Here is a 458,030-nt window from a genome sequence, read left to right on the forward strand (position 1 = left end):
GGTGACGATCGCCTTGACCTTGGACGTTTTGCCGGATTTGGCCACCAGCACCTCGTCACCGGGACGAACGGTGCCGGAAGAAATGGTGCCGGAGAAGCCGCGGAAATTGAGGTCGGGGCGATTGACCCACTGGACCTGCAAACGGAAGGGCTTTTGGCTTTGGTCTTGATCGATCTGCACCGTTTCCAGGTGCTCGACGAGCGTCGGGCCCTGATACCACGGCATCTTGTCGCTGCGGCCCAGAACGTTGTCGCCATAGCGGGCCGACATCGGAATGGCCTGCAAGGTCTCAAAGCCGAAATCGGCAGCGAACGCCTGGTAATCGGCAACAATCTCGTTGAAGACGTCCTGGCAGTAATCCATCAGGTCGATCTTATTGACCGCCAGCACCACATGTTTGATGCCGAGCAGCGACACGATGAACGAGTGACGGCGCGTCTGGGTCAGGATGCCTTTGCGGGCGTCGATCAGGATGACGGCGAGGTCCGAATTGGAGGCGCCGGTGGCCATGTTGCGGGTATATTGTTCGTGGCCGGGGGTGTCGGCGACGATGAACTTGCGTTTGTCGGTGGTGAAGAAGCGGTAGGCGACATCGATGGTGATGCCTTGCTCGCGCTCGGCCTGTAGGCCATCGACCAGCAGGGCCAGGTCAATATCGTCACCGACCGTGCCGTGCTTCTTCGAGTCCTTTTCGATGCTGGCCAGTTGATCCTCGAAGATCAGCTTGGTGTCATAGAGCAGGCGGCCGATCAGGGTCGACTTGCCATCATCCACCGACCCGCAGGTCAGGAAGCGCAGCAGGTCCTTCTTCTCGTGTGTGGCCAGATATTCGACGAGTGCTTTGGTGTCGAGGGTGTCTTCCATAACAGTCGCATTCATTAGAAATAACCCTCGCGCTTCTTCTTTTCCATCGAGCCGGCTTCATCGTGGTCGATCAGGCGGCCGGAGCGCTCGGAGGTGCGGGCCACCAGCATTTCGGCCACAATCTCTTCCAGGGTGGCGGCTTCGGATTCGACAGCGGCGGTGAGGGGGTAGTCTCCCAGGGTGCGGAAACGCACGGACTTCATTTCCGGCACCTCGCCGGGATTGAGCGGCAGGCGGTCGTCATCGACCATGATCCACTGGCCGCCACGCTGCACGACCGGACGCTTTTGGGCGAAATAGAGCGGCACGATGGGAATGTTTTCCATCAGGATATATTGCCAGATGTCGAGCTCGGTCCAGTTGGAGATCGGGAAGACGCGGATCGATTCACCCGGCTTTACTCGGGCATTATAAAGGTTCCACAGTTCCGGCCGCTGGTTCTTCGGGTCCCAGCCGTGATTAGCCGTGCGGAAGGAGAAGATGCGCTCCTTGGCGCGGCTCTTTTCCTCGTCGCGGCGGGCGCCGCCGAAAGCGGCATCGAAGCCATGTTCGGTCAGGGCCTGCTTCAGGGCATCGGTCTTCATGATGTTGGTAAAGACGTTCGAGCCGTGATCGAATGGATTGACGTTATCGGCTACCCCTTGCTGATTGGTGTGACTGATCAGGTTCAGTCCCAGTCGCGCCGCGGTATCATCACGAAACTTGATCATTTCGCGGAATTTCCACGTCGTATTGACGTGCATGAAAGGGAAGGGGGCTTCGACGGATAAAAGGCCTTCATGGCCAGGTGCAGCATGACCGACGAATCCTTGCCGATCGAATAAAGCATGACCGGATTTTTGAACTCGGCGGCGACCTCGCGCATGATGAAGATCGCCTCGGCTTCCAGGCGCTTCAGATGGGTCATTCTTTCGGGCGTAACAGGCATACAAAAACCTTTTCATGCGCCTCTTCGGCGCATTCGTCATTCAGAGCGGCCTATCTAACTTTACTCTTTGCGCCGAACAAACCACAAAGTCTAAACTCTGGCTTAAGATGCGATGGCTAGGTTAGGATGATGTGATGCGTCTGATGAGGCGTGTCATGCGAGTAAGGATAAGGTCTGTAATGCAGTTCAAGGCGCTTGCCATCCCCGGTCCGGTTCTGGTCCAGCCGAAAATGATCGGCGATGCACGCGGCTTTTTCATGGAAGCCTTCAAGGACGGCTGGTTTCGGGAAAATGTTGCCGATGTCACGTTCGTTCAGGACAACCAGTCCCTGTCGCGCGAAACCGGCACCATCCGTGGCCTGCACTACCAGGCCGAACCGTTTGCCCAGGGCAAGCTGGTGCGTTGCCTGAAAGGAGCGATCTTCGATGTGGCGGTGGATATCCGCCCTGACTCGCCCCGCTTTGGCCAATGGGTCGGCGAAACCCTGACCGCTGCGGGCGCAGAACAATTGTGGGTGCCGGCGGGCTTCGCGCATGGTTTCTGCACGCTGGAACCGGATACGGAGGTCTTCTACAAGGTCACCTGTCCTTACAGCGCGCCCAATGATGCCGGGATTGCCTTTGACGATCCTGACATAGGTATCAACTGGCCCACCGATATTGCCACGGCGATTTTGTCGGCTAAGGATAAAATCCAGCCGCCTCTGGCGTCGCTTAAGTCATAAAGGCACAATCCAATCATGCGTATTCTCGTCACCGGTGGTGCCGGCTTTATCGGTTCGGCCCTGGTCAGGTATCTGGTCGGTGAGGTCGGCGCCGATGTGCTCAATCTCGACAAGCTGACCTATGCCGGCAATCTGGCGTCGCTCGACCCGATCGCCGGCGCCAACAACTACCAGTTCGTTCAGGCGGATATCTGCGACGGACCGAAGCTCAGCCAGGTCATCACCAGTTTCCGCCCAGACCATATCATGCACCTGGCGGCGGAAAGTCATGTCGACCGGTCGATTACCGGCGCGAAGGATTTCATCGAGACCAATGTGATGGGCACCTTCAACCTTCTGGAGGGGGCGCGCCATTACTGGAACAGCCTTGAAGGCGAGGCAAAGTCGAACTTCCGCTTCCTGCATGTCTCGACCGATGAGGTCTATGGCTCGCTCGGTGAAACCGGCCTCTTCGAGGAAACCACGCCCTATGATCCGTCCTCGCCCTATTCTGCCTCCAAGGCAGCCTCCGATCATCTCGCCAAGGCGTGGCACCGGACCTACGGTTTGCCAGTCGTGGTCTCGAACTGCTCGAACAATTACGGCCCCTGTCACTTTCCCGAAAAGCTGATCCCGCTCAACATCATCAATGCCCTGGAAGGCCAGCCCCTGCCGGTCTACGGCGATGGCTCGAATATCCGTGACTGGCTATATGTCGAGGACCACGCCCGCGCCCTGCATCTGATCTGTTCAAGGGGGCGCCTTGGCGAAACCTATAATGTCGGCGGCCGCAATGAGCGCAGCAACATAGAGGTGGTGCGGCGCATCTGCGCACTCATGGATCAGTTGCGCCCGAAGAACGCCCCGCATGACCGGCTGATTGCCTTCGTCACCGATCGTCCTGGCCATGACCGGCGTTACGCCATAGATGCCACCAAACTGGAAACCGAACTGGGCTGGAAAGCCAAGGAAACCTTCGACAGCGGCCTTGAAAAGACCGTGCGCTGGTATCTCGATAATGAAACCTGGTGGCGCCCCTTGCGCGGCGAGGTCTATGCTGGCGAACGGCTGGGAATTGTGAAAGCCTAGATGATGCGTATTCTTGTGACCGGAAAAAATGGCCAGGTCGATACCGCCCTGCAAATCGAAGGCGACCGGCTGGGGCTTGATATCGTGCGGATCGGCCGGCCCGATGTCGATCTGTCGAAACCGGAGACGATCGAGACGGCGGTGCGGGAAATCCGTCCCGAGGTTATTATCTCCTCGGCGGCCTATACGGCGGTGGACAAGGCCGAGAGCGAACCCGAGCTGGCGCAGAAGGTCAATGGAGATGCGCCCGGTGTTCTGGCCCGACTAGCGGCGGAACTGAATATACCCATTCTGCATTTGTCAACCGATTGTGTCTTTGCCGGCGACAAGGCTGAGCCCTATACTGAGGCGGATGCGCCTGCGCCTATCAGCGTCTACGGTCGGACCAAGCTGTCGGGCGAGGAACAGGTCCGCGCCGCCACTGATAACCACGTCATCCTGCGTATTTCCTGGGTTTACTCATCACTGGGCAATAACTTCGTGAAAATGATGCTGCGCCTCTCCGAAACGTGCGACGAGGTGACCGTCGTGGCCGACCAGCATGGCTGCCCGACCTATGCGCCGGAGGCCGCGCGCGCCGTGCTGGCCATTGCCCAGCAGGTCGTCATCGATCCTGACCCGACGATCCGCGGCACCTTCCATCTCGCCGGGGAGGGGGAAACGACGCGTGCCGACTTTGCCAAAGCCATTTTCAAAGGCGCTGAAGCGCGCGGCCACAAGCCTGTCCATGTCAATCCCATCGCCACGGCCGACTATCCTACGGCGGCGAAGCGTCCGTTAAATGCCCGCCTGAACAGCGAAAAGCTGGATGAGGTCTTTGGTCTGCGTCTGGAGCCCTGGCAGGATTCGCTCGACGTCTGCCTGGATCAATTGCTCGGAGGAAATACATAATGAAGGGCATAATATTGGCGGGCGGCAGCGGTTCGCGCCTGTATCCGATGACACTCGGCGTCTCCAAGCAGATGATGCCGATCTACGACAAGCCGATGATCTATTATCCGCTGTCGACCCTGATGATGTCCGGCATCCGCGATATCCTGATCATTTCGACGCCCCATGACCTGCCGCAATTCCAGAAACTCCTCGGTACAGGCGAGCAGTGGGGCATTCAGTTATCCTATGCCGAACAGCCGGCGCCGGAGGGCCTGGCCCAGGCCTATATTATTGGCGCCGATTTCGTGAACGGTCAGCCCTCCTGCCTGATCCTCGGCGATAACATCTATTACGGTCCGTCGCTGTCCGGCTTTCTGGAGGAAGCGGCCGCCATCACCTCCGGCGCCAGCGTCTTCGCCTATCAGGTGTCCGATCCCGAACGCTACGGCGTGATCGAATTCGACGCCAATTTCCAGGCCGTGTCCATTGAGGAAAAGCCGGCGAAACCCCGGTCGAACTGGGCGGTGACCGGCCTCTATTTCTACGATCATCAGGTCATAGATATCGCCGCCAATCTCAAGCCCTCTGTGCGCGGCGAGCTGGAAATCACCGATATCAACCGTACCTATCTGGAACGCGGCGAATTGCGGGTAAAGCCGATCGGTCGCGGCTATGCCTGGCTCGATACCGGCACGCCCGACAGCCTGCTGGATGCCGCCGATTTCGTGCGCGTGCTTGAAAAGCGGCAGGGCATGAAAATCGCTTGTCCCGAAGAGGTGGCGTGGCGTCGCGGCTATATCGACAATGCCCAGCTATCCGCGCTGATTGCCCGCCTGGATAAGAGTGATTACGGCCGCTATCTGCAAAAGCTGATAGATTAGAGCGCGTCCCAAAAAGTGTGATGCACTTTTTGGGTTAAGATGCGCGTTAAAACAAAAACCTAGAGTGCCGATCTGGTTCAACCAGATCGACACTCTAGGCCAGCCGCGTTTCCACCGCACCGAAGGCGACAAAGTGCGGATTGGCGTAATCTCCGTCATTATCCTGGAACCGTTTGCCGTATCTAAGCGGCTGGCCGTCGAGCGTCTCCACCCGGCCACCAGCGGCGCGTAAGATCGCATCGCCCGCCGCCGTATCCCACTCCATGGTGCGGCCCATGCGCGGGTAGATATCGGCGCGGCCCTCGGCGATCAGGCAGAATTTCAGCGACGACCCGGCGGCAACGAAATCAGCGACCGTATAGGCTTCGAGATATCTTTGCGTTTCCGCCCCGCCATGCGAGCGCGAACCCACCGCGATCAGGCCCCCTTGCGGCTGACGCACCTGTATCGCGCGCGCCTCGCCTATTAAACCCTCTTTCACCTCGGCCATAAAGGCGCCCCCTGACTTACCATTCAAGCCCGCCGAGCCCCACCAGATCTTGCCCAGCGCCGGCGCATAGACTGCGCCCAGAACCGGCTTGCCATACTCGATAAGGGCGATATTGACGGTGAACTCGCCGTTCTTCGAGATAAATTCCTTAGTGCCATCGAGCGGATCAACCAGGAAGAAGGTGCCGGCGGTGGTGGGGAAGCGTCCTGCCGCCGCCTCTTCCTCGGCGATCACCGGAATGCCGGGCGCGATATGCTTCAGCCCGGCCAGTATAATGGCTTCCGCTTTCTGGTCCGCTTCGGTCACTGGCGAGGCGTCGCCCTTCGTGGCCACCGCGAAATCGGTGGCATAGATGCGCATGATCTCGGCGCCGGCCGCCAGCATGATCGGGTTCAGGTCCAAGGGAAACTCCGGGAATCGGGACGAATTATCGTCCCCGGCGTATCACGAGACCGGCCGAAGTGGTGACAAAATTTTCAAGCAGCAGCTTGAGGTGCGGCTCACCATAGGGTGGCGCGTCGATATATCGGTCCACGGGCATGGTATCCGGCGCCACCGTGAAGGGTTCGACATAATGCCCGCGTGCCCGTAGTTTTTCCGCAAGCTGATCCAGGTCACGACGCCGAAAAAGAACCGTCCAGTTATTGTCGAGGGTTTGGCTGTTGGAACTCAGGTTGAACTCGGTCGTATGGACCGCCACGCCACCGACCTTCAGGGTTTTCTCAACGCTGTTGACGATGAAATCCAGGCCCTTTTCTATGGAGCCGAGGTGTTCGAGCGCGCAGGCGGACCAGCAGAAATCAAAACCGGTGAGGGCAGGGGAAATGGCGTTCATGTCGCAATGCTCGAACTGCACCCGTTCCTCGAAGTCGGTGCGATCCATACGCCCTTCGGGAATCGCGCTGAGGGCCTCAGCCAGTTGCCGGTGATCCGCCCAGCCATTTTTCAGACCGATTTCGGGTGGCGCATCGGTGGCCATGACATGAGTCCCAGCACTGGCAAAGGCCGCCGGAAGTGGCTCGGTGCCGACGCCGAAACCCAGGGCGCGTTTGTCCGGTCCCACTGCGCCAAGCCGGAAAGCATGATGGAGAATGAAAATAAATTCCCACAGCTTGCGATGATAAAACACCTGATGATTGATCAGGTCGGTCAGTCGCTGAAATTCCGGATGGAGGAAGTCCGTCGCTGTGCAGGTCGAATAGGCCATGAACGGCGCATCGGGCGATGAGCGGAAGACGTCCACCGGCGGCAAGGCAGGCTTTGCGCCGCCGTCGAGGCGAGCATCGACAAGGCCGGAAACGCGTTCCGTCAGTACAGGCAAAAGCGCATCCGCAACCAGGGGGCGATGATCCGGGCCATCTTGTCAATGAGAACCTGTTTAAGCCCTTTGCGGTTCATCGTCATAAATCAGTATCCCCTGTCTGGCCTTGTCAGGTCTGGATAGCATGAAAATACCGCAGGTCATCAAAACAATTCCGAATTTGCTCATCTGGCAGTTATTCGGTTTCACTTGTCACCTTCGCAAATCTGTAGCTAACTTCCGCTTTCTCAGGGGAGGCCGCCTATGTCCATTCGTCATCTGATCGCCGGTGTGTCCGTGGTGCTGGTGCTCAGCGCCTGCCAGATGCCCGGCCGCGCGCCGTCCGCCTACGAGCAGGCGAAAGCGGACCTGACCGCCCCGGTCGCCGATATCCAGGCCCACATCAGGGCCGGAAAATACACCTCCGTCGATCTCATCCAGGCGGCGCTCGACCAGATCAAGACGAAGAACCCAGACCTGCACGCCGTCATCACCGTCAATCCCGATGCCCTGAAACGCGCCAAAGAGTCCGATGCCGCCCGCAAGGCCGGCAAGGACCTGGGCCCTCTGATGGGTATTCCGGTCCTGATCAAGGACAATATCGAGACAGCCGATATCATGCCGACGACCGCCGGCTCAATGGCCCTGGCGGCCAATATCACCCACCGCGACGCGCCGGTGGTGGCCCGGCTGCGTGCCGGCGGCGCCATCATCCTCGGCAAGGCTAACCTGTCAGAATGGGCCAATATCCGCTCCACCCGTTCGGTCAGCGGCTGGAGCGGCGTCGGCGGATTGACGGCCAATGCGGTCGATCACGCCCGCACGGCCTGTGGCTCGTCATCCGGTTCCGGCGCAGGCGTAGCTGCCGGACTGGCCCCTCTGGCGGTCGGCACCGAAACCGACGGCAGCGTCACCTGTCCGTCGTCGATGAACGGCCTGACCGGGCTGAAGCCGACTGTCGGTCTGGTCTCGCGCACCTATGTGGTGCCGATTTCGCATTCCAGGATACGCCGGGGCCGATGGGGCATTCCGTGGCCGATATCGCCGCCATGCTGACCGTCATGGCCGGCAGCGATCCCGCCGATAAAGCGACCGCCGACGCCGACACGCACAAGACCGACTATACGGCAGGTCTAACGGATTACAGCCTGAAAGGTGTGCGCATCGGCGTGTTGCGCGATCAGGTCGGCAATGACGCCAAGACCGCCGCTGTCTTTGAAGCTGCGCTCAAGCAACTGACAGATCAGGGCGCGGTACTGGTCGATATCAAGGACAGCTCGGTCAAAGGGCTGGGCGATGCCGAAATGACCGTCATGATGACCGAACTGAAAGCCGACCTGAACGCCTACCTGGCCTCGACCCCCACGGCGGTGAAAACGCGCACCCTGGCCGATGTCATCGCCTTCAACAAAGCCAATGCCGCGCAGGAAATGCCTTACTTCGGGCAGGAACTGTTCGAGCAGTCCGAACAAACCAGGGGGCTCGATGATCCGGCCTATATTTCCGCCGCCTATCTCGCCAAAAACGCGTCCGCCGCGCGGATCGATGGCCTGCTGGCGGCGAATAAGGTGACGGTGCTGCTGGCCCCGACCTATGGCCCGGCCTGGCTGTCCGATCTGGTCTATGGCGACCAGTACACCGGCCCCTCGGCCACACAATTGCCGGCCACCTCCGGTTATCCGCATCTGACCGTGCCTATGGGCGTGGTGCAGGGCCTGCCGGTGGGCCTGAGCTTTATCGGCCCGAAATGGAGCGAAGAAATATTGCTGAAAACGGGCTATGCCTACGAACAGGGCCGGAAAAGCGCGAAATAGTTACCCTACAAAATTTGCTTTCGTAGGGTAATTGAGTTATACCCTACGAAAATAATTATTGTAGGGTAAAATGCGTTCCATTCCTCTGGCTCTTCAAACCGCCTACCAGGATCTGCTCGAAACCCTGCGCCAGCAGGCACTTTCTGAAATTGGCGGCACGCCATTCGTGAAAGATACCGGCGGCAAGGGCGCATATTGGTACGCCCGCCAGCGCATTGGCGATCGCGTGGTTGACCGCTATCTCGGCCGGGATACGCCCGATCTGCGGATACGTCTTGAAAAGGCCGTTGATGATCTGGAGACGCAAAAGGCGCTCAACAAGCGATGCGCCAGCCTTGTGGCGCAACTCAGGGCGGCAGGGCTGCCGGCTCTGGATCGGGAAAGTGGCAAGGTGCTGAATGCCATGGCGCGCGTGGGTGTCTTCCGGCTGGGCGGCACCCTGGTGGGCACTCACGCCTACAGGCTGATGAGCGCCGAACTGGGGGTCTGGCTCGATGATGCGCTGGCGGTGACCGAAGACCTGGATATTGCCGCCTTCGAAAACCTGAAACTGGTCATTGAAGACAAGGTCGATCCGGACTTGCCGGATACATTTCGCGCGCTGAACCTGACGGCTGTTCCCGGACTGGACGCCCGGCGTCCCACGCGCTGGCACATGCCGGGGGGCGGTGCCCGGATCGATTTTCTGGTGCCCCTGATGAAGGAAGGCAATGAGGCAGTCTTTCTCGAACCCCTGGGCGTTTATGCTCAGGCCCTGAGCTTTCTCAATTTCCTAATCGCCGATCCGATCCCCGCCGTCGGTCTGTATCGCAGCGGCGTTCTTTTGCAGATACCCCGGCCCGAGCGCTACGCCATCCACAAGCTGATCGTGGCGCAGCGGCGAACGGGCGGGCAGGAAAGCAAGGCGGGAAAAGACCTGGCTCAGGCGGAAAGCCTGATCCGTGTTCTGGCCGAAGACCGCCCGTATGATCTGCAATCCGCCTGGCAAACGGCGCTCAATTCTGGTGAGAAATGGCGGGAAGCGCTCGACCGGTCGCTGCGGCAGAAGCCGGAAATCACCGCGATCCTAGGAGGATTGTAATTTGGTAATCCACCGCGTTATGTAATTGATATCCTGTCACAATAACGCTGCAGGCCGAGTAAATTGCCGAAATAAGATTTCGGTTATACATATACCGCTAAGCGAATGTGGGGATTGATATGAACTGGCTAAAAATGGTGCGTAGCGTGTGGGCGAGGCTCGCTCTTGGCTGTGGAACGATGTTAGCGCTTGTCCGAGGTGTAAATCCATCATTTGGCAAATTTGACTGGCTCTCTTTTTTTACAATCATTCTCCCTTTGGTCGGATGGTTGATAGCTGAAATCGCCGTTGAACTCAGTGAGACACAGCAAACAAGCAGTCACGATAGAATCTTTATCGCAAGTTTGCCAAATTGTTCGACACTAATGCACTGAACTTCTTGAAAAAACACGATTTTGGAAATCTTTTTCACTGTCGTAAGATCGATCCCATTTCGGAACTCGCCGAAGTATGGAGTGACAGCCGCTATGAATTTAACGACAAGGAGCTGAGCGCATGTTTTGAACGATGCAAAGAAATAGCTGTCGAATTAAATCAGGCTTTAGCATTGGAAACGGGTCAACATCCCTACCAGGTGGAATATAACACCGCCTATATTGAGGACGTAAATACAGGCGACGCAACACCAGAATCTGTAAAATCAATCGAAAAATTGAATTTCCTCGCAACAAATCTTTACCAAGAATTGGACAAATTAAATAAAAATGCTCAAAAAATTGGTCTTAGCTCATTCGATTAGTGGCTATTGATTTAAACCGATGTATTTTTTAAGTTTCTGGCCATTTCGCATTTCGGCTTCGAATTGTCATAAGATCATTATTGATCGCGTATGCCCAAATCTCTGACCTCACCCTAAATCTATCCCCGCCCGTAATTCCCGGTGCATTCTGTACCGATGTCTCTTGATGACCCGACAGCACAGACTCAACTGACCCCGGAAGAGCGGCGTGCGCTTCTGCGCGCCTTTGCCGACCGGATGCTGCTCAAGGTCACCGCCATGGACGATCCCGAAGACCTGCCGGGCGTCGAGAAGGTGGTGCGGACCGCCGCCATGATCGAGCGCATCTATAGCCGCTGCGACCGCGCTGAGCGCCAGAGGCCAGAGCCGCGTAAAGTCGAGGCCGAACGCGCCGCCTATGAGGAAGCGGCGATCAAGGCGCGGGTCTCCCTGGCTGGTACACTGAGATGGGGCGAAGAGCGCCGCCAAAGTCTGGGGCAGTGGTGGGACGAGGCCCAAACCCTCGCCCAAACCCCGGCTCAGGCAGCCGTTCCGGCGCAAAGCCGCCCGCAAAAACCCGCCGCGCAGGAATTCCCGGCGACGGCGGCCGACCCGAATGTCGTACCGTCCTGGCAGAAAGTCACCTATGTCGATTACACCGAGGCTTTCGAAGCGGCCCGTGCCGAACTGGCTCTGAAGAGACGTGAAGCGAAATCGACGCCGCTGCCGCCGCTAAACTCAGGTTAACAAACAGCCTCAGCACTCCACCACATTGACCGCCAAACCGCCGAGACTCGTTTCCTTGTACTTGGCGCGCATGTCCTCGCCGGTCTGGCGCATCGTCTCGATCACCGCATCGAGCGACACGATGTGGTGGCCGTCGCCATTCAGCGCCAGATAGGTGGCGTTGATCGCCTTGATGGCGCCCATGGTATTGCGCTCGATGCACGGCACCTGGACCAGGCCTCCAATAGGGTCACAAGTCAGGCCGAGATTGTGCTCCATGCCGATCTCGGCGGCGTTTTCGATCTGGCCGGGCGTACCACCCAAAGCCGCGCACAGCCCCGCCGCCGCCATCGAGCAGGCGACACCGACCTCGCCCTGGCAGCCCATTTCCGCCGCCGAGATGGACGCATTTGTCTTGTAGAGAAAGCCGATTGCCGCCGCCGTCATCAGCAGGGTGCGTGTGCCTTCCTTGGTAGCCCCCGGCACGAAGGTCTCGTAATATTTGATCACCGCCGGCAGCACCCCGGCCGCGCCATTGGTCGGCGCCGTTACCACGCGGCCGCCGGCGGCGTTTTCCTCATTGACCGCCAAAGCATAGAGGCTGACCCACTCAAAGATATGCGACGGATCGATCCGCGGCCCGCGCTCCTCCAGACGTTCCTTCATCGCCTTGGCGCGGCGCCTGACATTCAGCCCGCCCGGCAGGACGCCTTCGAGCGACACGCCGCGTTTGATGCTGGCCATCATGGCGTCGCGCACCTTATCGATAAAGGCGGTGGTCTCGGCCTCGGTCCGGAAGGCCAGTTCGTTGCGCGCCACCACCTCGGCGATGGAGAGGTTCTCCGAGGCGCAGATGGCCAGCAGTTCGGCGCCGGAAGCGTAAGGATAGGGCAGGGCGATATTGCTGGAATTGGCGACCACGGTATCGCCGGTAATCGCCCCGCCGCCGATGGAAAAATAGGTGGCCGTGAAAGGCTTGCCGTGCGGATAGGTGGCCTCGAAGACCATGCCGTTGGAATGCTCGGCCAAGAACTCGCCCATCATGAATTGCAAATCGGTTTCGGGATCGAACACGATATTATAAAGCCCGGCCAGTTTCAGGCTTTGCGTGGCGCGAATCTCGGTGACAAGCGGCGCAATGGCCTCCGGATCGATACGATCGGGCAGCCAGCCGCTGAGGCCGACCAGAATGGCGGTATCGGTGGCGTGGCCCTTGCCGGTCAGGGCCAGCGAGCCATAAAGCTTGCAGATGACGCGCGCTGGCTGGCCATAACTGGCCGCCTGTTCGGCGAAATGCACGGCCGCCCGCATCGGCCCCACCGTATGCGAACTGGACGGCCCGATGCCGATGGTGAAGAGATCGGTGACGCTCAGGGCCCAGGCGGGTCTGGTCATGTCGGGCATCTTTCTTGTGGCGATGTCTCTTACGACATCCGGCGGGATATATCCGTCCATTTCGGGCCGATTATCCGCGCCATGTGGCATTTTTATTGATCCCACGTTCCCACAAGCCGCATTCGCGGTCAATCTGGTTTCAATTGTACTTAAGTGCTTCCCAGACCAATCGTACTGATAGAATGAAGACCCGCTATTTTAAAGCCTTTGTTGGCCACAAATAACCATCGAATTTCCATTTCCGCATATTGGAAGGGAGAACCTGCAAACGATCTTCTTCGATCGCAAACCCTTTCCACCAGTGCCTCGCCATGCCCGCAAGCACAAGGGTGCCGTCATATCCCTGGCATAGCTTGGTTTCCTTATAGGCATTGTAATGCATCGCATCGACGGAATTATCCGCAATATTGAATTGGGGATATAACTCTTTGAGCACAAAGAAAGCGTTCGGCGCGGTAACGGCAACGAGTTCGTAACCCATTTCCTGAGCCGCTTCCACGGTTGCCAGCAGGGATGAACCCAGGTTCAGGTTGAGGTTTTTCTCCTGCAACAGGTATACGTCATTGGGGATGGCGTGGTTGAATTCTATGCAAACCACTCTGGGCTTGTACTTTTGCAAGTCGCGCCAGACGTGGATATCATTGCCATCAATATCTATGGATAGAAAATCAAAATCGACGGGAACGGTAAAGGGGGCACGGTCCAGATGCGCGTCGAGCTTGTTTTCATCCGAAAAGCCGACAATGTCCTCTACGGTAAATACGTCCGGCCGCTCACGGTAGAGTTCATGAAGGGCGGCATAAGCCTTGCTGGGCTCGATGAGAACCGCGCTCCATTTTTTGTTATTTGCGAGATCGTAGGAATTACTGATGCGTTTTCCGTCGCCCGCGCCAAAATCAACCACCACCTTGTTTTTTACACCGATAATTTCGAAAATCCGTGCGGCTACACCATCTTCCCCCCGCGGAGGTGACATTAGTGCGGTAAGGTTCAAACCAGAGGGACTCTTTTACTCTGCGGTCCACTGGGCGATGAATAACGGTATTGGGCACGGTAATTCCTGAATATTGAACGTGGGATGGCAAAAATGCAGACGCTTTTAAGCACGGGAATAGTAGGCGCTAAAACGCGCGGCTGAAAAGGCACGAGCGTGCCCTTTTCATTGGCACGCTCGTTATTATTGCATTAATTCCAAATGCGCCAGTTAGTGAACCGCGCTCCAGCGGCTTTCGGGCAGGGTGATGTCGACGCTCTGCGGCAGATTATCTGACGCCTGGCCCAGAAGGACGTGATAGACTCCGGCCCTGATCACCCAGCTATCGGTGGCCTCGTCATAGGTGGCCAGCAGTTTCGGGTCGACCTTGGCGGTGAAGTTCTGGCCCGGCCGGGGGCGAGATCGACCTTCTGGAAAGCGACAAGGCGTTTTGGCGCTTCCCAGCCGGCGGCCTGCCAGTTGTCCGGCGAAACATAAACCTGCATCACCGCCGCACCGGCCGTCTTGCCGGTATTGGTGACCGAACCGCCGACGGAGACGTCGTTAGGTCCGTCCGCCGTGGCGACCGGGGCCGAGGTCTCGAAGCGGGTATAGCTGAGGCCGTGGCCAAAGGCGAAGAGGGGCTTGAAGCCTTTCACGTCGTACCACTTGTAGCCGATGGCCGCCCCTTCGTCGTAGGTGATCCCGACCCTGATGCCGTCCGGCTTGTGGAAACCGGGAATCTCGGCATGGGCCAGTTGCGCATTCGACGCCGGGAAGCTGATCGGCAGGTGACCGGAGGGATTGACCTTCCCGGTCAGGATGTTGGCGATGGCACGGCCGCCGCGGGCGCCGGGATAAAAGGCTTCGAGAATGGTCGGTGTTTTGTCGGCCCACGGCATCAGGATGGCGCCGCCCGATTCGACGACGACGATGGTTTTCGGATTGGCCTTGACCACGGCGGCGACCAGAGCATCCTGGTTGCCCGGCAGTTCCAGCGGATTGTCGATGCCTTCGCCCATCCACTGCGTCACGAAGACGATGGCGACCTCGCTTTTCTTGGCCAGAGCCGCAGCCTTTTTGATATTATCACCGCTGATATAGGTGATGGTAGCCTCAGGCTTGGCGGCTTTCAGCGCCTCGACCGGCGAGGACGGCATGAAGACAACTGGTCCCGGCCAGGTCTTGGGCTCCAGCCCCGGCACGGCATTGCCGCCCACCGGCGTGACGCCGGAAGAGCCGCCGCCGGCCATCACGCCCTTGTCGGCATGGCCGCCGATCATGGCGATGGATTTGACGCCCGCGAGTGGCAATAAATTGCCTTCGTTCTTCAGCAGGACCAGCGAGGCTTCGGCAGCCTTTTGGGACACATTGGCGTCGGCTTCGAAATCGATCGGGCCGACTTTTACGGGGTTATCGACCACGCCCTTGGCGAACAGCGGCCACAGGATGCGTTCGGCCATGTCGTCGATGCGCGACATCGGAATGGCGCCATTGTCGATATCGGCTTTCAGCGTTTTGGTCGAGAAGAAGGCGCCGTGATGACCGCAGCAAGGATAGCCGGTGAACTGGTCCAGGCCGGCATTGGCCGCCTTGGCCGAGGAGTGAACCGCGCCCCAGTCGGACATGACATAGCCCTTGAAGCCCCAGTCCTGCTTGAGCACACGGTTGTTGAGATAGTCGTTCTCGCAGGCCCAGTCGCCGTTCACCAGGTTGTACGAACACATGACCGAACCGGGATTGGACAGGTCATAGATCATCTCGAAGGCCAGCAGGTCCGATTGGCGCATGGCGGGTTTGGAAATGGTGACATCGACCGTGGTACGCTGGCTTTCCTGGTCATTGACCGCCCAGTGCTTCATGGTCGAAACCATGTGCTGCGACTGGATGCCGTTGATCAGGCCGCCGGTCATGCGGCCGGTCAGCAGCGGGTCTTCGCCGGTATATTCGAAATTACGGCCGTTGCGCGGTTCGCGGGCCGGGTTGCCGCCGCCGGCGAGAAACACATTGAATCCGGAAGCCCGCGCCTCGGTGGCGATCATCACGCCGCCGGCTTCCGTGACCTTTGGGTCGAACGAGGCGGCGGTAGCCAGCGAAGACGGCAGGGCGGTGCGTTCCATGCCGGCGACACGCACCCCGATCGAGGCGTCGGTCTGCCATTGCGCCGGAATGCCAAGACGCGGAATACCGGAGATATAACCGGCCGAACCCTTGATATGGTTGGTCTTTACATCGGCCTTGATGGCGGGCGAGACGACGTCGTCCGGCTCCTTCATCAGTTGTTCCGGGTCGGTATAGCCCATGACAAGGCCGAGCTTTTCATCCAGCGTCATGGCAGCCACGGCGGCGGCGGCACGTTGGTCGGCCGGTTTGGAAGTATCCATCCACGGCTGGACCTGGGCCAGGGCGGTAGTGGACACACAGGCGAGCAGGACTGCTGTCAGAAGGGGGTGACGGGCTTTCATGGGCTTCCTCCGGGAGCGGTTTTTAATTGCCGCTGACGCTACATTGGAAGCGCTTCAGATGGAAGCGCTTTTGGCAGGGTGTGCCTTTGGAGGAAGCCCGGACGATCGTTTTAAAGCTTTACCGACGCCAACTCATCAATGGCGCAGATGATGTGATAGAGCGAACTGGCCGGAGCCGGCTCGATCTCGAACGTGCCGTCCGGCTTCATGCGGTCACGATATAATCCCTCAATCTCGGTACTGAGGTAAAGTTGCAGGCCGGAAGTCGCCAGGATCAGGCTGGCAATGGCGGATTCCTTTTCGGCGGGCATTTTCGCGGCCTGAGACAGGGCGGTAAACGCCTTCATGCGCTCGGTCTGCGACCACAGGCGCGCCTTGGCGTCCTTGACGGTGAAGTCGTCCCACAGTTCGAACATGGTGACATTGCGTTTGGGGTCAGTGCCGGCCACTTCGGCAATATCGATCAGGCGCTGTGCCGTTTTGACATAACTATCCTTGCCGGTCATTTCCGCCCAGCGCAGGAACAGCCAGGCCCATTCGAACTGGTGTCCGGGCTCGACAATACGGCCGGCTTCGCCCGGCATGACGTTCCAGTCGCCATCGAAGAATTCCCGCAGGGCGCCGGTTTCCGGATGCAGGAATTTCTCGACGCACAGGTCGGCGATCTCGCCGGCGATGTCGCGCCATTTGTCGTCGCCGCCGGCCTCGATCCACGCCAGGCAGGCTTCGAACATGTGCATGTGCGGATTGGCCTTGAGCGGCAGGGTGCGCGGATTGGCTTCTTCGAAGCCACGCACCGGATGGGAATAGTCGGCGATGATCTTGTCACGGATGGCGACGCCCGCCGCTTCCAGCGATTTGTCATCCGGGCGGACACGGTAAGCCGAGGCATAGGCCAGCATGGCGAAGGCGTGGTCGTAGAAATCGAATTCGCCACGCACTACTGTGCCGTCCGGCTTCAGCGTAGCGTAAAGCATCCCGGTTTCCGAATTGTGCGCCGGACCCGCCAGCCACTTCAGGCCCTGGTCTATCGGGCCGTCTGTTTCGCCCTGATAGCCCATGCGCCGGGCCAGGGCATAAGAAAAGACCTGGCGGGCGGCCACGCGGGTGCGGCGGTCGACATCGTCCGGCCTGCCGTCGAGATTGATCTTCTCATAGAAGCCGCCCTTTTCGCGGTCGCCGCCGATATCCCACCACAGGGGCAGGGCGTGATCGAACAGCCATTGGCGCAGGGATTGCTGTTTTTCGACAAGGGCATGGGCGAGTGTCGGCATGGGAGCGGGTCTCACAAGGATGATGGATCGTGGATCAGGGGTTAGAACAAAAACGCGTAAAAATACAGTTGGGTTTGAAAAAGCCGGCAAATTAAATATTTCAAAAATACTTATCTGTTTGACGGACGGGAATATTTACCTACCGTCTCTTTATATGTACGCAGAGGCCACGACATCGAAAAAATACTCTCCGGCAAGTCATGGAAGACCATGAACCTTCCGCACGGGGAGGCAAGGGCGAAATCAATATGTCAAACAAGATCATACCTGTCATCATGTCAGGCGGTTCCGGAACGCGCCTCTGGCCGCTATCCACGCCTGCGGCGCCCAAGCAGTTTCACGCCCTGGCCACACCGAATACGATGATCCAGGAAACCGCCCTGCGCCTGGTCGGGGACGACTATCTGGCGCCGGTCGCCATCTGCGGCCTCGGGCACAAGGAGCTCGTCGTCTCGCAACTCGCGGCGATCGGCAAGGCGCCGCAAGGTGTGATTCTCGAACCGTTCGGCCGCAATACCGCTGCCGTCGCCGCCATGGCGGCGTTGAGTGGACAGGAGGGCGATCCGGAGGCCCTGGTGCTGCTGGTGCCGGCCGATCACATCATCACCAGGCCGGACGCCTTTCATGCTGCCGTGGTTGCCGCGTCCGAAACCGCGAAGTCGCGCATCGTCACCTTCGGCATTACGCCGGCCCATCCGGAAACCGGTTTCGGCTATATCGAACGTGGTGAGCCGCTTTCGGAAGGCATTTTTGAAATCAAGAAATTCTGGGAGAAGCCAAACCTGGAGACGGCGACGCAGTATGTTGAAGGCGGGCGCCATGACTGGAATGCCGGTATCTTCCTGTTCTCGCCCCAGGTCATGCTTGAGGAACTGAGCCTGTATGCCCCCGAAGTGCTGGCCGCCTGTGTGGACGCTTATAAAAAAGCGCATCGTGATGGTGTGATCATCAGTCTCGATGAAGACGCTTTTGGTCAGGTGCCGTCGATCAGCGTCGATTATGCCGTCATGGAAAACACCTCGCGGTCGGCGGTCATTCCGTGCGATATCGGCTGGGCGGATGTCGGTGGTTTCGCCGAATTGTGGCGGCTGGGCGAAAAGGATGACAGCGCCAATCACGTCAAGGGCGAGGCCATCCTGATTGAGTCCGAAAACTGCCTGATCCGCAATGATGGCGGCCCGGTTGTGGCGGTCATTGGCATGAGCGACGTCATGGTGATCTCGACCGAGGCCGGCATCCTGATCGCGCCCCTGTCGCGCGCCCAGGATGTCAAGAAGGCGGCCGAAGCCGCCAAAGCCAGACTTACGCCGGGCTGACATGGAAGTTTTGCGTGATATCGCCGCCCTGGATGCGAAAATCCGTGAATGCGATGCGGCCAGCGCCGTGTCGGATGACGCCTTGCGTCAGGTGTTTACCACTTTTCGCATGGATTTTGCGGCGGACCTGCCCTCAGACCCCCTGAGCGAAGCCTATCATGATCGCCAGATGGCGCTTTATAATGGTGTCTCCGGCAAGGCATATCGGCTGGAAAATGAAGCGACACCCTTCAATGCCAGGGCAGCGGCGAAACGGCCGTTTCCATGGTCGACCCAAAGCGTGGGCACGGCGGGCCGCTATCTGGGCGCGATCGCCCACCTGCTGCGCACCCTGAAGGTATCGCCCGGTGACCGGGTACTGGAATTCGGGCCAGGCTGGGGCGAAACCACGCTCACCATGGCCAGGCTGGGTCTCGATGTCACAGCCGTCGATCTGGAGGCCAATTTCTGCGAGCTGATCCGGTTGCGCGCCGCCGAGGCCGACGTGCCGGTAACCGTGGTCAATTCGGATTTCATGTGGGCCGAAACGATAACGGACCCGTTTGATGCGATTGTTTTCTTTGAATGTTTCCATCATTGTGACGATCATATCCGCCTGTTGCGGGCGCTGAAAGGTGCGCTTAAGCCCGGAGGACGTATCTATTTTGCCGCTGAGCCCATCGTGGATGACTACCCTGTGCCGTGGGGGCTGCGCATGGATGGCGAATCCCTGTGGGCGATCCGCAAACACGGCTGGCTGGAACTGGGCTTTCGCAGCGACTATTTCCGCAAGGCTCTGCGCCATTGCGGCTTTAAAAGCCTGCGTCACGCCTCTGCCGATCTCGGCCACATCAGCGTATGGGAAGCCTGGGTGGACGACGGGAGTCCAAGCCTCTATTCGGGCGATGATTCGGCCCTGCAGACCCGTGACGGTCAAAAGCGCGATGGCCGGCTGATTTTCGACCGGGCCGGGCGTGGCCACCAGCTCTGGGGCCCTTATGCCGATCTGCCGGCCGGGCGTTACCGGGCCACCCTTTTCCTGGAAGGCAAACCGGCCGGCAAGGTCACGCTGGATGCCTGTGTGGAAACGGGACAGGTTGTCCTGGCATCCAGAACCATACGCATGGGCCTGTTCGGCGCGTCACCCGAAAAGCTGGCGCTCGATTTTGAGTTGCCGGAAGACGCGGTTGGACTGGAAGTACGGCTGCGCGTCCACGATCGGTTTACCGGCATGATCAGCCGGCTGGAGATTCGGGCCGTCGACTGAGGTCAGGCGATCAGGTCACGCATCGGCGCCACATCGGCCGATTCGGGGAAGATGTCCTGTCCCATGGCTGAAACCGGCGTATCGAACAGCCCCTGCATGACCCCCTTGGCGATCGCGCGGATATCGGTGGTTGGCGCCAGGTCGCGGGCCTGGTAAAGCTGATTGGTCTTTAGCCCTGGCCAGTCGGCGATGACCCGCCCCCCTTGACCGCGCCGCCGGTCAGGAAGGCCACGGTTCCTGTCCCGTGATCGGTGCCGTTGGTGCCGTTGATGGCGGCGGTGCGGCCGAATTCGGTAATCACCAGTATGGCGGTGTCGTTCCATACGGGCCCCGGGGTCTGCTCAAAAGTCGCCAGTGCCCGGTCAAGGCCGCTGAGTTGCTTTTCGAGGATGGAGATTTCACTGCTGTGCGTGTCCCAGCCTTCGATCGCCATTGCGCCAATTCTGGGTCCGTCGTCGCGCGCCATCATCCGCGCCGCGCCCTGCGCCATGGCCACCATAAGATCCGCCTTGCCTTTGGCGTTGTCACCGGCCGCGCCGGCAATGGCCTGGCTGCGCAAGGCCGTGGCGCAAATATCGGCCAGTTTCGGATCGCTGGCCTTGTAAAGTGCCATCACACGGCCGGGCAGTGCGTCGTCACGCAAAGGCTGGGTGCTTGGCGTCCAGCCCAGGCAGTCGGCCTGTCCGCGCAGGATCAGCGGTGTGATGGCGCCAATTGCCAGTCCGCGATCGGGCACGATTTTTTGCCCGGAGCCTTGCGTCAGGAGCAGGCGGTTGAGCCAGCCGCTATCCTTGTGGCCGGGGCCTGGCTGGCCGGATTCAAGCACATCCTGGCCGTCGAAGTGCGAGCGGTCGCGGTAAGGCGAGGCGCTGGCGTGAACAATCAGCGCCTGTCCGGCCCTGTACTGACGCGCAAGATTGGGCATGGCGGGATGCAGGCCGAACATATCGCTGAGTGGCACAGGTGTGCCCACCTTGTGCGCCAGATCGCCGCGCAGGTGATTATAGGCCGGATCGCCAACCGGCGGCACGGCGGTCAGTCCATCGAGGGCGCCGCGCAGGACTATGGTCATGAAGCGCGGGTCACGCGTGCCGGCGGCGCTGGACAGGCGCGGGATAAAGCCGGCGAAGGCGGTGCCGGTGCCCAGTTGCAGAAGTCGCCGGCGGGAAAGAAGTGTGTGAGTCATGTCAGCGCCTCATGAATTCAGGTGACATAAAGGCCAGGCTAAGGCCCTGGCGGGCATTTTCCGCCTGGCTGATGGCGGCGAGGGTTGTTTCAGACAGGCGCGGTCCCAGAAGCGACTGCGCGAACAGTCGGGGATCGACATTTTCCTTCACGGCGCGGCCGATACGATTGGCGGCTTCCATGCGCGCGAACAGGCCTGGCGGCGTGGCCCAGGTATCGAAACGGTCGGAATAACCGTTGGGGCCGCCCGGACGCCACATGCGCTCCCCCAGGGTGCCGAGCACGGCGTCTATGGAAATGGGCACAAGGGTGACGCCGGTGGCGCGCATCATGGCTATGAGATATTCCTGCGGCAGCCGCATCTTGTCACAGGCCGGGCTCCAGGCTTCCGGCGACTCGATCAGGGCGTGGCTGACCAGTCCAAGATCGCCGTCAGTCCGCTGGAACACGTCCGCCAGCCGGTCAACCAGGCTTTGCGGCGGGCTGTCGGAAACGAAATGCTGGGCCAGTTTCAGAGCGATGAAGCGGGCGCAGGCCGGACGCTCCGCAAGGTCAAGCATGATATCGGTTGCCTGGAAGAAACCATCATTTCTATAGGTGCGGCCAAGAACTTCGCGCGATCCCGGCTGATGGTTTCCTGGTGCGAATTTGAAGCCGTCCCTGAGAGGCATCGGATCATTGGGGCGTTCGTCCGGTGTGATCGTGTAGGTCCAGCCGGTAAGCGCCGCCGCGAATGAGGTTACATCAGCCTGAGTATAGCCACTGCCGACGCCCAGAATATGCAATTCCATGATTTCGCGGGCAAGATTTTCGTTCAGTCCCTTGCGGCTTTTCCTGCCGCCGGCCGAATCCGGGCCGATGGAATCCTGATTGTCGAGATACATCAACATGCAGGGATGCGTTTCGACCGAGAGCAGCAGGTCTTTGAAGCGGCCGAAAATATTGGGGCAGATCGCTTCGCGCTCAAAGGCGCCGGCGGTCACACCGATATTGCCATTCTTGTCGGTCGAAACGGCGAAATGGTTGGCCCAGAACATGACCATGCGTTCATTAAAGCCGATATCAGGCGCCAGATATGCGCCGTTGAACCGCACATCCAGTTCCTGCATGTATATTTCATTGGCCGGTACTATAAGCGGCGGCTGTGCTGTGTCGGCCGCATCGATCGACGATGGCGCTTTTTCGCGGTCCCTGACGGCGACATAATAAGCCTTCTGACGCGCCAGCAGTTCAGGTGCATCCGGTAAGGGAGCTTCGGTTACAAGGCGCGGTCCTCCTGCGCGAATCTCATCGGCCAGTATCTGGCGGGCGCGACCGCTTATGGCGTCGCCCCCCTCGGGACCGCTGCCAAGGCCGAAACGGGACAGGGCGAGGGAATCGTCAAAGCTTGCGGAAGCGGCCATGGTATGACTCGTAGGGCGTTGCGGACCGGAAATCGGTGCACTGAAAATCCGTGTGCTTGAAAAATACCCGCCCGTTTTGACCGAATTGGGGCTTATATAGTGTCGCACTTGCTATAATGGGCTGGTATTCAGGGAAAAAAGCCCTAATCTGAACATGAAAGAAAGAGTAAACTTCGATCATGCCGGATCATCGTTCCATATCAGAGACAAGCAACCCGCTATTGCCGCGCCTCGATCCTGAAGAGGCAGGTTATCTGGGCGAAGAACTGCACAGCCTGCGCGAGCTTGTCAGCCGTGGGGACGCGCTGGCGACAGCGGGCGGGTCAGTCATGGCCTGGTGGGGCATTGTGCTGGCTGTCACCCATATTCTGAAAGCCCTGATGGCGGCCGACTGGCTGCCGGCGGGATTGCCGGTTGGGTGGGGCGCGGCGATCATTGGCGTGCCTGGCGCGCTGCTGATTTCGCATTTCGGCCGTGACGGCTATTCCTTCCGATCCTGGCGCAACCAGGCGATTTCCACGACCTGGGTTTTCGCCGGCATAGGCATTTTTGTTTTCCTGCTCGGCAGCCAGTGGACCAGGGTTTCAGAACCGCATATCACCATGGCATTCCTGGCCATCGTGTTCAGCCTTGTGCTGGCGGTGATGGCAACGTCGAGCAGTCAGTCATGGCTGCTGGGCATGGCGGGTGGCTGGATGTTGACCGCTGGGGCCATGTTCGTGCTTGATAGCCCGATCGACCGTTATATCGTTATGGCCGCGGCCACCGTCTGCTTCATGACGGCGCCCGGCCTTGTTCTGTTGCGTGCCGAGCGGCGCGCCCAACCCAAGATGAGGACCATATGAGCCTGTTTGCCCACGAAAGCCTGGAGGAGGTCATTCATGGCCGCGCCCGTCTGGCAATCCTGGCCTTCCTGTCAACGGTCGGCAAGGCCGACTTCGTGACCCTGCGCGGGGAAATCCGCATCAGTGATGGCAATCTGTCGCAACATCTGAAGAAGCTCGATGACGCCGGTTATATCCAGCTTGATAAAACCATTTCGGCCGGCAAGCCGCGCACGATTGCCCGTCTGACGGCCGCCGGCCGGGACGCTTTTTATGACTATCTCGATCATCTGCAAAGCCTGCTGAACGCCGTGCCTGGCCGGGGTGCGGAGGGGTAAATCAAGCCCAAAAAAAGACACAAACCGTGATCACTTGGTGTTGATAAGCGCACTTTTTAAGTGTAACCATACCGCTGCCGGACTGTGGCGCGACCTTACGCGCATCCTTCCGGTGCAGAGCCTGCGAACAGCGGGCTTCCGTGCAGCTATTATGTCTGAGCCGTCAGGATTCCGGGGGGAATAGGGGGCGGCGCGGACAGAGAGCTATCGTCTCAGGGCGCTTTGGGGGCTCTGAGACGACCGCACGGTGCGGTCTCTCTGCATCACTGACGGGTATTCTCGCGCATCGCGCGATACTGGGCTATGCGACGGGCGCCGTCCATGGAACGGTCCTGGGTCAGCGCCACCAGTCCCAGGGCCATGCGTCCGTCCTTGTCGGCCAGGGTAGGGGCCAGTTCCTTTATGTACATGACGCCTGCGTAGCGCGTGGCGTAGGCTTCGGCTTCGGCCATGGCGGAACTTTTAAGATCGGCTGGCATAAGACTCCAGTTGGAAAAGACATAGGCCAGGCGCCAGTCATGGGCGTCCGGTGACAGCGGGCCTGCTACGTACGAACGGCGAAGGGCGTCCAGCACGCGTCCGGAAAGTGCCGCGTCCTTTTGCTGGTAGGCAGAAGCCAGAAGCAGCCAGTTTTCGGCGCGTCCTGGCGCTGCGTTCACTGTCTTGCGTGCCATGTCAATGCGCCGGTCATTATCGGTAACGGCCAGGGTGCGTGCGTAGAGCGATTCGGAAAAAGGCAGCAGCGCCGGCATGGTGTCCGGCATGGCGAATTGCAGGGCCGCCACGATGCCGAGCAGAGCTATGGCCAGTGCCAGGCTGGCGGAGCCGTATCTGAGGGATCGTGTCCATAACAGGGTCTGAGTCATGGAGCGGGAATAACAGGTTTAGCGGTTGTAAGCTATACGTGTGGCGGGCATTGGCGTGAAGTCAGGGGCGGGGGCCAGCGACACCCAGGCCAGGTCGTCGCCCGGTGCCTGACGCGACACCCAGTAATAGCTGGTCTTCTGCCAGGGCCTGACCCTGTAGGCGAGGTTGTCGAGGACGAAATCGCCCTGCTTCGTGGCGACCACGAGCACGGCGTGATCTTCATTAAAGCGCGTCCGGACGATCGCCAGGCTGAGGGCGGCGGCCGGTATGCCCTGTTCGATCAGCAGCCGGCGCTTGATCAGGGCGAAATCTTCGCAATCGCCGCGCGCGCCGGGAGTCAGGGCCGGAGCGTCCCAGTAATCATTGACATTGTAGACGCGGGCGTCGGTGTCGGCGATCAGGGTACGGTTGACGCGATTATTAATGGCCTTCAATGTGGCCATGGTGTCGCTGTCCAGGTCGATCCGGTCATAATCCACGGCAGGAGCGGGCACTGGCACGGCGTTGTCCTGGCGGTTACCAGCAGGGCGTGGCCATTGCGCGGGCGTGACGGCGCCGGGCGCCGGGTCATGCGCACTCTCCCCGATCTGGTGTGCGAAGGCCAGCTCATATTTCTCGACCATGGCCTGCCGGGCCAGGGAAACAATGCGTGCGGCCTCGGGCTGTGCCGACTGTTGACAGTCTTCCGGCGAACGCGAGCACATTTCCAGGAAGGCCGTGGGGGCCGCGATCTGCCGTCCGGCCGGCAGAAAGGTTGCCTGCAGGGAAGAACGGTCGGCGGCTACACCTGTACCGGCATACAGGCCGCCCAGAGCGGCTGTGATGGAAGCGAATGCAAGTAAACGGCTTTTTGCATACTTGTTAATACGAGTCATAACCATCACGTCCTCTTTGTGGTTATGTTATCCTCTCAAACAAGATTCAATTTCAGGCTAAAAAGTATCGTCAACAACTGATGTACAGCTATGGTTTACAATAATTAAGCCTGTTTTTTAATGGCGGCAAGGCGCCATGTCCCCACGCTTTTGTGATCTGTATGGACTTTTTCCCACACCGGTTGTGCAAAAGGTTAAAAACCACCGCAGGCCCTTGAGTGTGGCAGTGCGAAAGAATAAGGTGTTTCACGGTTTCGGGATTCATCACTCATACTCATGCTGACCGCGCTAAAGTCTCTTTTCGGCACGTCGAAGCCTAAACCTGAGCCGCCGGCATCACGGATCGGGCGGCTTGTCTATGCCATCGGTGATGTTCACGGTCGTCTTGACCTGTTCGAACGGATGATTGAACAGGTGCGCAACGATGAGATGGCGAGGGGGGAGCGCCCGCTGATCGTTCTGCTGGGGGACTATGTCGATCGGGGGCCGGATTCCGCGGGCGTGCTCTCGCGCATACTCAGGCTTCAGGAAGAGGCGTGGTGCGATGTCGAGGTGCTGCTCGGCAATCACGAGGAAGCCCTGCTGAAATTCCTGCACACGGCACAGAACGGGCCGTCCTGGGTGGATTATGGCGGCGGCAGCACCTTGGGGTCGTATGGCGTGGCCCTGCCGGCGTCGCGTACCGATCCGGCACAGTGGGAGGAAACGCGCAAGGCGTTTGCCGACGCCCTGCCCGAGGCGCACCTGGCGCTGCTCAAGAACATGAAGTACCTGTTGAAGGTGGATGACTACGTTTTTGTTCATGCCGGCGTCCGTCCGGACTTGCCACTGGAGGCGCAGGGCGCCGAAACCTTCCTGTGGGTGAGGGGAGCTTTCATGGCGTCGGAAAAGGCGTGTGACTATGTTGTGGTGCATGGCCACACACCGGAGGAAGAGCCGGCGGACAAGCGCTGGCGCATCGGAATCGACAGCGGCGCCTACGCCACCGGCGTCCTGACAGCGGTGCGGCTGAAAGACGTCTCCCGCCGAATCATGCAGGTTCGCTTCTAGGGCGTTTGCTCTGGCATATCTTTTGCAGAGGTTTAGGGGAAGCCCCGGCAATAAGGGCGGGTGCTGTGTATTTTAAGCTTAAACTGGCGTAAAAGCGTAAATTGAGACAACCTCTTTAAATTCCTGAGGCAGACGTGGACAGATTGCAGGTATTATTCAATCGTTTCCGAACGGTACTGACGGGGCTGATGCTCCTGGCGGTGACCCTTTTTGGCACGGGTGTTGCGGCAAATGCCCAGGTGGTGGCTGCGCCCGCAGATGTGCCGGCCACGGCAACGGCGAGTGCCGGCTATGAATACAGGCTTGGGTCGGGTGACAAGATCCGGCTGATTGTTTTCGGCGAGCCTGACCTGAGCGGCGAATTCACGATTTCGGGCGACGGCATTGTTTCGCTGCCGCTGATCCGGGACGTGCGTGCGGCCGGCCTGACGGCGCCACAATTGCAGGCCAATGTGGAGACTGCCTTTAAGGAAGGCTATCTCAAGGATCCGCGGGTCAGTATCGAGGTGCTCACTTTCCGGCCGTTCTACATCCTTGGTGAGGTCGTCAAGCCGGGTGAATATCCTTACAGCAATGGCATTACGGTCGTGAACGCGGTGGCCCTGGCCTCCGGCTATACCTACCGCGCCAATCAGAAAAAGGTCTTTATCCGCCACGCCGGTGCAACGACCGAAGAGGAGGTGCCTCTGACCTCCGCGACCATGGTGGCGCCGGGTGATACGATTCGCATCGCCGAACGTTACTTTTAGGTATCACTTTAGGTGTAATCACTTTGCACCTAAAGCGGTTTGGGCTATTGGGCTTGAATCGATAACCGTATTATGATTTCGTTTTAGCAAGTGCGAAAAAGAGATTCTTTTCGCCGCCGAGGGGCTTGAAGCCAATGAAAAAGATCATCCTGGGACTTGGCGCTGTCGTTGGACTGTCGGTCGCTGCCGTCGCTATTGCCGCGCCAGCCGGTGTCGTGCCTGCAAATGTTGAAAAAGAATCGTCTTCCCTGGCGATGAAGCTGGTCTCTACCGCCAACCAGGCGGAAGAAGCCGCCTTCGTGGCTCTGGGCAGCGATGCCGCCGCGATTGCGGGCGCCACGGGTAACGGCCCTGCGGTGGCCGGCGAAGGCACCGCTCAGCCAGGACAGAGCGCCCACGCTACGGCGCGCGATGCGGCTGTATCCGAAGACGTCGTCGCGCTGATAGTTGTCGCTATCGAAAACGACATCAAAGCCCAGGTAGCGGCCGGTGTGCCGACCTTGAGCATTTCCACGGCCCTGACCCGCGCTTCCAACGCGCCGAACCTCTCGAAGAACGTCGCAGCGGCTTTCGGGCGCGTCCAGGGCGACCTGGAAAAGCTGTTTGACCAGACATCGCCCGGCGCGGTCAATGGCCGCAATCATGTCGGCAACCTGCCCATCGCGCCCAAGGGTGCGCCGGCCGGAGCTGGTTATCGCGCAGGTTAATCCGGCGCATATTTGTTTTTTAGTTCAGGCCCGCGTCCGCAGGGCTCTTTCCAACGACTTTGTCAGTATGACGGGGATTAATATGAAATACGGCACATCGCTGGTAGTGCTTTCCGTTGCCTTGCTTGCAGCTAATGCGGCGCACGCTCAGGATTCCAACTTTGCCCGTGATCGCAATATCGCGGTCACCGAACGCATTCCGCCTGAATATGAGCCGCGTGGCCTGCGCTGGGGCGTTTTCGATGTGGCGCCGTCTCTGGATGTCGATGTCAACAGCAATGACAATATCTATTACGCGCCCGCCAATGAGGTCTCCGACACCTATTCGGCCATCACGCCGCGCGTGCGGATTACCTCCGACTGGGGGCGCCATCAATTGACCGCCTCGCTGCGGTCGACCTTCATGAACTATGCGGATAACGACAACCTGAATACCACGAGCTGGGAAGCCGCGCTGGCGGGCCGGCTCGATATTCACGGCCGCAGCAATTTGTTTGCCGGCATCAATTACAGCGACGCCTTCGAAGCCCTTTATGATCCGTCGGCGCAGACGGTCGCCACCAACCTGGCCAAGCCGATCGAGTACAAGGCCACGGTGGCGAATGCCGGTTTTGTGGCGGAAGGCAATCGCCTGCGCTTTGTCGGCCAGGTCGTGCTGACAGATCTGAAGTACGAAGATGCCATGACCCTTGGTGGCGTTGTCATCCCGCAGGGTGACCGCGACCTGACTCAGGTCAACTATTCCGGTCGGGCAGATTACGCATTGAGCCCCGATACCTCGATCTACGCCATCTGGGTTGGCAATAAGCGTGATTATAAGGATGCGGCCATCAACCGTGACTCGGATGGTTACGATGCCGCCGTCGGCGCCAGTTTCGACCTGACCAACCTGATCCGGGGCGAGGCCCAGATCGGCTATCAGGAACAGACCTATGACAATCCGGCGTTCCCGAAGGTGGACGGCGTATCGTTTGCAGCGAATGTCCAGTATTTCCCCACCCAGTTGCTGACCGTCTGGGCGAACACGGCCCGCACGATCCAGGAAACCCCGCAGTTTGGCGCTTCGAGCTATACATCGACCGCTTCGCAAATCGGCGCGGACTACGAATTGCTTCGGACCCTGGTGCTCAGCGCCTCTTATGGCTACACGACCGACGAATATAACGGCGTCGACCGCACCGATGACCGGACCAATCTGTGGCTGGGCGCCAAATATCTGGTCAATCGTCATATCGTCATCCGGGGCGGTTACACTCACAGCGAGAACAAATCCAAAGGAAACGGCGCCATTCCGGGTTACAAGGATAACGCATTGAGGGTTTCTTTAGGGCTTCAGTATTAAGCTCCCGGGACCGGAGGCATTAATCCGGGGTTCTGTTCAATCTTACGCTGGCACAATTTATGATCTCGGATAAACATACTACTGAAACCGATGGGTCGGACAGCCTGCTGCCTTCCCTCGACCTGACCGCCATTATAGCGGATTTCAGACGTTTCAGCCGGTTCTTTGCGGTCATTTTCGGGTGCGTCTTTCTGCTGATCATCGTGCCGGTGCTGATGCAGGTGCCGACATACACGGCCACGGCCAGCGTCATGATGGATCCGCGGACCCTGAATGCCACGCCAAATCAGGATGTTCTGTCCGACCTGCCGCCCGATGCGGTGACGGTTGATACCGAGGTCGAGATACTCAAGTCCAATGCCCTGGGCGACCGGGTTCTGCGTTCGCTGCAACTGGATCAGGACCCTGAATTCAATCCGGCGCTCAACAGCAGCCACTTTTTCGGCCTGATCAAGAACAAGCCGGATAATCGTCGCCTGACCCCCCTGGAGGCCCAGGGGCGCCACGAGGCCGTTCTGAATAATGTATTGGGGCACCTGACGGTCGCGCGTTCGGGAGCAACCCGGATTATCACTATTTCCTTTACGTCGACTTCTCCGGAGAAGGCGGCACGGATCGCCAATGAGTGGGCGCGTCTCTACCTGTCTCAGCAACTGGAGACAAAGTTCCAGGCCACAAAGGAAGCCAATGACTGGCTGAACAGCCGTCTGGGCGACCTGCGTACCCAGGTGGAAGCCGCCGAGACGGCTGTGCAGCAATACAAGATCGCTCACAATCTGCTGGCGGTCTCGCCTGACAACACCCTTGGCCAGCAGCAGATTACGACACTTGACCAGCAATTGGCGGGTGTGAAGGTTGATCGGGCCGAAAGCGAAGCGCGCCTGGCCGTCGCCCGGCGTCAGTTGACTGCGGGGTCCGGCGGCGAAGATGTCGGCGAAGCGCTCAATTCGGACGTGGTCAAAAACCTGCGCGCCCAGCGAACGACGGTGAGCCAGCGTCTGGCCGATCTGCAGTCGCGTTACGGCAGCAAGCACCCGGACATTATCAAGGCGCAGGACCAGCTTAACGATATCGACGCCCAGATCCGCGCCGAAATCCAGCGCATTATGTCAAATCTGGAAGCCCAGGCCGAAATTCAACGGCAGCGCACGGCGTCACTTGCCGGCAGCGTCGCGCAGGCGAGGGGGCAACTGGTTGGCAATAACCAGGCCATGGTCAAGCTGAATGAGTTGCAGCGCAATGCCGACGCGGTTTCGACCCTGTATCAATCCTATCTGGATCGTTTCAAGCAAACCTCATCGCAGGAAGGCATTGATCGCTCCGATGCCCGGATCGTATCGAACGCCGCCCTGCCGACGGGACCGAGCGCCCCGAAAATACCTCTCTCCATGGCCTTGGCCTTCATCGGTGCTCTGGGAGCGGCTACGGGGTCTGTGCTGATCCGCCGCGCTCTGGACAGCGGGCTGACGACGGCCACGGATGTCGAAACCATCCTGCGCCAGCCGCACCTGGGTAATGTCGCCGATCTGGCCTCCACCCTGACGCGCGGTCAGAAGGCAACGCCGGCGCAATATGTCGTCGATAAACCCCTGTCGGTCTTTTCCGAAGGCTTCCGCATCATGCGCGCCGCCCTGATCTATTCTCGCATAGGGCACGACGTAAAGGTCATCGCGGTGACCTCTTCGTTGCCCGGCGAAGGCAAGACGACGACCTCTGTCTGTCTGGCACGTGTCATGGCGCTGTCGGGGCAGTCCGTGGTGGTGGTCGATTGCGATCTGCGCCGTCGTTCGATCAATCAGTACATCACTGGTCCTGTGGAAGGGGGCTTCTTGAAGTTCTGGCCGGCAAGGCAGAACTGAAAGATGTCCTGATCAAGGACGACCTGACCAATGTGCTCTATCTGCCGCTGGTTGAAAGCGCCTACACGCCCAAGGATGTGTTTGGTTCCGAAGCCATGGATCAGTTGCTCGACAAGCTGCGCGCCAGCTTCGATGTGGTGATCCTGGATACGGCGCCGGTGCTGGCCGTGGTTGATACCCGCATCCTGGCTCGCAAGGCCGACGTTGTGGCCATGCTGGTCCGCTGGCGGAAGACGCAGCGCAAAGCCGCGCAGGCATCGCTCGAACTGCTTACCGAGACCGGGGCTCATGTTTGCGGTGTCGTGCTTACCCAGGTCAATGTCAAGGAACAGGCCAAGTACGGCTATGGCGACAGCGGCTATTACTACGATCAGTACAAGAAGTACTATCAGGAATAGCCACCTGGTCCCTTGCGCGGAGCCGCGTGGGATCATGGGTGTTGCAAGGCAAAACCGGATGAAAGTCGCTATCGTTCACTATTGGCTGGTCGGCATGAGGGGCGGCGAGAAGGTACTCGAATGCCTATGCGAACTGTACCCCGAGGCGGATATCTTCACGCTGGTAGTGGATCGTGACAAGCTGTCCCCCTTCTTCTGCGACATAAAATCACCACCTCGTTCCTGCAAAAAATCGGCGGGCGCCGCTTCTATCAGAAGATGCTGCCCCTTGTGCCGCAGGCGCTGGAATCCTTTGACCTGACGGGCTACGACCTGATCCTGTCCAGCGAGGCGGGCCCCGCGAAAGGGATTATCCCGCCGCCGGAAGCCGTGCATATCTGCTATTGCCACTCCCCCATGCGCTATATCTGGGATCTTTATCCGCAATATTACCGCAAGTCCGGATGGCTGGCGCGGCTGGCCATGCGTCTGACATCAAGCTGGCTGCGGGCGTGGGACGTCACCACGTCGGCACGGGTGGATCACTTCATCGCCAACTCGGCTTTTGTGGCCAAGCGCATAGAGAAGTTCTACCGGCGTGAGGCCACGGTGATCCATCCCCCGGTCGATGTGTCCCGTTTCACACCCTCCGATACAACAGAAGACTATTATCTCTGCGCCGGCCAGATTACGCCGTATAAACGCATAGACGTGGCGATTGAAGCCTGCACCCGCCTGAACCGGCGCCTGGTCGTGATTGGCTCCGGCGCGACAAAGGAAATGAAACGCCTGGCGGGACCGACAATCACCTTTCTCGACAAGATCGATGATGAAGCCATGGCGCGCCATTTTCGCAATTGCCGGGCGCTGGTTTTCCCGGGCCTGGAAGATTTCGGCATCGTGCCTCTGGAAGTCATGGCCAGTGGCCGGCCCGTTCTGGCCTATCGCAGAGGCGGAGCGGTTGAAACGGTCGTTGAGGGGAAGACGGGCGTATTCTTCAACGAGCAGACGGCAGACAGCCTGATTGACGCCATAAACCGGTTCGAAGCGCGGCTGGATGATTTCGATCCGGCGGTTATTGCCAGACATGCCCAGGACTGGAATCGTGACGTTTTCAAGAGCAGGCTGCAAGCCTTCATTGCGTCGTGCCTGCCGCAGGCGGATGCGGCATGACCTTGTCACCTGCACCAAAACATGACAGAAGAGCGACTTGGTTCCCGCGTCCGGCCGCCATCGTTTTTCGCCTGAATCATAAAGGATTTTAGGGCAGATGGATTTTATCCCGATAGCGATATTCTGGGGGCTGGCCCTGATGGGCCTGTTCGGCAATCGGTCGATCCTGATCTATCTCTTTTTTGCGACCATGCCCTTTGGGTCTTTTGCCGTTTTCCCGCCAAGCATGACCATGGGCCTGACGCTCACACCCACGCCGATCGTTGCCTGCATCCTGTTCCTGCGTACCTTCATGACCGGCAAGGCGGTCAAATTTGGGACTTCCGCGATCCTGTCGCCGCGCGGTCTGCTGTTGCTGACGCTGTTCTGGGCCGTCGCCGTCCTGGTGACGATCTTCAGCCCCCGCTTTTTCGCGGGCGCCATCACGATCGTTCCGATGAAGGTGACACGGTTTTTCCAGTCCGAGCTCCTGGAGCCGACGACGCAGAATATTTCACAGATCATGTATCTGACCATTTCGGCCATTACGGTCGTCACCTTCGCGCGTCTGATGCTTGACCCCAAACAGCAGCAGAATGCGCTCAAGGGCCTGTGCATCGGTGGTGTGGTGGCAGTCGTTACCGGGATATTGGATTATGCCAGCCATTTTGTCACTCTGGGCTGGCTGCTTGCGCCATTCCGCACGGCCACCTACGTGTTGATGACGGACGTGACCCTGGAAGGCGGCACCCGACGGGTTGTTGGCCTTATGCCGGAATCGTCCGTCTATGGCGCCCTGTGTACGCAGTTGCTGACCTTGCTGTATTTTCTGCGTCATGCCATCACAGATACATTCTACAGGAAAAAGGTGGTTCCGGTCGTGGCGACGCTGTTACTGCTGTTTGTCTGGCTGTCCACGTCATCATCGGCATATGTAGCTCTGGTCGTGTTTTTCGTCTTTGCCCTGTTGGAGTTTTTGTGGCGCGCCAAGAGTGCGCGACACGGTACCCGTGCCGGGCGTGAACTGGAACTGGAGTTCTGGGCCGCTTTTGGTGTAGCGGCGCTGATATTTGCGGTTTTCGTCATCCATCCGGAAGTCTTCGACCCCATTTTCCGGCTGTTTGACCAGATGGTGCTTAAAAAGACGCGTACGGTTTCCTTCGAGGAGCGCAGTTTCTGGACGGCGACCTCGTGGAAGGCGTTGTTTGACACCTATGGACTGGGCGTCGGGATGGGCGGTACGCGCACCTCCAATGAGGTGGTCGCGGTATTGAGTAACACCGGCTTTTTGGGGGGGCTGCTCTATTACGGCTTTGTGCTGCAATCCATGCTTCGGCGCGCCTATCCGGGGGATACGGTCAATGCGGCGCTGGTTTCCGGTCTGCGCTGGTCATTCCTGCCGGGGCTCACTGCGGGCATACTTGCGGGCACAACGGCGGATTTCGGCCTGAAAAACGCCTTCCTGTTCGGCACTATATTTGCCGCGGCCCTGGTATCCTGGCAAGGCCGGCACAAGAGCGGCGCTGCCGTTCCGGCTGATACCGGGACACAAAAAATATCAGTTTAGCAAATTTCAGGCGCTGGCAGCCGAAAGCGGCCGGTCCCTTTGTGGGTGGGCCTTTTGATGCCAGGCCCATGCCGTGCCGATTATGTCCTCCAGAGAGGAATAGCGCGGCACAAAGCCAAGAACGTCGCGGGCGAGCGCGGGCTGCGCCACCAGTATGGCCGGATCGCCAGGGCGGCGGCCGCCGGTGACCGCCGGCATCTTGCGGCCGGTGATCCGCTCGATTGCCGACAGGATTTGCAGCACGGAATAACCGGTGCCCTGGCCCAGGTTGTAGGCGCCGCCAGGGTGGCCATTCGCCAGGAGGCGTGCCGCCGAAATATGGGCCTCCGCCAGGTCCTTCACATGGACATAGTCGCGGATCGCCGTGCCGTCGGGCGTTGGGAAATCGCTGCCATGGATGACGAATTCGTCGAGATGCCCCAGCAGATACATCAGGGCGCGTGGAATAATGTGGGTTTCATTGTCGCGGAATTCACCGATCTCACCATCGAAATCAGCCCCTACCGCGTTGAAATAACGCAGGGCGATCGAGCGAATGCCATAGGCTGTGCTGTAATCACCCATCATCTGTTCGCAGATCAACTTGCTGCGGCCATAGGAATTGATCGGGTTCTTGGCGCAGGTTTCAGCGATCGGTACGGTTTCCGGCTGTCCGTAAATAGCACAGGTCGAGGAGAAGACAAGCGAACGGCAGTCTGTCGCACGCATGGCTTCCAGAACGGACAGGGTGCCGGTGACATTGTTACGGTAGTAGCTGGCCGGGTCCGTCACGGAATCCGCGACGCTGGCCAGGGCGGCGAAGTGCATGACGCAACTGGCATTATGCCGACGAATGGTGTCGCTGAGCAGGGTCGTATCGAGCAGGTCGCCCTTGACCAGCGGCCCGTATTTGACAAATTCTTCGTGACCAAGGGACAGATTGTCATAGGTTACCGGCTGAATGCCGGCCTCATGCAATGTTTTGCAAGCCTGGCTGCCAATATAGCCGGCGCCGCCCAGAACAATGATGGTTTCCATAGGGTATGTCCGCTTTGTGAGTGGCCTTAAATATATAACTTGCTGATTATATGATTGAAATTAACATTCAAATAATCTCCGCTTTCGAGGCGTGAATTGTATTGTGCGGCAGTGGTTAAGGCAACAGGGCCTCAGGCACTGGCATGTTTTCGACTTCGGCGATCATCCGCAAAAAGCCGGCGCGCCGCCCGCTGCCATGTATATTTCCCGGCCTGGACCTTTCCCCGGACGCGCATGTCGTTTCTTAAATCCTCATCAGTCATCAGCCGAGAAATCTGTGCGGCCCAGGCCGCCGGGTCATGCGGATCGGCAACAAGCGCCGCATCTTCACAGACCTCCAGCAGGGAATCGCAAGACACGATGGCCGGGCAGCCCTGCAGCATGGCCTCAAGGGGGGAGGCCAAAGCCCTCGGTCAGGGACGGACAGGCATAAGCCGTCGCCCCTTTCATCAGGCCGACCAGTTCGGGATCTGATATACGGCCGAGAAATACGACATTCTCGGGCACCGTGTGACCGGCGGCTTCAAAATCTGCCGCCGATGCGCCGCCGAAAAGCGCCAGGGTGGCCTGTTTCAAAGCGGGATCGGCGAAGGCTTTCAGGAGGATGCCAATGTTCTTGTGGAACTGGGTATTCGCCAGGGAGAGGACGTAAGAGCGGCTATCAAGTCCGAGACGCGCAACCGCGGTTTCATCCGGGGTAATGCGCAGAATGTGATCGCAGCCGTGAGGAATGATGCTGATTTTTCCCGGCTGGCGCTACACCATAGCGCACAAGGTCTGATTTGGCGGCGGCGGCACCGGTGAGGATATGTTTGTGGTGGTGGCCGATCACGGGCAGGGCGATTTTATACCAAAGGCGAAAGGCGAGGGAATAGGAGGCCGGCATGGAATAGACCTGCGTATCATGAAGCATGGTCATGGCATTGCGCCTGATGAGCGGACCCGCATTGCAGAAACCGACGCACAAGCCATCGGCCGTGAGACGCGGCAAATCGAGTTGTTCCCACAGGACACCTTTCAGCCGCCCCCCAATCTTGCTTCGAACCTTGGCTAGCGCCGGTCGGTGCCGCACCTTAGGGGGCGTGACCAGGGTCAGGTCAAACGCAGAGGAGAGCGCTGGTTCCTCGGCAAGCAGCTTGTCGACCGCCACAATCATTTCCTGGGCCACGCGATGCACGCCCGACGGAACGGCCGTCAGGAAGCGACCGTTGAAATAGATTTTGCGGGGAGGGCGCTTATGATTAATCGCTGCCTCTGGCTTGACGTCCGCCGATGAAAGTTCAGTGCGTCCGTGCATGATTATGTCTTCAGGGGAAATATTGTCAGCGTTCATCAGTTTTGCGGATGTCGAAATGGAGGAAACGGGTAATTTTATAATGTCTATATTTGGCATAGACCCCTTTAAATATCGTTAGTCTATTATTTGCGACCATCGGTAAAAAGGGCCTCGCCCTGCCTTGCGACCTCCTTTATGTTGCGGGCTGGCAGATTAGAAGCATACGGGGTGAGGGAAAAGCGCATGGGGTGGCAAAGATATTCGGCCTGGTTGTGGCCGGCGATCGTTTCGGCTGTCGTCCTGGTGGCCTTTGCCATACGCGGCTCTGATCTTCCCGCTGCAGCCACGATGCTGACAGCAGTCTTCGCTGCTTTGGCCGCGATAGCATTTACCCTGCCTGTCGCGGAAAACCCGGCGCTGGCGCAGCGTAAGGCCGTCAGGAACTTGTTGATTTATCTGAGTTTTTTTGTCGTGGCGGTGAGTGTTTCCGCAACCTTCGCCGTTTATGATCACTCGGCGGTCTGGCTTGAAGGGATAAAACTGGGCGGGGTCATTTGCGCCTTCATGCTGGGCCTGCGCTGCTCACTGACGGATGACGGGGCAAGGAGACTATTCGATGCTCTGCTCTATGCGGGGGAAGCTGGGCTTTGGCTTCCCTGATTATGTTTATCCTCGATCCGGCGGGCATATACGGCGTTATTAAATTCGGCGCCGGACGGCTAACGGGGGCGTTCAGTTCTCCCAACAGTGCCGGCACCCTGTTCGGCGCCCTGGGCGTCATGGCGCTGGGGCGTGTTATCAGTCGTGTCCTGACCCGACGGGAGGCGCAGATACTGGAGCGCATCGATCCCGTAATGGCGGGCGTTTGCGCGGTCAGCCTGGCCGCTCAGATGCTGACGGTTTCGCGCGGCGCCATTATATCCACAATGGTTTGCCTGGCGCTGCTGTCAGTCCTGCTGTTGCGCAATCATCTTTCCCTCCCGAAGCTGGCGGCCGTCGGCGCAGCAATCGTTATGGTCTTGATTGTTATCTTCGCTACGCCATTGGCGAACCTTATCGGGCGTCTCGACGGCATAGACGGGGATGCACAGGTGCGGGCAACCATACTGAAAAGCCATTTCAGTTTTGCCATGCAGCAGCCCTGGCTTGGATCGGGTCTTGGATCGTTCAATACGGTGAACAGTCATATCGTAACAGCGAAGGATTATTCCGAACTGGCGGTTATCCGCGCCACCCACAATGTCTACCTTCAGTGGTTCGAGGAAACGGGCGTTATCGGCCTGGCGGGGCTGGTGGCGCTAAATCTCGCTGTTCTGCTGCCGATGATTTCAGCGGCGCGGCACCGCAGTCAGATGGGCGGGCGTATCTGGGCCATACTGGCAGGATACCTGGTTTTCCTGCTGCATGGCTTTACCGACTACGCGTTTCAGGAACCGGCGCTGGCGCTTTTCGTGGCCTTGCTGCTGGGGAGTGGTTTTGCCATGGCCACCAACACGGCAGCGTCGCGCGCGTTCGGCGCGGGCTGAGATCAGAAGACGAGTTGCAGGAGCACGTACCAGAAGCCGGCGCAAATAATCGACATGCCAGCGAGCGTCCAGCCGAAAGGAATTTTGGTGACGGAAGGCGAGGCGGATTCGTGCCGCGCATCCCAGGACTGTTCCAGGCCGGCCTGCAGGGCCAGGGCGGGGGACTGATGCGCCGGCATGTCGGCATGGGCTTCCGTCAGCCGCACGGGGGCGGTATCAGATGGCCGTATTTCCGGCTGGAACTGTGCCATTTCAGGCTTTGCCTTCAAACGCGGCATGGGCTTCTTCCCTCACTGGCATTACAATATCCTGAAAGATAGCATTTAATGCTTAAAACTTGCTTTCAGTACTTGGTTAATAAGGTTAAACGAAGGCGTCCTCTCGTGGGCAATAGGTGTCAAATACTCGTTTTCTATATGGTGTAGTTGCCGTCATGATTATTCATATATGTTGTGGGCTGTGAGTTTTTTCTGAAAATATTCTGATAAGGTCAGAATGCTGGGTGTCTACAAATGGGATGGGGTAATATAAGCTGCCGTCGTAAGGTTGGCATGTTTCGTGCATATCGTCTTGCAAACGGATAAAAGGTGGCGTTAAGGCATTTGGGTCAGGTGGAAATTTTTGGTATAAAAATACCTTTATTTTTGCTGTGACAAAAAAGGCCAAACAGTGGCAAAAAATGCGCAAACCCTATATGCTGCATCACTTGCACCTTGACTCCGATGACGTTACACAAGCTTAATTTCAGACGGATAAAGTCGATTGGAAAACCTGATGTACTATGTAAGGGGGCAGAGCGTTCAGATTGACGGCAATGCCGATCTGACCTTGCAGTATGCGATCATCGAAAGGTCGCGGCCGTCCTTTCGTATATTCCAGACCGTGCGCCGCCATTCGTCTGACGGACTGATCCGCCTGCTCGATATCGTGATCAGCCTGTTCGCGCTGATTTTCTTTGCGCCCGTGCTTGTTATGGTCGGCCTGATGGTAAAGGCGCAGGATGGCGGTTCGGTATTTTATGGCCAGACGCGCATCGGCCTGGGCGGCCGGGATTTTACCTGCTTCAAGTTTCGCAGCATGTTGACGGACTCGGAGGTCCGGCTCAAAAATCTGCTGGCCACCGACGCTGCTGCGCGCGCGGAGTGGATACGTGACCATAAGCTGAAGAATGATCCGCGCATCACCGGTTTTGGCCGCTTTATCCGCAAGACCAGCCTGGATGAATTCCCGCAGCTTTGGAACGTGCTGAAGGGGGATATGAGCCTGGTGGGCCCGCGTCCGATCGTCCAGGACGAAATCTGCAAGTACGGTCGCACCTTCGTGCGCTATGCTTCGGTCAAGCCTGGCATTACCGGTCTGTGGCAGGTGTCCGGCCGTAACAATGTCAGCTATCATCGCCGCGTGGCTATGGACCGCCTGTTCTGCCGCCGTCGCAATGTGGCGCTCTATCTGTATATTCTGATAGCTACGGTGCCCAGCATCCTGGCTCAGCGCGGGTCTTACTGACCGTCCGCTTGGTCATTGAAAACCTCTGATATTTGATCAGCATCACCGGTATTTTGGTAACTGTATCTGGCCCTGTCGGACAAGGCGCGAACTGGCGGCTGACGAGGCTCAAGAAAAGTGCAAAATCATGGGAAAATATTTACATAGTATCGCGTAATTGAAAATTATTCTCGCATTTTTGACGCTTTAAGGCTTAAATGTGGCAACTCCCAGGGGCTGTTTGTGAAGCGCATAACCCTTTTTGCAAAAGGCAATGTCGACGTCCATGACTCGCTGCATTCGTGTCGCGTGGGTGGTAATTTGTTGTGGAATGGCATCAATGACGTCCTGCGGCAAACCAATCCGGGACTGACGGTGCGTTTGCGTCACGAAACGCTCACCCGGTTCGATGCGCTTCTGGGGGCGGAAGGCGTGGTGCCGCCTGAGCTTTCGGCGCGTAATCTGCCGCTGGGCACCTATCCGCTGGCCAGCCAGTTCAGCCAGAATGTCTTCACGACGCCATCGGATGTCGTGATCCTGTCCATCCTGCCGGATGTGGCATCGCGGCTGGTGCGTCACAAGCGCGACGGTTTCCTGTTTTACCCGGCGGAAGCCTTAACCTGGTCTGCCGGAGACCGGGAGTGGCTGCGCAGTGAGTTTGAATCGACAGGCTCTGCCAGCGTCGAGGAGACGATGCAAAACCTCGCGGCCATCGTGAAGCGCATCCGGCAAACCAGGGATGTGCCGATCCTGGTCTACAATCTCTCGCCGGTCATTCCTGGCGATTTTGTGCATTGTTATCTGGGGCTCGATGAAACCTATGCGACCCGCATCAGGCGTTTCAATCTGGCCCTCATAGAGCTGTCTCAGGCCATCGGCATATCTATTGTCGACCTGGAGGCTATCGTGGCGCGTCATGGCGCCGACACACTGAAACTGGATGCCATGCATCTGACGGCGGAAGGATACAGGCGGGTTGCCGAAGAGGTTGTGCGTATTCTCAACGATCTCGGCGTATTTGATGATGAGGAGACGGGTGTATGAAGGCGAGTGTAGTCATCAGATCGAAGGATGAAGCCGATCGTTTGCGGCTGACCCTGACCTCGCTGGCCTGTCAAAGCGAACCCGCTGAGGTGGTCGTGGTCAATGACGGCTCTTCAGATCATACATCGAAGGTGCTGGCAGATGCGCCTGATAGACTGGATCTCAAGGTGGTGCGTCACGCGAAGCCGGCGGGCCGGTCGGCAGCGGCGAATGCCGGCGCGGAAAAGGCGACGGGCGACATCCTGATATTTCTCGATGGCGACACCCTGGCGGCGCCGGATTTCGTGGCACGGCATATGGAGCGTCACAGGGAAAAGCCAAATCTCATTGTGCGCGGTGAAACCTATCACCTGCGCTGCACGCGGCCCTTCCTTGATCCGGAAACCGGTACGGCCAAGCCGGGGGAAGAAGAGCGCGTCGCCCGCATGTCGGCTTCGGAACGATCGCGGTCACTGGTCACGCGCGCGCAGATCGAGACGGATTTTGCCAGTATTGACCGTCGTGGCCAGCCGGGCATCTATCCTGGATTTGGTCCGCGCCGTCTGTATGATCTCGAAATGGAGGCCCTGCGGGCGCCGGTCGATTGCGGTGTCCTGTGGACGGCGGCCTCGGGCGCCAACCAGTCTCTCTCCCGAGCCGCCTTCATTGCCTCCGGCGGGTTCCACCCCAGCATCAGCATCAACGAGCACCGGGAACTGGCTTTGCGGCTGTGTTTGTCAGGCATGTCGATGACCGCCTGCGAAGGACGCAGCTATCACATGACCCATCGCAGCGGCTGGCGTGATCCGCTGGAAGATCTCGAATGGGAAGACATTTTCTATGCGGCGCACCCCCGGCCCGACGTGGCGCTCATGCCCCTGTTCTGGCAAAGCCTGAGCGAACTGGACTCGGTGCCAGAGGCAGCGCGCATCCTGTCCCTGCCGCAACTGGCCGAGGCGGCTGCAAGCTGTGCCGGTCTGGAAGGACGTGAGACGGTTCGTGCCGCCTATATCGCCGCCCAAGTCAATAACGACAGGGCCATGGCGTCAAGCCTGGCGGGCGAGGCATGACACGGATTCAACTGGCCGCATGGGTTACGGAAACTGAGCGCCTGGCGCTTTCCTCCGCCGAAGGTTCGCTCAATGCGGCCCTCGAAGCGGAAGCTTTTGGCCTGACCTGCACGGCTGTGGGGGCGGCGGCTGACCTGACACAGGTGTCGGCGGGAACGAGCCGGCTGATATCGCTGGCGACGCAACTGGCCTCTCTCGATACGCCCTGGGCTGAGGTTCAGGCGGAACTGTCCGCGTGGATTTCAGACCTCGTCGGAACCGGTGATCCGGTGCTGGTGGCCACCGTTTTCCGTTGTGTTCCCGCTCAGCACGACCCGGAAGGCAAACTGTTGACGCGCATCCGGCGGCTGAATCTTCTGGCCGCCGAGTTGTCGCGTGAATTTGGCGTATTTGTTGTCGACCTCGATCGCGTGCTGACCGATATCGGCGGCATGGCGCTGGAAACCGATTACCGTTTGCAGGGCAAGCTGGCTGCGGATGTGGCCGGACAGGCCCTGGCGATGTGCGTGGCGACGAATGCCCTCGATCTTTACATCCCCTTCGAAGCGCAGGAACGGACGCTTGCCTGTCTCAGGGCGCATGACCAGGCCGTGCATCCCGAAGCCGTTCTGACGCCGGCCAACCTGATGAGCATGGGCAGCGGCCGGCGCCGGCAGCGCGTTTCGACGAATACCGATGCCGTTCAGGAAGACCAGGTGCGCTGGCTGATCGATCAGGTCCTGAAGCGAAAAATCGGCCTGGGTGAAGCGTCGCAAAAACTCATCATGGCCGTACGCCGTCGGGGGGCGAAGGAGAGCTTTACCCTTATCGCGGCTGGAATGGCGCGTCTTATCGGCCGAAGGAGAGCCGCATAGTAATGGATCAGATTGAGGCCCTGCGGGGCATGTTGCTTATTCGGGCCTTCGAGGATGGTCTGGCGGCGCGCAAGGATCACGGCTTCCAGCTCCTGTCGTCAGGCGAAGAGGCCGTGGCGGTGGGGCTGGCCGCCGCGCTCCAGCCTGGCGATCAGCTTCTGACCGGCGGTCGTTCCATTGGTCCGGCCCTGGCGCGCGGTGTGAAGCCCGCGCACCTGATGGCGGAACTGCTGGCCAAGGTCGGCGGCATCAATCGCGGCCGGGCGGGCCGCGGGCACCTGTCCGATCCGGACGCCGGCTTCTTTGGCTCCCACGCGGTGGTGGCCGGCAATATCAGCATCGCGGCCGGTGTGGCGCTGGCCCGACAGATGGCAAATGATCCCGGTATTGTCGTGATCCTGTTCGGAGATGGCGCATCGGGCGCGGGGGGCTTTATGAAAGCCTCAACATGGCGGCTTTGTGGAACCTGCCGCTTCTGTTTGTCTGCAACAACAACCAGTTGTCCGTTTCCACCCCGCGCGAGGCGGCGGTGGCGGCGCAGAATATTTCGGACATCGGCGCTACCTTCGGGCTGTGGACGCGTGCGGTCGACGGCCTCGATGTCGAAGCCGTTGCGGAGGCTGCAAGGGAAGCGGTGGATCATATCCGCCAGGGCAAGGGACCGGCTTTCCTTGAATGCGCCTCCATCCGCCTGCGTTCCCATTCGACCACGGCGCGCGAAACCCGCAGCCGCGACGAACTGGCGGCGCTCAAACTGCGTTGCCCGATCGAACGCTACGTGGCCTATCTGCAAACGACTGGGCATCTTGACGACATAAGGACAACGCAACTGCGCGAGGAGGCCCTGCAGCGCGCCGCCGAAGCCATGGCGTTCGCGGAAGCCTCGCCCTATCCTGACGCTGCAGAGGTCTTGCAGCATGTTGGATGATAAGATGATGACCACACGCATGTTCTTCCGTGAGGCTGTGGCGCGCGCGGTGCGCGAGGAAATGAAGCGGGACGACAAAGTGTTTGTCCTGGGCCAGGATGTCGGTTCCTTTGGCGGCTCCTACCGCGAATTCGACGGCCTTTTCAAGGAGTTTGGTCCGAAGCGCGTCAGGGATACGCCGGTAGCCGAGGCGGCTTCGGTCGGGATCGCAGCCGGGGCGGCGGCGGCCGGTTTCCGGCCCCTGGTCGTTATCACCTATATGGACTTCCTGATGATCGGCTTCGACGCGCTGATCAACTATGCCGCCAAGCTGCGCTACAAGACTGCCGGGGGGCTGACCGCGCCGATGGTCGTCAAAACCACGGCCGGGGCGCAAGGGCAGGGCGTGGCCCACTCCCAGTGCATCGAAGCCTGGCTGATGAGCGTGCCCGGCCTGACGGTGGTGGCGCCTTCGACGCCGGCAGATGCTTACGGGCTGATGAAGACGGCCCTGCGCAGCGACGGGCCGGTGGTATTTGTCGATCACAAAAAGCTGTTCCCCGCGCCGGGCGATGTGCCGGTGGCCGAAACCGCCACGCCGTTTGGTGAAGCCTGCATCCGCCGCGAAGGCGCCGACGTCACCATCACCTGCCACAGCTATATGGTCCGTATAGCTCTGGACGCGGCGGCGAGATCTTGAAAAGGAAGGCATTTCCTGCGAAGTCGTCGATCTGCGCAGCCTGGCGCCGCTCGATTTGAACACCATTGCCGCTTCGGTCGAGCGTACAGGTCGTCTGCTGACTCTCGAAGAAGGCCAGACCACCTGCGGCGTCGGCGTTGAAGTGGCCAGCCAGGTATTTGAAAAGATCGGCTACCGGCCCTGGACGAGAGTGGGCGCCCTGCGCGCGCCGGTTTCTTCCAATCCGGTGCTGGAAGCGGCTTGTGTACCCAATGCGGCGCGTGTTGAAGAGGCCGTTCGTCACCTTCTCGGCAAGTGATTGCCGGTAAATACCCATTTGGAGAATAAAATGATCTATCAGTTGTCAGTCCCCGCAGCCGTTCCGGGCGTTGAGGAAATCCGCATCCTGGAATGGCATGGCGAGGCCGGCGCAAGTTTCGAACCGGGTGACCTGATCGTGGAACTGGAAACGCACAAGGCTATTGTCGAGGTGCGCGCCGGACAGAAGGGGACGCTGCGCAGCGTCCTGGCTGATCCGGGTGACTGGAAAGCCATCGGTCTGCGCCTGGCCCTGTTCAGCGATGAGGCCGATGAGGCCCTGCCGGCAGCCGATGCCGAAGCCGGCGATCTGCTGGTCGAGTTTGATGTTACCTGAATAAGAAAAAGCCGGTCTGATCAGACCGGCTTTTTACTTCATAAGTTTAATTGACGGCGGCAGCAGGCGTCTTGGCCTGCTCCAGGTCCGACAGGCCCTGCAGGATGCTTTCCCGCAGGGCGACCTGCATCAGGCCGCTCTGGTGGATGCCGTCCGGCAGATGCTGCGCGCCGCCAAGTTGGGCAGCCATGGCGTCGACATCTATGATGGTAAAATCGCGTGTTTCGGCAATATCGGTCAGCATCAGGTTCCATTCCTTGGCGGCGATATTCGACAAGGTGTCGCTGAGCGGTGCATCGAAGCCCATATAGCTCGAAATATCCTCATAGCCTGAAGTCGACATGCGATTCAGCACCATCAGATGGCCGCCCGTCGTGCGGTGAAGCCCGTCGATCAGGCGTTCGTAGTCCCGCTTTATGGTCTCGACGGGACGCTTTACTGTTTCAAACGCGGTGGCCAGCCAGGTGCGCACGGCCGGACCGGCGGCGGCCTGATAGTGGCGCATGACGTGCAGGTAATAGCCCAGTTTGCGATGGCGCAGGATCGACTGGGGCTCAACGGCCAGCGACACCAGAACCGCATCCGCGGCGCCCGTGCGCTGGATGCCGTTTGAGGTGAAGATGGAATACTCATCCTTGATGGGCGTGTGCCGCATCACGGACAGCATGGTGCCGATAAACATCCAGTCATCGGCCGATGGCGGCATGCTCAGGGCACGGAAATAACCATAGACATCGTCAGCAATGGCCTGAAACTGCGCCGGTGTGCGTTCAATCTGATCGAGCAGGATCGGCAGGCACGGGGCAATCGGATGATCGGGCACGACCACGAATTGCGAGGCGGCGCGCCTGGCCTCGAACATTTCCAGGAAGGCGCATTGTTCGCCCTGGATGACACCCGATACATCACAGACGCCAAGGCACAGCAGGGTGGTGGGGTTTTCACCACCATCGGACCACCAGCCCCGGCTGCGGCCATGCCAGCCGGGCAGGAGGCCGGCCCGCGTGTCGGCCAGACCCGTCATGCGCCGTCCCGCCAGCATCAGATGCCGCAGGGTATCGGCGCTGCCATCCCCGGTTTTTTCATTGGTTTCCAGATGCGCAATGACCGTATCGGCATCCCATGGGTCGCTGCTGCGAATGCTGAGATAGCCGCCGCGCGCAATCTTTGGGTCGAGGCTCAGTATGCCGCTGACTCGCGGCGCCAGAGCGACCTGCAACTCCTGTTCTTCGGCGAAAGGCGAGGGCGCGGTGACACGGGCGCCGGTCGGCTCCAGGGTGATGTTGCAGTAGGCGATGGGCTGGTTGGCAAGGCACATCTGGCCGCTTTCGCGCAGCCAGCGGACGCTCGACCGGACGATCGTGTAACCATCGGCCTTCAACTGGCCCAGCGTCAGCGCCACCCTGGTCATCTGTTGTTTCCGGTCCACATACCTTCGTGATGGATGATGCCGGCGGTTGTTACCCGCACGGCGCGGGCCGGGGCCTGATCGAGCGGTTCGTCCGCCGTTGTGCTGAAGAGGGCAATCGGGGCATCCAGCTCAAAATATTCGCCCGGCTGAGCCTTGAACTGACGCAGAAAAGCCGGCTCGCGCAGGATCAGGCGATAATATGAAACTGGCGGGCATTCCTGGGCGAAGGCGCTGCCGAGATCGATGCTCAGGTCCATGAACTTGCTGCCCAGCTTAAGGGCCTCGCCTTCGGCGGTATAAAGACATTCAACGGTGGCGCCCGTCATCTGTGGAATAATCAGGGGCAGGCGTAGTTCGTATATCATTTCAAATCTCGGTCGGGGTTTGAAGTCTGTATAATATTGCAGCCTAGCGTTAAGCGGGTACAAGGGAAAGCTGCAATATGTCGACGCCCGGTCAGGCAACGCGGCTGGGCTGTCAAATTCTGTTACACTGTTATGGCTTTTTCATTCTAACGTGCAATTTCCGTGCCTTGTATCTGCTGTACACCCGGCATGACGGCGATTTTGCCGGCGAGCCGAGCTGAGTCCTGAAACTGGACGATATTGTTGCCGCCGCCCGCGACGATGACGACAAGGGCCAGTGCCACGCCGGCATATCTGGCGGGAGAAAACCAGGACATGGCCGCCAGGACCGTGAGCATGGGGATGACGTGCATGGCGTAAAGAAATGTCACTTCGCCGTAAACACTGTGAAGCAGCCCATTGGCCAGGAGCATCAGCCCGAGGCCGATTGAAAACGTATGGGCCTGTCTATTTTGGATGGCGCCCCAGATCCCCAGCGCCAGCAGGCCCAGCCAGGCAATCATGGCGACCAATCCGGCGGGGGTGTGGCCGGTAAACCTGCCGAACTGGTTTGTCTCCACCAGTTCGCCCCCCTGATTTTCAGCTCTGGCAGGGGGCGCGACGACGCTGGCTGTATAAAGGACCGCCACATTACCGATGGGATTCCAGCCAGTATGCAATTGACCTCTCTTTTCCATCACCGGTTCAGAAAAGCTGACCGCGTCCCATTTCAATCCCTGTGGGTCGATAAAGATACGCGCATCCTTGAAAAGGAAGAACTGCGTGATCGACAAGGCCAGGACAATGCCAAGGACGCAGGCCGAGATCAGCAGGAAAGGCTTCAACCTCCAGCGCACGAAAGTGGCGATAAGGCCAGCCGCCCAGTTTGTCACCGTGATGGACAGGGTGAAGGCACTGACAATGATCCACCAGCGACGTCTGCTCTTGTGGCCAGGCGCCATCAGAAAAAGCGCCATCAGGAGCGAGGTGCAGGCGATGGGGTAAAGCTCAACGACGGCGCTCCAGAAGATGACAGCGGCGCTGCCGAGGAAAAGGCTGGCAAAAACGGCGGCGGGGATGCGGGGAAGGCTGATGCGCCGCAGGACAAGGAAAATCATCCCGCCATTCAATGCACAAAAAAGCAACACGACCATGCGGGCGGCCGTGGTGGGCGACAAGCCCAGGGTGGTGAGCAGACCGCCGATGGGGTAAAGCAGGATCGAGGTGATAGGATGCACGGACGTACGCCAGTGACTGCCGCCACGGTTCGTCATGTTATCGATGACGCGGGCAATATCAGCCTGGAACCAGATATTCTTGTATTCAAGCAGGCCCGGTTCGTGGCTGGTCAGCGAAAATCCGCTGACCGCAATGCAGATGGCAATAAGGCAGAAACACGCAGCGATCAGCAGATCGATGCGGTCCATGACAACAGGTTTGGCGGTTTCATCACGACCAATTTTATGCCACACCCTGTCGATGACATTGTTGTTTACAGCGTCATCATAAATGCCGGTCATACGACCGGTGATTGCCTTAAAATTCATTGATACCGGTACTCAAGGGGAGGAGCTATATGTGCATACCGCACATTTTCCACTTTTGGGTGAATGCTTATCAATAACGAATCGATAATCGGGAATTTAATATGTCCTAATATGGACCGGTCAATTGCGCATTTCTCGACAACCTGGCGACGAAAACGCCAGACAGCATTCTGGTGGTTCAGCGTATGGCCACCGTATCCCGGTAGCTGAAGGTGCCGTTCAGGTCGAGGAGCTGGATATCGACCCCTTCGTCACGCTTCGTGCGTAAAATGTGCCAGGCTGGGGGCACCGCGATACCGATCGCCCCGACGAAGGATTGCGGCAGGCATTCGGTCACAAGGCGAGCATCGGTCCGGCCGTAGAAATGGTCTCGCCAATCCGAATCCTCGCCGCCGTTTGACAGATCCCAGCTCAGGAAGTCAAAGGGTGTCCAGCCGCTGTTGTCGAGCCAGGCCTCGGCCCAGTAATGGTTGGTTGGCGAGTTGAGATACATAAAATTGCCGCCGACCAGACGCGCGGGGATACCTCTGGCCCGGCACAGGCCGACAAACAGGGCCGAGGCCAGTTGGCAGTCATAGATGCCGCTTTCCGTCACCCAGTCGAGCGGGGCCTCAACGGATACCTGGTCATAATGGATCGGGCAGAACTGGAACTCGTTCATGACATAATTCCAGAAGGCGCGAACGGCACTTTCCGGTTTGCTGTCTCCGGCCAGGCGCTCCGCCAGGGCCGCGATCTGATCGGAAATCACGATTAGCCCTTCCTTCGGGCGAAGATAGAGGTCACGGTCAGTGGGCGGCGGCAGCGCATCCTGGGCCTGCGGTTCCAGCGTCAGGGTCACGCCGCAACTTATCTCAGGCGCCGAGGCTGTCAGAACCTTCACCTCCAGCCGGCCGTCGCTTTTGCGTTCCTGGCTGGCTTCCGTGGGCAGATGAGTCTCAATGTCGAGAGTTTTATACCGCTCCGCCAGCGGCAGCGGCATTCGCAGGCGAAGGGATTTATCGGGTGGAAGGCCGGATATGTTGAAGGTCCGGCTGTAGGTCATGACAACCCTTGGCACCGGATTAAGGTTTTCAACAAACTGCCGCAGGGTCGGCATCATGCGGAGGAGCCAGAAGTCGTCTCGACCTTGCCGGCCGGCCGTCTTCAGGTGTGAAATGACTTCGACCGGATCGTACAGCCGCTGTCCGGTATCATCCATGCGTGTGGGCAGGCCGTCTCTTGTGGCGCGGTCCAGCGCTTCTCCGGCCTGTTTTCGGGCGGCCGTGAGGTCGGCCTCGCCGGCATAGCCTTCGAGAACCAGCATACCGGTCATCAATTCTTCCGGGACCGAACGGTATATGTCACCGAAAGCCTGACCTTTTTTTGTCATTTCAAACCTATTTCTCGACAGCGTAAGCGATGATGTGGGTCGGCACGCGGCGCGCCTGGCCGAGATCCGCCCAGCCGCCGGATACGATCAGCACGATCTGCCGCCCGGATTTCGGGGCGCGATAGGTTATCGGTGTGGCCTGGTTACCTTGCGGCAGACGCGTAGACCACAGTTCACGACCGGTCAGGCTGTTCAGCGCGCGCAGCCGCCGGTCGCCGACGGCGCCGATAAAGGTCACGTCCCCGGCTGTCGTCATCGGGCCGCCGACAATCGGCGGCGCGCCCAGCGTGAAGGGCAGATGGCTGGCAATGCCGAACGGCCCCACGCCTTCGGCGGTGCCGAGCGGGCGTTGCCAGACGATGCGTTTTGAAACCAGATCGATCGCGGTTAGCTGGGCATAGGGTGGGCGCTGGCAGGGTATGCCGAGCCGGGTTATGAAGTAGTTCAGTTCGGCGCTGTAGGCAGTGCCCAGTTGCGGGTTATCGCTGTTTGCGTTGTTCGTCTGTTTGATCAGCTTCAGGCGGTCGGCGATGTGCAGGGTGGGCACGATCAGCAGATGACGGCCGGGATCGACGGAAACGCCGCCCCAGTCGACGCCGCCGGCCATGCCGGGATAGATCAGGGAGCCCTGAAGGGAAGGCGGCGTGAAGTCGCCGTCATACCGCAGTTTCTGGAAGGCGAGCCGGCAGAACAGCCGGTCGAAAGGGGTGACGCCCCACATATCGACGTCTTTGAGGCGCGATCCGCCGAGGAAAGGCATGGCCACGGAAAAGGGCTGCGTCTTCGATGTCCACTCGCCGGCAACGTCCGTTGCGGGAACAGTCCGCTCTTCGACAGACGTGATCGGCTGTCCGGTGCGGCGGTCAAGGACGAACAGATCGCCCCTTTTCGTGGCGATGATGACGGCGGGCAGGGTCTGCCCCGCATTCGGTATATCGGCCAGGACGGGTTGCGCCGAAAGATCATAGTCCCACAGGTCGTGATGGACGGTCTGGAACACCCAGCGCGGTTTGCCGGTCGCCAGATCAAGCGCGACGAGCGCCGAGGAATAGCGCTCCCATTCCGCCTTGCGATGCTGGCCGACAAAATCAGGCGTGGCATTGCCCATGGGAATATAGACCAGGCCCAGTTTCGGGTCGGCGCTGAAAATCGACCAGGCATTGGGCGTGCCGCGGGTGTAGGTCTCGCCCGCCGCAAGTGGTTTTGCGGGGGCCTCCGTCCGTCCCATATCCCAGGCCCAGCGAAGCTGACCGGTCCGGACATCATAGGCCCTTACCACGCCGGAAGGTTCGCCCACCTCGTGATTATCCCGCACCAGGGCGCCGACCACGGCAACGCCGTTGGCAATCGTAGGCGGCGAGGTTACATAGTAAAAGCCCTTTTTAACGTCGCCGAGGCCGGCGGTCAGGTCGACCTGACCACCCTTGCCGAAGCCCGTGCAGGTCTGGCCGGTCTCCGCATTGAGGGCGATCAGGCGGGCATCCATCGTGCCCATCAGCAGGCGGTGCGGGCATGTCGCGTCGCGCGTATCTTCGAGATAGGCCGGGCCGCGGCAGATGCTGGCGCCCGTCGCTGTCAGGTCGTTATGCGGATCGTAACGCCAGACCTCGCGCCCCGTTTCGGCATCGAGGGCCAGCACCAGGTTATCCGGCTGGCAGATGAAGACCTTGTCGCCGACCTGAAGCGGGGTCACCTCATCCTTGCGCGGGGCCTTGCTGTCGGAAACCGGCGCCGGCTCGACAAACTCCCAGAGCTTTTTCAGTTTTTTCGCATTCTGAGGGGTAATGTCCGACACGGGAGAAAACTTGTCGGCGAGAGGGCCGCCGCCGAATGCCGGCCAGTCGCCGGAAAGGGAAGCCGGGGTGCGGGCGGCAATGGCTTGCGCCCTTGGCGTATGAGCATTGGCGGCAATCACGGCTATGGCCAGTACCGCCAGGGCGGCAGGGCCGGCCATCCATCTGTAAGTGGGCAGGGTCTCCCACCACTGGCTTAGCCGATTTGGGCGCAGGTGGTCGCGCATCATCGGCAAATAGAAGAAAGGCAGGATGCCGCACGCCAGGTCAACGCGCGGCAGCAGGGACCATCCGTCGAGGCCCACCTCAGCTATCGCAGCAATCCAGGTGAGTATAAAATATGCAATGAAAAGATGAAACGCGGAGCGTCGGCGGCGAAAAAATCTGCACGCCTGAGGCGATCAGAAGCGTTGGCAGGAAAAGATCTGCCGAGAATACCCCCTTTCGCAGCAGCAGGGCGCCCCCCAGGCAAAACAACAGCCCGCAAAGGATCAGAAAGACGGCCAGGCCCGCAGGATAAAGGCGCTTTGACAAAGGCTTGAGCCAGGCTTTCAGCATATCCAAAATGACCACCCCAGGAATTGCGGAACCCCTTATAACGGATGCCTGAGCGCTGACAATCCCCGGCCGGGGCAATGATTTTCACCTGTATCATTTAAAAATGACACGGCTGACGCAAATGACGCGCATGACTTGCGTAAAGGCGTCGCGAAACCTTGCACTGCAATAGCTGATAGGATAGCGTTTAGATATGTTTAAATATAGAGCACAATCTTAGGAAGCTGCCGGTCTGTGCATAATATTGTTTTCTTTGTCCATTTTCTCATTACAGTCGCGGGTGTGCTGGGTATTTTCCTGGCATCTCGTTACCCGCGCCTGGCGGGACCATTTTCATTCGACCGCCATATGTCCGTATGGACGGTCGCGGCCGTAATCGCCGCGATGGCTGTATTTACCTGCCTTGGCTTCCGGCTCAGCAGTCCGCCCGAATGGTTCTGGGACTTTACCCGCGCCTATTATGCCGCCGGCCGCGATGTGGTGCGCGGGGATCTGGCGGCGCTTCAGGTTCTGATCCGCGAAGGGGCAACTGGTGGTTTTGTCAATATTCCGATTGTCGCCTATCTGTTTGCACCGTTTGGCGTATTCCCGGCCCAACTCGCCGGCATATTGTTTACCCTGGCGGGACTGGCGCTGACGGCATTTGCATGGCTGCTTCTCGTGCGCCTCGCCCGGCTGGATGTCAGGGAGCGCTGGGTGCTGGCCCTGTTGTTTATCGCCAATGGTCCGCTTTTGACCGGCATAAAATTTGGCAATCTGAGCTATGTCATCCTGGCGGCGCTGGCCGGCGGACTTCTCCTTATACGCGCCGGACGCTCAGGCGCCGCCGGTGCGCTGATCGGCCTGGCGGTTGTGATAAAGCCTGTCCTCATATTGATGGGCCTGTTCTTTCTGTTGCGCCGCGACTGGCGTGGCAGTCTGTCTTTTGCCGCTGTGGGCATTGTAACGGCGCTCCTGTCTCTTGTTGTGTTTGGCTGGCAGGAGAATCTTGACTGGTTCAATAACTGCATCGTCCTGTATAGCCAGAACTGGCTGCCGACATTCAGCGTTCAATCTTTTTCAAGCTTTTTGCTCAGGTTGAATGCCGAAGCGAAAATCAGCGAATGGATTCTGGTGCCGCCGACCCATATTCAGAAGTTGGTTGTCCAGATTATAACGGCCCTGCTTTTCCTTGCGGCCGTGCTGGCCTGCCTGAAGCCTGCCGCCGCGAGGGACGCGCAGGACGACCTGTTGTCCGATGAACGCCGTGACCTGCAATACATGCTGCTTATAAGCTTGTGCCTTGTGACAAGCCCGCTGGCCTGGTCGCATTATTACGCCTGGCTGCTGCTGCCGACAGCCTTCTTCCTGAAGCGCAATGCCCTGGGGGACATGCCGCCTGTCGCGCGATGGGCGGGCTGGACAGCCATCATCTTCGTCACGCCGCTGAATGGCTGGCCCACCCTGATATCAAATCCCCTGTTGATGGGCATCTACAGGTCGCTTTTCATGTCGCATATGCTGTGGGGTGGTTTGATCTGGTTCGGACTGATTGCCTGGTGGCTGGCGAGCAAGGGCGGATATCTAGCGAATAAATGGGGCCAGGAAAGGTCAGCGCCGGCTACGACCTGATCAGGCATCTGAAGGGAGGCTGGCCGATATGAAATGCGTAATGTCGGTCATCACTTGGGAGGTTGCGCCCTTGGGCGGTGCCAGGGCAAATACCGTCTCATTATGATTCAGGGCAGGATAGTGGAGCCGCTTCACCGGAGCGCCCTTTTCACGCAGTCTGGCGGCCAGACGCTCGCTTTCAACGGTGCCGACGGCCCTGTCCTTTCCGCCCGTGATCAGAAGTATCGGCGGTGACTGGCCGTCTACATGGGTAATGGGGTATATATCACTCCATTGGCTCTTCGGTCCAAACATTGTCCTGAGTTCGGGCGTATCCGGTACAAATTCATACGGACCGGCCAAGCCTATCATCGCTTTCAAATCGCGTTTCGGGTCCATGCCCTTGGCGGAGAGCCATCTGTGATCTATTGCCAGACTGGCAGCATTTAAGGCGCCGGCGGAATGCCCAAGCAGCACCAGTTGTGCAGGGTCGCCCCCGAATTCCGCCGCGTGATCGAATGCCCAGCGAACGGCGGCGGCGTTATCTTCTATGAAGCCGGGCCAGGCGCCGTTCGGATAAATGCGATAGTCGGCGACCACGGCCACATATCCCTGACGCGCCAGGGCGATGCCGACCCACGCGTAATCCGCCTTGGCGCCTGAAAGCCATGTGCCGCCGTAAATGAAAACCACGACAGGCCGCGCCTTGCCGGCCGCGCGCGGTGCGTAGATATCCAGGGCATGGCGTTCACCAGAAGCGTAGGCGATGTCCCGCGTGATCAGGAGATCGTCCACGGGCATGGCCGCGGCGTTCCTGACGGCGTTTTCATCGACCCTTTTTCCGACGCGTGAGCATCCGTTCAACAAAAAAGTGCCGGTCAGCCCGGCGCTGATTAGATGACGGCGCGTTATTTGCTTGGCGGGCATGGCTATTCCTGAAATTGAACAACAGGGCTCTATATCATTCCGTATGCTACCTGACCACGTTTCACAGGAAGTGGACGCAAGGGCTATAGAAGCCTTGTGCAGCCAGTCACGATTCGATAGCGTTCCTTATCAATAAGTCTCCGAAAGGTCTGTTCGCCCGTGCATTATCTTGCCTATCTCTTTGATATGCTCGCCACCTTGATGGGGGGACTTGCTATTTTCTGGTTGGCAAAAAAGGGCATGTTGCCGAAAGGTCTGCGGCCCGGTCGTGATATGCCTGTCTGGGCCTTTCTGCTCGGCGGCGGCGCTTTGGCGGCTTTCCTGTTTCTGAATCTGAAGCTGAGCTGTCCGCCGGAAGCCTGGGATTTCACCCACGCATATTATCTGGCCGGCCAGGCCGTGCTGCACAATGACCGGGCCACGCTTCATGACCTTATCGGTAAGGGGACATCGGGCTTCGTCAATATCCCTGTGTTCGCCTATCTGCTGGCGCCATTCGCGCTTTTGTCGCCATCCATCGCCACCGCGCTGCTGACGGTCGCAGGCATTGGCCTGACCGTTCTGGCCTGGTTCCTGCTGGTTCGCCTGACCCGACTGGAACTCAGGGAGCGCTGGCTGCTGGCCTGGCTCTTCCTGGTCAATGGGCCGCTCATTCATGCCGTCAAGCTGGGCAATCTGAGCTACTTCATTCTGGCGGCGCTGGCGGGCGGACTTGTATGGCTGCGCAGTGGAAAGCCAATATCGGCGGGTGTCCTGCTTGGTATGGCGGCGGTTGTAAAGCCGCCCCTGGCTTTGTTTGGCTTCTTCTTCCTCTTCAGGCGCGACTGGCGCGGTCTGCTCGGCTTCGCATCGGTTGGCATTGTAACGGTCTTGCTTTCACTAGCCGTCTTCGGTCTGCCCTATAACCTGTACTGGTTCCAGACCGCGATTTTGCAGTACAGCCATAGCTGGCTGGCCGCTTTCAATGTGCAGTCGGTGCCGGCATTCATTCTGCGTCTCCACCACGATGCCCGTCTGAGCGACTGGCTGAACTCGCAGGTGCCGACGTCCGGGCAAAAGCTCGTGGCGCAGATATTTACGGTCCTGACCATTTTGCTGGCGGCAGCGGCCTGTCTGCGGCGGCCGGGCGTTGTTCCCGACCCTGTCACTGCTGGCGAACGCCGGGACATGCAGTATCTGCTCGTCATCTGCCTGTGCCTGGTGTCCAGTCCGCTGACATGGTCCCATTATTATCTCTGGCTGCTTATGCCGACGGCCTTCTTCCTGGCCGGACGTCCGTCTGCCTTATCGGAAACACCGGCCCGCTGGGCCGGCTGGACGGCGATTGTGCTGGTCACACCCATTATCGACCTGCCCTGGTCGTTCTCGAATCCCTTCCTGTCGACGGTGTATCAATCGGTCTTCCTGTCGCACCTGCTGTTTGGCGGGCTGGTATGGTTCGGACTGATCGCCTGGGGACTTTCCCGCACCGGCGGTCTTCTGCCGCTGTCGGACGGACGCAGGCCCTTTGCTGGCCTTTCAGGAAAAGCCCTTACGGATTGACGTAGTCGAAATTGGCCATGTTGGCGGCGTCGTTTACCAGGAAGGGCTTGTAACGCGCATCACCATGCAGATAGACTTCCAGGAACGAGAGCGTCAGGCGGGCCACTTCCGGATCGGTCGAGTGGGTGCCCAGCGGTGTCAGGGCGATGGCGTGCATACTTTCCCATTCCGCCGTATTCTGCTTGAAGTTCGCCAGCAGCTTGGTGGTGGTGGATGGAATGGTGCCATACTGCTGCGGGAAGTTGGACAGGTACGGATCGGCCACCGCGGATATCACTATTGTAGGCACCTTGGTGGCGCCATAAGGGTTATCGCTTGACGATACCGGGCTTAAGCCCACGGCGGCCGCGATGTGGGAATTGCCCAGAGCCGTTGCCAGTATGGCGCCGGCGCCACCATAGGAATGGCCCATGACCGCGATATTATCGACCTGGAGGCGGCCGAACAGCGGGCTGGCGCTGCGTGTATTTTCGGCTACCAGGGCGTCGACAGCCCGGTCCAGCGCGAAGGCGCGCATGTCCGGAGGCGTATTGAGATCCTTCGGATCGATGAACATGACCACGAAGCCGTGCGAGGCCAGAAAATCGGCCCATTGGGTGAGGTCGGTTTCAACAAAGGACCGGCCGTTGATGCGCGCCCGAGTTGGCATCTCCCGATAGGTGGTGCCGTAACCGGCAATGAACACCACCGAAGCATAAGGCGCTGTCCCGTTAGCAGGATACCAGATTTTCGGAATCCTGTACTGGCTGCTGCTGGCAATACCGCTGGTATAGGTGGCCACCGCATAGGGCCCCAGAGTGGCAGCGGTGGCTTCAGTAGGCGTGGGGACTGACGGAGGGCCGGGACTGGCTGGACTGGGGGATGTGCCCCCATTTCCGCCGCTACAGGCTGTAAGGGTCAGCAAAGTGAATAATAGAAAAGGGGGAATGTTCACCTAATGCCTCTTACACGAAACGCCAGTATTCTATTATCATTGTCCCTCTCGCTTCCAGATGACAGGGGTAATCAATAAATACGAATAGCAGAAAAGGAGCCGAATTCTCTTTCGTTTCGTCTTTAGGCAGAAGATGAACTTGGAAAATATCCTGATTGCGAGAGTTTGCGGAGCCTTAGGGTGACCTTTGCAGGTTGCCAAATGGGAAAGAATATCTTGCCGCTTTGCAACCATACGAGCGATCTGGTACGACGCGCCATGACGATCACGCTCTACATCGATGCCGACGCCTGCCCCGTAAAGGATGAGACCTACAAGGTGGCTGCCCGTTACGGCCTGAAGACCTTAGTGGTGTCGAACAGTTTCATCCAGGTACCCCGGTCGCCGCTGATCGGGCGGATGATTGTCGACGCCGGGCCGGATGTGGCTGATGACTGGATTGTGGCTCAGGTCGTGGCCGGTGATGTGGTCATCACCAACGATATTCCGCTGGCGTCGCGCGTTCTGGCGAAAGGTGGTCATGCGGTCGCACCCAATGGCCGGGCGTTCACACCGGATTCAATAGGCGGCGCCCTGGCCAGCCGCGCCCTGATGGAGCACATCCGATCGACCGGCGACATTATCGGCGGGCCGCCGCCGTTTTCCGCCGCCGATCGCTCGCAGTTTCTCCAGACCCTCGATCAAGTGGTTGGCCGTGAGATCAGGCGGCCGCGATAATCACACAATCTCTGCGATTGTTGCGGATCGCAAATCCAATGTGATTGAATCTGTAACAATCGGCCTTGAAATTTTTCGCATCGCACCATATTATACAATTGTTCGGTGCCTTCCTGGCGCTGATGCCCTTCCTGGGCGTTTCCTCCCTGTAAACTGGCCGCGCCGTAGAGCGCGGCTTTTTTTTGCTCAATGTATGGCGATGCGGGCGGCTTTGGATTGCGTGCGGACCCGGAACCAGTCTTCAATGCGCGCCATATCCTGCCGCGACAGGCGCTTGCCGGAATGGGCAACCAGAATCGGTACAGGGGCGGTCTCTGGGGCCGCCTCCGGCTCAATTGAGGCAGTGATCGCAGAGCCAGCGCTGTCTCCATCAGCCTCTTCCGCAGGCGCTGCGCCCACGCCTTCCCCGATCAGAATATCCGTCAAATCGGGATATTGCGCCTTCAGTTCGGCGGTCAGTTGCGCCGATTGTGCGCTCCATGCCACCTGGCGGCGCAAATCGGCAATCTGCTGGTCGCGTGACGCTAACGCCAGTTCGTTACCGGAAAGCTCCTTCACTATGCCGTCACGCAGGGTGTTTATGTCGATATTGTCGTCTCCGGCCTGATGAACGGTCAAGATTGCGCCTTTCAGGCCGGTGGCCGGCAGGTGCGTGCGGATGGTGTCGATCGTCCTGGCCGACAGACGGTCACCGATCAGGGTGACCTCGACGTGTTTGTTTTTGGGCGTGATGCCGATCTCGACGACGTGCGATTTCGGGAAATTGAACTCCTGGCGCACGAACTGGCTGGCCTTGTTATGGAAGACCTCATTGCCGACCAGCCGGTAGGCCAGGTACAGGCTGGGCAGGCCGGTCAGGAGAACCACGAGGAACAGGACACGCTTGACGCGCGTTTCCATAACCGGATCGACGAACTGCTTGTGGGGCGGATTGAGCAGGCCGATTACCAGAACGGCGGCCGCGGCGATATAGACGCAGTTGATTGAAAACAGATAGAAGGCGCCCAGGAAATAGGCCCAGTTGCCATTGGCCAGGCCATAGCCGGCGGTACACAGGGGCGGCATCAGCGCCGTGGCGATGGCGACGCCGGGAATGACATTGGTTTTTTCTTTCCGGGTCACGCCGATAATGCCGGCAAAGCCGCCGAAAAGCGCGATCAGCACGTCCCAGATGGTGGGGGAGGTGCGGGCCAGAAGTTCGGAATGCGCCTCGGTCAGCGGGCTCAGGGCGAAATAGATGGTGGAGGTCAGGAGGCTGATCAGGGTGGCGATGAGCAGGTTGCCAACGGATTTTCGGATCAGCGCAAAATCATAGATGCCGATGCCGTAGCCAATGCCCATGATCGGCCCCATCAGCGGCGAGATCAGCATGGCACCGATGATCACGGCGGTCGAATTGACGTTCAGACCGATCGACGCGACGAAAATGGCGAACATCAGGATCCACGGGGTGGCCCCGCGTAGTTCCACGCCGGCGCGCAGGCTTTCGTCGATCATCGCGTCGTCGGCCTTATCATCCAGCAGGCTGAAACGATTGAGAAAGCCATGCCAGGAACGGGCGGCCGGATTTGATGATGAGGACGGCGTTTTGGGCATTATGTGACCTTTGCGATGATCAATTCATAACGGGGCCGGCTGGATGCGCAAACTGACATATCCGTGTCCGGTCAGTCTGTTAATTTTCACCGAGAACTGACCCAGTATTTTCACCTAGAACTGACCCGCCTAAAAGGTATAATCCTATGGGTCATGTTGGGGTCAAGTCACAGTTTTCTCCCTTCTCGATTTCACTGTTGCGGTGCTTGCCTTGAAGCGGAAGCTGTCGTTTCCGGTTTCAAGGATTATGGCAGTGATGCGTGAGCCGGTCGAGCAGCGCGGTGGTCATCTTGGCATCGCCGAACACACCCGCCCATTCGCTGAAGCTGAGATTGGTGGTTATGACGACGCTGGTCTGTTCGTAGAGCCGGCTTAGCATGTGGAACAACAAGGCGCCGCCGGACGCGCTGAACGGCAGGTAGCCCAGCTCATCGAGGATGACCATATCGAGCTTGAGTAACCGGTCCGCCATTTGGCCGACCTTGCCCTGGGCCTTTTCCTGTTCAAGCAGGTTGACCAGTTCGATGGTCGAGAAGAAACGCACCTTCTTTCGATGATGCTCGACAGCCTGCACGCCCAGCGCTGTGGCGACATGGGTTTTGCCAGTGCCAGGTCCCCCGATCAGGACAACGTTGTGCGCACCGTCGATAAACTCACATCGATGTAACTGCCGCACAAGCGCTTCATTGACCTCACCGGAAGCAAAGTCATAGCCCGACAGGTCTTTGTAGGCCGGGAAGCGGGCCGATTTGATCTGATAGGCAATAGACCTGACCTCCCGCTCAGCCGTTTCGGCCTTCAGAAGCTGGGACAGGATTGGCATCGCGCTTTCAAACGCAGGCGAGCCCTGCTCGGTCAGTTCGCCTGCGGCCTGGGCCATGCCGTACATTTTCAGAGCTCGTAGCATGATGATAATGGCCGCACTGGCGGGATCATGACGCATGACGGCCCTCCGTGCGCAAGGCATCATAGCGCTCAACATTAGCCAGGGGTTCCTGCCTCAGCCGCAGCGCCTGTGGCGCATCGATTGTATCGGGCGGCGTTGTCCCGTCGATCAGGCGATGCAGCAGGTTCAGGATGTGTGTCTTGGTTGGCACGCCACCAGCCAGTGCCAGCTCAACGGCTTGCAAGACGACCTGTTCGTCATGTTGAAGAACAAGGGCCAGGATTTCGACCATTTCCCGATCGCCACCAGGGCGTTTGAGGAGGTGCCCCTGAAGCCGCCGGAAGGATTCCGGCAGATCAGTGAATGGCGCGCCGTTACGCAGGGCGCCTGGCTTGCGCTGGATCACCGCCAGATAGTGACGCCAATCGTAGACGGTGCGACCAGGCGTATGATGGCTGCGATCTATAATCCGTTGATGCTCGCACAGGATCTGACCTTCCGCCGCCACGACGATGCGATCTGGATAGACGCGCACGCTGACCGGGCGGTTGGCGAACGAGGCCGGCACGCTGTAGCGATTGCGCTCCAAATGGATCAGGCACGTCGGGGTCACCCGTTTGGTATGTTCGACGAAGCCGTCGAACGGCCGCGTGGGCGCCATTAAGTAGTCCTGCTCTTCCGCCCAGACATCCGCAATCGTCCCCGGCAGTTCACCATGCGGGATTTCCCGCCAGTAAGCGATACACCGCTCTTCCAGCCAGACATTCAGAGCCGCCAGGTTCGGGAAGCTGGGTATCGGTATCCATAGCCGGTGACGGGCATCCTGGACGTTCTTCTCGACCTGTCCCTTCTCCCAGCCTGACGCCGGATTGCAGAACTCGGCATCGAACAGATAATGACTGGCCATCGCCTGGAAGCGCAGGTTCACCTGCCGCGCCTTGCCGACTCCGATCTTATCGACCGCCGTTCTCATATTGTCATAAATACCCCGCCGCGGCACCCCGCCCAGCACGCGGAAGGCTTCGACATGAGCATCGAACAGCATCTCATGCGTCTGAAGCGGATAGGCCCTGAGGAAGAAGGCCCGGCTGTATGCCAGCTTGAAGTGGGCTACCTGAAGCTTGGTGCGCTCGCCACCCAGAACGGCCCAGTCCTCGCTCCAGTCGAACTGGAAGGCTTCGCCGGCCTCGAAGGCCGAGGGTACGAAGGTCCCGCGGCCAGTTGTTTGCTGGTCACGCAAACGACTGGCTTTCCAATCCCGCGCAAAAGCCGCCACACGACCATAGGATCCCTCGTAACCCAAGGCAATCAGATCGCCGTGGAGCTGTTTGATGGTGCGCTTTTGCTTGCGAGACTTGCCAGTTTCAATCTTCAGCCAATGCGCCAGTTTCTCAGCGTACGGGTCCAGCTTACTGGGCCGGTCCGGCACCCGATACTTCGGCTCAACAGCGTCAGATCGTAGGTATCTGCGGATAGTGTTGCGGGACAATCCTGTCCGCCGCGATATCTCCCGGATCGATATCCGATCACGGAAAGCCCAGCGTCTGATGACGCTCAATAGTGCCATGTCTATCACTCCAAGGCCCTCGCTGTCTGACAACGAGGGGAGTTTCACATGGGTCAATTCTCAGTGAAAATTACGAGGCCAAGTGGGTCAGTTCTAAGTGGAAATCAACAGTCAGTCGTCACACAGGCAGGGCCTGGGTGTTCTTGACCTCTTCCAGCACGGCATAGGTGCGGGTTTCGCGCACGCCCGGCATATCCACCAAAGTGGTGCCGAGAAAATGCCGGTAGGCGGCCATGTCCTTGACGCGCACCTTGATCAAATAGTCGAAGCCGCCGCCCACCATATGGCATTCCATGATTTCCGGCCGGCGTTTTACCGCGCGGGCAAATTCCTCGAACAGGCCGCCGGTGGTGCGATCAAGCAGGATCTCGACGAAGATCATCAGGGCGCAATCGAGCTTTTCCGGATCGAGCACCGCCATGGTGCCGAGGATATAGCCGTCCTTGCGCAGCCGTTTGACGCGCTCGAAACAGGCCGCCGGCGATATATGGCACAGGTCGGCCATGGCCTGGTTAGTGATGCGGCCATCGGCCTGAAGGGCGCGCAGGAGGCGCCGGTCCATTTCATCGAGCATTGTAAATTCCTTCGGCCATATGCCGCTTTAAGGAAATAATATTCGGATATGCTTGTCAAAATTCCAAGCACATTCGGCAAATTTGGCCATATACCATAGATATAATCAGCCATAAAGGGTGCCGCCCACATGCTTGACGCGCTTGACCTGACCCGCTCGCAAATGGTGGCCCTGCTACGGGCACCGGAATCCGACGTGCTCAAGAGTCTGTTGCCAGCGGCCACGCTCGATGCCGCCACCCGCGGCCGTGTTGTCGATCAGGCTCGCCTGATCCTGAATGACCTGCGCGCCGCGCAATCGACCGGCTGGATCAACCGCTTCCTGCAGGAATATCGCCTCAATACGCAGGAGGGCGTGGCTTTGCTGTCTCTGGCCGAAGCCTATCTGCGCGTACCTGACACCACTACGGCCGACCTGCTGATCAAGGACAAGCTGGGCGATGCCGACTGGAAGGCGCATTCGGGCCAATCCGGCTCAAAACTGGTCAATTCGGCCACCTTTGGCCTGGTCCTGACCCGTGCCCTGGTGGCGGACGAGGGCGGCGTGCTGAAGGGCCTGCTGGCGCGCGCCGGTGAGCCGTTCATCCGTGCTGGTGTCGCCGCCGCCATGCGCCTGATGGGCTCGGTCTTCGTCATGGGGCGCGACATCGAAGAGGCGCTGGATCGGGCCGCGAAACCGGAGAATAAAGGCTTTACTGCTAGTTTCGACATGCTGGGCAGATCCGCCCGTACCTGGGACGACGCCCACAAGTATTTCGAGTCCTATGAGAACGCTATCGCGGCCGTGGGCGCCTCGAAGAAGGTGTTGGGCCACAATATCTCGGTCAAGCTGTCGGCCCTGCACCCGCGTTATGAAGTCGCCAATGCAAAAGCCTGCGTGCCCGAACTGACCGAAATGATGATTGGTCTGTCGCGCAAGGCGGCGGGTCTGGGGATCGGCCTGACGGTCGATGCCGAGGAAACTGAGCGCCTTATGATGTCGCTCGATATCATCGAGGGCGTGGCGCGTGATCCGCAGTTGTCCGACTGGGACGGTTTCGGCATGGCCATCCAGGCCTATGGCAAGCGCTGCCGCCCACTGGTCGGCTGGGCCGAGGCGCTGGGCGCCGCCACGGGCCGGAAGCTGTTTGTCCGTCTGGTCAAGGGCGCCTACTGGGATTCCGAGATCAAGAAGGCCCAAGTCGATGGCCTGACCGATTATCCGCTCTTCACCCGCAAGGCGGCGACCGACGTCTCCTATCTCGCCTGCGCCCGTGATATGCTCGATGCCGGCCATATCTATCCGGCCTTTGCCGGCCATAACGCCCTGACCGTCGCCACCCTGATCGAATGGGCGGGTAAGCGCCGTGATTTCGAGTTTCAGCGCCTGCATGGCATGGGCGAGGGGTTGCATGAGCGCCTGGTGCGCGAGGAAGGCTTTGCCTGCCGCACCTATGCGCCGGTCGGCGGCCACCGCGAACTGCTCGCCTATCTCGTGCGCCGCCTGCTGGAAAACGGCGCCAACAGTTCTTTCGTTCATCAACTCGCCGACGCGACCATTACCGAGGACATGCTCTTGGCCGACCCCGCAAATCGTATCGCCACCGTAAATGGCCGTCCGCATCCCGGCATCCGCAAGCCGACCGAACTCTTCCCCGGTCGTGTAAACTCTTCCGGCATCGATCTGAATGACGAAGCCACGCTGCAAACCGTCCTGGAAGCGGTTGGCAAGTCGCAGGTGGTCGCCGCCACGGCGCTCGTCTCCGGCCAGCCGGTCACCGGCGAAGCGAAGCCAGTGATCAATCCGGCCACCGGCGCGCCCGTCGGCAGCGTCATCGAGGCCGTGGCTTATGATGTGCGCCGCGCCATCGCCGCCGCCACGGCCGCCGCGCCGACCGGGACGCGCGCCCGGTCGAAGACCGCGCCGCCTGCCTGGAGCGCCTGGCTGACCTGCTGGAAGCACACCGCCCGGAACTCCTGCGCCTGGCCGTTCAGGAAGCAGGCAAAACCGTGGGCGATGCGGTGGCCGAAGTGCGCGAGGCGGTCGATTTCTGCCGCTACTATGCCAACCAGGCGCGCACCTCGCTGGCGCCGGAAATCCTGCCGGGGCCGACGGGCGAGCGCAACGAACTGCGCCTCGTGGGGCGCGGCGTCTTCGCCTGTATTTCACCGTGGAACTTCCCGCTGGCCATCTTCCCTGGGTCAGATCACCGCCGCGCTCGTCACCGGCAATGCCGTGGTCGCCAAGCCCGCGCCGCAGACGCCGCTGATCGCGCATCTGGCCATTCAACTGGCGCACAAGGCCGGCATCCCGGCCGATGTCCTGCACTTCCTGCCGGGCGGTATCGAGGTCGGCGACGCGATCATCTCCCACACCGGTATCAATGGCGTGGCCTTCACCGGCTCGATGCCGACGGCGCGGACCATCGCCCGCAACCTGCTTAAGGATGACAACCGCCCGATCGTGCCGCTGATCGCCGAAACTGGCGGTCTGAACGCCATGATCGTCGATTCCTCGGCCCTGCCGGAGCAGGTGGTGGCTGATGTGGTCACCTCGGCTTTCCGCAGCGCCGGCCAGCGCTGTTCGGCCCTGCGTCTTCTGGTGGTTCAGGAGGATATCGCCGACGGCCTGATCCGTCTCCTGACCGGCGCGATGGATACGCTGGTGCTCGGCGATCCGGCCAATATCCGCACTGATGTGGGGCCGGTGATCGACGCTAGCGCCCGCGACAGGCTGGAAGCCTACCGCCAGTCGATGAAGGCCAACTGGATTCACGCCCTGGAAAATCCCGCCCTTTCCGGCACATTCCTGCCGCCGACCCTCATCCGTCTGGAAAAAATCGAAGACCTGACCAGCGAATGGTTCGGGCCGGTGCTGCATATCGTCACCTGGAAGGCCGGCGAACTGGAGAATGTGGTCGCTCGCATCAATGCCCAGGGCTACGGCCTGACCATGGGCCTGCATTCCCGCATCAAGGCCACGGCCGATGCGGTCAGCGACCTGGCGCGGGTTGGCAATCTCTATGTCAACCGCTCGATGATCGGCGCGGTGGTCGGCTCCCAGCCGTTTGGCGGCGAGGGCCTTTCCGGCACCGGCCCCAAGGCGGGCGGCCCGCACTTCCTGATGCGCTTTGTCAGTGAGCGGACGATCTCTACCGATACGACTTCGGCCGGCGGCAATGCGACTCTGCTGTCACTGGCCGAGACGGACATCTGAGCCTAAAGCCCTCTAATGGCTGAAACGCTTCTGAATCAGCTTTCTGGCAATCGGTTTGGGCGCCATAAGGGTCAGCAGGCTCCAGACGAGCAGAACCAGCCGGCGTTTGGGCGCCATGGCATCAAAGCTGATGGTCGACCGGATCGTGTCCTTCAGAAGCTGGTATTTGCTGTCCCAGGGCAGGGGATGCAATTGCGGGCTGAGCGTCACCGAAGGGATCCGATGCTGCAGGACATGCAGGCTTTGGCGGAAGTTGGCGTCGGGTATCTCGATGCCGGTTGTCTTGGCAATGCGTTGCGCGTAGAGGAATTTCGCGTGCCCGCGGGCCACTTCGCGCGCAAACAGGCCCTCTTTGGCGAACAGGTTGCTGTCATTGCCGCCGTGGACGCGGTATTTCACCAGGGGCTTGTCAACCGTCACGACATCGCCGAAAAAGGGCGCTGCCGTCACCAGGGCTGAATCGGAAAAATTACCGCAGGCATCATCGAGCGGGAAAATCCGGTCAAGATAAGCGCGGGCATACACATTTCCCGAACCGGGCGGCGTCGGATAGGTCGACAGACGGACGGCCCAGTCGCTTATTTTTTCCGGTGTCGGCACGGGTTCGTAAATGGGGAAGCGCGAACCGGTCGGCTGTCCGTCACCGTCAATGCGCTCCATCTGGAACTGCACCTTGCTGGTGCGTGGCGTGCAGACGCTTGCCACCTCCTCGGCAATCGAAGGATCGATCAGGTCGTCGGCATCGAGGAAGATAATCCAGTCACCGGTGGCTTTGGCGAAGCCGACATTGCAGGCGGTGAGCTGGCCGGCATTTTCCTGAAAGACGGGGAGAACGCGATTGCCATAGGCAGCGATAACCTGCCTGGACTGGTCCTTGGAGCCGTCATCGACCACGATGACTTCGACATCGGGCCAGCGCACGGCAAGCGCGCTGTCTATGGCTTTGCCGACATAGCGTTCGTAATTGTAATTCGCAATTATGATGCTGAACTTCACTTACCGATCCTTGCTCTATCGTATCCGCAGCGTTTTCTTGACAATTCTGATGGCGAGGCTTTCGCAGCCTTCCGGGCACCCGGCCAACTTCCAGAGCAGCAGGTTCGTGGTGACGAAAATGATTTCCGCGGACGCACAGACCCAGGCGAGGCTGAGAGCCGTGTACAAAAGCGGGTCGCCGGGGACGAATACCTCTTTTGCCATGACATAGAGGAAAAGACCGGCGGGCGCCATGGCGACAGCCGGCCGCAAGAGGCTGATCAGTTGCGTCCTGACCGGCAGGCCGATCAGAATTTTGACGATGACCAGACACGAAAAGAACACCAGCACCGACGAGATGGCGTGACCCACCAGGACGCCCTGAAGATGGAACATCCAGGCCCCAATCAGAATCAGGGGAACCTTGACCGAAAATTCAGCCAGATTACGTATAAAAGCCATCCGGGTTTTGTTTATGGCCATGGCCAGAGATGGCAGGACCACGGTGGGCAGCAGGGCGATGGCGGCGAAAGCCAGCCAGGTCAGTATGATGGCGGTCTCTTCCCACCGGGGGCCGAGAATCAGGTGGATGATCGGATGCGACAGGAACGCGATCATCATTAGAATCGGACCGACCAATGAAAATATGCCGATCGACGCCTTGAGATATATGCGCTCTATGCCACCTGTGTCCCGTACCGACATAAAGGCGGCAAACAGGGGGCGGGAGATGGGTACAATAATCGCCTGCACCGGAACGGCGATCAGATTGTCGGCGGAGGTAAATCGTCCGAAGGTCATGGTGTCAACAAAGCGCGGCAATACGACCTTGTCGGTTTGCCAGTTGATGGCGGAAACCACTTGGCCGGCGGCGTTCCAGCCGACCATGTCGGCGAACATGCGCCAGTGGACCAGCGTGAACCGCAGACGTTGCGGCGCGAACAGGTAGGAAACGGCCATCATGACGGCGGTTGTTGAAATCGTGCCGATGGCGATGGCCCAGTAACTGCCCGTGGTGACGGCGAGTGTTGTGGCTATGATGAGGGCGCCGATCTTGCCGAAGACTTCCAGGGCGACGTCGCGTCGGAAATCAAGCATCCGCGTGAATTCAACCAGGCGCTGGCTGACCAGGCCACGCATGGCTGGTGCGAAGGCCAGGGCGCATTGCAGCGCGATCAAACGGGGCTCATGGTAAAAGATCGAGAGCGGCACAGACAGGGCGGCCAGTACGCTGATGGTCACGACGGAACGGATGACGGCCATGGTGAATGCCGTATCATACATGCTTTCACTCGGTTTCTCGATGCTCATGAGGACGGCGCCAAGCGGCATTTCACACAGGGCCTCCACAATTTGCACCGCGGTCATCGCCATGGCCACCACGCCGAATTCACCGGGGCCGAGGAAACGGGCCAGGACAAGCAGGGAAATGAAGTCAAGCGATTTGGCGAACAGCTTACCGCCAACGGTCCATATGCCGGCGTGAGCGGTGCGTTCCGATAAGGGACGATGATGGGCCTTGGTCATTAATCTACGCGTTTCACCTGAAAATCCAACCCAAATGCCGCCCGATAATGCAAGACCAGTGCCACGGAAGGTCATGGACGCAAATGTCCTCGTTTCTCATCTAACCGTTAAATTTGAAATAAGAGAAAAAATTACCTCAATTATCTGAATTAAAACGCCGATGGCCTGATCCGGGCGCATCAGGAAACAGACATCTTACCGGCATCATGGTATGAGTCCGGAAAATGACATAGAGGAGGTACACATGTGGAACCGGCGTCGGATATTGGGCAGCGGCATGGCGGCGGCAGGGGCATTCGGTCTGGTGCCGGCGGTAAAGGCGGAGACGGTTTCCCGCTCCACGGTAACCATCGGGCCGGAGGTCGTGGTCGAGATTGCTGATGGCCGTCTGCGCGGCGGGCACAGCCGGGGCGCCCTGGCCTTCAAGGGGGTTCCCTATGCGGGATCGGTGACAGGTGCGGCGCGATTCCGTGAAGCGCCGCCGGTCGTGCCGTGGTCGGGCGTGCGTGACGCGACGCATCTGGGCGCACCGTCATTGCAGAAAGCGAAATCGACCTATGGCGAGCAGGAGCCGGCCTATGCCGAGGATTGCCTGGTGCTCAATGTCTGGACCCCGGCGCTGAATGACGGCAAAAAACGCCCTGTCATGTTCTATTGCCACGGCGGCGGGTTCGCCACAGGCTCGGCGGGTTCGACGGCACAGGATGGCGCGCGCCTGGCAGCCACCTATGATGTGGTGGTGGTCGCCACCAATCACCGGCTGGGGCTTCTGGCCTATCTCTATCTCGGCGAGATCGGCGGGTCGGACTGGGCCACCTCCGGCAATCAGGGGATGCTCGATATCGTGGCCGGCCTGCGCTGGGTGAAGGCCAATATCGCGGCCTTCGGTGGCGATCCGGACAATGTGCTGATCTTCGGTGAATCCGGCGGTGGTTTCAAGGTCGGCACCCTGCTGGCCATGCCGGCGGCGAAGGGACTGTTCCACAAGGCCAGCATCCAGAGCGGCGCGGCCCTGACCCGAATGCCGAAGGCGATGGCGACCGAAACCGCGCTCAGGGTGCTCAAGGGGCTGAATATCGCGCCTGCCGACCTGCATAAACTGGCCGATATCCCGGCGGAACAGATTTTGGCCGTTCAACTGGCGGCGGAAGAAGGGCGGGGACCAATGACCCTGCCGTCCGATGGTTCGGCGCCTGCGCCGCGTGATGGCCGGCTGCACAAGGCGGGCTATTGGGTGCCGGGCGGCTACGGTCCCGTGGTCGACGGCACGGTCCTGCCGGCCGATCCGTTCGATCCGGTGGCCTCGCCCCTGATGGCTGATGTGCCGCTGATCGTCGGGCATAACCGCGACGAGGCGACCTTCTTCAATATGGGCCGACCCGATACTTTCACGCTCGATGAGGCCGGGCTGAAGGCGCGCCTGGCCACGGAATTCGGCGATGATGCCGACAAGCTGCTGACCGTCTATCGCGCCACCTATCCGCAGGCGACGCCGACCGATCTCTATATCGCCATCGCCTCGGCGCGCTGGTTCGGCGCGGATTCCGCCACGACAGCGGATCGCAAGTCCGCGCAGGCCGCGCCGGTCTATCAGTACCGCTATGACTACGCGTCGAATTTTCCGATCGCGGGCACGACCGTTACGCTTAAGGCCGGCCACGCCACCGAGATTGCCTCCCTTTTCCTCAATACCGACCAGCCGGGCGCGGAGGGCAATGCGCCCGGTCTGGCGGAAGCTTCCAGAAACATGAGCGCCTTTTGGGCCAGCTTCGCCCGCACTGGCAAGCCACAGGCGCCGGGCCAACCGGACTGGCCGCGCTATACCACAACAGACCGGCCGGTCATGCTGATCAATACCGCCTGCCGCGTTGAAAACGATCCCGAAGGCGCGGCGCGTCAGGTCTGGCAGGAAGAGGTCGCGGATTGAGCCGGTATGTCCTGGCCCTCGATCAGGGCACGACCTCCAGCCGGGCCATCATCGTCGATGGCGGCGGCCATATCCTGAAAATCGCCCAAAAGGAATTTCGTCAGATATTCCCGCAAGGCGGCTGGGTCGAGCACGATGCGCGCGAGATATGGAGCACCCAGATGGGGGTGGCGCAGGAGGCGCTGACGGCTGCCGGCCTGCGTGCTTCCGATATCGCCGCCATCGGCATTACCAACCAGCGCGAAACGACCGTTATCTGGGACCGTGCCACCGGCCAGCCCATCCACAATGCTATCGTCTGGCAGGACCGGCGCACGGCGGCCATCTGCGATGACCTGATCAGGGAGGGGCATGAGCCCCTGTTTGAGGCCGAGGACCGGCCTGCGCCTCGATGCCTATTTCAGCGGCACCAAGATCAAATGGCTGCTCGATCATGTACCGGAGGCGCAGGGAAGGGCAGAACGCGGCGAACTGGCCTTCGGCACCATTGATAGTTGGCTGGTGTGGAACCTGACTGGCGGCGCCCTGCATATCACCGACGCCAGCAATGCCAGCCGCACCCTTTTGTTCAATATCCATACCGGTGACTGGGACGACGATCTGCTGGCCGTGCTCGATATCCCACGTGCCTTGCTGCCGCAGGTGCGGGGCAATAGCGAGGTCTATGGCGAGACGGCGCCGGGGCTTTTCGGCGCGCGCATCCCCATTGCCGGCATGGCGGGCGATCAGCAGGCGGCGACCTTCGGGCAGGTCTGCCTGGAGCGCGGCATGGCCAAAAATACCTATGGCACCGGCTGCTTCATGCTGATGAATACCGGTGCCGAGGCCATGCAAAGCCGCTATAAACTGCTGACCACGCTTGCCTGGAAATTGGATGACAAACGCACCTACGCCCTGGAAGGCTCGGTCTTCGTGGCCGGCGCCCTGGTGCAGTGGTTGCGTGACGGTCTGGGCATTATCCGTTCCAGCGGCGAGATCGAGAGCCTGGCCGCTTCGGTGCCGGACAGCGGTGGAGTCGCTTTAGTGCCGGCGTTTGTCGGCCTTGGTGCGCCGCACTGGGATCCTTACGCGCGCGGCACGATCATCGGCCTGACTCGCGGTTCCACCAAGGCGCATATCGCCCGCGCGGCCCTGGAGGCCATCGCCTTCCAGTCTGCGGAAGTGCTGGAGGCCATGATATCGGATTCCGGCGTGGGCCTGACCGAACTGCGTGTCGATGGTGGGGCCAGCCATAACAATCTGCTGATGCAGTTCCAGGCCGATATACTGGGCGTGCCGGTCGTGCGACCGAAGATCACCGAAACCACCGCCCTGGGCGCTGCTTACCTGGCCGGTCTGGCGGTGGGTTACTGGCGTTCGACCGATGCGCTGCGCGCGCAATGGCTGGTCGATCGGGTGTTTGAGCCGGTTATGGGCACTGATGAGCGCCAGGCAAGGATGGTGCGGTGGCGCAAGGCGGTCGGCCGGAGCCTGGATTGGGAGGACAGGGCTTGAGTGATCCGCGTCCCGCCCTGCTGGTGAAGGCGATGGCCGATACCCTGTGGGACGTCATCGTCATCGGCGGCGGGGCCTCCGGCCTGGGCACGGCGGTGGAAGCGGCCTCGCGCGGTTACAAAACCCTGCTGCTGGAAGCGCATGACTACGCAAAGGGTACAAGCAGCCGTTCGACCAAGCTGGTACATGGCGGGGTGCGTTACCTGGCGCAGGGCCATATCCATCTGGTGAGGGAATCGCTGCATGAACGCGGCCTGCTCCGGCGCAATGCGCCGCATCTCGTGCATGACCTCGGCTTTCTGGTGGCGACCTATCAGCTTTGGCGGCTGCCCTTTTACGCCATCGGCCTCAAGCTTTATGACCTGCTGGCGGGGAAGCTGAATCTGCGCCCAAGCCGCTCTTTGGACCGCAAGGCAGCGCGGGCGCACATTCCGACCCTGAAATCCTCCGGTCTCAAGGGCGGCATTCTCTATTTCGACGGCCAGTTCGATGACGCCCGGCTGGCCATCACCTTGATGCGGACGCTTGAAGACCAGGGCGGCGTGGCGCTCAATGCCACGCCGGTCACGGGGCTGGCAAAATCAGGCGGCCGGGTGACAGGTGTACGCTTTGCCGACAGCGAAACAGGCGCCTCATATACGGCAAGGGCGCGCACCGTGATCAATGCCACCGGTGTGTTTGTTGATGCGGTCCGGCGGCTGGATGCGCCTGACGCAACACCTCTGCTGACGCCGAGCCAGGGCGTGCATATCGTGGTCGATCGCCGCTTTCTGCCGGGCAATACGGCGCTGATGGTGCCGCGCACTGCCGATGGCCGCGTGCTGTTCGCCGTGCCCTGGCACGACCGGACGCTGATCGGCACCACGGATACGCCGGTGGCGGAGATTAGCGAGGAGCCACGCGCGCTGGAGACTGAAATTGACTTCATCCTCAAAACAGCGGGCAACTATCTCGATCCGGCGCCCCGGCGAAGCGACATCCTCAGCGTATTTGCCGGTCTGCGCCCGCTGGTGAAAGCGGCTGCTGGCGACACGAAATCCCTGTCGCGCGAACATGATCTGGTCGTCTCGGATAGCGGACTGATCACCCTGACCGGCGGCAAATGGACCACCTATCGGCAGATGGGGGAGGATGCGGTGGATCTGGCGGCCGAAACTGGCGACCTGCCGCCCCGGCCAAGCGTCACCTCTGCCTTGCGCCTGCATGGCTGGGCCGAGAATAGCGGCCGCAATCACTGGCATGTCTATGGTCACGATGCGGCGGAAATCCACGCCCTTCCCGGCGCCGATATTCGCTTGAATCCGCATCTGCCCTATACGGAGGCCGAAGTGCGCTGGGCCGCGCGCTTCGAACAGGCGCGCAGCGTGGAAGACGTGCTGGCCCGTCGGCTGCGGGCGCTTTTCCTCGATGCGGCGGAGAGCCTAGCCATGGCGCCGCGCGTAGCGGAAATCCTGGCGGAGGAACTTGGGCGTGATCAGAAATGGCAGGCGGCTCAGGTCGAGACCTACGCCGCCCTGGCTCTGGGATATATGGCTTAAGCTGCCAGCATATTGCCGATACCGATGATCACGGTCGAGATGATCAGGGTGCCGATGCCGAGCCACACCAGGAACTGCGTCCGGCTGGCCGTGCCCTTCCATTCCTTCAGGGCAAAGCCCCACAGGGTGGAGAACAGGATGATCGAGGCCATGTGCAGGGTCCACGATGAGAAGCCGAACTTGCCCATCTGGCTTTCGCCCATGGTGTAGAAGAAAAACTGGAAGTACCAGAGGGTGCCGCCTAAGCCCGCCAGCGCGTAATTGGCCAGCAGAGGCGCCCGGCCCCGGCCGGCGTGCGCCGGAGCCAGCTTACCGGCCCACTCACCGGCGGATTTGTTTTTCAGGATCAGGTAGAGGCACCACACGAAATTGGTGGTGAAGCCGCCGGCCAGGACCACGCAAAGCACTGGCAGGCCGACCCACAACGGGCCCGTGCCGGCTGCCGCGGTGGCTTCGCGGATGGGATCACCCGCCGCCAGACCGAAGGAGAAGAAGGACGACATGACACCGGAGAAGACGGCGATCAGTATGCCCTTCTTCAGGTCGAATTCACCGCGATCCGGAACACTGGCATCACCGGACACGTTGGCAAGTTGCTTTTCCTTGGCGCCCCCGGCCAGGGCGACGATGATGATGCCGACGACAACCACGGCGATGCCGATAAAGGTATATTCACTGCCGTGCTTGGCAATCACTTCGCCGAACGTGCCTTGGAATATAGGCGGGCCAAGCGTGCCAATCACCGTGGTCAGGCCCAGCGCTACGGCCATGCCGAGCGACAGGCCGAGATAACGCATGGTCAGCCCGAAGGTCAGGCCGCCAAAGCCCCAGCCGGCGCCGCACAGATAGCAGACCAGCAGGGTATGCACGGGCGTATTCGCCAGGACGTTGATCAGGTCCTTGCTGCCGATAAAGGCGCCGATCCAGGGCGCCAGCACCCACGAAAAGATGCCGCCGGTCAGCCAGAAGATTTCCCAGGACCATAGCTTGATACGTTTATAGGGGACATAGAAGCTGGCGGAGGACAGGCCGCCCAGCCAGTGAAAGAAGACACCTAATAGCGGATTGGGGTTCATGCGCGTTTCCTGTTTTGTTTTTTATAGTCTGTAAATACGCTCGGCTGTGCCGGCGAACAGGGCGTCCCGTTCATCGGTGCTGAAGTCTTTGGTTATGTCATCATAGGCGTCCAGCGCCTTGCCGTAGCTGTTGAATAATTTATCGGTCGGGAAGTCACTGGCGAAGGCTACGCGATCAGTGCCAAAGCGTTCGATCGTTTCCAGAACAAGCACACGCATGGTCTCAACCGTCCAGTTGCGATCGATGAAGCCGAAGCCTGAAACTTTCACAGCAACGTGTGGGAGGCTGGCCAGAAGTTTCATACCGTCTTTCCACTGGGCAATGCCAGCCGGGTCGGTATCCACCGGCATCCCCATATGGTTGAGGATGACCTGGGTTTCCGGATTGACGCGCGCAATCAGATAGGCCTGGGTCATTTGGTTCGGATAGATCTGCAGATCGAACGACAGGCCGTATTTGGCCAACTTAGCATACCCCTCAACAAACTGATCATCGATCAGCAAGTTGGCCGGCGTATAGGTTTTTGACGGATTTGGGTGCCAGTTTATGATATGGCGGATGCCGCGCACATTGCGGTGTTCGGCGTGGGCCGCCAGAAGGGACTCGACATCGGGATCGTTAAGTGGGGCGAAGGCGACGATGGCGTCGGGATGGGTGGTCTCATTCGCCAGGGATTGCAGCCATTTCGTTTCGGCCAGCGCGTCATCCGGATGGGCGCCAGCATCGATATGGACCAGCTTTTCTACCGGATAGCCGCTGGCATCGCGGAAATAATCGGCCAGTGTATAGTCGGCGGCAATAGGCTCGACGCTGCCATTGGGGCCATCATCGGCAAAGGGCGGTGTAAGCCATGGATACCGCAGCCGGTCGAGTTGCCAGAGGTGGACATGGGCGTCCACAAATCGCTTTATGGCCATGTCCTCTCTCCTTTAATAGGTCGTCCGTCCGCCCGACGTATCGAAGACAGAAGCGGTGGTGAACGAGCATTCTTCCGAGGCCATGAAGCAGACCGTAGCGGCTGATTCGTCGACGATTCCTAAGCGCCCCATCGGGATTTTCGAGCGCATATAGTCGACCTGGCTTCGCGGTAATTGTTCGAGGATCGGCGATTCAAACGTAGCTGGCGTCAGAGCGTTGACGATGACGCCTTTCGTGGCCAGTTCCTTGCCTAAGGATTTGGTCAGGCCAATCACGCCGGCCTTGGAGGCGGAGTAGGCCGAGGCATTCGGGTTGCCCTCCTTGCCGGCGACGCTCGCCACATTGACGATGCGGCCATAGCCGCCTTCCAGCATGAAGGGGATAACCTCGCGGCAGCAGTAGAACAGGCCGTTGAGGTTGATATCCATGACCTTCAGCCAGCTTTCGACAGGGAACTCCCAGACCGGCACGGTGGCGCCGGTGATGCCAGCCGAATTGATCAGAATATCGATCTTGCCCAGAAGCTCCCTTGAGGCTTTTGCGGCGGCTGAAACGGCGGTGAGGTCGGAGACATCGAGCGCCACAACACCGGCCGCGCCGGTTTCGGCCTTTGCCGCATCCAGCGCCTCGGCATTGAGATCCCACAGGACGACCTGGCCGCCTTCAGCGACGATACGCGCGGCGGCGGCCTTACCGAGGCCCGAAGCGGCCCCGGTGACGATGGCCGTGCGGCCCTTAAAGCGGTTAGTATAGATCACTCGATAATCTCCAGACCTTCGAGGCTGAAGGGAATAACGGTCTGGCGTTGTTCGCCCAGTTTGGAGACACCGAGGTGCATCGTGTCGCCGGCATTGAGGTAGATCGGATCGGGCTTCTTGCCTTCACCGACGCCGGGCGGCGTGCCGGTAATGACCATATCGCCCGGCTGGAGGGTCACGAAGCGGCTGATATAGGCGAGCGCCTCGGCGACCGGGAAAATCATGGTGCGGGTATTGCCGGTCTGCATCCGCTGGCTGTTGACGTCGAGGAACATGTCCAGTTCCTGCGGATTGCCGACCTCGTCAGCCGTGACCAGCCACGGGCCGGTCGGGCAGAAGGTATCGCAGCCCTTGCCCTTGACCCATTGCGAACCGCGCTCTTTCTGGAAGGCACGCTCGGAGACGTCATTGACCAGCACATAGCCGGCGACATGGCTGAGGGCATCCTTCTCATCGACATAGCGGCAGGTCTTGCCAATGATGACGCCCAGTTCGACTTCCCAGTCCATCTTGGTGGCATCGCGCGGCTTCATCACATCGTCATTCGGGCCGCTGAGCGAGGAGGTAGCCTTGGTGAAATAGATCGGCTCCGGCGGCACGGGCAGGTTGGATTCCGCGGCGTGGTCCGCATAGTTGAGGCCGACGGCGATGATCTTGCCGATATTGGCCACAGGTACGCCGTAACGCGGCTGGCCGTCCACGACCGGCAGGCCGGCGACATCGGCGGCTTTCAGTACGTTGAGTTGCGACAGGCGGACCTCATTGGCGGTGATATCACCGACAACGGATGACAGATCGCGGATGCGGCCATCGGCATCGACGACGCCGGGTTTTTCCTGGCCTTTCGGGCCATAGCGGCAGAGTTTCATGGGGTAGTCCTCAACTTGAACAGGGTAGGAAAGGGGATCACGGAAAGGCACGGAAAAGGACGGAAAGATCACGGAATTCGTTGTGTAATAAGCACCGACGCGAAGAGTCAGTTTTCCTGCGCGCTCAACATCTATGCTGTTGCCCTGCGGGCGCAGACCTTAGTCGCAACCCATATTTCCGTGTTCTTTCGGTCCTTTTCCGTGCCTTTCCGTGATCTTCTAATATTAGTGCGTATAGGGACGATGCAGCTTGATCTCCGGATTCAGTTCGACACCGAAGCCCGGCTTATCCAGTGCGGAAACATTGAGGCGGCCATTGACCGGCACCGGCTCGCCCAGCAATTGCGGGTGGAACATTGGGGCGACATGATCGGCCTTGGGCGCCATCATCAGGAATTCGGCAAACGGCGAATTGTGACGCGTGATGACGAAGTGATAGGAATAAACCGAGGAACCGTGCGGCACGACCATGATGCCGCGTGAGTCGGCCATGGCTGAAATCTTCAGCAGTTCAGTCACGCCGCCACACCAGCCAACATCGGGCTGGATCAGGTCGCAGCAGTCCATTTCCATCAACATGCGGAAGCCCCAGCGCGTGGCTTCGTGCTCACCGGTGGTGACCAGCATACCGGCAGGAACATTCTTTTTGAGTTGCTGATAGCCCCAGTAATCGTCCGGGCTGATCGCTTCCTCGATCCACTTCAGGCCATGCGGCGCACAGGCATGGGCGAGCTTCGTGGCATAGTTGACGTCGAGCGCCATCCAGCAGTCCCACATCAGCCAGAAGTCATCGCCGCATAGCTTTCGCATATCGGCCAGCATCTCGACATTCTTCTTCAGGCCAGCATCGCCTTCGATCGGCCCGTGCAGCAGCGGCATCTTGCCGCCGATAAAGCCCATTTCCTTCGCCAGATCCGGGCGGGCGCCGGTGGCATAGAACTGCAACTCGTCACGCACCGCGCCGCCCAGCATATGATAAACCGGCTCGCCGCGCAGGCGCCCCATCAGATCCCACAGGGCCAGGTCGACGCCGGAAATGGCGTTCACCACCAGGCCCTTGCGGCCATAATATTGCGAGGCGAAATACATCTGGTCCCAGATGCGTTCGTAATCGAATGGCGAACGGCCTTCCAGAAAACGCGCGAAGTGCTTTTCCACCATATAGGCCGCCGGTTCGCCGCCGGTGGTGACCGCGAAACCGACCATACCGTCATCGGCCTCGATCTCGACCACCAGCGTGCCCAGCACATTGATGCCGAATGACTTGCGGCTCTGGCGATATTCCGGATAGCGGCCCATCGAGGTGGCGATATGGTTGTCTATCCAGTGGCCTTCGCCCTGGTCGTGATAATCGGCGCCGCCGCCGCCGTCACCGCCCTTGATGACGCTGGCGCGCACTTGCTTGATCTTGGGAAAATTTCGCATTAATCTCACCATTTGGGACGATCGATCACATCCCACAATCCCTGCATCGATTTTGGGCTGAACGGCTTGCGTTCGTCCCACACTTTAGATATGAGCATTAAATAATGAAACAAACGGCGTCAATGGATAATTTGAGCAGCAGGGACGGAGAGGGCGAAAGCGGCGGCAAATCACTGGCCGGCGCCCAGACCCTGGTGCGCGGCCTCGATGTCATGATGGCGGTGGCCGCCAATGCGCGCAGCCTGCCACAACTCTCCGAAGCCCTGGGCCTGACGCGCTCGACCACGCACCGCCTGGCCACCACCCTGGTGGAGCAAAGGTTCCTCAATTTTACGCCGCGCGTTGGTTATTCGCTGGGGCCGAAGCTGCTGGAACTCGGTCACCTCGCCTCGCGCCAGATGAACCTGCCGCGTATCGCCCATGACCATCTGCTGGCCCTGTCGCTTGATACCGGCGATACCGTCCATCTCGGCATACTGGATGGTGAGCGTGCCCTCTATCTCGACAAGGTCCAGGGCAGCCGCCGCATCGAAATCAGTTCGCGCATTGGCGAACGCCAACCCCTGCGCTCCACCGGTATCGGCAAGGCACTGCTGCTCGATGCCACCGATGATGAGCTGGCGACGGTCTATATGCGCGAAGGCCGCGAGTGGCCGGGTTACCGCGTCGATTTCGAGACCTGGATGGATCGGATGCGCGATTACGCCGCGAAGGGCTATGCCTACGATCTCGAAGAAAACGAAGACCGTATCCGCTGTGTGGCCGCGCCGATCCGCGACGCCGGCAACCGGATCATCGGCTCGATCAGCGTCTCCTCGGCCGCGCAATATATGGATGACGCCCGCATGAGCGCGCTCACCGAACAGGTGCTCGCCACCGTCCACGCCATTTCGCACGAATTCGGCTGGACGGAGATTAGTAAAAAATCAGATTTTCCGTCATGAAAACAATACTTCTCATACCGATAAGCATATTAGGTGCGTTGTGGATTTTTTATAAATATATTTGGTTTTAAAGACGGGAAAATATGCAGACAATTATGGTCAAGGTGATAAAAAAAACAAGCCCGATAAATTACTGGTTTGCAATAATAACTTATTTAATCTTGGCATTATCTATATTGTGTGGTTTTTCTATTCTTCTAATACCTAAAGCCATAAAAATATGGTCAGCCTCTTGAAAGGGAACGTAATGCTTTTACAAGGACAACGGATTCTGATCACGGGAGCCTCGCGCGGCATCGGCCGGGGCGCGGCCATAGAGTGCGCGAAACATGGGGCCGATATCGCCATCAATGCGTCAGCCCCTTCGGACTCCGTTGACAGTCTGGTAAAGGAAATCGAGGCCCTGGGCCGCAAGGCGGTCGTATCGATCGGCGATGTAGCCAATCCGGAGAGCGCAACCGCCTTTATCGAAGCGGCCGTAAAGGGGTTGGGCGGCGTCGACCACATGGTCGCCAATGCCGGCATCTGTCCGTTCCACAGCTTCCTGGACATGCCGGTCAAGGTGGTCAAACGCACGGTCGATGTCAACCTGATGGGCACCTATTATATGTGCCAGGCGGCCGCCAACCAGATGGTAAAGCAGGGGACCGGCGGGTCGCTGATCGCTATTTCCTCTATCTCGGCGCTGGTGGGCGGCGAGATGCAGTCACACTACACCCCCACCAAGGCCGGCCAGCATTCGCTGATGCAGTCGGTGGCCATCGCACTTGGCAAACATGGTATCCGCGCCAATTCGATCCTGCCGGGCACAATTGCCACGGACATCAACAAGGACGACCTCGCCGACCCCGCCAAGCGCGAATATATGGAAGGCCGCATCCCGCTCGGCCGCCTCGGCAAGCCTGAAGATATCGGCAAGGTCGTCGTCTTCTTGGCCTCCGACCTGGCGGGCTACATGACCGGCGCCCATGTGCTGGTCGATGGCGGGGCCTTTGTCCATTTACAATAGAGGTATTTCTGGAAAATAAATTTCTCAACAAATACAAATGGTTTGTATTTATTTTTAAAAACGGAAATAATTTTCAGAAAAATTGACCTTTGAGCCACATGGCGCATACTCATGAAGTCATTCAGGAGGGCGCCACATGGCCCATATCATTTTTGGTCGCTATGCCATTGATGCCGGGCTGCATCACTTTATCACCGATGAGGCCCTGCCGGGGTCGGGCATCACCGCCGATGCCTTCTGGCAAGGATTGGCCGGTCTGCTGACAACATTCAGCGATCGCAATGCCGCGCTGCTGGCGCTCAGGGACGAGCTTCAGGCGCAGATCGATGACTGGCACCGCGACCATGCGTTTGGCGCCAGCGCTTATAAGGCTTTCCTGCGAGACATCGGTTATCTGCGGCCGGAGCCGGCGGCTTTTCGGGTTTCCACGCAAAATGTCGATGACGAGATCGCCCGTCTGGCCGGCCCGCAACTGGTCGTGCCGGTTTCAAATGCGCGCTATGCCCTGAATGCCGCCAATGCGCGCTGGGGCAGCCTCTATGATGCGCTCTATGGCACCGATGCCATCGCGCCGCCCGTTGCCACGTGGGGTTACGACCCGAACGTGGCGCTCTGGTGCAAAAGCAGGCGCGCGCCTGGCTCGATCAGTTTGTGCCGCTGTCGGGCGCCAGCCACAGCGATGTGACGTCCTATAGGGTCGCTGGCGGTACGTTGGTCGCACAGACGCCGACGGGCGCGGCTGGTTTGCAAACACCTTCGCAATTCAGGGGCTATACGGGCACGGAGTCAGCACCCACATCAATCCTGTTGCGCCACAATGGCCTGCACATGGATATCCGGATCGATCGGAACAGTCCGGTAGGCCGCAATGACCCGGGCGGTGTTGCCGATATCGTCATGGAGGCGGCGCTTTCGGCCATCATGGACATGGAGGACAGCGTCGCCGCCGTCGATGCGGTGGACAAGGTCGGGCTGTACCGCAACTGGCTGGGCCTGATGACGGGCGGCTTGAGCGAAACCTTTGAAAAGGGCGGACAGACCCTGAGGCGGGCGCTCAATCCTGACCGTGTCTATACTGCGTCGGATGGCGATGTGCTGACTCTGCATGGCCGCAGCCTGATGCTGTCACGCAATGTCGGCCTGCATATGTACAGCGACATGGTGCGGGATGCGGAGGGCAGGGCCGTGCCTGAGGGTCTGATCGATCTGATGGTCACCGCCCTGATCGCGCGCCACGACCGAGGTAATAACAGCCGCACCGGTTCGGCCTACATCGTCAAGCCCAAGATGCACGGGCCGGAGGAGGTCGCCTTTGTCGTCGAGACCTTCGCCTTTGCCGAAGCGGCCCTGGGCCTGCCGGCGAACACGCTGAAAATCGGCATCATGGACGAGGAACGTCGCACCACCGTCAACCTGATGGCCTGTATCGAAGCCGCCCGGGAACGGATTTTCTTCATCAATACCGGTTTCTTGGATCGCACAGGGGACGAAATTCATACATCGATGCAGGCCGGGTCGATCATGCGCAAGGGCGACATCAAAAACGCGGTGTGGATCAGGGCCTATGAGGATTCCAATGTCGATATTGGCCTTGCTTGCGGCTTACCCGGACATGCTCAGATTGGGAAGGGAATGTGGGCGGCGCCGGACATGATGAAGGACATGCTGGCGCAGAAGATCGCTCATCCGAAGGCCGGCGCCACCACTGCCTGGGTGCCATCGCCGACCGCTGCCACCCTGCACGCCCTGCATTACCATATGGTCGATGTCGCCGCCGTTCAGGCGGAAATCGTCCGGTGTGCGCGTGCCTCGATCGATGATATCCTGACCCCGCCGCTGGCCGATCGGAATTACGCGCCCGAAGAGATCGCCGAGGAACTGGATAATAACCTGCAAGGTCTGCTGGGTTATGTCGTGCGCTGGATCGACCAGGGCATTGGCTGCTCCAAGGTGCCGGATATCCACGATGTCGGGCTGATGGAGGACCGGGCCACCCTGCGCATTTCCAGCCAGCATGTCGCCAACTGGCTGCGTCACGGCCTGGTTGACGAGGCGATGGTGATGGCACGGCTGAAGCACATGGCCCAGGTGGTCGACCGGCAAAACGCCGGCGATCCGGCCTATGTGCCGATGGCGCCGGATTTCGACGGCATCGCCTTCAAGGCGGCGTGCGATCTGGTCTTCCAGGGCGCGGCGCAGCCCAACGGCTATACCGAATTCATCCTGCACAAGCGACGGATTGAGGCCAAGCAGGCGGCCTTGTTGTCAGCTTAGGTCAGCAGGTGGCCGCCGATCAGAGCGGTAATCCGGTCGGCGGCGGCGCGCACCTTTTGCCCCAAGGCCGGAAGGCGATCCGGCGTCAGCCGCGTCGAGGGGCCGGAAAGCGATATCCCGGCGCGGGCCTCGCCGAAGGCGTTGAAAATCGGCGCTGCAACACAGCGCATTCCGGCATTGGCTTCCTCGTCATCGATCGACCAGCCGCGCCAGCGGATCGTTTCCAGTTCGGCGCGCAGGGCTTCAGGATCGGTAATCGTCATCGGTGTGAAGCGGGTCAGGGGTTTGCCGCGCAGGAAGGGCTCAATCCGCTCGGCTGGCATTTCCGCCAGCAGGGCCTTGCCGATCCCCGACGCATGACTGGCGCGGCGCTGGCCGATACCGAAAAAGGCGCGGATCGGTTCATGACATTCGACCTGCGACACGAAGACGACCTCGAAGCCGTCGAGCATGGCCATATTGACCGTTTCGCCCGTGGCTTCCATCAGGTCGGCCATGGCCGGGCGGCCGGCCAGCAGGATCTTGTTGCGGCGCTGGAAGGCCATGCCGATGCGCAGGGCCTCTATGCCGATCGACCATTTCTGGCTGGGCTCATCGACCGTCACGAGGTCATGGCCGGCCAGGGTGCTGAGCAGGCGGTGCGTGGTGGAAGGCGGCAGGGCGGATTTTTCAGACAGCTCCGTCAGCGTCAGGCCGTCATGATCGGACAGCGATTTCAGCAGGCCGAGCGCCTTTTCCAGAGATTGATTGGGCTTTGTGTCGGCCTTGTCCTCACGCGGCCGGCCGCGCGGCCGCCGGACTGGAACGGATGTCATTGCCAGCGCCTCTTCAGGCAGTTTGCAGAAATGGAAGTATTTTCCATAAATGATTGAAATTGACTTGTACAGGCGAAAGGGATGCGTTTCTGCGTGTCACCTGAAGGCAGCGCCCTGATTTATTTTCGCAACGCAAAAAGAAATCCATTTCCTGGCATGGCTTTTGCTGGTTTTGTAGTCACGGACAAGCGTGCGTAATGCAAATTTGTAATATACAGGCCGTATTTCTGTACCCCATAAATCACTTTGCCCTATGCCAGAGCCCAAAGGTATGAACTTGCAGTCACAAAATGAAACAGAGCCGCACGCGCATGGCGATATTCCACCGCTCGTCGTTGACCTCGACGGCACGCTGATCAAGACCGACCTGCTGCTTGAATCGGCGCTGGCCTTTGTCGCCCGGCACCCGTTTCAGTCATACAAGCTGATCTTCTGGGCACTGGCCGGCAAGTCGGTGCTCAAGCACAAGATCGCGCAGCACATCGAAATCGACGCGGCGACGCTGCCTTACAATGCGGATGTCCTGAACCACATCGAAGCTTCGGCCGGGACGCGCAAAATCTATTTGTCCTCGGCTTCCAACGAGAAATATGTCGGCCAGGTGCATGACCACCTGGGGGTGTTCGATGGTTTCATGGGGTCTGACGAAAAGACGAACAATTCAAAAACGGCCAAGATTACCCGCCTGAAGGCGGACTACGCCTGTGAGACATTCGACTATATCGGCAATGCCCATGATGATCTGCACATCTGGGGTCGCGCCAATGCCGCCATCGCCGTCAATGCCGGCGGTTCCGTGCGCCGGGCACTGCTGAAGGCCAAGCCGGACGCCGTCTTTCTCGATTCAACCGACAAACCGGCAAAGCCCTGGAAGCCCTATGTGAAGATGCTGCGGCCGCACCAGTGGGCCAAGAATACCCTGGTGTTCGTGCCCTTGCTGATGTCGCACGCCATCACCCTGCCTGCCGTTTTTCTGGCCTTTCTTGCCTTCATATCGTTCTCGCTGTGCGCCTCCAGTGTCTATATTCTGAACGATCTTCTTGACATCACCGCTGACCGCCAGCACCCCACCAAGCGGACGCGGCCCTTCGCGGCGGGAACGATCTCCGTGACCACCGGTGCATTCATCGGGATAGGTCTGCTGCTGGCCGCTTTCGTGATTGGCCTGTTCATTTCGCCGATGTTCCTGGCGGTTCTGGCGCTCTACTATGCCATGACGAACGCCTATTCCTTCCTGCTGAAGCGCAAGCTGATGATCGATGTCGTCACCCTGGCGGGACTTTACGCCACACGGCTTCTGGCTGGCGCCTATGCGCTGTCCATTCCCATTTCCGAGTGGCTGCTGGCATTTGCGGTTTTCATGTTCCTGTCGCTGGCACTGATCAAGCGCCACTCTGAAATGGCGATGCGCCTGGATGCCGGGCTCTCCGACCCGACAAACCGGGGTTACCGCATCACCGACTTGCCGGCACTGATCGCCCTGGCCGCGGCGGCCGGCTATTCTGCCATTATCGTCTTTGCGCTCTATATCGGACACCCGGATATCACCGTCCTGTATCATCATCCGCGTCGCCTCTATCTCGCCTGTCCGTTGTTGCTGTATTGGATTTCGCGGGCCGTCATGATGAGTCATCGCCGGGACATGCACGATGATCCGGTGGTCTTTGCATTGAAGGACCGGGTGAGCCTGATCACCCTGGGCCTGATCGGCGTGGTGGGACTGTCCGCCCTATGAACCAGTTGATGATCTACGGCGTTGTCCTGATCAGCGTCACCTTTAATGCCGTTGCGCAACTCCTGCTGCGCGTCGCCATGATGACCTTTAATACAAGCCTGGTGGCGCAGCCTATGCCGTCGCGCCTGCTGGCCTTGGCCTTCTCGCCACCCCTGCTGCTGGGCCTGGTGCTGTTCGGCCTGAGTGTCCTGTCCTGGCTGGTCGTGCTGTCGCGGCTGCCGGTCGGGATCGCCTATCCCATGGCGTCGCTGGGCTATATCGTGGCCACCCTGCTGGGCGTGGTGATCCTGAAAGAGCCTGTCCATATACTCCAGATAGTCGGCATCGTCCTGATCTGCAGCGGTGTCGCCTTCATTGCGCGTTCGGCCATGGCGTAGGTTTATCGGCATCTCAATTGTATGAGTATTGACTCTCCGGGCCATATCGTGATCGATAGGGCCACGGACACGCGCGGAAAGCGCGGTCGCAGGGAGTTGGATCATGTTGAGAGTTTCACGCCGCGCCGCATTGGCGTCTGCCGCCGGACTGGCGACCACGGGCCTTGCCGGCAAGGCATTGGCGCAAGGAGAGGCGCAGGTGACGGCCGTCACGCCGTTTCCGCTGTCGGCCGTGCGCCTGAAACCCTCTCTCTTCCTGACCTCGATCGAAGCCAACCAGCGCTATCTGCTGTCGCTCGATCCCGATCGCTTCCTGCATAATTTCCGTCTCTATGCCGGACTTGAGCCGAAGGGCGCGCTTTATGGCGGCTGGGAGGCGCGCGGCATCGCCGGCCACAGCCTGGGCCATTACCAGTCGGCGCTCAGCCTGATGTACGCCCAGACCGGCAAGCCGGAATTTCGTGAGCGCGCGCGCTACATCACCCGCGAACTGGCCCTGGTGCAGGGCCGCAATGGTGATGGCTATGCCGGCGGCACCAATGTCGACCGAGACGGTAAAACCGTGGATGGCAAGGTGATTTTCGAGGAAATCCGCCGCGGCGATATCCGCACACAAGGCTTCGATCTCAATGGCGGCTGGGTGCCGATCTATACCTACCACAAGGTGCTGGCCGGCACACTCGACGCCCACCATTATTGCGACGATCCGGCGTCGCTTGAGGTGGCGTTGGGCCTGGCGGATTATTTTGGCCGGATTATCGAGGGCCTCAGCGATGCGCAGGTGCAGGAAATCCTGCGCGCCGAACACGGCGGTATCAATGAGTGCTATGCCGAGCTTTATGCCCGCACCGGCAACACACGCTGGTTGACCCTGGCGGAACGCATCCGCCACCTGGCCGTGCTCGATCCGCTGGCTGAGGGCCGTGACGAACTGGCCGGTAAGCACGCCAATACGCAGATCCCGAAGGTCATCGGCCTCTCCCGCATTTACGAGGTGGCGCCCACCGACCAGCACAGGCAGGACTGCGCCAGGGCCGCACTGTTCTTCTGGGAAACGGTGACGAAGGACCATTCCTATGTCATTGGTGGCAATTCGGAATACGAGCATTTCGGTGAACCGCGCAAGCTTTCGAGACGCCTGGGCCAGCAGACCTGCGAAGCCTGCAACAGCTACAACATGCTGAAACTGACGCGCCATCTTTATGGCTGGTCGGGCGATGCGCGCTATTTCGACTTCTATGAGCGCGCGCATCTCAATCATATTATGTCGCAGCAGGATCCGCAGACCGGGATGTTCACCTATTTCACGCCGCTGGCCTCGGGGTATGGACGCGTCCATTCCTCGCCGGAAAACGATTTCTGGTGCTGCGTCGGATCTGGGATGGAAAGCCATTCCAAGCACGGCGAAAGCATCTGGTGGCGCAAGGGCAACCGGGTGCTGGTCAATCTCTACTATGCCTCGACGCTCGACTGGACGGATAAGGGCGTCAAGCTCGACATGGACACGGAATTTCCGTTGAAAGAAACGGTATCCTTGCGTGTCAGCCAGGCCAAGGCGCCGTTTGAACTGGCGCTGCGCGTGCCATCATGGTGCGCCGCCCCGAAACTGACGGTGAATGGCAGGGCCGTGGCGACCCAGCCGCAGGACGGTTATCTCGTGCTGACATTCCTCAAGGCGGGCGATGTGGTCGGCCTGATCCTGCCGATGGCGGTCCATGCCGAGACCATGCCCGATGATGACCGGCTGGTGGCTTTCCTGAACGGGCCGCTGGTCTTGGCCGCCGATCTGGGGCCGAGCGACAAACCATGGGAAGGTTTCGATCCGGCCGTGGTGGCGGACAGCAATGAGGGCGTGTTGGTGCGGGCAGGGGAGACCTTCAGCCTGGGTACGCACGGCCAGCCGGAAAAGCTGGTGCTCAGGCCCTTTTACGGCCAGCATCATAACCGCACCGCCGTCTACTTCCGCCGCTTTACGCCTGCTGAGTGGCCGAAGGCGGAGGCCGGTTACCGCGCCGCCGCGGCTGAAAAGGCAGATATCCTGAGGCGTACCGTCGATTCCATCCGCCTCGGCGAACAGCAACCGGAAACCGATCACGCCTTTGAAGGCACGCCCAACACGGCCGCGATCAGCCATATCGCCGAGCGTGGCCGGCTTATCAATAAGGGTTATTTCCAGTTTGAACTTGCGGTCAGGCCGGGGCCGCTCGATTTGCAGGTCAGCTATAACGGCAGCGATCACAACAAGGATTTCAATATCCTGGTCGATGGTCAGTTACTGGCGCATGAAACCCTGCCGGGCGAGGCCACTGTGGCGCGGACGGTGAAGACCTATCCGCTGCCGGACCTGGCTGGCAAAAACAGGATTACCGTCCGTTTCGAGGCCGCCGCCGACCAGTGGGCGACGGCCTATGAATGCCGGGTGATCGCGCGGAAGACGGAGTCAGTCTAGGGTTTGTGATAGTCGGCGACGCGCTTGACTTCCTCGCGGGAGCCGAGCACGACGCCGACCCGCTGGTGCAGGGCCTCCGGCTGGATATCAAGGATCGGGTGGAGGGCGTCGGTCGCCGCGCCCCCGGCCTGTTCGATCAGGAAGGCGATGGGGTTGGCCTCGTACATCAGGCGCAGCTTGCCGATGCCTTTGCGGCTGTCGACCGGGTACATGAAAATGCCGCCGCGCGTCAGGACGCGATGGACATCGCCGACCATCGAGGCCAGCCAGCGCATATTGAAATCAGCCCCCCGCGCGCCGGTCTTGCCGGCCAGGCATTCGTCGATATAGCGGCGGACTGGCGGCATCCAGTGGCGGTGGTTCGACATGTTGATGGCAAATTCGCGCGTGCTGGCGGGAATGGTCATCTGCGGTACGGTCATCAGCCAGTCGCCGGTTTTCTGATCAAGCGAGAAGGCGGAAACACCGGCGCCAAGCGTCAGGACCAGGGTGGTCTGCGGGCCGTAGATGGCGTAGCCGGCCGCCAGCTGCCGGCGGCCGGGCTGCAGGACATCGGCTTCGGTCACCGGGCCGGACGGCGCTTTCAGGACGGAAAAGATGGTGCCGACCACGCCGTTGACATCGACATTGCTGGAGCCATCGATGGGATCGAAGACCAGCAGGTATTCGCCACTAGTCAGCGGGTAAATCTCTTCCATCTCTTCCGAGACCAGGGCCGACACATGTCCGCCCCAGCGCTGCGCCTCCAGCATCATATCATTGGCGATGACATCGAGCTTTTTCTGCACTTCGCCCTGGACGTTTTCCTGTTCGAGCGCGCCGGTCAGGCCATCGATGGCGCTGGTATTGACGGCGTGGCCGATGTCGCGGCAGGCATCGGCGACCGCCAGGATCAGTTGGCGCAGGGAGTCGGGGGCGGATTGTGCGGCAAGGAACCGGGGGAGAGGTGTCAGCATGGTATCCAGTGTGGCTTGTTATTGTTGCCGCGCACCATAGCGAAATCCGCAAAACACGCCACCCCGTTTACACCGGGTGAGTGTTGTTAGGGTTAATCATTTCTCGTTTTGGGCGTATTCCACAAAAATAATTAACCTGTTGTTAACAATGGCTGGTGGGCCGGCCGTAAACCTGATTACATCGGGCGGTAATCAGGAGCTGTCCCATGCTGGCCAGGATCAAGCGTCTCGCCCCCTATTTTCTCCTCGGCCCCGTCAGTGGTCCGCTGGTGGCCGGCATCGTTCATAATTTCCGCGGCGGCCGCCCGGTTCTCGGCACCATGTACGCTGTTCTTCTGCTGGAATTCATCTATCTGCTGCCGGTGCTTTCGGCGAAATATATCCCGACCCTGATGCACTGACGTCATCCCGGCTTGCCGGAAACAGCCGGACAGGCCACAGTTCTGTCTCTGATTCTTTTCGGGAGAGACTGATGGCCCTGCGTGACCTGACCGGCGCGGTCGATTTCGGCCACCTCGAAGCCTATACGCTGAATGACGCCGTGGTGATGGAGGAAGTCCTGCGCATCTTCCAGCAGCAATGCGAATTGTGGGCGCCGCTCCTGACGACTCAACACGCCGGCTGGCGCGATGCCGCCCATACCATCAAGGGCGCGGCGGCAGGTGTGGGCGCGGGCCTTCTGGCGGCAGCGGCCGAAGCGGCCGAGCGCGGCGATGCGGAAGGGGCCGATTTCCGCCTGGACAAGGTCCGGTCGGCCATGAATGCCGCCCAGCATGACGTGGCGGCCTATCTCCACGAACTGCAACTCAGGTCCCTGCGCGGTTAAGCTGAACTGACGCGAAAAGCCGGTTTTTATGGCTTGGCAATCGGGAAGCGGCTCTTTAAACGCACTCGCGAAACCTTATCTTTCAGTGAAACCAGAGAGCCGGCATGAGCGACGAAGAGCTGCATATCATCTGTACCGACCGCGAAGGCGTGGTCCATACCCTGCCGGCGCTCGAAGGCTGGCGCATTATGGAAATCATCCGTGACAACGGCCTGCCGATCAAGGCCGAGTGCGGCGGTTGCCTGGAATGCGCCACCTGTCATGTTTATGTCGCCGATACGTGGCAGGACAAACTGGTGCCGAAATCCGACGAGGAGGACGAGAAGCTCGACGAAGCCTTCAATGTGAAGCGCAGTTCTCGTCTCTCCTGCCAGATTTTGATGCGCGATGATCTAAACGGACTTGAGGTCACCCTGGCGCCCGAAGCGGATTAAGCCGCAGCGAGCCGGGGTATCAAAAAGGGATAATCCATGCGTTTAAAAACCCTGCTGGCGTCTTTGCTGATCGGTTCGGCCCTGGCCGGTGCCGCCTGGGGCTGGGGCTCTTCGGGGCATCGCATGATCGGCGAGATGGCGCTAAAATCGCTGCCGGATTATATGCCCGCCTTCCTGCGCAGCCCGCAGGCGATTGCTGATGTCGGCGAATATGCCCGCGAGCCCGACCGCTGGCGCGGCGCCGGTAAGGTTCACGACAATGACCGCGATGTCGCCCATTTCATCGACCTGGATGATGACGGCAATACCCTGGCCGGCGTCTCGCTGGATAACCTGCCGTCCAACCGCTCTGACTATGAAGCGGCCCTGCGCGCCAAGGGTGTCGAGCCCTACAAGGCCGGCTATCTGCCTTACGCCACGGTCGACGCCTGGCAGCAGGTCGTCAAGGACATGGCCTTCTGGCGTGTCCTGACCTATGTCGAGGCGCGCGAAACCGACCGGACGAAGAAAGCCTGGTACAAGGCCGATCTTGCCCGCCGCGAAGACCTGACCCTGCGCGATATCGGCATCCTGGCGCATTATGTCGGCGATTCGACCAACCCGATGCACCTGAGCATCCATTATAATGGTTGGGGCGATTTCCCCAATCCGAATGGGTTCACCACGGAAAAGGTCCATTCGCCCCTCGAAGGCGTCTATGTCCACGACACCGTCAGGGAAGACGACATCAGGGACGCCATGGGCGACTATGTCCCCTGCACGGCGCCGATCATGACGTGCGTCACCGGCCGTTTCAAACCGAGCTTCGCCAAGGTGGTGCCGATGTACCAGATGGAAAAGGACGGCGGTTTCACGCCCGGCGACCCGCGCGGCAAGGCCTTCATGGTGGAGCTACTGGGGCGCGGCGCCGGCGACCTGCGGGACGCGCTGCTCGATGCCTGGCGTGAGTCGAAGACCATGCAGGTCGGTTACAAGGCCGGCAGCTATGATGATTTTGTCGGCGGCCGGATCGCCGATCCGTGGGAAGTGCTTTATGGCGACGACTAATCAATACGGCGCGCGGCGCGAAGGTCTGGATTACCTGCCGCGGACCGGCGGTTACGGTATCCTGACGATCAATGGCAAGATCGCCTGCGCGCGCATCGGCTATGGCCCCTACAGCTATGATTTTCCCGGCGGCGCCACCGACCCCGGTGAAACGCCGGAACAGGCGGTGGTGCGCGAGTTCGGTGAGGAGGTCGGGCTGGTGGTCGAGGTTGTCCGGACGATCACCGATCTGAGGCACTACATCATTCATGAGAATGGCACGCCCTATAACAATCACAGCCACTTCTTTGAGATGCGGCTGGTTGGCGAGGACGCTGCCTTGAAAATCGAAGCGGATCATGAACTGGTCTGGCTCGATCCGATGGTTGTGATGACGCACCTGAAGCATGAGGGCTATGCCTGGCCGCTGGCTTTGTGGTTGCGCGATCAATCAATTTAATTGAATGATTTTATAAATTTAATTCATTGGATCGAATGAAGGCGTGGGTCTAAAAACAGGCTGTCAGAGAACTGAAAGTCCGCCCAATGACCGACCTTGCCGCCAAATTACCCGCCCGCCTGCCGGAAGTCTTTCCAGGCGTTATTATTTCCGCCCTGCTTGGGGCCGTTGCGTTCGGACTCCACCAGTTGCCGCACATGAGCGCCGTGTCTCCGGCCATTCTGGCGGCGGTGATCGGCCTGTTTCTGGTCCATGCCGTGAAATTGCCGGGCCGTGCGGAGGCGGGTATCGCCTTTTCCTCGCGCAGCCTGCTGCGCTGGGCAGTGGCATTGCTTGGCCTTCAGGTCAGTTTCGGCCAGATCGTGGCGATCGGCTTGACGGGATTCCTTATTGTCGCCGCCGGCCTGGCGGTCAGTTTCGTGACGATCCGCGCGGTGGGCCGGGCGCTCGGTGTAGCGCCGAAACTGGCCGAACTGATCGCCGCCGGCACCAGTATCTGCGGCGCTTCGGCGGTGGCGGGCGTCAATGCGGTGACCGGGGCCGAGGACGAGGATGTCGCCTATGCCGTGGCCATGGTGACCCTGTTCGGCACGGCCGCCATGCTGCTTTATCCGCTGGCTGACCATCTGATGATGCTGGATGCCCGCCGTTACGGCCTGTGGGCGGGCGCGTCGATCCATGAGGTGGCGCAGGTGGTCGGCGCCACGGCGCAGGTCGGGCCGGCGGCCACGCAGTCGGGCGCCATTGCCAAGCTGACGCGGGTGCTGATGCTGGCGCCGCTGGTCATGAGCCTGCGTTTGGGGCGCAAGGCCGAAGCCGGAAATACGGGCACCGGCGTGCCGCTGTTCGTCATCGGCTTCCTGGCCCTGGTGGTGGTCAACAGCCTGGTCGTTCTGCCGCACGAACTGACGACCCTGGCCGGGCAGGTATCGGGCTTCCTGCTGGCCATGGCGCTGGGGGCGATGGGCCTGAAGACCCATATCAATGGCCTGAAAGCCAAGGGCTGGGCACCGTTGGCCCTGGGTGCATTCGGCGCGCTATTCATCTCGCTTTTTACGCTGGGACTCACTTTAGCTTTCGCCTAAATAAAAGCATGACTTTAGAACAGTTACGCATCTTTATCGCCGTTGCCGAACGCGAGCACCTGACCCGCGCGTCTGAGGCGCTCAACCTGACGCAATCGGCGGTCAGTTCAGCGATTGCGGCGCTGGAGGGGCGGTACGGCACGAAGCTGTTCGACCGCATCGGCCGTGGCATTGCGCTGACCGAAGCCGGACGGCTGTTCCTGCCGGAGGCGCGGGCGGTCCTGGCGCGGGCACGGGCGGCCGAGCAGACCCTGCATGACGCAACGGGTGGCCTCCGCGGAACGCTTAACCTGGCCGCCAGCCAGACGGTCGCCAATTTCTGGCTGCCGGAGCGCCTGGCGCGCTTTCATGCCGCCTATCCCGGCCTGACCCTGGGGCTTTCGATCGGCAATACCGACCGAGCAGCGGTGAAGGTGCTGAGCGGCGAAGCTGATATCGCGGTGGTGGAAGGGCGAGTGGATGACCCGCGGCTGGCGGTCACACCGCTTGACGGGGACAGGCTGGTGCTGATTGCGCCCATGGGGCTCAACCTGCCGCACCCCCTGACGCCGGCGGATTGGGCCGGGTTCCGCTTTATCGTCCGCGAACCGGGATCGGGGACACGGCATATTCTGGAAGACCATCTCGCCACGATGGGGTTAAGGCTCGATGCCGGTAATGACGCTGGCAATATCGTCATGGAACTGCCGTCGAACGAGGCGGTGCGCGGCGTGGTCGAGGCGGGACTGGGCGTTTCCCTGCAATCAGAACTGGTGGCGCAACGGGCGATCCGCGCCGGCCTGCTGCAGGGCATGGACATCGGGTTGGCGCCGCGATCCTTTTACCTGCTTCGCCTGAAGGAACGCAGCGGCACCCGCGCCGAACAGGCTTTTATGGATATCTGCAAGGATTAGAAACGTCTCAGGATGAATTCGTCATCGAGCGTCTGGCCGACCGGGAACTGATATTCACCCACCCGTTCGAAACCGTAAGAGCGGTACAGCGCCTGCGCCTTGTGGTTTTCGCTCCAGACGCCAATCCACTGCGGTGCATCGCCATAGGTCTCGCCCAGCCAGTTCAGGGCAATGGCCATCAGCATCCGGCCCAGGCCCTTACCCTGCTGGCTGGAATGGACATAGAGCCGCTTCAATTCGCCGGCACCGGCCGGATCGGCGTCGGCGTGCGGCAGGCCGACCGGTCCGCATTGCAGGTAAGCGACGGCATCATCGCCGTCATAGACAATGCGCCAGAACTGCGTCGGATCGGCGGTCTCCAGCGTCAGCTTTTCGGGCGCATAGGATTTGGCCAGAAAAGCGCTCAGGTCTTCGGGCGGATAGAGATGGGCGAAGGTCTCGGTAAAGGTGTCCTTCGCCAGTTGCGACAGGGCGGGGATGTGGTGGGGTTCGACGGGCAGGATGCGCATGAGCGTGTGATAGCCGTCCATGCGCTTGTCCGCAAGGATCAGAATGCCGCCTTGCTGGCCTCGAGGAAGGCGCGCAGGGGCTCCGGCTTGCGGCCGGTCAGAGCTTCGACAGCATCGGTCAGGATATCGAAGCCGCCTTCGCGGGTGGTGGTGTCGAAGGAGACCAGCATGGGAATGATGGCTTCTGGAACGCCCGCTGCCTTCATGCCGCCAGCCAGTTGTGCGTCGGTCAGGTCAACGACAGCCAGTGGCTTGCCGATGACTTCCGAAGCCAGGGCGGCGATCTGTTTCGTGGTCAGAAGCTCGGGGCCGGTCAGGGTCAGAATTTCGTTGGTCGAAGGCTTGCTGAGTGCCGCCGCCGCCGAGCGGGCGACATCGGCGTGGGAGACGTGTGATATCTTGCCTTCACCGGCGGAGGTGTAAAGCGTGCCTGAGGCAAAGGCGCCCGGCAGGGTCATCAGCAGGTTTTCCTGATACCAGGCGTTGCGCAGGATCGTGTAGGGGCGGTCGCTGGCAATGATCGCCTGTTCGGTGCCGGCATGATCGGGAGCGAAGGTGACGGCGGAGCCTTCCGGTTTGGGCATGGAGGTATAGACGATTTCGGCGCCGGCCTCGGCGGCGGCTTTCACGGCATTCAGGTGTTGCCTGAGGCGCTGGCCGGTGCCGAGGGAATCGGTCGAAATGATCAGGACGCGGTCGACGCCTTTGCAGGCGGCGGCAAGCGAAGCGGTATCGTCGAAATCGGCGGTGCGGGTTTCGGCGCCTTTGGCGGCCAGGTCGGCAATCTTTGAGGTGTCGCGCGAAGCGGCGATGATGTGGTCCTTGCCGGCTTCCAGCAGAAGCTGAGTGACATGACGGCCGAGCTTGCCATTGGCGCCGGTAACGAGGAGATTGGACATAATAGTTCCTTTGTGATATATGGTTACTAAATGAGACTATATGTAAAATAGTATCTTATTGCCGCCTGTAAAGACGGCAGGTTTTCGGGAGATAGTTACCTTGAAGGAACCAGTGATCACGCCCGCCCTGCGGCAGGCCATGCAGGATGTCATGGTCCAGGTCGAGGGGCAGGTAGACAGCAGCAAGTGTCCGGTGCGCGATGTGATGGATCATATCGGTGACAAGTGGTCGAGCCTGTTGATGGTGGCGCTCGGCACCCGGCCGCACCGCTTCGGCGAACTGAAACGCGCCGTGCCGGATATCTCCCAGCGCATGTTGACCCAGACTCTGCGCGATTTGCAGCGCGACGGCCTGGTCAGCCGGCATGTCTTCCCGACCCAGCCGCCTTCGGTCGAATATCGCCTGACCGGGCTGGGCGAATCGATGATGCCGCCCTTGATGGGCCTGATGAAGTGGGCGGCCGATCACCATGCGCAGATACGCGCGGCCCGGTCGGACTTTGCCGGGGCGCAGGCGGAGCTGGCCTGACCCTGTCCGCCTGGCGCAAAAACATACGCTTTACGCGGGCTTGGAATCCGGTGGCCTCCAACCTAATTGAAAAATTATTCGCGCTGTAATTGACTGATTTCAAGGCAATTTCAGCGAGAGGCCACGTGAAAGAGGCGGAGACGGCAAACCCGGTGATCAAAACCGGCATAGCGGCATTTGACGATATTCTCGGCGGTGGCCTGACGGCCAACCGGGTTTATCTGCTGCATGGGACGCCCGGATCGGGCAAGACGACCCTGTCCTTGCAGTTCCTGCTGGAAGGCGTCCGGCAGGGCGAAAAGGTGCTTTATGTCACCCTGTCGGAAACCCGCATGGAACTGATGGCGGTGGCGAAATCGCACGGCATGGTGCTCGATGAGGTCGAGATTTTCGAACTGATCGCCGAGGAACAGGATCTCGATCCGGACAACCAGTACACCATGTTCCAGCCGTCCGAGGTGGAACTGAGCGTCACCACTCGGCGTATCCAGGATGAGGTTGAACGCATCAAGCCGAAGCGGGTGGTGATTGACTCCCTGTCGGAGGTCAAATTGCTGGCCCAGAGCGCGCTGCGGTTTCGCCGCCAGGTTCTGGCGCTCAAGCAGTTTTTCGTCGGCCGCGACTGCACGGTGCTGTTCCTCGATGACAAGACGGCGCGCGGCGAAGACGACCTGCAACTGGAAAGCATCGCCCACGGCGTCATCAGCCTTGAGCAGCTATCGTCTGATTACGGTGCAGAACGGCGGCGCCTGAGCATCACCAAGCTGCGCGGCCAGCGGTATCGCGGCGGGTATCACGACTTCAGCATTCAGCGCGGCGGCCTGGTCGTCTACCCGCGCATTATCGCCAGCGAGCATCTGAAGCGCAATGATGTGACCGTCATGCGCAGCGGCATACCCGAAATGGATGCCCTTCTGGGTGGGGGACTGACATCGGGCACCAGTGTGCTCTTGCTGGGGCCGGCGGGGATCGGCAAGTCCAGCCTCGGGGTACAATATGCCGCCGAAGCGGCGCGCCGCGGCCTGGCCAGCATCCTGTTTTCCTTCGACGAACGCCTGGAGACCCTGTTTCAGCGCGCCGAGGGCATCGGCATTCCGCTGCGCACCTATGTCGACAAGGGGCTGATCGAGGTGCGCGCCATCGACCCGGCGGAAATGTCACCCGGCGAATTCGCGGACAGGGTGCGCAAGGCGGCCGAGGGGCAAAACGGCAAACCGGTCAAGATCGTGGTGATCGACAGCCTCAATGGCTATCTCAACGCCATGCCGGAAGAGCGCTACCTGACCGCGCAGCTTCATGAGTTGCTGACCTATCTGGGTCACTACGGCATCATCACCTTCCTGGTGGTGGCCCAGCATGGCCTGCTCGGCAATGCGATGCGGACCGTGATCGATACCAGCTACCTGGCCGATACGGTCATCCTGTTCCGTTATTTCGAGACCAGGGGGAGGTGAGACAACTGATCTCCGTCGTCAAGAAGCGCAACGGCCGGCACGAGCGCTCCATCCGTGAGTTTACCCTGAGTGAGGCGGGTATCCGTATTGGTGAACCCCTGCGCCGGTTTCATGGCCTGTTGACGGGCACTCCGTTCTCGATGAAGCCGGCCGAACCGCTGACGGTGCAAGATGGCCTGGCGGGAGAATAGGCTTTCATGACCAATGGGGCCGAAAGCCGCGTTCTGATTTTGCCCCCGACGGCACGGGATGGCGCCATTACAGCGGACCTGCTCGGCAGGGAAGGCGTGGGCGCCCTGATCTGCCGTGACATTTTTCAAGTGTGCGATGAGATGGAGGCCGGTGCGGCTGTCCTGATTTTGGCGCAGGAGCATGTCCTTGCCGACCGGGAAAAATGTCTCCAGGCGGCCTTGTCGCTGCAGGAGGACTGGTCAGATATCCCCATTATCCTGCTGACCCCGCCGGGGCAGGATTCGCCGGCCATCCTGAAGAAGCTGGAGGCCATAGGGCACATGACCCTGATCAAGCGGCCGGTGCAACTCAGCAATTTCATGTCGACCATCCGCTCGGCCCTGCGTGACCGGCAAAGGCAGTACGGTATCCGCGATTTCCTGCACGAGCGGACCCGGCAGGCGGAGAGCATGAAGGTGGCAACGGAAAAGGCCAACGCCGCCAATGTGGCCAAGTCGGAATTCCTCGCCAATATGAGCCACGAAATTCGCACGCCGATGAACGCCATACTGGGGCTTTCCACCATACTGGCCCGCAGCTCGCCCCTCACCGCCAACCAGCGCAAATATATCGAAACCCTCTCAACCTCAGGCGAAAGCCTGCTGATGCTGATCAATGACCTGCTCGATATCTCCAAGATCGAGGCCAGCGGCATAGAAATCGAGACCGTACCTTTCCGGCTCGATCGCCTGCTGGAGGATATGGTCAGTGTGAGTTCCGTCAAGGCGTCGGAAAAGCACCTTAGCCTGACCGTGAATATCGATAATGTGCGCGGCAAATGGTTCGCCGGCGACCCGACACGCATCCATCAGGTTCTGAGCAATCTGTGCTCCAACGCCATCAAGTTTACCGACAAGGGCGCGATCACCATCGAAACCGTGCTGCCGGATGACGGCAGTGACCGGCTGTCAATCACGGTTTCCGATTCCGGCATCGGCATAGCACCGGAAAAGCTGGAAAAGATTTTCGACAAGTTCACTCAAGCCGACAGCACCATCAGCCGCAAGTTCGGCGGCACCGGGCTTGGCCTCGCCATCAGCAAGACCCTGGCGGAACTGATGGCGGGCAGCCTGACGGTTTACAGCACGCCTGGCGCGGGCTCATGCTTCACCTTCACACTGGAACTGCCTGAAGTCGCCCCCGCTGAACCCGCGGCGGTGACCGAGGCCGCCGTGTCCGGCCTATCCGGGAAAGGGCGTGTCCTGCTGGTCGAGGACTATCCGCCCAACGTGCTGGTGGCGAAGACCTTTCTCGAAATGTTTGGCTATGAGGTTGATCTGGCTGAAAACGGCGCCAGTGCCGTCAATATGGCCGATACCCTGCGCTATGCTATCATCCTGATGGATATCCAGATGCCGGAAATGGACGGCTTCGAGGCCACACGCCTTATCCGCCTGTCTGGCAGGCCCAATGCCGAAACCCCGATCATCGGCATGACGGCTCACGCGCTCGATGGTATCCGCGAAAAATGCCTGGCCGCCGGCATGAATGAATATCTCTCCAAGCCCTTTGCACCCGCCGATCTCGAAAACCGGCTCGGCCAGTTTGCGGCCCAGTCGCTTTGAAACGCAAAGCGGTAACACTTTGAATTTTTATTTTTCAAAGCCTAAGCTGATATAGTTGATTTTGAAACGAGTTTCGGCCGCCCTGCTGGACTGCCGGAACCGGCAGCGGAGGATGCGATGACAGATGTGTGGATGAAGGTGGAAGCGGGCTGGCCCGCCAAGGTGCTGGGTGTGGTGCTGGCGCTGATCGGCGTGATCCTGGTCATCGGCGGCATCCAGTTGGCGATGCTGGGCGGTAGCTGGTATTATCTGCTGGCGGGGCTGGCCCTGGCTGCTTCCGGCGGGCTGATCTTCACCGGCCGGGTGCTCGGCGCCTGGATATATATCGCCACCTTTATCCTGACGGTTTTGTGGGCCTTTACAGAATCCGGGCTGAACGGCTGGGCCCTGGTGCCGCGCATCGTCGCGCCGCTGGTCATGCTTCTGTTTGTGGTCGGTCTCCTGCCATCGCTTCTGCCGGGCGAAGGCAAGAAGCGCCGGTTACAGGGATTTGCCGGGATTGCCGCTTTTGTCGTTTTGCTGGGCCTGGCGGTCGGGATCACCAACCGCTCCGGCGTGCAGTCGCCGGTGCCTGAGGCAGGCGTTTCCCTGGCCTTCGATACCGCTGCGGCCGCCGGCGCCGACTGGCCGACTTATGGCGGGGGCTCAAGCGCCCAACGCTATGCCGATCTCAACCAGATCAATCCGGATACCGTCAAAGACCTCAAGGTCGCCTGGACTTACCGCACCGGCAGCCAGCCCGACAAATGGGGCGCGGAGACCACGCCGATCAAGATCGGCGACAGCCTCTATGCCTGTACCGGCATGAACAAGATGTACGCGCTCGATGCCGCCACCGGCAAGGTGCGCTGGACCTTCGATCCGAAGGTGCCGACCGAATACATCCCCTATACCGCCGCCTGCCGGGGCGTGGCTTATTACAAGGTGCCGACGGCGGCTGTGGGTACGCCCTGCGCCGAACGCATTTTCGAGGGCACGCTCGACGGCCGTATCATCGCGGTCGATGCACGCACTGGCCAGCCGTGCCAAGGCTTCGGCACCGGCGGTCAGGTGAAGATCACCGACGGCATGGGCCAGGTGATCCCGTCGATGGTGGCCATCACAGCGGCGCCGGCGATCGTGCATGGCATCGTCGTCACCGGCCACCAGGTCCAGGACGGCCAGTACAAGTGGGCGCCATCGGGTGTTATTCACGGCTATGACGCCGTGACGGGCCAGATACGTTTTGCCTGGGATATGATGCGCCCGGATCGCACCGGCGCGCCACCGCCGGGAGAGACCTATACGCGCGGCACGCCGAACATGTGGACCACTGCCACGGCGGATGAGCAGCTTGGCCAGGTCTATCTGCCGATGGGTAATTCGGCGGCGGATTATCTCAGCGGCCAGCGCCGGCCGCCGGAAAAGATGTATTCGTCGGGCCTGGTGGCGCTCAATGTCGATACCGGCAAGCCGGCCTGGGTGTTTCATACGGCGATCAATGACGTCCGGGACTATGACCAGGGCAGTCAGGTCTCTCTGGTCAATTTCCCGGTTAATGGCCAGATGGTGCCGGCGATCCTGCTGCCGACCAAACAGGGCGATTTCTACATCCTCGATCGCCGCACCGGCAAGCCTCTGACCGGCGTTGGCCAGATGAAGGCCGAGGTCGGCGGCGTCGAGCCGCAGGAACGCAGCCCGGTTCAGCCCTGGTCGACCTATCAGAATGTGCGTGACGGCGATATCACCGAGCGCCAGATGTGGGGCATGTCGCCGATCGACCAGATGATCTGCCGCATCCAGTTCCGCAAGGCGCACTATGCCGGCATGTATACGGCGCCGCAACTGGACAAGCCCTATATCCAGTATCCCGGCTATAATGGAGGCTCGGACTGGGGCAGCGCGGCGGTCGATCCGCGCCGCGGCGTGGTCATCGCCAACTATAACCTGACCGCCAATTATGATCAGTTGCTGACCCGCAAACAGGCGGATGACCGCGGTATTTACGCGGTGGGCGATCCGAAGAATACCGGCAAAGGCGGCGCCGAAGGGGCCGGCCCGCAGGAAGGGGCGCCGTTCGCCATCGACGTCAATGCTGGCTGGGTCATGCCGGTTACGGGGATGTTGTGCAAGCAGCCGCCTTACGGAGGGATCTCGCGCCTTCGACCTGAAGACTGGCAAAACTTTGTGGGATCATGCCTTTGGCGATGCCCGCCGCAACGGACCGTTTGGTCTGCCTTCGTTGCTGCCCATACGGATCGGCACGCCAAATAATGGCGGACCGGCCGTGACGGCGGGCGGTCTGATCTTCATTGCGGCGACCACGGACAACCAGTTCCGCGCCATCGATATCCGCACCGGCAAGACCCTGTGGCAGGACACTCTGCCCGCGGGCGGCCAGGCCAATCCGATGGTCTACGAGCAGAATGGCCGGCAATATGTGGTGATCATGGCCGGCGGCCACCACTTCATGAAGACACCGGAAGGCGATTATCTGATCGCCTATGCCCTGCCGGAAAAGAAGTAATGGTAAGGCCCGCCCGGAGGGTTTCCGGGCGGGCCTTATGGTCTGGTTAACGATTTTTACCGGGTCGTTTACTACTTATGATCTCAATTGTTTAAACATATGATGGCAAGACTGCTGACGGGCGTATTCTTTTTACGGGGCCAGTCATGTCTGCAAAATCCGGGCTGTGGAACAGGTTCCAGAGCCATAAGGGCGGAAACGTCGCCATTATCTTTGGTTTGAGCGCCTTGTTCCTGGTGGCGGTCACCGGCGGCGCGGTGGATTTTTCACGCATCAACGACGCGCGCAACAAGATGCAGGATGCGGCCGATATCGCGGTCCTGCGCGGCGCGCTCACGGCCAGCCAGGGCGACACGGTTTCCGAACTGGCAGCGCAGCAGGCGTTTGACGACAATTTTAACGCCAGCGACGTAACGCTGGGGGCGCACGCTCTTAAAAAGACGGTCGTCGATAATATCTCCAAGCTGAACTATACGGCGACAGCGACCATCAAACCCTATTTCCTGGGCCTGGTTGGCCTGGGCACCCAGACCCTGAATGTCAGTTCGACGGCGCAGTCGGAAGTCAACCCGTTCGAACTGGCCCTGGTGCTCGACGTCACCGGATCGATGAATCAGAGCAGCAAGCTGACCAATCTGAAATCGAGCGTCACCTCGGTGCTGAATTCCCTGCTCGATGCCAATGGTCAGAACAGCTCGGACGTTAAGGTCGGTGTCGTGCCGTTTAATACGCAAGTGCGTATGCCGACGAGCGCGACCGATGCCTATGTTGACTACACCAAGTGTTCGACAACAGAAGCCAGCAATGCGGACGGTTCTTTTTACGCGTGCCATGCCGCTTACAAGGTTTATGATGCGATCTGCGCCAGTGCAAAGAGCAGCAATAAGGCGACCTGCCTGTCATCGGCCGCATCCAAGATGTTCTATAAGGTGGATAAAAGCGCGGGTGTGTATTCGGCCTTTGCCGTGGCCTATGAAAAAATATCTTATAATAACTATACGCTGTATACCTATACGGTCACTCTCACCGTTGACCCGACCACCCATAAGGCGACCTATGCTTCCAGCCCAGGCACCCCGGCCACCAATCAGATATTGAAGACGTATCAGTATTATACGCCTCCGAATGGCTATACGTCTTTCAAAAACACGCCCATCTTTGCGACCTATGCCAGTAGCTGGGCAGGGTGCGTCATCGATCGGGGGCAGCCCTATGACGTGTCAGCCGATACCTTTGCAACCGATGCTTTGGACAGCGCATACCAGGCGGCAAACTGCACCAGTTCGCCACCGGCTGTCATCCAGGACATGACCACCAGCATCAGCAGCACCAAGACCTACGTCAATGCGCTGACAGCCGGTGGCAATACCAACATCACCATCGGTGTGCAGATGGGTATGGAACTGCTGTCTCCCGACGCCCCCTATACGCAAGGCGTGGCTTTCGGTGACCCGGATATGGACAAGTACATGATCGTCGTCACCGACGGCGACAATACGCAAAACCGGTGGAGTAGCTGGTCCTCAGATATAGATGCGCGCACGGCCCTGGCCTGCCAGGCGGCGAAGGACAAGGGGATCACCATCTTTGTGGTCCGCGTGATGGACGGCAACAGTGATATGCTGAAAAAATGCGCCACCAAGACGATCTACTATTACGATCTTAGTTCGGCGTCTCAGTTGAATGCCACCATGGCCGATATCTTCATGCGGATCGGCAAGCTCAGGCTGGTGCAGTAAGGTTCAAAAAGAAAAACCGCCGGAAGCTGATGCCTCCGGCGGTTTTTTTATACTTTCTGGATGGCCTCCCAGCCTTCGACAAAGGCGCGGGCCTTTTTGTACACGATCTCCGGCGTATCGCCTGGCTTGAAGACGGCAGAGCCGATGCCGAAACCGGCCGCGCCGGCCTCAAGGAAATCCTTCATATTGTCCGGATTGACGCCGCCGACCGGGAAGACCGGTACGGTTTTCGGCAGCACGGCCTTCATCGCTTTCAGGCCGGTGGTGCCGGCCAGTTCAGCCGGGAACAGCTTGATCGCGTCAGCGCCGGCATCGATGGCGGCAAACGCCTCGGTCGGGGTAAAGAAGGCCGGGAAGGAGATCAGGCCCAGCGCCTTGGCGCGGCGGATGACGTCCGGGTTGGCGTTGGGCGAGATGCAGATCTGGCCGCCGACGGCATGAAGCGTCTCGACATCGGTGACATTCAGCACCGTGCCGGCGCCGACAATGGCGCGCTTACCCAGAGCCTGGGCCAGCAATTTGATCGAGTCGAACGGATCGGGCGAATTGAGCGGCACCTCGACGATACGGAAACCGGCTTCGACCAGCACTTCACCGATTGAGAGCGCCTCGGAGGGGCGCAGGCCGCGCAGGATCGCCACCAGGGGCAGGGTTTTCAGGGCATCCTGCCACTGTTCCATCACGGTCATAATACGAGCTTTCCTTGCTGGGCGATAGCCCACAGACCCGCCGCCGCGGCCGCATCGCCATCATGGATGGTGACATCGGTAAAGCCGGTGTGGGTGAGGGCGCGTTTGTAGAGATTGCTGAGCGTACCATCGCCGACAATACCGACCGGGCGGATGCCGTGGCGGATGCTTTCGGCGCGGATTTCCGAACCGATCAACAGGCCGGACAGATAGGAAGACAGGCTTTCCGGAGCGATATGGCCGAACAAGCCCTCGGTGCGGACGGAAAAAACCAGGGACAGGAAGGACTTGTCGGCCATGGCGCGATCGACGCCCAAGGTAAAGGCGGCTTCATCGTCCTTGTCGTTATCCATCAGGTCGCCCAGGATAGAGTGACGCTTCAGCACCTGGAACATTTCACCGGTCATATAGGAACTGAAGCCCTCGATGACATTATTTTCCACCAGGGCCCACTTGGAATGGGTGCCGGGCAGGACGAACACGCCGTTCCCAAGTCCGAACAACTGGGTTTCCTCACCGCGCATGACATTGAGCAGGCCCTCGTGGTCCGCCGGCGCGCGCAGGCCAGGTACGATCTTCACCTTCAGGCGCTCGGACGGCGCATCGACCAGATGGCTGGCTATATCTGTCAGGCTCGACGGGCAGGACTGATAAGGCGCCTCCACCCAGCCGGTGCGCGAACCGACCATGCCGGAAAGCAGGATGGGCAGGTCCGGGCGGTCGAAATCACCCTTCATGACCGAAAGCAGCGCCTGTTCGAAGGTCAGGACGCCAAGATTTTTCAGGCCGATATTGGCGGTATGCTTGGCGATGATCCGGCCGTCGGTGCCGAACAGGAACAGGCGGAAATTGGTGGTGCCCCAATCAGCGGCAAGCAGGGCGGGTGCAGCATAGGTCATGTGATCAATCTTCATGGAATCCGATATTTACGCGGCGGGTTTAGCACCGCGGGGACGCCTTATCCACCAGAGTTTTGCCACAGGTGCGCGCCCCTGTTCAGAAGGTGTTGCAATCCATTTCCCGCTGTCACGCTTATCCGCCGAATTTCTGAGGCTCCAGCCCGGTATGTCCGCGCAGCAGCGGCGCCGGGATTTCAAACAGGGTGCCGCCTTCACGATCTTCCGGCAGGTTTTCCGCCGCCGAGGTGACGAAGACGCGGTCGAGATTGTCGCCGGCGAAGCACAGGCTGGTGATCTGCTTGGCGGGCAGGTCGATCGAGAAATCGACCGTGGCGTCCGGGTTGAAGCGCGTAACCTTGCCCGGCCCCCAGTGGGCGATCCAGATGCCGCCCTGCGCGTCGGTGGTCATGCCGTCGGGGCCGCCCCAGTCTTCGGGGAAGGTCAGCCAAAGAGTTTTGTTGGCCAGTTCGCCATCGATGACGTCAAAGACATAGACTTCATTCCGGCCGGTATCGGTGTGATAGACGCGGGCGTGGTCGGCCGAGAAGGTGGGGCCGTTGGCGATCTTGTAGGGACCATCGACTTCCTGCCGGGAGAGGTCGGTATTCAGGCGATAGAAGGCGCCGGAGACCTTGGTAATGGGCTTGTGCATGGAGCCGGCCCAGATGCGGCCCAGGTTATCGGCCTTGGCGTCGTTCAGGCGGTTTTCTGGCTCATGCGGATAGGGGGTGGCGATGTGCCTGATCGTCAGCGGATCGAGCGTGACCTCGGCGAAGCCCGACATCAGGCCGGCGATGAAGCCGCCTTTTTCTCTTTCGATCACCCAGCCGATCGGCTCCGGGAAGTGCCAGGTCTTGCTTTCGCCGTTCAGGTAGTAAGCGTGAAGGTTGTGCGACAGGATATCGACCCAGTAGACACATTGATCGCGTTTCGACCACAGCGGGCCTTCGCCAAGGATAGCGCCGGGGGCGGAACGACGGAGAATGGCGGTCATGATTCCTGATCCTGTTTTGTCTGAGTTAAGGCGTTTTTACGGCGTGGCGCGTTGGAGGGCAAGAGAAGAAAAAGGTTAGCCACAGATGACACAGATGGGCACAGATAAGAAATGCGCTTGCGCTATTCTCGCTTTCTTTACCGCAAGAGGATTGTGGCAATTCGAGCAGGTGCGCTAACGCGCATTATCTGTGCCCATCTGTGTCATCTGTGGCTAAACCTTAAACTACCACTCGCGCACATAGCCATCCGGCCCGCGCCACGCCGGATTGCGCCAGGGCGGGCAGTCCTTCGCCATTTCGCGCACCTTGTCCTCGTCGATCTCGACACCGAGGCCGGGGCCGGTCAGGGCTTCGACATAGCCGTCGGTCACATCGAACACTTCCGGGTTCTTCATATAGAACAGCAGGTCGTGGCCGTTCGTATTGTAATGGATGCCCAGCGACATTTCCTGGATGACGTGGTTCGGCGTCGAAATACCGATCTGGAAGCAGGCGGCCATGGCTAGCGGACCCAGCGGACAGTGCGGGGCGATGGCGACATCATAGGCTTCGGCCATGGCGGCGATGCGGCGGACTTCGGAAATGCCGCCGGCGTGGCTGAGGTCGGGCTGGATGATATCGACGCAGGCGCGCTCGAAGAACGGCTTGAAATCCCAGCGGCTGTAGAGGCGCTCGCCCAGGGCCACCGGCGTGGAGGTCATATTGGCGAACTGGGCGATGGCTTCCGGATGTTCGGAAAGCAGCGGCTCCTCTATGAACAGCGGACGCAGCGGCTCCAGCGCATGGGCGATCTGCCTGGCCATCGGCTTATGGACGCGGCCGTGGAAATCAAGCCCGACATCGAGGCCGAGGGCCTGCACCGAGGTCAGACGGTCACAAACCCCATCGATCACCTTGGGCGAACCGAGCCAGGCCATGTCTTCCGAGGCATTCATCTTGACGGCCTTGAAACCCTGGGCCAGACGGGCCTTGCCGGCATCGACCACATCCGACGGGCGGTCGCCGCCGATCCAGGCATAGACCCGGACGCGGTCACGTACCCGGCCGCCGAGCAATTGCCATACCGGCACGCCGAGGCGGCGGGCCTTCAGATCCCACAGCGCCTGGTCGAAGCCGGAAAGGGCCGACATCAGCACCGGCCCACCGCGGTAGAAACCGAGGCGGTAGAAGACCTGCCACATATCCTCGATACGGTCTGCGTCATGACCGAGGAAGCGTTCGCGGATTTCAGCAAAGGCGGCTTGCGTGGCCTCGGTATGGCCTTCCAGCGAGGCTTCGCCCCAGCCAACGGCACCGTCCTCGGTTTCGATGCGAACGAACAGCCAGCGCGGCGGCACGGCGAAGGTTTCTATCTTGCGCAAGCGGGTTTGGGCTGCAACAGTCGAAAGCGGAGCGGCGGTATCCATGAGGTGAGTCCTGTAATTATCTTTTGAATGACCTAATCGTTTGGATCGCATCGGTCAATATATTGTATGATAATTAGATGCGCGGGTGTACGTTTTCCGCGGGACAACCGTGATTATTTTTATCACTTATCTTGACGTTCGCGTAAAGTAAGCGCATCTATGCCTCACCAAGAAATGGCTCAAAGCCAAATGCCTGAACAGAGGAGCCCATCTATGCCCAGTCCTGAAAATTCTGCCTATATCTATGATCACGTGCGATCGCCGCGCGGTAAGGGCAAGAAGGACGGTTCGCTCCATCAGATCACGGCGCTAGACCTGTCGAAGCAGGTTCTGAAGGCCGTGAAAGACCGTAACAGTCTCGATACATCCCTGGTCGATGACGTGATGTGGGGCTGCGTGACGCCGGTGGGCGAACAGGGCGGGGATATCGCCCGCGCCGCCGTTCTGGCGGCCAAATACGCCGAAACTACGGGCGGCGTGCAACTCAACCGCTTCTGCGCTTCCGGTCTCGAAGCCGTAAACGTCGCCGCCGCCAAGGTCGTCTCCGGTGAGGCGACCATGGCCATTGGCGGCGGGGTCGAGTGCATGAGCCGCGTGCCGATGGGTTCCGATGGCGGCGCCTGGGCGATCGACGTGGCCGCGGCCTTTCCGACCCATTTCGTGCCGCAGGGCGTTTCGGCTGACATGATCGCCTCCAAGTGGGGCTTTTCGCGCACCGATGTCGATGCCTATTCGGTTGAAAGCCACAAGCGGGCGGCGCAGTCCTGGGCCGAGGGGCGCTTCAAAAACGCCATTGTGCCGATCAAGGACCAGATGGGTGTCATCGCCCTGTCGCATGATGAGACCATCCGTCCCGGCACCGACATGCAGACCCTCGGTGGCCTGAACCCGTCCTTCGCTGCCTTTGGTGAAATGGCCTTCGATTCCGTCATCCAACAGCGCTATCCGGAAGTCGAACGCGTCAACCACGTCCATACGCCGGGCAATTCGTCGTCGATCGTCGATGGTGCGGCGGCGGTACTGGTTGGCTCGCAAGAGGCCGGCAGGATCACCGGTATGAAGCCGAAGGCCCGCATCCTCGGCACGGCGTCGATCGGTTCCGAACCGTCGATCATGCTGACGGGGCCATCCTACGTCACTGAAAAGCTGCTCAAGCGACTCGGCATGAAGACGACAGACATCGATCTTTACGAACTCAACGAAGCGTTTGCCGCGGTCGTCCTGCGCTACATGCAGGTGCTCGATATCCCGCACGACAAGATGAATGTCTGCGGCGGCGCCATCGCCATGGGCCACCCGCTGGGCGCCACCGGCGCCATGATCCTGGGGACGCTGGCCGATGAACTGGAACGTTCCGGCAAGTCCACCGGCACTTGGCGGTCCTGTGTGTTGGCGGTGGCATGGCCACCGCTACTGTGATCGAGCGCGTTTAAGAAAAGGAACAGGGATTATGGAAACCTTCAAGACCGAACTCGACGCCGACGGCATCCTGCTCTGCGCCTTCGATGTGCCCGGCAAGTCGATGAACACCTTTACCAAGCAGGCCCTGACCGATCTGGCCGCCATCGCCGAGCAGGCGAAGACCGATTCTGCCGTCAAGGGCGTGGTCCTGACCTCGGGGAAGACGACCGGCTTCTGCGCCGGCGCCGACCTGGAAGAAATGCTTTCGGGCGCCTGGGAGGCCAAGGGCGGCGCTACGGATGAACAGTCCGTGCTGAAAGCCAATTTCGATGCGGCATTCGAGATGAACCGGGTCTACCGCCTGCTGGAAACCTGCGGCAAACCGGTGGCCGTTGCCATCAACGGGCTGGCACTGGGCGGCGGTCTGGAAGTCTCGCTGGCCTGTCATTACCGCGTGCTGTCGAACGGGCCGAAGGTTCAGGTCGGCCTGCCGGAAGTCAAGATCGGCCTGTTCCCCGGTGGCGGCGGTTCGCAGCGTTTGCCGCGCCTGATCGGTGTTCAGGCGGCGCTCATGGCCATGTCGGAAGGCAAGTCGTTCAAGCCCGCCGAAGCCCTGGCCGCCGGTATCGTTGACGAAGTGGTCGATGACGACAAGGTGGTGGAAGCCGCCAAGACCTGGATCAAGACGAAAGGTGACCCGGTCGCGCGCTGGGACAAGAAGGACTTCAAGATCCCCGGCGGCGGTCCCTACCATCCGGCGGGCGCGCAAGTTTTCATCATGGGCAACGCTCTGATCCGCAAGCAGTCCTATGGCAACTATCCCGCCGTGCTCAACCTGATGCACTCGGTCTATGAGGGCCTGCAGGTGCCCTTCGATACGGCGATAAAGATCGAAAGCCGCTTCTTCTGCAAGACCCCGGCGACGCCGCAGGCCAAGGCGATGATCCGCACCTTCTTCATGTCGATGCAGGCCATCGGCAAGGGCTCGGGCCGGCCGGCCGGCGTGCCGAAGACGGATGTGACTCAGGTGGCTGTGATCGGCGCCGGCATGATGGGGGCGGGCATCGCCTATGTCAGCGCCCTGGCCGGCATCAAAACGATCCTGCTCGATCGAGACCAGGCCGCTGCCGACAAGGGCAAGGCGCACTGCGAGGACCTGCTGAAGAAGTCGGTGTCGCGCGGTAAGATGACTCAGGAGAAAGCACAGGGCATCCTTGACCTGATCACCGCCACGCCGGACTATGCCGCCATCACCGGCTCCGACCTGGTGGTTGAAGCCGTGTTTGAAAATACCGACCTCAAGGAGCAGGTGACGAAGCAGGCCGAGGCGCCGCTCTATGCTAACGGCAAAGAGGCACCAATTTTCGGCACCAATACCTCGACCATCCCGATCTCTCTGCTGGCCGGCGCTTCATCGCATGCCGAAAACTATATCGGCATCCACTTCTTCTCGCCGGTCGACAAGATGATGCTGGTCGAGATCATCCGCGGCGAAAAGACGTCTGACGCCACCGTGGCCAAGGCGATCGACTACGCGCTCAAGATCAAAAAGACGCCGGTGGTGGTCAACGACTCGCGCTTCTTCTTCGCCAACCGCTGCTTCATTCCGTTCACCGCCGAAGGCATGATCATGTGGTCGGAAGGCGTCGCGCCGGCGCTGATCGACAATGCCGGTCGCATGACCGGTATGCCGCGCGGGCCGCTGGAAATGATGGACGATGTGGCGCTCGACCTGCTGACCAAGATCACTTCCGAAACCGCCAAGGCCATGGGCGATGCCTACCAGCCGATCCCCGGCGAAAAGGAAGTGGCACAGATGGTCGCCGATGGCCGTCTTGGCCGCAAGAACGGCAAGGGCTTCTATGATTATCCGGAAGCCAAGGGCGCGCCCAAGACCCTGTGGTCGGGCACGCTCGATATGTTCCCGGTCACCCAGGGCGAAGCCAGTCCGGCCGAGGTCGAGGAACTGAAGAAGCGCCTGCTCTATGTGCAGGCCGTGACGGCGGCGCGCTGCTTCGAGGAAGGCGTTATTACCAATCCGCGTGAGGCCGATGTCGGCTCGATCCTCGGCTGGGGCTTCGCGCCGTGGTCGGGCGGGATCATCTCGCTGATGGACTCGATCGGTCTGCCGAAGTTCGTCGAGGAGCTGGACCGCATGACCAGGCTCTACGGAGACCGCTTCGCTCCGCCGCAATTGCTGCGCGACATGGCCGCCAAGGGCGAAACCTTCTACGGCCGGTTCGACACCAGGGCAGCGAAAGCGGCATAAACAAAAACGGGCGTCCCTAAAAGGGCGCCTGTTTAGTTTTGCTGGTGGCGGTGGAAGCGCCAGGCCGCTACGGCAGAATGATCACGAAGGTCTTCAAAACCGGCTCGATCACCTGCCACTGGCCCTGGTAGCCGTTGCGGAAGACGATATGGTCCCCGGCTTTCAGCGTCACTGGTGGCTGGCCGTCTTCCGTTACGATCGCATGGCCTTCGAGGATAGTGCAGTATTCCCATTCGTCATAAGAAACCCGCCAGGTCCCCGGTGTGGCGGCCCAGTAACCGGCATAGGTCTTCTCATCCGGCGTGGTTTCGAGCAGCCAGGTGGTGAACTGCGGATCGCCATTGATCACACGCTCCGGCCTTGGACGGTCGTGTTCCGGCGTGACGGTCGAGCGGTCGAATTTAATGAACTGGGACATGAGGCCATGAAGAATAAGAAAGGAAGGGAAGCCACAGATTACACAGATTAACACAGATTTTTCAGGGCTATAATGGCGAACAATATGCCGTATGCTAGTCTGATTGAGCGCGGTAGCGCTCTCTTAATCTGTGCTAAATCTGTGCAATCTGTGGATTCCCCTAAGGGACGTTGGCCAAGACTTTCTCGGTCGTATCAACAAAAAAGCCCCGCTTGCGCAGGGCTTCTTGTGATTGATCCGGCGGCCTATTTCGGCGCCAAAATCATGATCATCTGCTTGCCTTCCATCTTCGGTTCGTATTCGACCTTGGTGGTGGGCTCGAAATCGGCTTTCACTTTTTGCAGCAGTTTCATGCCGAGTTCGGGGTGAGCCATTTCACGGCCGCGGAAACGGAGCGTCACCTTGACCTTGTCGCCTTCTTCGAAGAAGCGCGTCATCGCCTTGGCCTTCACCTCGTAATCGTGGATATCGATATTGGGGCGAAGCTTGATTTCCTTGATTTCAACGACCTTCTGCTTCTTGCGCGCCTCGGCCTTTTTCTTCTGTTCCTGGAAACGGTACTTGCCGTAATCGAGAATCTTGCAGACGGGCGGGTCAGCGGTAGGAGAGACTTCGACGAGATCGAGACCGGCTTCTTCGGCGGCTTCCAGGGCGGCGGATGTCGGCATAATGCCTTGCTTTTCGCCGGCAGCGTCGATCAACAGTACGCGGGGAACCTTGATCTCATTGTTGATGCGGGGGCCGTCTTTAGGAGGCGGGGCTTGAATTGGACGACGAATAGGTCGTTCTCCTTGAGTCTGTTCAAACGAATTGCGCGGATTATGGCGAAACAGGGGGGTTGTTTCAATCCCCTATGCACCGGAAAGGTTAAATAGCCGCTTATATTTTCGGGAATTCGGTCTTCTGTGGCCGTTTAGGCGCGGCACCTATGTAAGCAGCGAGCGGTAAATATCAAGAGTGCGCTGGCACATCAGCGGCAGGCTGTACTGTTCCCTGACATGTTCGCGGCCCTGATGCCCCATCTCGAAACGGTCTTCCTCCGGCAAGGCGATGGCGACTTTCATGGCATCGGCCCAGGCATGGGTATCTCCCGGTTTCACCAGCCAGCCGGTTTCACCCGGTAATACGGTTTCAACGGTTGCCCCATGATTGGCGGCCAGCGGCGGCCGTTGCATGGCCTGGGGTTCCACCGCCGTACGGCCGAAAGCCTCCGGCTCCAGCGAAGGTGCCAGGGCAAAATGACAGGCCGAATAGGCCGAGGGCATGTCGTCGCAGTGGCCCACCAGCTTGATGCGTTCCTCCAGGCCGTATTTATGGATGCTGTCCTTGAGCGCCTTGGTATAGTCGCTGCGGCCCTGGTCGTCGCCCACCATGATGATCAGGAAGTTGTCGATATCCTCATGACGCAGCATGTTGGCGGCCTCGACGATCAGCGCCTGGCCCTTCCATTTGGTCAGGCGGCCGGCCAGCAGGAAGCGGATGCGGCCATCGCCAGCCAGAACGTCCCAGGCTTCTTCCATCTTCATGATCTTGCGGACATCGAAGGCTTCGGGATCGAAGCGTTTCATGTCTATGCCGCGTGGAATGCTGATCACCTTGTCGGGCGACATTCCAGCATAGGTTTTCAGGATGTGCGCCCGGGTGAAATCCGAATTGGCGATGATCATGTCGGCGCGGGTCATCTGGCTGTTGTACCAGCGCTTCACGCCCGATTTAGCATTATAGATGCCGGCATAGGTGGCGACGCTGCGGATACCCTCTGCCTTCGCGGCACCGATAGCAGCCATGGCCGGGGCCCGCGAACGGACATGGACGATATCGACCTTTTCAGCCCGGATCAGCCGGCGGAGCGCGCTTTTGTTCTGCCACTGGACGAACGGATTCTTGCTGTGAACCGGCATATGAACGACGGTGGCGCCCTTTTTCAGCAGGCGTTCCTCCAGCCGACCGCCCTTTGTCGCCACGATCGAGCGCCCGCCGGCGGCGATAATGGCCTCGCTGATATCGACCACGGTCTGCTCGACGCCGCCGGTATCAAGCTCGGGTACGACCTGCAAAACAGTGGCGGTGAAGGTGGGTTTGGGCATCAAGACTCTTGCGGGAGGAAAGCGGCGCGGCTAAGCCATTTTATCATAACGTAAATTTCAGCGAAAAAGTGGCAGTCTCTTTTTAAATCACCAAAGCGGCCGTCACGGGAATGATGCGCATGGATATACCTTTCGTTCAAGAGTCTGCCGAATGGCTGGATACGCCACGGGGCGACCGCATCGCTTATCGTCGGGTGCGCGGGGAGGGGGCAACCCTTTTGTGGCTGGGCGGCTTTCTGTCCGACATGACCGGCAGCAAGGTGACGCGGCTGACGGCCGAGGCCAGGGCGCGGGGCTGGGATTTTCTCTGCTTCGACTATTTCGCCCATGGCGAGACGGGTGGGGACTTCGCCGCGGCACGAGTCGGGCGCTGGCGGGAAAACGCCCTGGCGGTGCTTGATCAACTGACCGAAGGGCCGGTGGTGGCCATAGGCTCCTCCATGGGCGGTCATATGCTCTCTTTGCTGATGCAGGCGCGGCCGGAGCGTATAAAAGCGGCGGGATTCCTGGCGCCGGCGGCTGATTTCGCCACGGTCCTGATGCTGGCGTCCCTGTCGCCGGAAGACCGCCGCCAGCTTGAGGTTTCCGGCGTCTGGATGATGCCGGGCTATGACCGGCCGGTGCCACTGTCCCACGCATTTTTCGACGAGGCGAAGGCGCATGAGGTGCTGAATGGCCCGATCGCTTTCGACGGCCCGGTGCGTATCCTGCATGGCATGAAGGATGATGTCGTGCCGTGGCAACATGGCCTGCGTCTGCTGGAGACAATCACCACGCCGGATGCACATATCCACCTGATCAAGGACGGTGACCATCGCCTGTCACGCCCGCAGGATATGGATGTATTGGTCGATATAGTGGCGGAATTGCGCGCGTAATTCTCCTCCCCCGCTTTGCAGGGGAGGAGAATTTTGTTTATTCCAGCCGTGCCTTTAGATGCTCGCCAACCCTGAGTGCATTGGCCACGGTCGTCAATGTCGGATTGACCGACGAACTGGACACGAAGAACGAGGTATCGACGACATAGAGATTGTCGAGATCGTGGGCCTTGCAGTTGACATCGAGCACGCTGGTCGAGGGATCGCGGCCGAAACGAAGCGTGCCGCACTGGTGCGCCGTGCCGTATAGCGGCAAAAGCGAATCGATCTGGAAGTGCGGCTCGAACAGGGTATGCTGGCGCAGGGAAAAGCTCTTCAGCGCCTGTTCCAGTTTCTGTGTCAGCTTCAGGTGTGCCGGCAGGTTGTTCGGTGTATAGGTTAGCCTGATCTGGCCGGTTTCGGTGACGGTCACGCGGTTTTCCTCGCGCGGCAGATCCTCGGTCATGGTCAGGAAGGCGACCATATGGCGGGCGATGTCGTCGCTGAGAAAATCCGGGATCAGGGCCGGCGGCAGGATGTCGGATATCTGGCCTTCCAGGGTCTGGCCGGACATGTATTCCAGCAATTGAATCTGTCCCATCGGGTAAGGGTAGTCCTTGTCGCCGAAATAGAAGTCATTGACGGCGAAGGTCTTGGGGAAGGTTGAGTCGAAGCGGTCGGCCATGATAGAGATGACCGCCGAGGTGGTGTGGAACATATAGTTGCGCCCGACCAGGCCGGAACTGTTGGCCAGGCCGTTCGGATGCGCGGCCGTGACCGATTGCAGCAGAATGGCGGCGCTGTTGGCCGCACCGGCGGCCAGAGCATAGAGATCGCCGGTGAAGGTTTGCAACGCGCCGTCATCCGTTTCGGTGACCACGCCGGTGACGGCCTTGTCGTGCGCCTCGATGTGCTTCACCCTGTGGCCGGTCAGGAGGGTCACATTCGGCAGGTTTCGGATCGGATCGATGACGATGCTGCGGGCGTCGCTCTTGGCCTTGAGCAGGCAGGGGTATCCGCCGCAGGTAGTGCAGCGGACGCAGTGCGAGGTCAGGGGGTGGGCGTCGTCGCGGTTGATGCCGAGCGGCAGGGGCGAGGGATGCCAGCCGAGATCCTCGAAATGTTGCTTCAGCTTCGCCACGCCGGGATCATCGATCAGCGGCGGGTAGGGAAACGGCGGATCGTCGGGCTGGTCATTGGGATCGATGCCGCGTTCGCCATGCACGCGCCACAGGGCTTCGGCCTTTTCATACCACGGCGCGAAATCGGCATAGGAAAGCGGCCATGCGGGCGACAGGCCGTCACTATGCTCGACCGCTTCGAAATCGCGCTTTTTCATGCGCATCAGGGCGGCGCCGTAAAAGGTGGTGTTGCCGCCGACCCAGTAGTTGGTGTTGGGGGTAAAGGGCTTGTTGGCCTTGTCCAGCCACTGTTCCTTGGTGCGATAGCGGTGATCGACGAAAACCGCCTTCGAGTCCCAGTTCTGCGGCTCGACCGGCAATTCCTGGCCGCGTTCCAGGATCAGGATTTGCTTGCCGGTATTGGCCAGCGCATAGGCCAGGGTGCCGCCGCCTGCGCCGGACCCGATAATGATGATGTCGTAATGCTGGGATTCGGTCGCTGGGGCATCGGGCATGGATTGCTCTTGAGGGCTTGCATTTAAGGTTTCCCCTCTCCCCATGAAAATGGGGAGAGGACGAGAACCGAGCGTAGCGATGGTGATCGGGTGAGGGGCGAGCCTGCAGATGGATACAGCCCTTCACCCGACAATCTGCGGCTTCGCCTTGTCTGTCGTCCTCTCCCCATTTTCATGGGGAGAGGGGAGGTTTAAGCATTTGTTTTATCGTCCAGTTGATATTTTTTAGCGCCCCAGCGGATCATAGGCGTGATCAGGCCATCGGGCATGTAGGTCATCAGGAAAACGGCCAGTTTATTGGTCCAGCCGGTGACAATGACCTCGCGCCCCGCTTCATTGGCGCGGATGGCAGCCTCGACCACGGCTTCGGCGGTCTGGACAAACCGCGCCGGATGGCTTTTCAGCACCGCGTCCATGCCGTTGGAATGCTGGAATTCGGATTCGGTCGAACCGGGGCAGAGAGCGGTGACCTTGATGCCCCTGCCGGCCACCTCGGCGGCCAGGGAACGCGAAAATTTCAGCATATAGGCTTTGGCCGCCGGATAGAGGGTATGGCCGGAAGCGCCCGGTGAAAAGGCGACCATGGACGAGACATTGATGATTCGGCCATAGCCCTGCGCCAGCATATGATCGAGCAGTTCCCGGGCCAGCAGAGTCGGGGCCGCCACGCAGACCTCAATGAAATTAAGCTGCTGCTTCGCCGTGGTGGCGGCGAAGGTATGGGCCAGGGAATAGCCGGCATTGTTGATCAGGCCGTCGGGGTGGAAGTTCATCTTCCTGATACGCGACACGAGGCCATTTACCTGCGCGCGGTCGCTGAGATCGGCGGCCAGACAGGCGATTTCGACGCCATGCGCCACACGAAGTTCGGCGGCCAGGGCTTCCAGCCGGTCAAGACGGCGGGCCACCAGGATCAGGTTGGTGCCGCGTCTGGCATAGGACCGGGCGAACTGCGCGCCAATACCGGAAGAGGCGCCGGTGATGAGGTATGTTTTTGCCGGCATTGAGGTGCTCCGTGAGCCAGTCGTGACGCTATTCCTTTTTGCCGGTTTGTATAGAGGCCAGGATCGCGTTCAGGCCCTCCCGATAGGTCGGGTATTGCGGTCGCCAGCCCAGTTCGGCTTTGGCACGGGCATTGGAGACGCGCTTGTTGTCGTTATAGAAACGCAGCATTTTTCCACTCAATGACGGATCATCCCAGGCAATGACCGGCGGCAGGGGCAGGCCGGTCAGGGCCGCCGCATATTCCAGCACTGTATCGGCCGGAGCGGGTTCGTCATCGCACAGATTATAGATGCCGCCGGGCCTTGGGCGCGTCAGGCTGGCCATCAGGGCGGTGGCGCAATCGTCATGGTGCAGGCGGGAAAAGACATGGTCGGGCTTGTGGATGCGCCGCGCCGTTCCGTCCCTCAAGCGTTCGATGACATTGCGGCCAGGACCATAAAGCCCCGGCAGGCGGAAGACCTGCGCCCCGACGCCAAGCCACTGACTTTCAGCCATCACACGGCGGCGGCCCTCGGTTGAGGTCGGCAAAAGCGCCGAATCCTCGAATACCCAGCCGCCATCCCGATCGCCATAGACACCGGTGGTAGAGAGATAGCCAATCCACTTGCCGGACAGACTGAAACCGGGGAGCGCGGCAAAGGCCGGGCAGCCGTCGTCATCCGGCGACGGGGTGATCAGTATGGCGGTCGCCTGTCTGACGGCTTGCGCCAAGCCCTTCGGATCGGCGGGATCGATGGCCGTAATACCCTGCGCAATCAGTTCGCTGCGTTTTTCCTGCGAGCGGGCCGTGGCGGCGATTTCATAATCTGCGCGGGCCAAATCAGCGAAGGCGGCGCCGATAAAGCCATATCCGAAGACCAGAGCCCTCGGTCTCAAGGGGCGTCGGACGCGAAAGCGGGCGCCGAGGCCTGGGCCGCCTGGTGGACGGCATTCAGTTTTTCGCGCTGGGCGCGGTCAGCCGCCTGTTTCTGGCGCCGGGCGTCGCGCTCCTTCACCATGCGGTAATAGTCGGGGATCTCGATGGCATGACCGAAGGGCGCCGGCGATCTTTGCCCCAGGCCCTGCGGCCAGACGAAACTCAGCGCGATCATGAGGAGCGCGATCAGGGCGGCGGCGGGGTAGAAAATTCTGGGGTTCATGCCTGGCTTTATAGGCAATTTGCCGCAGTGACACCAGCCTCTTTTATCGGCCATAATTCTGATGAGTCGGCCCCTTGTGTGGTGCGAATGCCACACCATATCCAAGCCATCAGGCTGTTGCCTTTTGAGGGACAGCCGGAAATTCATCCGCCGCAACGGGGAACTTAAAAACATGAATATCGAAAAATATTCCGAGAAAACACAAAAGCTTATCCAGAGTGCGCAAGGCATCGCCCAGGCACGCAACCATCAGTATTTCACGCCGGTCCATGTGCTGAAGGCGCTGACCGAGGATCGGGAATCGCTGGCCAGCCAGTTGATCCAGCTCGCCGGCGGCCGCGCCGATGCCTTTACCGCCTCGGTTGATCTCGCGCTGGGCAAATTGCCCGCCGTTACCGGCGCAGGCCAACTCTATATGGCCAATGAGACCGCCAAGCTGTTCAATGATGCCGAGGCTGAGGCCAACAAGGCTGGCGACAGCTTCGTGACCGCCGATCGCCTGCTGATCGCCGCCGCCGACAACAAGGAAGGCGCGGAGGCGTTGAAAGCCGCTGGCATTTCGCTCGGCAAGCTGAAGGATGCACAAGCCACTTTCCGCAAAGGCAAGCCGGCTGACAGTGCGTCGGCTGAGGCTGGCTTCGACGCCCTCAAGAAATATGCCCGCGACCTGACCCAGGCCGCGCTCGATGGCAAGATCGATCCGGTCATTGGCCGCGACGAAGAGATCAGGCGCACCATCCAGGTTCTGGCCCGCCGCACCAAGAATAACCCCGTGCTGATCGGCGAACCTGGCGTCGGCAAGACCGCCATTGTCGAAGGGCTGGCCCAGCGCATCGTCAATGGCGATGTGCCGGAATCCCTGAAGGATAAGAAGCTTTTGTCGCTCGACATGGGCGCCCTGATCGCCGGCGCCAAATACCGCGGCGAGTTCGAGGAACGCCTGAAGGCCGTGCTCAATGAGGTGACGCAGGCCGAAGGGCAGATTGTGCTGTTCATCGATGAAATGCACACCCTGGTCGGTGCCGGCAAATCCGATGGCGCCATGGATGCCTCCAACCTGCTCAAGCCCGCCCTGGCGCGCGGCGAACTGCACTGCGTCGGCGCCACCACGCTCGATGAGTACCGTAAACACGTCGAAAAGGACCCGGCGCTCGCCCGTCGCTTCCAGCCGGTCTTTGTCACCGAACCGACCGTGGAGGACACCATCTCGATCCTGCGCGGCCTGAAGGAAAAGTACGAAGTCCACCATGGGGTGCGTATCTCGGACAGCGCCATCGTTTCGGCAGCCACGCTTTCGAACCGCTATATCGCCGACCGTTTCCTGCCGGACAAGGCCATCGACCTGATCGATGAGGCGGCGTCGCGCGTGCGCATGGCGGTCGATTCCAAGCCGGAAGAACTGGACGAACTGGACCGCCGGATCGTGCAGCTAAAGATCGAGCGCGAGGCCCTGCAAAAGGAAACCGACGCCGGATCAAAAACGCGCCTCGAAAAGCTTTCCGAGGAACTGGAAGAGCTTGAGGAAAAATCGCTGGCCCTGACCACTCGCTGGAAGGCGGAAAAGGACAAGGTCGGTTCGGCTGCGCGGTCACGCGAAGCGCTGGATCGTGCCCGCATCGACCTGGCCAATGCCCAGCGTGCCGGTGACCTGCAAAAGGCGTCGGAGATCATGTACGGCATCATTCCGGCGCTGGAAAAAGCGCTGGAGCGCGCCGAAAACGCGCCCCAAGGCGAGGAATCACCACTGACGCCGGAAGTGGTCGATTCCACGCAGATCGCCCAGGTCGTCTCGCGCTGGACCGGCATTCCGGTTGACAAGATGCTGGAAGGCGAGCGCGACAAGCTGCTGCGCATGGAAGATGTGTTGCGCGGCCGCGTGGTTGGCGAGGATGAAGCCCTGACCGCCGTGGCCGATGCCGTGCGCCGGGCGCGTGCGGGCCTGAAAGACCCGAACCGGCCGATCGGCTCGTTCCTGTTCCTGGGGCCTACGGGCGTCGGCAAGACCGAACTGAACAAGGCGCTGGCGGAATTCCTGTTCGATGACGAGACGGCGATCACCCGGCTCGACATGTCGGAATATATGGAAAAGCACTCCGTCTCGCGCATGATCGGCGCGCCTCCGGGCTATGTCGGTTATGACGAAGGCGGGGCGCTGACCGAAGCCGTGCGGCGCCGGCCCTATCAGGTTGTGCTGTTCGATGAGGTCGAAAAAGCGCATCCGGACGTGTTCAACATCCTGTTGCAGGTGCTGGATGATGGCCGCCTGACCGACGGGCAGGGGCGTGTGGTCGATTTCCGCAATACCCTGATCGTCATGACCTCGAACCTCGGTTCGGACGTGCTGGTCAATATGGAGCCGGATGGCGATATCGAGGTCGTGCGTCCGCTGGTGCTGAATGCGGTGCGCAAGCATTTCCGGCCGGAATTCCTCAACCGGATCGACGAGATGATCCTGTTCCATCGCCTCGACCGGGCGCATATGCACGACATTGTGCGCATCCAGCTCAAGGGCCTGGAAAAGCTGCTCGCCGACCGGGAAATGACGCTCAGCATCGACGATGCGGCGCTGACCTATCTGGCGGACAAGGGGTATGACCCGGCCTATGGCGCCCGCCCACTGAAGCGGGTGATCCAGAAGCTGCTGGTCGATGAGATCGCCCGCAAGATCCTCAGTGGCGAGGGGACGGACGGTGAGGTCATCCATGTCGGCTTCGATGGGGAGTACCTGACTATTGGTAAGCCCACCGTAAACTAGGGGCAAGCCCCTAGAACCATAACTCGACAGCGTAAGAAGCGCCCCTTCAGTAATGGAGGGGCGCTTGTGTTCCATCGATAAGAATTACCGTCTTATAATTCCGTTGCTGCCATCTTTTGCAATTCTTGTCGGCGGCGGCGGCGGAGGAGGAGGAGGAGGAGGAGGAGGAGGGGAGCCTTCACTCATAGTATCTTTCCTTGTATCATTAGCGCGAATGGAAGGAGTTTTGTGCAAATGTAGGGGGCAGAAGTAAATGAAACAAATATCAAAGATAAAAGTAAAGAATTTTTAGCTCGATATAAATCCATAGATTTTTTGTCATTGTTTTCCGCGTTATGCGAAGCGCAAATAGCATACTCACTATAAATGTATTCTAGGGTTTTTGAGTCTGCTTCTTTATTAGCATCCTCTATGGATTTCCCATAATTGATTGAATCATTAAAAATAGAGGTTCTGTACGAAGAAACGTTAATCAAAAAAGTTAGGTGCTTGTTGTCGTAACTAAAATTTGCCCTGTAAATTAAAAGACCAGAAACAATCAAGGCTATAAAGGAAATGCAGGAAAATGAAATAAAGAATATAGATGTAAAAATATTGTCTGACGTTGTTTTGGAAATTATGGTTACAAGTGCACCTGTCAAAGCGATTAGTATTCCAATTGGTATGGAAATGCTTGTTTCTATACTGTTTTTCCGTTCAAATTCTTTGAAGTAATGCTCTTGGTATATCTTACCTATTTCAGACATGGTAATGCCATTCCCTTTTTGTTCCAATTTAGCATATTCTTGGAAAAAGAAAATGGTCTTCGTTTATGAGCTTACTTGAATAGTCTGCTGGCAGTCCCTAGGGGAGTCGAACCCCTCTTTTCAGGTTGAAAACCTGACGTCCTAACCGATAGACGAAGGGACCGCATCGGCAGAGGCGGTTCTTTTGACCGATCCGGAGGAACCGGTCAAGTCCCGGAGAATTTTTTACACAGATTAGTCGCGCAACAGGTCGTTGATGCCGGTCTTGGAACGGGTCTGGGCATCCACGCGCTTGACGATGACGGCGCAATAGAGACTTGGCGATGCGGCGTTTGACCCGGCGCTGGCCGAAGGCATCGAGCCGGCCACAACCACCGAATAAGGCGGCACTTCGCCATAGGTGACTTCACCGGTGGCGCGGTCGACGATGCGGGTCGACTTGCCGATATAGACGCCCATGCCGAGCACGGAGCCTTCGCGGATGATGCAGCCCTCGACCACTTCCGAGCGCGCGCCGATAAAGCAGTTGTCTTCAATAATGGTGGGGGAGGCTTGCAGCGGCTCCAGCACGCCGCCGATGCCGACGCCGCCGGAGAGGTGGACGTTCTTACCGATCTGGGCGCAGGAACCGACCGTGGCCCAGGCATCGACCATGGTGCCTTCATCGACATAGGCGCCGATATTGACGAAGGATGGCATCAGCACGACGTTCTTGCCGATAAAGGCGCCGGCGCGGACAATGGCGCCCGGCACGGCGCGGAAGCCGGCCTCTGTGAAATCCTTCACGTTCCACTTGGCGAACTTGTTCGGCACCTTGTCCCAGAAGGGGCCGATCGGCGCCTGCTCGAACAAACCGCGGCCGGTGTGCATCAGTTCATTGCCATTGAGGCGGAAGGACAGCAAAACGGCCTTTTTTAGCCAGTCATGGGTGATCCACTGGCCATCCTTCTTTTCGGCGACACGAAAGCGGCCGCTGTCGATCAGGTCGATGGCGCCCATGACGGCCTGGCGATAAGCGCCCTGATAGGTGGGCGACAGGGTGTCGCGGACCTCCCAGGCGGCTTCGATATCATCCTTGAAGGCGGCGAGGTCGGACATGGCTGTGCTCATCTGATGGGGCTGGAATATGGGCTAGGCCATAGGCTGCAAGTGACAGAGGATCAAGCCCTAATTCGCTTAAAAATCACTCAGAAAGGCTTTCAGCGACGGGCTGCGGAAATCGACGTGCGGATCGGTGTTGGCGGGCGCCTTGGGCCCGACAAGGACGGTTTTCATGCCCAGTTGATGCGCAGGCTTGAGGTTCTTCGGGCTATCCTCGAAGAAGGCGGATGTCCCCGGATGCACCGCATGGACGGCCATCATCTTTTCAAAAGTTTGCAGGGCCGGCTTGGGAATCCAGTCGGCACGTTCGAGGTGGAAGACGCCGTGGAAGAGGTCGGCCATCTGCATGTGGTCGAGCAGGCGGATGGCGTGGCGTTCGTCGCCATTGGTGAAGACCAGTTTGCGGCCGGGCAAAGCATGGATCAGGCCGTTCAAATCGGGATCGGGCGCCAGGGTGTCGAGCGAGACATCGTGGACTTCGTTCAGGAATACATAGGGATCGATATTATGATAGGCGACCAACCCGGCCAGCGTGGTGCCGTGCTCGTGGAGATACTGATCCCGCAGGATCGCAGCTTCCGCCGGGGCCAGGCCGGTCTGACGGACCATGAAAGCGGCCATCTTTTCCTCCACCTGCGACATGATATTGGCTTCATGCGGATAGAGGGTCTGGTCGAGATCGAATATCCAGGTATCGACGTGGGCGAGGGCGGCGTGCATGTCACAGATCTCCAAATCGCCTTGCGATTTGGCAAGCGCGACTGCGCGCCCGAGCCGTTGCGAGGAAAGCCTGCGTGGCGACTGAACGCAAAGAAAAAGCTGATTACGCCGACTTCAGTCGGCCGTAATCAGCGTACCCGCGCCATGTTCGGTGAACAACTCGACCAGCATGGCGTGCGGACGGCGGCCATCGAGAATAACCACAGCCTCGACGCCCGATTCCACCGCCATGATGGCGGTTTCCAGCTTCGGGATCATGCCGCCGACGGCGACGCCCGATTCGATCAGGCCCTTGGCTTCCGAAATGGTCATCTGACGGATCAGGTTCTTGTTTTCGTCGAGCACGCCGGCGATATCGGTCAGCAGCAACATGCGCTTGGCATTGAGCTTGCCGGCCACGGCGCCGGCCACGGTATCGGCGTTGATATTGAAGGTATGGCCGTCTTCCGACACGCCGATCGGAGCGATGACCGGCACATAGTCATGGTTCGGATCGTCGATCAGGGTGCGGATCAGTTTGTCGTCAACCGTCTTGGGCTCGCCGACAAAGCCGAGATCGACGACCTGCTCGATCATCGAATCCGGGTCCTTCTTGATGCGGGTGGCCTTCTCGACCGTGATCAGGCCGGCGTCTTTACCCGAAAGGCCGACGCCGCGGACATCGGCTTCGCGGCCGGCCCGGGTGATCCAGTTGGCGATCTCCTTGTTGACCGCACCCGAAAGCACCATTTCGGCAATTTCCATGGTGGCGTCGTCCGTCACGCGCAGGCCGTCTATGAAGGTCGACTTGACGCCGGCACGGCCAAGCATGGAGGAAATCTGCGGGCCGCCGCCATGGACGACCACCGGATGGATACCGAGTAGCTTTAGAAGCACGATATCCGAGGCGAAAATCTTCGCCGTTTCGGCCTCGCCCATGGCATGGCCGCCGTACTTGATCGTCACGATCTCACGGTCGTAGATCTGAATATAGGGAAGGGCTTCGGCCAGTTGCTTGGCGGTGGCCCAGCCACGTTCTTCAGCGGAGTCGATTTCGGTCTGGATGATCATGCGCGCGCATTAGCGGATATGTATGTCGCTGTCATGAATTTTTTCGGATTACACCGGTTTACGCAACGAAAAGCGCGTGGCGGTGAGCGTATCGGAGACGGCGCAGGTTTTGGAATCGATGAAATTCAGCGCCCGCATATGGCTGCGCACCGCCGATTCCGGCAGACTGGATTTGGCGCCCTTGGGATAGACGATCCAGACGGGCGCGTGGGGCAGGCGCTGGGTTAGTTCCGCCAGGCCGGCATTGAGTTCGGTCGGTGTCAACGCCACGGCGATGGACAGGGCAGCACAGGCCGGATCGGTGGTGACGGCATTGATCAGGGCGTCATTGAGCGGACCATCACCCACATGCCCCCAGACCAGCGCCCGGTGACCGGCATCGACGCCCAGCTTCTGCGCCAGGGAAGGCGGCTCGGTTGTCAGCTTTTTCAGCCACTTTGCCGCCTGGCCTTCCGGCAGGGCCAGGGCATAGGCCAAGCCGTTATGCTCAAACAGCAGTTCGTGATTGACCACGCGCGGGTCTTTCAGTTCGGCGATGGGCAGGGTCTTTTTGAATGCACCGCGTAAGGTTAGTTCGCGGCTCTCCAACAGGGCGTGGGCGTGATGGCTGTCGTGCCCGATCCTGACTTCGCTTTCAGCTTCCAGACCCATGACGGCACCTCTTTCGGGGGCAGACTATCACGTTTGGCGAGGTGCGCAATTATATCCGGCTTACAGCGTGACGCCGCAGGTCTGCATGATTTCGAGGCGCAGTTCCGGGATGCCGAAACCGCTTTCCGACGAGGTGGCCAGCACGACCGGGTGGGCCGCCGGGCGCTTTCTGATGGCGTTCTGCGTGGCCTCGATTACCTTCGCCAGTTCCGCCGGCTTGATCTTGTCGGCCTTGGTCAGCACGATCTGGTAGCTGACGGCGGCTTTATCGAGTGCATCCATCGGCTCGTTATCGACCTCTTTCAGGCCGTGACGTGCATCGATCAGCAGATAGGCACGCTTGAGGTTCGGGCGGCCGCGCAGATAGTCACGGCCCAGGTTCTGGAATTTCTTGACCGTGGTCTTGGAGGCGCGCGCCCAGCCGTAGCCGGGCAGGTCGACCATGTGCATGGCGTCATTGAGCAGGAAGAAGTTCAGCTCACGGGTGCGGCCCGGTTCGTTGGAGGCGCGGGCGAGGTATTTCTGGCCGACCAGGGCATTGATCAGCGACGACTTGCCGACATTGGAACGGCCGGCGAAGGCGATTTCCGGCAGTTCGTCGGGCGGCAGTTGCGCCACGGATACGGCGCCCATGACGAAAGAGACCGGGCGGGCGAAAAGCACCCGCGCGGCCTCTAACTGTTCAGCGTGTTGCTGTTCCGATTCGGTCACGCCGCTTTCTTGCCCTTGTTCATCATCTCGCCCAGTTTCTGGAAGCCGGTATCGATGGGGTTCGAGACCTTGAGGCGGTGCATGATGGAATATTGCTGGAGGATGGTCAGGATGTTCGACCAAATCCAGTAGATGATCAGGCCGACGGCGACGTGGGCCATGAAGAAGGTCAGCATGAGCGGCATGAAGGCCATCATCTTCTTCTGCATCGGATCGACGCCGGTCATTGGGGTCATCTGCTGGCTCAGCCACATCGAGCAGCCATAAAGAATGGCGACGACGCCGATATGCAGCGGGCCGGCGAGGACCGTGCCGATCAGCGGCACGGTGGCGGGATCAAACGGCAGCAGGCCGAAGAGATTGACGATAGTGGTGGAATCGGGCGCCGACAGATCGTTGATCCAGCCGAAGAAGGGGGCGTGGCGCATTTCGATGGCCAGTTGCAACACCTTGTACAGCGACCAGAAGACCGGAATTTGCAGCAGCATGGGCAGGCAGCCGCCGAGGCCGGCCATCGGATTGACCTTTTCCTCCTGATAGAGGGCCATGGTCGCTTCCTGCTGCTTCTGCATGTCGTCAGGGAAGCGCTTCTTGATGGCGTCGAGCTTTGGCTTCAGGCGATCCTGCACCTGGCGCATCTTGGTCATCGACTCGTAGGAGCGGTGGGCCAGCGGATAGAAGACGACCTTGACGATAACGGTCAGGGCCAGGATGGCGAAACCGAAATTGCCGAGGAAGGCATAGAGCTTATCGAGCAGCCAATACATCGGATAGGTGATGATGGAGAGCATTCCCCAGTCCACGGCCCAGTGGAAGCGCGGGATGTGCAGGCTGTCTTCATAGGTCTGAAGCTGGGTGTTCTGCTTGGCGCCAGCAAAGACATGCGATTGCGCCTTCCAGGTCTGGCCGGGGGCGACGGTCACGGGCGCATCGACATAGCCGCTGCGGAAGACGGGGACGCCGTCGGTGACGATCGCCTTGGCGGTATAGGACACCGCCTGGGTTTGGTTAGGGATGACGGCCGCCATCCAGTACTTGTCGGTGATGCCGTACCAGCCGCCAACCGAATCCTGGCTTTCGAGCGCCTTGCCGTCCTTCGGCTTGGCCATGTCTTTGTACTTCAGCGAGGCCGTGCGGTAATCGCCGAGCTTCGGTTTGTCCATGGTCTTGGAATAGGTGGCGATGGCGCCTTCATGGACCACGGCGTTCTTGCCGGCATCGGCGGGCATACCGCTGCGCATGACGACCGAGAAGGGCTGGAAGCTGACGGGTGCTGTGCCGGTATTGGTCACCGCGTCATCCTCGGTGATCATGTAGTTGGCGTCGATGCTGAGCGTACGGGTAAAGGTCAGGCCGCTGCCATTGACATAGCTGAGCACGACCGGCTGGCCGGGGCTGAGCACGCTGCCGCCTGTCTGGGTCCAGACGGTGTTGTTGTCCGGCATTCCGGGGACGTTCTGGGCGAAATAGGCCGACTGCACATAGTAGGCGTTCTTCGCGCCGGCGGGGGTCAGCAGTTCGACCGGGTCATTCTTCTTTTCGACCGTCTGGTCGTATTTGATCATGTAGAGATCGTCGATCAGCGCGCCTTTCAGGGCAATCGAGCCCTTCAGCGAAGGGGTGCTGATGTTAATGCGCGGTGAGGTGGCCAGGGCCTGCTCGCGGGTCAGCGTTGTCGAGACGCCGCCGAGCGGTAGTCCGGCCGCGGCACTGGAAGACGCTGCCGCGGCGACCTGCATGGCGGCTTCACGCTTCTTCTGTTGCGGCCCAAAAACGAAGAACTGATAGATTGCCAGCACGGCCATGCTGATAACCAGGAAATAGATCATATTCTTGTTGTCGGTAGTGTTATTCATCGAACGGTCTTTTTCCTAGTTGTAGCTCAAGCGCCGCATGGCTACCTCGCATCGGCTCGGGCGGGCATATCTTTCATCAAGGTTGGCGCCCTTGCCACAAAGCCGTAAGAGGTCACGGCGTTGTGGAGTTTTGTTTCTGGCGGGCCAGCCTTATCAGGGCGGCTTTGACATCGTCAAGTAAAGCCTTCCAGTCACGCGAAACCGTGTCGGCGCGGGCGATCAGCACATAGTCGTGTCCGGGCAGGCCAAATTGCGGGATTATCTGTTCGGCGGCTTCACGCAGGCGGCGCTTGGCGCGGTTGCGCACAACGGCGTTGCCGACTTTCTTCGTGCAGGTGAAGCCGACCTTGATCTCGTCATCTTCGCGCGGCTTTGCCTGCACGACCACGCCGGGACGCGCCTGCCAGGCGGCCTTTGAGGCGGCCAGAAATTCTGCGCGGACTTTGAGGCGGGGAATCATAAGTGCTTAAGATGATAAGCCATGCCGGAAATACAAGAAGAGTCCTTAAGCGACTTAAGGACTCTTCTCAAAATCACAGCAGTGCGAAGACGCTATTAAGCGGTCAGGCGCTTGCGGCCCTTGGCGCGGCGGCGGGCGACGATCTTCTGGCCGTTCTTGGTGGCCATGCGGGTGCGGTAGCCGTGGCGGCGCTTGCGCACGAGGCGGCTCGGCTGATAGGTACGTTTCGTTCCCATAGGGGGCTCCGATTGGTTCAGGCGGGCCCAGTGCAGGGCCGGAATTGCGTAAAGAGGCGCGTGGATAGTCCAGCCACACAGCCTTGTCAATAATATTTGGCTCGATTCTGCGAAAATGCGTCTGCCATGCGGAAATTCTGCTATATATACAACGAAGCAGTATCAGGATCAAAGGTTTACGTGTTCGATCAGGGCAAATCAGGCGGCAATTACCTGAGGCCGGACAGGCCCCGCAAGCCGGTCAGGCGTGCCGGGTTCTATGCCGAGCGCCTGAGCCATGCCGCGCGCCTGATCGCGGCTTTTTCCGTGAAGTACGGTGTGCTGGGCTTTCAACTGGCTCGTAAGTTCGTCTTCAGCCTGTCGGGACAATTGCTGATTCTGACCGCCCTCTTCATCGCTATTGTCGAGGCGGTGATCGTCATTCCGTCGCTCGCCTCCGATCATGAGCGTTGGTTGCTCGATCGCGTGCGCCAGGCCGAACTGGTGTCGCAATCCATCGATGTGGCGCAGAATAATGCTGTTTCCAAGGAGGTTTCCAACCAGCTTCGTCGCAGCGCTGGTGTGCTCTACCTGGCGGTCGAGATCAATGGCGAGAGCTACCGGCTTTACGATTCGCGCGTCGGCGTGCCGGAAGAGGTGCTCGACCTGCGCCAGTCGCATAAGAACCTGTGGCATGACATTCTCTACCTGTGGGCGCCGTGGAATACCTTCATGGGCCGCTCCGACCGCCTGATCCATGTGGTGGCGCAGCCCAAGGTGCGCGGCGGCCAGGAAATCGAGATCGTCGTCAGGGCCGAACCGCTCAAGACCTATCTGAAATCCAGCCTCGGCAGCATGTTGCGGGTGTCCTTAAGCATCTCGTTCCTGGCCGGTTTCCTGGTCTTTATCGGCCTGTCAGTCTTTGTTGTGCGGCCCATCCGGCAACTGACCAAGAGCATTGTCCGCTTCAAGTCCAATCCGGAAGATGCCACGGCGACGCCCCGGCCGTCCGGCCGGCCGGACGAGATCGGCCAGATCGAACGCGAAATGGCCTCGATGCAGGAAGAGGTGCGCCAGGCCCTGCGCTCGCGGGCGCGTCTGGCGGCGCTGGGGCAGGCGGTTTCCAAGATCAACCACGACCTGCGCAACATGCTGACCGCGGCGCAGATGGCCTCCGACCGTCTGGCCAATTCCGCCGACCCGACTGTGGCCAAGGCCCTGCCGCGCCTCGAACGCGCGCTCGACCGGGCGGTTTCTCTGGCGCAGAACGTCCTGACCTATGGCAAGTCGGACGAGCAGACGCCGCAGATTCAGATTGTCCGCCTCAAAGAACTGGCCGAAGCTGCCGCCGAGGATGCAGGCTTGGCGCCGGAAGGGGTGCGCTTTGTCTCACGCGTGGCCAAGGGCTTCAATCTGGAGGTCGACCCGGAGCAACTGCACCGGATGCTGGTCAATCTGATGCGCAATGCCCGTCAGGCTATCGAGCTGCAACCGAACCGCAAGGTGCGCGGGCGCGTGACGCTGACGGCGATCAAGACCAGCGAGGAAGTTCTGCTGATCGTTTCGGACAATGGCCCCGGCATTCCGGAAAAGCTGCGTGAAAAACTGTTCCAGCCCTTTACCTCAAGTTCGACGCCGGGCGGTTCCGGCCTTGGCCTTGCCATTGGCCGCGAACTGGCGCAACTGCATGGCGGCGATGTCCGTCTGGTCAGCACGGGCACTGACGGTACGACCTTTGAAGTGCGCCTGCCGCTGAAGCCATAATTGACGGAGTAGAGCTTGGAATTCGAGGAACTGCTGGAATTGGCGCGGGACAGCTATGTCGGTCAGTTTGTCGACTTTGTCGATAAACAGTCGGCGCTGTTCGAGCAGGGCGCGGCCGAGGTCAAGCTCCAGATCACTGGCGACAGCGAATATTACCGCAACTATTTCTGCGCAGATTTCGCCTCGAATGACGATGACGGCCATGTGGTCGAACTGGCGCCGGACGAGGAGGTGACCTTCGATCCGGTCGAGGTGTCGCTGGGCGAGATGGACATGACGGTCACCCGGCTGGTGTGGAATGACGTTACGGTCGCTTCCAATGACCGGACCCTGCTGGCCAGCGATTTCGCCGAATGGTTCGAAACCTGGTTCGATCCGGAAGAGACGACCTTCGATCCGGATACGCGGTTTTCCGCCTGCATCCATTCGCTGAAGGTCGATTCCGCTCAGGTAACGGTCGATTTTGGCACGGCGCCGGTCACCGCGCTTGCGGACCTGTTGATGCGGTTTGAAAGCCTGGGCTGCAAGTCGCTGACCGTCAGCTAAGCTGGTTCAAGATGTCCGCATCTCGGTGATGGTAACCCTGGGCCTTTCCCGCAAGGGCTGGCGTGACGCGGCAGCCATCCGCCGGATATTCAAGGCGGCCTTTACGGCGGCCGGATTTCCGCGCAAGGCGGGATAAGGCGGGGGTATCGAAGAGATCGCCACTTAGACCGCGCACGGACCGGCGCCAGCCGGTGACACGCGAGGCCACAATTCCATAAATGAGCGGTTTGCGGCGTTTGGGGCTTGCCCCGGCGGCGTGACTGCGTTCCAATGGAGCGCACCGGCAAGGATCAGCGCGCCAGCGGCCATATTCACGCCGATGACATCAAGGACTGGCTCACCACCGCCGGGCTGGATGACGCCGAAATCGCCATCAAGACCGCCGAACAGAACGATCTGAGCCAGCCGGAAAACCTCGATCTGTTGTCTCCCACCAACCGCGTGCGGGTGATCATCACCAAGGCGGCGCGACAGGAAGGCGGGAAGCGTTCAAGAGCACCGAAGTCTACCTGCCCAAGGTGCTTTGGGTGGAAGGCCCCGAGGTGGAGAGTGCGGTGCGTGAACTGGATTATGAAACCGATGTGCTGGCGGCCATCGACTGGCGCGGCTTTGATCCGGCGCTGGTGGCGGACAGCATCCCGGAAAACGCCCATACGGCGGAAAGCCAGTTGCAGCGGATCAGCCTGACCGATACGCCGGAGCACTTCGCCACCACCGATCTGGCTGCCGGACTGGAGACCCTGCGGTTTGATCCGTCCCATGCGGTGCGGATGATTTCCGACCTGGTGCCGAACCCCTTTGTCGGGCGGGAGATTGTCGGGGCAGTGGTGACGCGCCTGGTGGCGCGCGGCTTTGATGCGGTGAAGATCAGGGCGCTATCCAGCCTGATCGTGAAAGAACTGCGCAAGGGGATGGAAACCGAACGGACGTGAAAAGCGGGCGAGCCCGAGAATGTACCGCATGAAAATCAAATTGGGGGTACATTTGGGGTATGTGTGATTTTGGGTGATTTAAAAATAGTTATAATTCAATCAATAATTTAAATTGCGACAGTCCGACCGGGCCAGAAGGCTTTCTCCTCAGTTCAGCATCTCACGCGTGCCAAACAGGAAGCGGCGGCACACTGCAAATTAGGAACAGATTTATTCAACTCTTACAGAGATATAGGGGATCTGTCTGCCAAACTTACGATCTTGAAGGCATGATCAACAGGAAGAGGCCGTGCGCCTCACGCGTTGAAAGGTAGATTTCCATGTGGTCCCGCCGCCATTTCTCCGATGCCAGACCGGCCGGTGTTGCTTTTCTGCAAAACCTGTTCGCCCATCAAAAATCGCCCACATCTGTGATAGATAATCTCGCTGCGGTCGCTCTGCCACTGCGCCGGCTGGCACGCGCCAAGGCGCCAAATCCGGCACATTGACCATGAGCGATGTACAGAAGAAGGGCTGGTTTGCCTGCTTTGCCCAGGCGACGGCGACCCTGGCAGGGAGTGCGCCCGCCTTCGCCACGGCGATCGGCGTCGTTGTGGTCTGGGCGATCAGCGGGCCGTTGTTTCATTTCTCCGAGGTCTGGCAACTCGTCATCAATACCGGCACCACCATCGTGACCTTTCTCATGGTCTTCCTGGTGCAGAATGCCCAGAATCGCGACGGCAAGGTGATCCAGCTCAAGCTGGACGAGCTGATCCGCGCGGTGGAAACCGCCAATACCGCCTATATCGGCATGGACGATATGAGCGAAACCGAACTGGAAGCCCTGCGGGCGAAATACAGCCGGCTGGCAGAACGCGCGCGCAATCAGCGCTTTGAAATGCCGAGGGGTGAAAAGCTGGCTCATGCTCGTGCCGAGGCGGCGGAAGAGATTGTCGCCCTGGCGGATGAACGCGTGGTCGGCCGGTAGTTCTGCGAAACCCAGAATCAGCGCTATGGTGACCGCGCGTTTGCGGATCTGACCATGACCTTTTCCAGCCTTGATGCCTGTCTCGATGCCCGTCTTGATGCCGGTCTGGCGCACCTGCCGGTTCTGGATCACGCCCGCGGGGGAATGGTCTGTGGCCGATATCCGGGCGGCAGGGACTGCTGACGCACTTCAGGCGGCTATTGGATATGGTGCTGTGGCAGTGCGGCTGGCCGATCCGCTGAAACTGGCCCTGGCCGTTATCGCCCTTGACGGACAAGTGGAGCGCTTGCTGTTGTTGTCGAGCGATATGAGTGATGCTGAGGCGCGTGATTTGCTGGCGCAATTTGGCGGCGATGCCTTGCTGACGGATACGCTTTCCGAAAGTGGCCGAGACGGGCCGGAGATCATTTGGCGGAAGACGCCGAAACCCGGCAAAGGCGCGGATACGCCGCCGACGTCACGCGTCACGACCGAGTGGATATTTGCCACCTCCGGCACGACGGGCACGCCCAAGCTGGTGGCGCACAGCCTGGCCTCACTGACGCGGACAACGAAGCTGTTTACCGGCGCGCCCCGGCGCTGGGGGCAGATGTACAATATCGCCCGGTTCGCCGGCATTCAGGTGTTTCTTCAGGGGCTTACGGGCGGAAGCCTTCTGCTGCCGACGGCTGATACGGGACTGCCTGAGCAATTGGTTTTTCTGGCGGCGAAGGGTTGCACGGCGCTTTCGGCGACGCCCACCCTGTGGCGGAAGATACTGATGACGCCCGGTCACGAAGTCCTGCCGCTGGAACAGGTGACGCTTGGCGGTGAAATCGCCGATGGCGCCATCCTGTCCGCGCTGACCCGTACTTATCCGGCAGCGCGCGTGGTGCATATCTACGCCTCCACCGAAGCGGGAGCGGCTTTTTCCGTGCGTGACGGCCGGCCCGGATTTCCGGTCAGCTACCTGCACGATGCGCCGGGCGGCGTCCGGCTGAAGGTGGTTGACGGGCGCCTGTTCGTCCGGACGCGGAGCACGCGCGCCACCTATCTCAACCGGCAGGAAGCATTCGCCGACGCGGAGGGTTTTGTCGATACCGGCGACCGGGTGGAGATTGACGGTGATCGCTGCCTTTTTCTCGGCCGTGAAAACGGTGCGATCAATGTCGGCGGCAACAAGGTCTATCCGGAGGAGGTGGAACATGTCCTGCTGGCCCATCCGGCGGTCGACCTGCGCGCGGGTTTCGGCGCGCAAAAGCCCGATCACCGGCCAGCTTGTCGTCGCCGAGGTCGCGGCGGCGCCGGGCGCCGATCCGGCCGCCTTGCCGGCGGCGCTCAAAACCTGGTGCGCGGACCGTCTGCCGCACTGGAAACGGCCAGCCATGATCCGTGTGGTGGCGCAACTGGCGGCTTCAGCCGGCGGCAAGATCGATCGGGCGCAGACCTGATCTATTCGGCGATCTCGGAGTGCGGCGACAGATATTTGCTGACCATATGGTCGAGCTGCAAAGGCGTGAAGGGCTTGGAAATATAGTCATCCATGCCGGCATCCAGGCATTTTTGCCGGTCGCCCGCCAGGGCATTGGCGGTCACGCCAATAATGGCGATGTCCTGGATCAGTCCTGCCTTCTGGCCGTCCCGAATGCGGCGCGTGGCTTCATAACCGTCCATTTCCGGCATCTGAACGTCCATGAGTATCAGATCGAAGCTGTCGCGCGCCAGGGCATCGAGCGCTTCCTGGCCATTGTGGGCCACGGTGACCTTATAGCCCTGGTCTTCGAGCATGGCGACGGCGACAATGATATTGCCTTCGTAATCCTCGGCCAGCAGTATGTGACCACGGGCATCGCCTTGCGGCGCCGCTTCGGTCGTTTCGTCATTGGCGGCTTCGATCCGTGGCGCCGGCAGGGCTTCCAGCGGCAGGACGACGGTGAAGCGGCTGCCGAGGCCCTCGCGGCTTGAAACGGAAAGGGTGCCGCCCATCAGTTCGGTCAGTTGCTTGGTAATGGCCAGGCCCAGGCCGGTCCCGCCAAAGCGCCGCGAAATGCTCGGATCGGCCTGCATGAACTTGTCGAAGATGCGCTCGGACTGCTTGGGCGTCATGCCCATGCCGGAATCGACGACGTCAATTATGATATTGCGTTTATCTTCACCGGCGATCTCACTGCGCACCAGGATATTGACGAAGCCTTCATCGGTAAACTTGACCGCGTTGCTGACGAGATTGGTCAATATCTGCTGGAGGCGCATGGTGTCGCCCATGACGTGCAGTTCTGCGCGCGGAGCGCATTTTATATTGAGCATCAGGTCCTTTTCGGATGCCCTGACGCTCATGATTGAGCCCACTTCGGAGACGATATCGGCGATATTAATCGGCGCCGATTCCAGCACCAGTTCATGACTTTCGATCTTGGCGACGTCGAGCAGGTCATTGATCAGGTTGAGCAGTGAATCCGACGACAGGCGCAGGACGCTCAGCAGTTTCTTCTGTTTTTCATCGAGCGGCGCGCCGCGATCAAGCAGGGAGACAATGCCGATGATGGCGTTCATCGGCGTGCGCAGTTCATGGCTCATATTGGCCAGGAATTCACTCTTGGCGACATTGGCGTGTTCGGCCGAGAGGCGTTCGCCTTCGAGCACGACCTGCACGATATTCTGCGCCGTTTCGATATCGTCACGGGTCCACGGTTTGCAGCGATGTTGGACAGTTTCCTTCCAGAGCTCGAAAGAGGCGCGCGGCATCAGCCGATATCCGGCCCTTGTCTTTTCGGGCACCTTTTCCGGCGCGCCGGCCCAGTTGACCTGCTGCTGTTCGGAGCCGCGGAACCAGATGATGTAATCCTTCTTGGCGACGCTGATGGGCGCCGCCAGGAAACCGCCCCTGAGATGGCAGAGATCGGGGTGATCGACGCACGCCTTGTCGGCTTCCTGGGTGTGATAGATGCCGCTGGTCTGGTTCTGGACCCAGTCTGCCAGCTTATGGATTATCTCCTCGCGTGGCGTTTCGCCAAAACGCGGCAGCCGTTTGCGGGTCATGACGGCCATGCCGGTGGCGTTCAGGGCGCTGAGTGCCAGGGTCTGGCGGCCCTTCAGAAGCTCTTCGAGATTGAAATCGGTCTTGAGCCCGGCGGTCAGGCGTTCGACGATCAGGTTGCGTTTTTCCTGTTCCTGACGATCGCGCAGGCCCTCCATCGAAGACAGTTGCGCCGAGAATATATGCCCCATGATCTCGGAAACCATGCGGACGCGATAGGGGACATGGTAGCCGACATTGTGATGGCAGGCGACCAGACCCCAAAGCCTGCCATCCTGGATAATCGAGATCGACATAGAGGCGGCCACACCCATATTGGCCAGGTATTGCACATGGATGGGCGAGACGCTGCGCAGCACGCTTAAGCTCATGTCCAGCGGCCGCTCGGTATCGGGATGGACGGGCGGGATAATCGGCACCGGCGCGTAGGTTACATCCGCGATCTGGCGGATATAGTTGGTCATGTAGAGCCGGCGCGCCTGTTCGGGGATATCGGAGGCCGGAAAATGCAGGCCGCGATAGCTCGGCATGTATTCGGCCTTGTTTTCGCCGACCACCTCACCATTCCAGTTTTCATCGAACCGGTACAGCTTGACGCGGTCGAAGCCGGTGAGCTCGCGGATTTTCAGCGTCACGAAATCGTAGAGATCGGGCAGGGTGGTGGCATTGCGCAGGCCGACGGCGAAATCGCGCAGTTCGTCATAGAAGAAGTCACGGACGACCGACTTCTTGTCGTCGACAATCTCAAGTTCGACGACGATATTGTTTTCCACCCGGTGCGCCACGGCATCGAACCACATCTCGTCTATCTTGATTATGGTAGATTGGATCGGCATCAGGCTGCGTTCGACGACGATATGGCGAATCTGTTCGGCCTGTTCCCGGCCGATGATGTCGCCCAGGGTCTTGTGCAGGACCGTATCGACCGTCAGTTGCGGCAGCCAGCGCTGGACATTGTCCGACGCCTGGATGATGCGGTGTTCGTCGCCTTCCAGGACGAACAACATGCCATAGGGCTGGATAGAGCCGGGGATATGGATCGGCTCGCGCGCGCATTCCTTCAGCGCCTCTTCCAACTCGGCATCACTCAGTTCTATGCGGGGATCGAGGGTCATGACAGGTTTTCGGTCTTCAGGAGGTGAGAGGGTGTTTTCATGTCGTGGAAGGCGTCGCAGAACCAGGTCAGGGTCTCGAAGGCTCGCCGCGCGCTGGAGAGCACTTCGTCGGGATCGAGCGCATCGCCCAGGGCGTCGATATGGGCGGTGAATAGCTTCCAGTTGGGGCCGTTATCATGGCCGTAACCGGCGAAGAACCACTGATCGAGGCGGGGGATCAGGCCAAGATGCCGTTCCAGATGCCGGCTGATGACATGGCCGCCCAATGTAGAGCCCTGCTTGGTGTAGAGATAGCCGGCCAGTTTCGAGCGCGTATCGATCGGCGGGTGAACAAAGGGGATAAGTTGCGCCTGGCTGGCCAGGCCGTGCTGGGCCAGATCGCTGCCGAGCCAGGTCAGGACCGGGGCATTGGGTACGTCTTCGGGCCAGCCGGCCAGGCAGGCGGCCTCGGCGTGGCTGTAATAGGCTTCGAAAGCGAGCAGGATCCGGTGAAAGTCAGCCAGACTCAGCGAAGCATTGGACAGGCCGTTCAGCAGGGGATGCGTGTGAAGGGCTTCGTGTTGCGGACGGGTATGGCTTCGCAGGGCTTCGATAAGACGCATAAACTGAAGGGCTGAAACGGAGAAAATAGAATTCTTATCTCCAAATTTTTATAAAGAGGAAATGTGGAGATTACGACAGGGCCGGTGCGGCGCCCACCACCTCGATATCCGGCAGGCCGTCGAATTCAAGCCGGACCTGACCGCGTTCGGGCCGGCAGAGGCGCAAAGGGCCGGCCTTTTCATCCAGCCGGCGGCGCAGCAGGATCAGGCGGGTTTCGAGATTGTCCTTGAAATCGGGCAGGCGAAGCGAAGTGTCACGGCGGATTTCCCGGTTGGAGAAGTCGCGCTGGCCGCTTTCGCTGAATTTTCTGACGAAATAGTACAGCAGCCGGCCGGGCACGCCGCGGATCAGATAGTCGTTGTCGATAAATACGCTGTCATCGTGCATGAAATAACGAAAGCGGAACCGGCGGCTGTCGGTATGTGTCGCGGACGCTAAGTTTGCCGAAGGTTGGATCGTCTGGGCCTGAAGCTCCGCCAGCAGGAGGCAGGACGCCAGATGGTTGGCGATCAGGCTCAGGGCGGCTTCATCCTCGTGAGTAAAGGCGAAGGACAATTCCGACTCGACAAAGATGACGCCGCGCAGCCGTCCCTTGGCCAGCATGGGCACGGCCATCTGGCACTGGGGCGCCTCCAGGCCGGGCAGGGGGATTTGTGCGCTGTCGCCGGTGACAGCGCGGGCATAGCGGCGGGCGCGTGTCAGGTCGGCGATCAAGACGGGGCGCTTCGAGGCGGCGGTCATGCCGATAACGCCCGTGCCTACCGACACCTCGGCGCCCGTGCCGTACCGGTCATAGCCCCGGCTGGCCACCATGGTCAGGATTGTTTCATCCTCGTTCGGCAGCAGGACCATGAGATAACGGAAGGCCATCTCGTCGCGCAGGCCATCGAGCGCGGTATCCAGAATGGTGTCGCTGTCGGCTTCATGGCTGATGGCGGAAATGATGCGCGCGGCATGGCCGATGCGGTCACAGCGTGGACGCGGTTCGGGCGCTGGCGTCAGCGGGGCCGCAGCCAGCACTTCGCGGATCTGCGTCACCCGGTAGATATCGGCGCTCTTCAGCTTCATCAGCCCTTCGTGGCCGCGCAGGTGGCTCATCACATCGAGATGGGTCGATATGCGCTCGAACACCTCGCCGCTGTCGCAGGACTGCTCGAACTGGAGATCGAGCAGGTGCTGTGCGCCGGACAGGGCATCGACCACCATCACGGTGGCCACGCCCAGCCGCCGGACATTGGCAGCCGTCTTGGAAAAGAACTGGTTGGACAGGGCGACGTGGGTTTCGTCTATATAATAGACGTGCGACAGGTAGGATATGTTCGGCATCCCGTCATCGTCGATCGTGCCGATGATCGAGGGGATCACGCCTTCAAAACTGTTGCGCAGGTCGCCGAGGCGGATAGCGGGCCGGGTCATGCGGTCAGGCCCGCCAGGCGTTCGCCGGCATGGGGGCCGGGGCTTTGCAGGAAGACATCGCTGGGGTGGAAACCGATGCGCATGAGATCCCCGGCGCACAGGGAATGCGACAATTGCGCCCGCCGCACCTCCAGGGCCTCCATCAGGGCCAGCATCCGCTCGACATAAAGCTGGCCGCGGGCCGCCTCAGCCTCGGTGGCGGGGGTGATATCCTCGATCACGCCCTTGATCTGGTAACACAGATAGTCCGTGGGACGCACGAAGGTGGCGGCGATCTTGCCGCCGGGCACGGCATTTTCAACAACATCCGGCCATTGGGCGCGACAGACGAATATGTCGATCAGGCCGGTGGCTTCATCATAAAGGGCGCCGGTGCCGCGGCCTATAGTGGCTCTGAAGCGCTGGTCGCGCGTCGAGACAACCATCATCACCGGCCCGGAAATGAAGTCCGCCAGTTCGCTGCTGATGAGTGTCGACATGTCCAAGACCGGATCCCCGAAAGGTTGCAGTCTAGCTGGTTAGGATAATTTTAGGAATAGGCGTCGCGGGCTAGGAACGATTTAGGAAGCACAAAAAGAACGGGACGGTTATTGGCTCGGTCAATCCGGATAACGCAATTATCAAACAGGAAGTCCCCCATGAACCATACTCATTTTGTCCAGTCGATCCCCGATACGCTTGGGCGCTACGATATGTACGCCAATATTCACAAGGCGCTGCGCAAAGCCCAGTGCGAGATGCTGATCCGTCTGGGGCAGGCCGATTTCGCCCATGATGACCTGGCGCCGCTGCTGGAAGACCTGCGCGACCTGTTTTCCTTCGGCAGTTCGCATATCTCGCATGAGGAAGTGCATATCCATCCGGCCATCGAACTGCGCGCGCCGGCCGCGACAACCGACCTGCAGCACCAGCATGACAGCCACCGACACAATTCCCGCCTGCTGGAAGAACTCATCAATGTCCTGCAGGACAGCGCGCCGGAAAAGCGCGAAGCGCTGGGACGCCGGCTGTACCTGGCCTACAGTGCCTTTATCGCCCACGATTTCGAGCACATGTTCGAGGAGGAAACCCTGAACAATGCCCGCCTGTGGGAGCTGTTCGATGATGGCGAACTCCATGCCATGGAGCGTGCCATTGTCGGCAGCCTGCCACCGCAGAAGGCCATGGCGGCCATGCGTCTGATGATTCCGGCGATCAGCCGCGACGAGCGGGTACGGTTGCTGGCCGGGATGAAGGAAAACGCCCCGAAGGAAGTCTTCGAGGCGGTGATGGAGCACGCGGCTCGTCCGACCCTGTGCCGTGAGGACTTCAGCAATCTCAGCCGTCGGCTGATGCTGACCCAGTGCGTGCCGGTCTATTAAGGCGCGGATTTAAGGGAGGCACGTTAAGGGCCTTGACCCCGAGGCGTGCTTCCTCTATAGCCCGCGGATCATTTTTGAGGTGCGCCCTTAAAAGCGCGTCCTGATCCGAAAAATATGCAGGGGCTGTGTCCCCGCCGTAACCTCCAAAGCGCAGGTTGCGGCTTTTGTGTTTGTTTCGGTTACGGCCTCCGGAATAAAAGCCGCTTGCCTTATGGGAAGCTCCTGAAACCTATGATCGCCCGGCCAAACGGCACAGGTCATAAAGAAGAAAGCCATCGAATCCGATGCCCACAATTAACCAGTTGATCCGCAAGCCGCGCCATCCCAAGCCGGTTCGCAACAAGGTTCCGGCCCTGAAGGGCTGCCCGCAGCGCCGCGGCGTCTGCACTCGCGTCTATACGACGACCCCGAAGAAGCCGAACTCCGCTCTGCGTAAGGTCGCCAAGGTCCGTCTGACCTCCGGCATCGAAGCCGTGTGCTACATCCCCGGTGAAGGCCACAACCTGCAGGAACACTCCGTTGTTCTGATCCGCGGCGGCCGCGTTAAGGACCTTCCGGGCGTCCGTTACCACATCCTGCGCGGCGTGCTCGACACACAAGGCGTCAAGAACCGTAAGCAACGCCGTTCGCACTACGGCGCGAAGCGTCCTAAGTAAGGAACAGAATATATGTCACGTCGTCACCGCGCAGAGAAGCGCGACGTCCTGCCGGACCCCAAGTTCGGTGATCTGGTCGTCACCAAGTTCATGAACTACGTCATGTACGAAGGCAAAAAGGCTGTTGCTGAAAACATCATCTACGGCGCCTTCGACATCCTGGAAGCCAAGAAGAAGGACGCGACTGCTGTCGAGACCTTCCACACGGCCCTCGATAATGTTGCCCCTTCGATCGAAGTGCGTTCGCGCCGCGTCGGGGGTGCGACCTACCAGGTTCCGGTTGAAGTCCGTCCGGACCGCCGCCGCGCCCTGGCCATCCGCTGGCTGGTGAACGCCGCCCGCAAGCGTGGCGAAAACACCATGACGGAAAAGCTGGCTGCCGAACTGCTCGACGCCGCCAACAACCGCGGCACCGCTGTCAAGAAGCGTGAAGATACGCATAAGATGGCCGAAGCTAACCGCGCCTTCTCGCACTACCGTTGGTAAGAGCGATTTGACAGTGAGGGTTTGCGCCCTCGCTGTCGCAAAAATATTGCTTTTCGGCGCGGGCGGTTTGGTTTAAACCGCCCGCGCTGTTTGCAATTATCCGAATTTTTTGAATCCGACCCGAAAGTTTTGAGGCTCCCCAATGCCCCGCAGTCATAAGATTGAAGACTATCGTAACTTCGGCATCATGGCCCACATCGATGCCGGCAAGACGACGACCACAGAGCGCATTCTGTATTACACCGGCAAGAGCCACAAGATCGGCGAAGTTCACGATGGCGCTGCCACCATGGACTGGATGGAGCAGGAGCAGGAGCGTGGCATCACCATCACCTCCGCCGCGACCACCGCGTTCTGGGAGGGCAAGCGTCTGAACATCATCGACACGCCGGGACACGTTGACTTCACCATCGAAGTCGAGCGTTCGCTCCGCGTCCTCGATGGCGCTGTCACGGTGCTTGACGGTAACGCCGGCGTTGAGCCGCAGACCGAAACCGTCTGGCGCCAGGCCGACAAGTACAAGGTGCCACGCATCGTGTTCGTCAACAAGATGGACAAGATCGGCGCCGATTTCGACAAGTCGGTCCAGTCGATCCGCGACCGCCTTGGCGCCAAGGCGGTGCCGATCCAGTTCCCGATCGGCTCGGAAACGAACCTGAAGGGCCTCGTCGATATCGTCCGCATGACCGCAGTTGTCTGGGACAATGACGGCCCGGGCGCGACCTATCGTGACGAGCCGATCCCGGCTGACCTGGTCGAAAAGGCCAATGAAGCCCGTCAGTACCTGATCGACAACGCCGTCGAACTCGACGACGAAGCCATGGAAGCGTACCTGGAAGGCAATGAGCCTTCGATCGACGTCATCAAGAAGTGCATCCGCAAGGCCGTCCTCACCGGCGCCTTCTATCCGATCCTCTGCGGCTCGGCCTTCAAGAACAAGGGCGTTCAGACCCTGCTCGACGCCGTCGTCGATTATCTGCCGTCGCCGGTCGATATCCCGGCCACGCAAGGCATCGACTACAAGACCGAAGAGCCCGTCACTCGCAAGGCTTCGGACGAAGAGCCCCTGTCGGTTCTGGCGTTCAAGATCATGGATGACCCGTTCGTGGGTTCGCTGACCTTCTGCCGCCTGTATTCGGGCAAGATGGAAACCGGCCAGGGCTTGCTGAACTCGACCCGCGACAAGCGCGAGCGCGTCGGCCGTATGCTGCTCATGCACTCCAACAACCGTGAAGACATCAAGGAAGCCTATGCCGGCGACATCGTCGCCCTGGCTGGCCTGAAGGACACCCGCACGGGTGACACCCTCTGTGATCCGCTGAAGTCCCCGGTCATCCTGGAGCGTATGGAATTCCCGGCCCCGGTTATCGAAATCGCTGTTGAACCCAAGTCGAAGGCCGACCAGGAAAAGCTGGGCGTCGCCCTGGCCAAGCTGGCCGCCGAAGATCCGTCCTTCACCGTTTCGACCGACTTCGAGTCGGGCCAGACGATCCTGAAGGGCATGGGCGAACTGCACCTCGACATCAAGATCGACATCCTAAAGCGCACCTACAAGGTGGAAGCCAATATCGGCGCGCCGCAGGTCGCTTACCGCGAGTCCATCACCCGCAAGGCCGAGATCGACTACACCCACAAGAAGCAGACCGGTGGTACGGGCCAGTTCGCCCGCGTCATGCTGACCTTCGAACCGGGCGAGCCGGGTTCGGGCTTCGTGTTTGAATCTGCCATCGTTGGTGGTGCGGTGCCGAAGGAATACATCCCCGGTGTCGAAAAGGGCCTGGAATCGGCCAAGGAAAACGGTCTGCTGGCCGGCTTCCCGCTGATCGACTTCAAGGCGACGCTTACGGACGGCAAGTTCCACGACGTCGACTCCTCGGTCCTCGCCTTCGAAATCGCTTCGCGCGCTGCCTTCAAGGAACTGCGTGAAAAGGGCGGCCCCAAGCTGCTCGAACCGATCATGAAGGTCGAAGTGGTCACGCCGGAAGAATACCTCGGTTCGGTCATCGGCGACCTTAACGGCCGTCGCGGCATGATCCAGGGGCAGGACATGCGTGGCAACGCCATCGTTGTCGACGCCTTCGTGCCGCTGGCCAACATGTTCGGCTACGTGAATACCCTCCGCGGTATGTCGCAGGGCCGCGCCCAGTTCTCGATGGTTTACGATCACTACGAGCCCGTGCCGCAGCACGTCGCCGACGAAGTGATCAAGAAGTACGCCTAAACCAGAGCGCATTCCGAAAAGTGTCCTGCAATGCTGTTGTGCACTTTTCGGATTAAATGCGCGTCTGACAAATGCCTATTGGCCCGTGGCATTTTGTGTGCTACGGGCCGCTCCAACATTAACAACCCCTGACGAATGAAGGTCCGCTACGGCGGAGATGAAATATGGCCAAGGAAAAATTCAACCGCTCGAAGCCTCACTGCAATATCGGCACCATTGGTCACGTTGACCATGGCAAGACGACCCTGACGGCAGCGATCACGATCACTCTGGCGAAGTCGGGCGGCGCGACCGCGAAGAACTATGCCGACATCGACGCCGCTCCGGAAGAAAAGGCGCGCGGCATCACGATCAACACGGCGCACGTCGAATACGAAACCGAGAACCGCCACTACGCCCACGTCGACTGCCCGGGCCACGCCGACTATGTGAAGAACATGATCACCGGCGCCGCCCAGATGGACGGCGCGATCCTGGTCGTTTCGGCCGCTGACGGCCCGATGCCGCAGACCCGCGAGCACATCCTGCTGGCCCGTCAGGTCGGCGTGCCGGCCCTGGTCGTCTACATGAACAAGGTCGACCTGGTTGACGACGAAGAACTGCTGGAACTGGTCGAAATGGAAGTCCGTGAGCTTCTGTCGTCCTACCAGTTCCCCGGCGACGATATCCCCATCACCAAGGGTTCGGCCAAGGCCGCGACCGATGGCGTCAACCCGGAAATCGGCGAGCAGTCGATCCTGGCCCTGATGAAGACGGTTGACGAGTACATCCCGCAGCCGGAACGCCCGATCGACCAGCCCTTCCTGATGCCGGTCGAAGACGTGTTCTCGATCTCGGGCCGTGGTACGGTTGTGACCGGCCGCGTCGAGCGCGGTATCGTGAAGGTCGGTGAAGAAGTCGAAATCGTCGGCATCCGTCCGGTTCAGAAGACGACCTGCACGGGCGTTGAAATGTTCCGCAAGCTGCTGGACCAAGGTCAGGCCGGTGACAACGTCGGCGTTCTGCTGCGCGGCACCAAGCGTGAAGACGTCGAACGCGGCCAGGTTCTCTGCAAGCCGGGTTCGATCACCCCGCACACCAAGTTCGTGGCTGAAGCCTACATCCTGACGAAGGAAGAAGGCGGCCGTCACACTCCGTTCTTCACCAACTACCGTCCGCAGTTCTACTTCCGCACGACCGACGTGACCGGCATCGTGAAGCTGAAGGAAGGCGTGGAAATGATCATGCCGGGCGACAACGCCGAACTGGACGTTGAGCTGATCACCCCGATCGCCATGGAAGAGAAGCTGCGCTTCGCTATCCGTGAAGGCGGCCGTACCGTCGGCGCCGGCGTCGTCTCCAAGATCGTGGAATAGTTGAAGGCGAGGGGCCCAAGTTACGTTTCTTGGCCCCTTGACCCCGATACATGCAAGCGAGACTTGATATAATAAAAAATCCTCCGGCTTTGGGCCGGGGGATTTTTTTATTATTCAGACTTTCCCTGAATATGTTATGGGATCAAAGGGCCTGCGGCCCTTTGCCTTCAAATGTCTCAACGATATGCCGCAGGAGGCCGCGCGATGATCCTGATTGGCCAGTATGATTCCCCCTATGTCCGGCGCGTCGGTATTGCCCTGACGCTCTATGGCCATACGTTCGAGCATCGTCCGTGGTCGACCTTTGGCGATGGCGACAAGATCGAACCGTTCAATCCGTTGCGCCGCGTGCCGACCCTGGTGCTCGGGAATGGAGAGATCATTCTTGAAAGCGCCTATGCGCTTGACTGGCTGGACGAGCAGGCGCGGGCTGCCGACGACATCGTCCCGCTGATTGCCGCATCAGGACCGGAACGGCAGAAGGCACTTTACTATATCGCTCTAACGACGGGCTTTTCCGACAAGGCGATTGCGCTGTTTTATGAACATGTACTGCACAAAGAAAAGTCGCCGGTCTGGCTGGAGCGCTGCAACAGGCAAATCAGCGCGGTTCTGGATGTGCTGGAAAAGATTCGTGCCGGTGCCAAAAGCCAGTGGCTGCTGGGTGGAGATATGACGCACGCCGATATCGCCCTGGCGTGCAGCCTGCGCCATGCCCGCGAGGCGCACCCGGCGATCGATTTCAGCCGATGGCCGGCCCTGGCATTCCATAGCGCGCAGTGCGAACGGATGGAGGTCTTCAGGCATATTTCTCAGCCTTTCATCGGGCCGAAAACAGAGGATTAACCCTGCGCTAACCCTGCCGTTTAGGGCGGTATAAACCCTGCCGTGGTAGCTTTCAGGCTCAAAGTCATGTCTGCGAGCCCTCATGTCCCTGAAACATCCGACCCAAGTCAGTTCCCTGAACCGGATCGAGATCATTCATGTCAGGGATCTGACAGAACGCGATGTCAGCCAGTGGACGGCCTGGCGCGATCTGCGCCCGGAGCTGGTCGGGCCCTATTTTGATGTCCGTTATGTCCAGGCGATCGGTGCCGTCGTGCCGGGGGCGCGGGTGGCCAGACTCTATACCGAGGGGCGGATCGGCGGCTATTTCGCTTACCAGGTTCGTGCCGGCGTTTTGCAGCCGCTCGGTGCACCGCTCAGCGACTATCACACCTTGATTGCCGCGCCCGGTTTCACACCGGACCTTAACCTGTTGCTCAAAGCCACCGGCGCGAAGCGTCTTGATTTCCAGGGTTGGGTAGGGCCGATGGAGCCGGCCGCCCATACAGCCGTGCTGAACCGCCGCGCGGCCCTGACGCCGGAAGGCTTCGATGCCTGGTATGAACAGCAGGACCATGAGCATCACAAGTTCTTCAAGAATGTCGGCCGCTGTGAGCGCAATATCGCCAAGGACTTCGGCGGTTTTGATTTCACCTGGGAACGCGTGACGCCGGAGGTGATGGACTGGATCATCAGCCTCAAGCGCGAGCAATATAAAAAGACGGGCCTGCACGATATCTTCGATTGCGGCTGGACGCGCGACCTGCTGGCCAGTCTCGCCAACCTGCCGGATGAGGATTACGGCCTGCGCGCCGGTCTCTTCCGTCATGAGGGCAAGCTGGTAGCCGCCGAGATAAGCCTGGTGGATCGCACCAGTGTTCATCTGTGGTTCCCGGCCTATGACCCGGTCTATTACCGCTATACGGTCGGCATCGTGCTCACCATGGCGATTATTCGGCATCTGTCACCGCTTGGCTATACCAGTTTCGATTTTGGTACGGGCGGCGAGGACTACAAGTCACCAATGACGGTTTCGGGGGGGAATGCCTGGAAGGCAGTCTGCAATATGCGCCGGCACTGGGCAGCCGGATGGTGGACGTGGCCGTGGCGCTGCTGCCGGCCCGCTCTAAGCTGGAGCAGGCGCGCTTATCCTTACGTCGTCGTGTCAATGTCATCCGCTCCACCGAGGTCAGTCTCGGCGGCTGGAGCCGTGCCCTGATGGCGATGGGCCAGCGTGCCGTCATGCGCCTGAAGCCGGCAAAGACCTGACCTGTTAGCGCTATCGGTTTCTGTTTACGCAACGAGCTGTTCGCCTTATGACGAAGAGAAGCAGAACAGGGATCAGGCACATGACGGACACTTCACGGCGTGGTGTTTTCAAGACATTGGTGGGTGGTGCGGCCGCGGCGCCATTAGCCGCCGCGCAGGCGTCAGCGGTCTCCTGTGAGATACAGGCGCCAAAATGGGGCAGGGGGATCGAAGGTCAGCGCAAGGCCGACCTCGGCAACGGCACTTATCTCAATCCGATCATTCCCGGCGACCATCCCGATCCGACCATTTTGAAGGACGGTTCGGACTATTACATGACGTTTTCGTCGTTCTTTTCCTATCCGGGCATCGTCATCTGGCATTCGACGGACCTGGTGAACTGGGCACCGGTCGGGCCGGCCCTGCAAAAGCCGCTTGGGACGATCTGGGCGGTGGACCTGTGCAAGCACGGTGATCGTTACTATGTCTATATTCCCGCCAATCCGGGCGACAAGGGCTGGTCGATCTTCGTGATCTGGGCCGATGACATCAAGGGGCCGTGGAGTGATCCGATCGACCTGAAGATCAGCGGCTGCATTGATCCGGGGCATGTGGTCGGAGAGGATGGCAAGCGCTACCTGTTCGTCAACGGCATCCGAAAAGTTCGCCTGAGCGACGACGGTCTGGCGACCGATGGTGAGGTCGAGCCGGCCTACAGTCCCCGGCATTTTCCCGATGACTGGATCACCGAGAACTTCGCGCCAGAGGGGCCGAAGCAGCTGCGTCATAATGGCTGGTTCTACCTGATCACCGCCGTCGGCGGCACGGCCGGACCAGTGACCGGCCATATGGTCATCGCCGCGCGGTCGAAATCAATTCATGGCCCGTGGCAAGATTGCCCGCACAATCCGTTGGTACGCACCTTGAGCACCGCCGAACCGTGGTGGTCGCGCGGCCATGCCTCGATTGTTGAAGGCCCCGCCGGCGACTGGTGGATGGTCTATCATGGCTACGAGAACGGCTTTCGCACCCTGGGGCGTCAGCCCTTGCTGGAGCCGATCGAGTGGACGAAAGACGGCTGGTTCCGCGCCTTGGGGGGTGATCTGTCGAAACCGATAGCCAAGCCCAGGGGCGGCCCAAAAGATACTAAGCCGGGTCCGGCGGGTTTTGCGCTGTCGGATGATTTTTCACAGAATCGCTTTGGCACGCAGTGGAGTTTCCACGATCCCGCCGCTGACGAAATGTCGCGCATACAATATGAAGATAAGGCTCTGCGCCTGACGGCACGCGGCATAACGCCCGCGGACAGTGCGCCTTTGACCTGTCCGGTTGGGGATCGGTCCTACGAGGCGGAGATCACGCTGGACCTCGACGGCAAGACCGAAGGCGGTCTGCTGCTGTTCTATAATCACAAGGCTTTCGTCGGCATCGGCTTCACGCCGGAAATGATGAAGACGTGGCAATATGCCGAGGAGCAGACCTGGCAGCGGACGTCCATGGCGACCGACAGCGTGCGCATTCGGGTGACCAATGATGAGAACGTCATCACCTGGCATTATTCACACGACGCCGGAAAAACATGGACCCGCCACCCCACGCGCATGGAGATCTCGGGCCTGAACCATAATGTCTTTGGCGGCTTTATCAGCCTGAAGGTCGGCATCTACAGCGTGGGCGAGGGGAGCGTCACCTTGCGCGACTTCTCTTACAGGGGCGATTCAGGCGGATAAATCCGCTTTCGGCGCAAAATAATCCTCGCCGCTTATTTTTCTTCGCTTTGCGCCAATTGCCGCTTGACGAAAGCGAGTCGTTTCGGCATAAGCGCCACTCTGTTAGATCGGCTGTGGCGTCTGAAGGATGCCAAACGCGGTCTGCAAGCATAAACCAACCCGGTCGGCGGCCCTTTCTAAAGGGAATTGACCGGTTTGATCAACGGCCCGCGCGGGTAAAACCGCGAGGGCTTTGTTTTTGCGGATATCGCGTTCGTGCTCACGTTTGTGGGGGCGAGTTGGTCTTTGAAATGGTTCACTGGACGCGTTAAACGCAAACCTTTTGGGAATACGAGCGATATGGATCGTCAAAATATCCGCATCCGCCTGAAGGCCTTCGATCACCGCGTCCTGGATCATTCCACACGCGAGATCGTCAATACGGCCAAGCGCACGGGTGCTACCGTCCGGGGTCCGATCCCCTTGCCCACGCTGATCGAGCGTTTCACCGTCAACCGTTCGCCGCACGTCGACAAGAAGTCGCGCGAGCAGTTCGAAATCCGCACGCACAAGCGCGTGCTTGATATCGTCGATCCGACTCCGCAAACCGTGGACGCGCTCATGAAGCTCGACCTGTCGGCTGGTGTCGACGTCGAGATCAAGATCTAAGGGGCGCCCAGAGATGACCAACCGTACAGGTTTGATCGCTAAAAAACTCGGCATGACCCGCTTCTTCGATGAAGCCGGTGTCCATGTGCCGGTCACCGTTCTGTCGCTCGACGGCTGCCAGGTCGTGGCTCAGCGTACCAAGGACAAGGACGGCTATGTCGCCCTTCAGCTTGGCGCCGGTTCGCGCAAGGCCAAGAACGTTTCCAATCCCGAGCGTGTTCGTTTCGCCAAGGCTCAGGTTGAGCCCAAGGCCATCCTGACCGAGTTCCGCGTGTCGGAAGATGCTCTGATCGAAGTCGGTGCCGAGTTCACCGCCGATCACTTCGCTGTCGGCCAGAAGGTCGATATCCAGGGTACGACCATCGGTAAGGGTTTTGCTGGCGCCATGAAGCGCTGGAACTTCGGCGGTATGCGCGCCACCCACGGTGTGTCGGTATCGCACCGTGCCCACGGTTCGACGGGTAACCGTCAGGATCCGGGTCGTACCTTCCCCGGCAAGAAGATGGCCGGTCACTATGGTGTCGAAACCGTGACCACGCTGAACCTGGAAGTGGCTCGCATCGATGCCGAGCGCGGCCTGGTCTTCATCAAGGGCGCCGTTCCGGGCGCCGAAGGCTCCTACGTCAAGATCCGCGACGCTGTGAAGAAGGCTGCTCCGCAAGGTCTGCCGTTCCCCGGCGCGATTAAGACGGCCAACGCGGCTCCGGCCGCTGCTGAGGAAGCGCCTGCGCAAGAAGGGGCTGAATAATCATGAAACTCGACGTTATCAAGCTTGACGCCTCCAAGGCTGGCTCGGTGGATGTCTCCGATCTCGTGTTCGGGATCGAGGAAATCCGTTCGGACATCCTGTCGCGCGTCGTTAACTGGCAGTTGGCCAAGCGCCGCGCCGGTACGCACAAGGTGCAGACCCGCAACGAGAATTCTCGCACGGGTAAGAAGATGTACAAGCAAAAGGGCTCCGGCGGCGCTCGTCACGGTTCGCGCCGTGCCCCGCAATTCGTCGGCGGTTCGCGCGCCTTCGGTCCGGTTGTTCGCTCCCATGCGTTCGACCTGCCCAAGAAGGTCCGTGCCCTTGGCCTGCGTCACGCCTTGTCGTCCAAGATCAAGTCCGGCTCGCTGATCGTTCTCGATCAGGCTGTGGTCGAATCCCCGAAGACGCAATCGCTCAAGGCTTCCTTCGAGAAGCTGGGCCTGAAGAACGCCCTGTTCATCACCGGTCCGGAAGTCGATGCCAACTTCGCCCTCGCTTCGCGCAACATCCCGAACATCGACGTGCTGCCGTCGGCCGGCCTGAATGTCTACGACATCCTGCGCCGCCATACGCTGGTCCTGACGAAGTCCGCGGTTGAAGCCATCGAAGCCCGCTTCGCTGTGGAGGCCTAAGAGTTATGGCTGCTACCATTCGTAATTTCGACGTTCTTCTGTCGCCGCACATCACCGAAAAGGCCACCCTGCTTTCCGAGCAGAACAAGGTCGTTTTCAAGATCGCGCTCGACGCCTCGAAGGACGAAGTCGCTTCCGCCGTTGAAGCCATCTACAACGTCAAGGTTACCAAGGTGAACACCATTGTCACCAAGGGCAAGACCAAGCGTTTCAAGGGCATCAAGGGCCGTCGCAACGACATCAAAAAAGCCATCGTGACCCTGGCCGAAGGCCAGACGATCGACATCACAACCGGTCTGTAAGGGAAGGGCACAGCAAATGGCTTTGAAGCAATTTAATCCAACTTCGCCCGGCCGTCGCAGCCTGGTTCTGGTCGACAAGTCCGAGCTCTACAAGGGCAAGCCGCAAAAGGCTCTGACCGAAGGTCTGACCAAGTCGGGCGGCCGCGGTGCGCAAGGTCGCGTCGCTGTCCGTTTCCGTGGCGGCGGCGCCAAGCGCCTCTATCGCATCGTCGATTTCAAGCGTCGCAAGTTCGACGTGCCGGCGACGGTCGATCATCTGGAATACGATCCGAACCGCACCGCGTTTATCGCGCTGATCACCTATGCTGACGGCGAAAAGGCCTATATCCTGGCCCCGCAACGCCTGAAGGCTGGTGATACGGTCATCGCGTCCGAAAAGGTCGACGTGAAGCCGGGCAATGCTGCCCCGCTGCGCTCGCTGCCAATCGGCACGATCATCCACAACGTGGAACTGAAGCCCTTGAAGGGCGGCCAACTGGCCCGCTCCGCCGGCGCCTATGCCCAGCTCGTCGGCCGTGATGCCGGCTACGCCCAGATCCGTCTGGGTTCGGGCGAACTGCGCATGGTGCTCGATGGTTGCATGGCCACGGTTGGTGCGGTGTCGAACCGAGGACCACATGAACCAAAGCCTCGGCAAGGCCGGCCGCACCCGCCACATGGGCTTCCGTCCGCACGTTCGCGGCGTGGCCATGAACCCGGTCGACCACCCGCACGGTGGTGGTGAAGGCAAGACCTCCGGTGGCCGTAACCCTGTGACCCCGTGGGGCGTTCCCACCAAGGGCCGCAAGACTCGTACCAACAAGGCGACGGACAAGTACATCATCCGTTCGCGTCACGTTAAGAAGGCTCGCTAATTATGGCACGCTCCGTATGGAAAGGCCCCTTCGTCGACGGCCACCTTCTCAAGAAGGCGGAAGCTGCGGTGAGCAGCGGTCGTAAAGAGGTCATCAAGACCTGGTCGCGTCGTTCGACCATCATGCCGCAATTCGTGGGTATCACGTTCGGCGTTTATAACGGTCAGAAGCACGTTCCCGTGCTCGTGTCGGAAGACATGGTCGGTATGAAGTTCGGCGAGTTCTCGCCCACGCGCAACTTCCCCGGCCACGCCGCCGACAAGAAGGCGAAGAAGAGGTAAGTTATGTCCCAGACAAAGAATCCTCGTCGCGTCAACGCCAATGAAGCCCGCGTAAAGCTGGTGTCGGTCCGTATCAGCCCGCAAAAGCTGAACCTGGTCGCCGCCTCGATCCGCGGCCTCAAGGTGCAGCGCGCGCTCAACGAGCTGGAATTTTCGCGCAAGCGCATCGCCAAGGACGTCCGTAAGGCGCTCTATTCGGCGATCTCGAACGCGGAAAACAACCACAACCTCGACATCGACAACCTGATTGTTGCCGAATCCTACGTCGGCAAGGGCATTGTCATGAAGCGCTTCGCTTCGCGTGCCCGTGGCCGCTCGTCGCGCATCATGAAGCCGTTCTCGGAACTCACCATCGTGGTCCGTGAACTCGGCGCCGAATCTCAAGAGGCTGCATAATGGGTCAGAAAGCTAATCCGATCGGCTTGCGCCTCGGCGTCAACCGCACCTGGGACTCGCGCTGGTTCGCCGCGCGCCAGGAATACGCCAAGCTCCTTCATCAGGACCTGAAGATCCGTAAGGTTCTCAAGGAAAAGCTGAATGCCGCCGGCGTGTCGCGCATCATCATCGAGCGCCCGCACAAGAAGTGCCGCATCACCATCTATGCCGCCCGTCCGGGCGTCGTGATCGGTAAGAAGGGCCAGGATATCGACAAGCTGCGCAAGGACGTTTCCGTCCTGACCGAAGGCGAAGTCTTCCTGAACCTGGTCGAAGTCCGCAAGCCGGAAGTCGATGCGCAACTGGTCGCTGAATCCATCGCCCAGCAGCTCGAACGCCGCGTGGCCTTCCGCCGTGCCATGAAGCGCTCGATCCAGTCGGCCATGCGTCTCGGCGCCAAGGGCATCCGCATGAATCTGTCGGGTCGTCTCGGCGGTGCGGAAATCGCCCGTATGGAATGGTATCGTGAAGGCCGCGTGCCTTTGCATACCCTGCGTGCCGACATCGACATGGGTTTCGCCGAAGCTCTGACCACCTACGGTATCATTGGTATCAAGGTGTGGATCTTCAAGGGTGAAGTGCTTGAGCACGATCCGATGGCGCAAGACAAGCGCTGGGCAGCCGAAGCGGCCGGCCCGTCGTCGAACGAGCGTCCGGAACGTGGTGACCGTAACAACCGTGGCCCGCGCCGCGATCGCAACAATAAGGAGGCGTAACTCCAATGATGCTTCCCAAGCGTACAAAATACCGGAAGGCCTTCAAGGGCCGTATCCACGGTAACGCCAAGGGTGGTTACACACTGAACTTCGGTTCGTATGGTCTGAAGACCGTCGAACCGGAGCGTCTGACCGCTCGCCAGATCGAAGCCGCCCGCCGGGCCATCACGCGTCAAATGAAGCGTCAGGGCCGCGTGTGGATCCGTATCTTCCCCGACCTGCCCGTCACCGGCAAGCCTGCCGAAGTCCGTATGGGTAAGGGCAAGGGCGCTGTCGACCATTGGGCCGCCCGCGTGGCTCCTGGCCGCATCCTGTTTGAAATCGACGGCGTGCCGGACGACATCGCGCGTGAAGCGCTCCGTCTCGGCGCCGCCAAGCTGCCCGTATCCACCCGCGTCGTTACCCGTATCGACGCCGGCGTGGCCATGGCCGCGGAGTAGGACCTATGACCAAGATTGCCGATCTGCGGACCAAGACCGCCGACCAACTGCAGGAGCAGCTCCTGGACCTGAAGAAAGAGCAGTTCAACCTGCGCTTCCAGAAGGCCACGGGCCAGTTCGAAAAGACTCACCGCGTCAGCGAAATCCGCAAGGACATCGCCCGCATCAAGACCCTGCTGACGGCCCAGAAGGCCGGCGGCAAAGTCGCCTAAAGGAAAGAAGACCATGCCCAAGCGCATTCTTGAAGGTCTGGTTGTCTCCGATAAGGGCGACAAGACCGTGGTTGTGAAAGTGGAACGTACGGTTCTGCACCCCGTCCTGAAAAAGACGGTGCGCGTGTCCAAGCGTTATCATGCTCACGACGAAGCTAATGATTTCAAGGCCGGCGAAAAGATTCGTATTATCGAATGTGCGCCCAAGTCGAAGCTGAAAACGTGGGAAGTTCTCCCGCGCGAAGCCAACTAACTAGGAAAGTTTGAACCATGATTCAGATGCAAACTAACCTGGAAGTGGCCGATAATTCCGGCGCACGTCGGGTCATGTGCATCAAGGTGCTGGGCGGCTCGAAGCGCCGCTACGCCTCGGTGGGTGACCTGATCGTCGTCTCGGTGAAGGAAGCCATTCCTCGCGGCCGCGTTAAGAAGGGCGACGTTCTGCGCGCCATCGTCGTTCGCACCTCGAAGGACATCCAGCGCAAGGACGGTTCGGTGATCCGTTTCGACACCAACGCCGCCGTCATCGTCAACAAGTCGAGCGAGCCGATCGGCACGCGTATCTTCGGGCCTGTGCCGCGTGAACTGCGCGCCAAGAACCACATGAAGATCATCTCGCTGGCTCCGGAGGTTATTTAACTATGGCTGCCAAGATCAAGAAGGGCGACAGCGTCGTCGTCCTGACCGGCAAGGACAAGGGCCGCAAGGGCACCGTCGCCAAGGTCGTGACCAAGGATGGCCAGGCCGAGCGCGTTGTCGTCTCGGGCCTGAACATGGTCCAGCGCCACACCCGTCCGTCGCAGGGCAACCCGCAAGGCGGCATCATCAACAAGGAAGCGTCGATCCACGTTTCCAACGTGTCCCACGTCGATTCGAACGGCAAGCCGACCCGCGTCGGTTTCAAGATCGAGGGCGACAAGAAGGTCCGCGTTGCCAAGACGACGGGAGAAGTCATCAATGGCTAATGCTGAAAAGTACGTGCCGCGCGCCAAGAAGGTCTACCTCGAAACCATCCGGGATGCCCTGAAGGCCGAGTTCGGCTACACCAACGAAATGCAGGTCCCCAAGCTCGACAAGATCGTCGTGAACATGGGTATCGGTGAAGCGACCGCCGACTCCAAGAAGGTGAAGAGCGCCATCAAGGATCTGGAAGCGATCACCGGCCAGAAGGCCGCCGAAACGCGCGCCCGCAAGTCCATCGCCGGCTTCAAGCTGCGTGAAGGCATGGTGGTCGGCGCCAAGGTGACCCTGCGCAAGGATCGTATGTACGAATTCCTCGACCGCCTGATCACCATCGCCCTGCCGCGCGTGAAGGACTTCCGTGGTCTGAACGGCAACAGCTTCGACGGTCGTGGCAACTACGCCATGGGCCTGAAGGAACACATCGTGTTCCCGGAGATCAACTATGACCAGATCGATCAGATGTGGGGCATGGATATCGTTGTCTGCACCACGGCGCCGACTGACAAGGAAGCCAAGGCGCTTCTGAAGCACTTCCAATTCCCGTTCACGTCCTGAGGCGGGTAGAGAGATAACATGGCAAAGAAAAGCGCTGTAAATCGTAACGAGATGGTCAAGAAGCTGGTGGCTCAATATGCCGCCAAGCGCGAAGCCCTCAAGGCGACCGCTAATGACGAAAGCCTGCCCCTGGAAGAGCGCTTCGCTGCGCGTCTTGCCCTGGCCAAGCTGCCCCGTAACTCGAACGCGACCCGCATTCGCAACCGCTGCGAAGTCACCGGCCGTCCGCGTGCCTACTATCGCAAGCTCCACATGAGCCGGATCGCGCTCCGCAAGCTGGCCAATGAAGGCCAGATTCCGGGCATGACCAAGGCTAGCTGGTAAGGGAGGACCAAGAATATGTTCGTTAATGATCCTCTGAGCGATATGATCGCCCGCATCAAGAACGCCGCCATGCGCAAGCGTTCCAAGGTGCTCACCCCGGCCTCCAAGCTGCGTGCCCACGTACTCGACGTCCTGAAGGACGAAGGCTACATCCGCGGCTACGAAGTCCTGGAAGTTCCGGGTGAATTCCCGCAGTTCGAAATCGAACTGAAGTATTTCGACGGCGCGCCGGTCATCGCGGAAATCTCCCGCGTGTCCAAGCCGGGCCGTCGTGTCTATTCGTCGATCAAGGACCTGAAGCCGGTAAAGAACGGCCTGGGTATCTCGATCCTGTCGACGCCGAAGGGCGTCATGTCTGACAACAACGCCCGCGAAAATAACGTGGGTGGTGAAGTTCTCTGCCGCGTTTACTAAGGTAAAAGCGGCTGAGGACACTTAAGGCATTAGAAGGTTTTAAAATGTCCCGGATTGGTAAAAAAGCCATCACAGTCCCGGCCGGCGTGACCATCACGCTGAACGGGCAAGACATTTCGGTGAAGGGCCCCAAGGGCGTCCAGAACTGGACTGTTGTTGAAGAAATCGAAGTCAAGCAGGAAGGCGCCAGCCTCTCCGTCGCGCCGCGCGGTGAAACTGCCCGTCACAAGGCGATGTGGGGCCTGTCCCGCACGCTGATCGCCAATATGGTGAAGGGCGTGACCGAAGGCTTCGAGCAAACGCTTGAAATGGTCGGCGTCGGTTACCGCGCTGCCATGCAAGGCCAGAAGCTGGAGCTGTCGCTCGGTTTCTCGCACCCGGTCGTCATCGATCCGCCCGCCGGCATCACCTTTTCGGTGCCGAAGCAGACGGAAGTGAAGATCGCCGGCATCGACAAGCAACTGGTCGGTGAACTGGCTGCCAAGATCCGCAAGATTCGTCCCCCTGAGCCTTATAAGGGCAAGGGCGTCAAATATGCCGGCGAAAAGGTTCGCCGCAAGGAAGGCAAGAAGAAGTAAGTCATGGCTCTGTCTCCTCGTGAACAATTGGCTCGTCGCGCGCAACGTAATCGCACGCGCCTGAAGTCGCTCTCCAACGGCCGCCCGCGTCTGTCGGTCTTCCGTTCGGACAAGAACATCTACGCCCAGGTCATTGATGACCAGAGCGGCGTGACCATCGTGGCTGCGTCGTCGCTGGAAGGCGGCAAGAAGCAGGGCTCGAATGCTGCCGCCGCTTCGGAAGTCGGCAAGCTGGTCGCACAACGCGCAATCGAAAAGGGCGTCAAGGACGTCGTCTTTGATCGCGGTGGCTACATCTATCACGGTCGGGTGAAGGCGCTGGCGGAAGCCGCGCGTGAAGCCGGTCTTAACTTCTAAGGGAATCGTTCATGGCCCGTCCTAGCGAAAACCGCTCCCGCGACCGCAACGAAGAACCTTCGGAATTCGTTGAAAAGCTGGTTGCTATCAACCGCGTCGCCGCCACCGTCAAGGGTGGCCGCCGCTTCTCGTTTGCTGCCCTGATGGTCGTTGGCGACCAAAAGGGTCGCGTCGGCTACGGCCATGGCAAGGCACGCGAAGTGCCGGAAGCCATCCGCAAGGCGACCGAAGAAGCCAAGAAGTCCCTGATCCGCGTTCCCCTGCGCGAATCCCGCACCCTGCACCACGACGGTTACGGCCGTTGGGGCGCCGGCAAGATCCAGATGCGCGCGGCCCCTCCGGGCACCGGCGTCATCGCGGGCGGTCCGATGCGTGCGGTTCTCGAAACCCTGGGCATCTCGGACGTCGTTGCCAAGAGCCTGGGTTCCTCGAACCCCTACAACATGGTGCGCGCCACGTTTGAAGCGCTGAAGGTGCAGTCTTCGCCCCGTCAGATCGCCTCGAAGCGCGGCAAGAAGGTCGGCGATCTTCTGAAGTCGCGTGCCGATGGCGCTTCGTCGCCTGAATCTTTGGAGGGTTAATCCATGGCCAAGGCACCGACCAAGACCGAAGCTAAGACCGTCACGGTCAAGCAAACCGGCTCTCCGATCCGCCGCACCAAGGACCAGCGCGCTACGCTTGCCGGTCTGGGCCTGAACAAGATGGGCCGTGTCTCCGTTCTGGAAGATACCCCCTCGGTTCGCGGCATGATCGCCAAGGTCCACCACATGGTGACCATCGTCGAATAAGACAACAGGCCCGCGAATTCAGGTTCGCGGGCTTGCTTATTTTTGAAGCGTGCTGTAACAGGCGCGCTTCGTGTTTTTTGCCGCCAGGCAGAAGACGCAGAATTTTTAGCCGAGTTGGCCGCCAATTTACGTTTTTGGGACCAGCGCACCTGTCATTGAAAGGCATTACAAATGACCAAGTTGAACGAACTCCACGACAATCCCGGCTCGACCAAGGGCCGTATGCGCGTTGGCCGCGGCCCCGGTTCGGGCAAGGGCAAGACCTCCGGTCGCGGTGTCAAGGGCCAGAAGTCCCGTACCGGCGTCTCGCTGCTGGGCTTCGAAGGCGGCCAGATGCCGCTGTACATGCGTATGCCGAAGCGTGGTTTCAACAATCCCTTCGCCCTCAAGCTGGCCGAAGTCAATCTGTGGCGCCTGCAGGACGCCGTCGACGCCGGCAAGCTGGATGCCAAGGCCGATATCGATGCCGCAGCCCTGATCGCGGCCGGCGTCATCCGTCGTGAACTCGACGGCGTGCGCCTCCTCGGTGAAGGTGAACTGAAGGCCAAGCTCAACCTGAAGGTCTGGTCGGCTTCGGCCGGCGCCATCAAGGCTGTCGAAGCCGCCGGCGGTTCTGTTGCCCAGGCGCGCATCGAAAACGAAGCCAAGCTGGCCGCCCGCCTTGAAAAGATCGCCGCTGCCAAGGCCGCCCGCAGGGGCTAAGCCGCAAGCCGGTATCATGCGCATTTGACGTTTCAATATGCGTACCCCATATGGGTTGGATTGGGTGAGGGCGTGGTCTGCGAATCGCGTATAAACCCAGTCTGCCCTTTGGGGATGATCACAGGGGCGCTGGCGCCCGCGCGAATTTGAGGACCTTATGGCTTCTGCTGCTGAACAACTTGCCGCCAATATGAATTTCGGTGCCTTTTCCAAGGCGACCGATCTTCACAAGCGTCTGCTTTTTACGCTTGGCGCCCTGATCGTTTACCGTCTCGGCACCTATGTGCCGTTGCCGGGCATCAACATGGCCGAATTCACCAGGGCCTTCTCCGGCCAGTCGAATGGCATTTTCGGCATGATGAACATGTTCGCCGGCGGCGCCGTGCAGCGCATGGCCGTGTTCGCGCTGAACTTGATGCCCTACATTTCCGCCTCGATCATCATCCAGTTGATGGGCTCCGTCTATGCGCCGTGGGAAAAGCTGCGCAAGGAAGGCGGGGAGGCTGGCCGTAAGCAACTCAACCAGTACACCCGTTATCTGACGGTGGTCCTGGCCCTGATCCAGTCCTTCGGCATTTCGGCGGCCATGCAGTCCTCCGGCCTGGTTCTGCAGCCGGGTATCTTCTTTATCATTTCCTCTATGGCCACCCTGACCGGCGGTACCCTGTTCCTGATGTGGCTGGGTGAGCAGATCACCTCGCGCGGTATCGGCAACGGCTCGTCGATGATCATCTTCGCGGGTATCGTGGCGGTGCTGCCGTCAACCGTCGGGCGCCTTCTCTCCATGGGCTCGACTGGCGATATCAATCCCGCCATGCTTATCCTCATCATGGCCGTTCTGGTGGCGACCATCGTTTTCATCGTCTTCATGGAACGCTCGCAGCGCCGACTGCTGGTGCAGTATCCCAAGCGCCAGGTAGGCAACCGCATTATGGGTGGTGAGTCGTCCTTTATGCCGCTGAAGGTCAATACGGCCGGTGTCATTCCGCCGATCTTTGCTTCGTCGCTCCTGCTGATGCCGACCTCGATCCTGACATTCGTGGGCCAGAACCCGGACAAGATCCCGAGCTGGCTGCAATGGCTGCCCTCGATCAGCACGCAACTGACACACGGCCACCCGGTCTTCATGATCCTTTACGCGATCATGATCATCTTCTTCACCTTCCTCTATACCTCCCTGGTCTTCAATCCGGACGAGACGGCGGAAAACCTGCGCAAGTATGGCGGTTTCCTGCCTGGCATCCGTCCGGGCAAGCGCACCGCGGAATATCTCGATTTCGTCCTGACCCGTATCACGGTGCTTGGCGCGGCCTACATCACCATCGTCTGTCTGTTGCCGGAACTGCTGATCGCCCAGATGGGCAACAGCTTCTACTTTGGCGGCACCTCGATCCTGATCGTCGTGACCGTGACTATGGATACGGTGGCGCAGATTCAGTCGCACCTGCTGGCCCACCAGTATGACGGCCTGATCAAGAAATCGAAGATGAAGACCGGCAGCAAGGGCGCTGCGACCAGCACCCGTGGAAGGATCGGCCGATGAATATCATCCTGTTTGGACCCCCAGCGGCGGGCAAGGGTACACAGGCAAAGCGTCTGGTCACGACACGGGGCATGGTGCAGCTCTCGACGGGCGACATGCTGCGGGCGGCCATCAAGGCCGAAAGCGAACTGGGCCTTAAGGTCAAGGACATTCTGGCCACTGGCGGCCTGGTCTCGGATGAGATCGTCATCGATCTGATCAAGGAAAATCTCCCGGCGGCGGAAGCGGCCGGTGGCGCCATCTTCGACGGTTTCCCGCGCACCGTAGCGCAAGCGGAAGCGCTCGACGCCATGTTGGGCGAGCGCGGCGCGAAGATCGACAAGGTGGTCCGTCTGAAGGTGGACGAGGCGGCCTTAGTAACGCGTATCGAAAAGCGCTTTGCCGAAGAAGGGCGCTCGGACGACAACCCCGAAGCCTACAAGGTGCGCCTGGCGGCCTATAACGCCCAGACCGCGCCGTTGCTGCCTTACTATGCGGCGCAGGGCAAGCTTTTTGAGGTTGATGGCATGGGCGCGGTGGAGGACGTCGCCGCCCATATCGACAGCGCGCTGGCATAAAGAATCTGTCGGCAGTCCGAAAGGTCGCCGGCGAGGGCGGAAGCCCGAAAATATCGGATGCGAAGCGCCCTTGGGCGCCGATCATCTCAAGAGAGTAAAAAAAGTATGACCAAAGCAGTTTGGACTTGCTTTTTTTAAAACTAAACCATTGACGGAAGCCAAAACCCTTCTATAAGGGCAACTTCCGCGAAATCACGCGTATGGACCACGGCTGAAGGTCAAATCTTAGCCGTGTGGCATACGTGTCATCTTTCGTTTTAAGAAATGCGTCCCGATAGCATGGGGGCGCGTTGCAGGAGATACCTCAAGTGGCCCGTATCGCAGGCGTCAATATACCGACCAACAAGCGCGTCGTCATCGCGCTCCAATATATCCATGGCATCGGCGCGCATAACGCCGAGGAAATCGTCAAGAAGGTCGGCATCGAAGATAGCCGCCGCGTCAACCAGCTTTCGGATGCCGAAGTGCTGCAAATCCGCGAAACCATCGACCGCGATTACACGGTCGAAGGCGACCTGCGCCGTGAAGTCTCGATGAACATCAAGCGCCTGATGGACCTGGCCTGCTATCGCGGCCTGCGTCATCGTAAGGGCCTTCCTGTGCGCGGTCAGCGTACGCACACCAATGCGCGCACGCGCAAAGGCCCGGCGAAGCCTATCGCCGGCAAGAAGAAGTAAGGATAGCTGACCCATGGCTAAAGAACCTTCACGCGTTAAAAAGCGCGAACGCAAGAACATCACCTCGGGTGTGGCTCACGTCAACGCCTCGTTCAACAACACCATGATCACGATCACCGACGCGCAGGGCAATGCTGTGTCGTGGTCGTCGGCCGGTGCCATGGGCTTCAAGGGTTCGCGCAAGTCGACCCCTTACGCCGCCCAGGTCGCTGCCGAAGACGCTGGCAAGAAGGCCATCGAGCACGGTGTCAAGACGCTGGAAGTCAGCGTCGCTGGTCCGGGCTCCGGTCGTGAATCGGCTCTGCGCGCCCTGCAGGCCGTCGGTTTCACCATCACCACCATCCGTGATGTGACCCCGATCCCGCATAACGGCTGTCGTCCGCCGAAGCGTCGTCGCGTTTAATTTTATTTTCCCTATTTTTTCAGTCGCTCTGCCTGATCCGGCAGGGCGACCTTTCCTGTCTTGAGGGACGTAAATGATCGAAAGAAACTGGCAACAGCTTATTCGTCCCGAGAAGCCACAAGTCGAAGCGGGTTCCGACCCTTCGCGCAAGATGCGTCTTGTCGCGGAGCCTTTGGAGCGCGGTTTCGGCGTGACCCTCGGTAACGCGCTGCGTCGCGTACTCCTCTCCTCGCTGCAAGGCGCGGCTGTCACCTCCGTCCAGATCGACGGCGTGGTGCACGAATTTTCCTCCATCGAAGGCGTCCGTGAAGACGTCGTAGACATTATCCTGAACATCAAGCAACTGGCGCTGCGCATGCACGCCGAAGGTCCGAAGCGCATGGTTCTGCGTGCCTCGGGTGCCGGTCCGGTGACGGCCGGCCAGATCGATGTTCCGGCTGATATCGAAGTCCTCAACCCCGACCACGTGATCTGCACGCTGGACGAGGGCGCTTCGGTGCGCATGGAATTCACCATCCAGAACGGCAAGGGTTATGTCCCGGCCGACCGTCTGCGTCCGGAAGACGCGCCGATCGGCCTGATCGCCGTCGACGCCCTCTATTCGCCGGTCAAGAAGGTGGCTTACAAGGTCGAGCCGACCCGTCAGGGCCAGTCGCTCGATTACGACAAGCTGATCCTCGAAGTCGAAACCAATGCCGCTGTCACGCCGGTTGACGCTGTCGCTTTCGCGGCGCGCATTCTGCAGGATCAGCTTCAGATCTTCATCACCTTCGAAGAGCCGAAGGCCCCGGTCGTTGAAGAAGGCAAGCCTGAGCTGCCGTTCAATCCGGCCCTGCTCAAGAAGGTCGACGAACTGGAACTGAGCGTCCGTTCGGCGAACTGCCTGAAGAACGACAACATCGTCTACATCGGCGACCTGATCCTTAAGACGGAATCCGAGATGCTGCGCACGCCGAACTTCGGCCGCAAGTCGCTTAACGAAATCAAGGAAGTCCGGCTTCCATGAACCTTTCGCTGGGCATGGATATCCCGAACTGGCCGCCGGAAAACGTCGAAGACCTGGCCAAGAAGTTCGAAGACCAGATCTAGAATTTCTGATATGCTTTTAGTGAGCCCGGATGAGCGATCATCCGGGCTTCCTATTTATAGGAACTGTTTTTTCGGTTCCGACTTGCCGCGAAAGACCAAAACCTTGTCGTGGCAATTTCCATTCTTCGGGATGGACGTCTGAAACGGGCAGGGGCCGTCGGCCTCTTGACCTTTGTTTTCGGGCTCGTTTTTGGAAGATCGGTCACGCCGCGCGCTGTCCGGTCTTTTGGAGAATTTATCATGCGTCACGGCTCCGGCTATCGCAAACTCGGTCGCACCACCTCGCACCGTATCGCCATGTTCGCCAACATGGCTGCCTCGCTCATCAAGCACGAGCAGATCGTCACCACCCTGCCGAAGGCCAAGGAACTGCGTCCCTTCGTGGAAAAGCTGGTCACACTCGCCAAGTCGGGCACCCTGCACGACCGTCGTATCGCCATTTCGCGCGTGCGTGACGTTGCCCAGGTTGGCAAGCTGTTCGACGTGATCGGCAAGCGCTATGCTGACCGTAACGGCGGCTATATCCGCATCATGAAGGCCGGTTTCCGCCACGGCGACAACGCGCCTATGGCCATCATCGAATTCGTTGATCGTGACGAAGCCGCCAAGGGCCTGGATTCCGGCCCGGTGTTTGAAGTCGCCAGCGACGAAGAATAGGATAAGGTTTAATAGCCAATCCAAAAGCCGCCAGGTCCATCCTGGCGGCTTCTTTAATGTTTTAGTGACATTGGTTAACGAAAGTGTGATCAGATGGTGAGAACCGTTATTTCGCAATTGCGTAATTCTTCGCTAACGTAACAATGCAGACAAGGCCCTGTGTGCCCTGTCTGCATTCCATCGCATTGCCAGGAGGGTTACCATGATTGACGATTTTGCCATCGCCGACCCCGCCGAAGAGACGCTCGACCTGTCCACCGACATGAACCTCAGTCCGTCGGAAGACAGTGAAGACACCCCTGCGGCTGTTTTCTGTGCCCCCATGTTGGACCGTATCCGCACCAGCGACTGATATAACAGGTTTATATTTAAAGAAGCCCCCGGTTCCGGCCGGGGGCTTCTTTTTTGTGTCATGCGCGCTGGCTAGGATGCTGGGTCTGATAAGGAGTGCGTCATGTGGAAATCGGGTTTGCGTATATTGGCCGCTGCGGCCTTTCTAGGGTTGGCGTCATGCAGTCACCTGGAAACACCGCCGCCCGCTACCGCCGTCAGTCAGGCGGAGCCGCAGCTTATCCTGATTTCGATCGATGGCTTCCGTGCCGACTATCTGAAGGAGGGGATCACGCCCAATCTTCAGGCCCTGGCCGATGGTGGCGCTTCGGCGGCCATGCGGCCCTCTTTCCCCAGCCTGACTTTCCCCAATCACTACACACTGGTCACCGGGCTGCGCCCCGATCACCACGGTATTGTCAACAACACCATGCGCGATCCGCAAAAGCCCGGCGTCACCTTCAAGCTCTCGAACAAGGAGGCGGTGGCCGATGAATTCTGGTGGGACGACGCCAAGCCGCTGTGGGTGACCGCGCAGGCGCAAGGGATCAAGGTGGCCACCCTGTTCTGGCCGGGGTCGGAGGCTGTCAATCATGGTGTGCGCCCTGCCTACTGGCTGCCCTATAATGAAGCGATGCCGGACGCTGATCGCGTGAAGCAGGTGCTGGACTGGATCGACCTGCCGGCCGCCGAGCGACCGGGCGCCATCACGCTCTACTATTCACAGGTCGATCACCAGGGGCATGAGTTCGGCCCCGGCAGTCCGGAGGTCGATGCAACCCTGCGTGAGATCGATTCCTCGATAGGGCAACTGGTTGATGGTCTGAAAGCGCGGGGTCTTTTCGGTAAGGTCAACATTATTATTGTAGCCGATCACGGGATGGCGAAGCACAAACCGGAGCGATTTATCCGTCTGGCTGATCTGTTGCCCCCGGACAGCTATGATCTGGTGACCGGTGGCCAGGTGGCGGGATTGTACGCGAAACCGGGCCATGAGGCCGAGGTCGATCAGGCGCTGATCGAAACAAAGCACGACCATATGCAATGCTGGCACAAGGCGAAGATCCCGGCGCGCTTCCATTATGGTCATCATCGGCGGGTGCCGGAAATCACCTGCCTGGCGGCGGTCGGCGGCTTTATTGTCGGCCCCTCAAAGGATAACTGGATGCCGAAGCCGGGAGGGGGGAGTCACGGTTATGATCCGTCAGCGCCGGAAATGCAGGCTTTGTTTATTGCCAATGGCCCGGCCATCCGTCCGGGGGTGAAACTTGCGCCTTTCGATAATGTCGATGTCTATTCGCTGGAAACGAAGCTGCTGGGTATCAGGGGCGAGCGGAACGACGGCAATCTGCGCGCACTGAAGCCGGCCTTATACTGACAGAAACCGGCGACAGGTCTTGTAACTGGCGGAACGCGGTCATTTCGCGTAATGACAAGCCCTAACCAGAAAGACCGAACATGCCGGAAACGCCCCCCGCCAAAAAAGCCGCCGCTGCCTTTATCCTGGTGACGGTCTTCCTCGACATGCTGTCGATCGGCGTGATCATTCCGGTCCTGCCCAACCTGATCAAGAGCTTCCTCGGCGGCTCGGTATCGGAAGCGGGTCTGTGGACCGGCATTTTCGGCGCGGCCTGGGGCCTGGCGCAGTTCTTGTTCACCCCCATACAGGGCGGCCTGTCCGACGCCATCGGTCGGCGACCGGTCGTGCTGGCGTCGAATTTCGGCACGGGTGTCGATTTCCTGTTCATGGCTTTGGCGCCGGGCTTGTGGTGGCTGCTGATCGGCCGCATTATCTCCGGCATGACCTCGGCCAGCATCTCTACGGCCTATGCCTATATGAGCGATGTCACGGCGCCGGAAAAGCGCGCCGGCGTCTATGGCCTGATGGGCGCGGCCTTCGGCGTCGGGTTCGTGGTCGGGCCAAGCCTGGGCGGTGTGCTGGGCGGCGGTTTGCACTGGGGAATAATCCAGTTCAATGGCGATCACCATTATCCTTTCTATTTTGCCGCCTTCCTTAGCCTGTGCAATTTCCTCTATGGCCTGTTCGTGCTGCCGGAATCCCTGCCGCCGGAGAAGCGCAAGCCCTTCAGCTTCCATACGGCCAATCCGCTCGGCGCGATCAGGTTCCTGGCGCGTTCGGCGCAGGTCATGCGCCTGTCGCTGATGTACTTCCTGCTGATGTTCGGCCAGAGCGTCTTCCCGACGACCATGGTGCTCTATGCCGGTTATCGCTTCGGCTGGGGACCGACCGAGGTCGGGCTGATGCTGGCCGTGGTCGGCATCCTGTCGGCTATCGTGCAGGGCGGCTTGACCGGCGTGATCACCAAGCGGATTGGCGAACGCAAGGCCATGTACATTGGCATCGTGGCGTCGTTAATTGCCTATACCGCCTATGGGCTGGCGCCGAACTGGCAGATCTTTGTTGGCTTTATCATCATCGGCTGTTTCGGCGGACTGGCCATGCCCAATATCCAGTCGCTGATGAGCAGCAAGGTCGATCCGAAGGAGCAGGGCACATTGCAGGGCTCGAACATGAGCCTGACCACCATGGGCAATATCGTGGCGCCGCTGATCTTCGGCTATGTTCTGTCCACGGTAACCCGGCCCGGTGTCGCGGTTATCTATAGCGGCGCGGCCTTCCTGGTGGCGGCGGTCTGTACCCTGCTGTGCCTGTGGCTGGCCACCGGCGTCAGGCAGTCCCTGGCCGTGGAAAAAGCTTATGGCGGCGAACCTCAGATTGACGGCTAATTGGCGCTGTCAGCCTTGATACTGCCGCAATGATTTTTACATTCAAGGCTATCCGGATCATTGAAGGAGCCTGAAATGAAACTGCACGAACCGTTTGCCCTCGCCACCGTCATCATGCTGGCGGCTTGCTCGCCGGGCCATAGCCAGGACGGGCAAAAGTATTCCGGCAGTTTTAATGAGGCCCTGACCCAGCCGTCTAAGGTGCCGGACAGCGCCATTGGCATGAAGGCGTCGTTTGCACCCGTGGTCCGCACCGTGGCGCCGGCTGTGGTCAATGTCTATGCCCGCGGCGTAGTGCGCCAGCAGGTCGATCCGTTCTGGCAGATGTTCGGTGCCGTGCCGCGCCAGCAGGTGCAGCAGTCGCTTGGCTCCGGCGTCATCGTGCGCAAGGACGGTATCGTCGTCACCAATAACCACGTCGTCGCCGGCGGCCAGCAGTTCATGGTGGTGCTGAATGATCGCCGCGAATATCCTGCCAAGCTGTTGCTGGCCGACGAACGCACCGATCTGGCCGTGTTGCAGATTGATTCCAAGGAAAGCTTCCCGACGCTCGAAATGGACGATGACCGCAATCTGGAGGTCGGCGACCTGGTTCTGGCCATCGGCAATCCGTTCGGTATCGGCCAGACCGTGACCAATGGCATTATTTCGGCGCTGAACCGTACCGAGGTCGGTCCCGGCGGCGGCTCATACATCCAGACCGACGCCGCCATCAATCCGGGCAATTCCGGCGGCGCCCTGGTGGATATGAATGGCCGCCTGATCGGCATCAATTCGATGATTGTGTCCGGTTCCGGTTCCTCGGCCGGTGTCGGTTTTGCCATTCCGTCAGCCCTGGTGCGCCGCGTGGTCGAAAGCGCGGCCGGTGGCGCCACGCATCTCCAGCGCCCGTGGCTCGGTGCCAAGGGCGATACCGTTACCAGTGATATCGCCAAATCGCTCGGCATGGACCGTCCCGAAGGCGTCCTGGTGTCTGATATCTATGCCGGCGGACCGGCCGATCAGGCGGGCCTGAAAACCGGTGATGTCATCCTCAGCATCGACGGACAGCCGGTCAATGACGCTTCTTCCATGCGCTACCGTATTGATCTTTTGACCGTTGGCCAGATGACCGAGGTGCAGGGGCTGCGCAATGGCAAGCCCTTTACGATCAAGGTGAAAGCGCAGCCGCCTTCGGCGACGCCGGCACGCGATGAACGCGTCATTGCCGGCAATAATCCCTTCGCCGGCGCCAAGGTCGTCAATCTCTCTCCCGCCGTGGCCGAGGAGGTGGGCGCTGATCCCTTCGATGCGCCCAAGGGGGTGATGGTCTATTCCATCGATTCCTCGCGCAGCTATGCGGCGGGAATCGGCCTGCGTCCGGGCGATATCATCAAATCGGTCAATGGCAAAGTGATCAATACCACCGCTGATCTTGATGCCGCCACCAAGGCCGGCGCGCGCCGCTGGCAGATCAGCATCATGCGCAACGGCCAGATGATTACGGCGACGTTTAGTTAAATCAGCCTGCGCGTGATAGCTGAGCAGGTCGCGCCACCTGATCCATGGCAAAGCGGCATATGCGATCCGCAAGAGAGTCCCAGCCCTCGGATTGCAAGCGGAGCACATGGGTTGCTGCAATGAATTCCAGTTGAGTGCTGGCTGACAACGGATAAATCAAAGCTGTCGATCTGTTTCCGTATTCGTCCTGATCGCCTTGAAGGATCAAGGTGGGTACTTTCAGGCGTGCCAGGTGATCGACCCTGTCAGGCTCATGCGCCTTTTTCGGGATGGTGAAAAGGATAGCCCAGGCAGACTATGCCGGCCATCGGCGCATTACCCGCCGACTCGGCGGCGAGACGTGTCATGACCCGTCCGCCGGAAGAGCGTCCTATGACGATCAGATTCTGCGTGGGAATGGAGTTCAGAATGCAACGGAGAAAAGCGATGCGCGGCGCCAAGCCCAGCGGCGGAACGCCATCGGCGAATTGTTCAATCAGATTGCTGTAGGTCAGGTGACGGCCGGGCAAGCGCTGACATAAGGCTGTCTCAATATACTGATCGTCAGGGTAACGATCTCCTGACATGAAAAGAAAAGTTACATGGGATAGCTGCGATCTGACTGACATGACTCATTACCATCTGGCCTTATCCGGTGGTCGGCCTGTTCATAACTGTGAAGTGGTAATATGACCAAGGTCTTAATACAGCCGTATCTTTCGCAACTGCTTTACAGCCTGCGATTCCCTGCCAATAATGCCGCCTTAATTTTTGGGAGGCGTATAATGTTGAAGGTATCTGGTTTGGCCCTGGCCACTGCCTTGATGGCGGGCGGCGCGATGGCGCAGGAGCAAGCCTTGCCAATGCCGGCGCCGGATACGCCTGCCTTGCCTGCGCCGCAGGATGTCGATTATCCCGGCACGATCAAGCTGCATGTCGATGCCACCGATCTCGATCGCCATATCATCACTGTCCATGAGGTTATCCCGGTTTCCGGTGCCGGACCGCTGGTCTTGCTGCAACCGAAATGGCTGCCGGGCACCCATTCCGCCGGCGACAGCGACATCACCAAGCTGGCCGGTCTGCATATCACGGCGGGCGGAAAAGAGCTGAAGTGGCACCGCGATGATGTGGCGACCAATGGCTTCCGTGTCGAGGTGCCAGCGGGCGTCACCGAAGTGGTGGCGGATTTCCAGTTCCTCTCACCCGTGCAAGAGCGCGACGGCCTGATCGTCCACACACGCAATATGATGGACATGCAGTGGGAGAACGAGAGCCTTTATCCCGCAGGCTTCTTCACCCGCCGCATTCCAGTCGAGGTGGCGCTTACCCTGCCTCAGGGCTGGAACTACGGCTCGGCCCTGGAAGAGGCCAGGCGTGAGGGCGATGTCGTCACCTTCAAACCGATCTCCTATGACAATCTGATCGACTCGCCGTTGCTGGCCGGGCGTTATTTCAAGCGCTATGACCTCGATCCGGGTTCTAAAGTACCGGTCTTCCTCGATATCGCTGCCGATGATCCGGCTGATCTGGAGGTGCCGGAACAGGCCCTGACCATCCAGAAGAATGTGGTGCAGGAAGCCTACAAGCTCTTCGGCGGCCAGCACTATGATCACTACGATATCCTGCTGGCCATTACCTCAGAGATGGGTGGAATCGGCCTGGAGCATCATCGCTCGTCGGAAAACGCCGTCGAGCCGGGCTATCTGCGTAATGTGGTCGGCAAGGGCTTTGGCCGCTTCATTCCGCCGCACGAATATACCCATAGCTGGGACGGCAAGTTCCGCCGTCCGGCCGGGCAGTTCACGCCGACCTTTCAGGAGCCGATGCGCGATGAACTGCTCTGGGTCTATGAAGGCGGCACGACCTACTGGGGCGAACTGCTGGAAAGCCGCGCCGGCCTCTACAATTTCGACCAGCGTTTGCAGATGATGGCGGTGACCATGGCGAGCTACGATCTGCTGCCGGCGCGGGAATGGCGCGATTTGCAGGACACCACCTATGATCCGATCATCTCCAACCGCGAGCCGAAGTCCTGGCCTTCCTGGCAGCGCTCCGAGGACTATTATGCCGAGGGCGGGCTGATCTGGCTCGATGCCGATACCCTGATCCGCGAGAAGACCGGGGGCAGGAAGTCGCTCGACGATTTTGCCAAAGCCTTCTTCAATGTCCATAACGGTTCGTACCTGCCGGCGCCCTATACATTCGATGATGTAGTGGCGGGCCTGAATTCTGTTTATCCTTACGATTGGGCGACCTTCCTGAAAACGCGTCTGGAGCGCACAGGTAAAGGGGCGCCGCTCGATGGTCTGACCCGTGGCGGTTACAAGCTGGTCTACGACGATACGCCGTCCGATTACATCAAGAGCAATGAGAGCAAGCGTGGCGCCAATTTCGGCTACAGCCTGGGCCTGACCATCGGCAAGGATGGCAGTATCCGCGATGTGTTGTGGGACGGCCTGGGTTTCAAAAGCGGTCTGACGGCGGGCATGAAAGTCATCGCCGTCAATGATCGTGCTTATGACAGTGATCGCCTGAAGGATCTGGTGATCGCCGCGCACAAGCCAGGCAATACCGACAAGATCAATCTGCTGGTGCAGGATGGGCAGTATTTCAAAACCATCACCTTCGATTACCACGAGGGCCTGCGCTATCCGCATCAGGAGCGCATAGCGGGTACGACCGACTGGCTGAAACCCATCTACGGGGCTGAGGATAAGCCGGCGAAAAAGGGGAAATAACTGGCATGAAAGGTTAATGCGCGTTAACCTCTTGGGGCGGAGAATCGTGTCTCCGCGCCGGAGGCGAGCGTGTATTTCACAGGTGCAGGACAGGTTGAAACGCAGGCCAGCGCCTATTGGCGCCAGCGCGTGCAGGCGATTGAGCCTGTGGCCAGCCAGGCCAGGCGTAATGCCCCTTCCCGATCGCGGACGGAGCGGGAAGGGGGGCATGGACCCGCGCTCTACGTCACGCTTTCACCTTTGGGGGAGGCGCAGCTTGATAATCTGAGGCGGGAACTGGCCGCGCAACGGGCGAATCGTTAATTTTACCTTCCCACGCCGGGAAGGATGTTCTATATTTGTTTCATGTCGAAAGCGCCTATTGCCGATCTGTTCGGCGCCCCCGAACCGTTGCTGAAAAGCGCCCTTCCGCAGGTCGATGAGGCCGCAAAGCCGTTGGCCGATCGTCTGCGCCCCAAAACCCTTGCCGAGGTGGTGGGACAGGATCATGTGCTGGGTAGCGGCGGGGCTATCGCACGCGTGATCGAGCGCGGTTTCCTGCCGAGCCTGATCCTGTGGGGACCGCCGGGCGTCGGCAAGACGACCATTGCGCGCCTGCTGGCCGAGGCCGCAGGCTATGAATTTCAGCAGATATCCGCTGTCTTTTCAGGCGTGGCCGATCTGAAGAAGGCGTTCGAGCAGGCGCAGTTCCGCCATAGCCAAGGCGCGCGCACGGTTCTGTTTGTCGATGAAATCCATCGTTTCAACCGTGCCCAGCAGGACAGCTTCCTGCCATATGTCGAGGCCGGTGTCGTCACCCTGATCGGCGCCACCACCGAAAACCCGTCGTTTGAACTGAATGGCGCGCTTCTGTCGCGCTGCCAGGTGTTTGTATTGAAACGGCTGGATGACGCGGCGCTCGATCAGCTTATGGTTCGCGCCGAAGAACACCTGGGGCACTGCCTGCCGCTGACACCGGAAGCCCGTGATACGCTGAAACTGCTGAGCGATGGCGACGGGCGTTATATCCTGAGCCTGATCGAGTCGCTCGACCATATGGGCTTCGATGCACCGATCGATAGCGAAGGCTTGCTGGCGCATCTGCAAAAGCGCCGGCCGAACCATGACAAGGACCGGGAAGGGCACTACAACCTCATTTCCGCCCTGCATAAGTCGGTACGCGGGTCCGACCCTGACGCTGCGCTCTACTGGCTGGCGCGGATGCTCAATGGTGGCGACGATCCTCTGTTTATCGCCCGCCGCATGATCCGCATGGCGTCGGAAGATATCGGCAATGCCGACCCGATGTCCTTGCTGATGTGCCATGCGGCCCGCGATACCTATGAAGTGCTGGGCTCGCCGGAAGGCGAACTGGCCCTGGCGCAGGCCGTGGTCCATATGGCGTCGGCGCCCAAATCCAACAGCGTTTATACCGCCTTCAAATCGGCGGTGAAGCTGGCCAAGGAAACCGGCCATCTTGATCCGCCGGCGGTCATTCTCAATGCGCCGACCAAGCTGATGAAGGATATCGGCTATGGCGCCGGTTATATCTACGATCCGGACGATCCCGATGGCTTCTCCGGCCAGAACTATTTCCCGGATGGCATGAAGCGCCCGAAATTCTACGATCCCAAGGGCGATGGCCACGAAGGCAAGACAAAACAACGGCTTGAGTATCTCAGCGAATTGAGGCACCAAAAGCAGAAGCGGTAATTTCATACGAGGGGGAATTAATATGGGTTCGTTTTCAATCTGGCACATTCTGATTCTTTTTATTGTTCTGGCCTTTATTCCAGGCATTGTGCTGGCTGTACTGTTATTTGTGATAAGACCGAGCGGTGCCAATCGTTTCGGCGCGCCGGCGCCGGCCAGAAATTTCGGGGAAGCCATTACGGTTTGCCTGAGCAAATTCGTCGATTTCAATGGACGGGGCAGCCGCTCTGAATTCTGGTGGTTCTATCTCGCTAGTTTTTTGTGCAGTCTGCTTGTTTCGATATTCGCGCGCCCAATTATCGGTGGCATGGCTCATATTGTTCCGCTTTTACTCCTGTTGCCGGGTCTGGCCGCTGGCGCGCGCCGCCTGCACGATACGAACCGCAGCGCATTGTGGCTCCTGCTTAATCTGACGGGTATTGGCGGATTGGCCTTGTTGATCGTGTTCGCTCTGCCTCCAGAGGGTGACGAGCGGGTTAAGGCATTCGAATAGGCTTTGACCTGCCTCGTCCATCCCGCTAGGCATTGCCCTTAATGTCCAAGCATTCCCCTCATCATCAAAAAGCGCTTGAAAGTGGTCGCATCCGTCCGCCACAGAAGAGCAAGAGCGATAATCCACGCAAGGCGCCACGCCTGATTCCGGAAGCCGATCAGGCGTGGGTGAAGTCGATAATCGTCTATGAGGACGCCGACATCATGGGCTTCAACAAGCCTTCCGGTCTGTCCTCGCAGGGCGGACGTGGCGGCGGTAATAATCTCGACGACATGATGTGGACCTTCGTCAAGCCAAGCGGCCGGCGACCCATGCTGATCCATCGCCTGGACCGCGACACCTCCGGTATATTGCTGGTGGCCAAGACCCAGCCGGCGACCTCATACCTCGGCAAGGCGATGATCCGCCGCGCCTTCGCCAAGACCTATCTGGCAGTGGTCGGCAATCCGCATAATCTGCCGGACGCGGGTGTCATGAACTTCCCGTTGCGGCGCGAGGAAATCGGCCGCGAAGCCTATAGCCGTGTCTGCGCCGCGGATCATCCGGACGCGCAGAGCGCCGAGACGGCCTTTACCGTGCTGGCGCGCACCGACGAAGCCGCCCTGGTGCGCTGCGAGCCGCATACCGGCCGGATGCACCAGATCCGCGTTCATCTGGCGGAAATGGGATCGCCGATCGCCGGAGATATCCGCTATGGCGGCGCGCTCTCGCTGGGTGGTGTGGCCGTGCCGCGCCTGATGCTGCACGCTTTGCGCCTGACCTTTCCGCATCCCGACGGGCGTGGCGCGTTCACGCTGGAAGCGCCCCTGCCGGATGATATAGTCGCTTTGTGCCGCGAAATAGACCTGGCGTTACCGGAAGGCGCCTGAGCCCTTTTTACTTTTCGGCTGTCCTGTCATGGTATAAGGGCAAACAAAGCGTTGGAGTGGCTGATGAATCCGAAAATCGACTGGAGCGAACTGTTTTTCTCTTCCACTGGCCGGGCCGGGCAGATGCCTTCGATCATCGCGGCGGCTGTGCTGCTGTTGTTTCTCGCCGTCTATGAGTCGGTGGTGACGGGCGCCCTGTCGTTCCTCAACTGGATCGTCTATCCGATTCTGTTCTATTGCGGCGCCTGCGTGGTCTCGAAGCGTCTGCATGATCGTGGCCGTTCCGGCTGGTGGTCGGCGGTCATCCTGCTGGCGGTGGTGATGGTCTGGCCGCGGCCGCAGGGCTTTTTCGATTTCATCGCCGTGGTGGTTCTGGTCTGGGCGGTAATCGACCTGTGCATCATGCCCGGTGAGCGCGGAGATAACCGTTATGGCCGGACCTTATTCAGGCTTTCATCGGGCGAAAGCTGACCGGCATGTATGCCCTGAAACCGGGGACCAAGGAAAATCCTGAAAAACGCTGGGCCTTACCCGATCGCATCTTTTTCGGTTTTGGCGCCTGTCACATCCTCGCAGGCGTTTTTCTCGAAATGCCGCCAGTGTCAGGTTTCTACGCGGAACGGATTGTCCCGCATGACGGCTTCTGGGGCAACCATATCTACGTGACAAATGGCATTATTGCCTGTGACTATCATGGCTATAGCCGTCGTGATCGAATGCTTCATCATTACATGAAGGGCTGGCGCGACCGGTATCCTGGATGGGGCTGCACACTGGAAAAGGTTGATTTCCACCTGCTCGACACTGTGGCGCTTAATCAGCGGAAGATGCTGGGGCCTGACCAGTACCTGCATAACGCCATACCGCGTGCGCGCCGTTTTATTGAGCGGATAAACCATGAAAAAGGGGTCGATAAAGCCTATGCTTCCACCGGCCCAAAGATCGCCTCGAAGCTCGATTTCAGCGCGTAATCCACCTCGTCCATCGTCACTGGCAGGCCGAGATCAAGCAGGCTGGTGACGCCATGCTCTGTGATGCCGCATGGCACGATGCCGTCGAAATGCGAGAGGTCGGGTTCGACATTCAGGCTGATGCCATGGAAGCTAACCCAGCGGCGCAGCTTAATGCCGATGGCGGCGATTTTATCCTCGGTCAGTGGCTCATAGCCCTTATCCTTGCGCTCTACCCAGACACCGACGCGGCCGTCGCGGATATGGCCCTCGACATTGAAACGCCACAGGGTAGCGATTATCCACTGCTCCAGTGCTTCGACAAAGGCGCGCACATCCTTGCGGCGCTGGTTCAAATCCAGCATGACGTAAACGACGCGCTGGCCGGGGCCATGATAGGTGTATTGTCCGCCGCGCCCGGCATCAAAGACCTCGAACCGGTCCGGCGCAATCAGGTCCTCCTTTTTTGCGGAAACCCCGGCGGTATAAAGCGGAGGGTGTTCGACAAGCCAGACCATTTCGCGCGCCTCACCAGCGGCAATGGACGCCACGCGCGCTTCCATGAAAGCCAGCGCCTCCGGATAGGGCACGGGAGAGGGCGCCACGATCCATTCAGGCGGCAGGCCCGTTTTTTTGGCAAACGGCGGATCGATTTCTTCGGGATTTAACGTCTCGGAAAGCATGTCGCTTCAATGTGTCATAAGTTGTTAAGAGGCAAGGCCCTAATATAGGGGCTCCCTCTGGTGCTAAAGTTTGATTTCATCAAAATTTTCGCCCCAGATTATTTTTGTCGCGCAATTTATCCGAAAAGTGGCGTCCACTTTGTCGGATTGCGCTTGGGATGTGTGGGTTTAAGGGGCTATTTTTTCGTGTCAAACCAGGTGGGCGCCGTTCCCGTCGAAATTTCGGTTCTTCTGGGGCGTTCGGTTCTGCCGATGGCGCAACTGCTGCGCATGGGCCGTGGCGCGGTGATTCCGCTTGATGCCCATGAGCATGACGAGGTGTGGATCCTGGCCAATAACCATCCGGTGGCACGCGGCGAAATTCAGATTTTCGAGGAAAAGATCTCGATCGTGGTCACCCGCCAGGCCAATGTCTATGATTATATGGCGATCGGTTCGTAAGCGCCGTAGCTAATAATTTGGGATAGTTGCGATTAAGGGCTTCCCAAAGCGTGAAAGTGTTGCTATCTGCGCCCCTCTCCGGATGGCGTGCGGTCATGGCGGAATTGGTAGACGCGCAGCGTTGAGGTCGCTGTGGGGCAACCCGTGGAAGTTCGAGTCTTCTTGACCGCACCAATCCGGAGATCATTTTTGAGGCATACGCGATAGCGTCTGAATGGGGAGCCTGAGCGATGAGCCAGAAGTCCGAAACCCCTCAAAAAGCCGATATTCCCAATACTGACACGCTGCCGGCCGATCCTGCGAAGGAGACGGTCCGTGACCTTGACGCCGAGTTGATCACGCCGGAGCAGATCGAGGATTTCGCCCTCAAGGACGACTACGCCCTTAATCCGCAATATATTTCGCTGGTCATCGATGCCGCCGATCGCGGTGACGGCCTGCGCCTGCGCGAACTGCTCGACGCCCTGCATTATGCCGATATCGCCGACCTGCTAGGTTTCCTGTCGGAAGATTACCGCGAGGAGGTCATCCCGTGGATTCCATCCGACGCCCTGGCCGACATCCTGCCGGAACTGGACGATGATATCCGTGAGGAAGTCATCGAAAGTATGCATACGGCGGATATCGCCGAAGTGCTGCAGGAACTCGATTCCGACGACGCCGCTGCCGTTTTCGAGGACCTAGAGGAGGACCAGCAGAAGGCCGTCCTGGCCGCCATGCCGGAATCCGAACGCGAGGCCATTGTCACGTCGCTCGCCTATGAGGAAGAAACCGCCGGCCGCCTGATGCAGCGTGAGGTCATGGCCGCGCCCAGTTTCTGGACCGTGGGCCACGCCATAGACCATATGCGCGAGGCCGGGCACGACCTGCCGGAGTTATTCTTCGACATCTATGTCATCGACCCCAGCCATAAGCCGGTAGGGGCCGTGCCGGTGTCGGTGCTGATGCGGACCAAGCGCGATATGGTGCTGTCGGCGCTCATGGACCCGACGACCGAAATTACCGTTGATATGGACCAGGAAGAAGTCGCCTATATTTTCGAGAAATATCACCTGATTTCGGCGCCGGTGGTTGATGCTTCCGGCCGTCTAGTCGGGCAGATCACGGTCGATGACATCGTCAATATCATTCAGGCGGAAAACCGCGAGGATATCCTCGCCCTCGGCGGTGTGTCGGATATCGAAGGCCGCGACACCGGCATCTTCGGCATGGTCAAGTCGCGTCTGCCGTGGCTGCTGGTCAACCTGCTGACGGCCTTCGCCTCGGTTTACGTCATCAACGCCTATCAGGCGGAAATCGTGAAAATGGTCGCGCTGGCGGCGCTGATGCCGGTGGTGGCTTCGATTGGCGGCAATTTCGGCACCCAGGCCCTGACCGTTTCGGTGCGCGCCCTGTCTGCCCGCGAACTGACGGCGGCCAACGCGACGCGGACCCTGTGGCGGGAAATCATATCCGGCTGGCTGGTCGGCGCCTGCGTGGCGTTTGGGCTGGCGGCGGTGGTGCTGATTTTCTGGCATGATATCCGGCTGGCCGGTGTGATCGCCGGCGCCATCCTGATCAATTTCACCATGGCGGCGCTGGCCGGCACCCTGATCCCGATGACGGCGGCGAAATTCGGCGTCGATCCGGCGGGGGCTTCGCCGATCTTTGTGACCCTCGTTACCGATTTCTGCGGCTTTTTCAGTTTCCTTGGTCTGGCTGCCATAATCCTCTTGTAAATCTTAAATGGTCTGTGGTTTGCTAGATTGGAACACAAGGCTCGAAAACTGTCTTGTTTTGGGGCAATCGGGCGGTTGCCGCCTGTGGTGTTCGGCCCTTTGATGTCTAATCTGGGGCCAGGTTCAGGGACTGGGATTACGGATGAGAGCGCGTCAAAAAGTTTCCCGCGCGGGGGTTGAGCTCATCAAGAGTTTTGAAGGGCTGCGCACCAGCGCCGCCCGTTTGCCCGATGGTCGCTGGACCCTGGGTTATGGTCACACTTTTTCTGCCCGCGAGGGGGCCAGGGTTACGCAGGAAGACGCGGACGCCCTGTTGCGCTTCGACTTACTGCCGGTGGTGGACGCCATCAACAATCTGGTACTCGTGCCACTGAACCAGAACCAGTTCGATGCGCTGGTGTCCTTCTGCTTCAATATCGGTGCCGAGAATTTCGCCCAGTCGACCGTGCTCAAGCGCATTAATGAAGGTCGTTACGCCGAGGCGGCGCTGGCTATGGATAGCTGGCGTTCGGCGGAGTTCAACGGCCAGACCTATGTACTGGCGCCGCTGATCCGACGCCGTGCCGCCGAAAAAGATATGTTCCTGACACCGGAAGAGGTCAGCCATCAGGCCGCCACACTCGGTCGGCCGGTTGAAGATTTGCGGCCGCCGGCAGCCACTCCTGAGGCCAGCTATATAAATCCGTATGCCTCGCCGGCCCCGGCCGCAACAGAGCGCCAGGTCATCGATCTGGGCACGCCTGCGCCGTCGGAAACCGTTGTGGAAAGCCTGCCCCAGGGCTTTGCCGGTACGCCGGTGCCGCCGGCTGTGCCTGAACCGAGGACGAGCATAGATATTCAGGCCGCCATCGCCCGTGCCCAGGACGAACAAAGGCGACTGGAAGAGGCGCAGCGGGCAGAGGCCCTGCGCGCGGAAGCCCTGCGTATCGAAGCCGAGCGGGCTGAAGCCCAAAGACTCGAATCCCAGAGACTCGAAACTCAGCGGCTTGAAATGCAGAGAGAGGCCGAGGCCCTGGCGGCGGCCCGTGCCGCTGAAGCGGCGCGGCTGCGCGAAGAGGCGCGCATCCAGGAACAACAACGGCTTGAAGCCGCGCGCATCGAGCAGGCCAGACTTGAACAGGCCAGAGTTGAGCAAGAACGCCTGGAACAGTGGCGCCTGGAGCAGGCCCGTATCGAAGCCGAGCAGGCCGAGGCCGCCCGTCTCGCGTCCATTCGCGCCGAAGCCGTGCGCCAGGAGCAGATAAGGCTCGAACAGGTCCGTCTGGAACAGGCGCGCATCGAAGCGGAACGACTGGAACGCGAGCGCCTGGAAACGGAGCGTGCGGAGGCGGAGCGAGTTGAAAACGAGCGTCAGGAAAATATGCGGCTGGAGCAGGCGCGCATAGAGGCCGAACGTCAGGCCGCCGAACGCGCGCAAGCGGAGCAGGCCAGTCTTGAACAGGCCAGACTTGAACAAGCCAAACTTGAACAAGCCCGCCTTGAGCAGGAAAAGCGTGATCGGGAAGCGGCGGCGCAGTCTGTGCCTCCTGCCGATGACGAAGCGGAAAAGGCGCGCAAGGCCGAAGCCGCTGCCGCCCTGATGCGGCTGTATTCGCCTTATGGCGGCGGCAATCTGGGCCGTCCGCTGGCCGGGCCTTTCCCGAAGCCGGCGCCAGACCCACAATCTGCACCACAATCTGCGTCCCAACCCGCACCAGTGGTAACACCGGCGGCACAGCCCGACGTCGAATTTACCAATCATAGCGTCATTTCGCCCTCGAGCGCTGAATCGGCGCCATTTGAAATTTCGTCACGCGCGGAAGCTGTGTCAGAAACCCCTGAGCCGGAAGCAGCGCCGACGGTAGTGGATTTCAGCCCGATCGGTTCGGCCTCGACCATGCCGCCGCCGGTGATAACCGCGCTGAACCCTTACGCAAAGCCAATCCCGGTTGCCGCCCCCGTGATCGCGGCGGCAACGGAAACCCTGGTCGAAGTACCGCGTCCCGCGCCGGTCGATCTGTCGGCGCCATCCAATGCCCCGATTGCGGCGGAAATGGCGGGCCTGAACTGGCGCGAACAGCTTCAGCGTCCGCTGCCGCAGGATTATCAGGCGCCGCAGGCAACGCCACAAAGGACGGAGCCGGAACAGCCCTTCCTGCGCGCCGGTCCGTCATCGAATTTCCAGACCGCTGCCTATGAGGATGACAACGAATCCTGGATGATGAACGGCGACCGCATCGCCCTGTCCGCCGAAGAGGCCGATGAGCCACATGAGACCCTGTGGCAGATGATCATGAAGACCCTGTGGCTGATCACCATCAGTGGTATTGGCCTGGGGTGCCTTGGCGCCGCAACGGGCGCCTGGTGGCAGGCGACGCACGATCAGACCGTCATCCGCAACGGCATGGTCGATACCTATACCTTTATTTCCATCGGCACCGCCGCGCTTGGCATCCTGTTTGTGTCGATTTCGGTGTGGCTGATCCTGAAACGTCTGGGCGGTTTGAAAGACTGATTTAGCTCAAGCGCCGCATGGCTCCTCGCAAAAGCTCGGGCGGGCGGTCGCCCTTGCCAAATATCGAGAGATATTTGGAGTTTTATTTCCGCCCCAGCTTTTCCGGGGGCTCGACGGCAACCGCCATATAGCTGTCATCCGGCGTGAAGGCCGGGATATTCGGGTGCACGCTCTTGCCCAGCTTGCGCAAGGTCGTCACCGGCGAATCCAGTTGCGCCAGGGTGGCCACGGTGGTCTGGTAGCCGCTCTCCACCGCCTTGTCATAGGCTTTCCAGTCACGGATCTCGACGCCTTCCGGTTCCGGGATAATCAAAAGGTCAGTGGCGGCGCGCGAAAGCGCCAGGTCGGCGGCGGTGATAATGGTGGCCGAGCGCATCATCACCGAAACAATGGGCGGGCCGCGTCGCCAGTCGCCCTTGGCAAACCACGAGCCGAGGTTTTTCGGGATGACCAGCGCCCGCGGGTCCAGACCGCGCGCCCGCGTAACATCTACGCCGATGACCGTGCCCAGGTGCGTATTGCGCATCATGGTGGCGGGGAAGGAGCGCATTACGGCGCCATCGACCAGCACTTCGCCATCCTCCACCACCGGCGGCAGGACGCCCGGCAGGGAAATGGAGGCCCTGAGGGCCCGGCGCAAGGTTCCGGTCTTGTGGACCTTCAGTACGCCCGTGGTCAGGTTGGACGACAGGCAGAAGAAGGGGATGGGCATGTCCTCGATCTGGACATCGCCGAAATGCTTCTCCAGCCGTTTGTCGACCTTGGCCCCGGAGACCATCGAGATAAACGGCATCACGATGTCATCGAGCGGCGAGGAATTGACGAAGGCGTCGCGGATACGCCAGTCGATTTCGGCCTCGTCCCAGCCGAGCGCCAGGCTGGCCGCGAGAATGGCGCCCATGGACGACCCGCAGACGAAATCGACCGGGATATGCGCCTCGCGCAGGGCCTGAATGGCGCCGATTTCCGAAAAGGCGCGCGCCCCTCCGCCGGAAAAGACGACGCCGACGCTATGGCCGGTGACAATGCGCGCCAGGCGGGCGGCATCATTGACATTGTCCGGGTGGGTATGGAACCAGCGCGTCGGCTCGATGACATTCAGCCAGGCTTTTGTGCGGCCAGGGGATATGCGGCCGGATGTCGTTCGGATAGAGCAGGATCAGGTCGGGCGCGCGATGAAGCAGTGATTTTTCCCAGGCGCTGGCCAGGGCGTCTGGCGGCCGTTCGGCATTGGCCAGCAGGAACACATGATCGACCTGACGGGCGCTCAAAAGCCGCCAGTGGCTTTCATGGCATTCGGCGACATGCAGCACATAATCGTTCTCGGCCTCGATCTGGCTGAAGGCTTCGGGCGCGGTGCCGTGGAACGTCTTGTCGATGATGGCCACCGTATAGCCGAGTGCGCGTATCTGCACGGCGATGCGCTCGATCAGCGGGCGGATTGGCTGGTCGCATATGGCATAGAAGGCAAAGACATTGGGCGTGACATTGGGTGTTTCGCGCCGGGCGCGCTCGATCATCTTGCGGGCCAGGGCGAGCGTCAGTTCCGGACGCGATTCCATGGCGGCGAAAAAGGCATCGCGCGGCATGGCCAGAAGGTCGGAATCGCGCAGGGCCATGACCGTGGAGCTGTGTGAGGTGCCGGCGATCAGCGACATTTCACCGACCGGTTCGCCGGGGCGGATAATGCCGATCAGGGAGAGTTCGTCGTGGTCCTCGTCATGGCGGAAGGCACCCAGCCGGCCGGACCGCAGCAGATAGAGGTGGTCGGAATCATCACCGGCGCTGAACAGGCGCGAGCCGCCGGGCAGGGAGATCAGGCTGGCGCTCTGGCCCAGGGCTGTGCCGAACAGGCTTTCCAGCGCCGCTTGCAGGGAGGGGGTGTCCTTGGCCATCCGTAAACGCAAAACCTCATTATCGCCGGTACGCACTTTAACTATAGAAGTGCGCCCGATTTGCTTCTAAATATTTAAGCTTCTTTTTTAACGGTGTTAAGGCCACAGTCCCCTTGAGTGATATTCATCTGGTAAAATTATGCGTCGGCGCCGACAGCCTCGATGACCTGTTGCGCTGGGAAAAATCGCGCGGGGAAATCTCCTACATCCATACGCGCAACCGCCCGACGCGCTGGGAGGAACTGCTGCAGGGCGGTTCGCTCTATTGGGTGATCAAGGGCGTGATCCTGTGCCGGCGCGAGATCGTTTCGTTCGACGAGGAAGCCGATCACTGGCGGATTGGTTTGCGCACGAAGAATATCCTGACCGAGGCCCAACCGCGCCGGGCCTTCCAGGGCTGGCGTTACCTGAAGCCTGAAGATGCGCCGCGCGACATTATCGAGGGCGTAACCGACCTGCCGCCCGATATGATGAGGGCCCTGAAGGAAGCGGGTGTGTGGTAGGTAACAAACAGTGTGTTTACCTTTGCGTGTAAATGTGATATATTGCGCGCAAATGGAGACTTCGCGATGAGTAAGTATGATCCACTGGAAGATTACCTGAAGCAGAGCGGTGATGAAGTTCCGATGGGTTTTTCGGAAATCGAGCACGTGCTTGGGTTTGAGCTGCCGCCCAGTTCGCGTAGACAGCGGGCGTGGTGGAGCAACAATACCAGCAATAACGTCATGACGCGCGCCTGGATCGACGCCGGCTTTGAAACGGCAGAGGTCGATATGGCCGCTGAAAAACTGACCTTCAAACGCACAAAGAAACCCGTCATGAAATCGATTGTAAAAACCGCGCCGAGCCATCCGGACTATGTCAAGGTGCATCCGGCCTGGGGCGCCATGAAGGGGATGCTGACGATCCCGAAAGATCTCGACCTGACACAGCCGGCCGATCCGGATTGGGCTGATTTTCTGGATGAAAAATACGGCCGTCCGCGTGGATAGGCCGCTTCTGCTCGATACCTGCGCCGCCATCTGGTTGATGGAACGGGCCGCCTTCTCCAGGGAAAGCATGGCTGCCATGGTTGCCGCCTATGAGCGCGGCGAAAACCTGTTGGTGTCGCCAATTACGGCGTGGGAAATGGGTTTGCTCGTTTCACGCGGGCGTATCCCATCGGTGACCAGTCCGGGCGCGTGGTTTAAGAGCCTTCTGGCCACTGAGGCCATGGAACTGGCGAAGATGACACCGGAAACCTTAATCGCTTCATCCGGCTTACCCGGAAAATTGCACCGCGATCCGGCCGACCGCATTATTATTGCCACCGCACGCGAACTGGGCATGACCATCGTGACGCGACCGGCTTATACTGGACTACGCCGCGCAGGGGCATGTTTCCGCACTGGCCTGTTAGGCGACCACGGTCTAAACCGCGAGATTATCGATCAAACGCGTCTTGCCGAGCCAGAGGGCGGCGAGCAGTCGGCGGGACGTCGTCTCCGGCGTGATATCGCCCAGCGTATCGGCGTCGCGCAGGGCGATGTAGTCGATCTGGCCGAAACCGGCAGCTTGCAGATCGGTTTTCGCCTGTTCGATATCGGCACCATCACGGATGGCTTCCAGCGCCTGATGCAGTTTCGGGGCGATGGCGCGTTCTTCCGAAGAAAGATAGGCATTGCGCGAGGAGAGGGCGAGGCCATCGGCTTCGCGCACGGTCGGCATTCCGACGATCTCGATGCCCATGTCAAAGTCACGCACCATGGCGCGGACGACGGCCAGTTGCTGGAAGTCCTTTTCACCGAAAACGGCCACGTCCGGGCGGACCTGATTGAAAAGCTTGGACACAACCGTGGCGACGCCGGAGAAGAACTGCGGACGGAAATCGGTTTCAAGGCCCAGCGCCGGGCCGTTCATTTCAATGCGGCTGACGAAGTTTTTCGGATAGAGTACACCGACGGTCGGTAAATAGACCAGGTCACAACCGACGCTTTGCAGGCGGGCGATATCGCCTGCCTCGTCGCGGGGATAGCGGTCGAGGTCTTCGGTCGGGGCGAATTGCAGCGGATTGACGAAGATCGACACCACCACCTTGTCGCACAGGGATTTGGCGTGGCGCACCAGGGCCAGATGGCCGTCATGCAGGGCGCCCATGGTGGGCACAAAGCCGATGGTGGCGCCGCCGGCACGCAAGTCGGCCAGTTCTGCTTTTAAAGCAGGCAGGGTTCGGGCAGTATTGAGTACGATTTTGGGGGGCATTGGGGCGGTATCCGGCATAATCAACTGTCCGTTATTAACCATATTCGCTAACCCTATTTTTGCGGGTCTTGCGCATAATCGGCCTTATGACTGATCTTGACCCCTTTCGTAAAGCTCTCATTTTGTGCGCTGCGGCGATGTGTGCCGCCAGCCTGACGGCGTGCGACAACCAGAATCTCAAAGAATCCCTGGCGAAGATCAAGGAAATTCCGGTCGATGACAGCGGCAAGCCGGCCGGTGCGGATGCGAAAAGCCTGAGCAAGGAAGATGTTCAGCTTGTCGTCAATACAGCCAGGGATCTGACGGTCGGCAAGGGCGGTCTGCTGCATGATGGCGATGGTCCGATCGCCAAACCGAAGTTTAAGATTGCCATAGTCGACCCGCTCAAAATGCCGACTGAGGCGAATGCGCCGCTGGAAACGGGTGATACGGCCTCTCCGTCGGCGCCGCAGCCGGTGACGAAGGTGGTGACCACGCGCGGCAATCGCGTGATTCAGATCGGCTCGTTCGGAACGGCGGAAGCGGCACAGAACGCCTGGCTCGGCCTGCAGGCGCGCTATCCCGGCGTCGAGCAGTATCATCCCGTCTACCAGAAAATCACCACCGCTTCCGGCAAATCCATGGTGCGGTTGAAGGTCGGGCCGGTGGCCAGCGAAGACCAGGCGCATTCGCTGTGCCTGCAACTGGATATCCGCGATAGCTGGTGTAGCAAGGCCAGCTAGACCTTGGCCGCGAATTGTGGTGAATAGCCACGCATGACGGCAAAGGCGAATCTCAACCATATATTGTTCGACTTCGCCACGCGGATGATCCCGGCGGTGTTCGCCACCGTCATGTTCGCCGCTGGCACCCTGTTGCTGCTGTCGATCCTGACCCCCATCGATCCTGCCGTCATGCCGATGGTGCAGAAATGGCTGCCGCTGGGGCTGGTTGAATTCTCGCACATTATCGGCCTGGTCATCGGCGTCATGATGATCTTCCTGGCGCGCGCCCTGTGGGAGCGCATTGAATCCGCCTGGTATCTGGCTATCGGATTGTTCTGCGCGGCGGCGGTGCTCTCGCTGACCCGCGAACTGGCCCTGATCAATGCGGTGCTGCTGACGATCTGCGCCCTGTTACTCATCCCGTGCAAGGGGGCTTTCAACCGGCGCTCGAACCTGCTCAGCTTGTCGATCAACCCCTTGTGGGCTTTCACCAGCCTGTTCACCCTGGGTCTGATCATCTGGGGCGGTTTTTACGTCTATCAGCATGTGCCCTATGCCCACTCCATGTGGATCGACTTTTCCTATCGCGCCAATACCTCGCGCTTTCTGCGCGGCGTCGTCGTCATCATCGTCACCATTACGCTGATCACGCTTTATCGCCTGTTCGGCATCGCCCGCCAGACGCCGCCTGTACCGGACGTGGCGGACATGGAAACGCTGAAACAGGTGGTCTCCGGCGCGTCTAACCCGCAAGCCTGGCTGGCCCTGCTGCGTGACAAGCAAATCCTGTGGAATGACGCCCGCACCGCCTTCATCATGTACGGCGTTTCCGGCAAGCAATGGGTGGTGATGGGCGAGCCGGTCGGCCCCCAGGCGGAAGCGGCGGCGCTGTGCTGGGAACTGAAGGAAATGGCCGCCATGGCCAATGCCCGCCTCAGCTTCTATCAGGTCAGTCCGGCGCTGCTGCCCTGGTGCTGGATCTTGGCCTGTGGCCGTACAAGATCGGCGAGGAGGCCATGGTCGATGTCCGTTGCTTCGATCTGGCCGGCAAAAGGGTTACGGCTTCCGCCAAACCCTTAAGCGCTTCGAGGGACTGAACGCCACCTTTGAGGTCATTGCGCCCGAAGACCTGGAGCCGCATATCCCGCGTCTGAAACAGGTATCCGATGAATGGCTCAAGACCAAGTCGGCAAAGGAAAAGAGCTATTCGCTTGGCTCCTTTAAGGCCGATTACATGCGCCTGACTCCGGTAGCGGTGGTGCGGCTGGAAGGCGAGATCATGGCCTTCGCCAATCTGTGGCCAACCCAGGACAAGACTCTGCTGACGCTGGACCTGATGCGTTACGATCCGGCCTCGCCGCCGAGCATCATGGAATACCTGTTCCTGCAACTGATCGCTTACAGCCGTGAGCAGGGCTATGGCCATTTCTCGCTGGGCATGGCGCCCCTGGCCGGGCTGGAGGCCAAGCCGCTCAGCCGCGCCTGGTACAAGATCGCCTCGGTCATCTATCAATTCGGCGGTGATTTTTATAATTTTGAGGGCCTGCGCGCCTACAAGGAAAAATTCAAACCGGACTGGGAGCCGCGCTATTTCGCCGTGCCCGGTCAGGAAGCCGCCCTGATGCCGGCCCTGCTGGCGGTGGTGGCGCTCGGTTCCAGGAAACCTGGACACGGCAAGCGCGTCAGGTGATATCCAGGGCCTGGGCCAGGCGCAGGCCCGCCTCGGAAAAGCCAAAGCCGGTGGCGATAAATTCCACGCCGGCGTCGCGGGCGGCGTCATAGGCATGGCCGAAACCGGGATCGCAGTCGCGGGCGATATCGAAACGCTGGCAGTCATCGCGCTGGACGCAGAAAACGACAGCGGCGCGGTAACCGCTTTTCACCATTTCGATCAGTTCATAAAGATGCTTGGCGCCGCGTTCCGTCACGCAATCGGGAAATTCCGCCAGACCCGGCTGCCTTGAGAAATGGACATTCTTGATCTCGATATAGGCGTCCGGCAGACAGGCATGGCCGCTGGCATAAAGATCGATGCGCGAATTATGGCCATATTTTTTCTCCGGCTGGATCGTGGTGTAACCGGTCAGTTGCGGGATCAATCCGGCCCGAATGGCCAGGGGGATGACCCGGTTGGGCCACTGGGTATTGACGCCAACCCAGATGCCGTTTTCGGCCCCGTGTTCTTTCAGCGCCTCCAGCCGGTATTGCAGCTTTTTCTTCGGATCATTGAGGTGTGTGACCAGTGCCGGCGTGCCGGCATCCAGCAGGCCCAGCATCTTGCCGGGATTCGGACAGTGTGCTGTAATGGTTTCTTCGGTATCGAGTTCGATATCGGCGAAGAAACGCTTGTATCTGCTGAGAAGCCGCCCTCTTATAAGCCCGCTCATGCCGATAAGCGAATCTGACACCACTGGAGTCCCTTCCCATGACGACCAATCCGACCGCCGCCATCCTGATTATCGGCGACGAGATCCTGTCCGGGCGTACCACTGACAGCAATATCAACACAATCGCCAAATTCCTCGTTTCACTAGGCATCGACCTGAAGGAGGCGCGGGTGGTGCACGACGATGAGGTGCAAATCATTGAGACGGTGAACGCGCTGCGTCATGTTCATGACTACGTTTTCACGACCGGCGGCATTGGCCCGACGCACGATGACATCACTGCTGACTGCCTGGCGAAAGCCTTCGGCGTCGATATCAGCGAACACCCGGCGGCGCTGAAGCTCCTGACGGAACGCTCCATCGCCATGGGCTGGACGCTGAACGAGAACAGCCGCCGTATGGCGCGCATTCCGCATGGCGCGGAACTGATCAAAAATCCGGTTTCGGCCGCCCCTGGCTTCCAGTTGGGCAATGTGTTCGTCATGGCCGGCGTGCCCAAGATCATGGAGGCCATGCTGGAAGACGTGGCGCCGCGTCTGCGCACCGGCGCGCGTGTGCTGTCGCGTACCGTCAAGCTGTCCTATGTCGGCGAAAGCGCGGCGGCCGACGCCCTGCGTGAGATCAACGGGCGCTATCCGGACCTGTCGCTCGGGAGCTACCCTTACGGCCTGTCACTCAATGGCGAATTCGGCACTCAGCTTGTGGTGCGTGGCCGCGATGCCGAACAGGTCGATGCTGCCACGAATGAACTGAAAGCGGCGCTAGTCTCGGTGGTGGAGGCCGGCAAGGCGCGCAATCCGCTGGCCAGTTTTGAAGAAATTACTGCGTAATTCTGAGGAGTTCCTATGAAGTTAGCTGTCACCGGCCTTGCCGCCATTCTCGCTTTCAGCGCCCTGCCGGTTATGGCCAGGCCAAAGCCCGCGCCCGTGGCGGCCCCACCGGTGCCGGTCGAGGTTCAGGCGGCCGCCCTGCGTGATGACGCGCTGAAATCCAATGTCGCCTATGACTTCCTCTCCGAACTGACAACGCGGTTCGGGCCACGCCCGGCCGGCAGCGAGCGCGAGAAACAGGCGGCGGAATGGGCGGCGGGGCACCTCAAAGAATTGGGCTTCCAGAACGTCCACATCGAGACCTTCCCGCTTCATGTCTGGGCGCGTGGCGGGCCGGAAACCATCGCCATCACCGGTGAATTCGCCCAGCCGATGGTCGGGGTGTCGCTCGGCGGCACCACGGCCGGCGAGGTCGATGCGGAAGCTGTGATGTTTGATACGTACCAGGAATTCCTCGATTCCACGGCAGATGTAACCGGCAAAATCGTGGTCATCCTGCAACCTATGGCCAAGGCCAGCAATGGCTCCGGCTATGGCCGCATGTCGGGGACGGTACGCGCCAAGGGACCGATGGAGGCGCAAAAGCGCGGCGCGGTCGGGTTTGTCATGCGTTCCTTAAGCACCGATGGCAATCGCTTCCCCCACGCCGGCGCCTCGGCCTGGTCGGATGGCAAGGGCATCCCGGCCATGGCGATCAGCGCGCCGGACGCCTCCCAGCTTAGCCGCATCGAAGCGCTGCAAAAGGCCGGGAAGGGCGGGCCGGTCCGCATCCATATGAAGACGACCGGCCAGTTCCCCGGGGCTCAAGACGTCGCAGAACGTGGTGGCCGATCTGGTCGGGTCTGAAAAGCCTGAGGAAACCATCGTGGTCGGCGGCCACCTCGATAGCTGGGACCAGGGCACCGGCGCCATTGATGATGGTTCCGGCATCGCCATCACCATGGCGGCCGCCAAGGTGATGATCGATCACAATCTCAAGCCGAAGCGCACCATCCGCGTCGTTTTCTGGGGCTCGGAGGAGGTGTCGCAACCGGCGGGTGATACCACCGAGACCGGCGGCGGCGCTTTCCGCGAGGCGCACAAGGCCGAACTGGCGAACTATGTGGCGCACGCCGAATCCGATTTTGGGGCCGACCGGATCAACAATTTCTCCCTTATGGCGACCGATGACGCTGCCTTTGTCACCCAACTCGGCAACCTGCTTTATCCGCTGGGCATCTACCAGGATACCAAGGCCACGCCGCACGGCGGTGAAGATTCAGGCGCCATGAACGATTTCGTGCCGGCCTTCGATCTCAATCAGGACGGCTATCGCTATTTCGATACCCACCACACGCCGAACGACACGCTGGATCGCGTCGATCCGCAACAACTGAGCCAGAACGTCGCTGCCTGGACCGCCACCCTGTGGCTGATGGCCAATACCGATGTCCGCTTCAAACTGCCGCCGAAGGACGCGAAGTAGGGTTTATTCTCCTCCCCTGCACAGCGGGGGAGGTGGCGCGCTTGTCGCGCCGGAGGGGGCAATCTCCACTTTACGACTCCCTTCGTTTCAGGCAGAAGCATCCCCCTGCCTGCCTGGACATGCGGCCATGGCGAAATTGGTAGACGCAGCAGACTTAAAATCTGCCAGGAGCAATCCTATGCCGGTTCGACCCCGGCTGGCCGCACCACCAGGGGCAAGCCCCCTGGATCCATAAGTTTGACAGCGCAGATGCCGCTGTCAGTGTTTCATCCGAACGTTTTTATTATCGCACCATTGCGCGCCACCAGCGTGGTTTGGGGCTTTACATGCACCCATGTCTCGTTTCGTGTCAGAGGCGTTGATGCCAGGATCACCACGCGGTCGTCCGGCGTCGTTTCCTGAGCGAAATCGACCTCCATGTCCTCGTCGATCAGGCTGGCGGGGCCGAAAGGCGCGCGGCGCTCGACATAGCAGAGTTTGGTCGAGCAACTGGCATAGAGGGCGCGGCCGTCGCTCAGCAGGGCATTGAATACCCCCAGGCCGCGCAGGTCGGCGAACAAGTCCGCTATGGCGCGGGCCAGCACCGGGTCGGACGGGCGCTTCGGATACAGGGTGCGCAACCGATCGAGCAGCCAACAGAAGGCGTGTTCGCTGTCGGTGGTGCCGATCGGCGTATAGAAGGTGAGGGGCCGCTTCTTGATGCCTTTCAACTGGCCGTTATGGGCGAAACTCCAGGCGCAGCCCCACAGTTCGCGGCTGAACGGATGGGTATTTTCCAGCACCACCCGTCCGCGATTGGCCTTGCGCACATGGGCAATGACGATCAGGCTCTTGATCGGATAGGATTTGATGAAGCGCGCCAGTTCCGAATGGGCGCTCGGATTGGGATCATGGATGCTGCGGCAGCCCTTCTGCTCATAGAAGCTGATGCCCCAGCCATCGGTATGCGCCCCCGTAGCGCCGCCGCGCTGCGACAGGGCGGCGAAGCTGAAACGCACATCGGTCGGGACATTGGCGCTCATCGCCAGAAGTTCGCACATGGGGGCTCGTCAGGGAAAAAGCTGAGTGGCGTCAATCTAAAAGCACAGATGCTCAGGCTTCGCCACAGAAGCCTTGATTCCGGCCTGAATAAATGTTCTTATTTTGTTCTTAAAATGAGAGCGCTGAATGTCTGCCTGGCCGAACCTGTCCCTGTTTGAAGACGACCGGGTGCCCGGCCTGAATTACCGGGATGACTATATCACGCCTGAAGAAGAGGCAGACCTGATCCGGGAAGTCGACAAACAGCCGTGGTCGATGGAGCTCCTGCGCCGGCGGCAATGGTATGGCTGGGCGCCGGACGACACGGCTTATGGCGGGCCGGAAGAATACCGGCCGCAGCCCATGCCGGACTGGCTGCGCTGGCTGGCAAAGCGTCTTCACGAGGACGGTATTTTCGCCGGTGTGCCGGAACGGGCCCTGATCAATGAATATCATCCGGGGCAGGGAATCGGCGTCCATAAGGACCGGGATACCGAGCGGATTAAATCCGTGGCCATTATCAGCCTAGGATCACCGATCACGATGGACTTCACGCGGCTGGGCCACGCCCCGCGCACGCAATATCTCTATCCGCGCAGCCTGCTGACCATGCAGGGCGAGGCGCGGGAGAAATGGATGCACGGCATTACCGGGCGCAAGACGGACAGGGTAGGCGGGCTAATATTGCCGCGCCAAAGGCGGCTGTCGGTGACCTTCAGATATGTCAGCCCCTGACCAGGGCCGCGCGTTCTTCCGGCGTGATAAAGCGCCACTGGCCTTCCGGCAGATTGCCGATGCGTAAACTGCCTATGCGGACGCGGTAAAGATCGATCACCCGCAGTTCGCACATGTCGCACATGCGGCGGATCTGGCGGTTGCGGCCTTCTTTCAGGATAAAGGTCAGGGTTTGGTCGCCGGTCTGGACGACCTTGGCGGGCTTCAGTTTGCGACCGTCAAGTTCGAGGCCGTGACGCAGCCATTTCAGCTTTTCCTCGAAGATCGGTCCGCGGACAGTGACACGATATTCCTTTTCCAGGTCGCTTTCCGGCCCGATGATCGCCTTGGCCAGAACGCCGTCTTCGGAGAGGATCAGGAGGCCGCGCGAATCCTTGTCAAGTCGGCCAACCGGCGCCAGCTTGCTGTTTTGATCGGGATAGACATCGGCCGGTCCGAAGACATTGGCGCGGCGGATCATGCGGATAGCCGGCGTTTCACCCGGCTCCGGCTGGCCGGAAACAATGCCGACCGGCTTATGATAGAGAATGGTCATGCGGGCATCGAGCGCTGCCGCACCGCCCTGATCGAGCGTCAAAGTCTGGCCCGGTTCGATCTTGTGGCCGGCGGAGGTGATGGTCACGCCTTCGATTTTAACCAGCCCGTCCGCGATCAGGCTGTCGGCTTCGCGCCGCGAACACACACCGCTCTGGGCCAGCCACTTGTTGACCCGTACCGGCTCATCGCCATCATATGTTTTGCTTATGGACATGCGGCTTCCTACAGCCTGATTGCCGGGCGGGCAAGTCTGGGCTAGGCTCGGCCGGATGACTTATACGCTTTATTCCGACTGGCTGAAAACCGCGCCGCCGCGTGCCGAGATCATGCGTGGGCTGCACACATACTTTGAGCCGATCCGCCTGGATGCCGAAGGGGCGCTGAAGCTGGGCTTGAAAAACAGCCTGCCGGGAGATGCCGTTCTGGCCAAGGGGGTGCTGGTCGGCGGTTATGACGAGGAACGGGCCATCTATTCCGGACCGGTATTTGAAGCGCAAGATGGCGCCGAGCCGCGCACCATCCACCTCGGAATCGATCTGTTTAACGCCGCCGGCACACCTGTTTTCGCGCCGCTGGCGGGCCGCGTCCACAGCTTCCAGGACAATGCCAATCCGAAAGACTATGGCCCGACGATCATTCTCGAACACAAAGTCACGTCAGAACTGATTTTTTACACGCTCTATGGTCACCTGAGCCGCGACAGCCTGGACGGTCTGTTTGCCGGAAAGCCTGTGGCGGCGGGCGAGGAGGTGGCGCGACTGGGTGAGGCGGCGATAAATGGTGACTGGCCGCCACACCTGCATTTCCAGCTTATCCTCGACATGCAGGGCAAGCGAGGCGACTATCCTGGCGTCTTCAAAAAGAGCGAGCGCGAACAATGGAAACAAATCTGTCCCGACCCCGCCCCGTTGCTGGGGATTTGATAAGGCCCCTGCTGGCCGGCCTGTGCTTGCTGATGGCCCTGACCCTGCCGGCCTGCTCAAAAGCGGCATCGCCTCAGCAGATCGCGGCGGGCAAGGCGGTCTTCGCGGCCAATTGCGCGCTGTGCCACGACGCCAGCCCGTCCATGGGCGATTTTCAGGGACCGCCCCTGTTTGGTGTTGTCGGCCGCAAGATCGGCGGTGCGGCGGGCTTTGACTATTCTGACGCCCTGAAAGCGGCGCGCGGCCGCGGCGAGACCTGGGGTGAGAGCAATCTCGATGCCTTCCTGGCCGATCCGCAGCAGGCCATGCCGGGCACGCAGATGCCTGTCAATGTGCCGAACGCCACCGATCGCCGCAACCTGATCGCCTATCTGACAAGTCTGAATGGCAAAACGCCTGCTGCTAAAGCGGTCGTGCCGGCCGATGGTCCCGTAAGCGGTAATGACAATCTCGATTGGCGCAAGGATGCGCCGGGCGTGCTGCACCGGGTAACGGTGGCGGATTTGCCAAAGCCCTTCGCTACCAATTCAGCCGGCAACAGCGCGCAATATGTCGCGCCATCGCCAGCCTTCCTGCCGAAGGCGCCCGCCGGTTTTACCGTGTCGCTGTTCTCGAATGACCTGGACGGGCCGCGTAATATGCGCACCGCGCCAAATGGCGATCTTTATGTGGTCAGAATCCGGCCGGGGCCGTATCAGCGTGTTCCTAAATCAGGGCGGCAGGCTCAGTGCCACGCGCGAAACCTTTGCGGAGGGCCTGAACCAGCCCTTCGGCATCGCCTTCCTGAACGGTTACGTCTATATCGCCAATGTCGGTTCGGTAGTGCGCATTCCAATTGCTGGCGGCAAACCTGAGACGGTGGTGGCCGATCTCTCGACGACCGGCGGCCATTCGACGCGCGATATCGCTTTCTCAGGCGACGGCAAATATATGTATGTCAGTATTGGTTCCGCCAGCAATGTTGCCGAAGGCATCGTCAAGGCGCCGAAGGGCTTCATCGCCGGTCATGCCCTGGGCGAAAGCTGGGGCAGCGAGGCGGGGCGGGCACTGGTCCTGCGTTTCAGGGTCGACGGCAGCGACCGGCATGTCTTCGCCACCGGCATCCGCAATTGTGTCGGCCTGGCTTTCAGGCCGGGCACAGATGATCTCTATTGCACCACCAATGAACGCGACATGCTGGGCGACAATCTCGTGCCGGACTATTTCACGCGCATAGCCGATGGGCAGTTCTTCGGCTGGCCGTGGTACTATCTCGGCGATCATGAAGACCCGCGCCAGGCGGGGATGCGCCCGGACCTGAAAGGCAAGGTCAGCCTGCCCGATACCCTGTTCGTGTCGCATTCGGCGCCGCTGGGCTTTACCTTTTACCAGGCGCCGGCGGGCGCGGACTCCGCTTTCCCGCCGCCATATGACGGTGCGGCCTTTATCGCCCTGCATGGCTCATGGAACCGTGCGGCGCGTACCGGGTCGAAAGTGGTGATTGCCCGTATGAAGGACGGCCGGCCGACCGGCGAATATGAAGACTTCCTGACCGGTTTCATTCTCGATGACCGGCACGTTTCGGGGCGTCCGGTCGGTGTGGCGATCGGGCCGGATGGCGCGCTTTATGTGTCGGACGATGCGGGCAACCGTATCTGGCGCGTGGCGCCTGAATAGAAATTTCCGGCGCATTAGCGGTTCTTAAATGACCTTCGTATAACGTCGGTTCATTCGATTTGCGTAGAAGGTTTACCTGTAATGGCCATGCCGGAAAAAGCTCAGATTATTCAAGTGCCAAACACCCTGCGCGCCAAGGTGGGCGGACGGCTGGGCGCACTGGATGCCCAGGCCGTCGCCAAGGCCGAGGCGGCCCTGGCCGATCTGTCCAACCACTTTGAAGATTGGTTGATGGATGAAATCAGGAAGCTGGAGGAGGTTCAGGCCCGGATCAAGGAAGAAGGGCTGAACATGGTCAATTCCGACCAGCTCTTTTATCGCGCCCATGATCTCAAGGGGCTTGGCACGACCTACGGGTTTCCGCTGATTACCCGCGTGGCCGGTTCGCTGTGCAAGATGCTCGATGAGGAAGAAAAGCGCATAATCGCGCCGTGGAAACTGGTCGAAGCCCACCTCGACGCCATTCGCGCCATTGTGCGTGGTCAGATCAAGACCGTGGACCACCCGACCGGGGTCATGCTTTCCGAGACGCTGGAAGCGCGCGTCAAGGAACATCTCGAAGCGGCTGGCCTGTACACCTGATTTTCCGCTGAATCTGGATAAAAAGAAAGCCCCCGCAGGCAAGACCGGCGGGGGCTTTCTGCATTATGCAGGCTGTCGCTTAGTCCAGCGAAACGACCGTAACGGATTCCGGCGCCAGTTTCAGCACCAGTTTACCGCCCTTCGCCGTGGCGGAAATGGGCTTGGGCACGACCGAGTTGGGCTTGTCGAAGGTGTTGATGCTGTCGATCTTCGGCGCCGTCAGGGTCTGGCCGGAGGCAGATTTCGCCTTCAGGCCCAAGGCATCCAGGTCGACTTCCAGCGGCTGGGTGGGGTCGATATTGGTGATCGAGACATAGACCTTGCCGTCTTTTGCTTTCGCGGCGGCGATATCGGCGCGCGGCAGGGTGACGCCGCCGTGGCTATAGGTGCCGGCGTCATAGGTGACCGGCAGGAAGGTGGCATCCTGCCACGGCACGTACATCTTGAAGACGTGATAGGTCGGGGTCAGCACCATCTTGTCGCCATCGGTCAGGATCATGGCCTGGAGGACATTGATCATCTGGGCGATATTGGCCATGCGGACACGATCGGCGTGGCGCGTGAAGATGTTGATCGTCACAGCCGCCAGGACGGCATCGCGCTGGGAGTTCTGCTGGAAGAGGAAGCCGGGATTGGTGCCAGGCTCATTTTTCAGCCAGGCGCCCCATTCATCGACCACGAGCGCGACCTTCTTCTGTGGGTCGTACTTGTCCATGATGGCGGAGTGCTTGGTGACCAGTTCGTCCATGCGCAGGGCGGTCTTGATGACCTTGGCGTATTCGGTTTCGTCGAAACCCGACGCCGGTTGATATGGCGGCCAGTTTTCAAAGCCGGAATAGAAGTGCAGGGAGAGGCCGTCGATTTCCTTGCCTTGCGTGTCCTTCATGACCGTTTCGGTCCAGTTGTAGTCATCGACATTGGCGCCGGAAGCGATTTTCATCATGCGCTTGTCGCCGACCTGTTCGGGATTGTAGTTCTTGGCATAGGTCGAGAAAGCGCGATACTCGTCGGCATAGTGTTCCGGCGTCATGTTGCCGCCGCAGCCCCAGCTTTCATTACCGATGCCAAGGAAATTGACGGCGTAAGGTGCCGGGTGGCCGTTTTCACGGCGCGCCATGGCCAGGCTCGTTTCCTTTTCCGAGGTCATGTATTCCAGCCACTCGGCGGTTTCGCGCGGGGTGGAGGAGCCGACATTGGCCGAGACGTAGGATTCGGCGCCGATCTGGCTCAGGAAGTCCATATATTCATCGGTGCCGAAAGTATTGGGCTCGATCACGCCACCCCAATTGGAATTGAGCGTGACGGGACGCGGGCCTTTGCCGATACCCTTTTCCCAGTGATATTCGTCGGCGAAGCAGCCGCCGGGCCAGCGCACGTTCGGCACCTTGATCGCCTTCAGGGCAGCGACGACATCATTACGGATGCCGCGGGTATTGGGGATGGTCAGATCCTTGCCGACCCAGATGCCGCCATAGATGCCGGTGCCGAGGTGTTCGGCGAATTGCCCGAAGATCTGGCGGCTGATCGGTGCGCCGGGCTTGGTCGTATCGACCGTAACTTGGGTGACCGGGGTGGCGGCAGACGCCGCGGCGCTCCAGCCGAAAGCCAGCAGGCCGAGCGCGGTTAAGGAAATAGCGTGATGACGCATGAAAAAAACTCCCTGAGGTGTCCGGTATTATGATTGGATTATTTTGTAGGACAATTGAAACGGGCTGACAAGGCGTCTTTTTCGGCTATTTTTCGCGTAAGGATTGGCCGAGCACCTTGACTTCCTCGCGCAAAGCCATGAGGCCATCCAGTTCCATGCCGGAGGCGCACAGCATGGCCTGGGGAATGGCGCGGGCTTTTTCACTCAGACTTTTGCCGTGCGGAGTCAGGTGAACGCGCACGATGCGCTCGTCCTTTGCATCACGTCCGCGCGTGACCAGCCCGGCCTTTTCCATGCGCTTGAGCAGTGGGGTGAGGGTGCCCGAATCGAGGTGCAGGGGGTGGGCGATCTCGTTGACCGAGCGACCGTCCTGGTCCCACAGCAGCAGCATGACGAGATACTGCGGATAGGTCAGTCCCATTGGGTCGAGGTGCGGCTTGTAGGCTTGCGCGAAGGCGTGCGCCGCAGAATAGACGGCGAAGCAGATCTGGTTTTCCAGTTTCAATTCAGGCGGGGAGGTATTGGGCATTTCGGTCTCGGAAAAATTTATCGATATATAGCGCACAATTTAGTTGACAGCAAATTGCGCACAATATAATTGTTCATTATTAAATTTAACCCCAGAGACTAACAAGGAGACTGACCAATGACCGAAGTTGTAACCGTACTCTATACCGCTCACGGCAAGGCCACCGGCGGCCGCGAAGGCACCGCCTCGGCGGGCAACCAGAGCCTTAAGCTTTCCACACCGAAGGAATTGGGTGGCGCTGGTGGTGACGGCACCAATCCGGAAGAACTGTTCGCCATGGGCTACGCCGCCTGCTTCATTGGTGCCTTGAAGGCGGTGGGCGCCGGCCAGAAGATCGCGGTGCCGGCCGATACCCACATCGAATCGAGCGTTGGCATCGGCAAGATCAGCCACGGTTTCGGCATTACGGTCGAACTGAAGATTTCGCTGCCGGGCCTGGCGCCGGATGTGGCCGACAAGTTAATTAACGACGCGCACCAGGTCTGCCCCTATTCCAACGCCACGCGCGGCAATATCGACGTAAAGCTGTCGCGGATCTGAATTGACCTGATCTACAGGATGAAGCCCTCCGGTTTTCCGGAGGGTTTTTGTTATGCGGCCGGTTTCACCAGATGATAGATATCGGCGATGATATGCCAGTCGGCGGCGTTCGGACCGTCCTTGCGCCAGACGCGGATATAGTAGCCCTGAATGGTCGCATTGTGATCGTCGGTCGCAGCGTGCCCCCAAGTGTAACCAAAGTCACCGGCCTTTGAAACGCCCTGGCCTTCAGGCACCCAGGCCAGGCCCTGGGGACGGGCATCGAGGATCGGCAGGCGGGCTTCCAGCGTCTGGGCCGGTGCGCCACTTTCCTGGCTGACAATGCTCGGCGGCACCAGGAAGCCATTATAGGCCGTGGTGGCGGCCTGTACGGTCAGGGCCTTGTTGAGCGTGACATCGGCGGCCGTTATTTCGCCGGCGGCGGTGCCGGGGCTGTCGCTTGTGCCGCGGGGAATGAAGTCCGTATAGGTCGGCTGCTTTGGCGGCAGGGCGTCAACGGGACCACTGCCGGCGCGCGTATCGATCAGCCATTTCCAGGACCCGTCCGTCTGCTTTTGCCAGACCGTGAAGAACCGGCCGCCTTCGGGATTGTCGCCCCAGGTCCAGCCGCCGAGATCATAGGCGAGGTCGCCGGACGATGAAATGCCGAGTCGCGCCGGCCACCATCTGAGTTGCGAAGGCGGCTCGTTTGGAGTGGAGGCCGGGGCAGCGGCAGTTGTGTCATGCGTACGTTCGGGGGCCGGGCCGAAGGTCAGGGCATCCGGGGCCGAGTATTCATGGAAGCCGGCATTGAAGCCGTGCTCAAAGGTAAAGGCATCAAAGGCGCGCTCGGCGGCGATGACCTCTTCGGAAGGCAGGGGTGGCGGCGCGGGCGGCGCCTTTTTGGCCAAGGCCGGACCGGCCAGTAAACCGCTGATCAGAATGCTGATGATAACCCGTTTCATGCAGACCCCCACCTAACCCCGTATAGGTATAATGCGCCGCAATATGAGTTTGGCAATAGGGGGGACGGAAAAGGGAATCAGGCGTGCCCGGTCGTTACAGAAAGGGCCGCGGCCTCGCTCACGGCGCGTTTGTAGTCGTTGTTGAGCGGGTAATATTCCAGCCCCATTGGTCCCTTATAACCGGCGGCCCGGATGGCTTTCAGCAGGTTGATATGGTTGACCTCGCCGGTGCCGGGCTGGTGACGGCCGGGCACATCGCCCAACTGTACGTAGCCGACCTGATCGATAGCGGAAGTGACCTTTTCGATCAGGTCGCCGTCTTCAAGCTGCATATGATAGAAATCCCATTGCAGCTTGACCATCGGCGAATTAACGGCGCGCAGCATGGCCGTGGCCGGGCGCGAACCGTTGAGCAGGTGACCGGGGTGATTGACCGTATTGAACGGCTCGACCAGCGCCATCAGGCCTGCCTGCTCCAGCAGCGGCGCGATCCGCATCAGGCCGGTGGTGTAGCCGCTCAGCATGGCCTCGCGCGACAGGCCGTCGACAATGTGATGCCCGACCAGGGTGATGGCCTTGCAGCCGAGAATGGCCGAGTCGGCGATGGCGTCACGGATCATGGTTATGAGAGCGTCATGATTAGCGGGATCGGAAAAATTGGGTGCGGCGGGCGCGTATTGCGTAAGTGCCAGCCCATTGGCATCAAGCAGGGCGCGGGCCTTCATGGCGTCCATGTCGTCTCGCCGGACCGGCCAGAACTCCACCTGTGTGAAGCCGGCTTTTGCCGCCAGGGCGAAGCGGTCGGCGAACGGCGTATCCGTGAACCAGGTATCGAGATTACAGGCGAATGGCCTGAGCGCCGCCTTGATGTCAGGCGCCGCCGCTGCCGCCGTATTCAGGGCCGGCGTGGCAGCGGCCAGTCCTGCCAGGGCGAAAGCGGCCCGGCGCGTCAGATTGCTCATAAGGTATCTCCCTGTCTGGCAGATACCTTATGACGGTCAGGCGATTTGCGCCAGCCCGCGTTCAAGCGCCGCGATCAGGTCCGGGGCTTCTTCCAGGCCGATCGACAGGCGGATCAGGCCGTCGCTAATGCCAGCCGTGGCCAGGGCTTCCGGCGACATGGCAGCATGGGTCATCGAGGCCGGATGGACGATCAGGCTCTCGATGCCGCCGAGCGATTCCGCCAGCGAAAACAATTCTATATGGTCGAAAAGCTGTTTTACTGCTTCAAGTCCGCCGGCCAGCTCAAAGCTCATCATGGCGCCGAAACCAGATTGCTGTTTTTTCGCCAGATCGTGCTGGGGGTGCGACGGCAGGCCGGGATAGTGGACGGCCTTGACCTTCGGATGGGCATACAGGAATTCCGCGACGGCCTGCGCTGACTGCTGCTGCTGGCGGACGCGGACGAACAGGGTGCGCACGCCGCGGAGGGTCAGGTAGCTGTCGAACGGCGCGGCTGTGGCGCCCACGCAATTGGCCCACCAGCGATAGAGAGTCACGTCTTCCGGCGTGGTGCAGACCAGGGCGCCGCCGATCACATCCGAATGGCCGTTGATATATTTGGTGGTCGAGTGGACGACAAAATCGGCGCCGAACTTGATCGGGTTTTGCAGGGCGGGGGACAGGAAGGTGTTATCGACCGCAACTTTCGCACCGGCTTTATGGCCGAGCGCAATCAGTTTTTCCAGATCGATCAGGCGCATCAGCGGATTGGACGGCGTTTCCAGCAGGAGCAGGGCCGTCGGTTCGGAAAGGGCCGCTTCGATGGCGGCATCATCGCCCTGATCGACATAGACCAGATCGATCAGCCCCTGTTTGGCGCGGGCATTGAGCAGGCGCTGGGTGCCGCCGTAGCAGTCGTGCGGGACGACCACGCGCTTATTACCGGGCAAGTCTTGCCACAGCAGGTCGAGCGCCGCCAGGCCGGAGGCGGTCATGACCGCGCCGACGCCGCCTTCCAGTTCGGCAATCACCTCGGCGATGATGTCGCGGTTCGGATTGCCGGAGCGGCCATAGTCATAGCTGCGCTTCTTGCCGAAGCCTTCGAAGCTGTAATTGGTGGTCAGATAGATCGGCGGCATGACCGCGCCGTGCGCCGGATCAGAGTCGATGCCGATATTGATGACCTTGGTGCCGAGGCCGGCATTTTTCAGATAGTCTTTGGACACGTTAAAGCTCTAGTTTGAAGTCGAGGTGGCGGTGGGTTGAGTAGGGCGAACTGATGCTGCAATTTCCTGTGCCAGCGGGTTACGTTCCTCGCCTTTCATAATCCAGATGTGCAATTCGGAGGGCCAACTATAATCCGTTTGCCATAAGAAACCGCGAATGGTTTGAGTCTGGTCTGACGCAACAACAATACGGCTTCGCTTGCCGATGTCTGGCTTGGCGATCAGTCCTTCATTGTTATTATCAATATTGGCTGCGTTACCAGCATATATGCCGATCAAGGGGGTATTTTTGCAGGTGACGCGTAAAATCGCAAAGTCGAGCTGGGCGTCGCCACCCATCAGATTACACTCTTTCGGCAAGTCAATTGCAAATGCCTCCTTCGCCTCAACGGATTGGCGCATGTCCTTGGCAGGAGGAGGTGAAGAAGGGGGACGGGACTGACAACTGGCCAATAATAGAAATGCGGTCGCCGGAATAAGGTATGGCGCTTTCATAATTCTCCCCCTCGGTCATTTTAGTGAAGTGCGAACGATTTCAGAAACGAGTTTGATTTCCTTCAGGAAAGCATCGTGGCCATAAAGTGAGGGAAAGTCGATAAAGACACTGTCAGACAGCGCCTCGTGCAGAGCCTTCATGTCTTCGTAAGGCACCAGCCGGTCGGTCGGGACGGCGGCCAGGAAGACCTTGGCCTTGATTTTCGACGGGTCGACGCGGTGGCGGTCCAGACTGTCGGACATCGAGATCCAGCGGTTGACGTCGGTGGCGGTATAGGCGTCACCACGGGCGCGCAGATAGCCGCAGACGACATAGTTGCCGCCGGCCGTTTCCGGCGGCGGACCATCGAAGCGTTCAGAAAATTCGGCGTCGGAACGATAGGTCGTCATGGCCAGTTGCCGGGCGAGCGAAATGCCATCCTGCGGCCGACCGGTCTCCTTACCGAATTGCAGCAGGCGGCGTTGCAGGCCTCGGAAGGCGGTGGCCATCGGATGGGCGCGGTGGGCGGCAGAGATGACGCACAGGCGCTCAACCGCATCAGGGTACAGCTCGGCAAAGGCGAGGCCGATCATGGCGCCGTAGGAGGCGCCGATAAAGCTGTAAATTTTCTCAACGCCTAACTGGTCGAGCAGCAGCTTTACCAGCCGCGCCTGATCGTGGGTGGTGATGGTATAGACCTGCGAAGCCGGCAGGCGCGGGGCGAATTCGATGGAGAGGACGCGGAAGCGGTTGAGATCGAGCGCCTCACCAGGCCCGGCCACGCCTTCCCACCAACCGGGCGCCGTGTCGGTCGTGTCTTCCTTGGCGAACAGCACGCGCCCGGCGGAAATGCCGCCCGCCGCCACGACCACCGGAGCTTCCTTCGGGCCATAGAGCCGCGCCACTACGTCTGCCTGTTCCAGCTTCATGCCGCTTTGCAGGCGGAAATCGGCGGGAATGGGAGCGATGATATCGGTGCCGATCAGGTCGGGCGCGCTGAAGGTGTGGGCGTTCATGGTGTGTCCGGTCGCTGCAAAACCTCACCGGACCAGACGGGAAAAGACGCCGCGCGGGCGTTGGACTTCCGTCTCATCTGTCAGGGAAATGCGCCCTGTAGGAGTTGGCACCATACCAGATATCTGGCGGTTGCCCCAGCGTCGTTGGGCCTTTCCCTCGGCTGGTCTCGATGAGTAAGCGCCTATATGCGCAAATGCTGCTGTTGCGTCAAGAGGGCTTCATCGGGCGGAATATATTCCGGAGGCAAAAGCTCAGGGTTGCACATGTCGAACGCCTAACATAATGTGTGCGGTATGATAGACCTCAGCAAATTGCAGCGTTTCGGTTTTCCCGCCACAACTTTTCTACTGCCGGAACTTGAAAAGCAGAATATCGAGTGTGGAACGCTCTATCTGAGCGAGACGGCTAAAAAAAAGCCACCAAGAATTACGCATTCAGATAATGCGGCAAAAAATACAATTATCGTATGTTGTCCGCTGGACGCTCCGATTATGCTTCAAGGCTCTGATAATCTCGTTGTTATCATTGGCGCGTCTAGTAAGCAGGCGAGAATGGGGCTGAACTTCTGGGGCGACAATGCTATCTTCGCTATAGGTCAGGGCACGACTGTTGGCGGCCTGGAGGCTGAATTTCGTAACGATGACGCCTTGATTATCGGTGCAGATTGCATGATTTCCAAAGGTGTAACTTTTCGCCCCAACGACATGCACCCGGTTTTTGATGAAACTGACCGACAGATTAATAAGTCGGCGCCCATTGTTGTCCGGGACCACGTGTGGATTGGCCAGTCTGTCATGGTGCTAAAGGGAAAGACAATTGAAGCGGGAGCCGTGATAGGGGCCGGTTCTGTCATAACGAAGGATGTTCCGCAAGCGTGCGCGGTTGGGGGAAATCCTGCTAAAATCGTACGAGAGCGCATATACTGGACCCGCGACAGAATACCCACATATAGTGAGCGTCAGGAAGCCAAGAGTTATATTCAGCCAGTTATTGGCGTTGCTGCAACCGGCCGATAATATCTTAGCCCTTTCCGCATTTAATGGGGCTCCGCCGGGCAGACGATGAGTGCTCCCGCTGCCAATCGGCACCAGCAAAACATGGCAAACTGAGTTTAGTTCGGATTCCAAATCCTGATAGCAAGCTTCCGTCGTATGGTAATAGGTTTTTGTGAGCAGAGTCTCACCAAGACATTTTGGTGCCATTTATCTTCTATGCCGCGGGCTTAGCCGGCCTGAATCGGCGCCATTCGGAGAGGACGATCCCGCCGCAGACAAGCGCCAGCGCCACGATATGGAAGCCATGCAGCGGTTCGCGCAGGATCAGCACGGCGAGAAAGACGCCGAAGATCGGCAGCAGGTTGATGAAGAGGCCGGCGCGGTTGGGGCCGATCAGTTCGATGCCGGCGATATAGGTGGCCGAGGCCAGCAGGGCAACGAACAGCGCAGCATAGGCCACCACGCCCCAGCCGGTAGCGTCCGGCGCGCCGAACGGGTGGGTAAGCGCGCGCCAGATGATGAAGGGCACGCAGGTCAGCGCGCCGCTGATGCACGGAATAGCCAGCAAGCTTTGCCAGTGGATCATCGGCTTCCATTTCAGGCTGATCGTATAGCCGCCATAGACGAGAATGGCGCCCAGCATCATCACGTCGCCGATATTGAGCTTCAGGTGCAGAAGCTGGTGGATATCGCCGTGGCTGGCGGTGATCAGGACGCCGGTGAAGGTCATGACGAAACCGGTGAGTTGCGCCGCCGTCGCCTTGATGCGGAAAATCAGGAAGTTGCCGAGGAAGATGATCAGCGGAATGCCGGCCTGTTCGATCATGACATTGACAGCCGCCGTTTGGGTGAGGGCGGAGTAGAGCAGGATATTGAACAGGGCGAAACCGCTGGCGCCATAGCCGAACAAAAGCGGCCAGTGGCGTTTGATCACCGGCCAGTCGGCTTTCAGATGTTTGACGGACAGGACCGTGATGACGAGGGCGGCGATCGACCAGCGCAGGGTGGTCAGCAGGATCGGATCGACATGGCCGGCGGCGATCTTGCCCGCCACGCTGTTACCGGCCCAGATCAGGCTGGTCAGGATGAGAAGGCCATAGGCCCGGAAAAGAACGGCGTAGCTGTGCATGAGGCTGCTTTGCCGTATTGCTGTCCGTTGTTCAAGCCCGGTTACGGTTGCGCACGAAACCAACGCCAAGAATCTTAACGCCAAACACGTTTTTTCTTGGCTCCGGCGCCAAAGTCTTATAGCGACCGTGCAAATTGGTCTGAAACGGGTGAATTATGTCTGTCCTGGTCGTTAAGTTCGGTGGGTCTGTGCTGACGAGCGAAAGCGCGCTGCAACGCGCGGTCTCCGAGATTTACCGCTATGTCCGTGACGCCCACAAGGTGATCGCCGTGGTTTCGGCCTTCAAGGGGCAGACCGACCAGCTTCTGCGCCTGGCCGGCAGCTATACGCAAGCCTCCGTATCCTCGGCCACGCCGCATCTGGTAGCGACCGGCGAAATGCGTGCGGCCAGCTTGCTCGCCATGGCCTGCGAACGCTCGGGCATCGTAACGCAATTCCGTTCGGCCAACGAGATCGGCCTGGTCGCCGAGGGCGAGCACCTGAACGCCAATCCCGTTTCGATCAAGGCCGAGGTGCTGACCGGCGATCTCGAAAAAGTCGACCTGGTGGTCGTGCCGGGCTATGTGGCGGAAAACGCTGCCGGTGAGCCGGTGCTGCTGGGCCGCGGTGGTTCGGACCTGACGGCTGTTTTCATAGCCAAGGCGCTGGGCGTGACCGCTCGCCTGATCAAGGATGTCGATGCCGTCTATGACGCCGACCCGGCCAATGTTGGCGATTCCGCCAAACCCTACGAGTCGTTGAACTGGGACGAGGCGCTGAAAATCGCCTTCCCCGTAGTGCAGGGCAAGGCCATGCGTTTCGCCGCCGATAATGGCCTGACAGTTCAGGTGGCCGGCCTGGCGCGCGGCTATGAAACCACGCTCGGCACCGAAACGGTCTACCGCAAGGCCCAGACCCTGAAGCGCCCGATCCGCATCGCCGTGATGGGCGCCGGCGGGGTCGGTTCCAAGTTCCTCGAACGCTGCCTGGAATGGCCAGAGATGATCGAGGTCGATCGCATCCTGGTGCGCGATGCCTCGAAGCGCCGCGATCATCCGCTGGCGGCGAAATTCACATCGGATGCCCGGTCGTTCGTACGCAATGATGTCGATGTGTTCGTCGATATCGGCACGGGCGTGTCGCCCTCGGCCGAACTGCTGGAAGGCTTCCTCAAGGCCGGTGTTTCGGTCACCAGCGCCAACAAGCAGGCTGTGGCCGCCTCAGCCGACAAGCTGCGCGCCGCCGCAAAGGCTTCCGGCGCCATGCTGACCTATTCGGCTTCGGTAGGTGGCGGGGCCCCGATCATCGAAGCGCTGAAACGTGCCGTGGCCGCCGGCCACAAGATCAAGTCGCTGGCCGGTGTGCTCAACGGCACCTCCAACTTCGTCATCGATCAGGTGGAATCGGGCAAGACCTTCGACGCCGCCATGGATGAAGCCCGTCGCTTAGGTTTCGCCGAGCCGGACTCGACCGCCGATCTCGACGGCACCGATGTCGGCGCCAAGCTGAAACTGCTGCGCGAAATCGCCTTCCCTGGCCAGACGCCGAAACATATCGAGGTCGGCCAGATCACCGAGGAGTCGCTGGTCATTCCGAAGGGCAAGGGCCTGCGCTATGTGGCGCGCGCCTATCCGACGGCGAACGGCCTGGAAGGTTCGATGAAGCTGGAAGTGCTGGATGCCAATCATTATCTCGTCGGCGCGCGTGGCGAGCAAAACCGCGCCATAATCGAATTGGATAATGGTGAGACCTGGTACGTCACCGGCAAGGGCGCCGGCGCCTGGCCGACCTCGGAATCGCTGCTGGCCGATACCCTGCAAATCGCCCGCGAGATGCCCCTCAAGTGACGCCGGCTGCCTTCAACGCCTTCTGCGCCAGTTTGCCCCAATCCACCCATGTGGTGCAGTGGGGCGGGGCCGATGTCTGGAAGGTAGGGGGAAAGGTCTACGCGATTGCGGGTTGGTTGGATGATATCGGGCTTTCGGTCAGTTTCAAGGTGACGCCGATCGGTTATGAAATCCTCAGCGACGCCGATGGCTGCAGGCCGGCGCCCTATTTGGCCTCACGCGGCATGAAGTGGATTCAGGCCAGGGGCATCCCCGATGATGACCTGATGGATCATGTGCGCGGGTCATATGATATTATTGTCGCCGCCCTGCCGAAGAAAACGAGACGCGAACTGGGACTTTCATGAACTATAGACACGGCTTTCACGCCGGGAATTTTGCCGATCTCGCCAAGCACGCCGCCGTGCTGACCCTGTTGCGCCTGCTGCGGAACAATGAAAAGCCGCTGCTGGTGGTCGATACGCACGCCGGCGCCGGCTATTACGACCTGTCCAATCCTGACTTTTCCCGCTCGAAAGAGGCCGAAGCCGGCATCAAGTACCTGATGGGGCGCGACGTGCCGGAAAGCCTGAAACCGCTGGCCGATTATGTCCGGGCCAAGAACGCCAAGGCGGGGTTCAAGGGACAGATCGGCATCTATCCGGGGTCGCCGGTGCTGATCCTCGATCACCAGCGCGCCGGTGACCAGTATGTCGGCTGCGAACTGCGTGACGATGATGTGCGCCTGCTGGCCGAACGCATCGAGCCACGCGGTCAGGCGATCAAGGCTGATGGCTACAAGGTGGCCCGGCAAACCACCGAGGGCGATGAGGATTTGCTATACCTGATCGATCCGCCGTTTGAAAAACCGGATGACTATAAGCAGATTACCGAGACGGTGCGTGATGTGCTGACGCTCAGGGGCAATGCGCGCTTCCTGATCTGGCTGCCGCTCAAGGACCTGGAAACCTTCGATTCCTGGCTGCGTCATATGGAACGTGAAATCGGCGAAATCGCCCAGATGGTGGTGGCCGAACTTCGTCTGCGGCCACTGTGGAATCCGATGAAAATGAACGGCTGCGCCCTGGTGACGGTCAATGCGCCGGATGATTTCGCCCCCCTGCTGACCGCCATCTGTGAGGATGTGGTGGCGACTTTCGGCGAAACAGGCGGACAGGCGCGCATAAGGATATTGTGATCGCTCGCCATATTGGCGATTAATACCCGCCATGCTATGTTGCGCCGCAATATTCCCATAACCCAGAGGCCGAGATGTTAAGCATGACCGATTACCCGACGCCGAAATTTCCCGCCACTCCGGAAGAGGTCAAGGCGGCCTCCGAAAAAGTGGTGAACTTCTGGGTCGGTGCCCTGTCGCCGATGTGGGTGCCCTTCTGGGCGGCCTCGAGCTTTGGCCTGGGCGCCTGGGCTATGACGCAGAGCCTCACCAAGAGCGAAGGCATGTTGAAGGACATGCCGCAAATGACCGATCTTGCCGGCAAATGGCCGGGCTTCGGCGTCTGGGGGGCGTCTTCGGCCGCTGCGGAACCTGCGGTCAAGACTTCGGTCGATGCGGCGGCGGATATGGCGAAAACCACTGTCAAGGCCGCTGTGGAAACCGTTGAAAAGGTGGCGGATACGGTCACTGAGATCGCCCCTGAGCCCGAAGTCGTCTTTGATCCGGTGATCGAAGCCCCGGTGGCGGTTAGCGATGCGGTGGTGGAAGCGCCAGCCGTTCTTAAAGCGGCCGCCAAGGTCGAACCCAAGCCGATCGCCAAGGCCGTCTCGGCAGTCAAAAAGCCCACGAAAAAGGTTTAAGCGCGCGCCGGCCGGATATCGACCACGATCGGCCGATGGTCCGATCCGTTATCCGGCCCCACCTTGCGGCGTGACAGGCTGAAATTCCTGCCGGCGAAGGCGTTGTCGATGCCGATGCGCAATATGCCCGGCAATACAGAAGGCCATGTGCCAATCGGCGCCGCCATCGGCTTGAAGCCCATGTCGTGCGCGAAATCCTGCAACAGATAGGCGCTTAAATCAGAGTTGAAGTCCCCGACCATAACGGTGTTCGGGCGCTGATCCGGCGATATGTCCGCCCCCAGTCGCGTCATTTGCGACGACTGGCAGTCATGGGTCTCGATCTTCGGCTGGCAAAGATGCACGACGGCCAGGTGCATCAGGCCCTGGGGCGTGCGGATGTCTAGCATGTCGAAACTGTATTCCGTGTCGCCGCGATGGCTCGACAGGATCGGGTAACGGGAATAGACGACCGTATCGTGGTATTTGTAATGGTACGGATAGCGGCTGTCGACCATCGGCGTGTATTTGGGATCGGTCAGGTTTTCAACCGTGGCGATGATATCCGGTTTCTCCACATCCACCCAGTCCAGCAGGCGCTCCGGTGTCTTGTTGTGGATATACAGGTTGGCGAACATCAGCCGCACAGCCGGCACCGTGTCCTGCGCCGGAGCTTGCGTCACGAAGGCCTGCGGCGCCAGGGCCAACAGCCAGACGCCACTGGCGACCGCGCCCAATCGCCAGGCGGCTTTCTCGCGGACCAGCCAGAAGGCGAAGGTCAGGCCCACTGTCAGAGACAGAAATGGCAGGGTGAAGATATCGAGGAGATAGAGCAGGGGGTAATGAAAGGTCTTGAGGCAGATCAGTCCGCCTGCCAGCGACAGGGCGGATGCGCCGATACATAGACTTGACCAGCTTGTTCTGAGGACAGTGATCACGCGCATCTGAGTCCAATCAGTATTGACAAAAGCGGTGTCCGCCCCGCTACTGGTTAATAATGCCAGTCTGTAGCGTCTATATGTGTCGATCCATCGGGGGGCAAGGGCCAGAGCCTTTTCCCAATTAAATAATCTGGAAAAGGCTCCGGCCTTTTTCGTTTATACGCACTTTTTAATCCAAAAAGTGCGGACACTTTTGGGAAAGTGCTCATGTTCGCAAAAACACATGACGAGGTACGGCGCATCTATGACTCGGTCGATACGGTAAAGCGCCTGTCTGATCGCATCATCGGCATCGGGCCTATCAATATCATCGGCCTGGATGGCATACTGGCCTGGTTTCCCGGCGTAGCGCCCGTCTATTCGGTTCTGGCGGGAGGGTTTATCCTCCTTCAGGGGCTGCGCGCGCTGCGATCCGGTAACACTGGTCGCCGCCTTTATCGTTCTGGCCATGGATAGCGGCATCAGTGTGTTTGACGGCATTATTCCGGTAATCCCCGCCGGCAGTATCCTGGATACCTTCTTCCAGGGGCACCTCTATGCCGCCCACATGATCCAGAAGGATATCGATAAGACGCTCTATATCGAAGGCAGCGCCTCCCAGGCCCACCGGGATGGCAGCCATCAGGACAATGTCGGCGAAATGCGCGCCACGAAAGGCAAGAAACGGCTTGTCTACCTTGGATAAATAATCCCCGCTGATCGTTATCGCATCATCCTTCAGGCACCTGTCCATTCCTGAAGCAAAGGTGAGGCGTGAGCGATACGACACCCCGACTCCAACTGCCGCTGATCGGCGATCATAGCCAGAAGCGCATTGTCATGAACGCCGGCCTGATGCGGCTGGAAAGCCTCGTCCAGGCGCAGGCAATCAGCCGAACCCTCAGCGCGCAGCCGGCAACTCCAACAGATGGCGACAGCTACATCCTGCCGGCCAGCCCCACGGGGGCCGCGTGGGGCACACTGGCGGCGGGGACATTCGTCCGCGCCGAAGGAGGCGTCTGGGAAACGGTGAATTTTCCCGAAGGCGCGATTATCTTTGTCAAAAGTGAAGGCGTTTTCCTGCTGCGCACGGCCTCCGGCTGGACGGCGTTCGAGGACGCGATCAAGGCGCTGGCCAATCTCAGCCGCCTCGGTGTCGGTACGACCGCCGATGCCTATAATGTGCTGGCCATGAAGGGGCCGGCAGCGCTGCTCAGCGGCAAGACGGTGGCCGAAGGCGGCAGCGGCGACATTTCGCTGACCCTCAACAAGGAGGCCGACGGCAACAGCGCGCAGATCCTTTTGCAAAAAGGGTACAGCACGCGCGCTGTGCTGGGCTTGCTGGGCGACAACAATTTCGGAGTGAAGGTCTCGCCGGATGGCAGTTCCTGGCGCGCGGCCCTGATGGTGAATCGCTTCAGCGGCCGGGTGCGTTTCGGTAAGGCCGTTTACAAGACGCCACCTGTCCCCCAGCGCAACTATGTCACCGGCGCCGTCTGGCTGGCCAGCACGAGCGCCGCCGACAACAGTTGGTACAGCATCTGCTGGGCATCGGAGCTGGGCCTGTTCTGTGCGGTGGCGATTAGCGGTACCGGCAACCGGGTCATGACCTCGCCGGACGGCATCACCTGGACGGCGCGCACGAGTGCCGCCGACAATAACTGGATTTCCGTGTGCTGGTCGCCTGAACTGGCCCTGTTTTGTGCGGTGGCCAATTCCGGCACCGGCAACCGGGTCATGACCTCGCCGGACGGCATTATCTGGACGGCGCGGACCAGTGCCGCCGATAACGACTGGTGCTCGGTGTGCTGGTCGCCTGAACTGGGACTTTTCTGCGCCGTGGCAATCACCGGCACCGGCAACCGCGTCATGACTTCATCCAATGGCACGACCTGGACGGTCCGCACCAGTGCGGCCGATAACAGTTGGTACAGCGTCTGCTGGGCTGCAGACCTGGGACTTTTTCTGCGCGGTAGCCCTTACCGGCACGGGAAACCGGGTCATGACGTCCCCTGACGGCATAAGTTGGACGACGCGCGCCAGCGCGGCAGATAATAACTGGCTGTCAGTCTGCTGGTCGCCGGAGCTGGGTCTTTTCTGTGCCCTTGCCAATTCCGGCACGGGTAACCGCATCATGACCTCCCCCGATGGCATTACCTGGACCACACGCGCCAGCGCGGCAGATAACGACTGGCGCGGCCTGTGCTGGTCATCCGAACTGGGCCTGTTCTGCGCGGTTGGCGGCAGCGGTACCGGCAATCGCGTCATGACCTCGCCCGATGGCGTCACCTGGACCCTGCGCACAAGCGCCGCCGACAATAGCTGGCGCGGCGTCTGCTGGTCCCCTGAACTGGGTCTGTTCGGTGCGGTCGGTATCAGCGGCACCGGCAACCGCGCCATGACCTCCGTTTCCATGTTCAAATACCCCTACAGGAGCTAAGAAATGAAATTTATCGATAACTGGCGCGAAACCTTGAAAGCCTATTCCACATGGGCGCTCGGTGCGGTGGTGGCCATCCCCACGATCTGGCTGCAGGTGCCGGACGAACTGAAGGCGCTGATCCCGGCGCAGGGTATGGCGAAGATCACTGTACTTGTGGCCGTGGCCGGCCTGATCGGACGGTTTGTGGATCAGACACCACAAATGAAATAGCTGTCCGGAAATGGCGAAGGCCCAAGTCCTTTAGGGACAAGGGCCTTCGTGGTGCCACGTGAGAGACTCGAACTCTCGACCTCAGCCTTACCAAGGATGCGCTCTACCACTGAGCTAACGCGGCGAATGGGGACGTAAACGTCACCCGAGGCGGGGGCTATAGCCAAAGTTTCTGAAAAGACAAAGCGAAAAATGCGCCGGCCCGGCCGAAAAATCATCCCGCTTGCAATTAATCCCCGGATTTCTTAAGCCGAACGCCTCTCGTCCCAACCGAGCGGCTTTTTTATGTCCGAAACACCCAAAGTTCCAAAACGCAAGCTGACCCAGGCAGAGATGCGCGCCGCGCGCCTGCAGGCGGCCCTGCGCGATAATCTGCGCCGTCGCAAGGCCGCTGCCGCCACCACTGACGAACAACCCGTCGCCGATAACGAAAAAGGGAAGCAAAGGAGTCCTAAAAGCGCAAGCATGTATTGCGCGCCGCCTAATGTCATGTAGAACCGCGTATTCGCCGCTTTGGCGCCAAGGTTCGAGTTACAGGCCGGTTCATGGATCGCATTGCTATCGAGGGGGGGCACCCCTCTTTTCGGAGACATTCCCGTTTCGGGCGCTAAGAATTCCGCCATCAAACTGATGGCCGCGTCCCTGCTGACCTCCGAGCCCGTGCGCCTGACCAATATGCCGCGGCTGGCCGATACGCGTCTGCTGGGCCGTCTACTGACGCGCTTCGGCACCCAGATCACCGAATCGGATGGCGCGGACGGCCAGGAAACCCTGCTGCATACGCCCGAAATCACCTCGGCCTTCGCGCCCTATGATCTGGTGCGCCAGATGCGCGCCTCGTTCAATGTGCTGGGGCCTTTGATCGCCCGCACCGGCCACGCCAAGGTTAGCTTGCCCGGTGGCTGCACCATCGGCGCGCGTCCGGTCGATCTGCACCTCAAGGCGCTGGAAGCCCTTGGCGCTCATATCGACATGCACGAAGGCTATGTCTTCGCCCAGGCACCGCGCGGCCTGAAGGGCGCCGAGATCGAGTTTCCTTTCGTTTCCGTCGGCGCCACGGAGCACGCCCTGATGGCGGCGGTGCTGGCCCATGGCACCACGGTGCTGAAGAATGCCGCCTGCGAGCCGGAAATCTCCGATCTGGCAGAATGCCTGAACGCCATGGGCGCCAAGGTCTCCGGCCACGGCACCACCACCATCGTCGTGGAAGGCGTCGCCAGCCTGCACGGCACGGACTGGTCGGTGATCTGCGACCGCATCGAGGCCGGCACCTATGCCGTGGCCGGCGCCATGGCCGGTGGCGAGGTCCGCCTGACCAAGGTGCGTCCGGAACTGATCTCGATCCTGCTCGACAAGCTGGTCGAGGCCGGCTGCGAGGTCCATCGCGGTTTCGATACCGTGACCATCAAGCGCTCCGGTGCCATCAGGCCGGTTGATGTGACCACAGATGTCTATCCCGGCTTCGCCACCGATCTGCAGGCGCAGTTCATGGCGCTGATGACCCTGGCCACAGGCGAGAGCGTGATCAAGGAAACCATCTTCGAGAACCGCTTCATGCACGTGCCGGAACTGGGCCGCCTTGGTGCCGATATCCGCGTCACCGGCAGCGAGGCGCGCGTGCATGGCGTGGCCGAACTGCGTGGTGCGCAGGTCATGGCCACTGACCTGCGCGCCTCGGCCTGCCTAGTGATCGCCGGACTGGCGGCACGCGGCGAAACGATCGTCAATCGCGTCTATCACCTCGACCGCGGCTTTGAGAACCTGGAAGGCAAGCTGTCGGCCTGCGGCGCGAAGATCCGCCGCATCAAGGGCGATACGCCGGTCATGGAAGACGAATAAATGGGGCTTTTCGGGCTAGGAAAGGCGCCGGCAAAGCCCTTGCGCCTGATGGCGCAGGACGCTGACGATCTGCCGGCCATCTCTGCCCTGGTGCAGGATGCCGCCCTGCGCGCCGGCGACCTGAGCTATGATCCGGCCGGCCGTCATTTCACCCTGCGCATGAACCGCTTCTGCCATGAGGCCGGAAAGAGCGTCCCGCTGCGCGCGCCGAGCGTTCTGCGAATTTCGGGCGTGATGGCGGTCAAAATGCGCGGGCTCGATATCAAACAGGCGAACCTGCCGCTGAGCCTGCTCGATATCGCGGTCGAGCCCCTGGAAGCGCCCGCCGCTGCCCTGACCCTGCGTTTTGCCGGCGCGAGCCATCGAGACATCCGTATTGAAGCCGAGTGCATCGACGTGCTTCTGCTCGACCTGGCGGCCCCGCGCCGCGCCCGCAGTACGCCGGCGCATTTCTGACCCTTCGGGACTTGATCTTGCCAAATCAGGGGCAATCGTGCTCATCCTGCTTTGGGACCGAAAGTGAGACAACTGCCATGCGTATCGCCCGAATCGACATTGATGAAGCCTCCTTGAGCGCACCTTCCGACCAGGTGGAGCACGAGCGCAAGGTCGCCATGTTCGACCTGATCGAGAAGAACAGCTTCGTGCCCGAAGGGGCGGCGGAAGGGCAGGGGCCTTTTGACCTGCGGCTGGCCCTGGAGGACAACCGGCTGGTTTTCGATATCACCGGGCCTGACTTCGCCCGCAAGATCATGCTGTCCCTGGCGCCTTTCAAGATGATGCTGCGTGATTACCGCCTCATCTGTGAAAGTTATTACGAGGCCCTCAAGAACGCCACGCCGGCGCAGATCGAGTCGATCGACATGGGCCGCCGCGGCGTCCATAACGAAGGCGCCGAGCTGCTGGCCGAGCGACTTAGGGGCAAGGTGGCCATCGATCATGAAACGGCGCGGCGCCTGTTTACGCTGGTCAATGCACTGGTGCGGATCTGAGTCGGCAAATTTTTTCTATCTTTATGATTTTATTACATTTATTTCATTCATCTTCGTTCAGCAACAGGGCGTGAATCTGGCCAAAACCGGCCATATATCACGCCGTTCGCCTTAATCGGGGCGGAAGGGTGACCATAAGGTCTTATTTGGCCGCAAAGACCTCAAAAAGACCCCGCAATCGCCCCACGAAGGCCCGGTGGCATCGCCATGTTAAACCCAGACGACAACAGGATCGTCCGGCCCGCACTCTCCCCGGTGCGTGACCAGTTCAATATGGAGCACATGCTATGAAGACCCTTTTGATCGCCACGGCTGCCGTGGCCACCCTTGCTATCGGTTCGGCTGCCAGCGCCCAGGACGTGGGCCATGTTTATGGTTCGCTCGGCTACCAGCAGACCGACAATGACAAGACCGATTCCAAGCTGGGCAGCGTCAATGCCCGTGTCGGCACCAAGATCACCCCCCATTTCGGCGTTGAAGGCGAAGCCGCTTTCGGCACCAATGACGACAATGGCGTCGGCGGCAATTACAAGCTGACCAACAAGGCCGCTGTCTATGGCGTCGGCTATCTGCCGGTATCGCCCAGCTTCGACCTGATCGGCCGCGTCGGCGTCTCCGATACCGACCTGAAGGCCCCGGCTGCTGCTGGCAAGATGGAACAGGGCACGGCGCTCGATTACGGCATCGGCGGCCAGTATCACATTAATCCTGAGTATGCCGTTCGCGCCGATTATACGCGTTCGGATTTTACCGGTGACAAGGGTAATGCCGATACGGCTACCCTCAGTCTCGTGAAGAAGTTCTAATTCCCCCCTCCGGAACCTCTTCACTCCAAACGCGCCTTGCTTCCCCCGGCAAGGCGCGTTTTCCTTTTTGGGCTTTCCACTCGCGGCCTTTGGGTATAAAGGGCGCAATCTGATATTTTGAGCGATGTGAGTCCGGTGCGGATTCCGTCCGCATCCAGAGGGGCCGTATGGCAAAAGAAGAACTGTTGGAATTTCCGGGCACGGTCGTTGAACTGCTGCCGAACGCCACTTTCCGCGTCAAGCTGGAAGAAAGCGGCCATGAAATCATCGCCCACACCGCCGGCAAGATGCGCAAGAACCGCATCCGCGTGCTGGCTGGCGACCGTATCCTGGTCGAAATGACGCCCTATGACCTGACCAAGGGTCGTATTACCTACCGCTTCAAGTAAAAGCGCCTGATGGCTGAGCGCGCGAACCTGATTTTGGCCAGCGCCAGCCCGCGCCGCCGCGATCTCCTGGCCCAGATCGGGCTTGTGCCTGATCATATCGCGGCGGCCGATCTCGACGAATCCCCCTGAAAGATGAAACCCCGGCGCAACTGGCGCTGCGTCTGGCCGTGTCCAAGGCGCAAGCCGTGGCGGCGGTGACGCCCGGCTTTGTGCTGGCTGCCGATACGGTGGTCAGTGTGGGCCGCCGGGTGCTTGACAAGGCGGATACCGAGGCCGATGTGGCGACCTGCCTCAAATTGCTCTCCGGGCGCGGTCATCGCGTCTATACCGGCGTGGCCGTGGTCAATCCGGTCGGTAAACTGTCGTCGCGCCTGGTCGAGACCCGCCTGACCTTCAAGCGCCTGAGTGACATCGATATTGCCGCCTATCTGGCCTGCGGCGAGGGGATCGGCAAGGCTGGCGGCTACGCTATCCAGGGCCTCGCCGGCAGTTATGTGACGCAACTCGTTGGAAGCTATACCGGCGTCATGGGATTGCCGCTTTACGAGACGCGCTGCCTGCTCGATGGCGCGGGCTACAGGCCGTGATCACCCTGCATTATGAAAGCCGGTTCGGGCTGGCGCGTGGTGCCGTCTGTATCGATGGTAAGCCGCATCTCTATGCTGAGGGCTATGAGCACAATCAATCATTGACTATGGTTAATGTCCGTTCGGTGGCGCGCCTGAAAAGCAAGGCTGGCGGCCTGGCCTTCCTGTCGCTGGCCGATGGCAGCGAAGCGGTGCTGGACGTGCCGCAGGAGGTCTTTGCCAAACTGGTTGAAGGCACCGCGCTGGAAATTGAGATCATCGCCGAGGCGCGTCAGGAGAAACGGGCACGCGCCCGGCTGATCGGTGCCGCGCAAGGCGAGCCGCGCCGGATAACGCCGGTTCAATCCCTGAAGGATCGTCTGCTGGCCAAGGCTGCCGCTTTTGGTGATTTCGTTGAATCAATCGTTGATTTTGGCGCATTGGATGTGGCCGAAGGCGGGGCGCTCAATCCGTCAGGCCCTCTGCCACAAGGCGGCTATCTTAGCATAGAGCGCACGCGCGCCCTGATCGCCTGCGATGTCGATTCGGCGGGTGGCGAGGGCGTCTTGACGCCCAAAGCCTTCGCCAAGGCGTGCAATGAGCGCGCCGTCTCCGATATCGGCCGGCGGCTGCGATTGTCCGGGCTGGCCGGACTGGTGGTCATCGACCTGATCGGCAAGCGGCATGATGCGGATCGCTTGCGCCAACTGTTACTTGCCGGCTTCGGCCCGGAGGCGGACAGGCTTATTGTCGGTCCGGTCGGCAAGTTCGGCACGCTGGAATTCGTCCGCCCCTGGGGCGCCACGCCGCTGATGGATACGATTCGGTCGCCTGTCCGGGCGGCGCACCTGTTGCTGCGCGAAGCCGCAAAACGCGCCGAAAGCGAACTAGGGCGCTTGCTGACCTTGCGCGCGCCGGCGGCCACACTAGATATTATCCGTCCGCTGCTGTCGGCGTCGCATGATCCGCTGTCGGCGATCATCCGCCTGGAAGTCGCAGCTCAGCACGAGGTTGTTGTCATATGATCCGCAAATGCACCCGCTGCCAGAAGCCTTACGGCGAGGCGCTGGAAGGCGTGGCCAATGCCGCGAAAAGCTTCGCGCCCTTCTGTTCCAAACGCTGCGCCGATGTCGACCTGGTCCACTGGCTGAAGGGGGATTATGTCATTGATGGTGGTGGCAGCCTGTCGGTCAGCGAGGAAGACAGCGATGCCGGGCTGACGTCGGCGACCTCATCACAGGATGATGTGGAAGACTGACAGTTTTTCGGAAATCCTTGTCTTTTTCGTCTGGACAAGGGGATATAGCTCCCCTATAGACCTGCCTCCGCCCGAGGCGTCGTGATTATTACGATGCTGGCTGTGAGGGCCTGGATAGCTCAGTTGGTAGAGCAGCGGATTGAAAATCCGCGTGTCGCTGGTTCGATTCCGGCTCCAGGCACCATCTCCTGAAGACACCTATACGGCTTGGAAAATCATTATGAAGTAAGGTTTTCTGGCATTCTTAGTCCAGAGATGTCCTGAATATCCGTAAATCGAAAGATCCAGTGGTATCTTATGCCGGTGAATCCGGTACCCATAATGTCACTTTCAGATGCGCTTATCAGAGCTGCGCAACCTAATCCTGCAAAGAATTACAAAAATCGCCGACGCAGGTGGCTTGTTTCTATTTATAAGCAAGGCAGGCGGCAAGTTTTGGCGTATGGCGCGCCTTAAATAAGTGAGTCTGTTAAGGCGCGGGATTTATAAAATCTGCACTAGTCCTTTCCAGTCGTTCCAGTTCCGCGCCGATCTGCTCGATGGTGAAGGGCTTCTTGAGCAGCCTCGTGCCAGCATCCAGCTTGCCGTTATGGACAATGGCGTCCTGCGCATAGCCCGTCATGAACACGACATTCAGGTCTTTCTGGTGCGTCAGGGCTTCATCCGCCAGTTCCCGGCCGCTGCGTCCGGGCATCAGGACGTCCGTAAGCAGGATATCGATCCGCGTCCCTTCCTCGAAGATATCGAGCGCCTGATCGGCATTTTCAGCGCTTAAGGTGTCATAGCCCAGTTCGGTCAGGGCCTCGCAGACGAAATCCCGCACGCCGGCCTCATCATCGACGACGAGCACGATTTTGTCACGACGCCCGTGTGCCGCACGGACGATGCGGTCGGCCGCCGGGACGTCCGAGGCGTCCATGCATCGTGGAAGATACAATTTCACCGTCGTGCCGCGGCCGACCTCGCTGGACAGGCTGACATGCCCGCCGGATTGCTTGACGAAGCCATGAACCTGGCTGAGGCCCAGGCCGGTGCCCAGTCCCACCGGTTTTGTCGTGAAGAAGGGCTCGAAAACCTGTGACAGGATTTCCGGCGCCATGCCGGTTCCGGTATCGGTGACGGCGACCATGACATAGTCGCCGGGCGTCACATCGTCTCCTGCCTCCGAATCGCTTTGATCAAGCCGGGCATTGGCGCATTCGATCAGCAGTTTGCCGCCTTCAGGCATGGCGTCGCGCGCATTGACGGTAAGGTTGATGATGGCCGTTTCAAACTGGCTGGTATCCACGTTGGCGCGCCACAATCCGGGCGCGCGAAGGGTTTCGATACTGATGGCGTCACCCAGTGTGCGGCGCAGGATATCCGACAGATCCGTGATCGACCGGCCGATATCCGTCGCCTTTGGGTCGAGCGGCTGGCGGCGGGAGAAGGCCAGCAGCCGCTGGGTCAGGGACGCCGCCCGCTTGGCCGCTTCCTGCGAGCCGCTGACAAAGCGCAGCATTTTGGGGTCTGCGTCGGGATAGCGGCGGATGAACAGGTCCAGATTACCAATGATGACGGCGAGCATGTTGTTGAAATCGTGGGCAATGCCGCCCGTCAGGCGGCCCAGCGCTTCCATTTTCTGGCTTTGACGCAGGGCGGCTTCCACGCGTTCACGCTCCTCCATGACCTCACGCAGGCGCCGGTTGCCACGGGCCAAAGCACGGGTGTCAAAGGCCATGATGGTCAGCATCGACAAGCCGGCAACCAGGAGCAGGGCGGCGCCGGCATACCGCGCGAGCCGCAGTCCCAGGGGTTCGCTACGTTGTTTCAGGATGACCGTGCCCAGGACGACGCCCTTTTCCGCCACGGGCACGCGCACCGTAAAGCCATCACTGGCCCGCAGTTCATTGCGGCCATTCAGGAGCGTGATGGTTTCGCCATAATGGGCCACCGGTATGCCCTTGTCATCGAGAACGATCAGGGCCTCGATTTCCGGATTGGCGCGAATGGCCGTCGTGATCTGCGAAACGGTCGCCTGATCGCCGAAAGCCAGGGCGCCTGACAGCGAATCCGCCACAATGCTGGCCTGGACGCGCGCGGCCTGAATGACCTGTCTTTGGTGTAGATCTCTCAGAGTAGAGCCCGGCGCCCACGCTGGCCAGAACCAGTACCGTCAGTCCCAGCGCCACGAAGGCGGTCCGGTGCTGGTCGATAACCTGCATCATCCGGTTGGCAATGCGCTTCATTGCGGACCTCCGGAGGTATCCCTGACCGACACGGCCATGGCGAGCAGTTTCGAGCTGATCTCCAGATGGCTTTCACCCGCCGCTGCCAGATCGACACGGAAGCGGACATGGCCCTGCTGGTTGACAAAGTCGATCATGCCTTGCGCCTGACTGCTTTGCGTGACCGTCAGGACAGGCGCGCCTTTCAGCGCTTTCAGCGCAGAGGCGACGCTTTGATCGCTGGAGCCGCCGAGATAGGCGACTGCGCAGCCAGAGTCCGCACCGATTGCTGGCAGACGCAGGATGCGAAACGGACGGCCGTTGTAACCCTGGCCGGCTATGGCCCTGTCGAGGACATCGCCAAACGGATCAGTCCCTATGATGCAAAGGGTCAGGCTGTCGCCGGGGGAATTGGGCCAGGTGACGAAGGGGGCGAACTTATACAGGTACGTCGCCTTGACTGCTGTTTCCAGTGTCGGCCGCGGGCTGGCCGACGGCCGTGCCGCCTGTCAGCAGCAGGGCGATCGCCGCCGTCAAAAGACTTTGAAGCGTTTTGGGCACGCATCTCATCCTAGAGGCCGTAGCGCAGTCTGACAGAAACGGACCGCGGGACATAACGAACCGGTGTGGTCGAAGGATCGTAAGCCTCAAGATGCTGTTTGTGAAGCAGGTTCAAGCCTTCGAGCGACAGGGCCAGCCGGTCTGTCAGTCGCCAGGTCATAGTCGCATCGGCTTCAGTATAGGCGGGAACCGGCGCGTTATCGACCTTGCCGACCGTGCGTAGGATGACGTTCAGGTCCATGGCCGGGGATATGGCCCATTGCGAGCCGATCTGCGCCTGATAGGCGGGGTCCTCGCCCTGGACAGCCAGGCCTGTCAGGTCATTGAAGCCCGGCTTGAGCCGGAAGTTCTTGTGCAGCAGATTGAAACCGGCGCTGAGCCGCCAGCCGGGCATGACCTCATACTTGCCCCATCCCTCGATCCCGTAGGTCTCGCCTTCGCCGCCATTTTCCAGGATAAGTGGAAATATGGTAGCTGGATAGGTATCAGTACGCAGGTCGTCATACTGATTGTAAAACGACGAAAGCGAGACCGACAGCCGGTCCATCGGCTGGGCGCGCCAGCCAAGTTCCCAGGCCGTGACTTTTTCGGAGGAAAAGTCCGGGGAGGGCTGCAGGAAAACCGGATGGGTCAGTTCCCGCTCGATGCGGTTCGGTGTCCGGGCCGCGCGGGATACTGCGCCCCAGATCAGGGATCCGTCACGGCGTTGCCAGGCCAGCCTCACATTCGGCAGCCATTCGGTGCCGGAATAGCTGTTATATTCCGCCTTCAGGCCCATGGTCAGCGTCAGGTCGGGGCGCAGCGCTATCTCATCCTGGGCAAAGAGAGACCCCAGCGAAATGGTCGTTTTCGGGTCCAAAAATTTGAAATCATTGAATGATTCAAAATTTTCCCACCAGTAGCGGAATTCACCACCCCAGATGATATTGTGATGCGGGCCGGCGCGGAAATTATGCTGGGCCGAGACGACAATACTGTCGCGGCTTTCGTAAAGCATGGCCTCATCGCGCACATCGCGGCTGATCACTGCATTGACAGCCACGCCGCCGTCGCTCAGATCGTGGCTCCAGGTCAGGCGGCCCATTGTGCCCTTGAAGGTGGCCTTAATACCCGTAACCTGATTGTTGTAGGTCATCAGGGCGGTAGTCAGTTTGTCCTTTTCCCAGTCGCCGGTCAGGCTCAGCGATCCGAAGGCGCCGTGGAAGGCGTCGTCGGTCGTGTCGTTCGGGTCAAACGGTTTCGTACGGTCGATGTCAAAGCTGTCGGCCAGGACTTTGAAGCCGATATGGTCGGAAAGCCTGCCGCCGTATCGCAGGCTCGCGGCGCGCTGGAAGCTGCCGGCCGAGACATCGGTGTAAAACCCCTGTGTCTGTGCGCCCGGCTTCGTAATGACGTTGACCACGCCATTGACGGCATTGGCGCCCCACATGGTGCCGCCGGGACCGGCTATGACCTCGATACGGTCGATATTGCCCAGGTTGACGTCAATCTGCTGCCACAGATTGCCGCCGCCGATCGGTTCGTAGACGCTGCGGCCATTGATCATGACCAGGAGTTTGTTGGCGGTTTCCGGGGAATTGAAACCGCGGGCCGTAACCGTCCAGCTATAGGCATTAAGTCGCGCCACTTCCAGGTTTGGCGCCAGGCGCAGGGCCTCGGGCAGGCTGATGGCACCCGATCGCCGGATATCGTCGGCGGTGATGATGAAAATGGAGGCCGCGACCGATCCCAGAGCCTGGGGATGTTTAGCCGCTGACGTAATCTGGATATTCGCCAGTTCGTCGATCGACAGCCGCTGGAGATCTTCAACAGACGGACTGGTGCCAAGGTCGAATGGCTGGGCAACGGCCCCGTTTGTCGCGCCACCGATTAAAAGCGCCGCGCATACCATTACAACGCGCCCATTCATGACAGATTGCCCTGATTTCACAACATGCCCCGATTTCGACTTTCTGCGTTCGATCGGTATGTAAGAGGGCAATTAAAGTAAGGATTCGATAGGTTTGGCGTTATTTGCGCATAATCTGCGGATATTGCAGCGGGTCTGAACGACGGATTTGTCAGATGAAAACCAGGCGAATTTCTATGCCCGCCGCAGGGTTTCAGCCGGCGGGTGCGTATAGGATTTACGTCCACACCGCTTCCTGGCCATGCCGCGCAACAGCTCCTTCATATACCTGATCACGGTCATCGGCCTGCTGGCCGGTTTTGCCGTCCTGGCCGTGCTTTTCGGCTATATCAGCGTCGATTCCTGGTATTATATGCTGCTGGCTGAAGCACTGCGGCATGGCCAGGGATGCAGTCTGCACGGCGAATACAGCGCCGTCTATCCGTGTGGTTATCCGGCACTCCTGGCCCTGACCGCGCCCGTCGCCACCCCGGCCGAGATGATGATCAGCAGCAAGGTCACCAACCTGTTCCTGCTCGCGGCCAGTTTCTGGTTTATCCTGAAAGCCGCGCGCCACGTCTTCATGGCGGCACTGGTCGTGCTCAATCCGGTGACCCTGATCATCGGCATGTATACCTGGTCGGAAAACCTGTGGCTTTTCTGCTTTTGCGGGGTGGTCTTCACCCTGTCCTGGATCCATGCCGATCCACGCAAATGGGGGCCTTACCTCCTGCTGACAGGTTTCCTGATCCTTGGTTGTTCAGCGCGTTATATTTTTGGGCCGTTTGCCTTCCTGCTGTTCCTGTGCGTCTGGCCGGCATTCGGTCGGCAGTTGGCGCTTAAGGTATTTCCCGCTTTCTGCATCGCCGGCCTGGTGTTCATCGTCTGGCAGGTTTTCAACCACGAACTGACCGGCTTTGCGACCGGTATGCCGCGTGTGCCGGCACCAGAAGCCCCTTTGCTGCTGGTGCGGCAATTCCTGATCGCGCTCGGTGGCAACGGACTGGGCGTAGCGATTGCAGCCCTTTTGCTGACGGGTATTTCCGTCCGCCAGCTTTCGCGTGTGCGGGACGGCGAGGGCGCACGGCCGGAGGCGCTGTTCATTGCCCTGGCGGGTCTTTGCTTTCTGGCCCTGGCCTTTACTTTACGTCTGCGCACCCAGTTTGATCCCTATAACACGCGCACCATCGGTTACGGCATTGTGCTGGTCGTGGCCGGTCTGGTCGGGCTGTTGGTCCACATCCGCAAACAGGCCGGCATGGCCAGGCCGGTCATCCTGTGGCCAGTTCTGGCCATGTGCGCCGCCGCCCTGTTTTCGCTGGCCTATGCCGATGACGGCGCGCTGATCCAGTCGATCGCTGATTCCTTCGATGACTTCCAGTTTCCGGCTACCTCTCTGGCGACGCTGAAAAGCGCCGGGCCGCCGGCCGATACGGTCGTTTATTTTCAACTGCCCGTGCCGGGGATGGACTCCGCCAATGTCGATAATATCGGCGAGATCTATTACGGCAGGGACACGACCCTGTTGACGCCGACGCAAGGCGAGGACGGTTTGCCTGAAGCTCCCGCCGCCTTGCTGCATCAATTGGACGGCCTGGCGGATCAGCGCTGCTATTTCGATTTCACACCCTTCGCCACGGCAGCGGACTTCCAGACCTATCTCGCCGGTTCCACGCTGATCGACCGGCGGTTGGTAAAGGGATCCTGGCATGCCGTCGAACGTCCCAATCTCGAACCGCATATGCGGGCCTGGCTCGCGGCTGTTTTCCAGCCGGGTCGCCTGGTGCCCTGCCGCGCCATACTTGACCGGCCGGAAAGCCGGCAAATCCTCTCACTGCCTCCTGCCGGATAAGTTCATGCCTGTGCAAAAGCCGATTTTTTACGATCCCACAGGGCGCCGCAAGAAGGTGTCCTTCCTGGGGGTGGTCAGTCTGATCGTCATGGCGGTGATCCTGTTCGTCGGCCTGGTGGCGTCGATCCTGATGGTGCCGGTGCCGAAAGGGCTCGACCTGCATATGGAATATCCAAAGCCCTCGGCATCGAGGATGGTGCTGAATCGCGCCGCGCCGCGCCACAGGCCGCTCAGTGTGCGCGGCGGAGCCGCCAGGGTGCAGCAGACGCTTGCCGGTTTCTATGTCACGGGGGACGATGCCTCACTGGTTTCCCTGCAAAAACACGTTAACAATCTCGACATGGTCATTCCCGGCCTGGCCTATGTCGGCGGCATGGATAACCGGTTCATTTACCTGGCCGACGACCAGTTTACCCAGACGATCCAGAATGCCCAGCACCGTCCGTCCGTGCTGATCATGGTGCAGAATATCACCGGCGGCCAGTGGCAGGGCGCCAATACGGCGCGGCTGCTGGCCAATCCGGCGGCGCGCCTGAAACTGATCGGCCAGATGCTCGATATGGTCAGCCGCGAAAAGGCCCAGGGCGTGGTGCTCGATTTCGAGACGCTGCCAGACCCCTCCCTGCGCAATTACCTGACCTTTGTCAGGCAGGCCCATGCCGCATTTGCGACGAAGGGCTACCTGCTGACCCTGACGGCGCCGGTCGATAATCCCGTCTGGAACCTGAAGGCTTTTTCCGGCGCCGCCGACAAGCTGTTTCTGATGATTTACGACCAGCATTCCATGGTCGATCCGGCCGGCGCCATCGCCGCGCAGGGCTGGTTCAATGATCGCCTGAACCAGGCGCTGAAAAGCGTGCCGACGGACAAGGCCATCGTCTGCATCGGCAATTATGGCTACGACTGGTACAAACAGCCCAATGGCCAGTTGAAGGCCGATCCCACGACCGTGGCCGAAGCCTGGCGTATCGCCCGCGAATCGGATGCGCCCATCCAGTTCGACCCGGCAACAGGCAATGCCTATTTCTTTTATGATGAGGAAGGTCTGCACCACGAGGTCTGGCTGCTGGATGGCGTCAGCGCATGGAACCAGTTACTTACCATCGCCGATTCCAATGTTTCCGGCGTCGGCCTGTGGCGGCTCGGTTCGGAAGACCCGGCCATCTGGCAGGCTTTCAGCACCTACCAGACCAATGCCCTGCCTGACCTCAACAGGCTGACCGCCCTGGGCGACAACCAGGTCTATGGCAATGGCGAGGTGGTCCATATCGAGGATACGCCCCAGACTGGTCGCCGTATCGTTACCTATGACAAGGCGCGCGTGGCGCAGAACGAAACCTACCAGTCATTGCCGACGCCGTTCGTGGTCCGCCGCACCGGTTACAAGCCCGGTCGGCTGGCCCTGACCTTCGACGATGGCCCGGACGGCAACTGGACGCCGCAGATCCTGAAAATCCTGGAGGAGGAGAAGGTGCCGGCCACCTTTTTCGTCATCGGGGAAAAGGCGATTGCCCATCCGGCCCTGCTGCGCCAGATGGTGCGCGATGGCGACGATATCGGCAATCACTCCTACACACATCCGGACATGTCGAAGATTCCTGACTGGCAGATCCGCTTTGAGCTGAACTCGACCCAGCGCGTAGTCGAAGCCTATACCGGCCGCTCGATGCGGCTGCTGCGCGCGCCTTACTTTGGTGATGCCGAGCCGACGACCAATGACGAACTGGTGCCGGCCCTGGTGGCGCAGAAACTGGGCTATACCGATATCGGCCTGCACGTCGATTCCGAAGACTGGACGAAGCCGGGCGTGGATAAGATTATCCAGAACGCCCTGGATGGCGTACATGACGGTGTGGCCAGCGAGCAATCGGCCACCTGCAAGACCTCGCCGGATGATTGCCGCTCCGGCCAGATCATCCTGATGCACGATTCCGGCGGCGAACGCAGCCAGACCCTCAAGGCCCTGCCGGTCATTATCCGCAAACTGAAGGCGGAAGGCTACCAGTTCGTCCCGGTTGGCGACCTTGTCGGCCTGTCGCGCGATCAGGTCATGCCGCAACTGAGTGGTCAGGATCTGCTGGAAGTACGCTTTGATGTTGGCATCTTCATGTTCATGGCGTGGATGGCAGCGGCGCTGAAATGGCTGTTCATCATTGCCATTGTGCTGGGAATCGGCCGCGCGCTGATTCTGTCTGGCCTGGCCATCTATGCCGAGTTCAACAACCACATGCAGCCGCCGGGTGATGACAAGCCGGAAGAGGCGGGGGCGGTGGCCGCCTTCGTCAATAACAGTTTCGTCAGTGTGCTGATCCCGGCCTATAATGAGGCGCGGGTGATCGAAAATTCATTACGGCGTGTGCTGGCCAGTGTCGGGGTGGCCCTGGAGGTTATCGTCGTCGACGATGGCTCGAAGGATGAAACCAGCGCCATTGTGAGCCAGGCTTTCGCGGATGACGCGAGGGTCCGCCTGATCACCCAGGCCAATGCCGGCAAGGCCAATGCGGTCAATAACGGCATTGCCGCCTCCAGGGGTGACATCATCATCGCGCTGGATGCCGATACCCAGTTCGAGCCGGAAACCATAGCGCGGCTGGTCCGCTGGTTCCTGAAACCGGAAATCGGTGCCGTGGCCGGCAATGCCAAGGTTGGCAATCGTTTCAACTGGGTGACGAAGTGGCAGGCGGTGGAATATGTCACCTCGCAGAACCTCGAACGCAGCGCGCTGGCCATGTTCGGCGCCATGATGGTAGTGCCCGGCGCTGTCGGGGCGTGGCGGCGCTCTGCGTTAGCGGAAGTCGGCAACTATCCGCACAATACCCTGGCCGAGGACCAGGACCTGACCATCGCCATCCAGCGCAAAGGCTGGCAGGTGGCTTATGATCAGGACGCCGTGGCCTGGACCGAGGCGCCGGAAAGCTTCGGTGCCCTGATGAAGCAGCGCTTCCGCTGGGCCTTCGGCACCCTGCAATGCCTGTGGAAGCACCGTGGCATTTACCGGACGGGCCAGCCAAGAGGCCTGGCCTGGATCGGTCTGCCACAGGCCTGGCTGTTCCAGATCGTCTTCTCGGTGGTATCGCCGCTGATCGACTTCGCCCTGGTCGTCAATATCGTCGCCACGATCGTGCAGGTGTCGCAGCACGGCTGGGCGCAGACCAGCGGCGATCTTTGGCGAATGCTTGCCTACTGGCTGACTTTCCTGGCCATCGATGCGCTCTGCGGCGGTATCGCCTACTGGCTGGAACCGCGCGAAAAACGCTATCCCGTCTTATGGCTGTTGTCGCAGCGCTTCGTCTATCGGCAGATCATGTACTATGTCGTGCTCAAGGCGCTGATGTCGGCCGGGCGTGGCTTGTATGTCGGCTGGGGCAAGCTGGAACGCAGCGGGCGGCTGGATGCGGCGGCGGGCATTAACTCCCGCCGCGCTTGATCCAGTCATCGACCTGCTGGGACAGGATATCGAGCGGCAGGGGGCCATTCTTCAGGATCTTGTCGTGGAAGTCGCGCAGGTCGAATTTCGGACCCAGCGCGGCTTCGGCTTTCGCGCGCAATTGCCGGATACGGATCTCGCCGATCTTGTAGCCCAGGGCCTGGCCGGGCCAGCCGATATAGCGGTCGACCTCATTCTGGATAGACCGGTCGCTCATGCCGGTATTGTCACGCAGGCAGGCGACGGCCTGCTCGCGGCTCCAGCCTTTGACGTGCATACCGGTATCAATGATCAGCCGGCAGGCACGCCACATCTCCAGCGACAGGCGGCCGAAGTCCTCATAGGGCGTGCGGTACATGCCCATTTCGACGCCGAGATGTTCGCTGTAAAGCGCCCAGCCTTCGACAAAAGCATTGATATCGTCGCGGCGGCGGAATTTCGGCAGGGAATCGTTTTCCTGCGCCAAAGCAATCTGGAGGTGATGGCCGGGCACGCCTTCGTGCATCGCCCAGGCGGTCAGGCCGGATGTCGGGCTCTGGTCGAGGTGGTCGGTATTGATGATTACCGTGCCGGGCACGCCTTGCGTCAAGCTGCCCGGATTATAGCCGGAGGACGAGCTTTTGAGTTGCGGATCGACCTCGTGGACGGTCAGGGGCAGGCGCGGCAGATTGTGGAAATAGAGCGGCAGCAGGCCCTGAACGCGGATCAGCACGCCACTGACCTTGTTGTAATAGTCCTCTGGATCGCGGGCACGGAACTGCGGATCGGTCAGCAGGAAGGTCTGGAATTCGGCGAAGCTGCCCTTAAAGCCACTGACCTTGATATCGGCATCCATCTCGGCCCGGATACGCTTGACCTCGCTGAGGCCCAGTTGGTGAATGGCCTCCGGCGTCATGTCGGTCGAGGCGTTGCGGTGGATCAGGTACTGGTAATAGGCCTTGCCATCGGGCACGTCGCCGATGGCGATACTTTCGGGCGCCTTGGGCACATAATCAGTTTTGAAGAAGGTAACGAGCGCGTCTTCCGCCGGCCGAACCTGGGCGGCGATAACCTGGGTGCCTTCGGAGACCAGTTTCGCACGGACATCGGCCGGAATGCTGTCCGGCAGGTTTTTCAGCGGGTTAAGCAAGCTGTGGTCAGCCACGGCTTGCGCGGCGTGACGCTCCATCACAACCAGCGCCTTGCTGGCTACCAATTTTGGTCGCATGAAGCCGGTCTGGATGCCGCGCTGCATGTTTTCCGTCTCGGTGGCATAGAAGGCGGGCAGGGCCTTGAGCTTGGCGATCCAGGCACGAGCTTCCGCTTCGGTGCGCAGGACGACGCCAGCGGCGGCATAGTCGGGTATGGTGTAGAAACCATCACCCGTATTGAAGGGCAGGCGGGCCTCATCAAAATAAAGACCGTCGAGTTCCAGTTCCAGCCGGTCCTTGATCAGGGCCTGGTTAAGCGCCTGGTCGGGGCATAGGCTCGCCGGTGCGATGGCTTTCAGGCGGGCCATCTGGCTTTTCAGCGCCTTGCCATAGGCCGACAAGGCCGCGGTGCTGTCATCCGGCCATTGCGAAAGCGCCGCGAGATTGCCGTTGCTGCTTTCACGCAGAGGATCACGCGAGGCCGACAAGGCCTCGAAATCGGCAACGAGGCTGGTCATGGCCTTGTCCGGTGGACTGGCGCAGGTTGCGGCCGTTGCCGGTGTGGCCGCCTGGGCAATGCCGCCGGTCAGCAGGAGGGCGGCCAGGGTGAGGGTAGCGCTGTAACGGATCATGCGAAAATTCCTATTGATCGGCGTAAGGGCCTTTGCCGCCATCGGCGATGAAACGGTCAATACGGGCTTCGAGGACAGGCAGTGGCACGGACCCCAGTTGCAGCACGGCATCGTGGAACTGGCGGATATCGAACTTGTCACCCAGCGCCGCCTCGGCCTTGTGACGGGCCTTCCAGATGGTCATTTCACCGATATAGTAGGAGAGGGCCTGGCCCGGTGTATTGATATAGCGGTCGGTCTCGGTGGTGATTTCGTGTTCGGAAAGGGCGGTATTATCGCGCAGGAAAGCCAGGGCCTGATCTCGCGTCCAGCCCTTGGCGTGCATACCGGTATCGACCACAAGGCGGCAGGCGCGCCACATCTGGTAGGTCAGCATGCCGAACTTTTCATAGGGCGTATGGTACATGCCCATCTCGACGCCGAGACGCTCAGCATAAAGCGCCCAGCCCTCGCCATAGGCCGAGATATAGGTCGACTGGCGAAAGTCCGGCAGGTCCTTGTTCTCCAGCGCCAGCGGCATCTGCCAGGCATGGCCGGGCGCGCCTTCGTGCAGCACCAGAGAGGGCAGGGTGTAGAGCGGGCGCGACGGCAGGTTATAGGTATTGAGGATCAGCACACCCGGCCCACCATTGCCGCCGGTATTGAAGGGGGCGATGGCGTCGGGTGTTGGGACAACGGCAAAACGCATCCGCGGCATCCGGCCGAAATACTGCGCCGCCTTGCCGTCAAATTCCTTTGAAATCCAGGCGCCCCTATTGAGAAATCCCTGTGGTGTCGTGGCGTAGAACTGCGGATCGGTGCGCAGGAAATCGTTGAACTGCTGGAGCGTTCCTTTGAAACCAACCTCGTCCATGACCGCCTGCATTTCCACCTTGATCTTGGCCACCTCATCGAGGCCGATCTGATGGATCTGGTCGGGCGTCAAATCGAGGGTAACATATTCACGGATCAGCGACTGATAATAGGCCCGGCCATCGGGCAGGTCATAGGCGGCGATGGTCTTGCGCGCGCCGGGAATATAGTCATTGCGCAGGAAGGTCAGCAGGGTCTTGTGGGCGGGAATGACGCTGTTGGCTATTGCCTCGGCACCGAGCTTTTTCAGTTCAGCCTGTTTCTCGGCCGGGATCGAGGCTGGCATGTCGAGGAAAGGGGTGTAGAAGACGGTCTGTTCCGGCGTCTTGTTCTCGAAAGTGATGGCCACCGAAGACTCACGGCCCTGCAGCGACACCTGAGAGGGCGTGAAACCGCGTTTCAGGCCGGCGCGCAGATTGTCGATATTCTGGCCGAAATAACGCGGCACGTCATTGAGATAGGCAATATAGTTGCGGTAGTCCTGCTCGGTACGCATCGGCTTGCGCGCGGCGTAGCTCAGGCCGTTCCAGAAGCCGAAACTCATTTCATAGCCGCGAAACCTTTGCCGTGAGGCCAGGGTCTCGATCTGGTTACGATAGACCGTGTAATTGACCTGCTGGTCGGGCGAGAGGGATTTCGGATCGATCTTGTCGAGTTGCGCCAGGGTATCGGTCCAGCGCGCCAGCTTGGCCTGCTGCGCGGCTTTCGAGACATCCGGAAAATGCGAACGGATACCGTCTTCGCCACTGTCGTCGTCATTATCGCCCGTCAGGGCCTTGCGCCATTTCCACTCTGTCTGCCAGAGTGTCTCGAAAGCGGCATCATTGGAAGACGCCATGGCCGGCGGAGCGGCGAAGGCCGGCATGACCGGCAGCAAGCCCATTACGCCAGACAGGATTGTGCCTAGCATGGCCGCTTTCATCAAATGCCGCATACTACCGTCTCCCTCACAATATAAGGCTTCACGGTATACGGTATAATTTATTTTGACAATCCCACCTGTCAGGGCTTAATCACGATAGCGGTAACAGGCCGGATAGATTCATCGTGACGACGGACATAATATTTGTTCTGATAACGCCATGATCCTATTGCATGACCACTTTGTACATTGTATACGATATAATGTTTAATGCGAAAACTCGTGGAGTAATGAGATGACAATCGATTGGCGGGGTGTTTTTCCGGCCGTAACGACGCAATTCAAAGAAGACCTCTCAATCGATTATGCCGATACGCAACGCGTCGTCGATGATCTGATCCGGGATGGCGTCACCGGGATCATCGCCATGGGCACCTGCGGCGAGAACAACTCGCTCACCGCCGAAGAAAAGCGTCTACTGCTCAAGGCCATTGTCGAGGTTGTCGCCGGTCGCGTGCCGGTGGTCACCGGCGTTTCCGAACTGACCACGCCGCTGGCCATTTCATGGGTCAAGGACGCCGAGAGACTCGGCGCCAATGGCCTGATGCTGCTGCCGGCCATGGTCTATGTCCCCAAGACTGCCGAACTGGTCGAGCACTTTACCCAGGTCGCCAATGCCACGACATTGCCGATCATGCTCTATAACAACCCGACGGCCTACCGTGTCGCCATCACCAACGAAGCCCTTGAAGCGCTCCGTCCGGTGAAGAACATCGTCGCCGTGAAGGAATCGACCGCCGACACCCGCCGCTTCACTGACATGATCAATGCCTTCGGCGATCGTTATGTCGTCTTCGCCGGTCTCGACGATGTGGCCTTCGAAGGTCTGCTGCTGGGCGCGCAAGGCTGGGTCTCCGGCCTGACCTCGGCCTTCCCGCATGAATCCGTCATGCTGGTCAAGGCGCTGGAAGCTGGCGATATCGCCACCGCCCGCGAAATCTACCGCTGGTTCCTGCCGCTTCTGCACCTCGATGCCGAACACGATCTCGTTCAGTCGATCAAGCTGGCCGAACAGATCATGGGCCGTGGTTCGGAACGCGTGCGTATGCCGCGTATGCCGCTGACCGGCGCCCGCCGCGCCGAGGTCACCGCCATGGTCGAAAAGGCCGCCGCAACGCGTCCGTCTTTGAAAATTACCAAAGCCGCCTAAGCTAAAGACCATTTGCGTCCTGAGGGCGGTTCGCGGTAACGCGGGCCGCCCTGAATTGTCTGGAGAGACTCTTGCGCCACACGTTTTTCTGTATCGATGGCCATACGGCCGGTAATCCTGTCCGTCTTGTCGCCGGTGGTGCGCCGCTGCTGAAGGGTGCCAACATGTCCGAGCGACGCCAGGACTTCCTGGAGCGGTTCGACTGGATTCGCACCGGCCTGTGTTTCGAACCGCGTGGCCACGACATGATGTCCGGCGGTTTCCTGTATCCGCCGACTCAAGCCGATACCGACGCCGGTATCCTGTTCATCGAGACCTCCGGCTGCCTGCCGATGTGCGGCCACGGCACCATCGGCATGGTGACCTTCGCGCTGGAAAACGGTCTGGTGACGCCGCGCACGCCGGGCAAGCTGAAGCTGGAAGTGCCCGCCGGCGTGATCAATATCGATTACACGACGAGCGGCAATAAGGTGACCTCGGTGAAGATCACCAATGTGCCGGCCTATCTGGCCCAGACCGGCATCGAAATCGATGTACCCGACTTCGGCAGGCTGACGCTCGACGTCTCCTACGGCGGCAACTATTACGCCATTATCGAACCGACCGCCGACGGCCCCTATACCGGTCTGGATGATCTGGGCGCCGCCCGCATCATTGAACTCAGCCGTGTCATCCGCCAACTGGTGCGCGAAAAGTACGAGCCGGTTCATCCGGTCGATCCGACCATCCGCGGCGTCAGCCATGTCCTGTGGGCCGACAAGCCTAAGAGTGAAAATGCCGATGGCCGCAATGCCGTCTTCTATGGCGAACGCGCCATCGACCGTTCGCCCTGCGGCACAGGTACCTCGGCGCGTCTGGCGCACCTGCACGCCCAGGGCAGGCTGAATAAGGGCGACCGCTTCGTCCACGAAAGCTATATCTGCAGTCAGTTCATCGGCCGCGTCGAAGACGAGGTCATGCTGGGCGACCAGAAGGCTATCATTCCGTCTATCGAAGGTTCGGCCATCTCGACCGGCTTCAATAACATCTGGATCGACCGCGAAGACACATTCTGGGCGGGCTTCCAGGTCGTTTAATCCAGCAAGGCCAGAATGTCCTTGTAAAGCGGCTCAGGGATGCTGACCGTGTTAGATGCCTCGCTGCGGGCGCGGGCTTCGTAGCGGCGCTGCGAGGGCAGGCGCGCGCCCTGGTCGACAATCGCCTCGAACAGCTTTTCGGCGCGTTGGCTGTGCAGATCCGCCGACGGTCCCATGAAGACCTGCGGGTCGATGGCGATGACCAGTTCGCCGTGATAGGGCGTGGCGCCGGCGCCCTTGTCGAAAGCCTGCGATTCCAGGCTCAACAGGTCACCGATCAGCGGGCCGGCCATCAGTTCGATCATGGCGGAAAGGGCTGACCCCTTGTGGCCGCCGAAGGTCAGCATAGCGCCGGCCATGGCTTCGGTCGGGTCGGTGGTGGGGTGGCCTTCGGTATCGACCGCCCAGCCTTCAGGAATCGGCTTGCCGGCGCGGCGGTGCAGCTCGATCTCGCCGCGCGCAGCTGCACTGGTGGCGAAATCGAAAACGAACGGATTTTGGCCCGGACGTGGCCAGGCAAAGGCCAGCGGATTGGTGCCAAAGACCCCCTGGTGCCACCGAAAGGCGCAACCCATGAATGGCTCGGCGTCAGGGCAAGCCCGACCAGCCCAAGGGCGGCGATGGCTTCGACTTCCGGCCACAGGGCCGAGAAGTGGTAGCAATGATTGATCGCCAGCGCCGCTATGCCCTGCTTGCGCGCCTTTTCCGCCAATACCGGCAGGCCCGTTTCAAACGAAAGCAGCGAATAGGCACCTCTGGCATCGACGCGCACTAATCCGGGGGCGGCGTCATGCATTTCCGGCAAGGCGTCGGGCGACACCTTGCCGCCTTTCAGCGTATGGGTGCAGACCAGCAGGCGGTAGAGGCCGTGCGAATGGCATTCGTCACGCTGGCCCTTCCAGATATTGCGGGCGATGGCACCGGCATGTTCGGGCGAGAAGCCGTTCTTTTCCAGGACGTTGAGGCTTAAGGCCAGGGCCTCGTCCAGCGACAGGGTCTGGTCAGTCATAGTCGTATCCAATTATTTTACTTTCAGTAATACGGCGCCGTGTTTCGGCACGGCGTAACTATAGCCTTCGTCAGCGCGATGATCGCTGTGCGCCCACAGGTCACGGACAGTGGTTCCCTTCACTTTGATATCGGCCCAAAGACCACTGATCAGCGTGTTTTCCTCGCCACGATTGAACAGGGCGACAGCCGTCGAGCCATCGGCCAGTGTCTTGGTCCAGACCTCGGTCGTGCCGTCCTTCTTCGCCGGCAGGCCCTGCGCACCCAGTGTATCCTGGTCGATGGCGATGACGTCCTTATTGGTCAGCAGGGACAGGGTTTCCGGTGTCATGTGGCGGACATCATTACCCAGCACCAGCGGCGCCGACATCATCGCCCAAAGGGTCATGTGGGTGCGATATTCGTCCTGGGTCATGCCGCCATTGCCGATTTCCAGCATGTCGGGGTCGTTCCAGCCATTGGGGCCGGTATGGTTGGCGACGCCGTTCTTGTCGAAGCCGATCTTGGCCATGACATCGTATTTATCTTCGATATCGCCGGTGGTGCGCCACAGGTGGCCGCCGACATCGCGGCCCCACGAGCCCACATCGAAGCGACCGTATTCGCACAGGGAGTAGACGATCTCGCGGTCCGTGGCGTTCAGTGCTTCGCCCATTTCCTGATAGGTGGCGTAGACGGTTTCGGCGTTGCTGTAGAAGGCTTCGCCGGAGCACAGATCGTATTTCAGATAGTCGATGCCCCAGGCGGCGAAGGTGTCGGCGTCCTGCCTGACATGACCGTAGGAGCCATTATAGCCGGCGCAGGTTTTCGGTCCCGGCGAGGAATAGATGCCGAGCTTTAGGCCGCGCGCATGGACGTAGTCGGCCAGGGCCTTCATGTCAGGGAAGTTTGCGTTGGGGTGCAGCGTCCCTTGCGCGTCGCGCTCGCCCTGCCAGCCGTCATCGATATTGACGTAAATGTAGCCGGCGTCGCGCAGGCCAGAGGAGACGAGGGCGTCGGCGATTTCGCGGATTGTCTGGTCATTGATATCGGTGGCGAACTTGTTCCACGAACTCCAGCCCATTGGCGGAGTAGCGGCCAGCGGCTTTTGCGTCACCACGCGTTTGGCGGGCAGGGGATAGGTCAGGAAGTCCAGTGCCTTCAGTTCCGAACGCTTGCCCTTATGGGCGGTCAGGTCGAAATCCTGATACCAGACCTTGCCGGACATGCGGACCGATTTACCCTCCGGCTTGATGACGATATCGGTCATGGTAACGCGGGGATTGCCGTTATAGAGCTTGAAGACAAGGTTATCGCCCTCGGGGTGCAGATCGGTGAGCGGTAGGTCGCCATACCATTTCGACGTGACCTTGCCCGATAATTGGCCCTTCTTTTCCTCGATAACCAGTCGTGTAAAGCCGGGAAAGTCGGGTGACGAATCGAACACCCAGCTGCCTTTTGGCACCTCTGCGGCAGCAGCGGAAGCGAGTAAAAGCCCGCTCAGGATTGTGGTGGTCAACAGTTTGCACATAACGGGAATCCCTGAATTAACGGCTTGTCCGGTCTTCGGTATATAGTATACATCTAGGCTTGATCTTATCCGAATGGCAAGAGGCGGAGTGAATATGCGGACGCGAACAGGTCTTTTAACAGTGAGTCTGGCCTTTTGGAGCGCCGTTTCTGCATCCGCCGCTCCGACCGTGGCCGATTATCAGCGTTCGCTCAACCTGCGCGATGACTGGTCGGGTCTTACCGAGAATATCGCCGAGCCGGCGCAATGGATCGAGGGTACGCACCGCTTCATCTATCGCAAGACCGTGCCGGGCGGTTTCCAGTTCGTCATGATGGATGCCGACGGCAAGCAGAAATCCCCCGCCTTTGATCAGGACCGGCTGGCTACCGCCTTAAGCAAGGTATTGGGCGAGACCTATAGCGGCCTGCGCCTGCCCTTTACCGAGCCCATGGCCTCCGTCATTTTCACCGAGGGCGGCAAGGGACTGGTGGCCTGGCTCGACGAAGAGAATGTCTGGTCCTGTACCCTGACCGACTATATCTGCGCCCATTTGCCGGAAAGTAAGGACCAGCCGCGTGGTTTTGGTGTCGTGCGCGACCCGGCCATTCCGGCCGACAATACGCCGAAGTCGTCGCCGGACGGCAAGTGGCTGGCCTTCGTGCAGGGCTTTAATGTGGTGGTACGGCCGGCCGGCGGCGGCGCCATAACCATCCTCAGCACAGATGGCTCCGAAGGCGAGTTCTATGATCCGCAGTCGATCGTCTGGTCGCCGGATTCGCTTAAAATTGCCGCCTATCGCGTCCGCCCCGGCTTCGCCCGTCGCGTAACGCGGGTGGTGTCATCGCCTGAAGGCGGCGGGCAGCCGGAGTTGGCCACCCAGCTCTATCCCAAGCCGGGCGATGCCGTCGATATCGACCGCCCGGTGCTGTTCGATGTGGTGGCCAAGAAACAAACCAATGTGCCGTTCGACCTGTTCCCCAACCCCTACACAATGTCGGATATCAACTGGCGGGCGGATTCCTCGGCCATTACTTTTGAATATGACCAGCGCGGCCATCAGGCCTATCGCCTGATCGAGGCCAGCGCAAAAACGGGAGCCCCCCGCATTGTCGCCGAGGATCACGCCGATACTTTCGTCAATATCGAGCGGCGCTACAGCCATGATGTCAGCGGTCTGGGCAAGGAACTGATCTGGATGTCGGAGCGCGATGGCTGGAACCATCTCTATCTCTACGACCAGACCACCGGTAAGGTGAAGAACCAGATCACCAGGGGGAGTGGATCGTGCGCAAGGTGCTGAAGGTCGATGACCAGAAGCGCCAGATCTGGTTCGCCGCCAGCGGCATGTATCCCGGCAAGGACCCGTACTTCCAGCATGTCTTCCGCGTCGATTTCGATGGCAAACACCTGACTCCGATCACCACGACCGATGCCTGGCACGATGTCAGCTTCTCCAGTGATATGGCTTATTATGTCGATACATATTCGCGCATCGACCTGCCCAATGTGGCGGAGTTGCACAGCGCCGATGGCAAGCTGGTCACCGAAATTGAGCATGGCGATATCTCGAAGCTGGTAGCCGCCGGCTTCAAGGCGCCGGAGATCTTCACCGCCAAGGGCCGTGACGGCAAGAGCGATATCTGGGGCATCATCGTGCGACCGCGCGATTTCGACCCGAACAAAAAGTACCCGGTGATCGAGAACATCTATGCCGGCCCGCATGACAATTTCGTGCCCAAGACCTTCTGGCCGTTTGGCCTGCACTCCGGCGGCGACAAGGTGGTGGGGATGCAGGCTCAGGCCGATCTCGGCTTCATCGTGGTCCAGATCGACGGCATGGGCACGATGAACCGCTCCAAGGCCTTTCATGACGTGGCGTGGAAGAATGTCGGCGATTCCGGTTTCCCGGATCGCATCCTGTGGCACAAGGCGGTGGCGGCGAAATATCCGTGGTACGACATCAGCCGCGTCGGCATCTATGGCGGCTCGGCCGGTGGCCAAAGCGCGCTCGGCGCGCTGGAATTCCATCCGGATTTTTATAAAGCCGCTGTCGCCTATGCCGGCTGCTATGACAACCGCATGGACAAGATCAGCTGGAATGAGGAATGGATGGGTTGGCCGGTCGATGAATCGTACAGCAAATCGTCAGGTGTCGATAATGCCTGGCGGTTGCAGGGCCATATCCTGATGATCGTCGGAGAGCAGGACAGCAATGTCGATCCGTCCTCGACCCTTCAGGTGGTGAATGCCCTGATCAAGGCACGTAAGGATTTCGACCTGATCGTGGCGCCTAATCAGGGCCACGGCGCCCTGCGCAATGTCGGCGATTTCAGCTATGGCCTGCGCCGGCAGTATGATTATTTCGTGCGTTACCTGCGGGCTGAGCCGACGCCCGACTGGAACGCGTTGCAGGAAACGGCGCCGAAAGCGCCATAATCTGTCACAAAATCGTATAATTTATATTTGACGGACAATTGGATCGATGTTTTACATGGATATCGATCCCATTCATCCAAGGCCAGTTATGACCCGTCGCACCGTCTCCGCTTTCCGCCGTTGTTCGAGCCTGTTGGTTCTGGCCGCAGCCCTGACAATGAGCGGTGTCGCCCTGCCGGTTATGGCGGAAACCGCCGGGGTGGTGCAGCCGTGGAACAGCCCCGATGCGCAGGTGTCGGTCTTCGAGACGCCGGACTTCATGCTGTCGCTGCAGGAAACCTCGCAGACCCTGGTGTCCCTGGCGCCGAAGGCCGCGAAGGACGGTTTCGACTTCGCACCGGCCAATCGCTTTACCCAGCGCCTGGGGGATGGCGCCTACCGTATCGGCGATCTCGATCTGCGTCTGCGGACAGCCGGCAGTGAGACCTGGAGCGACTATTCCACCGCCTATAAGCGCGCCAAGGTCAAGCCGCTGAAGGCCAAGGGCACGCTCGCGGCTGCCGACATTACGCCTTCGCTTGGAGCCGGTTTTCCGCTAAAGGTGACGCGCACCTGGTCGGTCGTCGCGGGCAAGCTGGTTCTGCGCTATACCCTGACCAATCCCGGCAAGACGGCGATCGAGATCGGTGGCATGGGCCTGCCGATGGTGTTCGATAATATCATCACCGGTCGTCATCTCGATGACGCTCACGAAACCGCCTCGTTTTATGACCCCTATGTCGGTCGCGATGCCGGTTATCTCCAGGTCAATCGCCTGAATGGCGCGGGGCCATCTCTGCTGGTTCTGCCGGAAAAGAACACACCGTTCGAGCTCTACAAGCCGATCCTCAATGAGCGCAACGCCGACAAATCGCTGAAGATCTATAACGATCCCGAACCGCGCAACATGACCTTCGAGGGTTTCTATGACTGGATGGTCGCCTCGAAGGGCTTCGCCGATACCGACTGGAAGGGCGTCCAGCAGTGGAACGAAACCACGTCTCTGACGCTGAAGCCGGGCGAGAGCCGCACCATCGGCGTGCGCTTTGTGCTGTCGCCCTCCATCCGCGAGATCGAAACCACCCTGATGCAGAATGGTCGTCCGGTCGTCGTCGGCCTGCCTGGCTATGTGGTGCCGACTGATACCGATGCCGAACTGTTCGTCCATTCGGCGCAGGCGGTGAAGTCGGTCAGCATATTCCCCGAAGGCGCGCTTGAGGTTGGGACCGCTCATAAGGCTAAGGACGGTTGGGTAAAATACGCCGTCACCGGCAAGATTGATGGCCGTGCGCGCATGACTATCACCTATGCCGATGGTTCGGTGCAGACCGTGCATTACCTCGTCACCAAGCCCGAACAGCAGGTGGTGGCCGATATGGGCCATTTCCTGACGACGAAGCAGTGGTACGAAAATCCGTCCGATCCCTTCAAGCGCAGCCCGTCGATCATGGGGTATGACCGCGACAAGAACGCGATCATTACCCAGGACAACCGCGTGTGGATATCGGGCCTGAGCGACGAGGGTGGCGCCGGTTCGTGGCTGGCCACCATCATGAAGCAGCTCGACAATCCGGTGCCGGAAGAGATGGCCAAGTTCGAGCAATTCGCCGACACCACCCTGTGGGGCCAGATTCAGGTGCCCGACGGGCCTGACAAATACGGCGTGCGCAAGTCGGTCATGTTTTACGACCCGAAGACCATGCCGGAAGGCACCTACGATCCGAAGCTGAACTGGAACACCTGGTCGGCCTGGGACCGCGAAGGCGCCGCCGATCTTGGGCGCTCCTACAACTATCCGCACGTCGCCGCCGCCTGGTGGACGCTCTATCGCCTTGGCCGCTATCATGACGGGCTGACGACGAAAGAAACCTGGCAGACCTATCTGACCCGTGCCGCCGAGACCACCAAGGCGATGATGACCAAGGCGCCTTACTATACCCAGTTCGGCCAGATGGAAGGCGATGTCTTCGTCTATATTCTTCAGGATCTGAAGCGCGAAGGCATGACGTCCGAAGCGTCTGAGATCGAGACGATGATGAAGGGCCGCGCCGATATCTGGAAAACACTGAAATATCCCTTCGGTTCGGAAATGCCGTGGGATTCGACCGGCCAGGCCGAGGTTTATATGTGGTCGCGCTATTTCGGCGACGAAAAGGCCGCTGATGTGACCCGTGAGGTCATCCTGGCCTATGATCCGACGATTCCGCACTGGGGTTATAATGGCTCGGCCCGCCGCTTCTGGGACTTCCTCTATGCCGGCAAACAGTCGCGCATCGAGCGCCAGTTGCACCACTATGGCTCTTCGCTTAACGCCGTGCCCCTGTTTGACGCCTATCGGGCCAATCCCTCCGACTTCCAGCTTCTGCGCGTCGCTTATGGCGGTCTGATGGGATCGCTGACCAATATCGATAGCGAAGGCTTTGGCGCCGCCGCCTTCCACTCCTTCCCGGATGCCATGCACTGGGACGGCATGAACGGCGACTACGGCATGAGCTTCTATGGCCATGCGGTCAGCGCCGCCGCCTATCTGGTCGATCACCCGGCCTTTGGCTGGACCGGTTTCGGCGGGAATGTCAGCCAAGCGGACGGGATCATCACCCTGAAACCGACAGACAGCGCCCGCGCTCGGATATTCATCGCGCCGGCGGGCCTGTGGCTCACCCTCGATGCCGGCAAGTTCACCGCCGCCACTTATGATCCAAAAACAGGTGCGGTGACGGTCAGCCTGGCGCCGGCGGATGCGCACACGCCGAAAGCCTATCTCAACGTCAAGACCACGACCGTCACCGGCAAACCCTACACGGCGAACGCCAAAACCGAGCGCGGCGCCTATGTCATTCAACTCGGTGCAAATGCAACGACTATTGAACTGACGCCAAAAGCCAATTAACACTCATCAGGCCACGATCCGTCCGGATCGTGGCCAATTATATTTTTGGGAAACACAATGGGATTATTCGGACCACTGAAGCCGCTGAGGCGCGCGGAAGAAGACGGCAAGACACTGGCCAAGACACTGAGTTGGCCGCACCTTATGGCGCTGGGAATCGGCGGCATTATCGGCACGGGCATCTATACCCTGACTGGCGTCGGTGCCGGTCTGGCCGGGCCGGGTGTCATCATCTCCTTCGCCCTGTGCGGACTGGTCTGCGCCTGCGCGGCCCTGTGTTATACCGAGATGTCGACTCTGATCCCGACGGCCGGTTCGGCCTATACCTACAGCTATTCGAGCATGGGCGAGATTGTCGCCTGGGTCGTCGGCTGGGCGCTGATCCTCGAATATTCCCTGGCCTGTTCGACCGTTGCCGTCGGCTGGTCCGCTCACCTGGTCGGCTGGCTGGAAGAGGGCATTGGTCTGCACCTGCCGGCCTTCCTGCTCAGCGGCCCCTATGCCGGCGGACTGGTCAATCTTCCCGCCGTCGTTGTCTCCCTGGCGGTCATGGGACTGCTGCTGATTGGGGCGCGCGAAAGCGCCACGCTCAATATTATTCTGGTCATTGTCAAGATCTTGGCCCTCGGCGCCTTTGTCGTTCTGGGTTTCCCGGCTATTCAGGCGGGTCACTACGATCCCTTCATGCCGTTCGGTTTCCTGGCGCATGAGGTCGGCGGTGAAAAGCTCGGCGTCATGGCCGCGGCTGCCATCGTCTTCTTCGCCTTTTTCGGCTTCGATGCGGTTTCAACCTCGGCCGAAGAAACCAAGAACCCCGGCCGCGACCTGACCATCGGTATCCTGGGGTCCATGGGGGTATCGACGTTTATATACATGCTGGTGGCCGCTGTTGCCGTTGGCGCCGTCGGGTATCAGGATATCGCCGCTTCGGGCGAACCCCTGCCGCACGTCCTGCGCACGCTTGGCCAGCCGCTGGTGGCCTCGCTGGTCGGTGGTGCTGCCATCGTGGCCCTGCCGTCGGTTATCCTGGTCATGATGTATGGCCAAAGCCGCATCTTCTTCGTCATGGCGCGTGACGGTCTGCTGCCGCAAGCCGTGGCCAAGGTCAACGCCAAGGGCGCACCGGCCCTGATCACCCTCCTGACCGGCATCTTTGTTGCCATTTTCGCCGGCTTTATCCCGTTGAAGCAGATCGCCGAACTGTCCAATGCCGGTACCCTGATCGCCTTCGTGGCCGTGGCGCTTTCCATGATCATCCTGCGCAAGAAACTGCCGGACATGCAGCGGACCTTCAAGACGCCGCTTTACTGGCTGGTTGGCCTGATCACCATTGGCGGCTGTATCTTCATCTTTTCCAGCCTGCCGATCCAGAGCCAGGTCTTTACATTGATCTGGATGGCCATCGGCCTGGTCTTCTACTTTTCCTTCGGTCGGTGGAATAGCCGCCTGCGCAAGGAAGCCAAGGTGACACCTGCTGAATAGGGCAAGATTTTCATAGCAAAAAAAGCCCCGGAGCGATCCGGGGCTTTTTTTAGTTGATCATCGAGAAATCTTAAGCGCATCCCAAAAAGTGTGACGCGCTTTTTGGATTAAGATGCGCGACAAAAACAAAGGCCTAGAGCGTGTTCCGATTTGGTGCAAGCAGATCGGAACACGCTCTAAGCGCTGGCGGCTGTCTTTTCCGTTTCGAACTGCTTGCGCAGATCTTCCAGCGTCATGGCGATATGCTGGCGCATCAAGGCGGAGACCTCTTCCGACTTGCCTGAAGCCCACAGTTCAAACAGGGCCAGGTGCTCATTGTGGGCGCGATCATCGCGGCCGGCCGGCTCCAGGTGCTTGCCGACATAGCGTTCCGAGATGATATTCAGGCGCTCGATGATCTGTACCGTGATCTGGCGATGCAGCGGATAAACGAGCGACATGTGGAAGGCGCGGTTAAGCTTGCCCACCTGCGTCTTATCGCCACTGGCAGCAATATCAAGCGCATCGAGCGCGGTGCGGGCGGCCTTCCTGTCGGCATCGGTGGCCACTTTGGCAGCTTCACCCACGGCTTCGGGTTCGAGCTTGAGGCGCAGGGCGAAGACCTCTTCTACCTCATCGGCATTCAGCGGGCGGACGAAGAAGCCGCGATTGGCGTGGGAGAGAAGCAGGCCCTCCTGCTCCAGGCGGGCGAGGGCTTCGCGCAAGGGAATCTTGCTGACCCCCAGTTCAGCGGCCAGGGCATCCTGGCGGATGGCCGTATCGGTGGGCAGCTTGCCGGAAATGATGCGGTCACGGACCAGGGAGAAGATCTGTTCGGAGAGGGTTTGAACCACAATGGTCATGAAAGTTTTCCGGAGGGCGACAGGGTTCACGTGAGTCCTGCGCTATTTTTATATAGTATACACTAGACACCAGTCCGTCGCCATGACAAGGGCGCAACCGGTGTCAGGGATTAAATTCTGACATTTTCGTAATGCCAGCGGCCTATGCGGGAGCAGTGGTGGCAGAAGGCGCGGGTTTCGGCGAGCCGAAGTCTTGTGATAGGTTTTTCTTTATATGCCTATGGATTGCGAAAAGCATATATCGTATACGATCACTGGTGATCTATGGCAATGCGGATGAAAATAGTCGATGTCGGCGCCTCAAAATAACGCACTTAAGAAGAGTTTGGTCATTGGTGGCGGCGTGGTCGGCCTGAATATCGCCCTGGCGCTTCAGGCACAGGGATTTCAGGTCACCTTATGTGATAGTGGCAGCCGGGACTCGGCGTCCTATGGCAATGCCGGCCATATCGCCACCGAACAGGCCGAGCCGCTCGCCTCTATGGCAACCGTAAAATCGGCCTGGCGGCGCTGGTTCATGCGTGGCGGCGCGCTCTCCCTTCCGCCGCAAGGCTTTTTTGCCTGGCTGCCGTTTTCGCTGCGTCTGCTGGCTGCGGCGCAACCCAGGCGTTTCGCACAAGGCAAGGTGGCCCTGAAAAGTCTTCTGGCCCAGGCCATGCCCGCGTGGCAACGACGGGTAGCGGATATGGGCGCGCCGGACCTGCTCTGTGAAGACGGCCATTTTGTCGTCTGGGAAACGCCGGAAAGCGCCGCCAAGGGGCTGCGCGCGTGGTCTGCCGCCGACACCGGAACGGCCAGCCTGCGACCAGTGACCGATGACGAGATGGCGCAATTATCGGCGCTGACGCAAAAGAAAATTTACGGGGCGATTCGCTTTATCGGCACGGCGCAGATCGCTGATACCCGCCGGATGCTGGAAACCCTGGGCGAGCGTTTCATCGAGCGCGGTGGCCGATATCTGCTTGAGCGCGTAGAGAAAATGATTATCCGCAAGGGCAGCGCCTGGGCGGTGCTGAGCGGGGGCGAACAACTGGCCTCCGATACGGTTGTGATTGCGGCGGGTATCGGCTCCAAACCCCTGCTGGAAGGTCTGGGTCAGGCTGTGCCTATGATCGCCGAGCGCGGCTATCATATCCAGACCCCGGATCATGGCTGGCCGAAGGGCTTCCCGCCGGTGGTCTTCGAGGATCGCTCGATGATCGTGACGGGATTTGAAAGTGGCTTGCGGGCGGCCTCGTTTGTCGAGTTCAATCGCCAGGATGCCGCGCCGGACCCGCGCAAGTGGGCGCGCCTGCGCCGGCATGTCGGTGAGCTTGGCCTGCCGTTCAAAGGCGAGGGGGCGGCCAAAACACAGCAATGGATCGGCACGCGGCCGACCCTGCCGGATTACCTGCCGGCCATCGGACAATCTGCCAGGGCAGATAACCTCTATTATGCTTTCGGCCACCAGCATCTCGGCTTGACCCTAGGCGCCATTACCGGCGAAATTGTTGCCGAGATGATAGCGACCGGTCGGGCGCCTGGCGCTTTCGACCTGTCGCGTTTCAAGTAAGGAATTCCCCATGATCGGTTCATCCACCCCCGAAGCCGAACTGGCCAAGCTGTCGGTCTATGCCCATCAGGCGCCGGCCATCATCATAACCGAACGCCTGACGCGTATCGAAAAGGCGCGCAAGCTGACCCGTGACATGGGCGCCGATGCGCTTCTGGTCGGGGCCGGAGCCAGCCTCAACTATTTCGCCGGCGTGCCGTGGGGGGCTTCCGAGCGTCTGGTCGGGATGCTGATCCCGGTGACCGGTGATCCGCTGATGATCTGTCCGTTCTTCGAACTGGGCTCGCTCGAAGCCGATATGAAGATTACCGCCGAGTTCCGCCTGTGGCAGGAGCATGAGAGCCCGCACGCCCTGATCGGCCAGGCCATGGGCGACTGGGGCGCCAAGGTGATCGCCGTCGATCCGGCCATGTCGTTCGAGATGGTCAGCCGTCTGGGCCCCGAAACCGGCTTAGATATCCGCGAAGCCTCGTCGGTCATCAATGGCTGCCGCATGTACAAGTCGGCGGCCGAACTGGCCCTGATGCAGCAGGCCAAGGACATGACCATCCTGGTGCATAAGGCCGTCGCGCGGATGCTTTACGAGGGTATTACCACGAAGGAGGTGAACACCTTTATCGAGGCGGCGCACCGCAAGTTGGGGGCTTCGGGCAATTCCTTCGTCATCACCCAGTTCGGCCGCGGTACGGCCTTCCCGCACGGCCTGCCCGGCGAGCAGCGCCTGAAGGAGGGCGATATGGTGCTGGTCGATACCGGCTGCTATGTGCAGGGCTATACATCGGACATCACCCGCACCTATATCTTCGGCCAGCCCAAGCCGGAATATCAGCGCGTCTGGGACATCGAAAAAGAAGCCCAGGCGGCCGCCTTTGCGCGCGTCGAGGTCGGCCTGCCGTGCGAAGCGGTCGATTACGCCGCCCGCGCCGTGCTGGAAAAAGCATGGCCTGGGGCCGGATTACACTCTGCCGGGCACGCCGCACCGCACAGGTCACGGCATTGGCCTCAGCATCCATGAGCCCGCCTATCTGGTGCGTGGCGACAAGACCCCGCTGGCGCCGGGCATGTGCTTCTCAAATGAGCCGATGATCGTGGTGCCCGATACATTCGGCGTTCGCCTGGAAGACCATATGTACGTCACCGAAAATGGCGCGAAATGGTTCACCGAGCCACAGGAAGCCATCGACAGGGTATAGTTGCGAGAGCCGGCGGATAATTTCGCCGGTTCTTTTCGGATTATTTTGTTGACTAGGAAATCATATTATATAATTTCCTAGTCAACAAATGAGGCCGCCATGAGTACTGCCGTACACCCCTCTCATCTGACTTCACACCTCGGCTTCTGGCTGAGGTTCGTCTCTAACCATGTTTCCCATGCCTTTGCCCGCAAACTGGAGGGCCGCGACGTCACCGTGGCGGAGTGGGTGCTGCTGCGAGAGCTTTATGATGCGGACACCATCGCTCCCAGCCGGCTGGCGGAGCGGATGGGCATGACGCGCGGGGCCATCACCAAACTGGCAGACCGCCTTATCGCCAAGGGACTGGTCAGCCGTCAGGCCAATCCGGAAGACGCGCGGGCCCAGACCCTGACAATCACGGTGGCAGGACAGGGACTTATCCCCGAACTCTCGGCTCTGGCAGATAGCAACGACGCCGAATTTTTCGGCCACCTGACGCCAGCCGAGCGAGAGGAAATTGAGCGACTGCTCAAGGATATTATTACGCGGCGCGGGTTGACGGCCGTGCCTGTCAGCTAGGCGCCGTTACTTGTTTCAGTTCATCTAAGAAGGCGTGAAGCCATGCACACATCTGTTATATCCGTTATCCAGGATTGCCATGAAGCGTCCGAAAGCGATCGAATGAACTTTCCGCAGATACTGGAAAAATTTCATTTCGTCGGTATCGAGGGGTACAGCGTTGACTATCGCCGCTCGGCCAAGACATATTATCAGCCGGACGGTGAAAGCCTGGACCTTTCATTCGCTCCTCTTGAGGTGCCGGTGGCGGCCACTTTCGACAGCGGACGCCTGCAGGCTGCGATCCGTGAAGCCCAGGCCAATGCGGCGGGCTATACCTATCGCAGCTTTTGCCGCAAGGTGATGCTGGCTGGCTGTGCTGGCTATATCGTGTCTATTCCGGGCCGCCGTGTCCTTTATTTCGGACGGACGGCCGAAATCCATATCGAGCATTTTCCCGGACAGGCCTGACAAGAGGCTGGCCTTTGCCCCTGCGCATCTGACCTCAGGATTGCATGAAGAACGCTGAAAGTCTCTAAATCAACGGGCCATTTGCCACGGGGTCACCGAAATCGGGTATACCGTCCGCCGTGTAATGGATCGGCTGGACGCGGGTATGGCGGTTCGGGTCGAACAGGGGATCACCCTGGATTTCCTTATAGTCGCGGGCGTGATAGACCAGCATGTCGCGCCCGTTTTCATCGATGGTGAAGCTGTTGTGACCGGGGCCCCAGACGCTATGGGCTGGCGAACTCCTGAATACCGGTTCCGGTGATTTTATCCATGACGCCGGATCCATGATGTCGGCATCGTCGCGCGCGGTCAGCATACCCATGCAGTAATGGTAATCGGTGGCGGCGGCCGAATAGGTCAGGAAGAGGCGGCCGTTGCGCGCCAAAAGGGCCGGACCTTCATTGACCCTGAAGCCGATGGTTTCCCACTCATAGGTCGGCACCGTCAGACGGGTCGGTTTTGCAGCGAGAGTGATCGGCGTTGCCAGGGGCGCCAGGTAGAGATTGCTGTTGGTGTCGATCCCTGGTTCGTGCTGCGCCCAGCACACATAGCGCATGCCGCGATGGACGAAGGTCGTCGAATCGAGAGTGAAGGTATCCCACGGCGTTTCAAGCTGCCCGGTCAGGGACCACTTTCCGGTCAACGGGTTGGTATCCGGGCAGGAGAGCACATAGGTGCGGATATGGAACTTGTCGTCGCCATTACCGGCGGCGAAATAGATGTGCCACTGACCGTCGAAATGATGCAGTTCCGGCGCCCAGATATAGCCTGCCATCCGGCCGCTTTCCGGACGTCGCCAGACCACGGTCTCGTCCGCTCTCGCCAGTCCGGTCAGGGTGCGGGCGCGGCGGATGGCCAGCCGGTCATATTCCGGCACCGAGGCCATCATGTAGTAATAGCCATCGTCATGCCGGAATACCTGCGGATCGGCGCGTTGCAGGACCAGCGGATTGACGATCTTCGACGGACGCTCAGCCGCCTGCGCGAGAATAGGGGACATCAGACCAGCACCTGCGGATGTGGTTATAAAGTGACGACGGCTAAGGATGGGCATTGCGGACTCTGGGAAAACCGGGGAGGGATAAATGTCAGACAATTGCCCTTACACCGCGCAAAGGCGCCTTGTCAAACCACGGCCGTGATGACATGGGCCTGTATCTTCGCGGCGATCGCGCCATGACCATGTCTTCCGGCCAGCGAAGCGGTGACATAATCTGTTGCAGCTTCCAGGTTTCCACCGGCGGCCTCGAGATCATTGCGCAGAAGGGTGCCCTGGCAATAGGCGGTGGCCACATGATGTGGGGATGGCGCGCGGCTGGTTTCGGTTCGGGTGTCTATGGCCACATCAGAGAAGCCCGCGGTCTCCAGTTCGCTACGTATCACTGTCGTATCGTGGTAGCCATGCGGTGTGCGGGCCAGAAAACGCGGCGGATCTGCCGGCAGGAGGCGGGCGAGGGCATTGGTCACGTCATCGGCAAACACATTCGTCTCGATGCGATCCCAGACGCTGAACAGGAAACGCCCGCCGGCTTTCAGTACACGCCGGGCTTCGCGGTAAGCCTGTGCGCGATCCGGAAAGAACATGGCGCCGAACTGACAGAAGACGAGATCGAAGCTTTCGTTTGCAAACGGCAGCGCCATGGCGTCGGCCTGTTGCCATTGGATGCGCTTATCCGGCGGTTGCTGTGAGGCCGCGTAATCAAGCATCGGCGGGTTCAGGTCGGTGACGATATAGCGGGTTTCGGGCGGTAATTGCGGTACCAGGGCACGCGTAACGACACCGGTGCCTGCAGCGATTTCCAGTACCGCATCCAGTTTCAGGGCGGCCGCACGCCTAGCCATATCGTCGGCATAGGGCTGGAAGATCAGCGGCACCATGTGGCGGTCATAATTTTCCGGCACCGAGCCCGCGAATACCTTGTCTGAGTCCCGCATGATTGTCATCGCTCTCCGGCATCAGGCCGTGAGAGAGTGTACTACGCTGCCAGCTTACGAGAAACAGTCATCTTTCGCCTTGCCGCTTTCGTCCAGGCTGATGTGCGCCGTGTTCATGCGGGCGGGGTGCATGTAATAAACATCGGCCGGAATACGATGATCCCAGCGGTAGACTTCCGACAGAAGGGCGTAGAATTCCGGATCATGGGCCTTGAAATCGTCGGCGTTCACGACTGTCAGGGTGTCGGTGATGTATGCCTTGTTGGAATTGAACCAGAACTGCGTGCCTTCGGCCCAGTATTCATCCAGCGTATTGGCCATGTAGGCGCCCTGCCACAGGCGCTTTTCCCTGGCATGGGCATAGGCGGCTTCAACGCGCGTTTCCAGCACCGGATCGGCCGTGCGGATAGCCTCGAAAATGCTGTGCGAGAACTCGTGAACCAGGATGTTCTCGCCGTAATAGCGCGTGCCGGGCACGCCCATGATGTTTTCAGCCGCCCCCGTGGTGTAGGTGCCGCCCATGCCGCGGGCGCGCTGCGCCCAGTAGTCGCGGTCGCTTTGCAGGCCGATGCCCTTGGCATAATCGCGCACATCGCATTTCGACAGTCGCGGATCATCGATGGCCGGCTTTTTCCAGTCGCTTTGTTCAGGAATATCTGTCGTCGTTTCGTCGATCGCCATGATGCCGACGCGGGCGCCATACCGGATCAACTGGTTGCGGATATCCGGCCGCTCTGAAAGCATGTAAAGCACGATATCGCGCGCAACCATGATGCCCGCGTCAGGGACATTCTTCGAGCCGATGATCGGAATGCCGCCGGCATCGGCATATTTCTGGTAGAACGGGTCAAGGTTCAGCCACTGCGGCGGGTGCGTGATAAGGCGGGCGTCGAAGAATGGGATTTCCGCCTTTGCCATAACGGCGCGCTCCGCTTCTGTCGCCAGGCCCGGACTTGATACTAAAGACCCGGACAACAGAAGGCTGGCGATCAGGACAGCGAAAGAAAGCCCCCGCTTCATGCTACTTCTCGTCTGCGTAGGGGCCCTTGCCGCCTTCCGCGATAAAGCGGTCGACGCGCGCTTCCAGCACCGGCAGCGGGACCGAACCCAGTTGCAGGACGGCGTCGTGGAACTGACGCAGGTCGAACTTTTCGCCCAGGGCGGCTTCGGCCTTGTGACGGGCCTTCCAGATGGCCATCTCGCCGAGATAGTAGGAGAGCGCCTGGCCCGGCCAGGCGATATAGCGATCCACTTCCGTGGTCACTTCATGCTTGGAGAGGGCGGTATTTTCCAGCAGATAATTCTGGGCCTGTTCGCGCGTCCAGCCCTTGGCGTGGATGCCGGTATCGACCACCAGGCGGCAGGCGCGCCACATCTGGTAGCTCAACATGCCGTAGGTTTCATAGGGCGTGTGGTACATGCCCATCTCGACACCCAGGCGTTCGGAATAGAGCGCCCAGCCTTCGCCATAGGCCGAGATATAGGTGAACTGACGGAAGGGCGGCAGGTCGGTGTTCTCCGCGGCCAGCGGCATCTGGAAGGCGTGGCCTGGCGCCGATTCATGCAGGGTCAGGGCCGGCAGCGAATAGAGCGGACGTGACGGCAGGTTCCAGGTATTGACCAGGTAGACGCCGGGGCCGCCGCGGCCGCCGGTATAGAAGGGGGCGATATCATCCGGCACGGGAATAATCCCGAAGCGCGAACGGGGAAGCCGGCCGAAATATTGCGACGCCTTGCCATCAAATTCCTTGGCGGTCCAGGCGGCGCGGTCGAGCAGGGCTTGCGGCGTGGTGACGTAGAACTGCGGATCCGTGCGCAGGAAATCGTTGAAGGCCGGCAGATCGCCCTTGAAGCCGACCTGATCCTTGATCGCCAGCATTTCCGCCTTGATCTTGGCCACTTCGTCGAGGCCGATCTGGTGGATCTGTTCCGGAGTCATGTCGACCGTGGCGTATTCGCGCACCTGTGACTGGTAGAACGCCTTGCCATTGGGCAGGTCATAGGCGGCGATCGACCTGGCGGCGCCGGGGATATATTCCTCGCGCATGAATTTGAGCAGGGTCTTGTGCGCCGGCAGCACCGACTTGGTGATGGCATCGGCGGCGGCCTTGCGCAGTTCGGCCTGTTTCTCGGCAGGGATGGTGGCCGGCAGCGACTTGAATGGCGTGTAGTAGATATTGTCTTCAACGGTCTTGGCGTCGGTCACGCTGGTGATGGTGGCATCGCGGCCCTGCAGCGAGATCTGCGGCAGGGTGAAGCCGCGCTTCAGGCCGGCGCGCATATTGTCGGTATTGTCCTTGAAATAGCGCGGCATGTCATTGAGCTGCGCAATATAGTTGCGATAATCGCTCTCACTGTGGAAGCTGCCGCGCGCCATGCCGGCCAGATCACCCCAGAAGGAGGTGTCGCCGCTTAAGGGGCGCTGATAGACTTTAAATTGCTGATCGGCGATCAGGGTTTCGATCTGGAAGCGGTAAACCTGGTAGTCCTCGGCTTCCTTGGGCGAGAGCGCCTTGACATCGACGGTATCAAGTTGCTTCAGCGTGTCCTGCCAACGGGCCAGCTTGGCAGCTTGGGCCTTTTTCGGAAACGTCCGGCAGATGGGCGGCCACCTCGCCAGAGGGGCTATCTTCATTGGCGGCTTCCTGCTGGCTGCGCCAGTCCCATTCACTCTTATATATGGACTCGAACTTCTGGTCCGTTGCCGTATCGGCCAGTGCCGGCAGGGCGGAAAGCGAGGTCAGGATGACGGTAAGGGCGGTGGCGTGCAGCAGGGCTTTCATCGGCGATGACCTCACATTTATATGTATTGCCAGATAATTGTATACAGTATAATCGTTGGGGCGCAACTACCGGATTCACATAACGAGGCTATGAAATGACCCGCCCGATACTGCCAGATATGACTAAGATCGACCGCCGTTTCCTGCTGAGGGGCGCCGCGGCCGGCAGCCTTCTGGCCTCGATCAGCGGCGTGGCTTATGCGAAGGAGAGCGGCATAGCCCTGCCATCGGTGGCGCAACCGGTGCCGATGGAAGATGTGCGCCTTTTGCCGTCGCCTTTCAATGACGCGGTCGAGGCCAATACCAAGTACCTGATGTTCCTGTCGCCGGACCGCTTCCTGCATAACTATCACAAGTTCGCTGGGCTTCCCGTCAAGGGTGAGATCTATGGTGGCTGGGAATCCGACACCATCGCCGGCGAAGGGCTCGGCCACTATCTCAGCGCTCTGTCTTTGATGTATGCGCAGACCGGCAATCCGGAATGCCTGAACCGCGTCAACTATATTGTCGATGAGCTGGCCAAGGTGCAGGCGGCGCAGGGCGATGGCTATACCGGCGCCATCATGCGCAAGCGCAAGGACGGTTCGCTCGTTGACGGCAAGGAAATCTTCCCGGAAATCATGGCGGGCGATATCCGTTCGGCCGGTTTCGATCTCAATGGCGCCTGGTCGCCCTATTACAGCCTGCACAAGCTGTTCGCCGGCCTGCTCGATGCCGACAAGTACTGCGGCAACAAGAAGGCCATCGACGTCGCGGTCGGCTTCGGCGGCTATATCGAGAAGGTCTTTGCCGCGCTCGATGACGAGCAAACACAAAAGATGCTCAACTGTGAATATGGCGGGCTCAATGAATCCTTTGCCGAACTTTATACCCGCACCAATGACCCGCGCTGGCTGAAACTCTCGCAGCGAATCTATGACAAGAAGGTGCTCGATCCGTTGAAGGCCGGCGAGGACAAGCTGGCCAATTTCCACGCCAATACCCAGATCCCCAAACTGATCGCGCTGGCGCGCCTGCACGAGATCACCGGCGACGCCTCGGACGCCAATGCCGCCAGCTTCTTCTGGCAGCGCGTGACCCAGCACCACAGCTTCGTCATCGGCGGCAATGCCGACCGCGAATACTTCTTCGAGCCGGATACCATCGCCACCCACATCACCGAACAGACCTGTGAAAGCTGCAACAGCTACAATATGCTGAAGCTGACGCGGCATCTCTATAGCTGGTCGCCGGATGCTGCCTATTTCGACTATTACGAACGCACGCACCTCAACCATATCCTGGCGCAGCAGAATCCGAAGACGGGCATGTTCGCCTATATGATGCCACTTATGTCGGGCACGGCGCGAGAGTTCTCCTCGCCGGAAAATGATTTCTGGTGTTGCGTGCTGACCGGCATCGAAAGCCATTCCAAGCACGGCGACAGCATCTACTGGCAACAAGACGACACCTTGTTCGTCAATCTGTATATTCCCTCGACCCTGAACTGGGCGGCCCAGAACGCGGCTTTCCAGCTCGACACCAAATATCCCTATGATGGCCATATCGCCTTCAAGATGACCCAGCTATCGGGCGCCAAAACCTTCACAGTGGCCCTGCGCATTCCGGCCTGGGCGGCCTCGTCGAAATTCCTCGTCAATGGCAAGCCAGCCATGGCGACCTCGGCCAAGGGCTATGCCCTCGTCCGCCGCAAGTGGCGTGCCGGCGACGTGGTCACGCTCGACTTGCCGCTTGATCTGCGGTTTGAACATACGGCCGGTGACGAGAAGGTCGTGGCCCTCTTGCGCGGGCCGATGGTGCTCACCGCTGATCTCGGTTCCGCCGAAGACAAATGGGAAGGCGACGCGCCGGCGCTTGTCGGCGCCGATTTGCTGGCCGGTTTCACACCGGTTTCGGTCGAGCAGGCGGTCTACAAAACGAATGGCATCGGTCGTCCGGGCGATATGACCTTCAAGCCTTTCTATTCCCAGTGGGAGCGCCGCAACGCGACCTATTTCAGCAAGTATAATGACGCCGAATGGGCCGAGGCGCAGGTGGCCTATAAGGCCGAGCAGGCCCGCCTGAAGGACGAAGCGGCGCGGTCGGTCGATGTCATGCACCTCGGCGAGATGCAGCCGGAACGCGACCACAATCTGAAATCGGAAATCTCGTATCCGGTCATCTATCGCGGTCGTCAGGGCCGTGATGCCCGCACGCTTGGCTTCTTCTCGTTCGAGATGAATACCCAGCGTGACGGCAAGGATGTGGGCCCGTTGATTTTGCAGGCCACCTACTGGGGTTCGGAAAACAACCGTGTCTTCGATATTCTGGTCGATGGCGTGACCATCGCTCACGAACGCCTGACCGGCCGTCAGCCCGGCGCCTGGATCGATGTCGATTACCCTATCCCGCTGGAACTGACCAAGGGTAAGGCCAAGGTGACGATCAAGTTCGATCCAAAGGAAGGCAAGACGGCCGGGCCGGTGTTTGGTGTCAAGCTGTTCACCGCCGCCGCTGCCGGGACTACCGCTTAAACAAAAATCCCGCCATCCGAAGATGGCGGGATTTTTTCAGACTTCACCTTTGCGCGAGGCGAGTATGCAAAGCAGCGTGATGACCGAAGCCGCCAGCAGATAGTAGCCGACATAGGCCAGACCGTAATGGCCCTGGAGCCAGGTGGCGGCATAGGGCGCCAGCGATGCCCCGACAATCCCCGCCAGATTGAAGGTCATTGAGGCGCCGGTGTAGCGGACGCTGGTGGGGAAAGGGGCGGCCAGGGCGGTGCCGATCGGGGCGTAGGTCATGCCCATCAGTGCCATGGCGATGACCGCGAACAGCAGGATGCCGCTTTCGCTGCCGCCCAGCAGAACTGGCAGCAGGAAAGAAAAGGCGCCGATCAGTACGGTGGTGCCGACCAGCACCGCGCGGCGGCCGAAGCGCTCGGATAGCTTGCCCGACAGGGGAATGAAAATGCCGAACGAAATCGAACTGAAAATCTGGATCGCCAGGGCATCAAGAAATGGAATGTGCCGGACCTTGACATTGTAGGACATCAGGTAGGCGGTGCCGATATAGAACAGCACGAAGGTCACCATGGCGACGAAGGTGCCGAGGAACAGGCTGCGTTTGTGGCTGCGGAAAATTTCGGCCAGCGGCACCTTGACGCGTTCCTCGGTCTCGACAGCCTTCTGGAATTCCGGCGTCTCGGTGATCGACAGGCGCATCCACAGGCCGACGGCGATCAGCACAATCGACGAAATGAAGGGGATGCGCCAGCCCCAGCTCAGCAGAGCGTCCTGAGAGATAAAGTGCAGCAGCACCCAGAAGATTCCGGAGGAGAGGAACAGGCCGACAGGCGCGCCCAGTTGCGGAAACATGCCGTACCACGAGCGCTTGCCTTCAGGGGCGTTCTCGGTAGCCAGCAGCACCGCGCCGCCCCATTCACCGCCGAGGCCGAAGCCCTGGCCGAAGCGGCACAGCGAGAGGAGCAGGGGCGCCCAGACGCCAATCTGTTTGAAACCGGGTAGGAGGCCGATCACCACGGTGGAAATCCCCATGGTCAGGAGTGCGGCTACTAAGGTGGCTTTACGCCCGATGCGGTCGCCAAAATGACCAAACACCATAGCCCCGATCGGCCGGGCAAAGAAGGCGATCGAGAAGGTGGCAAAGGATTGCAGCATCGCCGAGGTCGGGTCGCTGGCCGGGAAGAACAGGGTCGGGAAGACCAGCACCGCCGCCGTGGCATAGACATAAAAGTCGAAGAACTCGATGGTTGTGCCGGCCAGGCTGGCGATCAGCACCTTGAACGGCGAATTAAGCGGCTTTGGATGGTTGGTCATTTTCTGAGGTTTCCCTTTGTTATTCTGCGCTCTAGCCCATTTTTAACTTTAGGGAAACCCCATTGCGGCGGTCAGGCCCTTGCGCAGGAAGGCACGAATGCGGTCGGTCAGTTCCGGAGTCAGCGGACCGAGCGACCCCTTGTCGCCGGCCGCCAGGTGTGCCAGCGGATCTTCGCCGCCGGTAAAGACGTAATAGTCGAAAAGCGTCTTCCACAGTGCCTGATGGCCTTCGGGCATATCGCGGATAGCCAGTATGGCGTGGAACAGGGCCTCGTAACCGCCGGCCGCGGCCTTTGGGGCATCGTCCCACCAGTAGTTGACCAGTACATTGAAGCGCGACAGCGAATGGACCTGATGCCACCAGCCATAGGGAATATAAAGAGCGTCACCGGCTTCCAGTTCGGCGGTCAGCATGACCTTTTGCGCCTCTTTGAAGCGCGGGTAGCGATCCAGGTCAGGTTTTTCGGCATCGACCATACTGACCGGTACGCCGCCGATGGTGCGGTCGAACGGGCCGGGGTAGAGATTGACCAGTTGTTCCGGCGGAAACAGATGAAAACGCCGCCGGCCCGCCACGACGCAGGCGATATTGTGGTTCAGGTCGTAATGGGCGCGCGTGACCGTCTGGTTGCCGATCCAGATGCGCGGCTCGACCTCAGGCAAAAGAGCGAGCCGGTTTTCATCGGCGACGCCCGGCATATGGGTCTTGATCGGGACGGACTGCACGTAAATGGATTGCGGGTTCTCATCGGTACGCGCCGCCATCAACCGGTCGAGCGCCATGGCGATCGGTGCCGGGCCGTGGCGAAAATTCTCGCTGCGGGTATCGGCGCCGTAAAAGAAATTGCCGCGAGATCTCAGGCGCCCCCAGATAAACGCCGGCCAGTCCGCCATTGTCATGCTTTTTAAGGTAATCGACCAGGGCTTCGTCAGATTTTTGCCCCAATCTGACCGCCGGCCAGGTGAGAACCGCGCCTTTTAAAATGGCCGGGGTGTTGCGCGTGCGAATGTCGGTGGCGAAATCTTCCGGCGCAGGGGATCCGAATATGGCGATGGCTGACATGGTAACCTGAAAAGGGAGGCGCGACATATAAGTTCGCTGTCGGCGAGACTATTGACGCGATAGGCTCATGATAGCGTTTTCCTTTGTGGCGCAAAGCCAAAACGCGGTGGCAAGCATGACAAAAAAGTCTCACATGGCGAAAATCGGACAAATTCGTATACTTTATGTGACGTAATCGTATAATTTATAATTGACGCTTTGTAAAAGTAGTGATTGTTTTCTTCCTGCGTCAAATACGGCGGTTCTGCGGTAGGCGGCCCGTGAAACGGGTAATTTGTTTGGCGCTTGCAAAAGGGATTCACAATGAAAATAAACAAGAGAGCGCTGATTATGACCGGGGTCGCTCTGACTGCCCTCGGTTCCGTACTGGCGATCACGCCGGCATTCGCGCAGGATGCGGCGCCGGAAGCGGTGCAGGCCGATGATGCCCAAGCCACCACGATCGTTGTTACGGGCACGCGTATTCGCCGTCCTAACCTGAAAAGCGCATCGCCGATCACCACGGTGGACACCAAGGAAGTCAAGCTTCAGGGCGCAATCGCCGTGGACACGTTCCTGAAGTCCCTGCCGCAGATAGAAGCCGGCAATAACGAAAACCAGTCGAACAACTCGGACGGCACGGCGGGCGTCAACCTGCGCAGCCTGGGCGGCAACCGCTCGCTGGTCCTGATCGACGGCCAGCGCTTCCTGCCGACCCTTGGCGTCGACCTCAACTTCATTCCGTCATCGCTGGTTGAACGCACCGACGTCCTGACAGGCGGCGCCTCGTCAGTCTATGGTTCGGACGCCATGTCCGGTGTCGTCAACTTCATCATGCGCAAGCGCCTGAACGGTATCAAGTTCGATTCGCAGTACAGCATTTACCAGCACACCAACGACGACGATTATCTGCGTGGTATCCAGGAAGCCAAGGGCATCACCCCGGCCAAGGAAAATGTCTGGGATGGCCAGAAGTACGATTTCAATATTTCGTTCGGTTCCAACCTGGAAGATGGCAAGGGTAACGTCACCGGCTATTTCGGCTATCGCAAAATGGAAGCCGTGCGCCAGGACGCACGCGATTATTCGAACTGCGCGCTCGAATTTGATGATCCGGATGGCTCGACCTTCCGTTGCGGGGGTCCAGTTCGCACGCCTTCGGCCGTTTCCGTCCTCTGACGATCACGTTGGATGACGGCACGGTCATCGATTCTCCGGGCAAGAACACGGATTACGCCAATTCCAAGGACGGCTCGAAGACCTGGGTTCCCAACGACCCCTCGTTCAACTACAACTACGCACCAGACAACTATACCCTGCGTAATTCCGAGCGTTACAATGCCGGTTTCTTCGCCAACTACAAGGTCAACGAGCATGTTGAAGCCTATGGCAGCTTCATGTTCATGGATGACCATTCGGTCAGCCAGGTCGCGCCTTCGGCCATCTGGGCCGGCCGCGCTTTTGATGTCAACTGCGATAATCCCTTCCTGAGCGCGCAGCAAGGCGCCATCCTCTGCGGTACTGCTTATGGTACGGACGCTATTGCGCAGACCCAGGTCGTTTATCGCGCCGCCACCGGCCCCGGCCGTCGCAACGACATGCGCCATACCGACTATCGTCTGGCGGGCGGCTTCCGCGGCGCAATCAACGACGCCTGGAGCTATGACGCCAGCTATATGTACGCCACTACGATCGGTCAGTTCAACTATCAGAACGACATCAATCAGGATCTGGCCGGGCAGGCGCTGATGGCGGTGATGGATAACGGTACGCCGGTCTGTATTGACCAGTCGAAGGGGTGTAAGCCGATCGATGTTTTCAGCGCTAATGGCCCCTCGGCCGAAGGCCTCGAATTCATCTATGCGCCGACCTTCACGCGCAACGAACAAAGCATCAATGTCTTCAATGCTTTCGTCAGCGGTGACCTTGGCAAGTACGGCATTACCTCGCCCTGGGCGGATGATGGCGTGGCTATCGTCCTTGGTGTTGAAAGCCGCAAGGAAGCTATTGACGAGAAGCGCGACCAGACCCAGCTCGATGCTGAAATTCCGGAAGCCCATGGCAAGATCTGGGCTGACGAATACTTTACCGAAGTAGAAGTGCCTATCATCAGCGATAAGCCGTTCGTCAAGTCGCTGAATGCGTCGTTCGGTTACCGCAGCTCTACCTATAATTCGGAGTCCCCGACGGCCAAGGGCGAAGAAAAGAAGACAGAAACCTATAAGATCGAAGGCCGTTATGCGCCGACGCGCGACATCTTGTTCCGCGCCAGCTACAACAAGGCCATGCGCGCCGCCAATGTCAGCGAATTGTTCGCCTCACAGCAAGTCGGCAATGTCGGCCTGATCGACCCCTGCGCCGGCCCGACGCCTGTTAAAACCGAGGCAGCTTGTGCATTGACTGGCGTAAAACCTGGTCAGTATGGAACGATTGAGCCTACCCCGGCAGATGTCGGTTCAGGCCTAGGCGGCGGCAATCCAGACCTCAATCCAGAAGAAGCAAAAACGACAACATACGGCTTCGTCTTCACGCCGCGCGGCCTGCCGCTCGTTGTCAGCCTCGATTATTACAAAATTCGGATCGAAGGCTACATTGGCACGGTCGATCCGCAGGTCGCCGTCAGTCAGTGCGTCAATACCGGCGACCCGTTCTATTGCGGGCTAATCGTGCGTAACCCTGTGACTGGCGCCCTGTTTGGTTACAACAAGGCACTGGGCGGCTATGTTATCAATACCAATATCAATACCGGCTTCCTGGAGACCACAGGCATTGACGTCAGTGCGAGCTATAACCTTGAAACGGCACAGGTGTTCGGCCACGATTACGGCAGCCTCAGCTTCTCGCTGGTGGGGACTTATCTGAATTCGCTGGAAACCGAAGTGCTTCCTGGTCTTGGCTCCTATGACTGCACCGGCCTGTTCGGTGGCGCCTGTGGTCAGCCTAAGCCGAAGTGGCGCCACAACCTGCGCACCACCTGGGCGGTTCCGGGTGACAATGTCTGGGCTCCAACCTCGGTCTCGATCAACTGGCGTTATTTCGGCAAGGCCGAACTGGCCACCAACACCGACGATCAGTATCTGACCGGCACGAAGTCGACACGCAATGCCGAGATCGAAGCCTACAACTATATCGATCTGGCGATGACCAAGAACCTGCCGCACGGCCTCGTGCTGCGCGCTGGTGTCAACAACATGTTCGACAAGGATCCGCCTGCCATCATGGGGGGATTGCTGGTTCAGAACGGCAACGGCAATACCTTCCCCAGCACCTATGATCCGCTGGGCCGGATGTTCTTCCTCGGTCTGTCGACCTCTTTCTAAGCGTGTAAGTATCTGAGCATACCCCGGGGGCGTTGTCGGTTCAGGCCGGCGACGCCCCTTTTTTGACCACAAGGAGCCCTTCATGCCTGTCCGTTTTGACCGCCGCACCTTTCTCATGGGCTCCACAGTGGCGGCTGTAGCCGCCCCTGCCATTGCCGGAGAGGCGCAGGCTGAGCCAAAATTCATATTGGCAAGCGATGCGCCGATAACGGGCCATGCGAAGCTGGCCGAATTCGATGGCTGGACAGTTTATGAAGACCAGAACAAACGCGATGGCGCCATTACCTTCGTCAGGGGTGATCAGGCGCTGGTATTGCCTAAGCGGCTGGAAGCCTGTTTCGATGATATAACGCCGTCCTATCTCGGCCTGGCACTGAAGGACATCTGTCTGGCTGATGCCGACCTGCTGGCTGACAGGCTGCTGGCCGGTGGCGGTGATCCCGATCCCGAAGAGGTGCGCCGTGCCGCGCCCCCGGCCGGCTGGAACTACACACCTGAGGGGCTATACACCCGTCTGGCCTGGACCAATTTTGTCGGCACCCGCCAACAGGGCGATACCATGCCGGTCTTCCCGAACGGCCGCACGCGCGGCTACCGCCCGGAACACGCCTTCCCGGAACTGCAGGGCGACGATATGGCGAAGAAACGCTGGGAAGGGATGCTCGGCGGCTGGCTGCCGGCGATCCACAAGATCATTGAGGTGTCGCCGACACGCTATTACGACCTGTTGATCTTTGCCGATGTCAAGGCGCCCGATGCCCTGCTGGTCCAGACCTGGCACCGCACCATACAGTACGATAACGGCCAGCCGGTGAAGACGGTTTTCGGTTATTCCTATGCGCCCTATCCGCCGCGCCGGACCGAGCCTTCCGCCGCCGATTTCTACAAAGGCCTGTTTGATTTCGCCGCCTACTGGCAGAATGAGGTGAAGGACCAATGCGCTCTGACCATTCCCGACAAGGCCTTGGGCGATATGGTCAGCCACGCCTTCGCCAAGGAACTGATGACACGGCCGCAAGGCGTCTATCCGAAATACGGCGTGGTCGATCGGGATTATTTCGGTCCGGAATATGATGGTTTCCAGGATATCCTGACCTCGTCGCTCTACGCCAATCTCGAATGGGGTCGCTTCGATCAGGCCAGGGCGGTGCTGGATAACTATTTCAACGAGTTCACCGCATCCGACGGCATGATCAATATGCGCGGGCCGGAAACGCCGCAATTCGGCCTGACCCTCAGCCTGTTGGCGCGGTATTTTGCCTATACCGGCGACGTGGCGACCCTGCGCACACACGCAGGCAAGATTGTCAATACGGCGGCGATTCTGACCGAAATGCACGATCTCAGCCTGAAAAAGCCCGCCGATGACGCCGGTTTTGGCCTGATCGATGGCTGGAGCGAATCCGATGCCTGTCTGCATCCCGATCCGACCCTGTGGTGGAAGCCATACTGGAATAATTCGGCGTTTGCCGTGCGCGGCTGGCGCGACATCGCCCGTATCTGGCCGGTGATTGCGCCGGACCAGGCGGCGCTGGCGGCCGACTGGAGCCGACGCGCCGATCAATTGCAAGCGCAACTGGTGAAGACCCTGCGCGCCAATGTCCGCAAGGATCTGACGCCGGCCTATGTCGCCGTCCTGCCGGGCGCGAAACTGACCCACCGCGAGGCCTATGCCGAGGCGCGGGTGAAAAAACAACGCACCGAACAGGGCTGGGCGCACCGTGTCTATGCCGAAATGCTGCATGCCGATGTCCTGCCGGATGATCTGGCGCAAACGGTGATCGATGGGGTGCGCGGCCATGGCGGCACCTGCATCGGCGTGGTCGCCAATATCGCGCCGGCCAATGAGACTTCGCGCAGTCAGCTCGGCTTTATCTCCTACGGCTATGCTCAGCAGCTCCTGCGCTCCGGCCGCATCGAGGAATATCTGCTGTTCCTGCATTCACACCGCTATCATTCGCATACGCCCGGCACCTGGGTGGCTGGTGAAGTGACCGGTATCGATGGCGACCTGCCGCTCTATTGCATACCGGCGCAGCTCACCATTCCCAAACTGGTGCGCTGGATGCTGGTGTTTGAGGCATCGGACAGCGAAACCCTGTATCTCGGCAAGGCCATTCCGCGCGAGTGGTTCGCCTCCGGCCAGCCGATCCGCATCGATGGCGCGCCCACCCGCTGGGGCAAGCTCGATCTGGCCTTGCAGGGCGGCGGCGAGAAGGTAACCGGAAAAGTGATGTTTCATGGGGAGGGGCGCCCGAATGAGGTGCAACTCAGCCTGCGCCTGCCGAAGGGCGTTAAGGTGAAAAGCGTCAGGCTTGGCGGTAAACCCGTAAAGCTGACCGGCGATATAGTGACGTTCAGGCCCGGCAAGTCGGCGGAATTCTCCATCGAGGTTAGTCTTGCCAAACCGGCCCTGACCGCCTAAATCAGCCGGACAGCCGCCGCACAGGATAATCCGACACATGTGATTTCAACACTCAGAGACAAACGCCTTTGTTGACCTCCGAGGAAATCCATATCCATGTCTATAATCCTGTCCGACCTGTCGTGGTCGATAGACGGCCGCGCGTTGTTTTCCAATCTCAGTCTGACCTTCGGTGCCGAACGGACCGGACTTGTGGGCCGCAATGGCACTGGCAAGACGACCCTGCTAAATCTTATATCTGGCGCCTTGCCGCTCCAGGCGGGGCACATTTCCGTCACCGGTTCGCTGGGCGTCCTGCGCCAGACGGTTCAGACCGGCCCGGAGGAAACCGTGGCCGATCTGTTCGGCGTCACGGAGGCGCTGGAGATCCTGCACCGTGCCGAAGCCGGGGAGGCCACGGCCGAGGATTTTGAGAACGCCGACTGGACCCTGGAAGCGCGGATGACTGTTGCGCTGGCCCGTGTCGGACTCGATGTCATACCGGAGACCCGGCTGACCACACTATCCGGCGGCCAGCAAACGCGCGCCGGTCTGGCGGCGCTGGTATTTTCCGCGCCAGACTTTTTGCTGCTCGATGAACCGACCAACAATCTCGATCGGGAAGGGCGGCGCGCTGTGCTGGACCTGCTGTCCGGCTGGCGAGGCGGCGCCATCGTTGTCAGCCATGATCGCGAACTGCTGGAAACCATGGACGCTATTGTCGAAGTGACCTCGCTTGGCGTTACGCGTTATGGCGGCAACTGGAGCCACTACCGCGATCGCAAGGCGCTGGAACTGGCGGCTGTGCAGGCGGACCTGGCCGATGCCGAAAAGCGTATCGGAGACGCTGCTCGCGCTGCGCAGGTTGCTACCGAACGCAAGGCACGCAAGGATAGCGCAGGAAAGAAGAGGGCCACCAAGGGCGATGCGCCGCGTATCCTGCTGGGCGCTATGAAGAACCGCAGTGAAAATACAAGTGGCGACCAGGCCCACCTGGCAGAACGGCAACGCCATGAGGCCATGTCAGCGGCGGCCGAGGCGCGTGAACGGATCGAAGTTCTCCAGCCACTGTCGGTTTCCGTACCATCCACTGGTTTGTCCGCCAGTCGGACAGTTTTGCAGATTGGCGGGGTAACCGTGGGTTATGACAATCAGCCCGTTATCCGTGATCTTTCCCTGACAGTCATCGGACCGGAACGCGCGGCCATCACCGGGCCCAACGGTTCCGGCAAGACGACACTGCTGAAGCTGATTACGGGCAAGCTTGCGCCGTGGTCAGGCTCCGTGCGTGTAACGAACAGTCGGACGCTGCTCGATCAGTCGGTGAGCCTCCTTGACCCGGCCCAGTCGATCCGTGACAATTTTCGCCGTCTCCATCCGCAGGCCGATGAAAACAGTTGCCGGGCGGCGTTGGCGCGGTTCATGTTTCGGGCGGACGCGGCCCTGCAGATCGTGTCTACCCTCAGCGGCGGGCAGAGGCTGCGTGCCGGCTTGGCCTGTGTACTGGGTGGTGCGCTGCCGCCCGATCTGCTGATCCTTGATGAGCCGACCAACCATCTCGATATCGACTCTATTGAGGCGGTCGAGGCCGGCCTGCGCGCCTATGACGGCGCGCTTGTGATCGTCAGCCATGACGAAGCCTTCCTCAAAGCGATCAATATTGGCCGCAGGATAGTTCTTCTGAATTCGGCGGTATTCACAGGATAACAATTTCGTTTTCGGTCGATTTTCAGCAAAGAAAGGAAGATTTTACTCAAGGGGTCGTGGCAAGCTGGCAAAAAAGCCGACACAGGGAGTGCGGTCAGATGGCGGATAAAACGCGTCTTCAACTCTATATTCCCAAGCCGCAGGCGCGGCCGGGGGAACCCGTCAATTTCGATGGCCTGGTGGTGCCCGAAGCCGGATCGGTGCGCCGTCCGGAACCGCTTGGTTGCGAAGCCGATATGCGCGACATGCCGTTCTCGCTGGTGCGGGTGCTCGATGAGGAAGGCCATGCTGTCGGCCCCTGGGCGCCTGATATTTCCCCTGATCTGCTGCGCAAGGGGCTGCGCGCCATGCTGCAGACGCGCCTGTTCGATGACAAGCTGTTCCGCCTCCAGCGCCAGGGCAAGACCAGCTTCTACATGAAATCGACCGGCGAGGAGGCTATTGGCGCGGCGCAATCCCTGATGCTTGGGCAGGGGGACATGTGCTTCCCGACCTACCGCGTTCTGAGTTGGCTGATGGCGCGTGATTACCCGCTGATCAATCTGGTCAATCAGTTGTTTTCCAATGAAAAAGACCCGCTGAAGGGGCGCCAGCTTCCGGTGCTTTATTCGGCACGGGAGTACGGCTTCTATTCGCTGTCCGGCAATCTCGGCAGCCGTTTCGGCCATGCCGTTGGCTGGGCCATGGCCTCGGCCTACAGGAATGACGACAAGATCGCGCTCGGCTATGTCGGCGAAGGCACGACCGCCGAGGGTGATTTCCACGAGGCCCTGACCTTCGCCGGCGTCTATCGCGCGCCGGCCATATTGTGCGTCACCAATAACCAGTGGGCGATCTCGACCTTCGCGGGCATCGCCAATCCGCGCGACACCACCTTCGCCGCCAAGGCCATAGGCTACGGCATCCCCGGCCTGCGTGTCGATGGCAACGACTTCCTGGCCGTCTGCGCCGCCACTCAGTGGGCGGCCGAACGCGCTCACGCCAATCTCGGTTCGACCCTGATCGAATTCTTCACCTATCGCGCCGGCGGCCATTCGACCAGCGACGACCCGACGAAGTACCGGCCGGTCGATGAGCCGGTCCACTGGCCGCTGGGTGACCCGATCGTGCGGCTGAAAAACCACCTGATCGCTATCGGCGAATGGGATGAAGCGCGTCATGAGGCCCTGACCGCCGAACTGACAGAAGAGATCAATGCCGCCGTCCGCGAAGGCGAGGCAGTGGGCACACTTGGTCAATCCAAGCCGCCGGTCAGCGAAATGTTCGAGGGCGTTTTCAAGGAACCGGACTGGCGGTTGATCGAACAACGGAAAGAACTGGGACTGTAACATGGCCAGCATGAACATGATCCAGGCGCTGAATAATGCGCTCGATATCACCCTCGCCAGCGATCCGGATACCCTGGTCTTTGGTGAAGATGTCGGCTATTTCGGCGGCGTGTTCCGAGTTACTGACAAGCTTCAGGAAAAGCATGGCGTAACCCGCTGCTTCGACGCCCCGATCAGCGAGGGCGGCATCATCGCCGCCGCCATCGGCATGGGGGCCTATGGTCTCAGGCCGGTAGTGGAGATCCAGTTCGCCGACTATATCCTGCCGGCCTATGACCAACTCGTTTCCGAGGCGGCGCGCCTGCGTTACCGCTCGGGCGGTGAATTCTGGGCACCGCTGACCGTGCGTTCGCCCTATGGCGGCGGCATCTTCGGCGGTCAGACCCACAGCCAGTCGCCGGAAGCTATTTTTGCCCATATCACCGGTTTGAAAACGGTTATCCCGTCCAACCCCTATGACGCCAAGGGGTTGCTGATCGCCGCCATAGAATGCGATGATCCGGTCGTCTTCCTGGAGCCAAAGCGCATCTATAACGGACCGTTTGACGGCCGTCCTGATCAGGCGATGAAAACCTGGGCGGGCCATAAGGACGCCGAGGTGCCGGAAGGCCATTATACTGTGCCGCTCGGCAAGGCGGCGATCACCCGGCCGGGCAGCGAGGTGACCGTGCTCGCCTACGGCACCATGGTGCATGTGGCGCTCTCGGCCATCGAGGAAAGTGGTCTTGACGCCGAACTGATCGACCTGCGCTCGATCGTGCCGCTCGATATCGACACCATAGTGGCTTCGGTGAAGAAGACCGGGCGTTGTGTTATCGTCCACGAAGCGTCGCGCTTCGGCGGTTTCGGTGCAGAGCTTTCAGCGCTGATACAGGAGCGTTGTTTTTATCATTTGAAGGCGCCGATCGGCCGGGTCTGCGGCTGGGATACGCCTTACCCGCACGCCTTTGAATGGGACTATTTCCCCGGACCTGCCCGCATTATTCGGGCGCTGAACCTTGCCATGGAGAACTGATATGGGCCTCTATCTTTTCCGCTTGCCCGATGTCGGCGAAGGCGTGGCTGAGGCCGAAATCGGCGCCTGGTATGTCAAAGCCGGCGATGTCGTTCAGGAGGACGCCCCTCTGGTCGATATGCTGACCGACAAGGCGTCGGTCGAGATCACCTCGCCGGTGACCGGCACGGTCCTGGCCATTCATGGCGAGACAGGTGATTTCGCGCCGGTCGGTTCCGTGCTGGTCGAACTGGACGTGGCGGGCTATGGCGAAGCGGCATCTGTCGGGGCGGCAAAGCCTGAAACAGTGCCGGAACCTGCCGAAAAACCGGTACCTGCAGCTTCAAAACCTGCGCCTCTGGCGGCGCCTGCCACGCGTCACCGCGCCGATGAGATGGGGATTCCCCTGTCGTCCGTAACCGGTACGGGACCGGAAGGGCGCGTCCTGCCCGAAGATCTCGATGCCTATGCGGAGCCGGAAATTGCCCCGGCGAAATCAGATGGCGTCACCGAAATCCGCATTGTCGGCCTGCGTCGCAAGATCGCCGAAAAAATGCAGGCATCCAAACGCAATATCCCGCATTTTGCCTATGTCGAAGAATTCGACATGACCAATCTGGAAGGCTTGCGCAAAGAACTGAACGACAGCCGCAAAGCTGATCAGCCCAAACTGACCCTGCTACCCTTCTTCATGCAGGCGGTGGTGAAACTGAGGGCGGAATTTCCCAATGTGAACGCGCGCTATGATGACGAAGCAGGCCTCCTGCGCACCTATGATGCGGTCCATATCGGCATCGCCACCCAGACGGCGAATGGCCTGGTCGTGCCCGTGGTTCGCCATGTGGAAAGCCTTGACCTGTGGGACTGCGCCCGCGAACTGGCACGCGTCACTCAAGCCGCACGTGACGGCACGGCCAGCCGCGAAGACCTCAGCGGTTCGACCATCACCCTGACCAGTCTGGGCACGCTTGGCGGTATAGCGGCGACGCCTGTGATCAATGCACCGGAAGTGGCGATCCTCGGCCCCAACAAGCTGGTCGAACGGCCGGTGGTCCGGGATGGGCAGGTGGTGATCCGCACCCTGATGAACCTGTCGTCTTCCTTCGATCATCGGATCATCGACGGCTTCGACGCGGCCTCTTACGTCCAGCGCCTGAAGCGTCTGATCGAAAAGCCGGCCTTGCTGTTTATCGATTAAGGCATTTCGCCCATCAGATAGTCGGCGAGGGCTGCGGCATTATTATGCGCCGGATCGTGCGCCGCGAAGAGAAGCGTGTTTTTTCCACGCCTTACCAGGCCGCGCAGCGCTTTCACGGTTGCGGGACTGGCGTCGAGTTCCGCGGCATAGCGGGTGCGAAACGCCTGCCAGCGAGCCACATCGTGGTTGAACCATTTGCGCAGTTCCGTCGACGGCGCCACATCCTTCAGCCAGACGTCGACCGCGGCTTTTTCCTTGCTCAGGCCACGCGGCCATATGCGGTCCACCAATAGGCGCTGACCATCTTCCGGTTCCGGCGGTTCGTAGACGCGTTTGATATTCAGGGACATGCGGCGCTTTCCTGGTGAGGTCGCAATATATCCGGTTTGCCGATGCCTGCCTCGCTTCAAATTGAAATGGATTGGACTGATGCAGTGGTCTGATATATTTACGGAATCGATTTTTACAGGTGGCGGACGACGGGAACTCAAGGTTCATGGCGGCGGATAATCAGAAGCTCTATCAGAATATTATCGCGGCCCTGCAGGCGGACATTGCTGCGGGACGCTTCCGCGAAGGCGACCGCCTGCCACCGGAACGGGTTCTTGTCGAGCGTTTCCAGGTTAGCCGCCTGACCATCCGCGAAGCCATGATTGGCATGGAAATCCTGGGCCTGGTTGCTGCCCGCCGCGGATCGGGCGTCTATATCACGGCGCCGCCGGCAAATGGTCTGGAGACCAGCGAACTGGATATCGGCGCCTTCGAACTGACGGCGGCCCGGCGCGTGGTCGAGGGGGAGACGGCAGCCATCGCCGCCACCATGGCCACGGATGAAGAAATCGCCGAACTTGAGACGATTCTCAATCGGATGATCGACGAGAATAATGCCGGCGAGACCCTGACACATGATGAGGCGGCAGACCGCGAGTTCCATCTCGGTATCGCCAGCGCCACGCAGAACGATGCCCTGTATTTAGTAGTCAAGACCCTTTGGGAGGTGCGCGAGCGCTCGCCATTGGCCATGGAAATGCTGCGACGCTCGCGTTCGGCCGGGGTCAAGCCGCTGATTGACGATCACCGGGCCATTATCGATGCCATTGCCGCGCGCGATCCCGACGCCGCGCGCAATGCGATGCGCGATCATCTGGGGCGAGTTATCGAGAACCTGCTGGTTGTGACTGAAACGGATGCGATCAACCGCGTCCGTAATGAAACAGCTCGTCTGCGAGGACAGGCCGGCCTAGGGCGATAAACTGTCGTTCTCCAGGAATTGCGGCTTGTTTCGCAGTCCTGCCCTGTGTATATTGATCAGATAACTTTGTCAGACCAAATCAGCCAAGATCAGCCAAGTCCATATCCATGCAATTGAATAAAATCACCAGCGAACCAGTCCATTCCAGTTCCGCGATTATCCGGGCGGCGCGCGTTATCGTCACCTCGCCTGGGCGTAACTTCGTCACCCTGAAGATAGAGACCGACCAGGGCGTCTACGGCATTGGGGATGCCACTCTGAACGGCCGCGAATTGTCGGTCGTCTCCTATCTCGAAGATCACGTCATCCCCAACCTGATTGGGAAGGACGCCCAGCGCATCGAGGATATCTGGCAGTTCCTTTATCGCGGCGCCTACTGGCGGCGCGGTCCGGTGACCATGTCTGCGATCGCGGCGGTGGATACCGCCCTGTGGGACATTAAGGCCAAGCTGGCGGGAATGCCGCTTTACCAATTGCTCGGCGGCCGCTCGCGTGACGGGGTGCTGGTCTATGGTCACGCCAATGGTTCGGATATAGAACATACGGTCGATGAGGTTGGGCGGTATATGAGCCTGGGCTACAAAGCGATCCGGGCACAATCGGGCATTCCCGGCGTCAAGGGCGCTTACGGCGTCGGACGAGGGGATATGTATTACGAGCCCGCCGACGGCACCCTGCCGACCGAAACCTTGTGGAACACCAGTTCTTATTTAAATTTTGCGCCGAAGCTGTTCGAGAAGCTGCGTGATGTCCATGGCTTCGGTATCGAACTGCTGCACGATGTCCACCATCGCCTGACGCCGATCGAGGCCGGGCGTCTCGGCAAGGAGCTGGAACCCTACCGCCTGTTCTGGATGGAGGATGCGACGCCGGCCGAAAATCAGGAAGCCTTCAAACTGATCCGCCAGCATACCACGACACCATTAGCTGTCGGTGAGATATTCAATACCATCTGGGACTGCAAGGATCTGATCCAGAACCAGCTTATAGACTACATCCGCACGACAGTGGTCCATGCCGGCGGCATCACGCACCTGCGCCGCATCGCCGACCTGGCCTCGATGTACCAGGTGCGCACGGGCTCGCACGGCGCCACCGACCTGTCACCGGTGTGCATGGGCGCGGCCCTGCATTTCGATACCTGGGTGCCCAATTTCGGTATTCAGGAATATATGCGCCATACGCCGGAAACGGACGCGGTCTTCCCGCATGATTACCGCTTCGAGGACGGCTATCTCAAGGTCGGCGACACGCCGGGCCACGGCGTCGATATTGATGAAGCCCTTGCGGCGAAATACCCCTACCAGCCCATGCAACTGCCCGTCGCGCGTCTGCAGGATGGGACGATGTGGAACTGGTAGGACACAAAGCGCGCCACGGCCGATAAAAGGCTTTGGCGCGCGGTTTTTCTTGTCTAGTATGCTTTGAAAATACGCATTTCCTTAAGGCAAGACAGCATGACCGGCGAAAACGTCAATCCGATCCCCAATCTCCTGACCGGTGTGCGCCTGGTATTCGGTGTCGTTATCTTCGTGCTGCTGGCCGGCATGGCGGGCGGGATTCCGTTCCTGAACGCCCAATCGGACATGCTGTTCGGGATGCAGCGCTGGAGCGTCTACGTCTTTATCATCGCCGCCCTGACTGATCTATTTGATGGCATTCTAGCCCGCAAGCTGCACGCCGAAAGCCAGTTGGGCGCCATTCTCGACCCGATCGCCGACAAGATCCTGGTGTGCGGCACGATCCTGGGCGTTTTCGCCATCCATTCGGGTGATCCGTGGTTCGCCCTGCCGGCGGCGTTCATTCTGTTCCGCGAATTCGCCGTCAGTGCTCTGCGGGAAACCGCGGCAGCCAAAGGGTGTCAAAGTGCCGGTCAGTTTCCTCGGCAAGGTCAAGACGACCATCCAGCTTATCGCGCTGGGCGTCTTGCTGTTCGCCGATGCCTGGTCGGCCTTCGGTTTGCAGCCTGATGGCTCGACGGCTGTTTTGATGACCGGGTATGCGCTTGTGTGGATCGCGGCGATCATTTCGCTATGGACGGGTATTGCCTACTTCATTGCCGCCTGGAAAGACCTGTAAACCTTGCCACTGTTCGAATGCGGACAATTTCAAGGCGCGGCTTTAACACAACAGATTGCAACGGCAACCTATGTTACGCCGATTTAATTAGACCTTTATCGAAAACTTATAGATGTTGCCATCATCGTGCATTGCGCACCTAAAAGTGGTAATATGTCCCTAGCTCTATCAACTCTGATTTATGAATGGCGACGGTATCTGGCGGCCGTGATCGCCCTGGCCGTTGCCGGGCTGCTCGTGCTGGCCATGACCGGTATGTTCATGGGCATGGCCCTGTCTTTCACCGCTACGGTGGACAAGTCGCCCGCCCAGATACTGATCCTGCCGCCGCAGGCGGAAGGATTGTTTGGCGATTCCGGCCAGCCGCGCCGCATGATTCCGATGGTATATCAGCATCCGGGTGTGGCCGAGGTCCAGCCTATGATCATGAACTGGGCCATGTGGTCGAACTTCCCCAAGGATGGCCAGCCGGCCAAGGGGGACGGTGTGCGCGTCGTCGTCGTCGATCCGGTCAAGGGCGCGGTGACCCTGCCTAACGATTTTTCCGATGCAACCATTGAAGCCCTGAAAGAACCGTTCGCCGTCATTCTCGATCGCACCAGCCTTGGCAAGCTGGGCGTACAGGTGGGTGACAAGGCCAAGATGAACGGCCGCACCGTTACCGTGGCCGGCGTGGTCGATGGTTATCCCAACATGTTCAATACGCAGGTCTTCACCTCTTATCAGACGGCGAAGCTGATCTATGTCGCCGATGATGGTCCGCGCGTCGGGCCGCTGTTGGTCAAGCTGAAAGACCCGACACGGGCCAAACAGGTGGCGGCCGAACTGAATGTCATGGCGGCCGGCCAGTTCAAGGCCTGGACACGCGAGGAGCTATCCAAAAGTTCGCAAATGGGGATGATGAAGGAAGGCGGCATCGCCATCATGGTCGGATTCATGGCGCTGGTCGGGGTATTTATCGGCATCGTCATCACCTGGCAGACCCTCCAGGGCGCCATCCTGGCCAATATCAAGGAGTTCGCAAGCCTGCGCGCCCTGGGCGTATCGATGGGGGAACTGCGGCTTATCATTATTGAACTGAGCTTCTGGGTTGGCGTGGCGGGACTTATCCTGACGGTGGTGCTCATCAGCGGCGTTGCCATGCTGGCCAAGGTGGGCGGCGTGCCGATGGATTTCCCGCTCTTCCTCGATATCCCGGTCGCCATCATGCTGATGATCATTGCCATCCTGTCGGGCCTGTTCTCGCTCGGCATCCTGAAAAAGAGCCAACCCGCGGACCTGCTAAGATGACCGGTAAACTCGCACTGAACGCCATCGGCCTGTCCAAGGGCTACAAGATCGGCAAGCTGAAACAACAGGTTCTCAAGGGTGTCGATTTCACTGCCTATCACGGCCAGGTCACCATGGTGATGGGGCCTTCGGGCTCCGGCAAATCAACGCTGATTGCTGCGCTATCCGGTCTGATGAAGCCCGACGAGGGCGAGGTCATCGCGCTGGGCGAAAACCTGTGGAAGAAGAAGCGCGGCAAGATCGACAGGTTCCGCCTCGATCATTGTGGGTTCATCTTCCAGGGCTTCAACCTGTTCCCGTCACTGAACGCCACCCAGCAGGTCGAGCAGGTGCTGAAGTACCAGAAGGTGAAAAAGCCCGAAGCGCATCGCCGTGCTGTCGAGGTGCTGGGTTCGGTCGGACTGGATCACCGCCTGAAGCAGAAGCCGTCCGAGATGTCGGGCGGGGAAAAGCAGCGGGTCGCCATCGCGCGTGCATTGTCCAAGATGCCGCAATTGATCTTCGCGGATGAACCGACATCGGCACTCGACTCGGTCAGCGGCCAGGTGGTTATCAAACTGCTGCATCAGGCGGCCAAGGAGCGGGGCGCGGCCGTGGTCGTCGTGACCCATGATCCGCGTCTTGAAGCCTATGCTGACCGCGTCATTCACATGGAAGACGGCAAGATTCTGAGCGACACCATGATCTCCGAACCGCCCGTCATCGCTTAAATTTTTGAAACAGAGAAATACAATGTCTCGTAAATTCACTGCCTCAACGGCAATTGCTTTTGGTCTTCTGACCCTGACGGGTTTTTCGCTTACCGCCTGCCAGAAGCCGGGCGCACCCGGCGGCAGCCAGGCGGCTGCGGTCAAGGCGCCGCCGTCGCCCTACGCGGCCATCGCGGCTGGCAAGGTTGATGTCGACGGCGGCGTAGTCGAAGTCGCTGCCCGCCGCGCCGGCATCGTCGAGCAGGTCTATGTCCAGGAGGGTGATATGGTCACCAAGGGACAGATTCTCGCCCGCCAGGAAGACGAAGATACGCTGTTGGCGGTAAATAATGCCCGCGCTTCGGTCAATCAGGCCCAGTCGGCCCTCGCCCTGACACAGGTCCAGATCCGCACGGCCCAGCGCGAATATGACCGCCTGGAAAAGCTGGCGCCGACCAATTTCGTTGCCCAGCAGAAGCTGGATCAGGCGCGTGATGCCATCGACAGCGCCCGCGCCACACTGGAGGCCCAGCAGGCCGCCGTGGCAGTGGCGCGTTCTCAACTGGCCCAGGCGGAATACCAGCAGGATCTGACCATTATCCGCGCCCCCATGGATGGCAAGATCATCCGCCGCTATGCCAATCCTGGCGCCGGCGCCTCGACCCTGAACGTTTCGACCATGTTCGACCTTGAGCCGGCCATTCCGCACATCATCCGCTCGGAAATCGTCGAAAGTTCGATCCCCGATGTCAAGGTGGGGCAGGAAGCTGAAATCATTCCGGAAGCCGATCCGTCGAAAATCTATACCGGCAAGGTCATGCGTATCGCCGCCACTTTTGGCGCCCGCAAACTGAAGTCCGACGGTGGCAATGAGGCCAGCGATGAGCGCGTGGTTGAGGTCGTGGTCTCGGCCGATAATACGCCCTTCCTGATCGGCCAGCGCGTTCTGGTCAAGTTCATGAAGCCGGGCGAAAAGGCCGGTATCAAGCGCGAAGCGCCGAAGCCCGCCACGCCGGCGAAAACCTAAATTTTAACGGTTAGGTGGTAAAGAGAAGGTGTGAAACCCTTCTCTTTTGCCATGCCGCGCAGCCATCATGCGCCCGATGTCCAGCCCAGGGCCGGCGGCGCCAGCCTGGATGTGCTGCGTTTTCTGGCGGCCAGTTTTATTCTGCTGTTCCACTACGGCAGCACGGCGCCGGTTGATCTCGCCAGCCTGTTTCCGATCTTCAAACAGGGGTGGCTGGCGACGGATTTCTTCCTGTTCCTCTCAGGCTATATCCTGTCACGCGCCTATGGCCAGCGGCTGGTGACCTCGCACATGCGCCGCACGCACTTCTTCCTGCGCCGGTTTGCCCGCCTGTGGCCGTCGCATATTCTGGTACTGCTGGCGTTCGGTGCCTTTGTTATCGCTTCCTCGGCGGCTGGTTTCGCGCCTAACCATGCTGAAAAGTATGGCGCCGCGGATTTCTTTGCCCAGGCCTTCCTGGTGCACGGCTGGGGCGTGATGCACGCGGAATCGTGGAACACCCCGACCTGGACACTGTCGGTCCTGCTGGTGTGCTATGCCTTGTTCAGCCTCTATATTCCCTATGTCTACAAACGCGGCCTGGCGGTAATGATCGGCCTGTCGGTCGTTGTTCTCCTGGCCGCGCATGGGCTGGCGCTTGGTCTGGCCCGCCACGCCTTTGTCGATTTACCCTTTAACTGGGCGCTTCTGCGTGCCATTCCGCTGTTCCTGCTGGGCAATCTGATCGAGCGTATGACGGCGGGCTTCAGGGTATCGAAAACGGTATTCTGGATCAGTCTTTTCGGTGCATTCGTGGCAATCAGCGGCCTGTGCTTCCTGCCGCGCAATTCCGCGATCGACAGTCTTATTCTTGTCCTGTTAGGGAGTGTGCTGGCGGTTTCGGGCGGCGTCACCTTCCACGAAAATATCGTTACCCACCGGATGGGCCGTGCCTCTTTCGCCCTTTTCCTCACCCATTCCCTAGTCGGGGCCGTGTGGTTCGGCATCAGTCCGAAACTGATCGCGCATTTCGCGCTGAACGCGCCAATGCAATGGGGACTGTGGGGCGCGGGCGTTTTGGCGGCCGTTACCGTGGCCTTCCTTTTCGATGCCCTGGTCGACAAGCCACTCAGCCAGTGGGTATCAAGGCTTTCCTTCGTCAAGGGCGGTATCTAAACGTAGAAAATATCGCTAAACTCATGTCGGTCGGAGGTAAGCCGCTCGGAGGGGGCATGAAGAAACTGGCGCGGATTATCGCAGGCGGGGGACTGCTGATTGGCCTGATCGGGCTGATAATGCAATTCGCCTTGACCATCCCGGCCTCGATGGCGGCGGGACGCAATTTCGGATTGTCAGTCCTGTTCTATTTTTCGTTTTTTACGATCCTGTCCAATATCGCCGCTGTGGTCAGTCACGCGGCGCAGTTGCTGCCGGCAACCATGATGGCCTATTTTCACCGGCGCAGCACGAGCGGCGCGATCACCACGCTTATGCTGGTGGTGGGTATCGTCTATCATTTCATCCTGGCGCCGCTGTGGTCGCCGCAGGGGCTGTTTCTGGCCTGTGACGTAATCCTGCATTACGTCACATCTGCTCTGATGGCGGCCTGGTGGCTGTTCAGCAGCAATGGCAAGGCGCGCTTCAAGACCCTGCTGTGGTGGCTGGTGCCGCCGGCGGTCTATCTGGTCTTTGTTTATGTTCGCTGGGTCTTCGTACACGAAGTGCCGTATCCCTTCCTAGATCCAGCCCTGACGCGGCAGGAACTCATCAGCGGCATTACCGGCATTGTCGTGCTGTTTCTTGTTACCGGACCGGTCGTGGTATTTACCGACAAGATCGCAGGCTGGCTGAAGCGTCGGTATCAGTAGTGATAGCGGCACTGGGCGATAAGGAGGGCATCGTCTGAGATTTCGTAGACCAGCCTGTGTTCTTGATCGATGCGCCGAGACCAGTAGCCTGACCAGTCGTGTTTCAAGGGTTCCGGTTGGCCTATACCATCGAAAGGATGACGCATGATATCCTTGATCAGGGCATTGATACGTTTCAGCGTCGCTTTATCATGACCTTGCCAGTATAAATATTCATCCCATGCCTGGCTGGAAAAGGTAATCTTCATTTCTCGATAAGGTCGCGGTTAAGGCCGCGTCCAGCGCGTAGTTCAGCTATGGACTGATTGAGCCGTTCGGCATTCTTCGGACTGGCGCGCAGATACAAGGTTTCCTGCCATGAAGAAAAGTCTTCCAGTGATATGACCACGGCCGGCGCACCGTTTTGACGGGTGACCAGCAAAGGGGCATGATCATCATTGACCTGATCGAGCAGGCTGGCCAGGTTTTGCCGGAAAGCAGAATAGGTAACGTGTTTCATGACGAGTCTCACTTGTACGTATTTTTGTACAACAGTGGCGCCGGATTGTCAAACCGCATCCAAGCCGATATCGAAATTTGGCACAGAATGGGTGAGGGCGCCGACCGAAATGACGTCCACGCCGGTCTCGGCGATCTGGCGAACCGTTTCCATATTGACGCCGCCGGAGGCTTCCAGAATGGCTTTCCCTTTCGCCAGCTTCACCGCCTCGGCATACATGTCGAGCGAGAAGTTATCCAGCAACAGCACGTCCGGGCCATAGGGCAGGGCCTGCTTGAGCTGGGCAATGCTGTCGACCTCGATCTCGATCTTCATGGTGTGGCCGACGGCAGACTTGGCGCGCTCCATGGCTGGGCCGACCCCGCCGCAGATGGCGATGTGGTTGTCCTTGATCAGGATCGCGTCATCGAGACCGTAACGATGGCTGTAGCCGCCACCGCACTTGACCGCGTGCTTTTGCAGGGCGCGCAGGCCAGGCGTAGTCTTGCGGGTGCAGACGATACGGCTGTTCAGGCCATCTATGGCGGCGACGTATTTCGCCGTCAGCGAGGCGACACCGGAGAGGTGGCACAGAAGATTGAGCGCCACGCGCTCGCCAGCCAGAATGGCGCGGGCATTGCCTTCGATGCGGGCAATGACGTCGCCTTTTTTTACCGCACTTCCATCGGGGAGCTGGGTCTCGAAGCGGATTTGCGGGTCCATCAGGCTCATGGCCAGGCGGGCGCAATCGATGCCGGCGGAAATGCCGGCGCCGCGCGCGCGGAATTCGGCCTTGAAACGCGCCTTGGGGGGGATGACCGCAGAGGCCGTGACATCGCCCGCCAAGCCTAAGTCTTCCTTCAAGGCGTCGCGGATGATCGGTTCGATCAGGAGGTCAGGCAATCCGGTAAGGTACATGTACTCAGCTCCCCATATATTTTGTTCTGGCCTGCATTTTGGATTTCTGGCCAGTTTGTGAAGGTCCGTGCGCCGACTGCTTCGGTTTGCGGATAGTCGCTACGGTAATGTGAACCGCGACTCTCGCGCCGATGCAAGGCGCAAGTTGCGATCAGACGAGCACTGACCAAAGCCAGGGCGCCGGGATAGCGAGCATCCAGGCGCGTGATCAGATCGAGCAGCCGCGTCAGGCCGGTCTCATTACGCACCACGCCGGCATCGCGGGCCATACCGTCACGCAGGGCTTTCAGATCGGCCTCACTCAGGCTGGGGGGTAGGGTGGGGCGAATTGCGCTGAGGGTATCGGGCGTAAAGCCGAGGGGCAGGTTTTCGGTGGCCGCCTTGCCAACGCGCTCGCCAAAGGCGGCGGCTTCCAGCAGACTGTTGGAGGCCAGGCGATTGGCGCCATGCACGCCGGTGCAGGCGCATTCACCAACGGCATAAAGGCCGGGAAGCGTGGTTTGGCCGAAAATATCGGTTTTGACACCGCCCATATGATAGTGCGCGGCGGGGGCCACCGGCATGGGTTGCGTGCGCGGATCGACGCCCTGGCTCATGCACGAGGCAAAGACGGTCGGGAATTCGGCCGGGAAGTGTTCGCCGATCGCTGTGCGGGCATCGAGGAAGGCGCCGCCATTCTGGTCGGCCTTGTGGACGGCGCGGGCGACGATATCGCGCGGCGCCAGTTCGCCATCCGGATGGTCATCGAAAACGAAGCGATGGCCGTTCTTGTCGATCAGGGTGGCGCCTTCACCACGCAGGGCTTCTGTGGCCAGGGGGCGGGATCGAGGCCGAACTTCAGGGCGGTCGGGTGGAACTGGACGAACTCCGGATCGGCGATTTCGGCGCCGGCCAGTGCCGCCATGGCCATGCCTTCGCCGCGCAGATTGGCCGGATTGGTGGTGACGGCGAATAGGCCGCCGGAACCCCCGCTGGCCAGGATCACGACCGGAGCGAAAATCTCAACCAGCTTGTCGGCGTGTTGCACCAGGGCGCCGATCACCGTGCCATCGGCCGACTTGATCAGACCCAGCGCATGGGCGCGTTCCCAGATGTCGATATGCGGGGCATTGAGCGCCTGATGGACGACGGCTTCGAGTATGGCCTTGCCCGCGAGATCGCCGCCGACCCCGGCCACGCGGGCCGTGCCGTGGGCGGCTTCACGGTTGAGTACGAAGGAACCGTCCGGCTTATGATCGAAGGGAGCGCCCATCGCTTTCAGGCGTTGCACGGTTTGCGGCCCGGTCTCGGTCAGGGTTTTGGCGGCCAGTTCATCGACGATGCCGGCGCCGGCATTGATGGTGTCGGTCGCGTGGGCCTTAGGGGAGTCTTCGGGGGAAAGCGCGGCGGCGATACCGCCCTGCGCCCAGGCCGAGGAACAGGCCACACCCAAGGCGACAGGGGCGAGCACCAGGGGTCTTATGAGGGGCGGTATTGAGCGCGACGCTCAGGCCCGCTAAACCGGCACCGATCACCAAAGGACCGCTATGGATATAGACTTCGGCCAAAGCGGCCTCCTTCCTAACCCCCTCTCCCCACATGTGGGGAGAGGGTTGGGGTGAGGGGCGAGCGTGTAGAATGGATTAGCCGGAAATTGCCCCTCATCCGGCCTTCGGCCACCTTCTCCCCGTAAACGGGGAGAAGGGACTAGCTGATCATCTCGACATCGACATGATGCTTTGCCTTGACCATGTCATAGCGGGCGGGTGTTTTCAGCGGCGGCATGTCAATCATGCGCTGCACGGCCAGTGCGGCGCGCGGGATCAGTTCCGGATCGACCGTCACCTCATATTGATGGAAGCGCAGGCTGTCATATATGCCCTGCAGTGTGATGCGCTTCATGTGCGGGCACAGGTTGCAGGGGCGCAGGAACTCGACACCCGGCGCTTCGGACGTGACATTGTCGGCCATGGAGCACTCGGTGATCAGCACTACCTGCTTCGGCCTGTTGTGCGTGACATAATCGGCCATGGCGGTGGTCGAGCCGGTGAAATCGGAGGCAGCGATGACCTCAGGCGGGCATTCCGGGTGCGCCAGAACGACGGCGCCGGGGTGGGCGGCGCGGACATCGGCGATATCCTGCGCATCGAAGCGCTCATGAACCTCGCAGGCGCCGGCCCAGGCGATGATCCTGATGTTTGTCTGGCACGCCACGTTCTTCGCCAGGAACTGGTCCGGCAGCATGATAACTGTATCAACGCCCCATTCGGCGGCGATATGCTCGACCACCTGAACGGCATTGGCCGAGGTGCAGCAGATGTCGGTCTCGGCCTTCACATCGGCCGTGGTATTGACGTAGGTGACGACCGGCAGACCGGGATAGCGCTGCTTGATCAGACGCACCTGCTCGCCGGTGATCGACGAGGCCAGCGAACAGCCGGCGCGCAGATCAGGGATCAGTACCGTCTTTTGTGGCGCCAGAATCTTGGAGGTCTCGGCCATGAAATGCACGCCACCCTGGACGATGATATCAGCCGAGGATTTCGCGGCTTCACGGGCGAGGCCCAGGCTGTCGCCCACATAGTCGCCGACACCATGGAAAATATCTGGTGTCATGTAGTTGTGCGCCAGGATGACGGCGTTCATGTCTTTCTTGAGCGCATTGATCGCGTGGATCAACGGGGCCTGCAACTGCCACTCCAGCGGCGACACCTTACCCTTCAGGCGGGCATAGATATCCGTGGTCTCGGCTTCGATGGCCGGTGTGAATTCGAGCGGGGCAGCCGTATCGGCCATTGTTTCTCTCCAGAATACTTATGCTCATTTTCAGCATAAGGTATGTATAAAATAATCCGATGACCGCGCATTGCAACTGGATTTGCTGTAACGCACTATCACGTTTTATGACAGGTTGACATTCACCGCGTCCATCGATAACAATTCGTCATTAAGCTAAATGACGTTTTTGGGTGAGGGGGTAACATGGCCGAACGTAGTCAGGATGAACTCGGGCCGCCGGAGCGACCGATTGGGGACCACATACTTAAAGGCATTTTGTGGGGAACCTTAAGTGGCTGGCTGATTGTTTTTGTACCGTATCTGATCGTTCTGATCTTGAAATCGCGCGGCTTGTCTCATCTGTGGGCAGGGCTGCCGACTGAAGGTTCAAGTTTGATTTATGTCTATAATGTCAGCCTGCTACTCGTCATGCCACTTATTCAGGGCCTTTTCGGTGGGGTGGTGCGCGGACGTGAAAAACAAGCCGTCGGTTCCGGTATTGTCGTCATAGCGGCAATAACCGCTGTCGATATATTTGTGGCATTTGTTTTCCTCAGAGAGGGCGGTATCTGCATACTGATGGCGTCGCCTTTGCTGGCAGCCATTTTGGCCATTGGCTATGTCATTGGCCGGAGGTTGGCGCGCGTTCGACGCAGCCGGAAGGTATCGATGAGTCTGATACCGTTGGTCGTTGTTGCCGTCATTGGTGAAACCACTGGACCGGCGCCCAACTATCCGGCGGTCGTCACCGATGAGGTCACGGTTAATGCGCCACCCGAATATGTCTGGCGTTATATTGTCGACTATCCTGACAACCCCAATCCTCCGAAATACTGGCTGTGGCAAATGGGCTTGCCGGCACCGACCCATTCGGTGGCGCATGTACAGGAGGTGGACGCCCGGCGTGATTGCAAGTTCAGCGGCAGTCAGGTTTTCGAGGAAAGGATCGCTGTGCTGGAGCCCAATAAAAAGCTGGTTTTCGATATCACCAAACAACCGGATCATCCGGAAATCATCGGTCATATCTCGGTTGATCGCGGCGAAATGGTTCTGCGCGAAAACGCCGATCATTCCACGACAATTGTCGCCACCAGTTATTACAGGCTGCACGTCCGTCCTGCGCCCTATTTTGCCTGGTGGGCAGAGGATGTTACGCGCCATATCCATTTCCGCGTGATGGGCTACATGAAAACGCTCGCGGAACGGGATTATCAGGCCGATAAGGGAAAATAGGGGAAATATTCGACTATACCCCTTTCCCTCATTGTATCTTTATGGCGGTATTCTCATATGTGTCCCATCACATCAAAGCCTTATCTGAGGAGATAAAATCATGAGCGAAGCCGGCGTCGACAACAGCAAAAAAGTGGGTCTGGAACTGTCCAAGGTTCTGGCCGATACCTTCACCATCTACCAGAAGACGCACGGCTATCACTGGAATGTAGTCGGCCCGAATTTCCGCGGCCTGCACCTGCTGCTGGAAGAACAGTACAACGAAATCTGGACGTCGATCGACGAGATCGCCGAGCGTATCCGCGCGCTTGGTCAGACTGCGCCGATGGGTTCCGATGCCTTCGGCAACCTGACCTCGATCAAGGACGGCGACCCGACCGCTTCGGCCCAGGACATGCTGAAAGACCTCGCCAAGGACCACGCCACCGTTGTCGCCACGCTGAAAGCGGCGGTGAAGGCTTCCGAAGAGGCCGGTGATGTTTCGACCGCCGATCTCTGCACCACGCGCCTGACCGCCCACGAAAAGCACCTGTGGATGATCAAGGCGTCGCTTCAGGGCTAAGGTCTTCAAAGAATTAAAAGCCGCCCGGCTGTATCCAGCCGGGCGGCTTTTTGCTATCTGCGCTCATGGTTTTTATCACGCCCCGTATATCCGTGCCTGATGAGGAACTGCACGAGAGCTTCGTGCGGTCATCGGGCGCTGGCGGGCAGAATGTCAACAAGGTGGCCACGGCCGTCGAACTGCGCTTCTCGATCACCAATAACTGGACCTTGCCCTATGACGTCAAGCAGAGGCTGATCAGGCTCGGCGGCCGGCGGGTAACGCAGGAGGGGGAACTGGTGCTGTTTGTCCAGACGCACCGTACCCAGGAGATGAATCGCAAGGCTGCCCTGGCGCGTTTTGTCGAATTGGTGCAGAAAGCCGCCGTGCCGCCGCCGCCGCCGCGTATCGCCACCAAACCGACCAAGGGAGCGGTGCGGCGACGTCTGGAAGGCAAGGCCATTCGCTCCACCGTCAAGTCCAATCGCAAACGGCCGGAAGATACCGATGAGTTATAGGATTCGCTCCTCAACCCTGGCCGATGAAGCGGGTATTCATCAGGTCTATCGCGCGGCCGCCCGGCAAGGTGGCGGACTTCTGCGCCGCGAGGACGAGATTACTGACGCCTATATCCGGCATAATCTCGAAAACAGCCTGCGCAGCGGCATTTCGCTGGTAGCGGAGGCGGATGATGGCCTCATATTGGCTGAAATCCATGCCTGGCCATCGGAAACGCGGCAACTGGGGCATTGCCTGACCAACCTGACCGTGGCCGTCGATCCGACCGCCCAGGGCCGTGGCATCGGGCGGGCTCTGTTCGAGCACCTGATAGAGACGGCGAAGGCCAACCCCAAATTCCGCATCATCGAGCTGTATTGCCGCGAGGATAACCGGCGCGCGATCGATCTTTACCAGTCGCTGGGCTTTGTCTTCGAGGGGCGGCTGAAAGGCCGGGTCTGGCAGGACGACGGCAAGCCCTATCTCGATGACTTGCTTATGGCGCTCTATTTAACAATGGACGCATAAGTAACTGTTTGCGCAGGACCAGCCAGCCGACGGTATAGGCGGTGATCAGTGCCACCAGCGCGAAAAAGCGGATATCGGTGTGATAGATGCGATCCACCAGGCGCGCGCCGACGCCGACCAGGCTTGAAAACAGGCATAGCGCCCAGACACGCAGGGCCAGCCGCCAGTGGGAGCCATCGCGGCGCTGAAGCCAGATTTGGTACAGGTGCTCCTTATGTGGCTTGAGGACATTTTGCCCCTTGCGCGCCCGCACGATCAGGGTCAGGACGACATCGACCAGCAATGGCGCCAGCAGGAAGCCGCCAAACCACACCGAGCCCACGCCGTAAGCCTTGACCACCAGGGTGGCGCCACCGATCAGGGCACCGGCAAACATCGAACCGGCGTCGCCCTGAAAGGCTTTGGCCTTTTGCGGCTTACCCGGTGGCAGGTTGAAAGGGGCGAAACCGAGATGTGCGCCGGCCACGCAGACGCATATCAGCAGCACCACGCCGAGGTAGGCGCCGAAGAGGCTCAAGGGCGCCATCAGCAGGATCAGGCCGGCAAAGACCAGCATGGCGATGGTCTGGGCGCCGATGGCCAGGCCATTGGAACCGTCCATGAAATTGATTGTGTTGAGCGTCAGGATCAGCCATGCGGCGCTGCCCAAAAGCCCAACAAAGGGGGGGACCTGCACGATCACGCCGGGGCCGAAATCAAGCGCTGTCACGCGATAGAAGTACGCGAAGATCAGGCTGAGGCCGATCTGGAAGGCCAGGCGCCAGCTTGCCGGCAGGTCGGCCACGTCGTCAACCGCGCCACAAATGCCCATAAGACTGGCGAAGCCGAACAGGATCAGGCCATCGCGCCAGCTTCCCGGAATAGCATGGCCGTAAAAACTGATGACAAGGCTGATGACCAGGGCCGAGGCGGCCATGATGGCGAGGCCGCCGCTGGTGGGGGTGGGATCGGAATGGGCGCCGCGTTCGCGTGGAATATCGACCGGACCGCCTTTCACCACCAGGATGCTTAGCAGGGCGCTGACAAACGCCGAAGCAGCCAGGGCGCCCAGCAGCAAACCCGGCGGAATCAGCCATGTTATCTGCCAGAAACCCGTCATTTGCGCCTTGCTTGCCTTGTTTTTCAGGGCAGGGCAAGCGCAAGTTTATTCTGCCCCGGCTTGCACACATCTTATACGGTATAAACGGAAAAGGCGCGGCCGGATATCCGGCCGCGCCTTTGGGTTTTCAGTTTCGGTAAAGCCTATTTCAGGCTGGCGCAGAAACGCTGAATCCGCGAGCAGGCTTCGGTCAGCACCGCTTCCGACGTGGCGTAGGATATGCGGAAGAAGGGCGACAGGCCGAAAGCGGCGCCATGAACCACGGCGACTTCCTCGGTTTGCAGCAGTTCACCGGCGAAATCCTCGTCGCTGGTGATGACCTTGCCCGAAGGCGCGGTCTTGCCGATGCAGCCGGCGATCGACGGATAGACGTAGAAGGCGCCTTCCGGGTTCGGGCAGGTGATGCCCTTGGCATTATTCAGCATGGCGACGACCAGGTCGCGGCGCTTCTGGAAGGCGGCCGCACGCGGGGCGATAAAGTCCTGCGTCCCGTTCAGCGCCTCGACAGCCGCCCACTGGGCGATCGAACAGGCATTGGAGGTCGATTGCGAAATGATCTTGGACATCGCCTTGATCAGCGGCTCAGGCCCGGCGCAGTAGCCGATGCGCCAGCCTGTCATAGAATAGGCTTTCGACACGCCGTTCATGGTCAGGGTGCGGTCATAAAGCTCCGGCACGACCTGGGCGATGGTGGCGTATTCCATGCCATCGAACAACAGATGCTCGTACATGTCGTCGGTCAGGATCCACACCTGTGGGTGGCGCTTCAGCACTTCACCGAGGGACTTGAGATCGTCGGCGGTATAGACGGCACCGGTCGGATTGGATGGCGAGTTGAGGATCAGCCACTTGGTTTTCGGGGTGATGGCGGCTTCCAGGGTCTCCGGTGTCAGCTTGAAGCCGGTTTCCATGCCCGCCACGGCAAACACAGGCGTGCCGCCGGCCAGCAGGACCATGTCCGGATAGGACACCCAGTAGGGCGCGGGCACGATGACTTCGTCGCCCACGTTCAGCGAAGCCATGAAGGCGTTATAAATGACCGGCTTGCCGCCGGGCGACACGGAAACCTGCGTAGTCTTGTAGTCCAGGCCGTTCTCGCGCTTGAACTTGGCGACGATGGCCGCCTTCAGTTCGGGAATGCCGTCAACGTCGGTATAGCGGGTTTCACCGCGCTTGATTGCCTTGATGGCGGCGTCGCAGATATTTTCCGGGGTGTCGAAATCAGGTTCGCCGGCGCCCAGCGAAATCACCTTCTTGCCCTGGCGGGCCAGTTCACGCGCCTTGGCGGTGACGGCGAGGGTCGGGGAGGGTTTCACGCGCTTCAGCGTATCGGATTCGGAGAAATCGGCCATGGGGGTGCTCACAGGTGGAATGCGGTTCCCGGAAGCGGAACCGAGGGAAAAATGCAGGCCCCTCTTTACTCGCACGCGTTCATTTGTCCAACTGTCATCATCCATCATTAGTGAATTTCTTTCCGGCTATTGTCTGAATTTGGGAAACTGTGAGGCTTTGGCCGCTGAACCGGTTTCAACTGTTTCTAAAAACGCGGTTTTGCAGCTTATTTACTTGCCCGGAGCATAGCTTTGCAGACATACAGCGTGCAATGCACACTCGACTACAACATTTATGGCGACGCGTTACAGGTCTGTTCCTGCATATGGACGCCAAGGCCGTGCGCGCCCTGTGGGGCAGCCTGGTCCTTTTGGCCCTGGTCGTGGCGGTTTTCCTGATCGGCAAATCGGCCTGGGGCCAGGAAATTCTCAAGAGCCTTGAAGTGTGGATGGAGCAGTACCGCAATTCACCGATGGCCGTGGTCATTGTTATTGTTGTGTTCTGTGTCTCTGCCCTGTTTGGTGCGCCGCAGTTCGTGCTGATCGCCGCCTGCGTGGTGGCCTTCGGGCCATGGTGGGGCGGATTTTATAGCTGGATCGCCACGGTGCTCTCGGCGATCATGACCTTCTATATGGGCCGGTTTGCCGGCGCGGGCGTCATGAAGCGGTTAGGCGGCAACCATGTGGGCCGCTTGTCGGAATATATCGGCCGAAATGCGTTTTCGGCCTCCTTCATCGTCCGCAATATCCCGTCGGCGCCATTTATTGTGGTCAATATGGCCTTCGGCACCTCGCGGGCGCCATTCCTGCCCTTTATTGCCGGGTGCGCGCTGGGCATCATTCCGAAGACGGCCCTGGTGGCCATGTTCGGATCGTCTTTCGCATCGGTGAAGGGCGGCAACTGGAAGATGGCGGTTCTGATGGCCGTTATTGCAATCGCCTGGCTCGGCCTGATGCTGGTGGCGCGCAAGGTGTATGAGGCGGCCAAGAACCGCCAGCAGGCCACGGACTGAATGGCGAGAAAGAGTCGTTTTTATATACGTATGCGCCGGAATATGGCGCAGGCCGGCAGGGCGCAAATTCTCGAAGCGAAGCAGATGACATTTTATGTGATCGCGCGGCTGTTTCCGTACAGGTTTTCCATTGAAAACAGATAGTTAACTATTTCGCTTGTAGGGTGAAACTATCTTTTTTTTCAACCCCCTTGAAATATGATTCCAATAAGGGCAAGTGAGAATTTTCCGGGAGTGAAAACCTGATGATTCAAGGCGATCTGGCCTTGTTCCACAGCCGCTGCCCGGATTGCCCCCAAAATGCCTTCCTTACACCTTACGGGGTTCGCCCCACTGTAAAAAACCGGCCTCGCCAAGAGCCACCTCAAGAACCAAGGTAGTTTATCTCAATGCTCAAGTCCTTCTTCGGCGGATTTTCCAACGACATCGCCATCGACCTTGGCACGGCCAATACGCTGATTTACATGAAGGGGCGCGGCATTGTGCTGAACGAGCCGTCGGTTGTGGCGCTGCGTAATGTCGGTGGCCGCAAACTGGTTCACGCCGTGGGCATTGAGGCCAAGCAGATGCTCGGCCGGACGCCGGGGCACATGGAAGCCATCCGCCCTATGCGCGATGGCGTGATCGCCGATTTTGAAGTCGCCGAGGAAATGATCAAGTATTTCATCCGCAAGGTGCATAACCGCAAGGGATTCGTGAACCCCAAGGTTATCGTCTGCGTGCCTTCGGGTGCCACCGCCGTCGAGCGCCGCGCGATTAACGACTCCTGCCTCAATGCCTCGGCCCGCCGCGTCGGCCTGCTTGACGAGCCCATGGCGGCCGCCATCGGCGCCGGCCTGCCGATCCACGAACCGACCGGCTCGATGGTCGTTGATATCGGCGGCGGCACCACGGAAGTGGCCGTGCTTTCCTTGTCGGGTATCGTCTATTCCAAGTCGGTCCGCGTCGGCGGCGACAAGATGGATGAGGCGATCACCAACTTCATGCGTCGTAATCACAACCTGCTGATCGGCGAAACCACCGCCGAGCGCATCAAGAAGGACATCGGCACCGCCCGCGTGCCGCATGACGGTGAGGGGCTGGCGATCGACGTCAAGGGCCGCGACCTCATGCAGGGCGTGCCGCGCGAGGTGCGCATCTCCGAGCGCCAGGCGGCGGAAGCCCTGGCCGAGCCGGTGGCGCAGATCATCGACGCCGTGAAGGTGGCCCTGGAAGCCACCCCGCCGGAACTGGCCGCCGATATCGCCGACAAGGGCATCATGCTGACCGGCGGTGGCGCCCTGCTGCGCGGCCTCGACATCGAAATCCGCGACCAGACCGGCCTGCCGGTGTCCGTTGCTGAAGATCCGCTGTCCTGCGTCGCCATCGGCTGCGGCCGCGTGCTTGAGCATCCGCGCTGGATGAAGGGCATTCTTGACGCCACCATGTCATAATTAGGCGATTATCATTCGATAAACAGATTGGCTCTCGGGCTTTAAGGAAAATTTGTAGCGTGGCCTACGGGGACAAGACGGGACACTTCGAACACCTGAAACTGCCGATGACCTGGGCGGTGATGGGCGTGGTTGCGCTGGTCTGTGTCGTGGCGGCTCTGCTGTTCCTGGGGGACCGCCGCGAAGAGGTCGATTCCTCCGGTTACGCCAACCGCGCCGGTTTCGATACCGTGGCCGGCTTCCCCGACAAGGTCCTGGCCTATCCGGTTCACAAGATCGGCGACGGCACCAACTGGTTCGACGATTATTTCTTCGCCATCCGCGAAAACCGCAAGCTCAAGATGAAGGTCGCCGAACTGACGCAGTACCGCGACCTGTATATCGAAGAAAAAGACATCAATACGCGTTATGAACGCCTGCTCAACCTGCGCACCGAGCCGCCGGTTGAGACAGTGACGGCGCGGTCGGTCGCCGTGTCACGGGGGCCTTTCGCCAACAACCGCCTGATCGATGCCGGCTCGAACAAGAAAATTGCCTTCGGCAACCCGGTCATAACCGATCAGGGGCTGGTGGGCCGCGTGGTCGGCGTGTCGCCCGATGTCAGCCGCGTGCTGATGGTGACCGACGTGACGAGCCACGTCCCGGTCGTGATCCTGCGGTCCGACGCCCGCGCCATGATGAGTGGCGACGGCGGCGGCTATCCCAAGCTCGATTTTGTTCGCGGCAAGGACAGCGTCAAGGTCGGTGATCAGATCTTGTCGTCAGGCGATGGCGGGATCTTCCCGCGCGGCCTGCCGGTTGGCGAGGCGGTCAAGGGAGTCGATAATGTCTGGCGGGTCCGGCTCTATTCCAACCGTTCGGCGATCGATTTCGTGAAGGTTCTGCTGTTCAAGGACTTCTCGCAACTGCCCAATGCCGACACCCTATTGCGCGCACCGCCGGTCAGTGATGTGCTGCCGCCGCCGGCCTTGCCAGCGGTTCAGCCGGCATCATCCACGGCAGCCCCGTCGTCCTCGGCCGCGGCGAGCAGCCCCGCGACTGTAAAACCGGCCACCGGGGCCGCTACCAGCGCTGCCGCGACACCGGTCGTCGTGAAACCGAAGCCGAAACCGGTCGCGCCGAAGCCGTTAACAGCAGCCTCGTCTTCCGCTGCTGTCTCCTCCAGACCGACCGCTTCCTCTGCCGCCGCACCGGTACAGCCCGAATTGAAACCCTATGTGCCGCCCTCGACGCCGGCGGCCGATCCTTCAGGACAGAACTGATGAAGATGCCGGGCATGTTGGGGCCCAGAAAGCGTCCGTTCGGCGGCACGGTGATCAATCGCGGCGTACGCGCCAGCATGGCTTCCAAGGTCATTACGCCCTGGGACTGGATTCTGGCGCCGGCCCTGATGAGTGTGGCCCTGACCATTGTTCTCGCCACGGCCTTCCAGCCCTTCGGCTTCTATCTGCCAGAGCCGGTATCGCCATTCATCCTGGCCTTTGCCTGGCCGCTGATCCGGCCTTCCTATATTGCGCCTTTCGTTCTGGGTGCGCTTGGTTTCTTCCTAGATTTCTTCTGGGGGGCGCCGCTAGGCTTCTGGACATTCGGCCTGGTGCTGGTCTATGGCGTGCTGGCCCTGGCGCGAACCTACCTGATCGGCCAGGAATGGATCGTGCTGTTTGGCCTTTTTCTCCTGACCGAATTCATCTTTTTCAGCCTGTGCGTCCTGCTGACCTTTATCGATACCGGCGCGGTGGCCCGCCTGTGGGGTGTGGTGGAGCAGGCATTCGCCACCACTTTGATGTTTCCGTTCGTACTCATTTTGCTTGAGAAGTACCTTCACTCCGATGTCAGGTTCATGTGAAGATGGCTGAACCGTCACTCGTTTTTACCGATGTCAACGAACGCCAGGGTATGTTTACCCGGCGCATCTTCCTGATGGGCGGGCTGGTGGCGTTCGGCATGTTCGCGCTCACCGGGCGGCTGGCGCATTTGCAGATCGTGCAGGGTGGCAAGTACAAAAAGCTTTCGGCCGCCAACCAGTACAATTTCCGCCTGATAACGCCGCCGCGCGGCAATATCTATGATCGCAACGGCAAGCTGATCGCCGGCAATCGGCCATCCTTCCGTGTCATGATCGAGACCAATGAGGTCAAGAATATCGACGATACGCTCGACCAGGTCTCCTACGTCCTGCCGCAGACCCTGGCCAGCCGCCGCCGTATCCTGCGCGACATCAACCAGAACCAGCGGTCGGTGCCGACCATCATCGCCAGTGATCTGAGCTGGGAGGATTTTTCCAAGGTCAGTCTTTACGCCAACGATATTCCGGGCGTTGTGGCCGACATGGATGAAATGCGCGCCTATTATTACGGCGGCGCCTTCTCGCATGTCGTCGGCTACGTCTCGAAGGTGAACCAGAAGGACCTCGACAACGAAAAGAACGCCTCGGAAACCGATTTCAACCTGCTGCACCACCCCAGTTTCCGCATCGGCAAGACCGGCATCGAACGCGCGTTCGACAAGGACCTGCGCGGCGTGGCCGGCGGCAAGAAGGTCGAGGTCGATGCGCGCGGCAAGGTGGTGGCGCAGGACGACGAAGGCTCGATCGAACCTGTTCCGGGCAAGGATATCGTCCTGACGCTCGATGCGGATATCCAGCAGCGCGCCATCGAGGTCTTCGGTCAGGATTCCGGTTCCTGCGTCATGATGGATATCCACACCGGCGAAGTCCTGTGCATGACATCCAGTCCAGGGTTCGATCCTAACCTGTTCGTTTCGGGCATTTCCAGCGATGCCTACAAGCTGCTGCATGATTATGATCGCGTGCCCCTGCTCGACAAGGCGCTGTCCGGCACCTATCCGCCGGGTTCGACCTTCAAGACTCTGGTGGCGCTGGCGGCGCTGGAAAACGGCTACGATCCTAAGACCACCCATACCTGCAACGGTATCTTTCCGTTCGGCAACCACGTATTCCACTGTGACGGCCATCACGGCACGCTCGACCTGCACGGCGCCATTGTCACCTCGTGCGACGTTTATTTTTACCAGTGCGCCCTGGCGGTGGGACCGGATAAGATCGCCGCACTGGCGCGTAAATTCGGCCTGGGACAGATTTTCGATATCGGCATCGACGGGCAAAAAGCGGGGGTTGTTCCTGATACGGCCTGGAAGCGGGCCTATTTCGACGGCAGCAAGCCCTGGCGCCCCAAGGATCCGAAATGGCAGCCCGGCGAGACGCCTTCCATGGGCATCGGTCAGGGTTTTACCAATGTGAATGCCCTGCAAAACTGCGTGGCTGTGTCGCGGCTGGCGAACGGACGCAAGGCTGTTTTGCCGCGCCTGGTCAAATCCGTAGGCGGCAAGCCCTATAAGGAAGCCGAGTTCGAAGACCTGGCTGCGGACCCGTCCCATATTGCTTTTGTCCGCGCCGCCATGGCCGATGTGGTGACCAGCGGTACGGCCGCTGGTTTTGCCAAGCTCGATCTGGGGCCGATCATGATGGCGGGGAAGACGGGCACCGCCCAGGCTCATACCATCAAGTCCGGATCGCGGGCCACCCTGCATCTGGAATGGGAAAAGCGTGACCACGCCTGGTTCGTGGCGTTCGCGCCGGCCGATGCGCCCAAATACGCGATGAGCGTCATCGTTCAGCATGGCGGGTGGGGCTCTTCGTCGGCTGCCCCAAAAGCGCGCGAAATCATGCGTATGGCCTTGCTGAAAGACCCTGAAATCCAGAAACGCATTATCGGCGTCAATCCGGCGGACCTGGTCGACAAGCCCCTGAGCGATGTGCCGCTTCCTGAAGACGATACGGGCGCCGCGCCCCCGCCGCCCGATACCTTGCCGACAAGCACTTAGGTCATTCCATGGTCGATTCCGCCCTCTCACGTCCCGGACAACGCGATCGCTACGAAAGCAAGATCGCCCAGATCGACTGGCTGTTCGTTGGGCTTTTGTGCTGCCTGACTGGCATCGGCATCCTGCTGCTATACAGTGTCGGCGGCATGAAGTGGGACCCCTGGGCCTATAAGCAACTGATCTTCTTCTGCGTCTGCCTGGTCATGATGTGCGCTTTGGCGCTGGTCGACCTGCGCGTCTGGCTGATGGGGGCCTACTGGTTTTACGGAGGCTCGTTGCTGCTGCTGATCGCGGTCGAGGCGGTCGGCGATGTGCGCATGGGGGCCCAGCGCTGGCTCAGCCTGGGACCGCTCTCTTTCCAGCCATCCGAATTCATGAAACTGGCCATTGTGCTGGCCCTGGCGCGTTTTTATCACGAGTGCTCGGCCAAGGACGCTAATCTCTCCTGGAAGCTGCTGATCCCCGCCGCCATGATCGGGGTGCCGGCAACGCTCGTCATGCACCAGCCCGATCTGGGCACGGCCGTGCTAATCTCGCTGACCGGCGCGTCGGTAATGATCCTGGCTGGCCTGAACTGGAAGATTATCGCGGCGGCGGCCGTGGGCGCGGTGATTACCGTGCCGCTGGCCTTCCAGTACGTGCTGCATGACTATCAAAAAAAGCGTATCCTGACCTTCCTCAATCCGGAAGGCGACCCTTCCGGCGATGGCTACCATATCCTGCAATCGAAAATAGCCATGGGCTCCGGCGGGCTGCTGGGCAAGGGCCTGGGCCTGGGTTCGCAAAGCCAGCTCAATTTTCTGCCGGAAAAGCATACCGACTTTATCATGGCGGCGGTCTGCGAGGAACTGGGTTTTGTTGGCGGGCTCACCATTTTTCTGCTCTACGCCCTGATCATCCTGATGGCCCTGCGCATGGCCTCGTTGTCGCATTCCCACTTCGGGCGGCTGGCGGCGGCGGGCGCCACGGCTACTTTCGCGCTCTATGTGCTGATCAATGGCGCCATGGTCATGGGCCTGTTCCCGGTGGTCGGCGTACCCATGCCGCTGGTCTCCTACGGTGGTTCGGCCATGCTGATGGTGATGACCGGTTTCGGCCTGGTGCTGGGTGTCAAGGTCCACCGCTATCAGGAACTGCCCCGTCAAGCGTCGATCTTCCAACGCTTCGAGTAAAACCCAGGTCTTTGGCCGACGAGCGAGTTGGCTGCGCTTGCGGGTATTCAATATACCCGCGTCGCTTGCCGCCTGCTATTCGACGGCACGGGCCACCCCGTCAAATCTCTGGGTTTTACGCGCCGGTGCATAAAGGATTCAGCGCTGATTTCTTATGCTTTGCGCCATATTCTACCCCCATGACGACGAACGAACCTCCGGTCACGAAAACCGAAAGCCGACGCTCCCTGTGGGCGGCGGCGGTGATTTTCGTGATTATCGGGCTGGTGATTGCCGCTGTTATGATCGCGCCGTCAGGGCCGCATGATAAGCCGGGGGCGGATAATGGTAACAAGCCCGTCGCCGCCGCCCCCACGGCCAATGGCGCCATGACCGGCCGGACGGCACCCGCCGTCCCTTAGCTTAAAGCCACTAGGGCCTCATCGGCCGCCGCCACCAGACCTTCGAGAATGCCCGGATCGCTGGAGGAATGTCCGGCTTTTTTCACCAGGTTGAAGCGGGCTTCCGGCCAGGCTTTCTTCAGATCCCAGGCGGTCGTCATCGGCGTCACCACATCATAGCGGCCTTGTACGATCCAGCCGGGGATATGACGAATGCGGCCAATGTTCTCCAGCACCCAGTTTTCGCTTTCGAAAAAGCCGCCATTTTTGAAATACCAGCTTTCGATCCGCGCAAACGCGAGGGCAAAGGCCGGATCAGAAAACTTCGACGCCACTTCGGACGGGCCGTCAATGGACAGCGTGTCACCTTCCCAGCCGCTCCAGGCCAGGGCGCAGCGCACACTTTCGGCGCGATCCGGGCCATTCAGCCGCTTAATGTAGGCGGACAGGAGGTCACCGCGTTCGGTCTCAGGGATTGGGGCGGTGAATTTTTCCCAGATGTCCGGATAGAGATGGCTGGCGCCTTCCTGATAGAACCAGTCCAGTTCGGATTTGCGCACCAGGAAGATGCCGCGCAGGATCAGCCCGCTGACACGTTCCGGATGGGTGAGGGCATAGGCGAGTGATAAGGTGGAACCCCACGAACCGCCAAAGACGACCCATTTCTCGATGCCAAGCTTCTGGCGCAGGGCTTCCATGTCGGCCACCAGATGCCAGGTGGTGTTGTCTTCCAGCGAAATGTCTTCTGAAGCGTGCGGCGTCGATTTTCCGCAGCCGCGCTGATCGAACAGAATGATGCGGTAGCCGTCCGGATTGAAATAGCCGCGCAGGTTGGGCGAGGTGCCGCCGCCGGGGCCGCCATGCACCACCACGACCGCCAGGCCCTGGGGATTGCCGCTCTGCTCATAATATATCTTGTGTTTGCCGCCGGTCGGCATATGACCGCTGTCATAGGGCTCGATATCAGGATAAAGGCCGCGCACCGGCGCGCTTTTCTTGGGAGTCACAGAGTCAGTCATAATCTTGAGTTTAAATGGGCAAATTGTTGGATATCACTAAGACGTAAAATGCCCGCGCTCACAACCCCTTTCCCTCTGACGACGCTGCGCCGGCAGGCCATATTCTACGCCCTGGCCTATGCCGGAACGGGTGCATCCCTGCCTTTCATGCCGCTGTGGCTGAAGGCCCATGGCATGACGGCCGGACAGATCGGGGTCATACTTGCAGCGCCCCTGCTGCTGCGTGCCCTGACAGGTCCGGTCAGCGGCCTGTGGGCCGACGGCTTCAGGCTCTACCGCACGCCGCTGGTGTGGCTGGCCTGTTTTGGCGCGCTGTTCTACGCCCTGATGGCGACGGGCGGATGGCTGCCGGGCCTGCGCTTTCCGCTGTATCTGGCGCTCTACACCCTGGCGTTCAGTTGCATGACCAGCCTGGCGCCGCTCAATGATGCCATGACCATGCAATTGTCGCGGCTGGAAAATTTCGCCTATGCCATTCCGCGCGCCATCGGCTCCAGCGCCTTTATCGTCACCAATATCGTTCTGGGTTTTCTGCTGGTTGTCTGGCCGACAGACCTGATCCTGGTCTGGCTTGTGGGGGCGGCGATCCTGACTGCGCTTGGCGGGCGATATTTGCTGGCCGGTCTTGTACGTCCCGGACATGCGCCCTTGGACTCTGCCGGCGCCGGGCTGGCGCGCCTGAAATTATTGATGCGCGATGAAGGGTTTCTGTGGTTGTTGATCGCGGTCGGCTGCCTTCAGGCGTCGCACAGTTTCTATTACGCCTTTTCGACCATCATCTGGAAGGAACGCGGTCTGTCTTCAGGCACCTGCGGCTATCTGTGGGCGACAGGCGTAGTGGCGGAGGTGGCCTTTATGTGGCTGGGTGAGGGGATCAGGCGCAAGGCTGGACCGTGGCGGATGCTGGTCATCGCCGGGATATTTGCGGTAGCGCGCTGGGGCCTGATGGCCTTTTCGCCGCCATTGTTGGTGCTGTATCCACTGCAATGCCTTCACGCCCTGTCGTTCGCCGCCACCTATCTGGCTGGGCTGGAACTGGTTCAGCGCCTGAGCCCGAAAGGTTATGAAAGCTTGGGCCAGACGGTCAATGCCGCCTATGCCAATGGCGTCATGATGGGATTGGGCACAATTTTTTCCGGCGTCATCTATATGGCCTTCGCCGCAAAGGGTTACGGCGTGATGGCGGGCGTGGCAGGGTTGGGATTGTGTGCCGCCGCGTGGCTTTACAGCCAGCGGGCGCGACTGATGACGGCGAGGGATTAGCCCCACAATTCCGGCGTGGACGGATGCAGGATAGAGCCGGTAATCTCCAGCCCATGTTCGCGGTCGCGCGCCAGCAGGAGCGGGCCGTCGAGATCGACGAATTCCGCGCCTTGCGCCACCAGCATGGCCGGGGCCATCGAAAGCGAGGTCGCCACCATGCAGCCAACCATGAGGCTTAAGCCGGCCTCCCTGGCCGCGGCTTTCAGGGCCAGGGCCTCGGTCAGGCCGCCGGTCTTGTCGAGCTTGATATTAATATGGCTGTAGAGCCGTGCGCAGCGGTCCAGTTCGGCGCGCGTATGCAGGCTTTCATCTGCGCACAAGGGTACCGGTGACTTATAACCCAGCAACTGCTCGTCTTCGGAAACCTTCAGCGGCTGTTCGATCAGTTTGACATCAAGCTTCTGCATCTCAGGCGCCATGCGCACCAGGTCATCGAAACTCAAACCTTCATTGCCATCGACAATCAGGCGTGATTTCGGGGCATTGGCCCGCACGGCCTCGATGCGGTCGAGATCATCCGGGCCACCGATCTTGAGCTTGAGCAGGGGGCGGCGGGCATTGACGGCGGCCTGCGCCCCCATGGCTTCGGGCGTGTCGAGGCTTAAGGTATAGGCGGTTTTCAGCGGATCGAGCCGTTTCAGACCGGCGGTGCGCCAGGCCGGGATGCCGGTCAGTTTGGCGTTCAGATCCCACAGGGCGCAATCGATGGCGTTGCGCGCCGCGCCGGCGGGCAGAAGGTCATGCAGGTCGCCGAAACTCAAACCGGCTTCAATACGACCGCGCACCGCTTCAATATCGGCCAGGGATTGCGCGATACTTTCGCCATAGCGGGCATAGGGCACGGCCTCGCCACGACCGACATGGCCCTGGTCTTCCAGTTCGACATAGAGGACGCGTGCCTCGGTCTTCGAGCCGCGCGCAATGGTGAACCGCCCGGCGATCGGGAAGGTCTCTTCGCGGAGAACAAGTCTCATATCAGGTCGCTGATCGCGGCGTCGAGCAGGAGGTAGGCGCGGCCAGCATCGCTGCCGAGCACCTCGTTCAGTTCCCGGATCGCATCCTTGGCGAGGAGGGCCATATTGATCTGCTGGTCATAGGCGGTGGCGAAGTCATTGGCCTGCTGCCGCAGGGGCGCATCGGCCAGCAGCCGGCGGCTGAGGCGGCGAATGGCGGCGGGGGCGACGCGGCGGACGACCAGGCGAGCCCCTTCATTATCCTCGGCCATGATGGCGCCGATGACCTCTTCGATCCGGGCGCGGCCGAGCAGCGAAGCGGCATCGATTCCCATGGCGCTGACCTCGGCAACCATGACATCGTCCAGGCTGTCGAACTCCGGATCGGGTGGCGGTTCAACCGCTGTCTGGGGCGCCGTTGCCGCCGGCTCCGGCGTCTTGTCGCGGCCTTCCATGCCGCCGAGCAGTTCGCGCCAGGACCAGCCATCCTGAACGGCGCGGGCGGGGCGGGCCTCACGTTGCGGCGCCGGTGCGGCGGCCGCCCGTTCCGACGCCGGCACACTCAACGGCAGCAGGCGCGCACGGGTAACGGAGGGTTGCACCAGGGCAGGCGCTGGTGTCGGGGCAGGCGGCTCGGGTGATCTGCGGGGGGGCGTCGACCGGCTCAAATCCCGTTCGCGGGCGGCTGGTTCAGCGGTCTGGGGCTGGTCGCCGGATATGACGCCCATCAGACGCACGGCCTCGGTCAGCATGTCGTAATTGCGCTTCACCCGTTCCTGGAAGGCAGTGTCGACGGCTTCGGTTTCCTGCGACGCCTTGCGGGCGGCTTCCAGCATGGCATTGATGCCGTCTTCGACGCTCTGGCGAATTTCGAGGATGCGCGCCTGGGCAATGGTGGGCAACTGATCGGCGCCCGTGGCCGGGTCGTTCAGGGCCTCGTTGACCTCGGCAATGGTCTGGCGGGTATGGGCGAAGCTGGTATCCAGTTTTTGAGCCGTCTGGTCGCCGGCCTCGCCGATCAGGTCGGCCGATTCCTCTATCAGGCGGCGCGCGGCGGCGAAGCGTGTATCAAAGACCTCGTCGGCCTTTTTGCTGGCCTCGAAGATCGATTCATTGAGCCGATCGACGCGCATCTGCGCGGTTTGGGCTGCCTGATCGGCGGCGCGTTTGGCGTCCTCGGCCGAGGTGTTGAGCTGTTCCAGCGCCTTGCGGGTTTCTTCGACCAAGTCGTCACGGGCGTCGGCCGCCATCAGGGAGATATTGGAGAGGGTGGCGTGGATGCGGGTCTCGAAGGCCGTGCGTTCGTTCTCGGCGGCGCCCTGAACGGCCTGGAAGTGCTCCTGGGCGGAAACAACAATATCGCGCAGCACGTCGATGCCGCGTGCCGAGGTCTCGCCCAGGTCGATCGTGGCGACTCGGGTGATCGAGAGCGCCTCGGTCAGTTGGGCGCGCTGGTTTTCGATATGGACGGCGAAATCTTCCTGGTCCGCGCGCAGGGAAAGGGCGGCGGAAACCAGTTCGGCGCGCTGCTGAGAAAGACCTTCCTCGACACTGCGCACCTGGTCGACGACCCCGGAACCGGCGGTTTCGAGGCGCACGGTCTGGCGATCGAGGTCTTCGGCAGCGGTGCGGGCGATATCGGCCACATCGGCCGAGGCCGTGACCACGGCGCTGGTGGAAGCGGCCAGGCTGGCCTCGGCTTCGCGCAACTGTGTCTGGGCCAGGTCGGAGGCATCGGCCACCATGCGCGCCTGACGGTCGACGGCTTCGATAATGCCGCTCGACTGTACGCTCAGCGACTGGCTGAGCGCGCCCATGGATCTGCGTTCATGGGCCAGGGATTGGGTAACGTTTTGCGCTGCCGCGCGGGCATTGGTAGCGGCCTCATTCAGGCGGTCGGTTTCGGCCTTCAGTTGCGCGCTCAGTTCGGTGACATCGGCATGGGCGAGACGGACGGCGCGGACCGCGTGATCGACCTGTTCGCGCAGGGCGGCCACAAGGTCACCGGTCTGGGCGGCGGCGGAAGCGGCTGGCGCCATCAGGGTATCTGCCAGTTGCGCGGCGCGGTCGGCCTGACGCGACAGGATGGCGGCATTGCGCAGGGCAAAGGCGGTGGCGAAGATCAGACCGGTGGGGAAGAGGGCCAGGAAAACCAGCACGACGATCTTGAAGGGTTCGTAGGCCGGGGCCGCCAGGTCGGTCTGGGCTCCCAGGGCAAAAGCTGCCAGGCCACAGGCCCACAGCAGGCTGGCGAAGGTGGCGAGGCCCCACAGCAGGATGGACGAAGGCGCCGCCTTTCGGGCAACGCTTTCCGGTTTGGTCTTGTGCGCGCTGACAGACCGGCCGGATTGCGAAGGTGTCTTGTGCGTCCTCGTCGGCGGTGTGGTTTCGGGAGGCGGCTTCAGTTCGGCCCTCAGTTCGGGAATATCCAGAATGGCTCTGGCTGGTGCCGGTTCCGGCGCCGGTTTGTCTTCGATGCTTAATTTCGACTCTGGCGCCGGCATGACTTCCGAGCCTGCCTCCGGAACGGGTTCAGGACGGGCATCGGTCGCCACATGTGTCGGATTATCGAAGGGGGCTTCGAGGATATCGTTCACGTCCCCCGCCTCTGTGGTATCCGCGCTTTCCGCCGCAGGTGCCTCCGGCTTGGCCACGGCTTCCGGCTCATCGAAAAGCGGCCGCAATTTGGAGCGGCCGAAAATGGTCTTCGATTCTGAGGGATCAAGCGGGGAGCGGGGTGGTTTCATTCACAGTATCCTGAGGCCAGTTTTACATGAACCGATCTTCTTCAGCCATGCGGCGCATTTACAGGAGAGAGGCGGGTTCTCCCGGCAGGAGAAAGCTACGTCAACTTACGCTTTTCGCAAAGCTTTTTGTCACGTTTGCGTCGAATCAGCTTTGACGGGAAGCGTCGTCTTCTGCTGGGGCGCTATCCGGCATTCCGGTATTATCGGGCTGCGCCGCGGGGGCGGGTCGTGTGGCGTGGCCCCGGCCGAGCCGCCAAAGTGCAGCAGCGCCGCCGATATCAGCACGGCAATCAGTCCACTGAGCAGATTAAACAACCAGGACACGGGGGAAGACTTTCGGGGTTGCGCTAGCCGGTAACACATATGCTTTTAGACAACGGGCAGGCAAATTACTGGCAGTAACCATGACGTGAAATGCGCCACAGAGCAATCAGGCGCAGGCGATTATCCCCGTCTGCGGTAATCCGGTCACGCCGCCTGGTCCTTGAGATGCGGATCAGGGCCATAGGCATTTTCGCCTTCATCGCCCGGTTTCAGGGCCAGGAAGAACAGCAGGCTCCAGCAGGCAAGATTGGCCAGTACGCCAAGCAAGGTTATCAGCCACAGCATGATGACGGGGATGAAACCGCCCATGGCGAGCGAAAGAACGGCCAGAATAGCCTGCGGCGCCAATCCCCACAGCCACCGTGCCCCGCGTCCGGTATCATGCAGCCGTTTAATCACCAGGCAGGCGAGCGGCCAGGCGAGAAAGAGCCAGCAGAGGCTCAGGATCATCGGCCCGTCAAGTGAAGGCACGGTGCCGAGCGCAAAGCCTATTACCACCATGACCAGCATGGCGATGGCGATACCGGAGAAGAATTGCGTGCCGCTGATGCGGCCATTGGGTGAAAACAGGAATTGGATCATGACGGTTCCGGCTGATAGAGCAGGCTATGCCCGGCAGTGCGGCCTGTAAAGAGGTTGTCGCTCATCCACGTTTATTCTACACCTGCGCATCTTCCGGAGGCTTAATGGATTTTCCATCCGTCGAAATCAGGCATGATATTGGTCCCGATGAAGCGGAGGCGCGCCTCATCGGGCGTGATACGCCGGTTATCCTCAAGGGACTGGTCAGTGCCTGGCCGGCGGTGGAGCGGGCACGACGATCGACGGTGGAACTGATCGAGTACCTGAAGGCGTGCGATGCCGGCAGGCCCGCCGAAACCTTTCGCCAGGCGCCGGGCGGCGATGGCAAATATTTTTATGATGAGGGTTCTGCGGGCTTCAATTTCCAGCGCGCGGCCATCCCCCTGAAAATGACGCTTGATCGCGTGAACGAACTGAGGGGGCAGGCGGACGCGGAGCGCATCTATATCCAATCGGCGCCGCTGAAGGATTATATGCCGCGCTTCAAGGCTGAAAACCCGCTGGAGGTGCCGGGCGCGGAGCCGCGCATCTGGATCGGCAATCGTGCCGTGACCCAGACGCACTTTGACATCAATTATAATCTCGTTTGCATGGTGGCGGGGCGTAAGCGCTTTGTGCTGTTTCCCCCTGACCAGACGAAGAACCTCTATATGGGGCCACTGGAAGCGACGATTTCAGGCGTGCCGACCTCGATGGCCTCGCTGGAAAATCCCGATTTTGACGCCCATCCGCGTTTCCGAGAGGCATTGGCCAACGCTGTGGTCGCCGACCTGGCGCCGGGGGATGGTCTCTATGTGCCCTATATGTGGTGGCATCATGTCTCTTCCAGCGAAGACCTGAATGTGCAGGTCAATTACTGGTGGAATACGGCAGGCGCGGAAATGGGCGCGCCGATGCTGGTGCTGATGCTGGCCATGCTGGGCCTGCGTGATTTGCCGTCGGATCAGAACAGGGCATGGCAGGCGATGTTCGATCACCTGGTTTTCAGCGGGGATACGGGCGGGCACCTGTCACCGGAGGCGCGCGGCATTCTGGGCGATATGGCGCCGGACCAGCGCCTGATGATCCGCCGCGCCATCGGACGCAATTTGCAGGATTAGTTCGGCGAAGGACCGTAGATATTTTCCTCAGGCTGTCCGGGCCAGACCGACAGGGCGATGCCCAGTATCAGGACGGCCAGGTTACCGAGGAAGGCGATGAAGTTCACCATGTCGGTCAGGCCGGCGGCTTCGATGGCGTCGCTGCCGATGCTGCTGATCAGACCAGGGATAAAGCCGGCGAACAGGATCAGGCCCAGCCAGGCCGACAGGCCGACATCATGCAGGCGCGTGGCGCACAGGCAGAACAGGGCAAAATAGAGCAGGACCGTCAACACCATGGTCAGCCAGTTCAACGGCTGGTCCAGCCGGGCGGCCCATTCGTCGCTCAGCGCATCGGGCAGTATGGCGATGCCGAACCAGATGACGAAGATCAATACCTGGCAGGCCCAGAAGTTCAGCACGAATTGCAGGCGGTTGATGCGACCGCGCGGTGAGAACATGGCGTTGGCGCCGACAAGGATATGATGTTTGGCCATGAAGGCGGAGCCCCGATTACACGCCGTAAATGATCACAAAAGGCGTGATCTGTAAATCAGCCTTTGTGACGCTCCCGCAGGATATCCAATACATTTTCGAGCTTTGTGTCGCGCGCCATCAGCAGGACCGACAGGTGATAGAGCAGGTCGGCGGCCTCGTTGTGCAGCTCGTCGAGATCGCCGGCGCGGCCGGCCAGGGCCGTTTCCAGACCTTCCTCGCCGACCTTCTGGGCGATCTTGGCCACGCCCTTGTGCATCAGGCGGGCGGTGTAGCTGTCGGCCGGCGGCGCCTTGGCGCGGTCCTTCACCACATGCGCCAGGTGGCCCATGAAACCAATGCCAGGTGCATCTTCGTGACCGAAGCAGGAGGTCGTTTTCGTATGGCAGGTGGGGCCGTTCGGACGGGCATAGACGAGCAGGGCATCTTCGTCGCAATCAGTCAGGATGCGGTCGAGTTCGAGCGTGTCGCCGGAGGTCTCGCCCTTCATCCACAGGCGGTTCTTAGAGCGAGACCAGAAGGTGACGCGGCCGCCCTGCAGGGTGGCTTTGAGCGCCTCGGCGTTCATGTAGCCGAGCATCAGAACCTGGAGCGTGTCAGCATCCTGCACGATGGCGGGGACAAGGCCGTCCCCCTTGGCGAAATCGATTTTATCGATGTCAGCGATGGTGAGCGGACTGGGCAGGTGGTGGGCGTCTGGCATAATGTTGTTCTTCTTGTGAAGGCCCCCCACCGTCATCGCCAGAGGGGCGATGCCACCTCCCCCGCAAGCGGGGGAGTATAAGAGAGGTGGCCACTTTGTTTTATACCGCCCCACTTGTGGGGCGGGGGACCGCGCCGAAGGCGTGGTGGTGGGGGCTCTTTCTTCTACAATCTCACCGCTATTCCGGCGGCGCGAAGGTCGCGCTTCAGGTCCGGAATGGCAATGATTTTCTTGTGAAATACGCTGGCGGCAAGGGCACCGGACACATCGGCTTGCTCGAAGACGGCCTCGAAATGCTCAGGCGCACCGGCGCCGCCAGAAGCCACGAGTGGTATATCTATCAGATCACGAACCAGACGTAACTGTTTGATATCATAGCCCTTACGCACGCCATCCTGATTCATGCAGTTAAGTACGATTTCACCGGCACCGCGGTTCTTCGCTTCAACCACCCAGTCAAGCGTCCGGCGGCCAGCCTGACGGATTTTGTCGGGATCGCCACTATATTGGTGGACGTAGTAATCATTGTCCATTTCACGACTGTCGATGCCAACGACTACGCACTGTGAGCCAGCCATTTCGGCCAGTTCGTTGATCAGGTCAGGGCGTTCCAGGGCCGGGGAGTTGATCGACACCTTGTCGGCGCCGGAGTTGAGGCACTTCACCGCCTGTTCGGCCGACCGGATGCCGCCCGCCACGCAGAACGGAATATCGAGCGCGCGGGCAATGTCGCGCACCCAGTTGTAGTCGACCGTGCGGCCTTCGGCGGAGGCGGTGATATCGTAAAGCACCAGTTCGTCGGCGCCTTCATCCCGATAGCGCAGAGCCATATCGACAGCGTCGCCGAGCACTTCATGGCCGACAAACTGCACGCCCTTGACGACCTTGCCGTCCTTGACATCGAGGCAGGGGATGATGCGTCTAGCCAACATACATTTTATCCAACATTGAGGGCAGCCTTCAGATCGATAATGCCTTCGTAAATTGCCTTGCCGACGATGGCGCCATGTACGCCGAGAGCCTTGAGATCATAGAGGTCTTCGATTGATTTCACCCCGCCGGATGCCTGGATTTCGAGGTCCGGGCGTTTTTTTCGCAGTGCCTTCATCAAATCCATGTTCGGCCCCATCAGCATGCCGTCGCGCGACACGTCAGTGACGAGAATGCGCTGTGCTACGCCGAACGGATAATAGTCGAGCACTTCAAACAGGTCCAAACCTGAACCTTCTACCCAACCATGTGTTGCGACCTGAAAGAAGGTTTCATGGTCGGGATTGTTGATGCTGGGAAATACATCAAGCGCCAGGGTGATGCGATCCTTGCCGAAATCGCGGAGCCAGCCGCGCACGTCTTCCGGATTTTTCACCGCGGCCGAACCGACTACGACCGCCGAAACGCCCTGATCCAGCAGGGTCTGGACGTGTTCGCGGGTACGCACACCGCCGCCTGTCTGGATCTTGGCACGCGAAGCCTTGGCCAGTTGACCGATCAGTTCATGCTGTTGCGGCGAACCAGCCTTGGCGCCGTCGAGATCGACGATATGCACCCATTGTGCAAACTCCTCATTGAAGAGCGCGAGGCGCTTAAAGGGATCGGAATCGTACTTCGTCACGGCATCAAAGCGGCCCTGTGCGAGGCGGACGCATTCACCGTTAATCAGGTCGATGGCGGGGTAAAGGATCATAGGTCTACAAAATTCTTCAAAATCTGAGCGCCGATGGTGGAAGAGCGCTCGGGGTGGAACTGACAGCCAAACACATTGTCCTTGCGCACCATGGCGGCGAAGGGTTCGCCATAGGTGCTGGTGGCCAGTGTATAGTCATTGACCGGGCAGACATAGCTATGGACGAAATAGGCGAAATCGCCATTTTTAACGCCTTCGGTCAGTGGATCGACCTTAAGGACTTCCAACTGGTTCCAGCCCATATGCGGCACGACCATATCCGGCGTGGCGGTCATTTTCGTGACCTTGCCGGGGATCAGGCTGAGGCATTCGACATCGCCTTCTTCGGAACCTTCAAACAGCAGTTGCTGGCCGAGGCAGACGCCTAGAAGCGGCACTTTCAGACCGCGAATGGTATCGAACAGGCCCAGTTCACGAATACGCGACATGGCAAATCCCGCCGCGCCGACACCGGGTAAAACCACCTTGGTCGCTGCCGCGATTTCCGCCGGATCGGAACTCAGGCGGGCTTGCGCTCCCAATCGTTCCAGCGCGAAGAGGACGGAAGCCGTATTGGCGCAGCCGATTTCAATGACCGTGATCATTAAGCCAACATACCTTTCGTGGAAGGCAGCGCGTCGCCTTCGATGCGCGTCGCCTGGCGCAGGGCGCGGCCGAGCGCCTTGAAGCAGGCTTCGGTCTTGTGGTGGTCATTACCGCCGCTGACCTCGACATGGATCGAGGCACCGAGGGTTTCCGACAGCGAACGGAAGGCGTGCGCGGTCATCTCGGTCTGGTAGTCACCGATATGCGTGGACTGGAACTCGCCCTTGAAGACGCAGAACGGCCGGCCGCCGAGATCGACCGAGACCTTGGCCTCCGTCTCATCCATCGGCAGCACAAAGCCAAAGCGCGCCATGCCGACGCGATCGCCGAGCGCGATCTTCAGCGCCTGACCGAAGGCCAGCATACAGTCTTCCACCGTGTGGTGGGCGTCAATTTCGAGATCGCCTTCGCAGGCCAGTTGCAGCGAGAAACCGCCGTGCGTCGCCACCTGGTCGAGCATATGATCGAAGAAGCCAACGCCGGTATGGACCCTGACCGGCTTGGGCTGGTCGAGATTGACCTGCACCGAGATCTTGGTTTCCTTTGTGTCGCGCAGGATTTCGCCGACGCGCGGCGCCTTGTCCGCCGGCGCCACATCGAGCGCCCGCAGGATGCGATTATTGGTGGCAACATCGCCGAGCGCCAGCAGTAAACCGGTCGGCGTCACCTGCGGTGAGAGGCCCAGCCGCTTGAGCGCGGTCTGAGTTTGCAGCAGCGCCTTCGGGCGCAGCAGCATGAAGGGGCCGTCGTTCAGATCGAAGCTTTCCAGTTGCTTCGATTGCGAAAGCGCTTCGCGCACGCGGGCCTGTTCGGTTCGGATCAGATCGACGCGCGATTGCAGGGTCAGCGCCCGCGATGCCGACAGGGCGGCCTCGGCGGCGCGCACGGAGGGCGTTGGCAACGGATGCGGTTCGCAGAATTTCAGCAGGCCCTGCAGGGTCTTGGTATTGGCGATCAGCGCGCCGACACGGGCGCCGGCCATGCCGAAGAGATAGGACAGGCTTTTCAGCACCACCACATTGGGTTCGACGGTGGCCAGTTCGACCATGGAGGCGGCGGTGCAGGCGTCGAAATAGCTCTCATCGATCACCAGCAGGGTGGGGAAGAGATCGACCGCCAGAGCGCGCGCGGCGGTGATATCCCAGGCCTTGCCATCGGTCTGGCGCGGATTGTGGACCAGGCAGAAGCCGCCCCCCTTGGCATATGGTCCGTTTTCCGGCGGCTTGCGGATGGTCAGGTTGTAGACCCCGCACAGGTCTTCGAGATAATGGTCGGCACCGGCCCACAGGAACTCATGGCCGTGGACGCGCAGGCGGCGCATCAGGATTTCCATGGCGTGCGAGGCGCCGCGCGTCACCATCAACTGGTGCGCCTCTACGCCGTAATAATCGGCCATGCGTTCGCGTAAGGGTTCGAGCGAGGGGGGCAGGGATTCCAGGCCGGAGCCGGAGGCGTTCAGGGAAGAGAAGGGTGAGTTGAACATCTAGACCTCTAGACGGAAATCGGCGGCCAGCGCGTGCGCTTCGAGACCTTCGAGGCGAGCGAGGCGGGCGCTAGCGGGCGCGATGGCGGCGGCGCCTTCGCGGGTCGCCTTCTGGACGACGAAGCTGGTCAGGAAGGAGCGGACGGTGATGCCATCCCAGGCGCGGGCGGCGCCATCGGTCGGCAGGACGTGGCTGGGGCCCGCGGCATAATCGCCGAAGGTCTCGGCGGCATAGGTGCCGGCGAAGATGGTGCCGGCGGCGGTCAGTTGCGGGATGATCGCGTCGACATCCGCGACCTGTATGGCCAGGTGTTCGGGGCCATAGAGATTGGAGACCTCGGCGGCCTCTTCGAGCGATGAGACGACAAACAGGCGGGCCTGTTCCAGCGAGGCCCGGGCGATGGTTTCGCGCGGCAGGCGCGAGACTTGGGCTTCGACCTCTGCTTCGATCTTCGCGGCGATTTCGGCCGAGAGGGCGACCAGGATCACCTGCGCATCGGCGTCATGTTCGGCCTGTGACAAGAGGTCGGCGGCGACCAGTTTCACATGGGCGGTGTCGTCGGCGATGACCAGCAATTCCGAAGGTCCGGCGGGCATGTCGATGGCCGGGCCGGAGACGCGCTCCGTGGCCAAACGCTTGGCCTCGGCGACATACTTGTTGCCGGGGCCGAACAGCTTGTCGGCGGGCGGCGTGCCGTCGAAAGCGCCAAGCGCCAAGCCGGCGATGGCGTGCGCGCCGCCGACCAGCCACATGGCCTCCAGTCCGGAAGCAGCGGCGGTGGCGATCATCATCGGGGGGATAGAGCCATCGCGCGCCGGCGGCATGACGCAGACGCGGTTGGGAACGCCGGCCACCAGTGCGGGCACGGCGGTCATGATCAGGGTCGAGAACAGCGGGGCGGTGCCGCCGGGAATATAGAGGCCGGCGGTGGTGATCGGGCGATAGATGCGTTGCAGGCTGAGGCCCGGCTTTGGCGCAATCAGCGGGCCATCGGTCGGCAGTTCGGCTTGCTGGAAAGCGCGGACATTCTCGACCGCCAGTTCCATGGCGGCGAGGTCTTCGGCAGAGAGGCTCGAACGCGCGGCATCGATCGTGACGCTGTCGAGCGTCACATAACGCGGGGCATGGCCATCCAGCTTCACGGACCAGTCGGAGACGGCGGCAAAGCCACGCGCCTCGACGTCGTCAAAGATGGTGCGCACGGTCTCGACCACGCGCGCGTCGCGGCGGTTTTCCGGCCGGGCCAGGGCCGCCTTGCGTTCGGCGGTGTTCAGATTTTTCCAGACAAGGGTCTTCATTGTTTTATCCGAGGCGCCTCGCCTCATTTCATCATCTTCTCGATCGGCAGGACCAGGATCGCCGAGGCGCCCGCTGCTTTCAGCTTGTCCAGGGTATCCCAGAACACGTTTTCCTGACAGACCGCATGCACGGCAACGGCGTCCTCGCGGCCGGCCAGCGGCATGATGGTCGGGGCGTCGGCGCCGGGGATCATGCGTATGATCTCGTCCAGGTGCGCTTTCGGGGCGTTCATCATGACGTACTTGGCGCCGGTGGAGGCCGTTACGCCATCGAAGCGGCGCAGCAGCATGTCATAGGTATGGGCCAGTTCCGCCGGCGGGGCATGGGGCGCCTTGATCAGGACGGCTTCCGATTTCAGCACCAGATCGGTGGCCTTCATGCCGTTGGCTTCCAGGGTGGCGCCGGTCGATACCAGATCGCAGATGGCATGGGCGATCTTCATGCGGGGAGCGACCTCCACCGCGCCGCGCATTTCGACGATTTCGGCTGTGACGCCATTGTCCTTCAGCCACTTGGTCAGGATGTTGGGGTAAGAGGTGGCGATACGCTTGCCTTCCAGCCATTTGGGACCAGTGTAATCGATATCATTCGGCACAGCGATCTTGAGCGTGCAGGACCCGAAACCGAGGCGCTGGACGATCATCTCTTCCAGATCGCGGTCCGGAAAGTGTTCGGCCAGGACGTTGTAGCCGACAATGCCCAGTTCGGCGACGCCATCGGCCACGAAAGTCGGGATGTCGTCATCACGCACGCGCAGCAGGTCGATCGGCTGGTTCTCAATGCGATACAGCAGGTCGTTGGCGCCCTTGAGGATGCGCAGGCCTGCGCCCGAGATCAGTTCGGCGGAACGGTCGGCCAGACGGCCGGACTTCTGAACAGCAATGCGTAAACGGCGATCAGTCATAATGGTCTTCTTCTTATACCTCCCCATCTCTGATGGGAGAGGGGACCGCGCCGCGGCAGCGGCGTGGTGGTGGGGTTTCTTACTTCGTCTTCAACTTGTCCAGCACGCGCCGGTAACCCTGATGCGGCATCTCGCGCAGGAACCGCGCCACGCGGGTGACCGTCGTGGTTGAGGCGCCGGTGCGCTCGGAGATTTCCCGGTAACTCAGGTCGCCGGCATCGAGCAGGCGGGCCACCTTGAACCGCTCGGCAAAGGCGCGCAGTTCCGAAGGCGTGCACAGGTCATCGAGAAAGGCCTTGACCTCGTCGATCGTTTCCAGGCCGAGCAGCGCTTCGGCGAGCGCATCGGAGTCCTGCTTGCTGATTTTGCCGTCGTTGAGCGCCACTGTATCACCGTAGTAGTGTGTTATCGTGCTGATACATTAACGCGCATGGGTGCGCAAGACGGAAAATGCCAACAGTTGATATTAGCTGATTGGTGGAGTGTTTGTACGTGCTTGTTGCCAATAGTTCTGAGCAGTTGACCAAAAAGCTTTGGCTTGTTCAGAGGATGCGAAACCTGCTTTAGGGATCATCATGGCGCAATTGCGGTTCGTAAAGATTAAGAAGCTCTTCTTGGTTTCGACGAGATCATAGACGACATTCCACGGCGTTATGTGGTTATGCTGCTCATATGATTTCGATATGCCCTGCTGCGATATCTCAGCACTATTTACACGTTTACGTACGGGACCGATCGCAAAGGTCACAACCAGCCAAAGGTAGGAGAGAATAGGAGAGAAGATATAAACAGGTATGATCGCCAAGACAAAATAAAGTAGCAAAGCTACAACGATCATTACGCCTGCTATAAGGATATTGGGCCAAAGCGGCGTATTCGGCAGAATTAGCAATTCTGCATACATTTTCCAACTGACAACAGCAGTCGCTACCATCAAGCCTATTGAAAGAACCAACGCAATCACAAGACGCCGACGCGTGAAAAAATTACGCTTCAGCCAGGCGCCGAAAAAGTCGTTAAATGTTTCAAAGGTAATGCGGTAGCCAATGGCTTGATGGACAATCTCAGTCATATCTGAAGTTGTGCCGTCTGCCGATTTACGCGTCAACCAGAAAACCGCTCTTTCGCCGCCAGGCCCAGGCCGCTGGCGACGGAGGAGAATCGGTCGCCATAGTGCATCCGCGCCGCAGGGAAAGCCGCTTGCATGGCGGCTTCAAAGCCGGGCAGGGCGGTGGAGCCGCCGGTCATGAACAGGGTCTGGATGGCCTCAGGCGCCAAGCTGGGCCGTTCGATAACGGTTTCCAGCGCCGTGGCCACCACCTTGGCCACTTCCTTTTCGACACTGCCGGCCAGGGTCTCGCGGCTGATATCCAGTTGCCACTCAGGATCGATGGTCGTGAAATCGACGGTCGTTGTCTCGGCATCGGATAACGCGATCTTGGCCTTTTCGATGCGGTTGGCGATATCATGGCCGGCCTGGCGCTCGATCACCTCCAGCAGGCGAGCTGTCTTTTCGCGCTCACCCGACAGATAGTGGGTCTGGCGCAGGGAGGTCATGGCCTTCTGCGTGTAGAGGAAGTTGATCAGGTGCCAGGTGGCCAGTTGCACATAGGGCTGGCTTGACATCTCATTGCCGTTCTTTAAGCGCCCGCGGAAACCGAGATCGCGCATGGCGGTTTCCAGGCTGAGACGGGTATCGAAATCAGTGCCGCCGATATGGACGCCGGCATTGGCCAGGATATCACGCTTTCCGCTGCCTAAGCGCAGTACCGAAAAGTCGGACGTACCGCCGCCGATATCGACCACCAGAACGATCTCCTCGCGGGTCAGGGTTTGCGCATAGTCGCGCGCCGCCGCCAGGGGTTCATATTCGAAACTGATGTTTTTAAAGCCTTGCGCCTCGGCAATGCCGCGCAATTCGGCCTCGGCGCGGGCATCGGCGATCTCGTCGCCATCGACGAAATGCACCGGGCGACCGAGCACCACATCTTCGATTTTTTCAGCGGCAAAGGCCTCGGCGCGCTGTTTCAGTTCGGCGATATATAGGCCGATAATGGCGCGGAAATCCTTGCGGCCGGTGCCGATCTGCGTCGTTTCCTTGATCAGCGATGAACCAAGGATGGATTTCAGCGCCCGCATCAGCCGGCCTTCATAGCCATCGAGATACTGCGCGATGGCAGCCCGGCCAATTACCGTCTGGTCGGTCTCGAAATTGAAGAAGATGGCTGAGGGCATGGTAACGGATGCGCCTTCGATCGGCACCAGTTGCAGCCGGTCGCCGCGGCCGACACAGACAGCGGAATTGGATGTACCGAAATCGATACCGCAATAGATGGACATGAGGGCGACCTTTGGGGAGAAGGGCCGGCGTCTTTAACCGGCTTTATCCGCCAAGGCCAGCCTTAAGTCCGAAGAAAGCAAGAAACCCCACCACCACGCCGCAAGAGCGGCGCGGTCCCCCTCCCCACCGGAGGTGGGGAGGTACAAGAAAATCTATACCTCCCAGGCTTTGTCGGGGAGGGGGACCATGAGCGCAGCGAAATGGTGGTGGGGTATCTTGTTTAAATCTCGATCAGCACATCCGGCAGTTCGTTGGGATTGTCCTCGCCCGGCGGGAAGTGCGCCGCCAGGGCCTCGCCGCATTTCTCGACCGCCGCCTCGAAGCCTCCGGTCAGGTCACCATCCTTTACATGCTTGAGCAGGGTGGCGACGGTCTCATTCCACAGGGTTTTGTCGACCTTGGCATAGATGCCGGCATCAGCGATGACATCGACGAAATGTTCCTCCAGCGCGCAGAAGATCATCACGCCGGTCTGGGCCTGGGTGAGGTGCAGGCCGCGGGCGTAGAACTGCTCCATCGCCTTCTGGTGGGCCTTGCGGTTGCGCGTGGCTTTCGGCGTCAGGATAAGCTTCAGACCGGTAAAACGGATCAGTGCGTAGACGACGGCGAAGACGATGACCTGGAGGAAGCCGTAGCTGATCAGAACTTCCCAGTCGGCGAAATCGCCGCTGACACCGAGGCCGTTCCAGCCAAAGATGCGGGTCAGCAGGGGCTCCAGCCATTCATGCGGCAGGGTGCCGAAAGTCGCCAGCAGCAGGGGCGCGATAAGGGCTGCGACGGCCGCCCAGCCGAGCGGGGTTTCGCCGTAGTCGAGCCCCTTGGACTTGATGACGCAGGTGATTTCGCCGGAGGTTTTTTCCTCGGCTTTTGAGATGGCCGCATTGATGCGGGCATGGTCGATTTTCAAGGTCATATCACCAGCTTCCCGAACTGCCGCCGCCGCCGAAAGAGCCGCCGCCGCCACTGAAACCACCGCCGCCACCGCCCCAGTCACCGCCGCCACGACCACCGCCGAAACCGCCGCCCAGGATATTGCCGAGCAGGAACCACGGCAGCCAACCGCGCGAGAACATGATGACGATGATGATAATGAAGATAATCAGCGGGAAGGGGATGCCGCCCCTGCGGTCATTGCCGGTATCGGCCGCCGTCTGGGCCTCTTGCGCCTTCTGGATGGCAACCTGTCGATCCTGCGCCAGTTGCGCAATGATCTGGTCGGTGCCGGCCACAATTCCGGCCTCGTAATCGCCGGCCTTGAACTGCGGCAGAATGGCGCGCTGGATGATCAGCGATGACATGGCATCGGTCATCACCGGTTCGAGACCATAGCCGACCTCGATACGGACCTTGCGCTCATTGGGCGCCACGATCAGCAGGATGCCGTTGTCCTTGTAGGTCTGGCCGTTGGAAGCCGCCGGTCCACCGGCCTTCTGGCCGATGCCCCAGTGCCGGCCAAGCTGATAGCCGTAATCGGCGATATCATAGCCCTGCAGGTCCGGCACGGTGACGATGACCACCTGATCAGTGGTGGCGTCTTCCAGCCCCTTGAGCTTGGCGGTCAGGTCGGCCTTGGTGGCATCGGAGAGCAGGTGCGCATCATCGACGACGCGCTGATTATTGAGATCGGGATATTTGGGTTCGGCAAAGGCCGAGGTGCCAAACAGCGCCAGTGCGAGCGCAATAAAGACCACCCAGAAGGGTTTCAGTAAACGGTTCATTCCGGATGGCCTTGCTGGCGGTTAGTTCGAGGCTGCGGCGGCCGGGGCGGCCGGTTTGTCGAAGCTGACGATCGGGGCGGTTTCGGCGCCGGCCTGGGCGGTGAAGAGTTCCATCGGCTTGCTGGAGCCATAGAGGGTTTTTGCCCAGATGACGCTTGGGAAGGTGCGGAGGCTCAGATTATAAGCCGTGGCAGCGGCGTTATAGTCGCGGCGGGCCACCGTGATGCGGTTGTTGACGCCCTCGATCTGGCTTTGCAGGGTCAGGAAGTTTTCATTGGCCTTCAGGTTGGGATACTGCTCCTGAATGACCATCAGGCGGCCGAGCGCCGAGGACAGGCCGTCCTGCGACTGCTGGAACTGCTTGAACTTTTCCGGATCATTGATCGTCGAGGCATCGACCGTGACGGACGTCGCCTTGGCGCGGGCCTCGACCACGGCGGTGAGCGTGCCTTCTTCGTGGGCGGCGGCGCCCTTGACGGTGGCGACGAGGTTGGGGATCAGGTCGGCGCGGTTCTGGTAGGCGTTCTGGACATCGGCCCAGGATTGCTTGGCCTGCTCTTCCTTGGTGGGGATATTATTGACCCCGCAGCCAACGAGACTCAGCGCCAGACCGGCGGCAGCGACAAGACCGAGAATACGCGAAAATTTCATAGAAGGCGCTCCTTTGTTGCCCTATGCGCGGGAAGCAGCCAAAACGCGCCCCCAACGCCGTCCTTATGTGGCCCTTCTTAACCCAATTTAAAGGGGGCTGGAAGGGGGCGCGGAAAATGCCGCGCACTTCCGATTGCAGAGCAGGCGAGACAGCCGGCATCATCTCGTCTATCCTTACCCGGTTACCGAGGGGGGATACCATGAAATTCGTAATCTTATCCGTAGCCTGCGTCCTTTTTGTGCTGGGAGGGGCGCCACTGCACGCGCTTGCTGGCGAGGCCCGGTCAGCGAAAATCGACGAACTGACCAAAAAAGCCGAGGCCGGTGACGTCCGGGCCATGGATGAACTGGGAGAAGCCTATTATCGTGGTACGGGTGTCGAGGCGGATTACGATCTGGCCTTCAAATGGCTGGACAAGGCGGCGGCAACCGGCGATGCCCAGTCCGAGACCGATCTGGGTGATCTCTATGTGACTGGCAGCGGCGTGCCCGAAGATGTCGACATGGCGATGAAGCTCTATCGGCAGTCGGCGGCACAGAACAACGCCGACGGACAATACAGCGTCGGCTGGATGTACGAAAACGGCAAGAGTGTTGCAAAGGACGAAGCCGAGGCGGCGCGCTGGTACAAACTGGCGGCCGACCAGAACTTTATCTTTGCCATCAATAACCTGGCGGACCTGTATTACGGCGGTCGCGGCGTGAAGCAGGATTACGCCGAAGCCATGGCGCTTTCCCAGAAGTCCGCCGATCTCGGCAGCGGTTACGGCTACGATGCCTTGGGCGACATGTATGATGAGGGTGAAGGCGTGGCGAAGGATCCCGCTAAGGCGCTGGACTATTATAAAAGGGCGGCCGATCTCGGCAATTGCAGCGGGCTTTACGCCGTGGGGCGTATTTTTGAAAAAGGTCTGAACGGTCAGGCACAGGACCTGGCCCAGGCGCGTCAGTGGTATCAGAAGGCGGCCGACAGGACCTGCGAATATGGCCAACTGGCGATCGGCCGCTTCTATGACGAAGGCATTGGCATGGAAAGCGATACGGGCGAGGCGTTCAAATACTATGCCCTCGCCGCCATGCAGGGTAACAGCATCGGCCAGCTAAAGCTCGGCAGCAGCTACTTCTATGGCGATTTCCTGCCGCGCGACTACGGACAGGCGTTCAAGTGGTATCAGATGGCGGCGGACCAGTCCTACGCACCGGGGCAGTACAAGGTCGGCTACATGTACGCCAAGGGCTATGGCGTCACCGCAGATTATGCGCAGGCGCTGAAGTGGCTAAAACTGTCGGCGGCGCAGGGCGACGACGAGGGGGAATACCAGCTCGGCCTGATGTATGAAAACGCCTTTGGCGTGCCGCAGGACAAAAAGACAGCCCTGATGTGGTATCTGCTGTCGGCGGCGCAAAAGAATAAAGACGCGCAAAAAGCCGTAGAGGCCCTTAAGATGCAGATGTCGGGATCGGATGTGCGCGCCGCGCAATCCCAGGCGGATGAGTTCAAGCCGGTGAAGGCTGATTAGCGGGTTTTGAGTTTTTCCGTCTCAGCCCTGAGTACCTCGATGGTCTGGGTGAGATAGCGGTCGATGATCTCGCGTTGCGCAGGTGTATACTTAGCGGACATCTGCGTCATGGCGGTGCTGAGCGAGCCGTAGATTGGGCCCAGAATCTGGCCGAGCTTTTCCGGCTGGCGAATGCGGACCAGCAGGCTGCGGCGGTCGTCCGGGTTTGGTTCGCGGCTGGCATAGCCGGCTTTTTCCAGGCGATCGACAATGCCGGTAATGGCGCCGGTGGTCAGGCCCGTGGCGTGGGCCAGTTGGCCGGGTGTCGCCACTTCCAGGTCATTCAATACGCCCAGGCAGCGGCTTTCGGCCGCACTCATATTCAGGCGGCGCGCCACGGTCTCGTGGAAGGTGATGACGGCCGTCGCCAGTTCGCGGCCCAAATTGCGATTTGCATTTATCTTAGACATAAGATATTTATACATGAGACAAATGATAAAGGGAAGGCAGAAACATGCCCGATGCAGCGAAAAAGTCGTGGTTCCATAAAGCCTTGCCGGCGATAACGCTTATGCTGATGGCGCCCTTGATCGCCGAGGTGCTTCCGGGCGCCACGCGGGTAAGCGCGCTGATGGGCTTTCCGGCTATCTTCATCATGGAGGTGCTGATCTGGGGTACGGGCGCTGTGCTGGCGCGGTACTTCGTGCGCCGCTTCCGGCTGGGCTGGGTCAACCTGGTCCTGCTCGCCCTGGCCCTGGCGGTGGCGGAAGAGTGCCTGATCCAGCAGACCTCATTCGCCTCCCTGGTGGTGCAGATCAAGGATGTGGAATATGGCCGGGCGTTTGGCTTCAACTATGTCTATTTCACCTGGGCCATGCTCTATGAGGCGATTTTTGTGGTCTGCGTACCGGTGGCGCTGTGCGAGATGATATTCCCGACACGCAAGGATGGTCCATGGTTGAATATCTGGGGCATTGTTCCGCTGGTGATCCTGTTTGTGCCGTCGTCATTCGCCGCCTGGTACGGTTGGAATATCATCGCGCGGGCCAACAGCTTCCATCTGCCGCCCTATTACCTGCCGCAAAACCTGGCGATTATTTCGGCGGCGGTGATCATTCTCCTGATCGGCCTGGCGATCGGCCCCCTGCGGCGCGTCCTGGCAGCACCGGCGAAACCGGCCAGCCCGCCGCATCCGCTTATACTGGCCGTACTTGGCGTGGCTGCGGCGGGGATCATCTTCGCCATCGAGGTGCTGGCCTTTGGCGCCGCGCCGCAGGTGTCGACCTTCGTGCCGGTAGCGACGGGTATCGGTCTGGGGGTGCTGATCATGGCCATGGTGCCGCGCTGGATGGCCTCGCCGAACTGGACGACGGCTCACCTGATCGCCATGACCTTCTCGATCACCTGGGGGAACTTCGCTTTCTTGTTCATCGGTTTCGGCGATGGCGTCGATCTCCATGGTAAGATCATTCTCGATATGATTGGCGTCCTGCTGATGATCTGGCTGGCCATTCACGCCTTGCGCAAAAAGGTATAGGCTGGCGGAATGATACGCCGCCTGATCCGTTCGCTACTGACCTGGCCCGATGCCAAGGGCTGGGGACTATGCCTGCTGATTGGCGGCATGACCCCGGCCTTCATCTCTGTGATAGCCGGCTTTGCCGGCCTGCTCCATTGGCAGCCCCGCACAACCGACTGGCCCCTGCGTTTGCTGGGCGTCCTTCTGGTGCCCGCTTTAAGCGAGGAAGTGGTTTTCCGTGGCCTTCTGGTGCCCGATCAGGGGGAAACAAGGCGGCCGGTCCTGTGGATCGGGACGGTCGTGCTCGTCTTTGTCGTCTGGCATGTGATTGAAGCGCTTATTATCCTGCCGGGGGCGCACCTGTTCCTGACGCCGGCATTTCTGACCTGTGCGGGCGTGCTTGGCCTGGGGTGCGCGTTGATGCGTTACCGCACAGGATCAATATGGCCCGCCGTCATCCTGCATGGCCTACTGGTCTGGGCCTGGCAGGTCGGGTTCGGCGGGCCGGATATCCGGCAGTTACTGGCCTAAGCCGCACACATTTCCATCTGGGACATGGGCATGAGCATGACGTAATCGGTCAGGCCATCCAGTTCCGAAGGAATCTCGCGGGCTATCTTGAACCCGCTGCGCAGGCAGAAATTGACCGCCGGATCATGGTCCTTGTGGATGCACATGACGATATCATGGGCCGGGGCGAAATGTGCCTGGGCCGCGCGGATCAGGGCCTTGCCGAGACCGAACCCGCGGAAATCGGGCAGGACGCACAGCTTGGTGATCCAGATGCGGGTGCCTTCGAGGTGCGCGGAGCAGAAGCCGACATCGACACGGCCGGCGCGGATCACGAAGAAGACGTGGCCGCGCTGCATGATATCGTCTTCCAGTTTATCCGGGTCGAACGCCTGGCTGATCATGGAATCGATCTGGTCAGGCGGAATGCTGGCGCGGTAGGATTTTGGCCAGACCTGCATGGCGATATCGCGCACGATATCGAGTTCGGAAACGGAGATGGGGCGGGTTTGCGGCGTGAGGGTCATGGTGTGGCTCCATGGCTATCAGGGGTGAGAGCAATTTATGAGCGGATGGCTCATCCTCAGATCGATTGTCGGTTTACTCGGTAATTCTTGCAGAAATAGGGCAGGTATTATTACGCCTCGGTTTTATTTGCCTTTTTCTTTTTGTGTACTGAATGACACTGACCGGGCGCTCATCTTAATGAAGCGTTAGGAGAGGTTAACACAGATGATTCGCCCGCGTAAGTTGTTAAATGAGTGGTAACAGGCTTGTTACAACGAAAAAATTCTCTTTTTGCGGGTATAGATAATAAAGGGTAAAGATTAGCGTGTGGCCAGCGCTGTCATTCTTCTGCGAATATTAAAGCGTGCGCTGCATCACGTAGTCGGTAAATTCGTACGGCCCCATCTGCACAGGCACTTCGGCCTCAACCTGGAAGCCCGAACGCAGGTAATAATTTATCGCCGGCGTATTGTCCTTGTTGACAAAGAGCGCCAGTTCCCGCGCGGTGAAATGATCAAGCGCCGTTTCGATCAGGTCCTTGCCGAGGCCCAGGCCGCGAAACTCATCACGCACATACAACTTTTTCAGCCACAGGCGGTCGCCATCAACATAGGCCGAGGCATAGCCGACATCCATTTCATTGACACGCACGATCCAGAAGACGTGCCCGTGCTCAACCATTTCCTGTTCTAGGTTGTCGGTCGCATAAAGCACAGCCAGCATGGCGTCGACCCGATCAGGGCCGATGATGTTACGGTAACATTTTGGCCAGATGATCAGGGCCAGTTCGCGTACGATTTCCAGTTCATCCACGTCAATGCGACGTATCCGGACGGTCCGGGCCATAGTTTTCCCCACAAAATCCAAGGCATTTCCAGCCCTTAGACAGAGACTATGTGGCACAATTCAGGAAACACCAAGAAAAATAATTGAGCAAAATAATACTGTAATCAACCAGTCTATTTCGTTGTCTTTAAGCCCACCACGCGGCCCGGCATGCCTGCGGCATCGAAATAGTGCTCATCGTCGACGGTCTGGCCTTCCAAGATGGTAACGAAACCATTGGCGGCTGGCGCAGAGCGGATTACCTGCGGCGTGCTGGCGGTGGTTTGCGGGCCGGCTGTGAGCGCTTCATCGATGACGCGGCCCTTGAGCGGCCCCTTGGAGGGCAGGTCGAAGCCCAGAATGTGGGCCAGGGTCGGGGTGATATCGGCATTGGAGATCGGCGCCGCATCGACGTAGCCGCCCTTGAAGTCCGGACCGATGGCGGTCATGAAGTTGCGCGTATTGGCACGGGTGAAGCCGCCGTGATTGCCCTGGCCCTGCTGCAAATTGGTGTCATTGATCATGACCGAGCACAGTTCGGGCTGCTTCCAGGTTTTCAGGCATGAGGGCAGGACGTAATCGGCGAAGCCGACATAGATGGACGGGCGTGGCGTCAGGGCCGATCCGCGCAGGCCAACCGCACTCATCGGTAGTGTACCGGGGATCGGGCCCAATTCATCATCGACAAACAGAGCCGCCACATAGTCCTGCTGCGTCAGGGCGGCAATGATCTTCGGCGCCAGGGCCTTCGCCTTGGCCGGATCGAGATAAAGCAACTCCGAACCGCCGGAGCCGACCACCAGCACATCGGGATGATCCAGGTCGCCGCCCAGTGCTGAATAGTTGTGCGGATGCTCGCCATTTTCCAGCCGGATCGGCGTTTTGTAGGCATCGATCAGCGGCAGTTTTAGCGCCCGGCTCAGGTCAATGGCCAGGAAACCCTCCGGCAGGAAACCCTTTACCGTGTCGTCCGGATAGGACTGCCTCGCCGCCCATGACGTTTTCGACTGGCGGGCAATGGTCGAGAAGCCGTGGTCGGCGGTGACGAAGATATCGGTATTGTCGTAGACGCCCAGTTCTTTCAATTTGTCGATCAGGGCCTGGAGATTGTCTGACGCATTGCGCACGGCGGCCAGTGAGGTCGGGCCGTTGATGCCGGGCGAGAGTTTATTCAGGCTGTCGCCGGTATTGTGCTGGGTGCCGTCCGGATCGCGCGACCAGTAGACCAGGGCGAAGGGCTGACCCGAAGCCACGAAACGCGGCAGGACGACCTTGGTGGTCACGTCGACGAACCATTGCTGCTGATAGATATTGGCCACTTGTACGCCGGGCAGGTTATAGGCGCCGGCGGATTGATTGAGCCCGCGGTCACGCGCCTCAGTTTCCAGCCCGGCATCCTTGATGGCCTGCATGACGTCTGGCGCCACCGGGATGGGGTGGCCCTTTTCCCAGCGCGTACCGGTCCAGTCATCGATGAATATGGTGCTCATGCCGTCGGCGGCGGTGATGTCCTGGATCAGGACCGGACCTTCCTTGCCGATGGCGGCGGTCTGGTAATGGTTCTGGCGCGCCAGGGCCAGCAGGCTCATTTCGTTGAGATAGTTGCCGCCGTAGATCTCGTTGGTTTCCTTGAGGATCGGATCGTTTTCCATGAAATGGACGGCGCCCGGCTCATATTTCAGTGGCGGCAGGGCAATCGAGTTCGACCATTCGCCGGTGTCGCCTATGCCGTGACCGGTGGCAATCGCTGAGGCATTGGCGGTGGTGACGGTCGGGTAAAGCGAATGCGAATTGCGGAAATCGACGCCGTTTTTCTGGATGTCGGCCAGGGTTGGGGCCGTGTCGTGATTGACGATGCCGTAGCGCAGGCCATCGGCCACGAAGATGATGACATTGCGCGGCTTGTCGGCGGCGTGGGCCAGGCCGCTGATTGCGATGAAGCCAAAGACAGCCAGGCAGACATTGCGGGTAAGGCGGCGGGTTTTCGAGATCATGGCATGGCTCCTGATTTACGCTGCTGCGTCTTTAGAGCCGTAACTGTGACACTTTGATGTGGGAAGCCCCGTGGAGGACAAAAAAAGCGTCCGGGAGGGAGGGCGTTTCCCGGACGCTCAAGGGCGCCGCCATAGGGCGAGACGGCGCCGAATTATATTGTTACGCGTAAAGTGTGCGGCCGGATCAGGCCGCAAACGGCAGGTTAAGCGCTTCCGCTACCGCCTGGTAGGTGATGCGGCCGCCGGCGATATTCAGGCCCGCCTTGAGGTGCGGATCGGCGGCCAGGGCGGCCGAAACCCCCATGCGCGCCATCTTCAGCACGAAGGGCAGGGTGGCGTTATTGAGCGCCAGCGTCGAGGTCCGCGCCACGGCGCCGGGCATGTTGGCGACGCAGTAATGGACAATCCCGTCAACAATAAAGATCGGATCCTGGTGTGTGGTCGGGTGCGAGGTCTCGAAGCAGCCGCCCCGGTCGATGGCGATATCGACCAGCACCGCGCCGGGCTTCATGGTCTTCAACTGTTCGCGCGTGACCAGCTTGGGCGCGGCCGCACCGGGGATCAGCACCGCGCCGATGACCAGGTCGGCCTCTTTCAGCGCCTCGGCCGAGGGCCGCCTTGGAGGAATAGGCCGTCTTGACCCGGCCGTGGAACATCTGGTCGATCTCGATCAGCTTGTGCGGGTTTATGTCGAACAAGGTGACATCGGCGGACAGGCCCACGGCCATCTGCGCCGCATTGACGCCGGATACCCCGCCGCCGATGATCACCACCCTGGCCGGGGCCACGCCGGGCACGCCGCCCAGCAGGACGCCGCGGCCACCAAAAGCCTTGTGCAGGTAGGTGGCGCCGACATGAACCGAAATCCGCCCGGCCACTTCCGACATGGGCCGCAGCAGGGGCAGTCCGCCTTGCGGTTCGGTCACGGTCTCATAAGCAATGCAGGTGGCGCCTGAGGCCATCAGGGCCTCGGCCTGCGGCTTGTCGGCGGCCAGGTGCAGATATGTAAAAAGTGTCTGATCGGCTCTCAGACGCTTGCATTCGTTCAGTTGCGGTTCCTTGACCTTGACGATGAGTTCGGCGACGTCAAATGCCTCTTCGGCGGTCATGACGATCTTCGCCCCCGCCGCGCGATAGTCTTCGTCGGAAAAGCCGATGCCGGCCCCGGCCGGCTTTCGACAAAGACCTCATGGCCCTGATGGGTCAGTTCGGCCACCGAGCCGGGTACGAGGCCGACGCGATATTCGTGGTTCTTGATTTCCTTGGGGACACTGATCTTCATGGGTAGGCTCCCGGTTCCTGTGGCGTTATTTTAGTTTCACTTGTCGCCTATTATGATCCTGTTGAAGCGGCATTTTTTTGAAATTTTGTACGTTGATCTGGCAAGTCAGAGGATATATTCTCAATTTCATGGTCAACAGCGATAAATTTTCCGATCTTGATTCCTTCGACCGCGAACTGATCAAGGTCCTGCGCAACGATGCCCGCGCCACCTCCGCCGATCTGGGTGAAGCGGTGGGCTTAAGCCCCTCCGCCGCGCACCGCCGGGTGAAAATCCTGGAGCAGAAGGGCGTCATCACCGGCTATCGGGCTGTGATCGCCGAAAACGTCCAGGGCAAGCAGGGCACGGTGTTCGTGCATGTCACGCTCACCGACCAGCGCCGCGAGACCTTCGAGAAGTTCGAGCGGGCGGCCCTGGCCTGCGCCGCCATCGAGGAATGCCACCTGATGTCGGGCGAGGCGGATTACCTGCTGAAGATCGTCCTGCGCAGATCCTTGAGTTACGAGGATGTCCACCGCGATGTGCTCTCGATCATGCCGGGCGTCTCCAAGCTGGCGTCGAGCTTCTCCATCCGCACCGTGAAGATGGGCTAGTTCAGGCGGTCTTCGCCTTACGTTTCTTCTTTTCAGGTGTGGCCAGAAGACCTGCGGTCATTTTCTCATACAGCATGAACAGATGCTCCACCCGTTCGCGGTCGCTCTCGAAGGGCGCCTTGCGATACAGGCGGTCGACCACCAAGTCGAGCGCGCGATGCGCCTTGCGCAGGTCGGCGGGCATGACATCAGGATCGTAGAGATCGGCCAAAGTGGCGCCGGGATGGGCGGCGCGGGCATCGAGAACGGCTTGGGCGAGGGCGTTGAGCTTGGCCTTGTCGGCGTCGGTAAGCTTGGGCCAAGGGAAGGTGTTGTAGACTAATCCGTTCGAATATCGGTAGTCGCTCTTCAGGCGCCCGCCGATGTTGCGCAGCCAAGCCATGTGAGTAGCACTCGTCAGAACAGCGAATTGCCATTTTGTTACCGCTCGGACAACCTTGACGAGGTTGCTTGGAACGATAGGCGGCTCCAACCACCCAATAGGAGCGTACTCTCGCCGCTCGGAACTAACCTCAGGGATACACAAGAATGGCTCATCAGGGATGACCGTCACATGAAACTTCGTGGGCGTGAGGGCCAAAGCGAGAGAGCCCTCTGTTGCCTTCTTCGCTTCACCTTCTGGCTTGGATCGAGGTGGCAGTTCACCCAGCCTATAGAGCCTTACCTTTTCCACTAACGATATCAGGCGAGGCAGTGATCGAAGAGTCTGGGGGGGCACCCCGTCAACCACCGCGATCCAGCGGTCGCCTCCATTTATATATTCTTCCGAGCCGATATAAGGACGAATGTAAGGTGCAGCGCCCGGTTCGGCGGCGAGAAAGACATCCTTCTCGCTTCCGCTCATGATATAGTAACCACCGTCAATCGGCTTTGAACCGATAACTACTTTCGGCGCGTTTGAGAGCGGTTTGCTGGCTTCTCGCACCACCAAGTGACGATCCGCCAATTTGGACGCGTCGAATAGGTACGGAGACAGGGCCGAGTGACGGGTCTCTTCCGGTTCGCTATTGATATTTGGATAGCTAAATAGCCGTTTCTCAGCCGGTTCATCGTCGCGGCGCGTCAGCCCGATGGCGACGACGTGGACATGCGCCTTGCCGCGTGCGTCCGAACCCCAGTTGAAGGTGCGGTGAGCGAACGCGATTTCCAGCCCGTGACGATTGAATAGGATGGGCCAAAGCTGGGCCACCTGCTCGCCTTGGGTAATCGAATTGGTCGAGACGAAACCTATACGTGCTGACGAGTGCTGCACATAGTCGCCCGCCTTGATAAACCAAGCGGCGACGAAATCTAGCGTGCCGCCTGATTTTCCCATGGCGGCGTCTCACGTCCACGTTTCAGGCTCAGTACACGCGCCAGTTCGCTACGCAAGTCGTCGAGAAACAGAGGCTCTATAACCTTAAGTATATTTTTTTCGGTAGTATAATGTGCGCCTTTCTTCCTGCGCTCCTTTGCGTTCATCACGGACTGAAACAGGGCGCCGAAAATCGCCGGACTGATTTTTTCCCAGAAGAAGCCGCAGGCTTCTAGCAACTGATCACGCATTGACCTGTCGAATGCCGGAATAGGCAGTGGCTCAGCAAAGAGGTCGCCGTTTATATAAGGAAAGCGCGCCAGGTCTTCATTCAGATTTGTTTGACGTTTCTCAACAGGCGTATTCAAGACCTGGAACAGTTCTGACAGCTTGGAACCAAGGTCGGAGCCGTCCTCTGCCGTGCGATCTTCAATGTAGGTCTGGAGCATCCCCAGTTCATCGAAAATGCCTGTATCGTCGGCAAAAAGGCAGAACAAAAGCCGGACAAGAAGCCTTTCAAGCGGATGACCTTCGTAACCCGAAGCCTTGAGGGAATCGTGCAACCTACCCATCAATTCGGCGGCGATGATATTTACCGGGTCTTGGTCCCTGAAAACGCGCTTTTCAATCCCAACTATAAAGCCAAAAGCTTCAACATGCGTGGGCAAGTCGGCAAGCGCGAATTGTGTCTCTTCGCGTGTATCCAAGTCGATCAAGTGAAAGGTCTGGAAATCGCAAACCAAAATATAGCGGGGAAGCTCAAACTCCTTGAGATTGGGGAAGTAGTCTAGCGCCTGTTGCCGCGCGCGTGTAAGATCGCGACCCCGCGACTTATGCTCAACCAGCAATTTGCCCTTCCAGAACAGGTCAATGAATCCCTGTCTGTCACCCAGCTTCTTAACCGGCTCTTCAAAGGTCGCCACTTTGCGGCGCTTAACTCCAAAGACCTCAAAAAATTCATTATAGAAGGACTGTGTTTCACCCCGTTCGTAGTGAGCATCGGCCCATTCACGCGCAAAAGCAGCGGCGCGAACGCGAATATCATTCCATATTGGACGCATAGTTGTCTCCCCGCATCACTCTCAAAGAGCCAGAAGGAGATTGCAACCGGATTTTTCTATTTTTGAGAGAACTTAGATACGTTAAATCAATTCGACGCGTCGTCCTCGCTGATGGCCTGGACCACATCGGCGCGATCTTCCGGCGGGATTTTGTCAGCCGCATTCAGCAGCATGTCCTGCGCCACGATCTGGGCCTGGTTGCTCTTTTCGCGCAGGGCCTCGAAGCGCTTCTGCGCCTCGGCGCGGTTATAGTGCTTGCTGGCGATATAGTGTTTCAACTCACGACGCGCCTTGCGCACCTCGGTCAGGCGGGCGCGCAGCACCGGCCGGGCCTCGGCCAGGCTGGTCTTGACGGCGGCCTGGGTCTCCGGCGGCATTTGTGCGATCTTTTCCTCACTCAGGATGATCGGCGCCGCGTCATGCCGGGCCATGCGCGACTTGATGAACAGCCCGGCCAGGACCGCGCCCTGAAGGACATTCAGGCCGAGCAGGATGGCAATGATGGCGCCGGTTTTCCAGTTTTTCATCCTATCCTCCCAGTCCGGCCATCAGCGCGACCCCCGCGACATCAAGCGACTCGCCGGCAGCGATGCCGATACCCAGGCCCAGGGCCGCGCATCCGGCCAGGGCGGCCAGCTTGTAGCCGATGGCGTATTGCCAGTCGGTGAAGGCGCGTTTCAGGTTTTCCATGGCCTCGATGTGCCAGGGCTTTTCCTGCGGCTGGCTCATGGCGGCCTGGATCAGGCGGGCGGGCATGTCGGGCGCCGGCGGATCGATTTCCCATTTTTGCAGCAGGGATTTCAGGTCAGGGTCAAGCGGTTCTGTCATGGAGTCAATCTCTGCTTCAGGCCCTTTTTTCCACGGAACAAAAGGGCTTCCAGGGCGCTGGTGGTGATGTTCATGATGCGGGCGGCTTCGGCTTGTGAAAACTCTTCGTAATAGACGAGGGTGAGCGCCATCTGCTGCGTGGCCGGCAGGGCGGCCATGGCCTGTTTGATGCGGCGGGTTTCATCGGCCCTGATGCGCAGATCCTCGCCGGTCGGGGCCATATCGCGCAGGGCTTCGGCATGGTCGTCGAGGTTTTCTGCCGGGGTCTTGCGGCGGCGCAGGCGATCGAGCGCGGCATTGGTGACGATGCGATAAAACCAGGTGCCGAAGGCACTGCGGGCGGGATCGAAGGCGGCGGCCTTCTGCCAGACCCCGGAAATGGCTTCCTGCGCCACCTCCTCGGCGTCCTCGCGGCTGTGCAGCAGGCGAAAGGCGATGGCATAGGCGCGCGTCAGGTGACGGCCGGCCAGATGACGGAAGGCCGCACTGTCGGCGCGCGCCACCTGGGCCATCAGTTGTTCATCTGTCAGGAGGCTCGTCATCTGTATCGTAAACGGCCCGCCATCCGCCATGTCGAGAAAAACTCTCACCGCTCTACGCCTGTCTCTCCATCTGTTCAAGTTCATACCAAGAAGCGATGAGCCTGACTCATCGTGGCTTGGCAGCGTGCGACCGCACGCCGCCGCTGATGCGGCGAGCCTGCGCGGCCTTTGAGCGCTAAAGACTGATACGAGAGGGGAGAGCAAAATCCTGCGGCTTGCTGTTTTGGCAAAGAAAAACCTCCGGGACGCCTGATCCCGGAGGTTTTTTCTGCGGCGCCGCTCGAACCTGGCGCCTTCAGAGTTCTTCTGTTTTCAAAGTCTACTGGACGGTTTCCATCACGTCCTGTCGCTGAAGAGTCTTGATACGTTCAATTTCCTCTTTCAGCTTGAGCTTCTTTCGCTTGAGTTCCTTTAGGTATAGAGAGTCCACGGAGGGGCTTCGTTCTTCGCGGGCAATGATGGATTTGAGGGATTGATGACGGTGGTCGAGTTCACGAACTCTCGCTTCAATGCTCATACGGCAGTATCCTTCAGTCTCTCTGTCCGGACCCCATGTCCGGGCTACTCAGGGAACACCCGTAAGCCGGTAATGTGGAATCACAATCCGTTACATCCGATCACGGTAATGAGAGAATTATAGTATAGGATGTGTTAAACAGTTTTGCGCATGACAAATGATAAAATGAAATCCAATCAACGTCTTATTGTCGCCATAAGCGGCGCGTCCGGAGCGGTTTACGGTATCCGCGCGCTGGAAATGCTGAAAGCCGCGGGCATAGAGTCTCACCTGGTGGTTTCCAAGGCGGCGGCGCTGTCGCTGGAGGCCGAAACCGAGTTGTCCCTGTCGGATGTGCAGGCCCTGGCGGATGTGGTCTATAAGCCGGCGGATATCGGCGCGGCCATCGCTTCGGGGTCTTTCCGCACGCTCGGCATGTTGATCGCGCCGTGTTCGGTGAAAACGCTGGGAGAAATCACCACGGGGGTTACGTCGTCCCTGGTCAGTCGCGCTGCCGATGTCTGCCTGAAGGAGCGCCGCCGACTGGTGCTGATGGTGCGGGAAAGCCCGCTGCATCTCGGCCATCTGCGCTCCATGGCAGCGGTGACCGAGATGGGCGCGATTGTCGCGCCGCCGATGCCGGCCTTCTATACCAAGCCGCAAAGCCTGGATGACATGGTGCGCCAGACTGTGGCGCGCAGCCTGGCCCTGTTCGATATCGATGTGCCCATGACGCGCTGGGGCGAGGATATCAGCCTCAATGACTGAGGATGTATGGTCCTGGGTTGTGGCGGCCTACGGCGCGCCGGGCGTGGCCGAACAGTGCCTGGAGTTGCAGGACGCGCATGAGCAGAATGTCCCTCTGCTGTTGTGGGCGGCCTGGGCCGCCAAACAGGGGCCGGTTGATCAGGCACTGGCTTTACAGGCCGCCGGGAGGGCGCGGACGTGGTCGGAGGCGGCCATTATCCCCTTGCGCCATGCGTGCAGACGGTTGAAGCAGCCTGTCTCGGAGGGGGATGATGTCCCGCGTCTGGCCTTGCGGGCGCAGGTAAAGGCTATTGAATTGCAGGCCGAAAAGGTTCTGCTTGAGCAATTGGCGGCCTTGAGTGTCGGGGGCGATTCCCTGCCGGAAGCGCTCATGCCGGCTGTCATGCTGGACGCCGTGCTGGCCGTGGCTTCGGCCTGGTCGGGTGACTATCCGGCGGAAAAGCTGGCGAGATTGACGCAGACCCTTTCAGACTGGCAAAAATTGCGCTATAAAGGATGAAAGCGGCGGCTTTAATTGCCCTCTTTTGTCCTTTAGCTTCAACCCCTTAAGCCTGAGAGGAGTCGGCGGCTCATGCACGACGACAGCAATATCCGGACCCTGCGCGGAAAAGACAATCTGCATCTGGTCAAATCGGATGAGCAGACAGGTAAGGGTGACACGGACAAGGATATCGAGCGCCGAATCGCGCAACGCCTCGAAGGCGAACACAGCTATATCGGGCTTGTGCCGGAAGAGACGCCGGCTCAGGTTGATGATCTCGAACCGCGCGTCCGCGAACTGCCGATCGATGGCGAGGTTGTAGCCTTGCGTAATGAATGCGCCCTGCTGAAGCAGGAGCACAAGGATCTCGATGATTCAATCAGCGCGCTGGAAATCGTGCCCCTGCCGGACCAGATTCTGATCGCCCGCCTCAAGCGCAAGAAACTGGCCCTGCGCGACCAGATCGCCAAGATCGAAGACAAGATTCGCCCGGATATCATCGCCTGATTTAGGCAGTTTTGAAAACTATCATGTCAACCACAACGCTCTGACGGCCAGTCGGGCCGAAGGAACTTGCGCTGATCGAAGCGTCGGGGATGAAAGCTTTTCCTCCACGCCTGCCGGAGCAGCCGATTTTCTATCCCGTCACTACCCATGCTTATGCGGTCAAGATCGCGCGCGACTGGAATGTGCCGGAGAGCGGTAGCGGTTATGTTACGCAATTCAATGTGCGGACGGATTTTCTATCGAAATACAAGGTTGAGATCGCCGGTGGCAGGGAACATCAGGAGTACTGGATTCCGGCCGAGGAACTGGATGACTTCAACCAGGCGATTGTCGGCCTGATTGAAGTCACCGATACATTTGGCGTCTAGGCCGCGATAACTTCCTCGGAACGAGCGCCGATAAAGGTGGCCTTCATTTGCAGGTCTGCGTCCATCCACACGATATCGGCGCGCTGACCAATAATCAGTGAGCCGCGCGAAGAGCCCAGGCCCAGGAAATGCGCCGGCGCCGTGGCGGCCATGATGGCGGCTTCCGGCAGAGTGCGGCCGAGGTGGTTGACCGTATTGCGCACAGCCGTGGCCATGTCGAGATCGGAACCGGCGAGTGTGCCATCCGGGCCGACGCAGACGCCATCGCGCACGATGATGGTCTGGCCGTTGAGCACGAAGGTCTTGGTATCCGAACCGACGGTCGGCATGGCGTCGGTCACCAGCATAAAGCGATCGATCGGACGTGTGCGCAGGGCGATGCGCAGGGCGGCCCAGTCGACATGGTGGCCATCGGCGATGATGCCGGTATAGCTCGTCTGGTCTTCCAGCGCGGCGCCGACCACGCCCGGCGCACGGTGCGTAAAGGGAGACATGGCGTTGAATAGATGGGTAAAGCCGGTGATGCCGGCTTTCAGCGCCTCAACCGTGGTCTCATAGGTGGCGTTCGTATGACCGGCGGCCAGGATCACCCCTGCCTGCGCCAGTTCGGCGATATCTTCCGGCGTGCAGTTTTCCGGCGCAAGCGTCACCATCGTCTTGCCGCGCTTCAAGCTCTTCAGAAGGGCCTTGGACTCGGCATCGAGCGTGCGGAACATCTCCGGGTTATGGATGCCCTTGCGTTGCTTGGAAATGAACGGCCCCTCGATATGGATGCCGAGGACGCCGGGCACGCCCTCGGGCGATGGCGTCCTCGGTGGCGCGCATGGCGGCATCGATCACGCTCAGTTCGTCGCTGATCAGGGTCGGCATAAAAGCGGTGGTGCCGTAGGGGCGGTGTGCCTTGCCGATGGCGGCGATACCGGCGGCATTGGTCTCGTCATTGAACAGGACGCCGCCGCCACCATTGACCTGGGTGTCGATAAAGCCGGGCAACAGATAGCCGCCCTCCACGTCGATGATCTCTCCAGTGGCCGGCTGATCACCGATCGCCGTGATGGTTTCGCCGTCACAGGTCAGGATGCCGGTGATCAGCCGGCCGTCGGGCAAGGCGATGCGGGCATTGATAAAGCTGGTCTGGCTCATACGGTTTTCGTGACCTTGTTGAGGTGGGGCGGGCTGTCGGGATCGAGGCCGCGGGCCACGGACAGGCTGTTGGCCAGGCGATAGAAGCTCTGGATTTGCAGGATCGGTTCCAGCGCCGGATGACTGGCCAGGGCCGGCAGGGGCGTGGTGCCGCTGACGGTTTCGACATTGGCCAGCAGGACCGAGGCGCCGCGCGTGGCGAATTCCTGCGCCGCCTCGCGCACGCCATCGCCGGCCACATCAGAAGTGGCGAAACCGATGATCGGGAAGCCGTCATTGATGATGGCCATGGGGCCGTGCTTGACTTCGGCCGAAGAGAAGGCTTCGGCGTGCAGGGCGCAGGTTTCCTTGAGCTTCAGCGCCGCTTCCTGCGCGACGGCGAAGCCGTAACCACGACCAATGACGAACAGGTTGCGCGCCGATTGCAGCACCGGCAGGGCGGGGGACCAGTCGAGAGACCAGGCAGCACTCAGTTGCGACGGCAGGTCATGCAAGCCGTCAGTCAGGCTTTCATCACCCGACCAGGCGGCGACAATAGCGGCCAGGCCGCCGAGCGAAACGATATAGGACTTGGTGGCCGCCACCGACTTTTCCGGACCAGCGCACAGCGGCAGCAGCGTATCCGCCAGGGCGGCCAGGGGCGAGGTCTCGTCATTGACCAGGGCCACGATATAGGCACCGGCCTTACGGTGGGCTTCCACGGTCGCCAGCAGGTCCGGCGAGCGGCCAGACTGCGAAATGGCGATACAGAGCGAGTCTTCGGCCACCACGGGCGCGGCGTAGATAGAGGAAACCGACATGGCGGCGGTGGAGGTCGGGACACCCAGATAAGTCTCGATCAGATACTTGCCGTATGTGGCGGCGTGATCGGAGGAGCCGCGCGCCACGGTGGTGACCGAGCGCGGCGGGTTGGCTTTCAGATGCGCGCCGAGGCGGGCGAGGGCGGCCTTGTTGTGGGACAGGAAACGCTGGACGGCCGCGCCGCCTTCGGCGGCTTCGGAGAACATCAACGTCTTTTCGGCGTCGAGCGGTGCATGGGCAAGGGTAGGGGAGGGCATCATTATTCCTTGGAGTATCAGCTTATATCGTTGAGTTCCGCGACCACGTCGTAGGCGTCTCCGCGATAATAGGACTGGGTGAATTCTGCGGCGCGGCCATCCTGGAGGAAGCCGCGGCGTTCGATGAAGAGGCCCGGATCGCCTGGCTTGACGCCGAGGCGCTCGGCCTGTTCCGGCAGGAAGGCGACGGCGCGCAGGCGTTGCAGGGCGCGCACCGGTCGGTGGCCGGTTTTTTCCAGCGCGTCATAAAGCGAACTGGTGACGGCTTCCGGTGAGGCCAGGCAATAGCCGGGGATGGTCGAATACTCGAGCGCCATGGTGGTGTTGTCGGCATAGCGGACGCGGTGGAAGCGGTAAACCAGGGCACCGGGCGACAGGCCCAGCGAAAGGGATTCTTCCGGTGTGACCGCGCCGGCGGATTTCGACACCCATTCCGAATGCGGCTTGCGGCCACGCGAGATCATGTCTTCCGAGAAGGAGGACAATTTGGAGAAGCTTTTCTCGACGCGTGAGGCCACGAAAGTGCCGGCGCCGCGACGGCGGGTCAGAAGGCCCTCCGAGACGAGGCCGTCGATCGCCTTTCGCACGGTGATGCGTGACACATCGAATTCCTCGGCCAGGTCACGTTCCGGCGGAATGGCATCGTCTTGGTGTAGTTGCCGGCTCTGAATGGCGTCACGCAGGGCACGCTGCAATTGCAGATACAAGGGCGCGGGGTCATCCTTGGCCAGGCGGCCTATGGTTTCGGCAAACGACATATCAGGCACTTTCGCGGCAGCGTAGGTTTTGGTGCGGGAAGGCGCGTTCATCAGGCTCTCCCCTGGTGGTCAGGATGGACTTCAGATGCGCCACCGACCGGGCGTCGGTATCGCGCATATTGGCATTGACATAGCCGAGCGCGAAGGCGCGGCTATCGTGCGGCGGGATTGGGGCGTTGCAAGAGGCATGGATAGCGGAGACACCCGCGTCGAGGATGGTGCCGACGTTCTCGGCGGTAATGCCCTTGCCTGCGAGGATTTCAATACGGCCAGCCGCTTGCGCAACAAGGGTGGCCAGACCTTCCACGCCTTCCGCAGCCGTCTGGCCGCCGCCGGAGGTCAGAAGGGTGTCGATGCCCAGTGATATGGCGATTTCCAAGGCTTCCGCAGGATCAGGTACGAGATCGAAACCGCGATGCATGGCGACGGCCAGGCCATGCGCCTTGGCATGAACCACCAGACTTTTCAGCGCGGCTTCGTCCAGCGCCCCCGAAGTCAGGTTGGCGCCCAGAACGACCCCTTCGAGCCCGCATGACGCGGCGGCCACGATATCGCTATGCATGATATGCAATTCGTCGGCGGTATAGGTGAAATCACCGGCGCGTGGCCGGATCATGGCCCGCGTCGGACAGCCGCATTCGCCACCCAGTTTCATCAGGCCCACCGACGGAGTCAGGCCGCCTTCGGAAAGGGCCGCCACCAGTTCGACACGATCGGCACCGTTATCGACGGCCGTGCGCAGTCCGGCCGCCGTATCGACCACGACTTCCAGCAGCGGCCCGGATAGCGGAATGTGCAGGTCGTTTGACATCAGACGCTCACCGTTTCACCCAGGCCATTACTGACCCCGTGGGCCATCAGCAGAGCGCCTTCCAAGGCGTCGTGTTCGGCCTCGGCCAGGCAGGCGCGGGCCTTGGGGGCGATCCACGGCAGGAAGATGGGGGCCATGCCGCCGACCAGAGAGACCTTCTGGGCGCCGACTTCGTTCAGGCGATGGATGTAGCGCGCCAGGTCATCGGCGCCGTGCTGGACCAGCGCCTCGGCCACGGCATCGCCACCATTGGCAAAGCCCATGATCAGCGGGGCCAGGGCGCCATAGTCGCGCGGCTTGGCGGTGGTGACCCAGTGGACGATATCAGATGGATGGCCGCCGAAATGCTGGATCAGGGCACGGGTGAAATCGCTTTGCGACGCCAGGCCGTCATGACCTTCGAGCGCGGCGCGAAGGGCCCTGCGGCCGAGATCGGCGGCGGAACCATTGTCGCAGACCTCGAAACCCCAGCCGCCGATCTGGGTGGCTTTGTGGCCGACCCAGGCATAGGCGGCGCTGCCGGTGCCGGAGATGAGTATGGCGCCGTCACGGCCGGAAAAGGCGCCGAGGCAGGCGGTATGGGCATCGGAAGAGGCATCGCAGCGGCCGAAGCGCGGGCCAGCCTTAATCGTGCGTTCGGCGTCTTCCCGCGCGGAGATTCCGGCCAACCCTAAGCCGATGCTGATATTCTGCCACTCGCCGGAGGTGCGCCCGCCCTGAACCAGGGCCTGATCCAACGCGCCAAGGATATTGGCCCACACCATATTCAGGCCGAGGCGGATATTGGCCGGCCCTCCCTCGGCCTCGCCCAGCAGGACGCCTTCGGCATCGCGCACGCGGACGCGGCACTTGGTGCCGCCGCCATCGACGCCGGCGAAAAGCTGGAGGTGGGAATCGGGAGTATTCATAAGAGGCAACATAACACGGCTGGCTTTGAGAGACTTGTCAGGTTTCGGTGAGGGGGCGGCTTTTCAGACGTCCGTCGGCGCGTCCACAGGTATTGCCGCGGCCTTGCTCTTGCGTCCCGCCACCAGTCCGAACAGGAGGATATAGGCGTAACAGGGGACCATGAGGCAAAGGAAGACGAGCTGGAAACTGTACTGATCCTTGAGATGAGCGAACAGTTGCGGGATGGCCGCGCCGCCGATAATGCCCATGACGAGGAAGGCCGCACCGAACTCGGTCAGCTTGCCCAGGCCGCGGATGCCGAGCGGGAAGATGGCCGGCCACATCATGGCATTGGCGAAACCGAGCGCGAAGACGAAGGCGACGGAGACGTAGTCCTTAGTAAGGAAGGCGCCGATGCTGAACAGGATGCCGAGCACGGCCGAGAAGACGAGGTAGCGTTCCTGGCTTATGAAGCGCGGAATGGCGATCAGGCCGCAGATATAGCCGATCAACATGCCGACCATGGTGTAGCTGGTGAAGAAGATGGTCTTGTCGAGCGGCAGGTTGAAGCCGTTGCCATAGGTGCCGACAGCATCACCGGCCATGACCTCGACACCGACATAGAAGAAGATGGCGAGGAAGCCGAAGAACATCTGCGGCAGGGCGGCCCAGAAGCCCTTGCCGGTGCCGGGATTGGCGTCATCGCTGATATTGGGCAGGGGCGACTTGTAGACCAGGAAGGCAATCACCGCGAGGAAGGCGCCCATGACCAGATAGGGCAGGTGGATGCGGGCGGCAAAGGCATTGAGCAGCAGTTCGCGGGCGGCGGTGGTGGGCGCGGCATCGACCTGGGCCTGCATCTGGCCGATGCCGTTGAGGATCAGGGTGCCGATGACGAAGGGCGCGGCGGCGCCGGCCAGCTTGTTGAAGATGCCCAGAAGCGCGATGCGTTGCGCGCCCGATTCAATGGGCCCCAGCACGGAGATATAGGGGTTGGAGGCGGTTTGCAGCAGGGATAGCCCGGCGCCGATGACGAACAGCGACACCAGCGTCGGCGGGAACATCCGCATGGAGGCGAACTGGCCGAAGCCGGCGGCGCCCACCGCCATCAGCAGCAGTCCGAGCGCCATGCCGGCCTTCATGCCGGTCTTGCGCAGGATAAAGGCCGAGGGCAGGGCCAGGAAGAAATAGGACAGGTAAAAGACCGACGGCACCAGGAAGGCTTCGACGTCGCTTAAACTAAAGGCCAGCTTGGAGAAGGTGATCAGCGGGCCATTCAGCCAGGTGACAAAGCCGAAGATGGCGAACAGGCCGCAGAACATCAGAACAGCGCCCCATGGCGTGGTCTGTGGTGCGTTCGCGGCTGTTACAGGTCCAGGTGTCGGCATGGTTTGTTTCCCCTATAATACCAATTCCTTTAAGTGGTATGGCTGAATTGAATCCAAAATGCAATCGGTCTTCGCAAAAATTTGCCGCAACTCGTAAATTATACGAAAAACATACTGATTTTCACAAATTATCATACAAATATGCGATAAATTTGTAACATTTCCATCGCAAGCGTAGCCCAATTTAATATATGTGCGATTCTAAGTTGACAGTTTTGCAAGACCGGAGATAGCAGTTATGCAGCGTCAGGTATTTCATTGGTGTCATTTGGTATTGTAATGGCTGCCAATTCGGGCCTGTCCAATGAGAAATGCGGCAGTAATCAGGATTTAGGGGCTCGCCCTGCCGCGGGCGGCACACTGCATAATAGGGAAGCTATACAGATGAAATTCAAACGTCATATTCTCATGACCAGCGCGGCGGCTACACTGGCGCTTGGTCTGTCTATGGGCGTCCACGCCTATGCCCAGGATGCGGCAGACGGGGCCGCGCCGGCTGATGACACCACCGTCGTCGTCACCGGTATCCGCAAATCATTGCAATCGGCGCTGAAGCAAAAGCGCAATGCCGACCGCGTCGAAGAAGTCATCACTGCGGAAGATATCGGCAAGTTCCCGGACAAGAACGTCGCTGACTCATTGGCACGCGCTACCGGCGTCAACGTCGTTACCGGCTCGGCCAATGCCGGCGGTTTCGGTGAGAATGAACGCATCTCGATCCGCGGCACCGATCCAAACCTCAACCTGACCTTAATGGACGGTCACAATATGGCGACCGGCGACTGGTTCGTGCTTGATCAGACCAACGCTGGACGTTCGTTCAACTACACCATGCTGCCTTCGGAAGTTGTCGGCTCAGTGGAAGTTATCAAAGCATCTTCGGCTGATTTGCCAGAAGGTGGTGTTGGCGGAACAGTCGACGTTCACGTGCGCAAGCCGCTTGATATGCCCGCCAACAGCTTTGCGCTGTCGGCTCAAGGCATGTATGCGACACTTGCCGATAAGTGGGAGCCCAACATCTCCGGCATGTACAGCTGGAAGAATGACGGCCATACTCTGGGCATTCTCGTCGGTGCCTATTACGAAGCGCGGGAATTCCGTCGTGATGGTCAGGAAGTTCTTGGCTACAATGACGTAGCCAACTTCGCTGGAAGCGGCCAGACCATGGCTGTTCCTTCTCTGATCGGATCCGCATACTTCACCCAGAAGCGCGTCCGCGAAGGCGGTAACTTCATGGTGCAGTGGAAACCGTCCGATACGCTCGAATTTGATTTCTCCGGTCTCTATACCCACTTGGAGGCCAATAACGAGAACCATAATTTCATGCTGTGGGGCTCAAAGCTTTCGGCTACAACGCCGACCGCCTACACCACGGCCACCAATGCGGCGGATAGCGGCAAGACGTACGTAACGTCAGCAAGTTGGGATGCATCGGCGACAACCAGCTCCATTGTCCAGGATGATATTTTCCGTCAGGCTCATTCTGATTCCTATGACCTGAATGTCGATATGACATGGCACCCGACCGACAAATGGGCGATCAAGGGGCAACTGGGCTTCACTTCCGGTAACGGTATTACCGACGACACGGCCGCTTGGGAAACCTACTGGAACAATGTCGGCGCCAGCTATGACCTCGGCAAGGTCACGCAGGTTGCCTTTAATGGCTTGCCCAGCGACCCGACTTCGGCGGCTTACCTGAACAATAATTTCAGTTGGTCCTGGGGCGGCACCATCAAGGCGCCAGATCGTGAAGCCTATGCCAAGATCGATGTGGCCTATGACCTGGGTGACGACCTTGTACGTCAAATCAAGTTCGGTGCCCGTGCTACCGATCACTATCATGGCCTGGACTACCTTGCCTATTCGTGGGGCGGTAACGGTGCCTACAGTGGTACCAATACAGTCGGTCTGGGCACAGTATTCACAGGCGATGTAACGCCGAGCGACTATGGTGATGGCCTGCCGGGTTCCATTCCAGGCTATTCCTTCGCCAATGGAGACGCGGTATACAAATTCCTGGATGAAAACAATGGCGGTCGCAAGTTCGGATTCTATGCGCCGGCTTCGTTTGCTGTCCGTGAAAAGTCAGAAGCTTATTATGTGATGGCCAAACTGGGGGGCGACAAGTGGCGTGGTGACGTGGGCTTGCGCGCTGTTCATACGGACACGACCGCCATCCAGTACACCACCAACGTTCCCGTCGGCACGCCGACGATACCGAGCGTCTTCGGTGCCTACGCCGAAGTGGATACGGAGAACAAGTACTGGGATATCCTGCCCAGCGCCAACTTCACCTACAGGCCCTCGGATGAACTGGTTTTCCGTGCCGGCGCCGCAAGTGTCATGAGTCGGCCGGGCTACGCGCAACTGGCCGGCGCCTTTACGGTCGATAGCACCAACTTCAAGGGCACGGCAGGAGGGAACCCTACGCTCATGCCATTCCGTGCCTGGCAATACAATGCCGGTGTCGAATACTACTATGGGCCGGAAGCCCTGGTTTCCTTCACGCTGTTTGACCTCCAGATTTCGAACTTCACCACCCAGGAAAAGTTCTATCAATATCTGATCACGGAGCAGACCCAGTTGAACCACGACAACGATCCGGTTGCCTATCCAGATCCTGGCGCAGTATTTGAAATGACCGGGCCAACCAACGGCGGCGGCGCCAAGGATGCGGGTTTTGAGTTTAACCTGCAACAACCGCTCGCTTACGGATTCGGCTTCATTTTTAACTACACTTATTCCAATGCAAGGAAGAATGACGGCTCGGCCCTGGATGGCAATTCTGAGAACACGGCCAACCTGACCGGCTACTTCGAAAATGAAAAGATCAGCACGCGTCTGGCCTATAATTACCGCTCCAAGTTCGTCTCCGGTCTCGATCGGGGTGCGGCCATGTGGCAGGACAACTACGGTACGCTAGACGGTTCGTTCAGCTATAATCTCAGCGATCACATCGCTCTGACCGTGGACGCTCAGAACCTTCTGCACGAAAAATTGTACTATTTCGTGGGTTCGCCGCAATTCCCGCGCGCCATCTACGACAACGGCCAATCCTTCTATGTTGGCGCTCGCTTCAAGTACTAAAGCGTACAGCGGGGATGGTTCGTACCGTTCCCGCACCTGTTTCCTCTCCTTAGAGCAAGCGCCGCAAACCGGGGCTTGCTCTTTTTTTTTGAAGCAGGCAACCTGCACGATAATTTAAAGGAAACGCCATGACGTCTCAGCCTTCGCAAAGCCTTGATCCTTTCAACCTGCCTGTTGGGTTTCGGCTGCTTACCAGCGATGGCGGCCCCGCCGGCCCTGACACCTGTGCCGGCACAGATGACGGTGGGAGAAGGCGCATTTTCGCTCAGTAATGCCACGAAGATTTATGTGCCGGCCGGTGATGCCGAACTGATGGGTGTCGCCAACTGGCTGCGCGATACCGTGAAAGAGACGCGCGGCCTGACGCTGGAAATCAGTCAGGCCGTGCCGGCTGAGGGTGAGAAAGACATCCGGCTCAACCGCATCCAGACCCTGGTGGCCGAGGATAATGAAGCCTATCATCTGACTGTCACGGATGGCGGTGTGACGATTGGGGCCGTCAGCCGCGCCGGCGCCTTTTATGGCGCGGTGACCCTGTGGCAACTGGCGACGCCGGACAGCGCAAAAGGGACGGTGGACCTGCCGGCCGTAAGCATTTTCGATACGCCGCGTTTCAAATGGCGCGGGCTGATGATCGATTCCGTCCGCCATTTCCAGTCACCCGAAGAGATCAAGCGGATCATAGACGGCATGGCCTCGCAAAAGCTCAATGTCCTGCAATGGCACCTGACCGACGACCAGGGCTGGCGGCTGGAGATCAGGGCCTATCCCGACCTGACGGCAAAGACCGCTTTCCGTCAGGAAGCCGGTGCGGCGGGCGTGGATGGGCACGGCAAACCGCTGATGTATGGCGGGTTCTACACGCAGGATCAGGCGCGCGATATTGTGGCCTATGCTGCCGCACGTAACATCACCGTGGTGCCCGAAATCGATGTGCCCGGCCACGCCACCGCCGCGATAACGGCCTATCCCGAGTTGGGCACGGAAGGCACGCCGCCGAAGCAGGGGCTGTCGGACTGGGGCGTCTATCCCAATCTGTACAACGTCAAGGACAGCACCTTCACCTTTATCGATACGGTGCTGGACGAGGTGATGGATATCTTCCCCAGCCAATATATCCATGTCGGCGGCGATGAGGCGATCAAGCCGCAATGGGAAGCCAGTCCCGAGATTCAGGCGAAGATGAAGGAACTCGGCCTGAAGAACGAGATGGAGCTCCAAAGCTGGTTCATCGGCCGTGTTGGTCAGCACCTGACGGAAAAGGGTCGCCGTCTGATCGGCTGGGACGAGATACTCGAAGGCGGTATCGCGCCGGATGCCACGGTCATGAGCTGGCGCGGCATCGATGGCGCGGTGGCGGCGGCGAAGCTGGGCCATGATACGGTGCTGTCGCCGGCACCGGTGCTCTATCTCAATCACCGGCAGAGCGGATCGCCCGACGAGCCGCCGGGGCGCGGTCAGATCATCACCCTGAAGGACGCCTATGAGTTCAATCCGGCGCCGGACGAGATTGCACCTGAAGCCCGCAAGCATATTCTCGGCCTCCAGGGTAATATCTGGACCGAACATGCGCGCACCGATGAGCGCGTCGAGCGGCAGGTTTTTCCGCGTATGGTGGCCTTTGCCGAAATCGGCTGGAGTGCGCCTGATGTGCGCTCGTGGCAGGGCTTTACCGAACGCCTGCCGGCTGATCTCAACCGCCTGACCACGCTGGGCATTCGCTATGACCAGGCGCCGTTCGATGCGCAATTGTCGCTGGCCCCGGCAGGCGCGGCGAAAGTGACGGCCACCTTGAGCAAAGACCTGGAACTGGGCGAGATGCATTATGCCACCGGTGGTTCTGCGCCTACGACCAAGTCGCCCGTTTATACTGAACCTCTCACCCTGCCGCTCGGTACGAAGCTGACCACCCAGACCTTCCTGAACGGCCAGCCGCTGGGGCAAGCGAAGAGCTATCTCCTGACCCGGCCGTTGCTGGAAACGCGCGTCAGCCAGCAACTGGAAACCTGTGCCGGCAAGCTGGTGCTCAACCTCGAAGACGACAGTACGGATTTCAAGGGCGACCGCGCGGTGATCCTGATGGATATCCTCAATCCCTGCTGGATATGGCGCAAGGCCGATACGTCAAAAGGCTTTGATGTCACGGTCCATGTTGCCGACTTCCCGTTCAACTTCCAGCTTGGCAATCACCCCGATCCGGTCAAGGTCGATACGCCGACAACGCCGGAGGGCGAATTCAATATCCATCTCGATAGCTGCGACGGCCCGCTTGTTGCCGCCCTGCCGATGGGAAAGGCGGTCAGGCGCGGCGGCGTGAATGAACTGCACGGTCAGATACCGGCTGCGACGGGTTCGCATGACCTCTGCCTGACCTTCGCGCAAAAAGCGCCGCCGGTGCAGTGGGCGCTGAAAGATATCCGCCTCAGTCCGAAATAGGCGCCTCATATCCCAGCGCTTCAATCACGGGACCGATCCGATCCATGTAGGGAGCGAAATAACGCGCATAGGGTTTCCAGCGGCCGATCGAGCGGTCATTGAGTGGCTTCGATACCTGCGCATAAGAGGGGGTAGGGGCATGGCGCGGATTGGTATGGAAGCGCAGGCAGGCTTCGTGAAAACCCAGGCCGATATGACCCAGCACGCGCAGGGTATGGCCTTTTTGCTCCGCCACGAACTGTTCGTATTTCAGGTTCAGCGCCGGATGGCCGAGCGCCCCGTCATAATGGCTGTTGAGATCATGCATCGCCACCATATGGGCGATGATGGTCTCCAGCCGGTAGCCTGAATTGTAGCCGTGCGTCAGGTTATGCGACAGCATGGAGATGGCGACATCGAGCGGATGACGGATCATGCGGATGATCGCAGCCTCGGGAAAGGCCAGGCGGATCAGCGGCAAGTGGACATCATTGAGCGGCATCTTGTCGGTGAATAAGCGCTTGTTTTCGCCCAGGAGGCCATAGGTTTCGGCCCGGCCGAGATAATAGTCACGCAGCAAGCCGGGCATATGGCGGTAATCGGCAGCCTGGCTCTGAGCCAGCCGTTGCGGAAAAGGCTGGTCGCCGGGCAGGAGGTCATCGATCAGCTTTTGCCATTCATGCACAAACGGCAGTTCACCGCCGGCGCTGACATCGGGATGGGCAGTCAGCATCTGCTCTATCATGGTGGTGCCCGACCGCGGAAAGCCCAGGATGAAGATCGGCTGCGGCGTATCTCTGCGGATTCCGGCTTTCGGCAGACGCGAGACCGTTTCCGCCGTGAAAAAGGTTTTGAGCGCGGCAAATTCTGCGGTCACTTTAGCGGCGTCATAGCGCACGCCCATATCGCTGGCCAGGCGCGCCTTGGCAGTGACAAAGCCCTGCATGGCCTCGTCATGGCGGCCCAGCTTGTCGAGTAAAACCGCGCGTTCCAGCAGGGCGGGGGCGCCCGGTGCATCCTTCGATTGTTCGATCAGTTCCAGGGCCTGCTTCGGCTGGTCGGCATGACGCAGGTAAAGGGCGCGCAGCAGGGTGAAGTCCTCGCCGGTGCGCTTGCCGAGTGCTTCGGCGCGTTCCAGCCAGATATAGGCATCGGCCATGTCGCGTTTGGCCTCATAGGCGCGGGAAATATGCGCCATGATCTGCGCCGAATCTGGCTGCAGGCGATGGGCCTCCATGAGCGCGGGCAGGGCTTCATCAATCCGGCCCTGATTATAAAGCGTCAGGCCGAGATTGACGAGGATCTGCGGGTGCGGGCCGGCCAGTTCGAGGGCGCGGCGATTATGATATTCGGCGGCGGGGAGGTCGTCCTTTTCACCGAGAATAACGGCCAGTTGCAGATGCGACTGCGGATCTTCCGGCCGGGCGATGAGGGCGGCGCGGGCGGCGGTTTCGGCCTCCGCCTTATGACCTTGAGAATGCAGCAGTTGCGTCAGGTCATTCAGTGCCCAGTCGCTGGCCGGGTCGTAAGCGATCGCTTGCCGCATGGTGGCTTCGGCGGCGCGAAAATCCTTACGGGCGGACTGGATAACCGCCTTGAGTTCGAGCGCATCGCCATCGTCTGGAGCCTCATTTAGGCGCATTCCGCACAGACTGAGCGCACCGGAAAGATCACCGGCCTGAAATGCCTGTCGGCCCTTGAGAACAAGCGGATGGGGCGATGCGGTCAAGAGGACTCCATACGGCACTAGCCTATAGGCTGTAGGCAGATTCTTCTTTTTCCTCAAGGGCGGCTCGCCATTCCCCTTTCAGTTTGAGATGTAAAGGTATTCCGGCTCAACTAAACTGAAAAGACGGCGGCCGGTCGGTAATATCGAAGCCAAAGGCTGGATTGGGTTTATCCGACATCACGAACACCAGTTCGCCGCCCTGTATCAGGTCGGCGTGACTGATCCATGACCGCGACCACGGCCGGCCCTGCCAGGTGACGCTTGCAATATAAGGCTTGGTCTCGGCCTCCTCGGCGCGAATGGTCAGCGTGCGGCCTTCCGGCAGGTGAATGCGCGCCTGTGGAAACAGGGGGAGCCAAACACATAGACGCCGCCGACCGGATCGACCGGATAGAAACCGAGCGCCGACAGGATATACCAGGCGCTCATCTGGCCGCAGTCTTCATTGCCCGCCATGCCATCCGGCGAAGCGCGATACTGGGTTTTCAGTATCTCGCGGATGCGCGCCTGGGTTTTGTAATGCGCGCCGCAGTACGCATAGAGATAGGCGATATGGTGGCTCGGTTCATTGCCATGGACATATTGTCCGATCATGCCGGTCATATCGGGCGGGGCATCGGGCGGCAGGTCGGAGGGCGCGTTGAACAGGGCATCGAGCTTTGCCTCAAAGGCCGCATCGCCGCCGAATAACCCGATATGGCCGTAAAGATCGTGCTGGTTCAGGAAGGTGGCCTGCCAGGCATTGCTTTCCGTATAGTCCCACCAGTGTTTGGAATCGTGCCCCATGCTGCGCGGATCGAAGGGCAGGGCCCATTGGCCGCTCATCAGGCGCGGGCGGCAGAACTGCGTCTTTGCATCGAAGATATTGCGGTAATTGCGCGAGCGTTCCCGCAAAAGCGCCGCGCTCATATAGTCGCCGGCAGCCTGGGCCATATGCGACATGGCCCAGTCATCATAGGCATATTCCAGCGTCTTGGAGACGGATTCGCCCTCCAGGTCGCACGGGATATAGCCAAAGCCACGATAGGCGTTCAGGCCTGGCGTATTGCGGCCAAAGGCCAACTGGCGATAAAGCGCCCAGGCGCGTTTGGCATCGACGGGCAGGCCCTTGTGGATGGCCTCGGCGATGACCACAGCCGAGTGCCAGCCGATCATACAGAAGGTCTCGACGCCTTGCAGCGGCCAGATCACCGGACCGGAGGGGCTCTGCTCGCCCTGTTCAATCAGGTTCTGCGCGAAGGCGGCCGCGCGTGGTGGGTCTATGATCGTCAGCAAGGGATGCAGGGCGCGGTAAGTGTCCCACAGGCTGTAGGTGCTGTAATTGGCCTTGCCCGGTTCAAGCTGATGCACCTGCTTGTCCATGCCGCGGTAACGGCCATCGGAGTCGCAGAAAAGTGTCGGCGCCAATTGGGCGTGATAGAGCGCGGTGTAGAAGGTGGCGCGCTGGTCGGGATTGTCGGTGGCGATTTCAATCGGCGACAGGTGCGTATCCCACTGCGTGGCGGCCTGGCCGGACATGGCCTCGAAATCGAAGCCCAGCCCGTCTTCCTCCAGATTTTTCAGGGCGCCGGCGATGTCGACTGCCGACAGGCCGACCTTGACCAGAAGCGGTCCTTTTAACCCCTGACCGAAATGCAGGGCCACCTTCAGCGACTGGCCCTGATAGGTGGTCGCGCCGGTGATTTCGGTATCGTCCCTGTAGAAGGTCATCGACGCCGCCGGTTGCGACAGCTTCATGGCGAAGTGGATATAGCGTCCCTGCGCCCATTGCCGCACCTGGCGTGAGCCGACCAGCACCTGTTCGTCACGCAACTCGATGGACGAGGCGATGATCTTTGTGGCGCTGCCGTCGTAATTGCGGAAGCCGTGCGCCCAGTCGATCAGCAGGTGAGCATCCTTGCCTTCGGGGAAGGTGTAGCGGTGCAGGCCGGCGCGGGCCGAGGCGGTCAGTTCAGCGCGGATACCGCTTTCCGGCATAACGAGGCTGTAATAGCCCGGACGCGACTGCTCCTGTTCATGGCTCATGCGCGTGCGGTAGCTACCCTGCGGATCGGCCAGTGTGCCCGGCTTGATGCGCACATCGCCAATGGCCGGCACCACCAGCAGGTCGAGCATGTCCGAAGCGCCGGTGCCGGATAGGTGGGTGTGCGAGAAACCGAGCAGGGTCTTGTCGTCATAATAATAGCCCGAACAGGCGTCCCAGCGGGCATTATCAGTATCGGGCGATAACTGGATCATGCCGAAGGGCACGCTGGCGCCGGGATAGACATGGCCATGGCCGCCAGTGCCGATCATTGGATCAACAAAACGGCCGAAGCCGGTTGTTTGCGCGGCAGCCACACGGGGCAGGGCAGCGGCAATGCCGGCAGCGGCGCTGGAAGCCAGTAATGAACGACGCGACAGCATTAGTCCCCCACGCAACAGACTACATCAGTTTCGACTTGCGGCGGTTAATGTCAAGCACCAGCTCGCCGAACAGCGACATCGGGCCAGATAATATCCAGACCGATATGCGTTCCGCCTATGACTTCCGCCGCCGTACCCTTTAAGAAGTAAGGATTGGCGTCGCTCCAGACGGCGGTGTGTGTGGCCTGATAGGGCGGATCGGTGGTCTCGCAGATATCGAGATAGGGCGGGCTAGCACGTTCGGCACATTGGCGTCGTCCATGAAGAGCGTATTGCCGAAACCGTCGGCCTCATAGGCCCAAACCATGGTGCCATCCGGCAGGCGATGTTTACCATATTGCGCGGCGGCCGTGCCTATTTCGTCGGCGAGGTCGGTGCAGGTGGTGCGGAAGGCAGCATCGAAACCGAGGCCGGAAGCCGGAATGGATCGACCTTTTTGGTCGGCGCGCTGTGGCCGCCCAGCGGCATCATTTCGTTCGAGGAGGTCGCTTTGCGCATAAACGATAAGTGCGGGGTCGGTTTTGCGCTGCTGGGTCCGGAAGGTCATAACCACGGTCTCATCGCCTGGCGCCATTCGGCATCGAAGGGCGTGGTGTCGCCGGTAGTTTCCTGTAACGGTGCGACAGCCGGATAGATAAACACCGGGCTGCATGTATTTTTTACCTGCCGGGCAGATGAAATGGCCTGAAGTCGGCAATGCGGGCGGTGGCAACCTCACGACGCTCAGGCATCCGCCAGCACAATGCGCTCCGGATGGGTGAAGACTTCGAAGCCATTGTGACGCGCGACGGCGATCACGGTCAGGCCCGCGGCCTCGGCCGTGCGCAGGGCCAGGGCCGTCGGGGCGGAGATGGCGATCAGGACCGGCGCACCGATGGCCGCGGCCTTTTGCACCATCTCGACCGATACACGGCTGGTCAGGACAATGGCACCGGTTTCACCCCCGACGCCGGTGCGGACCAGGGCACCGGCCAGCTTATCGAGGGCATTGTGCCGGCCAACATCTTCCCGTACGGCGACCAGTCCTTCGCCGGGCGACCAGAAGCCGGCGGCATGGACGGCCCGCGTCTGTGCGCCGAGCGGTTGCCGGCCTTCAAGCGATGTCACGGCTGTCATGATATCGGAGGCTGTCAGGCGCAGGGCGGACGACCGGATCGGCGTCCGTAACCGCAAAACCTCTTCCAGGCTGTCCAGGCCGCACAAGCCGCACCCCGTGGGGCCGGTGCGGCTGCGGCGGCGGGCAGCCAACGACTGGCCGCGTTCAGGCGTCAGCCACATCCGGGCTTCGATGCCGCCTGTGCCGGGCACGATATCGAGACGCCGGATATCATCAGGGTTTGAGATCAGGCCCTCATTGAGGCTGAAACCATAGGCGAAATCCTCCAGATCGGCCGGAGTCGCCATCATGACGGCCTCGGTTGAGGCGTCGTAAACCAGGGCCACCGGCACTTCTTCGGCGACATGGCGTGTGCAGGCGCGGGCGCTATCGGCCCAGACGATATGGCTTACGGAGGAAACAGGCGTGGGGAGGGAAGCCATCAGGCGGTCGCCGGACGCGATATCCGCACGGGAACGGACTTGTAGGAGGGCGTGCCGCTGGCCTTGTCGTGGCGCGTCAGGGGAATCAGCACATTGGCTTCGGGATAGTAGGCGGCGGCGCAGCCGCGCGGGATATTGTAACTGACGACAGAGTAACCAGCCAGGACAGCATCGGAAATTGCCGAGGACACATCCACCACATCGCCGGTGGCGAGGCCGCGCGCCGCCAGATCGTCCGGGTTCATGAAAACGACATCACGGCGGCCGAAAACACCGCGATAGCGGTCATCGAGGCCGTAGATGGTGGTGTTGTACTGGTCATGACTGCGCAGGGTGGTCAGGGTCAGTACCTCGGGATCGGGATCGGTCGCCTCGGCGCGCACGCCTGTGAAGATGCGAAACTCCGCCTTGCCGGACGCGGTTTTCCAAAGACGCTCGGACGGGCCGACCGGCAGCCGGAAACCGCCTGGCGTGCGGATGCGTTCGTTATAGTCATGGAAGGCCGGCAGGACCTGGGCGATGGCGTCGCGGATCAGGCTGTAGTCATCGGCATAGGCTTCCCACGGGATGGCGAAGCGATCGCCAAGGACCGCGCGCGCGCAGGTTCGCCACGATCCACGGTTCTGAGCGGACATGTTCGGAAGGCGGCGGCAGCTTGCCGGTCGAGGCGTGGACCATCGACATGGTGTCCTCGACCGTTACCGATTGCGGGCCGGACGCCTGCAGGTCCAGTTCGGTACGGCCGAGGCAGGGCAGGAGGATGTTTTCCTTCGCCAGCAACAGATGCGAACGGTTGAGCTTGGTGGCGACATGCACGGCGAGGTCAAGACCGCGCACCGCCGCGAAACTGCGCGCCGGGTCCGACATAGCGACGGCCAGGTTGCCGCCGAGGCAGACCATGACCTTTGACCGGCCCTCCGCCATGGCCTGCATGGCGGCCACGGCGTCGTGACCATGAGCGACCGGTGGTTCAAATCCATAGACGCGCCTGATGCCTTCGCGCAAATGGGCGGGCGCCTTTTCATCAATGCCGACGGTGCGGTCGCCCTGCACATTGGAATGCCCGCGCAAAGGACAGATTCCGGCGCCGGGGCGGCCGTAATTGCCACGCAAAAGCAGCAGGTTGGAAATCTGCTGCACGGCGGCGGTACCCTGGCTGTGCTGGGTGACGCCCATGCCATAACAGACGATAACGGATTTGGCTTTCGCGTAGATCTGACCGGCATGTTCGAGCTGGGCGCGTGTCAGCCCGGAGGCGGCCTCGATATCTTCCCACAAACAGGCGCGCAGATCGGCGATCATGTCCTCGATACCGACCGTATGTTCGGCCAGGAAGGCGCGGTCGAGCACACCTTCGCCGCCAGCGGCCCGGTCGGCGTCATCGAGCGCGACGACCGCCTTCATGACGCCTTTCAAGGCCGCGATATCGCCGCCTATCTTCAGTTGCAGGTAGTCGCTGGCGATGGGCGTCGAGGTCAGGGTCGCCATCTCGACAGGCGATTGCGGCGAGGCGAAACGCTCCAGGGCGCGTTCCTTCAACGGATTGAATACAACGATCGGCGCGCCGCGTTTGGATGCCTCGCGCAGAGTGGCCATCATGCGCGGATGGTTGGTGCCGGGATTGTGGCCGATGGAAAAGATGGCGTCGGCATGGTCGAAGTCTTCCAGCGTCACCGACGCCTTGCCGAGCCCGATCACCTCAGCCAGCCCGACACTGGTCGCCTCGTGGCACATGTTCGAGCAGTCGGGGAAGTTGTTGGTGCCGAAGGCGCGCACGAAAAGCTGGAAGAGGAACGCCGCCTCGTTGGAGGCGCGGCCCGACGTGTAGAACTCGGCCATGTTCGGGTCGGGCAGGGCGTTCAGGGCCGTGGCGATGCGTTGGAAGGCGTCCCCCCAGGCGATTTCGACATAGCGGTCGGTGGCCGGATCATAGACCATCGGGTGGGTGAGGCGGCCCAGGTCCTCGATATCATGGTCATGCCAGGTGAGCAGGTCGCGCACGCTGTGCTGGCCGAGGACCTCCGGCGTGGCGCGTTTGCGGGTGGCCTCCCAGGTAACGGCCTTGGCGCCATTTTCGCAGAATTCAAAGGCCGAGGTGTGTTTGGGATCGGGCCAGGCGCAGCCGGGGCAGTCAAAGCCATGTGGCTGGTTGTTGCGCATCAGGGTTTGCGAGCCGGCCACGATATCCATCTGGCTGCGCAGGGTCCGCGCCACGGCCCTGAGCGCGCCCCAGCCGCCGGCCGGGGCATGATATTCGCGGATACCTTCGTCTGACATGGCGACTCCTGCCTTCTGGAGAGACCTTGTATCACCCCTCGAAGGCAGGTTCCAATAGGCTTGCCAGGTGTTTATGGCCGCCAGACATAGGGCGCGGTGGAGGTGACTTCCGGCACCGGCACGGTCAGGTCGCCGCCCTGTTTCGGATCGGCCTGCGATGACTTATCGACAAAGCCGCTGTAGACGCCCGTACTGAGCTTGGGACCGCCACGCACCTCGGCATCGCCAAGAATTTCGGCCGTGCCGGACAGTTCGGTGCCGGGCTCGAAGCCGCCGATGCCGAGGAAGGTGGTTTCGACCCCGGCATTGTCTTTGACCGTCACGCCGTCATCAATAATGCTCATGGCGCCAATGACGGCATTGCCGGAGACCGTGCCGCCGCGCACCAGGGCGTGGTCCTCGATGCGGGCATTGCCCTTGACCGTACCGCCAAGAACGCGCGCGTAAGGTCCGACATAGACGGAAGGCTCGACATGGGCCGCATTGCTGACCCAGCCACCGCCATTGGCCTGGATATGGCCATTTGCGCCGGGCGTGTAACCCGCTTCGTAACCCTGAGGCAGGGCGCCGGTCAGTTGCACCATCCACGGATAGCGGTAGATGGAATAGTACGCCTGGTCCCACTGTATCTTCTGTTGGCTGGAGGGCGTGCCGACCACGACCATATAGACCGCCTGGTCGCCGGACTTGAGATCGAAAGACAGGTCGCCATCGGCGCCGCCCATCAACGGGCCGTAGCGCGGCGTGCCGTCAGCCTGGATGGCGACCACACCCCAGCGCCAGTCGGAATCGGGCTGCGGTATCGACGCCGGATCATTGGTGAAGCCGGGCAGGGTGGTGGCGGCCGGTGCCGCCTGGACCACGCCGCGGAACTTGACGGTGACCTTGGTGGCGCCGGCATCCGGCATCAGGCGCACGACATTATAACCCCAGCGCTGTGGCGCCCAGGCATTGGGCACGGCGAAGCGGCGCTGGCCGAGGTCCATCGGATCGAGCGCCGTCACACGCAGGGCCCGCTGGCCGTCGCGCTGGTCATAGGAACCATATTTGGCGCGGTAGGTCGGGGCTTCGTCATTGCCGTCTTGGTCGACATAGTCCCAGGTGATGTTGCGCAAAGCCCATTCGCCGAATTCATCATTGAGGTCGGCGACTGACCATTTCTGATTGCGCATCAGGGTGCTGAACGGGTCTTCCTCCAGATAACCGGCCTGGTCGGGCTTCAGGCCATTGGCCCACAGGTTGTTGACGGCCTGATAGCCGTACTTGTCCTTGAGATATTCGAGAAACTGCCAGTTGCAGTAACGATCACGCGTCGAGCCGTAATAGAGGTGCGGGAAATTGACCAGCAGTTCGGAGCAGTGCACCTCGTTGCGGTATTCCGGCATCTGGTGGGCCATCCAGTTGGCATGGCCTTCCCACAGCCAGCCGACATATTTGCCATCGCGGAAACTGCGCGTCGAACCCTGCAGCGCATGGGTAAATTCGTGCGCCAGTCCCCAGTGGTCTTTCAGCGCGAGTGGTCCGATCCACATGCCCATGTCGCGGTCACCGGTCGGGCCGCCGGTCAGGCCAAAGGTCGGATCGAGATTGATATTGGCCTTGTGCTTGGTGGCGGTGTCGCAATAGGGCTCGGGGAACTTGATCTGGCCGATGAAGGTGGTCCAGACGGTCTCCAGATAGTCTCCGGCCGAGACGGCGTCGGCCTTGTTCACACCGCCGTCCTTCCAGCGAAAGGCAAAATGCGCCGTCTCGTACTGGACCTTTTGCTCGTCCGGCGTGCCGGAAACCACCGTCCAGGTACCGGCCACGCAGGCACCGGTGACCGGAGGCGTGACGGGCAGCGTCACCGGTGGAGTCTGGGCGGAAGCCGAACCGCCACCGCATCCCGTGAGAAACGCGCAGACCGGCAGCAAGGCAAGGAGGGATACGCGGGCACTCAAGGGATGGCGGAGCATGGACAGGCTTTCTTAAGCGGTGGTACCGGCGGGCGCGGCGGTGAACAGCAGGATGTCGAACACCATGGCGGTGGAGCGGCCTTCCTTCGGCACCAGCTTGACGGTCACCGAGGTCTTGCCCTGGGTCAGGGCTTCCGGCACCGGATACTGCTCGTCGAAGAACTCACCCGGCTTCATCGGTGTCTTGTGCGAGACCGTGGTCAGCAACTGGCCGTCGATCAGGATATCGAAATCACAGCGATCATCGCCCCAATAGGTCGCCTGCATCACCAGCGGACCGGGCTTGACGTTCATGGTGAAGGACATGAAGCCGCCGGAGCGGGCGTCACGACCATTGCGGCCGCGATAGGTGCCGGGCCAGGAAACGTCCGATTCGAGATTGTGGTCGCGTTCGGCCTGCATTTCGCCGAGGTGCATGACGTCCACCGAACGGGCGGCGAGATCGCGCTGGCGGGCCTGTTCGGCCAGGAAGGCGGCTTCCTCGACCTTCCACGCCGCATCATCGAACGCCTTGAAGTAGACTGCGCTGCGACGTTCCCACTGGCTGTAGAAGGGCACGATCTTCAGTTCGCCGGGCCGGCCGATGCCGACCGTCTTGAACTCGGCCTTTTCGATGGCCACCGGCGCGAAGCCGGCCAGCAGGTTATCGCCCACCAGGGCCGGATCGGTCGCCTTGTAATCGTCATCGACCGAGGCGAGGTCCGCAGCCATTACCATGGGGCCGCGCAGGATCGCCACCACACCCGGATTATCCGAGGTCGGCTCGATATGCAGGTCCATCGGCAGGCCGAGCGCCAGGCTGTCGCCGGCCTGCCAGACGCGATCGACGATCAGGTAACCATTGTCACGCGCGGCTTCGACTGGCTTGCCGTTCAGTTTGAGCGCGGCGGTGCGCGCCCAGCCAGGCACGCGCAGGGCCAGCTTGAAACGCGCCGGACGACGCAGACTGGTCAGGCTCAGCTTGACCGCGCCCTCATAGGGATAGCCGGTATCGAGGCGAAGGATGGCGCTCTTGCCGGCCCACTTGGCGGTCGAGGGAATATAGAGATTGACGAACAGGGTATCCGCTGTCTGCCAGTAGATCGACTCGGCGTGCTTGGCGTGGCTTTCCATGCCGGTGCCGTGGCAGCAGGTCCAGTTATCGACCGGATCGGAGAAGCCGCGGGCAGCACCCGTGAACAGCGGCGTCATGTAGGAGAACATGCCGGTCTTCGGGTTCTGCTGCGCCATGACGTGGTTGAGGTGGGCGCGCTCGAAATAATCGAAATAGGCGGCGTCCGGTGACCAGCGATACATGTCGCGGGTCAGCTTCATCATGTTGTAGGTGGCGCAGTGTTCGCAGGTCGCCTCGGTGATGTGCTTTGAAATGGTGTCCGGCTCGAAGAAGTATTCGCGGTCGCCATTGCCGCCGATGACAAACGAATGGTGCTTGGTCACGCGCTCCCAGAAAAAGGCAGAGGCCGTGTGGTAATCGGCCTTGCCGGTGACGTCGTACAGGCGCGCCAGGCCCAGTACCTTCGGGATATTGGTGTTGGAATGGATATTGGCCAGCTTGTCCTGCTTCGCCACCAGCGAATCCAGCACCTTGTGGTGATAAAGACGCTCGGACAGCTTCAGCCAGCGCGGGTCGTTGGTGCGCTGGTAAAGTTCAGCGAAGCTGTCATTGATGCCACCGTGCTCGCAGTTCAGCACCTCCTGTACCTGGGCGTCGGTCAGGGCGGCGAACACCTTGTCGATATAGCCGCCGAGATTGACCGCTACCGGAATGGCCTTGTCGAGGCCGCAGAGCGCCTGAACATCGAACAGGCCGCTATAGAGCTTGTGCCAGTTATAGAAGGGCACCCAGCAGCCATTGAGGTCGAAACCGGCCGAGCGGATATCGCCGGCCATGATCTCCGGGAAGATCTCCTTGCCATCGACGACCGTGCCGTTTTTGCGCTTCCTGAGGAAGCCGGCGACATAGCCATCGCCCTGGGCGCCCTGGATCAGGGCCAGTTCATCGATGACGTAGGCGGCGCGTTGTTTCAGCACCGGATCACCCGTCTGGGCATACATCAGCGCGATGGCGGAGAGATAGTGACCCAGGCTGTGACCGGCGATGGTGTCCTGCTCCCAGCCGCCATAGGGTTCCGCCTTGGGTTTCAGCCCGGCACCTTTGCGGAAATTGTGCAGGAAACGGTCGGGCTCCAGGGTCACCAGATAGGTGTGGTTGACATCGAGCGCGGTCTTGTAGGGCGAGGGCAGGAGACGGACATCCGAAAGTGGCAGGCTGCTGATTTTTTGCGGTGTCATATTGCCGGCAAGGCTGCGGCTTGAAAACAGGCCAAACCCCGCGAAAGCCGCCGTTGCGGTTAAGATTTGGCGACGATTGCCGGTCAGATTGGCCATTTTTACCTCCAGTTGTCGGACAATTTGGTATACGATATACGCTGAATTGCAAGCCTTAAAGCGCAAATTTGCCGTAATCCGGCGGTGTTTTCGGATAAAAAACGTCTGCTTCTGGCCGGATTTTTTATGACGAGCCATAAAAGAGTCTTCTATATTTTTGTAATACCCGTTCAAGCCGTTCAAATTTTTATAAATATATACAGTTGGTTATGGGTAACCTACGGTTCTGTTCCTATATATGGAATACGGGTGGGGGGCTGCCCTAGATGTGTTGCATATTGGTTACATTAAATTGTCATGTTATTGGATTTGTCATGATATTGCCGTATATCGTATAAAATATTTTGACGGCCCCCGATTTTCATGTCCACATCGTGACATCAGTTTTTTGAAGACGGGGAAGACCGAATGTTAACGACACGAGTGAGTAAAACCGTACTGCTGGCCGCCACCGGTCTGGCCGCGGCCATGATCTGCGCGCCGGCCCTGGCGCAGGAGGCCACAGGGACGCCAGAGCCGACCGCCGCCGAAAAGGCCGCTACCGCCCAGGCCGAAGCCCAGAGCGATGAGGTCATCATCGTCAAGGGGCTGCGCAAGAGCCTGAAATCAGCCGTGGATCGTAAGCGCAAGGCGGCCCAGATCGTCGATTCGGTCGATGCCGAAGACGCCGGCAAGCTGCCGGATAATAATGTCATCGAAGCTATTGCACGCGTTACCGGCGTGCAGATCGAGCGGGAACGCGGCGAGGGCAGCGGCCTTAAAATTCGTGGCATGGAAGATGTCCAGACGACCCTAAATGGTTCGCCGAACAATACCGGTGTTGGTCGCGCTGCTTCGCTCAACGATATCCCCGCCGAATTGCTGAAATCAGTGCAAGTTTATAAGAACCGCACGGCCGATCAGGTCGAAGGCGGCATCGCCGGTACGGTCAACGTCGATCTGCGCCGTCCGTTCGACCTGCCGAAGAAATGGACCTTTGCGGGCAGTATCCGCAATGTCTATGCCGATGTCGGCAGCACGGAAAGCCCCTATGCGTCCGCTCTGGTATCCAAGCGCTGGGATACGCCGATCGGGGAAATGGGCTTCCTGCTGAACGCCTCTTTCCAGAAGAATAATTACAAGGAACAGTGGGTCACGTCGGAAACGCCATATGACTTCCGCTGGTGGCCGACCCAGTTGGCCAGCCTGCCGGCCGATCTTCAGGACACGAACAAGCCCTTCGAACCGGGCGATGTGATCGCGCCCTACAAGGTCCAGAACGGTATCCAGGTCGGGACCGTCAAGCGCAATTCGTACAATGCCGCCTTCCAGTGGCGTGCGACGGAAAATCTGGACTTCCTGATCGAGGCTTCGGGTTTCAACGCGGATGAAAACCGCGCGGACGATTTCCTGGAAGCGCGTATTAAGGACAGCCCTGGCACCCTGTCAAATATCGTCTTCATGCCGGACGGTCACACAATCAAGTCCGTGACATCGACTGATCCGAATCCGAATGATGGCGATATCCTGCCGATCGGGCCTTTCGCCCGCGATAACGTCATCACCACGCGCAATACCCGCGTCAATTTCGAGGCGCACTACAATAAGGACCGCTGGACGGTTAATTTTGGTGCCTATCGTGACGAGAACCGCCTGGACCTCGACTGGTATCAGCAGTTGCTTCGTATGAAGAACATGGGATCGGTCAATTTCGACTTCGCCTCCGACAAGATGGTGGAGCCGGGGCCTTACCTGCAATTCTTCGACACGGCCGGCAATCCCTATGATTTCAGCAACAAGGACAACTATTATGTCCGCGAAATCGAGAACGGAAAGGGCTACGAAACCAGCACGGAAAACGTTTTTTCGCTTGATGGCACCTATCGGGTCAGCGATGACAAGCTGATCCGCAGCGTCCAGATGGGGGTTCGTAAAACCACCCGTGATGCCGAACGTCTTTACGGTTATCGCTATGCCGGCTTTGCCGACGCCAAGGCGATCCTGCTGAATGATTTCCCCGGCGGCACCAACACCAACACCATCTTTGCCGATGTGCCGGGCTATCAATCGGCGCAATGGTATCGCATGTCGCTTGACAGCTATCTGGCCAATTTCGACGCGATCCGCGCCCTGGCCTCCGATCCGGCCACCCTGTCCTATGGTGGTGGCGGCGCATGGGATCCGGCGACCGGTGCCGTACCGGCCACGGAACAATGGTCGACCGCTGAGGTTCAGACCGAGCGCATGATGGGCTCGTTCACGACCCAGGAAAACACCGCGGCGATCTATGCCCAGATATTCTATGGCTTCAAGATCGGCAATATCCCCGTCGATGGGGTGATCGGTGGCCGCGAGGTCCATACCTGGGGCAACAGTTTCTCCTATGATCGTCAGATCAACTGGGTGGCGAATCCTGCTTATGACCCTACAGACACGAGCCCGACCGCTGCGCCAGAACTGATCGTCGGCACGCCTGACGCTCTCATGGTGCCGCGCACGACCGAACTGGATTACAAGGACTTCCTGCCCAGCGCCCACGCCGTGGTTCACTTCACGCCGAAACTGCAGTTCCGCGTGGCCTACTCGTTCAACGTTCAGCGCCCCCGCTTCGATCAGGCGACGTCCTTCACCTTCCTCGACGCGGGCAATAGCAGCTCGAATGCTGGCGGCGGCTGGGGCGGTAACGCCAATCTGAAGGCGAACAAGGAAGATAACTATGACGCATCGTTGGAATATTATTTCGGTCGTGGCAGCGTTATCTCCTTCGCCGCTTATCTGAAGAAGCCAGACGGCTTTATCTATGACTCTACTGAACTGGAAACCATTGATGGCAAGCAGTATAATATTACCCGTCCACGCAATGCCAGCCCCGGCACTTTCCAGGGCTACGAGTTCAACGCGCAGGGCTTTTTTCGACTTCCTGCCTGGCAAACTCGCTAACTTTGGCGGCCAGTTCAACTACACCTACAACCAGGTCGCTAAGATCGATTATCCGGGTGATGACGATAATGCGGTCGGCAACTCGAAATACACCTATAACCTGATGTTGTATTACGATACGCCGCAGTTCAGCGCCCGTGTCGCCTATAACTACCGCGACCGGTTCCGCGCCTGGGCTTTGCCTGAGTTCTCGGAGTACTCGCCCTACGTGGAGGCCACTTCGCGTCTCGATGCGGCGGTCAACTGGACGCCGGTCAAGTATATGACGCTCAGCCTGGAAGGTACCAACCTGCTCCAGAACAACACCAAGATGTACTGGGGAGAGCAAAAGCTGCTGCCGCAGGGGATGCGTGTTCAGGCCCGCACCGTTCAGGTTAGCGCGCGTTTCCGCTACTGATCTGATATCCACCAAAAGCAAAACCCCCGCCGGGCGACCGGCGGGGGTTTTTGTTGGATTGTCAAAAAATCAGATAGTGACCAGTTGCGGGGAAGGGCAGGCCCTGGCGACATAGTCGTCGTGCAGGGGCATGGCATTGGCCAGGCCCGCCGTGCCTTCGCGGACGCGGTCCATGCGCCAGCGGAATTCATCCTCAGGCATCAGGTCGGCGACGGGGTGATAGGATTTCGGCGTCAGGCCCTGTCCGATCAGAACGGCGAACCAGCTTGCTTCCTTGAACAGTTCGTCAGGTTTCACCAGCGAGAGATTGTGTTGCGTGAAGCTTTCCAGCCGGGCTTTCAGGCTGTCGGGGATATCCATATGTTTGCAATAGGCCCAGAAAGGCGTGTCCTCGCGCTGAGTGATCTTGTAGTGCGCGATCAGGAAGTCCTTCACATCGTCATAGGCGAACAGCATCTCGGCGTTGAAGCTGTTGCGCAAGCTGTCCGTGATCCGGTCGCGCGGGAAAAAACGGATCAGCTTCATGATCGCTTCCTGCACCAGATGGATCGAGGTCGATTCCAGCGGCTCCAGGAAGCCGCTGGCCAGGCCGATGGCGACGACATTACGGTTCCATTGCAGCTTGCGGTGGCCGGTGGTGAAGCGGATGATGCGCGGATCGGCCTGGGGTTTGCCATCCAGCCGTTGCAGTAGAAGCTCGGCAGCCTTGTCTTCGGAAAGGTAGTTTTCGCAGAAGACATAGCCGTTACCAGTGCGGTGCTGGAGCGGGATGCGCCATTGCCAGCCGGCTTCGCGGGCGGTCAGTTGGGTGTAGGGCGTGACCGGCTTTACCTTATCGCACGGCACGGCGGCGGCACGGTTGCACGGCAGCCAATGGCTCCAGTCGGTATAGCCGGTCTTGAGTGTCTGTTCGATCAACAGGCCGCGGAAGCCGGAGCAGTCGATAAACAAATCGCCGGTGATGGTCTGGCCGCTTTCCAGCGTGACCGAGGCGATATCGCCCGTTTCCGGATGCTGCGTGACGGTGGTGATCCGGCCTTCCTGGCGGACCACGCCGCGCGCCTCTGAATAACGGCGCAGGAATTTGGCATAGAGCGAGGCGTCGAAATGGAAGGCGTAGTTGACGTTCGGCGCTTTCGGATTGATCTCGCTCATGCGGCCGAAGCGGCCCATGCGGGCGGCAACGGTCTGCGGATTGAACAGGCCGAAATCGGCTGATCCGCCAGCCAGGCGATAACGCATCCAGTAATGGGTGAAATTGACGTTCATATCGACGCCATAGACGCCGAACGGGTGGAAATACTCGCTGCCAGGCGCCGACCAGTCGAGGAAGCGCAGGCCCAGCTTGAAGGTGGCATTGGTCTCCTTCATGAACCGGTTTTCGTCGAGTTCAAGAAGCGTGTTGAATTCCTGGATGGTCGGGATGGTGGCTTCTCCGACCCCGACCGTGCCGATTTCATCCGACTCGATCAGGGTGACGCTGTACTTTTGCGTGCCGAAGACTTTCGAGAGCGCCGAGGCGGCCATCCAGCCGGACGTACCGCCGCCCACAACCACGATTTTACGAATAGTCTCTGTCATTTGCACGCCTTAAGAAATGTCCGCGCTGATTATGACCAGCGTAGCGATGATGTCAATTCGGCGGTATATCGTATAAAATATTTGACAGTTTCGGGAAACCGTGCGGAATAAAGTCTGACAAAATATACTGGGGGTTTTGACATGCGGATAGCGAGACTTTTTGCCTTGTGCGCGGGCGTAGCACTGGCGGGCATCGCCCAAACGGCAGGGGCCGAAACGGTAACGGTCAAGGTGCCGGGTACTTCCATGCCGTGGATTATCAAGAAGAAAAACCCGGACCTGCCTTATGGCAAGGCCGATGGCACGGCACCGGCGGTGGCGCCGCTCAAACTGACATCCGGCATGTCCTTGCAGATGACGGCCACCGGCTCGACCACGACGGTGGCCGGTGGCGGCAGTTTCGATCCGGGCGGACAGGCCGAGTTCATCTGTGACGATCATCTGGGCGGTTCCGGGATGCCGTTCCCCAGCATGTACATGTCTCACGGCTTCTATCCGGTGCATCTCAATGAGTTGGTGGCGATCTTCACCGATGGCAAGGGCAAGATGGTCAAGTCACCGTTCCCGGTTGGCACCGGCCTGACCATTACCGTGCCGGAAGGCGCGGAGGCGATCCAGTTCGGCCTCAATGACGATATCTATGCCGATAATTCCGGCGAGATCGACGTAACTATCACCCCGGCGGCGGCCCAATAATTCAGACCAATAACTAATAAACGGCGAGATTTCTCAATGCGTCCCTTGTCCTATGCTCTTGCTGGCGGCCTTTCGCTGCTGGCCTTGTCCTCTATTGCTCACGCGGAAATCGCACCAATCGCCGAGCGTTACGCCATCGCTCAGGATTACCTGGCCGGCAAGACCGGTGAACTAATCACTGACCTCGACCTGCGCGCCCGCTTCGTGGCCAGCGGAACAAAGGTGCTGTATCGCCATGGGGCAAAAGGGCAGGGAACAATCACCCTGGCCGATGCCGCCACGGGCCAGACCACGGACCTGACGACCGAGGCCGCCTTGCAGCCGTTGCTGGCGCCGGTCATGGGCGCGGACGCGAAAGGTCCGTTCGATGTGTCTCCGGAAGACTATGACGCCGACAAGCGTTTACTCACGCTCAATTCCGGCGGAAAGAAGCTGATCTATGACATGGCGGCCAACACGGTCACCGCCGCACCGATCGAGACGAAGGCCGCTGACGAGGGCGTGGTCTCGCCCGATGGTCTCTACAAGGTCATCCACAAGGGCTATGACCTGGCCCTGATCGAGATTGCCACGGGCAAGGAAGCGGCGCTGACCGCCGATGGCAGCTATGACCAGCGCTACGGTATGAACTACCCGATGTTCGCCGACATGGTGGCGGCCAACAGTGAAACCCCGCCCATGCCGGTCAGCGTACAATGGTCGCCGGATTCCAAACAGATCCTGACCTATCGCCTGGATCGCAACGGCAGTTATATCTGGCATGGCGTCCAGCCCAATCCGCCGGGCAGCCAGATGCCGCGCCATTTCGACTATGTTTATCCGACCGCCGGCGCCGAAAAGGTGCCGCAGTTCGTGCCGGTGGTGATCGATGTGGCGGCCTCGCTGAAAGGTACCGTTGCGCCCAAGGTGCTGAACGTACCGTTGGATTCCATGCTGTGGCCCGGCGATCCCAATTTCGGCTGGAACAAGGACAAGATCGTCTATCAGTGGACCAAGCGCGGCTATGGCGAACTGGTTCAGTACGAGATCGATCCGGCCAGCAATGTGGCAACGGTCAAGGTGCGCGAGGCCATCAAGCCGCTGGTCACCGTTACCTCGTCCTCGATCCGCCCCGTCCCGGAACTCGATGGCAGCCTGGTCATTTCAGAGCGCACCGGGTGGGCGCAGCTCTATTTCGTCGGGGCCGGCGACAAACCCGAAAGTGGCAAGGCCCTGACCAGGGGCAACTGGGAAGTGACCGATGTCGTGCGTGTCGATGACAAGGCGAAGTCACTGCTGATCACCGGCATCGGCCGCGAGGCGGGCGTCAATCCGTACTTCTCAAGCCTCTATAATGTGAGCTGGGATGGCGCCATCCGTAACCTGACGCCAGAGCCACTCGATCATGATGTCAGCGTGTCAGAAGACGGCAAGACCTTCATCGACCGCATGTCTAGCCCGACCGTACCGACCCGCACCCTGCTGCGCAGCGCCACCGACGGCCACATCATCGCCGAACTCGGCAAGGCTGATCCGTCGGCCCTGCTGGCCAGCGGTTTCACCCCGCCGGAGCCTTTCAGCACTCTGGCGGATGACGGCAAGACCATGCTCTACGGCATGATCTTCCGGCCGAAGAACTTCGATCCGTCGAAGTCCTATCCGGTGATCGAATATGTCTATACCGGTCCGACGACCCATGTGATCGCCGAAGGCTATGGCCGCAATATCCGCAATCCGGCCGAGGGCATGGCGCAGATCGGCGCCATCGTGGTTGAGGTCGATGCGCGCGGCACCTCGCAGCGCGGCCAGGCTTTCCGCCTGCCGGCCTATCAGAACCTCGGTGAGGTCGGGCTGGACGACCATATCTGGGTGCTGAAGGCGATGAAGGCCAAGTACAGCTATTTCGACCTCGATCGCGTCGGCGTGTTCGGCCATTCGGCCGGCGGTTATGACGCGGCGCGCTTCATCCTGCGCCGGCCGGACTTTTACAAGGTAGCCGTGGCCAATTCGGGCAATCAGGATGAGCGGCTGGATAAGGCGTGGTGGCCGGAAGTCTCCATGGGCATCGCTGATGATGCGACCTGGGAGAAGAACTCCAACATCTCTGTGGCCGGCAATCTGAAAGGTCATCTGATGCTGACCCACGGAGATATCGACGACAATGTGCCGGTAGCGGCGACCCTGCGGCTGGATGCGGCGCTCGTAGCGGCCAACAAGCCGCACGAACTGGTCATCTTCGCCAACCGCACACACAACTCGATCGGGCCCTACTACTGGCGCAAGCACATGGACTTCTTCACCCAGTACCTGCTGAATGAGACCCCGCCGGCGCCATAAACACCGGCGGAGGGCTCAGTATTCCTGCGCCGTAGGCCGGAACAGGATCTCATTGATATCGACATCCGCCGGCTGGCGCATTTTGCATGTCGAATATTCCCAGAGTGTCATCAGACGCGCAGGAGGGTCTTGATGGCGCGGCGTTCATCCATGGCCTTATAGCCTTCGGCCACCTGGACGATGGGCAATTCAAGGTCGAACACCTTGCCCGGCTGAATCCTGCCGGTAAGCACCCGATCCATCAGATCAGGCAGGAAACGGCGCACAGGGGCAGGACCGCCCAGCATCCGCTTTTGCGAGAAGAATAGTTGCTGGCCGTCGAAGGTCACACCATGCGGTACGCCGACATAACCGATCGAGCCGCCCGGACGGCAGGACTGCATGGCCTGGGTCATCGATTCCAGCGTGCCGACGCATTCCAGTACGGAATCAGCCCCGACCCCGCCGGTCAGATACTTGATGCGGGAGATACCCTCTTCACCGCGTTCGGAGATGATATCGGTCGCACCAAATTCAAGCGCCAGTTTCTGACGGGTTTCATGCCGGCTCATGACGATGATGCGACCGGCGCCCATCTGGCTGGCGGCCAGCACCCCCATCAGTCCAACGGCCCCGTCGCCGACCACCGCGACGGTCGAACCGGGCGCGACACCCGCCGCATCGGCAGCATACCAGCCCGTGCCCAACACGTCCGATACCGCCAGCAGATGCGGAATGAGATCATCCGAGGGCATCTCATCCGTAGCGACCAGAGTGCCGTCGGCCAGGGGCACACGGGCATAGGGCGCCTGAGCACCGGTCATGAACTCGCGTTGTTCGCATGACGACTGGAAGCCAAAACGACAATGCGGGCAGGTGTTGTCGGACAGACAGAAAGAGCCGACAACGAACTGGCCCGGCCGCACGCTGCGCACTTCGGAACCCACCTCGACGACGACGCCGCAATATTCATGGCCCATGTTCATCGGGCCATCGAGCGGTTGCAGGCCGCGATAGGGCCACAGGTCCGAACCGCAGATGCAGGTCGCGGAAAGCTTGATAATGGCGTCGGTGGGCCTGAGGATTTGCGGATCGGGAATCTGTTCGAAACGGATGTCACCGGGCGCATGAAGAACAGTGGCGAGCATGAAAATACCTTGAAATGAGAGTGAAAGGAGATTACCTCGGCGCGAGTTCGCCGTAGAAATATGAGGCGGGCATGCTGATCGAACCGGCGCCGATGAGTACAGTGACTTCGGTCATGATTTAATCCTCTTCAACCGGCGCCAGATAATCGGCGTCGCTGACCTTCTCCATCCAGGTAACGGCGATGCCATTCAGGACTTCGGTGATGGCGATATGACTCATGGCGGTCGTTGCCGTGGCCCCGTGCCAGTGGCGCAGGCCGCAGGCGCACGAGACCATATCGCCGGCCCTAATCTCTTTCTTCAGGCCGCCCTCGCATTGGGTCCAGCCGGTGCCGGAGAGGACGATCAGGTTCTGGCCCATCGGATGGGTATGCCAGGCGGTACGCGCGCCGGGTGCGAAGGTCACCAGTCCGCCCGTGACATTCGAGCCTTCCATGGCGGTGAACAGCATCTCGACCGTGACATTGCCGGTGAAGCAGGCTTCGGGGCCGGGGGCGGCGGGTGTTGCGCCCTTGCGCCGGATGGTTTGGCCGGTTTGCATGTGATCAGATTCCCTTGTCTGCGAAGACCTTGCGGGCAATGCCCAGGGCCGTGCTGGCGGTCGGCCAGCCGGAATAGAAGGCCAGGTGGGTGATGGTCTCGATGATCTCGTCGCGTGTGACGCCATTTTCCAGCGCCAGGCTCAGATGATAGGGCAGCTCGTTGATGCGGTAGAGCGAAATCAGGCTCGATATGGTCACAAGGCTGCGATCACACGGCGAAAGGCCGGGGCGCACCCAGACATCACCAAAGAGAACGGTGTCGGTCAGGTTCGCCAGCGCCGGGGCAACATCACCGAAGGCTTTCTGCGCAGTTTCAGGGTCACGGGACATAATGGGCTCCTATTTGATGAGCCGAATATAGAGGATGGCTATTGCCCTGATTAGATGGCAATATTGGCATGTACTTATGAGGTGTATTCATCAATGGCGCGTGAGAATATGAACGACCTGCTGGCCTTCATCGCCGTGGCACGCGAAGGCAGCTTTACTAAGGCGGCCGCCAAGCTGGGCGTATCGCAGTCGGCGCTCAGCCATACCTTGCGCGCACTGGAAACCAGGCTGGGCGTTGCGCTACTCACGCGCACCACCCGCAGCGTGGCGCCGACCGAGGCCGGCGAACGCCTGCTGCGGAACATCGGTCCCAAGCTCGACGAGATTGACGCCGAACTGACAGCGCTGACCGCTCTGCGCGACAAGCCGGCGGGCACCATCCGGATTACCAGCGGCGAACACTCGGCGGAAAGCCTGTTGATGCCAGTGCTGGAGAAAATCCTGCCGCAATATCCGGATATCAGGGTCGAGGTGACGGTCGATCTCAGTCTGACCGATATTGTCACTGAGCGATATGACGCCGGTATCCGACTGGGTGAGCAGGTGGCGAAGGATATGATCGCCGTGCGTATCAGCCCGGATGTCGAGATGGCGGTGGTCGGCTCGCCAGGCTATTTCCTCAGACATCCGAAGCCGAAGACGCCGCAGGACCTGATTACGCATAATTGCGTCAATCTGCGCCTGCCGACGCGCGGCGGGCTCTATGCCTGGGAACTGGAAAAGGGGGGCGGGAAGTGAATGTGCGCGTCGATGGTCAACTGATCTTCAATACCGGCAGCCAGGTGGTCAGCGCGGCCGTGAGGGGGTTGGGGCTGGCCTGCCTGCCGATGGATGTGGTGCATGAGGCCATCGATGACGGGCGACTGGTACGGGTGCTGGCGGACTGGTGCCCCCCGTTTCCGGGCTATCATCTCTATTACCCAAGTCGCCGCCAGCAATCGCCCGCTTTCGCCCTGCTGGTTGACGCCCTGAGATACCGGCCATAGGGTACTGGCCCTGGCCGGAGGTGATCATGTTCAAGCGTTTGTATGCTCTGTTTGTCGCGTTGCTGGTCCTGACAGGCGCGGGCGGTATAGCCCATGCAGCCGGGTGCGGGATTGGCGCGACGGGCGCCACACAGAGTGTGGCAATCGGCCACACCGGGCGGTCGATGTTGGTCCATATGCCGGCGAATGCCGATGACGGACCCTTGCCTCTGTTATTCTTGTTTCATGGCAGCACTGGCACGGGGGCCGGGATGTTGCGCAATTCCGGGCTGGAAGCGACCTCCGATCGCCACCATTTTATTCTGGTGGCGCCCGATGGCGGCATTCCGGCAGGTGGTGGTTTTGTGTGGAACATCCCCGGCGTGCCGACTGTCACCGGCAAGATTCCCACAAAGGACGACGCCGATGATGTCGCCTTTGTCGGGCAGGCGATCGACTGGCTGGTCGGGCAGGGCTGCGTGGCACGTGACCAGGTCTATGCCACGGGCCTGTCTGGCGGCGGGCGCATGACCTCGTGGTTAGCTTGCGTCAACGCCGGCCGTTTCGCGGCCATCGCGCCGGTGGTGGGCCTGCGCGCCGGCAATCCCTCGAAGGCCGATCCGACAAGGCCCGATCCGGCGACCTGTAAGCCCTCGCGCCCTATGCCGGTCATCGCATTCGCCGGTGATAAGGACACCACCAATCCGATCGAGGGCGGTGGCGCGGGCTACTGGCAATATACCATGCACGTCGCCGAACAGAGATGGGCGCAACTGAACGGCTGCACCGAGGCGCCGACCACGCAATGGGTGGCCATGGGCGTTTATGAGGAGCGTTACACCGGATGCCGCGATGGCGCCGATGTGGCGGGGCGGATTACGGTCGGCGGCACACACCTGGCTGGCCGACAACGAGGCGATGTGGGCATTTCTGTCGCGCTACCGCCGTCAGGACTGACTTCTGGTTGTACAGGGAAGTGCCGTATACGACATCAAATTTCTACAATCGTATAATTTATATTTGACGTGTGCCGCGAATAGTGGTTCAAATTACTCAGTCAATTGGCCTCCACCATTCCTCCCTGGAGCGGCGCGCTGTTGGCGAACGTCTTTGCGTCGTTCTGTATGGACGGACTTCAGTTTCGTCCGGCCTGCCAGAGGTTCTCCGGCCTTTGCATCCAGGCTTTCGGCCGACGCCTTTGACGTCTCTGATCTGGTTCCGGATCACCCTTTCCGATGTCCGCCCCGGTCTCACTCCCGTGACCGGCTTCGCGCATCGGGACAAACTTTCAGACGCCTGTCGCTACGGTCCCCCCTCCGCGACAGGCGTTTTTTTATGCGCTTTTCGCCGTCTTTTCCGTCTCGAACTGCTTGCGCAGGTCATCGAGCGTCATGGCGATATGCTGGCGCATCAGAGCCGAGACCTCATCCGACTTGCCGGCGGACCAAAGCTCCAGCAGGGCGGAATGTTCATTGTGGGCGCGATCGTCGCGGCCGGCCGGTTCCAGATGCTTGCCGACATAGCGTTCGCAGATGATATTCAGGCGCTCGATGATCTGGATGGTGACCTGACGGTGCAGCGGGCGGATCAGGGCCATGTGGAACGCACGGTTCAGCCGGCCCACCCGGGTCTTGTCGCCACTGACCGCCACATCGAGCTCATCTAGCGCGGCGCGGGCCGCCTTCCTGTCTGTATCCGTTGCCACCTTGGCGGCTTCGCCCACGGCATCGGGTTCGAGCTTCAGGCGCAGGGCATAGACTTCCTCGACCTCGTCGGCATTGAGCGGGCGGACGAAAAAGCCGCGATTGGCCTGGGAGATGAGCAGCCCTTCCTGTTCCAGGCGGGCGAGGGCCTCGCGCAGCGGAATCTTGCTGACGCCCAGTTCGGCGGCCAGGGCATCCTGGCGGATGGCGGTGTCCACCGGGATGCGGCCGGAGATGATGCGGTCGCGGACCAGGGAGAAAATCTGCTCGGAGAGGGTTTGAACCACGATTGACATGAAAGACGCCCCGAATCTTTGCGTTTATAAGTTATACCGGCAGTAAGGCATTCCTTTTGGCCCCTGACAAGTCCATCCACGGTTGTTTGGTTTTGTTTCACAGCTATCGGGGCGGCGTTTCGGCAATTTATTGCTATTGTCAGACTATTGTATACCGTATAACACTTGGCTTGAGGAATAATCTGACAAAAGAGGCCGTTGATGACCCGAAAACCTGCCCAGTTTAGATATGGCCTTGCCACTCTGGCTTTAGCCCTGCCGCTGCTGATGGCCTGCGCGCACGCTGAGGATGGCTGGCAGACCGTCCATTCGGCTGGCAACCCGATCATCTCCGATGGCCAGAATTACACCACTGATCCGGCGCCGCTGGTGGCCGACGGCAAGCTCTATATCCTGACTGGCCGCGATATAGCCGCGCCCGGCGTCAACGACTTCATTATGCCCGAATGGCAGATGCTTGAGACGGAAGACCCGGCCTCGCACACCTGGCAGTACAATCCGCACTTCGTCCGTCCGGAGGCTGTTTTCAAATGGGCGACGCCGGCGCGCGCCTATGCCGGCCAGATCGTACAGGGACCGGACAAGCGCTACTACATGTACGCGCCGATCATCGAGGCCAACAGCCCGAACAAGGATCCCTTTGCCATCGGTGTGGCGGTCTCCGACAGCCCGGAAGGGCCGTGGATCGACGCCCATCCCTCAGGCCCGATTGTGTCGCAATCCTACCCAGTGAAGAACGAGATCGAGAATATCGACCCGACCGTGCTGGTCGATGACGATGGCCGCGTCTATCTCTACTGGGGCACGTTCGGCCGCCTGAAAGGCGTTGAGCTTGAAAAGGACATGGTCACCTTCAAGGGCAAGCCGGTCGATATCACCGGCCTGAAGGGCTTCTTCGAGGCGCCCTGGCTTTTCAAGCGCAACGGCACCTATTACCTGATGTATGCCGGCAATACGGCCGGGCCTGACTCCGACTGCACCGAGGCGGTCTACTATGCCTGCCAGGCCTACGGCACGGCGAAATCACCGCTCGGCCCCTGGACCTATCAGGGCGTGCTGCTCGACCCGGTGTCCTCGACTACCTCGCATGGCGGCATCGTGCAGTACAAAGGCAAGTGGTATCTGGCTTATCACAATGCCGATTCCCCTGGTGGCGACCATTTCCGCCGCAGCGTATCGATCGATGAAGTCACCTGGGACGACAGTGTCAGCCCGGCCCTGATCGACAAGGTGATCCCGACCCATCCGCCGGCACCGCCCCCTGCGCCGACGCGCAATATCGCGCCGGCGGCGCGCATCCTTGCCTCCAATTCGCCGGTGCCGGTGCAATACTGGATCAAGGCGCTGAACGACGGCAAGGTCCACGCCAATCCGTTGCCGCCCGATACCTGGGGCACCTGGTCGCCAAACAATCCGGCGCAGCAATGGGTGGTCTATCAGTGGGAGCAGAAGCTGAAGTTCAACGGTTCGCGCATCCGTTTCTGGAACGACCAGCCGGCCGGTTCCGGTGTTGGCGTGGCGGCGCCCAAGGCCTGGCATCTGGAATACTGGAACGAGCAAAAATGGCTGCCTGTGCCGAACGCCAGCGCTTACGGCACCTCGACCGACGCCTTCAATGACGTGACCTTCGATACGGTGGAGACGCGCTGCCTGCGCGCCGTCTTCGACGCCTCGACCGATGGCAAATCTTACGCCGCCGTCGCCGCCCAGGAATGGGAGGCGCTGTACCCGAAGCCGGTATTGGTCGAGCCGGCGGATACGGATATTCCGGCGTCTCCGGTCTGCGCCGCCGAATAACTGTTCAGAACAATCAAAAAGAAGAAATGCCAATGTCCAGGAAATTTATCACCGAAACCCATTTCTGCAAGGCCGACTGTGGCTGCAATGCCGTCAGCCGTCGCAGCGTATTCGCCGGCGCCGCCGGTGCTGCGCTGATCGGCGCCTCCGGCTTCGCCTTTGCGGCGCGCGCCGACGAAACATCGGTCAATCTGGCGAAAGTCGCCACGCCATCAGCTTCCTTTCATTCGGGCGACACCCGTGTGGCAGCCCTGAATGATGGCGCCGTGCCAGCCAATTCGGCCGACGCTGAAAAGGGCATGTACGGCAACTGGCCGAAGACGGACACCGAATGGGTGCAGTATGACTGGAGCCAGCCGGTCAGCCTTAACAAGGTCGCCGTCTACTGGTGGGTGGACGGGCAGGGGGTCGGTGCGCCGAAGGCCTGTCGCGTACTTTACTGGGACGGCAAGGCGTTTGTGCCGGTCAAAAACGCCAATGGCCTGGGTGTGGCGAAGGATACCTTCAACGCCACCACCTTCGACACGGTGAAAACCGACAAGCTGCGCCTGGAAATCGTTTCCGATGGTACGCTTTCCACCGGCGTGCTCGAATGGCAGGCATGGAGCGTTGGTCCGGTGCCCGCCTTTGCCCCGGTCGTGGCGGCGGGCATTGACCGCACCGTCGTGATGGGCGGCAAGACATACCTGATGGGTAAGACGGATACATTGACCGCTGGCGACACGGGCAGCCTGTGGCGCAAAGTCTCCGGCCCCGGTGATGTCACCTTCGCTGACGCCTTGTCGCCCGAAACCACGGCCACCGTCTCGGCGCCCGGCACCTATGTGCTGGAACTGACTGCCCATGCCGGAGGGCAGGTGTCGACCTCGCGTCTGCGTCTGAATGCCCAGGCGGCCCCGCCGCCGCAGCGCCTCGATGTCGTCTACACGAAAAAGTACACCATCGACAGCCCGCTGTGGAACGCCCGCGCCAAGGCTTTGATCGTCAACTGGATTCCGCACGTTATCGACTATTGCGAGCGCACCGACCTGAAGATCGGCAATGGCGGGATCGACAACTTCATCGAGGCCGGCAAGGCCAATCGCGGTGAGCCACACGGCCCCCACAAGGGCTATGTCTTCTCCAATGCCTGGGTGGTCGAAAACGTCGAGGCCATGTGCATTGCCCTGATGGTTGATCCCAAGGGCGATCCGGAAATGATCGCCGCGCAGGACAAGATGCGCGCCACGCTCGAACGCTGGATTCCGATCATCCTCGCGGCACAGGAAAGCGACGGCTATCTGCAAACCGCCAAGACCCTGGCCGCGCCGGGCGAATGGGATGAGCGCTGGTCGCCGGATCATCGCGGCAACCACGAAGGCTATATCGCCGGTTATTTCATTGAATCGGCGATCAACCACTACACCCTGACCAACGGCCAGGATCTGCGCCTCTATAACGCGGCCAAAAAGCTGGCCGATTGCTGGGTCGCCAATATCGGGCCGGGCAAGAAGGAGTGGTTCGACGGCCACCAGGAAATGGAGCAGGCGCTCGTCCGCTTCGGCCGCTTCGTCAATGATGAAGAGGGGAATGGGCGCGGCGATTCCTATATCGCGCTCGCCCGCTTCCTGCTTGAATCGCGCCGCGGCGGCCAGGAATACGACCAGAGTCATTTGCCGCCGGTCAAACAGTACGAGGCCGTCGGCCATGCTGTGCGCGCCGTCTATTTCTATTCCGGCATGGCCGATATCGCCGCCGAAACCGGAGATGTCGATTACCAGAGCGCGGTCGCCTCGCTGTGGGACAACATGGTCAACCGCAAATATTACGTCACCGGCGGCATCGGATCGGGCGAGACCTCCGAAGGCTTCGGGCCGGACTACTCTTTGCGCAACGGCGCCTATTGCGAGTCCTGCTCAAGCTGCGGCCTGATCTTCTTCCAGTACAAGATGAACCTGGCCTATCACGACGCCAAATATGCCGACCTCTACGAGCAGACCATGTACAACGCCCTGCTCGGCGGCATCGACCTCGACGGCAAGAGTTTCTGCTACACCAATCCGCTCGTCAATACAGAGCGCACCCTGTGGCATGTCTGCCCGTGCTGCGTCGCCAATATCCCGCGCACCCTGCTGATGATCCCGACCTGGACCTATGTGAAGGACGCGGAAGGATTATACGTCAATATGTTCGTCGGATCGAAGATCACCGTGGAGAAGGTGGCCGGCACTGATGTCGAGATGGTGCAGAAAACCGATTATCCGTGGAATGGTGCGGTCAAAATCACCGTCAATCCGAAGGAAGCGAAGACCTTCGCCCTGCACGTCCGCATTCCCGACCGCACCACCAGCGAACTCTACACAATGGAACCGAAAGTCAGCGGCGTGAAGGTCTTCAAGGTCAATGGCAAGGCCGTGACGCCGCAGATCGTCAAGGGCTATGCCGTTGTTGATCGTGAGTGGCAGGCCGGTGACACGATCGAGCTGGAATTGCCGATGGCGCCGCAGCGTATTTATGCCGATCCGAAGATCGAGGCAGACCGCGGTCTGGTGGCGCTGGGCTATGGCCCGCTGGTTTATAATGTCGAACTGGCCGATCAGAAGAGCATCACCCAGCCGTTGGGCAAGGCCCCGCTCAAGGCCGAATGGAAGCCCGACTTGCTGGGCGGTATTATGGCGCTGACCGGCAAGTGGGCGGATGGTTCCACCATGCTGGCCGTGCCCAACTATGCCCGCATGAACCGAATCGGCGGGCCGGAAGAGATCGGCACCGGCGATGTCGATTTTGCACCGGGCACCACACAGGCCGCCCAGGCCGAGGTTGGCCCGCGCCGACATTTCACGGGATTGCAGTCCCTGGTGTGGATCAGGCAGGCATAAAGCCTGCCTGATCTCCTCGCAAAGAATGGCATCTCGCTACCGCCGAATGTGGCGATAACGTGACAGTGTGTCAAACTTTGTATTTTGTGTATCGTATACGGTAGTAAATATACTTGGCCTGTTATAGCCTCGGCCCACACACTTAAAAAAAGAGGGTCAGGTTATGAAACTATCGTCGCTTCGCGGCTCACTTACCTATTGCTCGGTCCTGGCATTGAGCATGGCGGCTTTTACCGCCGCCGGCGCTTTCGCGCAGGAGACATCCGATAAGGACAAGACCAGTGATGACAAGGCGTCCGACACCACAGAAGTGGTCGTCACCGGGTCTCGCATCCGCCACAAGGGCGCGGCCAGCGCTACCCCGACCACGGTCATCAATGCCGAAGCCATCCGCAAGTCCGGCACGCGCCAGGTGGCTGATCTGGTCAACCAGATGCCCGCCCTGGTGATCAGCCAGAGCGACCAGACTTCCAATGCCAACCGTGACAAGGATTCGATGGATCAGGGCCATCCGGGCCTGAATGCGCTCGACCTGCGGGGCCTCGGCACCAAGCGGACCCTTGTTCTGGTCAATGGCCGCCGCCACGTGCCCGGCGCGCCCGGCACTTCGGCCGTCGATATCAGCACCATTCCCGGCGGCCTGATCGAGCGCGTCGAAATCATCACCGGCGGCGCCTCTGCGCAATACGGCGCCGATGCCGTGGCCGGCGTGGCGAACTTCATACTGAAGAAGAACTTCCAGGGCCTGGACGCCAATATCCGTTACGGCAACTCGACCTATGGCGACATGCCGAGCTATGATGCCGATATCCTGTGGGGCAAGAATTTTGCCGGCGGCAAGGCCAATATTACCCTGTTTGGCACCTACGGCCAGTCCAACGGCGTGGTCGCCGGCCAGGACCGCCCCTCGACCTCGCGCGGCAATCCGTGGTGGTATCGCCCGAATTCGTCAGTGCCCTATACGGTGCTCGATGATCAGCATTTGCTGCAATATTCGCCGCGCGCCGTGGTGCTGCTGGGCAGCAAGCCCTATGTCTTCAATGATGACGGCACCATGCGCGATCCAATCCTCGGCACGGCGGGGCTGTATCCGACGACGGCGGACCTGAGCCTCAATTCCAGCGTCGCCTCCCTGATCACCAACAGCGGCGGTGAATTCGACGGCCGCTATGATAACTGGCTGCTGTCGGTGCCGAGCGACCGCTTCATCACCCACGGCACCTTCGGCTATCAGTTCAGCGACAACCTGCGCTATTTCCTCGAACTCGACTACGCCACCAACAAGTCGCACGGCGAATACGGCCTGTGGTGGGAAGGCGGCACCAACAAGCTGTGGGACGGCAACCCCTTTATCACGCCGGAAATCATAGCGGCCAATGGCGAGAATCCCGATGGTAGTACCGGTTTCCCTGACGGCTTGTCCTTCGTGCGCAACTTCCCCGAATTCGGCAAGTCGCGTTCCAACTACCGCCGTGAACTCAAGCAGGTGGTGACCGGCTTCGAGGGCGAACTGCCGGCTCTGTTCCGCGAGCATGACTGGGCGTGGTCGACCTATATTTCCTATGGCAAGACCGAGGAGACCGTCCAGGACTTCAACAACACCTCCAACGAGCGCTATATGCGCGCCCTGGATGCGGTCAGCGGTCCCGGTGGTACGCCGATCTGCTGGGTCAATTCCGACGCCGATACCTCGAATGACGATCCGGCCTGCGTGCCGCTCAATCCGTTCAAGCCGGCGACTCAGGACGTCATCAACTACCTGCAGTTCGATTCCAGCCCGATGACGACCTCGCTCGAACAATATGTCTGGTCGGGCTATGTCACCGGCGGCCTGTTCACCCTGCCGGCCGGCGAGGTCCAGGTGGCGCTCGGCGCCGAATACCGCCGCGAGGCCAACAATATCGGCGCGCGCGACGAATATAACCCCGACAGCCCGAACTACGTGCCCGATTATGGCGTGGTCGAAACGCCGCTGAAGGGCGAATTCGACGTCAAGGAAGTCTTCGCCGAGCTGAGCGTGCCGATCCTGAAGGATCTGCCGTTCGCCTACCGCCTGACGGCCGATGCCGCCGTGCGGACCGCCGATTATTCGACCGCCGGCAAGACCACCGCCGAAAAGTACGGCCTGCAATGGGCGCCGATCCGCGATGTCCGTTTCCGCACCACCTACGGCAAGGCTGTCCGCGCGCCGAATATCAGCGAGGTCTTCACCGCCTCGTCGATCAGCGGCCAGTGGCTCAGCGACCCGTGCAACTACTGGAACCTGCCCAACCGCGCCGACAAGACGCAATATACTGCCGCCAACTGCGCTGCGGTCATGCCGGCCAACAAGAACGACTACTGGCTGTGGCTGGACGTCGTCAAGAAGGGCAATCCGGACCTGAAGGTCGAGACGGCCAAGACCCTGACGCTCGGCGTGGTGCTGCAACCGCGCTTCATGAAGAATTTCAGCGCCACGGTCGATTATTATGATATCGACATGAGCAATGTCATTTCGTCGGTCGAGCCGCAGACCATCATCAACAAGTGCATGGATGCGCCGACGCTCGACAACAATTACTGCGATCTGGTCGTGCGCGATCCGGTGACCAACAACCTGGTCTCGGTCATCAAGCAGAACATCAACCTGGCCCGTCGCAAGACCAGCGGCATCGATACCGAGATCGATTATTCCGTCAATCTCGCCTCCTGGGGCTGGGGCAGCAATGCCGGCACCCTGTCGATCAACAGTATCTGGACGCGCCTGTTCGAGAACAAGTACACGCCCGATCCGGATAACCCCAACAGCGTTACCGATACGGTCGGCATTTTCGGCTTCCCCAAACTGAAGGGCCGCACCGCGTTCAACTACACCCGCGACAAACTGTCGCTGGGCTGGACCTCGCGTTTCTATTCTGGGATGCGCCAGACGGTGACCATCACGCCGGAGGACTATGCGCCGTACAAGACGAAGCCGATCGCCTATGACGACATTTACATCTCATACTGGCTGAAGCCGAACATGAACCTCAGCGCCGGGCTTTCCAATGCGCTGAACAAGCAGCCGCCCCGTTATCCGGGTGCGGAAGCCGGCGGCGCCTACTTCGGTGATGAAGGCTGGCAGGCCGGAGTTTACGATGTGATCGGCCGCACCGGCTGGATCAATCTCCGCTTCACCCGCTAACAATTAACCCCCGGCATCCTGAATGCCGGGGGTTTTGCTATTTGGGGAGAGGGGCATGGGTCAGACAAGGGATGGGCCTTGCCGGATGATCCGTCTGGCATGCCTTTTCCGCCCGGTAGGCGAAAAAGGAGCTCAGCAGCCACCACCAGACGGCGATGCACACGGCGACACTTGCCAAAAAGACCCAGCCCCGAAAAGAAATGCGTGCGGTCATTACACCTGGAATCCCTATGTTCTGGCAAACAGGTCGGTTTCTGAAAAAGATGTTATTGCGCCTGTGAGGGGATAAAGAAGATGATTAATAATTTCTTTAACGCCTCAATGGGGGAATAAGTCCCATCATGCTGTATGTACGTCAATAGAGATAAGATGGTTAACTGTGAAAAGTGACCCGGTTGAATCTAAATGCTGTTGAAATTAACTATAGTTGTTCTGATTTGGGTTCCGAACCAGGTAATATTTGCGCGTTAAAATGTCTTTTGCATGACAATGTGCGCGATCGTCACTTCCTCAAAAATCTCCCCCACGGGCATATAGCCGTTCCGGGCGTAAAAGGGCTGCGCGCTGACACGGGCGGCCAGGCTAATGCGCGATTTGCCGGCGGCGCGGGTCTCGGTTTCGGCGGCGGCGAGCAGGGCGGCGCCCACGCCCTTGCCCTGGTTGTCGGGATCGACCGCCATCTGGCGCAGCCTGAGCGTTACATCATCGTGGACGGTGAGAAGCAGTGTGCCGATCAGGTCTTCGTTTTCAAAGGCGGCGAGGTGGATGTCACCGGCCTCGCCGGCCAGTTGCGCCGAGGTGAAATCCAGGCCCAGCGGCGTGCGCAGCACGGCGCGGCGCAGGTTGACGGCGGTGGCGTAATCGGCGGAACCGTGGGGAATGCGGCGAACAGTAAGAGACATGCGGAAATCCTGTAACGATAGAGACTGTAATGATCGGCAATTTATAAAATCCGGGGAAGCCCGGCATGGTTTTATATATATTCCGTCCCTAATGCTCCCCATATTGATGACGACATGCGCCGCCAGCGGAGAAAATCCATGCGAAACCTCGCCAAACTGACCAGCCTGACAACCGTTACGACGCTCATTCTTCTGGGCGCCTGTTCGCCGAAGCCGGATGCCGATGCCGTCGCGGCCTCACAAGCCTCCGAATCAGCGGCCATGTCGATCACGGCGGCCGAAGCGGCCTCCCAGGCGGTCGCCGAGGCCATGACCAGCGTGGACGCCACGGGCTATGTCGGCAAATGGACTGGCCCGGAAGGCACCGCCATGACCATTACCCCGGTCGGCAGCCAATATGAGGTGGTAATTACCAACCTCGATGGCCCGCGCACCTTTACCGGCACCCTGGAAGGCGACGGCATCCATATTACCCGCGATGCAACGCCGCTGGTCATTCACAAGGGCGACGGCCAGGCTACGGGCATGAAGTGGCTGGCTGACAAGCATGACTGCCTGGTGGTCGCGGCCAATGAAGGATTCTGCAAGGATTAGTCATTTGCCGCCGCGGCCGGCTTAGGCTAGGCGGACAGGGGCGGTAAGGGGATTCGTCAAGAAGGCGTAAGGGGCAATGAAGCGTCGTGTGCAATCGATCGTGGTCCTGGCGCTGGCCGTCGCCCAGATTGCGACCGCGCGCCTGATGGTGGCTCTCGGTATCGGTGAGCCGGTCGAGGTGCAGTCGGCTCTGGTCCGTCATCCGCTCGTGCCCTACAAGACGGCCTTTGTCATCTGGGGCCTGATCTATGCCTATGCCCTGGTGGCTGCCATCTGGCAGGTGATGCCGCGCCAGAAGGAAAGCGCGGCGCTGGAAACGGTGGACTGGAATTTCATTGTCGTCTGGCTGGTCAATTCGTTGTGGCAGCTCTGGGTGCCGCTGATCGGCCTGGAATGGATCAGTTTCTGCCTGATCGCCGTGGCGGTCTTTGCCGGATTGAATGGCCTGCTGAAACTGCGCAACGAACTGAAACTGTCGCGGAAGGAGAAGTTGCTGGTGGCCGGACCGCTGGCCCTGGTGACCGGCTGGCTCACCGCCGGCTGTGTCGTCAACTTCACCTCCGCCATGATCTGGACCGGCTTTGGCCTCGATGCCGGCAATGCCGCCGTTTCAGCCGTCTTCCTGATCGCCCTGATCGCTTTCGGCGGCTGGATGGTCTACCGCACCGGCAACAGCCTCTATGCGGCGGGGCTGGCGTGGGCGCTGTTCTGGGTATTGATCGCCAATCAGAGCCGCGACCACGAACCGGCCATGGTCGTCATCGCCGCCATTGGCCTGGCTCTGGTGGCGGGAATACGGCTCTATCTGCTGTGGCGCAAGCCGCAGGCTTTGGCGGCCTGACCATGCAGGTTTTGCCGGCGACGATCGAAGACAAGGCGGAATGGCTGCCGCTGTGGCGCGCCTATCTCGATTTCTACAAGCACGCGCTTGATGACGAGATTACTGACCTGACCTTCGCGCGGGCGCTGGAAGAAGGGGAAGCTCTGAACCTGCTTGTGGCCAAAAGCGAGGGCCGGATCATCGGGTTCGCTACCTATGTGCTGCACCGGTCAAGCTGGGCGCGCGACTGGTATTGCTATCTCGAAGACCTGTTCGTGGCGGCAGACCAGCGCGGCAGGGGCGTGGCACGGGCCCTGATCGCCGCCGTGGCCGAAGCCGGAAAGGCGAAAGGCGCCGAACGGCTTTACTGGGTCACGGATGAAGCCAATAAAACCGCCCAGGCGCTGTATGAAAAGCTGGCAACGAAAACCGATTTCATCCAGTTCCGCCACGATTTGTAATCACTTCAGGGCCGCTTCGAGCGTCGACTGGAACGCCGCCGGCTGATCGAGCATGATGAAGTGCCGGCTGTCGTCGATGCGTGTGAAGGTCATGTTCGGCTTGCTGGCGTAATTGCTTTTGTAGGTCGCTTCGGTGGCGGTGGCATCCTCGCTGGTGGCGACCGGATAGATCAGCGTGGTCGGCGTGGCGATGGCCGCCAGATCCGGGCGCAGGTCGATGGTCAGATCCTCAAAGAAACTTTGCGCCAGGACGCGGCGGTCCGAGGTCATTGACCAGTCGAGCAGTTTTGCCTGATCGGTCGGATCGGTTACCAGCCGGGCCGTGCCTGCGGCCTGCTGCGCCCTGAAGGCATCGGCGGGCGCGGCGATCATACCGTCTCGCAGGGCGGCGGCTTGTGGCCTGACCATCTCGACCGTGGCGGCTGGGTTGAAGATCACCCCAACATAGGGCAGGACGTCGACGATAATCAGCTTGCCGGTATCCTCCGGATGGGCCTTCGCCAGCATCAGGGCCATCAGGCCGCCGAGCGAATGGCCGACCACGACCGGCTTTTGCAGGTGATTGAGCTTGATATAGCCATCGATGGCTTCAACCGACGGCGCGAGAATATCGCCTTCGGCATTGGCGCCGGCCGGTTCACCGGCGAAACCGGCCAGAGTGAGCACATGCAGGCGATAATGGCCTTCCAGATGCCCCACTGTATCGTCCCAGACTGCGCCGGAAGAGGCGAGACCGGGGATCAGGATGACGTCCGAGCCGTCGCCACTGACTGTCACCGAAAAGCGAGCAGTGGCGGCATCGGGAAATGGCGTGGCGGCTTTGGAATGACCGGCGGTTATTGCGGCGACGATGCCAATGATAATGGCGATGAGTGCCGCGGGGCGGTTGAAAATGCCGCTCCTGCGGCGATCGGGGCAGTTGAAGCCGGACATGGAATTACCTCGTAAGGGCGTTGAAGAGGGTGGTGAATAAAGAAATGAAGAATTGAGCCAGGTGGTGCCCCGGTTCGAGCAGGAGGACGGCGTAGATGCCCGTGCCGAAGATGACGGTGGCGAGTTGGATGCGGTACAGGTTGCGGGCAAGGGGGGAGCGTGTACGCTCCGAAGGGATGCGCAGTGACATGGGTTTTGCCTTTTAAAGTGGGGTTAGCGGTAGGGGTTCTGGAAGATCGCCTCGACGGGCAGGTCGAACACGGCGGAAATCTTGTAGGCGAGATCGAGCGACGGCGAGTGCTTGTCGGTTTCCAGGGCGATGACCGCCTGGCGCGAGACGCCGAGTTGGGTGGCGAGATCGGCCTGGGTCAGGCCCTTCTCGGTACGCAGTTCACGCAGGTTTTGTTTCATGAGGCTTTCCTCAGGATGAGGCTGGTGGCACCGAACAGCCCCCAGAACAGCGGATAGACGAGATAAAGCGAGAAGTGGTGCGCGCCGGCATTGTTTTCGAGAAAACCCCAGGCGGTGCAGATAAACAGGGTCAGACCGGTGGCGATGATGAAGCGCCTGACGAGCACCGCCCGCAGGTATTCATCCACCCGTTCGATATAGGCCAGGAAGGCCAGGATGGTGCCCCCAATGGGCAGGGCGGGCAGGACAGCCAAAGCATAAAGCAGCGCGCCGGTCGGCGCCTGGGATTGTATCAGGGTGATCGAGCCAAACAGGGCGGCGGCATAGAGCACCATCCAGACGGCCATGCCGGTGGAGTAGCGGGCGGCGGGAGATTTCAGGTTCATGGGTCAGGTTCCAGATAGAGTAAGTGACATCACCGGTGTAAGGCTGACCTTACATCATGCGAATGTAATGTCAACCTGACATCGTGAAAAAATGTAAGGCTGGCCTTACATTTTATTGGTGCCTTATTGGTCTCTATGTGGACGGAACCAGTTGGGGCTTGGCAGGGGCGGCAAGCTGTGAGACTGTATTGGGAAATAAAAAGCAGGGGGCGCAGGTGGCAGCCGAGATACTCAAGTTTGAAAAGCGGGAGCAGCCGAAGGTCGAGGCGCCAAAGGCGAAGCGCTTCGAGGCGCTGGATATCCTGCGCGGCCTGTTCATCATCGGCATGTTGCTGGCCAATAATGCCGGTGACTGGTCGCATATCTGGCCGCCGTTCGATCATGCCGAATGGCACGGCTTCACCATGACCGACCTGGTGTTTCCCGGTTTCATGGTCTGCGTCGGGATTTCGATGACCCTGTCGATGAGCCGGCGGATCTGCGAGGGCGGTAAAGCGGAGATGGCGGTCCATGTGGTGCGCCGGGCCGCCATCCTCATCGCCATCGGCCTGTTCCTCAACCTGCTGCCGCATTTTGATTTCGCCCACTGGCGCTATCCGGGCGTGCTGCAGCGAATCGGCCTGTGCTACGGACTCGCTTCCGGCCTGGTGCTGCTGCACAGCCATATCGAAGGCGGCAGGCTGGTGCTCCATGCCCGGCCGCTGGCCATCTGGGCCGCCGGGCTGGTCCTGGGTTATGCCGTCCTGCTGAAATTCGTGCCGGTGCCGGGCTATGGTCTCGGCGATTCCTTCGGACCGGAAGGGTCATGGCCGGCCTATATCGACCGCATCATTCCCGGCATCCAGCACATCTATCAGGGCGGCACCAATGAGGCGGGCCAGGTGGTCTATGATCCGGAGGGCCTGCTTTCCACCTTCCCGGCGATCTTCAATATCCTGGCGGGGCTCCTGATCGGCCTGCTGATCCAGAAGCAGACGCCGGCGAAAGCTGTTGGCAGTGTGGCCCTGGCCGGGCTGATGCTGGTGATTGCCGGCCTGGCGATGGACAGCCAGATTCCGATCATCAAGAAGCTGTGGACCTCGTCCTTCGCGCTTTTGACCAGTGGCCTGGCCATGATGCTCCTGTCTGGCCTCATGCTGGTCATGGACCGGATGGGCCACACGAAATGGGCCATGCCGATCCGCGTCTTCGGCACCAATGCGATCCTGGCCTATGTCTTCGCCTGGCTGTTTTCGGTCTTTCTCGATGTCACCGGCCTGGCGGGGATAGCCACGCGCTGGATGCACAGCGTCATCGTCGACCCTTACGCCATGTCCTTCCTGTTCGCGCTGGGCGTGCTCGTCATCTGCTGGCTGTTCGTCCTGCCTTTTTATCTGAAGAAGATTTTCCTGAAGATCTGAGGCGCCGACCCGGCAGGTTCGGTCTTGTCGGGTTTTCCATTTTCGATTATAGTACTGACCGGTCAGTACCATAAATAAGCCGCCAATGGAAAAAACCGTCAGACGCAGGGCCGCGCCGGAAGTGCGCCAGGCCGATATTCTCGATGCAGCGCTGGAGGAGTTTGCCCGGCACGGCTTCGAGGGTGCGCGTATGGAAGACGTGGCGCGGACGGCCAGGGTGAGCAAGGGGACGGTCTATCTCTATTACCCGACCAAGCAGGCCCTGTTTGAGGCGCTGGTGATGCGCGATATTGCCCCGCGCGTCGAATTGGCTTCCACCTTTCTCAAGGGCTATGGCGGCCCGCTGGAGCCCGCCCTGATGCGGATGGTCGAAATGGCGGCTATGGCGATCGAGGCGGGGCGGCTGCCGGTATACCCCAAGCTTCTTATCGCTGAAGCCGGGCGCTTCCCGGAACTGGCCGCTTTTTACCGCCGCGAGGTGGTGCAGAAGATGCTGGCAGCACTCACCAGCCTGTTCCAGAGGGCGCTCGATCGCGGCGAAATATCCGGCATCGAGGCCGGCATGGCCGCGCATCTGGTCATCGCGCCGGTGCTGAAATCCGCGCTGTGGGCGCTGGTCTTTGCCGATGGCGAGGAGACGCCGTTTCCGCCCCTGCCTTACCTGCAAACCCATGTGCGTGTCTTTTTGAAAGGTCTCGGTCATGCGTAATCTTTTGCTTTTGAGCACCTGCTTTGTGCTGGCTGGTTGCCAGTCGAAACCGGCGGACAGCTACAGCGGCTATGTCGAGAGCCAGACCGTCAGTATCAATGCGCCGCAGTCGGGCTGGCTGGCGGCTGTCAATGTTGATCGTGGCGATGCGGTGATGGATGGCGAGGCTCTGTTCCGGCTCGATGCCACGCAGGCCGAACACGCCCTGAGCGGCGCAGAAAGCCGGGCGCAGGCGGCGCAGGCACAGGCGGCTGACCTGGCCAAGGGTGCGCGCGAGGCCGATATCGCGCCACTTTTAGCGCAGCGTATCCAGGCGCAAAGTCAGCTTGATCTCTCACGCGCTAATGAGGCGCGCTATGCTCAACTTGAGCCGAAGGGCTTTGTCTCGGCGGCGCAGATGGATAGCTTGCGGGCCGCGACCAAATCGGCCCAGGCGCAATTGGTCAATATTGATAAACTGATCGCCGAGAAGCGCCTGGCCTCCCGCGAGGACCAGCAAAAGGCGGCCCAAGCCCAAGCGGCGGCCGCCAGCGCCGATGTCGCCGGGGCGCAATATACGGTCGATGATCGTGACGTGAAGGCGCGCCTGACCGGACTGGTGGATGAGCGCCTGCGTGAGCCCGGCGAGTTCGTGGCGGCGGGCGCGGCGGTGCTGACGGTGCGGCCGAAAGGGCGTGAGTTTGTGCGGTTCTATGTGCCGCAGGCTGACCTCAGCAAGTTCAAGGTGGGGGCGGTGGTGCATATCGGCTGCGATGGCTGCACCGCGCAGACGGCGAGGGTGCGGTTTATCTCGTCGGAGGCCGAGTTTACGCCGCCGGTGATCTATAGCGTCAAGGAGCGGCAAAAGCTGATGTTCCTGGTCGAGGCAACGCCTTCAAGGCCCGAAGCGTTACACGCGGGACAGCCTGTGGATGTCAAGCTGTGAGGGGAAGGGAAGCGCAAATTCTGATTTCGCCTCCCCCATTAATGGGGGAGGTGGCGCAGCGCGTGCGCCGTGACGGAAGGGGCAATTCCACCGACGAAGGCCCCTCCCACCATCGCAGGCGATGGTCCCCCCTCCCCATGAATGGGGCGGGCGAAGGACTGCGGGTTTCCCATGCCTGACACACCCTCTGACCTCGCCATCAATGTCACCGGCCTGACCAAGTCCTTCGGCAAGCTCAAGGTTGTCAACAGTGTTGATATCCAGATGCCGCGCGGCCAGGTCTGGGGCTTTCTGGGGCCCAACGGCTCCGGCAAGACCACGACCATCCGTATGCTCTGCGGCCTGCTGAAACCCGATGCTGGCGAAGGCACCTGCCTCGGCTTCGATATCCTCAAGGAAAGCCGCGAGATCAAGAACCGCGTCGGCTACATGACGCAGAAGTTTTCCTACTGGGAAGACCTGTCGATCCGCGAAAACCTGGAGTTCGTCGCCAATCTCTACGACCTGAAGAAAAAGAAACAGGTCGTTGATAAAACTCTGGAAACGCTTGGTTTAACTTCGCGCCAAAAGCAACTGGCCGGCACGCTGTCCGGTGGCTGGAAGCAGCGCCTGGCCCTGGCCGCCTGCACCTTGCACAATCCGAAAATGCTAATGCTCGATGAGCCGACCGCCGGCGTGGATCCGCAGGCGCGACGCGACTTCTGGGACCAGATTCACCGCTTGTCTTCCGAAGGCATGACCGTGCTGGTTTCGACCCACTATATGGATGAAGCCGAACGCTGCGACCAGATCGCCTATATCGCCTACGGCAACCTGATGGCGCAGGGGCGGGTGGAAGACATTATCGACCAGTCGGGCCTTTACACCTTCGTGGCTGAAGGCGCGGGTGTACGCGACCTGATGGAACGGCTGCGCGGCCAGCCGGGCGCCGATCATGTTGCCTATTTCGGCAATGCCCTGCATGTCAGCGGCGGCGATTTGGACGCGCTGAAACGTCTGGTCGCGGCGCATCAGGTGGCTGGTATCAAATGGCGCCAGGAACGGCCCAATCTGGAGGATGTCTTCATTCACCTGATGGGGCAAAGCAAAGACAATTCGGTGGGGGCCTGAAATGAGCGCATGGCGGCGCATCGGCGCCATACTGACCAAGGAATTCATCCAGATGCGGCGCGATCGGCTGACCTCGGCCATCATGGTCGTCATGCCGATCATGCAACTGATCCTGTTCGGCTTCGCCATCAATTCCGATCCGCGCCACCTGCCGACCCTGCTGTATCTGGAGGACCGTTCGGCCATTGTGCGCTCCCTTACGGCCGGGCTGCAAAACTCCAGCTATTTCGACATCCAGGGCGAGGTGCAGAGCGCCGAAGCGGGGACAAAGGCGCTGCAATCGGGCGAAGCGGCCTTTGTGATTACCGTGCCCGCCGGCTTCACGCGCGACATGCTGCGCGGCGACCGGCCGCAATTGCTGATCGAGGCTGATGCGTCCGATCCTTCCGCGGCCAGCAATGCCGTGGGGATGATCCAGCAGATCACGCAATCGGCGCTGAAGCAGGATCTGAAGGGCGAATGGGCTTCGCTGGCGCAGGGGCCGCCGCCTATCGATATCGTCATCCACCGCATGTATAATCCGGAAGGCATATCGCAGTATAATATCGTGCCGGGTCTGCTCGGCGTCATCCTGACCATGACCATGGTGATGATCACCTCCATTGCCATGACGCGCGAAACCGAACGCGGCAATATGGAAAACCTGCTGGCCATGCCGGCGCGGCCGTGGGAGGTCATGGCCGGCAAGATCGTGCCCTATATCGGCGTCGGCATTGTACAAACGGCCATTGTCTTGCTGGCTTCGACCTTCGTGTTCGGCGTGCCCTTTCTTGGGTCGGTCTGGCTGCTGTCCCTGGGCGTGGGTCTTTTCATCATCGCCAACCTGGCCGTGGGCTTTACGTTTTCCACCGTGGCGCGCTCGCAGATGCAGGCCATGCAGATGACCTTCTTCTTCTTCCTGCCGTCGATCATGCTGTCGGGCTTCATGTTTCCGTTCCGCGGGATGCCGGCTTGGGCGCAGGGGATCGGCCAGGTCTTCCCGCTGACCCACTTCCTGCGCGTGGTGCGCGGCGTGATGCTGAAGGGGTCGGACTTTGCCGCCATGTGGCCGAATATCTGGCCGATGCTGATCTTTATCGCCGTGGCGACGGCGGTGGCGATGGCAAGATATCGCTCCACACTGGACTGAGACTTATCCACGGGCGGCGGCTTGACTCTTCCATTGCGTGAGAACAAAATAAGAACATTGGTGATCGGAGATATGCCCATGTCATGGTTCTGCGAAACGCAGTTGAGAGATTTGCCGGCCGGCTGCCGGCTCATGATCACCTGTGAGAAATGCGGTGGCCAGCGCGAGGAATCGGTGCGGCAACTGGTCAATGAGGCGCGGGTGGGGGCCATGTATCTCGATATTATCGAATGGGCCTTCAGTTGCGCTGATTTTCACTGTGGCGGCAGCGTGTCATTCGGCATTTTCAGCCCGGTGCAGACCGCAGTCACCGCTCGGCGTTGCGCCTAGTGTTCGATAGGCAATCCGGCCATTGCCCAGGCGCGGAGCCCGCCAGCGAGGTGGTCATGGATATCAATGCCCGCCGCCTGGCATTGCAGCGCCGCGGTTACCGAGCGGACCCCGCCGGCGCAGGACAGCACCACATATTTCCCTTCCGCCGCGGGCAGGGCGGACGGATCGAGCGTCGACAGCGGATAGTTGACGGCCCCGGTGATGCGGGCATCGGCGAACTCATGCGGTTCGCGCACATCGACCAGCAGGATTTCATCGGCGTCAAGGGCAGCGCTGACCTCTTCGGGCGTCATATTGCGGATCGGTGTGGGCATGGCAGGGCCTTTCTTAAGATTCCCGGCGACTTATGGCAGTTTCAGTGCGTTAGCGGAAGATGCCTTGAAGTGCCGGGGAAAGCTGGATACATTTAGCCTGCCAGCGAATTATGAGTCACAGATGAAGCCTATGGTAAAAACCTTCGAAGCCCTGGCTTCGGAGCCGAGATTGAAGATACTGGCTTATCTTTCCAAGGCCACGATGACGGCGGGTGAGATCGCCGAGCGCTTCGACATGGCCAAGCCGTCGCTCTCAAAGCACCTCAGCATCCTTGAAAACGCCGGCCTGATTTCCAGCGTTAAGAAGGGCAAGTACATCCATTACAGCATCGTCCAGGACCATATCGTTAATTCGCTGGATGGTTACCTTCAGGAGGTCTGCCCGACGCGTAAGCCCCTGCGCGAGGAAAGTGCCGCCAAGGCGAAGGGCGGGGCGGAAGACATCTAATTCAGGTTCGACATCAGTGTCACGATACAGGTTAGAAACAGACCGATCGAGACGGCCGGCAATCAATAAGCCCCCTTTCGGTTCCTGAAAATAAAAAGAACCAATGAGAGGCCCTGCGCGATAAGAATTGCAGGAATGCCGGCCCAATATGATGCCTGATAAAGATGTTCGAGTACATCGCGGTTAGCTTCGGGCCAGCTCTTAAAGCCCAGGTCGAGTGGGGACAAATACCAGACGACAGCTAAGCACCCGGTCACAACCGATGTGGCTACGAAGTAAAGGGCATAGGCCACGCGCTGATCGGTCTTTGTCATAACGTCAGGATAACATATTCTGTAGATTTGTACGCCTGCGACAGCCTGACGCGCGGCAGGATGCGCAGGTTATCCATATAAAAATTATGGATATATGGACGCCATCACCTCAGCAAGAAGGAACATGGCTGTCATGACACGTAATCTCAAACTTATCGCCGCTGTAGGCGCACTTGCCCTGGTCGCCACTGCCGGCGTCACCCACGCGGCCGATTACACACCCAAGCAGAAAGGCACCTTCATCGTCGCCGCTCGTGTGACTACTGTGGCACCCGATGAAAACGGGGACATTAAAACGGCGGCGGGCATCGCTTCCGGCCTCAGTGTCGCTGTCAATAACAGCACCGTGCCGACGCTCGGCTTCAGTTATTTCTTCACCGATCATGTGGCGGTCGAAGGCATTCTCGGCACTTCGAAGCACCAGATCAAGGCCGTGGGGCCGTCGACCGATGTCGAGGTTCATGAAACCTGGGTGCTGCCGCCGGTGGTGACCCTGCAATATCACTTCAATCCGACCGGCAAGGTCAGCCCCTATGTCGGCGCCGGCGTCAACTATATGGACTGGTATGGCGGCAAGGATCAGAACGGTTTCAAGGTGCGGCTGAAGAGCGGCGCCGGCACGGCGCTCCAGGCCGGTGTCGATGTGGCGCTGCAAGGGCCGTGGTCGCTCAATCTCGACGTCAAGAAAGTCTTCTACAAGACCGACGCTAAGATCAATGACGGCGCGCTGGTCTCCAAGGTCAAGCTTGATCCCGTGGTCGCTTCCGTGGGCATTGCCTACCGCTTCTGATCCATTTCCTGAGTGTCCCCCGACTGCGGCGGTCCTGTTCGAGCAGGCCGCCGCTTTTTTATGGATAAAGCGAAATTCATCTGACAAAACATCGTGGATAGCGCTAACATGATGTCGAACCATAATAATCAGGAGCAGGAAATGACGGGCAAACGTCTTTGGGCGGCGATTCTGGCAGGCACCTTGATCTCTCTGGGTGGTCTGGCGCGGGCCGAATCCTATGACTGGAAGACCGTCCCGTTCGAGGGCGGCGGCTTTGTCGATGGCTTTCTCTATCACCCGAAAACGCCCGGCATCCTTTATGCCCGCACTGATGTCGGCGGCATGTATCGCTTCGACTATGCGCGTAAAAGCTGGGTTCCCCTGATGGATAGCTTCGGCCGGGACGACTGGGACTGTTTCGGCATTATGACCATGGCGGTCGATCCGAACAACCCGGACCGGCTCTATGCCACTTGCGGGCTTTATCTCAGCGACCGTGTGCCGGATGGCGCGGTGGTGCGTTCGGAGGATCGTGGCACGACCTGGCAGGTCACACGCCTGCCGGGCATCAAGCTCGGCGGCAATGCCATGGGCCGGGGCACCGGCGAACGCCTCGAGGTCGATCCGGCGGATGGCAATACTCTGTGGCTTGGCACCAATCAGGATGGCCTGTGGGTCAGTCATGATCGCGGCCGGAGCTTTACGCGCTCGGCTTACGTGCAAAAGTCGGTGACGGCGGTGCTGATCAGCGGGCAGACGATCTATGCCGGTTCCGGCGAGGTGGGGGAAGGGCTGTTCCGCAGTATAGATGGCGGCAAGACTTTCGCCGCCGTGCCAGGCTCGCCAAAGATGATCCCGCACCAGATGGCGATGGGGCAGGACGGTACGCTCTATGCCACCTTCAGCGATAATCTCGGCCCGCATGGTGTGACTGATGGCGCGGTCTGGAAGCTGAAAGGCGATACCTGGACCGACATCACCCCGGCCAAGCCTTCCAAAGAGACGCCCTTCGGCTATTCCGGCCTCGATCTGCAGGGCGGCCTGCTGGTGGTCTCGACCTCAGATCGTTACAGCGGCAGCGGTGATGACCTCTATGTCAGCCGCGATGGCGGGACGCACTGGACGCCGGTCGGGCCGCAGGCATCGCACGATGTAACGGGGCATCCGTGGCTGATCGATTATATGGGCGGTGACGACAAGGATGCCGTAGCCCGCAAACATATGGGTCACTGGATGGATGCGGTGAAGATCAATCCGTTCAATCCGAAAGAATTGCTCTACGGCACCGGCTACGGCGTCTGGATGACGGAAAACCTCGATGCACTGGGCGGTGAGAAGAAGATTGAATTCGCCTTTGAAAACAATAATCTCGAAGAAACGGTTATATTAGGACTTGAGAGCCCGCCCGAAGGACCGAAGGTGCTGGTGGCGGCGGGCGATGTCGCCGGTTCGGCCTTCCCCGACCTGACTAAGACGCCCTCGCATGGCCTGTTTTCACCGACCAACAAGACCAACCAAAGCGTGGCCTTTGCTGCGCGGAAACCCAATATTATCGTCCGCAGCGTCGATGCCGAGGACGTGCATGGCTATATCTCGACCGATGGTGCCGAAACCTGGATCGCGCTGAATCCACCGCCGCCCCTGGCCACGACCGACTGGCATAATCATCGCGCCGGCAAGCTGGTGGTTTCGAGCCAGGGTACGAATCTTGTTTGGGTGCCTGAAAATGAAGGCGCCTGGTATTCGGGCGATCTCGGCAAAACCTGGGCGCTTTCGTCTGGCTGGCCGAAGGCGGAACGCGGCCAGGAAGCCATTGCCGACCCGGTCAATGACGCAGTGTTTTATGCGTTCGATCGCCGCACGGGCCGGGTGTTGGTCAGCCGGGATTCAGGCGCATCATTCGCGCCGCTTTACGCGCTTGCGGCAGGTGAGGGGCAGTTGCGCGCCGTGCCTGGCCGCGAAGGCGATCTGTGGCTGGCGGCGGGTACTGTGCTCAATCATGGAGAGGCGGTGATATCCGGCATCGATGCCGCATGGCAGGTGACTTTTGGCAAGCCAGCGCCGGGGCATGACTATCCGGCGGTCTTCTTGTGGGGCCAGGTAAAGGGCGAAGAGGGCCTGTGGCGCTCGGATGATACGGGCACCAACTGGACGCGCATCAATGACGACGCGCATCGGTTTGGCCGGATGCGCGCCATTGCCGGCGATCCGCGTGAATACGGTACGCTGTACATATCGCCGGACGGACGCGGGACCATCGTGGGCCGGATGAAATAATTACGCCATACTCATATTGAGGATGAAGGCGGGGCCGAGATAGATGGTCTGCTTGCCGGTATTGAGGTGGATGGTCATGGCGGCGGTATTCGGCGCATGGTCCTCGGCGGCGGTAAATTCGAGGGTCTGCATCTGCCAGTCTGTACCCACGCTGATCGCTTTTTCGCCGAAGGAATTATAAGGCGGCGAACTGACCTGCATCCGCATATTGAGATTGACCGGCGCATTATCTGCCGTTTTCGTGCGCACCCAGACGGCGGCGACGATCTTGTCGCCCTTGGTGATCTTGCCGGTGATCGGGCTTTCGGCGGCGGCATCCCACGGATTGCCACCGGTGCCGGCGATCTTGATCTCCATGGCCTGACCGCCTTGAACCTTGTCGTCCTTCACGCGCTTGTTGGTCTGGGCCGCGCCGTAGATGTTCCAGGCGCCCGGTTCGTTGATCAGCTTTTTGGAAATGTCGTCCTGCGCGAAGGCACGAGAGGCAAAGGCGGTGGCGCAGACAGCACCCATCAGAAGATGGCGACGGTTCATAGGTTTCTCCCGGATAATATTGTTATTATCCGGGAGATTACATCAATTACGGCCTTTTTCCATAGGCATAGGGGCCGATAAGCGTGCCGACAAAGCCGCCAGCCTTGTCTGTTGACAGATTTGTCACATCGACATCCGCGGCTATTGTCGTGCCCTTGCCGTAGCTGAAGGTGGCACGGCCGGCCTTAATGTCGGCCTTGAGGGTTACCGGCCCTATGGGCGCAGGCTGGGAAGCGATGACCACACCTTCCAGTGGATCACTGCGTCCAGAACGGCGCGTGACTTCCAGCACCGTTTTGCCGTTACGCATGGCCAAACCGTAGAAGATATAGAAGTCGTCGTTCTGGACGGCCAATATGCCGGCGCGGTCGCCTTCCTTAAGCGGTCGGTAATTGACCACGGTGCTGAAGGTGGCGTTCACATGCTTCTGGCGCAGGCCGATAAAGGCGGGGTGCGACTGCACATCGCCGATGGCCTCCGGCAGGGCGGTCAGGCCGACCGTTTCGTCATTGAAAACGGTCAGGAAGTCGCTCTTCGGCGTGCGGATTTGCAGCCAGTCGAGCGGCATGGCGCCGCCATAGCTGTAGCCGAAATGGTGTGAATAGCGGGTATAGTGCGGTTCCTGCACCTGGCCAGGCAGGTTCGGCAGATCGACCGCCGCCGGAATCGGCACGCCCTTGGGCAGGATGATCGGCCAGGCGATGCCTTGATTATCCTTTTGCCAGCTTACCGGCAGCATGAAGGTTTCGCGACCGGTATTGTAGAGATTGCCCTCATAGGGCTGGACGGCCAGGAAGATGGCGTGCCAGTCGCCGTTTGGCGTCTGCACCAGGTCGGCGTGACCGGCGGACGTAATGGGCATGGGCCGCGCCGGATCTAGGTCGCGCTGGGTCAGTATGGGATTGCCGGCATAGGGCACATATGGTCCGCCTACCTTATCGGAACTCAGGATCACTTCCGAATGATTGACCGAGGTGCCGCCTTCCGCCGCCATCAGATAATAGCGGCCATCCACCTTGTAGATGTGCGGCCCTTCGATCCAGACCGGTTTTTTTGAGATATCAACGCCGCCGTTGACGACGACATGCTTCTCGCCGACCATCTGCATCCTGGCGGGGTCGAATTGCTGGATCCAGATGGCACGGTGGCCTTCATAGAGCGGCTGGCCTTCCGGCGCATCGTTCCAGACGATCCATGCCTTGTCGTCATCGTCCCAGAAGATCGACGGATCTATGCCGCCGAAGGGCAGCCAGACCGGATCAGACCACGGACCGGCGGGGTCTTTCGCTGTGATGACGAAGTTGCCGCCGCAATCGACGCAGGTGTTGATGATGTAGAACAGGCCGTCATGGTGGCTGATGGCGGGGGCGAACACGCCGCGGGAAGTGGCCAGGCCGGAGAAGTCAAGCATTCCCGGCCGGTCGATGGCATTGCCGATCTGTTTCCAGTGGACGAGGTCGCGCGATTTCCACACCGGAATGCCGGGATAATAGGCGAAGCTCGAATTGATCAGGTAATAATCATCACCCACGCGGGTGATGCTGGGATCGGGATAGAAGCCCGGCAGGATCGGGTTTTCATATTGCGGTCTGGTGAGTTTCGCCAGGCCTGGGGTTTCGCTGTCCAGGCGGATATCGGAAAAGACAGCCTGGCCGGGTTGCGGCGCCGGTGTTTGCGGCAAGGTAGCGCAGGCGGAAAGAACGAGAAGCGCTACGGCGGGGAGAAGGGCCTTCATTGTTACCGCTCCGGCGCAGTAAGGAAAGCCGCGGCGATGGCGTCATAAAGCGGCTTGGGCTTGAAATTGGCATCGAACGGTGTCGGACGCAGGGGCAGGCCATCCTTGCGCGGCGTAAATTCCTGAAGCCAGTTGTACGGGTCCGGCATCCCCCAGAACAGCACATCCTTCGTCTGCTTATAGCTCAGCATCTGGTCGAGATAGATTCGGCCGACCGTGGCAATGATGGCGTCGCGCTGCTCGATGTCGCCGGTGGGGATGGTCTGGTCGTCGACATCGAATTCGGTGATCAGCAGATCGAGATCAAGCGACACGACCTCGTCGAGGAAGTCCTTCCACTGATTGACCTGACCGGCCATCAGATCGAAGCCGTTGCCGATATGGGATTGTACGCCAAGCGCATCGATCGGCACATGATTGTCGCGGAACCAGTGCAGCAGCTTGAGCACGCCCTTGCGGTGGTTTTCGTTGCCGGCTTCCCAACTCATGTAGTCGTTATAGACCAGTTGCGTCTTGGGCAGGTGCTCGCGGGTGGCCTCGAAGGCGATGCGCATCGTGTCCATGCCGAGCACGCGCGAGAAGGCATTGTCACGGACTTCACCGGTTTTGGGATCGATGGTCTCGTTGACCACATCCCACGAGGTCAGCCGCTCGCCATAGTGGTTGGCTACGGTGGCGATATAGTCGCGCAGCATCTTTTTCGGCCTCGGCCTTGCCGGAAAATTTATAATCTATCAGCCATTTAGGGGTGAATTCGTCGCGCGCCCAGAAGAGATTATGGCCGCGCATGGCGATGTGGTTGGTTTCGGCGAAAGCCAGCAATTCGTCGGCCGGCTTGAAGTTGTAGTCCGTCGGGTTTTTGTTATGCGTGACATACATCTTCAGCTCGTTTTCCGGCACGATGATGTTGCATTCGCGGATGACCAGATCGCGGACCTTCGGATCGGCATACATCTTCATGCCGATGGCGGTGCCGAAGCGCAGGCCCTTGGCGGCAGCTAAATCCTTCAGCGGCGTGATCGCTTCATTGGAGAAGGCGGGCAGGGCAGCGAGAGCGCCCGCGGCAGCGCCGGCAACCATGGCAGCGCGTCTTGTAACATTTTGGCTCATGACATTTTCCCTGTTGAATTTTATTCTGTTAGCGCTAACAGTGTCATCGTTCAATTCCGCCGTCAAGCGCGGCAGCGGCCTTCGTAAATGGAAGTGCCGACCATAGAAAAACAGGGATGAAGTTATGAAGTCTGCGACCCCCGTCGTCACCCGCCGCCTGTTCGGCGCCTCGACCATTGCCCTGACCGCCGCCACGGCCACAGGTGCATTGGCGAAGGTAAAGGAAACCCTGCCTTACAAAAACCCCGGCCTGTCCACCGAAGCGCGCGTTGCCGATCTGCTCGGTCGCATGACGCTGGAGGAAAAGGTCGCCCAGATGGAATGCGTCTGGCAGAAGAAGGGTGATATTCAGGACCCTGACGGCAAGTTCAATCCGAAAAAGGCGTCGCAGGTATGGCCAAATGGCCTCGGCATGGTGGCGCGCCCGTCCGACCAGCAGGGCCTGGCCACCACGACCGGCGCGGGCGATTCCGGCGCCGTGGGCAACCGCGATGCCTTCAATACCGCTACACACGTCAACGCCATGCAGAAGTGGGCGGTCGAAGAGACGCGACTTGGCATTCCGATGATCATGCACGAGGAAGCGCTGCATGGCTATGTCGCCAAGGATGCCACCTCCTTCCCGCAGGCCATTGGCCTGGCCTCGTCGTTCGATCCGGACATGGCCACGAAAATCTTCTCGGTTGCCGCCCGTGAAATGCGCGCCCGCGGCGCCAATTTTGCGCTTGCGCCTGTGGTTGATGTCGCGCGTGAACCGCGCTGGGGCCGTATCGAGGAAACCTACGGCGAAGACCCTCATCTCTGCGGCGCCATGGGCAAGGCGGCCGTGATCGGCTTCCAGGGCGAGACCCTGCCTCTGGCCGGGGACAAGGTGTTCGCCACCCTGAAGCACATGACCGGCCACGGTCAGCCGGAAAACGGCACCAATGTCGGGCCCGCTGAAGTGTCCGAACGTACCCTGCGTGAGGACTTCTTCCCGCCGTTCGAGAAGATCGTCAGGGAAACCAATATCCGCGCCGTCATGCCCTCCTATAACGAGATCGACGGTGTGCCTTCCCATGCCAACAAGTGGCTGCTGACCACCATCCTGCGCGACGAGTGGGGCTTCAAGGGCGTTACGGTCTCCGACTATTTCGCTATCAATGAAATGATCACCCGCCATCATCTGGTACCGAACACGACCGAGGCGGCTTTCCGCGCCTTCAAGGCGGGTGTCGATATCGAGACGCCGGACAACCAGACCTATGGCAACCTGATCGACCTGGTGAAGGCCGGGCGCATCTCGGAAGAAGAGATCAATACGGTGGTGGCGCGCATCCTCGAAATGAAGTTCCAGTCGGGCCTGTTCGAAAATCCGTATGTCGACGCCAAAAAGGCCGACAGCCTGACCGCCACCTCTGACGCCGTGGCGCTCGCCCGCGAAGCTGCCACGAAGTCAGTGGTGCTGCTGAAGAATAACGGGGTGCTGCCACTCGAAGCCAAAAAGCTAGGCAAGTTGTTGGTGCTCGGCACCCACGCGAAGGACACGCCGATCGGCGGCTATTCCGACAAGCCACGCCATGTCGTTTCCGTCCTCGAAGGCCTGCAGGCCGAGGGCAAGGCCGGAGGTTTCTCCGTGGCCTATAGTGAAGGCGTGCGCCTGACCGAACAGCGTATCTGGGGCCAGGACGTGATCAATTTCACGCCGGATGAGGTCAATGACAAGCTGATTGCCGATGCCGTCGAAGCCGCCAAATCGGCCGATACCATTGTCATGGTGCTGGGCGACAACGAGCAGACCTCACGTGAAGCCTGGGCGGATAATCACATGGGCGACCGCCAGTCGCTTGACCTGATCGGCCGCCAGAATGATCTTGCCGCGCAGATTTTCGCGCTTGGCAAGCCGACCGTGGTCCTGCTGCTAAATGGTCGTCCGCTGTCGGTCAACCTGCTCAATGAAAAGGCCGACGCCCTGATCGAGGGCTGGTATATGGGCCAGGAAACCGGCTGGGCTGCCGCCGACATCCTCTTCGGCCGGGCCAATCCGGGGGGCAAACTGCCGGTATCGATCGCGCGCAATGTCGGTCAACTGCCGATCTTCTATAATTACAAGCCGACGGCCCGCCGTGGCTATCTCGATGGCACCACGTCTCCGCTGTTCCCATTCGGCTACGGACTTTCCTACACCACCTTCGATATTTCGGCCCCGAAGCTGGAAAAAGACACCATCGGCACGGCGGATAGCGTGACTGTCTCAGTCGAAGTGAAGAATACCGGTGCGTTCAAGGGCGATGAAGTGGTTCAGCTCTATATCCGTGACGATGTTTCCTCCGTCACGCGTCCGGTCAAGGAGCTGAAGGGTTTCAAGCGTATCACCCTGGAACCTGGCGCCAGCCAGACCGTCAGCTTCACCATCACCCCGGCCGAGCTGCAATTCTACAATATGGATATGCAGCGCGTTGTTGAGCCGGGCACCTTTACGATTTCCGTCGGACCCAATAGTGTAGACCTGAAGACGGCGACCCTGACGGTCGCCTGAGCAGGGGAATACGGATTATGACGGATATCAGGCGGCGCCATATGCTTACCGGGGCGCTGGCGGGCGGGGCCATGCTGGCGACGGCAACGGCCGCCACTGCGCAGAACAAGGGGCAGCCCAATGCGGAATCGCAGGTCATACAGGCGGCGCTGCAGGATTATAACGATCCGGCAACGCTGACTGTCCAGCCGGTGGGCACCGACTGGGCACAGCTTCGCCGCTATCACCTGGCGAATGCCGATGTTCTTCAACAGCCCGAAACCGCGCGCAAGGTCGTCATGATGGGCGATTCCATCACCGATGGCTGGCCGGGGCAATCCGGCACGCTGTATGCCGATAACGGCCTGGTCGGGCGCGGCATCGGCGGGCAGGTCTCGGCGCAGATGCTGGTCCGCTTCATGGCCGATGTGGTGGCCCTGCGCCCGAAAGCCGTGCATATTATGGCCGGCACCAATGATATCGCGCAGAACCAGGATCCGTATGATCCGGTGGCCACAACCAACAACCTGCAAGCCATGGCGAACCTCGCCAGCGTCTACGGCATCAAGGTCATCATGGCCAGCGTGCCGCCGGCGGATCACTTCCCGTGGAAGATGGAAGTCGGCAATCCGGTCGAAAAAGATCAAGGCTCTGAACGAATGGATCAAATCGGTCTGTTCGGCGCAGAACTATATCTTCGTCGATTACTGGCCGGCCCTGGCGCTCGACAACGGCGCCATGCGGACCGAATTCAGCGCCGATGGCGTCCATCCCAATGCCCAGGCCTATGCCGCCATGGCGCCCTATACCCTGGCCGCCATCGCTGCGGCCCTGGCATGATGATCGGCCAGCATAGAAGCAAATGAACAGCCTGCTACAGGAAGTTGAAGCGATTTATGCACGGCGATAGGATCATGAAGCAGATTTGGCTGGCTGTTGTTATTTGGGCGGTTTTTCCGGCGGGCGCCCTGGCTTGTGAGGGACCGGTGTTGGTGTGCGATGGCGTATCGGCGGCGAGTTTCGCTCTGATCAAGGGGGGCAAGCCGGCCACCGTCTATGTTGATGCGCAGGCCCCCCGGCCGGTGCAGCGCGTGGCCGAGGATTTCGCCGCCGACCTGGAGCGCGTATCGGGTGTGCATCCGGCGGTGGTGCATGATCTCAAGGACGTGACCGGCCCAGTGGTGGCGATCGCCGAACAGGGCCATTCAGGCCTGGTCGATGATTTGGAAAATCAACGATTGATCGACGGCCGCGATATCGGCGGGCGATGGGAAGCTTATCAGCAATCAGTGGTCGATACCGGTCACGGCAAGGTGCTGCTGATCATGGGCGCCGATACGCGGGGAGCGATTTACGGCACCTATGATCTGTCAGCGAAGATGGGCGTATCGCCGTGGTACTGGTGGGCCGATGTGCCGGTGGTGAAAAAGAGCGACCTGTATGTAACGGCGGGCTCGCGTATTGACGCACCGAAGGTGAAATACCGCGGTTTCTTCATCAATGACGAGGAACCGGCCTTCGGCGGCTGGGCGCGGGAAAAATTCGGCGGCATCAATCATGAGCTTTATGGCCACGTATTCGAGCTGGAGCTGCGGCTGAAGGGTAATTATCTGTGGCCGGCCATGTGGGGGAAGGCCTTTTCTGATGACGATCCATTGAATCAGCAGACGGCTGCCGACTACGGCATCGTCATGGGCACCTCACACCATGAGCCGATGACGCGGGCGCAGGAGGAATGGCACCGGCACCAGGAGGGCGGCGTCACCGGCGGCAAGTGGGATTACACCACTAATGCCGAAAACCTGCGCACCTTCTGGCGCGGCGGCATCGAACGGTTGAAAGCCGGCAAGTTCGAGAATGTCGTCACGGTCGGGATGCGCGGCGATGGCGACGAGCCGATGAGCGAAGGCACGGCTACACATTTGCTTGAAGGGATTGTGACGGATCAGCGGAAAATCATCACCGATGTCACCGGCAAACCGGCCGATCAGACGCCGCAGGTCTGGGCGCTCTACAAAGAGGTGCAGGACTATTACGACCACGGCATGAAGGTGCCGGATGACGTCACCCTGCTGTTTTCCGATGACAACTGGGGCCAGATAAGGCGCTTGCCGGAACCGGGCAAAGCGCGTCCGGGCGGCTATGGCGTCTATTACCATTTCGATTATGTCGGCGGGCCGCGCAATTACAAATGGATCAATACCAACCAGATTGAGAAGACCTGGCAACAGATGGACCTGGCCTATGACAGCGGCGCAGATCGTCTGTGGATCGTCAATGTCGGCGATATCAAGCCGATGGAATTCCCGCTGTCCTTCTTCATGGATATGGCGTGGAACCCGCAGGCGATGACGCCGGAAGCCTTACAGGCTTATCCGGCGAAATGGGCCGGCCAGCAGTTCGGTCAGGCACATGCGGCGGAGATTGGTGACATACTGACGCGTTACAGCCAGTATAATGCGCGCAAGAAGCCGGAGCTGATCACGGCGGACAGTTTTGATATCGGCAGCCTGTCCTATATGGAGCAGGATTATGGTGTTCTGGCGCAGCGCGCCCAGGCGCTTGGCAAAGCCCTGCCGGCTAATGCACAAGACGCTTATTTCCAGCTTGTCGAATATCCGACGGTGGCCAGCGCCAATCTCTATAGCCTTTATTACAACACCGCGCTTAATCATCTGGCGGCCATGGAAGGCAGTCCGCGCGCCAATCTTCTGGCCGATATTGTGGAGAAAAAGTTCCAGACCGACAAGGATCTGGCGGCGCAATATAACACCCTTGGCGATGGCAAATGGAACCACATGATGGACCAGACCCACATCGGCTATGACAACTGGCAACAGCCGGAAGTCCAGGTTCTGCCGAAGCTGATCCGTGTGGCTGAAAAGGGAAAGCCGGCGCACTATGCTTATAAAAGCGATCGCCTCTATCTGCGTCCCTCAGCTTCAACTAAGGGCGAATTTGTCGAAAGTGAAGGCGCCATCGCCATAGACGCCGAACATTTCGCCCGCAAGACCGAGGCGGCGGGTCTGCATTGGCAAGTCATCCCTGAACTGGGACGAACCCTGTCATCGGTCGTCTCTCTGCCTCAGGCTGCGGCTTCGACATCTGTTGGCGACATGGCGCTGGAATATGATTTCAAGCTTGCCAAAGAGGTCGATGTCACGCTCAATCTGTATCTGGCGCCGACGCTGGATACGCAAGGCGAAGGGGGATTGCGTATCGCCGTCACGATCGATGACCGGCCCGCACAAACCCTGACCTTCGACCTCAGGCCCGACACGCCGCAATGGACCCAGGCGGTCAAGGATAATATCCTCATCCTGCCGACGGCATTCAATAGTCTTAAGCCCGGCAAGCATACGATCAAGGTGTTCCGCATTGATGACAATGTGGTGCTGGAACGACTGGTGCTCGATACCGGCGGGTTGAAACCGTCCTATCTTGGCCCGCCCGAAAGTGCCGCCAATTAAGCCCGGCGGCGGCCCTGTTGCGGCAGGGTCGACTTGATAAAGCCGGCGGGCGGATCGGTCTCGGCCAGCACCTGTTCCTTGATGGCGCGCGGTTCGCCGAACAGATGGCCCTGGGCATAGCCGATCTCGATATCGAGAATATCGACCACCTGCTTTTCGCTTTCGACCTTCTCGGCAATGACTTCGATGCCGTAGCGCGCCAGCAGGCCGGCATAGTCGCCGGCATGGATGTCCTTCAGGAACTTCATCGCCGGCTTGCCTTCGACTTCGAGCAGTTGTTCGAGCAGCAGATTGGCGCCGATCTTGACATAGCGCACGTCGGAGCGGTGCAGATCCTGCAAATCGAAATCGATGCTGACGACCTTGTCGAGCGAGAAGCGGAAGCCGAGATCGGCCAGCTTAGCCATGTTGCGCGCTTCGACCGACCCGCGCGTGGCGAAAGCGTCCTGACCCAGCTCAAATATCAACGAACCGGCGAGGTCGCGGTTTTCATTGAGGAATTCGAGAAATTGCGGGAAGAAGGTCTCGTCGCGCAGGGAGGTCAGCGAGATATTGCAGAAGATGCCGATACGGCGGTCCTGCTTGGCCAGGCGACGGACGATCTGCACGCAACGGAACAGCAGCAGGTTGTCGATCGAGGGCACAAGCCCTTCGGCATCGGCGACATTGAGATATTCGGCCGGCATCAGCACGCGGCCGGTGGCATCACGCAGACGCGAGAACGATTCGTAGAAGATGGTCTTGCGCTGGGGCAGGGAGACGACCGGCTGGAGATAGAGATCGACGCGGTTGGCGATCAGCGCCTCTCGAATGGTCTCGATCAGGGCGGGGCACGGGCTTCCTTGGCATTCATCGCCGGCGTGCCGCGCAAGGGCACGACCGTGGCGGCGGGCGCCGCCTGCCAGGAATTGAGGCGGTCCTCGATGCTTTCGCCCAGCTTCATCACCAGGTCTTCCAGCATTTTCACTTCCGAGGTCAGTTCCTCGGAACGTGAGGTGCGCTGGTTCTGGACGCGATCGGCCAGTTCGAGCATGTCCTTCTGGGTTGAATCGATGGCATCGACCATCAGGCGATGAGCATCACGGACGTTTTCGACGTCGCGCAGGATGCGGCGCTCGGCCAGTTGCTGCGAGGCATAGGCATGAAAGGAGAGGCAGACCCCAAGCGTGCCGGCGAGAACTGCCAGGGCCGTGCCGAAATCGGAGCCGCCGTTCCAGACCATGGCGGCGAGGCTCAGGCCCACCAGAATATAGGTCAGAACAAGAATAGCCGGGGTGAACTTGCCCATAATGGTCCCATTTCGCAGGATGCGGCACACAGAATCGCCAGCCTGACTATGGGATGATTCAAGTCACTCGCCTAGTGGGCGTTAAGATTTACTAACAGAAGATTAAAGTTAATAGGCGCCGTCGGTACTGCGGCGGTAGGGGCCGGCGTAATTCTGATCGCCGGACCGGCGGCGGTCGGGGCCGAAATAGGTCTTGCAGCGGATAAAGGGGCGTGGCCGCATGATGACGGAATCGAGCCGGCCGAGAAGGGCGCGGGCGGTCAGGGGCTTGACGATGAATTCATTGACGCCGGCATCGCGCGCCTGGATAACGCGCGAGCGTTCGGAATGGCCGGTGATCATGATGATCGGCAGGTAAGGATTGGACGAATCCGCCGAATTGCGCAGCAGGCGGGTGAATTCGACACCATCGATCGGGTTCATGTTGAAATCGACCAGGGCGATATCGGCCGGATACTGGCGCAGCATGTCCAGCCCCTCAGCGCCATCGCGCGCCTCGCGCACATTGCGGATGCCCGTGCCCTTGAGGATGGCGGTGACGATGGAGCGCATGTGCTGATTGTCTTCGATCAGCAGGATTTTCAGACTACTGTAATCGGCCATATGCTCGGATTGTCGCTGTGGAAGGCAGGCGGGCCTTATAGAGTGTTGTTATGAGCAACGCATAGGCCCGTTGCGCGAAATATTCAAATATTTCCGACAGAATAATTCGCTGTGGTAAATGGGTGACGGCCTACCCGACCATAAGGCCCTGAGTCATAAGACTGGGGTCCATGTGGCGCTCGCCCCATTTCAGTCGCCAGCACAGATGCGGGCCGGTGGCGCGGCCGCGATCGCCCACCAGGCCGATCAACTGCCCCTGGATCAGTCGGTCGCCTTTACTGACCAGTACGCGTGACTGATGAAGGTACATCGAGATCACGCCCTGGCCGTGATCGATAAAGGTCAGTCCGCCTTCGTAGAACAGGTCCGGTTCGGCGAGCACCACCAGACCGCCCTGCGGCGCATAGATCGGGGTGCCGATGGGGGCGGCCATGTCAAAGCCGTAGTGCGGGCTCTTGGGGACGCCATTGAGGATGCGCTGATTGCCGAAACGCCCTGAAACGATGAAGTTTTTCAGCGGCCAAATAAAGCCGCTCTTGAAGCTGTCATCGCTGTCGCGGCTGGCGAAGGCGACCGCCTTCAGTGCGGCATCATGCTTGATGCGTTCAAAGACTTCGGGGGCCTGGGGCGTTACGGTTTCCGGCGGCAGGCCATCGACCCGCTGGGTGTCGTAGGTCTGGGGGGCGATGTTTACGGTAGCGGTCTGGGTGTCGGTGGCGGTTCGCAATTCGATGCGGCAGGTGGCGGGGGAATCGCGGTCGAAGCCGACATAGAACCAGCCATCGGCGGAGGCTGTCCCCTGGAGGACGCCGTCCACCCAGAGTTCGGCATTGGGAGCGGAGCGGCCGACGCAATAGCCGCTCTGAATAAAGCGGCCTTTAAGCCCGAAAGGATCAGGGGCCTGGGCGTGCGCAAGAGAACCAAGACCGCCAAGCAGGACGGTTGCACCGGTTAAAAGTATGCGGCGGTTCAGCGCTGAAGGCTTTTCCAAGCTTGAGTGGCCTCCTCCGGGCCGGCATAGGCTTCCTGGGTGCGCGGATTCCAGTATTTCAGCGCCTCCAGCGGGATCTGCCGGCCGGAAACGGCGCAGAGCACGAACTTGCCGGGACGCATGATGGTGTAGTCGCCATCACCATAATGGACGATGGCCTGACCAGGCAGCGGAGAGGGCGTATGCATATTCATATCGCCAACATAGGCCGGGCGAGAGGAAGGATCAAGGCGGGCCTTGTCAAAAATAAGCTGTATTTGAATGATGATATTTGTGCGCAATGGTTGCGGCAGGGGGAAATAAACGTGCGTCTGTTTGTCTTTATATGCGGCCTGTTTATGGGAATGTCTTGTTTCACCATCGCAAATGCGCAGCCCCAGAAGATATCGCGTGTCCTTCCCCTGTGTCAGGCCGCTTCAGCCATGGACGCGGGATGTTTCGCAACCGTTGATTTCGATGCACAGACCGCGGCTGATCACTTGGGTGCGAAAAACCTTGCTTACTGGATCGAAGGGACCACTCTGCGTATTGTCGCGCGGGGAAATGGAGACCTTGCGCCTGATCTGTGCTGCACGTTTCAGGACCGCATGCAGCTATTAGCGGGGACACCTCAGGGACTTTGGGGGCTGCAATACAATCTGCCTTACATCGATGAGTCTGTACTGAATCTGTCTTTGCTGGTTGATATGCGGGCGGTCGAAAGCCTTGATTATCATGGTCCCAAGGCCCCGGAAGCAACCAGGGTGGAAACGCTTAAGGGGCGAACAGAAACCATGGAGATCGACAGCCGGAACCTGGGGCAAAAGCGCAATATCACCATCTATACACCGCCTGCGCCGCCACCTGCGGATGGGTATCCGGTTGTTTATATGGCGGATAATTCGGTTGATGCCTTTGCGCCGATCGTCGAGAAACTCATAGTTGATGGCCTTGTCCGGCCAGTCTTGCTGGTTGGCATGGATAACGGCGGTGCTGCGCGTAATAATGAATATGTACCGAATGCACATTTCGATCTCCAAGCCTATAGGCGGCACGAAGCTTTTGTTCTCAATGAAGTCATGCCGTTAGCCGAAAACCGTTTCCATGCCAGCCTCAAGGCGGTTGACAGAATGACCTATGGCTTTTCTAGCGGTGGTGCGTGGGCCTTGTCGTTTGGTGTGACGCACCATGATCTATTCGATCAGGTCAGCGCTTTTGCGGTCGCTGGTAGCCCGAAGCAGGATTATGGTTTCGCGGCGGCAAAAGGCCAGACCCTTTATTTGGGCGCCGGTGCCTATGATTATTTCAACAAACAGACCTCAGTCTTCTGCAAACAGGCACGTCAGGCAGGGCTGACCTGCCATTACCTGACCATCTATTCCGGGCACGACCCGGCTATGTGGGAGCAAGGACTGATTGGCGCCCTTCAAGGCGCCTTTCCGGCAAAGTCGAAGCCCTAAAACAGGCTGCCCTGATCGGGACCGGCCGGTTTGGGGCGTGGTGGTGCGGATTTTGGTGGCGCTTTGGCGGACGGCGGTGTGTTGCCAGTGCCCGCCGTGACATCGAGGGTCTGGTCGCCCTTGAAGGTCAGAACCAGGGCGTCGCCGGCGGACACGCCCGCTGGTGATTTGACCAGGGCGCCGTCGGGCCGGTTAACGCGGGCAAAGCCGAGATCGAGTGGGCGGTCGGGGTTTAGGCTGAGGCGTAATTGCTCAAGTCTTTGAAGGCGTTCCTGTCTTTGCCTCAGATCGCGCGCGAAGGCTTCCAAGAGGCGTCGAGAGAGGTCCGGCAGGCGTTCGCCGCTGCGTTTGACCGTCCGGTTCAGGGCGTCATCCATGCGTCTTGTCAGGTCCGGCAGACGGGCGTGGCTGGTGGCCGGGGTCACGCGGCGCCCGACCGCCAGATCGAGACGCGCGGCGAGTTGGCCCAGGTGCGTGCGCTTTAGCTGCACCTCGCGTTCCAGCAAGGCCGGCGCGAAACGCCCGGAGAGGCGGGCATAGGCCGTCTGGTGCAGGTTGAGGTTTTGCAGCAGGCCGCCGCCGAGGCGATGGGCCACATAGTCAAGCCGTTGCTGGGCCGTATTGATCAGATCAAGCGGCTTCGGCAGGGTGCGGGCCAGCAGGGCCACGCGCTCGCGGCGGGTTTCCAGCAGCCGTGCCATCGTGCCCTGGCGTCGGCGTTCGAGATCGGCGGTGAAGGCGCGCAATTCGCCCAGCACCGGCGTCGCCATTTCAGCCGCGCCGGTGGGGGTAGGCGCGCGGCGGTCGCTGACATAGTCGATCAGGGTGGTGTCGGTCTCGTGGCCGACCGCCGAGATGACCGGGATGGTGCAGGCGGCCACGGCGCGCGCCAGATCTTCGCTGTTGAAGGCCCACAGGTCTTCGACCGAGCCGCCGCCGCGCGCCACGATGATGACGTCCGGACGCGGCAAGGCGGGGTCAGTGTGGAAGCCGCGCAGGGCGTTGATTACCTGCGGGGCGGCGGCATCGCCCTGGACGATCACCGGCCAGACGATGACGCGGCATGGCCAGCGGTCGCGGATACGGTGCAGGATGTCGCGGATGACGGCACCGGTCGGCGAGGTGATGACGCCGATGGTGCGCGGCGCATAGGGCAGGGGCTTTTTCCGCGCCGGATCGAACAGGCCCTCGCCGTGCAGCTTTTTCTTTAGGCGGTCAAGCTGGGCCAGCAGGGCGCCGACGCCAGCCACCTCCATCGCCTCGATGACGATCTGGTATTTTGACGACGCCGGGAAGGTGGTGATCTTGCCAGTGACGATAACTTCCAGGCCGTGTTCCGGCTGGGCCTGCAAGCGGCTGACATTACCCTTCCAGATGACGCCGTCGATCGCCGCCTTGTCATCCTTGATCGTCAGGTAGACGTGGCCGGAGGCATGGCGCGTGACCTTGGAGATTTCGCCGCGCAGGCGGACGTGGTCATAGGTGGTTTCCAGCGTGCGCTTCAGCGCGCCGGCCAGTTCGGACACCGAATAGGCTGGAACGTTACTTGGGGCATTTGTCGATTCGGAGGGAAGCAGGTCATTAGCCATGCAGGCATCTTAGCGTAATTTTTGGTCCGGCCCCAGTTTTGCGGCTCTAATCGTTTTTTATCCACAAATGTTTAGGCTTTCTTCAGGGGCTCAACTTAAGGTGAGTCTTACAATAAGCAGGACAGAGCGCCATGCGCCGCACAGTGCCCTTGGCTGAGGAGGCCGGCCGCCACGCCGTTTTTCATCAGCCGGATATATTTGAAGCGGAGCCGGATTCGGGCTTCGATCATCTGACCGCCCTGGCGGCGGATATCTTTGGTGCGCCGATTGTCCTGATTTCGCTGGTGGATGGCGAACGCCACAGCTTCGTGACCGCCCGCGGCATCGACCTGCGTTCGGTGCCGGCGGAAATTTCGTTCTGCGAACACACTCTGCGGTCGGGCGGCCTGATGGTCGTGCCGGATGCAATGGCCGATCCGCGCTTTTCCGGTAATCCCTTCGTGACGCACGGGCCGGCGGTGCGATTCTATGCCGGCCAGCCCCTGCATTACGAGGGCGTGCAAATCGGCACCTTTTGCATCCTCGATACGGTGGCGCGCCATGACTTTGACGCGGTCCAGGCCAGCCGCCTGCAAAAACTGGCCGCCAGTGTCTCCGATATGCTGGCCCTGCGGCGCAGCGGCGCGGCGAAGAAGGCGGCGATCCGCCGGTTGCAGGAAACGCAGCGCAAGCTGGAACTGATGGAGGAGGTGGCCGGGGTCGGCTACTGGCATATCCATGCGCCGACCGGGGAGTGCTTCTGGTCACGCGGCGTCTATGCCATTCACGGCCTGAAACGCGACAGCTACCAGCCCCAGATAGATACGGCGATCCGCCTGTTCCATCCGGATGACCAGGCGGCGGTGGAAATCTGCGTGCGCCAGGCCATGGCAAACGGCGAGGACTTCACCTTCGAGCATCGCCTGATGCGCGCCGATGGCGAGGAACGCATCGTCTATTCCAAAGGCGGTGTCGAGTTTTCCGAAGACGGAAAACCGGAATATATCTTTGGCATTCTTCAGGACATAACCGAGCAGGCGCATCTCGAAGACACCCTGCGCACAGCAAAGGAAACGGCGGAAGCCTTTGTCATGGCCAAGTCGGATTTTCTGTCCAATATGAGCCATGAAATCCGCACGCCGCTGACGACCATCCTGGGCTACGCTACGCTTTTAAACAGCGTGACGGACATGCCGAAGGATGCGCGCCACTATATCGGCCGTATCAACAAGGCGGGCGAAGCCTTGCTGAGCCTGATCACCGATATTCTCGACTTCTCCAAGCTGGAAGCCGGGCAGGTGCGGCTCGATCCGCAACCGGCGAATATACGCAGCCTGGCGTCCGATATCGTCGATCAGTTCGCGGTACTTGGTGAAACGCGCGATATCGATGTTGTTTGCGACCATGATCCAAACATGCCGGACTGGCTGCTGCTGGATGATGTGCGCCTGCGCCAGGTTTTCTATAATCTGGTCGGCAATGCCTTCAAGTTCACGCAGAACGGCCGGGTGGTGGTGTCTGCCGCCCTGCCGGAAAAGGGGCGTCTGCGCGTCGAGGTGCGGGATAACGGGCCAGGCATTCCCTATGACCAGCAGCCGCACCTCTTCACGCGCTTCAATCAGATCGACAACAGCATCAGCCGCAAATATGGCGGTTCCGGCCTGGGTCTTTCCATCTGTCACGAGATTATCAAGCTGATGCAGGGGCGGATCGGGATCGACTCCGTGCCGGGCGAAGGCGCCTGCTTCTGGTTCGAGATACCGGTCAGCGAAGCCGCAGCCCCGGCGCCGGTTGTGAGCGCCAACGACCTGAAGCCGGTCTTCCTGGAGGACCGCAAGGTGCTGATCGTTGACGATCACCCGATCAACCGCGAACTGATCCGCCTGCTGATGACCGATTCCGGGCTGGAAATCCATGAGGTCTGCGATGGCGAGGCAGCGCTTGAAATATGCCAGCGCATCAGGTTCGACCTGATCTTCATGGATATCCAGATGCCGGTGCTGGATGGCATAGCCGCCACGCGCACCCTGCGCGAGGGGCGTGGGCTCAATGCGGAAACGGCGATCGTGGCGCTCAGCGCCGCCGCTCAGACCAAGCTTTCGGACGATACCCGCGGTCATGGTTTCAACCATGTCCTGACCAAGCCGATCGACATGCCGCAGTTTTTCAACACGCTTCATGCCTGCCTTGAAGGCACGGTGACGCCCTATCGGCTGGCGGGCTGAGACTTTTTCGCTTGACCCGGAAGGCCGGGTGAGGGAAGCGAAATCCATGAACATTCTGCTGATCGGTTCGGGCGGCCGCGAACACGCCCTTGCTTGGAAAATCGTGCAATCTCCGCTGTGCGACAGGCTGGTTATCGCGCCGGGCAATCCCGGCATGGCGGCGATTGGCGCCAAGGAAACAGAATGCCGCGATATCAAGGCCACCGACGTGCCGGGCCTGGTCGGGCTGGTGCGCGAGATCAGGGCCGATCTGGTGGTGGTCGGGCCGGAAAGCGCCTTGGCCGAAGGTCTGGCCGATGCCCTGGCCGCCGCCAATATCCCCTGCTTCGGTCCGTTAAAGAAAGCGGCGCAGTTGGAAGCCTCCAAGGGATTCACCAAGGATTTCTGCAAGCGCCATAATATTCCTACGGCCGCCTATGAAACTTTCGATAATGTGGCCGAAGCGCGCGAGTTTCTGAAAACCTACAGCCCGCCTTATGTGATCAAGGCCGATGGTCTGGCGGCTGGCAAGGGCGTGGCCATCTCACCGGATTACCAGGATGCCGTGGCCGAGGTCGAGGCCATGCTGGGGGGCGTTATGGCCCTGCGAGTTCCAACATCGTCATCGAGGAATTCATGACCGGTGAGGAGGCTTCCGTTTTCGCCCTGTGCGACGGCGAGACGGCGATCCTTTTTGGATGGGCGCAGGATCATAAGCGCGCCTTTGACGGTGATACCGGTCCGAATACCGGCGGCATGGGCACCTACAGCCCGGCACCGATCGTAACGCCGGAACTGCTGCGCATTACCGAGGCGGAAATCCTGGCCCCGACCATGGCGGGCATGAAGGCCGAGGGCAATCCCTACAAGGGTGTCCTCTATGCCGGCCTGATGGTGGAAGACGGCCAGCCGCGCCTGGTGGAATACAATGCCCGCTTTGGCGATCCGGAATGCCAGGTGCTGATGCTGCGACTGAAAAGCGACATCGTGCCCTACCTGCTGGCGGCCGCGAAAGGCGGGCTGAAAAACCTGCCGGCGCCACAGTGGCATGAAGACCCGGCGGTCTGTGTCGTCTATGCCGCCAAGGGCTATCCGGATAGCCCGCTGACGGGGTCTATCATTCGCGGCGCAGAGGCCGATTTCGGCCCCGATGTGACGGTTTTCCATGCGGGGACCAGCCGGGGCGAGGACGGTTCTTTGCGCGCCGCCGGCGGCCGGGTGCTGAATATCTGTGCCCGCGGCAAGACTCTGCATGAAGCGCGCGACAAGGCTTACGCGGTGATCAACCAGATCGACTGGCCGGGTGGGTTTTACCGTACCGACATCGCCTGGCGCGCGCTTTAGGCTTCGATCTTTGGCCGATTAGTGCGTCGGCGTCGCTTGCAGGTACAAGTGTATCTGCGGCGCTAGCCTCCTGCTACTCGCCGCAAAGCTCTGGCCTAAAGGCGGGTGAGTTTAAAGATCAGCCTTCGATCATGTAGGTGAAAGGCTTGCCGCGTGATTCCGGCTCCCAGCCATCGGCAATGGCCTTGCCTATTTGAATCGCCACATCGCGCTTGTCGATTTTCGGTCGCTGGGCATGGCGGCTGGGCTTTGGAAACGGATATTCCAGCAGCAGCACCTTTTGCGGATTTTCGGCGTGCTGCACGGAAAGGCACAGGCCCTTGGCACCATCCACCGAAGCCCATTGCGGCTCGCGGTGGATGTGCCAGCGGTAAGATACACCATCCACCAGGGCGGTGTCTTCCAATTGTCGTTTCGCTTTTGCGACCATTATTTACCTTTGGGAACGAGGGCGTCCAGAATCGGTTTCACCCATACCTTCTTTTCGGCGTCATAGACACCAAAACCACCATCCCAGTACCAGTAGGCTGTGGCAAATCCATGTTTGTGGGCTGAATCCGATACGGCCCGCGTCCACAGGGCGCGGTCTTCCAATTTGCCGTACTTGTCGTAGGCGCCAAATTCCCCAAGGAAGATGGGCCGGTTCGACGCCTTTGACCAGTCCGCCACCTTGTCGAAATCGGCATTGATCGCCGCCACTTCTTCCGGTTTCCCTTGCCAGCGAATGCCGCTGAGTTTCTGGGTTTCGGGATCGGCCCATGAAGCGCCCTGATGGGTGAAATGGAATGGGTCGTAATAGTGGAAGGTCACGATGATATGCCGGTCATTTTCCGGTAACTTCAACAGGGGCAGGTCGTTGCGACTGTTCCAGTGCGTCGGGCCGATGATGACATTGCGCTCCGGATTGGTCTCGCGCACAATCGCCAGCAGATCGACCAGCCAGGGAATTCCAGATCTTGTCATCGACCTGGCCGTTCGGCTCATTGAGCAGTTCGAAGATGACGCTATTGGGTGCGGCCTTGAAATGCTCGGACAACTCATACCAGACATTGCTCAGGCCGGTGGCGCAGGCATCGGCATCCTTGGCGCAGGTTTCGAAATCGTGCTCGTCGAGAATGACAATCAGGCCATTGGACAGGGCCGCATCGACCACCTGATCGATGCGCTTGAAATAGGCGGCATCCAGGTGGCCGTCCTTGTCCAGATGCTTGAAAGTGAACAAGGGAATGCGCACGGTCGAAAAACCAGCCGCGCGGATCTTGTCGAAATCACTGAGGCTGAATTTTGTTTCACCGCCATCCCACCAGGCATCATAGCCGCCGATGACATTGATGCCGGCGCCCATTTTCGCCACCTGCGCTTCGGGCGTGAGCGGTTGAAATGGCGTCTGCGCTTTTGCGGGTGAAACCATCAACCCTGCGCACAAGGCCAAAGCCAGGGCCGTGCCTGCCAGTTTACTGAACACTCTTATCTCCTCCGACCAAATTGTTTATTTGGCATTATTTTTTATTATCTGCGTCATTCTAAGCGCAATTGACGATGGAAGGCAAGTCAGCCCTGTCGCGCCCGGATCAGAGCCAGCAGGCCGGCTTCGTCATCAGATCTCGCGGTAATCGGCAGGCAGGCGATGCGGGCGCGCCAGGCGGGATCAAGCTTGATCCAGTCCTTTTGTGTGGTGATCAGCCGGGCGTTTGCGGCTGCGGCCTTTGCCGCCAGCGCTTCCAGCTCAGCGATTGTGAGGGCGGCATGATCCGGAAAGCTGTCAAAACCGGCGATATCATAACCTTCGCTGCGTAGCGTGGCCTCGAACTTCCACGGCTTGGCGATGCCGGCAAAGCCATAAACTGGCGCAGGGATCGCCGGAGCCTGAGCCTGAAGTCGCGCGATAAAGACCGGCTTTTCGCCCAGCAGCGCCATCAGGTCCGGATCGGGTTGGGCCTCTTCGTCCGGCATCCACAACACAAAGATATCGGCGCGCGCCAGGCCCTGTTTGAGTGGCTCGCGCATGGGCCCGTAAGGGCAGACACCGCCATCGCCGAACGGCCACGCGCCGTTGCGTGTATCGCCATCGATGACGAGAATATGCAGATCCTTGACGATCTTCAGGTTCTGGTGGGCGTCATCGACGATGACGATCTTTGGCTTCGGTGCCCTGCGCTGCTTCTCGATCAGACGCAGGCCGGCGGCGCGGTCACGGGCGATGACGAAGGGATGGTCCTGCGCCAGCATCAGGGGTTCGTCACCGACTTCGGCGGCCGTATGTGTGTGCGGATCAATATTGATCGGGCCGGGGAGGCTGCCGCCATGACCGCGCGACAGACCGACGGCTTCGGGCGCCAGCAGGTCGAGCAGGGCGCCGGTGATCGGTGTCTTGCCGGAACCGCCGAGCGTCAGGTTGCCGACGCTGATAACGTACAGCGAGGAGCGGTAGGGGCGGGCATTGGCGGCCTTGAACGCATTGACCGCAAGCCAAACCAGCGACAGCGGCCACAACAGGAAACGCCACCACGGCGCGCCGGCGGCGTATCGCTTATACCACCAGTCGGGGGTCTTAATAGCCATGGGCGCTTTTCGCGGCTTTCGGTGGCAGCAAGGGTTCGAGCGCCGTCCACACGACATCGAGCGTGTCGGCCTCCTTACGGCTGACTTCCAGGGCGCGCTTGTCGGTGGTCTTCACGACTTCGGGGTGCTGGCGAAGCTGGCTCAGGAGGAAGCCCAGTTCGGCCGTGCCCTTGACGCGGAACCCGGCGTCGGCGTCGAGCAGGTCGGCATAGATGCCCGCCCAGTTAGCGATATCCGGGCCGGTGATGACGCACTTGCCGAGGCGCGCGGCTTCGAGCGGATTGTGGCCGCCGATGCCTTCAAGAAAGCTGCCGCCCATGAGGGTAATGCCGGCCACCGAGAAGAACAGGCCAAGTTCGCCCAGAGTGTCGGCAAGGTAGACATGGGTCTGGCTGGTAACCGGCTCGTTTTTTGAGCGCTGCGCCACCTTCAGCCCCATCGCCTGAAGATCAAGCCGGATTTCGCCGGCGCGGATCGGGTGGCGAGGGGCGAGATCAGCAGGTCGCCGCCCCACAGCGCCGGTTCGAGCGCCTTGGCGATCAGGCTGTCCTCGCCATAATGGGTGCTGGCAGCGAAATAGACGAACTGTTTGCCGATCTGCTTCTTCAGATCTGCCAGGGCTTTGGAATCGACTGGCGGCGCAGTGCCGAGGGTCTTCAGATTGGCGCGCGGGCCGGGCGTTACGCCCATGGCTTTCAGGCGGTCCTCGCTGGCCTTGTCCTGCGCCATGATCAGGCTGTAGCCTGCCAGAAGCGAACGCATGGCGCCCTTAAAACGCTGCCAGCCTTTGTAGGTTTTTTCGGTGATCCGGGCACTGAGCAGGACATGCGGCGTGTGGCGTTGGGTTAGTGCCTGCAACTGGGTGGGCCAGATATCGCTTTCGATAAAGATGGCCAGGTCAGGGCGCCAGTGATCGAGAAAACCCGTGACCGCCTGTGGCGTATCAAGCGGCGCGTACTGATGGATCACGCCCTTGGGCAAACGCTTGGCCAGAATATCCGCGGAGGTGGTTGTGGCCGAGGTGATCAGGATGTTGAGGTCCGGCCGCTCGACCGACAGGGCCACGATCACCGGCAGGACCGACAGGCTTTCGCCGACGCTGACGCCATGAAACCAGACAAGTTGGCCTTCCGGACGGGGACGATCCGTCTGGCCGAGCTTTTCGCGCCAGCGTGCGGCGTCTTCCTTGCCGCGCTGAACACGCCTTTGCAGCAGGCCGGGGGCGATGATATGCGCCGTGCCCATCAATCGTTGATAGAGGGATAAGGACAGGCTCATGATGCCCCTTGCGGGACTAGGCCCAGTATCTCATCGGCGCGGTCGGTCACACCGGTCAGGGCCTTCTCGGCCTGAAGCCGCAGGGCTTCCATCTCTGTTTCATCGGTATCGGCCGGAATGGCTGGCAGTACGCCCCAGACCATGGCGCCGCGTGAGAAGGGCAGGGGAATGCGCATCCGGTCCCAGGTCTTGAATTCGAGATAGTTCTTTGTCGATTGTCCTAGCACGACCAGCGGCGCGCCGGACATCTGCGATAGCTTGAGCGAGCCTTCGGTCATCACCCGCGCCGGACCGCGCGGGCCATCCGGCGTCATGGCGACGCAGCGGCCACCGGTGTCTTTGTCTCCGCGTATCCAGCGGATCAGTTCGCGGAAGGCCTGGGCGCCGCCCTTCTGCTTGGTCGGGTCGGATTTCTTGGCCGAGGAGCCGCGAATCGAATGGTAGCCGAAGCGGGTATTGATCTTCATGCTGACCTCGCCGCTTTTCGACATGGAGGCCAGCACGCAGACCGGCTGACCGCGATCGCGTGGCCAAGACGCATGGCCCAGATGCAGTCGGCCATGCCAGAACATCAGCACGACCGGCCCCTTGCCGTCCCAGATGGCTTCAACCGGGGGTTGATTTTCTATGGTCCAGCGCGTTGTTCGATAACAGAATTTCAGATAGCCGACGAGCGTACCGGCGATCAGATCCTGCATGAAGGGCGACTGGAGGATATCCTTCATTGCGCGGCCTCCGGTACAGGGGCGCCGAACTGGGTGGCGGCCAGGCTGGCATAGAGACCGCCTTTACGTATCAACTGGTCGTGCGTGCCGCGCTCGACGATTTGCCCCTGATCCAGCACCAGAATCTGGCTGGCGTGGCGAATGGTGGAGAGACGATGGGCGATCATGAAGGTGGTCCGCCCTTTCATCAGGCGTTCCAGCGCTTCCTGCACCTTGATTTCGGACTGAGTATCGAGCGCCGAGGTCGCCTCATCGAGCAGCAGGAGCGGGGCGTCCTTCAGGAAGGCGCGGGCAATGGCGATGCGCTGCTTCTGGCCGCCGGAAAGCCGCGAACCGGCTTCGCCGACGCGGGTATCGTAGCCTTGGGGCAAGGCGGTGATAAAGTTATCGGCGGCGGCGTCCCTGGCGGCCTGTTCGATCTGCTCAGGTGTGGCGTGGGGATTGCCATAGGCGATATTGGCGCGGATCGTGTCGTCGAACAGGAACGGGTCTTGCGTCACCAGGGCGATGCGGCTGCGCAAGGATGTGATCGACATGGCGCGGTGGCTGATATCATCGAATCGTATATCCCCGCCGGTGAGGTCATAGAAGCGCGGCAGCAGATTAAGCAATGTTGATTTTCCGGAGCCGGACGGCCCGACCAGGGCGATGCTTTCCCCGGCCCTGGCGGTGAAACTGACATCCCGTAGCACAGGGGCTTCGCCATAGGCAAAACCGGTACGATCGAAGGTGATAGTCTTGAAATCGCGGTCCAGTGGTTTGGCATTGGCAGCATCGACGATTTCCGGCTCGATATCGAGCGCGGCAAAAAGCCGGCGGGCAGCGGTCAGACCTTGCGTGAAGGTGCCTTGCAGGCCAGCCAGTTGGCGCAGGGCCTGACTGGCGGTGCCGAGCGCGGCGACATAGGCGAACAGGCCGGCGACGGTCAGGTGACCGGCCTGCGCGCGCCAGCCGGCGAAGGCCAGCAGACCCGCCAACAGGAAGGCAGTCAGGACTTCGGTGGCCGGGGCGGCCATCGAGCGGGCATTGGCCCCCTTGATCAGGAAGCCTTGCCGGCGGCGGATGACTTGGCCTACGCGCGCCTCTTCGGCGGCTTCCTGGTTGGCGATCTTGACGATCTTGACGCCATCGAGGCTTTCCATGACGGCGGTGGAAAGCGATGAGGTCTCGGCCATGGCGCCCTGGGCGGCCTTGCGGGTGGCTTTCAGATATTTGCCCATGACCGCGCCAATAATGGGCCCTGCCACCAGCACCAGCAGGGTCATCGACCAGTCGGTCCAGACCATGAAAGCCAGATTGCCGATGACAAGCAAAAGCGCCTGGATATATTGCACCAGCCCGGTCGAAGCCGCGTCTCTCACCTGATCCGCATCGTAAAGAACCGACGATAAGTACTGGCCGGAATGGGCTTTTTGCAGATGACCGAGATCGGCGCGGACAAGCCGGGAGAACAGTTGCTCCTGGATACGGCCGACCAGTTGATTGCCAACGCGGTTCAGCGTCGTGGTCAGGCCGCGCTGGCCGGCAAAACGCAGGAGTCCGAAGACGATAATCACGGCCGGCACGGAGACCAGCGGATGCGCACTGATCCATGCCGGCAGGTGCGGCGTGATGCGGTCATCGGCGCTGTTAACGTGAAACAGCAGATTGATGGCCGGATCTAGCCAGCCGACCACCACGGTCGTGGTCACCGCCACGAGTACAGCGCAGGCGATGGCGAAGCCGAGCAGACCCTTCTGAGGCGCCAGGTATTGCGACCACACGCGGGCGACCAGCGCGGAGGTGCGCATTTCAGTCGCGGCGGTGATCGGCGTGTTGGTCATGCTTGGTATGGAAAAGGCTTTATGAGCGATTATATAGGCTTATGCGTGATTTCTTCAAACCTGTCGCCTGTTTATGTGTTATTTGCAGTGCGAATCCACAGTCGAGGCGTTCTTGAAGCTGCTCCCTAAAAAATCGCATGTGAAGCCGTTTCCGACGGATACCAAATGGGGGCTGTTCACCACCTATCTGCATTATCTTTGGGCAGACCACGCTTACCTGCGAATCGGCTTCACCAATGCCCACTGGATCGGGCCGGACATGGTGCGGACCAATCAGCCGTGGCCGTTCCAACTGGCGTGGTGGAAAAAGCAGGGGGTGAAGACCGTCATCAACCTGCGTGGCGGGAAGGGGTCTTTCTACTATCTCGAAAAGCACGCCTGCGAAAAGCTGGGGCTGAAACTCGAAGATTTCGGCCTGACCTCGCGCAGCCTGCCGACCGCGGCGGAGTTCCGCGAGGCGAAGGCCCTGTTTGAGCGCATCGAATATCCGGCCCTGCTGCATTGCAAGTCGGGCGCCGACCGCGCCGGCATGATGAGCGTGCTTTACCGCCATTTTCACCTGGGGCATTCGATCAGCGATTCGGCAAAGGAATTGGGGTTGCGTACCCTGCACATGAAGGCCGGACATACCGGAGTGCTCGACTATGTGTTCGAGGTTTACCTGCGCGATATTGAGCCTAAAGGAATCAGCTTCTGGGACTGGACGCAGGGGCCGGACTACGATCCGGACAAGCTGAAAGCCACCTTCAAGGCCAGTTGGTGGGGCACCCTGCTGACCGATAAGTTATTGAAACGGGAGTAATTCATGCCGATCGAAAACGAGTTGAAATATATTCTGCCACTCGATTTCGATGCCACCATCTTAGGTGGCTGGGAAAGGCACGATATCCGTCAAGCCTATCTCGGCGATGGTCCGCGTATTCGCCAGATCAATGCCGACTATGTCTTCACCTATAAGAAGTGGATTCCGCAGGCGAGCGAATTGGTTGAGATTGAGCAGACTCTTTCAAAAGATGATTTCGATCTGTTGTGGTCACAACGTATTGAGACGCTGGAGAAGACGCGATACGAAAAACATATTGGCGAAGCCGAATGGGTGGTCGACTTCCTGCACGATTCAGCCGGTAGGAATTTTGTAGTCCTGGCTGAAGTTGAACTGCCGCGTTACAAATCCCGGCCTGATAGCATCCCTGACGAGATCGCCTCGCATATTCTGTATGAGGTCACCGCAGGCGATAGCCGGTTCACCAACAAGGCACTGTCAGATCCCCTTTATGCTACGAAAATATATGAAGAATTGATACTGAAGGTTTAGGAAATCCTCCCCTTCCAAGAGGGGAGGATTTAAGGTGTTTAGTGGCTGTGATCGTCGGTCGAAGGATCGATCAGCTTGTGGGCGTGGATGACGAAATAGCGCATCAGGGCGTTGTCAACGGTTGATTGCGCCTTGGAACGCCAGGCCAGGACGGCTTCGGCGTTGTTCGGATAGGCGCCGACAAACTCGATCTTTTTCAGATCTTTGAAGGTGGTGCCGTTAAGGTCGGTCAGTTCGCCGCCTATGACGAGATGGAGGAGTTGCTTGTCGCTCATATTCTTACTCTTTGATATTACAGTGTTTCCAGGTGAGCACACCGCCGGATGATTTCATCGAAAAGCGGCGCGCCCGCGCAGATCAGGCTGGGTTTGAGGCTGTCTATAGCATTGAATCCATAAGGATTGCCTAAATGGTCCGAAACCACCGCGCCAGCCTCCTGGGCGATCAGGGTGGCGGCGGCCACGTCCCAGTCGCGTTTCGGTGTCAGGGCCAGGGTGAAATCGGCCTTGCCGGCCGCGACGCTGACCATGCGGTAGGCCACGGACGGACGCGAATGGACACTGAGGCGCGGCCAGGGCAGGGGCCAGATGTCCCTGCCGAACAGGCGGGCATCGCCCAGAACCTCGGCGTCTTCCAATGTGTCGCGCTGGCTGGCATAAATCTGCTCGCCGTTCAGCCAGGCGCCTTCACCGAAGGCGGCCGCGTACATTTCATTCGAGTCGGGCGCGTACACGGCGGCGGCCACCGGTTGGTTGGCTTCGATGACGGCCAGGGCGATGGTCCAGTAGGGGCTGCCCTTGGAGAGGCCCATCGTGCCGTCGATCGGATCGAGCACAAAGGTGCGTAAAGACGTCAGGCGCTCGGCGTTGTCCGCCTCTTCCTCGCTCTGCCAGCCATAGTCGGGGCGGGCGGCGAGCAGGGCTTCCTTCAGCCACAGATTGACCTCGGTATCGGCATTGGTAACGATAGAACCGTCGGACTTGTAGCTGGTCTTCAGGCCGTTTGTTTTGATATGCTGGGCGAGCGCGCCGGCGCGACGAACCTTGTCGATAATCAGTTCAAGGTCTGTCGCGTGGTCATCGCGCATTATTTGCCTCCGACGCTCAAGGCTTCGACCAGCAGGCTCGGTGTATCGAGCGTGCCTTTGATTTCCAGATCGCTGGCGGGCACGAGGCGGCTGTAGATATCGATCAGATTGCCCGCCACGGTGATTTCATTGACCGGATAGGCAATGACGCCATTTTCAAACCAGAACCCGGAGGCGCCGGCCGACCAGTCGCCGGTGTCGTTATTGACGCTGGGACCGAACATGGAGGTAACGATCACGCCTTTTCCGGCCGAGGCCATCAGGCTTTCCGGTGTTTCCGTGCCCGCGCTGAGTGTGACATTGTGCGTCGATACGCCCGGCGCATTGGCCAGGCTGCGCGAGGCATGGCCGGTGGAGGTCATGCCGAGTTGCCTGGCGGCCGAACTGTTGAGCAGCCAGCCGCCGAGCACGCCATCACGGATAATAGCGCGTTCGCTGACGGCCACGCCTTCATCATCGAAGAGGCAGGAGCCGAGGCCGCGCACGCGCAGCGGATTATCGATGATTTGCACGGACGAATCGAACAGTTGCTGGCCGAGCCTGTCCTTCAGGAAGCTGGAACCGCGCGCAATCATGCTGCCCGATATGGCGCCGATGAACTGGCTGATCAGCGACTTGGCGATGCGCTTGTCGAAAATGACCGTGGCTTTTTGTGTCTCGATTTTGCGGGCGCCAAGCGCCGCCAGAGCGCGTTCGGCGGCAATACGGCCGGTTTCGGTTACGTCCGGCAGGTCCGAGGCAAAGCGCACGCTGCGGCCTTCGCCATCGCGCTCCATATTGCCGTCGGCGTCGGTGGCGATATAACGGCCCGACTGGAAGAACAGGCTGGTTTGGTGGTGGCCGCGAAAGCCATCCGAGGTCAGCATCGACCACTGGTTCTGGACATAGCCCGTGCTGGCGGCATCGCTCTGAAGGGCATCATTGCCAATTGACAAGCCGGCGGCTTCGATATCGAGCGCGCGTTGTTGCAGGCTTTCGGCGCTGAGATGCGTGTCGTCAAAAAGCTGGAGATCGACGGGGGCGCCTTTATACAGCAGGGCGGGGTCAGCCAGGCCGGCATAGGCATCATCCGGCGCCAGTTTCGCCATGGCGACGGCGCGCTCGACCAGGCGATCCAGCGTCGCTTGTGAAAACTCGGAAACCGAAACGAGCGCCTGTTTCTGGCCGACGAAAACGCGCAGGCCGAGGTCGCTGTTTTCATCGCGCTCGACGGTTTCGACCGCGCCCTTGCGTACACCGACCGACAGGGAGCGGCTTTCAGCGAAGACGGCTTCGCAGGCATCGGCGCCGGCCTTGCGGGCTGCGGCCAGGAGGTGTTCGAGGCGCTCGAACCGGGTGTCTGCCGAAGCGTTTTGGGTGTCGTTTCGCGTTTGCAACATGAAAATTCTATAGGCCCGGCGAGGACGTGAAAGCAAGTCTCGTTTGTGACAATTTAAACCGCATGTTTGAAAAATCTGGTGCCTATACGTACTGGGTAAAAATCCACTTTCCGCGATAAAAGACGGCCTGTGCAGCATTAAATTACCGCAGATTAGCGCTTTTTTTATGTGTGGCCCTTATGAATGTCGCGGTCAGGCCGCGCCTGATGCGTTTAAAACAGGGTTGGACCGGTAATGTTGCGTTGGATGAAGTCGATCTTTGCCACCTTGCTGAATAACCGGTCAACACAAGCCAGCGCGGAAGACAGCCTGAGCGAGGTCGAGGAAGTATCGGCCATGAAGCCGATCGTATCGAGCTTCTGCCTCGTCAATGGCGGCTACTACATAATGGTCACGCTCAATCGTTTCTGGACCGAAAGCGGCCAGGGATTGGTTCTGATGGCCAGCCTGTCGGCCCTCACCATGCTGGCCGGCTTCTATTTCTATTTCTTCGGACTGAAAAATGCCCGGCGTGTATACCAGTTGAATATCGCCAGCCTGACGATCAATTTCCTGCTGTATCTCAATCCGGTCGTTTTCCAGAGCCTGCATTTTGACAGCGACCGCCTGGTTTATTTCGTCTTTCTGGCCCTGGTTTTCGCTACCACAGGGGTGAGCCTGCGGGTGGTTATCCCCAGTGTGTCGCTGTGCATTTTCACGGTTGCCTGGTTGAAGCACCAGCACCACACCCCGATGAATGCCGATAATGTCGGGCTGGTCGCGCTCATCCTGCCCCTGACAGCCTTCCTGACCTATATCGTCCGCCAAACCCTTTTGCGCGCCGTGAAGGCGCGTGTGATTGCGGAAAAACTGCGCGTGGAAGCCCAATCCATGGCCGACAGCGATGTGCTGACCGGCCTGCCCAACCGGCGCAGCTTTTTTCAGGTCATGGAAGCGGCGCTGGCCGGTGTCGGCATCGGACAGAAGCCGTTTCACCTGGCCCTGATCGATCTGGATGGCTTTAAGCCGATCAATGATATCTACGGCCACAGTGTTGGTGATGCCCTGCTGATCGAAGTCGGCAACCGGTTGCGCCAGGTCTGCGGTGAGCGTGCCTTCGCGGCGCGGATGGGCGGCGATGAATTTGCCCTGATCCTCTACGGAGATGTGACGCCCGCCGAACTGGACGCTTTCGGGACGCAGCTTTGCGATGCCCTGCGCGATACCTATTTCCTCGGCAGTGTGACCGCCCATATTTCCGGCAGCGTCGGTTTCGTGCGCTGTGCCTCCGGCCAGTTCACGCCGTCGCAACTGCTGGAGCGCGCCGATTACGCACTCTATTTCGCCAAGCAAAACCTGCGCGGGGCACCGGTGGTCTTCACCGACAAGCACGAAGCCGAGATGCGCGATTTCAGCCAGGTGGACCAGGCCTTGCGCACCAGCGATCTCGACGCCGAACTGTCGATCATGTTCCAGCCGCAGGTCGATGTCATTGAAAACCGCACCATCAGTTTCGAGGCCCTGGCGCGCTGGAACAGCCGCAAACTCGGCAGCGTGCGGCCGGATATCTTCATCAAGGCGGCGGAGCGCTCCGGCCTGATCACGCAGATCACCCTGATTCTATTGGAAAAGGCCCTGAAGCAGGTGCGAGACTGGCCGGCGGAAACCCGCGTGTCTTTCAATCTGTCGGCGCGTGACCTGCGCTCAGGCATTTCGATCACCAATATCTGCAAGGCCGTGCGCGACTCAGGGATAGACCCGCACCGGATCGAGTTCGAGATCACCGAAACCGCCATGCTGACCGATTTCGAGCAGGCTTGTGAGGCGCTGGCCCGTTTGAAGGCCATGGGGTGCCGCATCGCCATCGATGATTTCGGTTCCGGCTATTCCAGCTTCAGTTATATCCACCGCCTGCCGGTCGATAAAATCAAGATTGATCGTAGTTTTGTTGTGCAATTGCTCCAGCACAGTTCGGCGCTGAAAATCATCAAGACCATCATCGACCTGTGTCGAAACCTGAACCTGGATTGCGTCATCGAAGGTGTCGAAACCCAGAGCGAAATGAACAAGCTGGCCCAGATCCGCGCCCGCTATATTCAAGGCTATCTGTTCTCCAGGCCCATGCTGGCCGAAGAGGTGTTGCCCTATCTGACTGAAGAGACGGCGCGCGGTCAAACCGCCCTCAAGGCCGTCTGATTATTTCCAGATGGATTTTCCGGAGCCTGGCAGCCCCATCTCGGCCCACTTTTCCGACACGCGATCAATGATGGATTGTTCCATATAGAGCTTCTCGCCCCATTCGCGGTGGGTTTCCGGCGCCCACTTGTTGGTGGCGTCCAGGCCGATCTTGGACCCCAAGCCCGATTCCGGCGAGGCAAAGTCGAGATAGTCGATCGGGGTGTTTTCCACGAGCGTGATGTCACGCGCCGGGTCCATGCGGGTGGAGAGCGCCCACATGACGTCCTTCCAGTCGCGGGCATTGATATCGTCATCCACCACGATTATCCACTTGGTGTACATGAACTGACGCAGGTACGACCAGGCGCCCATCATCACGCGCTTGGCATGGCCCGGATAGGCTTTCTTCATGCTGATGACGGCGATGCGATACGAACAGCCTTCCGGCGGCAGCCAGAAATCAACGATTTCCGGAAACTGCTGCTGGATCAGCGGGATAAAGACCTCGTTTAATGCCTCGCCTAACACCGAAGGCTCATCGGGCGGGCGCCCGGTAAAGGTCGAGAGATAGATTGGCTTTTTGCGCATGGTAATGGCGCTGATCTTGAAGATCGGGAACTTCTCGACGCTGTTGTAATAGCCGGTATGGTCGCCATAAGGGCCTTCATCGGCGTAATCATCGAGCAGGACGTGGCCCTCCAGCACGATTTCGGCATGGGCTGGCACCATAAGAGGGACGGTCTTGGCCGGCACCAGTTCGGCCTTCTGGCCGCGCAGCAGGCCGGCGAACTGGTACTCCGAGAGCGTATCCGGCACCGGCGTGACGGCGGCGAGGATAAGCCCCGGATCGGCGCCGAGCACGGCGGCGGCGGGCAGAGGCTCGCGCTTGCCTTCTGCTTTCCAGCGGCGATGGTGCTGCGCGCCGCCACGATGGGCCAGCCAGCGCATGATGGTCCGGTCCTTGCCCAGAACCTGCATCCGGTAGATGCCGAGATTGTAATCGTCCTCACGCGTATCCGAAGGCCCTTTGGTGACGATCAGCGGCCAGGTGATCAGTGGCGCCGGCTCGCCCGGCCAGCAGCCCTGGATCGGCAGCTTCGTTAAATCGATGTCTTCGCCGGTGAGGACAACCTCCTGAACCGGCGCGGTTTTTATCGTCTTTGGTCGCATCGAAAGCACGGTCTGCATCAGCGGCAGCATACCTACGGCATCCTTCAGGCCGCGCGGCGGCTCCGGCTGACGCAGGAAGGCCAGCAGCTCGCCAACCTCGCGCAGTTCCGGCGCGGTGGTGCGTTCCTTTCCTTCCAACGTCACACCCATGGCGACGCGCTTCACGTTGCCGAACAGATTGACCAGGACGGGCATGGGGGAGGGCGTGCCGTCTTCCAGAGTGACATTTTCGAACAGAACGGCGGGGCCTTCTTCGGCCAGCAGACGGGTCTGGATCTCGGTCATTTCGAGATGGGTCGAGACCGGTGTTTTCACGCGCACCAGTTCGCCGGCGGCTTCCAGTTTATCGATAAATTCACGCAGGGATTTATAGGCGGCCATTTTGTTCCTCTGGTACTCAGGCTCGGAGACGGCTCCTCCGCATAAGCCGGAACGCGAGCGCTGGCAATGGGCGCCGGTGTCGCATTTGCCACAAGCTTGAAAACCAGCAGCAACTCGGCCAAGGTGTCGGGATTCGTTGGGAGACAAGTGTGATAACGGACAAAAAAGGCTTGCTGGTGATCGGCGCACGCTCCCTGATCGGGCGGCGAATGCCTGAGGCGGTCAAGGCGGCTGGCTGGCCGGAAGAGTCCGTGCGCTACAGTTCGCGCCAGCCTGTGGCGAAGCAGGGTGTCATTCTCGATACCGCGCAGCCTTATGACTTCCAGCCGGACCGCACCTTTGTGGCGGTCATTGTCTGCGCGCCGATCTGGCTGATCACGGATGTCCTGCTGGAACGTCTGGTCGGGCTCGGCATGAAGCGCATCATCGCCTTTTCCTCGACCAGCCGGCTGACCAAAGGCGCATCCGGCGAGGCGGCGGAGCGCGAAGTGGTGGCGAAACTGGCGGGGGGAGAGGAGACCCTGACCGCCTTTTGTGAGGCACGCGGCGTGGCCTATACGATATTGCGGCCGACTCTGATCTATGACGAGGGTCTGGACCAGAACGTCACGCGCATCGCCGACCTGATCCGCAAGCTCGGCTTTTTTCCGGTTTGCGGCCTGGCCAGGGGCTGCGCCAGCCAGTTCATGCCCGTGACCTGGCCACGGCAGCCATGCAGGCCCTGACGGCGAAGCATAGTTTCAACAAGGTATATAATCTCAGCGGTGGCGAAGACCTGACCTATGCCGCCATGGTGCGTCGCATTTTCGAGGCGCTCGGCCGTGCGCCGGTGATTATCGCCCTGCCGGAGCTCCTGTGGCGGATCGGTTTTTTCGTGGCCAATCTGGTGCGGCCGAAACGGTTGAAGCGCAATGTCCAGATGGTGCTGCGCATGAATACCGACCTGTGGTTCGATCACAGCGCCGCCACGACCGATTTCGGTTACCGGCCTGGACCTTTCAAGCCGGAATTTGAATAATCAGTCCGGCTTCCAGCGCATGGAAAGCCGCAGAGACTTGCCATCATATTGCTTCGCCCAGTCGGTCTTGTTGCCGGAGGTGCCGAGACGATCCATGATCCGCATCAGCGAAGCGCCGAAACCGTAGTCCTTCGGGTCTTCCTCGGTCAGCACGCAGTCATCCAGATCACCCGAGGCCGTAAAGCGGCATTCCGCCGAGGCCCGGCCGCCGACCTTGTCGTTCTGGGCATCGACCGGATAGGCCGAGACGCTCAACTGGTCGTAATAACCGTGGATATCCATGGTCTGGAACCGCGGATCATTGGTTTCGGTGGCGAAGAACATGATGTCGCGCGGTATCTTGTCGAGATCGAGCAACGGAGCTTCCGGGGCATCGGGATGGGCCTTCAGCCAGTCCTTCGCGGCGGTATCCGTGTCATCGCGCGCCAGGATACGGTACAGCCGGGCGGCGCGACCCATATCGACCGGCGTGCCCGCACCGGTCTCATACTGATGGGCCAGCAGGCGCACGGCCTGACGGTCACCGCGTTTAGCCGCCTTCTTGAACAGGTGGACGGCTTCGGTCTGGTCCTGCGGCGCCAGGTCGCCGATCATGTAGATCTCGCCAAGTTCGGTCAGCGCGTCAGCATGGCCCTGATCGGCGGCCTTTTTCAGACTGGCCAGGGCCAGGCTATTGTCGGGCGTGACGCCGTGGCCCTCAAGATAGGCCATGCCCACGGCGTATTGCGCGTTGGCGTCGCCCTTTTCTGCCGCCGTCTGGCAATAGGGCAGGGCTTTTGGCCAGTCCGGGGTGACCGTGTCGCTTTGCGTATAGGCTTCGCACACAAAGGCGCGGGCCTCGTCCCGGCCCTGGTCGGCTGCCTTTACATACCAAGTGAGCGCCTGGGTGGCATCCGGTTTGACATCGTGACCCAGGCGATAGGCGACCGCCAGGTCGTATTGCGCACTGGCATTGCCGGCCTCGGCCGATCTGGTGATCCATGAAAGCGCGGCTTTTTTATCGGTCTTCTGATCGAGCAGGCCATCGAAATAGACCTGGGCCAGGTCGTATTGCGCCTGGGCATCGCCGCCTTCGGCCTTGTCGGTCAGGGCCTTGAGCTGTTCCTGCGGCGTCGGCGGTTTCGGCGGGACAAGCGCCGCCGTGGCGGGCTGCGCAATCGCCGCTGCAAGCACTATCAGGGAAAGCCAGCCAAGCTTACGCACGTTACCTCTACTTGGACCTCTGCTTATCCGACCAGACCGCCAGTTCATTACCCGACGGATCGGTAAAATGAAACCGCCGTCCGCCGGGAAAGTCAAAGATCGATTTCACGATCACCGCCCCTTGTGCCTTGACGGCGGCAAGCGATGCCTCAAGATCTTCACTATATAGGATCACCAGGGGCTTTGCGGAAGCCTCGGCCGGATCGGCTTGGAAGCCGCCATCAAGCCCGGCATCGGCCAGCGCCGCATAGGTTGGGCCGTAATCGATGAAATTCCAGCCGAATGCCTTGCTGTAGAAATCTTTCACCGCGCCTAAGTCGCTAGCGGGAAGTTCGATATAGTCGATCTTGTGGTGTTCAGGCATGTTTAGTTTTCCAGTTTCCAGACGCTGGCCGGCTTGACTGCCGCTTCCTCGATATCGGCATTGGTCAGGATATCGTAATCCGCCAGCCGGGTCAGGCCCGTTTTCGGGAAATAGGTCCGGTGGGGATCGCCGATATAGACCTCTATCTTGTGGAGGGCGGCGCGGCGAAAATATGTCAGCATGGCGTCCGTCATCGGTTTTTCATAGCAGATATCACCGGCCAGTATGAGATCGACATCAGGCGCCGGCCCCGCCAGAAGGTCCGCGCCGGTGAAAGCCAATTCCACCCCGTTCAGGCTGGCATTCAGCCCTACAGCGGCTTCGGTGTAGGGATCGATATCATTGCACAGTACGCTTTCCGCTCCCACCAGCCGGGCGGCGATACCGACCAGCCCAGACCCGCAGGCGATATCGAGCACGCGCCGGCCTCGCACGATTTCCGGATGCTCCAGGACATAGCGCGCCAGGGCCTGTCCGCCGGACCAGGCAAAAGCCCAGAAGGGCGGGGCGAGGCGCTGCGTCGCCATATCCTGTTCGGTCATCAGCCACAGGGGCGTGACCTCATCGGCCTGATAAAGCCGGATCGACGGCAGGGAAGGCACAGGCAGAGGGCGGGTATGGGCCCGGATAAACGCCTTTATATCGTTCACTCGGCGTCCGGATCGCTCAGGGCCTGGTCCTTGACCGGATCGCCGCCGAACTGATCGGCAAATTCCGGCGCCAGCACATCACCCAGCATGGTCTGGGGCACGCGGATTTCATACGGCCCTTCGGCATAGGGGCCGACATCATAAGGGGCGTAGAGCGCCTCGATCGCGCCGGCCTTGCCGCCAGCCGCAGCCGGGATCAGCACCAGGCGGCTTTCGGAGAACTTCGGGCAGGCAAAGCCGGAGCCGGATTGCGATACGGGTTCACCGGCGCGTTTCGAGCGTTCGGCCTCGACCTGATGGCAGAGATAGGCGTCGATGGCCTTGAAATCGGCGCTCGGCCTGAACAGGCGTTTGGTGTCGATTGCCGTCCTGGCGGTCTTGTCCCACAGCAGGGTCTGGATAGTGTGGTTGGGGTGGGCGCCGCCCTGGTAATCGTCTTCCTCGGAAAAGACCGAGACGAGCCGCGGCGTCTGGGCGGCGATCTTCCACACGATACTGTGATAATAGGGCGGTTCCTCTATACCGTCGGCGCTGTTCTGGGCGCGGTCCTTGTGGGCCTGATCCATGAAGGCCGTGAGGTTGGTCTGAGCCTCATTGAAAAGCCGGGTATGCAGTTCGGGATAGAGCTTGATCGCCTCGGGCAGGGTGAGATTGACCTGGGCATCGGCATTTGAGTTGGCGAGGCTCAGGGGCACGGGCGCCGCCGGCACGGCGGGCGCGGTTGCCTGATCGTCTTTCGGCTTTTTCTGGCAGGCGGAAAAGGCAAGCAGGGCGCCCAGGGCCAGGCCGGTGAGGAGTCTGCGGGACTGTGTCATGCTGCCTCTAGGTGTTAAGAAACCCGGTAAAATGCACCGCCAGCAAACTGAAGAACCATATGAGCCCAGTCGTGCGGTTGGACTTGAACAGCTTGAGCGCCAGGGCTGACTCCCAGCGCTCGCCTGACAGAATCCGGCCGCAAACGGACGATCTGCATGAAAAGATGCGTGGTTACGAGCAAAAGTCCAACGAAAAAGATTGGCGGCAGGCCGTTACCTGACACAGCCGCCAAGAGTCTCTGCAAAAGGGTTTCGTCTGGGTAGGACAACGGTGGATTGGCAATATATCCAGCCACGCCGGTCAACACCGAAGCGGCGCCATAAAACAGGCTGACGCCAGTGACCGTGTGCTTGCCAAGCGCACGGGCGCTCGACTTGACGCCGATCATGGCGTCGTCCTCGATATCCTGGAGGGCATAGATGGTATCGTAGCCGAGTGTCCAGAAGATCAGCCCGGCATAGAAGAGAAGCGCCGGCAGGGTAAGCGTGCCGGTCACGGTGGCAAAGCCCATCAGGAAGCCCCAGTTGAAGGTCAGGCCCAGCCACGCCTGCGGCCACCAGGTAATACGTTTCATGAAGGGATAGGCGGCCACCAGCAGCAGGGAGCCGGCACCCAGAGCGATGGTCAGCCAGCCCAACTGGATCAGGATCATGAAGCTGATCAGCGAACAGCCGGCGGCGAAGGCCAGGGCCTGTTTGGGGCTGATCTGGCCGGAAGGGATGGGCCGGCCGCGCGTGCGTTCGACCTTGGCATCGAAATCACGATCGACGAAGTCATTGAAGGCGCAGCCTGCGGCGCGCATCAGCACCGAGCCGACGGCGAAGAGCAGTAGTTTGAGCCACGGAAAATGGTAACGCAGAACCTCCTGCGGCGGCAAAAGGCGGGCCGTGCCGTCCAGATTGTTGGCGAAGAAGGGGTGCGCGATGGCGAAGGCCAGCCCCATGGCGCCGGGCAGGAACAGCAGCCAGATGCCGATCGGCCGATCGAGCCGGCCCAGTTTCAGCCAGGGTTGCAGCGCGCGCGGCGCAAGGCGGTCGACCCAGTTAAGTCTGGCGGCGTCGGGAAGCGGGGCGTGTGTGGTCATGGGCTTTTGATGAACCGCGCCGCCGGAATTGTCGAGGGGTTTTAGGAAGGAAATAAGCAAGAAACCCCACCACCATCCGGCTTCGCTGAAGTAGCTTCGCCGGACGGTCCCCCTCCCCATCAAAGATGGGGAGGTATGATAGTCATCTTCTCAATTGTGCCTTGCTAAGCCCGGCGTTTCATCAGTTGTGAGCGATCCTTGCGCACCTGGGCGGCCGGAATGACGCGGGCGAAGGGGCGCAGGCCGAAGAGGCTCTCTTCCATACCGGTTTCCAGGATGTCGCCGCGCTTGGGGGCTTTCAGGAACAGGTCTTCCATCGGGGTGATGACGTAAAGCCCCTCCGGTGCATAGACCAGCACCAGGCCCTCGTTTTTCGGCATCACCTCGGACCAGATTTTCAACTGGTCATAATAATGCGGACGGCGCCAGTCGTGCGGTCGATCGGGATCGACATCGACGGCGAGCGTCGTGCCATTGGGCTCCAGACGCAGGACGAAGCCGGCCTGATCAGGCCGCCACACGCCGTTCATATCATCGTGCTTCAGCCACAGGCACTTGAATTCCTGGCAGATTTGCGGATGCAGGCCCCAGACGCCGCAGCCGCCTTCGGGCCGGACATTGACGCAGGTGTGGCCGGATTTCTTTTCCAGGTCAGGGATATCGTAAACCTTGCAGCACAGATTGCAGGTGCCGCATTCCTTCAGGCTGGCTCGCTTGGCGGGAGCCAAAGACGAGGCAGGCGGCGCCTTCTGGCTGTTTACGTCATGTGCGCTTCGCGTCACGGGGGGTATCATAGGCCCTGAACCTTTTGTCCAGACTGGCAGCCCTTTTGCGGCCAGCAACGCCGCAAGCCTCCCAAAACAGAGTCAATAAACGGTTACTTTAACCTTTTATTTTTCAGGAATATGTCCAGAGGTTTCCATGCGATTCTCTGTTCCTGAACTGTTCACGGTTCCAGGGTCTTGCGGCCTTCGATGACCTCGTCATAGGAGAAGACAATATCCGGATCGGGGGCGGAGACATCGCGGCCGGCATGGGGGCAATCGAGCACTTTCAGCACATGGCGCAGGATGTTTTCACGCGCCTTGACCTTGCTGTTGGTAGCGACGCAGATCCACGGCCCGTGTTCATGATGCGAACGGCGCAGCATGTCATCACGCGCGGCCGAATAGTCGGCCCAGCGATCCTGCGCCACCTGATCGAGATCGCTGACCTTCAGCTTCTTGCGTGGATCGGCCCGGCGGTCATCGAGCCTTTCTTTCTGTTCCTTCATCGAGATGTCGAGCCACAGCTTGATCAGGGTGATGCCGCTGCGCACGATCATGCTTTCGAAATCGGGCACGTCGCGGATGAAGGTTTCCTGCTGCTCGGGCGTGGAAAAGCCCATCACCTTCTCAACGCCGGCGCGGTTATACCACGAGCGGTTATAGACGACCCATTCGCCGGTGGAGGGCAGACGATTGACATAGCGCTGGAACCACCAGGCGCCGCGATCGAAATCGGTCGGCTTGGGCAGGGCAATGACGTGCGTATTGCGCACGGAGAGGCATTCAGTCAGTCGCTTGATGGCGCCATCCTTTCCGGCGGCATCGCGGCCTTCCAGAAGGATGCACACCTTCTGGCCATTGGCCATGGTCCAGATCTGGGTATCGACCAATGCCACCTGCAGGGCTTCGAGGCGCTTCTGGGCGGCTTTCTTGTCGTCTTTTTTCGACACGGGATCCTCCATAAAATCCAGGCCAGCTTGCCGGAATTTTATAAGGAAACAAGTGTGTTCCGCGATTTAAGCGATCAGCCGTCCGTCCCTGGCGATCAGGCGCAGGTGGGCGGGCTGCGGCCCTTGCTCTTGTGGGCACAGGCGGACAGTGTCCAGCGCGTAGCGGCCGAGCACACCGTTCGGATTCTGCGGCATGGCGCTGAGGGTCTGGTAAATGCCGACCAGGCGATCGACCTTGCCATAGGCGTTCAGCATGGGGCACAGGCATATTTCAAAACGCACCGTTTCATTTTGAAACAGCGCCGCTTCTTCCGGCGACATTTCGGGATGCGCGGTTTGCCAGGGGGCGGACAGGCTGAGGATCACCGGCTGGGCCTGGCGGCGGCTGAGCATAAGGGCCGTGGTCACCCGGCCGATAAAGGGCGCCTGGAAAAGCGCGGTAAAAGAGGTATCCTTCAGTTCGTGGCCATGCAGGGCGCGCAGGAAGCCGCCCGCCAGGCGAAAGCGGTGGCTGTGGTCGGTGGTCGAGACCATCATCATCTGCGGGATCAGGGTCTTGAGACGCGCGGGATCGAACTGTTCCCGCAGCGGGGCCTTACCCGGATCGGTCTGAAGGCTGCGCCAATAGCTCAGGAATGAAACTGTACTGGAATGGGGCACGTCGATCTCCTTTGCACAGGGGAAAGGCAAGATCGCTGCCGGAAATGTGGTGTTTGTGTACTTTTTTGACGCCGGGCTTAATCAAAAGGCAAGTTTGGCGCGGTATGGTTCTTGCTGATGAATGGCCAGAATAGCCATGAGGGCGAAAAAGCCATGAGGAAAGTTTTGATGCGCAAAGCCTTGAAGAACCTGTTCACCCTTCTGGTGGGCGCCGGAATGCTGGCCTTCGCCGGCGCCGCCGCGGCCTGCACGACCGGTTGCGCACCGCCGCCACCGCCCACCGTGCCGCATAATCCGCGTCCACCGCATACCCCCTGCACGAGCTGCGGCGGTGGGGGCAATGTCAATGTGAACGTCAATGTCAAGGTCGGCGCAGGCGCCAGCGCCGGCGCCAGTGCCGGGGCCACCACCTATTATGGCGGCGGTTACAGCAACTGGTCGCAGACACCGGGCTATCCGCAAGCCGCCGGCACCCTGAATGTCGTCAGCGGAAATTGCTGCGGCGCCATGGAAAGCTACAGCGAACAGCAGACTTTCACCAAACAGACCATCATCCAGGCGAGTTGCATCGACGACACCGGTGTGCCGCACCCGGCGTCTCAGGTCTTTTTCGGGCCGTGATATCGCAGGTTCCTATCGCGGCGAGGTCTATCGCTGCATCGCCGGTACGCACATGCAGTGGACCTATTCGGACTATGACGGTTCGCACATCAATTTCGATGGCGGCAAGAACGCTACCTGCGCCAAGAACGAGGCCCTGTGGTTCGAAAATGGCACCCTGACCTGCAAGCCGCAGATTCCGCAGCGCCAGTGCAACGAACGTTCGCTGCTGCGCCGCTTTGGCGTCGGCATCAAGATCCTGACCCTGACCCACACCGAAACCATCACCAAACAGCGCCAGATGGCCTGCAATAGCTGCAATGCCACCAGCACGGCCGTGATGAGCTTCGATGGCGGCGTCGGTGGTTTCGTCCAGTAAACTAAAAAAGTGCGCACATAACTGAAAACCCCGCCGGTCCATCCGGCGGGGTTTTTGTTTGCCGTCGTGGCAGTTTTAAACTAAACTAACCAAACTTAGTTTAGTGAGGTCTGTCATGAAGGCGGTCAATATCCACGAAGCCAAAACGCATCTGTCGCGCCTGGTCGAGGAAGCGGCAAAGGGCGAGCCGTTTATCATCGCCAAGGCTGGCCGGGCCATGGTCAAGGTGGTGCCGATCAATGAGTCGGTGGTGAAAACGCCGCAGCGGTTGGGGTTCCTGGAAGGTCAATTTACTGTCCCGGATAATTTCGACCGTCTGTATGAGGATGAAATCGCCGCCATGTTCTATGGTGACGATGAATGAAGCTGCTGCTCGATACGCATCTGTTGCTGTGGGCCGTTTCAGCGCCGAAAAGACTGTCGCCAGAGATTGTGCAGCTACTGACTGATCCACAGAATGAACTGGTTTTCAGCGTTGTCAGTATCTGGGAAATCGCCATCAAGAAAAGCCGTGGACACGCGGATTTCGTGGCGGACCCGCATATTATCAGGCGTGGTATGCTCGACAATGGGTATCAGGAACTGTTGATAAAAAGTGACCATGCCGTCGCGGTCGCCAACCTGCCGTGGCTTCACAAGGATCCGTTCGATCGCTTGCTGGTGGCGCAGGCGACGGTCGAAGGTATCTTGCTTCTGACCTCCGACCGTCAGGTGGCCGATTATTCCGGTCCGATCCGGCTGGTTTAGGGTTTCGCCGCTTCCGCTGTTGCCGGCTTGATCTGGATGCGCATGGCCTTGTTCATATCGAGATACTCATTGGCCAGTTTCTGGATATCGGCCACGGTCACGGCCTTGTACTGGTCGCGGCGGGTGCGGATATAGTCGAGCTTGCGCGGGTCTGTCGTCGAGCCGGGCAGGGCGCCGGCCCAGAAGGTGTTGGTCTTCAGGTCGGTATCCATGCGGTCGAGCAGCGGTTTCTGTGCGCGCAGCAGTTCGTCAGCGCTGATCGGATGCGCCTTGAGATCGGCCACAATGCCGGCCACCGCGTCATAATAGGCCTGGTCATCCTCCGGCTTCACCTGGGCGACGGCGCTGAGATAGCCGAAGCCGGGGAAGGTCTGGGAATAATAGTTGCTGGCATAGGGGCTGTAGCTCAGGCCCTTCTGCTCGCGCACGATATCGGTCAGGCGCAGCGAGAGCACCTCGGCCAGGACGGTCAGGCCGCGGGCGCGTCGGGTGTCGGACATGAAGTCCGTGCCTGGCCAGGCGATATAGCTCAGATCCTGGTCGGCGCGGCCCTGATGCTCGAACACACGGTTGAGATTCTGGGTGGGGAAATGCAGAGACAGGCCGTCGGCGGGCAGGGCCGGTGTGTCGGCGCGTTTGCCGAGCGTAGCGAAGGTTTTGCTGATTTCAGCTTCGGCTTCGGCTTCGGAGATATCGCCGACAATGGTGATTTCGACCGGCTCGGTCTTGAGTTGGCGGTCGATCAGCGCCTTCACCTGGTCATTGGTGGTGGCGAGGAAATCGGCCTCGGACGGCATGGTGAAGCGCGGGTCGTTGTTCCGCAGGGCGGCCGCCCCGTTCATCTGGAAGACGCCGCCGGGCGTGGAGTTGAGCTGGTTGTAATAGTCGGGAATGAAGGATTTCAGGCGGGCAAAGGCATCGGGGCTATAGGCCGCATCGGTGGTGAAGGCCATCAGCACCTGCATCTGGGTGGCGAAGTCTGTCGGATTAGTGCCGCCTGAAAGCGTGGTGGCGTCTTCGCCAATGCTCAGGCCCACGCTGTAGATCTTGCCGGTCAGGCTGTCCTTGATTTCTGAGGCGGTGAGCTTGCCGAGGCCGCCTTCCTGCAGATCGGACACCGAGGCGGCGAAGACTGGCGGCTTCGCTGCGGGCGACAGGGCGCTTAAGCCCCCGGCAAAGCGGACGGTAATGCCGATTTCATCGTCCTTGAAATCGGTGGTCTTGATGGTGGCGCGCACGCCATTGGCCCGGTCAGTTGGGTCAGGCCGAGATCCTTGATCTCCTCGCGCTTGACCAGTTTGGCCGGCGTGCCGAAATCGGTATAGGGCCGGGGCTTGTTAACGCGGGCTTCGGAAGCCGCGACCTTGGCGGACTGAACCGTATTATAGGTGTCGAGGAAGGCTTTCTGGTCGAAATCACCCAGGGTCGGGCCTTCGTGCCAAAGCAGCGGACCGTCGCCGGCGAACAGGGGCTTGATGCCGGCATTGAGGGCATTAAGCGTGATCGAAGGCTTCAGTTTCTGGAAATAGTCCCAGTCCTGCTGCGGGGAGGTGAAGACCTCGCCATCGGCCATGGAATCGACCAGGGATTCGGCCAGTTGCCGGCTGTTGCGCGTATTGGCGCCCTGCAGGGCCTGCTTGAAATAGGTTTCGGTATCGCTGAGCGTGCGGTCAAGTTCGGCCTGGTCGGCGCCATATTCGATGAACTGGCGCACGGTGGTATAGGCGGCGACGAAGGCATCCTTCTCGCGGCCGGGCTTGGGCGTGATCGACAGTTGCGTGACGGTGGCCGTGTGATCGACGTCATCATGAGCGATCGAGGCGGCGGCAAAGGGGGTATCCGGCAGCTTGGCCAGGCGCTCCAGGCGTTCGTTCAGAATCTGGGTGCGGAGGCTATCGAGGAAGTCGGCGGTTTCCTTAGCTTCAGTCTGGTAGACCTCGGTAATCGGTTGCGACCAGGTCAGGGTCAGTTCGGTGCGCAGGCCCTTTTCGGCATAGGCTTCGGAGGTGACACCCTTCGGCTTGTAAGCGCCGAAATCGATGACGCGGATCGGGGCCGCGGGCTTCTGCCAGTCGGAGAATTTCGTCTTTATACGCGCCTCCATGGCATCCGGATCGAAATCGCCGACCACGACCAGGGTGGCCTGTTCCGGGCGGTAAAAGCTGTTGTAATAATCGACGAAGCGGTCGCGCTTGGCGGTCTTGATGATGTCTGTAAGCCCGATCGGCAGGCGCACAGGGTATTTCTGGCCGCCGAAGGCCGCCGTGGACCATTTCATATAGGCGTGACGGCCAGGGCTGTCGCTGGCGCGTTCCTCGCCCAGGATGACGCCGCGCTCACGGTCGATGGCGCCGTCATCGAGCGACAGATTACCGGCGGTTTCGCGCATCAGGAACAGGCCGGTATCGAGGTCGTCGTCGGCCACCTTGGGCAGGTCGAGTTCGTAGACGGTTTCGCTGAAACCGGTATGGGCATTGGTGTCGGCGCCGAAGGACAGGCCATGGCGCTCCAGAATCTTGACCATGTCGCCTTCGGCCACGTTCTTCGAGCCGTTGAAGGCCATGTGTTCGAGGAAGTGGGCCAGGCCCTGCTGGCTGTCATCCTCCATCAGCGAGCCGCCATTGAAGCGCAGACGGATCGAGGCGGTGCCCGGCGGGGTGGCATTTTTGAGAATGATATAGGTCATGCCGTTGGGCAGCTTGCCGAAGCGTACCGCCGGATCAGCCTTGATGTCGGAATGGTTCTGGGGGAAGTCGAGGCCCGTACTGATATCGATCGGCTGAGCGGCGACCGGTGCTTCGGCATAACTGCTGACCGGCGTCAGGGCCGTGGTGGTCAGGGCCGCAATGGCGAAGGCGGTCAGCAGGGATTTTTTGATCAGCATGTAAGTATGGCTCCGGACAAGCGCATCCCAAAAAGTGTCCGCACTTTTTGGACTAAGATGCGCGCCAACTAAAAATGTGAGGCTGACACTGCCGCAGGATTGTGTCCGAAGAAAGCGAAATCCGGCGGATTAACTTTTGTTAAGGTCGACGGATGGCTTTACCGGCAGGGGGGCCGGCTTTTTCTTCGCCGGCTGGCAGACCACAAGGGTGACCGGAATATTGCGCCAATTGCATTCGGCCTTGGTCATGGACTGGTGATAGGTGAGCGGCGCGTAGAACAGATAGCTGACCGCGATCAGGATACTTAGTCCGCACAGGATGCTGAAGCGGTGCTTCGCCACCAGCGGCACCTGCCGGGCGATGATCCTGAAGCATAAGGCTGCGAGCAGGTAGGTCAGGGCCAGGCCGATGAAGTAATGATAGATATACATCACCCGGTGGATGCCGAGGTAGATGTGGAATACCCAGAAAAACATGAACATGGCGAACAGGGCTTCCAGGCGGTCGAAGTCCATGGCGCGTGCCTCGGCGTCCGGGGTGTCCTTGCGGTCAAAGCGGCGGCGCGAGATCAGCACGGCCGCGCCGACGATGCCGACAAGACCTAAGCCCCAGTTGACCGGATTGCCGACCATGTGGGTATAGGCGGTCTTCTTGCCGTCGAAATCCCAGCGGTAGGTGATGGCCTTGGCCATGAAGGGCCACAGCACCGGTTGCGAGCCATTGGGTTCGGTCTTCACCTCGCCGGTGAAGTCGTACTTCATATACTTGTAATAGCCGACTGTTGCGTCCCAGACCACCGCGGGCGACAGGCCGCGCTTGTGGGCGAGGTAGTCCCTGTAGACCTGGCCCATGGCGTTGTTGTCGCGGGCGCCGGCCTTGGTTGAGGTATCGGGGGCATTGGGATTAAAGACGACATGCAGGGTGAAAAACAGCGCCACGACCGCCAGGAAGGCGCCGGCGATCGAGGAACCGCGCCAGAATTGCCGCAGCCAGTTGGGGCGCGAATGGTCCATCCACAGGGCGCGGCCGAGGCTCAACGCGCCGAGCAGGAGCATGACCAGCGAATTGACCTTGACCATGAAGCTGAGGCCGCACAGCAGGCCGAAGGCGGCATAGGTCAGGAGCGGCCGCTTCGATCTCGCGTCCGAAGGTATAGAGCCAGACCAGGATTGAGCCCAGGGTGAAGGTGAACTGGTAGGAATCGAGGTGGGCGGCCCGGAAGTGGACGATATAGGCGTTCTCGAAAACAAACAGCAGTGAGAAAACGAAGGCTTCGAAGGCTTCGCCATTAAGACGCAGGATGATGAGATAAAAGAGCAGGGCGCTGATGACCGCGAACAGGGCCGAGGGCATACGGATCGGCGTGAAATCGTAGCCTTTCGGCACGACGCGGGAATCGATCTTTTTCACATCACCGAGGAAATGGGTGTCGATATTTTTGTTGATGCCCAACAGCTTGCCGGCCTTGACGCCGGCATCCATGAACATGAAGCCGAGCGGCGGATGCGAGGCATATTGCGCCTTGCCTTCCTCATATCTCTGGGTCGTCGTCAGGTAATAGGATCCGTCCCAGAAGGCATGGTTGGGGTTATTCAGGTCGCGCACGAAATTGAAGCAGGCCAGCACGATCACCAGGACGCCGAGCATCCACCGCAGGGTCTGGTCATCGGCGTTCCACAGACGGTCGGCGAAATCTTTCGCTTTTTGAATGAAGGAGGGGGCGGGCATGTTCGGGTCGGAGGTCATTAAGGCTCGCACATGTCGGGTCTGGCATTTAAGGATGAGTCTTATGCCCTATTCGGTCCGGTCTGCCTACAGGTTTGACGATGGAGCGAGGCTTTGATATGCAAAGCTATTGCGGCGATTATGGGGCTACGTGGCGCACGAATAGGTTGCAAATTAACGCAATTTAAACGCCTTGATTGTAACTTAAGGTTGCGTCACGGTTTTCCCCTGAGATCGTTTGGCGCCCCACGTGCGCACTGTTTCTCCCTCTTCCGGGCGCGCACATAAACTCCGCGCCGGATCTGCTGGTCCCAGGTCCGGCCGGACCTTTTTAGCTTTTAGCTCCGCAAGCGATAACCCGTCTTGAATATCCAGGCGATCAGCGCGACGCAGGCGGTCGTGAACACCAGGGTCATGCCGAAACTGACCATCACATTGACATCGGCCTTGCCATAGAAGGTCCAGCGGAAGCCGTTGACCAGATAGACGATCGGGTTGAACAGAGTGATGTGTTGCCAGAAGTCCGGCAGCATTTTGATGGAATAGAAGGTGCCGCCAAGGAAGGTCAGGGGGGTGATGATCAGCAGGGGGACGACCTGCAATTTCTCGAAGCCATCGGCCCAGACGCCCAGGATGAAGCCGAACAGCGAGAAGGTGAGGGCGATCATGACGAGGAATACGGCCGCCCAGATCGGGTGAACGACCTCATAAGGCACGAACAGCCGCGCGGTAATCAGGATGATGGTGCCCAGGATCACAGACTTGGTGGCGGCGGCCCCGACATAACCTAAAAGCGCTTCGACGACCGAGACAGGCGCGGACAACAGTTCGTAGATTGTGCCGGTAAAGCGCGGCAGGTAGATGCCGAACGAGGCATTTGAGGTGCTTTCGGTCAGGATTGACAGCAGGGTCAGGCCGGGCACGATAAAGGCGCCATACGAAACACCATCGACCAGGGTCATCTTGCTGCCGATGGCCGAGCCGAAGACGATGAAATAGAGCGAGGTCGAGATGACCGGTGCGGCGATGCTCTGGAACAGGGTGCGCCAGGTGCGGTGCAGTTCGAAAAAATAGATGGCGCGGACGGCGTGGAAATTGAGGCTCATGATTTTTTCTCCACCAGGTCGACAAAGATATCTTCGAGCGATGACCGCTTGGTGCTGACTGACTTGAAGTCGATCTGCTTGTCCATCAACGCCTTGAGAACGTCAGCCACACCCGCATCCTCGGCATCGCCTTCACCAGTCAGGACAAAGGTCAGGGTCTCGCCATCTTCGGACAGGTCGAGTTTCTGCGGGATATCCGGCGGGGCATCCAGTTTCGATTTCAGGCCGATGGTGACGCGGGTCTGGCCCAGTTTCTTCATCAGGGCGTGCTTTTCCTCGACGAGCATGATCTCGCCCTTATTGATGACGCCGATGCGGTCGGCCATCTCTTCGGCTTCCTCGATATAGTGGGTGGTCAGGATAATGGTGACACCCTCGTCGCGCAGGTGGCCGATCATCTTCCACATATCGCGGCGCAATTCGACATCGACCCCGGCGGTCGGCTCATCAAGGAAGAGGATTTTCGGCTCGTGCGACAGCGCCTTGGCGATCAGCACCCGGCGCTTCATGCCGCCGGAAAGCGTGGCGATCTTGTTGTCCTTCTTGTCCCACAAGGAAAGGTCTTTCAGCACCTTCTCGATATGGGCCGGATTGGGCGCCATGCCGAAGAGGCCGCGCGAAAAGCTGACTGTGGCCCAGACGGTCTCGAACATGTCGGTCGCCAGTTCCTGCGGCACCAGGCCGATCTTGGCGCGGGCGGCGCGGTAATCCTTCGTGATGTCATGGCCGTCGGCGATGACCGTGCCACCGGTCAGCTTGACCAGCCCGCACACCACGCCGATCAGGGTGGTTTTGCCGGCGCCATTCGGGCCCAGCAGGGCGAAGATTTCACCGCGCCGGATATCGAGATCGATGGATTTGAGCGCCTTGTGGCCGCTCTTGTAGGTCTTGTCGAGGTGCCGGATCGAAATGACCGAATCCATCTGTTTTCCTTTGCGAGGTAATGCGTGACCTATATAGTCCGTTATGCGCCAAAAAACGACAGGGGATATTCGCCGATGAAGAGAGTTTTGCTGTGCGGACTGGCGTTTGTGGCTTTCGGTGCCCAGGCGAAAACGCCATTGGCGGACACTCTTTTCCGCAATGCTTACGTCTACACGGTCGATGCAAAGGATAGTGTGGCCCAGGCGCTGGCGGTAAAGGATGGCCGGATCGTCTATGTCGGGGATCAGGTCGGGGCAAAAGCCTTTACCGGCCGCAAGACGCAGGTGGTCGATCTCAAGGGCCGGATGGTCATGCCGGGCCTGATCGACGGGCATATGCACCCGCAATCGGGCGGCTTGCGGATGCTTAACTGTAATCTGGACTATGCGAGCCTGACGATTGCGGAATTTCAGGCGCGCATTCAAAAATGCGTCGATGACGACAAAACAGCCGGACCGGATGACTGGCTGGAGGTCATCAACTGGTTTGAGCAGGGCGCTAAACCGCAGGGCACGATCCTGACCCGCACGGCGCTCGATGGCGTGAAAACCACGCGGCCGATCAAGGTCCATTCGTCCTTCGGCCATTCCAACCTGACCAATACACGCGGCCTGCAACTGGCAGGCATCACCCGTGATACTTCTGAGCCTAAGGATGGTGTGATTGTGCGCGATACGGCCGGTGAACCGACCGGGCTCTTGCAGGACGCGGCACAGGATTTGGTGGACAGGGTGGTGCCCGGCCCTTCGGTCGAAAAGAACTATCAGGCGACGCAACTGGCACTGAAAGCCATGCGCGAGCAGGGGATTACGTCATTTCTCGACGCCTATACCGATATCGAGACCATGACCGCCTACCGCACGGTCTCCAAAGGGGGCGGCCTGACAGCGCGGGCGCATTTCGCCGTACTCATCGATTCCCCCGCGGACTACGATGCTGACAAAGCGATCGCCGAGGTTCTGAAGGAAAAGGCCGACTTCGAGCAAAAACCGGATGGCGCAAAGCCCATCATGACCGTCGATACCGCCAAGCTGTTCCTCGATGGGGTTTATTCGGCGCCGGCCTTTTCGGCGGTAATGGTCGAGCCCTATTTCGAGAATGGCAAGCCGGGACACAATTACGGACCTAAGCCCTATTTCTCGCAAGCGCAGCTTGATGACACCCTGATCAAGCTGGCATCGGCGGGGCTCAATCCGCATATGCACGCCGATGGCGACGGCTCGGTGCGGATGGGCCTGAACGCGGTCGAGGCGATGCGAAAAGTGCATCCGGCAGACGATATCCGTCCGGCCATCGCCCATGATGAGATTGTCGATCCGGCCGATTACAGGCGCTATGCCGAGGTCGGCGCCCTGCCAGTGCTGTCCTTCCAGTGGGAGCGGCCTTCCATCGATATTATGCAGTCGATGTCGGCGCTGGGGCCGGTGCGGTCGGCGCTGATGGAACCGGCCGGCCTGCTGGAAATCTATGGCGCGCGCATTGTCTATGGCTCGGACTGGCCGGTGGATGCGCTCGATGAATGGCTGGCCCTGCAGATTGCTGTCACGCGCAAGGCGATTGGTGAGGACGCGGTGACATATCCCGACCGGCTGGGTATCGATCCGGGGCTGACAGTGGCGCAGGCGGTGCGGGCGATCACGCTCAATGCCGCCTACAGCCTGCGGCAGGACAAGGACACTGGCTCGCTTGAAGCAGGCAAGTTCGCCGACCTGATCGTACTCGATCGCAACCTGTTCCTGATCAAGCCGGAAGAGATCGGAGATACGAAAGTGTTGCTGACCATGGTCGGCGGGAAGGTGGTCTACAAGGCTGAGAGCCTTAAGTAAGAAGCCCCCCCCCTCATTTGAGGCGTGGTGGTGGGGCTTCTTGCTTTCTCCACAAAAGAAAAAGGCCGGCGAGGGGGATAATATTCGCCGGCCGGTAGGTTTTCACTCTGACTTTATCAGTATTTGTAGGTGATCTGCAGGAAGCCGGAGCGGCCGAGACCTTCGTACCAATTGCTGTTGTAGTACGGGTAGCTGGTCCAGGTGGAATCATAGGGCGGGTTGGTATCGAACAGGTTGTCGATGGCCAGGGACACCGTGACCTTGTCGTTGACCTCATATTGCGCCGAGGCGTTATAGAGCATGTAGGCTTTCACCCACGCGTCCTCGTCATAGTTGGGCAGGCGGCTGGTATAGTTGCCGTCGATGTTGAACTTCCACTTGCCGGTCTTCAGGTTGACGCTGGCCGAGGCCTTGTCGCGCGGGATGTAATAGTCGGAATCGACCGCCAGCTTGTTGATGGCCGGGTCGCCGACATAGCGGGTATAGTCGTGGTCGATGACGTGGGTATAGCTGCCGGACAGGCCGAGCACACCGATCGGCGTATCGAAGCGCAGGTGGCCGGCGAAGTCGTAACCCGAGGTTTCTTCCTTGGCGACATTGATCGGGCTGACGAAGACCTGGGTGATGTCGCCGCCGGAATCACGCGTGACACGGGCGATGGCGTCCTGGCAGGTCGGGGTGTTGATGTCCTGCAGGCCGTTGCGGCATTCGCCTTCGGTGCGGGTCAGGTTGTTGATGACCAGGTCCTCGACCACGCCTTCCATCTTGATCTTGAAGTAATCGACGCTGACATCAAACATACGTGACGGCGCCCAGACAAAGCCGGTATTGAAGCTTTCGCTGGTTTCCGGTTCCAGGTCGCGGTTGCCGCCGGTCTTGACCGAGATGCGCGAACCGCGGCCGCAATCGCCGGGATAGTCTTCCGGCGTATCATTGTAGCAGGTGTAGTAGTCGGTGGCGCGGCCTTCTTCGTAACCGATGCCCTGATAGACATAGTTCAGGTCAGGCGCGCGGAAACCGGTGCCCCACGCGGCGCGCAGCAGCAGGGTCTTGAGCGGGCGGTATTCCAGGCCGAGATTATAGGTGCTCTGGCCGACGCTGTGACCGGCATAATCATAATGATCGTAACGGGCCGCGGCGCTGGAGGACAGGGTGGAGAGCAACGGAATGCTGAACTCGACGCCCGTGGCGTAGTGGTTGCGGTGACCCTTGGAAATGAAGTCCGTCCAGCTAAAGAAGTGCGGCGAGGCGGCCTTCGGATCGGTGCCCTGGTCGTAGTCCTGACGGCCGCCCTCGATGAGGAAGTTGAAGCCGACGGGGCCGGCCGGCATCTGGAACAGGTCGCGGGTGCCGATCTGGGCGGTGACTTCGGTAACCGAGCTTTTCGGATGATAGACGGCGTTTTCAGCGATCGAGGCGTATTCTTCCGGGGTCAGCGGGGTGTAGAAGCGCGTTGGGTCGGCGTTGAAGATATAATAGCCGTCGCCATCAATGCCCTCAGACCGGCCAAGGAACAGGGCGTTGGCTTTTTCGACATTGATCAGCGGGAAGATGACCTCGGCCGTATAGGCGCTGTAGTTGAGCGCCACCTCGTAGTTCCACTTGTCATCAGCGCCAAATGTGCCGCGCACGCCGGGCGTAAAGGTATAGGTAGTCGAATTGACCTGGCGCTTGGCCTTGTCCAGCCCGCCCATTTCTTCAGGTGTGAAGATACGATACCAATTGTCATAACCATCGCCGGTCATGCTGGAGTTCGTATTATAGAAATAGCCGGAATCGTCGCCCTCCGGAGTTTGGAAACCCCAGGAAGTCGGGCGCTTCAGCAGTTCAAGACGGCTGAGACCGAACTGCACGTCGGCGAAGAGGTGCAGGTTGCCGGAGACATCATAGGTGAAGGAGCCGATGAGGTTGCCAGCATGGCGCTGCGACTGGACGGTCTTATAGCCGATGGCGGATTCGCTGCCGCAGTAGTCCCCAGCGACATCATAATCACCACCACTATAATAGGGATCGTTCGCCAGATGGGTAGTGCCGCCATTTGTGCCGGACGTAAGGGCGCACTGAGCCTCTGTGGCATCGATAGCATAATCATAGTCATCCAGACGCTGCCAGTTGGTGACCGGGGTCTGATAGGCGGGATCGGGCGCGTCGAGCGTCGAATTCTGGCGCTTGCGCTGGTAGCCATAGATCGGATCGGTCCACAGGATTTCGCCGCCGAAGACGCCGTGGAACTTGCCGGCATCGAAGCCTGATGAATAGTTCAGGCGGTGCGACTGTCCGCCGCCCTGTTCGGTCCAGCCGTAGCGGTAATCGAGCGTCGAGCCGTCATAGCGCTCCTTGAGCTTGAAATTGACCACGCCGGCCAGGGCGTCCGAGCCATAGATGGCCGAGGCCGAGCCGGACAGGATTTCAATCTGGTCGACCATGCCCAGAGGGATGTTGGAAATATCGGTGAAATTGCCATTGCCGTCATAGGGCATCGGGAAATCGGAAATGCGGCGGCCATTGACCATGACTAGGGTATGGTTGGGGCCGAGGCCGCGCAGATCGACCTGTTGCGCGCCCGGCGAATAGTCGGCGGCATTGCCCGATTGCATCGATTCGGTTTCACCGCCGTTTTGCGTCACGGTTTTCAGCACGTCCGGAACGCTGGCATAACCGCCGGCACAGATCTGGTCGGATGTGATCACAGTGACGGGCGCCGGGCCTTCCTTCTGGGTGCGCGGAATGCGCGACCCGAGAACGACGACGGTCTGAGGTTCGTCATCCGCCGGCGCAGCGGTTGCGGTGTCCTGTGCCTGGGCCACGCCATGAAGGCCATAGAGGCTGCATCCGGCAAGCAGGGTCAGCTTGCAGAGATGCCCAAGAGTTATATAAGGCCTGGTCTTCTTCATGGGGCGCTCCTGATTTGAAGTAACGGTGTTCGCAAATGCAAATGGGATAAATGTGCAAATATAGTTTCAAAGTGCACTATTTTTGCGGAAACATGATGAAAAGTGACATCATTGTGTCAAACTTGGCAATCAAATTGTTGCCATAAGGTCAATTTGCGATCACAGTTGTGGTGATATGTTGCATTTGCGCACTAATTCACCCGGAGCCTGCCATGCGTCACCTGATTCTTGCCTTAAGTCTCTCATTCGTCACCTTAAATATGAGTAATATTGCCGAGGCGAAGGTATGGAAAAGCGGGTCGGGCTACAGGACCTTCGTCATTGGTGACGAAACGAAGCCGACGACCGATCCGGTAACAGGTGGCTTCCTGTTGAGCGGCGGCGGTGACTGGGCCTATGATGCCTTCCGCTGGTTCACCGCCCATGCCGGTCATGGTCACATTGTCGTGCTGCGGGCGTCTGGTACCACGGAATCGCAGGATGAATTTTATAACCAGGTAAAGGGAGTCGCCTCGGTGCGGACTTTTCTGTTTACCGATCGCAAGGCTTCTTATGACCGGAAGCTGCTGGAAGCAGTGAAGAAGGCCGATGGCATCTTCCTGGCGGGCGGCGACCAGTCCAACTATGTGCGCATGTGGAGGGGCACGCCGCTCAATGAAGCGCTCGATGCCCATGTGGCGGCCGGCAAGCCGATCGGCGGCACTTCGGCGGGGCTGGCGGTGCAGGGGAACTGGCTATACGGGGCCATGGATGGCGGCAGCATTACCTCGCCGGAGGCGATGAAAGACCCGCTCGGTTCGGCGGTGACCATGGAAAGCAACTTCCTGCATTCGGAACTGATGACCAATATTGTCACCGACAGCCATTTCGGCGTGCGTGACCGCCTGGGCCGCCTGATCGCCTTTGTGGTCAAGTCGGAAAGTCTGCGTGATGCCGATGGCAAGCGGTATGCGCATCCGCTGGTCGGTCTGGGCATCGATGAAGAGGCCGCGATGACGGTAGAGGCCGACGGTACGGCGAAGGTTTATTCCAATCTCGATGGTCACGGCTGGCTGGTTCAGGGCGGCGAGGTTCACGATCTGGCGCCGGGCAAGCCACTCAATATCAAGAATGTGAGTGTGACGGGCATCGGCAAGACCAGCACCTTCAATATCAAGACGCTGGAAGTCGGTCAGCCGTCCTTCACCCGCACCTATGATGTCACCGATGGCGTGCTCACTCAGCAAAAGCACTGGTCGCTTGCCATCCACGGCGGCGCCGGCGTGATCGACCGCGGCGACCTGACACCGGAGACCGATGCCGCCTATCGCGCCGGTCTGGCCGAAGCCCTGAAGGCGGGGCAGGCGGTACTCGACAAGGGTGGTTCGTCACTCGATGCCGTCGAGGCCACGCTGAAGCCGCTGGAGGACAATCCTCTGTTCAATGCCGGTAAGGGCGCGGCGATCGCGGCGGATGGCAATATCTATCTCGACGCGGCTATCATGGACGGCGGCACAATGAAGGCCGGCGCCGTGGCGGCCCTGACGCACACCAAGAACCCGATCGTGGCGGCGCGCGCCGTTATGGACAAGACGCGCCACGTCCTGCTCGCCGGTGAGGGCGCTGACGCCTTCTCGAAGGCGCAGGGGCTTGAACAGGAAGACCCAAGCTATTTCCATACACCGGAGCGCGAGCAGATGCTGGTGGACTGGAAAAAAGACAATACGGCTATGATAAACCCGACCCATATGTATGGCACAGTCGGGGCGGTAGCGCTGGATAGCGATGGCCATCTGGCGGCGGCGACCTCGACCGGCGGCCTGACCGGCAAGCAATGGGGCCGTATTGGCGATAGTCCGCTGATCGGCGCCGGCACCTATGCGCGCGATGGCGACTGTGCCGTTTCGGCCACCGGCACCGGTGAATATTTCATCCGCGATTCCGCCGGCCGCCAGGTTTGTGACCGCGTGCGCTGGAACCATCAGGACATCGAGGCCGCGGCCCATGACACCATCATGTCGATCGGATCGATCGGCGGCGATGGCGGTCTGATCGCCATGGACACCAATGGCAAGCCGGCCTTTGCCATAAATGATGTGGGCATGTATCGTGGTGCGGTATCATCCGATTCCCCCGTTATCCGAACGGCGATCTATGGCGACGAGACACTGAAATAATGACCACGCGCAAGCCTGCCCCGGAACTGGACGCCATCGACCGCAAGCTGATGGCGTCCTTACGCGAAAATTCCCGCCTGCCGGTGTCGCAACTGGCGACCATGCTCGATATTCCGCGCACCCAGGTCTATGCCCGGCTGGAACGGCTTGAAAACGAAGGCATTATCGACGGCTATACGGTGCGGCTGGGCCAGGCCTACTCGAAATCCCGCCTGCGCGCCCATGTCATGATCAAGACCCTGCCGCGCCTGTGTCAGGAGGTCGAACTCAAGCTGCCGGAAATCCCGGAAGTCTCGGCCGTCTATGCCATCAGCGGGGAATACGACATCATTGTCATGGTCGAGGCGGCCGACAGCATAGAGATGAACGAACTGATCAACCGCATCGGCCTGCTGGATGGCGTGGAGCGCACCACCACCTCGATTATTCTGGCGGCCAAGCTGGAGCGTTAGGCTCTTGCCGCGAACCAGGTGGCTAGCCGCCGGATCGCTTCCTCGATCTCAGGTGTGGAGACCGCGAAGCTGAAGCGGATAAAGTGATGCCCCTCGACTGGATCGAAGTCGAGGCCAGGCGCCGTAGCTACGCCGGTGTCGCGCAACAACATCTGGCAAAAATCGAGGCTGTTGTCGGTCAGGTGGCCGATATAGGCATATATATAAAAGGCGCCGTCGGGCGGGGCGATCGAGGTCAGACCCAGTGCGGGCAAGGCATCGAGCAATAGTTGGCGATTGCGGGCGTAGGTGGCGACATGGGCCTCCAACTCGTCGCGGCAATCCAGCGCCACCAGGCCGGCGTGCTGGCTGAGAGAAGGCGCGGTCAGGAAAAGATTGCCGACATAGGCACGGGCCTTTTTCCAGATGTGCCTGCGGCACCAGCAGCCAGCCGACCATGCTGAAATATTTGGAGAAACTGCTGACCACCAGAGCGTCCGGCGCATATTCCAGCATGGAATGCGTGGGTTCGACATAGCTCAGGCCGTGATAGATTTCGTCAGAAATGATGCGGATGCCACGCTCGCGGCAGACGGCGGCAATGGCCTCAAGCTCGGCAGCTTCGATGATCGTACCAGTCGGGTTGGCCGGACTGGCGATGATGACACCTTCCGGCGCCGGTTCGACGGCTGCCAGAGCCGCGGCGGTTAATTGGAAGCGGACCGACGCATCACAAGGAATTTCCACCGGTATCTGGCGCAGCGCCTTGACCGTATTACGGTAGGCGACATATCCGGGGCGGGCCATGGCGATGCGGGCGCCGGGCTCGAAGCTGGAAATCAGGGCCAGCAACAGGGCGGGTGAGGCGCCGCAGGTCAGAATGAAGCGCTCAGGTGCGACGGTGATACCATAGGTTTGCTGGTAGTGCCGGGCCAGACGCGCGCGCAAGTCCGGGCTTTCCCAGTAGCCAAGGCCGTCCGTGTCGAGCACATAGTGGGCGGTCTCGATCGCTTTCTTTGGGGCGCCGGTAGAGGGCTGGCCAAATTCCATGTGGATGATGGAGCGGCCCTCGGCCTTCAGTTGATGGGCCAGGCGGCTGATGGCAATGGCATGAAACGGTTCGATATCCTGCATGTCCTGCTTCTAGGCCAGATGGCTGTCGATCCCAATTCAAAAATTTGAACGGCGTCCTTGTCAGGGCGGATAATTGTTGCTAATGCGAATGATTATCAAAGTTATGCGGTATTTTTGTCTTCATGCCCAGCTCAATAACGGTAAAGTCCGGCTTCTGGCGGAACCAGTTGCGCCAGTGGCACTGGATCAGTTCGGCAATCTCCCTGATGGGGCTGCTGCTGTTTTCCGTGACCGGCTTTACGCTCAATCACGCGGCGCAGATTGAAGCCCAGCCCAAGGGGACGAAGATTGAACGCACGGTGCCGCAAGCTACCTTGACTAGCCTGGCTTCGGTCACGGCCAATGTGCCCCTGACGCCCGTTCAGGCCACGGCCATCCGGGGCGCCACGGGCGTCGATGTGCGCGGCGCCACGGTCGATGCCGACGAAGACGGCATCTATCTCACCCTGTCGGCGCCAGGTGTCGATCTGACTCTGGAAATCAGCCGCATCGACGGCCATGCTATCTATGAACGCACCGATCGCGGCCTGATCGCCGTGCTCAATGACCTGCACAAAGGCCGGCATTCCGGCCCGGTCTGGGCCTTGTTTATCGACCTGATCGCCATTGCCTGCGTGGTGTTTTCCGTGACCGGTCTTGGCCTTCTGTGGCTATACGCCCGTGGCCGCCGCGTCACCTGGCCCCTGGTGGCTCTGGGCCTTGTTCTCCCTTTCATCCTTTTTCTGCTGTTTGTTCACGCCTGAGGTTTACCATGACTGCCAAGTTTCTTGCCTTCGCCGCCGTTGCGGCCACCGGCCTGACCGTTTCCACGGCAAATGCCGGCCAGGTTGTGCTTGATATCGAAATCCCGGCCCAGAAGGTTGCCGAATACCACAAGCCCTATGTCGCGGGCTGGATCGAGGATGCCGCCGGCAATCACGTCGCCAACGCTTTCCTGTGGTATGATGTCAAGAAGCCGGAAAACCGCGGCGCCCGCTGGCTGAAGGATCTGCGGTCGTGGTGGCGCAAAAGCGGCCGTGACCTGACCTCGACTGATGGTTTCAGCGGCGCTACGCGCGCCCCCGGCCGCAATACGCTGGCACTCGATACAAATGCTTCGGCCTTCAAGGGCCTGAAGCCCGGCGCCTACAGCTTCGTCGTTGAAGCCTCGCGCGAGCAGGGCGGCCACGATCAGGTGAAACTGCCGCTGACCTGGAACCCGGCCAGGGCGGCGACCGCCAGCGCAAAAGGCACCACCGAACTCGGTCAGGTCAAGCTCAGCTATAAGCCGTAAATGCCCCTGTCGCTGCCCGCCCTTGACCGACGTGTGCTGATCCCCGACTTCGTCGCGGAACCGCATCCGCCTGCCGGAACGGTCCGTCACGATCTGGAAGGATCAGCCTTCGCCACGACCTGGCGGGTCAGTTTTTATGTCGAAGCCGATGCGGTCCTGATGGGACTGCCAGCGCGCCTGCAGGCGGTGCTGGATGGAATCGACCGGGAAATGAGTCCGTATCGGATCGATTCTGATCTGACGCGCTTCAACCTGGCACCGACGGGCACATTTGTCGCCCTGCCGACGCAGATGATGACGGTCATGCGCCATGCGCTGGATATAGCCGAACTGACCGATGGCGCCTTCGATCCGGCCATACTCCCGGCGGTGGAACTGTGGGGGTTCGGCGCCAGGGCGGTGCCGGCAGGTCTGCCGGATATCTCGATCCTGCCGGCCAACCGCTGGCGCGATCTGGTCTGGCAGGGGGACGGGATGATCAAGCCGGAGGGCGTGCGTATCGATCTGTGTGCCATCGCCAAGGGGTATGCCGTCGATTGTCTGATGAACCTTCTGAAAGCCGAGCCGGGTGTCTGTTCGGGCCTGGTCGAGGTTGGGGGTGAACTGAAGGGCTGGGGCGTACAGCCGGATGGCCTGCCGTTCTGGGTGGAAATCGAGACACCGGCAAAGGTGGCGACGGTTGCCGCCCTGTGCGATTGGGCGGTCGCCACTTCCGGTGAACAGGTGCGGTCGTTCGTGCATAACGGGCAGGTCCACTCGCATATCATCGACAGCCAGACCCAGGCGCCGACGCGCTCAGGCATTGTCAGCGTGACGATTTTCGACGCCGATTGCTGGCGGGCCGATGCACTCGCCACGGCCCTGATGGTGATGGGGGAGGCGAGTGCCATGGATTTTGTCGTAAGGCATGATATTCCCTGCCTGATCTGGCTGCGTGATGATGATGGTCTCCGGGAACGGTTGAGCCCGCGTCTGGAGGGTTGGCTGTGACAGCATGGCTCGATACCCTGACCTATGATCCGGCGTGCTGGGCTGCGGCCGGTGCCTGGGCAGCGGGTTTTGTGGCGGTCAGCCTGTGGGCGGCGCTCAAGGGGCGGCGTAAATCCGAAGTCGCCAGCGAGTATATGGTGCTCTATGCCTCGCAAACCGGTCAGGCAGAGGAGATTGCCAAAGACAGTGCCGCCTCTCTTGTGGCGGGCGGGCGTGACGCGCAGGCCGTATCGATGGCCTCGGCGACGGCGGCGCAGTTGCAGGTGGCGAAACATATCCTGTGCGTGGTGTCGACCACCGGCGAGGGCGATGCGCCGGACGAGGCCCTGCGTTTCGAGAAGACTTTGATGCGCGAAACGCCCGATCTGGCGGGCCGGTCAGTGGCGGTTCTGGCCCTGGGGGATCGCAAGTACGACCAGTTCTGTGCCTTCGGCCATCGTGTTTTCAACTGGCTGGTGTCCTGCGGGGCCGAGGCAGTGGTACCGGTTATCGAGGTTGATGACCTGGATGCGGCGGCGCTGAAGAAATGGCATGACCTGCTGACGAGTCTGGGGGGACGCGAAGCGCTCCATGCGTATACCGGATTGCCCTGGCGGCTGGAGGCCCGGACACGGCTCAATCCGCAGGGTAGTCATCCACTCTATCATCTCAGCTTTACAGGCCAGGCCGCCGACTGGCAGGCGGGTGATCTGGTCGAGATCACAACGCCTCGCGGTCACCGCCGCGACTATTCTATCGCCACTCTGCCGGAAGAGGGGCATGTGGACCTTTATGTGCGCGAAGTATGCAAAGAAAACGGCGAACCCGGTGAGGGTTCTGGCCTGCTGATCGAAGGCATTCAGGTGGGTGACAGCCTGCCGCTGCGGATTAAATCGCACAAGGGCTTCCATATGCCGGAGGGCGACGGGCCATTGCTGCTCATTGGGGCGGGGTCGGGTCTGGCTGGTTTGGGGGCGCATATTCTTCAGGCGAACGCGCAAGGTCGCAAGGTCTGGCTGATCTACGGAGAACGTCATCCGGAGCGCGACGGCACCTTGGCGGATCAGATGAAAACCTGGCGAGAAGAGGGCCGTCTGGCGCGGCTCGATCTGGTGTTTTCAAGGCCCGATGATAGCGAGGGGCAGTATGTCCAGGCTGTTGTGAACGCACAGGCCGCCGATATCCGGAACTGGCTGGAAGCGGATGGAGTAGTCCTGTGCTGTGGCGGCCGCGATATGGGGCTTGCGGTCGAGCACGCCCTGGCGGCGGCCTTGGGGCAGGCCTGGGTCGAGGACGCTAAGGTGTCCGGTCGATACCGACGCGATCTTTACTGAATTATTTGCGTTTATGGGAGCAATGTATGTTCAAACCTGTCTTGTCCGGCCTAGCCGCCAGTCTTACCCTGGTCGCCCTGTTCGCCACGGTTTCCGCCGAGGCGCGCACCAGCTATATCGTGCCCTATAATTTCGCCCCGACCGAAGCCTATGTGACGGCAGAAGCCGCGACGTCGGAGAATGTTTTCACGCCGGAAGGCGCGCTGAAAATCGACAGCTTCCAGATCATCGACGACAAGGGCGCCGCCACGCCGGCCAAGGGCACCCAGTTCAAGGAAGTGACCCTGTTTGAAACGACGCTGCCGCACGAAGGCACATTCCGCTTAACGACAGGCAATGTGGAAATGCGCGTAATGCAGATGGTCGAGATCGACGGCAAATGGCGTCCGGTACGTGGGCCCGGTGGACCTGGCGCTCCGGGTGGGCAAATGTCGCAACAACCGGCCATTCCGGCCGATGCCGGGACGGTTACGGTAAAAGCCATGACCCGTGCCGACAGCTATATTTCGCAAAAAAAACCGTCGGAAGCTTTGCCGCCGCTCGAAGGCAAGGGCCTGGAAGTCGCGCCGCTGACCCACCCCAGCCGTTTGTTCAGCGGCAGCACGTTCGACTTCACGGTGATGTTCGACGGCAAGCCTTTGCCGGCGGCGGATTTCAAGATCGAGCGTGGTGGCGACCAATACCGTGACGCCAGCTATGTCTATACCGGCACCACGGGCGCCGACGGCAAGGCGCAGGTGACCTTCGATGCGCCGGGCGTCTATGTCATCGAACTGAACCGCAACTGGCAGGACGGCGACCAGAGCGATCCACGCAACTGGTCCTACAGCCTTACGCTTGAAGTCGCGCCTTAACAGACGTGGCCAGGCGGGCGTAGCCAAAAGCGATGCCGACTCCCATCAGTACCGGACCTTCAAAGGCCGCCTGGGCAACCAGTGCGGCCATTTCCCTGAGTGTGCCGGAAAGGGCACGGGCCGTCGGGCGGCCGGCGTTTTCGATGATGACCACGGGTGTCTGCGACGAGCGACCGGCGTTCAACAAGCTGGCCTCGATATGGGCCGCGTTATGCGACGACATATAGAAGACGAGCGAGACCATCGGATCGCTGATGGCCTCATTGCGCAGATCGATGGAACCATCTTTCGTGCGGCCGGTCAGGAAGGTGACCGAGCGCGCTTCGCCGCGATGAGTGAGCGGGAATGAAAACTGCGCCGCGGCGGCCGAAGCGGCGGTTACGCCCGGCAGGGTCTTATGAGCTATGCCATGCTGTTCGAGATAAAGGCGTTCTTCCTCGACACGGCCGAAGACCGACGGATCGCCGCCTTTCAGCCGCACCACATGCAGGCCCTTTTTCGCCAGCCGGACCATCAGTTCATTGGTCTTGTTCTGCGAGACAGACAAACGGTCCCCACGTTTGCCGACGCAGATCTTGACGCACTTCTGTGGGGCAAGCGCCAGGACATCTTCTGAAACCAGCGCGTCGTAGAGAAGCGCCTGCGCCGATTGCAGGGCCTTCAGCGCGCCCAGCGTCAGGTGATCGGCGTCGCCGGGACCGGCGCCCACCAAACTTACGAAACCATTTCTTTTCTCCTCCCTTGCGAAGCGGGGGAGGGGGGACCACGAAGTGGTGGAGGGGGCTATCAGACGGTGGCGTTGCCCCCTCCGTCTCGACGCGCTTCGCTTGCTCGACACCTCCCCCGCTAACGCAGGGGAGGAGGAAGGTGTCATCATGCAGCATGGGCGGTCTCCTTTGCGTGTTTCAGCAGGCATTGTTTCAGTTCGCCCTTGCACGAGCCGCAGGCCGTGCCGGCGGTGGTGGCCTCGCCGATAGCCTCGACCGTCAGGGCGCCATCCGCAATGGCGGCATTGATGGTCTTTTCGCCGACGCTGCGGCAGGCGCAGATGATGCGGCCCTTGTCCTGCACGCCCGGCAGGCGGCCGATCAGCAGGGCGGCGCGGTCCTTTGCATCCAGCACCAGGTCGCCGAAGCGTTCCAGCAGCCAGTCGCGCGGCGGCAGGCGCTTGGTGATGGGGGCGATGAAAATGACGCGGGTCAGGCGGCCGTCTTCGATGCGCACGCGGCGGGTCAGGCCGGTCGTCACATCGTCGAGGCTCTGGGTGATCTCGATGGCGGATATATCCATCGGGGTAATGCCGGCCAGCTCAAAGCAATCAGCAAAAGCATGGCTGGAGCGGCGCCAGACCGCACCATTTTTCGTTTCTTTGGCGAAATCCGGCAGTTCGCCGTCGAAATTGCGCGGCGTCATGATAAAGCCGTGCCAGGCTTCGTTATAAGCGGCTACTCGCGCCGGCGTATGCTTGAATTCGGGCTGGCCTGACATAGGATCGACCGCTGGATTGACCATCGTATTAGCCCGCCCGAAAGGCGCGAACTGGCGCGTCCAGTGCATGGGCACGCTCAAATTGCCTTCGCGCACGTCGTCGGTGACGCGCGCCTTCAGGATCGCCTCGCCAAAGGCCGTGGTGACGATGGCCAGGCGTCCCTCCTTGATGCCGAGACGTTTGGCGTCCTTCGGATGGATATCGAGCAGGGGCTCGGTGATATGGCGGTTCAGTTCCGGCGCCAGGGCCGTGCGGGTCAGGGTGTGCCAGTGATCGCGGACGCGGGCGCTGTTCAGGCTGAAGGGGAATTCCGGTGTCGGCAGGTTGGCCGGACTAGTGGCCTTTGGTACGATCAGGCGGGCGCGGCCATTCGGCGTGGCGAAGCGACCATCGGCAAACAAACGCTGCGTCGAACCCGCCTTGGTCACGGGCCAGCGGGTTGGCGTCAGGGCGTCGTAGGTCTCGCGGCCGAGACCAGTCAATCCTTCTAGATTGAGAAAGCGCTGGCCGTTGTTTTCAAAGGCGGTCAGGCCGGCATGTTCGGCGAAGACCTCGTGCGGTCCTTTCCAAGAGAAGGCGGCATCCCATGAACTGTTCATGCGGCGGGCCACATCGGCGATGATCGACCAGTCCGGGCGAACCTCTCCGGGCAGGGCGGTCATGCGACGCTGGCGGGAGATCACGCGCTCGGAATTGGTGACCGTGCCGTCCTTTTCGCCCCAGGCGGCGGCGGGAAGCTGGATATGCGCCATGTCCATCGTGTCGGTGCGGGCGATAACATCTGAGACCACGACCAGTTCGCAATTGGATAGCGCCTCGTGGATGCGGTTGCCATCCGGCATGGAGACCATCGGATTGGTGGCCATGATCCAGATGGCCTTGACCTTTCCAGTGCGCACGGCCTCGAACATATCGACCGCCTTCAGGCCCGGCTTCGGCGCGATGGTTGGGGATTGCCAGTAGCGCTGGACCAGCGCCTTCGAGGCATCGTCGAAATCCATGTGCGCGGCCAGCATATTGGCCAGGCCACCGACCTCGCGGCCGCCCATGGCATTGGGCTGGCCGGTAATCGAGAAGGGCGCGGCGCCCGGCTTGCCAATCTTGCCGGAGAGCAGGTGGGCATTGATCAGGGCCAGCCCCTTGTGGACGCCCTGGCTCGACTGGTTGGAGCCCATGGAAAACAGGCTGACCGTCTTTTCGGTATGCAGGAAGGCGTCATAGAAGGTCTTGAGATCGGCCGGCGATATGCCGCAATCGTTCGCGATGGCGTCCAGGCTCTGGTCGTCCTCGCAAAGCGCCGCCATCAGGCGCGAATAGCCTTCCGTATGCTGGTCGATAAAGTCGTGATCGACGGCGTTACGGGCGATCAGGTGGGCGCACAGGCCGTTCCATAGCCGCACATCGGTCTGCGGCCGGATCATCAGGTGAAGGTCGGCGGCCTTGGCGGTATCGGTGCGTTTGGGGTCAATGCAGACCCGCATTTGGCCTTCTCTGGCCTCAATCCGTCGGTAAAGTACCGGATGGGTCCAGGCGGCGTTATGACCGGAAAAGACCAGCAAATCGGCCAGCTCGAGGTCTTCATAAGTGCCGGGCACGAGATCGGCGCCGAAAGCCTGTTTGTGTGCCGCCACCGCCGAGGACATGCACAGGCGCGAATTGGTATCGACATTGGCGGTGCCGATATAGCCCTTGGCCAGCTTGTTGACAGCGTAATAGTCCTCGGTCAGCAATTGGCCGGACACATAGAAGGCGACCGCATCCGGGCCGTGTTCGGCGATGATGGCGTTGAATTTATGCGCCACGGCGTCGAGCGCTTCATCCCAGGTAGCGGCCTCTAACGTGCCGTTTTTACGCATTTTCGGTTCAAGCAGCCGGCCTTCGAGACTGAAGGTATTGCCGAGCGCCGTGCCCTTCGAACACAGGCGGCCCGAATTCGCGGGGTGGGTTTCATCGCCCTTGACCGACATGCGGCGGCCGCCGATCAGTTCCGCCTTCACGCCGCATCCGACCCCGCAATAGGGGCAGGTGGTCTTTGTCGTGATGGTGGGGGCGGACTCGAACATGGAGAAGTATCCGAACGGTGGCTGTTTATATCTTCCCCTCTTGGAGGGGAGGTGGCGCGTAGCGCCGGAGGGGGTAACAACCGGCGGAAATTTACCCCCTCTTGAAAATGGCTTGCGCCATTTCCAAGCTCCCCCTCCAAGAGGGGGAGATCTAGAAGTTCAATCCCAGCAAAATCCGGCCATTCTCCACGCGAAGCGGCACGGTTGGGGTGCAGCCCTTGCCGGCGTCGGCGCCGAGGGCTTCACCGCTTTCCAGCGAAATCGACCAGTTGTGCAGCGGGCAGGCGATGGCGCGGCCATGGACTATGCCTTCCGACAGAGGGCCGCCCTTGTGTGGGCACTTGTCGAAGACGGCGTAATATTCATCGGCCATCGTGCGGAAGACGGCGATGGCACCCATGACGGTCTCGACGCGGCGGGCGCTTTGCGGGGCGACCTCGATGGCCGCACCGACATCGGTCCAGTTTATCGTCACATTGAAGTTTACTGGCGCATTCATTCTGCAGGCTCCGGTTGGATAGCGCCGTCACGCAGATCGGCAAGGGGAGAGAAGACCTTTGCAGGGGCGGAAAGGGGGCATGTTCGGCCCACGGATCGACCTGATAAACCGCTTGTGACTCCAGGAAGCGGGCCACGAGGGCGGCGCGCATTTCGGGTTCGGCCAGGCGATCCTTGACGAATTGCAGCCCCATCCGTTCGATCCACGGCGCGGTGCGTTCGAGATACCAGGCGTCCTCACGGTAAAGCTGGACAAAGGCTTTTCCCCATTCCAGCGCCTCGGCCTCGGTCGCCACCTTGGTCAGCAGGTCAGTACCTCGCAGATGGATGCCGGCATTGCCGCCGACATGCAGTTCATAGCCGCTGTCGACGCAGATCACGCCGAAGTCCTTGATCGTGGCCTCCGCACAGTTACGCGGGCAGCCGGAGACGGCCATCTTGAACTTGTGCGGCATGTAGCTGCCCCAGGTCGCCTGCTCCAGCTTGACACCCAGTCCGGTCGAATCCTGCGTACCGAAGCGGCACCATTCCGAACCGACGCAGGTCTTCACCGTGCGCAGCGCCTTGGCGTAGGCGTGGCCGGAGACCATGCCGGCGGCATTGAGATCAGCCCAGACGGCGGGCAGGTCCTGCTTTTTGACACCGAAAAGATCGAGGCGCTGGCCGCCTGTCACTTTTACCATCGGCACGTTGAACTTATCGACCGCATCGGCGATGGCGCGCAGTTCCTTGGCCGAGGTCAGCCCGCCCCACATGCGCGGCACGACCGAATAGGTGCCGTCCTTCTGGATGTTGGCGTGGTTGCGTTCATTGACGAAGCGCGAGCGCGGATCGTCCTTGTAGTCGCGCGGCCAGGCGCACAGCAGGTAATAGTTCAGCGCCGGGCGGCAGGAGGAACAGCCGTCGGGCGTGGTCCATTTCAGCGCCTGCATCACGTCCGGCAGGGTCTTCAGCGCCTGTTCGATAATGGCCTTGCGGACATGCGCATGGCCATGCTCGGTGCATTTGCAGACGGGTTTCGGCCCGGTCTGGGCCTTGAAGCTGTCACCCAGGGTGCATTTCAGCAGGCTTTCGACGATGCCGGTGCAGGAGCCGCAACTGGCCGAAGCCTTGCAGTGGCCGCGCACCTTGTCGAGCGTGTCGTTGCCGGCGGAGATCGACGCGACCACCTGACCCTTCGATACGCCATTGCAGCCGCACACTTCCGTGTCGTCGGGCCATGCCGCAATGGCGTCAGAAGGGTCCTGGCCGGCCAGGGCATTCGTTACGGCCTGGCCGAAGATCAGGGTGTCGCGGATCGGCGCGATGTCCTCGCCCTTCTTCATCAGGTCGAAATACCAGCCGCCGTCGGCCGCATCGCCGAAGAGGACCGTACCCACCAGCTTGTCGTCCTTGATGACGATGCGCTTGTACACGCCGCGGCCTGGATCGCGGAAGACGATGTCCTCGCAGGCCTCTCCGCCGGAGAATTGCCCGGCCGAATAGAGATCGACGCCGGAGACCTTCAGGCGCGTGGCCATCTGCGAGCCGGCGTATGATGAGTCGGCGTTCTTTTCGGTCAGGACATCAGCCAGCGTCCGACACATGTCCCAGATCGGCGCCACCAGGCCATAGCACTGTCCGCGATGCTGGGCGCATTCACCAATGGCAAAGATGTCCGGATCAGAGGTGCGCATCTGGTCATCGACCACAATGCCGCGCTCGACCACCAGACCGGAGGATTTCGCCGGCTCGACATGCGGGCGAATACCGACGGCCATGACCAGCAGCGAGGCCGGGATGACGCGGCCGTCCTTTAGTTTCAGGCCTTCGACATGGGTTTCACCGAGGATGGCTTCGGACTGGGCGTTGAGCACCGAGATGACGCCGCGATCGAGCAGAGCCTTTTCCAGCAGGCGGCCGGCGGCCTCATCGAGCTGGCGTTCCATCAGCACGTCGACAAGGTGAATGACGGTCGATTTCATGCCGCGCTTGGCCAGGCCATAGGCCGCTTCGAGCCCGAGCAGGCCGCCACCGATGACAACCGCTTCACCGCCGTTATTGGCCGCCTGGGTCATCAGGTCGACATCCATCAGGTCGCGGAAGGCGACGACGCCGTGCAGGTCCGAGCCGGGCAGGGGCAGGCGGATCGGATCGGAGCCCATAGCCAGGATCAGCTTGTCATAGGCGATGGTCTGGCCGTCGTGCAGGACGACATGTTTCGTCGCCGTCTCGATCGATTGCACCCAGTAGCCGAAGTGCGTCTTCACGCTGTTGCTGTCGTACCAGTCCTGGCTGTGGGTGACGATCTGGTCGAAGGTCTTTTCCCCCGCCAATACCGGCGATAGCTGGATGCGGTCATAGGTGGCGCAAGGTTCGGCACCGATGATCGAAATTTCAAATCGCGTGTCGTCGCGCTTGAGGATTTCCTCGACAATACGGCCCCCGGCCATGCCGGCGCCGATAATGACGATACGCTCTTTCTGTGTGGTCATTACTCGAACCCTTTGAGCAAAAAAAAGAGCCCCGAACCACGCCACTCATTGCTGAGTAGCTGGTTCGGGACTCCATTGTCCTGATGGTGCGCCGCAGAAACCGCCGTTGGTTTCAGAAGCGCGAATGTGGTTGATCGACAGTGATCAGATCTATGAGGTTATGCGGTTTCCGTCGATTGTCAACATGGAAAATGCGCTTGTCCGATTTTGTGCGTTGCGAAGTTTTATCCTGCCCCGTTTCGCAGGGGAGGATAAAAAGCTATATCTTCGCATCCGCCGCGCCGAAGACGTGCCAGGTGGTGCGCCAGCGCTTCTTGACATAGCTGAGGCCCGCGAGCGCCACCAGTGCCAGGCCGGCAAAGCCAAGAAGGCCGATCTGGTAGGAACCGGTGGCCTGTTTGGCGAGGCCCAGAGACGCCGCCAGATAGAAGCCGCCGATGCCACCGCACATGCCGACCAGGCCGGTCATGATGCCCATCTCGTTGCGGAAACGCTGCGGCACAAGCTGGAACACCGCGCCATTGCCCATGCCGAGCGCGCCCATGCCGATGATCAGCACGCCCACGGCCGTCCAGATGGTCGGCATACCGAAGCTGAGGACAACCAGGCCCGCGGCCGCCACCGTATACATGACGCTGAGGGTCCGGATGCCGCCGATGCGATCGGCCAGCGCCCCGCCTATCGGACGGACGAGGGAGCCGACGAAAACGCAGGCGGCGGTGAAAAAGCCGGCATGGATCGGATCGATGCCGTATTCGCTGTTGAAATAGATGTTGAGCGAGGAGGACAGGCCGACAAAGCCGCCGAAGGTGACGCCATAAAAGAACATGAACCACCAGGCATCGGGCTGCTTGAAGATGTTGAGATATTGCGCGGTGGTCTTGGCCGGCGGCTGGTCGGGCGCATCCTTGGCCATCACCATGTAGATGACGAAGGTGATGATCAGGGGAATGGCGACCAGGCCGAATACGCTCGTCCAGCCGAACATCTTGGCCAGGGTCGGCGCAAACAAGGAGGCCAGCACCGTGCCGGAATTGCCGGCGCCGGCGATGCCAAGCGCAACCCCTTGATATTTCGGCGGATACCAGCGCGAGGCCAATGGCAGGGCCACGGCAAAGGAGGCCCCGGCCATGCCGAGCACCACGCCGAGCGCCAGCACGCCGCCATAATTATTGATGTGCATCAGCCAGGCCGCCAGAAGCCCGGCAATGACGATAAGTTGCGCCAGGGCGCCGGTTTTCTTCGGGCCGATGCGATCGACCAGCACGCCGTTGACGACGCGCAGGACGGCGCCGGAGAGGATTGGCACGGCGACCATGAAGCCCTTTTCGGCGGGCGTCAGGCCCAGCGTCTTGGCGATCTGGACGCCAAGCGCGCCCAGCAGCACCCAGACCATGAAGCTCATGTCGAAGTACAGGAAGGAAGAGAAGAGGGTCGGGGTATGGCCCGATTTTAAGAAATCCTTGGAAATCATAGCGGTTACTTTCAACGATGATTAGAGTTTATACTGCAAGGCGATCCATGTCTTGCGCCGTGATGCGGGCGCGGAACCGCCGGCCGAATCGAAATCGGCATATTTGACAAGGGCGGAGAGGTACGGGGTGAGGGCGATGGTGGCCACGGCATCCCATTCCTGGCCCAGTTTCTGATCGAGGCGCGCGGTCGTCAGGTCGTGATAGACGAGGCTTAAAGTCGGCTTCAGCTTGACGGGCAGGGCCAGGCTCAGACTGTAGCTCAGGTCGTCTATGCCGTTGACGGTCGTCTTGTTGCCGCCGGTGCCGGAAAAGGCGTCCGAAAAGCCCTGGAAGGCATGGTTGGTGCCGAGTGGTGTAACGAATCCGACCGTGCCATTGCCGCCAAGGGATTCGTAATTGACCTTGAAGGTGGCGAGACCATAGGTGGCGCCGGCCTCGACCATATATTCCTGCAGCTCGAAATCGGCGGGGTTGTTGCCGTAGTCGGCCTGGCGGGCATACTGGCCGATATAGCTGAGTTTCAGGGCGCCGGCCTTGGTTCCGCCTGTCGCACGCAGGCCCCAGGTATTTGTGGAGGACGCAGCGGCATTGTCGAAATCGAGCGCGTAGTCGAAGGCGGTCAGTTTCAGGCGGTCATTGAAGGCATAGCTGGCATTCACCACCCAGCTATCCGAATTCCAGTCCTTGCTCTCGGCCAGGACGCGGTTGATCTTGCTGAGATAGGCCAGGCTGTATTTCAGCTTGCCGAAGCCGCTGTCCAGGCGGATGCCATCCATGGTCTGCTCGTCCTGGCGCCAGCCGACATTGCCGATAAAGCGCGCGTCATCAAGGATAATGCGCTGCCGGCCGGCCGTGAGGGTGGTGGTCGCCGTCGGGGTCCAGACGATCTGGGCGCGGTTCAGTTCGGTGACTTCCGGATCTGGAACAACCGGATAGGCCGTCTTTCCGTTGGTGGTAGAGTTGTAATCGCTGATCAGGGCGGTGATGTTCTCGAATTCGACCAGGAGCTTGAGATGGTGGAAATCGCCGGTCTGGACACCGATGCGGTTGCGCCAGGTCAGGGCGTCGGCTTTTTCAGAAAGGCCCTGCTGCTCGACCTGCTCGGACCGCAGGTTTGACTCGATGATCGGCTTTGAGACCGCCAGAGCCGTGCTGAAGCTGTCTTCCGCCTGCGCCGCTCCGGCCACGGTTAGGGCCATGAGAACCGTCAGGGCCGTTGTTTGGTAAAGTGAAAATTTCACGCCATATCCCCGGTTGAAAGCAAAAAAAACGTCCCAGCCGTGACCACCGTTGCCGGTGAACATGTCTGAGACGTCATTGTCTGATACAGGCCCCGCGCGCCGCCATTGGCGCACCGGGCCGGAAGTCTGGCGATCTCCATTGATCGCCTGTGCAGAATTGGCAGGCGGCGGGCCGTCGTCAATCCTTATTCGAAATATATTGCGCCGCAAAAAGTTCTTGCGTTAAAAATATCACAAATACTGTCTTTCAGGCGGCCTGCAAAGCAAAGGCACATATTGCGATTGCGAAGGGTATTTGGTTTCATTTGAAATCACAAATTCGTGATTTCAAGCGCAACGAAAGATGCCGCCATCGAATAACTGGTTGGCAGGCATGATGATATTGTGAGGCTTTGCGGGAATTTCCCAGCCGGTCGTCTGGCCGCCCTCGGTCTTTTCATCGGCCACGGGGCAATCCAGTCCCATCGGCGCAGCGGCCTCGCGCCACAGGTCCGGCCGGTAGACGTGGCGCGCCAGTTGGTCGAAATCATGGTCCGGTGACAGCATCCCCCAGCGCACCATCTGGCCCATGAACCACTTGGCGTGGCTGATCCACGGGAAGGTGGCGGTCTGCGGATCAAAGGTCAGTCCGCTGCCGTCCAGCGCCAGTTCGATAGCCTTCCACGGCGCATTGACCGAAGCCGTGCGGGCCAGAATGCGGATCAGGTCTTCGCGGTGCGCTGGCGCGCTGGCCCATTGCCCGGCACGCAGCAGGGCGCGGGTAAGGGCTATGGTCGCCTCCGGATTGGCCTCGGCCCAGGCGGCGCGGACGCCCAGCACCTTTTCCGGCTTGAGCGTCCAGTAATCCGGATCGGAGAAGAGAATTTCGCCGTGGCCGTTCAGTTGCGCCGCCTGCGGCCAGGGCGAACCGGAGCAGAAGCCATCGATCACGCCGTCCTTGACCATGTCAGCCATGCGCGAGGGCGGCACCACGATCCACTGGATCTGGCGTTCGGGATCAAGGCCGCCCGAAGCGGCCCAGTGACGCAGGACGAAATGGTGCGGCGACCAGGTAAAGGGCACGGCGAAGACCAGCCGGCCCAGGCCTTCACGCCGCCGCCGCTCAACTTCGCGCGCCAGCAGACGGGCGCTGCCCATCAGTGTGCTGTCAAGCTGGCCGCCATCTTCCAGACGC

The 458,030-nt window shown here is 60.1% G+C and carries 427 protein-coding genes, 5 tRNA genes, 24 pseudogenes and 1 riboswitch (2 of these 457 cut by a window edge); of the genes and pseudogenes, 251 read left to right on the forward strand and 205 right to left on the reverse strand.

Annotated features, from left to right (window positions below; genetic code table 11):
• A protein-coding gene (gene cysN, locus NVV72_12260) for a sulfate adenylyltransferase subunit CysN (protein MCR6660065.1) crosses the window boundary here: on the reverse strand, nucleotides 1–864 show its 5' end (the start). It extends 1,053 nt beyond the left edge of the window; the window shows 864 of its 1,917 coding nt (coding positions 1–864); its start codon is at nucleotides 862–864; its stop codon lies beyond the left edge, outside the window.
• Between the two features lie 14 nt (nucleotides 865–878).
• Nucleotides 879–1,792, reverse strand: a pseudogene (cysD, locus tag NVV72_12265) (sulfate adenylyltransferase subunit CysD).
• Nucleotides 1,793–1,971: 179 nt separating this feature from the next.
• On the opposite strand from cysD, the gene rfbC reads away from it, so the two are divergent.
• Genes rfbC through rfbA form a run of 4 tightly spaced genes read left to right on the forward strand, consistent with a single transcriptional unit; the run spans nucleotide 1,972 to nucleotide 5,339 of the window.
• Nucleotides 1,972–2,517: a dTDP-4-dehydrorhamnose 3,5-epimerase gene (rfbC, locus tag NVV72_12270; protein MCR6660066.1), complete on the forward strand. Its 546-nt coding sequence runs from the start codon at nucleotides 1,972–1,974 to the stop codon at nucleotides 2,515–2,517.
• 12 nt (nucleotides 2,518–2,529) lie between these two features.
• A complete protein-coding gene (gene rfbB / locus NVV72_12275) occupies nucleotides 2,530–3,585 on the forward strand; it encodes a dTDP-glucose 4,6-dehydratase (GenBank protein ID MCR6660067.1) in 1,056 nt (351 codons plus the stop codon).
• Nucleotides 3,586–4,476 carry a dTDP-4-dehydrorhamnose reductase gene (gene rfbD / locus NVV72_12280; GenBank protein MCR6660068.1) on the forward strand — a complete coding sequence of 297 codons (891 nt, stop codon included), beginning with the start codon at nucleotides 3,586–3,588 and terminating at the stop codon, nucleotides 4,474–4,476.
• Nucleotides 4,476–5,339 (forward strand): glucose-1-phosphate thymidylyltransferase RfbA, encoded by an 864-nt coding sequence (rfbA, locus tag NVV72_12285; GenBank protein MCR6660069.1) that lies wholly within the window; start codon nucleotides 4,476–4,478, stop codon nucleotides 5,337–5,339. Before rfbD ends, rfbA begins: the two co-directional genes overlap by 1 nt.
• A 94-nt stretch (nucleotides 5,340–5,433) precedes the next feature.
• Here the strand turns inward: rfbA and cysQ are convergent, their stop codons facing one another.
• Nucleotides 5,434–6,231 (reverse strand): 3'(2'),5'-bisphosphate nucleotidase CysQ, encoded by a 798-nt coding sequence (gene cysQ, locus NVV72_12290; protein ID MCR6660070.1) that lies wholly within the window; start codon nucleotides 6,229–6,231, stop codon nucleotides 5,434–5,436.
• A 25-nt stretch (nucleotides 6,232–6,256) separates the two neighbouring features.
• Entirely contained in the window at nucleotides 6,257–7,150 is an 894-nt protein-coding gene (locus NVV72_12295; GenBank protein MCR6660071.1) for a hypothetical protein, read from the reverse strand.
• Between the two features lie 243 nt (nucleotides 7,151–7,393).
• On the opposite strand from NVV72_12295, the pseudogene NVV72_12300 reads away from it, so the two are divergent.
• The 4 genes and pseudogenes from NVV72_12300 to NVV72_12315 all read left to right on the forward strand — a co-directional run bounded on the left by NVV72_12300 (nucleotide 7,394) and on the right by NVV72_12315 (nucleotide 11,489).
• A pseudogene (locus NVV72_12300) lies at nucleotides 7,394–8,943 on the forward strand (amidase).
• A 70-nt stretch (nucleotides 8,944–9,013) separates the two neighbouring features.
• Nucleotides 9,014–10,024 carry a GSU2403 family nucleotidyltransferase fold protein gene (locus NVV72_12305; GenBank protein MCR6660072.1) on the forward strand — a complete coding sequence of 337 codons (1,011 nt, stop codon included), beginning with the start codon at nucleotides 9,014–9,016 and terminating at the stop codon, nucleotides 10,022–10,024.
• 379 nt (nucleotides 10,025–10,403) lie between these two features.
• Entirely contained in the window at nucleotides 10,404–10,763 is a 360-nt protein-coding gene (locus NVV72_12310) for a hypothetical protein (protein MCR6660073.1), read from the forward strand.
• A gap of 156 nt (nucleotides 10,764–10,919) precedes the next feature.
• Nucleotides 10,920–11,489 carry a hypothetical protein gene (locus tag NVV72_12315; protein MCR6660074.1) on the forward strand — a complete coding sequence of 190 codons (570 nt, stop codon included), beginning with the start codon at nucleotides 10,920–10,922 and terminating at the stop codon, nucleotides 11,487–11,489.
• A gap of 9 nt (nucleotides 11,490–11,498) precedes the next feature.
• Here NVV72_12315 and NVV72_12320 read toward each other — a convergent pair whose 3' ends face one another.
• From NVV72_12320 to NVV72_12335, 4 genes are all read right to left on the reverse strand, one after another.
• Nucleotides 11,499–12,863, reverse strand: a complete 1,365-nt coding sequence (locus NVV72_12320) for an L-serine ammonia-lyase (GenBank protein ID MCR6660075.1) — start codon at nucleotides 12,861–12,863, stop codon at nucleotides 11,499–11,501.
• Nucleotides 12,864–13,056: 193 nt separating this feature from the next.
• On the reverse strand, nucleotides 13,057–13,857 hold the full coding sequence (locus NVV72_12325; GenBank protein MCR6660076.1) for an FkbM family methyltransferase: 801 nt from the start codon (nucleotides 13,855–13,857) through the stop codon (nucleotides 13,057–13,059).
• A gap of 314 nt (nucleotides 13,858–14,171) precedes the next feature.
• A complete protein-coding gene (locus NVV72_12330) occupies nucleotides 14,172–16,301 on the reverse strand; it encodes a glycoside hydrolase family 3 C-terminal domain-containing protein (protein ID MCR6660077.1) in 2,130 nt (709 codons plus the stop codon).
• A 110-nt stretch (nucleotides 16,302–16,411) separates the two neighbouring features.
• A complete protein-coding gene (locus tag NVV72_12335; protein ID MCR6660078.1) occupies nucleotides 16,412–17,575 on the reverse strand; it encodes an AGE family epimerase/isomerase in 1,164 nt (387 codons plus the stop codon).
• 248 nt (nucleotides 17,576–17,823) lie between these two features.
• On the opposite strand from NVV72_12335, the gene NVV72_12340 reads away from it, so the two are divergent.
• Together NVV72_12340 and NVV72_12345 are read left to right on the forward strand one after the other, a co-directional pair.
• Nucleotides 17,824–18,891 carry a mannose-1-phosphate guanylyltransferase/mannose-6-phosphate isomerase gene (locus NVV72_12340; GenBank protein ID MCR6660079.1) on the forward strand — a complete coding sequence of 356 codons (1,068 nt, stop codon included), beginning with the start codon at nucleotides 17,824–17,826 and terminating at the stop codon, nucleotides 18,889–18,891.
• 1 nt (nucleotide 18,892) lies between these two features.
• Nucleotides 18,893–20,137: a class I SAM-dependent methyltransferase gene (locus NVV72_12345; protein MCR6660080.1), complete on the forward strand. Its 1,245-nt coding sequence runs from the start codon at nucleotides 18,893–18,895 to the stop codon at nucleotides 20,135–20,137.
• Nucleotides 20,138–20,306: 169 nt separating this feature from the next.
• On the opposite strand, the gene NVV72_12350 is transcribed toward NVV72_12345, so the two are convergent.
• Both NVV72_12350 and NVV72_12355 read right to left on the reverse strand, forming a co-directional pair.
• Nucleotides 20,307–21,323, reverse strand: a complete 1,017-nt coding sequence (locus NVV72_12350) for a DUF1501 domain-containing protein (GenBank protein MCR6660081.1) — start codon at nucleotides 21,321–21,323, stop codon at nucleotides 20,307–20,309.
• A 1-nt stretch (nucleotide 21,324) separates the two neighbouring features.
• Nucleotides 21,325–22,725, reverse strand: a complete 1,401-nt coding sequence (locus tag NVV72_12355; protein ID MCR6660082.1) for a DUF1800 family protein — start codon at nucleotides 22,723–22,725, stop codon at nucleotides 21,325–21,327.
• A 179-nt stretch (nucleotides 22,726–22,904) separates the two neighbouring features.
• Here NVV72_12355 and NVV72_12360 point away from each other — a divergent pair, with 179 nt between their 5' ends.
• Both NVV72_12360 and NVV72_12365 read left to right on the forward strand, forming a co-directional pair.
• Nucleotides 22,905–23,570, forward strand: a complete 666-nt coding sequence (locus NVV72_12360) for a hypothetical protein (protein ID MCR6660083.1) — start codon at nucleotides 22,905–22,907, stop codon at nucleotides 23,568–23,570.
• Nucleotides 23,567–23,887 (forward strand): transcriptional regulator, encoded by a 321-nt coding sequence (locus NVV72_12365; protein ID MCR6660084.1) that lies wholly within the window; start codon nucleotides 23,567–23,569, stop codon nucleotides 23,885–23,887. The genes NVV72_12360 and NVV72_12365 overlap by 4 nt, the downstream gene beginning before the upstream one ends.
• Nucleotides 23,888–24,150: 263 nt before the next feature.
• Here the strand turns inward: NVV72_12365 and NVV72_12370 are convergent, their stop codons facing one another.
• Both NVV72_12370 and NVV72_12375 read right to left on the reverse strand, forming a co-directional pair.
• Nucleotides 24,151–24,753: a hypothetical protein gene (locus NVV72_12370; GenBank protein MCR6660085.1), complete on the reverse strand. Its 603-nt coding sequence runs from the start codon at nucleotides 24,751–24,753 to the stop codon at nucleotides 24,151–24,153.
• An 18-nt stretch (nucleotides 24,754–24,771) separates the two neighbouring features.
• Nucleotides 24,772–25,629, reverse strand: a complete 858-nt coding sequence (locus NVV72_12375) for a transglutaminase-like cysteine peptidase (protein MCR6660086.1) — start codon at nucleotides 25,627–25,629, stop codon at nucleotides 24,772–24,774.
• 276 nt (nucleotides 25,630–25,905) lie between these two features.
• Between NVV72_12375 and NVV72_12380 the strand changes: the two genes are divergently transcribed.
• From NVV72_12380 to NVV72_12415, 8 genes are all read left to right on the forward strand, one after another.
• On the forward strand, nucleotides 25,906–26,679 hold the full coding sequence (locus tag NVV72_12380; protein MCR6660087.1) for a serine/threonine protein phosphatase: 774 nt from the start codon (nucleotides 25,906–25,908) through the stop codon (nucleotides 26,677–26,679).
• 143 nt (nucleotides 26,680–26,822) lie between these two features.
• Nucleotides 26,823–27,428 carry a polysaccharide export protein gene (locus NVV72_12385; protein MCR6660088.1) on the forward strand — a complete coding sequence of 202 codons (606 nt, stop codon included), beginning with the start codon at nucleotides 26,823–26,825 and terminating at the stop codon, nucleotides 27,426–27,428.
• A 134-nt stretch (nucleotides 27,429–27,562) separates the two neighbouring features.
• Complete coding sequence (locus NVV72_12390; protein MCR6660089.1) at nucleotides 27,563–28,135, forward strand: hypothetical protein; 573 nt, start codon at nucleotides 27,563–27,565, stop codon at nucleotides 28,133–28,135.
• Between the two features lie 82 nt (nucleotides 28,136–28,217).
• Complete coding sequence (locus NVV72_12395; protein ID MCR6660090.1) at nucleotides 28,218–29,477, forward strand: outer membrane beta-barrel protein; 1,260 nt, start codon at nucleotides 28,218–28,220, stop codon at nucleotides 29,475–29,477.
• Between the two features lie 59 nt (nucleotides 29,478–29,536).
• Nucleotides 29,537–31,336 (forward strand): exopolysaccharide transport family protein, encoded by a 1,800-nt coding sequence (locus NVV72_12400; GenBank protein ID MCR6660091.1) that lies wholly within the window; start codon nucleotides 29,537–29,539, stop codon nucleotides 31,334–31,336.
• Nucleotides 31,246–31,734 (forward strand): CpsD/CapB family tyrosine-protein kinase, encoded by a 489-nt coding sequence (locus NVV72_12405; GenBank protein ID MCR6660092.1) that lies wholly within the window; start codon nucleotides 31,246–31,248, stop codon nucleotides 31,732–31,734. The genes NVV72_12400 and NVV72_12405 overlap by 91 nt, the downstream gene beginning before the upstream one ends.
• Nucleotides 31,735–31,992: 258 nt before the next feature.
• A complete protein-coding gene (locus NVV72_12410; GenBank protein MCR6660093.1) occupies nucleotides 31,993–32,886 on the forward strand; it encodes a glycosyltransferase in 894 nt (297 codons plus the stop codon).
• Between the two features lie 97 nt (nucleotides 32,887–32,983).
• Nucleotides 32,984–34,432 (forward strand): hypothetical protein, encoded by a 1,449-nt coding sequence (locus NVV72_12415; protein ID MCR6660094.1) that lies wholly within the window; start codon nucleotides 32,984–32,986, stop codon nucleotides 34,430–34,432.
• A 6-nt stretch (nucleotides 34,433–34,438) separates the two neighbouring features.
• Here the strand turns inward: NVV72_12415 and galE are convergent, their stop codons facing one another.
• The 3 genes from galE to NVV72_12430 all read right to left on the reverse strand — a co-directional run bounded on the left by galE (nucleotide 34,439) and on the right by NVV72_12430 (nucleotide 36,782).
• Nucleotides 34,439–35,449, reverse strand: a complete 1,011-nt coding sequence (gene galE / locus NVV72_12420; protein MCR6660095.1) for a UDP-glucose 4-epimerase GalE — start codon at nucleotides 35,447–35,449, stop codon at nucleotides 34,439–34,441.
• Nucleotides 35,450–35,836: 387 nt separating this feature from the next.
• Entirely contained in the window at nucleotides 35,837–36,151 is a 315-nt protein-coding gene (locus NVV72_12425) for a glycosyltransferase (protein MCR6660096.1), read from the reverse strand.
• Nucleotides 36,138–36,782 carry a hypothetical protein gene (locus tag NVV72_12430; GenBank protein ID MCR6660097.1) on the reverse strand — a complete coding sequence of 215 codons (645 nt, stop codon included), beginning with the start codon at nucleotides 36,780–36,782 and terminating at the stop codon, nucleotides 36,138–36,140. Before NVV72_12430 ends, NVV72_12425 begins: the two co-directional genes overlap by 14 nt.
• A 186-nt stretch (nucleotides 36,783–36,968) precedes the next feature.
• Here NVV72_12430 and NVV72_12435 point away from each other — a divergent pair, with 186 nt between their 5' ends.
• The gene (locus NVV72_12435; GenBank protein MCR6660098.1) at nucleotides 36,969–37,385 is read left to right on the forward strand and encodes a hypothetical protein; all 417 of its coding nucleotides are present in this window, start codon (nucleotides 36,969–36,971) and stop codon (nucleotides 37,383–37,385) included.
• The gene (locus NVV72_12440) at nucleotides 37,373–38,251 is read left to right on the forward strand and encodes an O-antigen ligase family protein (GenBank protein ID MCR6660099.1); all 879 of its coding nucleotides are present in this window, start codon (nucleotides 37,373–37,375) and stop codon (nucleotides 38,249–38,251) included. Before NVV72_12435 ends, NVV72_12440 begins: the two co-directional genes overlap by 13 nt.
• A 2-nt stretch (nucleotides 38,252–38,253) precedes the next feature.
• Here NVV72_12440 and NVV72_12445 read toward each other — a convergent pair whose 3' ends face one another.
• Nucleotides 38,254–38,529, reverse strand: a complete 276-nt coding sequence (locus NVV72_12445; GenBank protein MCR6660100.1) for a hypothetical protein — start codon at nucleotides 38,527–38,529, stop codon at nucleotides 38,254–38,256.
• Between the two features lie 496 nt (nucleotides 38,530–39,025).
• Between NVV72_12445 and NVV72_12450 the strand changes: the two genes are divergently transcribed.
• The 8 genes and pseudogenes from NVV72_12450 (at nucleotide 39,026) to NVV72_12485 (ending at nucleotide 44,924) form a co-directional block, all read left to right on the forward strand.
• Entirely contained in the window at nucleotides 39,026–39,757 is a 732-nt protein-coding gene (locus NVV72_12450; protein ID MCR6660101.1) for a sugar transferase, read from the forward strand.
• A 222-nt stretch (nucleotides 39,758–39,979) separates the two neighbouring features.
• Nucleotides 39,980–40,780 (forward strand): SGNH/GDSL hydrolase family protein, encoded by an 801-nt coding sequence (locus NVV72_12455; GenBank protein MCR6660102.1) that lies wholly within the window; start codon nucleotides 39,980–39,982, stop codon nucleotides 40,778–40,780.
• Nucleotides 40,777–41,829, forward strand: a complete 1,053-nt coding sequence (locus NVV72_12460; GenBank protein ID MCR6660103.1) for a glycosyltransferase — start codon at nucleotides 40,777–40,779, stop codon at nucleotides 41,827–41,829. The genes NVV72_12455 and NVV72_12460 overlap by 4 nt, the downstream gene beginning before the upstream one ends.
• Complete coding sequence (locus NVV72_12465; GenBank protein MCR6660104.1) at nucleotides 41,826–42,683, forward strand: hypothetical protein; 858 nt, start codon at nucleotides 41,826–41,828, stop codon at nucleotides 42,681–42,683. The genes NVV72_12460 and NVV72_12465 overlap by 4 nt, the downstream gene beginning before the upstream one ends.
• A 29-nt stretch (nucleotides 42,684–42,712) precedes the next feature.
• Nucleotides 42,713–43,611: pseudogene (locus tag NVV72_12470) on the forward strand (thiamine pyrophosphate-dependent dehydrogenase E1 component subunit alpha).
• Complete coding sequence (locus NVV72_12475; protein MCR6660105.1) at nucleotides 43,601–44,290, forward strand: hypothetical protein; 690 nt, start codon at nucleotides 43,601–43,603, stop codon at nucleotides 44,288–44,290. Before NVV72_12470 ends, NVV72_12475 begins: the two are co-directional and overlap by 11 nt.
• A gap of 40 nt (nucleotides 44,291–44,330) precedes the next feature.
• The gene (locus tag NVV72_12480; GenBank protein MCR6660106.1) at nucleotides 44,331–44,588 is read left to right on the forward strand and encodes a hypothetical protein; all 258 of its coding nucleotides are present in this window, start codon (nucleotides 44,331–44,333) and stop codon (nucleotides 44,586–44,588) included.
• A gap of 30 nt (nucleotides 44,589–44,618) precedes the next feature.
• Nucleotides 44,619–44,924: a hypothetical protein gene (locus NVV72_12485; protein ID MCR6660107.1), complete on the forward strand. Its 306-nt coding sequence runs from the start codon at nucleotides 44,619–44,621 to the stop codon at nucleotides 44,922–44,924.
• Nucleotides 44,925–44,970: 46 nt separating this feature from the next.
• Here the strand turns inward: NVV72_12485 and NVV72_12490 are convergent, their stop codons facing one another.
• The 6 genes from NVV72_12490 to NVV72_12515 all read right to left on the reverse strand — a co-directional run bounded on the left by NVV72_12490 (nucleotide 44,971) and on the right by NVV72_12515 (nucleotide 51,955).
• Nucleotides 44,971–46,335: a hypothetical protein gene (locus NVV72_12490; protein ID MCR6660108.1), complete on the reverse strand. Its 1,365-nt coding sequence runs from the start codon at nucleotides 46,333–46,335 to the stop codon at nucleotides 44,971–44,973.
• Nucleotides 46,332–46,700, reverse strand: coding sequence for a hypothetical protein (locus NVV72_12495; protein MCR6660109.1), 369 nt, complete (start codon nucleotides 46,698–46,700; stop codon nucleotides 46,332–46,334). Before NVV72_12495 ends, NVV72_12490 begins: the two co-directional genes overlap by 4 nt.
• A 146-nt stretch (nucleotides 46,701–46,846) precedes the next feature.
• Nucleotides 46,847–48,199, reverse strand: a complete 1,353-nt coding sequence (locus NVV72_12500; protein ID MCR6660110.1) for a hypothetical protein — start codon at nucleotides 48,197–48,199, stop codon at nucleotides 46,847–46,849.
• Between the two features lie 205 nt (nucleotides 48,200–48,404).
• The gene (locus tag NVV72_12505) at nucleotides 48,405–49,541 is read right to left on the reverse strand and encodes a transglutaminase-like domain-containing protein (protein MCR6660111.1); all 1,137 of its coding nucleotides are present in this window, start codon (nucleotides 49,539–49,541) and stop codon (nucleotides 48,405–48,407) included.
• A gap of 64 nt (nucleotides 49,542–49,605) precedes the next feature.
• The gene (locus tag NVV72_12510; protein MCR6660112.1) at nucleotides 49,606–51,696 is read right to left on the reverse strand and encodes a pyrroloquinoline quinone-dependent dehydrogenase; all 2,091 of its coding nucleotides are present in this window, start codon (nucleotides 51,694–51,696) and stop codon (nucleotides 49,606–49,608) included.
• Nucleotide 51,697: 1 nt separating this feature from the next.
• Nucleotides 51,698–51,955, reverse strand: coding sequence for a hypothetical protein (locus NVV72_12515; protein ID MCR6660113.1), 258 nt, complete (start codon nucleotides 51,953–51,955; stop codon nucleotides 51,698–51,700).
• A gap of 342 nt (nucleotides 51,956–52,297) precedes the next feature.
• On the opposite strand from NVV72_12515, the gene NVV72_12520 reads away from it, so the two are divergent.
• A complete protein-coding gene (locus tag NVV72_12520) occupies nucleotides 52,298–53,560 on the forward strand; it encodes a DUF2029 domain-containing protein (protein MCR6660114.1) in 1,263 nt (420 codons plus the stop codon).
• On the opposite strand, the gene NVV72_12525 is transcribed toward NVV72_12520, so the two are convergent.
• Entirely contained in the window at nucleotides 53,561–54,466 is a 906-nt protein-coding gene (locus NVV72_12525) for an alpha/beta hydrolase (GenBank protein ID MCR6660115.1), read from the reverse strand.
• Between the two features lie 240 nt (nucleotides 54,467–54,706).
• On the opposite strand from NVV72_12525, the gene NVV72_12530 reads away from it, so the two are divergent.
• Nucleotides 54,707–56,008, forward strand: coding sequence for a DUF2029 domain-containing protein (locus NVV72_12530; protein MCR6660116.1), 1,302 nt, complete (start codon nucleotides 54,707–54,709; stop codon nucleotides 56,006–56,008).
• On the opposite strand, the gene NVV72_12535 is transcribed toward NVV72_12530, so the two are convergent.
• Entirely contained in the window at nucleotides 55,998–56,789 is a 792-nt protein-coding gene (locus tag NVV72_12535) for a hypothetical protein (protein MCR6660117.1), read from the reverse strand. The genes NVV72_12530 and NVV72_12535 overlap by 11 nt on opposite strands.
• 411 nt (nucleotides 56,790–57,200) lie before the next feature.
• Between NVV72_12535 and NVV72_12540 the strand changes: the two genes are divergently transcribed.
• On the forward strand, nucleotides 57,201–57,659 hold the full coding sequence (locus tag NVV72_12540) for a YaiI/YqxD family protein (protein ID MCR6660118.1): 459 nt from the start codon (nucleotides 57,201–57,203) through the stop codon (nucleotides 57,657–57,659).
• 186 nt (nucleotides 57,660–57,845) lie between these two features.
• Here NVV72_12540 and NVV72_12545 read toward each other — a convergent pair whose 3' ends face one another.
• The 4 genes and pseudogenes from NVV72_12545 to NVV72_12560 all read right to left on the reverse strand — a co-directional run bounded on the left by NVV72_12545 (nucleotide 57,846) and on the right by NVV72_12560 (nucleotide 62,282).
• Entirely contained in the window at nucleotides 57,846–59,255 is a 1,410-nt protein-coding gene (locus NVV72_12545; GenBank protein ID MCR6660119.1) for a DUF389 domain-containing protein, read from the reverse strand.
• Between the two features lie 162 nt (nucleotides 59,256–59,417).
• Nucleotides 59,418–60,198 (reverse strand): annotated as a pseudogene (gene istB, locus NVV72_12550) (IS21-like element helper ATPase IstB).
• The gene (gene istA / locus NVV72_12555; GenBank protein MCR6660120.1) at nucleotides 60,188–61,708 is read right to left on the reverse strand and encodes an IS21 family transposase; all 1,521 of its coding nucleotides are present in this window, start codon (nucleotides 61,706–61,708) and stop codon (nucleotides 60,188–60,190) included. The pseudogene istB and the gene istA overlap by 11 nt, the downstream one beginning before the upstream one ends.
• Nucleotides 61,709–61,826: 118 nt before the next feature.
• Nucleotides 61,827–62,282, reverse strand: a complete 456-nt coding sequence (locus NVV72_12560; protein MCR6660121.1) for an Lrp/AsnC ligand binding domain-containing protein — start codon at nucleotides 62,280–62,282, stop codon at nucleotides 61,827–61,829.
• A 162-nt stretch (nucleotides 62,283–62,444) separates the two neighbouring features.
• Here NVV72_12560 and NVV72_12565 point away from each other — a divergent pair.
• The 3 genes and pseudogenes from NVV72_12565 (at nucleotide 62,445) to NVV72_12575 (ending at nucleotide 65,477) form a co-directional block, all read left to right on the forward strand.
• Nucleotides 62,445–63,791, forward strand: a pseudogene (locus tag NVV72_12565) (proline dehydrogenase family protein).
• Nucleotides 63,792–64,213: 422 nt separating this feature from the next.
• Nucleotides 64,214–64,396: pseudogene (locus NVV72_12570) on the forward strand (aldehyde dehydrogenase family protein).
• On the forward strand, nucleotides 64,323–65,477 hold the full coding sequence (locus NVV72_12575) for an aldehyde dehydrogenase family protein (protein ID MCR6660122.1): 1,155 nt from the start codon (nucleotides 64,323–64,325) through the stop codon (nucleotides 65,475–65,477). The pseudogene NVV72_12570 and the gene NVV72_12575 overlap by 74 nt, the downstream one beginning before the upstream one ends.
• A 12-nt stretch (nucleotides 65,478–65,489) precedes the next feature.
• Here the strand turns inward: NVV72_12575 and NVV72_12580 are convergent, their stop codons facing one another.
• Both NVV72_12580 and NVV72_12585 read right to left on the reverse strand, forming a co-directional pair.
• Nucleotides 65,490–66,473 carry a glycosyltransferase family 2 protein gene (locus tag NVV72_12580; protein ID MCR6660123.1) on the reverse strand — a complete coding sequence of 328 codons (984 nt, stop codon included), beginning with the start codon at nucleotides 66,471–66,473 and terminating at the stop codon, nucleotides 65,490–65,492.
• Between the two features lie 15 nt (nucleotides 66,474–66,488).
• Complete coding sequence (locus tag NVV72_12585) at nucleotides 66,489–67,979, reverse strand: oligosaccharide flippase family protein (GenBank protein MCR6660124.1); 1,491 nt, start codon at nucleotides 67,977–67,979, stop codon at nucleotides 66,489–66,491.
• 244 nt (nucleotides 67,980–68,223) lie between these two features.
• Here NVV72_12585 and NVV72_12590 point away from each other — a divergent pair, with 244 nt between their 5' ends.
• Genes NVV72_12590 through NVV72_12605 form a run of 4 tightly spaced genes read left to right on the forward strand, consistent with a single transcriptional unit; the run spans nucleotide 68,224 to nucleotide 72,938 of the window.
• Nucleotides 68,224–69,906: a carboxylesterase family protein gene (locus NVV72_12590; GenBank protein MCR6660125.1), complete on the forward strand. Its 1,683-nt coding sequence runs from the start codon at nucleotides 68,224–68,226 to the stop codon at nucleotides 69,904–69,906.
• Nucleotides 69,903–70,397 carry an FGGY family carbohydrate kinase gene (locus tag NVV72_12595; protein MCR6660126.1) on the forward strand — a complete coding sequence of 165 codons (495 nt, stop codon included), beginning with the start codon at nucleotides 69,903–69,905 and terminating at the stop codon, nucleotides 70,395–70,397. Before NVV72_12590 ends, NVV72_12595 begins: the two co-directional genes overlap by 4 nt.
• Nucleotides 70,288–71,400 (forward strand): glycerol kinase, encoded by a 1,113-nt coding sequence (locus tag NVV72_12600; GenBank protein MCR6660127.1) that lies wholly within the window; start codon nucleotides 70,288–70,290, stop codon nucleotides 71,398–71,400. Before NVV72_12595 ends, NVV72_12600 begins: the two co-directional genes overlap by 110 nt.
• A complete protein-coding gene (locus tag NVV72_12605; protein ID MCR6660128.1) occupies nucleotides 71,397–72,938 on the forward strand; it encodes a glycerol-3-phosphate dehydrogenase/oxidase in 1,542 nt (513 codons plus the stop codon). Before NVV72_12600 ends, NVV72_12605 begins: the two co-directional genes overlap by 4 nt.
• On the opposite strand, the gene rhaT is transcribed toward NVV72_12605, so the two are convergent.
• The 5 genes from rhaT to rhmD form a co-directional block, all read right to left on the reverse strand.
• A complete protein-coding gene (gene rhaT, locus NVV72_12610; protein MCR6660129.1) occupies nucleotides 72,935–74,014 on the reverse strand; it encodes an L-rhamnose/proton symporter RhaT in 1,080 nt (359 codons plus the stop codon). The genes NVV72_12605 and rhaT overlap by 4 nt on opposite strands.
• 21 nt (nucleotides 74,015–74,035) lie before the next feature.
• Complete coding sequence (locus NVV72_12615) at nucleotides 74,036–74,932, reverse strand: amidohydrolase family protein (protein MCR6660130.1); 897 nt, start codon at nucleotides 74,930–74,932, stop codon at nucleotides 74,036–74,038.
• A 12-nt stretch (nucleotides 74,933–74,944) separates the two neighbouring features.
• A complete protein-coding gene (locus tag NVV72_12620) occupies nucleotides 74,945–75,691 on the reverse strand; it encodes an SDR family oxidoreductase (GenBank protein MCR6660131.1) in 747 nt (248 codons plus the stop codon).
• Nucleotides 75,688–76,560 (reverse strand): fumarylacetoacetate hydrolase family protein, encoded by an 873-nt coding sequence (locus tag NVV72_12625; protein MCR6660132.1) that lies wholly within the window; start codon nucleotides 76,558–76,560, stop codon nucleotides 75,688–75,690. Before NVV72_12625 ends, NVV72_12620 begins: the two co-directional genes overlap by 4 nt.
• Before the next feature lie 225 nt (nucleotides 76,561–76,785).
• Nucleotides 76,786–77,985 (reverse strand): L-rhamnonate dehydratase, encoded by a 1,200-nt coding sequence (rhmD, locus tag NVV72_12630; GenBank protein ID MCR6660133.1) that lies wholly within the window; start codon nucleotides 77,983–77,985, stop codon nucleotides 76,786–76,788.
• A gap of 122 nt (nucleotides 77,986–78,107) precedes the next feature.
• Here rhmD and NVV72_12635 point away from each other — a divergent pair, with 122 nt between their 5' ends.
• From NVV72_12635 to NVV72_12645, 3 genes and pseudogenes are all read left to right on the forward strand, one after another.
• Nucleotides 78,108–78,929 carry an IclR family transcriptional regulator gene (locus NVV72_12635; GenBank protein ID MCR6660134.1) on the forward strand — a complete coding sequence of 274 codons (822 nt, stop codon included), beginning with the start codon at nucleotides 78,108–78,110 and terminating at the stop codon, nucleotides 78,927–78,929.
• Between the two features lie 247 nt (nucleotides 78,930–79,176).
• On the forward strand, nucleotides 79,177–79,938 hold the full coding sequence (locus NVV72_12640; GenBank protein ID MCR6660135.1) for an SDR family oxidoreductase: 762 nt from the start codon (nucleotides 79,177–79,179) through the stop codon (nucleotides 79,936–79,938).
• Nucleotides 79,939–80,074: 136 nt separating this feature from the next.
• Nucleotides 80,075–82,212, forward strand: a pseudogene (locus tag NVV72_12645) (malate synthase G).
• Here NVV72_12645 and NVV72_12650 read toward each other — a convergent pair.
• Nucleotides 82,209–83,027 (reverse strand): IclR family transcriptional regulator, encoded by an 819-nt coding sequence (locus NVV72_12650; protein MCR6660136.1) that lies wholly within the window; start codon nucleotides 83,025–83,027, stop codon nucleotides 82,209–82,211. The pseudogene NVV72_12645 and the gene NVV72_12650 sit on opposite strands and share 4 nt — an antisense overlap.
• Nucleotides 83,028–83,298: 271 nt before the next feature.
• Between NVV72_12650 and NVV72_12655 the strand changes: the two genes are divergently transcribed.
• The 3 genes from NVV72_12655 to NVV72_12665 all read left to right on the forward strand — a co-directional run bounded on the left by NVV72_12655 (nucleotide 83,299) and on the right by NVV72_12665 (nucleotide 87,588).
• Nucleotides 83,299–84,762, forward strand: a complete 1,464-nt coding sequence (locus NVV72_12655; GenBank protein ID MCR6660137.1) for a UbiA family prenyltransferase — start codon at nucleotides 83,299–83,301, stop codon at nucleotides 84,760–84,762.
• A complete protein-coding gene (locus NVV72_12660) occupies nucleotides 84,759–85,139 on the forward strand; it encodes an EamA family transporter (protein ID MCR6660138.1) in 381 nt (126 codons plus the stop codon). Before NVV72_12655 ends, NVV72_12660 begins: the two co-directional genes overlap by 4 nt.
• A gap of 103 nt (nucleotides 85,140–85,242) precedes the next feature.
• The gene (locus tag NVV72_12665) at nucleotides 85,243–87,588 is read left to right on the forward strand and encodes a glycoside hydrolase family 127 protein (protein MCR6660139.1); all 2,346 of its coding nucleotides are present in this window, start codon (nucleotides 85,243–85,245) and stop codon (nucleotides 87,586–87,588) included.
• Here the strand turns inward: NVV72_12665 and NVV72_12670 are convergent.
• The gene (locus tag NVV72_12670; protein MCR6660140.1) at nucleotides 87,585–88,544 is read right to left on the reverse strand and encodes a class 1 fructose-bisphosphatase; all 960 of its coding nucleotides are present in this window, start codon (nucleotides 88,542–88,544) and stop codon (nucleotides 87,585–87,587) included. The two genes, NVV72_12665 and NVV72_12670, sit on opposite strands and share 4 nt — an antisense overlap.
• 206 nt (nucleotides 88,545–88,750) lie before the next feature.
• On the opposite strand from NVV72_12670, the gene NVV72_12675 reads away from it, so the two are divergent.
• The 7 genes from NVV72_12675 to NVV72_12705 all read left to right on the forward strand — a co-directional run bounded on the left by NVV72_12675 (nucleotide 88,751) and on the right by NVV72_12705 (nucleotide 93,268).
• On the forward strand, nucleotides 88,751–88,945 hold the full coding sequence (locus tag NVV72_12675; GenBank protein ID MCR6660141.1) for a hypothetical protein: 195 nt from the start codon (nucleotides 88,751–88,753) through the stop codon (nucleotides 88,943–88,945).
• A 71-nt stretch (nucleotides 88,946–89,016) separates the two neighbouring features.
• Nucleotides 89,017–89,370: an Hpt domain-containing protein gene (locus tag NVV72_12680; GenBank protein MCR6660142.1), complete on the forward strand. Its 354-nt coding sequence runs from the start codon at nucleotides 89,017–89,019 to the stop codon at nucleotides 89,368–89,370.
• Between the two features lie 104 nt (nucleotides 89,371–89,474).
• Entirely contained in the window at nucleotides 89,475–89,804 is a 330-nt protein-coding gene (locus tag NVV72_12685) for a 2Fe-2S iron-sulfur cluster-binding protein (GenBank protein ID MCR6660143.1), read from the forward strand.
• A gap of 36 nt (nucleotides 89,805–89,840) precedes the next feature.
• Nucleotides 89,841–90,851 carry a hypothetical protein gene (locus NVV72_12690; protein MCR6660144.1) on the forward strand — a complete coding sequence of 337 codons (1,011 nt, stop codon included), beginning with the start codon at nucleotides 89,841–89,843 and terminating at the stop codon, nucleotides 90,849–90,851.
• A complete protein-coding gene (locus tag NVV72_12695; protein MCR6660145.1) occupies nucleotides 90,838–91,290 on the forward strand; it encodes an NUDIX domain-containing protein in 453 nt (150 codons plus the stop codon). The genes NVV72_12690 and NVV72_12695 overlap by 14 nt, the downstream gene beginning before the upstream one ends.
• An 86-nt stretch (nucleotides 91,291–91,376) precedes the next feature.
• Nucleotides 91,377–92,375, forward strand: coding sequence for a putative sulfate exporter family transporter (locus NVV72_12700; GenBank protein ID MCR6660146.1), 999 nt, complete (start codon nucleotides 91,377–91,379; stop codon nucleotides 92,373–92,375).
• 8 nt (nucleotides 92,376–92,383) lie between these two features.
• Nucleotides 92,384–93,268, forward strand: coding sequence for a LysR family transcriptional regulator (locus NVV72_12705; GenBank protein MCR6660147.1), 885 nt, complete (start codon nucleotides 92,384–92,386; stop codon nucleotides 93,266–93,268).
• Here the strand turns inward: NVV72_12705 and NVV72_12710 are convergent.
• Entirely contained in the window at nucleotides 93,265–93,798 is a 534-nt protein-coding gene (locus tag NVV72_12710; GenBank protein MCR6660148.1) for a GNAT family N-acetyltransferase, read from the reverse strand. The genes NVV72_12705 and NVV72_12710 overlap by 4 nt on opposite strands.
• Nucleotides 93,799–93,815: 17 nt before the next feature.
• A complete protein-coding gene (locus NVV72_12715; GenBank protein ID MCR6660149.1) occupies nucleotides 93,816–94,676 on the reverse strand; it encodes an SDR family oxidoreductase in 861 nt (286 codons plus the stop codon).
• A gap of 100 nt (nucleotides 94,677–94,776) precedes the next feature.
• On the opposite strand from NVV72_12715, the gene NVV72_12720 reads away from it, so the two are divergent.
• From NVV72_12720 to NVV72_12750, 7 genes are all read left to right on the forward strand, one after another.
• Nucleotides 94,777–95,205, forward strand: coding sequence for a helix-turn-helix transcriptional regulator (locus NVV72_12720; GenBank protein ID MCR6660150.1), 429 nt, complete (start codon nucleotides 94,777–94,779; stop codon nucleotides 95,203–95,205).
• Nucleotides 95,206–95,330: 125 nt separating this feature from the next.
• The gene (locus NVV72_12725; protein MCR6660151.1) at nucleotides 95,331–96,659 is read left to right on the forward strand and encodes an AAA family ATPase; all 1,329 of its coding nucleotides are present in this window, start codon (nucleotides 95,331–95,333) and stop codon (nucleotides 96,657–96,659) included.
• Nucleotides 96,656–96,850, forward strand: a complete 195-nt coding sequence (locus NVV72_12730) for a hypothetical protein (GenBank protein ID MCR6660152.1) — start codon at nucleotides 96,656–96,658, stop codon at nucleotides 96,848–96,850. Before NVV72_12725 ends, NVV72_12730 begins: the two co-directional genes overlap by 4 nt.
• Before the next feature lie 6 nt (nucleotides 96,851–96,856).
• Nucleotides 96,857–98,455 carry an ATP-binding protein gene (locus NVV72_12735; GenBank protein MCR6660153.1) on the forward strand — a complete coding sequence of 533 codons (1,599 nt, stop codon included), beginning with the start codon at nucleotides 96,857–96,859 and terminating at the stop codon, nucleotides 98,453–98,455.
• A gap of 117 nt (nucleotides 98,456–98,572) precedes the next feature.
• Nucleotides 98,573–100,708 (forward strand): PQQ-binding-like beta-propeller repeat protein, encoded by a 2,136-nt coding sequence (locus NVV72_12740; protein ID MCR6660154.1) that lies wholly within the window; start codon nucleotides 98,573–98,575, stop codon nucleotides 100,706–100,708.
• Nucleotides 100,620–100,961, forward strand: coding sequence for a PQQ-binding-like beta-propeller repeat protein (locus NVV72_12745; GenBank protein MCR6660155.1), 342 nt, complete (start codon nucleotides 100,620–100,622; stop codon nucleotides 100,959–100,961). Before NVV72_12740 ends, NVV72_12745 begins: the two co-directional genes overlap by 89 nt.
• 146 nt (nucleotides 100,962–101,107) lie before the next feature.
• Nucleotides 101,108–102,700 (forward strand): VWA domain-containing protein, encoded by a 1,593-nt coding sequence (locus NVV72_12750; GenBank protein MCR6660156.1) that lies wholly within the window; start codon nucleotides 101,108–101,110, stop codon nucleotides 102,698–102,700.
• Nucleotides 102,701–102,747: 47 nt separating this feature from the next.
• On the opposite strand, the gene NVV72_12755 is transcribed toward NVV72_12750, so the two are convergent.
• The 4 genes from NVV72_12755 to dgoD form a co-directional block, all read right to left on the reverse strand.
• Complete coding sequence (locus NVV72_12755) at nucleotides 102,748–103,389, reverse strand: 2-dehydro-3-deoxy-6-phosphogalactonate aldolase (protein MCR6660157.1); 642 nt, start codon at nucleotides 103,387–103,389, stop codon at nucleotides 102,748–102,750.
• Entirely contained in the window at nucleotides 103,386–104,303 is a 918-nt protein-coding gene (locus NVV72_12760; GenBank protein ID MCR6660158.1) for a 2-dehydro-3-deoxygalactonokinase, read from the reverse strand. Before NVV72_12760 ends, NVV72_12755 begins: the two co-directional genes overlap by 4 nt.
• A gap of 118 nt (nucleotides 104,304–104,421) precedes the next feature.
• A complete protein-coding gene (locus NVV72_12765; protein MCR6660159.1) occupies nucleotides 104,422–105,282 on the reverse strand; it encodes an SMP-30/gluconolactonase/LRE family protein in 861 nt (286 codons plus the stop codon).
• A gap of 225 nt (nucleotides 105,283–105,507) precedes the next feature.
• A complete protein-coding gene (gene dgoD, locus NVV72_12770; protein ID MCR6660160.1) occupies nucleotides 105,508–106,689 on the reverse strand; it encodes a galactonate dehydratase in 1,182 nt (393 codons plus the stop codon).
• Nucleotides 106,690–106,902: 213 nt separating this feature from the next.
• On the opposite strand from dgoD, the pseudogene NVV72_12775 reads away from it, so the two are divergent.
• Both NVV72_12775 and NVV72_12780 read left to right on the forward strand, forming a co-directional pair.
• Nucleotides 106,903–108,122 (forward strand): annotated as a pseudogene (locus tag NVV72_12775) (acetyl-CoA C-acetyltransferase).
• Between the two features lie 17 nt (nucleotides 108,123–108,139).
• On the forward strand, nucleotides 108,140–110,359 hold the full coding sequence (locus NVV72_12780; protein ID MCR6660161.1) for a 3-hydroxyacyl-CoA dehydrogenase NAD-binding domain-containing protein: 2,220 nt from the start codon (nucleotides 108,140–108,142) through the stop codon (nucleotides 110,357–110,359).
• A gap of 67 nt (nucleotides 110,360–110,426) precedes the next feature.
• Here the strand turns inward: NVV72_12780 and NVV72_12785 are convergent, their stop codons facing one another.
• The 3 genes from NVV72_12785 to NVV72_12795 form a co-directional block, all read right to left on the reverse strand.
• Nucleotides 110,427–110,777 (reverse strand): cupin domain-containing protein, encoded by a 351-nt coding sequence (locus NVV72_12785; protein MCR6660162.1) that lies wholly within the window; start codon nucleotides 110,775–110,777, stop codon nucleotides 110,427–110,429.
• 245 nt (nucleotides 110,778–111,022) lie between these two features.
• Nucleotides 111,023–111,544, reverse strand: a complete 522-nt coding sequence (infC, locus tag NVV72_12790; protein MCR6660163.1) for a translation initiation factor IF-3 — start codon at nucleotides 111,542–111,544, stop codon at nucleotides 111,023–111,025.
• Between the two features lie 159 nt (nucleotides 111,545–111,703).
• On the reverse strand, nucleotides 111,704–112,864 hold the full coding sequence (locus tag NVV72_12795) for a glycosyltransferase family 4 protein (protein ID MCR6660164.1): 1,161 nt from the start codon (nucleotides 112,862–112,864) through the stop codon (nucleotides 111,704–111,706).
• Between the two features lie 119 nt (nucleotides 112,865–112,983).
• Between NVV72_12795 and NVV72_12800 the strand changes: the two genes are divergently transcribed.
• Nucleotides 112,984–113,742, forward strand: coding sequence for an alpha/beta hydrolase (locus NVV72_12800; GenBank protein MCR6660165.1), 759 nt, complete (start codon nucleotides 112,984–112,986; stop codon nucleotides 113,740–113,742).
• 37 nt (nucleotides 113,743–113,779) lie between these two features.
• On the opposite strand, the gene NVV72_12805 is transcribed toward NVV72_12800, so the two are convergent.
• The 4 genes from NVV72_12805 to NVV72_12820 all read right to left on the reverse strand — a co-directional run bounded on the left by NVV72_12805 (nucleotide 113,780) and on the right by NVV72_12820 (nucleotide 117,501).
• Nucleotides 113,780–115,357: a GMC family oxidoreductase gene (locus NVV72_12805; protein ID MCR6660166.1), complete on the reverse strand. Its 1,578-nt coding sequence runs from the start codon at nucleotides 115,355–115,357 to the stop codon at nucleotides 113,780–113,782.
• A gap of 191 nt (nucleotides 115,358–115,548) precedes the next feature.
• Complete coding sequence (locus NVV72_12810) at nucleotides 115,549–116,361, reverse strand: SDR family oxidoreductase (protein ID MCR6660167.1); 813 nt, start codon at nucleotides 116,359–116,361, stop codon at nucleotides 115,549–115,551.
• 28 nt (nucleotides 116,362–116,389) lie between these two features.
• A complete protein-coding gene (locus NVV72_12815) occupies nucleotides 116,390–117,238 on the reverse strand; it encodes an SDR family oxidoreductase (protein ID MCR6660168.1) in 849 nt (282 codons plus the stop codon).
• Nucleotides 117,235–117,501, reverse strand: coding sequence for a hypothetical protein (locus NVV72_12820; protein MCR6660169.1), 267 nt, complete (start codon nucleotides 117,499–117,501; stop codon nucleotides 117,235–117,237). Before NVV72_12820 ends, NVV72_12815 begins: the two co-directional genes overlap by 4 nt.
• Nucleotides 117,502–117,673: 172 nt before the next feature.
• Here NVV72_12820 and clpB point away from each other — a divergent pair, with 172 nt between their 5' ends.
• Nucleotides 117,674–120,256, forward strand: coding sequence for an ATP-dependent chaperone ClpB (clpB, locus tag NVV72_12825; GenBank protein ID MCR6660170.1), 2,583 nt, complete (start codon nucleotides 117,674–117,676; stop codon nucleotides 120,254–120,256).
• A 182-nt stretch (nucleotides 120,257–120,438) separates the two neighbouring features.
• Here the strand turns inward: clpB and NVV72_12830 are convergent, their stop codons facing one another.
• The 10 genes from NVV72_12830 to rpmH form a co-directional block, all read right to left on the reverse strand.
• Nucleotides 120,439–121,029, reverse strand: a complete 591-nt coding sequence (locus tag NVV72_12830) for a hypothetical protein (GenBank protein MCR6660171.1) — start codon at nucleotides 121,027–121,029, stop codon at nucleotides 120,439–120,441.
• A 61-nt stretch (nucleotides 121,030–121,090) separates the two neighbouring features.
• Nucleotides 121,091–121,165 (reverse strand) — tRNA-Glu (locus tag NVV72_12835).
• A gap of 71 nt (nucleotides 121,166–121,236) precedes the next feature.
• Nucleotides 121,237–122,100, reverse strand: coding sequence for a 2,3,4,5-tetrahydropyridine-2,6-dicarboxylate N-succinyltransferase (dapD, locus tag NVV72_12840; protein ID MCR6660172.1), 864 nt, complete (start codon nucleotides 122,098–122,100; stop codon nucleotides 121,237–121,239).
• A 78-nt stretch (nucleotides 122,101–122,178) separates the two neighbouring features.
• Entirely contained in the window at nucleotides 122,179–122,823 is a 645-nt protein-coding gene (locus NVV72_12845; protein ID MCR6660173.1) for a pyrimidine 5'-nucleotidase, read from the reverse strand.
• Nucleotides 122,824–122,937: 114 nt separating this feature from the next.
• Complete coding sequence (gene argB, locus NVV72_12850) at nucleotides 122,938–123,873, reverse strand: acetylglutamate kinase (protein MCR6660174.1); 936 nt, start codon at nucleotides 123,871–123,873, stop codon at nucleotides 122,938–122,940.
• Nucleotides 123,874–123,921: 48 nt separating this feature from the next.
• The gene (locus NVV72_12855) at nucleotides 123,922–124,524 is read right to left on the reverse strand and encodes a hypothetical protein (GenBank protein MCR6660175.1); all 603 of its coding nucleotides are present in this window, start codon (nucleotides 124,522–124,524) and stop codon (nucleotides 123,922–123,924) included.
• A 60-nt stretch (nucleotides 124,525–124,584) separates the two neighbouring features.
• Nucleotides 124,585–125,235, reverse strand: a complete 651-nt coding sequence (gene yihA, locus NVV72_12860; GenBank protein ID MCR6660176.1) for a ribosome biogenesis GTP-binding protein YihA/YsxC — start codon at nucleotides 125,233–125,235, stop codon at nucleotides 124,585–124,587.
• On the reverse strand, nucleotides 125,232–127,091 hold the full coding sequence (gene yidC, locus NVV72_12865; protein MCR6660177.1) for a membrane protein insertase YidC: 1,860 nt from the start codon (nucleotides 127,089–127,091) through the stop codon (nucleotides 125,232–125,234). The genes yihA and yidC overlap by 4 nt, the downstream gene beginning before the upstream one ends.
• 112 nt (nucleotides 127,092–127,203) lie before the next feature.
• Entirely contained in the window at nucleotides 127,204–127,551 is a 348-nt protein-coding gene (rnpA, locus tag NVV72_12870) for a ribonuclease P protein component (GenBank protein MCR6660178.1), read from the reverse strand.
• A 95-nt stretch (nucleotides 127,552–127,646) separates the two neighbouring features.
• Complete coding sequence (gene rpmH / locus NVV72_12875; GenBank protein MCR6660179.1) at nucleotides 127,647–127,787, reverse strand: 50S ribosomal protein L34; 141 nt, start codon at nucleotides 127,785–127,787, stop codon at nucleotides 127,647–127,649.
• 180 nt (nucleotides 127,788–127,967) lie between these two features.
• Between rpmH and NVV72_12880 the strand changes: the two genes are divergently transcribed.
• The 6 genes from NVV72_12880 to NVV72_12905 all read left to right on the forward strand — a co-directional run bounded on the left by NVV72_12880 (nucleotide 127,968) and on the right by NVV72_12905 (nucleotide 133,491).
• A complete protein-coding gene (locus tag NVV72_12880) occupies nucleotides 127,968–129,530 on the forward strand; it encodes a HAMP domain-containing histidine kinase (GenBank protein ID MCR6660180.1) in 1,563 nt (520 codons plus the stop codon).
• A gap of 15 nt (nucleotides 129,531–129,545) precedes the next feature.
• Nucleotides 129,546–130,076 carry a hypothetical protein gene (locus NVV72_12885; GenBank protein ID MCR6660181.1) on the forward strand — a complete coding sequence of 177 codons (531 nt, stop codon included), beginning with the start codon at nucleotides 129,546–129,548 and terminating at the stop codon, nucleotides 130,074–130,076.
• Nucleotides 130,077–130,603: 527 nt separating this feature from the next.
• Nucleotides 130,604–131,008 carry a hypothetical protein gene (locus NVV72_12890; protein ID MCR6660182.1) on the forward strand — a complete coding sequence of 135 codons (405 nt, stop codon included), beginning with the start codon at nucleotides 130,604–130,606 and terminating at the stop codon, nucleotides 131,006–131,008.
• A gap of 490 nt (nucleotides 131,009–131,498) precedes the next feature.
• Nucleotides 131,499–131,975: a low affinity iron permease family protein gene (locus NVV72_12895; protein MCR6660183.1), complete on the forward strand. Its 477-nt coding sequence runs from the start codon at nucleotides 131,499–131,501 to the stop codon at nucleotides 131,973–131,975.
• 54 nt (nucleotides 131,976–132,029) lie between these two features.
• A complete protein-coding gene (locus NVV72_12900) occupies nucleotides 132,030–132,158 on the forward strand; it encodes a hypothetical protein (protein ID MCR6660184.1) in 129 nt (42 codons plus the stop codon).
• On the forward strand, nucleotides 132,127–133,491 hold the full coding sequence (locus NVV72_12905; GenBank protein ID MCR6660185.1) for an AMP-binding protein: 1,365 nt from the start codon (nucleotides 132,127–132,129) through the stop codon (nucleotides 133,489–133,491). The genes NVV72_12900 and NVV72_12905 overlap by 32 nt, the downstream gene beginning before the upstream one ends.
• Here NVV72_12905 and NVV72_12910 read toward each other — a convergent pair.
• The 4 genes from NVV72_12910 to NVV72_12925 form a co-directional block, all read right to left on the reverse strand.
• Nucleotides 133,407–136,106, reverse strand: a complete 2,700-nt coding sequence (locus tag NVV72_12910; GenBank protein ID MCR6660186.1) for an ATP-binding protein — start codon at nucleotides 136,104–136,106, stop codon at nucleotides 133,407–133,409. The genes NVV72_12905 and NVV72_12910 overlap by 85 nt on opposite strands.
• The gene (locus tag NVV72_12915; protein ID MCR6660187.1) at nucleotides 136,103–136,708 is read right to left on the reverse strand and encodes a biliverdin-producing heme oxygenase; all 606 of its coding nucleotides are present in this window, start codon (nucleotides 136,706–136,708) and stop codon (nucleotides 136,103–136,105) included. The genes NVV72_12910 and NVV72_12915 overlap by 4 nt, the downstream gene beginning before the upstream one ends.
• A gap of 70 nt (nucleotides 136,709–136,778) precedes the next feature.
• Complete coding sequence (locus tag NVV72_12920) at nucleotides 136,779–138,125, reverse strand: GAF domain-containing protein (GenBank protein ID MCR6660188.1); 1,347 nt, start codon at nucleotides 138,123–138,125, stop codon at nucleotides 136,779–136,781.
• Nucleotides 138,122–138,604, reverse strand: a complete 483-nt coding sequence (locus NVV72_12925; GenBank protein ID MCR6660189.1) for a hypothetical protein — start codon at nucleotides 138,602–138,604, stop codon at nucleotides 138,122–138,124. Before NVV72_12925 ends, NVV72_12920 begins: the two co-directional genes overlap by 4 nt.
• A gap of 159 nt (nucleotides 138,605–138,763) precedes the next feature.
• Here NVV72_12925 and NVV72_12930 point away from each other — a divergent pair, with 159 nt between their 5' ends.
• The 39 genes and pseudogenes from NVV72_12930 to NVV72_13120 all read left to right on the forward strand — a co-directional run bounded on the left by NVV72_12930 (nucleotide 138,764) and on the right by NVV72_13120 (nucleotide 167,463).
• Nucleotides 138,764–139,486: a hemerythrin domain-containing protein gene (locus NVV72_12930; GenBank protein ID MCR6660190.1), complete on the forward strand. Its 723-nt coding sequence runs from the start codon at nucleotides 138,764–138,766 to the stop codon at nucleotides 139,484–139,486.
• Between the two features lie 284 nt (nucleotides 139,487–139,770).
• Nucleotides 139,771–140,142 (forward strand): 30S ribosomal protein S12, encoded by a 372-nt coding sequence (gene rpsL, locus NVV72_12935; protein ID MCR6660191.1) that lies wholly within the window; start codon nucleotides 139,771–139,773, stop codon nucleotides 140,140–140,142.
• A 12-nt stretch (nucleotides 140,143–140,154) separates the two neighbouring features.
• Nucleotides 140,155–140,628 (forward strand): 30S ribosomal protein S7, encoded by a 474-nt coding sequence (gene rpsG / locus NVV72_12940; protein MCR6660192.1) that lies wholly within the window; start codon nucleotides 140,155–140,157, stop codon nucleotides 140,626–140,628.
• Nucleotides 140,629–140,770: 142 nt separating this feature from the next.
• Nucleotides 140,771–142,849: an elongation factor G gene (gene fusA, locus NVV72_12945; protein MCR6660193.1), complete on the forward strand. Its 2,079-nt coding sequence runs from the start codon at nucleotides 140,771–140,773 to the stop codon at nucleotides 142,847–142,849.
• Nucleotides 142,850–143,013: 164 nt separating this feature from the next.
• Nucleotides 143,014–144,204, forward strand: a complete 1,191-nt coding sequence (gene tuf / locus NVV72_12950; protein MCR6660194.1) for an elongation factor Tu — start codon at nucleotides 143,014–143,016, stop codon at nucleotides 144,202–144,204.
• A 204-nt stretch (nucleotides 144,205–144,408) separates the two neighbouring features.
• A complete protein-coding gene (locus tag NVV72_12955) occupies nucleotides 144,409–145,050 on the forward strand; it encodes a glutathione S-transferase family protein (GenBank protein MCR6660195.1) in 642 nt (213 codons plus the stop codon).
• Nucleotides 145,051–145,132: 82 nt separating this feature from the next.
• Nucleotides 145,133–146,248: a GNAT family N-acetyltransferase gene (locus tag NVV72_12960; protein ID MCR6660196.1), complete on the forward strand. Its 1,116-nt coding sequence runs from the start codon at nucleotides 145,133–145,135 to the stop codon at nucleotides 146,246–146,248.
• Nucleotides 146,249–146,378: 130 nt separating this feature from the next.
• Entirely contained in the window at nucleotides 146,379–148,007 is a 1,629-nt protein-coding gene (locus NVV72_12965) for a family 43 glycosylhydrolase (protein MCR6660197.1), read from the forward strand.
• Between the two features lie 339 nt (nucleotides 148,008–148,346).
• A complete protein-coding gene (gene rpsJ / locus NVV72_12970; GenBank protein MCR6660198.1) occupies nucleotides 148,347–148,655 on the forward strand; it encodes a 30S ribosomal protein S10 in 309 nt (102 codons plus the stop codon).
• Nucleotides 148,656–148,668: 13 nt separating this feature from the next.
• Nucleotides 148,669–149,403 (forward strand): 50S ribosomal protein L3, encoded by a 735-nt coding sequence (rplC, locus tag NVV72_12975; protein ID MCR6660199.1) that lies wholly within the window; start codon nucleotides 148,669–148,671, stop codon nucleotides 149,401–149,403.
• Between the two features lie 2 nt (nucleotides 149,404–149,405).
• Nucleotides 149,406–150,038, forward strand: coding sequence for a 50S ribosomal protein L4 (gene rplD, locus NVV72_12980; GenBank protein ID MCR6660200.1), 633 nt, complete (start codon nucleotides 149,406–149,408; stop codon nucleotides 150,036–150,038).
• A 5-nt stretch (nucleotides 150,039–150,043) separates the two neighbouring features.
• Nucleotides 150,044–150,340: a 50S ribosomal protein L23 gene (locus tag NVV72_12985; GenBank protein MCR6660201.1), complete on the forward strand. Its 297-nt coding sequence runs from the start codon at nucleotides 150,044–150,046 to the stop codon at nucleotides 150,338–150,340.
• A 16-nt stretch (nucleotides 150,341–150,356) separates the two neighbouring features.
• A pseudogene (gene rplB, locus NVV72_12990) lies at nucleotides 150,357–151,194 on the forward strand (50S ribosomal protein L2).
• Nucleotides 151,195–151,196: 2 nt separating this feature from the next.
• Nucleotides 151,197–151,475 (forward strand): 30S ribosomal protein S19, encoded by a 279-nt coding sequence (gene rpsS, locus NVV72_12995; protein ID MCR6660202.1) that lies wholly within the window; start codon nucleotides 151,197–151,199, stop codon nucleotides 151,473–151,475.
• A 3-nt stretch (nucleotides 151,476–151,478) separates the two neighbouring features.
• Nucleotides 151,479–151,871: a 50S ribosomal protein L22 gene (gene rplV / locus NVV72_13000; GenBank protein MCR6660203.1), complete on the forward strand. Its 393-nt coding sequence runs from the start codon at nucleotides 151,479–151,481 to the stop codon at nucleotides 151,869–151,871.
• Entirely contained in the window at nucleotides 151,871–152,626 is a 756-nt protein-coding gene (rpsC, locus tag NVV72_13005) for a 30S ribosomal protein S3 (GenBank protein MCR6660204.1), read from the forward strand. The genes rplV and rpsC overlap by 1 nt, the downstream gene beginning before the upstream one ends.
• Before the next feature lie 5 nt (nucleotides 152,627–152,631).
• Entirely contained in the window at nucleotides 152,632–153,066 is a 435-nt protein-coding gene (rplP, locus tag NVV72_13010) for a 50S ribosomal protein L16 (protein MCR6660205.1), read from the forward strand.
• Between the two features lie 5 nt (nucleotides 153,067–153,071).
• Nucleotides 153,072–153,278, forward strand: coding sequence for a 50S ribosomal protein L29 (gene rpmC / locus NVV72_13015; GenBank protein MCR6660206.1), 207 nt, complete (start codon nucleotides 153,072–153,074; stop codon nucleotides 153,276–153,278).
• Between the two features lie 13 nt (nucleotides 153,279–153,291).
• Nucleotides 153,292–153,531 carry a 30S ribosomal protein S17 gene (gene rpsQ, locus NVV72_13020; protein ID MCR6660207.1) on the forward strand — a complete coding sequence of 80 codons (240 nt, stop codon included), beginning with the start codon at nucleotides 153,292–153,294 and terminating at the stop codon, nucleotides 153,529–153,531.
• Between the two features lie 17 nt (nucleotides 153,532–153,548).
• A complete protein-coding gene (gene rplN / locus NVV72_13025; GenBank protein MCR6660208.1) occupies nucleotides 153,549–153,917 on the forward strand; it encodes a 50S ribosomal protein L14 in 369 nt (122 codons plus the stop codon).
• Between the two features lie 2 nt (nucleotides 153,918–153,919).
• The gene (gene rplX, locus NVV72_13030; GenBank protein MCR6660209.1) at nucleotides 153,920–154,243 is read left to right on the forward strand and encodes a 50S ribosomal protein L24; all 324 of its coding nucleotides are present in this window, start codon (nucleotides 153,920–153,922) and stop codon (nucleotides 154,241–154,243) included.
• Entirely contained in the window at nucleotides 154,236–154,796 is a 561-nt protein-coding gene (rplE, locus tag NVV72_13035; GenBank protein ID MCR6660210.1) for a 50S ribosomal protein L5, read from the forward strand. Before rplX ends, rplE begins: the two co-directional genes overlap by 8 nt.
• A gap of 18 nt (nucleotides 154,797–154,814) precedes the next feature.
• The gene (gene rpsN, locus NVV72_13040; GenBank protein MCR6660211.1) at nucleotides 154,815–155,120 is read left to right on the forward strand and encodes a 30S ribosomal protein S14; all 306 of its coding nucleotides are present in this window, start codon (nucleotides 154,815–154,817) and stop codon (nucleotides 155,118–155,120) included.
• Nucleotides 155,121–155,135: 15 nt separating this feature from the next.
• Nucleotides 155,136–155,534 carry a 30S ribosomal protein S8 gene (gene rpsH / locus NVV72_13045; protein ID MCR6660212.1) on the forward strand — a complete coding sequence of 133 codons (399 nt, stop codon included), beginning with the start codon at nucleotides 155,136–155,138 and terminating at the stop codon, nucleotides 155,532–155,534.
• A gap of 44 nt (nucleotides 155,535–155,578) precedes the next feature.
• Complete coding sequence (gene rplF / locus NVV72_13050; protein ID MCR6660213.1) at nucleotides 155,579–156,112, forward strand: 50S ribosomal protein L6; 534 nt, start codon at nucleotides 155,579–155,581, stop codon at nucleotides 156,110–156,112.
• 3 nt (nucleotides 156,113–156,115) lie between these two features.
• The gene (gene rplR / locus NVV72_13055; GenBank protein ID MCR6660214.1) at nucleotides 156,116–156,469 is read left to right on the forward strand and encodes a 50S ribosomal protein L18; all 354 of its coding nucleotides are present in this window, start codon (nucleotides 156,116–156,118) and stop codon (nucleotides 156,467–156,469) included.
• 11 nt (nucleotides 156,470–156,480) lie between these two features.
• A complete protein-coding gene (gene rpsE, locus NVV72_13060; GenBank protein ID MCR6660215.1) occupies nucleotides 156,481–157,050 on the forward strand; it encodes a 30S ribosomal protein S5 in 570 nt (189 codons plus the stop codon).
• A 3-nt stretch (nucleotides 157,051–157,053) separates the two neighbouring features.
• Nucleotides 157,054–157,257 (forward strand): 50S ribosomal protein L30, encoded by a 204-nt coding sequence (rpmD, locus tag NVV72_13065; GenBank protein ID MCR6660216.1) that lies wholly within the window; start codon nucleotides 157,054–157,056, stop codon nucleotides 157,255–157,257.
• Between the two features lie 171 nt (nucleotides 157,258–157,428).
• A complete protein-coding gene (rplO, locus tag NVV72_13070; protein ID MCR6660217.1) occupies nucleotides 157,429–157,959 on the forward strand; it encodes a 50S ribosomal protein L15 in 531 nt (176 codons plus the stop codon).
• A 157-nt stretch (nucleotides 157,960–158,116) separates the two neighbouring features.
• Complete coding sequence (gene secY, locus NVV72_13075; GenBank protein ID MCR6660218.1) at nucleotides 158,117–159,502, forward strand: preprotein translocase subunit SecY; 1,386 nt, start codon at nucleotides 158,117–158,119, stop codon at nucleotides 159,500–159,502.
• Nucleotides 159,499–160,059, forward strand: a complete 561-nt coding sequence (locus NVV72_13080) for an adenylate kinase (protein MCR6660219.1) — start codon at nucleotides 159,499–159,501, stop codon at nucleotides 160,057–160,059. The genes secY and NVV72_13080 overlap by 4 nt, the downstream gene beginning before the upstream one ends.
• Before the next feature lie 308 nt (nucleotides 160,060–160,367).
• Nucleotides 160,368–160,736, forward strand: coding sequence for a 30S ribosomal protein S13 (gene rpsM, locus NVV72_13085; protein MCR6660220.1), 369 nt, complete (start codon nucleotides 160,368–160,370; stop codon nucleotides 160,734–160,736).
• A 13-nt stretch (nucleotides 160,737–160,749) separates the two neighbouring features.
• Nucleotides 160,750–161,139 carry a 30S ribosomal protein S11 gene (gene rpsK, locus NVV72_13090; GenBank protein ID MCR6660221.1) on the forward strand — a complete coding sequence of 130 codons (390 nt, stop codon included), beginning with the start codon at nucleotides 160,750–160,752 and terminating at the stop codon, nucleotides 161,137–161,139.
• A 73-nt stretch (nucleotides 161,140–161,212) separates the two neighbouring features.
• Nucleotides 161,213–162,228: pseudogene (locus NVV72_13095) on the forward strand (DNA-directed RNA polymerase subunit alpha).
• A 240-nt stretch (nucleotides 162,229–162,468) separates the two neighbouring features.
• A complete protein-coding gene (gene rplQ, locus NVV72_13100) occupies nucleotides 162,469–162,885 on the forward strand; it encodes a 50S ribosomal protein L17 (protein ID MCR6660222.1) in 417 nt (138 codons plus the stop codon).
• 202 nt (nucleotides 162,886–163,087) lie between these two features.
• Nucleotides 163,088–163,237 carry a hypothetical protein gene (locus NVV72_13105; protein MCR6660223.1) on the forward strand — a complete coding sequence of 50 codons (150 nt, stop codon included), beginning with the start codon at nucleotides 163,088–163,090 and terminating at the stop codon, nucleotides 163,235–163,237.
• Between the two features lie 102 nt (nucleotides 163,238–163,339).
• Complete coding sequence (locus tag NVV72_13110; protein MCR6660224.1) at nucleotides 163,340–164,593, forward strand: ectonucleotide pyrophosphatase/phosphodiesterase; 1,254 nt, start codon at nucleotides 163,340–163,342, stop codon at nucleotides 164,591–164,593.
• An 80-nt stretch (nucleotides 164,594–164,673) separates the two neighbouring features.
• A complete protein-coding gene (locus NVV72_13115; protein MCR6660225.1) occupies nucleotides 164,674–165,963 on the forward strand; it encodes a TCR/Tet family MFS transporter in 1,290 nt (429 codons plus the stop codon).
• Between the two features lie 75 nt (nucleotides 165,964–166,038).
• On the forward strand, nucleotides 166,039–167,463 hold the full coding sequence (locus NVV72_13120; protein ID MCR6660226.1) for a Do family serine endopeptidase: 1,425 nt from the start codon (nucleotides 166,039–166,041) through the stop codon (nucleotides 167,461–167,463).
• 251 nt (nucleotides 167,464–167,714) lie between these two features.
• Here the strand turns inward: NVV72_13120 and NVV72_13125 are convergent, their stop codons facing one another.
• Nucleotides 167,715–168,071 carry a hypothetical protein gene (locus NVV72_13125; GenBank protein MCR6660227.1) on the reverse strand — a complete coding sequence of 119 codons (357 nt, stop codon included), beginning with the start codon at nucleotides 168,069–168,071 and terminating at the stop codon, nucleotides 167,715–167,717.
• 156 nt (nucleotides 168,072–168,227) lie between these two features.
• Here NVV72_13125 and NVV72_13130 point away from each other — a divergent pair, with 156 nt between their 5' ends.
• The 6 genes from NVV72_13130 (at nucleotide 168,228) to NVV72_13155 (ending at nucleotide 174,208) form a co-directional block, all read left to right on the forward strand.
• Complete coding sequence (locus NVV72_13130; protein MCR6660228.1) at nucleotides 168,228–170,183, forward strand: peptidase M61; 1,956 nt, start codon at nucleotides 168,228–168,230, stop codon at nucleotides 170,181–170,183.
• 345 nt (nucleotides 170,184–170,528) lie between these two features.
• The gene (locus NVV72_13135) at nucleotides 170,529–171,875 is read left to right on the forward strand and encodes a replication-associated recombination protein A (protein MCR6660229.1); all 1,347 of its coding nucleotides are present in this window, start codon (nucleotides 170,529–170,531) and stop codon (nucleotides 171,873–171,875) included.
• 22 nt (nucleotides 171,876–171,897) lie between these two features.
• Entirely contained in the window at nucleotides 171,898–172,368 is a 471-nt protein-coding gene (locus NVV72_13140; GenBank protein ID MCR6660230.1) for a DUF805 domain-containing protein, read from the forward strand.
• Between the two features lie 41 nt (nucleotides 172,369–172,409).
• Nucleotides 172,410–173,237: an RluA family pseudouridine synthase gene (locus NVV72_13145; protein MCR6660231.1), complete on the forward strand. Its 828-nt coding sequence runs from the start codon at nucleotides 172,410–172,412 to the stop codon at nucleotides 173,235–173,237.
• 63 nt (nucleotides 173,238–173,300) lie between these two features.
• A complete protein-coding gene (locus NVV72_13150) occupies nucleotides 173,301–173,708 on the forward strand; it encodes a DUF805 domain-containing protein (GenBank protein MCR6660232.1) in 408 nt (135 codons plus the stop codon).
• A 5-nt stretch (nucleotides 173,709–173,713) separates the two neighbouring features.
• Entirely contained in the window at nucleotides 173,714–174,208 is a 495-nt protein-coding gene (locus NVV72_13155; protein ID MCR6660233.1) for a hypothetical protein, read from the forward strand.
• On the opposite strand, the gene lipB is transcribed toward NVV72_13155, so the two are convergent.
• Nucleotides 174,157–174,870, reverse strand: coding sequence for a lipoyl(octanoyl) transferase LipB (gene lipB, locus NVV72_13160; protein ID MCR6660234.1), 714 nt, complete (start codon nucleotides 174,868–174,870; stop codon nucleotides 174,157–174,159). The two genes, NVV72_13155 and lipB, sit on opposite strands and share 52 nt — an antisense overlap.
• A gap of 147 nt (nucleotides 174,871–175,017) precedes the next feature.
• On the opposite strand from lipB, the gene NVV72_13165 reads away from it, so the two are divergent.
• The 4 genes and pseudogenes from NVV72_13165 (at nucleotide 175,018) to NVV72_13180 (ending at nucleotide 177,621) form a co-directional block, all read left to right on the forward strand.
• Nucleotides 175,018–175,311 carry a FliM/FliN family flagellar motor switch protein gene (locus tag NVV72_13165; GenBank protein ID MCR6660235.1) on the forward strand — a complete coding sequence of 98 codons (294 nt, stop codon included), beginning with the start codon at nucleotides 175,018–175,020 and terminating at the stop codon, nucleotides 175,309–175,311.
• 89 nt (nucleotides 175,312–175,400) lie between these two features.
• Nucleotides 175,401–175,485: transfer RNA gene (locus NVV72_13170), tRNA-Leu, on the forward strand.
• A 56-nt stretch (nucleotides 175,486–175,541) separates the two neighbouring features.
• Nucleotides 175,542–177,029, forward strand: coding sequence for a magnesium transporter (gene mgtE / locus NVV72_13175; GenBank protein MCR6660236.1), 1,488 nt, complete (start codon nucleotides 175,542–175,544; stop codon nucleotides 177,027–177,029).
• Nucleotides 177,030–177,171: 142 nt separating this feature from the next.
• Nucleotides 177,172–177,621, forward strand: a pseudogene (locus NVV72_13180) (lysozyme).
• 1,984 nt (nucleotides 177,622–179,605) lie between these two features.
• On the opposite strand, the gene NVV72_13185 reads toward NVV72_13180, so the two are convergent.
• Nucleotides 179,606–180,469: a patatin-like phospholipase family protein gene (locus NVV72_13185; GenBank protein MCR6660237.1), complete on the reverse strand. Its 864-nt coding sequence runs from the start codon at nucleotides 180,467–180,469 to the stop codon at nucleotides 179,606–179,608.
• Nucleotides 180,470–180,569: 100 nt separating this feature from the next.
• Nucleotides 180,570–181,418, reverse strand: coding sequence for a cyclic nucleotide-binding domain-containing protein (locus NVV72_13190; protein ID MCR6660238.1), 849 nt, complete (start codon nucleotides 181,416–181,418; stop codon nucleotides 180,570–180,572).
• A gap of 113 nt (nucleotides 181,419–181,531) precedes the next feature.
• Between NVV72_13190 and NVV72_13195 the strand changes: the two genes are divergently transcribed.
• Together NVV72_13195 and NVV72_13200 are read left to right on the forward strand one after the other, a co-directional pair.
• Nucleotides 181,532–181,921, forward strand: coding sequence for a DUF1489 domain-containing protein (locus NVV72_13195; GenBank protein ID MCR6660239.1), 390 nt, complete (start codon nucleotides 181,532–181,534; stop codon nucleotides 181,919–181,921).
• Between the two features lie 66 nt (nucleotides 181,922–181,987).
• Nucleotides 181,988–182,410, forward strand: a complete 423-nt coding sequence (locus NVV72_13200) for a hypothetical protein (protein ID MCR6660240.1) — start codon at nucleotides 181,988–181,990, stop codon at nucleotides 182,408–182,410.
• Between the two features lie 418 nt (nucleotides 182,411–182,828).
• Here NVV72_13200 and panC read toward each other — a convergent pair whose 3' ends face one another.
• Entirely contained in the window at nucleotides 182,829–183,659 is an 831-nt protein-coding gene (gene panC / locus NVV72_13205; protein MCR6660241.1) for a pantoate--beta-alanine ligase, read from the reverse strand.
• 86 nt (nucleotides 183,660–183,745) lie between these two features.
• On the opposite strand from panC, the gene NVV72_13210 reads away from it, so the two are divergent.
• The 3 genes from NVV72_13210 to NVV72_13220 are packed head-to-tail and all read left to right on the forward strand — an operon-like array spanning nucleotide 183,746 to nucleotide 186,053.
• Nucleotides 183,746–184,381, forward strand: a complete 636-nt coding sequence (locus NVV72_13210) for an SPOR domain-containing protein (GenBank protein MCR6660242.1) — start codon at nucleotides 183,746–183,748, stop codon at nucleotides 184,379–184,381.
• Between the two features lie 33 nt (nucleotides 184,382–184,414).
• Nucleotides 184,415–185,443, forward strand: coding sequence for a phosphatidylglycerol lysyltransferase domain-containing protein (locus NVV72_13215; GenBank protein ID MCR6660243.1), 1,029 nt, complete (start codon nucleotides 184,415–184,417; stop codon nucleotides 185,441–185,443).
• Entirely contained in the window at nucleotides 185,394–186,053 is a 660-nt protein-coding gene (locus tag NVV72_13220; protein ID MCR6660244.1) for a phosphatidylglycerol lysyltransferase domain-containing protein, read from the forward strand. The genes NVV72_13215 and NVV72_13220 overlap by 50 nt, the downstream gene beginning before the upstream one ends.
• Here the strand turns inward: NVV72_13220 and sfsA are convergent.
• Nucleotides 186,046–186,771 (reverse strand): DNA/RNA nuclease SfsA, encoded by a 726-nt coding sequence (sfsA, locus tag NVV72_13225; protein MCR6660245.1) that lies wholly within the window; start codon nucleotides 186,769–186,771, stop codon nucleotides 186,046–186,048. The genes NVV72_13220 and sfsA overlap by 8 nt on opposite strands.
• A 17-nt stretch (nucleotides 186,772–186,788) precedes the next feature.
• On the opposite strand from sfsA, the gene NVV72_13230 reads away from it, so the two are divergent.
• The 4 genes from NVV72_13230 (at nucleotide 186,789) to NVV72_13245 (ending at nucleotide 189,253) form a co-directional block, all read left to right on the forward strand.
• A complete protein-coding gene (locus NVV72_13230; protein MCR6660246.1) occupies nucleotides 186,789–187,580 on the forward strand; it encodes a molybdopterin-binding protein in 792 nt (263 codons plus the stop codon).
• Between the two features lie 15 nt (nucleotides 187,581–187,595).
• Nucleotides 187,596–188,426: a hypothetical protein gene (locus tag NVV72_13235; protein ID MCR6660247.1), complete on the forward strand. Its 831-nt coding sequence runs from the start codon at nucleotides 187,596–187,598 to the stop codon at nucleotides 188,424–188,426.
• Nucleotides 188,404–189,045: a M20/M25/M40 family metallo-hydrolase gene (locus NVV72_13240; GenBank protein MCR6660248.1), complete on the forward strand. Its 642-nt coding sequence runs from the start codon at nucleotides 188,404–188,406 to the stop codon at nucleotides 189,043–189,045. Before NVV72_13235 ends, NVV72_13240 begins: the two co-directional genes overlap by 23 nt.
• A 121-nt stretch (nucleotides 189,046–189,166) precedes the next feature.
• Nucleotides 189,167–189,253 (forward strand) — tRNA-Leu (locus NVV72_13245).
• 58 nt (nucleotides 189,254–189,311) lie between these two features.
• Here NVV72_13245 and NVV72_13250 read toward each other — a convergent pair.
• The gene (locus NVV72_13250) at nucleotides 189,312–190,085 is read right to left on the reverse strand and encodes a class II glutamine amidotransferase (GenBank protein MCR6660249.1); all 774 of its coding nucleotides are present in this window, start codon (nucleotides 190,083–190,085) and stop codon (nucleotides 189,312–189,314) included.
• 127 nt (nucleotides 190,086–190,212) lie between these two features.
• Here NVV72_13250 and NVV72_13255 point away from each other — a divergent pair, with 127 nt between their 5' ends.
• Entirely contained in the window at nucleotides 190,213–190,800 is a 588-nt protein-coding gene (locus NVV72_13255; GenBank protein ID MCR6660250.1) for an alpha-ketoglutarate-dependent dioxygenase AlkB, read from the forward strand.
• Here NVV72_13255 and NVV72_13260 read toward each other — a convergent pair.
• A complete protein-coding gene (locus tag NVV72_13260) occupies nucleotides 190,790–191,551 on the reverse strand; it encodes an rRNA pseudouridine synthase (GenBank protein ID MCR6660251.1) in 762 nt (253 codons plus the stop codon). The genes NVV72_13255 and NVV72_13260 overlap by 11 nt on opposite strands.
• Nucleotides 191,552–191,606: 55 nt before the next feature.
• Here NVV72_13260 and NVV72_13265 point away from each other — a divergent pair, with 55 nt between their 5' ends.
• The 4 genes from NVV72_13265 (at nucleotide 191,607) to NVV72_13280 (ending at nucleotide 194,498) form a co-directional block, all read left to right on the forward strand.
• Entirely contained in the window at nucleotides 191,607–192,260 is a 654-nt protein-coding gene (locus tag NVV72_13265; GenBank protein MCR6660252.1) for a peptidoglycan DD-metalloendopeptidase family protein, read from the forward strand.
• Nucleotides 192,257–193,114 carry a c-type cytochrome gene (locus NVV72_13270; GenBank protein MCR6660253.1) on the forward strand — a complete coding sequence of 286 codons (858 nt, stop codon included), beginning with the start codon at nucleotides 192,257–192,259 and terminating at the stop codon, nucleotides 193,112–193,114. The genes NVV72_13265 and NVV72_13270 overlap by 4 nt, the downstream gene beginning before the upstream one ends.
• A gap of 7 nt (nucleotides 193,115–193,121) precedes the next feature.
• Nucleotides 193,122–193,916 (forward strand): PQQ-dependent sugar dehydrogenase, encoded by a 795-nt coding sequence (locus NVV72_13275; protein ID MCR6660254.1) that lies wholly within the window; start codon nucleotides 193,122–193,124, stop codon nucleotides 193,914–193,916.
• Between the two features lie 87 nt (nucleotides 193,917–194,003).
• A complete protein-coding gene (locus NVV72_13280; protein ID MCR6660255.1) occupies nucleotides 194,004–194,498 on the forward strand; it encodes an Hpt domain-containing protein in 495 nt (164 codons plus the stop codon).
• A 79-nt stretch (nucleotides 194,499–194,577) separates the two neighbouring features.
• Here NVV72_13280 and NVV72_13285 read toward each other — a convergent pair whose 3' ends face one another.
• Nucleotides 194,578–196,146: an alpha-N-arabinofuranosidase gene (locus tag NVV72_13285; protein ID MCR6660256.1), complete on the reverse strand. Its 1,569-nt coding sequence runs from the start codon at nucleotides 196,144–196,146 to the stop codon at nucleotides 194,578–194,580.
• Between the two features lie 85 nt (nucleotides 196,147–196,231).
• Complete coding sequence (locus NVV72_13290; protein MCR6660257.1) at nucleotides 196,232–196,675, reverse strand: MarR family transcriptional regulator; 444 nt, start codon at nucleotides 196,673–196,675, stop codon at nucleotides 196,232–196,234.
• Between the two features lie 117 nt (nucleotides 196,676–196,792).
• On the opposite strand from NVV72_13290, the gene NVV72_13295 reads away from it, so the two are divergent.
• Entirely contained in the window at nucleotides 196,793–197,215 is a 423-nt protein-coding gene (locus tag NVV72_13295) for an organic hydroperoxide resistance protein (GenBank protein ID MCR6660258.1), read from the forward strand.
• A gap of 50 nt (nucleotides 197,216–197,265) precedes the next feature.
• Here the strand turns inward: NVV72_13295 and NVV72_13300 are convergent, their stop codons facing one another.
• The 5 genes from NVV72_13300 to NVV72_13320 all read right to left on the reverse strand — a co-directional run bounded on the left by NVV72_13300 (nucleotide 197,266) and on the right by NVV72_13320 (nucleotide 201,818).
• A complete protein-coding gene (locus tag NVV72_13300; GenBank protein MCR6660259.1) occupies nucleotides 197,266–198,159 on the reverse strand; it encodes a hypothetical protein in 894 nt (297 codons plus the stop codon).
• Nucleotides 198,160–198,236: 77 nt separating this feature from the next.
• On the reverse strand, nucleotides 198,237–199,121 hold the full coding sequence (locus NVV72_13305; protein MCR6660260.1) for a TIM barrel protein: 885 nt from the start codon (nucleotides 199,119–199,121) through the stop codon (nucleotides 198,237–198,239).
• Nucleotides 199,122–199,157: 36 nt separating this feature from the next.
• The gene (metB, locus tag NVV72_13310; protein ID MCR6660261.1) at nucleotides 199,158–200,327 is read right to left on the reverse strand and encodes a cystathionine gamma-synthase; all 1,170 of its coding nucleotides are present in this window, start codon (nucleotides 200,325–200,327) and stop codon (nucleotides 199,158–199,160) included.
• 9 nt (nucleotides 200,328–200,336) lie between these two features.
• A complete protein-coding gene (locus NVV72_13315; GenBank protein ID MCR6660262.1) occupies nucleotides 200,337–200,822 on the reverse strand; it encodes a hypothetical protein in 486 nt (161 codons plus the stop codon).
• 15 nt (nucleotides 200,823–200,837) lie between these two features.
• Nucleotides 200,838–201,818, reverse strand: coding sequence for a homoserine O-succinyltransferase (locus NVV72_13320; GenBank protein ID MCR6660263.1), 981 nt, complete (start codon nucleotides 201,816–201,818; stop codon nucleotides 200,838–200,840).
• Nucleotides 201,819–201,888: 70 nt separating this feature from the next.
• A riboswitch (SAM riboswitch) is annotated at nucleotides 201,889–201,995 on the reverse strand.
• A gap of 117 nt (nucleotides 201,996–202,112) precedes the next feature.
• Here NVV72_13320 and NVV72_13325 point away from each other — a divergent pair.
• The gene (locus tag NVV72_13325) at nucleotides 202,113–202,835 is read left to right on the forward strand and encodes an acyltransferase (protein MCR6660264.1); all 723 of its coding nucleotides are present in this window, start codon (nucleotides 202,113–202,115) and stop codon (nucleotides 202,833–202,835) included.
• 193 nt (nucleotides 202,836–203,028) lie between these two features.
• Here NVV72_13325 and NVV72_13330 read toward each other — a convergent pair whose 3' ends face one another.
• On the reverse strand, nucleotides 203,029–203,943 hold the full coding sequence (locus NVV72_13330; GenBank protein MCR6660265.1) for a DMT family transporter: 915 nt from the start codon (nucleotides 203,941–203,943) through the stop codon (nucleotides 203,029–203,031).
• A 155-nt stretch (nucleotides 203,944–204,098) separates the two neighbouring features.
• On the opposite strand from NVV72_13330, the gene NVV72_13335 reads away from it, so the two are divergent.
• The 4 genes from NVV72_13335 (at nucleotide 204,099) to NVV72_13350 (ending at nucleotide 207,566) form a co-directional block, all read left to right on the forward strand.
• The gene (locus NVV72_13335) at nucleotides 204,099–205,769 is read left to right on the forward strand and encodes a homoserine dehydrogenase (GenBank protein MCR6660266.1); all 1,671 of its coding nucleotides are present in this window, start codon (nucleotides 204,099–204,101) and stop codon (nucleotides 205,767–205,769) included.
• The gene (locus NVV72_13340; protein MCR6660267.1) at nucleotides 205,766–206,116 is read left to right on the forward strand and encodes an MmcQ/YjbR family DNA-binding protein; all 351 of its coding nucleotides are present in this window, start codon (nucleotides 205,766–205,768) and stop codon (nucleotides 206,114–206,116) included. Before NVV72_13335 ends, NVV72_13340 begins: the two co-directional genes overlap by 4 nt.
• On the forward strand, nucleotides 206,113–206,946 hold the full coding sequence (gene rlmJ, locus NVV72_13345) for a 23S rRNA (adenine(2030)-N(6))-methyltransferase RlmJ (GenBank protein MCR6660268.1): 834 nt from the start codon (nucleotides 206,113–206,115) through the stop codon (nucleotides 206,944–206,946). Before NVV72_13340 ends, rlmJ begins: the two co-directional genes overlap by 4 nt.
• Before the next feature lie 83 nt (nucleotides 206,947–207,029).
• Nucleotides 207,030–207,566 carry a hypothetical protein gene (locus NVV72_13350; GenBank protein ID MCR6660269.1) on the forward strand — a complete coding sequence of 179 codons (537 nt, stop codon included), beginning with the start codon at nucleotides 207,030–207,032 and terminating at the stop codon, nucleotides 207,564–207,566.
• Here the strand turns inward: NVV72_13350 and NVV72_13355 are convergent.
• Entirely contained in the window at nucleotides 207,563–208,483 is a 921-nt protein-coding gene (locus tag NVV72_13355; protein ID MCR6660270.1) for an endonuclease/exonuclease/phosphatase family protein, read from the reverse strand. The genes NVV72_13350 and NVV72_13355 overlap by 4 nt on opposite strands.
• 210 nt (nucleotides 208,484–208,693) lie before the next feature.
• On the opposite strand from NVV72_13355, the gene NVV72_13360 reads away from it, so the two are divergent.
• From NVV72_13360 to NVV72_13380, 5 genes are all read left to right on the forward strand, one after another.
• The gene (locus NVV72_13360) at nucleotides 208,694–208,942 is read left to right on the forward strand and encodes a DUF4112 domain-containing protein (protein MCR6660271.1); all 249 of its coding nucleotides are present in this window, start codon (nucleotides 208,694–208,696) and stop codon (nucleotides 208,940–208,942) included.
• Entirely contained in the window at nucleotides 208,935–209,171 is a 237-nt protein-coding gene (locus NVV72_13365; protein ID MCR6660272.1) for a hypothetical protein, read from the forward strand. Before NVV72_13360 ends, NVV72_13365 begins: the two co-directional genes overlap by 8 nt.
• A gap of 68 nt (nucleotides 209,172–209,239) precedes the next feature.
• Nucleotides 209,240–210,481, forward strand: coding sequence for a DUF2793 domain-containing protein (locus NVV72_13370; GenBank protein MCR6660273.1), 1,242 nt, complete (start codon nucleotides 209,240–209,242; stop codon nucleotides 210,479–210,481).
• Nucleotides 210,468–210,905 carry a hypothetical protein gene (locus NVV72_13375; GenBank protein ID MCR6660274.1) on the forward strand — a complete coding sequence of 146 codons (438 nt, stop codon included), beginning with the start codon at nucleotides 210,468–210,470 and terminating at the stop codon, nucleotides 210,903–210,905. Before NVV72_13370 ends, NVV72_13375 begins: the two co-directional genes overlap by 14 nt.
• A gap of 3 nt (nucleotides 210,906–210,908) precedes the next feature.
• The gene (locus tag NVV72_13380; GenBank protein MCR6660275.1) at nucleotides 210,909–211,118 is read left to right on the forward strand and encodes a hypothetical protein; all 210 of its coding nucleotides are present in this window, start codon (nucleotides 210,909–210,911) and stop codon (nucleotides 211,116–211,118) included.
• 49 nt (nucleotides 211,119–211,167) lie between these two features.
• On the opposite strand, the gene NVV72_13385 is transcribed toward NVV72_13380, so the two are convergent.
• A tRNA-Thr gene (locus NVV72_13385) sits at nucleotides 211,168–211,242 on the reverse strand.
• Nucleotides 211,243–211,403: 161 nt separating this feature from the next.
• Between NVV72_13385 and NVV72_13390 the strand changes: the two genes are divergently transcribed.
• The 10 genes and pseudogenes from NVV72_13390 to NVV72_13435 all read left to right on the forward strand — a co-directional run bounded on the left by NVV72_13390 (nucleotide 211,404) and on the right by NVV72_13435 (nucleotide 217,152).
• Nucleotides 211,404–211,613 (forward strand): hypothetical protein, encoded by a 210-nt coding sequence (locus NVV72_13390; GenBank protein ID MCR6660276.1) that lies wholly within the window; start codon nucleotides 211,404–211,406, stop codon nucleotides 211,611–211,613.
• Between the two features lie 50 nt (nucleotides 211,614–211,663).
• Nucleotides 211,664–212,957 (forward strand): annotated as a pseudogene (gene murA, locus NVV72_13395) (UDP-N-acetylglucosamine 1-carboxyvinyltransferase).
• The gene (locus NVV72_13400) at nucleotides 212,958–213,413 is read left to right on the forward strand and encodes a DUF2948 family protein (GenBank protein MCR6660277.1); all 456 of its coding nucleotides are present in this window, start codon (nucleotides 212,958–212,960) and stop codon (nucleotides 213,411–213,413) included. It abuts the pseudogene before it with no gap.
• 77 nt (nucleotides 213,414–213,490) lie between these two features.
• A complete protein-coding gene (locus NVV72_13405) occupies nucleotides 213,491–213,949 on the forward strand; it encodes a UPF0262 family protein (protein MCR6660278.1) in 459 nt (152 codons plus the stop codon).
• Nucleotides 213,950–214,236: 287 nt separating this feature from the next.
• Nucleotides 214,237–214,755 carry a porin family protein gene (locus NVV72_13410; GenBank protein MCR6660279.1) on the forward strand — a complete coding sequence of 173 codons (519 nt, stop codon included), beginning with the start codon at nucleotides 214,237–214,239 and terminating at the stop codon, nucleotides 214,753–214,755.
• 167 nt (nucleotides 214,756–214,922) lie between these two features.
• Nucleotides 214,923–215,144: a translation initiation factor IF-1 gene (gene infA / locus NVV72_13415; GenBank protein MCR6660280.1), complete on the forward strand. Its 222-nt coding sequence runs from the start codon at nucleotides 214,923–214,925 to the stop codon at nucleotides 215,142–215,144.
• 9 nt (nucleotides 215,145–215,153) lie between these two features.
• Nucleotides 215,154–215,731 (forward strand): annotated as a pseudogene (locus NVV72_13420) (Maf family nucleotide pyrophosphatase).
• Nucleotides 215,728–216,735: a ribonuclease E/G gene (locus tag NVV72_13425; GenBank protein MCR6660281.1), complete on the forward strand. Its 1,008-nt coding sequence runs from the start codon at nucleotides 215,728–215,730 to the stop codon at nucleotides 216,733–216,735. Before NVV72_13420 ends, NVV72_13425 begins: the two are co-directional and overlap by 4 nt.
• Nucleotides 216,732–216,968, forward strand: a complete 237-nt coding sequence (gene yacG, locus NVV72_13430) for a DNA gyrase inhibitor YacG (protein ID MCR6660282.1) — start codon at nucleotides 216,732–216,734, stop codon at nucleotides 216,966–216,968. Before NVV72_13425 ends, yacG begins: the two co-directional genes overlap by 4 nt.
• 108 nt (nucleotides 216,969–217,076) lie before the next feature.
• Nucleotides 217,077–217,152 (forward strand) — tRNA-Phe (locus NVV72_13435).
• A gap of 285 nt (nucleotides 217,153–217,437) precedes the next feature.
• Here the strand turns inward: NVV72_13435 and NVV72_13440 are convergent.
• The 4 genes from NVV72_13440 to NVV72_13455 all read right to left on the reverse strand — a co-directional run bounded on the left by NVV72_13440 (nucleotide 217,438) and on the right by NVV72_13455 (nucleotide 221,645).
• Nucleotides 217,438–219,057, reverse strand: a complete 1,620-nt coding sequence (locus tag NVV72_13440; GenBank protein MCR6660283.1) for an ATP-binding protein — start codon at nucleotides 219,055–219,057, stop codon at nucleotides 217,438–217,440.
• 135 nt (nucleotides 219,058–219,192) lie between these two features.
• Nucleotides 219,193–219,621 (reverse strand): YfiR family protein, encoded by a 429-nt coding sequence (locus NVV72_13445; protein ID MCR6660284.1) that lies wholly within the window; start codon nucleotides 219,619–219,621, stop codon nucleotides 219,193–219,195.
• On the reverse strand, nucleotides 219,614–219,736 hold the full coding sequence (locus NVV72_13450) for a hypothetical protein (GenBank protein ID MCR6660285.1): 123 nt from the start codon (nucleotides 219,734–219,736) through the stop codon (nucleotides 219,614–219,616). The genes NVV72_13445 and NVV72_13450 overlap by 8 nt, the downstream gene beginning before the upstream one ends.
• A 10-nt stretch (nucleotides 219,737–219,746) precedes the next feature.
• Nucleotides 219,747–221,645: a TonB-dependent receptor gene (locus NVV72_13455; GenBank protein MCR6660286.1), complete on the reverse strand. Its 1,899-nt coding sequence runs from the start codon at nucleotides 221,643–221,645 to the stop codon at nucleotides 219,747–219,749.
• Between the two features lie 241 nt (nucleotides 221,646–221,886).
• On the opposite strand from NVV72_13455, the gene NVV72_13460 reads away from it, so the two are divergent.
• Together NVV72_13460 and NVV72_13465 are read left to right on the forward strand one after the other, a co-directional pair.
• Nucleotides 221,887–223,476 carry a hypothetical protein gene (locus NVV72_13460; protein ID MCR6660287.1) on the forward strand — a complete coding sequence of 530 codons (1,590 nt, stop codon included), beginning with the start codon at nucleotides 221,887–221,889 and terminating at the stop codon, nucleotides 223,474–223,476.
• A gap of 4 nt (nucleotides 223,477–223,480) precedes the next feature.
• Nucleotides 223,481–226,903, forward strand: coding sequence for a glycosyltransferase (locus tag NVV72_13465; protein ID MCR6660288.1), 3,423 nt, complete (start codon nucleotides 223,481–223,483; stop codon nucleotides 226,901–226,903).
• Here NVV72_13465 and NVV72_13470 read toward each other — a convergent pair.
• Together NVV72_13470 and NVV72_13475 are read right to left on the reverse strand one after the other, a co-directional pair.
• On the reverse strand, nucleotides 226,884–228,665 hold the full coding sequence (locus tag NVV72_13470; GenBank protein MCR6660289.1) for a DUF885 family protein: 1,782 nt from the start codon (nucleotides 228,663–228,665) through the stop codon (nucleotides 226,884–226,886). The genes NVV72_13465 and NVV72_13470 overlap by 20 nt on opposite strands.
• A gap of 10 nt (nucleotides 228,666–228,675) precedes the next feature.
• Entirely contained in the window at nucleotides 228,676–230,451 is a 1,776-nt protein-coding gene (locus NVV72_13475; protein MCR6660290.1) for a DUF885 family protein, read from the reverse strand.
• A 223-nt stretch (nucleotides 230,452–230,674) separates the two neighbouring features.
• On the opposite strand from NVV72_13475, the gene NVV72_13480 reads away from it, so the two are divergent.
• Together NVV72_13480 and NVV72_13485 are read left to right on the forward strand one after the other, a co-directional pair.
• Nucleotides 230,675–231,589: a dihydrodipicolinate synthase family protein gene (locus NVV72_13480; GenBank protein MCR6660291.1), complete on the forward strand. Its 915-nt coding sequence runs from the start codon at nucleotides 230,675–230,677 to the stop codon at nucleotides 231,587–231,589.
• 71 nt (nucleotides 231,590–231,660) lie between these two features.
• On the forward strand, nucleotides 231,661–232,665 hold the full coding sequence (locus tag NVV72_13485; GenBank protein ID MCR6660292.1) for a 4-hydroxyproline epimerase: 1,005 nt from the start codon (nucleotides 231,661–231,663) through the stop codon (nucleotides 232,663–232,665).
• Here the strand turns inward: NVV72_13485 and NVV72_13490 are convergent.
• A pseudogene (locus NVV72_13490) lies at nucleotides 232,662–233,674 on the reverse strand (Ldh family oxidoreductase). The gene NVV72_13485 and the pseudogene NVV72_13490 overlap by 4 nt on opposite strands.
• A gap of 12 nt (nucleotides 233,675–233,686) precedes the next feature.
• The gene (locus tag NVV72_13495; GenBank protein ID MCR6660293.1) at nucleotides 233,687–235,183 is read right to left on the reverse strand and encodes a glycoside hydrolase family 27 protein; all 1,497 of its coding nucleotides are present in this window, start codon (nucleotides 235,181–235,183) and stop codon (nucleotides 233,687–233,689) included.
• Nucleotides 235,184–235,613: 430 nt separating this feature from the next.
• On the opposite strand from NVV72_13495, the pseudogene NVV72_13500 reads away from it, so the two are divergent.
• From NVV72_13500 to NVV72_13515, 4 genes and pseudogenes are all read left to right on the forward strand, one after another.
• Nucleotides 235,614–236,608: pseudogene (locus NVV72_13500) on the forward strand (DPP IV N-terminal domain-containing protein).
• 402 nt (nucleotides 236,609–237,010) lie between these two features.
• A complete protein-coding gene (locus tag NVV72_13505; protein MCR6660294.1) occupies nucleotides 237,011–237,601 on the forward strand; it encodes a S9 family peptidase in 591 nt (196 codons plus the stop codon).
• Between the two features lie 88 nt (nucleotides 237,602–237,689).
• Nucleotides 237,690–240,470, forward strand: a complete 2,781-nt coding sequence (locus NVV72_13510; GenBank protein ID MCR6660295.1) for a DUF5695 domain-containing protein — start codon at nucleotides 237,690–237,692, stop codon at nucleotides 240,468–240,470.
• 57 nt (nucleotides 240,471–240,527) lie between these two features.
• Nucleotides 240,528–241,952, forward strand: a complete 1,425-nt coding sequence (locus NVV72_13515) for an amino acid permease (protein ID MCR6660296.1) — start codon at nucleotides 240,528–240,530, stop codon at nucleotides 241,950–241,952.
• A gap of 176 nt (nucleotides 241,953–242,128) precedes the next feature.
• On the opposite strand, the gene NVV72_13520 is transcribed toward NVV72_13515, so the two are convergent.
• Nucleotides 242,129–242,794 (reverse strand): GntR family transcriptional regulator, encoded by a 666-nt coding sequence (locus tag NVV72_13520; GenBank protein ID MCR6660297.1) that lies wholly within the window; start codon nucleotides 242,792–242,794, stop codon nucleotides 242,129–242,131.
• A gap of 289 nt (nucleotides 242,795–243,083) precedes the next feature.
• Here NVV72_13520 and NVV72_13525 point away from each other — a divergent pair, with 289 nt between their 5' ends.
• The 5 genes from NVV72_13525 (at nucleotide 243,084) to NVV72_13545 (ending at nucleotide 246,550) form a co-directional block, all read left to right on the forward strand.
• Nucleotides 243,084–244,346 (forward strand): FAD-binding oxidoreductase, encoded by a 1,263-nt coding sequence (locus tag NVV72_13525; GenBank protein ID MCR6660298.1) that lies wholly within the window; start codon nucleotides 243,084–243,086, stop codon nucleotides 244,344–244,346.
• Between the two features lie 10 nt (nucleotides 244,347–244,356).
• The gene (locus NVV72_13530) at nucleotides 244,357–245,361 is read left to right on the forward strand and encodes a Xaa-Pro peptidase family protein (protein ID MCR6660299.1); all 1,005 of its coding nucleotides are present in this window, start codon (nucleotides 244,357–244,359) and stop codon (nucleotides 245,359–245,361) included.
• 13 nt (nucleotides 245,362–245,374) lie between these two features.
• Complete coding sequence (locus NVV72_13535; GenBank protein ID MCR6660300.1) at nucleotides 245,375–245,539, forward strand: M24 family metallopeptidase; 165 nt, start codon at nucleotides 245,375–245,377, stop codon at nucleotides 245,537–245,539.
• A 99-nt stretch (nucleotides 245,540–245,638) separates the two neighbouring features.
• A complete protein-coding gene (locus NVV72_13540; GenBank protein MCR6660301.1) occupies nucleotides 245,639–246,100 on the forward strand; it encodes a MarR family transcriptional regulator in 462 nt (153 codons plus the stop codon).
• Nucleotides 246,101–246,142: 42 nt separating this feature from the next.
• Nucleotides 246,143–246,550, forward strand: coding sequence for a DUF1398 family protein (locus NVV72_13545; GenBank protein MCR6660302.1), 408 nt, complete (start codon nucleotides 246,143–246,145; stop codon nucleotides 246,548–246,550).
• Nucleotides 246,551–246,614: 64 nt separating this feature from the next.
• Here the strand turns inward: NVV72_13545 and NVV72_13550 are convergent, their stop codons facing one another.
• The 4 genes and pseudogenes from NVV72_13550 to NVV72_13565 form a co-directional block, all read right to left on the reverse strand.
• Nucleotides 246,615–247,592: a glycoside hydrolase family 43 protein gene (locus NVV72_13550; GenBank protein ID MCR6660303.1), complete on the reverse strand. Its 978-nt coding sequence runs from the start codon at nucleotides 247,590–247,592 to the stop codon at nucleotides 246,615–246,617.
• 125 nt (nucleotides 247,593–247,717) lie between these two features.
• Nucleotides 247,718–248,527: a methyltransferase domain-containing protein gene (locus tag NVV72_13555; protein ID MCR6660304.1), complete on the reverse strand. Its 810-nt coding sequence runs from the start codon at nucleotides 248,525–248,527 to the stop codon at nucleotides 247,718–247,720.
• A gap of 54 nt (nucleotides 248,528–248,581) precedes the next feature.
• A complete protein-coding gene (locus NVV72_13560; GenBank protein MCR6660305.1) occupies nucleotides 248,582–249,547 on the reverse strand; it encodes a glycoside hydrolase in 966 nt (321 codons plus the stop codon).
• 1 nt (nucleotide 249,548) lies between these two features.
• Nucleotides 249,549–251,310: pseudogene (locus tag NVV72_13565) on the reverse strand (DUF885 family protein).
• A gap of 95 nt (nucleotides 251,311–251,405) precedes the next feature.
• Between NVV72_13565 and NVV72_13570 the strand changes: the two are divergent.
• Nucleotides 251,406–253,823, forward strand: coding sequence for a glycoside hydrolase family 127 protein (locus tag NVV72_13570; GenBank protein ID MCR6660306.1), 2,418 nt, complete (start codon nucleotides 251,406–251,408; stop codon nucleotides 253,821–253,823).
• A gap of 36 nt (nucleotides 253,824–253,859) precedes the next feature.
• On the opposite strand, the gene NVV72_13575 is transcribed toward NVV72_13570, so the two are convergent.
• Complete coding sequence (locus tag NVV72_13575) at nucleotides 253,860–255,128, reverse strand: MHS family MFS transporter (protein MCR6660307.1); 1,269 nt, start codon at nucleotides 255,126–255,128, stop codon at nucleotides 253,860–253,862.
• Between the two features lie 48 nt (nucleotides 255,129–255,176).
• Complete coding sequence (locus tag NVV72_13580) at nucleotides 255,177–256,022, reverse strand: cupin-like domain-containing protein (protein ID MCR6660308.1); 846 nt, start codon at nucleotides 256,020–256,022, stop codon at nucleotides 255,177–255,179.
• Nucleotides 256,023–256,521: 499 nt separating this feature from the next.
• Here NVV72_13580 and NVV72_13585 point away from each other — a divergent pair, with 499 nt between their 5' ends.
• The 7 genes from NVV72_13585 (at nucleotide 256,522) to NVV72_13615 (ending at nucleotide 267,121) form a co-directional block, all read left to right on the forward strand.
• Nucleotides 256,522–257,349 carry a TonB-dependent receptor plug domain-containing protein gene (locus tag NVV72_13585; GenBank protein MCR6660309.1) on the forward strand — a complete coding sequence of 276 codons (828 nt, stop codon included), beginning with the start codon at nucleotides 256,522–256,524 and terminating at the stop codon, nucleotides 257,347–257,349.
• A complete protein-coding gene (locus NVV72_13590; protein MCR6660310.1) occupies nucleotides 257,304–259,490 on the forward strand; it encodes a TonB-dependent receptor in 2,187 nt (728 codons plus the stop codon). The genes NVV72_13585 and NVV72_13590 overlap by 46 nt, the downstream gene beginning before the upstream one ends.
• Nucleotides 259,491–259,572: 82 nt before the next feature.
• Nucleotides 259,573–261,915, forward strand: coding sequence for a Tat pathway signal protein (locus NVV72_13595; protein MCR6660311.1), 2,343 nt, complete (start codon nucleotides 259,573–259,575; stop codon nucleotides 261,913–261,915).
• A gap of 96 nt (nucleotides 261,916–262,011) precedes the next feature.
• Nucleotides 262,012–263,601 carry an ATP-binding cassette domain-containing protein gene (locus tag NVV72_13600; protein MCR6660312.1) on the forward strand — a complete coding sequence of 530 codons (1,590 nt, stop codon included), beginning with the start codon at nucleotides 262,012–262,014 and terminating at the stop codon, nucleotides 263,599–263,601.
• A gap of 98 nt (nucleotides 263,602–263,699) precedes the next feature.
• The gene (locus NVV72_13605) at nucleotides 263,700–264,929 is read left to right on the forward strand and encodes a 3-methyl-2-oxobutanoate dehydrogenase (2-methylpropanoyl-transferring) subunit alpha (GenBank protein ID MCR6660313.1); all 1,230 of its coding nucleotides are present in this window, start codon (nucleotides 263,700–263,702) and stop codon (nucleotides 264,927–264,929) included.
• 1 nt (nucleotide 264,930) lies between these two features.
• A complete protein-coding gene (locus NVV72_13610) occupies nucleotides 264,931–265,944 on the forward strand; it encodes an alpha-ketoacid dehydrogenase subunit beta (GenBank protein MCR6660314.1) in 1,014 nt (337 codons plus the stop codon).
• Nucleotide 265,945: 1 nt separating this feature from the next.
• Nucleotides 265,946–267,121, forward strand: a complete 1,176-nt coding sequence (locus NVV72_13615; protein ID MCR6660315.1) for a 2-oxo acid dehydrogenase subunit E2 — start codon at nucleotides 265,946–265,948, stop codon at nucleotides 267,119–267,121.
• Here NVV72_13615 and NVV72_13620 read toward each other — a convergent pair.
• Entirely contained in the window at nucleotides 267,118–267,471 is a 354-nt protein-coding gene (locus NVV72_13620) for a DUF488 domain-containing protein (protein ID MCR6660316.1), read from the reverse strand. The genes NVV72_13615 and NVV72_13620 overlap by 4 nt on opposite strands.
• A 146-nt stretch (nucleotides 267,472–267,617) precedes the next feature.
• Between NVV72_13620 and NVV72_13625 the strand changes: the two genes are divergently transcribed.
• The 8 genes and pseudogenes from NVV72_13625 (at nucleotide 267,618) to NVV72_13660 (ending at nucleotide 275,305) form a co-directional block, all read left to right on the forward strand.
• The gene (locus NVV72_13625) at nucleotides 267,618–268,373 is read left to right on the forward strand and encodes a FadR family transcriptional regulator (protein MCR6660317.1); all 756 of its coding nucleotides are present in this window, start codon (nucleotides 267,618–267,620) and stop codon (nucleotides 268,371–268,373) included.
• A 107-nt stretch (nucleotides 268,374–268,480) separates the two neighbouring features.
• Nucleotides 268,481–269,734 (forward strand): D-galactonate dehydratase family protein, encoded by a 1,254-nt coding sequence (locus NVV72_13630; GenBank protein ID MCR6660318.1) that lies wholly within the window; start codon nucleotides 268,481–268,483, stop codon nucleotides 269,732–269,734.
• A gap of 96 nt (nucleotides 269,735–269,830) precedes the next feature.
• Nucleotides 269,831–270,452, forward strand: a pseudogene (gene pgsA, locus NVV72_13635) (CDP-diacylglycerol--glycerol-3-phosphate 3-phosphatidyltransferase).
• 153 nt (nucleotides 270,453–270,605) lie between these two features.
• Nucleotides 270,606–271,742 carry an ABC transporter permease gene (locus NVV72_13640; GenBank protein ID MCR6660319.1) on the forward strand — a complete coding sequence of 379 codons (1,137 nt, stop codon included), beginning with the start codon at nucleotides 270,606–270,608 and terminating at the stop codon, nucleotides 271,740–271,742.
• On the forward strand, nucleotides 271,739–272,452 hold the full coding sequence (locus tag NVV72_13645; GenBank protein ID MCR6660320.1) for an ABC transporter ATP-binding protein: 714 nt from the start codon (nucleotides 271,739–271,741) through the stop codon (nucleotides 272,450–272,452). The genes NVV72_13640 and NVV72_13645 overlap by 4 nt, the downstream gene beginning before the upstream one ends.
• 22 nt (nucleotides 272,453–272,474) lie before the next feature.
• Nucleotides 272,475–273,458, forward strand: coding sequence for an efflux RND transporter periplasmic adaptor subunit (locus NVV72_13650; protein MCR6660321.1), 984 nt, complete (start codon nucleotides 272,475–272,477; stop codon nucleotides 273,456–273,458).
• Nucleotides 273,459–273,488: 30 nt separating this feature from the next.
• Nucleotides 273,489–274,613, forward strand: a complete 1,125-nt coding sequence (locus NVV72_13655; GenBank protein ID MCR6660322.1) for an acyltransferase — start codon at nucleotides 273,489–273,491, stop codon at nucleotides 274,611–274,613.
• A gap of 56 nt (nucleotides 274,614–274,669) precedes the next feature.
• A complete protein-coding gene (locus NVV72_13660) occupies nucleotides 274,670–275,305 on the forward strand; it encodes a Pr6Pr family membrane protein (GenBank protein MCR6660323.1) in 636 nt (211 codons plus the stop codon).
• Here the strand turns inward: NVV72_13660 and NVV72_13665 are convergent.
• The 5 genes and pseudogenes from NVV72_13665 to nadA form a co-directional block, all read right to left on the reverse strand.
• Nucleotides 275,299–275,553 carry a Txe/YoeB family addiction module toxin gene (locus NVV72_13665; GenBank protein ID MCR6660324.1) on the reverse strand — a complete coding sequence of 85 codons (255 nt, stop codon included), beginning with the start codon at nucleotides 275,551–275,553 and terminating at the stop codon, nucleotides 275,299–275,301. The genes NVV72_13660 and NVV72_13665 overlap by 7 nt on opposite strands.
• Nucleotides 275,550–275,804: a type II toxin-antitoxin system prevent-host-death family antitoxin gene (locus tag NVV72_13670; protein ID MCR6660325.1), complete on the reverse strand. Its 255-nt coding sequence runs from the start codon at nucleotides 275,802–275,804 to the stop codon at nucleotides 275,550–275,552. The genes NVV72_13665 and NVV72_13670 overlap by 4 nt, the downstream gene beginning before the upstream one ends.
• 48 nt (nucleotides 275,805–275,852) lie before the next feature.
• Nucleotides 275,853–276,701: a carboxylating nicotinate-nucleotide diphosphorylase gene (gene nadC, locus NVV72_13675; protein ID MCR6660326.1), complete on the reverse strand. Its 849-nt coding sequence runs from the start codon at nucleotides 276,699–276,701 to the stop codon at nucleotides 275,853–275,855.
• A pseudogene (locus tag NVV72_13680) lies at nucleotides 276,671–278,281 on the reverse strand (L-aspartate oxidase). Before NVV72_13680 ends, nadC begins: the two are co-directional and overlap by 31 nt.
• A gap of 106 nt (nucleotides 278,282–278,387) precedes the next feature.
• On the reverse strand, nucleotides 278,388–279,476 hold the full coding sequence (nadA, locus tag NVV72_13685) for a quinolinate synthase NadA (protein MCR6660327.1): 1,089 nt from the start codon (nucleotides 279,474–279,476) through the stop codon (nucleotides 278,388–278,390).
• Nucleotides 279,477–279,662: 186 nt separating this feature from the next.
• Here nadA and NVV72_13690 point away from each other — a divergent pair, with 186 nt between their 5' ends.
• From NVV72_13690 to NVV72_13705, 4 genes are all read left to right on the forward strand, one after another.
• On the forward strand, nucleotides 279,663–280,691 hold the full coding sequence (locus NVV72_13690; GenBank protein MCR6660328.1) for an SRPBCC family protein: 1,029 nt from the start codon (nucleotides 279,663–279,665) through the stop codon (nucleotides 280,689–280,691).
• Between the two features lie 100 nt (nucleotides 280,692–280,791).
• On the forward strand, nucleotides 280,792–281,253 hold the full coding sequence (locus NVV72_13695) for a DNA starvation/stationary phase protection protein (GenBank protein MCR6660329.1): 462 nt from the start codon (nucleotides 280,792–280,794) through the stop codon (nucleotides 281,251–281,253).
• A 65-nt stretch (nucleotides 281,254–281,318) separates the two neighbouring features.
• Nucleotides 281,319–281,750 carry an aminoacyl-tRNA hydrolase gene (gene arfB / locus NVV72_13700; protein MCR6660330.1) on the forward strand — a complete coding sequence of 144 codons (432 nt, stop codon included), beginning with the start codon at nucleotides 281,319–281,321 and terminating at the stop codon, nucleotides 281,748–281,750.
• The gene (locus NVV72_13705) at nucleotides 281,740–282,258 is read left to right on the forward strand and encodes a GNAT family N-acetyltransferase (GenBank protein MCR6660331.1); all 519 of its coding nucleotides are present in this window, start codon (nucleotides 281,740–281,742) and stop codon (nucleotides 282,256–282,258) included. Before arfB ends, NVV72_13705 begins: the two co-directional genes overlap by 11 nt.
• Here the strand turns inward: NVV72_13705 and NVV72_13710 are convergent.
• Together NVV72_13710 and NVV72_13715 are read right to left on the reverse strand one after the other, a co-directional pair.
• The gene (locus tag NVV72_13710; GenBank protein ID MCR6660332.1) at nucleotides 282,227–283,357 is read right to left on the reverse strand and encodes a glycosyl transferase family 4 family protein; all 1,131 of its coding nucleotides are present in this window, start codon (nucleotides 283,355–283,357) and stop codon (nucleotides 282,227–282,229) included. The two genes, NVV72_13705 and NVV72_13710, sit on opposite strands and share 32 nt — an antisense overlap.
• 143 nt (nucleotides 283,358–283,500) lie before the next feature.
• The gene (locus NVV72_13715) at nucleotides 283,501–284,709 is read right to left on the reverse strand and encodes a pyridoxal phosphate-dependent aminotransferase (GenBank protein MCR6660333.1); all 1,209 of its coding nucleotides are present in this window, start codon (nucleotides 284,707–284,709) and stop codon (nucleotides 283,501–283,503) included.
• Between the two features lie 305 nt (nucleotides 284,710–285,014).
• Here NVV72_13715 and NVV72_13720 point away from each other — a divergent pair, with 305 nt between their 5' ends.
• From NVV72_13720 to NVV72_13750, 7 genes are all read left to right on the forward strand, one after another.
• Entirely contained in the window at nucleotides 285,015–285,701 is a 687-nt protein-coding gene (locus tag NVV72_13720; protein MCR6660334.1) for a VTT domain-containing protein, read from the forward strand.
• 389 nt (nucleotides 285,702–286,090) lie between these two features.
• Entirely contained in the window at nucleotides 286,091–287,134 is a 1,044-nt protein-coding gene (locus NVV72_13725) for a rod shape-determining protein (GenBank protein ID MCR6660335.1), read from the forward strand.
• A gap of 59 nt (nucleotides 287,135–287,193) precedes the next feature.
• On the forward strand, nucleotides 287,194–288,396 hold the full coding sequence (locus NVV72_13730) for a rod shape-determining protein MreC (protein MCR6660336.1): 1,203 nt from the start codon (nucleotides 287,194–287,196) through the stop codon (nucleotides 288,394–288,396).
• Between the two features lie 14 nt (nucleotides 288,397–288,410).
• Nucleotides 288,411–288,980, forward strand: coding sequence for a hypothetical protein (locus tag NVV72_13735; protein MCR6660337.1), 570 nt, complete (start codon nucleotides 288,411–288,413; stop codon nucleotides 288,978–288,980).
• A 2-nt stretch (nucleotides 288,981–288,982) separates the two neighbouring features.
• Nucleotides 288,983–290,977, forward strand: a complete 1,995-nt coding sequence (gene mrdA, locus NVV72_13740) for a penicillin-binding protein 2 (protein MCR6660338.1) — start codon at nucleotides 288,983–288,985, stop codon at nucleotides 290,975–290,977.
• An 8-nt stretch (nucleotides 290,978–290,985) separates the two neighbouring features.
• Nucleotides 290,986–292,149: a rod shape-determining protein RodA gene (gene rodA / locus NVV72_13745; protein ID MCR6660339.1), complete on the forward strand. Its 1,164-nt coding sequence runs from the start codon at nucleotides 290,986–290,988 to the stop codon at nucleotides 292,147–292,149.
• A 179-nt stretch (nucleotides 292,150–292,328) separates the two neighbouring features.
• On the forward strand, nucleotides 292,329–292,550 hold the full coding sequence (locus tag NVV72_13750; GenBank protein MCR6660340.1) for a hypothetical protein: 222 nt from the start codon (nucleotides 292,329–292,331) through the stop codon (nucleotides 292,548–292,550).
• Here NVV72_13750 and pip read toward each other — a convergent pair.
• Nucleotides 292,547–293,548 carry a prolyl aminopeptidase gene (gene pip, locus NVV72_13755; protein ID MCR6660341.1) on the reverse strand — a complete coding sequence of 334 codons (1,002 nt, stop codon included), beginning with the start codon at nucleotides 293,546–293,548 and terminating at the stop codon, nucleotides 292,547–292,549. The genes NVV72_13750 and pip overlap by 4 nt on opposite strands.
• Before the next feature lie 48 nt (nucleotides 293,549–293,596).
• Between pip and NVV72_13760 the strand changes: the two genes are divergently transcribed.
• On the forward strand, nucleotides 293,597–294,811 hold the full coding sequence (locus tag NVV72_13760) for an MFS transporter (protein ID MCR6660342.1): 1,215 nt from the start codon (nucleotides 293,597–293,599) through the stop codon (nucleotides 294,809–294,811).
• Here the strand turns inward: NVV72_13760 and NVV72_13765 are convergent.
• The 3 genes from NVV72_13765 to NVV72_13775 form a co-directional block, all read right to left on the reverse strand.
• Nucleotides 294,808–295,785, reverse strand: a complete 978-nt coding sequence (locus NVV72_13765; protein ID MCR6660343.1) for a dipeptide epimerase — start codon at nucleotides 295,783–295,785, stop codon at nucleotides 294,808–294,810. The two genes, NVV72_13760 and NVV72_13765, sit on opposite strands and share 4 nt — an antisense overlap.
• Nucleotides 295,782–298,511, reverse strand: a complete 2,730-nt coding sequence (locus NVV72_13770; protein ID MCR6660344.1) for a tipN — start codon at nucleotides 298,509–298,511, stop codon at nucleotides 295,782–295,784. The genes NVV72_13765 and NVV72_13770 overlap by 4 nt, the downstream gene beginning before the upstream one ends.
• Nucleotides 298,512–298,979: 468 nt before the next feature.
• Nucleotides 298,980–299,417 (reverse strand): DUF805 domain-containing protein, encoded by a 438-nt coding sequence (locus NVV72_13775; protein ID MCR6660345.1) that lies wholly within the window; start codon nucleotides 299,415–299,417, stop codon nucleotides 298,980–298,982.
• A 104-nt stretch (nucleotides 299,418–299,521) separates the two neighbouring features.
• Here NVV72_13775 and NVV72_13780 point away from each other — a divergent pair, with 104 nt between their 5' ends.
• Nucleotides 299,522–300,517 carry a cupin-like domain-containing protein gene (locus NVV72_13780; protein ID MCR6660346.1) on the forward strand — a complete coding sequence of 332 codons (996 nt, stop codon included), beginning with the start codon at nucleotides 299,522–299,524 and terminating at the stop codon, nucleotides 300,515–300,517.
• On the opposite strand, the gene NVV72_13785 is transcribed toward NVV72_13780, so the two are convergent.
• The 14 genes from NVV72_13785 to NVV72_13850 form a co-directional block, all read right to left on the reverse strand.
• Entirely contained in the window at nucleotides 300,514–300,993 is a 480-nt protein-coding gene (locus NVV72_13785) for a DUF805 domain-containing protein (GenBank protein MCR6660347.1), read from the reverse strand. The two genes, NVV72_13780 and NVV72_13785, sit on opposite strands and share 4 nt — an antisense overlap.
• Before the next feature lie 56 nt (nucleotides 300,994–301,049).
• Entirely contained in the window at nucleotides 301,050–301,694 is a 645-nt protein-coding gene (gene hisIE / locus NVV72_13790; GenBank protein MCR6660348.1) for a bifunctional phosphoribosyl-AMP cyclohydrolase/phosphoribosyl-ATP diphosphatase HisIE, read from the reverse strand.
• Between the two features lie 164 nt (nucleotides 301,695–301,858).
• Nucleotides 301,859–302,626, reverse strand: coding sequence for an imidazole glycerol phosphate synthase subunit HisF (gene hisF / locus NVV72_13795; GenBank protein MCR6660349.1), 768 nt, complete (start codon nucleotides 302,624–302,626; stop codon nucleotides 301,859–301,861).
• A 5-nt stretch (nucleotides 302,627–302,631) separates the two neighbouring features.
• Nucleotides 302,632–303,378 (reverse strand): 1-(5-phosphoribosyl)-5-[(5-phosphoribosylamino)methylideneamino]imidazole-4-carboxamide isomerase, encoded by a 747-nt coding sequence (gene hisA, locus NVV72_13800; GenBank protein MCR6660350.1) that lies wholly within the window; start codon nucleotides 303,376–303,378, stop codon nucleotides 302,632–302,634.
• Nucleotides 303,375–303,962, reverse strand: a complete 588-nt coding sequence (hisH, locus tag NVV72_13805) for an imidazole glycerol phosphate synthase subunit HisH (GenBank protein ID MCR6660351.1) — start codon at nucleotides 303,960–303,962, stop codon at nucleotides 303,375–303,377. The genes hisA and hisH overlap by 4 nt, the downstream gene beginning before the upstream one ends.
• A complete protein-coding gene (gene hisB, locus NVV72_13810) occupies nucleotides 303,962–305,446 on the reverse strand; it encodes an imidazoleglycerol-phosphate dehydratase HisB (GenBank protein ID MCR6660352.1) in 1,485 nt (494 codons plus the stop codon). Before hisB ends, hisH begins: the two co-directional genes overlap by 1 nt.
• On the reverse strand, nucleotides 305,447–306,745 hold the full coding sequence (hisD, locus tag NVV72_13815) for a histidinol dehydrogenase (protein MCR6660353.1): 1,299 nt from the start codon (nucleotides 306,743–306,745) through the stop codon (nucleotides 305,447–305,449). It lies immediately after the preceding gene.
• A 23-nt stretch (nucleotides 306,746–306,768) separates the two neighbouring features.
• Nucleotides 306,769–307,650: an ATP phosphoribosyltransferase gene (hisG, locus tag NVV72_13820; GenBank protein ID MCR6660354.1), complete on the reverse strand. Its 882-nt coding sequence runs from the start codon at nucleotides 307,648–307,650 to the stop codon at nucleotides 306,769–306,771.
• A gap of 79 nt (nucleotides 307,651–307,729) precedes the next feature.
• Nucleotides 307,730–308,035, reverse strand: a complete 306-nt coding sequence (locus NVV72_13825) for a YerC/YecD family TrpR-related protein (GenBank protein ID MCR6660355.1) — start codon at nucleotides 308,033–308,035, stop codon at nucleotides 307,730–307,732.
• 81 nt (nucleotides 308,036–308,116) lie between these two features.
• A complete protein-coding gene (locus tag NVV72_13830; protein MCR6660356.1) occupies nucleotides 308,117–308,758 on the reverse strand; it encodes a YcxB family protein in 642 nt (213 codons plus the stop codon).
• A complete protein-coding gene (locus NVV72_13835; GenBank protein MCR6660357.1) occupies nucleotides 308,755–309,990 on the reverse strand; it encodes an Hsp70 family protein in 1,236 nt (411 codons plus the stop codon). Before NVV72_13835 ends, NVV72_13830 begins: the two co-directional genes overlap by 4 nt.
• Before the next feature lie 221 nt (nucleotides 309,991–310,211).
• Nucleotides 310,212–310,904 carry a hypothetical protein gene (locus NVV72_13840; GenBank protein ID MCR6660358.1) on the reverse strand — a complete coding sequence of 231 codons (693 nt, stop codon included), beginning with the start codon at nucleotides 310,902–310,904 and terminating at the stop codon, nucleotides 310,212–310,214.
• A 1-nt stretch (nucleotide 310,905) separates the two neighbouring features.
• Nucleotides 310,906–311,709 carry a TPM domain-containing protein gene (locus NVV72_13845; protein MCR6660359.1) on the reverse strand — a complete coding sequence of 268 codons (804 nt, stop codon included), beginning with the start codon at nucleotides 311,707–311,709 and terminating at the stop codon, nucleotides 310,906–310,908.
• Between the two features lie 21 nt (nucleotides 311,710–311,730).
• Entirely contained in the window at nucleotides 311,731–312,360 is a 630-nt protein-coding gene (locus NVV72_13850; protein MCR6660360.1) for a LemA family protein, read from the reverse strand.
• Between the two features lie 200 nt (nucleotides 312,361–312,560).
• Between NVV72_13850 and NVV72_13855 the strand changes: the two genes are divergently transcribed.
• On the forward strand, nucleotides 312,561–313,880 hold the full coding sequence (locus NVV72_13855) for a sel1 repeat family protein (GenBank protein ID MCR6660361.1): 1,320 nt from the start codon (nucleotides 312,561–312,563) through the stop codon (nucleotides 313,878–313,880).
• On the opposite strand, the gene NVV72_13860 is transcribed toward NVV72_13855, so the two are convergent.
• Nucleotides 313,877–314,329 (reverse strand): MarR family transcriptional regulator, encoded by a 453-nt coding sequence (locus NVV72_13860; protein ID MCR6660362.1) that lies wholly within the window; start codon nucleotides 314,327–314,329, stop codon nucleotides 313,877–313,879. The genes NVV72_13855 and NVV72_13860 overlap by 4 nt on opposite strands.
• A gap of 44 nt (nucleotides 314,330–314,373) precedes the next feature.
• On the opposite strand from NVV72_13860, the gene NVV72_13865 reads away from it, so the two are divergent.
• Nucleotides 314,374–315,396, forward strand: a complete 1,023-nt coding sequence (locus tag NVV72_13865; GenBank protein ID MCR6660363.1) for a hypothetical protein — start codon at nucleotides 314,374–314,376, stop codon at nucleotides 315,394–315,396.
• A 9-nt stretch (nucleotides 315,397–315,405) separates the two neighbouring features.
• A complete protein-coding gene (locus tag NVV72_13870) occupies nucleotides 315,406–315,909 on the forward strand; it encodes a CPBP family glutamic-type intramembrane protease (protein ID MCR6660364.1) in 504 nt (167 codons plus the stop codon).
• Here the strand turns inward: NVV72_13870 and NVV72_13875 are convergent.
• From NVV72_13875 to NVV72_13900, 6 genes and pseudogenes are all read right to left on the reverse strand, one after another.
• Nucleotides 315,906–316,415, reverse strand: a complete 510-nt coding sequence (locus NVV72_13875) for a GNAT family N-acetyltransferase (GenBank protein ID MCR6660365.1) — start codon at nucleotides 316,413–316,415, stop codon at nucleotides 315,906–315,908. The two genes, NVV72_13870 and NVV72_13875, sit on opposite strands and share 4 nt — an antisense overlap.
• A gap of 337 nt (nucleotides 316,416–316,752) precedes the next feature.
• On the reverse strand, nucleotides 316,753–317,241 hold the full coding sequence (locus tag NVV72_13880; GenBank protein ID MCR6660366.1) for a GNAT family N-acetyltransferase: 489 nt from the start codon (nucleotides 317,239–317,241) through the stop codon (nucleotides 316,753–316,755).
• Nucleotides 317,242–317,354: 113 nt separating this feature from the next.
• Complete coding sequence (locus NVV72_13885) at nucleotides 317,355–319,214, reverse strand: alkaline phosphatase family protein (GenBank protein MCR6660367.1); 1,860 nt, start codon at nucleotides 319,212–319,214, stop codon at nucleotides 317,355–317,357.
• A 184-nt stretch (nucleotides 319,215–319,398) separates the two neighbouring features.
• Nucleotides 319,399–319,782 (reverse strand): hypothetical protein, encoded by a 384-nt coding sequence (locus NVV72_13890; protein MCR6660368.1) that lies wholly within the window; start codon nucleotides 319,780–319,782, stop codon nucleotides 319,399–319,401.
• A 100-nt stretch (nucleotides 319,783–319,882) separates the two neighbouring features.
• Nucleotides 319,883–320,329, reverse strand: a pseudogene (locus NVV72_13895) (alanine dehydrogenase).
• Nucleotides 320,320–320,496: a hypothetical protein gene (locus tag NVV72_13900; GenBank protein MCR6660369.1), complete on the reverse strand. Its 177-nt coding sequence runs from the start codon at nucleotides 320,494–320,496 to the stop codon at nucleotides 320,320–320,322. Before NVV72_13900 ends, NVV72_13895 begins: the two are co-directional and overlap by 10 nt.
• Nucleotides 320,497–320,624: 128 nt before the next feature.
• On the opposite strand from NVV72_13900, the gene NVV72_13905 reads away from it, so the two are divergent.
• Nucleotides 320,625–321,089: an Lrp/AsnC family transcriptional regulator gene (locus NVV72_13905; protein MCR6660370.1), complete on the forward strand. Its 465-nt coding sequence runs from the start codon at nucleotides 320,625–320,627 to the stop codon at nucleotides 321,087–321,089.
• 1 nt (nucleotide 321,090) lies between these two features.
• Here the strand turns inward: NVV72_13905 and NVV72_13910 are convergent, their stop codons facing one another.
• From NVV72_13910 to NVV72_13935, 6 genes are all read right to left on the reverse strand, one after another.
• The gene (locus NVV72_13910; protein ID MCR6660371.1) at nucleotides 321,091–322,404 is read right to left on the reverse strand and encodes a hypothetical protein; all 1,314 of its coding nucleotides are present in this window, start codon (nucleotides 322,402–322,404) and stop codon (nucleotides 321,091–321,093) included.
• Complete coding sequence (locus NVV72_13915) at nucleotides 322,380–323,444, reverse strand: hypothetical protein (GenBank protein MCR6660372.1); 1,065 nt, start codon at nucleotides 323,442–323,444, stop codon at nucleotides 322,380–322,382. Before NVV72_13915 ends, NVV72_13910 begins: the two co-directional genes overlap by 25 nt.
• A gap of 86 nt (nucleotides 323,445–323,530) precedes the next feature.
• Complete coding sequence (locus NVV72_13920; GenBank protein MCR6660373.1) at nucleotides 323,531–323,971, reverse strand: periplasmic heavy metal sensor; 441 nt, start codon at nucleotides 323,969–323,971, stop codon at nucleotides 323,531–323,533.
• 1 nt (nucleotide 323,972) lies between these two features.
• Nucleotides 323,973–324,272, reverse strand: coding sequence for a hypothetical protein (locus NVV72_13925; protein MCR6660374.1), 300 nt, complete (start codon nucleotides 324,270–324,272; stop codon nucleotides 323,973–323,975).
• Nucleotides 324,269–324,862, reverse strand: coding sequence for a sigma-70 family RNA polymerase sigma factor (locus tag NVV72_13930; protein MCR6660375.1), 594 nt, complete (start codon nucleotides 324,860–324,862; stop codon nucleotides 324,269–324,271). Before NVV72_13930 ends, NVV72_13925 begins: the two co-directional genes overlap by 4 nt.
• 271 nt (nucleotides 324,863–325,133) lie before the next feature.
• Nucleotides 325,134–325,331: a DUF465 domain-containing protein gene (locus NVV72_13935; protein MCR6660376.1), complete on the reverse strand. Its 198-nt coding sequence runs from the start codon at nucleotides 325,329–325,331 to the stop codon at nucleotides 325,134–325,136.
• 165 nt (nucleotides 325,332–325,496) lie between these two features.
• Between NVV72_13935 and NVV72_13940 the strand changes: the two genes are divergently transcribed.
• The 4 genes from NVV72_13940 (at nucleotide 325,497) to NVV72_13955 (ending at nucleotide 327,434) form a co-directional block, all read left to right on the forward strand.
• Nucleotides 325,497–326,078: a UbiX family flavin prenyltransferase gene (locus NVV72_13940; GenBank protein MCR6660377.1), complete on the forward strand. Its 582-nt coding sequence runs from the start codon at nucleotides 325,497–325,499 to the stop codon at nucleotides 326,076–326,078.
• Nucleotides 326,071–326,577: a TIGR02444 family protein gene (locus NVV72_13945; protein ID MCR6660378.1), complete on the forward strand. Its 507-nt coding sequence runs from the start codon at nucleotides 326,071–326,073 to the stop codon at nucleotides 326,575–326,577. The genes NVV72_13940 and NVV72_13945 overlap by 8 nt, the downstream gene beginning before the upstream one ends.
• Nucleotides 326,578–326,649: 72 nt before the next feature.
• Nucleotides 326,650–327,066: a DUF465 domain-containing protein gene (locus NVV72_13950; GenBank protein MCR6660379.1), complete on the forward strand. Its 417-nt coding sequence runs from the start codon at nucleotides 326,650–326,652 to the stop codon at nucleotides 327,064–327,066.
• An 89-nt stretch (nucleotides 327,067–327,155) separates the two neighbouring features.
• Nucleotides 327,156–327,434 carry a hypothetical protein gene (locus NVV72_13955; GenBank protein MCR6660380.1) on the forward strand — a complete coding sequence of 93 codons (279 nt, stop codon included), beginning with the start codon at nucleotides 327,156–327,158 and terminating at the stop codon, nucleotides 327,432–327,434.
• Here the strand turns inward: NVV72_13955 and nagA are convergent.
• From nagA to NVV72_13985, 6 genes and pseudogenes are all read right to left on the reverse strand, one after another.
• Nucleotides 327,431–328,577: pseudogene (nagA, locus tag NVV72_13960) on the reverse strand (N-acetylglucosamine-6-phosphate deacetylase). The gene NVV72_13955 and the pseudogene nagA sit on opposite strands and share 4 nt — an antisense overlap.
• Entirely contained in the window at nucleotides 328,574–329,635 is a 1,062-nt protein-coding gene (locus NVV72_13965; protein ID MCR6660381.1) for an SIS domain-containing protein, read from the reverse strand. The pseudogene nagA and the gene NVV72_13965 overlap by 4 nt, the downstream one beginning before the upstream one ends.
• Before the next feature lie 17 nt (nucleotides 329,636–329,652).
• On the reverse strand, nucleotides 329,653–330,393 hold the full coding sequence (locus NVV72_13970) for a GntR family transcriptional regulator (protein MCR6660382.1): 741 nt from the start codon (nucleotides 330,391–330,393) through the stop codon (nucleotides 329,653–329,655).
• A 1-nt stretch (nucleotide 330,394) separates the two neighbouring features.
• Complete coding sequence (locus NVV72_13975) at nucleotides 330,395–331,204, reverse strand: copper homeostasis protein CutC (GenBank protein MCR6660383.1); 810 nt, start codon at nucleotides 331,202–331,204, stop codon at nucleotides 330,395–330,397.
• On the reverse strand, nucleotides 331,204–332,112 hold the full coding sequence (locus NVV72_13980) for an ATPase (protein ID MCR6660384.1): 909 nt from the start codon (nucleotides 332,110–332,112) through the stop codon (nucleotides 331,204–331,206). Before NVV72_13980 ends, NVV72_13975 begins: the two co-directional genes overlap by 1 nt.
• A 63-nt stretch (nucleotides 332,113–332,175) precedes the next feature.
• Complete coding sequence (locus NVV72_13985; protein MCR6660385.1) at nucleotides 332,176–333,480, reverse strand: sugar MFS transporter; 1,305 nt, start codon at nucleotides 333,478–333,480, stop codon at nucleotides 332,176–332,178.
• A gap of 384 nt (nucleotides 333,481–333,864) precedes the next feature.
• Here NVV72_13985 and NVV72_13990 point away from each other — a divergent pair, with 384 nt between their 5' ends.
• Together NVV72_13990 and NVV72_13995 are read left to right on the forward strand one after the other, a co-directional pair.
• Nucleotides 333,865–336,570, forward strand: a complete 2,706-nt coding sequence (locus tag NVV72_13990) for a TonB-dependent receptor (GenBank protein MCR6660386.1) — start codon at nucleotides 333,865–333,867, stop codon at nucleotides 336,568–336,570.
• A 198-nt stretch (nucleotides 336,571–336,768) separates the two neighbouring features.
• Nucleotides 336,769–339,006 (forward strand): family 20 glycosylhydrolase, encoded by a 2,238-nt coding sequence (locus tag NVV72_13995; protein MCR6660387.1) that lies wholly within the window; start codon nucleotides 336,769–336,771, stop codon nucleotides 339,004–339,006.
• Here the strand turns inward: NVV72_13995 and NVV72_14000 are convergent.
• The 8 genes and pseudogenes from NVV72_14000 to NVV72_14035 all read right to left on the reverse strand — a co-directional run bounded on the left by NVV72_14000 (nucleotide 338,993) and on the right by NVV72_14035 (nucleotide 351,279).
• On the reverse strand, nucleotides 338,993–340,714 hold the full coding sequence (locus tag NVV72_14000; protein ID MCR6660388.1) for a sulfotransferase: 1,722 nt from the start codon (nucleotides 340,712–340,714) through the stop codon (nucleotides 338,993–338,995). The two genes, NVV72_13995 and NVV72_14000, sit on opposite strands and share 14 nt — an antisense overlap.
• A gap of 106 nt (nucleotides 340,715–340,820) precedes the next feature.
• On the reverse strand, nucleotides 340,821–341,039 hold the full coding sequence (locus NVV72_14005; GenBank protein ID MCR6660389.1) for a glycoside hydrolase family 92 protein: 219 nt from the start codon (nucleotides 341,037–341,039) through the stop codon (nucleotides 340,821–340,823).
• Nucleotides 341,018–343,120, reverse strand: a complete 2,103-nt coding sequence (locus NVV72_14010) for a GH92 family glycosyl hydrolase (GenBank protein ID MCR6660390.1) — start codon at nucleotides 343,118–343,120, stop codon at nucleotides 341,018–341,020. Before NVV72_14010 ends, NVV72_14005 begins: the two co-directional genes overlap by 22 nt.
• 139 nt (nucleotides 343,121–343,259) lie before the next feature.
• On the reverse strand, nucleotides 343,260–343,667 hold the full coding sequence (locus tag NVV72_14015; GenBank protein ID MCR6660391.1) for a glycoside hydrolase family 125 protein: 408 nt from the start codon (nucleotides 343,665–343,667) through the stop codon (nucleotides 343,260–343,262).
• 176 nt (nucleotides 343,668–343,843) lie between these two features.
• Nucleotides 343,844–344,659 (reverse strand): formate dehydrogenase accessory sulfurtransferase FdhD, encoded by an 816-nt coding sequence (gene fdhD / locus NVV72_14020; GenBank protein ID MCR6660392.1) that lies wholly within the window; start codon nucleotides 344,657–344,659, stop codon nucleotides 343,844–343,846.
• Nucleotides 344,659–346,936 (reverse strand): annotated as a pseudogene (locus tag NVV72_14025) (FdhF/YdeP family oxidoreductase). The gene fdhD and the pseudogene NVV72_14025 overlap by 1 nt, the downstream one beginning before the upstream one ends.
• Before the next feature lie 71 nt (nucleotides 346,937–347,007).
• A complete protein-coding gene (locus NVV72_14030; protein ID MCR6660393.1) occupies nucleotides 347,008–348,891 on the reverse strand; it encodes an Svx/AvrXca family virulence/avirulence protein in 1,884 nt (627 codons plus the stop codon).
• A 12-nt stretch (nucleotides 348,892–348,903) separates the two neighbouring features.
• Nucleotides 348,904–351,279 carry a glycoside hydrolase family 127 protein gene (locus tag NVV72_14035; GenBank protein MCR6660394.1) on the reverse strand — a complete coding sequence of 792 codons (2,376 nt, stop codon included), beginning with the start codon at nucleotides 351,277–351,279 and terminating at the stop codon, nucleotides 348,904–348,906.
• Nucleotides 351,280–351,687: 408 nt separating this feature from the next.
• Between NVV72_14035 and NVV72_14040 the strand changes: the two genes are divergently transcribed.
• A complete protein-coding gene (locus NVV72_14040) occupies nucleotides 351,688–354,198 on the forward strand; it encodes a TonB-dependent receptor (protein MCR6660395.1) in 2,511 nt (836 codons plus the stop codon).
• Entirely contained in the window at nucleotides 354,119–354,595 is a 477-nt protein-coding gene (locus NVV72_14045; protein ID MCR6660396.1) for a TonB-dependent receptor, read from the forward strand. The genes NVV72_14040 and NVV72_14045 overlap by 80 nt, the downstream gene beginning before the upstream one ends.
• Before the next feature lie 69 nt (nucleotides 354,596–354,664).
• On the opposite strand, the gene NVV72_14050 is transcribed toward NVV72_14045, so the two are convergent.
• On the reverse strand, nucleotides 354,665–356,176 hold the full coding sequence (locus NVV72_14050; GenBank protein MCR6660397.1) for a tryptophan 7-halogenase: 1,512 nt from the start codon (nucleotides 356,174–356,176) through the stop codon (nucleotides 354,665–354,667).
• A gap of 141 nt (nucleotides 356,177–356,317) precedes the next feature.
• On the opposite strand from NVV72_14050, the gene NVV72_14055 reads away from it, so the two are divergent.
• Together NVV72_14055 and NVV72_14060 are read left to right on the forward strand one after the other, a co-directional pair.
• The gene (locus NVV72_14055; protein ID MCR6660398.1) at nucleotides 356,318–356,872 is read left to right on the forward strand and encodes a hypothetical protein; all 555 of its coding nucleotides are present in this window, start codon (nucleotides 356,318–356,320) and stop codon (nucleotides 356,870–356,872) included.
• 36 nt (nucleotides 356,873–356,908) lie between these two features.
• Nucleotides 356,909–359,188, forward strand: a complete 2,280-nt coding sequence (locus tag NVV72_14060; GenBank protein ID MCR6660399.1) for a DPP IV N-terminal domain-containing protein — start codon at nucleotides 356,909–356,911, stop codon at nucleotides 359,186–359,188.
• Nucleotides 359,189–359,298: 110 nt separating this feature from the next.
• On the opposite strand, the gene NVV72_14065 is transcribed toward NVV72_14060, so the two are convergent.
• From NVV72_14065 to NVV72_14075, 3 genes are all read right to left on the reverse strand, one after another.
• Nucleotides 359,299–360,315: a zinc-dependent alcohol dehydrogenase family protein gene (locus NVV72_14065; GenBank protein ID MCR6660400.1), complete on the reverse strand. Its 1,017-nt coding sequence runs from the start codon at nucleotides 360,313–360,315 to the stop codon at nucleotides 359,299–359,301.
• Between the two features lie 118 nt (nucleotides 360,316–360,433).
• On the reverse strand, nucleotides 360,434–360,856 hold the full coding sequence (locus NVV72_14070) for a cupin domain-containing protein (protein ID MCR6660401.1): 423 nt from the start codon (nucleotides 360,854–360,856) through the stop codon (nucleotides 360,434–360,436).
• Nucleotides 360,857–360,860: 4 nt separating this feature from the next.
• Nucleotides 360,861–361,187 carry a carboxymuconolactone decarboxylase family protein gene (locus NVV72_14075; GenBank protein MCR6660402.1) on the reverse strand — a complete coding sequence of 109 codons (327 nt, stop codon included), beginning with the start codon at nucleotides 361,185–361,187 and terminating at the stop codon, nucleotides 360,861–360,863.
• 93 nt (nucleotides 361,188–361,280) lie between these two features.
• Between NVV72_14075 and NVV72_14080 the strand changes: the two genes are divergently transcribed.
• The 3 genes from NVV72_14080 to NVV72_14090 are packed head-to-tail and all read left to right on the forward strand — an operon-like array spanning nucleotide 361,281 to nucleotide 363,165.
• Nucleotides 361,281–361,925, forward strand: coding sequence for a LysR family transcriptional regulator (locus NVV72_14080; GenBank protein MCR6660403.1), 645 nt, complete (start codon nucleotides 361,281–361,283; stop codon nucleotides 361,923–361,925).
• Nucleotides 361,922–362,173, forward strand: a complete 252-nt coding sequence (locus NVV72_14085) for a LysR substrate-binding domain-containing protein (GenBank protein MCR6660404.1) — start codon at nucleotides 361,922–361,924, stop codon at nucleotides 362,171–362,173. The genes NVV72_14080 and NVV72_14085 overlap by 4 nt, the downstream gene beginning before the upstream one ends.
• A gap of 26 nt (nucleotides 362,174–362,199) precedes the next feature.
• The gene (locus tag NVV72_14090; GenBank protein MCR6660405.1) at nucleotides 362,200–363,165 is read left to right on the forward strand and encodes a polyhydroxybutyrate depolymerase; all 966 of its coding nucleotides are present in this window, start codon (nucleotides 362,200–362,202) and stop codon (nucleotides 363,163–363,165) included.
• A 320-nt stretch (nucleotides 363,166–363,485) separates the two neighbouring features.
• On the opposite strand, the gene NVV72_14095 is transcribed toward NVV72_14090, so the two are convergent.
• Nucleotides 363,486–364,151 (reverse strand): GntR family transcriptional regulator, encoded by a 666-nt coding sequence (locus NVV72_14095; protein MCR6660406.1) that lies wholly within the window; start codon nucleotides 364,149–364,151, stop codon nucleotides 363,486–363,488.
• A 201-nt stretch (nucleotides 364,152–364,352) separates the two neighbouring features.
• Here NVV72_14095 and NVV72_14100 point away from each other — a divergent pair, with 201 nt between their 5' ends.
• The 3 genes from NVV72_14100 to NVV72_14110 all read left to right on the forward strand — a co-directional run bounded on the left by NVV72_14100 (nucleotide 364,353) and on the right by NVV72_14110 (nucleotide 371,969).
• Nucleotides 364,353–365,948, forward strand: a complete 1,596-nt coding sequence (locus tag NVV72_14100) for a family 43 glycosylhydrolase (GenBank protein MCR6660407.1) — start codon at nucleotides 364,353–364,355, stop codon at nucleotides 365,946–365,948.
• 32 nt (nucleotides 365,949–365,980) lie between these two features.
• Nucleotides 365,981–368,806 carry a glycoside hydrolase family 127 protein gene (locus tag NVV72_14105; protein MCR6660408.1) on the forward strand — a complete coding sequence of 942 codons (2,826 nt, stop codon included), beginning with the start codon at nucleotides 365,981–365,983 and terminating at the stop codon, nucleotides 368,804–368,806.
• 163 nt (nucleotides 368,807–368,969) lie between these two features.
• Nucleotides 368,970–371,969 (forward strand): TonB-dependent receptor, encoded by a 3,000-nt coding sequence (locus NVV72_14110; protein MCR6660409.1) that lies wholly within the window; start codon nucleotides 368,970–368,972, stop codon nucleotides 371,967–371,969.
• Between the two features lie 467 nt (nucleotides 371,970–372,436).
• On the opposite strand, the gene NVV72_14115 is transcribed toward NVV72_14110, so the two are convergent.
• Entirely contained in the window at nucleotides 372,437–372,871 is a 435-nt protein-coding gene (locus tag NVV72_14115; GenBank protein MCR6660410.1) for a GNAT family N-acetyltransferase, read from the reverse strand.
• A gap of 138 nt (nucleotides 372,872–373,009) precedes the next feature.
• On the opposite strand from NVV72_14115, the gene NVV72_14120 reads away from it, so the two are divergent.
• From NVV72_14120 to NVV72_14130, 3 genes are all read left to right on the forward strand, one after another.
• The gene (locus NVV72_14120) at nucleotides 373,010–373,465 is read left to right on the forward strand and encodes a hypothetical protein (GenBank protein MCR6660411.1); all 456 of its coding nucleotides are present in this window, start codon (nucleotides 373,010–373,012) and stop codon (nucleotides 373,463–373,465) included.
• A gap of 76 nt (nucleotides 373,466–373,541) precedes the next feature.
• Nucleotides 373,542–374,306 carry a hypothetical protein gene (locus NVV72_14125; GenBank protein ID MCR6660412.1) on the forward strand — a complete coding sequence of 255 codons (765 nt, stop codon included), beginning with the start codon at nucleotides 373,542–373,544 and terminating at the stop codon, nucleotides 374,304–374,306.
• Nucleotides 374,276–374,746 carry a GNAT family N-acetyltransferase gene (locus NVV72_14130; GenBank protein MCR6660413.1) on the forward strand — a complete coding sequence of 157 codons (471 nt, stop codon included), beginning with the start codon at nucleotides 374,276–374,278 and terminating at the stop codon, nucleotides 374,744–374,746. The genes NVV72_14125 and NVV72_14130 overlap by 31 nt, the downstream gene beginning before the upstream one ends.
• On the opposite strand, the gene NVV72_14135 is transcribed toward NVV72_14130, so the two are convergent.
• The 4 genes from NVV72_14135 to NVV72_14150 are packed head-to-tail and all read right to left on the reverse strand — an operon-like array spanning nucleotide 374,747 to nucleotide 376,476.
• Nucleotides 374,747–375,679 (reverse strand): alpha/beta hydrolase, encoded by a 933-nt coding sequence (locus NVV72_14135; GenBank protein ID MCR6660414.1) that lies wholly within the window; start codon nucleotides 375,677–375,679, stop codon nucleotides 374,747–374,749.
• Between the two features lie 4 nt (nucleotides 375,680–375,683).
• Complete coding sequence (locus NVV72_14140) at nucleotides 375,684–375,869, reverse strand: hypothetical protein (GenBank protein MCR6660415.1); 186 nt, start codon at nucleotides 375,867–375,869, stop codon at nucleotides 375,684–375,686.
• Nucleotides 375,870–375,892: 23 nt separating this feature from the next.
• Nucleotides 375,893–376,090 carry a helix-turn-helix transcriptional regulator gene (locus NVV72_14145; protein MCR6660416.1) on the reverse strand — a complete coding sequence of 66 codons (198 nt, stop codon included), beginning with the start codon at nucleotides 376,088–376,090 and terminating at the stop codon, nucleotides 375,893–375,895.
• Nucleotides 376,087–376,476, reverse strand: a complete 390-nt coding sequence (locus NVV72_14150; protein MCR6660417.1) for a hypothetical protein — start codon at nucleotides 376,474–376,476, stop codon at nucleotides 376,087–376,089. The genes NVV72_14145 and NVV72_14150 overlap by 4 nt, the downstream gene beginning before the upstream one ends.
• A 215-nt stretch (nucleotides 376,477–376,691) precedes the next feature.
• On the opposite strand from NVV72_14150, the gene NVV72_14155 reads away from it, so the two are divergent.
• The 6 genes from NVV72_14155 (at nucleotide 376,692) to NVV72_14180 (ending at nucleotide 382,079) form a co-directional block, all read left to right on the forward strand.
• A complete protein-coding gene (locus NVV72_14155; GenBank protein ID MCR6660418.1) occupies nucleotides 376,692–377,876 on the forward strand; it encodes a DUF5009 domain-containing protein in 1,185 nt (394 codons plus the stop codon).
• An 85-nt stretch (nucleotides 377,877–377,961) separates the two neighbouring features.
• Entirely contained in the window at nucleotides 377,962–378,585 is a 624-nt protein-coding gene (locus NVV72_14160) for a TetR/AcrR family transcriptional regulator (protein ID MCR6660419.1), read from the forward strand.
• Nucleotides 378,578–379,510, forward strand: a complete 933-nt coding sequence (locus tag NVV72_14165; GenBank protein MCR6660420.1) for an HlyD family efflux transporter periplasmic adaptor subunit — start codon at nucleotides 378,578–378,580, stop codon at nucleotides 379,508–379,510. Before NVV72_14160 ends, NVV72_14165 begins: the two co-directional genes overlap by 8 nt.
• A gap of 171 nt (nucleotides 379,511–379,681) precedes the next feature.
• On the forward strand, nucleotides 379,682–380,620 hold the full coding sequence (locus NVV72_14170) for an ABC transporter ATP-binding protein (GenBank protein MCR6660421.1): 939 nt from the start codon (nucleotides 379,682–379,684) through the stop codon (nucleotides 380,618–380,620).
• Between the two features lies 1 nt (nucleotide 380,621).
• Nucleotides 380,622–381,749: an ABC transporter permease gene (locus NVV72_14175; GenBank protein ID MCR6660422.1), complete on the forward strand. Its 1,128-nt coding sequence runs from the start codon at nucleotides 380,622–380,624 to the stop codon at nucleotides 381,747–381,749.
• 78 nt (nucleotides 381,750–381,827) lie between these two features.
• A complete protein-coding gene (locus tag NVV72_14180) occupies nucleotides 381,828–382,079 on the forward strand; it encodes a hypothetical protein (protein MCR6660423.1) in 252 nt (83 codons plus the stop codon).
• On the opposite strand, the gene NVV72_14185 is transcribed toward NVV72_14180, so the two are convergent.
• Nucleotides 382,076–382,396: a rhodanese-like domain-containing protein gene (locus NVV72_14185; protein ID MCR6660424.1), complete on the reverse strand. Its 321-nt coding sequence runs from the start codon at nucleotides 382,394–382,396 to the stop codon at nucleotides 382,076–382,078. The genes NVV72_14180 and NVV72_14185 overlap by 4 nt on opposite strands.
• 121 nt (nucleotides 382,397–382,517) lie before the next feature.
• Here NVV72_14185 and NVV72_14190 point away from each other — a divergent pair, with 121 nt between their 5' ends.
• The 3 genes from NVV72_14190 to NVV72_14200 all read left to right on the forward strand — a co-directional run bounded on the left by NVV72_14190 (nucleotide 382,518) and on the right by NVV72_14200 (nucleotide 386,207).
• Nucleotides 382,518–382,844, forward strand: coding sequence for a metalloregulator ArsR/SmtB family transcription factor (locus NVV72_14190; protein MCR6660425.1), 327 nt, complete (start codon nucleotides 382,518–382,520; stop codon nucleotides 382,842–382,844).
• A gap of 438 nt (nucleotides 382,845–383,282) precedes the next feature.
• Nucleotides 383,283–383,948, forward strand: coding sequence for an outer membrane beta-barrel protein (locus NVV72_14195; GenBank protein ID MCR6660426.1), 666 nt, complete (start codon nucleotides 383,283–383,285; stop codon nucleotides 383,946–383,948).
• 141 nt (nucleotides 383,949–384,089) lie between these two features.
• Nucleotides 384,090–386,207, forward strand: a complete 2,118-nt coding sequence (locus NVV72_14200) for an exo-alpha-sialidase (protein ID MCR6660427.1) — start codon at nucleotides 384,090–384,092, stop codon at nucleotides 386,205–386,207.
• Here the strand turns inward: NVV72_14200 and NVV72_14205 are convergent, their stop codons facing one another.
• From NVV72_14205 to NVV72_14220, 4 genes are read right to left on the reverse strand one after another with little or no spacing between them, the layout of a single operon-like run.
• Nucleotides 386,208–386,741 (reverse strand): hypothetical protein, encoded by a 534-nt coding sequence (locus tag NVV72_14205; GenBank protein MCR6660428.1) that lies wholly within the window; start codon nucleotides 386,739–386,741, stop codon nucleotides 386,208–386,210. It lies immediately after the preceding gene.
• Nucleotides 386,742–386,787: 46 nt separating this feature from the next.
• Nucleotides 386,788–388,476, reverse strand: a complete 1,689-nt coding sequence (locus NVV72_14210) for a glycoside hydrolase family 43 protein (GenBank protein ID MCR6660429.1) — start codon at nucleotides 388,474–388,476, stop codon at nucleotides 386,788–386,790.
• A gap of 2 nt (nucleotides 388,477–388,478) precedes the next feature.
• A complete protein-coding gene (locus NVV72_14215; protein MCR6660430.1) occupies nucleotides 388,479–389,171 on the reverse strand; it encodes an endo-1,4-beta-xylanase in 693 nt (230 codons plus the stop codon).
• Nucleotides 389,074–389,586 carry an endo-1,4-beta-xylanase gene (locus NVV72_14220; GenBank protein MCR6660431.1) on the reverse strand — a complete coding sequence of 171 codons (513 nt, stop codon included), beginning with the start codon at nucleotides 389,584–389,586 and terminating at the stop codon, nucleotides 389,074–389,076. Before NVV72_14220 ends, NVV72_14215 begins: the two co-directional genes overlap by 98 nt.
• 124 nt (nucleotides 389,587–389,710) lie before the next feature.
• Between NVV72_14220 and NVV72_14225 the strand changes: the two genes are divergently transcribed.
• From NVV72_14225 to NVV72_14235, 3 genes are read left to right on the forward strand one after another with little or no spacing between them, the layout of a single operon-like run.
• A complete protein-coding gene (locus tag NVV72_14225; protein MCR6660432.1) occupies nucleotides 389,711–392,104 on the forward strand; it encodes a glycoside hydrolase family 3 C-terminal domain-containing protein in 2,394 nt (797 codons plus the stop codon).
• A 17-nt stretch (nucleotides 392,105–392,121) separates the two neighbouring features.
• Complete coding sequence (locus NVV72_14230) at nucleotides 392,122–392,949, forward strand: GDSL-type esterase/lipase family protein (GenBank protein ID MCR6660433.1); 828 nt, start codon at nucleotides 392,122–392,124, stop codon at nucleotides 392,947–392,949.
• 48 nt (nucleotides 392,950–392,997) lie between these two features.
• Entirely contained in the window at nucleotides 392,998–395,553 is a 2,556-nt protein-coding gene (locus tag NVV72_14235) for a glycosyl hydrolase 115 family protein (protein ID MCR6660434.1), read from the forward strand.
• On the opposite strand, the pseudogene NVV72_14240 reads toward NVV72_14235, so the two are convergent.
• From NVV72_14240 to NVV72_14255, 4 genes and pseudogenes are all read right to left on the reverse strand, one after another.
• Nucleotides 395,550–396,841, reverse strand: a pseudogene (locus NVV72_14240) (EAL domain-containing protein). The gene NVV72_14235 and the pseudogene NVV72_14240 sit on opposite strands and share 4 nt — an antisense overlap.
• 108 nt (nucleotides 396,842–396,949) lie before the next feature.
• A complete protein-coding gene (locus NVV72_14245) occupies nucleotides 396,950–397,444 on the reverse strand; it encodes a response regulator (GenBank protein ID MCR6660435.1) in 495 nt (164 codons plus the stop codon).
• Nucleotides 397,445–397,574: 130 nt separating this feature from the next.
• Nucleotides 397,575–398,435, reverse strand: a complete 861-nt coding sequence (locus NVV72_14250; GenBank protein ID MCR6660436.1) for a M23 family metallopeptidase — start codon at nucleotides 398,433–398,435, stop codon at nucleotides 397,575–397,577.
• Nucleotides 398,414–398,629: a DUF2093 domain-containing protein gene (locus NVV72_14255; protein MCR6660437.1), complete on the reverse strand. Its 216-nt coding sequence runs from the start codon at nucleotides 398,627–398,629 to the stop codon at nucleotides 398,414–398,416. The genes NVV72_14250 and NVV72_14255 overlap by 22 nt, the downstream gene beginning before the upstream one ends.
• Between NVV72_14255 and NVV72_14260 the strand changes: the two genes are divergently transcribed.
• Nucleotides 398,618–399,874, forward strand: coding sequence for an alpha/beta hydrolase-fold protein (locus NVV72_14260; GenBank protein MCR6660438.1), 1,257 nt, complete (start codon nucleotides 398,618–398,620; stop codon nucleotides 399,872–399,874). The genes NVV72_14255 and NVV72_14260 overlap by 12 nt on opposite strands.
• Here the strand turns inward: NVV72_14260 and xseA are convergent.
• Entirely contained in the window at nucleotides 399,871–401,463 is a 1,593-nt protein-coding gene (gene xseA / locus NVV72_14265) for an exodeoxyribonuclease VII large subunit (GenBank protein MCR6660439.1), read from the reverse strand. The genes NVV72_14260 and xseA overlap by 4 nt on opposite strands.
• 131 nt (nucleotides 401,464–401,594) lie before the next feature.
• Here xseA and NVV72_14270 point away from each other — a divergent pair, with 131 nt between their 5' ends.
• Together NVV72_14270 and purD are read left to right on the forward strand one after the other, a co-directional pair.
• Nucleotides 401,595–403,667 carry an ATP-binding protein gene (locus NVV72_14270; protein ID MCR6660440.1) on the forward strand — a complete coding sequence of 691 codons (2,073 nt, stop codon included), beginning with the start codon at nucleotides 401,595–401,597 and terminating at the stop codon, nucleotides 403,665–403,667.
• Between the two features lie 46 nt (nucleotides 403,668–403,713).
• Nucleotides 403,714–404,990 (forward strand): annotated as a pseudogene (purD, locus tag NVV72_14275) (phosphoribosylamine--glycine ligase).
• A gap of 118 nt (nucleotides 404,991–405,108) precedes the next feature.
• On the opposite strand, the gene NVV72_14280 reads toward purD, so the two are convergent.
• The 8 genes from NVV72_14280 to NVV72_14315 all read right to left on the reverse strand — a co-directional run bounded on the left by NVV72_14280 (nucleotide 405,109) and on the right by NVV72_14315 (nucleotide 411,378).
• Nucleotides 405,109–405,396 carry a hypothetical protein gene (locus NVV72_14280; protein ID MCR6660441.1) on the reverse strand — a complete coding sequence of 96 codons (288 nt, stop codon included), beginning with the start codon at nucleotides 405,394–405,396 and terminating at the stop codon, nucleotides 405,109–405,111.
• Nucleotides 405,397–405,419: 23 nt separating this feature from the next.
• Nucleotides 405,420–405,908 (reverse strand): glycoside hydrolase family 5 protein, encoded by a 489-nt coding sequence (locus NVV72_14285; protein ID MCR6660442.1) that lies wholly within the window; start codon nucleotides 405,906–405,908, stop codon nucleotides 405,420–405,422.
• A complete protein-coding gene (locus NVV72_14290; protein MCR6660443.1) occupies nucleotides 405,814–406,455 on the reverse strand; it encodes a glycoside hydrolase family 5 protein in 642 nt (213 codons plus the stop codon). The genes NVV72_14285 and NVV72_14290 overlap by 95 nt, the downstream gene beginning before the upstream one ends.
• Before the next feature lie 86 nt (nucleotides 406,456–406,541).
• The gene (lpxK, locus tag NVV72_14295) at nucleotides 406,542–407,552 is read right to left on the reverse strand and encodes a tetraacyldisaccharide 4'-kinase (protein ID MCR6660444.1); all 1,011 of its coding nucleotides are present in this window, start codon (nucleotides 407,550–407,552) and stop codon (nucleotides 406,542–406,544) included.
• Entirely contained in the window at nucleotides 407,542–408,066 is a 525-nt protein-coding gene (locus NVV72_14300) for a hypothetical protein (protein MCR6660445.1), read from the reverse strand. Before NVV72_14300 ends, lpxK begins: the two co-directional genes overlap by 11 nt.
• On the reverse strand, nucleotides 407,982–408,830 hold the full coding sequence (locus NVV72_14305; GenBank protein MCR6660446.1) for a hypothetical protein: 849 nt from the start codon (nucleotides 408,828–408,830) through the stop codon (nucleotides 407,982–407,984). Before NVV72_14305 ends, NVV72_14300 begins: the two co-directional genes overlap by 85 nt.
• Nucleotides 408,827–409,555 (reverse strand): lysophospholipid acyltransferase family protein, encoded by a 729-nt coding sequence (locus NVV72_14310; GenBank protein MCR6660447.1) that lies wholly within the window; start codon nucleotides 409,553–409,555, stop codon nucleotides 408,827–408,829. The genes NVV72_14305 and NVV72_14310 overlap by 4 nt, the downstream gene beginning before the upstream one ends.
• Nucleotides 409,552–411,378 carry an ABC transporter ATP-binding protein/permease gene (locus NVV72_14315; GenBank protein ID MCR6660448.1) on the reverse strand — a complete coding sequence of 609 codons (1,827 nt, stop codon included), beginning with the start codon at nucleotides 411,376–411,378 and terminating at the stop codon, nucleotides 409,552–409,554. Before NVV72_14315 ends, NVV72_14310 begins: the two co-directional genes overlap by 4 nt.
• A gap of 112 nt (nucleotides 411,379–411,490) precedes the next feature.
• Here NVV72_14315 and NVV72_14320 point away from each other — a divergent pair, with 112 nt between their 5' ends.
• Entirely contained in the window at nucleotides 411,491–412,180 is a 690-nt protein-coding gene (locus NVV72_14320) for a protein tyrosine phosphatase (protein MCR6660449.1), read from the forward strand.
• A 3-nt stretch (nucleotides 412,181–412,183) separates the two neighbouring features.
• A complete protein-coding gene (locus NVV72_14325) occupies nucleotides 412,184–412,693 on the forward strand; it encodes a hypothetical protein (protein ID MCR6660450.1) in 510 nt (169 codons plus the stop codon).
• Between the two features lie 38 nt (nucleotides 412,694–412,731).
• On the opposite strand, the gene NVV72_14330 is transcribed toward NVV72_14325, so the two are convergent.
• Genes NVV72_14330 through NVV72_14340 form a run of 3 tightly spaced genes read right to left on the reverse strand, consistent with a single transcriptional unit; the run spans nucleotide 412,732 to nucleotide 415,159 of the window.
• Entirely contained in the window at nucleotides 412,732–412,968 is a 237-nt protein-coding gene (locus tag NVV72_14330; protein MCR6660451.1) for a DUF4170 domain-containing protein, read from the reverse strand.
• A gap of 17 nt (nucleotides 412,969–412,985) precedes the next feature.
• Nucleotides 412,986–413,780 carry a 3'(2'),5'-bisphosphate nucleotidase CysQ gene (locus NVV72_14335; protein MCR6660452.1) on the reverse strand — a complete coding sequence of 265 codons (795 nt, stop codon included), beginning with the start codon at nucleotides 413,778–413,780 and terminating at the stop codon, nucleotides 412,986–412,988.
• Nucleotides 413,780–415,159 (reverse strand): TldD/PmbA family protein, encoded by a 1,380-nt coding sequence (locus NVV72_14340; protein ID MCR6660453.1) that lies wholly within the window; start codon nucleotides 415,157–415,159, stop codon nucleotides 413,780–413,782. Before NVV72_14340 ends, NVV72_14335 begins: the two co-directional genes overlap by 1 nt.
• A gap of 234 nt (nucleotides 415,160–415,393) precedes the next feature.
• Between NVV72_14340 and NVV72_14345 the strand changes: the two genes are divergently transcribed.
• Nucleotides 415,394–417,334 (forward strand): EAL domain-containing protein, encoded by a 1,941-nt coding sequence (locus NVV72_14345; GenBank protein ID MCR6660454.1) that lies wholly within the window; start codon nucleotides 415,394–415,396, stop codon nucleotides 417,332–417,334.
• On the opposite strand, the gene NVV72_14350 is transcribed toward NVV72_14345, so the two are convergent.
• Complete coding sequence (locus NVV72_14350; GenBank protein MCR6660455.1) at nucleotides 417,335–418,867, reverse strand: UbiD family decarboxylase; 1,533 nt, start codon at nucleotides 418,865–418,867, stop codon at nucleotides 417,335–417,337. It abuts the gene before it with no gap.
• Between the two features lie 149 nt (nucleotides 418,868–419,016).
• Here NVV72_14350 and NVV72_14355 point away from each other — a divergent pair, with 149 nt between their 5' ends.
• Entirely contained in the window at nucleotides 419,017–419,592 is a 576-nt protein-coding gene (locus NVV72_14355) for an NAD-dependent epimerase/dehydratase family protein (protein ID MCR6660456.1), read from the forward strand.
• Nucleotides 419,580–419,885, forward strand: coding sequence for a hypothetical protein (locus NVV72_14360; protein MCR6660457.1), 306 nt, complete (start codon nucleotides 419,580–419,582; stop codon nucleotides 419,883–419,885). Before NVV72_14355 ends, NVV72_14360 begins: the two co-directional genes overlap by 13 nt.
• Here NVV72_14360 and NVV72_14365 read toward each other — a convergent pair whose 3' ends face one another.
• The 8 genes from NVV72_14365 to NVV72_14400 form a co-directional block, all read right to left on the reverse strand.
• Nucleotides 419,886–421,088, reverse strand: a complete 1,203-nt coding sequence (locus tag NVV72_14365; protein MCR6660458.1) for a sel1 repeat family protein — start codon at nucleotides 421,086–421,088, stop codon at nucleotides 419,886–419,888.
• Between the two features lie 7 nt (nucleotides 421,089–421,095).
• Nucleotides 421,096–421,452, reverse strand: coding sequence for a VOC family protein (locus NVV72_14370; protein MCR6660459.1), 357 nt, complete (start codon nucleotides 421,450–421,452; stop codon nucleotides 421,096–421,098).
• Nucleotides 421,453–421,454: 2 nt separating this feature from the next.
• Nucleotides 421,455–422,102, reverse strand: coding sequence for a 50S ribosomal protein L11 methyltransferase (locus NVV72_14375; GenBank protein ID MCR6660460.1), 648 nt, complete (start codon nucleotides 422,100–422,102; stop codon nucleotides 421,455–421,457).
• Nucleotides 422,099–422,917 carry a DUF3298 and DUF4163 domain-containing protein gene (locus NVV72_14380; protein ID MCR6660461.1) on the reverse strand — a complete coding sequence of 273 codons (819 nt, stop codon included), beginning with the start codon at nucleotides 422,915–422,917 and terminating at the stop codon, nucleotides 422,099–422,101. The genes NVV72_14375 and NVV72_14380 overlap by 4 nt, the downstream gene beginning before the upstream one ends.
• Before the next feature lie 14 nt (nucleotides 422,918–422,931).
• Nucleotides 422,932–424,002 carry a 4-hydroxybenzoate octaprenyltransferase gene (gene ubiA, locus NVV72_14385; GenBank protein MCR6660462.1) on the reverse strand — a complete coding sequence of 357 codons (1,071 nt, stop codon included), beginning with the start codon at nucleotides 424,000–424,002 and terminating at the stop codon, nucleotides 422,932–422,934.
• Between the two features lie 164 nt (nucleotides 424,003–424,166).
• The gene (locus NVV72_14390; protein ID MCR6660463.1) at nucleotides 424,167–424,784 is read right to left on the reverse strand and encodes a hypothetical protein; all 618 of its coding nucleotides are present in this window, start codon (nucleotides 424,782–424,784) and stop codon (nucleotides 424,167–424,169) included.
• Between the two features lie 164 nt (nucleotides 424,785–424,948).
• Nucleotides 424,949–425,719 carry a polyphosphate kinase 2 gene (locus NVV72_14395; protein ID MCR6660464.1) on the reverse strand — a complete coding sequence of 257 codons (771 nt, stop codon included), beginning with the start codon at nucleotides 425,717–425,719 and terminating at the stop codon, nucleotides 424,949–424,951.
• Between the two features lie 66 nt (nucleotides 425,720–425,785).
• Nucleotides 425,786–426,379 carry a PAS domain-containing protein gene (locus NVV72_14400; GenBank protein ID MCR6660465.1) on the reverse strand — a complete coding sequence of 198 codons (594 nt, stop codon included), beginning with the start codon at nucleotides 426,377–426,379 and terminating at the stop codon, nucleotides 425,786–425,788.
• A gap of 168 nt (nucleotides 426,380–426,547) precedes the next feature.
• Here NVV72_14400 and NVV72_14405 point away from each other — a divergent pair, with 168 nt between their 5' ends.
• The 4 genes from NVV72_14405 (at nucleotide 426,548) to NVV72_14420 (ending at nucleotide 428,105) form a co-directional block, all read left to right on the forward strand.
• Entirely contained in the window at nucleotides 426,548–427,000 is a 453-nt protein-coding gene (locus NVV72_14405; GenBank protein MCR6660466.1) for a hypothetical protein, read from the forward strand.
• Nucleotides 426,960–427,358 (forward strand): hypothetical protein, encoded by a 399-nt coding sequence (locus NVV72_14410; GenBank protein ID MCR6660467.1) that lies wholly within the window; start codon nucleotides 426,960–426,962, stop codon nucleotides 427,356–427,358. The genes NVV72_14405 and NVV72_14410 overlap by 41 nt, the downstream gene beginning before the upstream one ends.
• A 115-nt stretch (nucleotides 427,359–427,473) precedes the next feature.
• Nucleotides 427,474–427,722 (forward strand): type II toxin-antitoxin system prevent-host-death family antitoxin, encoded by a 249-nt coding sequence (locus NVV72_14415; GenBank protein ID MCR6660468.1) that lies wholly within the window; start codon nucleotides 427,474–427,476, stop codon nucleotides 427,720–427,722.
• Entirely contained in the window at nucleotides 427,719–428,105 is a 387-nt protein-coding gene (locus NVV72_14420) for a type II toxin-antitoxin system VapC family toxin (GenBank protein MCR6660469.1), read from the forward strand. The genes NVV72_14415 and NVV72_14420 overlap by 4 nt, the downstream gene beginning before the upstream one ends.
• Here the strand turns inward: NVV72_14420 and NVV72_14425 are convergent.
• The 6 genes from NVV72_14425 to NVV72_14450 form a co-directional block, all read right to left on the reverse strand.
• Nucleotides 428,102–429,343 (reverse strand): insulinase family protein, encoded by a 1,242-nt coding sequence (locus NVV72_14425; protein ID MCR6660470.1) that lies wholly within the window; start codon nucleotides 429,341–429,343, stop codon nucleotides 428,102–428,104. The two genes, NVV72_14420 and NVV72_14425, sit on opposite strands and share 4 nt — an antisense overlap.
• Nucleotides 429,268–430,989, reverse strand: a complete 1,722-nt coding sequence (locus NVV72_14430; GenBank protein MCR6660471.1) for an insulinase family protein — start codon at nucleotides 430,987–430,989, stop codon at nucleotides 429,268–429,270. The genes NVV72_14425 and NVV72_14430 overlap by 76 nt, the downstream gene beginning before the upstream one ends.
• Nucleotides 430,990–431,118: 129 nt before the next feature.
• Entirely contained in the window at nucleotides 431,119–431,751 is a 633-nt protein-coding gene (locus tag NVV72_14435; protein ID MCR6660472.1) for a hypothetical protein, read from the reverse strand.
• 142 nt (nucleotides 431,752–431,893) lie between these two features.
• The gene (locus NVV72_14440; protein MCR6660473.1) at nucleotides 431,894–432,736 is read right to left on the reverse strand and encodes a phospholipid carrier-dependent glycosyltransferase; all 843 of its coding nucleotides are present in this window, start codon (nucleotides 432,734–432,736) and stop codon (nucleotides 431,894–431,896) included.
• A 317-nt stretch (nucleotides 432,737–433,053) separates the two neighbouring features.
• A complete protein-coding gene (locus NVV72_14445; GenBank protein ID MCR6660474.1) occupies nucleotides 433,054–433,821 on the reverse strand; it encodes an ABC transporter permease in 768 nt (255 codons plus the stop codon).
• Nucleotides 433,818–434,744 (reverse strand): ABC transporter ATP-binding protein, encoded by a 927-nt coding sequence (locus tag NVV72_14450; GenBank protein MCR6660475.1) that lies wholly within the window; start codon nucleotides 434,742–434,744, stop codon nucleotides 433,818–433,820. The genes NVV72_14445 and NVV72_14450 overlap by 4 nt, the downstream gene beginning before the upstream one ends.
• Before the next feature lie 75 nt (nucleotides 434,745–434,819).
• Here NVV72_14450 and NVV72_14455 point away from each other — a divergent pair, with 75 nt between their 5' ends.
• Nucleotides 434,820–436,571, forward strand: a complete 1,752-nt coding sequence (locus tag NVV72_14455; protein ID MCR6660476.1) for an amidohydrolase — start codon at nucleotides 434,820–434,822, stop codon at nucleotides 436,569–436,571.
• Between the two features lie 116 nt (nucleotides 436,572–436,687).
• Here NVV72_14455 and NVV72_14460 read toward each other — a convergent pair whose 3' ends face one another.
• On the reverse strand, nucleotides 436,688–439,465 hold the full coding sequence (locus NVV72_14460; GenBank protein MCR6660477.1) for a TonB-dependent receptor: 2,778 nt from the start codon (nucleotides 439,463–439,465) through the stop codon (nucleotides 436,688–436,690).
• Between the two features lie 212 nt (nucleotides 439,466–439,677).
• On the opposite strand from NVV72_14460, the gene NVV72_14465 reads away from it, so the two are divergent.
• Together NVV72_14465 and NVV72_14470 are read left to right on the forward strand one after the other, a co-directional pair.
• Nucleotides 439,678–441,621: an isoaspartyl peptidase/L-asparaginase gene (locus tag NVV72_14465; GenBank protein MCR6660478.1), complete on the forward strand. Its 1,944-nt coding sequence runs from the start codon at nucleotides 439,678–439,680 to the stop codon at nucleotides 441,619–441,621.
• Nucleotides 441,621–442,073: an Lrp/AsnC family transcriptional regulator gene (locus tag NVV72_14470; GenBank protein MCR6660479.1), complete on the forward strand. Its 453-nt coding sequence runs from the start codon at nucleotides 441,621–441,623 to the stop codon at nucleotides 442,071–442,073. The genes NVV72_14465 and NVV72_14470 overlap by 1 nt, the downstream gene beginning before the upstream one ends.
• On the opposite strand, the pseudogene NVV72_14475 reads toward NVV72_14470, so the two are convergent.
• Nucleotides 442,070–443,186, reverse strand: a pseudogene (locus tag NVV72_14475) (aminotransferase class I/II-fold pyridoxal phosphate-dependent enzyme). The gene NVV72_14470 and the pseudogene NVV72_14475 sit on opposite strands and share 4 nt — an antisense overlap.
• A 122-nt stretch (nucleotides 443,187–443,308) precedes the next feature.
• Between NVV72_14475 and NVV72_14480 the strand changes: the two are divergent.
• From NVV72_14480 to NVV72_14500, 5 genes are read left to right on the forward strand one after another with little or no spacing between them, the layout of a single operon-like run.
• Nucleotides 443,309–443,929, forward strand: a complete 621-nt coding sequence (locus NVV72_14480) for a PepSY-associated TM helix domain-containing protein (protein MCR6660480.1) — start codon at nucleotides 443,309–443,311, stop codon at nucleotides 443,927–443,929.
• Between the two features lie 8 nt (nucleotides 443,930–443,937).
• Nucleotides 443,938–444,459 carry a DUF2271 domain-containing protein gene (locus NVV72_14485; GenBank protein ID MCR6660481.1) on the forward strand — a complete coding sequence of 174 codons (522 nt, stop codon included), beginning with the start codon at nucleotides 443,938–443,940 and terminating at the stop codon, nucleotides 444,457–444,459.
• Entirely contained in the window at nucleotides 444,460–445,449 is a 990-nt protein-coding gene (locus NVV72_14490) for an FAD:protein FMN transferase (GenBank protein ID MCR6660482.1), read from the forward strand.
• Nucleotides 445,446–446,762, forward strand: coding sequence for an NADPH cytochrome P450 oxidoreductase family protein (locus NVV72_14495; GenBank protein MCR6660483.1), 1,317 nt, complete (start codon nucleotides 445,446–445,448; stop codon nucleotides 446,760–446,762). Before NVV72_14490 ends, NVV72_14495 begins: the two co-directional genes overlap by 4 nt.
• 26 nt (nucleotides 446,763–446,788) lie before the next feature.
• Nucleotides 446,789–447,616 (forward strand): DUF4198 domain-containing protein, encoded by an 828-nt coding sequence (locus tag NVV72_14500; protein MCR6660484.1) that lies wholly within the window; start codon nucleotides 446,789–446,791, stop codon nucleotides 447,614–447,616.
• Here NVV72_14500 and cobA read toward each other — a convergent pair.
• The 7 genes from cobA to NVV72_14535 form a co-directional block, all read right to left on the reverse strand.
• Nucleotides 447,594–448,490 (reverse strand): uroporphyrinogen-III C-methyltransferase, encoded by an 897-nt coding sequence (cobA, locus tag NVV72_14505; protein MCR6660485.1) that lies wholly within the window; start codon nucleotides 448,488–448,490, stop codon nucleotides 447,594–447,596. The genes NVV72_14500 and cobA overlap by 23 nt on opposite strands.
• Nucleotides 448,490–451,168: a molybdopterin-dependent oxidoreductase gene (locus tag NVV72_14510; protein ID MCR6660486.1), complete on the reverse strand. Its 2,679-nt coding sequence runs from the start codon at nucleotides 451,166–451,168 to the stop codon at nucleotides 448,490–448,492. The genes cobA and NVV72_14510 overlap by 1 nt, the downstream gene beginning before the upstream one ends.
• Before the next feature lie 151 nt (nucleotides 451,169–451,319).
• Nucleotides 451,320–451,643 (reverse strand): nitrite reductase small subunit NirD, encoded by a 324-nt coding sequence (gene nirD, locus NVV72_14515; GenBank protein ID MCR6660487.1) that lies wholly within the window; start codon nucleotides 451,641–451,643, stop codon nucleotides 451,320–451,322.
• The gene (gene nirB / locus NVV72_14520) at nucleotides 451,531–454,140 is read right to left on the reverse strand and encodes a nitrite reductase large subunit NirB (protein MCR6660488.1); all 2,610 of its coding nucleotides are present in this window, start codon (nucleotides 454,138–454,140) and stop codon (nucleotides 451,531–451,533) included. The genes nirD and nirB overlap by 113 nt, the downstream gene beginning before the upstream one ends.
• A gap of 259 nt (nucleotides 454,141–454,399) precedes the next feature.
• Nucleotides 454,400–455,614, reverse strand: coding sequence for a NarK/NasA family nitrate transporter (locus tag NVV72_14525; protein ID MCR6660489.1), 1,215 nt, complete (start codon nucleotides 455,612–455,614; stop codon nucleotides 454,400–454,402).
• Nucleotides 455,615–455,635: 21 nt separating this feature from the next.
• Nucleotides 455,636–456,856, reverse strand: coding sequence for an alginate export family protein (locus NVV72_14530; protein MCR6660490.1), 1,221 nt, complete (start codon nucleotides 456,854–456,856; stop codon nucleotides 455,636–455,638).
• 327 nt (nucleotides 456,857–457,183) lie between these two features.
• Nucleotides 457,184–458,030 carry the 3' portion of an ABC transporter substrate-binding protein gene (locus tag NVV72_14535; GenBank protein MCR6660491.1) on the reverse strand. The gene runs 293 nt beyond the window's last position, so the window shows 847 of its 1,140 coding nt (coding positions 294–1,140); its start codon lies off the right edge, out of view; its stop codon occupies nucleotides 457,184–457,186.

The sequence above is a fragment of the Asticcacaulis sp. genome (assembly GCA_024707255.1).
In the GTDB taxonomy this organism is placed as follows: Bacteria; Pseudomonadota; Alphaproteobacteria; order Caulobacterales; family Caulobacteraceae; genus Asticcacaulis.

Bases quoted from the DNA above. Each gene is read 5' to 3' on its own strand.
- rfbC (MCR6660066.1), top strand. From the start codon at position 1,972: ATGCAGTTCAAGGCGCTTGCCATCCCCGGTCCGGTTCTGGTCCAGCCG.
- rfbD (MCR6660068.1), top strand. From the start codon at position 3,586: ATGATGCGTATTCTTGTGACCGGAAAAAATGGCCAGGTCGATACCGCC.
- rfbA (MCR6660069.1), top strand. From the start codon at position 4,476: ATGAAGGGCATAATATTGGCGGGCGGCAGCGGTTCGCGCCTGTATCCG.
- NVV72_12305 (MCR6660072.1), top strand. From the start codon at position 9,014: ATGCGTTCCATTCCTCTGGCTCTTCAAACCGCCTACCAGGATCTGCTC.
- NVV72_12315 (MCR6660074.1), top strand. From the start codon at position 10,920: ATGTCTCTTGATGACCCGACAGCACAGACTCAACTGACCCCGGAAGAG.
- NVV72_12320 (MCR6660075.1), bottom strand. From the start codon at position 12,863: ATGACCAGACCCGCCTGGGCCCTGAGCGTCACCGATCTCTTCACCATC.
- NVV72_12330 (MCR6660077.1), bottom strand. From the start codon at position 16,301: ATGAAAGCCCGTCACCCCCTTCTGACAGCAGTCCTGCTCGCCTGTGTG.
- NVV72_12335 (MCR6660078.1), bottom strand. From the start codon at position 17,575: ATGCCGACACTCGCCCATGCCCTTGTCGAAAAACAGCAATCCCTGCGC.
- NVV72_12340 (MCR6660079.1), top strand. From the start codon at position 17,824: ATGTCAAACAAGATCATACCTGTCATCATGTCAGGCGGTTCCGGAACG.
- NVV72_12345 (MCR6660080.1), top strand. From the start codon at position 18,893: ATGGAAGTTTTGCGTGATATCGCCGCCCTGGATGCGAAAATCCGTGAA.
- NVV72_12350 (MCR6660081.1), bottom strand. From the start codon at position 21,323: ATGACTCACACACTTCTTTCCCGCCGGCGACTTCTGCAACTGGGCACC.
- NVV72_12355 (MCR6660082.1), bottom strand. From the start codon at position 22,725: ATGGCCGCTTCCGCAAGCTTTGACGATTCCCTCGCCCTGTCCCGTTTC.
- NVV72_12360 (MCR6660083.1), top strand. From the start codon at position 22,905: ATGCCGGATCATCGTTCCATATCAGAGACAAGCAACCCGCTATTGCCG.
- NVV72_12365 (MCR6660084.1), top strand. From the start codon at position 23,567: ATGAGCCTGTTTGCCCACGAAAGCCTGGAGGAGGTCATTCATGGCCGC.
- NVV72_12370 (MCR6660085.1), bottom strand. From the start codon at position 24,753: ATGACTCAGACCCTGTTATGGACACGATCCCTCAGATACGGCTCCGCC.
- NVV72_12375 (MCR6660086.1), bottom strand. From the start codon at position 25,629: ATGACTCGTATTAACAAGTATGCAAAAAGCCGTTTACTTGCATTCGCT.
- NVV72_12380 (MCR6660087.1), top strand. From the start codon at position 25,906: ATGCTGACCGCGCTAAAGTCTCTTTTCGGCACGTCGAAGCCTAAACCT.
- NVV72_12390 (MCR6660089.1), top strand. From the start codon at position 27,563: ATGAAAAAGATCATCCTGGGACTTGGCGCTGTCGTTGGACTGTCGGTC.
- NVV72_12395 (MCR6660090.1), top strand. From the start codon at position 28,218: ATGAAATACGGCACATCGCTGGTAGTGCTTTCCGTTGCCTTGCTTGCA.
- NVV72_12400 (MCR6660091.1), top strand. From the start codon at position 29,537: ATGATCTCGGATAAACATACTACTGAAACCGATGGGTCGGACAGCCTG.
- NVV72_12410 (MCR6660093.1), top strand. From the start codon at position 31,993: ATGCTGCCCCTTGTGCCGCAGGCGCTGGAATCCTTTGACCTGACGGGC.
- NVV72_12415 (MCR6660094.1), top strand. From the start codon at position 32,984: ATGGATTTTATCCCGATAGCGATATTCTGGGGGCTGGCCCTGATGGGC.
- galE (MCR6660095.1), bottom strand. From the start codon at position 35,449: ATGGAAACCATCATTGTTCTGGGCGGCGCCGGCTATATTGGCAGCCAG.
- NVV72_12430 (MCR6660097.1), bottom strand. From the start codon at position 36,782: ATGAACGCTGACAATATTTCCCCTGAAGACATAATCATGCACGGACGC.
- NVV72_12435 (MCR6660098.1), top strand. From the start codon at position 36,969: ATGGGGTGGCAAAGATATTCGGCCTGGTTGTGGCCGGCGATCGTTTCG.
- NVV72_12445 (MCR6660100.1), bottom strand. From the start codon at position 38,529: ATGCCGCGTTTGAAGGCAAAGCCTGAAATGGCACAGTTCCAGCCGGAA.
- NVV72_12450 (MCR6660101.1), top strand. From the start codon at position 39,026: ATGTACTATGTAAGGGGGCAGAGCGTTCAGATTGACGGCAATGCCGAT.
- NVV72_12460 (MCR6660103.1), top strand. From the start codon at position 40,777: ATGAAGGCGAGTGTAGTCATCAGATCGAAGGATGAAGCCGATCGTTTG.
- NVV72_12465 (MCR6660104.1), top strand. From the start codon at position 41,826: ATGACACGGATTCAACTGGCCGCATGGGTTACGGAAACTGAGCGCCTG.
- NVV72_12475 (MCR6660105.1), top strand. From the start codon at position 43,601: ATGTTGGATGATAAGATGATGACCACACGCATGTTCTTCCGTGAGGCT.
- NVV72_12485 (MCR6660107.1), top strand. From the start codon at position 44,619: ATGATCTATCAGTTGTCAGTCCCCGCAGCCGTTCCGGGCGTTGAGGAA.
- NVV72_12490 (MCR6660108.1), bottom strand. From the start codon at position 46,335: ATGACCAGGGTGGCGCTGACGCTGGGCCAGTTGAAGGCCGATGGTTAC.
- NVV72_12495 (MCR6660109.1), bottom strand. From the start codon at position 46,700: ATGATATACGAACTACGCCTGCCCCTGATTATTCCACAGATGACGGGC.
- NVV72_12500 (MCR6660110.1), bottom strand. From the start codon at position 48,199: ATGACCGGCATTTATGATGACGCTGTAAACAACAATGTCATCGACAGG.
- NVV72_12505 (MCR6660111.1), bottom strand. From the start codon at position 49,541: ATGACCGGTATGCTGGTTCTCGAAGGCTATGCCGGCGAGGCCGACCTC.
- NVV72_12520 (MCR6660114.1), top strand. From the start codon at position 52,298: ATGTCCGTATGGACGGTCGCGGCCGTAATCGCCGCGATGGCTGTATTT.
- NVV72_12525 (MCR6660115.1), bottom strand. From the start codon at position 54,466: ATGCCCGCCAAGCAAATAACGCGCCGTCATCTAATCAGCGCCGGGCTG.
- NVV72_12530 (MCR6660116.1), top strand. From the start codon at position 54,707: ATGTTGCCGAAAGGTCTGCGGCCCGGTCGTGATATGCCTGTCTGGGCC.
- NVV72_12540 (MCR6660118.1), top strand. From the start codon at position 57,201: ATGACGATCACGCTCTACATCGATGCCGACGCCTGCCCCGTAAAGGAT.
- NVV72_12545 (MCR6660119.1), bottom strand. From the start codon at position 59,255: ATGCCCAAAACGCCGTCCTCATCATCAAATCCGGCCGCCCGTTCCTGG.
- istA (MCR6660120.1), bottom strand. From the start codon at position 61,708: ATGGCACTATTGAGCGTCATCAGACGCTGGGCTTTCCGTGATCGGATA.
- NVV72_12560 (MCR6660121.1), bottom strand. From the start codon at position 62,282: ATGCTCGATGAAATGGACCGGCGCCTCCTGCGCGCCCTTCAGGCCGAT.
- NVV72_12575 (MCR6660122.1), top strand. From the start codon at position 64,323: ATGCCAACCAGGCGCGCACCTCGCTGGCGCCGGAAATCCTGCCGGGGC.
- NVV72_12585 (MCR6660124.1), bottom strand. From the start codon at position 67,979: ATGACCAAGGCCCATCATCGTCCCTTATCGGAACGCACCGCTCACGCC.
- NVV72_12590 (MCR6660125.1), top strand. From the start codon at position 68,224: ATGTGGAACCGGCGTCGGATATTGGGCAGCGGCATGGCGGCGGCAGGG.
- rhaT (MCR6660129.1), bottom strand. From the start codon at position 74,014: ATGAACCCCAATCCGCTATTAGGTGTCTTCTTTCACTGGCTGGGCGGC.
- NVV72_12615 (MCR6660130.1), bottom strand. From the start codon at position 74,932: ATGGCCATAAAGCGATTTGTGGACGCCCATGTCCACCTCTGGCAACTC.
- NVV72_12625 (MCR6660132.1), bottom strand. From the start codon at position 76,560: ATGAAACTCTGCCGCTATGGCCCGAAAGGCCAGGAAAAACCCGGCGTC.
- rhmD (MCR6660133.1), bottom strand. From the start codon at position 77,985: ATGCGAAATTTTCCCAAGATCAAGCAAGTGCGCGCCAGCGTCATCAAG.
- NVV72_12635 (MCR6660134.1), top strand. From the start codon at position 78,108: ATGGATAATTTGAGCAGCAGGGACGGAGAGGGCGAAAGCGGCGGCAAA.
- NVV72_12640 (MCR6660135.1), top strand. From the start codon at position 79,177: ATGCTTTTACAAGGACAACGGATTCTGATCACGGGAGCCTCGCGCGGC.
- NVV72_12650 (MCR6660136.1), bottom strand. From the start codon at position 83,027: ATGACATCCGTTCCAGTCCGGCGGCCGCGCGGCCGGCCGCGTGAGGAC.
- NVV72_12655 (MCR6660137.1), top strand. From the start codon at position 83,299: ATGAACTTGCAGTCACAAAATGAAACAGAGCCGCACGCGCATGGCGAT.
- NVV72_12660 (MCR6660138.1), top strand. From the start codon at position 84,759: ATGAACCAGTTGATGATCTACGGCGTTGTCCTGATCAGCGTCACCTTT.
- NVV72_12665 (MCR6660139.1), top strand. From the start codon at position 85,243: ATGTTGAGAGTTTCACGCCGCGCCGCATTGGCGTCTGCCGCCGGACTG.
- NVV72_12670 (MCR6660140.1), bottom strand. From the start codon at position 88,544: ATGCTGACACCTCTCCCCCGGTTCCTTGCCGCACAATCCGCCCCCGAC.
- NVV72_12675 (MCR6660141.1), top strand. From the start codon at position 88,751: ATGCTGGCCAGGATCAAGCGTCTCGCCCCCTATTTTCTCCTCGGCCCC.
- NVV72_12680 (MCR6660142.1), top strand. From the start codon at position 89,017: ATGGCCCTGCGTGACCTGACCGGCGCGGTCGATTTCGGCCACCTCGAA.
- NVV72_12685 (MCR6660143.1), top strand. From the start codon at position 89,475: ATGAGCGACGAAGAGCTGCATATCATCTGTACCGACCGCGAAGGCGTG.
- NVV72_12690 (MCR6660144.1), top strand. From the start codon at position 89,841: ATGCGTTTAAAAACCCTGCTGGCGTCTTTGCTGATCGGTTCGGCCCTG.
- NVV72_12695 (MCR6660145.1), top strand. From the start codon at position 90,838: ATGGCGACGACTAATCAATACGGCGCGCGGCGCGAAGGTCTGGATTAC.
- NVV72_12700 (MCR6660146.1), top strand. From the start codon at position 91,377: ATGACCGACCTTGCCGCCAAATTACCCGCCCGCCTGCCGGAAGTCTTT.
- NVV72_12705 (MCR6660147.1), top strand. From the start codon at position 92,384: ATGACTTTAGAACAGTTACGCATCTTTATCGCCGTTGCCGAACGCGAG.
- NVV72_12710 (MCR6660148.1), bottom strand. From the start codon at position 93,798: ATGGACGGCTATCACACGCTCATGCGCATCCTGCCCGTCGAACCCCAC.
- NVV72_12715 (MCR6660149.1), bottom strand. From the start codon at position 94,676: ATGTCCAATCTCCTCGTTACCGGCGCCAATGGCAAGCTCGGCCGTCAT.
- NVV72_12735 (MCR6660153.1), top strand. From the start codon at position 96,857: ATGACCAATGGGGCCGAAAGCCGCGTTCTGATTTTGCCCCCGACGGCA.
- NVV72_12740 (MCR6660154.1), top strand. From the start codon at position 98,573: ATGACAGATGTGTGGATGAAGGTGGAAGCGGGCTGGCCCGCCAAGGTG.
- NVV72_12750 (MCR6660156.1), top strand. From the start codon at position 101,108: ATGTCTGCAAAATCCGGGCTGTGGAACAGGTTCCAGAGCCATAAGGGC.
- NVV72_12755 (MCR6660157.1), bottom strand. From the start codon at position 103,389: ATGACCGTGATGGAACAGTGGCAGGATGCCCTGAAAACCCTGCCCCTG.
- NVV72_12760 (MCR6660158.1), bottom strand. From the start codon at position 104,303: ATGAAGATTGATCACATGACCTATGCTGCACCCGCCCTGCTTGCCGCT.
- NVV72_12765 (MCR6660159.1), bottom strand. From the start codon at position 105,282: ATGACCGCCATTCTCCGTCGTTCCGCCCCCGGCGCTATCCTTGGCGAA.
- dgoD (MCR6660160.1), bottom strand. From the start codon at position 106,689: ATGGATACCGCCGCTCCGCTTTCGACTGTTGCAGCCCAAACCCGCTTG.
- NVV72_12780 (MCR6660161.1), top strand. From the start codon at position 108,140: ATGGAAACCTTCAAGACCGAACTCGACGCCGACGGCATCCTGCTCTGC.
- NVV72_12785 (MCR6660162.1), bottom strand. From the start codon at position 110,777: ATGTCCCAGTTCATTAAATTCGACCGCTCGACCGTCACGCCGGAACAC.
- NVV72_12795 (MCR6660164.1), bottom strand. From the start codon at position 112,864: ATGCCCAAACCCACCTTCACCGCCACTGTTTTGCAGGTCGTACCCGAG.
- NVV72_12800 (MCR6660165.1), top strand. From the start codon at position 112,984: ATGGATATACCTTTCGTTCAAGAGTCTGCCGAATGGCTGGATACGCCA.
- NVV72_12805 (MCR6660166.1), bottom strand. From the start codon at position 115,357: ATGCCCGATGCCCCAGCGACCGAATCCCAGCATTACGACATCATCATT.
- NVV72_12810 (MCR6660167.1), bottom strand. From the start codon at position 116,361: ATGCCGGCAAAAACATACCTCATCACCGGCGCCTCTTCCGGTATTGGC.
- NVV72_12820 (MCR6660169.1), bottom strand. From the start codon at position 117,501: ATGAACCCCAGAATTTTCTACCCCGCCGCCGCCCTGATCGCGCTCCTC.
- clpB (MCR6660170.1), top strand. From the start codon at position 117,674: ATGAATATCGAAAAATATTCCGAGAAAACACAAAAGCTTATCCAGAGT.
- dapD (MCR6660172.1), bottom strand. From the start codon at position 122,100: ATGTCCGACCTCGCCGCCTTCAAGGATGATATCGAAGCCGCCTGGGAG.
- NVV72_12845 (MCR6660173.1), bottom strand. From the start codon at position 122,823: ATGCACGCCGCCCTCGCCCACGTCGATACCTGGATATTCGATCTCGAC.
- argB (MCR6660174.1), bottom strand. From the start codon at position 123,873: ATGATCATCCAGACCGAAATCGACTCCGCTGAAGAACGTGGCTGGGCC.
- NVV72_12855 (MCR6660175.1), bottom strand. From the start codon at position 124,524: ATGGGTCTGGAAGCTGAAAGCGAAGTCAGGATCGGGCACGACAGCCAT.
- yidC (MCR6660177.1), bottom strand. From the start codon at position 127,091: ATGAATAACACTACCGACAACAAGAATATGATCTATTTCCTGGTTATC.
- rnpA (MCR6660178.1), bottom strand. From the start codon at position 127,551: ATGATTCCCCGCCTCAAAGTCCGCGCAGAATTTCTGGCCGCCTCAAAG.
- rpmH (MCR6660179.1), bottom strand. From the start codon at position 127,787: ATGGGAACGAAACGTACCTATCAGCCGAGCCGCCTCGTGCGCAAGCGC.
- NVV72_12895 (MCR6660183.1), top strand. From the start codon at position 131,499: ATGAGCGATGTACAGAAGAAGGGCTGGTTTGCCTGCTTTGCCCAGGCG.
- NVV72_12900 (MCR6660184.1), top strand. From the start codon at position 132,030: ATGACCTTTTCCAGCCTTGATGCCTGTCTCGATGCCCGTCTTGATGCC.
- NVV72_12910 (MCR6660186.1), bottom strand. From the start codon at position 136,106: ATGACCCTCGATCCCCGCATAGAACTGAGTGATGCCGAGTTGGAAGAG.
- NVV72_12915 (MCR6660187.1), bottom strand. From the start codon at position 136,708: ATGCGTCTTATCGAAGCCCTGCGAAGCCATACCCGTCCGCAACACGAA.
- NVV72_12920 (MCR6660188.1), bottom strand. From the start codon at position 138,125: ATGACCCGGCCCGCTATCCGCCTCGGCGACCTGCGCAACAGTTTTGAA.
- NVV72_12925 (MCR6660189.1), bottom strand. From the start codon at position 138,604: ATGTCGACACTCATCAGCAGCGAACTGGCGGACTTCATTTCCGGGCCG.
- NVV72_12930 (MCR6660190.1), top strand. From the start codon at position 138,764: ATGAACCATACTCATTTTGTCCAGTCGATCCCCGATACGCTTGGGCGC.
- rpsL (MCR6660191.1), top strand. From the start codon at position 139,771: ATGCCCACAATTAACCAGTTGATCCGCAAGCCGCGCCATCCCAAGCCG.
- rpsG (MCR6660192.1), top strand. From the start codon at position 140,155: ATGTCACGTCGTCACCGCGCAGAGAAGCGCGACGTCCTGCCGGACCCC.
- fusA (MCR6660193.1), top strand. From the start codon at position 140,771: ATGCCCCGCAGTCATAAGATTGAAGACTATCGTAACTTCGGCATCATG.
- tuf (MCR6660194.1), top strand. From the start codon at position 143,014: ATGGCCAAGGAAAAATTCAACCGCTCGAAGCCTCACTGCAATATCGGC.
- NVV72_12955 (MCR6660195.1), top strand. From the start codon at position 144,409: ATGATCCTGATTGGCCAGTATGATTCCCCCTATGTCCGGCGCGTCGGT.
- NVV72_12960 (MCR6660196.1), top strand. From the start codon at position 145,133: ATGTCCCTGAAACATCCGACCCAAGTCAGTTCCCTGAACCGGATCGAG.
- NVV72_12965 (MCR6660197.1), top strand. From the start codon at position 146,379: ATGACGGACACTTCACGGCGTGGTGTTTTCAAGACATTGGTGGGTGGT.
- rpsJ (MCR6660198.1), top strand. From the start codon at position 148,347: ATGGATCGTCAAAATATCCGCATCCGCCTGAAGGCCTTCGATCACCGC.
- rplC (MCR6660199.1), top strand. From the start codon at position 148,669: ATGACCAACCGTACAGGTTTGATCGCTAAAAAACTCGGCATGACCCGC.
- rplD (MCR6660200.1), top strand. From the start codon at position 149,406: ATGAAACTCGACGTTATCAAGCTTGACGCCTCCAAGGCTGGCTCGGTG.
- NVV72_12985 (MCR6660201.1), top strand. From the start codon at position 150,044: ATGGCTGCTACCATTCGTAATTTCGACGTTCTTCTGTCGCCGCACATC.
- rpsS (MCR6660202.1), top strand. From the start codon at position 151,197: ATGGCACGCTCCGTATGGAAAGGCCCCTTCGTCGACGGCCACCTTCTC.
- rplV (MCR6660203.1), top strand. From the start codon at position 151,479: ATGTCCCAGACAAAGAATCCTCGTCGCGTCAACGCCAATGAAGCCCGC.
- rpsC (MCR6660204.1), top strand. From the start codon at position 151,871: ATGGGTCAGAAAGCTAATCCGATCGGCTTGCGCCTCGGCGTCAACCGC.
- rplP (MCR6660205.1), top strand. From the start codon at position 152,632: ATGATGCTTCCCAAGCGTACAAAATACCGGAAGGCCTTCAAGGGCCGT.
- rpmC (MCR6660206.1), top strand. From the start codon at position 153,072: ATGACCAAGATTGCCGATCTGCGGACCAAGACCGCCGACCAACTGCAG.
- rpsQ (MCR6660207.1), top strand. From the start codon at position 153,292: ATGCCCAAGCGCATTCTTGAAGGTCTGGTTGTCTCCGATAAGGGCGAC.
- rplN (MCR6660208.1), top strand. From the start codon at position 153,549: ATGATTCAGATGCAAACTAACCTGGAAGTGGCCGATAATTCCGGCGCA.
- rplX (MCR6660209.1), top strand. From the start codon at position 153,920: ATGGCTGCCAAGATCAAGAAGGGCGACAGCGTCGTCGTCCTGACCGGC.
- rplE (MCR6660210.1), top strand. From the start codon at position 154,236: ATGGCTAATGCTGAAAAGTACGTGCCGCGCGCCAAGAAGGTCTACCTC.
- rpsN (MCR6660211.1), top strand. From the start codon at position 154,815: ATGGCAAAGAAAAGCGCTGTAAATCGTAACGAGATGGTCAAGAAGCTG.
- rpsH (MCR6660212.1), top strand. From the start codon at position 155,136: ATGTTCGTTAATGATCCTCTGAGCGATATGATCGCCCGCATCAAGAAC.
- rplF (MCR6660213.1), top strand. From the start codon at position 155,579: ATGTCCCGGATTGGTAAAAAAGCCATCACAGTCCCGGCCGGCGTGACC.
- rplR (MCR6660214.1), top strand. From the start codon at position 156,116: ATGGCTCTGTCTCCTCGTGAACAATTGGCTCGTCGCGCGCAACGTAAT.
- rpsE (MCR6660215.1), top strand. From the start codon at position 156,481: ATGGCCCGTCCTAGCGAAAACCGCTCCCGCGACCGCAACGAAGAACCT.
- rpmD (MCR6660216.1), top strand. From the start codon at position 157,054: ATGGCCAAGGCACCGACCAAGACCGAAGCTAAGACCGTCACGGTCAAG.
- rplO (MCR6660217.1), top strand. From the start codon at position 157,429: ATGACCAAGTTGAACGAACTCCACGACAATCCCGGCTCGACCAAGGGC.
- secY (MCR6660218.1), top strand. From the start codon at position 158,117: ATGGCTTCTGCTGCTGAACAACTTGCCGCCAATATGAATTTCGGTGCC.
- NVV72_13080 (MCR6660219.1), top strand. From the start codon at position 159,499: ATGAATATCATCCTGTTTGGACCCCCAGCGGCGGGCAAGGGTACACAG.
- rpsK (MCR6660221.1), top strand. From the start codon at position 160,750: ATGGCTAAAGAACCTTCACGCGTTAAAAAGCGCGAACGCAAGAACATC.
- rplQ (MCR6660222.1), top strand. From the start codon at position 162,469: ATGCGTCACGGCTCCGGCTATCGCAAACTCGGTCGCACCACCTCGCAC.
- NVV72_13105 (MCR6660223.1), top strand. From the start codon at position 163,088: ATGATTGACGATTTTGCCATCGCCGACCCCGCCGAAGAGACGCTCGAC.
- NVV72_13110 (MCR6660224.1), top strand. From the start codon at position 163,340: ATGTGGAAATCGGGTTTGCGTATATTGGCCGCTGCGGCCTTTCTAGGG.
- NVV72_13115 (MCR6660225.1), top strand. From the start codon at position 164,674: ATGCCGGAAACGCCCCCCGCCAAAAAAGCCGCCGCTGCCTTTATCCTG.
- NVV72_13120 (MCR6660226.1), top strand. From the start codon at position 166,039: ATGAAACTGCACGAACCGTTTGCCCTCGCCACCGTCATCATGCTGGCG.
- NVV72_13125 (MCR6660227.1), bottom strand. From the start codon at position 168,071: ATGTCAGTCAGATCGCAGCTATCCCATGTAACTTTTCTTTTCATGTCA.
- NVV72_13130 (MCR6660228.1), top strand. From the start codon at position 168,228: ATGTTGAAGGTATCTGGTTTGGCCCTGGCCACTGCCTTGATGGCGGGC.
- NVV72_13135 (MCR6660229.1), top strand. From the start codon at position 170,529: ATGTCGAAAGCGCCTATTGCCGATCTGTTCGGCGCCCCCGAACCGTTG.
- NVV72_13140 (MCR6660230.1), top strand. From the start codon at position 171,898: ATGGGTTCGTTTTCAATCTGGCACATTCTGATTCTTTTTATTGTTCTG.
- NVV72_13145 (MCR6660231.1), top strand. From the start codon at position 172,410: ATGTCCAAGCATTCCCCTCATCATCAAAAAGCGCTTGAAAGTGGTCGC.
- NVV72_13150 (MCR6660232.1), top strand. From the start codon at position 173,301: ATGAATCCGAAAATCGACTGGAGCGAACTGTTTTTCTCTTCCACTGGC.
- NVV72_13155 (MCR6660233.1), top strand. From the start codon at position 173,714: ATGTATGCCCTGAAACCGGGGACCAAGGAAAATCCTGAAAAACGCTGG.
- lipB (MCR6660234.1), bottom strand. From the start codon at position 174,870: ATGCTTTCCGAGACGTTAAATCCCGAAGAAATCGATCCGCCGTTTGCC.
- mgtE (MCR6660236.1), top strand. From the start codon at position 175,542: ATGAGCCAGAAGTCCGAAACCCCTCAAAAAGCCGATATTCCCAATACT.
- NVV72_13190 (MCR6660238.1), bottom strand. From the start codon at position 181,418: ATGGCCAAGGACACCCCCTCCCTGCAAGCGGCGCTGGAAAGCCTGTTC.
- NVV72_13200 (MCR6660240.1), top strand. From the start codon at position 181,988: ATGAGTAAGTATGATCCACTGGAAGATTACCTGAAGCAGAGCGGTGAT.
- panC (MCR6660241.1), bottom strand. From the start codon at position 183,659: ATGCCCCCCAAAATCGTACTCAATACTGCCCGAACCCTGCCTGCTTTA.
- NVV72_13210 (MCR6660242.1), top strand. From the start codon at position 183,746: ATGACTGATCTTGACCCCTTTCGTAAAGCTCTCATTTTGTGCGCTGCG.
- NVV72_13215 (MCR6660243.1), top strand. From the start codon at position 184,415: ATGACGGCAAAGGCGAATCTCAACCATATATTGTTCGACTTCGCCACG.
- NVV72_13230 (MCR6660246.1), top strand. From the start codon at position 186,789: ATGACGACCAATCCGACCGCCGCCATCCTGATTATCGGCGACGAGATC.
- NVV72_13235 (MCR6660247.1), top strand. From the start codon at position 187,596: ATGAAGTTAGCTGTCACCGGCCTTGCCGCCATTCTCGCTTTCAGCGCC.
- NVV72_13250 (MCR6660249.1), bottom strand. From the start codon at position 190,085: ATGTGCGAACTTCTGGCGATGAGCGCCAATGTCCCGACCGATGTGCGT.
- NVV72_13255 (MCR6660250.1), top strand. From the start codon at position 190,213: ATGTCTGCCTGGCCGAACCTGTCCCTGTTTGAAGACGACCGGGTGCCC.
- NVV72_13260 (MCR6660251.1), bottom strand. From the start codon at position 191,551: ATGTCCATAAGCAAAACATATGATGGCGATGAGCCGGTACGGGTCAAC.
- NVV72_13265 (MCR6660252.1), top strand. From the start codon at position 191,607: ATGACTTATACGCTTTATTCCGACTGGCTGAAAACCGCGCCGCCGCGT.
- NVV72_13280 (MCR6660255.1), top strand. From the start codon at position 194,004: ATGCCGGAAAAAGCTCAGATTATTCAAGTGCCAAACACCCTGCGCGCC.
- NVV72_13285 (MCR6660256.1), bottom strand. From the start codon at position 196,146: ATGCGTCATCACGCTATTTCCTTAACCGCGCTCGGCCTGCTGGCTTTC.
- NVV72_13290 (MCR6660257.1), bottom strand. From the start codon at position 196,675: ATGCCCAATACCTCCCCGCCTGAATTGAAACTGGAAAACCAGATCTGC.
- NVV72_13295 (MCR6660258.1), top strand. From the start codon at position 196,793: ATGACCGAAGTTGTAACCGTACTCTATACCGCTCACGGCAAGGCCACC.
- NVV72_13300 (MCR6660259.1), bottom strand. From the start codon at position 198,159: ATGAAACGGGTTATCATCAGCATTCTGATCAGCGGTTTACTGGCCGGT.
- NVV72_13305 (MCR6660260.1), bottom strand. From the start codon at position 199,121: ATGAGCAATCTGACGCGCCGGGCCGCTTTCGCCCTGGCAGGACTGGCC.
- NVV72_13315 (MCR6660262.1), bottom strand. From the start codon at position 200,822: ATGAAAGCGCCATACCTTATTCCGGCGACCGCATTTCTATTATTGGCC.
- NVV72_13320 (MCR6660263.1), bottom strand. From the start codon at position 201,818: ATGAACGCCCACACCTTCAGCGCGCCCGACCTGATCGGCACCGATATC.
- NVV72_13325 (MCR6660264.1), top strand. From the start codon at position 202,113: ATGATAGACCTCAGCAAATTGCAGCGTTTCGGTTTTCCCGCCACAACT.
- NVV72_13330 (MCR6660265.1), bottom strand. From the start codon at position 203,943: ATGCACAGCTACGCCGTTCTTTTCCGGGCCTATGGCCTTCTCATCCTG.
- NVV72_13335 (MCR6660266.1), top strand. From the start codon at position 204,099: ATGTCTGTCCTGGTCGTTAAGTTCGGTGGGTCTGTGCTGACGAGCGAA.
- rlmJ (MCR6660268.1), top strand. From the start codon at position 206,113: ATGAACTATAGACACGGCTTTCACGCCGGGAATTTTGCCGATCTCGCC.
- NVV72_13350 (MCR6660269.1), top strand. From the start codon at position 207,030: ATGACCGATTACCCGACGCCGAAATTTCCCGCCACTCCGGAAGAGGTC.
- NVV72_13360 (MCR6660271.1), top strand. From the start codon at position 208,694: ATGTTCGCAAAAACACATGACGAGGTACGGCGCATCTATGACTCGGTC.
- NVV72_13365 (MCR6660272.1), top strand. From the start codon at position 208,935: ATGGATAGCGGCATCAGTGTGTTTGACGGCATTATTCCGGTAATCCCC.
- NVV72_13375 (MCR6660274.1), top strand. From the start codon at position 210,468: ATGACGTCCCCTGACGGCATAAGTTGGACGACGCGCGCCAGCGCGGCA.
- NVV72_13380 (MCR6660275.1), top strand. From the start codon at position 210,909: ATGAAATTTATCGATAACTGGCGCGAAACCTTGAAAGCCTATTCCACA.
- NVV72_13390 (MCR6660276.1), top strand. From the start codon at position 211,404: ATGTCCGAAACACCCAAAGTTCCAAAACGCAAGCTGACCCAGGCAGAG.
- NVV72_13400 (MCR6660277.1), top strand. From the start codon at position 212,958: ATGGGGCTTTTCGGGCTAGGAAAGGCGCCGGCAAAGCCCTTGCGCCTG.
- NVV72_13405 (MCR6660278.1), top strand. From the start codon at position 213,491: ATGCGTATCGCCCGAATCGACATTGATGAAGCCTCCTTGAGCGCACCT.
- NVV72_13410 (MCR6660279.1), top strand. From the start codon at position 214,237: ATGAAGACCCTTTTGATCGCCACGGCTGCCGTGGCCACCCTTGCTATC.
- infA (MCR6660280.1), top strand. From the start codon at position 214,923: ATGGCAAAAGAAGAACTGTTGGAATTTCCGGGCACGGTCGTTGAACTG.
- yacG (MCR6660282.1), top strand. From the start codon at position 216,732: ATGATCCGCAAATGCACCCGCTGCCAGAAGCCTTACGGCGAGGCGCTG.
- NVV72_13455 (MCR6660286.1), bottom strand. From the start codon at position 221,645: ATGAATGGGCGCGTTGTAATGGTATGCGCGGCGCTTTTAATCGGTGGC.
- NVV72_13460 (MCR6660287.1), top strand. From the start codon at position 221,887: ATGCCGCGCAACAGCTCCTTCATATACCTGATCACGGTCATCGGCCTG.
- NVV72_13465 (MCR6660288.1), top strand. From the start codon at position 223,481: ATGCCTGTGCAAAAGCCGATTTTTTACGATCCCACAGGGCGCCGCAAG.
- NVV72_13470 (MCR6660289.1), bottom strand. From the start codon at position 228,665: ATGATCCGTTACAGCGCTACCCTCACCCTGGCCGCCCTCCTGCTGACC.
- NVV72_13475 (MCR6660290.1), bottom strand. From the start codon at position 230,451: ATGCGGCATTTGATGAAAGCGGCCATGCTAGGCACAATCCTGTCTGGC.
- NVV72_13480 (MCR6660291.1), top strand. From the start codon at position 230,675: ATGACAATCGATTGGCGGGGTGTTTTTCCGGCCGTAACGACGCAATTC.
- NVV72_13495 (MCR6660293.1), bottom strand. From the start codon at position 235,183: ATGTGCAAACTGTTGACCACCACAATCCTGAGCGGGCTTTTACTCGCT.
- NVV72_13505 (MCR6660294.1), top strand. From the start codon at position 237,011: ATGAACCGCTCCAAGGCCTTTCATGACGTGGCGTGGAAGAATGTCGGC.
- NVV72_13510 (MCR6660295.1), top strand. From the start codon at position 237,690: ATGACCCGTCGCACCGTCTCCGCTTTCCGCCGTTGTTCGAGCCTGTTG.
- NVV72_13515 (MCR6660296.1), top strand. From the start codon at position 240,528: ATGGGATTATTCGGACCACTGAAGCCGCTGAGGCGCGCGGAAGAAGAC.
- NVV72_13520 (MCR6660297.1), bottom strand. From the start codon at position 242,794: ATGACCATTGTGGTTCAAACCCTCTCCGAACAGATCTTCTCCCTGGTC.
- NVV72_13525 (MCR6660298.1), top strand. From the start codon at position 243,084: ATGTCGGCGCCTCAAAATAACGCACTTAAGAAGAGTTTGGTCATTGGT.
- NVV72_13530 (MCR6660299.1), top strand. From the start codon at position 244,357: ATGATCGGTTCATCCACCCCCGAAGCCGAACTGGCCAAGCTGTCGGTC.
- NVV72_13540 (MCR6660301.1), top strand. From the start codon at position 245,639: ATGAGTACTGCCGTACACCCCTCTCATCTGACTTCACACCTCGGCTTC.
- NVV72_13545 (MCR6660302.1), top strand. From the start codon at position 246,143: ATGCACACATCTGTTATATCCGTTATCCAGGATTGCCATGAAGCGTCC.
- NVV72_13550 (MCR6660303.1), bottom strand. From the start codon at position 247,592: ATGTCCCCTATTCTCGCGCAGGCGGCTGAGCGTCCGTCGAAGATCGTC.
- NVV72_13555 (MCR6660304.1), bottom strand. From the start codon at position 248,527: ATGCGGGACTCAGACAAGGTATTCGCGGGCTCGGTGCCGGAAAATTAT.
- NVV72_13560 (MCR6660305.1), bottom strand. From the start codon at position 249,547: ATGAAGCGGGGGCTTTCTTTCGCTGTCCTGATCGCCAGCCTTCTGTTG.
- NVV72_13570 (MCR6660306.1), top strand. From the start codon at position 251,406: ATGACCCGCCCGATACTGCCAGATATGACTAAGATCGACCGCCGTTTC.
- NVV72_13575 (MCR6660307.1), bottom strand. From the start codon at position 255,128: ATGACCAACCATCCAAAGCCGCTTAATTCGCCGTTCAAGGTGCTGATC.
- NVV72_13580 (MCR6660308.1), bottom strand. From the start codon at position 256,022: ATGGCGGACTGGCCGGCGTTTATCTGGGGGCGCCTGAGATCTCGCGGC.
- NVV72_13585 (MCR6660309.1), top strand. From the start codon at position 256,522: ATGACCGGGGTCGCTCTGACTGCCCTCGGTTCCGTACTGGCGATCACG.
- NVV72_13595 (MCR6660311.1), top strand. From the start codon at position 259,573: ATGCCTGTCCGTTTTGACCGCCGCACCTTTCTCATGGGCTCCACAGTG.
- NVV72_13600 (MCR6660312.1), top strand. From the start codon at position 262,012: ATGTCTATAATCCTGTCCGACCTGTCGTGGTCGATAGACGGCCGCGCG.
- NVV72_13605 (MCR6660313.1), top strand. From the start codon at position 263,700: ATGGCGGATAAAACGCGTCTTCAACTCTATATTCCCAAGCCGCAGGCG.
- NVV72_13610 (MCR6660314.1), top strand. From the start codon at position 264,931: ATGGCCAGCATGAACATGATCCAGGCGCTGAATAATGCGCTCGATATC.
- NVV72_13615 (MCR6660315.1), top strand. From the start codon at position 265,946: ATGGGCCTCTATCTTTTCCGCTTGCCCGATGTCGGCGAAGGCGTGGCT.
- NVV72_13620 (MCR6660316.1), bottom strand. From the start codon at position 267,471: ATGTCCCTGAATATCAAACGCGTCTACGAACCGCCGGAACCGGAAGAT.
- NVV72_13625 (MCR6660317.1), top strand. From the start codon at position 267,618: ATGGCGGCGGATAATCAGAAGCTCTATCAGAATATTATCGCGGCCCTG.
- NVV72_13630 (MCR6660318.1), top strand. From the start codon at position 268,481: ATGCAATTGAATAAAATCACCAGCGAACCAGTCCATTCCAGTTCCGCG.
- NVV72_13640 (MCR6660319.1), top strand. From the start codon at position 270,606: ATGTCCCTAGCTCTATCAACTCTGATTTATGAATGGCGACGGTATCTG.
- NVV72_13645 (MCR6660320.1), top strand. From the start codon at position 271,739: ATGACCGGTAAACTCGCACTGAACGCCATCGGCCTGTCCAAGGGCTAC.
- NVV72_13650 (MCR6660321.1), top strand. From the start codon at position 272,475: ATGTCTCGTAAATTCACTGCCTCAACGGCAATTGCTTTTGGTCTTCTG.
- NVV72_13660 (MCR6660323.1), top strand. From the start codon at position 274,670: ATGAAGAAACTGGCGCGGATTATCGCAGGCGGGGGACTGCTGATTGGC.
- NVV72_13665 (MCR6660324.1), bottom strand. From the start codon at position 275,553: ATGAAGATTACCTTTTCCAGCCAGGCATGGGATGAATATTTATACTGG.
- NVV72_13670 (MCR6660325.1), bottom strand. From the start codon at position 275,804: ATGAAACACGTTACCTATTCTGCTTTCCGGCAAAACCTGGCCAGCCTG.
- nadC (MCR6660326.1), bottom strand. From the start codon at position 276,701: ATGTACCTTACCGGATTGCCTGACCTCCTGATCGAACCGATCATCCGC.
- nadA (MCR6660327.1), bottom strand. From the start codon at position 279,476: ATGGCCGATACGGCTGCCCCGCTCGAATTCACACCGGCCATCGAAGCC.
- NVV72_13690 (MCR6660328.1), top strand. From the start codon at position 279,663: ATGGCCGAACGTAGTCAGGATGAACTCGGGCCGCCGGAGCGACCGATT.
- NVV72_13695 (MCR6660329.1), top strand. From the start codon at position 280,792: ATGAGCGAAGCCGGCGTCGACAACAGCAAAAAAGTGGGTCTGGAACTG.
- arfB (MCR6660330.1), top strand. From the start codon at position 281,319: ATGGTTTTTATCACGCCCCGTATATCCGTGCCTGATGAGGAACTGCAC.
- NVV72_13705 (MCR6660331.1), top strand. From the start codon at position 281,740: ATGAGTTATAGGATTCGCTCCTCAACCCTGGCCGATGAAGCGGGTATT.
- NVV72_13710 (MCR6660332.1), bottom strand. From the start codon at position 283,357: ATGACGGGTTTCTGGCAGATAACATGGCTGATTCCGCCGGGTTTGCTG.
- NVV72_13715 (MCR6660333.1), bottom strand. From the start codon at position 284,709: ATGGCCGATTTCTCCGAATCCGATACGCTGAAGCGCGTGAAACCCTCC.
- NVV72_13720 (MCR6660334.1), top strand. From the start codon at position 285,015: ATGGACGCCAAGGCCGTGCGCGCCCTGTGGGGCAGCCTGGTCCTTTTG.
- NVV72_13725 (MCR6660335.1), top strand. From the start codon at position 286,091: ATGCTCAAGTCCTTCTTCGGCGGATTTTCCAACGACATCGCCATCGAC.
- NVV72_13735 (MCR6660337.1), top strand. From the start codon at position 288,411: ATGTTGGGGCCCAGAAAGCGTCCGTTCGGCGGCACGGTGATCAATCGC.
- mrdA (MCR6660338.1), top strand. From the start codon at position 288,983: ATGGCTGAACCGTCACTCGTTTTTACCGATGTCAACGAACGCCAGGGT.
- rodA (MCR6660339.1), top strand. From the start codon at position 290,986: ATGGTCGATTCCGCCCTCTCACGTCCCGGACAACGCGATCGCTACGAA.
- NVV72_13750 (MCR6660340.1), top strand. From the start codon at position 292,329: ATGACGACGAACGAACCTCCGGTCACGAAAACCGAAAGCCGACGCTCC.
- pip (MCR6660341.1), bottom strand. From the start codon at position 293,548: ATGACTGACTCTGTGACTCCCAAGAAAAGCGCGCCGGTGCGCGGCCTT.
- NVV72_13760 (MCR6660342.1), top strand. From the start codon at position 293,597: ATGCCCGCGCTCACAACCCCTTTCCCTCTGACGACGCTGCGCCGGCAG.
- NVV72_13765 (MCR6660343.1), bottom strand. From the start codon at position 295,785: ATGAGACTTGTTCTCCGCGAAGAGACCTTCCCGATCGCCGGGCGGTTC.
- NVV72_13770 (MCR6660344.1), bottom strand. From the start codon at position 298,511: ATGAAACCACCCCGCTCCCCGCTTGATCCCTCAGAATCGAAGACCATT.
- NVV72_13775 (MCR6660345.1), bottom strand. From the start codon at position 299,417: ATGATCCAATTCCTGTTTTCACCCAATGGCCGCATCAGCGGCACGCAA.
- NVV72_13780 (MCR6660346.1), top strand. From the start codon at position 299,522: ATGGATTTTCCATCCGTCGAAATCAGGCATGATATTGGTCCCGATGAA.
- NVV72_13785 (MCR6660347.1), bottom strand. From the start codon at position 300,993: ATGGCCAAACATCATATCCTTGTCGGCGCCAACGCCATGTTCTCACCG.
- hisIE (MCR6660348.1), bottom strand. From the start codon at position 301,694: ATGCCAGACGCCCACCACCTGCCCAGTCCGCTCACCATCGCTGACATC.
- hisF (MCR6660349.1), bottom strand. From the start codon at position 302,626: ATGTTGGCTAGACGCATCATCCCCTGCCTCGATGTCAAGGACGGCAAG.
- hisA (MCR6660350.1), bottom strand. From the start codon at position 303,378: ATGATCCTTTACCCCGCCATCGACCTGATTAACGGTGAATGCGTCCGC.
- hisH (MCR6660351.1), bottom strand. From the start codon at position 303,962: ATGATCACGGTCATTGAAATCGGCTGCGCCAATACGGCTTCCGTCCTC.
- hisB (MCR6660352.1), bottom strand. From the start codon at position 305,446: ATGTTCAACTCACCCTTCTCTTCCCTGAACGCCTCCGGCTCCGGCCTG.
- hisD (MCR6660353.1), bottom strand. From the start codon at position 306,745: ATGAAGACCCTTGTCTGGAAAAATCTGAACACCGCCGAACGCAAGGCG.
- hisG (MCR6660354.1), bottom strand. From the start codon at position 307,650: ATGACTGATCGCCGTTTACGCATTGCTGTTCAGAAGTCCGGCCGTCTG.
- NVV72_13835 (MCR6660357.1), bottom strand. From the start codon at position 309,990: ATGTCCATCTATTGCGGTATCGATTTCGGTACATCCAATTCCGCTGTC.
- NVV72_13840 (MCR6660358.1), bottom strand. From the start codon at position 310,904: ATGACCTTGAAAATCGACCATGCCCGCATCAATGCGGCCATCTCAAAA.
- NVV72_13845 (MCR6660359.1), bottom strand. From the start codon at position 311,709: ATGAACCGTTTACTGAAACCCTTCTGGGTGGTCTTTATTGCGCTCGCA.
- NVV72_13850 (MCR6660360.1), bottom strand. From the start codon at position 312,360: ATGAAATTTTCGCGTATTCTCGGTCTTGTCGCTGCCGCCGGTCTGGCG.
- NVV72_13855 (MCR6660361.1), top strand. From the start codon at position 312,561: ATGAAATTCGTAATCTTATCCGTAGCCTGCGTCCTTTTTGTGCTGGGA.
- NVV72_13860 (MCR6660362.1), bottom strand. From the start codon at position 314,329: ATGTCTAAGATAAATGCAAATCGCAATTTGGGCCGCGAACTGGCGACG.
- NVV72_13865 (MCR6660363.1), top strand. From the start codon at position 314,374: ATGCCCGATGCAGCGAAAAAGTCGTGGTTCCATAAAGCCTTGCCGGCG.
- NVV72_13870 (MCR6660364.1), top strand. From the start codon at position 315,406: ATGATACGCCGCCTGATCCGTTCGCTACTGACCTGGCCCGATGCCAAG.
- NVV72_13875 (MCR6660365.1), bottom strand. From the start codon at position 316,415: ATGACCCTCACGCCGCAAACCCGCCCCATCTCCGTTTCCGAACTCGAT.
- NVV72_13880 (MCR6660366.1), bottom strand. From the start codon at position 317,241: ATGGCCCGGACCGTCCGGATACGTCGCATTGACGTGGATGAACTGGAA.
- NVV72_13885 (MCR6660367.1), bottom strand. From the start codon at position 319,214: ATGATCTCGAAAACCCGCCGCCTTACCCGCAATGTCTGCCTGGCTGTC.
- NVV72_13900 (MCR6660369.1), bottom strand. From the start codon at position 320,496: ATGAAGATCAGTGTCCCCAAGGAAATCAAGAACCACGAATATCGCGTC.
- NVV72_13905 (MCR6660370.1), top strand. From the start codon at position 320,625: ATGGTCAACAGCGATAAATTTTCCGATCTTGATTCCTTCGACCGCGAA.
- NVV72_13910 (MCR6660371.1), bottom strand. From the start codon at position 322,404: ATGGGAAAATCAGGCGGCACGCTAGATTTCGTCGCCGCTTGGTTTATC.
- NVV72_13915 (MCR6660372.1), bottom strand. From the start codon at position 323,444: ATGCGTCCAATATGGAATGATATTCGCGTTCGCGCCGCTGCTTTTGCG.
- NVV72_13920 (MCR6660373.1), bottom strand. From the start codon at position 323,971: ATGAAAAACTGGAAAACCGGCGCCATCATTGCCATCCTGCTCGGCCTG.
- NVV72_13925 (MCR6660374.1), bottom strand. From the start codon at position 324,272: ATGACAGAACCGCTTGACCCTGACCTGAAATCCCTGCTGCAAAAATGG.
- NVV72_13935 (MCR6660376.1), bottom strand. From the start codon at position 325,331: ATGAGCATTGAAGCGAGAGTTCGTGAACTCGACCACCGTCATCAATCC.
- NVV72_13940 (MCR6660377.1), top strand. From the start codon at position 325,497: ATGAAATCCAATCAACGTCTTATTGTCGCCATAAGCGGCGCGTCCGGA.
- NVV72_13945 (MCR6660378.1), top strand. From the start codon at position 326,071: ATGACTGAGGATGTATGGTCCTGGGTTGTGGCGGCCTACGGCGCGCCG.
- NVV72_13950 (MCR6660379.1), top strand. From the start codon at position 326,650: ATGCACGACGACAGCAATATCCGGACCCTGCGCGGAAAAGACAATCTG.
- NVV72_13955 (MCR6660380.1), top strand. From the start codon at position 327,156: ATGAAAGCTTTTCCTCCACGCCTGCCGGAGCAGCCGATTTTCTATCCC.
- NVV72_13965 (MCR6660381.1), bottom strand. From the start codon at position 329,635: ATGCCCTCCCCTACCCTTGCCCATGCACCGCTCGACGCCGAAAAGACG.
- NVV72_13970 (MCR6660382.1), bottom strand. From the start codon at position 330,393: ATGTCGTTTGCCGAAACCATAGGCCGCCTGGCCAAGGATGACCCCGCG.
- NVV72_13975 (MCR6660383.1), bottom strand. From the start codon at position 331,204: ATGTCAAACGACCTGCACATTCCGCTATCCGGGCCGCTGCTGGAAGTC.
- NVV72_13980 (MCR6660384.1), bottom strand. From the start codon at position 332,112: ATGAATACTCCCGATTCCCACCTCCAGCTTTTCGCCGGCGTCGATGGC.
- NVV72_13985 (MCR6660385.1), bottom strand. From the start codon at position 333,480: ATGCCGACACCTGGACCTGTAACAGCCGCGAACGCACCACAGACCACG.
- NVV72_13990 (MCR6660386.1), top strand. From the start codon at position 333,865: ATGAAATTCAAACGTCATATTCTCATGACCAGCGCGGCGGCTACACTG.
- NVV72_13995 (MCR6660387.1), top strand. From the start codon at position 336,769: ATGGCGGCCCCGCCGGCCCTGACACCTGTGCCGGCACAGATGACGGTG.
- NVV72_14010 (MCR6660390.1), bottom strand. From the start codon at position 343,120: ATGCTGTCGCGTCGTTCATTACTGGCTTCCAGCGCCGCTGCCGGCATT.
- NVV72_14015 (MCR6660391.1), bottom strand. From the start codon at position 343,667: ATGACCTTCCGGACCCAGCAGCGCAAAACCGACCCCGCACTTATCGTT.
- fdhD (MCR6660392.1), bottom strand. From the start codon at position 344,659: ATGGCTTCCCTCCCCACGCCTGTTTCCTCCGTAAGCCATATCGTCTGG.
- NVV72_14030 (MCR6660393.1), bottom strand. From the start codon at position 348,891: ATGCTCCGCCATCCCTTGAGTGCCCGCGTATCCCTCCTTGCCTTGCTG.
- NVV72_14035 (MCR6660394.1), bottom strand. From the start codon at position 351,279: ATGGCCAATCTGACCGGCAATCGTCGCCAAATCTTAACCGCAACGGCG.
- NVV72_14040 (MCR6660395.1), top strand. From the start codon at position 351,688: ATGTTAACGACACGAGTGAGTAAAACCGTACTGCTGGCCGCCACCGGT.
- NVV72_14045 (MCR6660396.1), top strand. From the start codon at position 354,119: ATGCCAGCCCCGGCACTTTCCAGGGCTACGAGTTCAACGCGCAGGGCT.
- NVV72_14050 (MCR6660397.1), bottom strand. From the start codon at position 356,176: ATGACAGAGACTATTCGTAAAATCGTGGTTGTGGGCGGCGGTACGTCC.
- NVV72_14055 (MCR6660398.1), top strand. From the start codon at position 356,318: ATGCGGATAGCGAGACTTTTTGCCTTGTGCGCGGGCGTAGCACTGGCG.
- NVV72_14060 (MCR6660399.1), top strand. From the start codon at position 356,909: ATGCGTCCCTTGTCCTATGCTCTTGCTGGCGGCCTTTCGCTGCTGGCC.
- NVV72_14065 (MCR6660400.1), bottom strand. From the start codon at position 360,315: ATGCTCGCCACTGTTCTTCATGCGCCCGGTGACATCCGTTTCGAACAG.
- NVV72_14070 (MCR6660401.1), bottom strand. From the start codon at position 360,856: ATGCAAACCGGCCAAACCATCCGGCGCAAGGGCGCAACACCCGCCGCC.
- NVV72_14075 (MCR6660402.1), bottom strand. From the start codon at position 361,187: ATGTCCCGTGACCCTGAAACTGCGCAGAAAGCCTTCGGTGATGTTGCC.
- NVV72_14080 (MCR6660403.1), top strand. From the start codon at position 361,281: ATGGCGCGTGAGAATATGAACGACCTGCTGGCCTTCATCGCCGTGGCA.
- NVV72_14090 (MCR6660405.1), top strand. From the start codon at position 362,200: ATGTTCAAGCGTTTGTATGCTCTGTTTGTCGCGTTGCTGGTCCTGACA.
- NVV72_14095 (MCR6660406.1), bottom strand. From the start codon at position 364,151: ATGTCAATCGTGGTTCAAACCCTCTCCGAGCAGATTTTCTCCCTGGTC.
- NVV72_14100 (MCR6660407.1), top strand. From the start codon at position 364,353: ATGACCCGAAAACCTGCCCAGTTTAGATATGGCCTTGCCACTCTGGCT.
- NVV72_14105 (MCR6660408.1), top strand. From the start codon at position 365,981: ATGTCCAGGAAATTTATCACCGAAACCCATTTCTGCAAGGCCGACTGT.
- NVV72_14110 (MCR6660409.1), top strand. From the start codon at position 368,970: ATGAAACTATCGTCGCTTCGCGGCTCACTTACCTATTGCTCGGTCCTG.
- NVV72_14115 (MCR6660410.1), bottom strand. From the start codon at position 372,871: ATGTCTCTTACTGTTCGCCGCATTCCCCACGGTTCCGCCGATTACGCC.
- NVV72_14120 (MCR6660411.1), top strand. From the start codon at position 373,010: ATGCGAAACCTCGCCAAACTGACCAGCCTGACAACCGTTACGACGCTC.
- NVV72_14125 (MCR6660412.1), top strand. From the start codon at position 373,542: ATGAAGCGTCGTGTGCAATCGATCGTGGTCCTGGCGCTGGCCGTCGCC.
- NVV72_14135 (MCR6660414.1), bottom strand. From the start codon at position 375,679: ATGTCCGGCTTCAACTGCCCCGATCGCCGCAGGAGCGGCATTTTCAAC.
- NVV72_14140 (MCR6660415.1), bottom strand. From the start codon at position 375,869: ATGTCACTGCGCATCCCTTCGGAGCGTACACGCTCCCCCCTTGCCCGC.
- NVV72_14145 (MCR6660416.1), bottom strand. From the start codon at position 376,090: ATGAAACAAAACCTGCGTGAACTGCGTACCGAGAAGGGCCTGACCCAG.
- NVV72_14150 (MCR6660417.1), bottom strand. From the start codon at position 376,476: ATGAACCTGAAATCTCCCGCCGCCCGCTACTCCACCGGCATGGCCGTC.
- NVV72_14160 (MCR6660419.1), top strand. From the start codon at position 377,962: ATGGAAAAAACCGTCAGACGCAGGGCCGCGCCGGAAGTGCGCCAGGCC.
- NVV72_14165 (MCR6660420.1), top strand. From the start codon at position 378,578: ATGCGTAATCTTTTGCTTTTGAGCACCTGCTTTGTGCTGGCTGGTTGC.
- NVV72_14170 (MCR6660421.1), top strand. From the start codon at position 379,682: ATGCCTGACACACCCTCTGACCTCGCCATCAATGTCACCGGCCTGACC.
- NVV72_14175 (MCR6660422.1), top strand. From the start codon at position 380,622: ATGAGCGCATGGCGGCGCATCGGCGCCATACTGACCAAGGAATTCATC.
- NVV72_14180 (MCR6660423.1), top strand. From the start codon at position 381,828: ATGTCATGGTTCTGCGAAACGCAGTTGAGAGATTTGCCGGCCGGCTGC.
- NVV72_14185 (MCR6660424.1), bottom strand. From the start codon at position 382,396: ATGCCCACACCGATCCGCAATATGACGCCCGAAGAGGTCAGCGCTGCC.
- NVV72_14190 (MCR6660425.1), top strand. From the start codon at position 382,518: ATGAAGCCTATGGTAAAAACCTTCGAAGCCCTGGCTTCGGAGCCGAGA.
- NVV72_14195 (MCR6660426.1), top strand. From the start codon at position 383,283: ATGGCTGTCATGACACGTAATCTCAAACTTATCGCCGCTGTAGGCGCA.
- NVV72_14200 (MCR6660427.1), top strand. From the start codon at position 384,090: ATGACGGGCAAACGTCTTTGGGCGGCGATTCTGGCAGGCACCTTGATC.
- NVV72_14205 (MCR6660428.1), bottom strand. From the start codon at position 386,741: ATGAACCGTCGCCATCTTCTGATGGGTGCTGTCTGCGCCACCGCCTTT.
- NVV72_14210 (MCR6660429.1), bottom strand. From the start codon at position 388,476: ATGAAGGCCCTTCTCCCCGCCGTAGCGCTTCTCGTTCTTTCCGCCTGC.
- NVV72_14215 (MCR6660430.1), bottom strand. From the start codon at position 389,171: ATGCTGCGCGACTATATCGCCACCGTAGCCAACCACTATGGCGAGCGG.
- NVV72_14220 (MCR6660431.1), bottom strand. From the start codon at position 389,586: ATGAGCCAAAATGTTACAAGACGCGCTGCCATGGTTGCCGGCGCTGCC.
- NVV72_14225 (MCR6660432.1), top strand. From the start codon at position 389,711: ATGAAGTCTGCGACCCCCGTCGTCACCCGCCGCCTGTTCGGCGCCTCG.
- NVV72_14230 (MCR6660433.1), top strand. From the start codon at position 392,122: ATGACGGATATCAGGCGGCGCCATATGCTTACCGGGGCGCTGGCGGGC.
- NVV72_14235 (MCR6660434.1), top strand. From the start codon at position 392,998: ATGAAGCAGATTTGGCTGGCTGTTGTTATTTGGGCGGTTTTTCCGGCG.
- NVV72_14245 (MCR6660435.1), bottom strand. From the start codon at position 397,444: ATGGCCGATTACAGTAGTCTGAAAATCCTGCTGATCGAAGACAATCAG.
- NVV72_14260 (MCR6660438.1), top strand. From the start codon at position 398,618: ATGCATATTCATATCGCCAACATAGGCCGGGCGAGAGGAAGGATCAAG.
- NVV72_14255 (MCR6660437.1), bottom strand. From the start codon at position 398,629: ATGAATATGCATACGCCCTCTCCGCTGCCTGGTCAGGCCATCGTCCAT.
- xseA (MCR6660439.1), bottom strand. From the start codon at position 401,463: ATGGCTAATGACCTGCTTCCCTCCGAATCGACAAATGCCCCAAGTAAC.
- NVV72_14270 (MCR6660440.1), top strand. From the start codon at position 401,595: ATGCGCCGCACAGTGCCCTTGGCTGAGGAGGCCGGCCGCCACGCCGTT.
- lpxK (MCR6660444.1), bottom strand. From the start codon at position 407,552: ATGGCTATTAAGACCCCCGACTGGTGGTATAAGCGATACGCCGCCGGC.
- NVV72_14305 (MCR6660446.1), bottom strand. From the start codon at position 408,830: ATGAGCCTGTCCTTATCCCTCTATCAACGATTGATGGGCACGGCGCAT.
- NVV72_14310 (MCR6660447.1), bottom strand. From the start codon at position 409,555: ATGAAGGATATCCTCCAGTCGCCCTTCATGCAGGATCTGATCGCCGGT.
- NVV72_14315 (MCR6660448.1), bottom strand. From the start codon at position 411,378: ATGACCAACACGCCGATCACCGCCGCGACTGAAATGCGCACCTCCGCG.
- NVV72_14325 (MCR6660450.1), top strand. From the start codon at position 412,184: ATGCCGATCGAAAACGAGTTGAAATATATTCTGCCACTCGATTTCGAT.
- NVV72_14330 (MCR6660451.1), bottom strand. From the start codon at position 412,968: ATGAGCGACAAGCAACTCCTCCATCTCGTCATAGGCGGCGAACTGACC.
- NVV72_14335 (MCR6660452.1), bottom strand. From the start codon at position 413,780: ATGCGCGATGACCACGCGACAGACCTTGAACTGATTATCGACAAGGTT.
- NVV72_14340 (MCR6660453.1), bottom strand. From the start codon at position 415,159: ATGTTGCAAACGCGAAACGACACCCAAAACGCTTCGGCAGACACCCGG.
- NVV72_14345 (MCR6660454.1), top strand. From the start codon at position 415,394: ATGTTGCGTTGGATGAAGTCGATCTTTGCCACCTTGCTGAATAACCGG.
- NVV72_14350 (MCR6660455.1), bottom strand. From the start codon at position 418,867: ATGGCCGCCTATAAATCCCTGCGTGAATTTATCGATAAACTGGAAGCC.
- NVV72_14360 (MCR6660457.1), top strand. From the start codon at position 419,580: ATGCAGGCCCTGACGGCGAAGCATAGTTTCAACAAGGTATATAATCTC.
- NVV72_14370 (MCR6660459.1), bottom strand. From the start codon at position 421,452: ATGCCTGAACACCACAAGATCGACTATATCGAACTTCCCGCTAGCGAC.
- NVV72_14380 (MCR6660461.1), bottom strand. From the start codon at position 422,917: ATGACACAGTCCCGCAGACTCCTCACCGGCCTGGCCCTGGGCGCCCTG.
- ubiA (MCR6660462.1), bottom strand. From the start codon at position 424,002: ATGACCACACACGCCCCGCTTCCCGACGCCGCCAGACTTAACTGGGTC.
- NVV72_14405 (MCR6660466.1), top strand. From the start codon at position 426,548: ATGCGCAAAGCCTTGAAGAACCTGTTCACCCTTCTGGTGGGCGCCGGA.
- NVV72_14415 (MCR6660468.1), top strand. From the start codon at position 427,474: ATGAAGGCGGTCAATATCCACGAAGCCAAAACGCATCTGTCGCGCCTG.
- NVV72_14420 (MCR6660469.1), top strand. From the start codon at position 427,719: ATGAAGCTGCTGCTCGATACGCATCTGTTGCTGTGGGCCGTTTCAGCG.
- NVV72_14430 (MCR6660471.1), bottom strand. From the start codon at position 430,989: ATGCTGATCAAAAAATCCCTGCTGACCGCCTTCGCCATTGCGGCCCTG.
- NVV72_14435 (MCR6660472.1), bottom strand. From the start codon at position 431,751: ATGAAGTACGACTTCACCGGCGAGGTGAAGACCGAACCCAATGGCTCG.
- NVV72_14440 (MCR6660473.1), bottom strand. From the start codon at position 432,736: ATGACCTCCGACCCGAACATGCCCGCCCCCTCCTTCATTCAAAAAGCG.
- NVV72_14445 (MCR6660474.1), bottom strand. From the start codon at position 433,821: ATGAGCCTCAATTTCCACGCCGTCCGCGCCATCTATTTTTTCGAACTG.
- NVV72_14450 (MCR6660475.1), bottom strand. From the start codon at position 434,744: ATGGATTCGGTCATTTCGATCCGGCACCTCGACAAGACCTACAAGAGC.
- NVV72_14455 (MCR6660476.1), top strand. From the start codon at position 434,820: ATGAAGAGAGTTTTGCTGTGCGGACTGGCGTTTGTGGCTTTCGGTGCC.
- NVV72_14460 (MCR6660477.1), bottom strand. From the start codon at position 439,465: ATGAAGAAGACCAGGCCTTATATAACTCTTGGGCATCTCTGCAAGCTG.
- NVV72_14465 (MCR6660478.1), top strand. From the start codon at position 439,678: ATGCGTCACCTGATTCTTGCCTTAAGTCTCTCATTCGTCACCTTAAAT.
- NVV72_14470 (MCR6660479.1), top strand. From the start codon at position 441,621: ATGACCACGCGCAAGCCTGCCCCGGAACTGGACGCCATCGACCGCAAG.
- NVV72_14480 (MCR6660480.1), top strand. From the start codon at position 443,309: ATGCCCAGCTCAATAACGGTAAAGTCCGGCTTCTGGCGGAACCAGTTG.
- NVV72_14485 (MCR6660481.1), top strand. From the start codon at position 443,938: ATGACTGCCAAGTTTCTTGCCTTCGCCGCCGTTGCGGCCACCGGCCTG.
- NVV72_14490 (MCR6660482.1), top strand. From the start codon at position 444,460: ATGCCCCTGTCGCTGCCCGCCCTTGACCGACGTGTGCTGATCCCCGAC.
- NVV72_14500 (MCR6660484.1), top strand. From the start codon at position 446,789: ATGTTCAAACCTGTCTTGTCCGGCCTAGCCGCCAGTCTTACCCTGGTC.
- cobA (MCR6660485.1), bottom strand. From the start codon at position 448,490: ATGACACCTTCCTCCTCCCCTGCGTTAGCGGGGGAGGTGTCGAGCAAG.
- NVV72_14510 (MCR6660486.1), bottom strand. From the start codon at position 451,168: ATGTTCGAGTCCGCCCCCACCATCACGACAAAGACCACCTGCCCCTAT.
- nirB (MCR6660488.1), bottom strand. From the start codon at position 454,140: ATGACCACACAGAAAGAGCGTATCGTCATTATCGGCGCCGGCATGGCC.
- NVV72_14525 (MCR6660489.1), bottom strand. From the start codon at position 455,614: ATGATTTCCAAGGATTTCTTAAAATCGGGCCATACCCCGACCCTCTTC.